General features: G+C 66.8%; 400 protein-coding genes, 9 tRNA genes, 15 pseudogenes, 2 CRISPR repeat arrays, 1 riboswitch and 1 other annotated feature (2 of these 428 cut by a window edge). Of the genes and pseudogenes, 266 read left to right on the top strand and 158 right to left on the bottom strand.

Annotated elements, in window-relative coordinates; genetic code table 11:
* The 3 genes from TVNIR_RS15050 to folD form a co-directional block, all read right to left on the bottom strand.
* Positions 1–260, bottom strand: partial view of a UDP-2,3-diacylglucosamine diphosphatase gene (locus TVNIR_RS15050; protein ID WP_015259926.1) — the 5' portion only. The gene continues 502 nt to the left of window position 1, outside the view; 260 of the gene's 762 nt are visible here — the first part of the coding sequence; it begins with the start codon at positions 258–260; its stop codon lies off the left edge, out of view.
* The gene (locus TVNIR_RS15045) at positions 257–775 is read right to left on the bottom strand and encodes a peptidylprolyl isomerase (RefSeq protein WP_015259925.1); all 519 of its coding nucleotides are present in this window, start codon (positions 773–775) and stop codon (positions 257–259) included. Before TVNIR_RS15045 ends, TVNIR_RS15050 begins: the two co-directional genes overlap by 4 nt.
* A gap of 358 nt (positions 776–1,133) precedes the next feature.
* Positions 1,134–2,003 carry a bifunctional methylenetetrahydrofolate dehydrogenase/methenyltetrahydrofolate cyclohydrolase FolD gene (gene folD / locus TVNIR_RS15040; RefSeq protein WP_015259924.1) on the bottom strand — a complete coding sequence of 290 codons (870 nt, stop codon included), beginning with the start codon at positions 2,001–2,003 and terminating at the stop codon, positions 1,134–1,136.
* Between the two features lie 257 nt (positions 2,004–2,260).
* Here folD and TVNIR_RS15035 point away from each other — a divergent pair.
* From TVNIR_RS15035 to TVNIR_RS15005, 7 genes are all read left to right on the top strand, one after another.
* Positions 2,261–2,337 (top strand) — tRNA-Pro (locus tag TVNIR_RS15035).
* A 16-nt stretch (positions 2,338–2,353) separates the two neighbouring features.
* Positions 2,354–2,430 (top strand) — tRNA-Arg (locus tag TVNIR_RS15030).
* Between the two features lie 36 nt (positions 2,431–2,466).
* Positions 2,467–2,542: transfer RNA gene (locus tag TVNIR_RS15025), tRNA-His, on the top strand.
* 14 nt (positions 2,543–2,556) lie between these two features.
* A tRNA-Lys gene (locus tag TVNIR_RS15020) sits at positions 2,557–2,632 on the top strand.
* Between the two features lie 943 nt (positions 2,633–3,575).
* Positions 3,576–4,208 carry a hypothetical protein gene (locus TVNIR_RS15015; protein ID WP_015259923.1) on the top strand — a complete coding sequence of 211 codons (633 nt, stop codon included), beginning with the start codon at positions 3,576–3,578 and terminating at the stop codon, positions 4,206–4,208.
* A 317-nt stretch (positions 4,209–4,525) separates the two neighbouring features.
* A complete protein-coding gene (locus TVNIR_RS15010) occupies positions 4,526–5,215 on the top strand; it encodes an SOS response-associated peptidase (RefSeq protein WP_015259922.1) in 690 nt (229 codons plus the stop codon).
* A 65-nt stretch (positions 5,216–5,280) separates the two neighbouring features.
* Complete coding sequence (locus TVNIR_RS15005; RefSeq protein WP_015259921.1) at positions 5,281–6,132, top strand: DUF429 domain-containing protein; 852 nt, start codon at positions 5,281–5,283, stop codon at positions 6,130–6,132.
* Positions 6,133–6,274: 142 nt separating this feature from the next.
* On the opposite strand, the gene TVNIR_RS15000 is transcribed toward TVNIR_RS15005, so the two are convergent.
* Entirely contained in the window at positions 6,275–6,547 is a 273-nt protein-coding gene (locus TVNIR_RS15000; RefSeq protein ID WP_043739805.1) for a hypothetical protein, read from the bottom strand.
* Between the two features lie 199 nt (positions 6,548–6,746).
* Between TVNIR_RS15000 and TVNIR_RS14995 the strand changes: the two genes are divergently transcribed.
* The 13 genes from TVNIR_RS14995 to TVNIR_RS14940 all read left to right on the top strand — a co-directional run bounded on the left by TVNIR_RS14995 (position 6,747) and on the right by TVNIR_RS14940 (position 21,547).
* On the top strand, positions 6,747–7,955 hold the full coding sequence (locus TVNIR_RS14995; protein WP_157092287.1) for a DUF6361 family protein: 1,209 nt from the start codon (positions 6,747–6,749) through the stop codon (positions 7,953–7,955).
* Positions 7,956–7,984: 29 nt separating this feature from the next.
* On the top strand, positions 7,985–9,802 hold the full coding sequence (locus TVNIR_RS14990; RefSeq protein WP_043739804.1) for a phospholipase D family protein: 1,818 nt from the start codon (positions 7,985–7,987) through the stop codon (positions 9,800–9,802).
* Positions 9,789–12,953 (top strand): helicase-related protein, encoded by a 3,165-nt coding sequence (locus TVNIR_RS20825; protein WP_015259917.1) that lies wholly within the window; start codon positions 9,789–9,791, stop codon positions 12,951–12,953. The genes TVNIR_RS14990 and TVNIR_RS20825 overlap by 14 nt, the downstream gene beginning before the upstream one ends.
* 236 nt (positions 12,954–13,189) lie before the next feature.
* A complete protein-coding gene (locus tag TVNIR_RS14980) occupies positions 13,190–13,384 on the top strand; it encodes an SOS response-associated peptidase family protein (protein ID WP_043739802.1) in 195 nt (64 codons plus the stop codon).
* A gap of 148 nt (positions 13,385–13,532) precedes the next feature.
* A complete protein-coding gene (locus TVNIR_RS14975) occupies positions 13,533–13,967 on the top strand; it encodes a Fur family transcriptional regulator (protein ID WP_211263118.1) in 435 nt (144 codons plus the stop codon).
* Between the two features lie 104 nt (positions 13,968–14,071).
* On the top strand, positions 14,072–14,707 hold the full coding sequence (locus tag TVNIR_RS14970; protein ID WP_015259914.1) for a DUF1826 domain-containing protein: 636 nt from the start codon (positions 14,072–14,074) through the stop codon (positions 14,705–14,707).
* Positions 14,673–14,753, top strand: coding sequence for a hypothetical protein (locus TVNIR_RS21325; protein ID WP_418081373.1), 81 nt, complete (start codon positions 14,673–14,675; stop codon positions 14,751–14,753). The genes TVNIR_RS14970 and TVNIR_RS21325 overlap by 35 nt, the downstream gene beginning before the upstream one ends.
* 63 nt (positions 14,754–14,816) lie before the next feature.
* A complete protein-coding gene (gene zigA / locus TVNIR_RS14965) occupies positions 14,817–16,031 on the top strand; it encodes a zinc metallochaperone GTPase ZigA (protein ID WP_015259913.1) in 1,215 nt (404 codons plus the stop codon).
* Positions 16,032–16,459: 428 nt separating this feature from the next.
* Positions 16,460–17,722, top strand: a complete 1,263-nt coding sequence (locus tag TVNIR_RS14960; RefSeq protein ID WP_015259912.1) for a hypothetical protein — start codon at positions 16,460–16,462, stop codon at positions 17,720–17,722.
* Between the two features lie 53 nt (positions 17,723–17,775).
* Positions 17,776–18,702: a metal ABC transporter substrate-binding protein gene (locus tag TVNIR_RS14955; protein WP_052316647.1), complete on the top strand. Its 927-nt coding sequence runs from the start codon at positions 17,776–17,778 to the stop codon at positions 18,700–18,702.
* 5 nt (positions 18,703–18,707) lie between these two features.
* A complete protein-coding gene (locus TVNIR_RS14950) occupies positions 18,708–19,286 on the top strand; it encodes an ATP-binding cassette domain-containing protein (protein ID WP_015259909.1) in 579 nt (192 codons plus the stop codon).
* Positions 19,283–20,074, top strand: a complete 792-nt coding sequence (locus TVNIR_RS14945; protein ID WP_015259908.1) for a hypothetical protein — start codon at positions 19,283–19,285, stop codon at positions 20,072–20,074. The genes TVNIR_RS14950 and TVNIR_RS14945 overlap by 4 nt, the downstream gene beginning before the upstream one ends.
* Before the next feature lie 162 nt (positions 20,075–20,236).
* On the top strand, positions 20,237–21,547 hold the full coding sequence (locus TVNIR_RS14940) for a hypothetical protein (protein WP_043739801.1): 1,311 nt from the start codon (positions 20,237–20,239) through the stop codon (positions 21,545–21,547).
* 115 nt (positions 21,548–21,662) lie between these two features.
* Here the strand turns inward: TVNIR_RS14940 and TVNIR_RS14935 are convergent, their stop codons facing one another.
* Positions 21,663–22,664 carry a cytochrome-c peroxidase gene (locus TVNIR_RS14935; RefSeq protein WP_015259906.1) on the bottom strand — a complete coding sequence of 334 codons (1,002 nt, stop codon included), beginning with the start codon at positions 22,662–22,664 and terminating at the stop codon, positions 21,663–21,665.
* Positions 22,665–23,033: 369 nt separating this feature from the next.
* Positions 23,034–23,513 (bottom strand): SsrA-binding protein SmpB, encoded by a 480-nt coding sequence (gene smpB, locus TVNIR_RS14930; RefSeq protein ID WP_015259905.1) that lies wholly within the window; start codon positions 23,511–23,513, stop codon positions 23,034–23,036.
* Positions 23,514–23,739: 226 nt separating this feature from the next.
* Between smpB and TVNIR_RS14925 the strand changes: the two genes are divergently transcribed.
* Genes TVNIR_RS14925 through TVNIR_RS14915 form a run of 3 tightly spaced genes read left to right on the top strand, consistent with a single transcriptional unit; the run spans position 23,740 to position 25,884 of the window.
* The gene (locus TVNIR_RS14925; RefSeq protein WP_015259904.1) at positions 23,740–25,098 is read left to right on the top strand and encodes a sodium-dependent transporter; all 1,359 of its coding nucleotides are present in this window, start codon (positions 23,740–23,742) and stop codon (positions 25,096–25,098) included.
* On the top strand, positions 25,098–25,541 hold the full coding sequence (locus tag TVNIR_RS14920) for a type II toxin-antitoxin system RatA family toxin (protein WP_015259903.1): 444 nt from the start codon (positions 25,098–25,100) through the stop codon (positions 25,539–25,541). The genes TVNIR_RS14925 and TVNIR_RS14920 overlap by 1 nt, the downstream gene beginning before the upstream one ends.
* The gene (locus tag TVNIR_RS14915) at positions 25,534–25,884 is read left to right on the top strand and encodes an RnfH family protein (RefSeq protein ID WP_015259902.1); all 351 of its coding nucleotides are present in this window, start codon (positions 25,534–25,536) and stop codon (positions 25,882–25,884) included. The genes TVNIR_RS14920 and TVNIR_RS14915 overlap by 8 nt, the downstream gene beginning before the upstream one ends.
* Positions 25,885–25,899: 15 nt before the next feature.
* On the opposite strand, the gene TVNIR_RS14910 is transcribed toward TVNIR_RS14915, so the two are convergent.
* Positions 25,900–26,232 carry an outer membrane protein assembly factor BamE gene (locus TVNIR_RS14910; RefSeq protein ID WP_015259901.1) on the bottom strand — a complete coding sequence of 111 codons (333 nt, stop codon included), beginning with the start codon at positions 26,230–26,232 and terminating at the stop codon, positions 25,900–25,902.
* Positions 26,233–26,339: 107 nt separating this feature from the next.
* Here TVNIR_RS14910 and fur point away from each other — a divergent pair, with 107 nt between their 5' ends.
* A complete protein-coding gene (gene fur / locus TVNIR_RS14905) occupies positions 26,340–26,765 on the top strand; it encodes a ferric iron uptake transcriptional regulator (protein ID WP_015259900.1) in 426 nt (141 codons plus the stop codon).
* A 50-nt stretch (positions 26,766–26,815) separates the two neighbouring features.
* On the opposite strand, the gene recN is transcribed toward fur, so the two are convergent.
* Positions 26,816–28,522, bottom strand: a complete 1,707-nt coding sequence (recN, locus tag TVNIR_RS14900; protein ID WP_015259899.1) for a DNA repair protein RecN — start codon at positions 28,520–28,522, stop codon at positions 26,816–26,818.
* Positions 28,523–28,545: 23 nt separating this feature from the next.
* Positions 28,546–29,424 (bottom strand): NAD(+) kinase, encoded by an 879-nt coding sequence (locus TVNIR_RS14895; protein ID WP_015259898.1) that lies wholly within the window; start codon positions 29,422–29,424, stop codon positions 28,546–28,548.
* 138 nt (positions 29,425–29,562) lie between these two features.
* On the opposite strand from TVNIR_RS14895, the gene hrcA reads away from it, so the two are divergent.
* The 4 genes from hrcA to dnaJ all read left to right on the top strand — a co-directional run bounded on the left by hrcA (position 29,563) and on the right by dnaJ (position 34,576).
* On the top strand, positions 29,563–30,618 hold the full coding sequence (hrcA, locus tag TVNIR_RS14890) for a heat-inducible transcriptional repressor HrcA (RefSeq protein WP_015259897.1): 1,056 nt from the start codon (positions 29,563–29,565) through the stop codon (positions 30,616–30,618).
* Between the two features lie 55 nt (positions 30,619–30,673).
* Positions 30,674–31,258: a nucleotide exchange factor GrpE gene (gene grpE / locus TVNIR_RS14885; RefSeq protein WP_015259896.1), complete on the top strand. Its 585-nt coding sequence runs from the start codon at positions 30,674–30,676 to the stop codon at positions 31,256–31,258.
* Positions 31,259–31,317: 59 nt separating this feature from the next.
* Positions 31,318–33,273 carry a molecular chaperone DnaK gene (gene dnaK, locus TVNIR_RS14880; RefSeq protein ID WP_083499540.1) on the top strand — a complete coding sequence of 652 codons (1,956 nt, stop codon included), beginning with the start codon at positions 31,318–31,320 and terminating at the stop codon, positions 33,271–33,273.
* A 145-nt stretch (positions 33,274–33,418) separates the two neighbouring features.
* Positions 33,419–34,576, top strand: a complete 1,158-nt coding sequence (dnaJ, locus tag TVNIR_RS14875; RefSeq protein WP_015259894.1) for a molecular chaperone DnaJ — start codon at positions 33,419–33,421, stop codon at positions 34,574–34,576.
* Between the two features lie 183 nt (positions 34,577–34,759).
* Here the strand turns inward: dnaJ and TVNIR_RS14870 are convergent, their stop codons facing one another.
* The 3 genes from TVNIR_RS14870 to epmB all read right to left on the bottom strand — a co-directional run bounded on the left by TVNIR_RS14870 (position 34,760) and on the right by epmB (position 39,995).
* Positions 34,760–36,826 (bottom strand): EAL domain-containing protein, encoded by a 2,067-nt coding sequence (locus TVNIR_RS14870; RefSeq protein WP_015259893.1) that lies wholly within the window; start codon positions 36,824–36,826, stop codon positions 34,760–34,762.
* 241 nt (positions 36,827–37,067) lie between these two features.
* Positions 37,068–38,873 carry a hypothetical protein gene (locus TVNIR_RS14865; protein ID WP_015259892.1) on the bottom strand — a complete coding sequence of 602 codons (1,806 nt, stop codon included), beginning with the start codon at positions 38,871–38,873 and terminating at the stop codon, positions 37,068–37,070.
* Between the two features lie 30 nt (positions 38,874–38,903).
* On the bottom strand, positions 38,904–39,995 hold the full coding sequence (epmB, locus tag TVNIR_RS14860) for an EF-P beta-lysylation protein EpmB (RefSeq protein WP_083499478.1): 1,092 nt from the start codon (positions 39,993–39,995) through the stop codon (positions 38,904–38,906).
* Between the two features lie 72 nt (positions 39,996–40,067).
* Between epmB and efp the strand changes: the two genes are divergently transcribed.
* Positions 40,068–40,631 (top strand): elongation factor P, encoded by a 564-nt coding sequence (gene efp, locus TVNIR_RS14855; protein WP_015259890.1) that lies wholly within the window; start codon positions 40,068–40,070, stop codon positions 40,629–40,631.
* 93 nt (positions 40,632–40,724) lie between these two features.
* Positions 40,725–41,690: an EF-P lysine aminoacylase EpmA gene (epmA, locus tag TVNIR_RS14850; protein ID WP_043739800.1), complete on the top strand. Its 966-nt coding sequence runs from the start codon at positions 40,725–40,727 to the stop codon at positions 41,688–41,690.
* A gap of 458 nt (positions 41,691–42,148) precedes the next feature.
* Here epmA and asd read toward each other — a convergent pair whose 3' ends face one another.
* Positions 42,149–43,009, bottom strand: a complete 861-nt coding sequence (asd, locus tag TVNIR_RS14845; protein WP_015259887.1) for an archaetidylserine decarboxylase — start codon at positions 43,007–43,009, stop codon at positions 42,149–42,151.
* Between the two features lie 1,435 nt (positions 43,010–44,444).
* On the opposite strand from asd, the gene prmB reads away from it, so the two are divergent.
* Positions 44,445–45,341 (top strand): 50S ribosomal protein L3 N(5)-glutamine methyltransferase, encoded by an 897-nt coding sequence (prmB, locus tag TVNIR_RS14840; protein WP_015259886.1) that lies wholly within the window; start codon positions 44,445–44,447, stop codon positions 45,339–45,341.
* 213 nt (positions 45,342–45,554) lie between these two features.
* On the opposite strand, the gene TVNIR_RS14835 is transcribed toward prmB, so the two are convergent.
* Positions 45,555–45,980, bottom strand: coding sequence for a rhodanese-like domain-containing protein (locus tag TVNIR_RS14835; protein ID WP_015259885.1), 426 nt, complete (start codon positions 45,978–45,980; stop codon positions 45,555–45,557).
* A gap of 345 nt (positions 45,981–46,325) precedes the next feature.
* Between TVNIR_RS14835 and aroC the strand changes: the two genes are divergently transcribed.
* The 7 genes from aroC to greA all read left to right on the top strand — a co-directional run bounded on the left by aroC (position 46,326) and on the right by greA (position 55,187).
* Entirely contained in the window at positions 46,326–47,453 is a 1,128-nt protein-coding gene (gene aroC / locus TVNIR_RS14830) for a chorismate synthase (protein WP_015259884.1), read from the top strand.
* 71 nt (positions 47,454–47,524) lie between these two features.
* On the top strand, positions 47,525–48,712 hold the full coding sequence (locus TVNIR_RS14825) for an MFS transporter (RefSeq protein WP_015259883.1): 1,188 nt from the start codon (positions 47,525–47,527) through the stop codon (positions 48,710–48,712).
* A 284-nt stretch (positions 48,713–48,996) separates the two neighbouring features.
* Positions 48,997–49,788: a 4-hydroxy-tetrahydrodipicolinate reductase gene (gene dapB / locus TVNIR_RS14820; RefSeq protein ID WP_015259882.1), complete on the top strand. Its 792-nt coding sequence runs from the start codon at positions 48,997–48,999 to the stop codon at positions 49,786–49,788.
* A 64-nt stretch (positions 49,789–49,852) separates the two neighbouring features.
* A complete protein-coding gene (locus tag TVNIR_RS14815) occupies positions 49,853–50,152 on the top strand; it encodes an antibiotic biosynthesis monooxygenase (protein WP_015259881.1) in 300 nt (99 codons plus the stop codon).
* A 136-nt stretch (positions 50,153–50,288) separates the two neighbouring features.
* Positions 50,289–51,422 carry a glutamine-hydrolyzing carbamoyl-phosphate synthase small subunit gene (gene carA / locus TVNIR_RS14810; protein ID WP_015259880.1) on the top strand — a complete coding sequence of 378 codons (1,134 nt, stop codon included), beginning with the start codon at positions 50,289–50,291 and terminating at the stop codon, positions 51,420–51,422.
* A gap of 49 nt (positions 51,423–51,471) precedes the next feature.
* On the top strand, positions 51,472–54,711 hold the full coding sequence (gene carB, locus TVNIR_RS14805; RefSeq protein WP_015259879.1) for a carbamoyl-phosphate synthase large subunit: 3,240 nt from the start codon (positions 51,472–51,474) through the stop codon (positions 54,709–54,711).
* Positions 54,708–55,187, top strand: a complete 480-nt coding sequence (gene greA / locus TVNIR_RS14800; RefSeq protein ID WP_015259878.1) for a transcription elongation factor GreA — start codon at positions 54,708–54,710, stop codon at positions 55,185–55,187. Before carB ends, greA begins: the two co-directional genes overlap by 4 nt.
* Here greA and yhbY read toward each other — a convergent pair.
* Positions 55,180–55,485 carry a ribosome assembly RNA-binding protein YhbY gene (gene yhbY, locus TVNIR_RS14795; protein ID WP_015259877.1) on the bottom strand — a complete coding sequence of 102 codons (306 nt, stop codon included), beginning with the start codon at positions 55,483–55,485 and terminating at the stop codon, positions 55,180–55,182. The genes greA and yhbY overlap by 8 nt on opposite strands.
* Positions 55,486–55,556: 71 nt before the next feature.
* On the opposite strand from yhbY, the gene rlmE reads away from it, so the two are divergent.
* The 32 genes from rlmE (at position 55,557) to TVNIR_RS14635 (ending at position 89,969) form a co-directional block, all read left to right on the top strand.
* Complete coding sequence (rlmE, locus tag TVNIR_RS14790; protein WP_015259876.1) at positions 55,557–56,183, top strand: 23S rRNA (uridine(2552)-2'-O)-methyltransferase RlmE; 627 nt, start codon at positions 55,557–55,559, stop codon at positions 56,181–56,183.
* 39 nt (positions 56,184–56,222) lie between these two features.
* Entirely contained in the window at positions 56,223–58,166 is a 1,944-nt protein-coding gene (gene ftsH / locus TVNIR_RS14785; RefSeq protein ID WP_015259875.1) for an ATP-dependent zinc metalloprotease FtsH, read from the top strand.
* A gap of 80 nt (positions 58,167–58,246) precedes the next feature.
* On the top strand, positions 58,247–59,116 hold the full coding sequence (gene folP / locus TVNIR_RS14780) for a dihydropteroate synthase (protein WP_043740770.1): 870 nt from the start codon (positions 58,247–58,249) through the stop codon (positions 59,114–59,116).
* A 3-nt stretch (positions 59,117–59,119) separates the two neighbouring features.
* Positions 59,120–60,490 carry a phosphoglucosamine mutase gene (glmM, locus tag TVNIR_RS14775; protein ID WP_015259873.1) on the top strand — a complete coding sequence of 457 codons (1,371 nt, stop codon included), beginning with the start codon at positions 59,120–59,122 and terminating at the stop codon, positions 60,488–60,490.
* 39 nt (positions 60,491–60,529) lie between these two features.
* Positions 60,530–61,294, top strand: a complete 765-nt coding sequence (gene tpiA / locus TVNIR_RS14770; RefSeq protein ID WP_043739799.1) for a triose-phosphate isomerase — start codon at positions 60,530–60,532, stop codon at positions 61,292–61,294.
* 8 nt (positions 61,295–61,302) lie between these two features.
* Positions 61,303–61,653 carry a preprotein translocase subunit SecG gene (gene secG, locus TVNIR_RS14765; RefSeq protein ID WP_015259871.1) on the top strand — a complete coding sequence of 117 codons (351 nt, stop codon included), beginning with the start codon at positions 61,303–61,305 and terminating at the stop codon, positions 61,651–61,653.
* A gap of 58 nt (positions 61,654–61,711) precedes the next feature.
* Positions 61,712–61,796 (top strand) — tRNA-Leu (locus TVNIR_RS14760).
* Positions 61,797–62,054: 258 nt separating this feature from the next.
* Complete coding sequence (locus TVNIR_RS14755; protein ID WP_015259870.1) at positions 62,055–62,411, top strand: NADH-quinone oxidoreductase subunit A; 357 nt, start codon at positions 62,055–62,057, stop codon at positions 62,409–62,411.
* A complete protein-coding gene (locus tag TVNIR_RS14750) occupies positions 62,402–62,878 on the top strand; it encodes a NuoB/complex I 20 kDa subunit family protein (protein ID WP_015259869.1) in 477 nt (158 codons plus the stop codon). Before TVNIR_RS14755 ends, TVNIR_RS14750 begins: the two co-directional genes overlap by 10 nt.
* A 16-nt stretch (positions 62,879–62,894) precedes the next feature.
* Positions 62,895–63,617 (top strand): NADH-quinone oxidoreductase subunit C, encoded by a 723-nt coding sequence (locus tag TVNIR_RS14745; protein WP_015259868.1) that lies wholly within the window; start codon positions 62,895–62,897, stop codon positions 63,615–63,617.
* On the top strand, positions 63,610–64,863 hold the full coding sequence (locus tag TVNIR_RS14740) for an NADH-quinone oxidoreductase subunit D (RefSeq protein ID WP_015259867.1): 1,254 nt from the start codon (positions 63,610–63,612) through the stop codon (positions 64,861–64,863). Before TVNIR_RS14745 ends, TVNIR_RS14740 begins: the two co-directional genes overlap by 8 nt.
* A complete protein-coding gene (locus TVNIR_RS14735) occupies positions 64,863–65,366 on the top strand; it encodes an NADH-quinone oxidoreductase subunit NuoE family protein (protein WP_015259866.1) in 504 nt (167 codons plus the stop codon). The genes TVNIR_RS14740 and TVNIR_RS14735 overlap by 1 nt, the downstream gene beginning before the upstream one ends.
* A 3-nt stretch (positions 65,367–65,369) precedes the next feature.
* Positions 65,370–66,650, top strand: a complete 1,281-nt coding sequence (gene nuoF / locus TVNIR_RS14730; protein WP_015259865.1) for an NADH-quinone oxidoreductase subunit NuoF — start codon at positions 65,370–65,372, stop codon at positions 66,648–66,650.
* 23 nt (positions 66,651–66,673) lie between these two features.
* A complete protein-coding gene (gene nuoG / locus TVNIR_RS14725) occupies positions 66,674–69,055 on the top strand; it encodes an NADH-quinone oxidoreductase subunit NuoG (RefSeq protein WP_015259864.1) in 2,382 nt (793 codons plus the stop codon).
* Between the two features lie 13 nt (positions 69,056–69,068).
* Positions 69,069–70,133 carry an NADH-quinone oxidoreductase subunit NuoH gene (gene nuoH, locus TVNIR_RS14720; protein ID WP_015259863.1) on the top strand — a complete coding sequence of 355 codons (1,065 nt, stop codon included), beginning with the start codon at positions 69,069–69,071 and terminating at the stop codon, positions 70,131–70,133.
* An 18-nt stretch (positions 70,134–70,151) separates the two neighbouring features.
* Entirely contained in the window at positions 70,152–70,640 is a 489-nt protein-coding gene (gene nuoI, locus TVNIR_RS14715) for an NADH-quinone oxidoreductase subunit NuoI (protein ID WP_015259862.1), read from the top strand.
* A gap of 15 nt (positions 70,641–70,655) precedes the next feature.
* Complete coding sequence (locus TVNIR_RS14710; RefSeq protein ID WP_015259861.1) at positions 70,656–71,300, top strand: NADH-quinone oxidoreductase subunit J; 645 nt, start codon at positions 70,656–70,658, stop codon at positions 71,298–71,300.
* Positions 71,301–71,387: 87 nt separating this feature from the next.
* Positions 71,388–71,693 carry an NADH-quinone oxidoreductase subunit NuoK gene (gene nuoK / locus TVNIR_RS14705; protein WP_015259860.1) on the top strand — a complete coding sequence of 102 codons (306 nt, stop codon included), beginning with the start codon at positions 71,388–71,390 and terminating at the stop codon, positions 71,691–71,693.
* Positions 71,694–71,699: 6 nt separating this feature from the next.
* Positions 71,700–73,703, top strand: coding sequence for an NADH-quinone oxidoreductase subunit L (gene nuoL, locus TVNIR_RS14700; protein ID WP_015259859.1), 2,004 nt, complete (start codon positions 71,700–71,702; stop codon positions 73,701–73,703).
* An 85-nt stretch (positions 73,704–73,788) separates the two neighbouring features.
* Complete coding sequence (locus TVNIR_RS14695) at positions 73,789–75,315, top strand: NADH-quinone oxidoreductase subunit M (RefSeq protein WP_015259858.1); 1,527 nt, start codon at positions 73,789–73,791, stop codon at positions 75,313–75,315.
* A 13-nt stretch (positions 75,316–75,328) separates the two neighbouring features.
* The gene (nuoN, locus tag TVNIR_RS14690) at positions 75,329–76,783 is read left to right on the top strand and encodes an NADH-quinone oxidoreductase subunit NuoN (protein ID WP_015259857.1); all 1,455 of its coding nucleotides are present in this window, start codon (positions 75,329–75,331) and stop codon (positions 76,781–76,783) included.
* Positions 76,784–76,964: 181 nt separating this feature from the next.
* Positions 76,965–77,041 (top strand) — tRNA-Met (locus TVNIR_RS14685).
* 653 nt (positions 77,042–77,694) lie between these two features.
* A complete protein-coding gene (gene rimP, locus TVNIR_RS14680; RefSeq protein WP_015259856.1) occupies positions 77,695–78,159 on the top strand; it encodes a ribosome maturation factor RimP in 465 nt (154 codons plus the stop codon).
* Between the two features lie 43 nt (positions 78,160–78,202).
* Positions 78,203–79,699, top strand: a complete 1,497-nt coding sequence (gene nusA / locus TVNIR_RS14675; RefSeq protein WP_015259855.1) for a transcription termination factor NusA — start codon at positions 78,203–78,205, stop codon at positions 79,697–79,699.
* 69 nt (positions 79,700–79,768) lie between these two features.
* A complete protein-coding gene (gene infB, locus TVNIR_RS14670) occupies positions 79,769–82,603 on the top strand; it encodes a translation initiation factor IF-2 (RefSeq protein ID WP_015259854.1) in 2,835 nt (944 codons plus the stop codon).
* Positions 82,603–83,022, top strand: coding sequence for a 30S ribosome-binding factor RbfA (gene rbfA, locus TVNIR_RS14665; protein ID WP_015259853.1), 420 nt, complete (start codon positions 82,603–82,605; stop codon positions 83,020–83,022). The genes infB and rbfA overlap by 1 nt, the downstream gene beginning before the upstream one ends.
* 59 nt (positions 83,023–83,081) lie before the next feature.
* Complete coding sequence (gene truB / locus TVNIR_RS14660; protein WP_015259852.1) at positions 83,082–84,008, top strand: tRNA pseudouridine(55) synthase TruB; 927 nt, start codon at positions 83,082–83,084, stop codon at positions 84,006–84,008.
* Between the two features lie 216 nt (positions 84,009–84,224).
* Positions 84,225–84,494 carry a 30S ribosomal protein S15 gene (gene rpsO / locus TVNIR_RS14655; RefSeq protein WP_015259851.1) on the top strand — a complete coding sequence of 90 codons (270 nt, stop codon included), beginning with the start codon at positions 84,225–84,227 and terminating at the stop codon, positions 84,492–84,494.
* A gap of 26 nt (positions 84,495–84,520) precedes the next feature.
* Complete coding sequence (gene pnp / locus TVNIR_RS14650) at positions 84,521–86,605, top strand: polyribonucleotide nucleotidyltransferase (protein WP_015259850.1); 2,085 nt, start codon at positions 84,521–84,523, stop codon at positions 86,603–86,605.
* 76 nt (positions 86,606–86,681) lie between these two features.
* Positions 86,682–87,302 carry a class I SAM-dependent methyltransferase gene (locus TVNIR_RS14645; RefSeq protein ID WP_015259849.1) on the top strand — a complete coding sequence of 207 codons (621 nt, stop codon included), beginning with the start codon at positions 86,682–86,684 and terminating at the stop codon, positions 87,300–87,302.
* Positions 87,303–87,580: 278 nt separating this feature from the next.
* Positions 87,581–89,029, top strand: coding sequence for a circularly permuted type 2 ATP-grasp protein (locus TVNIR_RS14640; RefSeq protein ID WP_015259847.1), 1,449 nt, complete (start codon positions 87,581–87,583; stop codon positions 89,027–89,029).
* A gap of 1 nt (position 89,030) precedes the next feature.
* A complete protein-coding gene (locus TVNIR_RS14635) occupies positions 89,031–89,969 on the top strand; it encodes an alpha-E domain-containing protein (RefSeq protein ID WP_015259846.1) in 939 nt (312 codons plus the stop codon).
* A 66-nt stretch (positions 89,970–90,035) separates the two neighbouring features.
* On the opposite strand, the gene TVNIR_RS14630 is transcribed toward TVNIR_RS14635, so the two are convergent.
* The 12 genes from TVNIR_RS14630 to dksA form a co-directional block, all read right to left on the bottom strand.
* The gene (locus TVNIR_RS14630; RefSeq protein WP_015259845.1) at positions 90,036–90,839 is read right to left on the bottom strand and encodes a proteasome-type protease; all 804 of its coding nucleotides are present in this window, start codon (positions 90,837–90,839) and stop codon (positions 90,036–90,038) included.
* Between the two features lie 208 nt (positions 90,840–91,047).
* Positions 91,048–93,006, bottom strand: coding sequence for an acetate--CoA ligase (acs, locus tag TVNIR_RS14625; protein WP_015259844.1), 1,959 nt, complete (start codon positions 93,004–93,006; stop codon positions 91,048–91,050).
* A 172-nt stretch (positions 93,007–93,178) separates the two neighbouring features.
* Complete coding sequence (locus tag TVNIR_RS14620) at positions 93,179–93,886, bottom strand: exonuclease domain-containing protein (protein WP_015259843.1); 708 nt, start codon at positions 93,884–93,886, stop codon at positions 93,179–93,181.
* Positions 93,883–95,739: a putative nucleotidyltransferase substrate binding domain-containing protein gene (locus TVNIR_RS14615; protein WP_015259842.1), complete on the bottom strand. Its 1,857-nt coding sequence runs from the start codon at positions 95,737–95,739 to the stop codon at positions 93,883–93,885. Before TVNIR_RS14615 ends, TVNIR_RS14620 begins: the two co-directional genes overlap by 4 nt.
* A gap of 115 nt (positions 95,740–95,854) precedes the next feature.
* Complete coding sequence (locus tag TVNIR_RS14610; RefSeq protein ID WP_015259841.1) at positions 95,855–97,630, bottom strand: sodium:solute symporter family protein; 1,776 nt, start codon at positions 97,628–97,630, stop codon at positions 95,855–95,857.
* A 7-nt stretch (positions 97,631–97,637) separates the two neighbouring features.
* A complete protein-coding gene (locus TVNIR_RS14605; protein WP_006748461.1) occupies positions 97,638–97,898 on the bottom strand; it encodes a DUF4212 domain-containing protein in 261 nt (86 codons plus the stop codon).
* 48 nt (positions 97,899–97,946) lie between these two features.
* On the bottom strand, positions 97,947–99,821 hold the full coding sequence (locus tag TVNIR_RS14600; RefSeq protein WP_015259840.1) for a DUF294 nucleotidyltransferase-like domain-containing protein: 1,875 nt from the start codon (positions 99,819–99,821) through the stop codon (positions 97,947–97,949).
* Between the two features lie 263 nt (positions 99,822–100,084).
* Positions 100,085–101,398 carry a sigma-54-dependent transcriptional regulator gene (locus tag TVNIR_RS14595; RefSeq protein ID WP_015259839.1) on the bottom strand — a complete coding sequence of 438 codons (1,314 nt, stop codon included), beginning with the start codon at positions 101,396–101,398 and terminating at the stop codon, positions 100,085–100,087.
* Positions 101,395–104,325, bottom strand: coding sequence for an ATP-binding protein (locus TVNIR_RS14590; RefSeq protein WP_015259838.1), 2,931 nt, complete (start codon positions 104,323–104,325; stop codon positions 101,395–101,397). Before TVNIR_RS14590 ends, TVNIR_RS14595 begins: the two co-directional genes overlap by 4 nt.
* Entirely contained in the window at positions 104,315–104,485 is a 171-nt protein-coding gene (locus TVNIR_RS20050; protein WP_015259837.1) for a hypothetical protein, read from the bottom strand. Before TVNIR_RS20050 ends, TVNIR_RS14590 begins: the two co-directional genes overlap by 11 nt.
* A 274-nt stretch (positions 104,486–104,759) precedes the next feature.
* Positions 104,760–105,680, bottom strand: a complete 921-nt coding sequence (gluQRS, locus tag TVNIR_RS14585; protein WP_015259836.1) for a tRNA glutamyl-Q(34) synthetase GluQRS — start codon at positions 105,678–105,680, stop codon at positions 104,760–104,762.
* An 85-nt stretch (positions 105,681–105,765) separates the two neighbouring features.
* Positions 105,766–106,218, bottom strand: coding sequence for an RNA polymerase-binding protein DksA (gene dksA / locus TVNIR_RS14580; RefSeq protein WP_015259835.1), 453 nt, complete (start codon positions 106,216–106,218; stop codon positions 105,766–105,768).
* 165 nt (positions 106,219–106,383) lie between these two features.
* Between dksA and TVNIR_RS14575 the strand changes: the two genes are divergently transcribed.
* Complete coding sequence (locus TVNIR_RS14575) at positions 106,384–107,160, top strand: HAD family hydrolase (RefSeq protein WP_015259834.1); 777 nt, start codon at positions 106,384–106,386, stop codon at positions 107,158–107,160.
* Positions 107,161–107,525: 365 nt separating this feature from the next.
* Here TVNIR_RS14575 and xseA read toward each other — a convergent pair whose 3' ends face one another.
* Entirely contained in the window at positions 107,526–108,968 is a 1,443-nt protein-coding gene (gene xseA / locus TVNIR_RS14570) for an exodeoxyribonuclease VII large subunit (protein WP_043739797.1), read from the bottom strand.
* Positions 108,969–109,318: 350 nt separating this feature from the next.
* Between xseA and guaB the strand changes: the two genes are divergently transcribed.
* The 4 genes from guaB (at position 109,319) to sufU (ending at position 114,342) form a co-directional block, all read left to right on the top strand.
* Positions 109,319–110,779: an IMP dehydrogenase gene (gene guaB, locus TVNIR_RS14565; protein WP_015259832.1), complete on the top strand. Its 1,461-nt coding sequence runs from the start codon at positions 109,319–109,321 to the stop codon at positions 110,777–110,779.
* Positions 110,780–110,948: 169 nt separating this feature from the next.
* Positions 110,949–112,526, top strand: a complete 1,578-nt coding sequence (gene guaA / locus TVNIR_RS14560) for a glutamine-hydrolyzing GMP synthase (protein ID WP_015259831.1) — start codon at positions 110,949–110,951, stop codon at positions 112,524–112,526.
* 119 nt (positions 112,527–112,645) lie between these two features.
* Positions 112,646–113,893, top strand: a complete 1,248-nt coding sequence (locus tag TVNIR_RS14555) for a cysteine desulfurase (RefSeq protein ID WP_015259829.1) — start codon at positions 112,646–112,648, stop codon at positions 113,891–113,893.
* Positions 113,890–114,342, top strand: a complete 453-nt coding sequence (sufU, locus tag TVNIR_RS14550; RefSeq protein WP_015259828.1) for a Fe-S cluster assembly sulfur transfer protein SufU — start codon at positions 113,890–113,892, stop codon at positions 114,340–114,342. The genes TVNIR_RS14555 and sufU overlap by 4 nt, the downstream gene beginning before the upstream one ends.
* Before the next feature lie 105 nt (positions 114,343–114,447).
* Here sufU and TVNIR_RS14545 read toward each other — a convergent pair whose 3' ends face one another.
* The gene (locus TVNIR_RS14545) at positions 114,448–114,681 is read right to left on the bottom strand and encodes a hypothetical protein (protein ID WP_015259827.1); all 234 of its coding nucleotides are present in this window, start codon (positions 114,679–114,681) and stop codon (positions 114,448–114,450) included.
* Between the two features lie 247 nt (positions 114,682–114,928).
* Between TVNIR_RS14545 and TVNIR_RS19270 the strand changes: the two genes are divergently transcribed.
* Entirely contained in the window at positions 114,929–115,093 is a 165-nt protein-coding gene (locus tag TVNIR_RS19270) for a DUF1328 domain-containing protein (protein ID WP_015259826.1), read from the top strand.
* 110 nt (positions 115,094–115,203) lie between these two features.
* Here TVNIR_RS19270 and TVNIR_RS14540 read toward each other — a convergent pair whose 3' ends face one another.
* The 3 genes from TVNIR_RS14540 to TVNIR_RS14530 all read right to left on the bottom strand — a co-directional run bounded on the left by TVNIR_RS14540 (position 115,204) and on the right by TVNIR_RS14530 (position 117,210).
* The gene (locus tag TVNIR_RS14540) at positions 115,204–115,809 is read right to left on the bottom strand and encodes a DUF4126 domain-containing protein (protein WP_015259825.1); all 606 of its coding nucleotides are present in this window, start codon (positions 115,807–115,809) and stop codon (positions 115,204–115,206) included.
* A 128-nt stretch (positions 115,810–115,937) separates the two neighbouring features.
* A complete protein-coding gene (locus TVNIR_RS14535) occupies positions 115,938–116,513 on the bottom strand; it encodes a carboxymuconolactone decarboxylase family protein (protein WP_015259824.1) in 576 nt (191 codons plus the stop codon).
* 52 nt (positions 116,514–116,565) lie between these two features.
* The gene (locus tag TVNIR_RS14530; protein ID WP_015259823.1) at positions 116,566–117,210 is read right to left on the bottom strand and encodes a TetR/AcrR family transcriptional regulator; all 645 of its coding nucleotides are present in this window, start codon (positions 117,208–117,210) and stop codon (positions 116,566–116,568) included.
* Between the two features lie 66 nt (positions 117,211–117,276).
* On the opposite strand from TVNIR_RS14530, the gene TVNIR_RS14525 reads away from it, so the two are divergent.
* Positions 117,277–118,017, top strand: a complete 741-nt coding sequence (locus tag TVNIR_RS14525; RefSeq protein ID WP_015259822.1) for a hypothetical protein — start codon at positions 117,277–117,279, stop codon at positions 118,015–118,017.
* 312 nt (positions 118,018–118,329) lie between these two features.
* Here the strand turns inward: TVNIR_RS14525 and TVNIR_RS14520 are convergent, their stop codons facing one another.
* Positions 118,330–119,397, bottom strand: coding sequence for a DUF7482 domain-containing protein (locus tag TVNIR_RS14520; protein ID WP_015259821.1), 1,068 nt, complete (start codon positions 119,395–119,397; stop codon positions 118,330–118,332).
* A 408-nt stretch (positions 119,398–119,805) separates the two neighbouring features.
* On the opposite strand from TVNIR_RS14520, the gene TVNIR_RS20225 reads away from it, so the two are divergent.
* The 4 genes from TVNIR_RS20225 (at position 119,806) to TVNIR_RS14510 (ending at position 122,710) form a co-directional block, all read left to right on the top strand.
* Complete coding sequence (locus TVNIR_RS20225) at positions 119,806–119,943, top strand: hypothetical protein (protein WP_015259820.1); 138 nt, start codon at positions 119,806–119,808, stop codon at positions 119,941–119,943.
* Positions 119,912–120,160, top strand: coding sequence for an NAD(P)-dependent oxidoreductase (locus TVNIR_RS21320; protein WP_083499476.1), 249 nt, complete (start codon positions 119,912–119,914; stop codon positions 120,158–120,160). The genes TVNIR_RS20225 and TVNIR_RS21320 overlap by 32 nt, the downstream gene beginning before the upstream one ends.
* Positions 120,161–120,261: 101 nt before the next feature.
* On the top strand, positions 120,262–120,417 hold the full coding sequence (locus tag TVNIR_RS21315) for an SNF2-related protein (RefSeq protein WP_418081372.1): 156 nt from the start codon (positions 120,262–120,264) through the stop codon (positions 120,415–120,417).
* A gap of 1,027 nt (positions 120,418–121,444) precedes the next feature.
* A complete protein-coding gene (locus tag TVNIR_RS14510) occupies positions 121,445–122,710 on the top strand; it encodes a patatin-like phospholipase family protein (protein WP_015259818.1) in 1,266 nt (421 codons plus the stop codon).
* 31 nt (positions 122,711–122,741) lie between these two features.
* Here the strand turns inward: TVNIR_RS14510 and ilvD are convergent, their stop codons facing one another.
* The 3 genes from ilvD to TVNIR_RS14495 all read right to left on the bottom strand — a co-directional run bounded on the left by ilvD (position 122,742) and on the right by TVNIR_RS14495 (position 125,894).
* Entirely contained in the window at positions 122,742–124,421 is a 1,680-nt protein-coding gene (gene ilvD / locus TVNIR_RS14505) for a dihydroxy-acid dehydratase (RefSeq protein ID WP_015259817.1), read from the bottom strand.
* Positions 124,422–124,593: 172 nt separating this feature from the next.
* Positions 124,594–124,866, bottom strand: coding sequence for an Rdx family protein (locus TVNIR_RS14500; RefSeq protein WP_015259816.1), 273 nt, complete (start codon positions 124,864–124,866; stop codon positions 124,594–124,596).
* A 5-nt stretch (positions 124,867–124,871) separates the two neighbouring features.
* The gene (locus TVNIR_RS14495) at positions 124,872–125,894 is read right to left on the bottom strand and encodes a class I fructose-bisphosphate aldolase (protein WP_015259815.1); all 1,023 of its coding nucleotides are present in this window, start codon (positions 125,892–125,894) and stop codon (positions 124,872–124,874) included.
* Positions 125,895–126,419: 525 nt separating this feature from the next.
* Here TVNIR_RS14495 and TVNIR_RS14490 point away from each other — a divergent pair.
* A complete protein-coding gene (locus TVNIR_RS14490) occupies positions 126,420–127,847 on the top strand; it encodes an MBL fold metallo-hydrolase (RefSeq protein WP_015259814.1) in 1,428 nt (475 codons plus the stop codon).
* A 253-nt stretch (positions 127,848–128,100) separates the two neighbouring features.
* Here the strand turns inward: TVNIR_RS14490 and TVNIR_RS14485 are convergent, their stop codons facing one another.
* The 7 genes from TVNIR_RS14485 to TVNIR_RS14455 form a co-directional block, all read right to left on the bottom strand.
* On the bottom strand, positions 128,101–129,708 hold the full coding sequence (locus TVNIR_RS14485; protein WP_015259813.1) for a tetratricopeptide repeat protein: 1,608 nt from the start codon (positions 129,706–129,708) through the stop codon (positions 128,101–128,103).
* 122 nt (positions 129,709–129,830) lie between these two features.
* Positions 129,831–130,802, bottom strand: a complete 972-nt coding sequence (locus tag TVNIR_RS14480; protein ID WP_083499539.1) for an AraC family transcriptional regulator — start codon at positions 130,800–130,802, stop codon at positions 129,831–129,833.
* Between the two features lie 341 nt (positions 130,803–131,143).
* A complete protein-coding gene (locus tag TVNIR_RS14475; protein ID WP_015259811.1) occupies positions 131,144–132,586 on the bottom strand; it encodes an acyl-CoA dehydrogenase family protein in 1,443 nt (480 codons plus the stop codon).
* Positions 132,587–133,075: 489 nt separating this feature from the next.
* The gene (locus TVNIR_RS14470; RefSeq protein WP_015259809.1) at positions 133,076–134,002 is read right to left on the bottom strand and encodes a M20/M25/M40 family metallo-hydrolase; all 927 of its coding nucleotides are present in this window, start codon (positions 134,000–134,002) and stop codon (positions 133,076–133,078) included.
* Between the two features lie 230 nt (positions 134,003–134,232).
* The gene (locus tag TVNIR_RS14465; RefSeq protein ID WP_015259808.1) at positions 134,233–134,472 is read right to left on the bottom strand and encodes a LapA family protein; all 240 of its coding nucleotides are present in this window, start codon (positions 134,470–134,472) and stop codon (positions 134,233–134,235) included.
* A gap of 445 nt (positions 134,473–134,917) precedes the next feature.
* Complete coding sequence (locus TVNIR_RS14460; protein ID WP_015259807.1) at positions 134,918–135,289, bottom strand: nuclear transport factor 2 family protein; 372 nt, start codon at positions 135,287–135,289, stop codon at positions 134,918–134,920.
* A gap of 281 nt (positions 135,290–135,570) precedes the next feature.
* Positions 135,571–136,740 (bottom strand): CapA family protein, encoded by a 1,170-nt coding sequence (locus TVNIR_RS14455; RefSeq protein ID WP_015259806.1) that lies wholly within the window; start codon positions 136,738–136,740, stop codon positions 135,571–135,573.
* A 178-nt stretch (positions 136,741–136,918) separates the two neighbouring features.
* Here TVNIR_RS14455 and TVNIR_RS14450 point away from each other — a divergent pair, with 178 nt between their 5' ends.
* From TVNIR_RS14450 to TVNIR_RS14440, 3 genes are all read left to right on the top strand, one after another.
* Positions 136,919–137,803 (top strand): CheR family methyltransferase, encoded by an 885-nt coding sequence (locus TVNIR_RS14450; RefSeq protein ID WP_015259805.1) that lies wholly within the window; start codon positions 136,919–136,921, stop codon positions 137,801–137,803.
* A gap of 45 nt (positions 137,804–137,848) precedes the next feature.
* The gene (locus TVNIR_RS14445; protein WP_015259804.1) at positions 137,849–138,748 is read left to right on the top strand and encodes a hypothetical protein; all 900 of its coding nucleotides are present in this window, start codon (positions 137,849–137,851) and stop codon (positions 138,746–138,748) included.
* 283 nt (positions 138,749–139,031) lie between these two features.
* Positions 139,032–140,552 (top strand): NAD(P)H-dependent oxidoreductase, encoded by a 1,521-nt coding sequence (locus tag TVNIR_RS14440; RefSeq protein WP_015259803.1) that lies wholly within the window; start codon positions 139,032–139,034, stop codon positions 140,550–140,552.
* A gap of 151 nt (positions 140,553–140,703) precedes the next feature.
* Here TVNIR_RS14440 and TVNIR_RS14435 read toward each other — a convergent pair whose 3' ends face one another.
* Complete coding sequence (locus TVNIR_RS14435) at positions 140,704–141,630, bottom strand: complex I NDUFA9 subunit family protein (RefSeq protein ID WP_015259802.1); 927 nt, start codon at positions 141,628–141,630, stop codon at positions 140,704–140,706.
* A 498-nt stretch (positions 141,631–142,128) separates the two neighbouring features.
* On the opposite strand from TVNIR_RS14435, the gene TVNIR_RS14430 reads away from it, so the two are divergent.
* A complete protein-coding gene (locus TVNIR_RS14430) occupies positions 142,129–143,832 on the top strand; it encodes an alpha/beta hydrolase (RefSeq protein ID WP_015259801.1) in 1,704 nt (567 codons plus the stop codon).
* 59 nt (positions 143,833–143,891) lie between these two features.
* Here TVNIR_RS14430 and TVNIR_RS14425 read toward each other — a convergent pair whose 3' ends face one another.
* Positions 143,892–144,923, bottom strand: a complete 1,032-nt coding sequence (locus TVNIR_RS14425) for a GlxA family transcriptional regulator (protein WP_043739792.1) — start codon at positions 144,921–144,923, stop codon at positions 143,892–143,894.
* A 158-nt stretch (positions 144,924–145,081) separates the two neighbouring features.
* Here TVNIR_RS14425 and TVNIR_RS14420 point away from each other — a divergent pair, with 158 nt between their 5' ends.
* From TVNIR_RS14420 to TVNIR_RS14400, 5 genes are all read left to right on the top strand, one after another.
* Positions 145,082–145,372, top strand: a complete 291-nt coding sequence (locus TVNIR_RS14420) for a hypothetical protein (RefSeq protein WP_015259799.1) — start codon at positions 145,082–145,084, stop codon at positions 145,370–145,372.
* A gap of 27 nt (positions 145,373–145,399) precedes the next feature.
* Positions 145,400–145,810 carry a carboxymuconolactone decarboxylase family protein gene (locus TVNIR_RS14415; protein ID WP_015259798.1) on the top strand — a complete coding sequence of 137 codons (411 nt, stop codon included), beginning with the start codon at positions 145,400–145,402 and terminating at the stop codon, positions 145,808–145,810.
* A gap of 540 nt (positions 145,811–146,350) precedes the next feature.
* Complete coding sequence (gene ald / locus TVNIR_RS14410) at positions 146,351–147,466, top strand: alanine dehydrogenase (protein WP_015259797.1); 1,116 nt, start codon at positions 146,351–146,353, stop codon at positions 147,464–147,466.
* Positions 147,467–147,759: 293 nt separating this feature from the next.
* A complete protein-coding gene (locus TVNIR_RS14405; protein WP_015259796.1) occupies positions 147,760–148,890 on the top strand; it encodes a thioredoxin fold domain-containing protein in 1,131 nt (376 codons plus the stop codon).
* 390 nt (positions 148,891–149,280) lie between these two features.
* On the top strand, positions 149,281–149,814 hold the full coding sequence (locus TVNIR_RS14400) for a DsrE family protein (RefSeq protein ID WP_015259795.1): 534 nt from the start codon (positions 149,281–149,283) through the stop codon (positions 149,812–149,814).
* Positions 149,815–149,906: 92 nt separating this feature from the next.
* Here TVNIR_RS14400 and TVNIR_RS14395 read toward each other — a convergent pair whose 3' ends face one another.
* The 3 genes from TVNIR_RS14395 to TVNIR_RS14385 form a co-directional block, all read right to left on the bottom strand.
* Entirely contained in the window at positions 149,907–151,109 is a 1,203-nt protein-coding gene (locus TVNIR_RS14395) for a lytic murein transglycosylase (protein ID WP_043739791.1), read from the bottom strand.
* A 366-nt stretch (positions 151,110–151,475) separates the two neighbouring features.
* On the bottom strand, positions 151,476–151,796 hold the full coding sequence (hspQ, locus tag TVNIR_RS14390) for a heat shock protein HspQ (RefSeq protein ID WP_015259793.1): 321 nt from the start codon (positions 151,794–151,796) through the stop codon (positions 151,476–151,478).
* Positions 151,797–151,912: 116 nt separating this feature from the next.
* Positions 151,913–152,575 (bottom strand): O-methyltransferase, encoded by a 663-nt coding sequence (locus TVNIR_RS14385; RefSeq protein ID WP_015259792.1) that lies wholly within the window; start codon positions 152,573–152,575, stop codon positions 151,913–151,915.
* Positions 152,576–152,823: 248 nt separating this feature from the next.
* Here TVNIR_RS14385 and TVNIR_RS14380 point away from each other — a divergent pair, with 248 nt between their 5' ends.
* Positions 152,824–154,092, top strand: a complete 1,269-nt coding sequence (locus tag TVNIR_RS14380) for an O-antigen ligase family protein (protein WP_015259791.1) — start codon at positions 152,824–152,826, stop codon at positions 154,090–154,092.
* Positions 154,093–154,104: 12 nt separating this feature from the next.
* Here TVNIR_RS14380 and TVNIR_RS14375 read toward each other — a convergent pair whose 3' ends face one another.
* The gene (locus TVNIR_RS14375) at positions 154,105–154,329 is read right to left on the bottom strand and encodes a hypothetical protein (RefSeq protein ID WP_015259790.1); all 225 of its coding nucleotides are present in this window, start codon (positions 154,327–154,329) and stop codon (positions 154,105–154,107) included.
* 266 nt (positions 154,330–154,595) lie between these two features.
* Between TVNIR_RS14375 and TVNIR_RS14370 the strand changes: the two genes are divergently transcribed.
* The 3 genes from TVNIR_RS14370 to TVNIR_RS14360 all read left to right on the top strand — a co-directional run bounded on the left by TVNIR_RS14370 (position 154,596) and on the right by TVNIR_RS14360 (position 157,616).
* Positions 154,596–155,921, top strand: coding sequence for an MBL fold metallo-hydrolase (locus TVNIR_RS14370; RefSeq protein WP_043740746.1), 1,326 nt, complete (start codon positions 154,596–154,598; stop codon positions 155,919–155,921).
* 421 nt (positions 155,922–156,342) lie between these two features.
* Positions 156,343–157,044, top strand: a complete 702-nt coding sequence (locus TVNIR_RS14365; RefSeq protein WP_015259788.1) for an FKBP-type peptidyl-prolyl cis-trans isomerase — start codon at positions 156,343–156,345, stop codon at positions 157,042–157,044.
* A gap of 308 nt (positions 157,045–157,352) precedes the next feature.
* Entirely contained in the window at positions 157,353–157,616 is a 264-nt protein-coding gene (locus TVNIR_RS14360) for a DUF6489 family protein (protein ID WP_015259787.1), read from the top strand.
* Positions 157,617–157,679: 63 nt separating this feature from the next.
* On the opposite strand, the gene TVNIR_RS19865 is transcribed toward TVNIR_RS14360, so the two are convergent.
* On the bottom strand, positions 157,680–158,198 hold the full coding sequence (locus tag TVNIR_RS19865) for a hypothetical protein (RefSeq protein ID WP_157092285.1): 519 nt from the start codon (positions 158,196–158,198) through the stop codon (positions 157,680–157,682).
* Between the two features lie 457 nt (positions 158,199–158,655).
* On the opposite strand from TVNIR_RS19865, the pseudogene TVNIR_RS14355 reads away from it, so the two are divergent.
* A pseudogene (locus TVNIR_RS14355) lies at positions 158,656–159,871 on the top strand (IS110 family RNA-guided transposase).
* 143 nt (positions 159,872–160,014) lie between these two features.
* A complete protein-coding gene (locus TVNIR_RS14350; RefSeq protein ID WP_015259785.1) occupies positions 160,015–162,711 on the top strand; it encodes a DUF2339 domain-containing protein in 2,697 nt (898 codons plus the stop codon).
* Positions 162,712–162,806: 95 nt separating this feature from the next.
* On the opposite strand, the gene TVNIR_RS14345 is transcribed toward TVNIR_RS14350, so the two are convergent.
* On the bottom strand, positions 162,807–163,202 hold the full coding sequence (locus tag TVNIR_RS14345) for a septal ring lytic transglycosylase RlpA family protein (RefSeq protein ID WP_015259784.1): 396 nt from the start codon (positions 163,200–163,202) through the stop codon (positions 162,807–162,809).
* Positions 163,203–163,430: 228 nt separating this feature from the next.
* Between TVNIR_RS14345 and TVNIR_RS14340 the strand changes: the two genes are divergently transcribed.
* Positions 163,431–163,865: a UDP-galactopyranose mutase gene (locus TVNIR_RS14340; protein WP_015259783.1), complete on the top strand. Its 435-nt coding sequence runs from the start codon at positions 163,431–163,433 to the stop codon at positions 163,863–163,865.
* Between the two features lie 92 nt (positions 163,866–163,957).
* Positions 163,958–164,188 (top strand): hypothetical protein, encoded by a 231-nt coding sequence (locus tag TVNIR_RS14335; protein WP_015259782.1) that lies wholly within the window; start codon positions 163,958–163,960, stop codon positions 164,186–164,188.
* Positions 164,189–164,547: 359 nt separating this feature from the next.
* Here the strand turns inward: TVNIR_RS14335 and TVNIR_RS14330 are convergent, their stop codons facing one another.
* The gene (locus TVNIR_RS14330) at positions 164,548–164,841 is read right to left on the bottom strand and encodes a hypothetical protein (protein ID WP_043740744.1); all 294 of its coding nucleotides are present in this window, start codon (positions 164,839–164,841) and stop codon (positions 164,548–164,550) included.
* A gap of 563 nt (positions 164,842–165,404) precedes the next feature.
* Between TVNIR_RS14330 and TVNIR_RS20820 the strand changes: the two genes are divergently transcribed.
* Positions 165,405–166,229 carry a hypothetical protein gene (locus tag TVNIR_RS20820; protein WP_015259780.1) on the top strand — a complete coding sequence of 275 codons (825 nt, stop codon included), beginning with the start codon at positions 165,405–165,407 and terminating at the stop codon, positions 166,227–166,229.
* 130 nt (positions 166,230–166,359) lie between these two features.
* On the opposite strand, the pseudogene TVNIR_RS21310 reads toward TVNIR_RS20820, so the two are convergent.
* The 5 genes and pseudogenes from TVNIR_RS21310 to TVNIR_RS14300 all read right to left on the bottom strand — a co-directional run.
* Positions 166,360–166,452 (bottom strand): annotated as a pseudogene (locus TVNIR_RS21310) (hypothetical protein); the annotation flags it as partial.
* Positions 166,453–166,768: 316 nt separating this feature from the next.
* A complete protein-coding gene (locus TVNIR_RS14315) occupies positions 166,769–167,578 on the bottom strand; it encodes an ion transporter (protein ID WP_015259779.1) in 810 nt (269 codons plus the stop codon).
* 78 nt (positions 167,579–167,656) lie between these two features.
* On the bottom strand, positions 167,657–169,210 hold the full coding sequence (locus TVNIR_RS14310; RefSeq protein WP_015259778.1) for a SpoVR family protein: 1,554 nt from the start codon (positions 169,208–169,210) through the stop codon (positions 167,657–167,659).
* A 1-nt stretch (position 169,211) separates the two neighbouring features.
* Positions 169,212–170,492 carry a YeaH/YhbH family protein gene (locus TVNIR_RS14305; protein ID WP_015259777.1) on the bottom strand — a complete coding sequence of 427 codons (1,281 nt, stop codon included), beginning with the start codon at positions 170,490–170,492 and terminating at the stop codon, positions 169,212–169,214.
* A gap of 25 nt (positions 170,493–170,517) precedes the next feature.
* Positions 170,518–172,464: a PrkA family serine protein kinase gene (locus TVNIR_RS14300; protein WP_015259776.1), complete on the bottom strand. Its 1,947-nt coding sequence runs from the start codon at positions 172,462–172,464 to the stop codon at positions 170,518–170,520.
* A 461-nt stretch (positions 172,465–172,925) separates the two neighbouring features.
* On the opposite strand from TVNIR_RS14300, the gene parA reads away from it, so the two are divergent.
* The 6 genes from parA (at position 172,926) to TVNIR_RS14275 (ending at position 178,864) form a co-directional block, all read left to right on the top strand.
* Positions 172,926–173,564, top strand: coding sequence for a ParA family partition ATPase (gene parA, locus TVNIR_RS14295; RefSeq protein WP_015259774.1), 639 nt, complete (start codon positions 172,926–172,928; stop codon positions 173,562–173,564).
* A 971-nt stretch (positions 173,565–174,535) separates the two neighbouring features.
* Complete coding sequence (gene coxB, locus TVNIR_RS14290; protein WP_052316646.1) at positions 174,536–175,666, top strand: cytochrome c oxidase subunit II; 1,131 nt, start codon at positions 174,536–174,538, stop codon at positions 175,664–175,666.
* A 42-nt stretch (positions 175,667–175,708) separates the two neighbouring features.
* Complete coding sequence (gene ctaD, locus TVNIR_RS14285; RefSeq protein ID WP_015259771.1) at positions 175,709–177,283, top strand: cytochrome c oxidase subunit I; 1,575 nt, start codon at positions 175,709–175,711, stop codon at positions 177,281–177,283.
* Between the two features lie 3 nt (positions 177,284–177,286).
* Entirely contained in the window at positions 177,287–177,409 is a 123-nt protein-coding gene (locus TVNIR_RS21060) for a hypothetical protein (protein ID WP_257720602.1), read from the top strand.
* On the top strand, positions 177,406–177,993 hold the full coding sequence (locus tag TVNIR_RS14280; protein ID WP_015259769.1) for a cytochrome c oxidase assembly protein: 588 nt from the start codon (positions 177,406–177,408) through the stop codon (positions 177,991–177,993). Before TVNIR_RS21060 ends, TVNIR_RS14280 begins: the two co-directional genes overlap by 4 nt.
* Before the next feature lies 1 nt (position 177,994).
* Positions 177,995–178,864 (top strand): cytochrome c oxidase subunit 3, encoded by an 870-nt coding sequence (locus TVNIR_RS14275; protein ID WP_043739789.1) that lies wholly within the window; start codon positions 177,995–177,997, stop codon positions 178,862–178,864.
* 115 nt (positions 178,865–178,979) lie between these two features.
* On the opposite strand, the gene TVNIR_RS14270 is transcribed toward TVNIR_RS14275, so the two are convergent.
* Complete coding sequence (locus TVNIR_RS14270; protein ID WP_015259767.1) at positions 178,980–179,192, bottom strand: twin transmembrane helix small protein; 213 nt, start codon at positions 179,190–179,192, stop codon at positions 178,980–178,982.
* A gap of 44 nt (positions 179,193–179,236) precedes the next feature.
* Here TVNIR_RS14270 and TVNIR_RS14265 point away from each other — a divergent pair, with 44 nt between their 5' ends.
* From TVNIR_RS14265 to cyoE, 4 genes are read left to right on the top strand one after another with little or no spacing between them, the layout of a single operon-like run.
* Positions 179,237–180,004 carry an SURF1 family protein gene (locus tag TVNIR_RS14265; RefSeq protein WP_015259766.1) on the top strand — a complete coding sequence of 256 codons (768 nt, stop codon included), beginning with the start codon at positions 179,237–179,239 and terminating at the stop codon, positions 180,002–180,004.
* Positions 179,988–180,614, top strand: coding sequence for an SCO family protein (locus TVNIR_RS14260; protein WP_015259765.1), 627 nt, complete (start codon positions 179,988–179,990; stop codon positions 180,612–180,614). Before TVNIR_RS14265 ends, TVNIR_RS14260 begins: the two co-directional genes overlap by 17 nt.
* A gap of 2 nt (positions 180,615–180,616) precedes the next feature.
* Entirely contained in the window at positions 180,617–181,795 is a 1,179-nt protein-coding gene (locus TVNIR_RS14255; protein ID WP_043739787.1) for a COX15/CtaA family protein, read from the top strand.
* Positions 181,792–182,718 carry a heme o synthase gene (gene cyoE / locus TVNIR_RS14250; protein ID WP_015259763.1) on the top strand — a complete coding sequence of 309 codons (927 nt, stop codon included), beginning with the start codon at positions 181,792–181,794 and terminating at the stop codon, positions 182,716–182,718. The genes TVNIR_RS14255 and cyoE overlap by 4 nt, the downstream gene beginning before the upstream one ends.
* A gap of 18 nt (positions 182,719–182,736) precedes the next feature.
* On the opposite strand, the gene TVNIR_RS14245 is transcribed toward cyoE, so the two are convergent.
* Positions 182,737–183,768 carry a YeeE/YedE family protein gene (locus TVNIR_RS14245; protein WP_015259762.1) on the bottom strand — a complete coding sequence of 344 codons (1,032 nt, stop codon included), beginning with the start codon at positions 183,766–183,768 and terminating at the stop codon, positions 182,737–182,739.
* 676 nt (positions 183,769–184,444) lie between these two features.
* On the opposite strand from TVNIR_RS14245, the gene TVNIR_RS14240 reads away from it, so the two are divergent.
* Positions 184,445–184,900, top strand: a complete 456-nt coding sequence (locus TVNIR_RS14240) for a CBS domain-containing protein (RefSeq protein ID WP_043739786.1) — start codon at positions 184,445–184,447, stop codon at positions 184,898–184,900.
* A gap of 482 nt (positions 184,901–185,382) precedes the next feature.
* Here TVNIR_RS14240 and TVNIR_RS14235 read toward each other — a convergent pair whose 3' ends face one another.
* Together TVNIR_RS14235 and TVNIR_RS14230 are read right to left on the bottom strand one after the other, a co-directional pair.
* Positions 185,383–185,856, bottom strand: coding sequence for a copper chaperone PCu(A)C (locus TVNIR_RS14235; protein WP_015259760.1), 474 nt, complete (start codon positions 185,854–185,856; stop codon positions 185,383–185,385).
* A complete protein-coding gene (locus TVNIR_RS14230; protein ID WP_015259759.1) occupies positions 185,853–186,479 on the bottom strand; it encodes an SCO family protein in 627 nt (208 codons plus the stop codon). Before TVNIR_RS14230 ends, TVNIR_RS14235 begins: the two co-directional genes overlap by 4 nt.
* A gap of 181 nt (positions 186,480–186,660) precedes the next feature.
* On the opposite strand from TVNIR_RS14230, the gene TVNIR_RS14225 reads away from it, so the two are divergent.
* From TVNIR_RS14225 to TVNIR_RS14200, 6 genes are all read left to right on the top strand, one after another.
* Positions 186,661–186,984, top strand: coding sequence for a hypothetical protein (locus tag TVNIR_RS14225; RefSeq protein ID WP_015259758.1), 324 nt, complete (start codon positions 186,661–186,663; stop codon positions 186,982–186,984).
* A gap of 221 nt (positions 186,985–187,205) precedes the next feature.
* Complete coding sequence (locus TVNIR_RS14220; RefSeq protein ID WP_043739785.1) at positions 187,206–188,054, top strand: DUF2189 domain-containing protein; 849 nt, start codon at positions 187,206–187,208, stop codon at positions 188,052–188,054.
* A 190-nt stretch (positions 188,055–188,244) separates the two neighbouring features.
* A complete protein-coding gene (locus tag TVNIR_RS14215) occupies positions 188,245–188,610 on the top strand; it encodes a c-type cytochrome (protein WP_015259756.1) in 366 nt (121 codons plus the stop codon).
* Positions 188,611–188,622: 12 nt separating this feature from the next.
* Positions 188,623–188,991, top strand: coding sequence for a c-type cytochrome (locus tag TVNIR_RS14210; RefSeq protein WP_211263115.1), 369 nt, complete (start codon positions 188,623–188,625; stop codon positions 188,989–188,991).
* A gap of 837 nt (positions 188,992–189,828) precedes the next feature.
* Positions 189,829–190,509, top strand: a complete 681-nt coding sequence (gene mtnC, locus TVNIR_RS14205) for an acireductone synthase (RefSeq protein WP_015259754.1) — start codon at positions 189,829–189,831, stop codon at positions 190,507–190,509.
* A 502-nt stretch (positions 190,510–191,011) separates the two neighbouring features.
* Entirely contained in the window at positions 191,012–191,473 is a 462-nt protein-coding gene (locus TVNIR_RS14200; RefSeq protein ID WP_043739784.1) for an RT0821/Lpp0805 family surface protein, read from the top strand.
* Between the two features lie 299 nt (positions 191,474–191,772).
* On the opposite strand, the gene TVNIR_RS14195 is transcribed toward TVNIR_RS14200, so the two are convergent.
* The gene (locus TVNIR_RS14195) at positions 191,773–192,246 is read right to left on the bottom strand and encodes a hypothetical protein (RefSeq protein ID WP_015259752.1); all 474 of its coding nucleotides are present in this window, start codon (positions 192,244–192,246) and stop codon (positions 191,773–191,775) included.
* 377 nt (positions 192,247–192,623) lie between these two features.
* Here TVNIR_RS14195 and TVNIR_RS14190 point away from each other — a divergent pair, with 377 nt between their 5' ends.
* Together TVNIR_RS14190 and TVNIR_RS14185 are read left to right on the top strand one after the other, a co-directional pair.
* Positions 192,624–193,970 carry an ATP-grasp domain-containing protein gene (locus tag TVNIR_RS14190; protein WP_015259751.1) on the top strand — a complete coding sequence of 449 codons (1,347 nt, stop codon included), beginning with the start codon at positions 192,624–192,626 and terminating at the stop codon, positions 193,968–193,970.
* On the top strand, positions 193,967–195,994 hold the full coding sequence (locus TVNIR_RS14185) for a CocE/NonD family hydrolase (RefSeq protein ID WP_043739783.1): 2,028 nt from the start codon (positions 193,967–193,969) through the stop codon (positions 195,992–195,994). The genes TVNIR_RS14190 and TVNIR_RS14185 overlap by 4 nt, the downstream gene beginning before the upstream one ends.
* A 56-nt stretch (positions 195,995–196,050) precedes the next feature.
* Here the strand turns inward: TVNIR_RS14185 and TVNIR_RS14180 are convergent, their stop codons facing one another.
* A complete protein-coding gene (locus tag TVNIR_RS14180) occupies positions 196,051–196,734 on the bottom strand; it encodes a SagB/ThcOx family dehydrogenase (RefSeq protein WP_083499473.1) in 684 nt (227 codons plus the stop codon).
* A gap of 387 nt (positions 196,735–197,121) precedes the next feature.
* Complete coding sequence (metE, locus tag TVNIR_RS14175; RefSeq protein WP_015259748.1) at positions 197,122–199,449, bottom strand: 5-methyltetrahydropteroyltriglutamate--homocysteine S-methyltransferase; 2,328 nt, start codon at positions 199,447–199,449, stop codon at positions 197,122–197,124.
* A gap of 93 nt (positions 199,450–199,542) precedes the next feature.
* On the opposite strand from metE, the gene TVNIR_RS14170 reads away from it, so the two are divergent.
* From TVNIR_RS14170 to TVNIR_RS14160, 3 genes are all read left to right on the top strand, one after another.
* Entirely contained in the window at positions 199,543–200,421 is an 879-nt protein-coding gene (locus tag TVNIR_RS14170) for a LysR substrate-binding domain-containing protein (RefSeq protein ID WP_015259747.1), read from the top strand.
* Between the two features lie 303 nt (positions 200,422–200,724).
* Positions 200,725–201,552: a hypothetical protein gene (locus tag TVNIR_RS14165; protein WP_015259746.1), complete on the top strand. Its 828-nt coding sequence runs from the start codon at positions 200,725–200,727 to the stop codon at positions 201,550–201,552.
* A gap of 416 nt (positions 201,553–201,968) precedes the next feature.
* Positions 201,969–202,514, top strand: a complete 546-nt coding sequence (locus TVNIR_RS14160) for a YaeQ family protein (RefSeq protein WP_015259745.1) — start codon at positions 201,969–201,971, stop codon at positions 202,512–202,514.
* 105 nt (positions 202,515–202,619) lie between these two features.
* Here the strand turns inward: TVNIR_RS14160 and TVNIR_RS14155 are convergent, their stop codons facing one another.
* Positions 202,620–203,948 (bottom strand): tetratricopeptide repeat protein, encoded by a 1,329-nt coding sequence (locus TVNIR_RS14155; RefSeq protein ID WP_015259744.1) that lies wholly within the window; start codon positions 203,946–203,948, stop codon positions 202,620–202,622.
* Positions 203,949–204,158: 210 nt separating this feature from the next.
* On the opposite strand from TVNIR_RS14155, the gene TVNIR_RS14150 reads away from it, so the two are divergent.
* The 4 genes from TVNIR_RS14150 to TVNIR_RS14135 all read left to right on the top strand — a co-directional run bounded on the left by TVNIR_RS14150 (position 204,159) and on the right by TVNIR_RS14135 (position 210,536).
* Positions 204,159–205,226: a GlxA family transcriptional regulator gene (locus TVNIR_RS14150; protein ID WP_015259743.1), complete on the top strand. Its 1,068-nt coding sequence runs from the start codon at positions 204,159–204,161 to the stop codon at positions 205,224–205,226.
* An 88-nt stretch (positions 205,227–205,314) separates the two neighbouring features.
* Complete coding sequence (locus TVNIR_RS14145) at positions 205,315–205,614, top strand: DUF3634 family protein (protein ID WP_043740726.1); 300 nt, start codon at positions 205,315–205,317, stop codon at positions 205,612–205,614.
* 118 nt (positions 205,615–205,732) lie between these two features.
* Entirely contained in the window at positions 205,733–208,993 is a 3,261-nt protein-coding gene (locus TVNIR_RS14140) for an EAL domain-containing protein (RefSeq protein WP_015259741.1), read from the top strand.
* 514 nt (positions 208,994–209,507) lie between these two features.
* Positions 209,508–210,536 (top strand): hypothetical protein, encoded by a 1,029-nt coding sequence (locus tag TVNIR_RS14135; RefSeq protein WP_015259740.1) that lies wholly within the window; start codon positions 209,508–209,510, stop codon positions 210,534–210,536.
* A gap of 120 nt (positions 210,537–210,656) precedes the next feature.
* On the opposite strand, the gene rnk is transcribed toward TVNIR_RS14135, so the two are convergent.
* Positions 210,657–211,070 (bottom strand): nucleoside diphosphate kinase regulator, encoded by a 414-nt coding sequence (gene rnk, locus TVNIR_RS14130; RefSeq protein ID WP_015259739.1) that lies wholly within the window; start codon positions 211,068–211,070, stop codon positions 210,657–210,659.
* 245 nt (positions 211,071–211,315) lie between these two features.
* Positions 211,316–211,786: an aminoacyl-tRNA deacylase gene (locus TVNIR_RS14125; protein WP_015259738.1), complete on the bottom strand. Its 471-nt coding sequence runs from the start codon at positions 211,784–211,786 to the stop codon at positions 211,316–211,318.
* 326 nt (positions 211,787–212,112) lie between these two features.
* Here TVNIR_RS14125 and TVNIR_RS14120 point away from each other — a divergent pair, with 326 nt between their 5' ends.
* From TVNIR_RS14120 to TVNIR_RS14055, 14 genes are all read left to right on the top strand, one after another.
* Positions 212,113–213,528 (top strand): form I ribulose bisphosphate carboxylase large subunit, encoded by a 1,416-nt coding sequence (locus TVNIR_RS14120; protein WP_015259737.1) that lies wholly within the window; start codon positions 212,113–212,115, stop codon positions 213,526–213,528.
* Positions 213,529–213,583: 55 nt separating this feature from the next.
* Positions 213,584–213,928 (top strand): ribulose bisphosphate carboxylase small subunit, encoded by a 345-nt coding sequence (locus tag TVNIR_RS14115; RefSeq protein ID WP_015259736.1) that lies wholly within the window; start codon positions 213,584–213,586, stop codon positions 213,926–213,928.
* A 600-nt stretch (positions 213,929–214,528) separates the two neighbouring features.
* The gene (locus TVNIR_RS14110) at positions 214,529–216,364 is read left to right on the top strand and encodes a CsoS2 family carboxysome shell protein (protein ID WP_237251647.1); all 1,836 of its coding nucleotides are present in this window, start codon (positions 214,529–214,531) and stop codon (positions 216,362–216,364) included.
* Positions 216,365–216,382: 18 nt separating this feature from the next.
* A complete protein-coding gene (locus TVNIR_RS14105; protein ID WP_083499471.1) occupies positions 216,383–217,897 on the top strand; it encodes a carboxysome shell carbonic anhydrase in 1,515 nt (504 codons plus the stop codon).
* Positions 217,897–218,160, top strand: a complete 264-nt coding sequence (locus TVNIR_RS14100) for a carboxysome peptide A (RefSeq protein WP_015259732.1) — start codon at positions 217,897–217,899, stop codon at positions 218,158–218,160. Before TVNIR_RS14105 ends, TVNIR_RS14100 begins: the two co-directional genes overlap by 1 nt.
* Positions 218,160–218,429, top strand: coding sequence for a carboxysome peptide B (locus tag TVNIR_RS14095; RefSeq protein ID WP_015259731.1), 270 nt, complete (start codon positions 218,160–218,162; stop codon positions 218,427–218,429). Before TVNIR_RS14100 ends, TVNIR_RS14095 begins: the two co-directional genes overlap by 1 nt.
* Before the next feature lie 58 nt (positions 218,430–218,487).
* Positions 218,488–218,778 (top strand): BMC domain-containing protein, encoded by a 291-nt coding sequence (locus TVNIR_RS14090; RefSeq protein ID WP_015259730.1) that lies wholly within the window; start codon positions 218,488–218,490, stop codon positions 218,776–218,778.
* Between the two features lie 65 nt (positions 218,779–218,843).
* Positions 218,844–219,152 (top strand): BMC domain-containing protein, encoded by a 309-nt coding sequence (locus TVNIR_RS14085; protein ID WP_015259729.1) that lies wholly within the window; start codon positions 218,844–218,846, stop codon positions 219,150–219,152.
* A gap of 42 nt (positions 219,153–219,194) precedes the next feature.
* Positions 219,195–219,518 (top strand): BMC domain-containing protein, encoded by a 324-nt coding sequence (locus TVNIR_RS14080; RefSeq protein ID WP_015259728.1) that lies wholly within the window; start codon positions 219,195–219,197, stop codon positions 219,516–219,518.
* A 51-nt stretch (positions 219,519–219,569) separates the two neighbouring features.
* Positions 219,570–220,055 carry a ferritin-like domain-containing protein gene (locus TVNIR_RS14075; RefSeq protein ID WP_043739781.1) on the top strand — a complete coding sequence of 162 codons (486 nt, stop codon included), beginning with the start codon at positions 219,570–219,572 and terminating at the stop codon, positions 220,053–220,055.
* Positions 220,052–220,315, top strand: coding sequence for a 4a-hydroxytetrahydrobiopterin dehydratase (locus tag TVNIR_RS14070; RefSeq protein ID WP_015259726.1), 264 nt, complete (start codon positions 220,052–220,054; stop codon positions 220,313–220,315). Before TVNIR_RS14075 ends, TVNIR_RS14070 begins: the two co-directional genes overlap by 4 nt.
* A gap of 532 nt (positions 220,316–220,847) precedes the next feature.
* Positions 220,848–221,855 (top strand): sodium-dependent bicarbonate transport family permease, encoded by a 1,008-nt coding sequence (locus tag TVNIR_RS14065; RefSeq protein ID WP_015259725.1) that lies wholly within the window; start codon positions 220,848–220,850, stop codon positions 221,853–221,855.
* A 15-nt stretch (positions 221,856–221,870) separates the two neighbouring features.
* On the top strand, positions 221,871–222,191 hold the full coding sequence (locus TVNIR_RS14060; RefSeq protein WP_015259724.1) for a P-II family nitrogen regulator: 321 nt from the start codon (positions 221,871–221,873) through the stop codon (positions 222,189–222,191).
* 140 nt (positions 222,192–222,331) lie between these two features.
* Positions 222,332–223,348 carry a LysR family transcriptional regulator gene (locus tag TVNIR_RS14055; RefSeq protein WP_237251820.1) on the top strand — a complete coding sequence of 339 codons (1,017 nt, stop codon included), beginning with the start codon at positions 222,332–222,334 and terminating at the stop codon, positions 223,346–223,348.
* Between the two features lie 161 nt (positions 223,349–223,509).
* On the opposite strand, the gene TVNIR_RS14050 is transcribed toward TVNIR_RS14055, so the two are convergent.
* The 5 genes from TVNIR_RS14050 to TVNIR_RS14030 form a co-directional block, all read right to left on the bottom strand.
* The gene (locus TVNIR_RS14050) at positions 223,510–224,091 is read right to left on the bottom strand and encodes a nucleoside deaminase (RefSeq protein ID WP_015259722.1); all 582 of its coding nucleotides are present in this window, start codon (positions 224,089–224,091) and stop codon (positions 223,510–223,512) included.
* A 216-nt stretch (positions 224,092–224,307) separates the two neighbouring features.
* Positions 224,308–224,736: a SufE family protein gene (locus TVNIR_RS14045; protein ID WP_015259721.1), complete on the bottom strand. Its 429-nt coding sequence runs from the start codon at positions 224,734–224,736 to the stop codon at positions 224,308–224,310.
* A gap of 151 nt (positions 224,737–224,887) precedes the next feature.
* Positions 224,888–225,544, bottom strand: a complete 657-nt coding sequence (locus tag TVNIR_RS14040; RefSeq protein ID WP_015259720.1) for a DUF6064 family protein — start codon at positions 225,542–225,544, stop codon at positions 224,888–224,890.
* A gap of 10 nt (positions 225,545–225,554) precedes the next feature.
* Positions 225,555–226,439, bottom strand: a complete 885-nt coding sequence (locus tag TVNIR_RS14035) for an aldo/keto reductase (RefSeq protein WP_043740717.1) — start codon at positions 226,437–226,439, stop codon at positions 225,555–225,557.
* A gap of 154 nt (positions 226,440–226,593) precedes the next feature.
* Positions 226,594–227,511, bottom strand: coding sequence for an MBL fold metallo-hydrolase (locus tag TVNIR_RS14030; protein ID WP_015259718.1), 918 nt, complete (start codon positions 227,509–227,511; stop codon positions 226,594–226,596).
* 258 nt (positions 227,512–227,769) lie between these two features.
* Here TVNIR_RS14030 and mog point away from each other — a divergent pair, with 258 nt between their 5' ends.
* The gene (gene mog / locus TVNIR_RS14025; protein ID WP_015259717.1) at positions 227,770–228,324 is read left to right on the top strand and encodes a molybdopterin adenylyltransferase; all 555 of its coding nucleotides are present in this window, start codon (positions 227,770–227,772) and stop codon (positions 228,322–228,324) included.
* Between the two features lie 15 nt (positions 228,325–228,339).
* Here the strand turns inward: mog and TVNIR_RS14020 are convergent, their stop codons facing one another.
* The 4 genes from TVNIR_RS14020 to TVNIR_RS14005 all read right to left on the bottom strand — a co-directional run bounded on the left by TVNIR_RS14020 (position 228,340) and on the right by TVNIR_RS14005 (position 231,871).
* Entirely contained in the window at positions 228,340–228,834 is a 495-nt protein-coding gene (locus TVNIR_RS14020; RefSeq protein ID WP_157092283.1) for a DUF302 domain-containing protein, read from the bottom strand.
* A gap of 23 nt (positions 228,835–228,857) precedes the next feature.
* Positions 228,858–229,352, bottom strand: a complete 495-nt coding sequence (locus tag TVNIR_RS14015) for a C40 family peptidase (protein WP_015259715.1) — start codon at positions 229,350–229,352, stop codon at positions 228,858–228,860.
* 3 nt (positions 229,353–229,355) lie between these two features.
* A complete protein-coding gene (locus tag TVNIR_RS14010) occupies positions 229,356–230,132 on the bottom strand; it encodes a hypothetical protein (RefSeq protein ID WP_015259714.1) in 777 nt (258 codons plus the stop codon).
* 140 nt (positions 230,133–230,272) lie between these two features.
* Positions 230,273–231,871: a bifunctional aminoglycoside phosphotransferase/ATP-binding protein gene (locus TVNIR_RS14005; RefSeq protein ID WP_043739780.1), complete on the bottom strand. Its 1,599-nt coding sequence runs from the start codon at positions 231,869–231,871 to the stop codon at positions 230,273–230,275.
* A gap of 101 nt (positions 231,872–231,972) precedes the next feature.
* On the opposite strand from TVNIR_RS14005, the gene mrcB reads away from it, so the two are divergent.
* The 5 genes from mrcB to truD are packed head-to-tail and all read left to right on the top strand — an operon-like array spanning position 231,973 to position 238,561.
* Positions 231,973–234,300 (top strand): penicillin-binding protein 1B, encoded by a 2,328-nt coding sequence (gene mrcB, locus TVNIR_RS14000; protein WP_015259713.1) that lies wholly within the window; start codon positions 231,973–231,975, stop codon positions 234,298–234,300.
* On the top strand, positions 234,297–234,854 hold the full coding sequence (locus TVNIR_RS13995; protein WP_043739779.1) for a tetratricopeptide repeat protein: 558 nt from the start codon (positions 234,297–234,299) through the stop codon (positions 234,852–234,854). The genes mrcB and TVNIR_RS13995 overlap by 4 nt, the downstream gene beginning before the upstream one ends.
* Positions 234,855–234,864: 10 nt before the next feature.
* The gene (locus TVNIR_RS13990; RefSeq protein WP_015259710.1) at positions 234,865–236,814 is read left to right on the top strand and encodes an ATP-dependent DNA helicase; all 1,950 of its coding nucleotides are present in this window, start codon (positions 234,865–234,867) and stop codon (positions 236,812–236,814) included.
* Entirely contained in the window at positions 236,805–237,515 is a 711-nt protein-coding gene (gene tsaB / locus TVNIR_RS13985; protein WP_015259709.1) for a tRNA (adenosine(37)-N6)-threonylcarbamoyltransferase complex dimerization subunit type 1 TsaB, read from the top strand. Before TVNIR_RS13990 ends, tsaB begins: the two co-directional genes overlap by 10 nt.
* Positions 237,512–238,561: a tRNA pseudouridine(13) synthase TruD gene (gene truD / locus TVNIR_RS13980; RefSeq protein ID WP_043739778.1), complete on the top strand. Its 1,050-nt coding sequence runs from the start codon at positions 237,512–237,514 to the stop codon at positions 238,559–238,561. The genes tsaB and truD overlap by 4 nt, the downstream gene beginning before the upstream one ends.
* A 199-nt stretch (positions 238,562–238,760) precedes the next feature.
* Here truD and TVNIR_RS13975 read toward each other — a convergent pair whose 3' ends face one another.
* From TVNIR_RS13975 to TVNIR_RS13965, 3 genes are all read right to left on the bottom strand, one after another.
* On the bottom strand, positions 238,761–239,213 hold the full coding sequence (locus TVNIR_RS13975) for a PAS domain-containing protein (RefSeq protein WP_015259707.1): 453 nt from the start codon (positions 239,211–239,213) through the stop codon (positions 238,761–238,763).
* Between the two features lie 170 nt (positions 239,214–239,383).
* A complete protein-coding gene (locus TVNIR_RS13970) occupies positions 239,384–239,962 on the bottom strand; it encodes a Tll0287-like domain-containing protein (RefSeq protein ID WP_043739777.1) in 579 nt (192 codons plus the stop codon).
* Positions 239,963–240,178: 216 nt separating this feature from the next.
* Positions 240,179–240,724, bottom strand: coding sequence for a Smr/MutS family protein (locus tag TVNIR_RS13965; RefSeq protein WP_015259705.1), 546 nt, complete (start codon positions 240,722–240,724; stop codon positions 240,179–240,181).
* Between the two features lie 214 nt (positions 240,725–240,938).
* Here TVNIR_RS13965 and surE point away from each other — a divergent pair, with 214 nt between their 5' ends.
* The 5 genes from surE to rpoS are packed head-to-tail and all read left to right on the top strand — an operon-like array spanning position 240,939 to position 244,812.
* Positions 240,939–241,697, top strand: coding sequence for a 5'/3'-nucleotidase SurE (gene surE, locus TVNIR_RS13960; protein WP_015259704.1), 759 nt, complete (start codon positions 240,939–240,941; stop codon positions 241,695–241,697).
* A 16-nt stretch (positions 241,698–241,713) separates the two neighbouring features.
* Positions 241,714–242,352 (top strand): protein-L-isoaspartate(D-aspartate) O-methyltransferase, encoded by a 639-nt coding sequence (locus TVNIR_RS13955; RefSeq protein WP_043740713.1) that lies wholly within the window; start codon positions 241,714–241,716, stop codon positions 242,350–242,352.
* Complete coding sequence (locus tag TVNIR_RS13950) at positions 242,349–242,933, top strand: YqaA family protein (protein ID WP_015259702.1); 585 nt, start codon at positions 242,349–242,351, stop codon at positions 242,931–242,933. Before TVNIR_RS13955 ends, TVNIR_RS13950 begins: the two co-directional genes overlap by 4 nt.
* A complete protein-coding gene (locus TVNIR_RS13945) occupies positions 242,933–243,748 on the top strand; it encodes a peptidoglycan DD-metalloendopeptidase family protein (RefSeq protein WP_015259701.1) in 816 nt (271 codons plus the stop codon). Before TVNIR_RS13950 ends, TVNIR_RS13945 begins: the two co-directional genes overlap by 1 nt.
* Positions 243,749–243,780: 32 nt before the next feature.
* Complete coding sequence (gene rpoS, locus TVNIR_RS13940; protein ID WP_015259700.1) at positions 243,781–244,812, top strand: RNA polymerase sigma factor RpoS; 1,032 nt, start codon at positions 243,781–243,783, stop codon at positions 244,810–244,812.
* On the opposite strand, the gene TVNIR_RS13935 is transcribed toward rpoS, so the two are convergent.
* Positions 244,783–245,181 carry an Mth938-like domain-containing protein gene (locus TVNIR_RS13935; RefSeq protein ID WP_015259699.1) on the bottom strand — a complete coding sequence of 133 codons (399 nt, stop codon included), beginning with the start codon at positions 245,179–245,181 and terminating at the stop codon, positions 244,783–244,785. The genes rpoS and TVNIR_RS13935 overlap by 30 nt on opposite strands.
* Positions 245,182–245,364: 183 nt before the next feature.
* On the opposite strand from TVNIR_RS13935, the gene alaC reads away from it, so the two are divergent.
* Genes alaC through thrC form a run of 3 tightly spaced genes read left to right on the top strand, consistent with a single transcriptional unit; the run spans position 245,365 to position 249,135 of the window.
* Positions 245,365–246,597, top strand: coding sequence for an alanine transaminase (gene alaC, locus TVNIR_RS13930; protein WP_015259698.1), 1,233 nt, complete (start codon positions 245,365–245,367; stop codon positions 246,595–246,597).
* 50 nt (positions 246,598–246,647) lie between these two features.
* The gene (locus TVNIR_RS13925) at positions 246,648–247,961 is read left to right on the top strand and encodes a homoserine dehydrogenase (protein ID WP_015259697.1); all 1,314 of its coding nucleotides are present in this window, start codon (positions 246,648–246,650) and stop codon (positions 247,959–247,961) included.
* A 31-nt stretch (positions 247,962–247,992) separates the two neighbouring features.
* Positions 247,993–249,135, top strand: a complete 1,143-nt coding sequence (thrC, locus tag TVNIR_RS13920) for a threonine synthase (RefSeq protein WP_015259696.1) — start codon at positions 247,993–247,995, stop codon at positions 249,133–249,135.
* Positions 249,136–249,248: 113 nt separating this feature from the next.
* Here the strand turns inward: thrC and TVNIR_RS13915 are convergent, their stop codons facing one another.
* Positions 249,249–250,739, bottom strand: coding sequence for a sigma-54-dependent Fis family transcriptional regulator (locus TVNIR_RS13915; protein WP_237251645.1), 1,491 nt, complete (start codon positions 250,737–250,739; stop codon positions 249,249–249,251).
* A 300-nt stretch (positions 250,740–251,039) separates the two neighbouring features.
* On the opposite strand from TVNIR_RS13915, the gene TVNIR_RS13910 reads away from it, so the two are divergent.
* From TVNIR_RS13910 to dsrE2, 11 genes are all read left to right on the top strand, one after another.
* Entirely contained in the window at positions 251,040–252,209 is a 1,170-nt protein-coding gene (locus TVNIR_RS13910; protein WP_043739776.1) for an efflux RND transporter periplasmic adaptor subunit, read from the top strand.
* A gap of 93 nt (positions 252,210–252,302) precedes the next feature.
* Positions 252,303–256,328 carry an efflux RND transporter permease subunit gene (locus TVNIR_RS13905; protein ID WP_015259692.1) on the top strand — a complete coding sequence of 1,342 codons (4,026 nt, stop codon included), beginning with the start codon at positions 252,303–252,305 and terminating at the stop codon, positions 256,326–256,328.
* A 36-nt stretch (positions 256,329–256,364) separates the two neighbouring features.
* Entirely contained in the window at positions 256,365–256,976 is a 612-nt protein-coding gene (locus TVNIR_RS21100) for a V-type ATP synthase subunit E family protein (protein ID WP_015259691.1), read from the top strand.
* Positions 256,977–257,666: 690 nt separating this feature from the next.
* Positions 257,667–258,026, top strand: a complete 360-nt coding sequence (locus TVNIR_RS13895) for a sulfur globule family protein (RefSeq protein WP_043739775.1) — start codon at positions 257,667–257,669, stop codon at positions 258,024–258,026.
* Positions 258,027–258,098: 72 nt separating this feature from the next.
* Positions 258,099–258,734, top strand: a complete 636-nt coding sequence (locus TVNIR_RS13890; protein WP_006749000.1) for an AAA family ATPase — start codon at positions 258,099–258,101, stop codon at positions 258,732–258,734.
* A gap of 39 nt (positions 258,735–258,773) precedes the next feature.
* A complete protein-coding gene (locus TVNIR_RS13885; RefSeq protein WP_015259689.1) occupies positions 258,774–260,045 on the top strand; it encodes a hypothetical protein in 1,272 nt (423 codons plus the stop codon).
* Between the two features lie 103 nt (positions 260,046–260,148).
* A complete protein-coding gene (locus tag TVNIR_RS13880) occupies positions 260,149–260,736 on the top strand; it encodes a DUF302 domain-containing protein (RefSeq protein WP_015259688.1) in 588 nt (195 codons plus the stop codon).
* A gap of 54 nt (positions 260,737–260,790) precedes the next feature.
* A complete protein-coding gene (locus TVNIR_RS13875; protein WP_015259687.1) occupies positions 260,791–261,333 on the top strand; it encodes a hypothetical protein in 543 nt (180 codons plus the stop codon).
* A 44-nt stretch (positions 261,334–261,377) separates the two neighbouring features.
* Positions 261,378–262,913: a dynamin family protein gene (locus tag TVNIR_RS13870; RefSeq protein ID WP_015259686.1), complete on the top strand. Its 1,536-nt coding sequence runs from the start codon at positions 261,378–261,380 to the stop codon at positions 262,911–262,913.
* 98 nt (positions 262,914–263,011) lie between these two features.
* Positions 263,012–263,173 (top strand): hypothetical protein, encoded by a 162-nt coding sequence (locus TVNIR_RS20045; RefSeq protein WP_015259685.1) that lies wholly within the window; start codon positions 263,012–263,014, stop codon positions 263,171–263,173.
* Positions 263,174–263,391: 218 nt separating this feature from the next.
* The gene (gene dsrE2 / locus TVNIR_RS13865; RefSeq protein ID WP_015259684.1) at positions 263,392–263,862 is read left to right on the top strand and encodes a sulfur carrier protein DsrE2; all 471 of its coding nucleotides are present in this window, start codon (positions 263,392–263,394) and stop codon (positions 263,860–263,862) included.
* A gap of 184 nt (positions 263,863–264,046) precedes the next feature.
* On the opposite strand, the gene TVNIR_RS13860 is transcribed toward dsrE2, so the two are convergent.
* The 8 genes and pseudogenes from TVNIR_RS13860 to trxB all read right to left on the bottom strand — a co-directional run bounded on the left by TVNIR_RS13860 (position 264,047) and on the right by trxB (position 274,576).
* Entirely contained in the window at positions 264,047–267,136 is a 3,090-nt protein-coding gene (locus TVNIR_RS13860; RefSeq protein ID WP_335338136.1) for an error-prone DNA polymerase, read from the bottom strand.
* A 138-nt stretch (positions 267,137–267,274) separates the two neighbouring features.
* Positions 267,275–267,697: pseudogene (locus TVNIR_RS21140) on the bottom strand (PHP domain-containing protein); the annotation flags it as partial.
* 378 nt (positions 267,698–268,075) lie between these two features.
* Positions 268,076–269,218: a PQQ-dependent sugar dehydrogenase gene (locus tag TVNIR_RS13855; protein ID WP_015259682.1), complete on the bottom strand. Its 1,143-nt coding sequence runs from the start codon at positions 269,216–269,218 to the stop codon at positions 268,076–268,078.
* Positions 269,219–269,514: 296 nt separating this feature from the next.
* A complete protein-coding gene (locus tag TVNIR_RS13850; protein ID WP_015259680.1) occupies positions 269,515–270,273 on the bottom strand; it encodes an SDR family oxidoreductase in 759 nt (252 codons plus the stop codon).
* Positions 270,270–271,571 carry an FAD-binding oxidoreductase gene (locus TVNIR_RS13845; RefSeq protein WP_043739774.1) on the bottom strand — a complete coding sequence of 434 codons (1,302 nt, stop codon included), beginning with the start codon at positions 271,569–271,571 and terminating at the stop codon, positions 270,270–270,272. Before TVNIR_RS13845 ends, TVNIR_RS13850 begins: the two co-directional genes overlap by 4 nt.
* A 1-nt stretch (position 271,572) precedes the next feature.
* Complete coding sequence (gene aat, locus TVNIR_RS13840) at positions 271,573–272,337, bottom strand: leucyl/phenylalanyl-tRNA--protein transferase (protein WP_015259678.1); 765 nt, start codon at positions 272,335–272,337, stop codon at positions 271,573–271,575.
* Between the two features lie 63 nt (positions 272,338–272,400).
* Positions 272,401–273,564: a GNAT family N-acetyltransferase gene (locus tag TVNIR_RS13835; protein ID WP_015259677.1), complete on the bottom strand. Its 1,164-nt coding sequence runs from the start codon at positions 273,562–273,564 to the stop codon at positions 272,401–272,403.
* A 58-nt stretch (positions 273,565–273,622) separates the two neighbouring features.
* Positions 273,623–274,576, bottom strand: a complete 954-nt coding sequence (trxB, locus tag TVNIR_RS13830; protein ID WP_015259676.1) for a thioredoxin-disulfide reductase — start codon at positions 274,574–274,576, stop codon at positions 273,623–273,625.
* A 373-nt stretch (positions 274,577–274,949) separates the two neighbouring features.
* Here trxB and TVNIR_RS13825 point away from each other — a divergent pair, with 373 nt between their 5' ends.
* From TVNIR_RS13825 to TVNIR_RS13810, 4 genes are all read left to right on the top strand, one after another.
* Positions 274,950–277,259 (top strand): DNA translocase FtsK, encoded by a 2,310-nt coding sequence (locus tag TVNIR_RS13825; protein WP_015259675.1) that lies wholly within the window; start codon positions 274,950–274,952, stop codon positions 277,257–277,259.
* A 119-nt stretch (positions 277,260–277,378) separates the two neighbouring features.
* Positions 277,379–278,014 (top strand): outer membrane lipoprotein periplasmic chaperone LolA, encoded by a 636-nt coding sequence (gene lolA / locus TVNIR_RS13820; protein WP_015259674.1) that lies wholly within the window; start codon positions 277,379–277,381, stop codon positions 278,012–278,014.
* Complete coding sequence (locus TVNIR_RS13815) at positions 278,011–279,414, top strand: replication-associated recombination protein A (RefSeq protein WP_015259673.1); 1,404 nt, start codon at positions 278,011–278,013, stop codon at positions 279,412–279,414. The genes lolA and TVNIR_RS13815 overlap by 4 nt, the downstream gene beginning before the upstream one ends.
* Positions 279,411–280,076, top strand: coding sequence for a TVP38/TMEM64 family protein (locus TVNIR_RS13810; RefSeq protein WP_015259672.1), 666 nt, complete (start codon positions 279,411–279,413; stop codon positions 280,074–280,076). Before TVNIR_RS13815 ends, TVNIR_RS13810 begins: the two co-directional genes overlap by 4 nt.
* 87 nt (positions 280,077–280,163) lie before the next feature.
* Here TVNIR_RS13810 and pbpG read toward each other — a convergent pair whose 3' ends face one another.
* The 6 genes from pbpG to TVNIR_RS13780 form a co-directional block, all read right to left on the bottom strand.
* Positions 280,164–281,096, bottom strand: a complete 933-nt coding sequence (gene pbpG, locus TVNIR_RS13805; RefSeq protein ID WP_015259671.1) for a D-alanyl-D-alanine endopeptidase — start codon at positions 281,094–281,096, stop codon at positions 280,164–280,166.
* 389 nt (positions 281,097–281,485) lie between these two features.
* Positions 281,486–283,078, bottom strand: a complete 1,593-nt coding sequence (locus TVNIR_RS13800) for a TolC family protein (protein ID WP_418081367.1) — start codon at positions 283,076–283,078, stop codon at positions 281,486–281,488.
* A gap of 567 nt (positions 283,079–283,645) precedes the next feature.
* Positions 283,646–286,735, bottom strand: coding sequence for an efflux RND transporter permease subunit (locus TVNIR_RS13795; protein WP_043740697.1), 3,090 nt, complete (start codon positions 286,733–286,735; stop codon positions 283,646–283,648).
* On the bottom strand, positions 286,735–287,940 hold the full coding sequence (locus TVNIR_RS13790) for an efflux RND transporter periplasmic adaptor subunit (protein ID WP_015259668.1): 1,206 nt from the start codon (positions 287,938–287,940) through the stop codon (positions 286,735–286,737). The genes TVNIR_RS13795 and TVNIR_RS13790 overlap by 1 nt, the downstream gene beginning before the upstream one ends.
* A 265-nt stretch (positions 287,941–288,205) precedes the next feature.
* Positions 288,206–288,562 (bottom strand): HepT-like ribonuclease domain-containing protein, encoded by a 357-nt coding sequence (locus TVNIR_RS13785; RefSeq protein WP_015259666.1) that lies wholly within the window; start codon positions 288,560–288,562, stop codon positions 288,206–288,208.
* Positions 288,543–288,860, bottom strand: a complete 318-nt coding sequence (locus TVNIR_RS13780; protein WP_043739772.1) for a nucleotidyltransferase family protein — start codon at positions 288,858–288,860, stop codon at positions 288,543–288,545. Before TVNIR_RS13780 ends, TVNIR_RS13785 begins: the two co-directional genes overlap by 20 nt.
* Before the next feature lie 281 nt (positions 288,861–289,141).
* Here TVNIR_RS13780 and TVNIR_RS13775 point away from each other — a divergent pair, with 281 nt between their 5' ends.
* The gene (locus TVNIR_RS13775; protein WP_015259664.1) at positions 289,142–289,633 is read left to right on the top strand and encodes a TspO/MBR family protein; all 492 of its coding nucleotides are present in this window, start codon (positions 289,142–289,144) and stop codon (positions 289,631–289,633) included.
* A gap of 160 nt (positions 289,634–289,793) precedes the next feature.
* A complete protein-coding gene (arsJ, locus tag TVNIR_RS13770; protein WP_015259663.1) occupies positions 289,794–291,014 on the top strand; it encodes an organoarsenical effux MFS transporter ArsJ in 1,221 nt (406 codons plus the stop codon).
* A gap of 301 nt (positions 291,015–291,315) precedes the next feature.
* Here the strand turns inward: arsJ and TVNIR_RS13765 are convergent, their stop codons facing one another.
* A complete protein-coding gene (locus tag TVNIR_RS13765) occupies positions 291,316–294,003 on the bottom strand; it encodes a bifunctional acetate--CoA ligase family protein/GNAT family N-acetyltransferase (protein ID WP_015259661.1) in 2,688 nt (895 codons plus the stop codon).
* A gap of 143 nt (positions 294,004–294,146) precedes the next feature.
* Between TVNIR_RS13765 and TVNIR_RS13760 the strand changes: the two genes are divergently transcribed.
* Positions 294,147–295,076, top strand: a complete 930-nt coding sequence (locus TVNIR_RS13760; protein WP_015259660.1) for a histone deacetylase family protein — start codon at positions 294,147–294,149, stop codon at positions 295,074–295,076.
* A gap of 305 nt (positions 295,077–295,381) precedes the next feature.
* On the opposite strand, the gene TVNIR_RS13755 is transcribed toward TVNIR_RS13760, so the two are convergent.
* Positions 295,382–296,230, bottom strand: a complete 849-nt coding sequence (locus TVNIR_RS13755) for an ion transporter (protein ID WP_015259659.1) — start codon at positions 296,228–296,230, stop codon at positions 295,382–295,384.
* A gap of 325 nt (positions 296,231–296,555) precedes the next feature.
* Between TVNIR_RS13755 and TVNIR_RS13750 the strand changes: the two genes are divergently transcribed.
* The 3 genes and pseudogenes from TVNIR_RS13750 to TVNIR_RS19855 form a co-directional block, all read left to right on the top strand.
* On the top strand, positions 296,556–297,161 hold the full coding sequence (locus TVNIR_RS13750) for a class I SAM-dependent methyltransferase (protein ID WP_043740694.1): 606 nt from the start codon (positions 296,556–296,558) through the stop codon (positions 297,159–297,161).
* Positions 297,162–297,259: 98 nt separating this feature from the next.
* Positions 297,260–297,718 (top strand): annotated as a pseudogene (locus tag TVNIR_RS13745) (Druantia anti-phage system protein DruA); the annotation flags it as partial.
* A 3-nt stretch (positions 297,719–297,721) separates the two neighbouring features.
* Positions 297,722–298,099 (top strand): annotated as a pseudogene (locus TVNIR_RS19855) (ISKra4-like element ISTni1 family transposase); the annotation flags it as partial.
* Positions 298,100–298,277: 178 nt separating this feature from the next.
* Here the strand turns inward: TVNIR_RS19855 and TVNIR_RS21305 are convergent.
* Positions 298,278–298,539 (bottom strand): annotated as a pseudogene (locus TVNIR_RS21305) (transposase zinc-binding domain-containing protein); the annotation flags it as partial.
* Positions 298,539–298,727: a helix-turn-helix domain-containing protein gene (locus TVNIR_RS20040; protein ID WP_052316644.1), complete on the bottom strand. Its 189-nt coding sequence runs from the start codon at positions 298,725–298,727 to the stop codon at positions 298,539–298,541. The pseudogene TVNIR_RS21305 and the gene TVNIR_RS20040, both read right to left, overlap by 1 nt.
* A 612-nt stretch (positions 298,728–299,339) precedes the next feature.
* Between TVNIR_RS20040 and TVNIR_RS13730 the strand changes: the two genes are divergently transcribed.
* The 6 genes and pseudogenes from TVNIR_RS13730 to TVNIR_RS21055 all read left to right on the top strand — a co-directional run bounded on the left by TVNIR_RS13730 (position 299,340) and on the right by TVNIR_RS21055 (position 306,930).
* Positions 299,340–300,479 (top strand): efflux RND transporter periplasmic adaptor subunit, encoded by a 1,140-nt coding sequence (locus TVNIR_RS13730; protein ID WP_043739771.1) that lies wholly within the window; start codon positions 299,340–299,342, stop codon positions 300,477–300,479.
* A 561-nt stretch (positions 300,480–301,040) separates the two neighbouring features.
* Positions 301,041–301,391: pseudogene (locus TVNIR_RS19235) on the top strand (universal stress protein); the annotation flags it as partial.
* Between the two features lie 52 nt (positions 301,392–301,443).
* Positions 301,444–303,759, top strand: coding sequence for an IS4 family transposase (locus TVNIR_RS13720; protein WP_015259653.1), 2,316 nt, complete (start codon positions 301,444–301,446; stop codon positions 303,757–303,759).
* A gap of 57 nt (positions 303,760–303,816) precedes the next feature.
* Positions 303,817–304,293 (top strand): universal stress protein, encoded by a 477-nt coding sequence (locus tag TVNIR_RS13715; RefSeq protein ID WP_015259652.1) that lies wholly within the window; start codon positions 303,817–303,819, stop codon positions 304,291–304,293.
* 201 nt (positions 304,294–304,494) lie between these two features.
* Positions 304,495–306,204 carry an HAD hydrolase family protein gene (locus TVNIR_RS13710; RefSeq protein WP_015259651.1) on the top strand — a complete coding sequence of 570 codons (1,710 nt, stop codon included), beginning with the start codon at positions 304,495–304,497 and terminating at the stop codon, positions 306,202–306,204.
* Between the two features lie 597 nt (positions 306,205–306,801).
* The gene (locus TVNIR_RS21055) at positions 306,802–306,930 is read left to right on the top strand and encodes a hypothetical protein (protein ID WP_257720600.1); all 129 of its coding nucleotides are present in this window, start codon (positions 306,802–306,804) and stop codon (positions 306,928–306,930) included.
* A gap of 410 nt (positions 306,931–307,340) precedes the next feature.
* Here TVNIR_RS21055 and ppnN read toward each other — a convergent pair whose 3' ends face one another.
* Positions 307,341–308,741, bottom strand: a complete 1,401-nt coding sequence (gene ppnN, locus TVNIR_RS13700) for a nucleotide 5'-monophosphate nucleosidase PpnN (protein WP_015259647.1) — start codon at positions 308,739–308,741, stop codon at positions 307,341–307,343.
* 356 nt (positions 308,742–309,097) lie between these two features.
* On the opposite strand from ppnN, the gene TVNIR_RS13695 reads away from it, so the two are divergent.
* Positions 309,098–309,301 carry a site-specific integrase gene (locus TVNIR_RS13695; protein WP_043739768.1) on the top strand — a complete coding sequence of 68 codons (204 nt, stop codon included), beginning with the start codon at positions 309,098–309,100 and terminating at the stop codon, positions 309,299–309,301.
* Between the two features lie 12 nt (positions 309,302–309,313).
* Here the strand turns inward: TVNIR_RS13695 and TVNIR_RS13690 are convergent.
* A pseudogene (locus TVNIR_RS13690) lies at positions 309,314–309,694 on the bottom strand (dihydroxy-acid dehydratase domain-containing protein); the annotation flags it as partial.
* Positions 309,695–310,068: 374 nt separating this feature from the next.
* Here TVNIR_RS13690 and tnpC (TVNIR_RS13685) point away from each other — a divergent pair.
* On the top strand, positions 310,069–311,457 hold the full coding sequence (gene tnpC / locus TVNIR_RS13685) for an IS66 family transposase (RefSeq protein WP_257720619.1): 1,389 nt from the start codon (positions 310,069–310,071) through the stop codon (positions 311,455–311,457).
* A gap of 301 nt (positions 311,458–311,758) precedes the next feature.
* On the opposite strand, the gene TVNIR_RS13680 is transcribed toward tnpC (TVNIR_RS13685), so the two are convergent.
* Positions 311,759–312,364: a class I SAM-dependent methyltransferase gene (locus tag TVNIR_RS13680; RefSeq protein ID WP_015259641.1), complete on the bottom strand. Its 606-nt coding sequence runs from the start codon at positions 312,362–312,364 to the stop codon at positions 311,759–311,761.
* A 170-nt stretch (positions 312,365–312,534) separates the two neighbouring features.
* On the opposite strand from TVNIR_RS13680, the gene TVNIR_RS13675 reads away from it, so the two are divergent.
* A complete protein-coding gene (locus TVNIR_RS13675; protein WP_015259640.1) occupies positions 312,535–313,140 on the top strand; it encodes an RNA ligase partner protein in 606 nt (201 codons plus the stop codon).
* A 19-nt stretch (positions 313,141–313,159) separates the two neighbouring features.
* Here TVNIR_RS13675 and TVNIR_RS13670 read toward each other — a convergent pair whose 3' ends face one another.
* Positions 313,160–314,257: an RNA ligase gene (locus TVNIR_RS13670; RefSeq protein WP_015259639.1), complete on the bottom strand. Its 1,098-nt coding sequence runs from the start codon at positions 314,255–314,257 to the stop codon at positions 313,160–313,162.
* Between the two features lie 84 nt (positions 314,258–314,341).
* Between TVNIR_RS13670 and TVNIR_RS13665 the strand changes: the two genes are divergently transcribed.
* From TVNIR_RS13665 to TVNIR_RS13645, 5 genes are all read left to right on the top strand, one after another.
* The gene (locus tag TVNIR_RS13665; protein WP_015259638.1) at positions 314,342–315,688 is read left to right on the top strand and encodes a sigma-54 interaction domain-containing protein; all 1,347 of its coding nucleotides are present in this window, start codon (positions 314,342–314,344) and stop codon (positions 315,686–315,688) included.
* A gap of 837 nt (positions 315,689–316,525) precedes the next feature.
* On the top strand, positions 316,526–318,022 hold the full coding sequence (locus TVNIR_RS13660; RefSeq protein ID WP_015259636.1) for a 2Fe-2S iron-sulfur cluster-binding protein: 1,497 nt from the start codon (positions 316,526–316,528) through the stop codon (positions 318,020–318,022).
* Between the two features lie 5 nt (positions 318,023–318,027).
* Positions 318,028–318,723 carry a TIGR04283 family arsenosugar biosynthesis glycosyltransferase gene (locus TVNIR_RS13655; protein WP_015259635.1) on the top strand — a complete coding sequence of 232 codons (696 nt, stop codon included), beginning with the start codon at positions 318,028–318,030 and terminating at the stop codon, positions 318,721–318,723.
* The gene (locus TVNIR_RS13650; protein ID WP_015259634.1) at positions 318,720–319,331 is read left to right on the top strand and encodes a TIGR04282 family arsenosugar biosynthesis glycosyltransferase; all 612 of its coding nucleotides are present in this window, start codon (positions 318,720–318,722) and stop codon (positions 319,329–319,331) included. Before TVNIR_RS13655 ends, TVNIR_RS13650 begins: the two co-directional genes overlap by 4 nt.
* A 20-nt stretch (positions 319,332–319,351) precedes the next feature.
* Positions 319,352–319,609 carry a hypothetical protein gene (locus tag TVNIR_RS13645; protein ID WP_043739767.1) on the top strand — a complete coding sequence of 86 codons (258 nt, stop codon included), beginning with the start codon at positions 319,352–319,354 and terminating at the stop codon, positions 319,607–319,609.
* 18 nt (positions 319,610–319,627) lie between these two features.
* On the opposite strand, the gene TVNIR_RS13640 is transcribed toward TVNIR_RS13645, so the two are convergent.
* The 4 genes and pseudogenes from TVNIR_RS13640 to TVNIR_RS13630 all read right to left on the bottom strand — a co-directional run bounded on the left by TVNIR_RS13640 (position 319,628) and on the right by TVNIR_RS13630 (position 322,318).
* Complete coding sequence (locus TVNIR_RS13640) at positions 319,628–320,791, bottom strand: pyridoxal-phosphate-dependent aminotransferase family protein (RefSeq protein ID WP_043739766.1); 1,164 nt, start codon at positions 320,789–320,791, stop codon at positions 319,628–319,630.
* Positions 320,792–321,072: 281 nt separating this feature from the next.
* A pseudogene (locus TVNIR_RS20805) lies at positions 321,073–321,216 on the bottom strand (DNA helicase UvrD); the annotation flags it as partial.
* 65 nt (positions 321,217–321,281) lie between these two features.
* On the bottom strand, positions 321,282–321,677 hold the full coding sequence (locus tag TVNIR_RS13635; protein ID WP_015259631.1) for a hypothetical protein: 396 nt from the start codon (positions 321,675–321,677) through the stop codon (positions 321,282–321,284).
* 248 nt (positions 321,678–321,925) lie between these two features.
* Positions 321,926–322,318 carry a DUF302 domain-containing protein gene (locus TVNIR_RS13630; RefSeq protein WP_015259630.1) on the bottom strand — a complete coding sequence of 131 codons (393 nt, stop codon included), beginning with the start codon at positions 322,316–322,318 and terminating at the stop codon, positions 321,926–321,928.
* Between the two features lie 197 nt (positions 322,319–322,515).
* Here TVNIR_RS13630 and TVNIR_RS13625 point away from each other — a divergent pair, with 197 nt between their 5' ends.
* Positions 322,516–322,725 carry a dodecin gene (locus TVNIR_RS13625; RefSeq protein ID WP_043739764.1) on the top strand — a complete coding sequence of 70 codons (210 nt, stop codon included), beginning with the start codon at positions 322,516–322,518 and terminating at the stop codon, positions 322,723–322,725.
* A gap of 64 nt (positions 322,726–322,789) precedes the next feature.
* Here the strand turns inward: TVNIR_RS13625 and TVNIR_RS13620 are convergent, their stop codons facing one another.
* Positions 322,790–325,522 (bottom strand): TRAP transporter permease, encoded by a 2,733-nt coding sequence (locus TVNIR_RS13620; RefSeq protein WP_015259628.1) that lies wholly within the window; start codon positions 325,520–325,522, stop codon positions 322,790–322,792.
* Between the two features lie 19 nt (positions 325,523–325,541).
* Positions 325,542–326,528, bottom strand: a complete 987-nt coding sequence (locus tag TVNIR_RS13615; RefSeq protein WP_015259627.1) for a TAXI family TRAP transporter solute-binding subunit — start codon at positions 326,526–326,528, stop codon at positions 325,542–325,544.
* Positions 326,529–326,691: 163 nt separating this feature from the next.
* On the opposite strand from TVNIR_RS13615, the gene glyA reads away from it, so the two are divergent.
* The 5 genes from glyA (at position 326,692) to ribBA (ending at position 331,677) form a co-directional block, all read left to right on the top strand.
* Positions 326,692–327,951: a serine hydroxymethyltransferase gene (gene glyA / locus TVNIR_RS13610; RefSeq protein ID WP_015259625.1), complete on the top strand. Its 1,260-nt coding sequence runs from the start codon at positions 326,692–326,694 to the stop codon at positions 327,949–327,951.
* Between the two features lie 9 nt (positions 327,952–327,960).
* Positions 327,961–328,494: a transcriptional regulator NrdR gene (gene nrdR, locus TVNIR_RS13605; protein WP_015259624.1), complete on the top strand. Its 534-nt coding sequence runs from the start codon at positions 327,961–327,963 to the stop codon at positions 328,492–328,494.
* A 10-nt stretch (positions 328,495–328,504) separates the two neighbouring features.
* The gene (ribD, locus tag TVNIR_RS13600) at positions 328,505–329,659 is read left to right on the top strand and encodes a bifunctional diaminohydroxyphosphoribosylaminopyrimidine deaminase/5-amino-6-(5-phosphoribosylamino)uracil reductase RibD (RefSeq protein ID WP_015259623.1); all 1,155 of its coding nucleotides are present in this window, start codon (positions 328,505–328,507) and stop codon (positions 329,657–329,659) included.
* Positions 329,660–329,857: 198 nt separating this feature from the next.
* Complete coding sequence (locus TVNIR_RS13595) at positions 329,858–330,538, top strand: riboflavin synthase (protein ID WP_015259622.1); 681 nt, start codon at positions 329,858–329,860, stop codon at positions 330,536–330,538.
* A gap of 29 nt (positions 330,539–330,567) precedes the next feature.
* On the top strand, positions 330,568–331,677 hold the full coding sequence (gene ribBA, locus TVNIR_RS13590; protein ID WP_015259621.1) for a bifunctional 3,4-dihydroxy-2-butanone-4-phosphate synthase/GTP cyclohydrolase II: 1,110 nt from the start codon (positions 330,568–330,570) through the stop codon (positions 331,675–331,677).
* Between the two features lie 154 nt (positions 331,678–331,831).
* Here the strand turns inward: ribBA and ispG are convergent, their stop codons facing one another.
* Entirely contained in the window at positions 331,832–333,073 is a 1,242-nt protein-coding gene (gene ispG / locus TVNIR_RS13585) for a flavodoxin-dependent (E)-4-hydroxy-3-methylbut-2-enyl-diphosphate synthase (RefSeq protein ID WP_015259619.1), read from the bottom strand.
* A gap of 21 nt (positions 333,074–333,094) precedes the next feature.
* On the opposite strand from ispG, the gene TVNIR_RS19845 reads away from it, so the two are divergent.
* A complete protein-coding gene (locus tag TVNIR_RS19845) occupies positions 333,095–333,736 on the top strand; it encodes a hypothetical protein (protein ID WP_157092282.1) in 642 nt (213 codons plus the stop codon).
* A 283-nt stretch (positions 333,737–334,019) separates the two neighbouring features.
* On the opposite strand, the gene TVNIR_RS13575 is transcribed toward TVNIR_RS19845, so the two are convergent.
* Entirely contained in the window at positions 334,020–335,153 is a 1,134-nt protein-coding gene (locus TVNIR_RS13575; protein WP_015258446.1) for an IS91 family transposase, read from the bottom strand.
* Positions 335,146–336,003 (bottom strand): tyrosine-type recombinase/integrase, encoded by an 858-nt coding sequence (locus TVNIR_RS13570; protein ID WP_015258445.1) that lies wholly within the window; start codon positions 336,001–336,003, stop codon positions 335,146–335,148. Before TVNIR_RS13570 ends, TVNIR_RS13575 begins: the two co-directional genes overlap by 8 nt.
* A gap of 58 nt (positions 336,004–336,061) precedes the next feature.
* Here TVNIR_RS13570 and TVNIR_RS19220 point away from each other — a divergent pair, with 58 nt between their 5' ends.
* Complete coding sequence (locus tag TVNIR_RS19220; RefSeq protein ID WP_015259617.1) at positions 336,062–337,741, top strand: DUF262 domain-containing protein; 1,680 nt, start codon at positions 336,062–336,064, stop codon at positions 337,739–337,741.
* A 256-nt stretch (positions 337,742–337,997) separates the two neighbouring features.
* On the opposite strand, the gene TVNIR_RS13565 is transcribed toward TVNIR_RS19220, so the two are convergent.
* On the bottom strand, positions 337,998–339,707 hold the full coding sequence (locus TVNIR_RS13565) for a serine hydrolase domain-containing protein (RefSeq protein ID WP_015259616.1): 1,710 nt from the start codon (positions 339,705–339,707) through the stop codon (positions 337,998–338,000).
* Between the two features lie 183 nt (positions 339,708–339,890).
* Here TVNIR_RS13565 and TVNIR_RS20800 point away from each other — a divergent pair.
* The 3 genes and pseudogenes from TVNIR_RS20800 to TVNIR_RS13555 form a co-directional block, all read left to right on the top strand.
* Positions 339,891–340,007, top strand: a pseudogene (locus TVNIR_RS20800) (transposase); the annotation flags it as partial.
* 1,200 nt (positions 340,008–341,207) lie between these two features.
* A complete protein-coding gene (locus tag TVNIR_RS13560; RefSeq protein ID WP_015259615.1) occupies positions 341,208–342,047 on the top strand; it encodes a hypothetical protein in 840 nt (279 codons plus the stop codon).
* Positions 342,020–343,228: a hypothetical protein gene (locus TVNIR_RS13555; RefSeq protein ID WP_015259614.1), complete on the top strand. Its 1,209-nt coding sequence runs from the start codon at positions 342,020–342,022 to the stop codon at positions 343,226–343,228. Before TVNIR_RS13560 ends, TVNIR_RS13555 begins: the two co-directional genes overlap by 28 nt.
* A gap of 204 nt (positions 343,229–343,432) precedes the next feature.
* On the opposite strand, the gene TVNIR_RS13550 is transcribed toward TVNIR_RS13555, so the two are convergent.
* The 4 genes from TVNIR_RS13550 to TVNIR_RS13535 form a co-directional block, all read right to left on the bottom strand.
* Positions 343,433–343,687, bottom strand: coding sequence for a cupin domain-containing protein (locus TVNIR_RS13550; RefSeq protein WP_043739761.1), 255 nt, complete (start codon positions 343,685–343,687; stop codon positions 343,433–343,435).
* A 19-nt stretch (positions 343,688–343,706) separates the two neighbouring features.
* Positions 343,707–344,021, bottom strand: coding sequence for a BBE domain-containing protein (locus tag TVNIR_RS13545; RefSeq protein ID WP_015259612.1), 315 nt, complete (start codon positions 344,019–344,021; stop codon positions 343,707–343,709).
* Entirely contained in the window at positions 344,011–344,529 is a 519-nt protein-coding gene (locus TVNIR_RS13540; RefSeq protein ID WP_335338135.1) for a cupin domain-containing protein, read from the bottom strand. The genes TVNIR_RS13545 and TVNIR_RS13540 overlap by 11 nt, the downstream gene beginning before the upstream one ends.
* An 85-nt stretch (positions 344,530–344,614) precedes the next feature.
* Positions 344,615–344,848: a hypothetical protein gene (locus TVNIR_RS13535; RefSeq protein ID WP_043739760.1), complete on the bottom strand. Its 234-nt coding sequence runs from the start codon at positions 344,846–344,848 to the stop codon at positions 344,615–344,617.
* A gap of 167 nt (positions 344,849–345,015) precedes the next feature.
* Here TVNIR_RS13535 and TVNIR_RS13530 point away from each other — a divergent pair, with 167 nt between their 5' ends.
* Positions 345,016–345,711 carry a winged helix-turn-helix transcriptional regulator gene (locus TVNIR_RS13530; protein WP_015259609.1) on the top strand — a complete coding sequence of 232 codons (696 nt, stop codon included), beginning with the start codon at positions 345,016–345,018 and terminating at the stop codon, positions 345,709–345,711.
* A 134-nt stretch (positions 345,712–345,845) separates the two neighbouring features.
* Positions 345,846–346,505, top strand: coding sequence for a hypothetical protein (locus TVNIR_RS13525; RefSeq protein ID WP_083499462.1), 660 nt, complete (start codon positions 345,846–345,848; stop codon positions 346,503–346,505).
* A gap of 305 nt (positions 346,506–346,810) precedes the next feature.
* On the opposite strand, the gene TVNIR_RS13520 is transcribed toward TVNIR_RS13525, so the two are convergent.
* Genes TVNIR_RS13520 through crcB form a run of 3 tightly spaced genes read right to left on the bottom strand, consistent with a single transcriptional unit; the run spans position 346,811 to position 347,941 of the window.
* Positions 346,811–347,146: a DUF190 domain-containing protein gene (locus TVNIR_RS13520; protein ID WP_015259607.1), complete on the bottom strand. Its 336-nt coding sequence runs from the start codon at positions 347,144–347,146 to the stop codon at positions 346,811–346,813.
* A 10-nt stretch (positions 347,147–347,156) separates the two neighbouring features.
* Complete coding sequence (locus TVNIR_RS13515; protein ID WP_015259606.1) at positions 347,157–347,555, bottom strand: CrcB family protein; 399 nt, start codon at positions 347,553–347,555, stop codon at positions 347,157–347,159.
* Positions 347,552–347,941, bottom strand: coding sequence for a fluoride efflux transporter CrcB (crcB, locus tag TVNIR_RS13510; RefSeq protein ID WP_015259605.1), 390 nt, complete (start codon positions 347,939–347,941; stop codon positions 347,552–347,554). The genes TVNIR_RS13515 and crcB overlap by 4 nt, the downstream gene beginning before the upstream one ends.
* A gap of 135 nt (positions 347,942–348,076) precedes the next feature.
* On the opposite strand from crcB, the gene TVNIR_RS13505 reads away from it, so the two are divergent.
* Positions 348,077–349,465, top strand: a complete 1,389-nt coding sequence (locus TVNIR_RS13505; RefSeq protein WP_043740680.1) for a serine hydrolase domain-containing protein — start codon at positions 348,077–348,079, stop codon at positions 349,463–349,465.
* A 76-nt stretch (positions 349,466–349,541) separates the two neighbouring features.
* On the opposite strand, the gene TVNIR_RS13500 is transcribed toward TVNIR_RS13505, so the two are convergent.
* The 3 genes from TVNIR_RS13500 to TVNIR_RS13490 all read right to left on the bottom strand — a co-directional run bounded on the left by TVNIR_RS13500 (position 349,542) and on the right by TVNIR_RS13490 (position 352,011).
* Positions 349,542–350,306 carry an ABC transporter permease gene (locus tag TVNIR_RS13500; protein WP_043739759.1) on the bottom strand — a complete coding sequence of 255 codons (765 nt, stop codon included), beginning with the start codon at positions 350,304–350,306 and terminating at the stop codon, positions 349,542–349,544.
* A complete protein-coding gene (locus TVNIR_RS13495) occupies positions 350,306–351,268 on the bottom strand; it encodes a daunorubicin resistance protein DrrA family ABC transporter ATP-binding protein (RefSeq protein ID WP_015259602.1) in 963 nt (320 codons plus the stop codon). The genes TVNIR_RS13500 and TVNIR_RS13495 overlap by 1 nt, the downstream gene beginning before the upstream one ends.
* A 116-nt stretch (positions 351,269–351,384) precedes the next feature.
* Positions 351,385–352,011, bottom strand: coding sequence for a TMEM165/GDT1 family protein (locus tag TVNIR_RS13490; protein WP_015259601.1), 627 nt, complete (start codon positions 352,009–352,011; stop codon positions 351,385–351,387).
* 111 nt (positions 352,012–352,122) lie between these two features.
* Positions 352,123–352,246, bottom strand: a riboswitch (yybP-ykoY riboswitch).
* Positions 352,247–352,837: 591 nt separating this feature from the next.
* Here TVNIR_RS13490 and TVNIR_RS13485 point away from each other — a divergent pair.
* The 3 genes from TVNIR_RS13485 (at position 352,838) to TVNIR_RS13475 (ending at position 354,947) form a co-directional block, all read left to right on the top strand.
* The gene (locus TVNIR_RS13485) at positions 352,838–353,317 is read left to right on the top strand and encodes an alpha/beta hydrolase family protein (protein WP_043739758.1); all 480 of its coding nucleotides are present in this window, start codon (positions 352,838–352,840) and stop codon (positions 353,315–353,317) included.
* A 15-nt stretch (positions 353,318–353,332) separates the two neighbouring features.
* Positions 353,333–353,554 carry an archease gene (locus TVNIR_RS20795; RefSeq protein WP_015259599.1) on the top strand — a complete coding sequence of 74 codons (222 nt, stop codon included), beginning with the start codon at positions 353,333–353,335 and terminating at the stop codon, positions 353,552–353,554.
* A gap of 652 nt (positions 353,555–354,206) precedes the next feature.
* Positions 354,207–354,947 (top strand): class I SAM-dependent methyltransferase, encoded by a 741-nt coding sequence (locus tag TVNIR_RS13475; RefSeq protein WP_015259598.1) that lies wholly within the window; start codon positions 354,207–354,209, stop codon positions 354,945–354,947.
* Here TVNIR_RS13475 and TVNIR_RS13470 read toward each other — a convergent pair.
* Both TVNIR_RS13470 and TVNIR_RS13465 read right to left on the bottom strand, forming a co-directional pair.
* On the bottom strand, positions 354,939–355,910 hold the full coding sequence (locus TVNIR_RS13470) for a polyprenyl synthetase family protein (RefSeq protein ID WP_015259597.1): 972 nt from the start codon (positions 355,908–355,910) through the stop codon (positions 354,939–354,941). The genes TVNIR_RS13475 and TVNIR_RS13470 overlap by 9 nt on opposite strands.
* A complete protein-coding gene (locus tag TVNIR_RS13465; RefSeq protein ID WP_015259596.1) occupies positions 355,910–356,635 on the bottom strand; it encodes a hypothetical protein in 726 nt (241 codons plus the stop codon). The genes TVNIR_RS13470 and TVNIR_RS13465 overlap by 1 nt, the downstream gene beginning before the upstream one ends.
* A 297-nt stretch (positions 356,636–356,932) precedes the next feature.
* Between TVNIR_RS13465 and TVNIR_RS13460 the strand changes: the two are divergent.
* The 3 genes and pseudogenes from TVNIR_RS13460 to TVNIR_RS13455 all read left to right on the top strand — a co-directional run.
* Positions 356,933–357,321, top strand: a pseudogene (locus TVNIR_RS13460) (transposase); the annotation flags it as partial.
* Positions 357,211–357,328 (top strand) — a sequence feature (AL1L pseudoknot). (Overlaps the previous pseudogene by 111 nt.)
* A gap of 19 nt (positions 357,329–357,347) precedes the next feature.
* A complete protein-coding gene (locus tag TVNIR_RS20790) occupies positions 357,348–357,449 on the top strand; it encodes a hypothetical protein (RefSeq protein WP_237251644.1) in 102 nt (33 codons plus the stop codon).
* The gene (locus tag TVNIR_RS13455) at positions 357,449–357,721 is read left to right on the top strand and encodes a type II toxin-antitoxin system YafQ family toxin (protein WP_015259594.1); all 273 of its coding nucleotides are present in this window, start codon (positions 357,449–357,451) and stop codon (positions 357,719–357,721) included. The genes TVNIR_RS20790 and TVNIR_RS13455 overlap by 1 nt, the downstream gene beginning before the upstream one ends.
* 259 nt (positions 357,722–357,980) lie before the next feature.
* Here the strand turns inward: TVNIR_RS13455 and TVNIR_RS13450 are convergent, their stop codons facing one another.
* The 3 genes from TVNIR_RS13450 to TVNIR_RS20785 all read right to left on the bottom strand — a co-directional run bounded on the left by TVNIR_RS13450 (position 357,981) and on the right by TVNIR_RS20785 (position 360,026).
* Positions 357,981–358,313, bottom strand: coding sequence for a DUF5615 family PIN-like protein (locus tag TVNIR_RS13450; protein ID WP_043739753.1), 333 nt, complete (start codon positions 358,311–358,313; stop codon positions 357,981–357,983).
* Complete coding sequence (locus TVNIR_RS13445; protein WP_043740679.1) at positions 358,313–358,540, bottom strand: DUF433 domain-containing protein; 228 nt, start codon at positions 358,538–358,540, stop codon at positions 358,313–358,315. Before TVNIR_RS13445 ends, TVNIR_RS13450 begins: the two co-directional genes overlap by 1 nt.
* Before the next feature lie 1,027 nt (positions 358,541–359,567).
* The gene (locus TVNIR_RS20785; protein WP_237251642.1) at positions 359,568–360,026 is read right to left on the bottom strand and encodes a hypothetical protein; all 459 of its coding nucleotides are present in this window, start codon (positions 360,024–360,026) and stop codon (positions 359,568–359,570) included.
* Positions 360,027–360,115: 89 nt separating this feature from the next.
* Between TVNIR_RS20785 and TVNIR_RS20780 the strand changes: the two genes are divergently transcribed.
* Both TVNIR_RS20780 and tnpC (TVNIR_RS13435) read left to right on the top strand, forming a co-directional pair.
* The gene (locus TVNIR_RS20780) at positions 360,116–360,352 is read left to right on the top strand and encodes a hypothetical protein (protein WP_015259591.1); all 237 of its coding nucleotides are present in this window, start codon (positions 360,116–360,118) and stop codon (positions 360,350–360,352) included.
* Between the two features lie 15 nt (positions 360,353–360,367).
* A complete protein-coding gene (gene tnpC / locus TVNIR_RS13435; protein WP_015259590.1) occupies positions 360,368–361,918 on the top strand; it encodes an IS66 family transposase in 1,551 nt (516 codons plus the stop codon).
* Positions 361,919–361,981: 63 nt separating this feature from the next.
* Positions 361,982–362,971: direct repeats of the CRISPR family, unit length 28 nt; unit sequence GTTCGCTGCCGCGCAGGCAGCTCAGAAA.
* 81 nt (positions 362,972–363,052) lie between these two features.
* Here tnpC (TVNIR_RS13435) and tnpC (TVNIR_RS13430) read toward each other — a convergent pair.
* The 3 genes from tnpC (TVNIR_RS13430) to TVNIR_RS13420 all read right to left on the bottom strand — a co-directional run bounded on the left by tnpC (TVNIR_RS13430) (position 363,053) and on the right by TVNIR_RS13420 (position 366,135).
* Positions 363,053–364,435 (bottom strand): IS66 family transposase, encoded by a 1,383-nt coding sequence (gene tnpC, locus TVNIR_RS13430; RefSeq protein ID WP_015259589.1) that lies wholly within the window; start codon positions 364,433–364,435, stop codon positions 363,053–363,055.
* Positions 364,432–365,328, bottom strand: coding sequence for a Druantia anti-phage system protein DruA (locus tag TVNIR_RS13425; RefSeq protein WP_043739751.1), 897 nt, complete (start codon positions 365,326–365,328; stop codon positions 364,432–364,434). The genes tnpC (TVNIR_RS13430) and TVNIR_RS13425 overlap by 4 nt, the downstream gene beginning before the upstream one ends.
* A 94-nt stretch (positions 365,329–365,422) precedes the next feature.
* Positions 365,423–365,811: a CRISPR direct-repeat array (repeat unit 28 nt; unit sequence GTTCGCTGCCGCGCAGGCAGCTCAGAAA).
* A gap of 105 nt (positions 365,812–365,916) precedes the next feature.
* Complete coding sequence (locus tag TVNIR_RS13420) at positions 365,917–366,135, bottom strand: ATP-binding protein (RefSeq protein WP_015259587.1); 219 nt, start codon at positions 366,133–366,135, stop codon at positions 365,917–365,919.
* A 41-nt stretch (positions 366,136–366,176) separates the two neighbouring features.
* Here TVNIR_RS13420 and TVNIR_RS13415 point away from each other — a divergent pair.
* The 4 genes and pseudogenes from TVNIR_RS13415 to TVNIR_RS13405 all read left to right on the top strand — a co-directional run.
* A pseudogene (locus tag TVNIR_RS13415) lies at positions 366,177–366,425 on the top strand (ATP-binding protein); the annotation flags it as partial.
* Between the two features lie 873 nt (positions 366,426–367,298).
* Positions 367,299–367,689 (top strand): annotated as a pseudogene (locus TVNIR_RS19840) (IS110 family transposase); the annotation flags it as partial.
* Between the two features lie 260 nt (positions 367,690–367,949).
* Positions 367,950–368,237: a CopG family ribbon-helix-helix protein gene (locus TVNIR_RS13410; RefSeq protein WP_015259582.1), complete on the top strand. Its 288-nt coding sequence runs from the start codon at positions 367,950–367,952 to the stop codon at positions 368,235–368,237.
* Complete coding sequence (locus TVNIR_RS13405; RefSeq protein ID WP_015259581.1) at positions 368,234–368,521, top strand: type II toxin-antitoxin system RelE/ParE family toxin; 288 nt, start codon at positions 368,234–368,236, stop codon at positions 368,519–368,521. Before TVNIR_RS13410 ends, TVNIR_RS13405 begins: the two co-directional genes overlap by 4 nt.
* 137 nt (positions 368,522–368,658) lie before the next feature.
* Here the strand turns inward: TVNIR_RS13405 and TVNIR_RS19835 are convergent, their stop codons facing one another.
* Entirely contained in the window at positions 368,659–368,802 is a 144-nt protein-coding gene (locus tag TVNIR_RS19835) for an ATP-binding protein (RefSeq protein WP_015259580.1), read from the bottom strand.
* A 70-nt stretch (positions 368,803–368,872) separates the two neighbouring features.
* On the opposite strand from TVNIR_RS19835, the gene TVNIR_RS13400 reads away from it, so the two are divergent.
* Positions 368,873–369,175: a CopG family transcriptional regulator gene (locus TVNIR_RS13400; RefSeq protein WP_015259579.1), complete on the top strand. Its 303-nt coding sequence runs from the start codon at positions 368,873–368,875 to the stop codon at positions 369,173–369,175.
* A 187-nt stretch (positions 369,176–369,362) separates the two neighbouring features.
* Here TVNIR_RS13400 and TVNIR_RS13395 read toward each other — a convergent pair whose 3' ends face one another.
* Entirely contained in the window at positions 369,363–373,475 is a 4,113-nt protein-coding gene (locus TVNIR_RS13395; protein ID WP_015259578.1) for a DEAD/DEAH box helicase, read from the bottom strand.
* Positions 373,476–373,562: 87 nt separating this feature from the next.
* A complete protein-coding gene (locus TVNIR_RS13390; RefSeq protein ID WP_015259577.1) occupies positions 373,563–374,339 on the bottom strand; it encodes a metal-dependent hydrolase in 777 nt (258 codons plus the stop codon).
* 694 nt (positions 374,340–375,033) lie between these two features.
* On the opposite strand from TVNIR_RS13390, the gene pgl reads away from it, so the two are divergent.
* On the top strand, positions 375,034–375,816 hold the full coding sequence (gene pgl, locus TVNIR_RS13380) for a 6-phosphogluconolactonase (protein ID WP_157092281.1): 783 nt from the start codon (positions 375,034–375,036) through the stop codon (positions 375,814–375,816).
* Positions 375,817–375,898: 82 nt separating this feature from the next.
* Here the strand turns inward: pgl and zwf are convergent, their stop codons facing one another.
* The 4 genes from zwf to TVNIR_RS13360 all read right to left on the bottom strand — a co-directional run bounded on the left by zwf (position 375,899) and on the right by TVNIR_RS13360 (position 381,400).
* Entirely contained in the window at positions 375,899–377,389 is a 1,491-nt protein-coding gene (zwf, locus tag TVNIR_RS13375; protein WP_015259574.1) for a glucose-6-phosphate dehydrogenase, read from the bottom strand.
* Positions 377,390–377,392: 3 nt separating this feature from the next.
* Entirely contained in the window at positions 377,393–378,841 is a 1,449-nt protein-coding gene (gnd, locus tag TVNIR_RS13370) for a decarboxylating NADP(+)-dependent phosphogluconate dehydrogenase (RefSeq protein ID WP_015259573.1), read from the bottom strand.
* A 461-nt stretch (positions 378,842–379,302) separates the two neighbouring features.
* The gene (locus TVNIR_RS13365; protein WP_015259571.1) at positions 379,303–380,271 is read right to left on the bottom strand and encodes a helix-turn-helix transcriptional regulator; all 969 of its coding nucleotides are present in this window, start codon (positions 380,269–380,271) and stop codon (positions 379,303–379,305) included.
* A gap of 103 nt (positions 380,272–380,374) precedes the next feature.
* The gene (locus TVNIR_RS13360; RefSeq protein WP_015259570.1) at positions 380,375–381,400 is read right to left on the bottom strand and encodes an MBL fold metallo-hydrolase; all 1,026 of its coding nucleotides are present in this window, start codon (positions 381,398–381,400) and stop codon (positions 380,375–380,377) included.
* A 390-nt stretch (positions 381,401–381,790) separates the two neighbouring features.
* Between TVNIR_RS13360 and TVNIR_RS13355 the strand changes: the two genes are divergently transcribed.
* A complete protein-coding gene (locus TVNIR_RS13355) occupies positions 381,791–382,495 on the top strand; it encodes a hypothetical protein (protein ID WP_043740669.1) in 705 nt (234 codons plus the stop codon).
* Positions 382,495–382,986, top strand: coding sequence for a YcgN family cysteine cluster protein (locus TVNIR_RS13350; protein WP_043739749.1), 492 nt, complete (start codon positions 382,495–382,497; stop codon positions 382,984–382,986). The genes TVNIR_RS13355 and TVNIR_RS13350 overlap by 1 nt, the downstream gene beginning before the upstream one ends.
* On the opposite strand, the gene TVNIR_RS13345 is transcribed toward TVNIR_RS13350, so the two are convergent.
* Positions 382,929–383,621: a glutathione S-transferase family protein gene (locus tag TVNIR_RS13345; protein WP_015259568.1), complete on the bottom strand. Its 693-nt coding sequence runs from the start codon at positions 383,619–383,621 to the stop codon at positions 382,929–382,931. The genes TVNIR_RS13350 and TVNIR_RS13345 overlap by 58 nt on opposite strands.
* A 50-nt stretch (positions 383,622–383,671) precedes the next feature.
* Here TVNIR_RS13345 and TVNIR_RS13340 point away from each other — a divergent pair, with 50 nt between their 5' ends.
* The 8 genes from TVNIR_RS13340 to panD all read left to right on the top strand — a co-directional run bounded on the left by TVNIR_RS13340 (position 383,672) and on the right by panD (position 389,315).
* Entirely contained in the window at positions 383,672–384,076 is a 405-nt protein-coding gene (locus TVNIR_RS13340) for an RNA-binding S4 domain-containing protein (RefSeq protein ID WP_015259567.1), read from the top strand.
* On the top strand, positions 384,073–384,522 hold the full coding sequence (locus TVNIR_RS13335) for an NUDIX domain-containing protein (protein WP_015259566.1): 450 nt from the start codon (positions 384,073–384,075) through the stop codon (positions 384,520–384,522). The genes TVNIR_RS13340 and TVNIR_RS13335 overlap by 4 nt, the downstream gene beginning before the upstream one ends.
* Before the next feature lie 123 nt (positions 384,523–384,645).
* Entirely contained in the window at positions 384,646–386,016 is a 1,371-nt protein-coding gene (pcnB, locus tag TVNIR_RS13330) for a polynucleotide adenylyltransferase PcnB (RefSeq protein ID WP_043739747.1), read from the top strand.
* Positions 386,013–386,531: a 2-amino-4-hydroxy-6-hydroxymethyldihydropteridine diphosphokinase gene (gene folK / locus TVNIR_RS13325; protein WP_015259564.1), complete on the top strand. Its 519-nt coding sequence runs from the start codon at positions 386,013–386,015 to the stop codon at positions 386,529–386,531. Before pcnB ends, folK begins: the two co-directional genes overlap by 4 nt.
* Complete coding sequence (locus tag TVNIR_RS13320) at positions 386,528–387,178, top strand: deoxynucleoside kinase (RefSeq protein WP_015259563.1); 651 nt, start codon at positions 386,528–386,530, stop codon at positions 387,176–387,178. Before folK ends, TVNIR_RS13320 begins: the two co-directional genes overlap by 4 nt.
* 17 nt (positions 387,179–387,195) lie before the next feature.
* Positions 387,196–387,987 carry a 3-methyl-2-oxobutanoate hydroxymethyltransferase gene (panB, locus tag TVNIR_RS13315; protein ID WP_015259562.1) on the top strand — a complete coding sequence of 264 codons (792 nt, stop codon included), beginning with the start codon at positions 387,196–387,198 and terminating at the stop codon, positions 387,985–387,987.
* Between the two features lie 5 nt (positions 387,988–387,992).
* Positions 387,993–388,847 carry a pantoate--beta-alanine ligase gene (panC, locus tag TVNIR_RS13310; protein ID WP_015259561.1) on the top strand — a complete coding sequence of 285 codons (855 nt, stop codon included), beginning with the start codon at positions 387,993–387,995 and terminating at the stop codon, positions 388,845–388,847.
* A gap of 87 nt (positions 388,848–388,934) precedes the next feature.
* Entirely contained in the window at positions 388,935–389,315 is a 381-nt protein-coding gene (panD, locus tag TVNIR_RS13305; protein WP_015259560.1) for an aspartate 1-decarboxylase, read from the top strand.
* Positions 389,316–389,404: 89 nt separating this feature from the next.
* Here the strand turns inward: panD and ppc are convergent, their stop codons facing one another.
* Positions 389,405–392,248 (bottom strand): phosphoenolpyruvate carboxylase, encoded by a 2,844-nt coding sequence (ppc, locus tag TVNIR_RS13300; RefSeq protein WP_015259559.1) that lies wholly within the window; start codon positions 392,246–392,248, stop codon positions 389,405–389,407.
* 110 nt (positions 392,249–392,358) lie between these two features.
* Positions 392,359–393,813, bottom strand: a complete 1,455-nt coding sequence (glgA, locus tag TVNIR_RS13295; protein WP_015259558.1) for a glycogen synthase GlgA — start codon at positions 393,811–393,813, stop codon at positions 392,359–392,361.
* Positions 393,814–393,920: 107 nt separating this feature from the next.
* Here glgA and pgi point away from each other — a divergent pair, with 107 nt between their 5' ends.
* Both pgi and TVNIR_RS13285 read left to right on the top strand, forming a co-directional pair.
* Positions 393,921–395,585: a glucose-6-phosphate isomerase gene (gene pgi / locus TVNIR_RS13290; RefSeq protein WP_015259557.1), complete on the top strand. Its 1,665-nt coding sequence runs from the start codon at positions 393,921–393,923 to the stop codon at positions 395,583–395,585.
* Positions 395,582–396,184 (top strand): DUF938 domain-containing protein, encoded by a 603-nt coding sequence (locus tag TVNIR_RS13285; RefSeq protein WP_043740666.1) that lies wholly within the window; start codon positions 395,582–395,584, stop codon positions 396,182–396,184. Before pgi ends, TVNIR_RS13285 begins: the two co-directional genes overlap by 4 nt.
* Positions 396,185–396,193: 9 nt before the next feature.
* Here the strand turns inward: TVNIR_RS13285 and TVNIR_RS13280 are convergent, their stop codons facing one another.
* Positions 396,194–396,949, bottom strand: coding sequence for a hypothetical protein (locus TVNIR_RS13280; RefSeq protein WP_157092280.1), 756 nt, complete (start codon positions 396,947–396,949; stop codon positions 396,194–396,196).
* A gap of 175 nt (positions 396,950–397,124) precedes the next feature.
* On the opposite strand from TVNIR_RS13280, the gene TVNIR_RS13275 reads away from it, so the two are divergent.
* The gene (locus TVNIR_RS13275) at positions 397,125–399,128 is read left to right on the top strand and encodes a BCCT family transporter (protein WP_015259554.1); all 2,004 of its coding nucleotides are present in this window, start codon (positions 397,125–397,127) and stop codon (positions 399,126–399,128) included.
* A gap of 108 nt (positions 399,129–399,236) precedes the next feature.
* Here TVNIR_RS13275 and TVNIR_RS13270 read toward each other — a convergent pair whose 3' ends face one another.
* Positions 399,237–399,893 (bottom strand): arylesterase, encoded by a 657-nt coding sequence (locus TVNIR_RS13270; protein WP_015259553.1) that lies wholly within the window; start codon positions 399,891–399,893, stop codon positions 399,237–399,239.
* Between the two features lie 227 nt (positions 399,894–400,120).
* On the opposite strand from TVNIR_RS13270, the gene TVNIR_RS13265 reads away from it, so the two are divergent.
* Positions 400,121–400,543, top strand: a complete 423-nt coding sequence (locus TVNIR_RS13265; RefSeq protein ID WP_015259552.1) for a DUF3617 domain-containing protein — start codon at positions 400,121–400,123, stop codon at positions 400,541–400,543.
* 87 nt (positions 400,544–400,630) lie between these two features.
* On the opposite strand, the gene TVNIR_RS13260 is transcribed toward TVNIR_RS13265, so the two are convergent.
* Complete coding sequence (locus tag TVNIR_RS13260) at positions 400,631–401,563, bottom strand: carbohydrate kinase family protein (protein WP_015259551.1); 933 nt, start codon at positions 401,561–401,563, stop codon at positions 400,631–400,633.
* Positions 401,564–401,986: 423 nt separating this feature from the next.
* On the opposite strand from TVNIR_RS13260, the gene arfB reads away from it, so the two are divergent.
* The 6 genes from arfB (at position 401,987) to TVNIR_RS13230 (ending at position 408,150) form a co-directional block, all read left to right on the top strand.
* Entirely contained in the window at positions 401,987–402,424 is a 438-nt protein-coding gene (gene arfB / locus TVNIR_RS13255) for an alternative ribosome rescue aminoacyl-tRNA hydrolase ArfB (RefSeq protein WP_015259550.1), read from the top strand.
* Positions 402,425–402,619: 195 nt separating this feature from the next.
* On the top strand, positions 402,620–403,063 hold the full coding sequence (locus TVNIR_RS13250; protein ID WP_015259549.1) for a guanyl-specific ribonuclease: 444 nt from the start codon (positions 402,620–402,622) through the stop codon (positions 403,061–403,063).
* Complete coding sequence (locus TVNIR_RS13245) at positions 403,063–403,473, top strand: barstar family protein (RefSeq protein WP_015259548.1); 411 nt, start codon at positions 403,063–403,065, stop codon at positions 403,471–403,473. Before TVNIR_RS13250 ends, TVNIR_RS13245 begins: the two co-directional genes overlap by 1 nt.
* Before the next feature lie 97 nt (positions 403,474–403,570).
* On the top strand, positions 403,571–404,317 hold the full coding sequence (locus TVNIR_RS13240) for an ABC transporter ATP-binding protein (RefSeq protein ID WP_015259547.1): 747 nt from the start codon (positions 403,571–403,573) through the stop codon (positions 404,315–404,317).
* A 13-nt stretch (positions 404,318–404,330) separates the two neighbouring features.
* The gene (locus tag TVNIR_RS13235) at positions 404,331–406,694 is read left to right on the top strand and encodes an ABC transporter permease (RefSeq protein WP_015259546.1); all 2,364 of its coding nucleotides are present in this window, start codon (positions 404,331–404,333) and stop codon (positions 406,692–406,694) included.
* A 253-nt stretch (positions 406,695–406,947) separates the two neighbouring features.
* Positions 406,948–408,150, top strand: coding sequence for an efflux RND transporter periplasmic adaptor subunit (locus tag TVNIR_RS13230; RefSeq protein ID WP_015259544.1), 1,203 nt, complete (start codon positions 406,948–406,950; stop codon positions 408,148–408,150).
* A gap of 142 nt (positions 408,151–408,292) precedes the next feature.
* Here the strand turns inward: TVNIR_RS13230 and TVNIR_RS13225 are convergent, their stop codons facing one another.
* The 5 genes from TVNIR_RS13225 to mobA all read right to left on the bottom strand — a co-directional run bounded on the left by TVNIR_RS13225 (position 408,293) and on the right by mobA (position 413,901).
* Entirely contained in the window at positions 408,293–410,254 is a 1,962-nt protein-coding gene (locus TVNIR_RS13225) for an alpha-amylase family glycosyl hydrolase (protein ID WP_015259543.1), read from the bottom strand.
* Positions 410,255–410,492: 238 nt separating this feature from the next.
* Positions 410,493–411,014, bottom strand: coding sequence for an RDD family protein (locus tag TVNIR_RS13220; protein ID WP_043740662.1), 522 nt, complete (start codon positions 411,012–411,014; stop codon positions 410,493–410,495).
* Between the two features lie 70 nt (positions 411,015–411,084).
* Entirely contained in the window at positions 411,085–412,308 is a 1,224-nt protein-coding gene (gene moeA, locus TVNIR_RS13215) for a molybdopterin molybdotransferase MoeA (RefSeq protein ID WP_015259541.1), read from the bottom strand.
* A gap of 17 nt (positions 412,309–412,325) precedes the next feature.
* Positions 412,326–412,883: a molybdopterin-guanine dinucleotide biosynthesis protein B gene (gene mobB / locus TVNIR_RS13210; RefSeq protein ID WP_043740659.1), complete on the bottom strand. Its 558-nt coding sequence runs from the start codon at positions 412,881–412,883 to the stop codon at positions 412,326–412,328.
* Between the two features lie 385 nt (positions 412,884–413,268).
* Positions 413,269–413,901, bottom strand: coding sequence for a molybdenum cofactor guanylyltransferase MobA (gene mobA / locus TVNIR_RS13205; RefSeq protein WP_015259538.1), 633 nt, complete (start codon positions 413,899–413,901; stop codon positions 413,269–413,271).
* Here mobA and TVNIR_RS13200 point away from each other — a divergent pair.
* The 4 genes from TVNIR_RS13200 (at position 413,900) to TVNIR_RS13185 (ending at position 417,987) form a co-directional block, all read left to right on the top strand.
* Positions 413,900–415,402 carry an NfeD family protein gene (locus TVNIR_RS13200; protein WP_015259539.1) on the top strand — a complete coding sequence of 501 codons (1,503 nt, stop codon included), beginning with the start codon at positions 413,900–413,902 and terminating at the stop codon, positions 415,400–415,402. The two genes, mobA and TVNIR_RS13200, sit on opposite strands and share 2 nt — an antisense overlap.
* Before the next feature lie 67 nt (positions 415,403–415,469).
* Positions 415,470–416,261 (top strand): slipin family protein, encoded by a 792-nt coding sequence (locus TVNIR_RS13195; RefSeq protein ID WP_015259537.1) that lies wholly within the window; start codon positions 415,470–415,472, stop codon positions 416,259–416,261.
* A 31-nt stretch (positions 416,262–416,292) separates the two neighbouring features.
* The gene (xerD, locus tag TVNIR_RS13190; RefSeq protein WP_015259536.1) at positions 416,293–417,186 is read left to right on the top strand and encodes a site-specific tyrosine recombinase XerD; all 894 of its coding nucleotides are present in this window, start codon (positions 416,293–416,295) and stop codon (positions 417,184–417,186) included.
* Positions 417,187–417,279: 93 nt separating this feature from the next.
* Entirely contained in the window at positions 417,280–417,987 is a 708-nt protein-coding gene (locus TVNIR_RS13185; RefSeq protein ID WP_015259535.1) for a DsbC family protein, read from the top strand.
* 58 nt (positions 417,988–418,045) lie between these two features.
* Here the strand turns inward: TVNIR_RS13185 and trxA are convergent, their stop codons facing one another.
* On the bottom strand, positions 418,046–418,909 hold the full coding sequence (gene trxA, locus TVNIR_RS13180) for a thioredoxin (RefSeq protein ID WP_015259534.1): 864 nt from the start codon (positions 418,907–418,909) through the stop codon (positions 418,046–418,048).
* A gap of 165 nt (positions 418,910–419,074) precedes the next feature.
* On the opposite strand from trxA, the gene parE reads away from it, so the two are divergent.
* Positions 419,075–420,955: a DNA topoisomerase IV subunit B gene (gene parE / locus TVNIR_RS13175; protein WP_015259533.1), complete on the top strand. Its 1,881-nt coding sequence runs from the start codon at positions 419,075–419,077 to the stop codon at positions 420,953–420,955.
* A 90-nt stretch (positions 420,956–421,045) separates the two neighbouring features.
* Here parE and queG read toward each other — a convergent pair whose 3' ends face one another.
* Positions 421,046–422,155: a tRNA epoxyqueuosine(34) reductase QueG gene (gene queG / locus TVNIR_RS13170; protein ID WP_015259532.1), complete on the bottom strand. Its 1,110-nt coding sequence runs from the start codon at positions 422,153–422,155 to the stop codon at positions 421,046–421,048.
* 45 nt (positions 422,156–422,200) lie between these two features.
* On the opposite strand from queG, the gene TVNIR_RS13165 reads away from it, so the two are divergent.
* From TVNIR_RS13165 to lon, 12 genes are all read left to right on the top strand, one after another.
* Entirely contained in the window at positions 422,201–423,688 is a 1,488-nt protein-coding gene (locus TVNIR_RS13165) for a bifunctional ADP-dependent NAD(P)H-hydrate dehydratase/NAD(P)H-hydrate epimerase (protein ID WP_043740658.1), read from the top strand.
* A complete protein-coding gene (gene tsaE, locus TVNIR_RS13160) occupies positions 423,685–424,149 on the top strand; it encodes a tRNA (adenosine(37)-N6)-threonylcarbamoyltransferase complex ATPase subunit type 1 TsaE (protein WP_015259530.1) in 465 nt (154 codons plus the stop codon). The genes TVNIR_RS13165 and tsaE overlap by 4 nt, the downstream gene beginning before the upstream one ends.
* Positions 424,150–424,255: 106 nt before the next feature.
* Positions 424,256–425,626 carry an N-acetylmuramoyl-L-alanine amidase gene (locus TVNIR_RS13155; protein ID WP_015259529.1) on the top strand — a complete coding sequence of 457 codons (1,371 nt, stop codon included), beginning with the start codon at positions 424,256–424,258 and terminating at the stop codon, positions 425,624–425,626.
* 75 nt (positions 425,627–425,701) lie between these two features.
* Positions 425,702–427,498: a DNA mismatch repair endonuclease MutL gene (gene mutL, locus TVNIR_RS13150; protein WP_015259528.1), complete on the top strand. Its 1,797-nt coding sequence runs from the start codon at positions 425,702–425,704 to the stop codon at positions 427,496–427,498.
* A gap of 4 nt (positions 427,499–427,502) precedes the next feature.
* Complete coding sequence (gene miaA, locus TVNIR_RS13145; RefSeq protein WP_015259527.1) at positions 427,503–428,414, top strand: tRNA (adenosine(37)-N6)-dimethylallyltransferase MiaA; 912 nt, start codon at positions 427,503–427,505, stop codon at positions 428,412–428,414.
* A 101-nt stretch (positions 428,415–428,515) separates the two neighbouring features.
* Entirely contained in the window at positions 428,516–428,767 is a 252-nt protein-coding gene (hfq, locus tag TVNIR_RS13140; protein ID WP_015259526.1) for an RNA chaperone Hfq, read from the top strand.
* Positions 428,768–428,790: 23 nt separating this feature from the next.
* Positions 428,791–430,155, top strand: a complete 1,365-nt coding sequence (hflX, locus tag TVNIR_RS13135) for a ribosome rescue GTPase HflX (RefSeq protein ID WP_015259525.1) — start codon at positions 428,791–428,793, stop codon at positions 430,153–430,155.
* A gap of 126 nt (positions 430,156–430,281) precedes the next feature.
* Positions 430,282–430,366 (top strand) — tRNA-Leu (locus TVNIR_RS13130).
* A gap of 85 nt (positions 430,367–430,451) precedes the next feature.
* A complete protein-coding gene (tig, locus tag TVNIR_RS13125; protein WP_015259524.1) occupies positions 430,452–431,768 on the top strand; it encodes a trigger factor in 1,317 nt (438 codons plus the stop codon).
* Entirely contained in the window at positions 431,765–432,406 is a 642-nt protein-coding gene (gene clpP, locus TVNIR_RS13120; RefSeq protein ID WP_015259523.1) for an ATP-dependent Clp endopeptidase proteolytic subunit ClpP, read from the top strand. The genes tig and clpP overlap by 4 nt, the downstream gene beginning before the upstream one ends.
* A 99-nt stretch (positions 432,407–432,505) precedes the next feature.
* Positions 432,506–433,783, top strand: a complete 1,278-nt coding sequence (gene clpX, locus TVNIR_RS13115) for an ATP-dependent Clp protease ATP-binding subunit ClpX (RefSeq protein WP_015259522.1) — start codon at positions 432,506–432,508, stop codon at positions 433,781–433,783.
* Between the two features lie 169 nt (positions 433,784–433,952).
* Positions 433,953–436,400, top strand: a complete 2,448-nt coding sequence (gene lon / locus TVNIR_RS13110; protein ID WP_015259521.1) for an endopeptidase La — start codon at positions 433,953–433,955, stop codon at positions 436,398–436,400.
* Positions 436,401–436,590: 190 nt separating this feature from the next.
* On the opposite strand, the pseudogene TVNIR_RS13105 reads toward lon, so the two are convergent.
* A pseudogene (locus tag TVNIR_RS13105) lies at positions 436,591–437,805 on the bottom strand (IS110 family RNA-guided transposase).
* Between the two features lie 658 nt (positions 437,806–438,463).
* On the opposite strand from TVNIR_RS13105, the gene TVNIR_RS13100 reads away from it, so the two are divergent.
* From TVNIR_RS13100 to TVNIR_RS13085, 4 genes and pseudogenes are all read left to right on the top strand, one after another.
* Positions 438,464–438,736: an HU family DNA-binding protein gene (locus TVNIR_RS13100; protein WP_015259518.1), complete on the top strand. Its 273-nt coding sequence runs from the start codon at positions 438,464–438,466 to the stop codon at positions 438,734–438,736.
* 12 nt (positions 438,737–438,748) lie between these two features.
* A tRNA-Val gene (locus TVNIR_RS13095) sits at positions 438,749–438,824 on the top strand.
* 18 nt (positions 438,825–438,842) lie between these two features.
* Positions 438,843–438,919 (top strand) — tRNA-Asp (locus tag TVNIR_RS13090).
* 175 nt (positions 438,920–439,094) lie between these two features.
* Positions 439,095–439,548: pseudogene (locus TVNIR_RS13085) on the top strand (RT0821/Lpp0805 family surface protein).
* A gap of 225 nt (positions 439,549–439,773) precedes the next feature.
* Here the strand turns inward: TVNIR_RS13085 and TVNIR_RS13080 are convergent.
* The 6 genes from TVNIR_RS13080 to TVNIR_RS13055 all read right to left on the bottom strand — a co-directional run bounded on the left by TVNIR_RS13080 (position 439,774) and on the right by TVNIR_RS13055 (position 445,377).
* Positions 439,774–440,472, bottom strand: coding sequence for a sulfite exporter TauE/SafE family protein (locus TVNIR_RS13080; RefSeq protein ID WP_015259516.1), 699 nt, complete (start codon positions 440,470–440,472; stop codon positions 439,774–439,776).
* A gap of 690 nt (positions 440,473–441,162) precedes the next feature.
* On the bottom strand, positions 441,163–442,119 hold the full coding sequence (locus TVNIR_RS13075) for a sigma-54 interaction domain-containing protein (RefSeq protein WP_015259515.1): 957 nt from the start codon (positions 442,117–442,119) through the stop codon (positions 441,163–441,165).
* Between the two features lie 421 nt (positions 442,120–442,540).
* Entirely contained in the window at positions 442,541–443,167 is a 627-nt protein-coding gene (locus tag TVNIR_RS13070) for a MarC family protein (RefSeq protein WP_015259514.1), read from the bottom strand.
* Between the two features lie 87 nt (positions 443,168–443,254).
* Positions 443,255–443,518, bottom strand: a complete 264-nt coding sequence (gene tatA / locus TVNIR_RS13065; RefSeq protein WP_015259513.1) for a twin-arginine translocase TatA/TatE family subunit — start codon at positions 443,516–443,518, stop codon at positions 443,255–443,257.
* A gap of 203 nt (positions 443,519–443,721) precedes the next feature.
* Positions 443,722–444,867 carry a CopD family protein gene (locus TVNIR_RS13060; RefSeq protein ID WP_237251638.1) on the bottom strand — a complete coding sequence of 382 codons (1,146 nt, stop codon included), beginning with the start codon at positions 444,865–444,867 and terminating at the stop codon, positions 443,722–443,724.
* 27 nt (positions 444,868–444,894) lie between these two features.
* Complete coding sequence (locus tag TVNIR_RS13055) at positions 444,895–445,377, bottom strand: copper resistance CopC family protein (protein WP_015259511.1); 483 nt, start codon at positions 445,375–445,377, stop codon at positions 444,895–444,897.
* A gap of 431 nt (positions 445,378–445,808) precedes the next feature.
* Between TVNIR_RS13055 and TVNIR_RS13050 the strand changes: the two genes are divergently transcribed.
* The 8 genes from TVNIR_RS13050 to TVNIR_RS13015 form a co-directional block, all read left to right on the top strand.
* Positions 445,809–447,455: a YncE family protein gene (locus TVNIR_RS13050; protein ID WP_015259509.1), complete on the top strand. Its 1,647-nt coding sequence runs from the start codon at positions 445,809–445,811 to the stop codon at positions 447,453–447,455.
* Positions 447,456–447,516: 61 nt separating this feature from the next.
* Positions 447,517–448,719 carry an ABC transporter permease gene (locus TVNIR_RS13045; RefSeq protein WP_015259508.1) on the top strand — a complete coding sequence of 401 codons (1,203 nt, stop codon included), beginning with the start codon at positions 447,517–447,519 and terminating at the stop codon, positions 448,717–448,719.
* Positions 448,716–449,387, top strand: a complete 672-nt coding sequence (locus TVNIR_RS13040; RefSeq protein ID WP_015259507.1) for an ABC transporter ATP-binding protein — start codon at positions 448,716–448,718, stop codon at positions 449,385–449,387. Before TVNIR_RS13045 ends, TVNIR_RS13040 begins: the two co-directional genes overlap by 4 nt.
* The gene (locus tag TVNIR_RS13035) at positions 449,384–450,598 is read left to right on the top strand and encodes an ABC transporter permease (RefSeq protein ID WP_015259506.1); all 1,215 of its coding nucleotides are present in this window, start codon (positions 449,384–449,386) and stop codon (positions 450,596–450,598) included. The genes TVNIR_RS13040 and TVNIR_RS13035 overlap by 4 nt, the downstream gene beginning before the upstream one ends.
* Positions 450,599–450,623: 25 nt before the next feature.
* Positions 450,624–451,301 (top strand): ABC transporter ATP-binding protein, encoded by a 678-nt coding sequence (locus tag TVNIR_RS13030; protein WP_015259505.1) that lies wholly within the window; start codon positions 450,624–450,626, stop codon positions 451,299–451,301.
* Positions 451,301–451,996 (top strand): hypothetical protein, encoded by a 696-nt coding sequence (locus tag TVNIR_RS13025; RefSeq protein WP_015259504.1) that lies wholly within the window; start codon positions 451,301–451,303, stop codon positions 451,994–451,996. The genes TVNIR_RS13030 and TVNIR_RS13025 overlap by 1 nt, the downstream gene beginning before the upstream one ends.
* A complete protein-coding gene (locus TVNIR_RS13020; protein WP_015259503.1) occupies positions 451,996–452,544 on the top strand; it encodes a hypothetical protein in 549 nt (182 codons plus the stop codon). The genes TVNIR_RS13025 and TVNIR_RS13020 overlap by 1 nt, the downstream gene beginning before the upstream one ends.
* Before the next feature lie 156 nt (positions 452,545–452,700).
* On the top strand, positions 452,701–454,418 hold the 5' portion of the coding sequence (locus TVNIR_RS13015; RefSeq protein ID WP_015259502.1) for an ATP-binding protein. It continues 1,273 nt past the right edge of the window; only the first 1,718 of its 2,991 coding nucleotides appear in the window; its start codon is at positions 452,701–452,703; its stop codon lies off the right edge, out of view.

Here is a 454,418-nt window from a genome sequence, read left to right as displayed (position 1 = left end):
GCACCGAGCAGGAAATCCCGGTTCCCGTGCTGGAAGGTGACCGGCAGCGGCAGACGGGCGAGTACGCCGGCGAGTTCCTCGGCCGCGTCGAAACGGGCGTCGTCGCCGATCCAGTACTCGAACAGATCCCCGAGGATGTAGAGCGCGGCCGCGGTACGGGCCGGGCCGCGGAGAAACTCGAGGAACCGATCGAACGTGGGGCCGGATTCCCGGTCCAGGTGCAGGTCGGAAACGACCAGGACCGGGCCGTCCGGGCTCATTCTCCGGAGACGCGCTTCACGCTCTGCATGATCACCGGTTGTGCCGGCACGTCCTGGTGCATGCCGACGCGTCCGGTCTTCACCCGTTCGATCTCGCTGACGACGCTCATGCCTTCGGCCACGCTGCCGAACACCGCGTAGCCCCAGCCCTGGGGTGTCTTGGAACTATGGTCGAGGAAGCTGTTGTCCGACACGTTGATGAAAAACTGTGCCGTCGCGGAATGCGGATCCTGGGTGCGCGCCATCGCGATGGTGCCGGTCCGGTTCTTCAGGCCGTTGTCGGCCTCGTTTTCGATCGGATCGCCAGTGGGCTTCTGGCGCATGTCCGGATCGAAGCCGCCGCCCTGGATCATGAAACCGGGGATCACGCGATGAAAGATGGTGTTGTCGTAGAAGCCGTCGTCGGCGTAGCGCAAGAAATTGGCGACCGTCGTGGGTGCAGCCGCTGTATCGAGCTGCAGCACGATGCGGCCGTAGTTGGTCTCGATCGCGACCTTCGGTTGATCATCAGCCATCAGAACTCCTGAAGTAGTGGTTGCCAGAAGAAACAGTAACGGGATGAACGAGCGAGGCATGCAGGGTCCCTCTCTGATGTCGTGGGTCCGCGATGGTACCGCCTAGGGCCCGGGTGAGCCAGCACGCCGTCTGCGGGATGAATCCTTCGATTTCTGGGTCGGGTCGTGCACGGGGAGTCCGTGACCATGCCCCCGTGCCTGCAACGCCCGGTCCTGCGTCTGCCCGGGAACACTCAACAACGCCAGCGCGTGGAGCCCCGCCGCCATGCGCGCAAGGGTTCTGCGCCGCGCACTCTGCCGGGCGGGTTCAGGGACGCCGTCGCGCCGGCCGACGTCATGTTCGCAAGCGCCGCCGTGATCATGCTTCCTGCGGCTCGTTCTCCCCGAACGCCCGGGCCTTCAACGTATTCTCCAGCAGCATTGCCACCGTCATCGGTCCGACACCGCCCGGCACCGGGGTGACCCAGGCGGCAAGGCCGGACACGGTGTCGAGGTCGACGTCCCCGCACAGCGAGCCGTCCTCGAGGCGGTTGATGCCGACGTCGATCACGGTGGCCCCGGGCTTCACCCAGTCGCCCCGAACCAGCCCCGGCTTACCTGCGGCCGCGATCAACACGTCGGCCTCGCGGGCAAGCGCGCGAGAATCGCGGGTGAAACGGTGGCAGACGACCGTCGTTGCGCCTGCGAGCAGCAGTTCCAGCGCCATCGGGCGACCGACGATGTTCGATGCTCCGATGACGCAGGCAGTCCGTCCCTTGAACGGTTCGCCGATCGCCTGCAGCAGCTGGATCACCCCCCAGGGCGTACACGGGCGCAGCCGCGGCAGCCGCACCGCGAGCCGGCCCATGTTGTAGGGATGGAACCCGTCGACATCCTTCGCGGGATCGATGGCCTCGATCACGGTTTCCGGGTCGATATGCGGGGGCAGCGGCAGCTGCACCAGGATGCCGTCGATCGCCCGATCCCGGTTCAGCCGCTCGATCAGCGCAAGCAGGTCGGCCTGCGGCGTGTTCGCGGGGAGGTCGAACGAATGCGATTCGATGCCGGCCTGCGCACAGGCGCGGCGCTTGTTGCGCACGTACACCTCGGATGCCGGGTTGTCCCCGACCAGCACCACCGCAAGCCCCGGTGGCCGCAGGCCCGCGGCCTTCATCGTGCCCACTTCCTGGGCGATGCGTTCGCGGTGCGTGGCCGCGATCGCGCGACCGTCGATGATGTTGGCGCTCATGGCAGGGATCCCGGTGGCAGGCCGCGATGATCCCATGACCGGCGTCGGCCCTCAAGAAGCAGCACCGGAACCAGGAGGCCGCTGCCGGCGGCCCGGGAGCGAGGAGCCGCCCTGCGGGCGCGGGCCGATTCCCGGCTTTCGGATCGGTTGCAGCGCCGGATTCCGTCAAACGCTCTGAACCCATTCTTGACCCAGCGGTTCGACCCGGGATAACATCCACGGCTCGCTGTACTGGGCTTTAACGCGGGTTGGCACTACGGGGTATAGCGCAGTCTGGTAGCGCGCCTGCTTTGGGAGCAGGATGTCGGGGGTTCGAATCCCTCTACCCCGACCACTGCTCCAGGCCATACGCGCTCGTAGCTCAACCGGATAGAGCATCGGCCTTCTAAGCCGACGGTTGCAGGTTCGAGTCCTGCCGGGCGCGCCACCGCCCGGCATGCCGCAGCGGTACAGTGAAACGGTGGTGACCGTAGCTCAGTTGGTAGAGTCCCGGATTGTGGCTCCGGTTGTCGTGGGTTCGAGTCCCATCGGTCACCCCACCCCCTCTTTCCTCGGGCCGTTAGCTCAATTGGTAGAGCAGTGGACTCTTAATCCATTGGTTGTAGGTTCGATTCCTACACGGCCCACCAAAATGCAACCGCTTGAGAAACAAACCGTGTCCTTAGCCGGAAATCAACCACTTGCGCCAAGGTCACCCGCAGTAACCACCGGCTGAGCTACGGGCACGGTTTCTCTACGAACGCCTGCCTCGGCCCGGGCCGGGAGGCTGATTATCACGGAACCTCCGCAGCCAGCACGGCAGCGCTCCGTCTCGGTGGTCATTGCGAGCGTAGCGGGGCGCTCATGCGCGTAGCGCATTGGACAGCCGCAGGGTGAGCGCAGCGAATAATCCATCTGGCGTCGGGAGGACTCACGCCGTTTGGATCGCCACGTCCCGCCACACTGTGCTCGCGGTTAAAGGCTTCGCTCCTCGTGATGACGGTGGTTGCGAGACGGCCCGTTCCAAATTACGGAGCATCGGTGATGATCAGGAAATGCAATGAGCCGCGAGCGCATTCCTTCCTGTCTCGTTGGAAAGGATCGGGCTGGGCAGCGCATGGATAGCGGGTGACGGTAAAGGGCATCAGGCGCGTCAAGCTTCACCAGGCCCCGGTGCATCGCGCTGGGGGATCCGGATCCCAGGTGAGTGCGGAAACCCGAACCATCGCCTCAATGGCTCCCGATGAACGTGGCCCGTCGCCAACCCCCAACTGCCTGTTGTGTCCGGACCAGTGAAGATGCCGGTCGCGGATCGGTGCGCAGATCAGGGGCGGACAAGCCTGGCACCGTCGCAGAGAAGCAACACTGAAGCGGACCGCTGGACCTGCTTCGGAAGGGACCTGCTGCCATCGCGACGGGTATTCTGGCGGAGGCATCGGGGTGCGGGCGGGCCAGCGTCGGCCGTGAGTCGGTGGCGCCTGCCGGATCCCCGCCGCGGCCCCGACAGCGGGGGTCACGGGTTTCGGCCCGGGTTGCAATTCCGGGCCGGTCCAGCTAAATCCCACTAGACTCGACTGCAAGGAGCAGCGCGATATGTCCACGGGCAGACTTGATCTGACCGACGTCGAATACTGGGAGTCGGACGGCGGCACCATCTATGCGTGCGTTGGCCCGAAGGCGAGCGATGCAATGTTGCGCCTCTCCCGGGCAGAATCCGGCGGCGCCTGGGAGTGGCTTCCACTGGACGGTTCTGTCTGGAACGCCGCGCACCAGGCGATGTACCGTAACGATCGCTGGGATCAGCTGGAACCTGAGCGGATTGCGGCATTTCCGCCGTTGCCGGAGCAGGTGTCCGCAGGGCAGCGCTCCGCTGCCCTGCGGCGGCGTGAGCCGATGTTCGCCTCAAGGTTCCCGTTACTGGCGGAGCAGATTCGCACGGGACCAGCAACAGGCCTGCCCGTGTTCGCGGTCCTGCACGAAGACACCTACGAATCGGCCTTGGGTGATGGCAAGTTCGCCTATCTCCACGCGGTGTTCCTTGATCCGGCCGACGCCGAGAAGGAATGTGCGCGGCTGTCCGAAGCGCAGTGGTCCCGTGGTCACCTACGGCGGATGAGCGTGGCGCTGGAAAGAGGCCAGCTTCTGGTTCCGGATCACGAGCGCGAGTGGTTCGATCGTGTCACGGTCGAAGGCGTGGTCGGGCAGCTGGAGAAGCAGCTTGCGTAGGCGGCCGATCGCGGGCAACGGACCCCGTAACGGTCGATGAGGCCATCGAAGAAGCTGGATAACGACGGGCTTGCAATCGACGTCTTCGACGCGGGGCTCGACAGCCTCTGCTGGCACGACGGGCTGCGACTGTGGGGCTCACCGCCGCTTTCAGGATGCGCAGCATATTCATGACAGGAGAGCGTTGGTGCTGAAACGCGGGCTGTTGAGTGCTCGAGCGCTGGGACGGCAGACGGATGCGCGTCAACGAGTCGGGCGCGTGGCAAGCCGTAATCCCTGCTTGATCAGCGCGACATGCTGGCAGTAGGAGATTGCCCATGTGCGGCCGTTTCGCCCTCCACACGCCGCGCAGCCGGATCGCGGCACGCTACTTCGACCTGCAGTTGCCGGTCGGCGACGGCCACGCCCGCTACAATGTCACCCCCGGCACCCAGATCACCGCCGTCCTTGCCACCGCCGAGGCGCCGGTGTCCTTCGCCCTCGCGCACTGGGGCTTTCGGCCGCCCTGGGCAAAGGAAAGCGCCCCGACGCCGATCAATATCCGCGCCGAGAAGGCCGCGACCAGCCCGTACTCCCGCTCCGCGTTCGCCCACCGGCGCTGCCTGGTTCCGGCCAACGGCTGGTACGAGTGGCGGCGGACCGAATCCGGCAAGCAGCCGTACTACATCACTCTGAAGGATCCGAAGCGGGACGAGGTGGTCTTCTTCGCGGGTCTCTGGGAGCCGGCCGAGAAGGGGACGGACATCTGCTGTGCTATCCTGACTGAACCGGTCTCGCCGTCCTTCGCATTCATCCACGACCGCCAGCCGGTGGTGCTCGATCCCGGGTGCCGGTGGCAGTGGCTGGATCCGGGGCTTTCGGACCGGAAGACGCTGCGCAACGTTGCCCGGCGGCAGGATCCGGAGCGGTTGGTCGCGTACCCGGTTTCGACCCGGGTGAACCGGCCGGCGAATGACGATCCTGCATTGCTGGAACCGGTCGACGATGCCGGAGGCTCCAGAGCCTGAGTGCGAGCCAAGACAGTGATGCCTTGCAGGGGCACACGCTCCCTGGCACGGTCGGGGATGCTGACATGAAACCGCATCCGACCGTCCTCGGTATCGACTCCGCCTGGACCGCAGGCCAGCCCAGCGGCGTGGCGCTGGTCCAGCAGCGCGGGGCCCGCTGGCGCTGCGTCGCCCTTGCGCCGAGCTACCTCGGCTTCATGGAACGGGCGGCGGGCACCGAGACCGACTGGTCGATCCGCCGTTTCTCCGGCACCGAACCGGACATTCCCCGCCTGCTCGAGGCCGCGCGGCGACTCGCCGGGCGGCCGCCGGACCTCGTGACCCTGGACATGCCCATCGCGCGGACTGCATTCAGCGGGCGCCGCCCTGCAGACCAGGCGGTGTCCCGAGAGTTCGGCGGCCGCGGCTGCGCCGCGCATTCGCCGACGGCAATGCGCCCAGGCTCGCTCGGCGCCCGGATCTCCCAGGCCCTGTCTGCGGCCGGGTACGAGCTCGCGACCACGGCCACCAGGTTCCCCGACAGCCGGAAGGTCCTGGAGGTGTACCCGCACCCGGCGCTGCTTTCGCTGCTGCGGCGTTCGAGCAGAATCCGGTACAAGGTGGCCAAGTCCAGAAAGTACTGGCCGACCGCGACCGTGTCCGAGCGGATCCGGAACCTCCTGGGCGAGTTCGCGGCGATTCGCGATGCACTGGGAGAGGTGTTCGAGGGGCTGACGCTGGAGCTTCCGGACCCGGAGCGCGTGGAAACCCTCTCGGGATTGAAGCGGTACGAGGATGCACTCGATGCGCTGGTCTGTGCCTGGGTCGGTGCCGAGTACTTTGCGGGGCGCACGGTGCCCCTGGGCGACGCCGACGCGGCGGTCTGGTGTCCGGCGGACGTCGTGTGCGTGGGCGATCAGGGACGTCGAATTGGCTGAAGTCGGCCCCATAGGCTGCCGCCGCTGCTCAGAAGGGCCTTCCGTTGGGAGTTGACAGACCCCTTGGGCGAAGGGATATTCGGGCGAAGGCAGTTGGATTTGCTATCCTCTATCCTTAATTGCCTCAAGGCGATTGGATTTCCTATCCTTTATCCTTCGGATCCATGCCCGGGACATCAAGCACCCGGAAGCTTTCCGGCCAGTACCAGTATGCAGTTCTGCCCTGCGTTTCGTCGACGAAGCCAAACTGAGTCGACAGAGCCGCCAGATCCCGCTGCACGGAGCGCACCGTGATGTCGTAACCGTTATGCCGCAGATGCTCATAGAGCTCGCGCGTCGAACGACGCTGGGGCGCACGGGGGATGGCCCTCAGTAGTTGCCACTGCCGGTAAACCTGGTCGCTGTGATTGGCCATAGGATTCCAGTGTGCACGGAAGTTCCATCGGAACCCCACTATGCGACATGGGAAGTCGCATAGACTGCAGACAATGGTCACATGAACCCTGAAGCGACCAACCGCCAGCCGATCCGGAATGCTGATCTAATCTTCGCGTTCGCGCGGAAGAGGAGACGCGATCAGCCGGAGAATGACGATACGTCCGGAGGGGGAGACGATGGATAACGCCTATCTGCACTGGCTCGATCTGACCGCAGCGGATCGCGACAAAGCGCGCAAGGTGCTCGATCTGTTCAATGAGCAGGGCACGGTCGATGAGCTCGGGCTTGGCAGCCTGCGCGATGTGCTGTCCAACGCCCTGTTTCCCGGCACCTCGGTGCTGCACACAAGGCTTCGGTACGTGCTGTTCATTCCGTGGGTCTATCAGCAGCTCGAGGCCAGGCACGGCAACTTTGATGTCGCCAGTGAGGCTCGGCGCCTTGAGGTCACGCTGATCGACGCCCTTGCTACCAGTGATGCGCCGGAGGGGATCATCGGCGTCCACGCGCGCGAGGCGGTGGCGCGGCTGGCCAGTTCCGCCTACTGGGCGGCCCTAGTGCACTGGGGCCTGTTCGTTCCCGCCAAGAGTCAGGGCTGGTATCACGCGCACTTCCACAGCCTCCGGCGTCGGCGTTCCGATTACCCTCGCACCGACGATCCCGGCGTGATCTGGACTCAGGAGGCCACCTGGCACCCTCGGCTCCCGCCCGCACCCGATGCGTTCCCGGAAGACGCCGCCTTTGCGCTGACCCCGGAAGAAGCCGACTTCTTGCTCGGGCGCCTGGAAGCCACCTGCAACGGCACCCTGCTGGCGTGGCTTGCCCGCGAGGGCTCCAGTTCACCGGCCGAGTATCTGTGGGAAGACCCGGAAGCGCTTCGCGGCCCTCCGGCCATCTGCGATGTGGTTGAGCTTGCGCGCCGCTTTTCACGGCACGTCGAGGGCGCGCCGCTGCTCTACAACCTGTTGCTGGCGGAACTGCGTCGTACCGAGCACGACCGGGCTGACGACGAGGAATGGATCGAGCATTACCGCGACGCGCTCGCAGAATGGGCGAATCGCGAGGCCGACGAGGACGCATTTGATCCAGAAGCGCTCTGGCACTTCGTGCGCTTGCACGGCGCGCACCTGCCCACACCCCAACAGCGCTTCGTCGAAACATGGTCCCGGCGGGTCGCCATGAACGGACCGGATGGCGTCGTGAATGACGAAGAGTTGCGCCGGCTGATCGCCGACCGGGAGCGCCAACTCAAGGGACCGAGGGCCCGGGTCGTGAACCAGGGGCGGCTGCTGGACTGGCGCGGCAATGTCGGTGTCGGGCGCATGCAGTTCCGGTGGCCCCAGGTACGCCGGCTCCTCATCGATCTTCATAAAGGACTCGGTCACTGATGCTCGCTCCTGATACCCGCTCCGTGGCGATGGACGTGCTGCGCCCACCGGCAGGCTTTCGCATCGACCACGCCGTCCTGTCGACCTACTCGCTCGACCTCGACGTCCTGCTGGCGCTGCCGCTGGCGGTTCTGGCGCATTCGGACCGAGGCGTCGATGAGCTGATGGAGGAGCCTCTGCTGCTGCTGGAGGCCCTGCGCGAAGCCGGCGAGCGCGTGCACGTCTTCGTGGACGAATCCGGCATTGCCATCCCACACACCAACCGGGCGCTCTACAGCCTGCTCGAAACCAGCGTGCATCCCGTGCGCAGCGTCAATGGCGGCACCTTCCATCCGAAGGTCTGGGTCGTGCGCTTCGTCAGCGACGACGCCCCACCCCGATTTCGCGTCGCGATCGCTTCGCGCAACCTGACCTTCGACCGCTCCTGGGATGTGGCGCTGGTCAGCGAGAACGCCGCCGACGAGCAGCGCCCTGTCGAGGCCTCAGCGGATCTGGCTCGCTTTCTGAACACGCTACCCGAACTGACCGCGCAAACCCTCGATGTCCAACGCATCGACGTCGTGCGGGCACTTGCAGAAGACGTGGCACGGACGAGCTTCCCCGCCCCTCAGGGCTTCCGGGGGCCAATTCGCTTTCATGGCCTCGGGCTGGAAGACGGCGCCGACACGCCGTGGCAACTCGAGCGCAAGGGCAATGGCCTGCTGGCCATCGCGCCATTCCTGAGCGCCACGACGCTGGATCAGCTCGTGCGCCTGTCCCGACCACCACGCACATTGATCAGCCGGCGTGAAGCCCTGGATGCACTGCCACCCCGGCACCGTGAGGCTTGGGACTCGATTCTGGTGCTCTCCGAAAGTGCGCTGGATGAACCGGACGACCGCCAGACTGAGCGCCACTCCGACCTGCACGCCAAGCTCATCGCCCTCGAGCACGGCCACCAGGTGACCTGGTATGTCGGTTCGGCCAACCTTACCCATGCGGCGTTCACCGGGCGCAATGTGGAAGTGGTGGCCGCCATCACCGGACCCAAGGGGCGACCCGGTTCGGACAAGGGATCGGGAATCGAACGCTTCGTCGAGTCCGGCTTTCCCAGGCTGTGTGAAGCATATCGACCGGGCGAGCCCGCTACTGAAGACCCGAAGATCGCGGCCGCACGCGAACGGCTTGATACGGCCCGGCAACGACTCGTGAAAGGCGACCTGCGAGTGGTCTGCCGACCCGAGGGTAAGGCATGGACCTGGATGCTGGAGGGCAGCGTGGCGCTGCCCGAGGGTGTCTCGGTGTCGGCTTGGCCCGTTTCCGTCAACGAAGACCACGCGCGCCCGCTGGAACTGCCGCTGGCATGGCCCCTCCCGATGTCACGACTCACCGCATTCGTCGCCTTCCGCGTCGAAGCCGACGCGGCGATCGATGACGTGCGCATGGCATTGAAGCTCCCGGCCTCCGGCATACCCGACAGCCGTGTTGCCCAGGTGCTTCGCACCCTGATCGACAGCCCGCAACGCTTCCTGCAGTTTCTGCGGGCATTGCTCGGCGGCCTGGACAGCATGCCCGACTGGGCGATGGGCAACGGGGGCGGAAGCTGGCAGCGCCACCAATCTGACGGCCTGGACAATGCCCCGCTCTTGGAAGACCTCGTCAGGGCCGCCTCCCGGGACCCGCAGCGTCTGGAGCCCCTGCAGCGCCTGATCGAAGACCTGCGCGCCACCAGCGAAGGCCCCAGCATTGTGCCGGACGATCTCTACGAGATGTGGCGGACGATCTACGCCGCCGTCCACCACGACCTCGACCAAGCGACGCCGCGCGACTCGGCCGAAACCACTGGGACCAGCAATGCAACGACCTGACGTCGACTCCGCTCTCGGGACACTCAAGCCCTTCCAGCGGCGTACCGTCGCGCACGCATTCCGGCGGCTCTTCGAAGCGCCGGACAGCACGGGGCGTTTCCTGGTGGCCGACGAAGTGGGGCTCGGCAAGACCCTCGTGGCACGAGGCATTATCGCCAAGGCCATCGACCGCCTGTGGTATGCGGTAGACCACATCAACGTGGTCTACATCTGCAGCAATACCTCCATTGCCCGGGCCAACCTACCAAAGCTGCAGATCGGAAGCGTGTCGCAGAACGGCTACGCGCAGGCCACCCGACTGACGATGCTCGCCACCGAACTGGCGCTGCGCGACAACCACACCAGCCTCCGCGACGGCAAGGTCAACTTCATCAGCTTCACGCCGGGCACCTCCTTCGAGATGGGGCACTCCGGCGGCCACGCCAGGGAGCGGCGCGTCCTCTACCATCTCCTGGAACCGCTCGACCTTGATCGCACGGGTCTGATGCACCTGCTTCAGGGGGCGGTCAGACGAACGGAGATCTGGCAGTATAAGATCCGTCACCGGCCCTTGGCCATCGACGCCGGCATCGCCGAACGCTTTGTCAGCGCCGTCAACGATGCGCCCGGTTTGCGGGAGGACCTGCGTCAGGTCATCGAGACCTGGTTCACGGATCACCGCGACGCCTACCCGCGCAAAGCCCGCCAACGATGCAACCAGCTCCTGAGCAGGCTGAGACGGCTGCTCGCCGAAGTCTGCGTGCGGGAGCTTGAGCCGGACCTGATCATTCTCGACGAGTTCCAGCGCTTCAAGGCGCTGCTGGAAACGCGTGACCTGGACCACGACCCCGCTGCGGAGCTGGCACAGCACCTGTTCAATGCACCGACGCGCGAAGGCCATCCGGTAAGAACACTGCTGCTGTCGGCCACCCCCTACAAGCTGTACACCGCCGACGCGGAAATCCAGCACGAGGACCACTACGCCGACTTCCTCGCCACTACGCGCTTCCTGATGGCAGGCGATGAGTCGAAGGTCCAGCAGCTTCAGGCGCGGCTGTCGCGCTTCGGCACTGAGCTCAAGCGCGCATCGCTCGAACACACCGACCGAATGCTCGACGCCAAGCGCGACGTGGAGGACAGCCTGTGCGCGGTGATGTCACGGACGGAAAGGGTCGCGGCCAGCGCTGATCGAGATGCGATGGTCGCCGAGCCACCGGCCAGGCCCGAACTGACGCCCCTTGATGTCCGCCATTTCATCGCCACCGACGCGGTCTTCCGTGCCGTCGGTGACCACGACCCGATGCCCTTCTGGAAGTCTGCGCCTTACCCACTGCATTTCATGCACGGCTACCGGGTGAACGAGCGGCTGACCGATGCGCTGAGCCTGTCGCCGGACAAGGTCAGCACCGTACTGCGGACGCACCGTAGTGCCTTCCTGGCCAAACAGGCTTTTGAAGATTGGTCAGAGATAGACCCAGGCAACGCCAAGCTGCGGGAACTCGTCTCGAGCCTGCTGGACCGGGGCCTCTGGAAGCTGCTGTGGATCCCGCCGACGGTGCCGTACTGGGACCTGGAGGGCCCCTATGCGGACAAGGAGGGGCTGACGAAGAGCCTGCTGTTCTCGGCCTGGAACGTTGTGCCCGACGCCGTCAGCGCGATGCTGAGCTACGAGGCCGAACGACGCATGGTGGGCGGTAGCATGGACTCCTATCTGGATCCCGACCGGCAACAACGCGGCCTGCTGCGACTGACGCAGACGGGCGAAGGCACGCGAAACAGGCATCGACTGCTGCTACTCCTGCTGCCCTGCCTGCCGCTGGCGGATGTGGCCCACCCCCTGGGCGCTCCGTTCGGCGAGGAGCGCCGCGCCTGGGTTCGAGCGCGTGTGGAGACCCTGCTCGCGCAGCCCGACCTCCCGGATCCTCAGGAGGGGCCGGTCGACGACCGTTGGGAGTGGATGATTCTCCGCCTGCTCGATCCGGGCATGGACCTGTTCCTTGCCAGGTGGCGCGACGCGAACGAAGACGACGTCGCGAAGCCCAATCCCGAGGTCATGTCCGCCTACCTTGATGACCTCCTCCAACTGGATGCCGCCGAGCTCGGCCGCCGGCCCGAGCATCTGGCCGAGCTGGTCACCGAACTGGCGCTCGGCGCTCCGGGCGTGCTGGCCGTACGAAGCCTGGCGCCGGCGGGCCTGGATGACCTGGAGCGGCGTTTTCAGAGTGTAGAGATCGCCCACGCCTTCTGGAAGCTCTTCAATCGCCCAGCCGTGGTTCGGCTGCTGCAGCAGGTCTCCGGCCACGATCCGCACCACGAAGAGGCGGACAACGTCTACTGGAAGCAGGTGCTCCGCTACTGCGTACAGGGCAATCTCCAGGCCGTGCTCGACGAAATGTGGCATCTGCGATGGGAACAACACGCCTGGAACGAGACCGCCTCTACCACTGACACGTCACGCCTATGCGTCGCCGACATCGCGGAGGCCGTTGAGCCGCGCCCCTCGCGCGTTCACGCGCAGTTCTATCAACCGAATGGCACCGACAACAGCGTCACCACCGACCAGATTCGCATCAGGACAGTGCTCTGCCTACGCTTCGGCCACATCCGCTCCGAAGACGGGGCCTTCAGCCAGGACGCCGTCCGCAGCTCATTCAACAGCCCGTTCAGACCGTTCGTCCTCGCCAGCACTTCGGTCGGTCAGGAAGGACTCGACTTTCACCCCTGGTGTCACCACCTGGTGCACTGGGACCTGCCAGGCAATCCCGTCGACCTTGAACAGCGCGAAGGCCGTGTCCACCGGTACAAGGGGCATGCGGTGCGCAAGAACGTCGCAGAGCAATACGCGAACGAAGCCCTGCGCCAATGGCAACCGGGCGATGACCTCTGGCATCGAATCTTTAACCTCGCCGAGCAGCAGGCAAGGTCAATGAACGAGAGCGACCTGGTCCCCTACTGGATCGTCTCAGGAAAGCACCGCGTGCAAAGGTACGTACCCCTGCTGCCCTATAGCAAGGAGGTCGAGGCATTCGGCCGCCTCAAGAAACAGCTCGCTGCTTACCGAGTCGTGTTCGGACAACCGCGCCAGGAGGAACTACTAGGGCTGTTGGAACAGGCGGACATGGACGCCTACGCACTGCAGCGCTGGGCCATTGACCTTTCACCGCCAACATGAGCGGCCGCAACCACGGCGCCTTGTTGTCACCCCGGCTTGTAGCCCAGACCCCAGAAAGCCTCCACGAAAACCGCATAGGCACAGACAACCCAAACGAGCGGCCGGATGAAAGGACAGTTCGCATTCGAATCAGCAGTGAGGAACCTGCTCCGGAACCCCCAGTTCGAAAAGCTGCTGCGGCTGTCTGACGTCAATTATTCTGTCCGGTCGGCGTCAATTACTTTGGCCAGCCGGTGGTGCTCGATCCCGGGTGCCGGTGGCAGTGGCTGGATCCGGGGCTTTCGGACCGGGAGACGCTGCGCAACGTTGCCCGGCGGCTGGATGCGGAGCGGTTGGTCGCGTACCCGGTTTCGATCCGGGTGAACCGGCCGGCGAATGACGATCCTGCATTGCTGGAACCGGTCGGCGATACGGGGGACTCCGGAGCCTGAGGGCTCGCGGAGGCCCGCCCGGTACGCAGCATCATCGCGTGCTTCTTCTGGCCGACCCGTCTGTGCGGACCGCATCGGATAGCGCATTGGCCTGGTTGATGAAGCGCGCGGGATTGCTATGCCCCGCACCAGGTGCTGCAATGGTCCGATGATGGCGGAGGCAGACCCACAATCCCGGGCGCGTGAATGGCTGAGGTCAGTCGGCGGCCGTCTGACGCCGGCTCGCCTGGCCGTTCTGGAGGTCCTGCTCGGCAGCGCAGCGGCGCTATCTCACCACGAGATCGAAGATGCCATCGAAAGGCGTGGCTTGGATGTGGACCGGGTGACGCTGTATCGGGTTCTGGACTGGCTGGTGGAACGCGATCTTGCGCACCGGATTGCTGCCGAGGACCGGGTTTGGCGCTTCAACGCGATGGATCGCGTGCAGCCGGGCGATCACGCGCATTTCCACTGCACCCGATGCGGCCAGATCGTCTGTCTGGATGGCCCGGATTCGACCGCTGGTTTCGCGCTTCCGAAGGGGTATCAACCGGAACGCACGGAGATCACCATCCATGGCCGCTGTCCGCGCTGCGCTGGTTGAACCGGCGCGCCCGCACCAGGCGATCGCGACAGACGCAACTGTGTTGCAATTACCGGTCGTTCGGTGGTATAAGATGCAACTCAATTGCATCTATGGCTATTCCCATGCTGCAGGCAACCCTGACTGAGGACGTCGTCTCACCGCCCGATGCGGATGCCCCGCATACCGCCACGAGCACCTCGGTGGGTGGGCTCGTCCGGATTTTCGAACCCGGAGTTCAAATCGCCTGGTTCGAGCGCGCGCCGGTCCCCGCGATTCCCGAGTACCTGCAGGCCGTGGCCCGCAGACTTGCCTCCGGACGTTCCCGCGTGGTGCATGCGGACGATGAGCTTCCCGACCTCGAGTTGCCGGACGATGCGGGCAAGGATGCGCTGTTTGCCGAGATCGGCTGGCTGACCCGGGTGTACACCGACCTGCTTGGCTGCCCGTCCGTGGGGCTGCGCATTGAGGTGCTGGATCGACCGATGTGCCCACGCTTTCACGTCGACTGCACGGGCATCCGCCTGGTCTGCACCTGGAGTGGGCCCGGTACCGAGTGGCTGCACGACGGCTGGGCCGACCGCAGCCGCCTCGGTCCCGGCAGCCGTGGGCTTGCCGACGAACACTCCGGGCTGATGCTGCCCGGCGCCGAGGTGCGGAGTATTCCGACCTTCGCTGTCGGCCTGTTGAAGGGGGCGGCTGTGGCAGGGCAATGCCGGCCGCGGCGTGATCCACCGCTCGCCGCAGGTCTCCCCCTGTGATGCGTCCCGGGTGATGCTGTCGCTGGATGCGATCTGGGAGACCTGAACACATCTCGCTCCGTCCCTTTGGCATCCGTTTCACGACTGCAAGCTTCGAGGAGTTCCCGCCATGACCGCTGACACCCGCCTGCCCGTGACCGTCCTGTCCGGTTTCCTGGGTGCTGGCAAGACGACGCTGCTGAAACACATCCTGAACAACCGCGAGGGCCGCCGGGTCGCGGTGATCGTGAACGACATGAGCGAGGTCAATGTCGACGCCGCGCTGGTCCGCGAAGGCGGGGCCGAGCTGTCGCGTACCGAGGAACGGCTGGTCGAAATGAGCAATGGCTGCATCTGCTGCACCCTGCGCGAGGATCTTCTCGAAGAGGTATCGCGGCTCGCCCGCGCGGGGCGCTTCGACTACCTGGTGATCGAGTCCACGGGCGTTTCCGAGCCGCTGCCGGTGGCCGAGACGTTCACCTTCGCGGATGCGGAGGGCATGTCACTCTCCGCGGTCGCGCGGCTCGACACCATGGTCACGGTGGTTGACGCGTTCAATTTCTTGAAGGACTACGCCTGCGCGGACTCCATCCAGGAGCGCGGCGAGTCATTGGGGTCGGAGGACGACCGGACGGTGGTCGACCTGCTGATCGACCAGATCGAGTTCTGCGATGTAATCGTGGTCAATAAGGCGGACCTGGTCACTCCGAACGAACTGGCCCGGCTGATCTCTATCCTGCAGGCGCTGACCCCCCGTGCCCGGATTCACTTGGCGCAGTTCGGACGCGTCCCGCTGGACAAGGTTCTCGACACGGGCCTGTTCGACTTCGAGCAGGCGGCCGCCGCGCCCGGCTGGCTCCAGGAACTGCGGGGGGAGCATGTGCCGGAAACCGAGGAGTACGGCATCGCGAGCTTCGTTTACCGCGCCCGGCGCCCGTTTCACCCCCAGCGTTTCTGGAACCTGATTCACAGCGAGTGGCCCGGGGTGGTGCGCTCGAAGGGCTGGTTCTGGCTGGCCTCGAGGCCCGATTTCGCCGGATCCTGGTCGCAGGCCGGCGGCGCCTGCCGGCATGGCGCCGCCGGCATGTGGTGGAGCGCGGTCGACCAGGCCCACTGGCCGGAAGACCCGGAGCACCGCTCGGGTATCGAAGCGGAGTTCGAGGGCGAGTGGGGCGACCGCCGCCAGGAGCTGGTGCTGATCGGCATGGGCATGGACGAAGCCGTGCTGCGTGCTGCCCTCGATGTCTGCCTGCTCAACGACGAGGAGATGGCACTCGGCCCTGCGGGCTGGAGCCGCTTTGCAGACCCGTTCCCGCTCTGGGGGCGCACGACCGACGCTGCCTAGGGAAGCGCTGATTAAACCGTCATCGCGAGGAGCGAAGCCTTTAGCCGCGAGCACAGCGTGGCGGGACGTGGCGATCCATAAGGCTATGATTTTATTGGTTCCGCTTGGATTATTCGCTGCGCTCACCCTGCGGGCCAGCCTTCGGTTGTTCAACGCGCTGCGCGGATTAGTGCCGGGCTTCGCTCGCAATGACAGGATGGCTTGATCTGCGCTTCCCTCGCAAGGTTGAGGAGCTCGACCGGGCGCTGCCTGGACGGGGGAATCCCGTGAGCTCAACGGTACCTAACATTCGCTCCTCCGCCGAACGACCGGAGACGAACCTATCAATCTTTCGTGGAAGGAACGTTATGAAATTACATCACAACATGAAAAACCGATCCGCGTTGGCCCGTAGCCCCGGCGTACCAAGCAGGAAATCGAGGCGGATGATGCGGTGGCATCTGGCCATGCCGGCAATTCTTTTCGTCGCCATGCTCAACTCGGCACAGGCGGAAGACCCGCTGGATATCAGCGTTTCGCTGATCCTCGAGGGCATCTATTACCAGCGGCTGTCCGAAGGCAACGAGGAGCCCGCGGGCTTCGGGCATGACCATGGGCACGGTCACGGACATCACCACGGCCACGACCACGGGCTCGACGAAGGTTTCAACCTGGGGCACTCGGAACTCGCGGTCGAGGCGCGGATGGGGGACTGGCTCGAGGGCGCACTGATGCTCGGGTTCGACGACAAGAACGTCGAGGTGGAAGAAGCGTATCTCCGGACCCTGAGCCTGCCCGCGGGACTCCAGCTGAAGGGAGGCAAGTTCCTGTCGGACATCGGGTACATCAACAGCCACCACAACCACGACTGGGACTTCGTGGACCGTCCGCTGTTCAGCGAATTCCTGTTCGGTCACCACGGATTGCAAGACGTCGGTGTGCAGTTGAGCTTTGTTCCCGCCACGCCCTGGTATACCCGGCTTGGCGTCGAGGCCTTCCAGGGCGACGAGGACGAAGGTATCGCGCGCTTCGACGACGGCATCCCCGTGGATCGGGAGTCCGGACCCCGCCTGTTCACTGCGTTTGCCAAGACCGGGCCTGATCTCGGTGCCGATCATGCCCTGCAGTTGGGAGCCTCGGCGGGCTTCCTGCGCGACCATGGCCGCCTGGAGGACCACGGCGCACACGGCCACGCGGTCGTGGGCGACGGCTGGTTTGCCGGTGTCGACGCCGTTTACCGGCATTACGCCGGGCGCAGTTATGGACACGGGGACTGGCGGGTCGGCGGAGAATACTTTCTCGTGTCCCGCAACGTCGACGAATATCTGCAGGGCCACGGTGGCTGGACTCGGCGGGGCAACTACACCGAGCGCCAGGATGGCCTGTATCTGCAGGCGGTCTACGGTTTCCTCCCGCGCTGGGAAGCGGGCTTGCGCGCCGAGGCACTGGGTCTGACCAACCGGGTGGTGGACTTCCACCCCACCCGACTCGAATCGCTCGATGCCTCGTATCGCAGCGCCGCGCAGGTCACCTTTCGGCCGGTCGAACCCCTGTTCCTGCGGGCACAGATCCACTACGACGACTTCGCGCATCACGGTCACGACCATGGGCATGACCACGATCACCAGGGCCACGGCGGTTCGGGTAGCGGACTGGGGTTCCTGTTCCAGATCAACGTGGCGCTCGGCGCTCACGGGGCCCATCGGTTCTGAAGGCGAGATCGCCCGTGATCCTGACAGCAAACTTCGTGAAAGGGGAGAACACCATGTCTTTGCCGATGGCTATCGGAGGCCGTCTGGTCCCAGCCGTACTGACGGCCCTGCTGCTGTTTGCGCTGTCCGCGGCCAGCGTCCAGGCCGGTGCGCTCAACGTCGTGACGACCACCTCGACGATGGGAATGCTGGCGCGCGAGATCGGAGCCGAGAGAGTCGAGGTGCGCGTGCTTGCGGCGCCGGACCGGGATCCGCACTACCTCGACGCCCGGCCGGCGTTCATGGCAGCTCTGCGCAGGGCCGACCTGCTCGTCGAGAAGGGCGGTGATCTCGAGGAGGGCTGGCTGCCGGCTGCGCTGACCGGGGCCGCGAACCCGAGGCTGAACAGCGGGCGTCCGGGCCACTTCCGGGCGTCGGATTTCCTCCATCTGCGCCGGTCCATCACGATGGACGGCCCCAATCTCGGCCACGTGCACGGCGAGGGCAACCCGCACTTCCAGCTGGACCCGCAGCGGGTCGCGGCGGTCGCTGCACCCCTGGCGGCGCGTCTGGGCGAGTTGCTGCCCGCCGATCGCGAGGCATTCGAGGACCGCGCCCGGATGGTCAGCGCCCGGATCCTCGAACACGCGGAAACCGTCGCCACGCGGCTGGATCCCGGCCAGCGCTTCGTGGCCTATCACGAAGACATCGACTATCTCGAGGAGTGGCTGCCGGTCGAGATCGCCGGCTACCTTGAACCCCTGCCGGGCATACCGCCCACCGCGAGGCATCTGCGCAGCCTCGCCGATTCCCTGCGCGACGGGCCCGAGGGCGTGGTTCTGCACGCGGTCTATCAGCCCGCGCGCGGCGCCGAATTCCTTGCAGCCGAAATCGGGTGGTCCCGCCAGGCATTGCCGATGGAACCGCCGGCGAACGGCGGGCTCGAGGATTACCTCGAGCTGATGCAGGTCTGGGCCGCTGCGTTTCAGGCGGGGGAATGAGCCAGATGCCGCAGAGCGCCCGGCCCGTGCTGTCGTGCACGGGCGTCCGGGTCGGGTTCGACCGCCCGCTGCTCGGTCCGCTGGACCTACGGCTCGGTCGTGGCGAGAGAATGGTCCTGACCGGCCCGAACGGTGCCGGCAAGTCGCTGTTGCTGCGTGCCCTGATCGGCCAGGCTCGGGTCTTCGGGGGACGCGTCGACCGGTTGCCTCGCACGACGACGTGCCTGCTCGCGCAGGAGCACCCGCGACCGGCCCTCTGGCCGCTGAGTGGCCAGGACTGGTTCCGTGCGCTGGGTGCCGGCGCCCCCGCGCACGGCCCGGTGCGCGAATTGCTTCCGCATCGGCTGGACCGCCTGAGTGGCGGGCAGTGGCAACTGTTGCGCCTGGCGGCGGTGCTGCACACCTCCGCCGACGTGCTGCTGCTCGACGAGCCCGCGAACCATCTGGATGCCGAGGTTCGCGACAGTGCACTGGGCCTGTTGCAGTCGCTGCCGCCGCAAACCGCGGTGCTGATGACCAGTCACGACACCGATTTTCTTGCCGGCACGGGATTTCCCGCAGTGCCGCTGGCGGAACTTCTATGACCGGCGACCTGTGGTGGTCGGTTCCGTTCGCGGGGGGCCTGGCGGTCACCCTGATGCTGGCGTTCGCAGGCGCGGGGCTGTTTCTGCGCGGCTCGGTCTGGCAGGCCTTGGCGGTTGGGCAATGGGCCGCGCTCGGCGGGGTGATCGCGGCGACGGTTGCGCTGCCGGTAGTGCCGGTCGCGGTCGCACTGGCGGGCGCCGTGATGATCGTGTTGCACCGCATTTGCGACCGCGAGCGCTGGCCGCTGGCGCTGTTCCTGGCGGGGCTTGCCCTGGTCACGCTGTTCGCTGCGAATCTGCCGCAGGCGAATCTCGCCGCGGCGCGCTGGGCCGAGGGGCAGGTGTACTTCCTCGACCGCGAACTGCTCCGGATCATCGGCGGCGTGGCGGCCGCAAGCCTGTTGCTCGCGCCCTTGCTCGCTCGCATCTGGCTTTTCGCGCAGGCGACCCCGGACGTCGGCCTGCGGTCTACGCACCGCGGCGTTTTCGTCGTGTTGGAAGCGATGTGGTGGGTCGGCGTGCTGGTGCTGGGCAGCGCCGCCCTCGGACTTCCTGCCGCGCTCGCGGCGCTGCTGTTGCCGGCGTGGGGGGCGGCCTCGGTGGTCCGGGGGCTGCATGGCTTTCTCGCGGGGTCGCTGCTGCTGGGCGCGATGGTGTTTCTGCTGGCCTGGGTCAGCGCCCTGCACTTCGACCAGCCCTTCGGCCCGGTTTTCGTGCTGTGGGCCCTGGTGATCGCCGCGGTGCCCCGAGCCTCCGTGTCTCTGGTCCGGCTCCGGAGGCGCACCTGAAGCCGGGAAAGGTGAATCGGCGACCGCCCGGAGACTGCGGCTCGCGAACCGCCCTCACGGGCATCGAACGGCGGCTCCCGACGCAGCCGCCCGATCTGTAGCGGTGACTTTCTCGGCCGCTATGCAACGTTATAACGATGAATTAACAACGAGGTACATCATATGAAGATTCACGTTCTCCTGTCCCCCCTTACGCTCGCGGTTGCGCTGGCTCTCTCGGGCTGTGGCGGCAGCAGCAATGAGTCCCATCACCATGATGATGACCATGATCACGACGTCACGGGCGCCGTGCGAGTGCTGGTCGGCGACGCCGACTCGCTGTGGCTTTACAACATCGCGGATGGGACGCTCGTGGCAGGGGCAAGCTACGAGATTGCAGACGTTTCCGGCGTCACCACGACCGAGGACGGTCGGTTCGGGGTGATCAACGTCCGCGGCGACGGCCAGCAATTCCGCTTCCTCGATTCCGGGGTTTGGGTGCTCGATCACGTGGACCACGTGCACCTGGAGGTCGATGATCCGGAACTCCTCACGTTTTCGATCAACGGGTCCGACCACGGCACCGGCCGCCCGGCGCATGTCGTCTCCCGCGACGGCCGCGTAGCGCTGTTCTTCGATGGCGACGCGGAGACTGACCCCGCCGTGGCGGTGATCCTGAGGCGTTCGGCGCTCGAGAGCGGCGGAAACCCGCCCCCCGTGTCACTGACGGGCAACGGACATCACGGCCTGGCGCTGCCCGCCGCGGAGGATACGGTGATCATGAGCGTGGCCGAAGGCGAGGGTCGGGCCCGGACCGGGGTCCGCATCTACGATGACGGCGGCGCCGAGATTGGCGCGTTCCCGCAGTCATGCCCCGGGCTGCACGGCTACGCGGCCATCGGCCCTCACTATCTGCTGGGATGTCATCGCACGGACGGCGCGGGTGGCGTGCTGCGCATCACCCACGACCCCGATGCCGTCCATCCCGGAGATCGCTTCATCGAAGCGCAGATCACCTATCCCGAAGGCGCGCTGCATATCTCGAATTTCGCCTACCACCCGGAAAGCCCTTGGGCGGTTGCACCCTGGGGTACCGAGGCGATGATCCGCGTGAACCCAACCGCCGATGCCCTGAGCGAAGACGACATCCTCAACCTGCCTGCGCGCCAGTGCGGCTACGCGATGCGCGATGACCACGGCCAGGATCTGCTCGTGCTGACCGTCGACGGCTTCCTGCACAGCGTCGATGTGGCCAACTGGGCAGTACACTCGTCGATGCAGGTGATGACCCCGTTCGAATGTGCCGGAACGCGCCCCGTGCTGCGCAGCGTCGGCGGTTTTGCCTATCTGACGCGGCCGGCGGATTCGGATCTGATCGAAATCGACCTGGACCATGACGGCGAGATCACGCAGGCCATCGAGCTCACGGAACCACCGGTGCGCATGACCCTGTTCCGGCATCCGGCCAGCCTCGTGGACTACGGCGATCACTGAGATCCGACGGGTCGCCCGCGGCGCACCGGTCGGGTTCTCTGCGGCCCGGCCTCGAAGCACAGGGCTACGGCCGCGCATCCATGCACCGGCCGCAGCCCTGTCGCGGCCCGGGAGGTCAGGGCAGTGCTGGAATCTCGAACGTCGGCATTTCGCCGGTTAGGGTATGCAGGAAGGCCACCAAATCGCCGATTTCATCCTCGGCGTACTCACGGCCGAGCATCTCCTGGCCCATGATTGCCACCGCTTCCTCCAGTGTCGCCGTGGCGCCGTTGTTCATGTAGGGGTAGGTCAGCGCGATGTTGCGCAGGGTTGGGGTCTTGAACGCGAAGCGGTCGGAGTCCTTTCCGGTCACCAGGAAGCGCCCCTCGTCCTCGGAACCGGGCACCTGGATCCGGTGGAAGCGGCTGTCGGTGAACGCCGGCCCGCTGTGACAGGCCTGACATCCGCTGTCCGCGAACTTCTTCATGCCGCGCTTTTCCTGCTCGGTGAGGGCATCGAGATCGCCATTCAGGTAGCGGTCGAAACGCGAGTTTGGTGTATTCAGCGTGCGCTGGAAGCTCGCGAGTGCCTTGGCGACGTTCTCCTCGCGGATCGGGTTCTCGTCACCGGGGAAGGCGGCGGCGAACTTCTTCTTGTAGATGTCGAACTCGTTCAGGCGAGCGATGGCCTCGTCGAGTGACATCGCCATCTCGATATCGGCCTCGATCGGGCCGAGCGCCTGCTCTTCCAGGTCGGCCGCACGGCCGTCCCAGAACTGCGCCTCGAAGAACCCGGAGTTGAGTACGGTCGGGGTGTTGCGTTCGCCCACCTGGCCTTCGTGTCCAACGGCTCGCGGGATGCGGTCGCTCCAGCCAAGCGCCGGATTGTGACAGGTGGCGCAGCTGATCACGCCGCTGCTGGAGATCCGCGGTTCGAAGAAGAGCATGTTGCCGAGCTCGACGCGCTCCGGGGTCAGCGAGCTGTCGGCTGGAATCGGCGGCATCGCCGGCAGGGGGTCGAACCGGTTGCGGTAGTCGCCGTAGCCGTCGTCGGCTACGGCAATCCCGGTACAGGCGAGGGTGATTCCCACTCCCAGTGCCGTTACGGCCGCCCGGGTGGACTTACGAAGGCTGTTCATCAGGTCTTCTCCTCGGTGGCACGGAGCGGATCGTTCCCGGACCAGAGCGGCTCCGGGGCACTCTGGCGGCGGTACTTCCCGCGTGCGTGCCATTCGTTCGTGGGTGGTCGATGCTGCGAAGGGGGTAAGCCCCTTCGCGCATGTGGGTATAGACGAAACATCGGGTTTCGTACAGCCCGCGGGCAGACTCGCCGACCCGCACCCGCGAACTCTGGCCCGAGTGCGAACGATCGTGGCGGCCCGCGTCGCCCCGGCAGATGAAAGCCGGTTGCGGATGCCTGCACCCCCAACCTTTCGGACAGATCCAGGGGCAGCCTCGCGGTGGCGGCGGGTGTCCTTGCAGCCTCGGCGCTGGGGGATGCGAAGGGGTCAGCGGCCCTTGAGGATCCGGCCCCGTTCGCGTTGCCAGTCGCGCTCCTTGTCGGTCGCGCGCTTGTCGTATTCCTTCTTGCCCTTGGCGAGCCCGATCTCCAGTTTGGCCCGCCCGCGCTTCCAGTAAAGGGCGAGCGGAACCAGCGTGTAGCCTTTGCGTTCGACCGCGCCGATCAGGCGGCTGATCTCCGAGCGTTTCAGCAGGAGCTTGCGAGTGCGGGTCGGGTCCGGGTGGATGTGGGTCGAAGCGGTGCTGAGTGGGGTCACGTGTGCTCCGAACAGCCAGGCCTCGCCGTTGCGCAGCAATACGTACGACTCGCTGAGCTGGGCACGGCCTTCGCGCAGGGACTTGACCTCCCAGCCTTCCAGCACCAGCCCCGCCTCGAAGCGGTCCTCGATGAAGAAATCGTGCCGCGCCTTGCGGTTCAGCGCGATCGTGGCGGAGCCGTCGTGTTTCCCGGAGTTCTTCTTGGCCATAACCGTGCAGTATAACAATCGCTGCCGCCGCGTGGCCCGTCGACTGGCGGAGCGTGAATCCGTCGCGGTCGGGCTGGCTATGCGGGTGTGCGAGCCCCGCCTCCGCTTCGGGCTCGCCGGGCACGTCCCCCCGTGGCTGCGGCGGAAGACGCGGGTCCGGCGGGGTTCAGTTGAGCCCCTGCCGGCCTTGCCTCACAATCCGCCAAAACCAGGGGGAAGCAGATCGATGCCAGCAACCGTCTCCATCCACGGGCAGTGGTCCACGCGATTGGCCTTCATTCTCGCGGCCACGGGTTCTGCGGTGGGTCTGGGGAACATCTGGCGGTTCCCGTACATTGCCGGCGAGAACGGGGGTGGTGCGTTCGTTCTGGTGTACCTCGCCTGCATCCTCCTGATCGGCCTGCCGATCATGATGGCGGAGATCCTCCTGGGGCGCCGGGGGCGGCAGAGCCCGATCAACACCATGCTGACCGTGGCCCGAGAGGAAGGGCTCAGCCGCGGCTGGGGCCTGATGGGCTGGATCGGCGTGCTGGCCGGTTTCCTAATCCTGTCGTTCTACAGTGTGATCGCGGGCTGGGCACTGGCCTACGTGTTCAAGGCCGGCAGTGGCGGTTTCACCGGCCTAGACGCGGACGGCTCCTCGGAGCTGTTCGGTGCGATGCTGGCGGACCCGGAGGCACTGCTCGCCTGGCATACCATCTTCATGGTGATGACCGCGATGGTGGTTGCGCGGGGGGTACAGTCCGGGCTCGAGCGCGCGGTGACGATTCTGGTGCCGGCACTGGTGGTGCTGCTGATCATCCTCGTGGGCTACTCGATGGCGCAGGGCGCGTTTGCCGACGGTCTGCGTTTCCTGTTCCGCCCGGACTTCTCCGCGCTGTCCGCGAACGCGGTGCTGCTGGCGATGGGCCAGGCCTTCTTCACGCTGAGTCTCGGGATGGGGGCGATCATGGTCTATGGCAGCTACCTGAGCAGCGATGCCGCGATCGCGAAGACCTCGGGTACGGTGGTCGCGGCCGACACCCTGGTGGCGTTGCTGGCAGGGCTGGCGATCTTCCCGATCTTGCTGGCCGCCGGCCTGTCGCCGGCCCAGGGTCCGGGGCTGATCTTCGTGACCCTGCCGCTGGCCTTCGCCGAGATGCCGCTGGGGCTGTACTTCGGGACGCTGTTCTTTATCCTGCTGGTGTTCGCGGCCTGGACCTCGGCGATCTCCCTGATCGAGCCGGCGGTCGCCTTCCTGGTCGAGAACCTCGGGGCGACCCGGGTGTTCGCGACCACGACGGTGGCGATGCTCGCGTGGCTGCTCGGAATCGGCGCGCTGCTGTCGCTGAACGTGTGGGCGGAGTACACGCTGTTCGACCGGGGTATCCTCGACCTGCTGGACTACCTCACCGCGAACATCCTGCTGCCGCTGGGCGGGTTCCTGATCGCGCTGTTCGTCGGCTGGCGCATGACCGAACGCTCGGTGCAGTCCGAGTTGCGCCTGAAACTGGGGTGGCTGTTCACGCTGTGGTATTTCCTCGTCCGCTACGTGGCCCCGATCGCCATTCTGGTGGTGTTCCTGCGTGCGGTCGGCCTGGTCTGATGCCGAGCCGCATCCAGCGCTCGGCGGTGGTTCCGTACTCGCCCGAGCAGATGTTCGCCCTGGTCAACGACATCGACGCGTACCCGGAGTTTCTGCCGCACTGCCGTAGCGCCCGTGTTCTGGAGACCGGGGAGGCGGAGGTCAAGGCGCGGATCGAACTGGCCAAGGGCGCGCTGCACAAGTCGTTCACCACGCGCAATCGTCTCGATCCGCCGCACCGGATCCGGATGCAGCTGGTCGACGGGCCATTCCGCCGGCTCCAGGGCGGTTGGCAGTTCAACGAACACGACGGCGGCACCCGGATCGTGCTGGATCTGGAGTTCGAGTTCTCGAACCGACTGATGGCCATGGCGCTCGGCCCGGTCTTCAACCAATTGGCCAATTCCCTGGTGGATGCCTTCGTCAGGCGTGCGCGGGTGGTTCACGGTACAGACGATGGCTGAGCAGCGCGAACCGAACGCCACGCCGACGATCTCGGTCGAGGTAGCCTACGCGCGCCCGGACGTGCAGGTCGTGCTGCCGGTGCAGGTGGCGACAGGCGCGACCGTGTCTGACGCGTTGCAGGAGTCCGGGATTGCCGAGCGGTTTCCGGAAATCGACCTCGGCTCGGCGAAGGTGGGCATCTTCGGCAAGCTCACGCGCATGGATACCGTGCTGCGGGCCCGCGATCGTGTCGAAGTGTACCGCCCGCTGATCGCGGACCCGAAGGAGGTGCGGCGCCAGCGCGCGGCCCAGGGCAAGCCGACCCGCAAGGGAGGGGCCTCGGGCGCCGACGGCAGTGCCTAGTGGGCCACTAGCGGGTCAACCGTCGGGTGCGGTGGGTGGGCGGGTGTCCTCGATCCGGGCGACGCGGCCGCGGTCGAAGAATACCGAGACCCGGCGCAGTTCGGTTGCGCCCCGGCCCGGGCGTTTGTAGTAGACGTAGTCCCAGCGGTCCTCGCGCACGAACGTGCCCTGTACCTGCGGGGTGCCGAGCAGGAAGGCGACCTGCCGCGCGGTCATGCCCTCGCGCAGCTGCGCGACCTTGTCGTCGTCGATGGCGTTGCCCTGCTGCACGTCGAGCCGGTAGGACGGGACGCTGCAGGCCGCGAGCAGGGTTGCGATGACGGCAATAGAAGTGAGAATCTTGAGCATCGGGCGCGTGCTTCCGATCTGGCGAATGCGAGCGTCCGATGGTACAACATCCGCTCGAGGTCAGCAGCAGGCGTGACCGTGACCTCCAGGGTGTCAAGGAGCTGGCAGTGGAAACCCAAAACCTGAAGAAGGCGGGACTGAAGGTCACGCTTCCGAGAATGAAGATTCTGCAGATCCTGGAGGAGTCGGAGACCCGCCACCTGACGGCCGAGGCGATCTACCGGGAGTTGCTGGATTCGGGCGAGGAGATCGGCCTGGCCACGGTGTATCGCGTGCTGACGCAGTTCGAGGCGGCGGGGCTTGTGTCCCGGTTGCATTTCGAGGGCAACCAGGCGGTCTTCGAGCTCGAGCGGGGCGGCCACCATGACCACATCATCTGCAACCAGTGCGGCCGGGTCGAGGAGTTCTTCGACGACACCATCGAGCAGCGCCAGCGCCAGATTGCGACGGCGCACGGGTACCGGATCCAGGATCATGCGCTGGTGATCTACGGCGACTGCAGCGATGAGAACTGCCCGCACCGGCCCGGCTGATCCCCGGCGCCGGTTCCCCGGCCGCCCGCGGACACGGTACCCGCGGCGTTCTACGATGCGCGCTCGGTGCCCGCGGGTTCTCCGGCCGCTGCTTCCAGCATCTCGCGCGCGTGCTCGAGGCTGCGTTCGGTCAGTGTGACGCCCCCGAGCATGCGCGCCACTGCCTCGATGCGGTCGCCCGGCGCGAGACGGGTGATCTCGGTGCGTGCATGGTCGCGCCCGCGGTACTTGCTGACCTGGAACTGGCAGTGGGCCTGTGCAGCCACCTGGGGCAGATGGGTAACGCAGAGCACCTGGTAACGTGCGCCGAGCGCGCGCAGCTTGCGCCCGACCACCTCGGCCACTGCGCCGCTGATTCCGCTGTCGACCTCGTCGAAGATCAGGCTGTCCGCCGCCTGCTCCGCGCTGGCGAGCACCTGCAGTGCAAGGCCGATCCGGGACAGTTCGCCCCCGGAGGCGACCCGAGCCAGCGGCTGCGGTGAGGAGCCCGGGTTCGCGGAGACCAGAAACTCGATCCGGTCACGCCCCTGCGGGCCGGCTTCGTCGGGTCGCTCCTGCAACTCGATCCGGAACTGACCGCCGGTCATTCCCAGTTCCTGCATCGTCTCGGTCACCGCCGGATCGAGCCGCGCAGCGGCCGCGCGCCGTGCCTGGCTCAGCGCCTCGGCGGCCCGGTCGTAGCGGGCCTGTGCCGCGGCCAGATCCTGCTCGAGTGCCGCGACCGCCGCGTCGCCCGCGTCGAGTTCCTTTTGTTCGGCCTCCATCGCATGGAGCAGACCCGGCAGTGCATCGGGGTTGGTCCGGTGTTTGCGGGCCAGTCGGAGGTAGGCGGCAACCCGCGCGTCGACCTCGGCCAGCCGCTCGGGATTGATCTCGATGCGGTCGGCCATGCGGCGCAGCTGGTCGCCCGCCTCCTGGACCTGGATGCGCGCGGACTCGAGCAGTTCCAGCACGGGTTCGACCCGGCTGTCATGGCGCGCGGCCTTCTGCAAGCCGGCCAGTACCTGGCCGAGGCCCGGGTCGATCCCGGCATCGTCGTCGATCGCCTGGTGCGCGGCCTGCAGGGCCCCGAGCACCTCCGCCGCATGCGCGAGCCGTGTCTGTTCGCCGGCGATCTCCTCGAATTCGCCTTCGTGCGGCCCCAGTTCGCGGATCTCCGCCGCCTGAAACCGGAGCAGGTCGAGGCGGTCGGACGCGGATGCCAGCCGCTCGCGCGCCGTGTCCAGGCGCCCGGAAGTGGCCTGAAGTTCGGCGTGGGCCGCGGTCACCTCGCGGCGGACGTCCACCGCCACGAAACCGTCCAGCAGTGCCCGCTGGGCGGGCCGCTGCAGCAACTGCTGGTGGGCGTGCTGGCCGTGGATGTCGACCAGCCATTTCCCGACCGTCTTTAGCTGGGCCACGGTGACCGGGCGGCCGTTGATCCAGGCTCGGCTCTTGCCCTGCGCGGTGATCACCCGGCGCAGCAGCACGTGGGTCGTGTCCGGGTCGTCCGCCAGCTCTGCCAACGCCTCGCCCCGGAGCCATGCGCCGGTCGGATGGCCCGGCCGCAGTTCGAACTCCGCGCTCAGGTCGGCCTGCGCGGTACCGTCGCGCACACTGGCCGCGTCGGCCCGGTCACCCAGCAGCAGACCGATTACATCGATCAGGATCGACTTGCCGGCGCCGGTTTCCCCGGTCAGTGCGGTCATGCCTGCGCCGAGCGAGAGTTCCAGGTGGTCGATGATGGCGAAGTCCCGGACCGTGATATGCCGCAACATGGCTGGTCTTCGTCCCCGGCCGGTCAGGGATGCTCGCCCCAGCGCAGCTTGGAGCGCAGCATGCGCAGGAAGTGGTGGTGGCGGGGGTGCACCAGCGTCAGCGGTTCTGCCCGCCGCTCCACCCGCAAGACGTCCCCCGGTGCGAAGTCCAGGTTCTCCTGTCCGTCCAGCGCCACCTGCGCCGGGGAACGGCTGGCACTGCTGAGCTTGATCTCGATGACCGCACGTCCGCTGACCACCAGAGGGCGGTGATTCAGACTGTGCGGGCAGACCGGCACCACGACCATCGCCTCCAGTTCGGGAGTCAGGATCGGGCCACCGGCCGACAGCGCATAGGCGGTCGAGCCGGTGGGTGTGGCGATGATGAGTCCGTCGGCGCGAAGGCGTCCCACGTCGAGTCCATCGATGAAGGTGTCGAATTCGATGATCCGGACCACGCTCTGCACGTGCAGCACTGCGTCGTTCAGCGCCAGGCCATGGTGGATCGGGCTGCCGTCGCGCAGCAGCGTCGTCTGCAGCATCGCGCGCGGCTCGATCTCGTAGGCGCCGTCGAGTACCTCGTTCAGTTCCGTAGCTGCGCGGTCCGGCAACACGTCGACCAGGAACCCCAGCCGCCCGAGGTTGATCCCGAGCATCGGGGTGCCGTGCTCGGCCGTTGCGCGCGCGGTGGCGAGCAGCGTACCGTCCCCGCCGATCACGATGATCAGGTCGACTGCCGGCGCCAGTTCCGCGAGTGGAGCGACCGTACATCCTGAAGGGTGCTCGCAATCTCCGATGCCCTGCTCGATGATCATGCCCAGGCCACGCTGGTGCAATGCGTCGACGAGGACCGATACAAGAGGGGCGGTGCGGGAATCGTTGGCCTTGCCGACCAGCCCGATCGTGCTGAAAGTTGCTTGCATCGCTGCATTATCCGGAAAACCGCGGGTGCGTGCACCCGGGTCGCCAGCAGCCGGTTCGGAGCACCCTTGACTGGCCGGGGGCATGGCATAGACTGGGCTGGCACTCAACGGCCCCAAGCGCTGATACGAGAACGACGCATGCAGGACATCCAACTCGATGCCCGCGCACGGACATTGCTGCGCACCCTGATCGAGAGTTACATCCGCGACGGGCAACCGGTCGGTTCGCGCACGCTGGCCCGCACGAGCGGGCTGAACGTCAGCCCGGCGACGATTCGCAACGTGATGGCGGATCTCGAGGATCTGGGGCTGGTGCATGCGCCGCATACCTCGGCCGGGCGGGTGCCGACCGCGGCTGGATACCGGCTGTTCGTCGACGCGCTGCTCGAGATCCGGGCGCCGAACCGGAAACAGGTCGAAGCCATCGAGTCACGCTTCCACCGGGGTGCGACGACCCAGGATCTGCTCGACACGGCGGGAAGCGTGCTGTCCAGCGTGACCCGGCTGGCCGGCATGGTGCGCCTGCCGCGCAACCGCAACGTGGCGCTGACCCAGATCGAGTTCCTGCGCCTGAGCGAACGCCGGGTGCTCGCGATCCTAGTGATCGATGGCAAGGAGGTGCAGAACCGTGTGCTCGAGCTGGAGCGCGATTATCAGCCGCCGGAACTGCAGCGCATGGCGAATTACCTGAATGCCCACCTCGCGGGGCAGGGGCTGCAGGTGGTACGCGGGCAGCTGCTCGCGGAAATGCGTTCGGTACGCCGCGATCTCGACGCGATGATGCTCGCGGCGATCGACCTGGGCGAACGCGCGATCGGCGAGGACGATCCCGACGACATGCTCGTGGCCGGCGAGACGCAGTTGCTGCATTATGACGAGTTGTCCGACATCCAGCGGCTGCGCCAGCTGCTCGAAGCCTTCCACGAGAAGCGCGAGATCCTGGCGATCCTGGATCAGTGTATCCGGGCCGACCGGGTGCAGATCTTCATCGGCCGGGAGTCGGGGCTGGAATGGTTCGAGCACTGCTCCGTGGTGACCGCGCCGTACAGCGTGGACGGCGAGATCGTCGGCGTGCTCGGGGTGATCGGGCCGACCCGGATGTCGTATGACCGGGTGATCCCGATCGTCGACATCACCGCGCGCCTGCTCGGCGCCGCCTTGAATTCGCACAACGAGTCCCCAGACAGCCGTTGAGACGCGGGCGCAGTGCTGCGCCTCCATTCGATTTCGTCACCAGCAAGAGGGAAGCATGTCCAACCAGCGGGAAAACGTGGAACACGAGTCCGTGAACCAGGAGGAGCAGGAAACGGCAACGGGCGCAACCGAAGGGCCGGCAGCAGAGGGCGGCGAAGACATCCAGGCGCGGCTCGCGGACCTCGAGGAGCTGGCGGATCGGCGCCGGGATCAGCTGCTGCGCGCGCAGGCGGAACTCGAGAACCAGCGGCGCCGTTTCGAGCGCGAACTGGAGGCGGCGCACAAGTACGCGATGGAGCGATTCGCGGCCGAGTTGCTGACCGTGTGCGACAGCCTCGAAATGGGTCTGGAAGCGGCACGCAAGACCGAGGATGCGGGCAGCATCATCGAAGGCACGGAACTGACGCTGAAGGCCTTCCGCAAGGCCTTCGACAAGTTCGGGATCGAGCCGGTGGATCCGACCGGCGAGCGTTTCGATCCGGAGAGGCATCAGGCGATGACGACGCAGGAGAGCACCGAGCATCCGCCGAACACGGTGCTGATGACGATGCAGAAGGGGTACCTGCTGCAGGGGCGGGTGCTGCGTCCGGCGATGGTCATCGTGTCACGGGCGCCGGAGGAATCCCCCGGCGGCGCTTGAAAACGCCGGCACCCACCCCATATCCCGGACAGAAAGGCGGCGGCCAGCCCGGTTGCGCGCTGCAAACACCCAATTCATCGCAGGAGCTGCACACCATGGGAAAGATCATCGGCATTGACCTCGGTACCACCAACTCCTGTGTCGCCGTGATGGAAGGCGACCAGGCCAAGGTGATCGAGAACAGCGAAGGATCCCGGACTACGCCCTCCATCGTGGCCTTTACCGAGGACGGTGAGGTGCTGGTGGGGCAGTCGGCCAAGCGCCAGGCCGTCACCAACTCGAAGAATACGCTGCATGCGGTCAAACGTCTGATCGGGCGCCGCTTCCAGGAGAAGGAGGTCCAGAAGGACATCCAGCTGGTTCCGTACTCGATTATCAAGGCGGACAACGGCGACGCCTGGGTCGAGGTGCGCGGCAAGAAGATGGCCCCTCCGGAAATCTCCGCGCGCGTGCTGCAGAAGATGAAGAAGACTGCCGAGGACTACCTCGGCGAAACGGTCACCGAAGCGGTGATCACCGTTCCGGCCTATTTCAACGATTCCCAGCGCCAGGCGACGAAGGACGCCGGGCGCATTGCCGGTCTCGAGGTCAAGCGCATCATCAACGAGCCGACCGCGGCGGCGCTGGCCTACGGCATGGACAAGAAGCGCGGTGACCGCAAGATCGCGGTCTACGACCTCGGCGGTGGCACCTTCGACATCTCGATCATCGAGATCGCCGAGGTCGACGGCGAGCACCAGTTCGAGGTGCTGGCGACCAACGGGGATACCTTCCTCGGTGGCGAGGACTTCGACAACCGCCTGATCGACTACCTGGTCGGCGAGTTCAAGAAGGAGCAGGGGATCGACCTGAAGAACGATCCGTTGGCGATGCAGCGGATCCGCGAGGCGGCCGAAAAGGCCAAGATCGAGCTGTCGTCCAGCCAGCAGACCGAGGTCAACCTGCCCTACATCACCGCCGACAATACCGGGCCGAAGCACCTGGCGATGAAGGTTACCCGGGCCAAGCTCGAGAGCCTGGTCGAGGATCTGATCCAGCGGACCATCGAACCCTGCAAGATCGCGATCAAGGATGCGGGCCTGTCCACCGGGCAGGTCGACGACATCATCCTGGTCGGCGGACAGACCCGTATGCCCAAGGTGCAGGAGGCGGTCCAGGGCTACTTCGGCAAAGAGCCACGCAAGGACGTCAACCCGGACGAGGCGGTTGCGGTCGGCGCCGCGGTGCAGGGCGGGGTGCTGGGCGGCAGCGTGAAGGACGTGCTGCTGCTTGACGTCACGCCGCTGTCGCTCGGAATCGAGACGCTGGGCGGAGTGATGACCAAGCTGATCGAGAAGAACACGACGATCCCGACCAAGGCCACGCAGGTGTTCTCCACCGCCGACGACAACCAGACCGCGGTCACCGTGCACGTTCTCCAAGGCGAGCGCGAGCAGGCGAGCGCCAACAAGTCGCTCGGCCGTTTCGACTTGACCGACATCCCGCCCGCGCCGCGCGGGGTGCCCCAGGTCGAGGTCACCTTCGACATCGACGCGAACGGCATCCTGCACGTGTCGGCGAAGGACAAGGCCACCGGCAAGGAGAACCGCATCGTGATCAAGGCCTCGTCCGGACTCAGCGACGAGGAAGTCGAGAAGATGGTGAAGGATGCCGAGGCGCACGCCGAGGAAGACAAGCGCTTCCACGCACTGGTCGCTGCGCGCAACCAGGCGGACGCGCTGGTGCACTCGGCAGAGAAATCGCTGAAGGATCTGGCGGACCAGGTCGAAGCCGACGAGAAGGTCACGATCGAGGCCGCGATCGGCGAGGTGCGCACGGCCATGAAGGGTGACGATGTGGACGCGATCGAGGCCGCCACCCAGAAACTCGCCGAGGCCTCGGGCAAACTCGCCGAGAAGGCCTATGCGAAGACCAGCGGCGGCGAAACCGGAAGCGCCGACGCCGGCGAGGGTTCCGGGTCGTCGGACGACGTCGTGGACGCCGAGTTCGAAGAAGTCGACGACAAGAAAAAGTAAGCAGCTGCGGCGCCGGTACCGCAATGGGCCGGCGGTTGGCAGTTGACCCGATCAGGCACGCCCGGGACCGGCACGACAGGGGACCGGGCGTGCCTTTTACCGCGTGGCCCGGAACGGGCGGCGCGGCAACCCGCAAGGATCCGAGATGGCGCAACGTGACTATTACGAAGTGCTCGGCGTGGCCCGTGACGCTTCATCCGAGGCGATCAAGAAGGCGTTTCGGCGCCTGGCGATGAAGTATCACCCGGATCGCAACCCGGGCGACGCCGATTCCGAGGCCCGGTTCAAGGAAGCGCGGGCGGCCTACGATGTCCTGAGCGATGCCCGCAAGCGCGCGGCTTACGACCGTTACGGGCATGCCGGCGTGGATGCGTCGGCAGCGGGGCCCGGCGGGCCCGGCGGGTTCGGCGGTGCCGGCGGAGGGGGCTTCAGCGACATCTTCGAGGATATCTTCGGGGATATCTTCGGCGGCGGTGCCCGGGGCGGGGGTGCCCGCGCCTATCGCGGCTCGGATCTGCAGTACAACCTGGAGCTCACGCTCGAAGAGGCGGTGTTCGGCACCGAGGTCAAGATACGCGTGCCGACCACTGCCGTCTGCGATACCTGCGACGGCAGCGGCGCCGAGCCGGGCACCAGCCCGGAGACTTGCCCCACCTGCAACGGCGTCGGGCAGGTGCGGATTCAGCAGGGCTTCTTCTCGGTGCAGCAGACGTGTCCGCGCTGCCACGGCACCGGCAAGGTGATCCCCAGCCCTTGCAAGTCCTGCGGCGGTACCGGCCGAGTACAGCAGCAGAATACGCTGGATGTAAAGATCCCGGCCGGGGTCGACACGGGGGACCGGATCCGGCTGTCCGGGCAGGGCGAGGCCGGGATCAACGGCGGCCCGCCCGGCGACCTGTACGTGCAGGTGCGGGTCAAGCCGCACAAGCTGTTCAGGCGGGATGGCAGTGACCTCCACTGCGAAGTGCCGATCTCGTTCGCGACTGCCGCGCTCGGCGGAGAACTGGAGGTGCCCTGCCTGAAGGGGCGCGTGTCCCTGAAGATCCCCGCCGAGACGCAGAGCGGCAAGCAGTTCCGGCTGCGCGCCAAAGGCGTGACCTCGGTGCATGGAGGCGGCGTCGGCGACCTGCTCTGCCGGGTCGTGGTGGAGACGCCGGTCAATCTGACCCATCGGCAAAAGGAACTGCTGAAGGAATTCGACGCCTCCACCCAGGAGGGCGGCACGCGGCACAGCCCGCAGACGCATTCCTGGCTCGACGGCGTGCGCAGCTTCTTCGAGGACCTGAAGTTCTGGAGCAAGTGAGGCCGGCGCGCGGCGGCAGCCGCAGCAGGCACGCGCAGGGGTTGGTTTCCCGCGCGAGAAGCGCTCGCGCGGTCAGGTCCGCGTAGGAGAGCAGCCTGCCCCGCAGGACGAGGATTCCGGTGCCATCGGCGCGAGTCGCCGCGATCGACGCAGGATCTGCGCTGGTTGCATTTTCGCGGTTGTTCAGAGCACCTGGGTGAAATCGAAGTCCAGCTGTTCGCTCGGGGGGTGCACGAAATAGCCCTGCACCAGGTTCACGTTCAGGCTGAACAGGACCGCGAGTGTAGCGGCGTCCTCCACCCGGGGCACGATCACCTGCTTGCCCTTCGCGTGGGCCGCCTCGGTGAAGCGGCGGATGGCCTGCTGGTTGTTCGCGTCGGTGACCAGGTCGCGGACGAAGGCCCCGTCGAGCTTGATGTAGTCGGCGTCCACGTGGCGAAGGATGTGGAACGGGTTGAGCCCGTTGCCGAAATCGTCGATGCACAGGCAGCTGTGGATCGTCTTCAGGCCGCGCGCCACAGCGATTGCCGCCTTCAGATTGGTGATGATCGTGGCCGCCTTGATCTCGACCACCACGTTGCCCGCCGGCACGCGGTGCTGGTGCAGTACCTCCTGCAGCCAAACGACGACCGAGCCGTCGTTCAGCGAGCCGCACGTGAGCTTCAGAAAGAAGATCGCCTTCGGATCCTCCTTCAGCCGCTCCGCCAGTATTCCGATCGCGTGGCGGATGATCCACCGGTCGAGCTCGGCTGCGATTCCGGTACGTTCGGCGGCAGGAAGGAAATCGCTGGGCTCGTAGATCTGGCCCTCGAGTCCGAACAGTCGGACAAACACGTTGAAACGGGGGACGTCCGCACCGTGCAGGTTGACCACCGGCTGATACAGCAGCCGCAGCCGGTCGTTGGCCATTGCCTCCTGGATCCGCGCGTGCCAAGCCTGGTCAGATGCCGTACGCGCCGGTCCCCCGTCCTCCGGGCGATGGAAGTGGCAGCGGTTGCCGCCCGCGCTGCGCGCCTGGTCCAGCGCCCGGGTGGTGCGCGTGAGCAGGTGTTCGGCGGCGGGCACCGAGTTGTCTGCGATCACGACACCGCAGGACAGCGTGACCGTGATCGTGTCCTGCCCCAGGTCGATCGACCGCTTGGATGCATCCCGGATCAGCGCGTCGAGCTGTGGTTCCAAATCCGCGCGCCGGGCGTCGGGCACCAGCACGCCGAACTCCTCTCCGCGCAGGCGGGCGACGGTGGCTGGAGCGGGGAAACGCTCCCTGAGAAACACGCCTAGGTCGGCGAGCAGGACGTCCGACGTGCTCAGCCCGCGCTCGATCCGGATCGACGCGAAGTCGTCGATCGAGATATCGATCAGTGCAAACGGCAACTCGGAGCGTGCCGCGGTAACCAGCGCATCCTCGAGGGAGCGGATCAGGTAGCGCCGGTTGTACAGTCCCGTGACCGGGTCGAGCACCGACAATTGACCCGTGGTCCCCGTGGGGCGATCGTTGGCGACGCGCAGCACCGTGCAGCCCTCGCCGTCGACGGTGGCATCCGTGAGCACGACCTCGGCCTCGAAGGATCGCCCTTGCGCATCCCGCAGCGTCATCGTCTGGGTGGTTTCGACCGTATCGGGCTGTTCGTTGCGCGCGTCCAGCAACGCCTGCAGGAGATCCCGCTGTTCCGGGGCCACGAAATCGTCGATGCGGTACCGGGCGAGATCTTCCGGGGTTTCGATCTGGAAGAATTCGCGCCAGGCGTCGTTGGCATACAGGTAGGTGCCGTCCTGCACATAGGCGATGGGGTCACGCGAACTGTCCAGCAGCAGCAGGTAACGCCGTTCGGCCTCCTGCAGCGTGTAGCGGGTCCGGTGTAACTGATTGCAGCAGAACTGGTACTCGACCGCCTTCAGGATCAGCATCGCGGCGACGTCTTCCTGGTCGCAGCCGACCACCCCGAAGGCACCAGCCTCGTAAATGGCCAGCCGCTCGGGTTCGGGGCGCGGGGTGATCACGATGACCGGCGTTTCCCGTCCGGATTGGTGCAGGGCCGTGCGGATTTCGTCCAGCTGCAGATCCAGCCCGGACTCGATCAGCACGACCGTGTCGAAGCGGCTGGCGTCGAGAAGCTCATCCAGTTGCGAACGGTCCGACGCCTGCTGCGCACGCACTGCGGTGCCGCGCATTCGGATGCCGCTGATCACGCGTTCCGCCCGCTCCGGGTCCAGGGTGACGAACAGAGTGTGGATCGCTGCGGTCATCATCGATACCCATCGTTTCCTGGATCGAGCGCGCCGTATCGGCCGCACGCGATGAGTGCAGCCGAACGCGGGGGACGCTGCCGGCGGGGCCTGCCCGGATCATGTGGGCGAGCCGTGGGTCGCGACGCGGTTCCCTTGTTAATCTCCCCTGCTCGGCATCATACCCAAGTTGCGGCCCTGCTGACCAAGGGTCGATCGCGCCGGTAGGTGTGTGCGCGCTACAGGTACCCGGGCGTGCCGACGGTCAGGCGAGCGCCACTTCCGACAGCAGGAAATCGGCACGGGCGAAGGTGTGGCTCTCGGACCGGATCGTGTCCAGGGACACTGTCTGCAGTTCCCCCGATTGGCGGAAAACGACCCGGGTGCCTTCGGCGAACGTTCCGGGAGCGAACAGCAGGCTGCCGCGCGCGGGCTCCCCTGGCAGGCGCAGGAACAGGCCGGGGGATGCTTTTCCAGAAGGCCGCTTGGCGCGGTATGCCTGGATCTCGGTGGGCGAGCAGACGGGCGCGAGAAACTGTACGCCCACCGTGACGTCCTCGGGGTCGTCGTAGCGCAGCCAGCGGATCATTCCGAGTTGCCAGTACACGTGCCGCTGACGGGTGGTCCGAATCGCGATGAGGTCGCCGCTGAACACCTTCTGGGCCGGTGCGCAAAGCCGCAGGCTCAGTCCCCCGGCACCGAGATCGCGCAACCGGGCGGCGATGGGGCGGGGGACGCGGCCCGCCGGGGCAGCACCGGCATCCTGCAAGCGCGGGTCGATCCCGCGTAACGCCGAGTTCCAGGCTACTGCGAGGCGGTCCATGTCCTGATCGGCGAGCCAGCGGGTCCCGCCCGGGGTGTCCGTGGTGCGCTCCTCGAGGCTCAAGCCACTGTCCTCGTCGGCTTCTGCCCGATCACCGGCGAACACGCCCGGGATCCGGCTGCCATCGCCGTCCGACCCCGGCACGAAGACACCGGAAGGGAACAGGCTGGTTTCGCCACGCGCCAGCTTGCGCTGGTGACGGTAGTCGGCGCGGACCAGTGCGTGGATGTCCGCAAGGCCGGTGACGCTGATGACCGGGCCGGTATCGGCAGGTTCGCGGCTGAAATGACGCTTCGGCCCGACAACCCAAAGATTGAGGAGCCGCTGGTCCAGCCCGGTGCTGACCGGGTGCCAGCCCCGTGGCGGATCCCCGGGGCCCGAACGGATCGCCGCCAGCACCGGGCCGAGGGCGACGTAACGTGCTGTGCCCGTGTCCGGCGGGTGGCCTCCCGCCAGCAGCGACGGAAGCCTGTCTTCATCCAGCAGGATACGCAGATACGGGGTGCCATCCCCGCCATCCGCCGGCGGTGTATCCAGGCAGCGCAGGGGCAGGGGGTTCAGCCAGCGTGCGAGATGATCGATTTCTCCCTGTCGCAGGGCGTGGACATTGGTGGCGCTGAGTACGGCGAGACGTGCGGTCAGCCCGTCGATGCTGTCGGCCACCAGCGCATGGTGGTTGTCGTGTAGCGGCGCGGCGCGGGAGGCAACGCCCGAGCGTTCGGCTGCCGCGAAAATCCGGTGGATCAGCAACCAGATGCCCTCGGGCACCGGCTGGTACAGGCGCCAGGCATGCATGCAGCGGCACCCGGTCAGCAGCAGGGCCCGGGCCAGGTGCGGCAATGCCCCAGGGTCGGCCGTGCCGCCCTGCTGCAGTGCGTCGTCCGCGCGTTGCAGGTGGGTGATGGTGAGTTCACCGCTCAGCGCAGTATAGGTCTCCGCGAGTGCGCGGCTCTTGCGCCCCAGCGGGACCGGGAGCTGGCGCAGCCGCTGGTCGAGCAGGTCCAGCATGGGCAGGACCCGGGAGTCCAGCAGATCGGCGAGTGGCCCGAGCCGTTCAGGCGCGATGGCGACACGGTTGATCGCGTGTACGGCCTCGAGCATCGTGGCTGCGGCCGATTGTGTGTCGGCCAGCGGGTGGCCGTCGATCCACTGGGCGAGCGCCTCAAGTTCGAGTGGCGGGAAGCCTCCGGCTTCCGGAGGAATACGCCGGGGGAGCGGGAATGGTGCACCTGTCGTCGGGTCATTCATGGCCTGCCCCAGGTTGCGTCCGTGGTGGGATCATCCTATGGAAAACATCCGGGCTCCGCCATCGCCGACCGGATCGGACCCAGCACGTGGGGCCGGATCGCCCGGTACGGGGACCTTGCTGGGTGCACCGGCGATCTCGCGGACCAGTCGCGGCACCAGGTAGCCGGGCAGTCGTTCGCGCAGCATGGCATGAAGCGCCTGTGCGCGTCGTTCGTCGACATCGAAGTGCCCCACGCCCCGGGCCCGGTCGAGCAGATGCAGGTAGTACGGCAGGACCCCTGCCGCGAAGCCCGCCTGCTGCAATTCGCACAGCGTGTCCGGATCGTCGTTGATGCCCGCGAGCAGCACCGCCTGGTTGAGCAGGGTGACCCCGGCGGATCGCAGCCGTGCGAGCGCAGCCGCGGCGGGAGCCTCGAATTCGCGGGGATGGTTCGCATGCAGCACCACCACATGCGCCAGGCGCCCGGTCCCCAGCCAGGACAACAGTCCCGCGTCGACCCGTTCCGGCAGCACCACGGGCAGCCGCGTGTGGATACGCAGCCGGCGCAGGTGGGCAACCGCGTCCAGGCGCCGAACCAGTTCGGACAGCCGCCGGTCGGGCAGCGCCAAGGGGTCGCCCCCGCTCAGGATGACCTCGGTGATCCCGGTGTTCGCGCGGATGTAATCCAGCGCATCGCCCCAGTCCCGCGACGCCTGAAGTTCGCCATAGGGAAACTCCCGCCGGAAGCAGTACCGGCAGTGGATCGCGCAGGCACCGGTGGTGACCAGCAGCACACGCCCGGGGTACTTATGCAGCAGTCCGAGGGTTGCCAAGGCGCTGCGGTCGCCGACCGGATCGGCCAGGAAACCGGGGCGTTCGTTCACCTCGGCGCCCTGGGGCAGAACCTGCAGCAACAGCGGATCCCGGGGGTCGCCACGCCGGATGCGTGCGAGATAACTTTCCGGCACCAGGGTGCGGAATCCGTGGTGGGCCTGCAGCGCCTCCGGTTCCCGGTCGGGCTCGAGATCCAGCCGGCGCAGCAGTTCCAGCGGGTCGGTGATCGCCCGGGCCAGCGCCCGCTGCCATTTGGGCGTCTGTGCGGATGGCCCGGGTCGGGGTATCATGATGGGCTTTGTGGGCATGGTTACCTGGGTGGCCGGGGCCGGCCACGATTCCGCTTGCAGGCGGCAGCAGGGCCGCGAGGACGACACGACATGGCAACGTACAGTACCAGCGAATTCAAGGCGGGGCTGAAGATTCTACTGGATGGCGATCCGCAGGTGATCGTCGAGAACGAGTTCGTCAAGCCGGGCAAGGGCCAGGCGTTCAACCGGGTCCGGGTGCGTAATCTGCGCACCGGCCGCGTGCTGGAAAAGACCTTCAAGTCGGGCGAGTCGGTCGAGGCGGCCGACGTGATGGATACCGACATGCAGTACCTGTACACGGACGGCGAATTCTGGCACTTCATGGTCCCGGATACCTACGAGCAGTATGCGGTGGGCGAGGCCGCACTCGGGGATACCGCGCAATGGCTGAAGGAGCAGGATATCTGCACCGTCACGCTGTGGAACGGCGAGCCGCTGTCGGTGATGCCGCCGAACTTCGTGGAGCTGAAGATCGTGCAATGCGACCCGGGCGTCCGCGGCGATACCGCGCAGGGCGGCACCAAGCCGGCCACGCTGGAAACGGGGGCGGTGGTCAAGGTGCCGCTGTTCGTGGAAGAGGGCGAGACGGTCAAGGTCGACACCCGCTCCGGGGAATACGTCTCTCGCGTCTGAGGCAGCGCAGGCAACGCGTCGCGCTGTCCCCGCCATGGGCGGCCCAGCCGGGAATCGGCGCCGTGCGGGATCCGGATTGCAGGGGGCGGCACGGTGAACTGGCGGCCCTGCGCGGGGACGTCCCGGAAGCCGCGCGCGCGGGTGAACGCGGCCATACGTCGCTTCTTCGCCCGGCGCGGAGTGCTCGAGGTGGAAACCCCGGTGCTGTCCGGGGGCGCGCCGCTGGATCCCGGGGTGGAGAGCTGGTGCGCGTCGGCTCCGGGCGGGGCGAGCGGTTACCTGCAGACCTCACCCGAGTATCCGATGAAACGCCTGCTGGCCGACGGATCCGGCGACATCTACCAGATTGCCCGCGTGTTCCGGGGCGAGGAACGCGGCCGGCGCCACAATCCCGAGTTCACGCTGCTGGAATGGTATCGCCAGGGCTACGACGACGGGCGCCTGATGGACGAGGTCCTGGATCTGGTGCAGGCGGTCGCCGCGGAGGATCGGGCGTGGGCTCGCCCGGTCGGTACGGCGACCCGCGTGGCCTATGCCGAACTCTTCCGGGGCGAACTCGGGCTGGACCCCCTGACCTGCAGCGCTGTCCAGTGTGCGCGCGCGGCTCACGAGGCCGGTCTCGAACTCACCGGCAACCTCGACCGTGACGGCTGGCTGGATGCGCTGATGGCGCTGGTACTGGCCCCGCGCTTCCCCCGGGACCGGCTGACGTTCATCGTCGACTACCCGGAGAGCCAGGCAATCCTGGCCCGCTCCAACCCACGCGCGGTCGGGTACGCGAGTCGGTTTGAACTGTACTGGGGCGATCTGGAGCTGGCGAACGGATTTCACGAGCTGACCGATCCGGCGGTCTTTCTGAAGCGGCGGGAGGCCGATCGCGCGCGCCGGGAGCGGCAGGAGCAGCCGATTCCGGAGGCCGATGAATACTTCGCCCAGGCCATGCAGTCGGGGCTACCGGACTGCTCGGGGGTGGCTCTTGGAATCGATCGCCTGCTGATGCGCCTGCTCGACGTCGATGACATCACCGGCGTGATCGATTTCCCCTGGGGGCGCGCCTGAGGAGTTTGAACAGTGCCCCTCCTGATTATCACGAAACCTCCGCAGCGAGTGCGACGCCGTTCTGCGTCGGTCGCTCGTCATTGCGAGCGTAGCGCGGCACTAATGCGCGCAGCGCATTGAACAGCCGAAGGCTGGCCCGCAGGGTGAGCGCAGCGAATAATCCAGGCGGCGTGGGGAGGGCTAACGCCGTTTGGATCGCCACGTCCCGCCACGCTGCGCTCGCGGCTCAAGGCTTCGCTCCTCGCGATGACGGTGGTTTCGATGACGGCCCGTTCCAATTTGCGGAGCTTCCGCGATAATCAGGATGCCCCTTGCCTGTTTGCCACCGGCACGCGTCCGGCCGTGTTGGCGCTCCCGGATCGCCCATGCAGGCCTGGCTGCCTGCCTGCGGATTTTCTTGCCGGGCAGGTTCGGGTCGCCCGCGCCACGGAGGAGGATATCGGCGCGCACCGAGGCGCTCAGCCGCCCAGGATGCGTGCAACCTCGGAACGGATGCGCACCTCGGAGTCCGGAGTCAGGACCGGGTCGAACCGGACTGGCGTGTCGGGCAGCAGCACCACCACCGACGAGCCGAGGTTGAAACGCCCCATTTCTGCCCCGCGTTCGAGGCGGATGTATTGGTTGCTGTAGTCGATGCGACGGATCGCCCGGCCTGCCGGGGGCGTGATCTCCCCGGCCCAGACGGTCTCGATCGAACCCACGTTGATCGCGCCGATCAGGGCCAGCGCCATGGGCCCGCTTTCGGTCTCGAAGAACGCGACCACCCGTTCGTTGCGGGCGTACAGGCGTGGCGTGTTGGCGACGATGCGCGGCGCCACCGAGAAGAGCCGCCCCGGGACGTGCAGCATCGTCGTCAACCGTCCGGACAGCGGCATGTGCACGCGGTGGTAGTCGCGGGGTGAGAGGTACACCGTCAGGTAGTGCCCGCGTGCGAACGGCTCGGCAAGATCGCCGAAGCCCCCGAACAGTTCGGTGACGGTATAGCTGTGCCCCTTGGCCTGGAAGACCTGGCCGGCCTCGATGGTACCGAACGCACTGACCCGCGCATCGGCGGGGCTGACGATGCTGCGTTCGTCCCCCTCCAGCGGCCGAACCTCCGGCCGCAGCGGTCGTGTGAACAGCGCGTTGAAGCTGGGGTAGGCTGCCGGGTCGGAGGGCTGTGCCTCCGACATGTCGAGGGCGTAGTGGCGGATGAACAACCGCAGCAGCGGCTGCATCCGGGAGGACTCCCAGCGCGCGACGCGATGGGTAAACCGGGAAATCGCGTGATGTGGCAACAGCCGGAGCGATTGCGCGAGCAGGGTGTCGAGGGTGGCCATCTCGGGTCAGGTTCGTGAGGGGGAATGCCATGCGAACCACCGGTCCGGGCCTAGACACGATAGCGCATCGGGCCTGGTGTTGACCACCGGAAACTGCGGGAGTGGTGGTGCCCGTTCCTGTCCCTGCGGGAGGGGGGGTGTCTGTTCCTGTCCCTGCGTTCGAGGACCACGAGAGCGCGATTTCCTGCCCGTCCATGGCTTGCGCAGGATCCGGCTGCGGGGTATCCCGGGGCGCCGGCTCTGGTTCAGGATCCCGTGTCGTTGCGGGCTCCTGCATCGGCGTCGCTTCTGTTGTTTTCTCGGCCGGCGTCGCTTCCCGGACCGCTTCCCGGACCGCTTCCGGACCGGTGTCGGGTTCGGTCGCCGGGCCTCGGTGTCGTGCAAGGATCGGGACCGTCTCCAGCGCATCCTCCTCTGGGTCCGCACCGATCTCGGGTGGTGGCGGCCGGACTTTCGCGTGTGTCCGGTGAGCGCCGGGCGGTGGTTCCAGCACCGATCCAGCGTCGGCGGTTCCCAGGTGCACCACGATGCAGGGGTTGCCGTCGATGATCGCCCCGGTCAAAACGATGTCGGCCTCAAAGCTGTGCCCGCGCCGGGTGCGCATGGACAGGGCCTCACGGTTTTCCAGCGTGCCGGGTTCACCCTCCCGGGCATCGAGCATTTGTGCCGCGGGATTGTTGTAGAGTGTGGCACAGCCGGCGCGCGCCAGCCGAGGGCTCTGGGGTTTGCCCGACCGCACGGCTGCCGATGACCTGGTTCCGCAAACCGTTGCGGAGGACCGCCAAAGTGAGAATCAGGCTACGGAAAGACACGCAAAGCACGGAAAGCGTGATGAGTTCCATAGGTTGTCAGTGCGTTTCCGTGCATTCCGTGGCTCGCCATTTCGAGGTATGGCGGCAGTCGCCAAGCATGGCTGTTAACGTGAAAATCCGCCGCCCGAGAATCGTATGTCTCTGATTTATAATCGTATTTTCATCCTTCGGGGTGCCTCGCGGCCGAGGGCATGAAAGTTAGCGTGAAAATTCAGCCACGGAAGAACACGGAAATCACGAGAAATGAAGCATATTCAGAGCCTTTTCAATGTGTTTCCGTGTTCATCCGTGGCCCGTTCACATCCTTCGGGGTGCCTCACGCCCGGGAGCATGGGAGTTGGTGTGAAAGTCGCGACCCTGCCTGCGCCCCCCCGTAGGAGCGTGCCGTGCACGCGAACGCGCCGCAGGCGCGCCTGGCGCTGGCGGCCAGCCCAACGCGGTGTCGCGAGCGAGGCTCGCGCCTGCAGTGTAGATTCCAGCGTAGCGGTCCACCCCATACGCCAATGCACCCACGGTGCCCGCGGCAACCCCAGCGTGGGAATGGCGGATGACGGCCTTCGGCCTTTTCCGCCCTACGCTTCTTTCAGGGTCGGGAGAGGTGGCCGCGCGCGATGAGCGTTCCCATGGATTCCGCCGCAGACCTACGCAGCATTCGCGATTTCGTCCGTTTCGGCGCGAGCCAGTTCCGGGCCGCGGGCCTGGAGTTCGGGCACGGCACGGATAACGCGTTCGATGAGGCCGCCTGGCTGGTTCTGCATTCCCTCGCGCTGCCATTGGATCTGCCGGAGTCCTGGTGGGACAGTCGGCTGACGCGTTCGGAGCGCCTGCGGGTGGAAGCGGTGCTGCGCGAACGCGTCACCAGCCGCCGCCCCGCCGCCTACATCACGCGCGAGGCCTGGTTCATGGGGATGCCGTTCTACGTGGACGAGCGCGTGCTGGTTCCGCGGTCACCGATCGCGGAACTGATCGCCGCAGGATTCAGCCCATGGCTGGAGCCCGACCGTGTGCGTCGGGTGCTGGACTTGTGCACAGGCAGTGGCTGTATCGGGTTGGCCACCGCCGCGGTCCTGCCCGGGGCCGAGGTCTGGCTATCGGATCTGTCCCGGGACGCGCTGGCGGTGGCGCGCGAGAATGTGCGCCGGCACGGGCTCGAGGCACGCACCCATCTCGTGCAGAGCGACGTGTTCTCCGGGCTCGACGAAAGCGCCCGCTTCGACCTGGTCGTTTCCAACCCGCCCTATGTCGATGCCGCGGAGATGGCGGCCCTCGCGGCCGAGTACCGGCAGGAGCCTGCGCTCGGCCTGGCCGCCGGGGCCGACGGGCTCGATATCGTCCGCCGCATCCTCGCTGGCGCCCGTTCCCGCCTGAATCCGGGTGGTGTGCTGATCGTTGAGGTAGGCAACAGCCAGCCGGCGCTCGAGGCTGCGTTTCCCGATCTGCCGTTTACCTGGCTGGAGTTCGAAAGCGGCGGCGAGGGGGTCTTCTTGTTGACCCACGACCAGCTGCCTGCGGGGCGGTAGCGGGCCATGCGGAACGTTCATCGCCAGATCGCTTCGCGAGACACGCCGGTGCTACGTTGGGCAAGTTTGAAATGGGTTGGCGATTCCTGAGCTTGCCCGCCTTGCTCCGGCGCGCCCGGCTGTGCTCCATAGGCAGCGAACTTTCCGCATCGCCTACTAGCAACGGATACGGAAGGATACGGGCGTTGCCGGGCGCTCGTCCGCGGTCGGAGGTCAGCATTGCTCCCAGGGCAGGCCCCGGAAACGCCAGCCCGAGACCGTGGACCGGTGGTGTTCGGCATCCAGCGGGCCCTCGAAACCCTCGTCCACAGAATACACGTTCTCGATTCCGGCCGTGATCAGCGCCTGGCCGGCCACCAGCGATCGTTTGCCGCTGCGGCAGATCAGGTAGATGGCCGGTGCGTCCTCCGACTCGTCGCCGACGCCGCCCAGCAGCAGTTTGCGCACCTGCGCCACGAACTGCGGGTTCTCGACCCAGTCGGGCTCGTCGATCCAGGGGATATGCACCGCGCCGACCGGGTGCCCGACGAACAGGTACTCCATGGTGGAACGGATATCCACCAGCAGGTCGCGCGGCCTGCTCTGCAGCCGTTCGAAGGCTTCGTGGGGCGTAATACGCTTCGGCGTGGCTGTGGTCATGGTCCCCTCCGATCGGGTTCGGCCGCCTTCGCCCGGGTTCTGGCAACAGGGACTATAGCGCTCCTGCCGATGCCGTGGGGTTCGATCCCATTGTGTCGGAAGCTGCACGGGCTTCGGACGAAGCCCGTGCGCGATCCAGGTCGGCGCTGTCGGATGACGAATCCGAGGCACTGGCCAGGTAGGGTGGCCGGCCGGGCATTTGCACGCCGCCGGCGACGGTGTGCCCTTTGGGTGTTGGGTGGGCGAAGTGAAACCGGCCGGCGCCGGAGGAATTGGACGGGGCGCAGGTACGCCACATCCCGTGCGTCGATACCCTCGCGCGCGCGCTCGGGCTACACTACGCGGATGTCTGGAAATAGCTTTGGAAAACTGTTCGTCGTCACCGGCTTCGGCGAGAGCCACGGGCCGGCGCTTGGAGCCATCGTCGACGGCTGCCCGCCAGGCCTGCCGCTGACCGAGGGTGACCTGCAGCACGACCTGGACCGGCGCCGACCCGGGCAGTCCCGGCATACGACCCAGCGCCGCGAGCCCGACCGGGTGCGCATCCTGTCCGGGGTCTTCGAAGGGCAGACGACCGGGGCACCGATCGGCCTGCTGATCGAGAACGTCGACCAGCGTTCGAAGGACTACAGCGAGATCATGGACCGGTTCCGGCCCGGACATGCGGACTACACCTACCAGCAGAAATACGGTCTGCGCGACTACCGCGGTGGCGGTCGCAGCTCGGCCCGCGAGACCGCGCTGCGCGTCGCGGCCGGTGGCATCGCGAAACGCTATCTGCAGCAGCGCTACGGCGTGGAGATTCGGGGCTGGCTGTCGCAGCTGGGTCCGATCCCGATCGAATTTCGGGATCCGTCGGCGATCGATTCGAACCCCTTCTTCGCGCCAGACCTCGCCCGCGTGCCGGAGCTCGAGGAGTACATGGATGGGCTGCGCAAGTCCGGCGATTCCGTGGGTGCGCGGGTCGACGTCGAGGCGCGCGGCGTACCGCCCGGCTGGGGCGAACCGATCTTCGACCGGCTCGATGCCGACATCGCCCACGCGATGATGAGCATCAACGCGGTGAAGGGCGTGGAGATCGGCGATGGCTTCGCGGTGGTCGCGCAGCGCGGGACCGAGCACCGCGACGAAATGACGCCAGCGGGTTTCCTGAGCAACCACTCCGGCGGTGTGTTGGGCGGGATCTCGTCCGGGCAGGCGATCCGTGTGAGCATCGCGCTGAAGCCGACGTCGAGCATCCGTCTGCCGGGGAGCACGGTGAACACCTCCGGGGAAGCAGTGGAGGTCGTGACCAAGGGTCGGCACGATCCCTGCGTCGGCATTCGCGCGACGCCGATCGCCGAGGCCATGCTGGCGCTGGTGCTGATGGACCATGCGCTGCGCCATCGCGCCCAGAATACCGATGTCCGCACCGGCATCCCCGCCTACACCGAGGTGCTCGCGAATGGTGCTCCGGACGCGGGGGATTCCTGAATCCCTGAACTGACGGCGGGCGGCCCGGCCGGCGTCGCTGCGCTCCCGGCCCATGACCGTCCAAATGGCCGATGGGCTTGCGCGCACCGTGCCGTCCGAATCTGGTTGAACCCTTGAGCCAGCACGTCCGCCTTTCCAGCTTTTATTTCTTCTATTTCGCCAGCATCGGGGCGTTCATGCCCTACTGGGGCCCCTATCTCGCGGAACAGGGGTTCACCGGGGCGCAGATCGGCGAACTGATGGCGATCGTGCTGGCCACGAAAATCGTCGCGCCGAATGTCTGGGGCTGGCTCGCCGACCGGTCCGGCGTGCGCATGCCGATCATCCGCTGGGGCGCGCTTGCGGCGCTGTTCGGCTTCGCCGGCGTGCTCCTCCACTCCGGGTACTGGTGGCTGGCGGCGGTGATGGCCGGGTTCAGCTTTTTCTGGAACGCGATCCTGCCACAGTTCGAGGCGGTCACGCTGCGGGCACTGGGGCGCGACAGCCATCGCTACGCGCTGGTGCGCCTCTGGGGGTCGGTCGGGTTCATCGTCGCGGTGGCGGCGCTCGGCTGGCTGCTCGGCCGGATCGCAGTTGGCTGGCTGCCCTGGATGGTGCTGGCGCTGCTAGCCGGCCTGTACCTGGCCTCGCTGCAGGTGCACGAGCCGATCGAGGTCGATCGCTCCGGCGACGGCACGCGGCCGCTGGCCTCGGTGCTGCGGCGGCCCGAGGTGATCGCGCTCCTTGCGGCCTGCTTCTTCATGCAGGCCAGTCACGGCCCGTACTACGCGTTCTTTACCCTGTACGTCGAGGGCCAGGGATTCAGTCGTGCGGTGGCCGGGCAGTTGTGGGCGCTCGGCGTGGCTGCCGAGGTCCTGCTGTTCCTGGTGATGCCGCGCCTGATCCTGCGTTTCGGCGCCTGGATCCTGATCACGCTGGCTTTGCTGCTGGCCACGCTGCGCTGGTGGTTGCTGGCCCTCGTGCCGGAGACTCTTTCGGCCCTGTTGTTCATCCAGTTGCTGCATGCGGCCAGCTATGGCGTCTACCATGCGGCGGCGATCTCGCTGATCCATGTCTACTTCCCCGGGCGGTTGCAGGGCCGCGGCCAGGCGCTCTACTCGTCGCTCAGCTTCGGGCTGGGCGGTGGCATCGGCGCCCTCGGCAGCGGCTATCTCTGGGACGGAGTCGGTCACGCCTCGGTATTCGTGTTCGCGGCGCTGCTGGCGGCTGCCGGCGCGCTGGTGGCCGTGGCGGGAATGCTGCGCACCGGGACACGGTGAGCCGCAGACGGGTTCGCCCGGACGCCGGGCGCGGCCGGTCGCGATCGACGGCGCAGGCGAAGCTCATGCTGCCATGCGCCGGCCCGGTGCGGCTGGTGGGTTCCCGTGACGGATTGGCTACGGTGCGGAATCCACGAGCAATCTCGGGGTGTGGGGTCGGGGCTGGCGCGTCCACGGCTGCGCCGTTGACCCTGGATTCGAATCGGCACCGGATATGCCAGCGCCCCCGTTTTCACGTTACCCTTGGGCGCGCCTTCAATGGTACGACGGACAGGGAGACGGCAATGACGCGGATCGCGATCGCGGGTGTGGGTGGGCGGATGGGCCAGGCGCTGTCGCAGGCGGTGATGGAACACCCCGAGGCGCAGCTGGGCGCCGCGAGCGAGCGGGCGGGGAGCCCGCTTCTGGGGCAGCCGCCGACCGCGCAGGACATGGCGGTGCGGGTGGTGTCGGATCTGGCCTCCGTGCTCGACGCCTTCGATGTGCTGATCGACTTCACGCAACCCGAGGCCACCGTGGCCCACGCGGCGCTGTGCCGGGCCCATGGCAAACGCCTGGTGGTCGGCACCACGGGTCTTTCGGCGAGCCAGCAGGCACACCTGGAGAACGCCGCAAAGGCCGTTCCGGTGGTGTTCGCGCCGAACATGAGTGTCGGCGTGAACCTGACCTTCAAGCTGGTGGAGCTGGCCGCGAGGGTCCTCGGCGATTCGGTGGACATCGAGATCATCGAAGCTCACCATCGGCACAAGGTGGACGCACCCTCCGGTACCGCGCTGCGTCTGGGGCGCGTCGTCGCGGACACGCTCGGACGGGACCTGGAGACCGATGCCGTGTATGGGCGCGAGGGTTATACCGGTGCCCGCGACCGGCGCACGATCGGGTTCGCCACGGTCCGCGCGGGCGACATCGTCGGCGAGCACACGACGCTGTTCGCCACCGATGGCGAGCGCGTGGAAATCACCCATCGTGCCAGCAGTCGGCTGACCTTTGCCTCGGGTGCGGTGCGTGCGGCGGTGTGGCTCGATGCACAGCCGCCCGGCTTCTACGATATGCAGGACGTTCTGGGCCTGCGCTGACACAGACGCCCGGCTCGCCCGTGGTGCCGCGATCCCGCTGGAGACTGGATTAAGGAGAGCCCCGATGCACGTCACCCTCGTCCACGTTCATGTGAAGCCGGAACATGCCGACGCCTTTATCGCGGCGACGCGCGAGAACCACCTTGCGTCCACGCGCGAACCCGGCAACCGCCGCTTCGACGTGCTCCGCGATGCCGCAGATCCGACGCGTTTCGTGCTGTACGAGGCCTATGCGACCGAGGCCGATGCCCGGGCACACAAGGAAACCCCCCACTACCATGCCTGGCGCGAGGCGGTGGCGTCGATGATGGCCGAGCCGCGGGTGGGGGCGCCCTACGTCGGTCTGTTTCCGGAGGCCCCCTGACCGCCGCCGTGTCCACGGGGCGGGTGGTTGGACCGCGTTTCTGGGCTCGCGTACACTGAACGCATCCCGATGATGCATCCGCCCGGCGCCGTATCCCGGCGGCGGGCCCCGCTCAGGCCAGTCCCTGGAGGTTGCCGTGTCCGCGCCAGCTGTGCTCGTCCTCGAAGACGGAACCGTGTTCCATGGCCAGTCGGTGGGGGCGGTCGGCGAGACGGTCGGCGAGGTCGTGTTCAATACCGCGATGACCGGCTACCAAGAGATCCTGACCGATCCTTCCTATGCCCGCCAGATCGTGACGCTGACCTACCCGCACATCGGCAACGTCGGCACCACGTCCGAGGACGACGAGTCCACCCGCGTACACGCGGCCGGGCTGATCGTGCGCGACGTGCCGCCGCTGGTCAGCAATTGGCGCAGCCGCGAGTCGCTACCGGACTACCTGATGCGCCACGGCGTGGTGGCCATCGCGGGCATCGATACCCGCCGGCTGACCCGGATCCTGCGCGAGAAGGGAGCCCAGAACGGCTGCCTGCAGGGCGGCGAGGTCGATGCCGAACGGGCGCTGGAGCAAGCCCGGGCGTTCCCGGGCATCAAGGGCATGGATCTCGCGCGCGAGGTCAGCACCGCGAACCGCTATGAGTGGCTGGATGGCCCCTGGAGACTCGATGGCCCACCGCCGCGACTGAAGCCCGACGAGGCCGAGTTTCACGTGGTCGCGTACGACTTTGGCATCAAGCACAACATTCTGCGCATGCTGGTCGGCCGCGGTTGCCGTGTGACCGTGGTGCCCGCAGAGACTCCGGCCGAGGACGCGCTGGCGCTGGAGCCCGACGGGATCTTCCTGTCGAACGGACCGGGTGACCCGGAGCCCTGTGCCTACGCGATCGAGAGCATTCGCCGGTTTTGCGAGAAGCGGCGTCCCGTGTTCGGCATTTGTCTCGGGCACCAGCTGCTCGGACTCGCAAGTGGAGCGCGGACGGTGAAGATGAAATTCGGCCACCACGGTGCAAACCATCCGATCCAGGATCTGCGCAGCCGCAAGGTGATGATTTCCAGCCAGAACCATGGTTTCGCGGTGGACGAGGCCAACCTCCCCGGCACTCTGGTGGCCACGCACCGCTCGCTGTTCGATGGTTCGTTGCAGGGGATCGCCCGCACCGATTGTCCGGCGTTCGGCTTTCAGGGGCATCCCGAGGCGAGCCCGGGTCCCCACGACGTCGCCCCCGGCTTCGACGAGTTCATTGCCGCGATGCGCGCCGCGCGGGATTGACCCCGCCCGGAAAGCCCGACCCGAATCCGACCCCCGGAGTTGCCCCGTCATGCCCAAGCGTACCGACATCCAGAGCGTGCTGATCCTCGGCGCCGGTCCGATCGTGATCGGCCAGGCCTGCGAGTTCGACTACTCCGGGGCGCAGGCCTGCAAGGCACTGCGCGAGGAGGGTTTCCGGGTGATCCTGGTGAACTCCAACCCGGCCACGATCATGACCGACCCGGAAACGGCCGACGCGGTGTACATCGAGCCGGTCGACTGGCGCGTGGTCGCCCGAGTGATCGAGAAGGAACGGCCGGATGCGCTGCTGCCGACGATGGGCGGGCAGACCGCGCTGAACTGCGCGCTCGACCTTGCGCGCGAAGGCGTGCTCAAGAAATACGGCGTGGAGATGATCGGGGCGAACGAGGACGCGATCGACATGGCGGAGGACCGCGAGCGCTTCCGCGAGGCGATGACCGAGATCGGGCTCGCGACGCCGACGGCCTTTATCGCCAACACCTGGGACGAGGCGCAGAAGGTGCAGCCCGAGATCGGCTTCCCGGTGATCATCCGGCCATCGTTCACGCTCGGCGGCTCCGGCGGTGGCATTGCCTACAACCGCGAGGAATTCGAGGAGATCGTGAAGGGCGGTCTCGACCTGTCGCCGACCAACGAGGTGCTGCTCGAGGAGTCGGTGCTGGGCTGGAAGGAGTTCGAGATGGAGGTCGTCCGTGACAAGGCGGACAACTGCATCATCATCTGCTCGATCGAGAACCTCGACCCAATGGGCGTGCACACCGGTGATTCGATTACCGTGGCCCCGGCGCAGACGCTCACCGACAAGGAATACCAGATTCTGCGCAACGCGTCGATCGCGGTGCTGCGCAAGATCGGCGTCGAGACCGGCGGTTCCAACGTCCAGTTCGCGGTGAATCCCGACGACGGCCGACTGATCGTGATCGAGATGAACCCGCGCGTCTCGCGCTCCTCGGCGCTGGCGTCAAAGGCGACCGGTTTCCCGATCGCGAAAGTGGCGGCGAAGCTCGCGGTCGGCTACACGCTGGACGAACTGCGCAACGACATCACCGGCGGTCTGACCCCGGCGTCGTTCGAGCCATCGATCGACTATGTCGTCACCAAGATCCCGCGCTTCACCTTCGAGAAGTTCCCGCAGGCGCAGGCCCGGCTGACCACACAGATGAAATCGGTCGGCGAGGTGATGGCGATCGGCCGCACCTTCCAGGAATCGCTGCAGAAGGCGCTGCGCGGCCTGGAAACCGGCGCGGACGGCCTCGACGAGAAGGTCGACCTGAATGCCGATGACGTCACCGAGCGGCTGCGCACGTTGCTGGGGAACCCCGGGCCGGAGCGCATCTTCAACGTCGCCGACGGGTTCCGCGCCGGTCTCAGCATCGAGGACGTGTTCGGACTCACCGCGATCGACCGCTGGTTCCTGGCCCAGATCCACCAGCTGATCGAGATCGAGCGCGGCGTGCGCGACCGTTTCCTGAACGACCTGAGCGCCGCCGAGCTGTTCGACCTGAAGCGCCGCGGTTTCTCCGACCGGCGCCTGGCGAAACTGCTGAACGAGACCGAGAAGGCGGTGCGCAAGCAGCGCCAGGCGCTACGCGTGCACCCGGTGTACAAGCGCGTGGACACCTGTGCCGCGGAATTCGCGACGACCACCGCGTACATGTATTCGACCTACGAGGACGAGAGCGAAGCCGAGCCCAGTGACCGCGAGAAGATCATGGTACTCGGCGGCGGCCCGAACCGGATCGGGCAGGGCATCGAGTTCGACTATTGCTGTGTGCACGCCGCGCTCGCGATGCGCGAGGACGGCTACGAGACGATCATGGTCAACTGCAACCCCGAGACGGTCTCGACCGACTACGACACCTCCGACCGGCTGTACTTCGAGCCGCTGACGCTGGAGGACGTGCTCGAGATCGTCGCGGTCGAACAACCGAAGGGCGTGATCGTGCAGTACGGTGGCCAGACGCCGCTGAAGCTCGCGCGCGACCTCGAGGCGGCCGGCGTGCCGATCATCGGCACCTCGCCGGACTCGATCGATCTGGCCGAGGACCGCGAGCGCTTCCAGCACCTGCTGCAGAAGCTCGACCTGCGTCAGCCGCCGAACCGCACTGCGCGCAGCGAGGACGAGGCCGAGAAGCTTGCCGCCGAAATCGGCTACCCGCTGGTAGTAAGGCCGTCCTACGTGCTCGGCGGGCGCGCGATGGAGATCGTGCGCGACGAGGACGATCTGAAACGCTACATGCGCGATGCGGTGTCGGTGTCCAACGATGCCCCGGTGCTGCTCGACCGCTTTCTCGACGACGCGATCGAGGTCGACGTCGACGCGATCTGCGACGGCCAGGACGTGTTCATCGGCGGGATCATGGAACATATCGAACAGGCCGGAGTCCATTCCGGCGACTCCGCCTGTTCGCTGCCACCGTTCTCGCTGTCCGACCGGCTGCAGGACGAGATGGTCGAACAGGTGCGCCGGATGGCGCTGGGGCTGAAGGTCGTTGGCCTGATGAATACCCAGTTCGCGATCCAGGGCGAGAGCATCTTCGTGCTGGAGGTGAATCCGCGCGCGTCACGCACGGTACCGTTCGTATCCAAGGTGGTCGGTCTGCCGCTGGCCAAGATCGCGGCCCGCTGCATGGTGGGTCAGAGCCTGAAGGGGCAGAATCTGCATGCGCCGGTGCGCCCCGACTACTATGCGGTGAAGGAGGCGGTGTTCCCGTTCGCCAAGTTCCCGGGCGTGGACCCGATCCTGGGCCCGGAAATGAAATCCACCGGCGAGGTGATGGGGGTCGGCCGCAGCTTTGCCGAGGCTTTCGCGAAGAGCCAGCTCGGCGCCGGGGTGCGCCTGCCGGCGCGTGGGAAGGCGTTTGTGTCGGTGCGCGACATCGACAAAAATCCCGCGTTGGCGAAGGTCGGCCGGCGGCTGGTCGAGCTGGGCTTCGACGTGCTGGCGACCCGGGGCACCGCGGCCTTCCTGCAGGAGCAGGGGGTTGGGGTGACCGTGGTGAACAAGGTCACCGAGGGCCGCCCGCACATCGTCGACATGATCAAGAACGACGAGGTCAGCTTCATCGTGAACACGGTCGAGGGCAAGCAGGCGACCGCCGATTCGTTCACGATCCGGCGCGAAGCACTGATGCACAAGGTCAGTTACACGACCACGATCGCCGGCGCGCTCGCGACGGTGCAGGCGCTGGATCACCTGGAATTCGAGAACGTGTTTCGACTGCAGGATCTGCACGAGGAGGCCCTGCGGGGAAGGAGTGAGGCATGAGCAAGACGCCACTGACCGTCACCGGGGCGGAAAAGCTGAAGGAAGAACTGCGCCGCCTGAAGACCGTGGAGCGCCCCCGGGTCGTGAACGCGATCGCGGAGGCACGCGCCCATGGAGATCTGAAGGAGAACGCCGAGTACCACGCCGCTCGCGAACAGCAGAGCTTCATCGAGGGGCGTATCCGCGAGATCGAGGGTAAGCTGTCGCATGCCCAGGTCATTGACGTCACTGCGTTGCCGAAAACCGGGAAGGTCGTGTTCGGCGTGACCGTGCTGCTGGAGGGCACCGAAGACGGTACGCCTGCAACGTATCGGATCGTCGGCGACGACGAGGCCGATATCAAGCAGGGGATGATTTCGGTGAGTTCGCCGATCGCGCGCGCGCTGATCGGGCGCGAGGAGGGAGACTTGGTGACGGTGAACGCCCCGGGGGGGGCGCTGGAGTACGAGATCCTGGAAGTCCGTTACGTCAACTGACCGGCGGGCCGAGGCTGATCACCGGGTGTTCGGCATTGCGCCGGAACAGTGTGGCCACGAATCCCACACGCTGCACCAGGTCGGCGCCGGTCCGGTCGCAGAGGGTGGTGACGGTGGCGTTGCGGCCCTCGCGGTCGCCGATATTGACCTTTACCTTGACCAGTTCATGGTGGTCCAGCGCCTGCTCCAGCTCGGCCAGCACCGCGTCGGTGAGGCCGTTGCGGCCGATGGTCACGACGGGTTTGCGCGGGTGCGCCAGGCTGCGGAGCAGCCGCCGCTGCGGTTCGGTCAGATTCACTTCTCGAGAGGATACCGCTTGGAATTGCGCGCAGTGTAGCATGGCTGTCGCGCGGGTCCGAAAGGGGCACGATGCCGAAACGCAGCAAGTCCAGCCAGCGTTGGCTGAAGGAACATTTTGACGACCGGTTCGTTACGCGCGCCCAGCAGGAGGGGTATCGCTCGCGCGCGGTCTTCAAGCTCGAGGAGATCGACCGGCGCGAGCGCCTGCTGCGCCGGGGCCTGCGGGTCGTCGACCTGGGTGCCGCCCCGGGGGGGTGGAGCCAGTACGCGGCGGACCGGGTCGGGCCCACCGGCCGCGTGGTGGCCTCGGATATCCTGTCCATGGATCCGATTCCCGGGGTCGACATCGTGACCGGCGACTTCCGCGAACAGGCGGTGCTGGAGGGGATTCTTGCGGCGCTCGGTGACGAACGCGCAGACCTTGTACTTTCCGACATGGCCCCCAATCTCTCGGGTACGGATGCGGTCGACCAGCCGCGCGCCATCCACCTCTGTGAACTGGCGCTCGACCTCGCGCTCCGTGTGCTGAAACCGAATGGTGCTTTTCTCGTCAAACTGTTTCAGGGGCAGGGTTCCGACGAATACCTGCGCGAGCTTCGCCTGCGGTTCCGCCGCGTGGCGGTGCGCAAGCCCCAGGCGTCGCGCCCACGGTCACGGGAAGTGTATGTATTGGCGCGGGAGCTGCGGGATGTGTAACGTTCGCATCAGCGAACTCAGCGATTTCGAGGTGGCATTTTGAATGGCCTGGTAAAGAACCTGGTGATCTGGGCGGTGATCGCGGTCGTGCTGATGTCCGTGTTCAACAACTTCAGCCCGCAACCGCAGCAGGAAACCCGCGCGATGACCTATTCGTCGTTCATCAGCGACGTGAAGGGGGGGCGGATCGAGAGCGTGACGATTGAGGGCAACACGATCCGGGGGACGACCATCGATGGACGATCGTTCCGCACCGAGAGCCCCAACGATCCCGGCCTGATCGGTGACCTGCTCGCGAACAACGTCGAGATCCGTGCGCAGGAACCGCAGCGGCGTTCGGTGCTGATGGACGTCCTGATCAGCTGGTTCCCGATGCTGCTGCTGATCGCGGTCTGGATCTACTTCATGCGCCAGATGCAGGGTGGCGGTGCCGGCGGGCGCGGCGCGATGTCGTTTGGCAAGAGCAAGGCCAAGATGATGTCGGAAGATCAGGTCAAGGTCACCTTCGCCGACGTGGCGGGCTGTGACGAGGCGAAGGACGAAGTCTCCGAACTCGTCGACTTCCTGCGTGATCCGTCGAAGTTCCAGAAGCTCGGTGGCAAGATCCCGCGTGGCGTGCTGATGGTGGGCTCGCCCGGTACCGGCAAGACGCTGCTCGCCAAGGCGATCGCCGGCGAGGCCAAGGTGCCGTTCTTCACCATCTCGGGTTCCGACTTCGTCGAGATGTTCGTCGGCGTCGGGGCCTCGCGGGTGCGCGACATGTTCGACACCGCGAAGAAGCATGCCCCGTGCATCATCTTCATCGACGAGATCGACGCGGTGGGCCGCCATCGCGGTGCCGGCCTCGGCGGCGGCCACGACGAGCGCGAGCAGACGCTGAACCAGCTATTGGTCGAGATGGACGGCTTCGAGGGCAACGAGGGCGTGATCGTGATCGCTGCGACCAACCGCCCGGACGTGCTCGACCCGGCGCTGCTGCGCCCGGGCCGATTCGACCGGCAGGTCGTGGTGCCTCCGCCGGACGTGCGCGGCCGCGAGCAGATCCTGAAGGTGCACATGCGCAAGGTGCCGCTGTCCGACGACGTTCGCCCGACGGTGATTGCGCGCGGTACCCCCGGTTTTTCCGGCGCGGATCTCGCAAACCTGGTGAACGAGGCGGCGTTGTTCGCGGCCCGTGCCGGCAAGCGCACGGTCGACATGTCCGATTTCGAGCGGGCGAAGGACAAGATCATGATGGGCGCCGAGCGCCGGTCGATGGTGATGAGCGAGGACGAGAAGAAGCTGACCGCCTACCACGAGGCCGGACATGCGATCGTCGGTCGGACGGTGCCCGAGCACGACCCGGTGTACAAGGTGAGCATCATCCCCCGTGGGCGCGCCCTCGGGGTGACCATGTTCCTGCCCGAAGAGGACCGCTACAGTCACTCGAAGACGCGGCTGGAGAGCCAGATTGCGAGTCTGTTCGGCGGGCGTATCGCCGAGGAGCTGATCTTCGGCGTGGACCGGGTCACGACCGGCGCTTCCAACGACATCGAGCGGGCGACGATCATCGCGCGCAACATGGTCACCAAGTGGGGCCTTTCCGATCGCCTGGGGCCGTTGACCTACAGCGAGGACGAGAACGAGGTCTTCCTCGGCCGCCAGGTGACGCAGACCAAGCACATGTCCGACGAGACCGCGCATGCGATCGACGAGGAGGTGCGCAGGATCATCGACAGCAGCTACGAGCGGGCGCAGAAGATCCTGACCGGCAACTTGGACAAGCTTCACGCGATGGCCCAGGCGCTGGTGAAGTACGAGACCATCGACGAGCCCCAGATCACGGACATCATGGAAGGGCGAACGCCGCGCCCGCCGAGCGACTGGAAGGAAGACGAACCCGCCGGCCGACCGGATTCGGACTCGGGCCCGTCGTCACCCGAGACAGCACCGGGCAAACGGCCCGACACCGGCGTGGTTGGGGGACCCGCCCCGCAGCCCTGAGGCGTGCGCTGCGGGCACCAGGACCACCCGGGTTCAACCCGGGTGGTCCTTTTTGGTTGCGGTTCCATTACCATCGGGCGATGCCTGATCTGCTGACCCTGGACTGTGCCGGAAGGCCGCTGTGTCTCGATCGCCCCCGGATCATGGGCGTGCTGAACGTGACGCCGGACTCGTTCTCGGACGGAGGCCGTTTCCATGAGCCGGAGACCGCGGTGGCGCATGCGCGGGCGATGGTCGACGCCGGCGCGGACATCATCGACGTCGGCGGCGAGTCCACCCGCCCCGGTTCGGAGCCGGTATCGGTCGAGGAAGAACTCCGGCGCGTGATCCCGGTACTGACCGCGCTGCGTGCGGAGCTCGCCGTGCCGCTGTCGATCGACACCAGCAAGCCCGAGGTGATGCGTTCCGCGGTCGCGGCCGGCGCTGGCCTGATCAACGACGTGAACGGTCTGCGCGCGCCCGGTGCGTTGCCGGCGGCCGCGGAGAGCGGGGCAGCGATCTGCGTGATGCACATGCAGGGCACGCCCCGCTCGATGCAGCGGGAGCCCCGTTATCATGACGTCGTGGGCGAGGTGCGCGCGTTCCTGGCGGAACGGGCGTCAACGCTGCGCGGAACCGGCGTGCCGGCCAGCCGGATCGTGCTCGATCCGGGGTTCGGATTCGGCAAGACGCTGGAGCACAACGTGGCGCTGTTCCGCGGGCTTCCGGAACTGATGTCACTGGGATATCCCGTGCTCGTGGGCGTCTCGCGCAAGTCGATGCTCGGGGCTATTCTCGGGGGGCGCCCGGTCGGGGGGCGAATCATGGGCAGCGCGGTGGCCGCGGCGCTGGCAGCCGGATACGGCGCCCAGATCGTGAGGGTGCACGATGTAGCGGCGACCGCGGACGCGCTCGCGGTGCAGGTGGCACTGGGCCGGACGATGGGCCGGCCGACTACAGGGGAGCGATGACATATGGGGAAATACTTCGGGACCGACGGGATTCGCGGTCGCACCGGGCGCTGGCCGATGACGCCGGACTTTGCGCTGCGCCTGGGTTATGCGGTCGGGGAGGTGCTGGGGCAGCAGAGTTCCGGCCCCGTGCTGATTGGCAAGGACACGCGCGTCTCCGGCTACATGTTTGAGTCCGCGCTCGAGGCGGGGCTGTCGGCGGCCGGGACCGACATCGCGTTGCTGGGCCCGATGCCGACTCCCGCGGTGGCGTACCTGACGCGGACCTTTCGTGCCGCGGCGGGAGTGGTGATCAGCGCGTCGCACAACCCGTACGACGACAACGGCTTCAAGTTCTTTACACCCGAGGGTGACAAGTTGCCGGATGCGTTGGAACAGGCGATCGAGGAGCGTCTGGAACGCCCGCTGGGCGAGCTCGATTCGCGCAACCTCGGCAAGGCGGAACGCATCAAGGATGCGGCGGGCCGGTACATCGAGTTCTGCAAGAGCGCGATTCCGGCGCGCTCGCAATTGCGCGGACTGCGGGTCGTGGTCGACTGTGCGCATGGCGCGACCTACAACGTGACCCCGCAGGTGTTCGCTGAACTCGGCGCCGACGTCGATACCCTCGGAACCCGCCCCGACGGTTACAACATCAATGCCGAGTGCGGCGCGCTCTACCCGGAGGCACTGTGCCAGCAGGTGCTCGCCGCCGGTGCCGATCTCGGGATCGCGCTGGATGGCGATGGCGATCGCGTGATCCTCGCCGACGAGCGGGGAGAGATCGTCGACGGGGACGAGATCCTGGGAATCCTGGCGCTGACGGATCCGGGGAACGGCGGCTTCAATGGGGGTGTGGTGGGGACACAGATGTCCAACCTGGGGCTGGAGCTGGCACTGGGTGCTGCGGGTATTCCGTTCGTCCGCGCGCGGGTGGGGGACCGCTACGTGCTCGAGGAACTGCGCCGCCACGGCTGGCAGCTGGGTGGCGAGGGTTCCGGCCACATCGTCTGCCTGGGCCATACCACGACCGGGGACGGCACCGTGGCGGCGCTGCGCATCGCCCACCTGATCCACCGGACCGGCCGGCCCCTGTCCGAGTTGCGCCGGGTCGTTCAGAAACTGCCCCAGGTGCTGGTCAACGTGCCGGTCGAAGGGTCCGCCACCGGGGTGCTGGGAGCGCCACCGGTGCGCGCGGCGGTGGACGAGGTGCTGGCGGAGCTGGCGCAGAACGGCCGCGTGCTGCTGCGTCCCTCGGGCACTGAACCGCTGGTGCGGGTGATGGTGGAGGGCCGGGACAACGGGCAGATCGTCGCCGCCGCCGAGCGCATTTCGAGTGCCATTCGCGAAGCGCTCGCTACGGGGCCGGTTGCTTTGAGTCCGTCCGGCCGGTAACATTCCGCGGCTTATTCACGCTTCAGCAAGGTTGGTGGCATGCGCAAGGCTCTGGTCGCAGGGAACTGGAAGATGAACGGGTCGGTGACGTCGAACCGGGAGCTCCTGTCTGCGCTGAAACAGGCCATTCCAGGCGGCGATCGGGTCGATGTCGCGGTGTGTCCGCCCGCGGTGTATCTGCCGGACGTGGTGGACCAGCTGCACGGCGGCCCGATTGCGGTGGGCGGCCAGGACTGTTCCGACGAGACTGCGGGTGCCTACACCGGCGAGATCGCGGCCAGCATGCTGAAGGAAGTCGGCTGCGAGTACGTGATCGTCGGCCATTCCGAGCGTCGGGCCCGGCAGGGCGAGGACAGCGCCTGGGTCGCGCGCAAGTTCATTGCCGCGCAGGCCGCGGGTCTGGTACCGATCCTCTGTGTCGGCGAGCAGTTGTCCGACCGCGAGGCCGGGCGCACCGATGCCGTGGTCGCCGAGCAGCTGGACGCGGTGCTGGATCTGGCCGGCGTGGCCGCGTTCGAGCGGAGCGTGGTGGCCTACGAGCCGGTCTGGGCCATCGGTACCGGGCTTACGGCTACGCCGGATCAGGCGGCAGAGGTGCATGGGCTCATCCGCGCACGGGTCGCGGCAAGGGATTCCGCGGTGGCTGCCGGTCTGCGCATCCTGTACGGTGGCAGTGTGAAGGCCGACAACGCGGCGGGCTTGTTCGCGCTGCCGGATATCGACGGCGGCTTGATCGGCGGCGCTTCGCTGGACGCCCGCTCGTTCGTTGCGATCGTCGACGCGGCCGGCGCCGCGCGAGGCTAGGGAGCCCTATGATCTACGGCATTCTTCTGGTGGTGCAGGTGCTGGTGGCAGTGGCGCTGATCGCGCTGGTGCTGATGCAGCACGGCAAGGGGGCGGACGCCGGTGCGGCGTTCGGCAGCGGCGCCTCGGCGACAGTATTCGGGGCGCGGGGGTCGGCCAATTTCCTCAGCCGTTCCACCGCAATCCTGGCAGTGGTATTCTTCGTGAACAGCCTGTCGCTCGCCTACCTTGCGGCTTCGGAGCCCGAGACGCGCAGCCTGATCGAGCAGATGCGGGAGCAGGCGGCGCAGGAAGAGGTGCTTGACGAATCGCTGCCGCTGGACCCGGTCCCGGGCCGCCCGAGCGACATCCCCGACTAGGCCCGGTAGCGGGTGGCGGCACCACGGGGCATCCCGATCGACGCTCGATACAGCGCACGCAGATGTGGTGGAATTGGTAGACACGCTATCTTGAGGGGGTAGTGGCGCAAGCCGTGTGGGTTCGAGTCCCACCATCTGCACCAATCATGAGTACCGGAGTCGGTCGGCCAGGGCAGGCGGGTCCGGTTCTTCTAAGGCTTTAATATCAATACCTTAAGGTGTTATTGGTCACTTGACACCGTTTCCGGGCTTCCCCTAGACTGCCAGCCCGGTGGGAGCGGCCGCGCCCCTACAGGGCGCCGGACGCACCGGATCTCACCCAGCACATACGCCTCGCGCGACGCGTCCGATCCGCGCCCGCACAGAAGAACCTGCCCCCGGGCTGCGTTCGGGAGAAGAGAATGCTGGAAGGCTACCTGCCGATACTGATCTTCCTCGTGGTTGGGGCCGTGGCAGGTCTGGTGCCGCTCGCCCTGGGCATGGCGATCGGTCCGCGTAAGCCGGACGCGGCGAAGGATTCCCCGTACGAATGCGGCTTCGAGGCTTTCGAGGACTCGCGGCTGAAGTTCGACGTGCGCTTCTACCTGGTCGCGATCCTGTTCATCATCTTCGATCTGGAGATTGCGTTTCTCTTCCCCTGGGCAGTGGCACTCGGCGACATCGGGCTGTTCGGTCTGCTGGCGATGGCGCTGTTCCTGGTGATCCTGGTGATCGGCTTCATCTACGAGTGGAAGAAGGGGGCCCTGGAATGGGAATAGAAGGCGTTCTCGAGAAAGGTTTCGTCACCACCTCGGCCGACAAGCTGATCAACTGGGCGCGTACCGGGTCGCTCTGGCCGATGACCTTCGGGCTGGCGTGCTGCGCGGTCGAGATGATGCACGCCGGTGCCGCCCGGTACGATCTTGACCGTTTCGGCATCGTGTTCCGGCCGAGTCCCCGGCAGTCGGACGTGATGATTGTGGCCGGCACGCTGGTGAACAAGATGGCTCCGGCACTACGTAAGGTCTACGACCAGATGGCCGAACCGCGCTGGGTGATCTCTATGGGCTCCTGCGCGAACGGCGGTGGCTACTACCACTATTCCTACGCGGTTGTGCGCGGTTGCGACCGCATCGTGCCGGTCGATGTCTATGTCCCCGGCTGTCCGCCGACTGCGGAGGCGCTGCTGTACGGGATCATCCAGCTGCAGAACAAGATCCGCCGCACCAATACCATTGCCCGCTGATCCGCAGGGGAAGACGATGTCCGAAAGCAAGCACTGGATCGATATCCTGCGGGCGGAGTTCGAGCCGCAACTGCAGGCGGTGCACGTCGATCATGGCGAGGTGACGATCGAGATCCCCGCCGACCAGTGGAAGACGGTGGCAGAGCGTCTGCGCGATCACCCGGACCTCGCATTCGACATGCTCGTGGACCTCTGTGGTGTCGACTACCTCGAATACGGGCGTACCGAATGGGCGACCCAGGCCGCCTCCCGCCAGGGCTTCTCGCGTGGGGTGTCGCCGGCGACCTCGGGGCGGTTCACGTTCGACGAGGCCGCGGATGACGCGGATCGGGAAGGCCCGCGCTTCGCGGTGGTGATGCACCTGCTGTCGATCGCGCATAACCGGCGGCTGCGCGTCCGCGCCTTCCTGCCGGACGACGACTTTCCCGGGATCGAGTCGGTCACCGGGGTCTGGGCGTCGGCCAACTGGTTCGAACGCGAGGCCTTCGACCTGTTCGGGATCCTGTTCGCGGGCCACCCGGACCTGCGCCGGATCCTGACCGACTACGGTTTCGTCGGCCACCCGTTCCGCAAGGACTTCCCGCTGATCGGTCACGTGGAGATGCGCTATGACCCCGAACAACAGCGGGTGATCTACCAGCCGGTGACCATCGAGCCGCGGGTGCTCGTGCCCAAGGTGATCCGCGACGACCACCGCTACGCGGGGGACGAGCAGGCGGGAGACGAACGCAATGCCTGAGATCCGCAACTTTACCCTGAACTTCGGTCCCCAGCATCCTTCGGCGCACGGCGTGCTGCGCCTGGTGCTGGAGATGGACGGCGAGGTGGTCCAGCGCGCAGATCCGCACATCGGGTTGCTGCATCGCGGTACCGAGAAACTTGCCGAGAGCAAGCCGTATAACCAGTCGATCGGTTACATGGATCGGCTCGACTACGTGTCGATGATGAGCAACGAGCACGGCTACGTGCTGGCGATGGAGAAGCTTCTCGAGATCGAGCCGCCGCTGCGCGCCCAGTACATCCGCGTGATGTTCGACGAGATCACGCGGATCCTGAACCACCTGCTGTGGCTCGGTGCTCATGCGCTCGACATCGGCGCCATGACGGTCTTCCTGTACGCGTTCCGCGAGCGCGAGGATCTGATGGATTGTTACGAGGCAGTCAGCGGTGCCCGGATGCACGCGACCTACTACCGACCGGGCGGTGTCGCCCGCGACCTGCCCGACGCGATGCCGAAATATCAGCCGTCGCGCTGGAAGACGCAGGCCGAGGTCGACGCGCTGAATGCGAACCGCCAGGGCTCGATGCTGGACTTCATCGAGTCGTTCACCGAGCGTTTCCCCGGCTGCGTCGACGAATACGAGACGCTGTTGACCGACAACCGGATCTGGAAACAGCGCACGGTGGGGATCGGCGTGGTGAGCCCCGGGCGCGCGAAGCAGCTGGGCCTGACCGGGCCGATGCTGCGCGGCTCCGGCGTCGAGTGGGATCTGCGCCGCAAACAGCCCTACGAGGTCTACGACCGTCTGGATTTCGACATCCCGGTCGGCGTGAACGGCGATTGCTACGACCGCTACCTGGTCCGGATCGAGGAGATGCGCCAGTCGAACCGGATCATCCGCCAGTGCATCGACTGGCTGCGGGCGAATCCCGGCCCGGTACTGCTGGAGAACTACAAGATCGCTCCGCCGCGGCGCGAGGAGATGAAGGCCGACATGGAGGCGCTGATCCATCACTTCAAGCTGTTCACCGAGGGTTTCTGCCTGCCGGAAGGCGAGGCCTATGCCGCGGTCGAGCATCCGAAGGGCGAGTTCGGCGTCTACCTGGTCTCCGACGGCGCGAACAAGCCCTACCGGCTGAAGGTCCGCGCCCCGGGCTTTGTCCATCTGTCCGCGCTGGACGAGATGGCGCGCGGGCACATGCTGGCGGACGTGGTTGCGATCATCGGTACGCAGGATATCGTCTTCGGGGAGGTGGACCGCTGATGGCGGCGAAGGAGCAGAACGCGCCGATGCTCAGCGAGCACCTGCGCGCGGAGATCGACCACTGGCTGGCGCGTTACCCGGATAACCAGCGCCGCTCGGCGCTGCTCGGCGCGCTGCGCGCGGCCCAACACGAGCACGGTTACCTGAGCACCGAGCTCATGGATGCGGTCGCGGAATATTTGCGCATCCCGGCGATGGATGTGTACGAGGCCGCAACGTTCTACTCGATGTTCGAACTCGAACCGGTCGGCCGGCACACCATCGCGGTCTGCAGCAACGTCTCCTGCATGCTCCGTGGTTCCGATGCCATCATCGAACATCTGCAACGAAAGCTCGGGATCCGGCTTGGCGAGTCGACCCCCGACGGGAAGTTCTACCTGAAGCGGGAGGAGGAATGCCTGGCCGCCTGCTGCGGCGCCCCGATGATGCAGGTAGACCATGTCTACTACGAGAACCTGACGCCCGAGCGCGTGGACGAAATCCTCGCCAAGCTGGAGTCCTGAATTATGGCCAACCGCATCTGCTTCGCGACCCGCGAACTCGAAACGCCCTGGTCGCTGGATTCCTACCTGAGCGTCGGCGGCTACCAGGCGCTGAAGAAGGTTTTCGGTGAGCGCATGCCGCCCGAGGACGTGATCGAAGAGGTCAAGAAATCGAACCTGCGCGGGCGCGGCGGTGCCGGGTTCCCGACCGGTCTGAAGTGGAGCTTCATGCCGCGCAACAGTCCCGGGCAGAAATACATCGTATGCAACTCCGACGAGTCCGAGCCCGGCACCTGCAAGGATCGCGACATTCTGCGCTTCAACCCGCATGCGCTGATTGAGGGCATGGCCATCGCCGGCTATGCGATCGGTGCGACGGTGGGCTACAACTACATGCGCGGCGAGTTCATCGACGAGGTTTACCGGCGCTTCTCGGATGCGCTGAAGGAAGCCTATGACCAGGGGTTCCTGGGCAAGGATGTCCTCGGCTCCGGGGTCGATTTCGACCTCCACGCGACCCTCGGTGCCGGCGCATATATCTGCGGCGAGGAGACCGCGCTCCTCGAGTCGCTCGAGGGCAAGAAGGGCCAGCCGCGGTTCAAGCCGCCGTTCCCGGCCAACTTCGGGTTGTACGGGCGCCCGACGACGATCAACAACACCGAGTCGCTGGCTTCGATCCCGTCGATCCTGCGCAACGGTGGCGACTGGTTCGCCGAACTGGGCGTGCCGAAGTCCGGCGGCGAGAAGCTGTTCTCGGTCTCGGGCCATGTGAATCGACCGGGCAACTATGAGGTGCCGCTCGGAACCCCGTTCAGCGAGTTGCTGGATCTGGCGGGCGGCGTGCTCGACGGACGCCGGCTGAAAGCGGTGATTCCGGGGGGGTCCTCGGTGCCGGTGGTGCCGGGCGATGCGATGATGCAGGCAAACATGGACTACGACTCGATTGCGAAGGCCGGTTCCATGCTTGGCTCCGGTGCGGTGATCGTGATGGACGAGACGACCGACATGGTCCAGGTGCTGCAGCGGATCTCGCGCTTCTATTTCTCCGAGTCGTGCGGCCAGTGCACGCCTTGCCGCGAGGGTACCGGCTGGATGTACCGGATGCTGACCCGGATCGTCGAGGGCCGGGGACGTCCGGAAGATTTGGAACGGCTCGACGATGTCGCGAGCAAGATCGAGGGTCGCACGATCTGCGCACTCGGCGACGCCGCCGCGATGCCGGTTCGCAGTTTCATCAAGCACTACCGTCACGAGTTCGCACACTACATTCAGCACGGCAAGAGCCTGGTGGCGCAGGCCGCCTGATTGCCCCGGTGCAGGAAACCCCTATGAGCCAGGATCTGGTCACCTTCGAGATCGACGGACAGACGCTGCAGGCGCCGAAGGGCACGATGCTGATCGATGTCGCCGATGACGCGAACATCCACGTCCCGCGGTTCTGCTACCACAAGAAGCTGTCGGTGGCCGCAAACTGCCGTATGTGCCTGGTCGAAGTGGAAAAGGCGCCGAAGCCGCTGCCCGCGTGTGCGACCCCGGTGATGGAGGGGATGAAGGTCCACACGCGTTCCCCGCTGGCGCTGGCGGCGCAGAAGGGCACGATGGAATTCCTGCTGATCAACCATCCATTGGACTGTCCGATCTGCGATCAGGGTGGCGAGTGCGAGTTGCAGGACGTCGCGATGGGCTACGGCGAGAGCGTGTCGCGCTATGCCGAGGCGAAGCGCGTCGTGAACGACCGCGACATCGGGCCGCTGATCGAGACCGAGATGACCCGGTGCATCCACTGTACCCGCTGCGTGCGTTTCGCCGAGGAGATCGCCGGCGTGCGCGAGCTGGGAGCGACCGGGCGCGGGGAGTACGTCCGCATCGGGACGTACGTCGAGCACACCGTCAGCCATGAGCTTTCGGGCAACGTGATCGATCTGTGCCCGGTGGGAGCGCTGACCGCGAAGCCGTCGCGCTATCGGGCGCGGGCCTGGGAATACCGCGAGGCACCGTCGGTGGCAGCGCACGACGGGGTCGGCTCCAACGTGTTCGTGCACACGTATAACGGGCGCGTGATGCGCGTCGTGCCACGCGAGAACGAGGCGGTGAACGAGACCTGGATTTCGGATCGGGATCGCTTCAGCTACGCCGGCCTCTCCGCAGGGGATCGCCTGACCCGGCCGCGGATCAAGGTCGACGGCGAATGGCAGGACGCGAGCTGGGAAGAGGCGCTGGCCAAGGCCGCCGACGGCCTGCGCATGGCCGACCCGGCGCGTACCGGGGCCTTGCTGTCGCCGTCGCTTACCCTCGAGGAGTTCTACCTGGCGCAGAAGGTACTGCGCGGTCTCGGCGTCGGCGACATCGACCATCGCCTGGGCCAGCTGGATTTCCGCGATGAAGCCGCGGCCCCGCTGTTCCCCTGGCTCGGCAGTGCCATCGAGGATCTGGACCGTGCGGACGCGGTACTGCTGGTCGGCTGTAATCCGCGGCGCGAGGCTCCGATGCTCGCCCACCGCTTGCGCAAGGCCGGCCTGAAGGGCGCCCGGATCAGCGCGGTGCACACGCATTGGCTCGACCTGACCTACCCGACCGATGCCCAGCTGCTGGGTGATGTGCGCAGCCAGGTGCTCGGGCTGGCCGGGGTCGCGGCGCGCCTCGCCGAAAACGGCAAGAAGCTGCCGAAGCTCCTCTCCGACGTGGTCGCCGCCGCCTTCACCGAGGACGAGGCCACGCTCGAGGCGCAGCGGCGCATCGCGACCGCGCTGTCCGAAGGGCATCAGTCGCACGTGCTGCTCGGTGCCGACGCGATCGCCAGCCCGGCTTTCTCGACGCTGCGCGCGCTTGCCGGCTGGATCGCCCGGCAAACCGGTGCGCGTCTGGGCTACCTCGCGCCCGGCGCCAACGCCGCCGGGGCCTGGCTCGCGGGTTGCGTGCCCACGCGCTCGGTCGGTGGCGCGGCCACCGGACTGTCCGGGTCCGACGTGCGGAACATGCTGGCACAGGGCCGGGATGCGTTCGTGTTGGCCGGTATCGATCCGGACTGCGATTTCGCGGACCCGGTGCCGGCACTGCGTGCGCTGCGCGAGGCACGTCTGGTTGTGGCGCTGACCGCCTTCGCGAACCCCGTACTGGAGGAGATTGCCGACGTGCTGCTGCCGGTGGCGACCGCGTTCGAGACCTCCGGCACCCTGGTCAACGCGGAAGGGCGCTGGCAGAGTTTCCGGGCAGTCGCGACCGCGCCCGCCGAGGCCCGCCCCGGCTGGAAGGTCTGGCGGGTGCTCGGCAACCTCCTGGACGTGCGCGGGGTGGGCTACCTGGATTCGCGTGCGGTGCGCGACGAGATGAAGGCGCAACTGCCCGAGGCGGCGTTCAGCACGCAGGTCGACCTGCGACTTGCGCAGGTCGAAATACCCGACACGGCTTCGGCGTTGGTGCGGATGCAGGTGCAGGGGCTCTATTCCTGCGACCCGCTGGTGCGCCGGGCGGCGCCGTTGCAAGTATTGCCAGAGGGCCGGCGCGCGGATACGGTGCGCATCCATCCGCAATCGGCCGGCTCCCATGCCGACGGAACCCGGGTGCGCCTGCGCCAGGGGCGGCGCGACGCGGAACTCACGCTGGTGCACGACGAGACGGTTCCGGTCGGAGTCGCGGTGACCGTGGCCGGCAGCGCCGCGCTCGCCGATCTCGATGTACCCGGAACCCCGGTTACCCTGGCCCGGGCCTGACAAGGGACGACACATGATCGACTGGCTCATGGAAAGCTTTCAGGCGCTGCCGGTGGTGATGCAGATCCTGTTCAAGATCACGCTGATCGTGGCGCCCCTGATGCTGGCGGTGGCCTATACGACCTATGCCGAACGCAAGGTCATCGGCTACATACAGGTCCGGATCGGACCGAACCGGGTCGGGCCGCGCGGCTGGCTGCAGCCCATCGCCGACGCGGTGAAGCTGCTGACCAAGGAAGTGATCGTCCCGACCAACGCGAACCGCTTCCTGTTCCTGATTGCGCCGACACTCGCGCTGTTCCCCGCGCTCGCCGCCTGGGCGGTGGTACCGTTCGACGACGGCATGGTACTGGCCGACGTGAACGCCGGCCTGCTGTACCTGCTGGCGCTGACCTCGCTCGGGGTCTACGGAGTGCTCATCGCGGGCTGGGCGTCGAACTCGAAGTACGCACTGCTCGGCGCGATGCGGTCGGCGGCGCAGATCGTCGCCTACGAGATCGCAATGGGCTTCGCGCTGGTCGGCGTGATCATGGCGGCTGGAAGCCTGAACGTCGGCGAGATCGTGCGCGCGCAGGAAGGGAGCGTGTATCACTGGTTCCTGCTGCCGCTGCTGCCGCTGTTCCTGGTGTACTTCATCTCCGGCGTCGCCGAGACCAACCGCGCGCCGTTCGACGTGGCCGAGGGCGAATCCGAGATCGTCGCCGGGTTCCACGTCGAGTACTCGGGCATGGCCTTTGCGGTCTTCTTCCTGGCCGAATACGCGAACATGATCCTGATTTCGGCGCTGGCCGCGCTGCTGTTCTTCGGGGGCTGGTTGTCGCCGCTGCAGGGAATCGTTCCGGACAGCGCGTTCGCCTGGCCGGTGATCGGCTGGTTCCTTGATTCCGGGATCCACTGGTTCCTGCTGAAGACCGCCTTCTTCCTGTTCCTGTTCCTGTGGCTGCGGGCGACCTTCCCGCGCTACCGCTACGACCAGATCATGCGCCTGGGCTGGAAGGTATTGATCCCGGTCACCATCGTCTGGCTGTTCGTGCTGGGTGTACTGGTGTTCCTGCAGGTGGGTCCATGGTTCGCCTAGCCGGCGGAGGATGCTGAGATGAACGCGATCCGACATTTCTTCAAGAGCTTCCTGCTCTGGGAATTGCTGTTGGGCCTGCGCCTGACCGGGCGCTACCTGTTCGCGCGCAAGTTCACCGTGCAGTATCCCGAGGAGAAGACGCCGATGTCGCCGCGCTTTCGCGGGCTGCACGCATTGCGCCGCTACCCGAACGGTGAGGAGCGCTGCATCGCCTGCAAGCTGTGCGAAGCGGTCTGTCCGGCGCTCGCGATCACCATCGAGTCCGAAGAGCGGGCGGACGGCACCCGGCGCACCACGCGCTACGACATCGACCTGTTCAAGTGTATCTTCTGCGGCTTCTGCGAGGAGGCCTGCCCGGTCGACTCGATCGTCGAGACGCACCTGTTCGAATACCACTTCGAAAATCGCGGCGAGCAGATCATGACCAAGGACATGCTGCTGGCGATCGGCGATCGCTACGAGAAAGAGATCGCGGCCGCGCGTGCGGCGGACGCGATGTACCGGTGACCCGGGGATTCGACGATGACCTTTGAACTGTTTCTTTTCTACGTGTTCGGCGCGATCCTGCTCGGCTCCGCGCTGGCTTTGATCAGCGTGCGCAACCCGGTGCACGCGGCGCTGTTCCTGGTGCTGTGCTTCGTGACCGCCGCAGCGATCTGGCTAATGGCCGAGGCCGAGTTCCTGGCGATCGTGCTGGTGCTCGTCTACGTCGGCGCGGTGATGGTGCTGTTCCTGTTCGTGGTGATGATGCTGGACATCAACCTTGCCCGGCTGCGCGCGGGCTTCACCGAGTACCTGCCGGCCGGGTTGGTCGTGGCCGCGGCAATGGCGACGGTGCTGACGCTGGTGATCACCCGGTTCATCACCATGGACCCGCCGGAGCGTGCCGGGCCGGACTACGCGAACACGCTCGAGCTGGGGCGGATCCTGTACACCGATTACGTCTACGCGTTCGAGATCGCGGCGGCGATCCTGTTGGTCGCGATCATCGCGGCGATCGCGCTGGCCATGCGCCGCCGCCCGGACACGAAATACGTCGATCCGGCCGGGCAGGTCCGCGTGCGCAGGGCCGACCGGGTGCGTCTGGTCTCGATGCGCTCCGAGCCGAGGAGGTCGGGTGCCGAGCACGACGAGAGCGAACACGGCAGGAACAACGAGGGCGCCTAGCACACACCGCCCGGCGGCCGATGAGCCGCCGCACTGGACACACGATTCGGGCGACCGGAACCCCGACTGGGAACTCAGGGCCAACACATGATTACGCTGTCGCACTACCTGGTGCTCGCCGCGCTGCTGTTTTCGATCAGCGTGGCCGGCATCTTCCTGAACCGAAAGAACGTGATCGTTCTGCTGATGTGCATCGAGCTGATGCTGCTCGCGGTGAACATCAACTTCATCGCGTTCTCGTTCTTTCTGCAGGATCTCGCGGGCCAGGTTTTCGTGTTCTTCATCCTGACCGTCGCGGCGGCCGAAGCGGCGATCGGGCTGGCGATCCTCGTGCTGCTGTTCCGCAATCGACGCACCATCAACGTCCAGGATCTGGACGCAATGAAGGGGTAGGCGGCCATGGATACGGTTTACCTGATCATCGTTCTCGCGCCGCTGCTGGGCGCGATCCTCGCGGGCCTGTTCGGTCGGCAGATCGGCCGCGTCGGCGCGCACAGCGTGACCATCCTCGGGGTCGCGGTCTCGTTCGTGCTGTCGGCGGTGGTGTTCTACGCCCACGTGTTCGGGGGCACCCCCGTCTACAACGAGACCGTCTACACCTGGATGGTCAGCGACGGTCTGCACTTCGAGATCGGCTTCCTGGTCGACAACCTGACCGCGATGATGATGCTGGTCGTCACCTTCGTGTCGCTGATGGTGCACATCTACACCATCGGCTACATGGCCGACGATCCCGGCTACCAGCGCTTCTTCGCGTACATCTCGCTGTTCACCTTCTCGATGCTGATGCTGGTGATGGCGAACAACTTCCTGCAGCTGTTCTTCGGCTGGGAGGCGGTGGGCCTGGTCTCCTACCTGCTGATCGGTTTCTGGTACAAGCGCCCGACCGCGATCTACGCGAATCTGAAGGCGTTCATCGTGAACCGCGTCGGCGACTTCGGGTTCCTGATCGGGATCGCGGCGCTGGTGTTCTACGCCGGCAGCCTGAACTACACCGAGGTCTTCGCCGAGGCCGAGGGCATGCGCGACGCGACGATCACGTTGTGGCCGGGAATGACCTTTGGCCTGCTCGACGTCGCGCTGATCTTCCTGTTCATCGGTGCGATGGGCAAATCCGCACAGGTGCCGCTGCACGTATGGCTGCCCGACTCGATGGAGGGCCCGACGCCGATCTCGGCGCTGATCCATGCCGCGACCATGGTCACCGCTGGCATCTTCATGGTCGCGCGCATGTCGCCGCTTTACGAGTTCTCGGTAGCCGCACTGAGCTTCATTCTGGTGATCGGCGCGATCACCGCGTTCTTCATGGGGCTGATCGGTCTGGTGCAGAACGACATCAAGCGGGTGGTCGCGTATTCCACGCTTTCCCAGCTCGGCTACATGACGGTCGCACTGGGGGCCTCGGCCTACGCGGCCGGCCTGTTCCACCTGATGACCCACGCGTTCTTCAAGGCGCTGCTGTTCCTGGCGGCGGGCTCGGTAATCATCGCGATGCACCACCTGCAGGACATGCGGGCGATGGGCGGGCTGCGCCGGCACATGCCGATCACCTATGTGACCGCGCTGATCGGTTCGCTGGCGCTGATCGGTTTCCCGTTCTTCTCCGGCTTCTTTTCCAAGGACGCGATCATCGAGGCGGTCGGCTACTCCGAGATCCCGGGGGCGACCTTCGCCTACTGGATGGTGCTGTTCGGGGTGTTCGTGACCGCGCTGTACACCTTCCGCATGTTCTTCCTGGTGTTCCACGGCGAAGAGCGTTACGACCAGGCGCACAAGTACATGCCGGACCATGGCGACGACCACGCTGACGATCACCATCACGACCACGGACCGCTAAAGCCAAAGGAATCGCCCTGGGTGGTCACCGTGCCGCTGATCCTGCTGGCGATCCCGTCGGTGGTGGCCGGCTATTTCATCGGTCCGATGCTGTTCGGCGACTTCTTCGCGGGCAGCCTCTTCGTGCTGGAAGAACACGACGTGCTGGGAATGAAGGGCGAGAGCTACACCGGTGTCCTGGCCTTCGTGCTGCACGGCCTGATGCTGCCGGCTTTCTGGCTCGCGATCGCCGGTCTGGTCACGGCCTGGTATCTGTACATGAAACGCCCGGATCTGCCCGGGGTGATCGCCGACCGGATGCGCCTGGCTGTGCGGATCCTCGAGGAAAAGTACTACGCCGACCGCTTCAACGACCGGGTGTTCGCCGGCGGTACGCGTCGCCTGGGCCACTGGCTCTGGCGCTACGGCGATGCGCTGGTGATCGACGGGGTGCTGGTCAACGGCACCGCGCGTTCGGTCGGCTGGATCGCCGCGCGGGTGCGCGCGGTACAGACCGGCTTCCTCTACCACTATGCGTTCGTGATGATCATCGGCCTGCTGGTCCTGATCTTCGCCTTCGTGATCTGAATGTCCAACGCCATGCTCACCGACCCGAATCATCGAGGCGCCGGCGCGATGCCCGGGCGCGCCGCGGCCCCATCAAGGAACGACCATGATTGCTGACTGGCCCATCCTGAGTCTGCTGATCTGGCTGCCGATCCTGGGCGGCTTCCTGACGCTGGTCGCCGGCCGCGACGCGCCGGCGGTCGCGCTGCGCATCGGCTTCTCGGTGGCGCTTGCGACCTTCGCCGCGAGCCTGGTGCTCTGGTTCGGATTCGAGCGCGGCACGGCAGAGATGCAGTTCCAGGAGTTCACGGCCTGGATCCCGGCGTTCAACGTGCACTACCATCTGGGCGTCGACGGCATCTCGATGCCGCTGATCCTGCTGACGACGCTGACCACGGTGCTGGTGACGATCGCCGCCTGGGAATCGGTGAAGGACCGGGTCGCGTATTACCTTGCGGCATTCCTGATCATGCAGGGGCTGATGATCGGGATGTTCTCGGCGCTGGACGCGGTGCTCTTCTACGTGTTCTTCGAGGCGATGCTGATCCCGATGTTCCTGGTCATCGGCATCTGGGGCGGGCCGCGCCGCGTGTACGCGACGATCAAGTTTTTCCTGTACACCTTCCTCGGCTCGGTGTTCATGCTGATCGCGCTGATCTACATGTACTTCCAGGCCGACGGCAGCTTCGCGATTCTCGATTTTCACCAGCTGCCGCTGGCGATGACGGCGCAGATCCTGATCTTCCTCGCATTCTTCGCGGCGTTCGCAGTAAAGATCCCGATGTTCCCGGTGCATACCTGGCTGCCGGATGCCCACGTCGAGGCGCCGACCGGCGGTTCGGTGATCCTGGCCGCGATCATGCTGAAGATCGGCGGCTACGGTTTCTTGCGCTTCAGCCTGCCGATCACCCCGGACGCTTCCGCGGTGCTCGACGTGCTGGTGATCACGCTGTCGCTGATCGCGATCGTCTATATCGGGCTGGTCGCGCTGGTGCAAAGCGACATGAAGAAACTGATCGCGTATTCGTCGATCGCGCACATGGGCTTCGCGACGCTCGGTTTCTTCATCGCGTTCATGATTTTCCGCAACACCGGCGACTGGACCGGCGCCTCGCTCGGTATCGCCGGCGGCATGGTGCAGATGGTCTCGCACGGTTTCATCTCCGCGGCGATGTTCCTCGCGGTCGGGGTGCTCTACGACCGGCTGCACAGCCGCAACATCGGCGATTACGGCGGCGTGGTGAACACCATGCCCTGGTTCGCGAGCTTCTTCGTGCTGTTCGCGATGGCCAATACCGGGCTGCCGGGCACCTCGGGATTCGTCGGCGAGTTCATGGTGATCCTGGCCGCGTTCCGCGCCGATTTCTGGCTCGCGTTCCTGGCTGCGACCACGCTGATCCTGGCCGCCGCCTACACACTCTGGCTGGTGAAGCGCGTGATCTTCGGCGAGGTCGCGAACGACAACGTCGCGAAGCTCAAGGATCTGACCCCGCGCGAGTTCCTGGTGATGGGGGTGCTGGCTTTCTTCGTGCTGCTGCTCGGGATCTGGCCGGCGCCGTTGCTCGAGGTGATGAATGCGACCATCGACCAGCTCGTGACTCACATCGCCCAGTCGAAGCTGCCGGCACTCTGATACGGGACCTGAGATGAATTTCGAGATTCCTGCCTTTCTGCCCGCGGTGCCCGAGATGTTCGTGCTGGGCATGGCCTGCCTGATCCTGGTGCTGGACGCCTTCCTGCCGGATTCCCGCCGCGACATCACCTACGGCCTGGTGCAGGCGACGCTGGCCGGTGCGGCGGTCCTGACGCTCTGGCTCGCGGGTCCCGAGGCGCAGCTCACGTTCAACGGCACCTTCGTCGCCGACCCGATGAGCGACGTGCTGAAGCTCGCGATGTACATCGTGACCTTCTTCGTGTTCCTGTATGCGCGCCCGTACCTGCAGGAGCGCGACATCTACAAAGGCGAGTTCTACGTGCTCGGACTGTTCGGCGTGCTCGGCATGATGGTGATGATCTCGGCGCACAACTTCCTGACCCTGTACCTCGGGCTGGAGTTGCTGGCCCTGTCGTCGTACGCGCTGGTCGCGTTCTGGCGCGATTCGTCGCGGGCTTCCGAGGCCGCGATGAAGTACTTCGTGCTCGGCGCGCTGGCGTCGGGCCTGCTGCTCTACGGCCTGTCGATGATCTACGGCATGACCGGCAGCCTGGATATCGCCGCGGTCGCCGCGGAACTGCGCACGGCGGACGCGGGCATGAACGTGCCGCTGGTGTTCGGGCTGGTGTTCGTGGTCGTCGCGGTCGCGTTCAAGCTGGGTGCGGTGCCGTTCCACATGTGGGTCCCCGACGTCTACGACGGTGCGCCCACCGCGGTCACGCTGTTCATCGCGACCGCACCGAAGATCGCCGGCTTCGCACTGCTGATGCGCCTGTTGGTAGAGGGGCTGGGGCCGCTGCACGGCGACTGGGGCGATATGCTGATCGTGCTCGCGGTGCTGTCGCTCGCGGTCGGCAACGTGATCGCGATCGCCCAGACCAGCCTGAAGCGCATGTTCGCGTACTCGACGATCGCGCATGTCGGCTTCCTGTTCATGGGTATCCTCGCAGGTACCGAGAGCGGCTACGCCTCGGCGATGTTCTACATCATCGTCTACGCGCTGACCGCGGCCGGAGGCTTCGGGATGATCATCCTGCTCTCCGGCCGTGGCTACGAGGCCGACCGGCTCGACGACTTCAAGGGCCTGGCGAAGCGCCATCCCTGGTTCGCGTTCATGATGCTGCTGCTGCTGTTCTCGATGGCCGGTGTGCCGCCGACCGTCGGCTTCTTCGCGAAGTTGGCGGTGATCCAGGCCGCGATCGGCGCGGGCCACGTCTGGCTCGGCGTCTACGCGGTGATCTTCTCGATCATCGGCGCGTTCTACTATCTGCGCGTGGTCAAATTGATGTTCTTCGACGACCCGGTCGGGGAACGCGAGCCGGTCAACCGGGGCGGCGTGTTCGCGACTGCCATCAGCGTGAACGGCCTTGCGGTGCTGCTGCTGGGCGTCTTCCCCGGGCTGCTGTTCGGATTGACCCACTACGCGGTCGGCGGCAGCCTTCTGTAGTCACGCAGCTTGTACCCCGTGGCACCACGGCACGGGGCCGAGTCGAGTCGCCCAGGTTGTGCCGCGAGGAACGCCAGTGCGGGTGCCCGGCGGCCGGCGCTGGCCGGAATCGCATCCGGAGCCACCAGTGGTCGCGCGCTTGCGTCGCAGGGAGTGCTTTGGTATAGTCCCGTTTCTCGGATGCGGGGTGGAGCAGTCTGGCAGCTCGTCGGGCTCATAACCCGAAGGTCGCAGGTTCAAATCCTGCCCCCGCTACCAACCCGAATTATACCCGACCCGCGTCCTGCTCCGGCGCGGGTTTCTTGTTTTGGGGCGGGCGTCGGGATTGGCGTCGGCGCGCTCCAGTGGCGCCATGCAACCCGGTCAGGATCCTCGGCATGGGCTACCGTCCTGGCAGCGGAGCTGGCCCGGCCCGCCGATGCGGCACCTGCGCCCGTCGAGAGGCAGCGGGCGAGGGGCATATCCGCATTCCCGGTCCGGCGGGCCCTTCGGCTGGCGGTCCCCGCCGGGCAGCATGAGCCATCGCGTTCAATCGGTGGTGCGGCTCCTGGGCCTTTACGCTCGGGTGTCGGCTGCGGTAGGATACTGCTCCCGTGTGGAACGACCCCGGTCCGCCACACGGGCCCTTGGTGGCAGGATGGCCGATGCGGTGGTCTTCGCCGGGGGGCTGATACGGAATCAGCACGCAGGCGATCTGGATGATCTTCACCGGCTCGTGCTGCGAGAATGCCCGAAGGCCCCGGTTGGGGCCTTTATTGTTGGGTCGCGTCCCGGCGCATGGGCCGGGGCTGGACGATGAACGCAAGCCTGGCGGACGCGGATGCGGCCGTTGGCCGTATCGGGGCGGTGAACGCCCCTTTTTTGTTTCCGGACGGGGCCAGTCGCGGCCCTGCGAAGCAGGTGGTGTTTCGTTGGACAAGGCACAGGAACTCTGGGTGATGCTTGCGCCGTCGGTGCAGGCGCTGGGATTCGAGCTGTGGGGTGTGGAGTACCAGTCGGGGTCCACCCCCGCGCTGCTGCGCCTGTACATCGACCACCCGGACGGGATCACCGTGGACGACTGCGGTGCGGTCAGCGACCAGGTGGGTGCGGTCCTCGACGTCGAGGAGCCCATCCGTGGTGAATACACGCTGGAGGTTTCGAGCCCCGGCATTGAACGCCCGCTGTTCACGCTCGGGCAGTATCGCCGCTACATCGGGAGCGACGTGAAAGTGCGACTGGCCTGGCCGGAGCATGGCCGTCGCAATTACCGCGGCCGACTGCTGTCAGTGTCCGACAGCGGGATCGAGGTGGAGGTGGATGGCGTTGCGTATGCGCTGCCCCTCGGTGCGATTGCCCGTGCCCGTTTGTTGCCGCCGATCGAACCGAGTCGTTGATCAACCATCGCGGACAGCCGCCGATGTTGTGGAGAGCAAGAGCATGAACAAGGAGATCCTGCTGGTCGTCGACGCCGTCTCGAACGAGAAGGGCGTGGACAAGAGCGTTATCTTCGAGGCGCTGGAATCCGCGCTGGCGATGGCTACACGCAAGCGCCACGGTGGCAAAATGGATGTGCGGGTCAAGATCGACCGGGCCACCGGCGACTACGAGGCCTTTCGGCGCTGGACCGTAATCGACGACGACGATCCGGAGTTCGAATCGCCCGATCACCAGATCCTGCTTTCGTACGCGCGGCAGAAGTATCCGGAGATCGCGGTCGGCGAGGTGATCGAAGAACCGGTCGAGGCCGTGGATTTCGGACGCATCGCGGCCCAGACCGCGAAACAGGTGATCGTGCAGAAGGTGCGCGAGGCCGAGCGCGCGAAGGTGCTCGACGAGTACAAGTCGCGGGTGGGCACGCTCGTGATGGGCATCGTCAAGCGTACCGACCGCAACGGGGTATACCTGGACCTGGGCAACAATGCCGAGGCGCTGGTTCCGCGCGAGCACATGATTCCGCGCGAATCGGTGCGCAACAACGACCGGCTGCGCGGCTACCTGCGCGAGATTCGCCCGGAGGCGCGCGGTCCGCAGCTGTTCGTCAGCCGTACGGTTCCGGAATTCCTGATCGAGCTGTTCAAGCTGGAAGTGCCCGAGGTCGGGCAGGGCATCATCGAAATCATGGGCGCTGCGCGGGATCCCGGTGCGCGCGCGAAGATCGCGGTGCATTCCAACGACCCGCGGCTCGATCCGGTCGGCGCCTGCGTCGGCATGCGTGGCTCGCGGGTGCAGTCGGTGTCGAACGAACTCGCGGGCGAACGGATCGACATCATCGTCTGGAACGAGAATCCGGCGCAGTTCGTGATCAACGCGATGTCCCCGGCCGAGGTCCTGTCGATCGTGGTCGACGAGGAGAAACAGAGCATGGATATCGCGGTCGCCGAGGACAAGCTCTCGCTGGCAATCGGGCGCGGTGGCCAGAACGTTCGTCTCGCGTCCCAGCTCACCGGCTGGGACTTGAACGTCATGACCGAGGCGCAGGCGGCGGAGAAGAGCGACGCAGAGGCACAGCAATTGCAGGGGCAGTTCATGGAGGCCCTGGATGTCGACGAGGAGGTCGCCGCAATCCTGGTGCAGGAAGGTTTCACCACGCTCGACGAGGTTGCTTATGTCGACGAGCAGGAATTGCTCGCGATCGAGGAATTCGATGCCGAGATCGTCGAGGAGCTGCGGGCTCGGGCGCGTGACGCGCTGCTTACCCGTGCGATCGCCGCCGAGGAACAGCTCGAGGGCGCCCAGCCGGGTCCGGACCTATTGAACATGGAAGGCATGACGCCGTTGCTGGCCAACAAGCTGGCGGCGCACGGAATCTGCACCATGGAGGATCTGGCCGAGCAGGCGGTCGATGACGTGGTGGAGGCGACGGGCATCGATGCCGAGCAGGCGGCCGAGTTGATCATGACGGCGCGCGCGCCGTGGTTCGCCGAGGGCGCGTGAACGGGCCGCGCTGATGGCAGTGCAAGGCGTGGGGCCCGAGCGGATAGAATTGGATAGGAGGTAGGCGCAATGTCGCAGATGACAGTACAGCAACTCGCGGAGTCGGTGGGGACACCGGTGGACCGCCTCATTGGCCAGCTCAAGGAAGCGGGCGTCGAGGTGGATGGTCCTGCCGCGAAGGTGACTGATGCGCAGAAACTGCGCCTGCTCGAATACCTGCGGGAGACCCACGGTGGCGAGCGCAGCGAAGGCGGACGCATGACGTTGAAGCGCCGGGCGACTACGCAGACGCTGAAGGTGAGCGCTGGCCAGGGGCGGACGAAGACGGTGAGTGTCGAGGTACGCAAGCGTCGGCAGATCCTGCGGCGCGAGCCTGAGCGCGAGGTCGCGGCGCCCGTTCCCGAACCCGAGGTTGCGGCCGCAGAGCCGGAGATGGAAGCTGCGCCGACGGTTGCACCGGAGGCGGCACCGGTGACCGAAACGCACGAGCCCGAGGTTCCGGTGACGGAAGCCCCCGAGCCCCGGCCCGAACCGGCGGCCGAGATGCACGAAGAACCCGAGGAGCCGGTTGCAGCGGCCCCGGCGGAACTGCCCTCGGATCTCGAGGAACCGGAGCCTGCTTCCCCCGAACCCGCGGCTGAGCCGGAAGAGGTCGAGCCCGAGAAGGCCGCGACCGTGCCGGATGAAGGGGAGGCTGAAGCAAGCACCCAGCCTGGGTCCCGTAGGGCTCTGAGCCGTACCGAACAGCTCGCCAGGCAGGTCGAGGCCGAGCGGGAAGCGATGCGGCGGGCGGTCGAACAGCGGCAGCAGGAACAGGAAGAACGCAAGGTCCGCCAGGAGCGTCGGCAGCGTGAAGAGGCCGAGGCGGCGGCTCGGGCGAAGGCCGAGGAGCAGCGCCGTCTGGAGAAGGAAGAAGCCCAGCGCCTGTTGGCCGAGAAGGAGGCCAAGGCCCGCCAGGAAGCGGCGGGCAAGGCCGAGCCGGGACGGAAGAAGGGACGCCGTGGCGGCCGTGACGAGGGCGGCCGCAAGGAACTGCACGTAGCCGGCGATCGACGTGGCCGCCGCGACAAGGGGCGCAGCCGGGTTGCGCAGACGGCTGCGGCCGCAGCAGTGGCCAGCAAGCATGGCTTCGCCCGGCCGACCGCGCCCGTGGTGCGCGAGATTGAGATTCCGGAAACCATCACCGTCGGCGAGTTGGCTCAGGCGATGGCGATCAAGGCCCCGCAGCTGATCAAGACGCTGATGCAGATGGGCGTGATGGCCACGATCAACCAGAGTATCGATCAGGACACCGCGGTGCTGGTGGTCGAGGAAATGGGCCATAAGGCGGTCCCCGCGGTCGCCCGCAGCATCGAGGACGAGATCAGCCTGGAGATCCATCAGACCGGTGAGGCGAAGCCACGTCCGTCGGTGGTGACCGTGATGGGCCATGTCGATCATGGCAAGACGTCGTTGCTGGATTACATCCGCAAGGCCAAGGTTGCATCGGGCGAGGCTGGAGGAATCACCCAGCATATCGGTGCCTACCACGTGGAGACGCCCAAGGGCGGGATCACCTTCCTGGATACCCCCGGCCACGCGGCGTTCACCGCGATGCGCGCGCGCGGCGCGAAGGCGACCGACATCGTGATCCTGGTGGTCGCGGCCGACGACGGGGTGATGCCGCAGACGATCGAGGCCGTCGAGCATGCGAAGGCCGGCGGTGTACCGCTGGTCGTCGCGGTCAACAAGATCGACAAGCCGGACGCGGACCCGGATCGGGTGATGAACGAACTCTCCCAGCACGGGGTTATTCCCGAATCCTGGGGCGGGGACACCCAGTTCGTGCCGGTTTCCGCGCTGAATGGCCAGGGGATCGACGAACTGCTCGATGCCGTTGGCCTGCAGGCAGAGGTGATGGAATTGCAGGCCCCCGACGAGGGGCCGGCGCGTGGCGTCGTGATCGAGTCGCGTCTGGACAAGGGGCGTGGCCCGGTGGCCACCGTACTGGTCCAGGCCGGCCGCCTGCAGCATGGCGACATCCTGCTCAGTGGGCAGGAATACGGCCGTGTGCGCGCGATGTTCGACGACACCGGGACCGCGGTGAAGCAGGTGGGACCATCGATGCCGGTGGAAATCCTTGGCCTGTCCGGGGTGCCGAACGCCGGCGACGAAGTGCTGGTGGTCGCGGACGAAAAGACTGCGCGCGAGGTCGCCGCGCACCGCGAGACCCGGCAGCGCGAGCACAAGCTGGCCGCGCAGCAGGCTTCGAAGCTGGAGAACATCTTCAACCAGATGAAGGAAGGTCAGGTCGCGACGGTCAACATTTTGCTGAAGACCGACGTCCAGGGTTCCGCCGAGGCGTTGCGTGATGCCCTCGTGAAGCTCTCGACCGACGAGGTGCGGGTGAAGGTCGTGTCCACCGGGGTGGGCGGGATCTCCGAGTCCGACATCAACCTCGCGATGGCGAGCCAGGCGATCATCATCGCCTTCAACGTCCGTGCCGATGCCGGTGCGCGTCGGCTGGCCGCGGAGAACGAGATCGACATCCGCTACTACTCGGTGATCTACGAGGCGATCGAAGACGTGAAGCAGGCACTGTCCGGCCTGCTGGCGCCGGAGATGCGCGAGGAGATCGTCGGGCTGGCCGAAGTACGCGACGTGTTCAAGGCCTCCGGCTTCGGGGCGGTTGCCGGCTGCCTGGTGGTCGAGGGTACGGTCAAGCGTGGCAACCCGATCCGCGTGCTGCGCGACAATGTCGTGATCTTCGAGGGCGAGCTCGAGAGCCTGCGGCGGTTCAAGGATGACGTGAACGAGGTGAAGACCGGCACCGAGTGCGGCATCGCAGTGAAGAACTACAACGACGTGCGTCCGGGCGACCAGATCGAGGTCTACCAGCGCGTCGAAGTCGCGCGGTCGCTGTAATGGCGGCACACCGCGACTATCACCGCAGCGAGCGGGTCGGCGATCAGATTCAGCGTGAACTGGCGGAGCTGATCCGGGTCGAGGTCAAGGATCCGCGTGTCGGTATGATCACCCTCTCGGGTGTCGAGGTCAGCCGCGACCTCGCGCATGCCAAAGTGTTTTTCACCCAGTTGGGCGGGGAGGACAAGGGGATCGAAGCCCAGCAGGGCCTGAACCATGCCGCCGGCTACCTGCGCCATGCGCTGGGAACCCGCCTGCGCCTGCGCAGCGTCCCGACGCTGCGCTTCATCTACGACGATACCCCTGAGCGCGGCGCACGTATCTCGGCGCTGATCGACTCGGCGATCGCCGAGGACACCGCCCGGCATCCGGAAGGTGCGCCATCGGACGAATCCACGGACCCGGAGCCCGGCCGCTGATCCCGGGACTCCCGGGCCCGCGATCACGGCGGGCCGGACCACAGTTACCCTTGCGCACTATGCCGATTCAACGCCGTGACATCGATGGCATCATCCTGCTTGACAAGCCCCGGGGCCTGAGTTCGAACCAGGCCCTGGGGCGGGTCAAGTACCTGCTCGCGGCGCGCAAGGCGGGGCACACCGGCAGCTTGGATCCGCTTGCCACGGGCCTGCTGCCGCTGTGTTTCGGGCAGGCGACCAAGGTGTCCGGATGGCTTCTCGACGCCGACAAGCACTACGTCGCGGTGGCCCGCCTCGGTGTCGAGACCTCGACCGGCGACATGGAAGGCGAGATACTGCGCGAGCATACGGTGCCGGCACTGACCGGCGCCGATGTGGACGTCGCCTGTGCCCGCTTTCGGGGCGAAATCCAGCAGGTGCCGCCGATGCACTCGGCGCTGAAGCACCAGGGACAGCGGTTGTATGCGCTGGCACGCAAGGGCATCGAGGTGGAGCGGCCTGCCCGTACCGTGACCATCCATGCGCTGCGCGGGGTGCTGGAGGCGCCGGACCGGCTGCGTGTGGAGGTCCACTGCAGCAAGGGAACGTATATCCGCACCCTGATCGAGGATCTGGGCCGCGCCCTCGGTTGCGGAGCGGCCGTCGCCGAACTGCGCCGCACGGGCCACGGGTCGTTCGATGCCGGTGAGATGGTGACCATGGAGGAACTCGAGGCCGCGTCCGCCGAGGGTGGACCCCAGGCGCTCGAGCGCTGGCTGCGCCCTGCGGACAGCGCGTTGGCGGACTGCCCGGAGGTGCGGCTGGACGCCGCGAGTACGCGTTTCGTGCGCCAGGGGCAGCCGGTGTTCGTTGCCCGGATCCGGGAGCAGGGTCCGCTGCGCCTCTACGGTTCGAACGGCGAGTTTCTTGGCGTGGGCGAGCTGCTCGATGACGGCCGGGTCGCGCCCCGGCGGCTGTTCGTGGCCGGAGCCGCGGCAGATGCCTGAACGGGTGCCGGATGCGGTTGGCGGCTGCCTTGGTATTCGGGGCGCCCGGCGTGATACTATTTCGCGCCTTCGCGTGTGCCCGCGGCGCTGGAACAACGTCTCTTCCGGCGTGCTGGAGGCGGGCCACCCGGACAATGGACCAGGGGGGGGGGCGGCCGGCAGGGCCGTGCCCGAAGACAGGTAACAAGGTTTACGATTCAGGAGTCAAGCTACGTCATGTCAATCGGTACCGAAGCCAAGATGGCCATCGTCGAGCAGCACCGCCGCGATGCCAACGACACGGGTTCGCCGGAGGTGCAGGTGGCACTGCTCACCGCGCGCATCCAGCACCTGATGAGTCATTTCCAGACCCACAAGAAAGATCACCATTCGCGCCGCGGCCTGCTGAAGATGGTGAATCAGCGGCGCAAGCTGCTGAGCTACCTGAAGGGCAGGGACCAGGAGCGCTATCAGGCGCTGGTGCAGAGTCTCGGTCTACGCCGGTAAGTCCACCACCAAGCGGGAAGCAGAGCGTGTCATACAAGAAGACGTTTCAGTACGGAAATCAGACGGTCACCTTCGAGACCGGAGGCATCGCCCGGCAGGCCAGCGGAGCCGTCCTGGTCAACATCGCGGACACCGTGGTGCTGGTCACGGTGGTGGCGCGCAAGGAGGCCGATCCAGGTCGCGACTTCTTCCCGCTGACGGTGAACTACCAGGAACGGACCTACGCGGCCGGCAAGATCCCCGGTGGCTTCTTCAAGCGCGAGGGGCGCCCCAACGAGAAGGAAACGCTGACCAGCCGATTGATCGACCGGCCATTGCGACCGCTGTTCCCGGAAGGCTTCAAGCACGAGACCCAGATCATCGCGACAGTCATGTCGATCAACCCCGAGGTGGATCCGGACATCGTCGCGATGCTCGGCGCCTCGGCCGCGCTCGCGGTCTCGGGCGTGCCGTTCGCTGGGCCGATCGGCGCGGCTCGCGTGGGCTACCGGGACGGCCAGTACCTCCTGAACCCCACCGCTTCGGAATTGCCCGACTCGCAACTCGACCTGGTCGTGGCCGGCACCGAGAATGCGGTGATCATGGTCGAATCGGAAGCGAGCGAGCTCTCGGAAGAGGTGATGCTGGGCGCGGTGATGTACGGCCACGAGCAGATGCAGGCGGCGATCCAGGCGATCCGTGAACTGGCCGCCGACGCTGGCAAGCCGGCCTGGGACTGGACCGCGCCGGAGACCGACGACAGCCTCGACGTTCGGGTCGCCGAGGTCGCCCGTAACGCACTGGTCGAGGTCTACCAGGTCGCCGAGAAGCAGGCGCGGACCGAGCGTCTGAACAGCCTGCGTGCCGGTGTGGTGGAGCAGGTCGCCACCGGCGGCGACGAAGCGCCTTCCGCCGAGGCCGTGAAGAACGCGTTCCACGATCTGGAATACCGGATCGTGCGCGACCGGATCCTGGACGGCAACCCGCGGATCGACGGCCGCGACACCCGTACCGTGCGCCCGATCACCGTGCAGACTGGGGTGCTTCCGCGCGCCCATGGCTCCGCGGTGTTCACCCGCGGCGAGACGCAGGCGCTGGTGGTTGCCACCCTGGGTACCGACCGCGACGCCCAGGTGATCGACGCGATCGAGGGCGAGCGCCGCGAGCGCTTCATGCTGCACTACAATTTTCCGCCGTACTGCACCGGCGAGACGGGTATGGTCGGGACGCCGAAGCGGCGCGAGATCGGGCACGGCCGCCTCGCCAAGCGTGGCGTGCAGGCGGTGATGCCGAAAGACGACAGTTTCCCGTACGTGATCCGCGTGGTCTCCGAAATCACCGAGTCCAACGGTTCGAGTTCCATGGCGTCGGTCTGCGGCACCAGCCTCGCACTGATGGATGCCGGGGTACCCATGAAGGCGCCGGTTGCAGGGATTGCGATGGGGCTGATCAAGGAAGCCGACCGCTTCGCGGTGTTGGCCGACATCCTCGGCGACGAGGATCATCTGGGCGACATGGATTTCAAGGTTGCAGGCACACGCGATGGTGTGACCGCGCTGCAGATGGATATCAAGATCGACGGGATCACCCGGGAGATCATGGAGACGGCGCTACAGCAGGCGCGCGATGGGCGTCTGCATATCCTCGAGCGTATGGGCGAGGCCATCAGCTCGCACCGCACCGAGATGTCGAGCTATGCTCCGCGCTTCATTACCATGCGGATCAACCCGGAGAAGATCCGCGACGTGATCGGCAAGGGTGGGGCGACCATTCGGGCGCTGACCGAGGAAACGGGCACCTCGATCGATATCTCCGATGACGGCATCGTGAAGATCGCGTCGACCGATCAGGCCGCGGGCGAAGAAGCGAGGCGCCGCATCGAGGAGCTGACCGCCGATGTCGAGGTAGGCCGGGTCTATAGCGGACGCGTGGTGAAGATCATGGATTTCGGCGCGTTCGTGTCGATTCTGCCCGGCCGCGACGGCTTGGTGCACATCTCCCAGATCTCGAATGATCGCGTGGAGAACGTGACCGATTTCCTGAACGAAGGCGACTCGGTGACCGTGAAGGTGCTCGAGGTCGACAAGCAGGGCCGAATCAGACTGAGCATGAAGGCCGTCGACGCCGCCTGAGACGCCAAGTGAAGCCGCCCTCGGGCGGCTTTCACGTATTCTGACGAACGGTTGTGCCGAGAGGGGTTCTGAGGCCGTGGACCTGATCAGTATCCGCAAGAGCTATCGGCGTTACGCCCGCCATTACGACGTGATCTTCGGGCGCGTTTTCGCCCGGGGACGGCGCCTCGCGCTGGACACCCTGGCGCCGGTATCCGGCAAGCGCGTGCTCGAGGTCGGCGTCGGGACCGGGATCTCGCTGCCGTTCTATTGCACGGACGCAGAGGTCGTCGGGATCGACATCAGCCGGGAGATGCTCGAGGTCGCGCGCCGGCGCGTCTCCGACCAGGGTTGCCCCGCGGTGATCGGCCTCGCCGAGATGAACGCCGAGCGGCTGGGTTTCGCAGACGACAGCTTCGACGCCGTGGTCGCGATGTACGTGGCGTCCGTGGTGCCCAATCCCGAGCAACTGTTCGCGGAGATGTGGCGGGTCTGCAGGCCCGGTGGGCAGATCCTGGTAGTGAACCATTTCGCGTCGCGCCAGTGGTTCCTGCGTACCCTGGAACGCAGCCTGCGTCCGCTGTCGCGGGCCGTCGGGTTTCGGCCCGACATGGAACTGGATCACTTCGTCGCGGTAACCGGTCGCGAGCCGGTTGCGATCGAGCCTGCCAGCTTGTTCGGCTACTGGAAGCAGGTGCAGTTCACCAAGTCGGCCTGAATCGGCGATGGCCCCGGCTGAGGGCGCCTCGAAAGAGGCCTCAGCTGACTCTCGCAGCACCGTGCCGCAGCGGGTAAGGTTCCCGCGAGGCAAGACATCGGGTGTCCGACCGTTACCCACTGCTCGACTCTGGCACGCGGCGCCTGCCGGCATTGCGGCCCGCGTTGCGTTGGGGTTGCAGGCGGTTCACGCCGGAACTTGTTAATTGCAGGATTCTTGCACAGCCCCCGCTGCGTTAGAGTAGCGGAGATCTCTCCCTTCGTGCGAGGCCCGCCCGGATGTCGATCGACTGGAAGACCTACGATCCCGCTCCCTTCTACGACGAGCTGATCGCTTCCCGGGGCAGCCCCAGGCCGGTGGCCCGCCGCCTGACGGATTACCTCAGGTCGCTCGACGACAACGAACTGCAGATCCGCAAGCAGGCTGCCGATCATGCGATCCTCGAGATGGGCATCAGTTTCACGGTCTACAGCGAGGGCGAGAACATCGACCGTGCCTGGCCGTTCGACATCGTTCCCCGGGTCATTCCCAAGAACGAGTGGGTCGGAGTCGAGGCGGGCCTGGTCCAGCGGCTGACCGCGCTGAACCTGTTCATCGACGACGTCTACAACGAGCAGAAGATCTTCCGCGACGGGGTGATGCCGGCCTACGTACTCGAACATTCCAGGAACTTCCGCGAGCAGTGCCGGGGAATCCATCCGCCCCATGGGGTATGGGCGCATATCTGTGGCTCCGATCTGGTGCGCGACGGTGACGGAACGCTGTATGTGCTGGAGGACAATCTGCGCGTGCCTTCCGGCGTTTCGTACATGCTGGAGAACCGCGAGGTGACCAAGCGCGTGTTCCCCGAGGTTTTCGAGAACTCCAGCATCCTGCCGGTCGACGAGTACCCGACCCAGCTGTTCGACATGCTGGCGTCGATCTCGCCGCGCCCGCAGGATTATCCGGAGATTGTGGTGCTCACCCCCGGAATCTTCAACTCGGCGTACTTCGAGCACTCGTTCCTCGCGCAGCGTATGGGCGCCGAGCTGGTCGAGGGTGCGGATCTGGTCGTCGGCGACGACGACTGCGTGTACATGCGCACCATCCAGGGACTCGAACGCGTGGACGTGATCTACCGCCGCGTCGACGATGCCTTCATCGACCCGGAGGAGTTCAATCCCGAGTCGCTGCTCGGCGTGCGCGGCCTGATGCGCGCCTGGCGCAAGGGCAACGTCGGCCTCGCCAATGCGCCGGGCTCCGGGGTCGCCGACGACAAGGTGATCTACGCCTTCGTGCCGGCGATGATCAAGTACTACCTCGATCAGGACCCGATCATCCCCAATGTTCCCACCTGGCTCTGCGTGAACGACGAGCATCGTGGGTACGTGCTGGGCCACCTCGAGCAACTGGTGGTGAAGCCCGCGAACGAGTCCGGCGGCTACGGTATGCTGGTCGGACCGCACGCGAGCAAAAAGCAGCGCGCCGAGTTCGCGCAGCTGATCCGCAACGATCCTCGCAACTACATCGCCCAACCGACGCTGAGTCTGTCCGTTGCGCCGACGTTGTGTGACGAAGGCTTGGAGCCAAGGCACCTGGATCTGCGTCCGTTCGTGCTGCAGGGGGTGCGCACGGACGTAACCGCCGGCGGACTGACTCGGGTCGCGATGCGCAGAGGCTCGCTGGTGGTGAACTCTTCGCAGGGAGGAGGCAGCAAGGATACCTGGATCGTGGACGAGGAGGCCTGAGATGCTCTCCAGGGTGGCCGAGCGTGTTTACTGGCTGGCGCGTTACGTCGAACGGGCCGAGAACACCGCACGCATGATCATCTCGTTCCATCTGGTCTCGCTGGATATGCCCAAGACCGTGCAGTTGTCCTGGAAGGGGCTGGTCGCGGTCACCGGCAACGAACACGTGTTCGACGCGCACTACCAGCGCGAGGACGAGCGCAATTGCGTGAAGTTCCTCGTCGCCGACCATTACAACCCGAGCTCGGTGCTCAGTTCGCTGAAGGCCGCGCGGGAGAACGTGCGCACCACGCGCGATCTGGTGCCTTCCGAGGCGTGGGAGGTCGTGAACGAACTGTACCTGTTCGCGCGGGACAATATCGACAATGGCATCGGCAAGCGCGCGCGCTACCAGTTCCTGACCGAGATCGTGCAGCGCTGCCAGACGCTCACCGGCTTGCTCGCAGGCTGCATGAGTCACGACGCGGCCTACGACTTCATCCGCCTCGGACGCAACCTGGAGCGTGCCGACATGACCAGCCGCCAGATCGACGTCGGCGCGATCCGCTACCTGAAGAAGACCGCCGATCCGACTCCGTACGACGGGCTGCTCTGGACCGGCATCCTGCGTTCCCAGAGCGGTTTCCAGATGTACCGCCAGCACGTGAAGCGGCGAATCAATGGGGTCGATGTGGTGCGTTTCCTGCTGCAGGATGTGCCGTTTCCGCGTGCGGTCGCACATTCGTTGCGTTACGTGCAGGAGGCGCTGGAGCGTTTGCCGCGCAACGAACTGCCGCTGAGGCTGGTGATGCAGGCGCGCCGGCACGCGCTCGGCGCCGACGTCGACCAGTTGATCGCGGAGGATCGGCTGCATGGGTTCATTGACACGCTGCAGCAGGATATCGGCGAGATTCACACGGCCGTCGTCGACACCTGGTTCCGGATCGAGAAGGCCGCCTGAGGCCCTGACGTCCACGGTCCGTTCCCGACGGCCCGCAGGCGCTGTTCGCCCGGGGCGGCCCGGGCGTCAGCGGGCACTCTTGCGGCCGCTGCGCCCGGGGGCCGCGTGCACCTGGGTCCCGCGTTTCTTGCGCGTGCGGGTCGTTTCCCAGTCGAAGCGGGGCAGGTCGACGAACGCCCTGCGGATGTTTTCGTCCCAGGTATGGGTCAGCGACCGCAGGTAGTCGTCGTCGGCCTCCAGGCACAGATAGTGTTCGAAGGCGAACGAGTCGGTCTCGTAAACGAACACCTCGATCGGCGGGCCGACCGTCAGGTTGGAGCGCATGGTCGAATCGATCGAGACCAGTGCGCAGCGTGCGGCATCCCCCAGCGGCGTCGACGGCGCGAGAATGCGGTCCAGGATCGGCTTGCCGTACTTGCTCTCGCCGATCTGCAGGAAAGGCGTGTGCTGGCTGGTGGTGATGTAGTTGCCCTGCGGGTAGACCCGGTAGATCTCGGGTTCCCCGCCGCGGATCTGCCCCCCGAGGATTAGCGTGGCCTCGGCGACGATGCCGGACTTGGACAGCGCTTCGGAGTGCTTATCCTGCTCCTCCCGGTTCACGCGGCCCAGATACTCGGCGGCATCGGACATGTGGACGACATCGGCGAAGCTGCCCTCGACGCCTTCCTCCATCTCGCGCTTCAGGCGGTTCACCACCGCCTGCGTGGTCGCGAGGTTGCCGGCGGTGAGCACGATGAACAGCCGGTCGCCCTCGGTCTCGAAGCTGTGCATCTTGCTGTAGGTGCTGACCTGATCCACCCCCGCATTGGTCCGCGAATCGGAGGCGAAGACGAGGCCTTCGTCGAGCTTGATCGCAACACAATAAGTCATCGGCGGGGCTTCCGGGCAACGCGGACCCGGAATACTAGGACCGGGTCCCGGTAGCGTCAACGGAAGGCCCTCGCGGCGGCACAGGCCGCGGACGCAGCGGTCGCGTCGTGCTGCCCGATCGCACCCGGGATCCCCGGCGGCTACCGTCGCCGCCGGGGGGCTCGAGGTCTGGGGCGTCGGTTGACTCGCAGCGCTGCCGTACGCCCGCCTACGCCTTGCCCTGCAACTGGGTGACCACGGCCTCGTTCTCCAGCGTGGAGGTGTCGGATGTGATCTCCTCGCCCTTCGCGATCGAGCGCAGCAGGCGGCGCATGATCTTACCGGAACGGGTCTTGGGCAGGCCATCGGCAAAGCGGATGTCGTCGGGTTTCGCGATCGGGCCGATATGCTCGCTGACCCAGTCGCGCAGCGCCTTCACCATTTCCTCGGCTGCGGTTCCGGTGGGCCGCTCGTCCTTCAGTATCACGAACGCGACGATGGCCTCGCCCTTCACGTCGTGCGGCCGCCCGACCACGGCAGCCTCGGCGACGGCCTCGTGCGCGACCAGCGCCGACTCGATCTCCATCGTTCCGAGCCGGTGGCCGGAGACGTTCAGCACGTCGTCGATCCGGCCCATGATCCAGAAGTTCCCGTCCGGGTCGCGCCGTGCGGAATCACCGGCGAGATAGTATTTGCCGCCGAACTTCGGCCAGTAGGTCGACCTGTAGCGGTTGTCGTCCTGCCAGACCGTGCGCAGCATCGATGGCCAGGGCTTCTTGATCACCAGGAAGCCTCCCTGATCCGGCCCCAGGCTCTCGCCTTCCTCGTTCACCACGTCGGCGACGATTCCCGGGAGGGGGCGGGTGCAGGAACCGGGCGTCAGCGTGGTTACCGCGGGCAGCGGCGCGATCATGTGAGCGCCGGTTTCGGTCTGCCACCAGGTGTCCACGATCGGGCAGCGCTCGCCGCCAATCGTCCGGTAGTACCACATCCAGGCCTCAGGGTTGATCGGTTCGCCGACCGTGCCCAGCAGGCGCAGTTTCGACAGGTCGTACTGGCCGGGAAACTCGTCACCGAGTTTCATCAGCGCGCGGATTGCGGTCGGTGCGGTGTAGAACACGGTCACCCCGTGTGCCTGGCACATTTTCCACCAGCGCCCGCCGTCGGGAACGGTCGGCACGCCCTCGTAGACCACCTGTGTGGCCCCGATCGCCAGCGGTCCGTAGGCGACATACGAGTGCCCGGTGACCCAGCCGACGTCGGCGGTGCACCAGAAGACGTCGTCGTCGTGCAGGTCGAAGACCCATTCGTTGGTGACGATCGTGTTCAGCAGATAGCCCGCGCTCGCGTGCTGGATCCCCTTGGGCTTGCCGGTCGAACCCGAGGTGTAGAGCAGGAACAACGGGTGCTCGGATTCCACCCATTCCGGCTCGGAGTCGGCGGGCTGATCGGCCACCAGATCCTGCCACCAAACGTCCCGGCCCTCGGTCATATTGACCTCGTTGCCGGCCCGCTTGCAGACGATCACGTTTCGGACCGTACCGCTGCTGATCTCCAGCGCCTTGTCCGTGGTCTTCTTCAGCGAGACCACGCGGCCGCCACGGGTTCCGCCGTCGGCGGTGATCACGACCTCGGCGCCCGAGTTGTCGATGCGGTCGCGCAGTGCGTCTGCCGAAAAGCCGCCGAAGACCACCGAGTGGATCGCACCGATGCGCGCGCAGGCCTGCATCGCGATCACGGCCTCGGCGATCATCGGCATGTAGATCACCACGCGGTCGCCCTTCTTCACGCCGCTCGCGCGCAGCCCGTTCGCGAGTTTGCCCACCTCGTTGTACAGATCCCGGTAGGTGTAGGTGCGCGTATCGCCGTTCTCGCCCTCGAAGATGATCGCGGGCTTGTCACCGCGCTGGTCGAGATGCCGGTCGATGCAGTTGTAGGAGACGTTCATCCGGCCGTCGGTGAACCAGGCGTAGTGCGGGGCCCGGCTGTCGTCGAGTCCGACGCTGAATTCCTTGTGCCAGGTGATCTTTTCCCGCGCGAGGTCGGACCAGAAGCCTTCGTGATCCTCCTCGGCCTTGCGGTACAGCGCCTCGGCCTCCTCCGGTTTCAGGCGGGCGTTGGCCACGAAGTCGGCTGGCGGCGGGAAGTGCCGGTTCTCGTGCAGCGCGGATTCGATCGTGTCACTCATCTCTTGCCTCCAGAATGGTTCAGGGCTCGTGGGTTCACGGGACGTTCTGCCGGGTTCCTGTCGGGTGCCGGATTTCCTGCCGCGGGCCTGCTGTGCATCGCGGCGCCGGAAGTGAAGCCCGAAGAGGATAGCACGCGGGTTTCGGGGCTCATCTGCGGTATCGGTCCCCGGCTCACCACAGGGCACCCGGGCGGTGCAGCACCTGCTGCAGCGGCAGCGGACCGTCGCCCGCGCGGTGGCTGACCTGGGCACAGAACAGCTCGGCTGCAGCCAGTGCATCGCTCAATGCGTCGTGCGAGCGGTAGGGAGGCAGGTTGAACTGCTCGCGCAGGGCCCCGAGGCGCAGCCCGTCCGAGCGGACCGCTTCCTGCCTGCGGGCCAGTTGTTCCTGCGCCAGGCGCAGCGTGTCCACGGTTGGAATCATGCACGGGTATCCGTACTCGCTCACGCAGGCGCGGTCCAGGAAACCCAGTTCCACGGCCGCGTGGTGGGCCAGCATCACCCGTCCTTCCAGCGCCCGCAGCAACAGTGCCAGAGCGGAGCCGAGACTGCCTCCCCTGGCCGCCTGGTCGTCGGTGATACGGTGAATGACGGCGCTGGCCTCCGGAATCGCTTGCGACGGGCGCACCCAGGTCTGTCGTGCGGTCTCCAGGCGGATCGACAGGCCGTCCATCGCGACCCAGCCGATGCTCAGGATCTGATCGCGCGCGGGGTTCAGGCCAGTGGTCTCGAGATCCACCGCCAGGAATGGCGTGTCGCGGCAATCGCCGCACAGTCCCGGCATCCTGCGTTTCAGGTATGTTCGCAGCGGGATATCGGGCAGGCGCAGGGCCAGCCGCCGGCGGCGCCAGCAGAAGATCCACGGGCCGGGGCGGATCATGGCGTTCCCCGGCCGACCAGGCGCGCGCGCAGGTTCTTCTGCATCGTCGCGATCACTCCGAACGCATCCTTCAGGTGGCCGCGTTCCAGCGGCGACAGGGTTCTGGGCGGGATGAAGTTGTCGGGGCGCTCGCCCCGCTTGATCTGGCGCGTCTGATGCTGGGCGCGCAGCGAGGCCAGGGTCTCGTAGGCCCCGCAGAGATTGGCGCCGTCGTCCTGGCCGATTACGCCGGTTTCCACCGCGCCGCGCAGACGGTCCAGGGTGTGCAGACCCGGAACCCCGGCCTGCAGTGCATAGACCCGAGCGAGGGCGGTGACCAACAGCAGGCCCTGCTTTTTCACGTCCAGCGTATCGGCTTGATCGCCCCCCTGGATCAGCACCAGTTGCCGGAAGAAGCCCAGCGGGGGCGGGGAGTCCAGGGCATTCTCGGCGAGCTGCGCCTGGAACGGGCGCCGCGTGACGGCGTAACGCAGGGCTTCGGCGCGCAGCGGTTCGAACAGCAGCGCGTCGCCGTGCACCACCCGCAGGTCGAAATAATGCGCGGCGAGCATGGCCGCCTTGCGGTCGGGACTGCGCAGCACGCGGGCGAATTCGTCGCGCCAGCCGATGACCGTGCGCCGCCAGTGCGGCGAGCGCGGGCTGACCTCGCCCGGGCAGTAGACAATGCCGCACTGGTCAAGTCCGTCGGTGACGAACTCGGCCAGACGCTGGAAGTATCCATCGGTGCCGGCATCGCGGGTGTCGGCATAGATCAGTGCGTTGTCCTGGTCGGTGTGAACCGTCTGCTCGCGTCGTCCCTGGGATCCGCAGGCGAGCCAGGCGAAAGGCACGGGCGGCGTTCCGAGTTCGGCCACGCCCAGTTTCAGCAGGCGTCGCGTCAGCGCGTCGATCACCGCCGTCACCGCCTGGCCCAGGTGCAACGCGGTGGCCCCGGATTGCACCAGGTGGATCTGCAGTTCCGGCAGGGCCTGCGTCACGCGCCTGAGGGCGGCGACCGACTCGCAGCGGCGAATGTCGCGTACGAGATAGACCGCATTGGTGCCCTGGTGACGAATCAGGTCCGTGGTGGAGATCAGCCCCACTGGCTGAGTGCCGGCAAGAACCGGCAGGTGGTGGATGTCCAGTCGTGACATCAGCAGCAGCGCTTCGAATGCCGGTGTCTCCGGTGTTACGCTCTGCAGCCGGCTGCTCATGATGCTGCCGATCGGTTCCTGGCGCGAACGCCCGGTCGCGAGGCAGCGTTTGCGCAGGTCGTGGTCGGTGACGATTCCGATCAGTTCGTCGTCCGCCATCACCAGCAGCGCCGAAACCTCCTGCTCGCTCATGTGGCGAGCCCCGTCCTGGATGGTCGCGTCGGGACCGATATGCTCCGGAGCACGGGTCACGAGTTCTCCCACCGAAACGGTCAGTACGCTGTCGCCACGGCCGGCGGAACCCTGGAAGGCCGCCAGCGCCCGCTGCAGCGGGCGGCGGCTGGCGAGATCGAAACGGTCGGCGAACTCCGGGTGCTGGCGCCGCAGTTCGCGCGCCTCCGGCGCTGGCAACACGTAGAACAGCGCATCCTCGACGACTCGTCCGATGACCTCCGCGCCGTCGTCGCCGGGAACCGCGAACACGTCGCCTTCGCCCAGCTTGTCCAGCAGTTCTTCCTGCCGCGTGCGCAGGTCGATCGCTCCGGTGCGCACCAGCCAGAGGTCGCCGGCGTCCGCAGGAACGGGCGGGAACGGGCTGCCCCGGCGCAGGTAGCGTACGACCAACTGCCGGGGCAGGCGGTCCAGCGCCGGCTCCGGCAACACCGCGTAATCCGGGCTCGCGGCCAGGAAATCGCGTATCTCCCGTAATTCCGCGTCCATATTCCCCGTTTACCCCAGATGGAACCGCAAGGGCAATGGCATGCATGCCCTTGCGGTTCGGTCCGGCCCAGGGGCCAGGCCCGCCGAGCGGCGGGCCTGGCATACGGCTGGTGGTTTACGAACCCGTTCCGACGCGCGGCACACGCACGTCCTCCACCAGGTGCTGGATATGCTCCGGCGGCGCCTTGGTAACCTTCATCACCAGGTAGGCGACGACGAAGTTCAGCACCGCACCGATCACACCGAAGCCGGTCGGGTTGATGCCGAACAGCCAGTATTCGGCGGTGTCGGGGAACACGTTGGTGCCGGGGAAGAAGAACCAGCCCTTGTACAGGAAGATGTACAACAGGGTGCTGATCAGGCCCGCCAGCATTCCGGCGATCGCGCCTTCGCGGTTCATCCGCTTGACGAAAATCCCCATCATCAGCGTCGGGAACAGGCTCGCCGCGGCAAGTCCGAAGGCCAGGGCGACCACCTCGGCCGCGAAGCCGGGTGGATTCAGACCCAGGTAGCCCGCGAACAGGATCGCGGCCCCCATCGCGACGCGTCCCGCGAGGAGTTCCCGTTTCTCAGAGATCTTCGGCATGAACACGCCTTTCAGCAGGTCATGCGAGATCGCCGACGCGATCGCCAGCAGCAGGCCCGCAGCGGTCGACAGCGCCGCCGCGATCCCTCCCGCCGCGACCAGCGCGATCACCCAGTTTGGCAGGTTGGCGATCTGCGGGTTCGCGAGCACCATGATGTCGCGGTCGATCCGGGTGAATTCGGAGCCCTCCCAGCCGAATTCCTCGCGCGCCATTTCGGCGAACTCGGGGTTGGCGTCGTTGTAGTACTGCAGACGGCCGTCGTCGTTCTTGTCTTCCCACTCCAGCAGGCCGGTGCGTTCCCAGCGCAGCATCCAGTCGGGACGCTCGTCGATCACCAGGTTTCCCTGCGGATCCCCGATCTCGCCGGGCTGCACGGTCTTGATCAGGTTGTACATCGCCATCGCACCGACCGCGGGCGCAGTGGTGTACAGGATGCCGATGAACACCAGCGCCCAGCCGGCGGACTTGCGCGCGTCGCGCACGCGCGGCACGGTGAAGAAGCGGATGATCACGTGGGGCAGGCCGGCGGTGCCGATCATCAGCGCCAGCGTCAGCAGGAACATGTTCAGCATGCTCATGCCGGCAACCGAGGTGTAGGCCGCGAAGCCGAGATCCACCAGCGTCCGGTCGAGTGCCTCCAGCAGGTAGGTGTCCTCGCCCGCAAGCGTCGACCCCAGGCCGATCTGCGGCAGTGGCGCTCCGGTCAGCTGGATTGCGATGAACACGGCCGGCACGGTGTAGGCGAAGATCATGATCACGTATTGCGCGATCTGTGTGTAGGTGATGCCCTTCATTCCGCCGAACACCGCGTAGATGAACACCACGGCCATGCCGGTGACCAGGCCGTACTCCAGCCTTACCTCGAGGATGTTCGAGAAGGCGATGCCCACTCCGCGCATCTGCCCGATCACGTAGGTGATCGACATCACCAGCAGCGCGATCACCGCGACGATCCGTGCGGCTTTCGAGTAGAAACGGTCGCCGATGAACTCGGGCACCGTGAACTTCCCGAACTTTCGCAGGTAGGGGGCCAGCAGCAGCGCCATCAGCACGTAGCCCCCGGTCCAGCCCATCAGGTACGCGCCCCCGGTGAAGCCGAGGAACGCGATCAGGCCGGCCATCGAGATGAAGCTCGCAGCGGACATCCAGTCCGCCGCGGTGGCCATGCCGTTCAGGACCGGCGGCACGCCCTTGCCGGCCACGTAGAATTCGCTGGTGCTGCTCGCCTTGGCCCAGATTGCAATGCCGATGTAGATCGCGAAGGTCGCACCGACGACCAACAAACTCAGTGTCTTGAGATCCATGGCTGTCTCAGTCCTCGTGTACGTCGAACTTGCGGTCCAGCACACTCATGCGCCAGGCGTAAACGAAAATCAGCACGATGAAGGTGTAGATCGAGCCTTGCTGGGCGAACCAGAAGCCGAGCGGATAGCCACCGAGGCTGATGTGGTTCAACTGCTGCGACAGCAGGATGCCGAGGCCGAAGGACACTACGAACCAGATGGTCAGCAGGATGGTCAGCAGTCGCAGGTTGGCCCGCCAGTAGGCGGCCCTGCTTTCCTGTTGTGTCATGGCGTTACTCCTTGGGGTTTGGGTGAAAGCGTTCCCGCCGACGCGGGGTCAGAGCTGGTACTGAACGGCAAGCTGCCCCTGCAGCTTGCGGGCCTGCCGGAAGGCCTCCTTGAGCACACGGCCCTCGAGGGCGCCGAGTTCCTCCGGGCGGATGCGGTTGCCGCCTTCGCGGCCCTCTGCCAGGGCCTGCTGCTGACTGCGCAGGCGCAGCATCTGCAGGTAGCGCAGTGCGGCGTGGTAGTCGTGGGCGTCGTCCTCGCGCAGGATCTCGGCCGACACCGCCTGGTCGAGGCGCTCGTGGGTACGGGTCGCGGGCAGTTCCGCGGCCAGCGCCATCACCCGCGCGCCATCGACGAACGGCGTTAGCCCATGCAGCTTGACGTTGATGCCGTCGGAGCCGCTGCGGATCTCGCCGAACAGCCCCAGCGGCGGCCGGAATCGCATCTGGTTGGCCGCCATCTGGCGCCGGAAGCGGCTGTTGAACGCCGTCTTGTGCAGCAGCTCGGAGCGCAGCTTCTCCACCGGACCTGAATCGCCGTCGATCGCGCGCAGATCGAAGAAGATCGAGCTTTTCAGCAGATGCTCCGGCGTCCCCTGATCGATCCAGCGGCTGAAGCGCCGCTCCCATTCGGCGCCGCTCAGGCAGCACTCGGGGTTCCCCGCCATCACGTCTCCGGGGCAGAGTTCGAACCCGCATTCCGCCAGCGCCTGGTTGGCCCCCTGCGCGAACGGCAGCAGGCGTTCCCGGGTCTCGTCCTCTTGTCCCGGCTCGCAGCGGAACAGGATTCCGTTGTCCTGGTCGGTCGTCAGCGCCTGTTCCTCGCGCGCCTGCGAGCCGAAGGCCAGCCAGGTGAAACCGATGTCCGCGATGTCGTGGCGTGAGCGGAGCAGCGTCAGCACGCGCCGTGTGGCATGGTCGTTGATGCGCGTGATCAGGCGCAGGATCTGGTCGGCCTCGGCGCCCTGGTGGATCACCGCACCGATCAGGCGTGGCATCTCGCGCAGGTGGTCGGCGATCGTGGACACGGCATCGGCACGAAGGATCCCGCGCACCAGCCGGTCGAGCGTCAGCGGGTGGGAGCTCAGCAGGTCGCGCTCGCCGAGCACTCCGACCAGGCGTTCGTTCGCGACCACGCAGATGTGCTTCATGCCGTGATCGGCCATGGTCTCGATGCCCTCGAAACCCAACGCCGAGTCCGGAAGGGCGATCGGGTCCGGTGTCATCACCTGTCGCAGCGGCGTATCCAGCGGCCGTTCCTCGAGCGTCACCCGCGAGAGCAGGTCGGTCATCGTGAAGATGCCCAGCGGTCGTCCTTCACCATCCACCGCGACGATGGAGCCGACCTTCTGGTCGCGCATCGTGGTCAGCGCAGCGCGCAGCGGGGTGTCCGGGCTGCAGGTGACCGGCTCGCGGGTAACCCGTGCGCCCAGCGGCGTGTTCAGCTGTCCACTGGCGCCGGAGTGACCCAGCTGGCCTGCGATCAGTCCTTGGTGGAGTCGGTCGAGCAGGCTGGCCAGCCGGCGCGAGCAGAAATCGTTGAAGACCGGCGAGCGGGCGCGCAGGCGGTCGAAGTCCTCGAGCGAGAGTTCCAGGCAGAGCGTGTCTTCAAGCGCCCGATGCACGGTATGCACCGGACGCCGTCCGAGCAGCGCGCCGATCGGAAAGCTCTCGCCGGGCACCAGTTCCCAGGCCTTGCCGGAGACTTGCTCGTCCTCGCTGGGATTCTCCCCGCGGATCCGACCCTGGCGGATGATGTGAAAGCGCCGTGCCGGGCCGGCATCGGGGTCGGTGATGCGCTCGCCGCTGGCGTAGAAACGGGACTCCAGGCGCGGCAGCAGGAACTCCAGTGCGTCCGGTTCGAGCCGGTCGAACGGCGCGTGGGCGTTCAGGAATTCCCGGGTGGTGTCGAGCGCATCGGACATGGGCAGCCTGGCAGGTCAGCAGGGATTGTGCGACCAGCAGCAATGGCCGTGCCAAGACATGTTGCTAGCTGAAACAATGGGTTGCGCAGGTGTTCTTGCCCGTTACGCGGCACGTGTTACGCCGCGTAACGGGAGGACGTTACGGTCCGTAACGCCGGGATCTGCGGCGCGGCGGCGGGGGGCTTGGCGCACGGGTCATCGATGTCGGCCGCGTACCGAAATCCGCTACCCGGGACGCCAAAGCCAGCCTTCAGCGGCGGCGCTCAGGGCCTGGGCAGGTGTTCGCGCTGGCGGCGTTCCCAGAGAGTCTTGCGGCTGATCCCCAGGGCGCGGGCGAGTTCGGTCTCGTTCATGTGGGTCTGGTTTTCCAGTACGAACCGCCGGAAGTAATCGTTCAGGCTGGCGCCGCGGGGTTGGCCCTCGGGCTGGACTGCGGGGCTGTCGAGCCCGAGATGCTCCCATTCGATCCGGCTGTCCTCGGACAGCACCGCCGCTCGTTCCAGCGCGTTTTTCAGCTCCCGAACGTTGCCCGGCCAGTCGTACGCCTGCATGCGCGCGAGGGCGTCGTCGCTGAGGGTCAGCCCCTCGCGGCCGACGCGCCGTTCCAGTTCGCGCAGACAGTGTGGAACCAGCCGCTCCAGATCCTCCAGCCGCTCGCGCAGCGGCGGAATGCGGATTTCCAGCACCCGCAGGCGGTAATAGAGATCGGCCCGGAACGCCTGCGCCTCGATCATCGCCTCGAGGTCCCGATGGGTCGCGGCCAGCAGCCGGATATCGACCCGCCGCGCCTGGTTTGCGCCGACCGGGCGGATCTCGCCCTCCTGCAGCACCCGCAGCAGCCGGGCCTGGGCGGCGGGCGCGAGTTCACCGATCTCGTCGAGGAACAGCACGCCGCCGTCGGCGGCCTCGACCAGACCGGCTCGCGCCTTGACCGCGCCGGTATAGGCGCCCTGGGCGTGTCCGAACAGTTCGGCTTCGACCAGTCCCTCCGGAATCGACGCGCAGTTCACCGGGACGAATGGCTTGTCAGCCCGCGGGCTCAGCGCGTGGATCGCGCGTGCCGCGACCTCCTTGCCGGTACCCGATTCGCCGCGGATCAGCACCGTCGAGTGGGTCGCCGCGACCCGGCGAATCTGCTGGCGCAGGGTCTCGATCGCCGCGCTGTGCCCGAGCAGCCCGTGCTCCGGGCCGGTCTCCGTTGGCGGGCGCACAGGCGGCTCCCTGCGGGTGCTGCTGCGCAGCGCCGCGCGCAGGGTCAGCAGCAGAGCATCGTGATCGAAAGGCTTGGCGATATAGTCGATCGCCCCCGACTTCATCGCCTCCACCGCCGATGGTACCGAGGCGTAGGCGGTCATGATCACCGTCGGCAGGTTCGGGAACTCCCCGATCAGTGTGGTGCCCTCGCCGTCGGGCAGGCGCAGGTCGGCCAGCAGCAGATCGAAGGGTTCCTCCGCGGCGCGGATTCGGGCAGCGCCGAGATCTTCTGCCAGTGCGACCTCGAACCCGTGGTGTTCCAGGTAGCGCCGCACACCCCGGCGGATCGCGGCCTCGTCGTCGACCAGGAGGATGCGTGTCATGCCTTTCTGCCGAGGGGCAGTGTCAGGATCATCATTGCACCGCCTTCCGGTGCGTTCGCAGCCATTAGGCTACCACCGTGGTCCTGCACAATGCTGTAGGCGACCGGCAGCCCGAGCCCGGTGCCCTGTCCGGCGGGCTTGGTCGTGAAGAAGGGCTCGAACAGCCGGTCCAGTGCCGAAGGCTCGATGCCCGGCCCCTGGTCCATGATGTCGACCCGCACCCGGGCGCCGGTCTCCTGTGCGCGGATCCGGATCGTGGCACCGGGCGGCGAGGCCTGTTCCGCGTTGGTCAGCAGGTTGATGAACACCTGCAGCAGCTTGGCGCGTGCACCCTCCACCGACAGCCCCTGGATCCCGACTGGCGCATAGTGCAGATCCTTGCGCCCGGCCAGCCGGGTGAGGCGGATCGCTTCCGAGATCACGTCGTCGAGATCTACCGGCTCGAAGCGGCTGCGTGGAGGTGTGTCCGAGTGGGCGAACGCGATCAGCGACTGCACGATCGCGTTGATTCGCCGGGTCTGGTCGATGATGTCGTCGGCAATGTCCCGAATCTCGTCGGGGTCGTCCTCCAGCGGCAGCGTCTGTGCGAGCGAGGCGATCCCGGCCAGCGGGTTGCCGATCTCGTGTGCGACGCCGGCCGCGAAACGGCCGATCGAGGCCAGCCGGTCGCTGTGTGCGACCTCGTTCTCCAGTTGCACCCGGGCGGTTACGTCCTCGATCAGGATCACGTGGCCTTCGCGGCGTCCGCTCGCGAGCTCCAGCGAGGACTTGTGCAGGTTCAGGCGCCGCGGACCGTGGCGGGTTTCCAGGTTCAGTTTGTAGAGCTGCCGGTCGTCGCTGTCGAGAAAGGCCTGCAGCAACCCGCCCCAGGGGCGTTCCAGGCGTTCGACGACCTGGCCCACCGCGTTCTCGGTCGGGACGCCGGTCAGTTGCGTCAACGCGTGGTTCCAGCCGGTGATCTCGCCGCCGGCGGTCACGCTGCAGACACCCAACGGCAACTCGTGCAGGATCTGCCGGTGGAAACGGCGCAGCGCGTCGAGTTCCGCCGCCAGCCCGGTGAGTGGCAGCCGAGCATCCTCCAGCTGCTGCTCGATCCGGCGCAGGCTCTCGCTGAGGCTGGAGCGTCCGGCAGCGTCCAGGCGCAGGTGGCGGTCGACGATCATCCGCGCCAGCACCGGTCCGAGCAGCCCCGAGAGGTTGCGTTCGATACGCTCGCGCAGGCGCTGCAGATCGCGCCGCGAGCGGGTGTGGCGCGGCAGGCCGAGGTCGTCCAGTGCGCGTTCGATCTCGTGACGGGCGGGCATCGTACCCAGTGTCGCGGCGAGTTCCGCCTCCATCTCGGGCACGTCCCGGGCCAAAGGCAGGTCGACGCTGGTGTAGAACGGCTCGCGTGGACAACAGGCCTGGCCGGCCTCGATCTCCTGCTGATTCGGCCGGGACCACATCGATCCGAGCACGAACAGCAACGCGTTGGTGCCGACGCTGAGCGTCAGGGCGAAGGTCCAGACATCCAGGCCGTCGGCGCCCATCGCGTGCTGGAGTCGTGGCGCCGACGCCCAGATTCCGGCGTTCGCGAGCAGCGGCGCGACCAGCGCGAAGAACCAGCCGGTGATGCCGGCAACGAGCCCCAGCAGGAAGCCGACGCGGGTTGCCCGCGGCCACAGCATCAGCCCGATCAGTCCGGGGAGGAACTGGGTCACCGCGGCGAAGGAAATCAGGCCGAGCTGGGCCAGACCCTCGACGACCTGCAGCAGGCCGTAGAAACCGTAGCCCAGCGCGATGATCAGCACGATCCAGATGCGCCGGCCCCAGAGCAGGTTGCGGTACAGGTTTGCCGGCAGGCTCTGGCGTTCGCGCAGGCGTGCGGGCAGGGACAGGTAGTTCATGCCCATGTTCGCCAGCGCCAGCGTGGTCACGATCATCATCGCGCTGGCGGCCGACACGCCGCCGATGAAGACCAGCAGCGCGAGGGCCGGAGACTCGAGCCAGCCCGCGAGCCCCAGCGCGTAGTAGTTGGGATTGTCGGTCAGTCCCGCGGCCTGGCCGGCCCAGTACAGCACCGGCATCGGCAGGTTCAGCAACAGCAGGAACAGCGGGAATCCCCAGGCCGCCCGGTTCAGCGCCTGTGGATTGATGTTCTCGGTGAACAGCATGTGGAACTGCCGCGGCAGCAGGAAGGCGGCGGCAAAGGCGAGCACCATCAGGCTGTACCAGCCGCCGCCGGTGACCGGCTCGTACAGTGCGCTGACCGCCTCCGGGTGCCGGTCGAGCCAGGCGTCGAGACCCGACAGGCCACCGAAGACCGCGTACAGGGCGATGGCGGCAACGATCAGCAGCGCCAGGAGTTTCACCAGCGACTCGAACGCAATCGCGATGACCAGCCCCGAATGCTTCTCCCGCGGCGAGATGTGGCGGGCGCCGAACAGGATCGCGAACAGCGCGATGGTGGCGCTGAAGGTCAGCGCCAGCAGGTGCGGCGGCGTGTCGGCGGTGAGGACCGCGGCCGATTCTGCCACCGCCTTGATCTGCAGCGCGATGTACGGAAGGATCCCGGTCAGCATGAACAGCGCGACCAGCGGCCCGGTCAGCGTGCTGCGGTACCGGAACGCGAACAGATCCGCAAGCGAGGTGAGCTGGTGTTCGCGGGCGAGTTGCAGGATCGGCCGCAGCAGCCACGGTGTCGCGGCAAAGGCCAGCGTGACCCCGAGGTAGATGGTCAGGTACAGGTAGCCGTGGTCCTCGAGAAACCCCAGGTTGCCGTAGAACGTCCAGGACGTTGCGTACACGCCCAGCGATAGCGTGTAGACCCACGGGTTGCCCGCGATGCGGCCGAACGTGCGGCTGCGTTCGGCGACAAACGCGATCCCGAACAGCAGCGCCAGGTAGAAGACACCGACGGTGTAGAGCAGGCCGAGGCTAAGGGTCACGGCGGCCGAGGACGTGGCAGGCGATGGTCGCGATCAGCACGGCCCAGGCCACGAACGGCCACCACCAGGCCGGGGCGACGGAAGCGACCCACATCGGGACCGGTGACAGGAACAGCAGGACTCCCAGCAGCACGACCAGCACGCCAGCAGCCGGGTTCATCGGTGCTCTCCCGGCCGCTGGCCGGCCGCTGCTGCTCTCAACGTTTCCCCCCAGTGCCTGTGCCATGGGCCTGCGCCCCGGCAGGCCCGAACGGCGGATTCCATCACGGCGCCCCCGGTGAACCGTGTCGAACGTTCCGCGCCCGATCGCTTCGCCACATACGCCGGCGCTGCGTTGGGCCAGTTTGAAACAGCTTGGCCGTTTCTGCACTCGCCCACCTTCCTCCGGCGCGTCTCGCTGTGCTCAGCAGGCACCGCATTTCCCGCACGGCCCACTAGCCGCCGGGCTCCAGCGTTGCCGCGGCGATAGGTTGCACGGGAAGCCGTGCGGGATGCCAGTGCCCCAGTGCATGCTCCAGCAGGCTCGTCACCGCGCCGGTACCGCCGCCGGTCATCTCGGGTTCCAGGTCCGGGATGCCGATCGCGCTCAGGATGCGGGCCAGCGTCGACACCGCGTCGCGGCAGCGTATCGGCGCTGCGCCATGAGACTTGGCGAGTTTGCAACGGTCGCGCGCGACCACCACCGGGTGGTGGAGGTAGCGCGGTGGGGATTGTTCCAGCGCCCGATACAGGTGCATCTGGCGCGGCACCGATCCCAGCAGGTCGATCCCCCGCACCACGTCGGTCACGCCCAGCGCCAGATCATCGACGACCGTTGCGAGCTGGTACGCGAACAGCCCGTCGGCCCGACGGACCACGAAATCGCCACCGAGTGCCTGAAGGTCGAAGGAAACCGGGCCCAGGGCGCGGTCTTCGATCGTCCAGTGTCGCTGCGTGACCTGCAGCCGCAGCGACCGGTGCTGCCGAGACGGCGGCAGCCCGCGGCGGCAGGTGCCCGGGTAGATCGGTCCTTCCCAGCCGCTTCTGCCCGCCTCGAGCACCTGCTGGCGCGAGCAGGCGCAGGGAAACAGGTGGCCGGCGTCACGCAGCCGCTCTGCCGCATCCTGGTAGTCGGAGCCGTGGCGGCTCTGATGGCTCACTGGGCCGTCCCAGCCCAGGTCGTGGCAGTCGAGTGCGCGGAGGATCGCGTCACTCGCGCCTGCGGCGACCCGCGGCCGGTCGATGTCGTCGATGCGTAGGTGCCAGCGGCCCTGCTGGCTGCGGGCGTCGAGCCAGGAGACCACTGCGGCCGCCAGCGAGCCCAGGTGCAGGGGCCCCGAAGGGGTTGGCGCGAAGCGGCCGACGTAGGCGCTCACGAGCCGTGCGCCGTCTTGGGGCAGCGGCCGGTGCAGACTGCCGTGCCGGACCGGAACGGGTTGGAACGATGGCGAGACCCCGGCCTCACGCCATCTGCTTCTCCTTGAGCTCGGCCAGCGTCTTGCAGTCGATGCAAAGCGTTGCGGTGGGGCGCGCCTCGAGCCGCCGGATGCCGATCTCGACTCCGCAGGCTTCGCAGTATCCGTAATCGCCGAGGTCGATGTTGCGCAGGGCTTCGTCGATCTTCTTGCACAGCTTGCGCTCGCGGTCGCGGGCGCGCAGCTCCAGCCCGAACTCCTCTTCCTGGGTCGCTCGGTCTGCAGGATCGGCGAAGTTGGCCGCATCCTGTTTCATGTGACCGACGGTGCGTTCGACCTCCTCCATCAGTTCCTGTTTCCAGGCCAGCAGCAGTTCCCGGAAGTGTGCCAGTTGGGCCTTGCTCATGTATTCTTCGCCCGCTTCCGGCTCGTAGGCAGCAATGCCACTCGCCACCATGTGCTTGGAGGAGGGCTTCGCCTGATTCTGGTCTGCGGCCATGTTCGCTGGTCTCCGGGTTGAAATGGGCGCCTTTACTATCAGAGTCCGCGCCCCCAGGCAAGCACGCCGCGGTCACGGGGGCGCCGTTGGCGAGGCGCCGATTTCAGGAATGTTATAACTTGCGAATTTACCGGGTCCCCCGGAGGGTCCGGGGCAGGGGGGAACATGCAACCGCTGGCAGCACTGGTTTTCGATGTCGATGGGACTCTGGCGGACACCGAGCGCGATGGCCACCGCGTCGCGTTCAATCGCGCCTTCGACGAGGCTGGGCTCGGCTGGCACTGGGACGTGGCCCGATACGGCCGGCTGCTGCGCGTGACCGGGGGCAAGGAACGCATCCGGCAGTACCTGTCCGAGGACTGGCCCGATCGGTTGCGCGAGCCCGGGATCGACGAGCGCATTCGCGCGCTGCACGCGGCGAAGACGCGGCACTATGTGGCGATGCTCGAGACCGGCGCGATCCCGCTGCGGCCGGGGGTTCGGCGGCTCCTCGAAGAGGCCCGCGCCGGCGGTCTGCGGCTCGCGATCGCGACCACCACGACGCCGGAGAACGTGACCGCGCTGCTGAAGGCCACGCTCGGCGGGGACGGTATCGGGTGGTTCGAGGTGATCGCGGCTGGCGATGTGGTGCCAGCCAAGAAGCCCGCGCCCGATATCTTTCATCGGGCACTGCAGGCGTTGGATCTCCCGCCCGCGGCCTGTCTGGCGTTCGAGGACTCCGACAACGGCGTGCGTGCGGCGCGGGGTGCCGGGCTGCCGGTGATCGTGACCACCAACGAGTATACGCGGGACCAGGATTTTACCGGTGCGCTGGTGGTCCTCGACGGCTTCGGGGAGCCCGGTGCGCCGGCCACGGTGCTGGCGGGCGCAGCCCCGGTATCGCCCTACGTGGACGTGCCGAGCCTGCTGCATTGGCATCGGATGGCACAGGGCAGTGCGTGAGTGTTTGACGCGTTCGACGCTGCGCCGGTACCCAGGATCCTCCAGCAGGCGTAGCGCGGAAGAGGCCGAGGGCCGTCATTCGGCATCCGGTGCCGATGTTGCCACAAGCGGCGGGGGCGAACAGCCAAGTGGCGGATGACGTTTCGAGGCTGCGAGAGCGATCTGGAGGTCTTCGAGCGACGGAATCGATGCGCCCTCCCGAGTGGCCGTTCGCGGCTCCAGTGGTTCGCGTTGCGCCAAGCGCCGACTGCCTTGGCGGCCCGAGTGCGACGTTTGTTCGCCCAAGATCTGCTCAGCCTTCCGCCCTGCGCCGCCGTAGGCCGTTCCGGGAGGCACAACAACCCGGGTATCCCCTTCGGAGCAGGTTACGTCCCCGAGCCGGGCTTGCCTGAGCGGCTGCCGGCTGGGTGCACCGCCTCCACGTGCAGGTCGAGTCGACCCGACGCGAGGCGGGCGTGCAGGGAGGCGCCCTGCAGGGACGGCTCGGCCCTGCGTACGACCTGCTGGTCGTGGGTCAGCAGAATGCTGTAACCCCGCTCCAGGACCGCATCCGGATCCAGGGCCCGCAGCCGACCGTGGGCGGCTTCGAGCCGGGTCGTCTCACGCTCCAGCTGGTGCCGAATCTCCCGTGCCAACCGATCGCGGAGACCGTCGAGCCGGGCCTGCTGCGTCTGCAGGAGGCGGCTCGGGCGGGCCTGGAACAGCCGGTGGCGCAGCTGCTCCAGTCGGCCCCGGTGCACCAGGATCCGGTGTGCCGGGTTGTGCACCCGCAACGCGAGGAGCAGCTGTCGCAGCCGTCCCCGCCGGGTGTCGAACACTCGGTGGATCGAGCGTTGCAGGCGCTGCTGCAGTTCGTCGACGCGCTGCAGGTGCTGCTCCACGCGCCGGCCCGGGTGGGCGCGTTGCAGGCGTGCGTCGAGCGACTCCAGCATCCGCCGCCGATCGCGGATGCGATCGGCCAGGGTTCGTTCCAGGCGGGCGGCTGTCTCGGCGAGCTGGCGGTGCAGCACTCTCGCGTCGGGGCTCACGGCCTCTGCCGCTGCGGTCGGAGTCGAGGCGCTCAGGTCGGCTACGTAGTCGGCGATCGTGGCATCGGTCTCGTGCCCGATTCCGGTGACTACCGGGATCGGGCAGTCAGCGATCGCGCGGGCGACGGCTTCCTCGTTGAAGGCCCACAGGTCTTCCAGCGACCCGCCGCCGCGGGCGAGGATCAGCACGTCGACCGCGCCTTCGTGGCCCGCCTGTTCCAGCGCCTGTACCATCTGCGGCGCGGCGCCCGCACCCTGTACCGCGACCGGGTAGAGCCGGAACGGCAGCAACAGGGGGAAGCGCCGCGCCAGGGTGCGTGCGATGTCGTGCTGTACGTCACCCTGCGGCGAGGTGATCACCCCCAGCCGGTGCACCCAGCGGGGCAGCGCGCGCTTGCGTTCGGGTGCGAAAAGCCCCTCGGCGAGGAGGCGTGCCTTCAGCCGCTGGAACTCCAGCAGCAAGCGCCCCTCGCCGGTGCTCTCCAGGCGTTCGACGACCAGCTGGAACTGGCCGCGGGCGGCGTACACGCCCGCACGCCCGAACACCACCACCCGGTCACCGTCGGCGAAGGGTGAGGCATTGCGGGCGTTGCCGCGGAACAATGTGCAGCTGACGCTCGCCTGCGCGTCCTTCAGCGAGAAATACTGGTGTCCGGAAGCGTAGCGACGCAGGTTCGATACCTCACCCTCGACCCAGACCGAGCCTAGTCCGGTGCGCAGCAGGCGGTCTGCCTGCTGGTTCAGCTGGCTCACGGAAAGGACACTGCGTTCAATTGTCATCTGATCTGCAAGGCCTGTATGTCTGAACGGGCGGTCCGGTACCAGGACTCCGGACCCTCGAGGTCCGTTGCAGCACCGAAACAAAGCGTCATCGCGAGGAGCGGAACCTTCAGCTGTAAGCGCTGCGCGGCGGGGCGTGGCGATCCCTGAAGCGTTGATTCCGAGTGTGCCACATGGGTTTCGCTCGTAGAGGAGCGTGCATCAACCCACGTTTCTCCAGGGGTGGAGGCCGGTGGCTGCGCGCGCGGCCCGCCCGGATTCATGAAGTGGTTCCTTTACCACGATCCGTGGCCGATTTTATACTACATGGCTATTTTTACACCCTCGTTCCCAACCTCCAGGAGCCGCCCATGCGACTGAGCGCTGAAGCCCTTACCTTCGACGACGTGCTCCTGTTGCCCGGGCACTCCACGGTGATGCCCCGGGACGTCGACCTCTCGACGCAGCTGACTCGCGACATCCCCCTGAACATGCCGCTGCTGTCGGCGGCGATGGATACCGTGACCGAGGCGCGGCTGGCGATCGCGATGGCGCAGGAGGGCGGCGTCGGAATCGTGCACAAGAACCTCAGCCCCGAGCGTCAGGCCGCCCAGGTATTGCGGGTCAAGAAGTTCGAGGCCGGAGTGATCAGTGATCCGATCACCGTCGGGCCACGCACCAGCATCGGTGAAGTGATGGCGCTGACTCAGGCCCACCACATCTCGGGGGTGCCCGTGGTGGACGGGACCGACCTGGTCGGCATCGTGACCGCGCGCGATCTGCGTTTCGAAACCCGGATGGATGCGCCGGTCTCCGAGATCATGACGCCCAAGGATCGGCTGGTCACGGTTCCCGAGGGCGCGGACCGCGAGCAGATCATGGCGCTGCTGCACCGGCACCGGATCGAGAAGGTGCTGGTCGTCAACGACCGTTTCGAACTGCGCGGCATGATCACCGTGAAGGACATCCAGAAATCGTCCGAGCACCCTACCGCCTGCAAGGACGAGCGGGGCCGTCTGCGGGTCGGGGCCGCGGTGGGCGTCGGTGCGGGCACCGACGAGCGCGTGGCGGCGCTGGTGGCCGCCGGTGTCGACGTCGTCGTGGTCGACACCGCGCACGGCCACTCCCAGGGCGTGCTGGATCGCGTACGCTGGATCAAGCAGCACTACCCGGACGTGCAGGTGATCGGCGGCAATATCGCCACCGGCGAGGCCGCGCGGGACCTGGTCGATGCAGGGGTCGATGCGGTGAAGGTCGGGATTGGCCCGGGGTCGATCTGCACGACCCGGATCGTTGCAGGGGTCGGGGTGCCGCAGATCACTGCGGTGTCGAATGTGGCGGCGGCGCTGGAAGGCACCGGGGTTCCGCTGATCGCAGACGGCGGGGTGCGCTTCTCCGGTGATCTCGCGAAGGCGATTGCGGCTGGTGCGCACAGCGTGATGCTCGGTTCCCTGTTCGCCGGTACCGAGGAAGCGCCGGGCGAAGTCGAATTGTACCAGGGGCGTTCGTACAAGTCGTACCGCGGCATGGGCTCTCTGGGAGCGATGCAGCAGGGGTCGTCCGACCGATACTTCCAGGAGACGACCAGTACCCCCGACAAGTTCGTGCCGGAGGGGATCGAAGGCCGGGTGCCCTACAAGGGCCCGTTGACCGCGATCATTCACCAGTTGACAGGGGGGCTGCGTTCGTCGATGGGCTATGTCGGGGCGCGCACGATCGACGAGATGCGCACGAAGCCGCAGTTCGTGCGCGTGACCGCTGCCGGGATGCACGAGAGCCACGTGCACGACGTTGCGATCACCAAGGAAGCGCCGAACTACCGCCGCGAGTGACGAATGTTCTCCCCTCTCCCGTCTGGCGGGAGAGGGCCGTAGGTGAGGGCGAGTGCACTGGGCCGGTGCCGTGCACTTGCCCTTCCCTAACCCCTCCCGGTTCACGGAGGAGGGTGGTTTCCCCTGGCGCTGCTCGCCGGGGGCCGATTGACCGCCGTTGGATGACAAGATGACCCAGGACGTACATGCGCACCGGATCCTGGTGCTGGACTTCGGTTCGCAGTACACGCAATTGATCGCGCGGCGGGTGCGCGAGGCCGGCGTGTATTCCGAGATCCACCCCTGGGACATGAAACGAGAGGCGATTCGCGCGTTTGCCCCGAGCGGCATCATCCTGTCGGGCGGTCCGGAGTCGGTGCACACCGAGGCCCCGCCCGTTGCCGACCCGCTGGTGTTCGAACTCGGCGTGCCGGTGCTCGGGATCTGCTATGGCATGCAGACGATGGCCGCACAGCTCGGGGGCAAGGTCGAGCCGTCGACTTACCGCGAGTTCGGGTTCGCGCAGGTCCGCGCCCGTGGCCACACCCGGTTGCTGACCGACATCGAGGATCACACCACGCCCGAGGGTTTCGGCTTGCTGGACGTCTGGATGTCGCACGGTGACCGGGTCGCCGAGCTGCCGCCCGGTTTCAAGCTGATGTGCTCGACCGACTCCGCGCCGATCGCCGGCATGGCCGACGAGAAACGTGGCTTCTACGGTCTGCAGTTCCACCCCGAGGTGACGCACACGCGCCAGGGCAAGCGGATTCTGTCGCGGTTCATCCACGAGATCTGTGGCTGCGAGGATCTCTGGACACCGGGCAACATCATCGACGACATGATGGCCCGGGTGCGCGAACAGGTCGGTTCGGACCACGTGATCCTCGGGCTGTCCGGCGGCGTGGATTCCTCGGTGGTCGGTGCGCTGCTGCACAAGGCCATCGGCGACCAGTTGACCTGCGTGTTCGTCGATACCGGCCTGCTGCGCTTGCACGAGGGCGATCAGGTGATGGCCACCTTCGCCCGGCACATGGGCGTGAAGGTGATCCGGGTCGACGCCGAGCAACGTTTCCTGAAGGCGCTGGAAGGGGTGGCCGATCCCGAGCACAAGCGCAAGATCATCGGCGGACATTTCATCGAGGTGTTCGACGAGGAGGCCGGGAAGATCACCGATGCCCGCTGGCTGGCGCAGGGCACGATCTATCCGGACGTGATCGAGTCTGCCGGGTCGAAAACCGGCAAGGCGCAGGTAATCAAGTCCCATCACAACGTCGGCGGGCTGCCCGAGCAGATGAAGATGGGCCTGGTCGAGCCGCTGCGCGAGCTGTTCAAGGACGAGGTGCGCAAGATCGGCGTGGAGCTCGGTCTGCCGACCGAGATGGTCTACCGTCATCCGTTTCCGGGCCCAGGGCTCGGCGTGCGCATCCTCGGCGAAGTGAAGAAGGAATACGCCGACCTGCTGCGCCGGGCCGACGACATCTTCATCGACGAACTGCGCCGGGCGGACCTGTACGACCAGGTGTCACAGGCCTTTGCGGTGTTCCTGCCGGTACGCTCGGTCGGGGTGATGGGCGACGGTCGCCGCTACGACTACGTGGTCGCGCTGCGTGCGGTCGAGACCATCGACTTCATGACCGCTCGCTGGGCGCACCTCCCCTACGAGTTCCTCGACCTCGTCTCCAGGCGTATCATCAACGAGATCGACGGCATCTCGCGTGTCACCTACGATATCTCCGGCAAGCCGCCCGCGACCATCGAGTGGGAATGACTGGGGCGGCCCGGGGCCTGATACCCTATGCTCCGGGGCGAGGCCCTGGATCCTTGGAAGCCCGCCGATCACCGCGGCAAACGGGGCTCGCAAAGCCGCCCGAGCCCGAGGAGGAGTGGATGAACGCAGCCATGCCGCCCCCGATGCCGGAAGCCTGGGACGTGGCCGCTGTGCGCAGGGATTTCCCGATCCTCGAACAACAAGTGCATGGCCACCCGCTGGCCTACCTCGACAACGCCGCCACGACCCAGAAGCCGCAGGCGGTGCTCGACGCGCTGGACCGCTACTATCGCCACGACAATGCGAACGTGCACCGCGGTGTGCACGCGCTGGCCGAGCGTGCCACTGTTGCGTTCGAGGCCGCGCGGGAGTCCGCGCGGCGTTTCCTGAACGCGCGTACCACCCGCGAAATCGTTTTCGTGCGCGGGACCACCGAGGCGATCAACCTGGTCGCTTCCAGCTTCGGCGGTGGGTTCGCTGAAGGTGACGAGGTGATCCTGAGCGCGATGGAACACCATGCGAACATCGTGCCCTGGCAGCTGCTGCGCGAACGGACCGGTATCGTGCTGCGGGTGCTGCCGATCACCGCGGCAGGGGAACTGGACTTGGACGCGCTTCCAGGCCTGTTCAGTCGCCGTACCCGGCTGTTGTCGATGGTCCATGTCTCCAACGCGCTCGGGACGATCAACCCGGTGCGGGAACTTGTCGCCGCGGCGCGGGAGCGGGGCGTGCCGGTGTTGCTCGACGGGGCCCAGGCGGTGCCGCACCTGCGGGTGGACGTGCAGGCGCTGGACTGCGACTTCTACGCATTCTCCGGGCACAAGGCGTTCGGGCCTACCGGCATCGGCGTGCTCTACGGCCGGGAACGTCTGCTCGAGGCGATGCCGCCGTACCAGGGCGGCGGCGAGATGATCCGGACCGTAAGCTTCGAAAAGACCACCTATGCAGGTCTGCCGCACCGCTACGAGGCAGGGACACCGGATATCGCCGGGGCCATCGGCCTGGGACAAGCGATCGAATACCTGGAAGCGCTGGATTGGGACGCCGCAACGGCCTACGAACAGTGGCTGCTGGCGTACGCGACAGAATGCCTGATGCAGGTGCCCGGCCTGCGCATCATTGGGCAGGCGCGGGACAAAGTCGCGGTGATCTCCTTCGTGATGGACGGCGTGCACCCGCACGACATGGGCACGATCCTGGATCGCTGCGGCCTCGCGGTGCGGGCCGGCCACCACTGCGCGATGCCGGTGATGACCTGGTATGGGGTGCCCGCGACCTCCCGGGCCTCGATGGCGTTCTACAACACGCCGGAGGAGATCGACCGGCTCGCGGCGGCGCTGCACTATGCACGGGAGATGTTGGCATGAGCGACCTCGACGATCTCTACCAGGAGTTGATCCTGGACCACAAGCGGCATCCGCGGAATTTCCGCGAGATGCCCGACGCCACCCGCGCAGTGGACGGCCACAACCCGCTCTGCGGCGACCAGTTGCGGCTGTTCGTGAAGCTCGCGGACGGCCGCGTCGAGGACGTCAGTTTCGTCGGCGTCGGCTGCGCGATCTCGATGGCCTCGGCGTCCATGCTGACCGAGGCGGTCAAAGGTCGGACGGTAGACGAGGCCCGTGACCTGTTCGAACACGTGCACGAACTGCTGACCGGCGACCATGCGCCGGTCGATCCCGCGGAACTGGGCAGCCTCGGCGCGCTGGCCGGCGTGCACGAATACCCGATGCGGGTCAAGTGCGCGACGCTTTCCTGGCACACGCTGAACACCGCGCTGACGGGCGACGAGGATTCGGTGACCACCGAGCAATAACCTGCGGGCCGGATCCCGGCACGGTTCGGTGAGCGCGGGAGAGTGACGGGACGGCCCGGTCGTGGCTGGCCCCCGTCGGGCGTGGCGACCGGCGGGGTTGCCGGGTCAAAGCCCGATCAGTTCCGCGTGCACTCCAGTGCCGACCACCGTGTCGAGGATCTCCTGGCCGCTGACCCGCTCCGGATCGTACTCGACCAGCAGTAAGTGGGGCTTGTCGTCGTGGCTGGAGGCGGCCATCACGCCGTTCAGGTCGCGCAGCCTGTCCTGGATGCCCTCGCGCGCCTCGGCGCCGATGGTCTCGTCGATATGGACGGTCACGTCCACCATGTGCTCGCTCATCGCAGCCTCCTCGGCAGTTGTACCCTGATAAACCGGGACCGCCCCGCGAGAAGCGGCGGCGTCCCTGATCATTCCGACCAGCCCGGTCGGTCACTGTTCACGCCGGACGATCGCCCGACCCGTATCCCAACGAGCTTCGCGGTTCCGTCGGCATGCGGTCGCTCCCGGATGAGGGCGCCCGCGGGGATCCGGGCAGCCCCGGGCCGGGCCTGCTACGGTTCATGATCAGCCACCATCGGAGACCCGCATGTTTTCCTGGGCCCTGATCTTCCTGATCGTCGCGATCATTGCCGGTGTACTGGGGCTTGGCGGGATCGCCGGAACCGCGACTAACATCGCCTGGATCCTGTTCATCGTGGGCCTGGTGCTGGTAGTGGTGTCGCTGATCAGCGGAAGGGGGCCTCGCCTCTGACCCGCTGGTGCTCTGTGTACCTCGGCGCATTTCATGCTGCACGTTGAGCGCCCGCCCGTGGGTCAGACGGCTGCGCGATCCCGCCGCGGCCCGTTCACCGCTCCGTGTGTTCATCGCCCTGCGTGCATGGCCTTGCGCGCCCGGCGCCGGCGTAGCACCCGGACCAGCCGAACCGCCAGCCAGACCAGGGCCGCGATCACCAGCACGCCGAAGACCACCGGGATCAGCAGCGCCAGCATGATCGCGATCAGGCTGCCGCCGGTCTCCGACGTTGCGATCAGGGGATTGCCGAGGCCGCCGGTGGATGCCGTGGATGCGCTGCGCGCCGCGACGGTCGTGCCCTGCACGATGCCTGCGGCCCCGCCGCCGAGCAGTGCAGCCGAGCCCCATTGCAGCAAGTTGTTCATCTCGGGCAGCAGGGATGCCACGATGACCGTGCCGCCGCCGATCGCGGCCGGGGTGGCCAGGGTGTCGAGCAGGTTGTCGGCCAGCGGGATGTAATACCCGCCGATCTCCAGCAATGCCGCGATCCCGGCCACCAGCAGCACCGGGTCGGAGGCCAGCCACGCGAACGGCTCGCCGAGTTCCAGCACCCCGAAGCGCGAGGCCAGGCCCAGTGCCAGCACGGGCAGGAATACCCGCAGGCCGGCCGCAGCGCTCAGGCTGATCCCCGCCAGCAGCGCGGAAAGGGTGCCCAGGTCACCGATGCCGTCCATCCGGGCATTCTACCCGGTGCCGCGCTCCAGCCCAGCTGTGCCTGCCTGCCGGCCGACCGGTGCATGCACTGTGACCGGGGTTGGACAAGTGGGCCGCGGTCGGGCGGTAGTGGATCGAACGGAGGCGGTCAGGTCCGCCTGGCCGCCACTCCCGGCGCGGCCCAACGCTCGTGCTCGAAGGCCGTGTCGACCGGGGTGCCGGCGATGTGGTTGGTGTAGTTGGAGAGCGTCTTGAGACCGATCCCCAGGATCACGTCCAGTACCTGCTGCTCGCCGAACCCGGCGTGGCGGAATGCCGCCAGATCGGCCGCATCGACCCAGCCGCGTCCTTCCAGCATCGCGTGTACGAACCGCCGCAACGCTTCCAGCCGCGGATCCCGCAGCGGCCGATCCTCGCGCAGGGCGTCGACTTCCGCGTCCGGCAGGCCGGTCATGCGGCCGGTCATGCTGTGCGCCGCCATGCAGTAGTCGCAGCCGTGAAAGCGGCTCACCGTCAACAGGACGACGCCGCGCTGCTGCGCAGACAGCGAACATCCCTCGAACAGGCCGGTCAGATCCAGGTACGCCTGCGCGAGGGCGGGCGAGGTTGCCATCTTGCGCGTGAGATTCGGGACCATGCCGAAGATAGCCTCGGCGCGGTCGAATGCGGCGGCGGCATCGGGGGCACTGTCGCGGTTGTGCAGCGGGAAATCGGCGTGGTTCATCACGTTTCTCCTTGGCTTGGGATGACGATCAGGGTGAAGCCGTCTGGCAGGCTCAGTCGTGTGGCGGTTGTCGAAGCCCGCATTCGGCACCGGGTACCCCGAGCAGCACATGCAGCGCCGGGCCCAGGCGCAGGATGGTGGCGGGATCCTGGTCTACCTTGGCCATCACCAGGATGCCCTCCATCAGCGTCAGCCAGTGCTCGGCCAGGGTGCGCGTGTCGGTGTGTGCCGGAAGTTCGGCGCGTTCGACGGCGGTCTGCAACGAACGCTGGAAGTACCCGGCAATACGATCCAGGTGCTGCTTGATCGCCTGCCGCAGCCCGGAGCTGTAGGTGCCCGTCTCGACGATCAGGTTGCCGAACGGGCAGCCGGGAAGATGGCCGGTCTCGCGGTGCACCGCCGCCTGAAAGGCGTGCACCGCACGGACGAAGGCGTCGATCTGTGCCCTGATCGGCTCCGGCGTGGCCAGGCTCGGTACCAGAACGTCGCGCTCGAAATCGCGCATCAGGTCGTCGAGCATGGCCAGTACCAGCGTTTCCTTACTGCGGAAGAAGTGGTACAGGCTGCCCTTGTGGACTCCGGCCTGTTCGCAGATCTCCGCGGTGCCCACATGCTCGAAGCTGCGGGTGAAGATCAGTTCGCGCGCTGCATGGAGCAGGGCGGACCGGGTGTCCGGGCGGGCTTCTTGAGTGTCCATGGGCTGGAAGTCTAGTTGACCAGTCAGTAAAATCCAAGCGACGAGCAGTAGCGAAAGGAGACCGCGATGGCGATGCAGCCCGTGCCTGGCCCGGTAGCCGTGCCCGCCCGCTATGCCGAGCACTGGAATGACGACTTCGGGGTGCGCGGCTGGAAACTTGACGTGCCCGGTACCGGACCCGACGTGATTGCCGGGACACCGTACACTGGAGAACGCATCCCGACCTCGGTCTTCGTCCACGATCTCGTGGACCATCATCTGTGCGGATTCCGGCTCTCCGGCTATCTGGATGAAGCCGGCGCGCTGGTTCAGCTCGCGCAGCGCACCGGGTCCGACCCGGTGGCGGATTTCCAGCAGATCATTGACGAGGATCTGCTGCCGGGGGCCGTGATGGGAGTGGACTGGACCGCGCTTCTGCCGGCTTCTGTGGCAGCGGGGATCGGCCCCGGAAATGATCCGAGGGACGCGCTACAGACCCTGCGCCGGGAACTCGGCGATGGCGTCCTGCGTGCTCTGTTCACGGCCGGGTTTGTCCACCAGGGCTGGCTGCGCCGGGATGCTGCGAGGGCTGCATGGACCGCGCAGGGGCTGGACTACGCAGCGCGTCCATATATCGCGCTCGCGCTGCAGGAGCTCTTCGAGTGGATGGATGCGCAGGTACAGACCCGTGCCTGGTCGCACGCCCGAGGCGACTTCGCCATTGGCAACGATGCCGTCGGGTTCCTCTTCAGGGAGCCGGCAGGTGAACGTCACACGGTCGCGGTCGCGCCGCCCCCGGATCAAGATTCAAATGAAACGCAGAGCTGACGTGCAGGAACCCGACATGCACCTCTCGCCGGCCCGTCTGCCGACGAGCGCAGCGTCATTCGCCGTTCGTTGTTCGCGACGCCCCATAATCCGCGGCAATCCCGGCGTGGGACCGGCGGAGGACACCCTTCGGCCTCTTCCGCGGCGTTCATGGTCTCGGGTGGCGGCCCGCGTGATGACAGTTGGCGCATCATCGCGGGGAGCAGTCGTCAGCAACGCGGATAGTCTGGCGGGGCGTCGCGAACCGCCTAACGACCCTTGCCCGAACCTCTCCCGCGAGCAGGAGAGGGGGCCGATTGCGTGAGTCGGGATTTACCCGGACATCACCGGCACCGGGCAGTTGACCACGAACCCCTGCGGGTGTGAGTTCGGTGTGCCGTTGTACTGGACCAGGCGCTCGGCGGCGACGAGCTCCCGGACCTCGGCGGCATTTTCCAGCACGCGCGCCTCGTCCGGATCCTCCCAGCGCAGCGCGAAGTGGTCCCAGAACGGGCTCCAGGCCGCATGCCCCGCCGGGTTCCCGAAGATGGCCGACTGGAAGCCCATCACGCCCGCACCCTCGATACCGTTGACGAAGACCCAGACCTTGTCGGTGGCATGCACCGACGGCAGGTCGGCCGTCGCGGGCGATGCCGGAATGCTCATCATCGGTGCCATCGGCGCGGCGGAGGTGTCCGTCAGGATGTACCAGCTTCCGGGGAAGGCCTCGTGCAGCTTGAACGTGACCTGCCGATTCTCCAGGTCGGGCGCGTCGAGCAACTGCCCGGTGCCGAGGTAGCTGTCGCGCTCGGTGTCGACCGCGAGGTGCTCGTCGCCCCACTGCACCAGCGGGAAGTTCACGCGCACGCGCGTCTCTTCGACGGTCAGCCTGCCGGTGGCGACGGCCTCCTCGATCTCGCCCTCGGCGGTCAGGATGCGGCCGCCGGCATTGCCGCTCACCCGGTGGATGCGGAACAGCGGGGTGTACCCGTCCGAGCCGGGAACATGCTGCAGCACCGGCGGCTGCCCATTCTCGAACACGTACAGGCGATTCTGCAGCTCCGGTCGGTCGACCAGGCCCAGCAGCGGAACGAACACCAGCCCGTGACGTTCCGCGTAGTCGGCGTCCGAGGCGTCGGTACGGATGTAGTGCACGATGCCGCCATCGTGAAACCCCTGGTGCAGGCGGAAGGTGACGAAGCCGAAGGCACCGGGCCAGTCGCCGGGCTTCAGGCGGAAATCGATCACGTCCTTCACGATCGCCCGCCCCTCGCCGGTTGCGGCACCCGCGACACGGGGCGTACCGGCCAGCGCGCCCAGCCCGAGGCCGGAAGCCAGCGCCAGGCCCGAGGTGCCCGCGCCCAGGGTCAGGAAACGGCGGCGGTTGATGGCGATGGTCATTGCGTCGTCCTCCAGATTCGTGGGTCGTACCCTGAAGCCTAGGCCCGCTCGCACGAATCCTGAATTCGGGGAAATACCTAACCCGTGCCGCCGCTACGCTCGGGATGGATTCCGGTCCGTAGTGCAGGCAATCGGGTTCCCGCCCCATCCCGGGTTCTGCCGAGTGCCGGTGGTTGGCTGCACGGATCCGGGCAGAGGAGTGAAGCGGGAGTGCCAGACAACGCACCGTTCTCGTTGACGAGCCCGCAGATGAAAGGTTCCGCCCCGTAGCCCGGAAAGGGTGGCCGGCGCACCGGCACCGGCCATGGCTGGCCCTTGTGTCCAACGCCGGGCGTGCGCTGGTCGGGCCGTATGGAACCGCCGCATGACCCACTAGGGATCGGTGGCCCACACTTGCAGGGAGGTGCCATGACCATCACGAGCAAGCAGTCCGGCACGAACGCCGGGTGGCGGATGACGCTGCGCTCTTCCGGCCTCCCGGCCGCCCACGGCGGTTTCGACAAGGAGGCCGCATATGAAACTGATCGTTTTCGGGGCCACGGGTAGCATTGGCCGCCATCTTGTCAGACAGGCCCTTTACCAGGGGTACTCCGTCACGGCGTTTATACGTGACCCGACGAAAGTGGACGTCAGGCATCCCGCGCTGCCGACAGTGCGAGGCGACGTATTGGACCCAGCATCGATGGAAAGGGTGATGCCCCGTCACGATGCCGTGTACTGTACGCTCGGAGGCGGTCCTCGTGGAGGTGTGCGCGCAAAGTGAACGGAGAGCATCGTTCGTGCAATGGAGCGGGTCGGCGTCGCTCGGCTGATCTTGCCGGTCGACGCTCGGGGTCGGGGACAGCAGAGGCAACCTGAACTTCGCTGCGGCAGCGGCTTGGTCCTGGCGGCATCCTGGTCGATGATATGGGCCTCGGCAAGACGCTGCAGGTGCTCGCGCACCTGATGCCCGAGCGCGCCGCGGGCCGTTCAAGGGCTCCGGCTCTGGTGATCGCCCCCACCCGCGTACTCGGAAACTGATTCGCCCAGGCACGATGTTTCTGCCCCGAGTTGCGGGTTCTGCTGGACCGACAAGAGCGCTGGGCCGTGGTGGACCGCAGCGACCTTAAGGAGCTCAGTCCGCCGCTCCTGCGCGCCTGCCTGAACCGGCAGCCGTAGGAGGGTCGCCCGGCCGATCGTCCGGAGCGGTGCGGGCAGCAAGCGGCCTGCGGTCATGTGCGTGTATCCCGTGACGGCGGGCCGCACACCCGGAATATCGGGCAAGGCGGTTAGCCTTCGAGGCCGGATCTCTTCCCAGTACAGTTGCTTGCGAGGCGGGTGGTCGGTGCCCCCCGTGCGCGGAAGAGGCGTGCATCGTCCTAGCCAGAAAAAAAACTGCCCTCCTGATTCGATGCGATGCCCTACACTCGATAGGGTGTCGGTTCGTGCGTGACGTGCGTTGCCACAGCTTCCGGCCCGCGCAGATCGAGGGCGCAACAACCGTGTGGTGCATCAAGACTGTACTTGCCGCGCTCCGTGAGGCGACGTGTTCGACAACGCACGCGCTGACTGAGCCCGAGATCGTGAGGTACGGAGCGACGAGGCGACCCACGCAAGCATTGATGGCGCATGCTCCGGAGCGTTTGCTTCGCTCACCCGTCGGGCCAGCTTTCGGAATCGTTGCGTTCGCGGGTCGGTTCACGATCCGGCGAGGCACCGCGGCGGACGCGTGTTCCCGGTTACACGACAACGTTTGTCAGAGCGCGGCGCAATCGAAGCAGGACGGCGCCTCTGGCCACTCTGCGGTTTGGCTTCCGGCCGGTTTGGGTGCGGGAAAAAAGGTTGCCTGGCTGGCGTGCCTGGAGGCGGTGCGGGCTTGGCAACAGCAGGAAGTGAGGAGGAGAAGAACACAGCCACCGGGGGTCACCCTGCAACTGCGACTCATATGATAATGGTTATCATATGCATGTCAACATCCGTTCCCGGACACGATGACGGTCACCTCGCGCGCGCCAGCGCGGCCTCTTGCGACCGCCAGAAACCGCCCAGTTCAGGAGGAGAACCGACGATGCGTTTCGATCATTCGTTGCTCGTGTGCGCCTCGCTGTGTGCGACGGCGATCCACCTTGCAGGCTGTGCCAGCCCAGCGCGCACGATCACGGCAGACGCCTTCGAGGAACGCGTTGCCGCACACGAGGCTCAAGCGCTGGCACAGCGTGACCGGATCGCGGCCCGCCTGCTGCAGCGTCTGGAAACCCGCCATGCCGAGCAACAGGCGCTCGGGCGGGAGGATCAGCCGTTTACTTACGAAATCCTGATGCTCTCCAGCGGTGGTCAGTATGGGGCGTTCGGGGTCGGAGTGCTGCAGGGCTGGTCGCAGGTGACTGACGCATCGGTCCGAAGGCCGGAGTTCGATCTGGTGACCGGTGTCAGTACCGGCGCGCTGATCGCTCCCTTCGGCCTGCTCGGTACCGACGACTCGATTCGACGGATCGGCCAGCTCTACCACGAGGCGAGCGACCGCCTGGCACTGCTGCGCGGGCTGCTCTTCTTCCTGCCCTGGCAGCCATCGTTCTTCGACAACCGGCCGCTGGCCGAGCGGATCGCGGTGGAAGTGGATAGGGACACCATTCGCGGTATTGCCGAAGCACACGCGGAGCATCGCAAGCTGTTGCTGGGTTCCACGGATCTCGACCTGGGACGTTTCCGGATCTGGGATCTGGGTCCGCAAGCGGTCCGCGCGCTGGAAACCGACGATGCCGGGAAATTGCACCGGATTCTGCTCTCCTCGGCGTCGATTCCGGCGGCCTTTCCTCCAGTCGCAATCGAGGGTGCGTTGTACGCCGACGGCGCCGCGGCGCAGGCCGCCTTCGTCGGTCTGGATCGAAAGGAGATCGTCCAGGTGTTCCGGGAATTCGCCGCGCGGAATCCGGGTACGCCGATGCCGAGACTGCGCTTCTGGGTGATCGTGAACGGCTACCTGGACACCAGCCCGGAATTGACCCAGGCGGCATGGGTACCGGTGGTCCGGCGGAGCGTTGCGGTGCTCACCAGCTATTCCATGCGTGTCACGCTTCGCCATATGCAGTTCGGTGCCGAACTGCTGGCGCAGGATCTGAACACCGATGTCGACTTCCGGTACATCGCGGTTCCGCACGACCTCGAACTTCCCGAGAGCCGGCACCGGCTGTTCGACCAGGAGCTCATGCACCGGTTGGCAGCTGAGGGGTTTCGGCTCGGGCTTGATCCTTCATCCTGGCGATCGGAGGCGCTTGCTCCAGAGCTCCCCGGGAGCGCGCTGCAGATGGAGCCGATCCGGTTCGGCGCCCCGTGATACCTGCGTGCCGAGGGTTTCGCGAATGCGCTCATGCTGGCCCGTCTGTAACGGCCCCGCGGGCCGCCGAGCCGACCTGCCGGGCGTATTTCGCCAGCACCCCCCGCTCCGGCAGCGGGCGCGGTGTCCACCGTGCGCGTCGCCGCTCCAGCTCCGCCTCGGACACATTGAGCTCGAGCCGGCGTGCGCGGGCGTCGATAATGACGGTATCTCCCTCCTGCACCAGCGCGATGGGACCGCCCACGGCGGCCTCCGGAGCCACGTGGCCCACCACCATGCCATAGGTGCCGCCGGAGAAACGCCCGTCGGTCACCAGGCCCACGCTGTCGCCGAGGCCCGCACCGATGATGGCCGAGGTGGGGGCAAGCATCTCGCGCATGCCCGGCCCGCCCTTCGGACCCTCGTAGCGGATCACCAGCACGTCGCCGGCATGGATGCGTCCACCGAGGATGGCCTCCAGACACGCCTCCTCGGAATCGAACACGCGCGCCGGTCCGGTGACCTCCAGGTTGCGCACACCGCTGATCTTGGCCACCGCCCCATCCGGGGCCAGGTTGCCCCTGAGGACGGCCAGGTGGCCGCTCGCGTAGACCGGGTCGTCCCAGGGACGGATCACCGACTGGCCTGCAGGCGGCTTGGCCGGAATCCCGTCCAGGGTTTGGGCCAGGGTGCGACCCGTGACGGTGAGGCAGTCGCCGTTCAGGAGGCCGCGTTCGAGGAGCATGCGCATCACCTGTGGCACGCCCCCGGCCTGGTGGAACTCGGTGGTCACATAGCGCCCGGAGGGCTTGAGGTCGCACAGCACCGGCACCCGGGTGCGGATGTCCTCGAAATCATCCAGCGACAGGGGCACCTCCGCCGCATGGGCGATGGCCAGCAGATGCAGGACGGCATTGGTGGAGCCGCCGAGCGCCATGACCACGGCGATGGCGTTCTCGAAGGCCTCGCGGGTCAGCATTCGCCGGGGCAGTCGCTGGTGACGGATGGCCTCCACCAGCACGTCGGCGGAGCGTGCGGCACTGTCGGCCTTTTCGGCATCCTCTGCCGCCATCGTGGAGGAGTACGGCAGGCTCATGCCCATGGCCTCGAAGGCGCTGGACATGGTGTTGGCGGTGTACATGCCGCCGCAGGAACCGGCACCGGGGCAGGCGTTGCGCTCGATGCCGTAGAGGTCCTCGTCGCTGAGGCGCCCGGCGGCGTGACGGCCGACAGCCTCGAAGGCGGACACGATGGTGAGATCCTCGCCCTTGTAGTGCCCGGGCTTGATGGTGCCGCCATAGACGAACACTGCCGGGATGTTCATGCGCGCGATGGCGATCATGGCGCCCGGCATGTTCTTGTCGCAGCCGCCGAACGCGAGCACGCCGTCCATGGACTGCCCCATGCACACCGTCTCGATGGCGTCGGCGATCACCTCCCGCGAGACCAGCGAGTACTTCATGCCGGACGTGCCCATGGAGATGCCGTCGGAGATGGTGATGGTGCCGAACAGTTGCGGCATGGCACCCGCCGCGCGCAGTGCCGCCTCGGCGCGCCCGGCGAGCGCGCCGAGGCCCATGTTGCAGGGGGTGATGGTGCTGTGGGCGCTGGCCACGCCGACGATGGGCTTGGTGAAATCGCCGTTGCCGAATCCCACGGCGCGCAGCATGGCGCGGTTGGGGCTACGCTGCACACCCTCGGTGACGACCCGGCTTCTGCGGTTGTCAGACATCGCGTGACTCCTCTTGAGAAACAAACTGCCAGGACAACGTGAAATCAGTGGGTTACCAGAGTGCCGATGGTGCCCCACTGCAGTCCCGGTTTCTCCGCGAACGCCTGCCCCGGTATGGACCCGGGGGTGGGATGCTGAAAAGGACCGCGCCAGTGGCGATCTCCGACGGTGGTCACCTGTCGCTGTGGCCCAGCGACCGCCCAGGGTCGATGTGGTCGCGCAGGCGTTGTTTGAGTTCCTTGGCGTCGGGTTGTCGGCCGTCGGACTTGCGCGACCACAGGGTCGTGCCGTCGCAGCGGACCTCGAAGACGCCGCCGGTGGACGGGACAAGCGCGACCTCGCCGAGGTCCTCGCCGAAGGTGAACAGCAGTTCCTGGGCCAGCCAGCCGGCGCGCGGCGTGAAACGGCATGCCGTACAGAACTCGATCTCGACGCGCGGTTTCATGGGGTTCAGGCCGCCTCCTCCAGCGACTCGTCGTACCGCCCGAGCGCGGCGAGGCTGTTGCACTTCTCGCGATGCAGCAGCGCCGCCTGTGCGGCCTCGACATTCTCCGGGCGCCCGGCCCACGCCTTGAGGCACGGCTCCTGCAGGGCGCGGCCATAGGAGAAGCTGAGCGGCCAGGGCAGGTCGGGATATTTCCTGTTCATGGCGTCGAGGTGCACGGTGGCATTCCGCGCGCTCTGTCCGCCCGAGAGAAACACGATGCCGGCCAGCGCCGCGGGCACGCAGTTCTTCAGGCAGCGCACGGTCAGGTCGGCGACCCGCTCGACGCCGGCCTGGTCCGGGCATTGCCTGCCCGGCACGACCATGTTGACCTTGAGAATCGTGTGCTCGGTGACGACGCGTTGTCGGTACAGTTCGCGGAAAACGCTTCGCAGCGTCCTTTCCGTCACCTCGTAGCAGCGCTCGATCGTGTTGTCGCCGTCCATGAGGGTCTCGGGTTCCACGATGGGCACCAGTCCGGCCTCCTGACACAGGGCCGCGTAGCGGCCCAGTGCATGGGCGTTGGCCTCGATGCAGCCCGACGAGGGAATGCCCTCGCCGATGGTGATCACCGCGCGCCACTTGGCGAACTTCGCGCCCCGCTGCGCGTATTCGGCCAGACGCTCGCGCAGCCCGTCCAGGCCTTCGGTGACCTTCTCGCCGGGATGCCCGGCCAGATCCTTTGCGCCGAAATCCACCTTGATGCCGGGCAGGATGCCCTGATCGGCAAGGGCCTGAACGAACGGCACACCGTCACGGGTCTGCTGACGGATGGTCTCGTCAAAGAGGATCATGCCGCTGATGTACTCGCCGCCGCCCGGGGCCGTGATCAGGAGTTCCCGGTAGGCGCGGCGGTTTTCCTCGGTGGACTCGACATGGATGCTGTCGAGGCGCTTCTTGATGGTGCCCAGGCTCTCGTCGATTGCGAGGATGCCTTTGCCCGGGGCGACCGTGGCCTGCGCAATGGATGCAAGATCATTTCCGCTCATGAGCCACCTCCCGCGGTTGAGGTCCGCAGCTTCCGGCCGATCGCGATGTGTGATGACCTGCAGGCGGTTCGCCGTCAGCGTCCCCTGAGTGTATTGGCCTGTGCCGGGGATCGCCAGTCATCCGGAACACTTTGAACCATGAAGCGCGTGAAGTACTTCGACAGCAGTCTTCTCCCGCAAAAAGCGCGAAACCCGCCAAGGAAAGCTCCAGCCGGCCGCCCCAGCCGTGGTCCAGCCGTGGTCCAGCCGGGTCGGACCAAGACAACCCACTGATCCTTCGCACAATCGTCCTGAAAAACATCCCGAACAAGTCCTTGAGGGGCATTCTCGGCATCGAGAACGAGTTCCTGAGCGGTCCCGGCCTCAAGCGCTGGCGGGTTGACCTCCAGTGCCGGCTGCTGGGTTCGTGGGAACATGGAAATAGTAAAAGGCTATCGAATTTATACAGGCGGAACGTTACATCTAAGATTCGACCCAACGGATAACGAGTTAGGTAAACCCCCTGCAAAGATAGTGAGGTGCACGATGATCTTTGAACGCTTCGTCGATCCTGGCCTTTCGCAGCATTCCTTCGTGGTCGGCTGCCAGGGCATTGGGGAGATCGCCGTTATCGACCCGCAGCGCGACGTCGATGTCTACCTGGATTATGCCCGTGACAACGGCTATCGCATCAGGTACGTGATGGACACCCACATCCATGCCGATTTCGCTTCCGGGGCCCGCGAGCTGGCGGACAAGACCGGGGCGCGGCTGATGCTGTCCGGTCATGACGCGGGGGAACATTTCCAGGTGCAGTTCCCGCACGATGACATCCACGACGGCGATCGGATCGAGATCGGCAACGTACGCATCAAGGTGCGGCACACCCCCGGCCACACACCGGAACATCTTATGTTCGTGGTCTATGACGGAGCACGCTCGGAAACCGACCCGGTGGCTCTCGTCACCGGTGACTTCCTGTTCGTCGGCTCGCTCGGCCGGCCTGATCTGCTGGGTGAGGAGGCCAAGCGCGACCTGGCGCGGAAAATGTTTCGCAGCGTGCGTGAGAAGCTGGCGGACCTGCCCGACGGCGTAGAGGTCCACCCTGGGCACGGGGCCGGTTCCGCCTGCGGCGCCGGCATGTCCGGACGCCCAGTCTCCACGCTCGGGTACGAGCGCCGAACCAATCCTTACCTGGATCCGGCGCTGAGTGAGGAGGCCTTCGTCGAGAGGTTGCTGCACGGGCTGCCGGAGATTCCGGACTTTTACCCGCGCAACAAGGGCATCAACACCGAGGGCCCGAGGGACGTGATCCCGCTGCCCGGCATGGTGCCACTGGACCCGCTGGACGTGGCCCGACGCGTGCGGGCGGACGAGATCACCGTGATCGACCTGCGCGATCCGCTGGCCTTCGGCGGGGGCCACGTCCCTGGCGCGCTGGGCATCGGCATTCGCGGGCCCTTCGCCAACTGGGCCGGTTGGGTCACGCCGGACGACAAGCCGGTGATCCTCGTGGACGACACCGGAGATCCGGAACTGATCGAGGAGGCGGTACGTGGCATGGTCCGCACCGGCCGCGACTACATCGATGGCTACCTGCACGGCGGGATGGCCGCCTGGGCCGAGGCCGGCCTTCCGCTGGCTACCCTGAGGCAAGTCGACGCCTATCAGGCCCGCGAGTCCGTGCAACGCGGCGACGCGAAACTGGTTGACGTGCGCACTCCGGCGGAATACGCCGAGGATCGCCATGACGGGGCCATCCATCGCTCCGTCTCCGAGACTCGCGAAGGCGTGCCCGGGGTTCGGATGGAAGACCCGGTCGCCGTCATCTGCGGCACAGGCTATCGCTCTACCGTGGCGGCCTCGATCCTCAAGCGGCTGGGCCACCAGCGGGTGACCAACGTGGTCGGCGGCATGGCGGCATGGAACGCCGCCGGCAGCGAGGCTGCGGGTCTCTGGCCTGATGCAGCCTGACCGGCTTGCCCGACACGCCGCGCGGCGTTGCCAGGCCATCTTGGGAGACCCGCCCGATGGGACGACGGGCCCCGTGGGGGCCCGCTTTTTCTGTCCGGGGCTTGCCACCTAATCGTCCATGGACGGCTGGCTTCGACCAGCCGCTGATGCACGACTGAGTTCGCCCCGGAGGCTGCGGCCGCCGTGACTCGTCCGTGAGTCGCAGGCGACCCGATCCGTCGGGCATCCCGGCGATCGACCCCGGAAACCCGGCTCAGTGGCGTTGCGCCAGCGTCCGGGCGCGGTCGATGGTGTCGCGCTCGGCGTTGGGTGCGACCTCCAGCAGCCGCGCGGCCCAGCTCGTTGCCGCTGCCGCATCTCCCGCCGCGTCGGCGGCGCGAATGGCACCAAGCAGCGTGTTGTAACGGCCCGGCCACATCTGATCGGAGCGCTTGAAGGCAGCCAGGGCCTCGTCGGGCCGATCCAGTGCGAGCAGCACTTCGCCGAGCGCCTCGTAAGGTGGCAACAGTGCGCCGGGGCTCACTGGGTGCTTTTCGACCGAGGACTCGAGCTCGCCGGCCGTACGCATCAATTCGACGGCGCGCTCGTGGTCGCCTTCGGCATGCGCGATGAATCCGGCCAGGATGTGCCGATCGGCCTCGATGTAGACCTGGAAGCGGTCGTCGGGGGCTGATGCGGCCCCATCGGCCAGACTCGCGAGGCGTTGTTCGGCCTCGCGGGCGGCTTCCAGGTCACCGGTATGGACTGCGCCCAGACCACGGCCATACCAGCTCAGGCCCTCGGCCCAATGGAAGTTCTCCCAGGCGATGTAGTCGGGCACGCGTGGCTCGATCGCGGCCGCGGCGTCCCAGTCACGCTGTTCTACCGCCAGTCGCGCCGGCATCGCGGCCAGGTGGAACGCGCCGGGAAACGAGCCCTGGTGGCGACCCTCGTCGAAGGCAGCCTGGTGAATGTTTTCGGCGGTCGAGTCCTCGCCGCGTTGCAGGTGACCGTACACGAGGTAGTCGATGGCATGGATGTAGTGGAACGAGATCGCGCCGTTGACCTTGTGTTCCCGAGCGACTTCGGCCGAACGTGCGTTCCAGTCGATGACCTGCGGCCAGTCGCCGAGGCGCACGTAGATGTGCGAAGGCATGTGCAGTGCGTGCGGCACGTTCGGCGCGATCTTGCCATAGGACTCGACCATCTCGAGCGCGTTCTCGGCACGCCCGTCGGCGTCGGTGGCATGAATCGCATAGTGGATGGCGCCGGGGTGGGTCGACTCTTCGTCCCAAACGCGCTTGAGGATCGCCTCGGCCTCGTCGTGCAGCGCATCACGGTCATCGGCCCGCGTGGCCTCTGTCAGCAGCGACAACGCGTAGAGCGCGGCGATGTCGTGATCGTTGGGGTAGGCCTGGTACGCGGCTGCCATGCCGTCGGTCCAGCCCGACAGGCGATCCCATTGCCGGTCGGTGTCCGGCTCGAAGAAGGCGGCGGTGGCCTCGATCAGCGCCTGTTCGCGCTCCTCGTTGACGGTGGCGCGCGCCTGCTCGATCGCGTCGCGGCCACGGGCAATCTCGGCATCGCTTGGCGTCGTGGCCCACAGCGGCTGGAACAATGTGGTCGCGACGCCCCAGTGGGCCATCGCGCAGTCGGGGTGGGCCTCGGCGATCGCGGCGAATTCGCCGCGGGCCTGCACATACATCATGTGATGCATCAGCCCCAGGGCACGATCGAACGCCTGCTGCGCCTCGTCGACGCAAGCCGCGCCGAACGCGACTGTGCCGATCTGCTGCTTGGCACCGACCGGTGCGTCGTCGTGCTGGGCTGCAGCCCCGGTTGCGAGCATCGCGGTCAGCAGGATCAGGGGGATTCTGGTCATGGTCAGCCTCCGTTCCGTGTTGGTATGCACATGGCGACGGGTGCGCCCGCGACGGGGCACCGGACCGACCGGCATGGGGAACTGCCGGAATCGGGTCCGGACTGGCATCGCTCGTTTCGAGTCTAGGCAGTGGATCGGGAGTCGGTTTTCAGAATCTTGCGGTCTGGTGTCGGATCTTGCGGTTCGCTGCCGATCACGGCCGGCTGTGATGGCTCGGGATCCCCTGAGGACCCATGGTGGATCTGTTGCCGGTACTCGCTGGGCGTTATGCCGACCGCCTGCCGGAAGTGGCGCGCCAGTTGCGGGAGGGAGTAGCCGGTGGCGGCGGCGACCGCTGTTACCGGCAGGGAGGTTCGTGTCAGGAGATTGCGTGCGTGCTGGATGCGTAACCGCGTCAGGTAACGGTGCGGGGGCAGACCGTGGTTGTGGCGAAAGGCGCGCGCGAAGTGCCACGGCGACAGGCCGGTCAAACCTGCCAGATCGCGGAGCGTGATGCGCTGATCCAGGTTCGCGTGCATGTACTCGATGACCCGCGCCGACTGGTGCGGCGCGAGGCCTCCGCGGCACGCATCGATGTCGCGCGTCTGCTCGGACAGGCGGGCCAAGCGCACGACCACCGCCGAGATCATGCTGTCGATGAACAGGTGCGCGGCCGGGTCGTCGCGCTCCATTTCCTGCCATAGGACGTCCAGGGCCTGGGTAATCAGAGGATCCTGGTGCAGCATGGCGTGCAGCCGCCCGAAGTCCAGGGGGGCGTTCGGATCACACTCAAGGCAGTCGCACGCAAGATCGGCGGGGATGCCAAGGAACCGCATGCGTGCGGGATCGCGCATGTGGCAGCGGCCCGCAACGCGCGGTGGAATGATCACAAACGCCCCGGGTAGTGCGCATCCGGAAAACGGCCCGGCGCCGATGTCGCTGTGATGGCGGAAAGGCCGCCCCACTGCCTGGCTCAGCATCAGTTCGCGGATGGGTGGGGTGGCCAGGTCGCCCGGAGGGTGGGCGTTCTCGAGCATCTGCACCGCAAGGTCGGGCCGGGCACGCGACTCCTCCAGGGACGGTGCCTCTCGTCCCCGGGTGAAGAACTCGAGCATGTTCTGCGACGGTTGCGGCATGTCCTGTACTCCGGAGGGAGGGTATAGACTGCTTCCGGGCGGTCTTCCCCGTTGCCGGGTTGTGCGCGCGGGTATGTAGAGCCGTCGAAATGCGGAGGACAGAATGGGGAGTGCCGTCTGGTGCCTGGGCGCCGTTCTCCTCGGTGCAGCCGCAGGTGCTGGGCGGAGGGGGACCGGACGAACGGTGTCTCGTGTCTGCAAGCCCGTGGCGGGGACGAGCACGGCCGATCGGATCAGAGCAACGAGGGATCGGCCGAGCGACCGTGACGCCAGAGGAAGGCGGATGCCTGCGAGCGCACCGAACCTTCTTCCTGGACCGGTCACGCCGGGGGTGGCGCGAGCGCCTCGGCGGTCCAGGCCGCCAGTTCCCGGAAGACCGGTTCGACCCCAGCTTCGCGCTCGGCCTGGTCCCGGTTCAACAGATGCTCGATCGTCGCCCGCAGGCGATCGGTGCCGGGTGGATGGCCGAGCTGCGTGAACAGGCCCTCGTGGGCCCGATGCCGGGCCATCAGCTCGAGCCCGTCGAGCATTTGGCGGTGCGGCGAGCCTTCCCAGATTGCGAGGATCATCGCCTCCCGGAGCAGTCGCTCGATGCCGTAATCGGCCAATACGCCGGCACCGCCGTGCACCTCCATTGCCCACTGGGCCGTGCGGATCGCCTGTTCAGCGGTCCAGTACTTGGCCAGGTGGGCGATCAGCCGGAACATCCGGTGACGTTCCGAGTACGGGGGACGCTCCTGCCATACCCGGTCCAGCTGCCGTGCTGATTCCCAGGCCAGTCCGAAGCAGGCACGCAGGGAGTTCTGGCGTTCACGCATCTGCCGGTCCAGCAAGGGCTGCTCCAGCAGCGGGCGGCCGAAGGCCACCCGCCGTTCGGCGAACGCGCGTGCCTCGGCGATCGCACGCTGCATCAGCGCAACGCTCGCCACGCTGTTCGCCACCCGCGACACGTTCAGTACCTCCATGATCAGGTAGATTCCCTGGCCCGGCTCGCCCAGCAGCGACGCCTCCGCGTCTTGCAGTTCCACCTCGCCGGTCGGCACCGACCGCGTCGCGATCTTGTCCTTCAGGCGCCGGATCCGGTAGTTCAGGCTCCCGTCGGCGCGTCTGCGGGGTACCAGGAACAGGGCGAGACCGCGGACCCCGTCGGAGCCACCCGCGGGGCGTGCCGCCACCACCGCGACCTCCGCGCCGACGTTGCTCGCGAAGTACTTGTCCCCGGTCAGCCGCCAGCCGTCGGCGACCCGTTCGGCACGGGTCCGAACATGGGCCCCGATGTCCGATCCACCACCGGCCTCGGTGATCCAGGTCGCTCCCTGCCAGAAACCCTTTTCGCGGCCCGCGAGCTGCGGCAGGGTGCGGTCACGCAACGCCGGCGACGCATACTTCAGCACCGCCACCAGGGTTCCCAGCGAGACCGTGTACGGGCAGTACAGGCCCGCATCGAAGAACGCAGTGACGTACCCGATGCGGTACCCGGGCATCAGTGTGCGCTCATCGCTGGCGCGCGCGACCACGCCCAGGCCGTACCCGCGGTCGAGCAGATCCCGGTACTCCGGAGGATACAGAACCCGGTCCTCGCGCTGGCCGAAGCGATCGTACATGCAAAGCCCCGGCGTGCCCGCCCGGTCCAATGCGGCCGAGATCGCGAGACCCCGCTGGTGGAACCAGCGCTCGTATTCGGCCAGCGCCGGAGAGAGACCATCCGCGCCCAGCCAGTGGTCGAGGAGCCGGGCGGGTGAAGCGCTGAGCACGGGAGGCATGGCATCGCTCCGTTCCTGCCTTCGATGCGTGCGAGTGTAGCCCTTGACCGCTCCTAAGACGCGGCGGGCGGGATCCGACAGGTGGCTGACACCCTGCGTCAAGCCGAATAGCGGGCACAGTCGAACAGAGGTTCGCGTGAGAGCATCCATGAATGGGCCGAACGCTTTGCCAATCAACGCTGAGGGCGATGGGTGTCCTCCGGCTTCGCGCGGCAGGTTTCAGCCATGCGCTGGAGTTCCGACCACGCCCAGTGCGCATCGTGCAGCCGTACGTTCGCCCCGTGGCGTCGTACTCGCCCTCGTGGGTCGCCCGCAGCGCGGCGGGATCCAGCGTTTTCATGGGCAGGAAGCATTCGTCACGTGTGCCTGGGCGTTTTCTTCGCGCGAAGGCGAGGGATTCAACCGGAGCGCGTCGAAGTGGACCATGCCGGCGGAGATCGCGTCCTGACAGACTTGCGCGTCGGTCAACAAGCCAGGCGGCCTTGGGTCTCAGCGCTGGCTCATCGTCTCGACGGCATGGGCCAGCGCGGCGGTCAGTCGGGCCATGGTTTCGTAATCCAGGCGGTCGGGGGTATCGTGCGGCCCGTGATAGGCCGGATTCCTGAAGTTGGCGGTGTCGGTGAGCATGATCGCCGGGTAACCCATCTGCTGGAATGCCCAATGATCCGAACGAAGGATGTCCGGGATCAGTTCCGGCGCGGCGAGCCCCTCGGAGGGAACGTCAGCGTGTTCGCGGAACGCCTGGATGGTCTGGCGGACGAGTCCGCGCGATCGCAGGTTGCTGACGAAGGCGATGAAATTGCCGCGGTCGGGGTAGAAATGCCCGAGCAGCGGCGGGTACGACTGACTGTCGGGTTCGTCGCTGTAATAGCCCACCATCTCCAGCGAGATCATGCCCACGATGTCGTCGCCCCTTTCCCGAGCCTGCCGCGCGTAGTGCAGGCTGCCCATGGCCGCGCTGCCGAAAAACGGCGCCTCCTCGTTGGCGAAGGCGACCAGGCGCACGGATCGGCCCAGCTCCGTATCCCGCAGGAGGCGGGCCAGTTCGAGCAGCACGGCGACGCCGGAGGCATTGTCGTCGGCTCCGGGAGTGCCGCGCACCGTGTCGTAGTGCGCGCCGATCACGAGGATCTCGTTGGCGACACCGTCGTGCGGCAGCTGCACCTCGATGTTGTGGAATTCCTGATCCCACGCCGGTACCCGATGGCGGATCGGTTTGTGCCCCGCTTCCCGGAAGGTTCGGGCGATGTAATCTGCCGCCGCGTGCAGGCGTTCGGGCTGCCAGTAGTGCCGCTCGCCGATCTCGTCCGCCAGCATCCGGACGTGTTCCTGCAGACGCTCGCGCAGCATCTGCCCGTCGGCTTTCAGCGGCGGAGGTGTTCCCTGGTAGGATTCTCCCGGCATCTGAAACATCATCCAGTAGGCTCCTCCCGCCATAGCCAGGGCGAACAGCGGAATCAGCCACGACGTGGCAACGACTATACGGCGAGGTGCTGAGCATTTCATCGATCGATCGAGCGAGCGCTGGAGTTTGTTGGGCGCGCGGACCCGCTGCTGTGGACGGGCTCAGCTATATGTCGAATCATTCCGCATGGACCCCGCCCCATCGATGACCGCGTACCGGATATCACCGTTTCCGTGCTCCCCTATTTGCTCACCTTTTCAAAGGGTTGTCCGGAGGATCCGCGGAGCCAGGACCTGATCAGGGATACGACAGCGCCGCCGGTAAGCATGCCCAGGAAGTATACGAGGATGATCAGGGCGGCGAGGGGTAGCGTAAGCCGTAGCGTGAGAAACTGAACGGTCACCGTGGTCAGGTTCTGGAGGGTGAAAACCAGCACCGCCACAGTGAGGAGAATGATGAGGAAAATGTTCACGTAACGCATGACCGTCCTCCATCTGCCCACGGATTCGCACGGCCTGGCGCACAAGCGAAAGGTTCCGGGGGCGTTTTCATGCGAACGCCTGGTTCTCGCTCTCGGCGGGCCGCTTTACCAGGATACCCGCTGGTCGTGCTCGTACTCCGGCGCGAGCTGGGCGCAGGGGCGAGTTGGGGGCGAGCACGCCCGAGTCGCGATGGCGATGCTGTCGGGGTGGCGGAATCAATCAGCGCGGCGATGCGGCCGACGAGCTCCAGCGGCGACAGGCTGCTAGGTGCGCCCATCCCGACCCGGTTTGGGGAGGTGGTAGACCAGCCGCTGCGCGTCGACCGGGGTGCACCGGGCATGAACAGTTCATCTTGAACTGCGCGTGATGCCCGGTCGGTACTCAGGCCTTGGGGCTGACCAGGGTGCGTACAGGGGCCCGGGGGCGGAGCCCCTGTGTTGTGGCTCAGTGCGTCGTCTCGTCCCAGGCCTGAACGTCCACTTCGCGCACGATCTTGCCGTCGCGCAGTTGCATCATGGCCGAGCAGAACACGCGCATTCCGTCCGCATACTCGCATGCTTCGGTGAAGGCCATGTGGTCGTCTGCCACGACCTCCTCCTCGATGCGATGGGTCAGCGGCCGCTCGAAGATCTCTCGGAAGTAGTTGGTGATCGCCTCCTTGCCGTGCAGCTCCAGGGGCGTGCTGGGCGGATGGCGCTGGTCGATCACGCGCAGGTCTGCATCGTCGGCATAGAGGCTGAGCAGCAGATTGAGGTCGTGCTCCTCGAGGGCACGGTGCAGGTTATCGGATAGGTTGGCGGTCACGGTGGCTGCCATGGGGGCCTCCCGAAATCATAGTGACTCGACACCAGGGCGGGTCTGCTGGGTACGCCCGCAACCGATCGGCGATCTGGTTTCGATGCGCATCGCAGATCGGCCGAAGCGATGTCCCAAGGTTCACTGGGAACCGGTGCGATGCCCGCTCCGGCAGTGGTAACTTCGAGTATAGGCCTCTCTGCAGGGATTGGGGGCGGCGAATGGTTCCCGGCACGGCCGCTCTGCCGTGGATCCCGGATCTCTTTCGGCTGCGGGGTCATGCGGACCGCGATGGATCGGTATCAGCCCTGTCGGGCGACTGCGTCCCGCACCCACTGCAGCCGGCCTTCCTCGTCCCGGGTGAAAGGCGGAGCATCCCCGCGGCGCTCCCGGTTGAGGACATCCTCCAGCCATCGGCTCGCTTCTTCATTGGCCCGGTGCAACGCAAAGCGTTCCCTTCGCATGGGTGTCATCCAGAAGCGGAGCAGACGGCCATCGGCCGGAGCCAAGCGGCAGAAGTACATCAGGGCCAGGTCCGGGCGAAAGGACTCGTAGCCCCGGAGTCCCTCGTAGTCGTTGATGAAGTCGCCGCAGCCGTACAGGATCGGCCGCCCCCGGTAGAGTTCCATGCCCCGGATATGGTGGGACGAGTGTCCGTGGATCAGGTCGGCACCGGCATCGATCAGCCGGCGGGCGAGGATCGTGTGCTCCCGCGGGATCCGGTAACCCCAATTGCTGCCCCAATGCACTGACACCACGGCCAGATCACCTGGACGCTTTTCAGAGCCGATCTGCTGGACCAGCGCCTCGGCGCCCTCCCGCGCGTTGCCTGCGCGCCACACACCGGCCTGTTCGTCGCGTGCGGCCCACTCGCGTGGGATCCCGCTGTCGGCAAGCCCGATGCTCCAGATGAGCACCCGCGCGCCCGGACCCGGCTGCACGCACGCGGGCCGGCTCGCTGACAATTCGTTGGCGCCCGCGCCCGCATGGGCGATGCCCATGCGGTCCAGCACGCGGCAGGTTTCGCGCAGGCCTTCGTGGCCCCAGTCCAGCACATGGTTGTTGGCCAGCGCGCAGAAGTCGATTCCAGCCGGCTGCAGGCAGCGGGCGTTGCCCGGGTGCATGCGGTAGTGGATCGCCTTGCCCGGCCAAGGGACGGAGTGGCGAGTGATGCTCGTTTCCAGGTTGATGAGCCGGACCGAAGGCCGGAATCGGGCCAGTTCGCCCAGTGCGTCGCCCCAGATGTAGTCGAAACCGACTGGCGCCGGGATTTCGCCATGAGCGGCGGTCGCCAGATCCACATAGTCCCGGGCGTTACGTACATAGTCCTCGTAGAGTTCGGGACTTGCGGGATGGGGCAGAACCTGGTCGATGCCCCGTCCGGTCATTACGTCGCCGCAGAAGAATAGCGTGACGGTATGGTCCGGCGGGATCCCGGGTATCCCGAATCGGGATCCAGAGCGGTGTTCCATGGCGCCGTCCACCGCTGCCTTGCCTGTATTCAGTGTAGCCGGCATCCTGGACTCGCGCTCTTGGTGCATCGCGGCCGTGGCAAACCGGTGTCAGACTCGGGGTGCAGGCCGCGCTGTTCCAGTCAGACGGGACAGTCGGGCGCCGTCTGGAGGGGCACCGCACACCGGTGAAACGAACATGAAGGATCCGGACTGCGTCGCCTTTCTCCAGTGGGCGCTACCGCGCATGCGGCTGCGCTGGCCGGGCTTTCGGCGCGTACGCAGGCAGGCCTGCAAGCGCATCGAGCGACGGATGTCGCAGCTCTCCTGCGAGGACGCCGCGGCCTACCGCCACTACCTGGACCGGCACCCGGAGGAGTGGCGTGTACTCGATGCACTGTGCCGGATCACGGTCACCCGGTTCTATCGCGACCAGCGGGTCTTTCAGGTGCTTGTCGAGCGGATCCTGCCCGAACTGGCCCGAACGGCGGTTGCGCGCCGGGCCCGCGAACTCCGAGTTTGGTGTGCCGGCTGCGCGTCGGGCGAGGAACCCTACACCCTGTCCATCGCCTGGCATCTGGAACTCGCGGGACGCTTCCCGGAACTGAACCTGGAGATCCTCGCTACCGACACCGATGACGGACTGCTGCAGCGGGCCGCCGACGCCTGTTATCCGTGGAGTTCGATCCGCCATCTGCCGCAAGGCTGGCGCTCGCGCGCCTTTAAGACGCATGACGGATGCTTCTGCCTCGCACCAGTTTTCACCGCTCCGGTGATCCTGCGCTGCCACGATGTGCGCACACCGCTGGACGCGGGCCCGTTCGATCTGATCCTCTGCCGCAATCTCGCGTTCACGTATTTCGAGCCCGCGCTGCAGCGGGAGGTGGCGCGGGCGATGTACGAGCGTCTCCGGCCGGCTGGCGTCCTGTTGCTGGGCGCACATGAACGCCTGCCGGAGGGCACGCCGGGGTTCGCGGTGATCCCGGAAGGGCAGTCACTTTATCGAAGGCCCCGCACCGGCATTGCTGCCTGCCCGCCGGATCCCGCCGGGGGTAGGGCGCAGGGTACGGGATCGCATGGCTGATGCACCGGGTCTAAAAAAGGCATCGGGCCCACGGAGGCGCGGGATATGGAATTGCGCATCACGACGTGGTGGTTCTGGGTCGGCTTGCTTCTCGCAGTACTGTACGGATTGCAGGCTGCCATGGCAGACGGCGGCGTGCCGTTGCACGAGCGTGTGGCGGAAACCCTGGAACGGATCGACGCATCGCCCCTGGATGCGCCCATAGCCGTTGATTCCACTGATGACGACAGTACCCCTCGGGGCGAGATACGGGCGGTCGTGGATGAATCCTTCGGCACGGTGTCCGAAGCGCTCGGTTCGGCCGGGAACTGGTGCGAGATCATCTTTCTCCACCTGAATGTGAAGGCGTGCGTCTTCGAGCAACGGGATCCGGGCGTGTCCCTGCGAATCTACATTGGCCGCAAAGAGTTCGAAACTCCGGACGATGTGACGGGGCTGGATCTGGATTTCGAGGTGATCGAGGCGACCGAGCACCGGCTCGAGATCGGGCTGCACGGGGACGACGGGCCTCACGGCACGCGTGACTTCGCGATGGATCTGACCGCGGTGCCGATCGACGGGAACCGCACGCTACTCGAGTTCCAGTATTCGCTCGGTATCGGAGGCACCACACGGCTGGCGATGGACGTCTATCTTGGCAGTGTCGGTGCGGAGCGTGTCGGTTTCAGTCGGGACGAGGACGGCGAACTGATCGGGGGTTTGCGGGGCATGATCGAGCGTAACGTGATGCGGTTCTATCTCGCGTTGCAGACTTTCCTGGAGACGCGCGAGGTTCCGGAGAGCGAGCGCCTGCAGGCTCGACTCGAGCGATGGTTTGAACTCACCGAACGCTACGCGGAACAATTGCGCGAACTCGATCGCGACACCTACCTGTCCCAGAAGGCGCGAGAACGGGAGCAACAGGAGGCGATGTGGCCGGATCCTGTCCTTGCCGTTGCTGGATAGCTGAGCCTGCCCCGTTCTGGACACTGGGTCCAACGGGTGTGGGGCCAGAGAAGCGTCGTTACCACTGCGTTGATGGCGGCCGGTGGGCGGATCGATGCCTGCACGTGACATGGGTTCCGTGGGACGGGGGGGCGGGTGCCGCGCACGGTGCCGCTGTGGAGATCGGGGACCGCAGGTCGGGTGCAGCGGGCGTCGAGCTGGGTTGAGCTGGAAGGAATCTGTTGCGTGTCCGGATGAATGTTCTCTATCGTCGTCCGGGTCGGGTACGACCAGTGGAACGACCATGAAGGTTCTGATCATCCTCGGGCACCCGCGCGACCAGAGCCTGTGCGGGGCGTTGGCCCAGGCGTTCAGCAGCGGGGCGCGCGAGGCGGCGACCGAGGTCCGGCAGCTCAATCTGTCGGCGGTCGCATTCGATCCGCATGTACGCGCGAAGTCGCCAGCACAGCAGGCGCTGGAGCCGGGACTGCAAGAGGCACGGGAGCTGATCGTCTGGGCCGAGCACCTGGTGTTCGTCTACCCCACCTGGTGGGGCAGCGTGCCGGCGCTCTTGAAGGGGTTCCTGGATCGGGTATTCACGCCCGGGTTCGCGTTCCGGACCTGCGAGGGGGGCACCGGCTATCAGGGGTTGTTGGGGGGGCGCTCGGCACAGTTGATCACCACCATGGACACGCCGCCGCTGATCCACCGCCTGGTCTATCGCCAGCCCGGGCGCAACGCGATGGCGCGTGCAACGCTCGGTTTTTGTGGCATCGACCCGATCCGTTCGCTGGTCTTCGGCCCGGTTCGGGATTCCAGTCCCGAGCAGCGCCAGCGATGGCTGGAACGCGCCCGCCGCCAGGGACAACAGCTGCGACAGGGCCGGGTTACGACGTCGGAACGGTTGCGGCACAAGACCGACGCCTGGTTTCGGGCCCTGCGGCTGCAGTTCTATCCGATGACTTGGCTCGCCTACACCGCCGGCGCGCTCGCCGCCGCCCCGGCCGGCGGTGTTTTCGGGAACCCGCTCTTCTGGCTGGGCTATCTCTGCTTGTTCCTGCTCGAGGTCGCGACTGTGCTGATCAACGAGCAGGTGGACTTCGCGAGTGATCGCGGCAACCGGTTCTTCGGTCCGTTCACGGGCGGATCGCGGGTGCTGGTGGACGGTTTGCTGAGCCGGCGCGAGGTTGCGGCCGGTATCGTGTTCAGCCTTGCGGCCTTCGCGGCAGCGGCGGCAGGGTTGCTGGCCCTGACGCCGGGTTCCTTTCCGGTCGTGCTCGCGGTGCTCGTCGTGCTGGCGGTACTGGCGATCGGGTACACCGCACCGCCGCTGAAGCTCAGTTACCGGGGCCTTGGCGAACTCGATGTGGCGGTCACCCACAGTCTCGGCGTGATGCTGTGCGGTTTCGTGTTCCTGGGCGGCCCCTGGCAGGAGCCGCTGCCGTGGCTGCTGAGCCTGCCACTGCTGCTCGCGATCCTGCCCTCGATCACCCTCGCGGGTATCCCGGACCTGGAGGCCGATGCAGCGGCCGGCAAATGCACGTTGGCCGTCCGCTTCGGGCACCGGGATGCCCTGTGGCTGTCCATCGTTTTCACGGGGCTCGCGGCGGCCGCTGCCCTGATCTGGGACCTGCTCGGCCTGGCCGCGGGCGCGTACGCGGGTGTGGCCTTGGTCGCGGTCCCGCATGCCTTCTGGCTGGGCTGGCTGCTGTACCGGCGCCTAGAATCGGACAGCCCGCCTGGCCGCATCGACGGACTGATGGTGGCTTCCCTGACCTTCGTGCTGTGGTTCGGGCTCGTTCCTGTGCTGCGCCTCGCCGGTTGAGAGACTGGGGCTCCGGGACTGGCTGGGGGGCATTGACCGGGGGCGCAGGGTCGGACCCGTTCGTGCCGCCACGAGGACTGCGGGTGAGTATTCGACTGCGAAGCCCAGCTCCCGCGCGTCGCTGGCCATAGTACTCAACCGGGCGGGGGCATCACGGGGTATCGCGACCTTGACCGGGTTTCAGGCAGTGCGGCAGGCTTTCCTCCAAGGAGTGCGGCGCGATACCCAGGTCCGCGAAGGTGGCCGTGCCGGGATGGACGACGTTGTCCTTCTGCATCAGCAGCACCTGGTCCCGTGTCAGCGGCGGGTTCGGCAGAAACATCGTCAGGCCCGCCAGCGTCCGCCACAGCAGGAACGGAACCGGCATCAGCAGCCGGCGTCGTCGTCCGCAGTGGTCGAGTACCTGCTCCACGATCTCGCGGTAGCGGTAGACGCGGGCGCCGCCCAGCTCGAACAGCGATGCCGCGGGATCGGCAGCCGCGGTCAGGCGGGCGACGGCCTGGGCTACGTCGTCGACGAACACCGGCTGCAGGCGCGTATCGCCGCGGCCGAACAGCGGTATGACCGGGAGCTGCGCGAGACGGGCCAGGTTCGCGAGGAAGGCGTCTTGTGGACCGAAGAGTACGCTGGGTCGAACGATGACCGCATTCGGGAATGCCGCCCGTACGCTCTGCTCACCACGGGCACGGGCGCGCACATAGAATGAAGGCGACGTCACGTCCGCGCCGATACCAGAAATGTGCACCAGCCGCCGGACGCCGGCCTCCCGCGCCAGGCGGGCCATCCGGCCGGCACCCGTCACGTGCACGGCCTCGAAAGTGTCGTGACCGCCGGCCTCGGCGTAGAGGCTTACCGCATTGACGGCTGCCGTGGCGCCGTCCAGGGCCCGGGCGACGCTGGTTTCGTCATGGATGTTGGCCGTGGCCAGCTCAATGGCGTCACCGGCGCCTGCCCAGGCCGGCCGGACCGGATGGCGTGCAGCGATACGGACCGGTCTGCCCGAAGCCACGATCTCCCGGACGATCCGGCTGCCCAGAAACCCCGTGCCGCCGAAAACCGTGGTGATGTCGGGAGTCATCGCAAACCTCCTGCGTTGAAAGCCGGGTCTTCAAGGGTTCGGCGGTCTGAGCGCGTCTCGCAGGCAAAAGGGCTGTCCCGCGCGATATGCATTATGGTGGACTCCCAGGTACCGGAACACCTCCATCTTCTCAGAGACATCAGCGGACACCCAAGCCGATCGGTGCCAGAGACACCCGGGAGGACGTCGACGTCACGGGCGTGGTCTGTGGCGGACCGGAGCTGGAAACCGCCTGGATCTCAGCCACGCCTTCGAGGTCTCCACGCCCGGATACCAAGGCTTTGCGCCGGGTTTCCCGCTCCTTCGCGTCCACGGTTTCGCGCCGGCCCCGTGCGGGAGCGCCAACGCTCGTGTCAGTGCGAGGGTCTGGTGCCTGGGAAGGATCGTCTTCACGGAGTCTTCCCCATCTTCGCCAGGCCAGCCTCTGGGAACCAAACGCAGTGCAAGCAGTTTTCGGAACCCTTTGGCACAATCATGGCCATGCGAGTGCAGGCGAGCATGAGACGGTTGTGGCGATCGCTGTCGGCCACCGGGCTGGTTACGGGCGTGCTGTTCTTCGCGGTATCGCTGACACCCAGCCTGGTTCCCCGGCCCTTTGTGCTTCAAGCACTGCTGTCGGGCGTTGCGCTTGCAGCCGGGTACGGGGTTGGCGTGTTTCTGCGCTGGCTTTGGAGCTACATGGAGCTTCCGGTTCCGCGCGAGTGGGTCCAGGAAATTCTCAAGTGGCCCCTCGCCGCTCTGAGCCTCGGCGTTGCGCTGGTCTTCCTGCTGCAGGCCTCGGCGTGGCAAGACTCGGTGCGCGTGCGGATGGAGATGGCACCGGTGGAGGGCATCCATCTGTTCGGGCTCGGTGCGGCGGCGGTGCTCCTGTTCGCGTTGCTATTGCTGGTGGCGCGTGCGTTCCGCTTCGTTGCACGGCTGCTTGCGCGCAGGTTCAGCCGCGTCGCACCGAGAAGGATCTCGAACGTGCTGGGCGTGCTGGTCGCAGTGCTGCTCTTCTGGGCGCTGGTCGACGGGCTCGCGACGCGCGTGGTTCTCGGCACCTTCGACGCCTCCTTTCAGCAACTCGATGCATTCATCGAGCCCGAGATGGATCCGCCGCAGCACGCCGGAACCACCGGCAGCGACGCCTCCCTAGTGGCCTGGCAGGATCTCGGCCGCCAGGGCCGCCGCTTCGTCGTCGGTGGTCCGGGGCGGCAGGACCTGGAGGCCTTTTCCGGGACGGAGGTGGTTGCGCCGGTGCGTGTCTACGTGGGCCTGAACTCCGCCGAGACGATCGACGAGCGCGTGGCCCTCGCACTCGATGAGCTGAAGCGCACCGGCGCGTTCGAACGGTCGGTGCTCGCGATCATTACGCCGACCGGAACGGGCTGGGTGGATCCGGGTGCTATCGACAGTCTCGAGTACCTGCACCGTGGTGATGTCGCCAGTGTGGCCGTGCAGTATTCGTACCTGCCGAGTTGGCTGACGCTGCTGGTACAGCCGGAGTACGGGGCCGAGACCGCCCGGGAATTGTTCCAGGCCATCTACCAGCACTGGACCGACCTGCCCGCCGACCAGCGGCCGCGCCTGTATCTCCACGGGCTGAGCCTGGGTGCATTGAACTCTCAGCGCTCGGTGGATATCTGGGACATTGTTGGCGACCCGGTGCACGGTGCCCTCTGGTCCGGCCCACCGTTCCGGAGCAGTACCTGGCGCTGGGTGACCGACCACCGCAAGCCCGGGACGCCGGCCTGGCTACCCCGGTTCCGGGATGGTTCCGTGGTCCGATTCAGCAACCAGTACGCCCCGCCGGAGCGCTTTGCTGCCGACTGGGGGCCGCTGCGGATCGTCTACCTGCAGTACGCGAGCGATCCCATCACGTTCTTCGAGCCCGAGTCGCTGTTCCGGGCGCCGGAATGGATGGCCGAGCCGCGTGGCGCCGACGTCTCGCCCAGCTTGCGGTGGTTCCCGGTCGTCACCCTGCTGCAACTCGCCGTCGACATCTTCGCGGCCGACAAGGCGCCGATCGGCTACGGCCACCGCTACGCCACCGAACACTACATCGACGCCTGGCGCGAAGTCAGTGCGCCGCCGAACTGGACCGAGACCGGGATCCAGCGTCTCAAATCCCATATTGGCGACCTGCCGGCTGCTGCCGGGGGAGAAGCGGAACAGCGCCAGGGGCTCGACGCGGTGCGCGCGGATGAAGAGCCGGCATAGTGCACCGTACCTGTAATCCGCCAGCGCAGGCGCGTACCGCCGCGCGGGACTGCGGCGATTCACCTCGACTCGGCGTGCGCCTTGACCGGGAAACGGAATTTTCGGCGGAACTGACCGGGGCTTAGCCGGGTGATCCGCTTGAAGACGCGCCGGAACGCGGCGGTTTCTTCGTAGCCTACCTGCCAGCTGATCTCGTCCACCGGCTGATCGGTACCTTCGAGCAGACGCTTGGCCTTCTCCACCCGCAGATGCTGGAGGTAGCCGATGGGAGTGTGGCCGGTCGCCCGCTTGAAACGGCGATTGAAAGTGGGACGCGGCAACGCACATCGGTGGGCCATCGCGTCGACGGAGACATCCATCAGGTCGCCGTCATCGAGCCACTCCTGGACCTCCAGGATCGCACCGTCGCCATGATCGCTGGCGGGTACGAACGGAACAAAGGGTGCCTGGCTTCTCGAGTCCCAGTGGTACAGCAGGAACTTTCCGATTCCCTGCGCGGCATCGGGGCTGACATGGCGCGCGATCAAGAAGAGGATCAGATCCTGCCAGGAGCTCGCGGCACCGGACATCACGAACTCGCGATTCTTGCCCGCCACGATGAGCAACTCGTCGACACGCAGGCGGATGTTGGGGAAGTTGCGCCGAAAGGTGGGGGCAAAGGCCCAGTGCGTCGTGGTCTCCAGGCCGTCGAGGAGGCCGGTTTCGGCCAGCAGCAGGGCTCCGGCGCAGGCCGAACACAGGTCTGCCCCATTGCCGTGCATGCGCTGCAGCCAATCCACCGTCTCGGGGTGCTGTCCGACCACCCATTCCTGATTTTCGAACAGCATCGATGCGGTGATCACGATATCGGTGTCGTCCACCTCGCGGATGGGGCGGTGGACTTCGAGCGGCAGACCACAGGCGCTGGGGAAGATGCCGCGCTCGGGGCCGACGATCTCGACCTCGAACAGCCGTGCGGTACCGGCATTGGGTCCGTTGACCAGGGCATCGGCGAGCTTCAGCGTCTCGAACAGGCCGTGAATGGGGGTTCCGGTGGACTCTTCGGGGAGCGCAAGCACACTGACGCGCCGGGGTTGGTCCTTCGTCTCCATGGTCGTCAGCCCCGCTGATGAGAATGGACCGTTCCTGATCAGTCTGGCTCTGGCATGGATGACGCGCAAGGCGCATCGTGGAATCCAGGACGAAAGGCGGACGCAAAACGGTCCGCCACGACTCCTGGATACTCACTGCCAAACGCGAGGAGAGGACCATGTTTGTCACCATCGAACATGAGATCCACGACGCGGCGAGGTTCCAGCCGTGTGCTGAACAGGTCTTTCCGCTTCCGGAAGGGCTGCAGGTGCACCTGTTCCTGCCTGCCACCGATCTGAGCCGGGCAGTGGGTCTCTACGAGGCACCATCGCTCGAGCGGCTCCGCGACCACCTGGATCCGACACTCGGGGATGCCAGCACCCAGCGCTACTTTCCGGTCGCCGAGGAGCGGGCGATCGGGTTGCCGGCGTACGACCCCGGTCCGAGCACCGAGCTTGCGGCCGGATGAACACGACAGCCTTCATCGGAGGTCACCATGAAACCGATCATTACGACGACTGCATCCGCCTTGATCATCGCGACGATGGCATTCGTTGCCCCGGTACACAGCGGCGAGGCACCGGCGTTCATCCAGGAAACCTTCCCCGAGCAGGGCGTCACCTCTGCCTGGGAGAGCTACGAGTCCGTGTTCCTGCACCCGGACGCGGCGCTGGATGTGAAGACCAAGGAACTGATCGCGCTGGCCGTTGCGGCGCAGGTTCCGTGTGACTACTGCGTCTACTATCACAACCGGGCGGCTCGGGCGCAGGGCGCCAGTGATGCCGAGGTCAAGGAAGCGCTGGCAGCGGCCGCGCTGGTGCGCAAGTGGAGCACGATGCTCAACGGGTCGCAGTACAGCGACGAGCAATGGCGCCGTGAGGTGGACGCCATGTTTGCAGACGAGTGACGCATCGGCTGCCGCGGCCCTGGCGGCCATCCGCTCGAGGTTGGAACGTGCTGGCGTAACGCGGACACGTCGGCCGGATCGCCGATTCGGGCGGCCACTGGCAGACCCGATTACAAGGGACTCCCCTGCCGTTACCTGTGATGGCGAGCCATCGCCCCTCGAGCATGAGAGCCCCGGCGGGCGCAGGTGGGGAGGGCAGGGCGAAATGGGCTGCAGGCCGGCATCCGCCGTTCCGGCACCGGGGGTGCCCCGACCGTCGCTCAGCCCCCTCCCCCTCGGCGCATGACGCTGGGGGACAGGGCAGCTCGCACAGGGCGTCGGATCGTTCTTCCGGTAGAGCTTTGCGATGGGATGGGTTCCCCTGCCTGGAATTCCCGTGCCGGCGCAGCGTGAAACCATCGTCGATCGATGCGACGGGGCCATCGGTGTGGCTGCTCATCGCAGGTGTAATCGTGGTGCCGGGGAGTGGTCTAGACTGATCGTGGGTGCCAAGGCCGCAGGCCGGCAGGCAAGGGTCGGGCGGTTTGACGGGGGCAGCGCATGATCATCGGGGTGCCGAGGGAGATCAAGAACAACGAGTTCCGGGTCGGGATGACGCCCGCGGGGGTCGCCGAATTCGTCGCTCACGGTCATACCGTGCTGGTCGAGCACGGCGCGGGCGAGGGCTCGTCCTTCCCGGACGAGGACTACGCGGCGGCCGGTGCACGCCTGGTCGGGCGTGCGGCGGAACTGTTCGGCGAGGCCGAACTGGTGGTGAAGGTCAAGGAACCGCAACCCTCGGAAATGCCCCTGCTGCGTACGGGCCAGGTGCTGTTCGCCTTCCTGCACCTGGCCCCCGACCGGTCCCAGACCGAGCGTCTGGTGCGCTCCGGCGCGGTGTGCATCGCCTACGAGACGGTCGAGTTGCCCGATGGCCGGTTGCCGCTGCTGGCGCCGATGTCCGAGGTCGCGGGGCGGATGTCGGCACAGGTGGGCGCGGCACTGTTGCAGCGGCCCAACGGCGGTCGCGGCGTGTTGATGGGGGGTGTCCCGGGTGTGCCGCCGGCCAACGTGCTGATCCTGGGTGCGGGCAGCGTAGGGTGCAATGCCGCCTATGTCGCGCGCGGCATGGGCGCCAATGTGTCGGTGATGGATGTCGACCTGGACCGCCTGCGTCAGCTCGACCGCTTTTGGGGGAACACGGTGCATACCCTGCATTCGAACCGTCACGATCTCGAGCGCCAGGTGTCCGAGGCCGACCTGGTGATCGGCGCGGTGCTGGTGGCCGGGGCGAGAACCCCGGTGCTGGTGACCCGCAAGATGGTCGCGGCGATGAAGCCGCGCGCGGTGGTGGTCGACGTCTCGGTCGACCAGGGCGGTTGCGTCGAGACTTCCCGTCCGACGAGCCACGACGAACCGAGCTTCCTGGCCGAAGACGTGCTGCACTACGCCGTGACGAACATGCCCGGCGCGGTGCCGTACACCTCCACGCTTGCGCTGACCCATGCGACGCTGCGTCATGCGCTGGCGCTGGCAGACCGCGGCTGGCGGCAGGCGGTGCAGGAGGATCCGGCGCTGGCCCGCGGCGTGAACGTGCTTGATGGCCAGATCACCCACCGCACGGTGGCCGATGCGCATGGCATGGACTTCACGTCGCTGACGACCCTGCTGGCCTGATCTGCAGCTCGGGTAGGCAGCGCGCAGGAGAGGGTGGTGGGACGCGTGTTGCCAGCCGCGGCCTACGATCGTTGTTCCGGCCTCGATCCGCGTCTCGAATGCAGCCGGTGGCTTGACGCCGCTCGCCGGCGGGCGTGTGCCGGTGGGTGAACCCCCCGGTCTCCAGCTGCGCCGAGCGCAGCGAGGGACGCGCGCGTCCGGAATGCGGGCGCCCGCGCGGGCGTCTCATTTCTGGTGCCACATCTAGGAGTATCGCCATGAGTCTTGCTCGCTGGTCCCGGCCGAGTCGGGGCATGATCCGTACCACCCGCAGCCGGGTTATGACCGACGGCGGGACGGGGCATGGACCCGGGGTCGCCGGTCGTCACGGAATGCCTCGGGGCATCGTCGCGCTTGCACTGCTTGTGCTTGCCACGCTGCTGCTGGCGACGGCAAGCGACGCCCGCGAGCGCTTGGAGTACCCGGAGTGGTTCGCGCCGAGCCTGTACGATCTGCCGGGCGATCTCGACGACGCGGTCGCGCGCGGGAAGCGAGGCGTCGCTCTGTTCTTCAGCGCCGAGACCTGCCTGCACTGCGTCGCAATGACGCGCAGCACGTTCCAGGATCCGGAAGTCGTGCGGCGCCTGTCCGGACAGTTCGATGTGCTCGCGGTCGATGTCTTCAGTGACGTGGAGATGGTCGGGTTGGACGGCCAGATGTACCGAGCGCGCGAACTGTCCGAGCACGAGCGCGCGACCTTCACCCCGACGCTTCTGTTCGTGGACGCGTCCGGTGAGCGCATGCTGCGCTATGTCGGCTTCGCGGATGCCGAGCGGATGCATCTGATCCTTGGGTACCTGGAGTCCGATGCCTGGCAGCAGGAGTCTTTGCGTGACTACGCGGCGCGGCTTCAGGATCAGGATTCGCGGGCGGACGCCGTCGCGGGTGCTCCGGCTTCCGATACGCGCCTCGCCGGTTTCCAGCAACCGCCGGCCGATCTCGCCGCCCAGCGTACGGCTAATCCACGTCCGTCGCTGGTGCTGTTCGAACGCGATGGATGCGAGGAATGTCGGCGCCTGGGCGAGCAGGTCCTGGCGCATCCAGCGGTACAGGAGGTGCTCGACGGTTTCCACACGCTGCGATTGAACACCGACCGGCCCGGCGTTGCGGTCCTGCCGGACGGCCGCCACGGCAGCGCGGAGGCACTGGCGGCGGAGCTCGCGCTGACCCACCGGCCGGGGCTCGTGTTCTTCGCCGAGGATGGAGAGGAGGCCTTCCGCATGGACAGCACCTGGTTGATTGATCACTCTGGGCAGCTGCCCGACGCGATTCGCCAGGACCTGTTGGAGAGCTTCCTCGCGCGGCTGGAATACGTGTCCAGCGGGGCCTACCGCGACTGGCCGCAGTACCAGCGCTGGCGCGCGTACCGGGACCGCCAGGGTTGACTTTCATGCCCTCGGGTCAGAGGCACCCCGAACGATGACAACGGGCCACGAAAACACACGGAAACCGACAAGAGTATTGAATACGTGTCATTTTCCGTGTTGTCCGTGGCTGTCTTTTCATGCTCGCGTGACCGGCACGCGTAGCGTGTACCTGAGTTCCGTACTCGCCGTCAATTCCGGGAACGAGGCAGGCGTTTGCCCGGATGCCGTCCGCGGGATGGTGTGGGCGCGATCGGTGGAGCCGCCCGTGTGCCTTCCCGGGCTCCCGGACCTACGCTTGGTTCTCGCCTGGCGCAAGGTGCTGGCCCCGGTCCAGGATGATACCGGGAGGGTGGGCCGTCTCTTGGGTAACGCCGGGCCGGCCGGCCCCGGATCAATGGGAGGTGTGTGATGGAGTCAGTGTCCCTGCGCAGGCTGCCCGCGCTCGCGATCCTGCTGCTGGCACTCGGTGCACCCGGGCCCGCGACCGGAAGAGAAGGCGCTTCGGTCGTCCAGCCGGATTACGCAGAGCCCAGGGTTCTGTTCGACTTCTTTTTCGACCACCCCGCAAAGATCGGGCCCGCCCTCTATTGGCTCCGTGGGCTGATCAACCCGCTGCAGGATCGGCCGTTCAACATGGATCCGGAGTTCATGGACATCGTGGTGCTGATCCACGGGACCGAGCTCGTGACGCTCGCACGGCACAACGAACAGCAGTACCAGCAGGCCGTCGATCGCATGCGCTACTACGCACTGCTGGGGGTCAAATTCCGCGTATGCGGGCTGGCCCTGGAAGACTTCGGCTACACACCCGAAGACCTGCAGCCGTTCGTGGAGGTGGCGCCGTCGGCGATGACGGAGCTGGCCCACTGGCAGCAGCAGGGCTACGCATTGATCACCCCCCAGGTGATGGAACGCCGCGTGCCGCTCGACGAGATACGCTGAGCGGCCGCGCGCCAGGGCGTGGGTGCGTTGCGGGCATCCGCCTGGTGGGCCAAGCGGAGTCTCCTGAGACTATCGGGCATTCAGGGGCACTCTCACAGGTTCTCGGAAGCCGCGATGTCCAGTCGGGCCAGCAAGTTGGGGTCGGGAAAACCGTCGGGAATCATGTCGTTTGCCTGCTGGTAGGCGCGGATGGCATTGCGCGTTGCTGGTCCGAGGATGCCGTCCACCTCGCCGCTGTCGTAGCCCATCGCGTTGAGCGCGGTTTGGAGCTGGATCACCTGCTTGCGCGACATTCTCGGCGCATCGGCAGGCGGCGGGGTGTGCAGACCGCCACCGCCTGCGATCCGGTCGGCCAGGTGACCCACGGCAAGGGCAAAGAACTCGGAGCGGTTCCAGCCCATGATGACGTCGAAGTTGTCATATACCAGGAATGCCGGTCCCCGGTGCCCTGCGGGAAGCAGCAGGGCGGCCTGGATGTCTAGGTTGGCCACGGGTTGCCCCGAGCTGTCGGTGACGCCCGCCCGGCGCCATTCGCCGAGCGATCGGCGCTCGGTACGGCCTGCCTGGCCGTAGTCGAAACCCAGCGGCAGCAGAACCTCGCGTCCCCAGCGATAGGCACCGTCCCAGCCGAGCCCGGCCAGGAAATTGCCGGCGGACATCATCGCGTCCGGAACGCTGTTCCAGAGGTCACGCCGGCCGTCGCCGTCGCCATCCACTGCGTACTGCAGGAATACCGACGGCATGAACTGCACGTGGCCCATTGCACCAGCCCAGGAACCTTTCATCCGCCCCAGCGGAATCGCTCCTTCCTCGATGATATGCAGAGCGGCGATGAGTTCGCCGGTGAAATAGTCCCCCCGGCGGGGGTCGCAGGCCAGCGTGGCCAGCGCACTCGGTACGGAGATGCCACCGAAGTGGCGGCCGTAGTTCGACTCCATCCCCCATAAGGCCAGGAGATAGGCAGGCGGAACACCCGTTTCCGCATGAACGCGGTCGAGCAACGCACGGTGTGCGTGCAGCAGCACGCGGCCCTGGGCAACCCGCTGCGGGGTAACCCGCCGCTCGAGGTAATCGCCGAACGGGGTGGTGAACTCGGGTTGTCGCCGGTCGAAGTCGATGACCCGCTCGAGATGCTCGACCTGGTTCAGCACGTGATCGGCGGTCCCGGGGTCGACACCCTGGTCGACTGCCTTTTCCCGGATTTCGTCGATGCAGGCCTCGAAACCCGGCGTCGCGCCGAGCGCGAGCGGGGCCAGGGCCGCGGACAGGGTCAGGGGAAGCAGGATTTTGATCATCACGGAAGCACCCGCGGTTCAATCGGGAAGGATAAAAGGAGAGTCGGTACACCCGGATACAGCATAGAGCAAGCCGCGAGGACGCACAGAACCGTGTTTCTCCTGCAGAGTGCGGCGTCTCCCGGCAGTCACGATCATTGGGAGACACGCTGCCCCGAACGATGACAAGGGGCACGTAGTGCCGTGACCGTTCCCTTTTCCAAACCCGCTGCTCCGGGCATGCTGCCCCGCGCGCTTCGAGCCGCATCCGACTGTTCGAGATCCGCTTGCGGCAGGCTGCACCGGGCCGGGCAAGCCCGGAACCGGTATGTGGTGGTGTTTACGGATCGCGCGACCCGGTTCGCGGTTTTCCGGGAGCATCCGCGCTCAATGGATCCGGGAACCCGTGCCGCGACCATAACGCCCGTTGACGAAGCGATCGAAATACCGGCCCAGGTCGGGGTGTTCGATCTGCACGCCACTGGTATCGGCTTCGAGGTGGCGTTCGGCCACGTAGGTGCTATGGGTGTCGCCGTCCACTAGGACGTGATACCAGGGCTGATCCCGTGGCGGTCGGCTGCGGGCCACGGCCTCATACCATTCGTCAGAGCCGGCAAAGACCGGGTCCACGCCGACGATCACGCCCCGGTAGCCGAATTTCCGGTGGTGGACGAGTTCGCCCACGCTGAATCGCGTAGCTGCTGTCATCGGGTTTTGCTCCTTCGGGATCGGATGATCCCAGTGCCGGAAAGGTACACGAGACGGTCGCCGGCTTCCGGGCGTGCCTGGAAATCGCGCGACAGCGGTCGGCGCCCTCACGGGTGTCACCGCTTGCGGGCCAGGGTCAGGCCGTCAGCGATCGGCACCAGCGACAGCTCGATCCGCTCGTCCCGATGCAGCTTCCGGTTGAGCCCGCGAATCGCCTCGGTATCGGGATCCTCCACCGAGGGATCGGCGACCTGCCCGGACCACAGCGTGTTGTCGATCAGGACGCTGCCACCGGGGCGCAGCAGGTCCAGGCAAAGTTCGAAGTAGTCCTCGTAGGCGGTCTTGTCCGCGTCGATGAATGCGAGATCGAACCGCCCTGATTCGCCCTGCGCACGCAGCCGTTCCAGAGTTTCCAGTGCCGGGCGCAATTCCAGACGGATACGCGCGGCAACCCCCGCCCGTTCCCAGAATTTCCTGGCGATGTCGGTCCATTCGCGGCTGACGTCACAGGTGACCAGCTCGCCGTCTGCGGGAAGGGCCAGCGCCATTGCCAGCGCACTGTACCCGGTGAACGTGCCGATCTCGAGGATCCGCCGCGCGCCGATGGCGCCTGCCAGCCAGGCCATGAACTGCCCCTGCTCTGGCGCGATTTGGAATCGGGCCTCGGGAAGAAGCGCCGTGCTCTCGCGCAGCCCGGCGAGTACGGGATGCTCCCGTAGCGACACTTGCAGCAGGTACTGGTAGACATTGTCGTTCAGGCCGATCGAGCGATTCGACATCAGCCACTCCGGATGCATGTTCGTGCAGCAGAGGGTAGCAGGGCCGGGGCCCGTCATCGAACCTGCCGGGCGTCACGGCCGACGGTCGGAACGCGTGTCGGGCGGACAATGGCTGCGTCAGGATCCGCTGCCGGGGAATCCCGGCCGGTGAGACTTACCGGCGGCGCGTCGGGTACCATGCGCGGCGCGCCCGACCACCACCCGCCAGGAAGAACGGCCTTATCCGCTCGATCGATGGACGATCTAACATGACATTGAGCCCCCAGGCCGGCCTGATGACGGTTTCGGCACTGCTGTTCCTGATGCTGGCCACTGTGACCAGCACTCCGGTGCGGCCCACCGTCTGGGCTCTGATTCTGCTCGTGTTCGCGACCGCCTACCTGCTGCGCCACCGGGAGGCCCGTGCACTCGCCGGCCTGGATCTTGCCGTAGTCCTGGCGCTGCTGAGCTACCTGTTCACCAGCGTCCCGCACATGATCCGCGAACCCAACGTCTCGTACTACACCGCGGGCCCGCTGGGGATGGCCGCTGCGGTGCCGGTGTACCTGGTCCTTCGTCATGCATTGCAGGATCCGGCGCGCTTGCGGACGGCGCTCGAGTGGGGGCTTGCAGCGGGTGCCGTGGGTACACTGGCGGTGGCGTTGTACCAGTACTTCTGGCTGGGCCATCCGCGGGTGACCAATTTCCTGATGGTAATCAACCTCGGGTTCGTGAACGTGGCGATGCTGTTCCTTGCGCTGGGGCTGATGCGCGGATCGGCGTATCGGCCATTGCTGGCGGTGGCGATGGTGGCCATGACCCTGATCGCGCTCCTCAACGCGACGCGGGGTTCACTGGTCGTGATCCCGCTGCTCCTGGTCGCGTGGGTGTTGCTCAACCGGGATCGCGTGTCGCTGCGGTCGCTCGGCGTCGGGGCGCTGGCCTTCGTGGTGCTTGCCGGTCTCGCGTACAGCGCGATTCCGGCGCTCCAGGATCGGGTCGCCCAGTCGGTGGACGAGGCACGCTTCATCGCTCGCGGAGATCTCGAGAGCCCGATCAGTTCCGGTGACCGATTGGGCCTCTGGATCGCGGCCGGCCACGCGTTCCTGGAAAACCCGCTGACGGGGCTGATGCGGAGCCAGCGGGAGGAGCAGATTGGGGATCTCGTGGACGCCGGCGTGGTTCATTCCAGGGTCGCCGTATTCACCGGGGGACACGCCCACAATCATTACTTCGAGATGCTTGCTTCCACCGGCATCCTGGGGCTGGTCGGGATCCTGGCGTACATGGTCTTCCCGGCGGTGCTGTTCCTGTGGCGTTACCGGCGTGACCGATCGGACGGATTCGCGCTCGCCGGCCTGCTGTTCGTCGCCGCGTTCATGGTCTCGAGCATGACCGAGGTGCCGTTGAAGAAGGACTACATCGCGTTCTTTTACGGGAGTCTCGTCGCCGCGCTGCTGGCGCTGTCGCTGGTGCATCGTGGCAGCGGTCAAGCGCGCACCGCAGTCGCCGGGGACGCGTCCGGCGGGCCGCGGTAACGCTGGCGCCAGTCACCCCGCGAGCCGGGAGTCGATCCAGTCGAAGATGGCGGCCTCCATCACGTTGGCCGCGAGCCCCCCGCAATGCCCGCTCACGCCCTGCTCGGGCCCGAGCCGGAGCAGCGTTTTCGGGGCCTTCAGGGCGTCATGCAGGGCCGTGGATTGGGAGTCGAAGTCGCCCTTCGATTCGATCTGCAGGGCCGCGACCCGGCCACAGGTGCGCATCGGTTCCAGCACGGTCGCTCCCGGAGCCCCTGAATCGCAGGACATCATGCGTTCAGAATACCAAGCGCGGAGAGGGTACCGCGCGAACTTACGGTGTCAACGGCGCCGCGGGAAGGACTGGATTCCGGCATCGCAATCGCGAAAGAGTGCGGCAGCTCCCGGCATTGCTCGTGTGTGGCCCCGTGACGGCCGGGGCGCTGCCATCATCCATCGCGCGGGAATGCGTGTGAGTGCGCCTGCGTCAAAGAGGGGTTCACGACCATGAAAGGGGGATGGATATGCGCCGGGTGATTCCAGGGACGTTTCTGCTGCTGCTGGCGTGTGCGGTCGCGCAGGCGGGGGAACTGACGCCCGACACGTTGCTTGATGCGGTAGCTGCTGAGGTGACGGATATCGACACGCAGGGGTTGCAGGCGCTGATCGCCGACGATCCCCGCCACGTGGTGATCGATGTACGCACCCAGACGGAGGTGGCACTGACAGGCGGCATGATCCGGTCGCATCGAACGCTGAACATCCCCCGGGGCTGGCTGGAGTTCCAGATCGGCCAGCAGGCCCTCGATCCCGATACCCCGATCGTCGTGTACTGCGGCCAGAACCTGCGCAGTCCGCCTGCGGCCCAGACACTCCAGCAGATGGGTTTCACCAACGTGCGCAACTACGCCGAGGGCTTCTTTGAATGGAAGGAGGCCGACCTGCCACTGTACGTGGCGAACAAGGCGCCCGACTCGTTCCTGTACAGCCGGCCGGAAAAGGTGACCGATGGCGTCTGGTCGGCCATCGGTGCGACGCAGCCGCATACCTACGAGAACTCGGGACACAACAACAACCTGTCGTTCGTGATCACCGACGCCGGCGTCCTGGTAGTAAACGCCGGCGACAACTATCTGCTTGCCAAGTCCCTGCATGACGAGATCCGGCGGGTGACCGACCAGCCGGTGAAATACGTGGTGCTGGAAAATGGCCAGGGTCACGCGATGCTGGGCATGACCTACTGGCAGGATCGGGGGGTGCCGGTCATTGCCCACGTCGATGCGGCACGGGAGATCGAGGAGAACGGACCGGCATTGCTTGCACGGTTGCAGCAGCGCAGTCGCGACAAAGCCTTCCGCACCCGGCTTGGCACGCCGGACGAAACCTTCACCGACCGGCTCGAGCTGACGCTCGGCGGCGAGACGATCGAACTTCTGAACCTGGGACCGGCGCACAGCCCCGGGGACATCGTAGTGTGGCTTCCGGAAAGGAAGGTCGTGATCTCCGGCGACGTCGCTTTCCACGAGCGCTTGCTTCCGGTGTTTGAGGATACCGATACCGGCGGGTGGATCGAGACCTGGGATCGCTTCGTCGACCTGGGTGCGGAAATCATCGTTCCCGGCCATGGGGGACCGGTTGAGGGCTACGAGGAAGTGACCCGCTACACGCGTGACTATCTCGTGTACATGCGCGAAGAGGTGGCGAAGATCCTGGATTCCGGCGGCGGCTTGAACGACGCCTACCAGATCGACCAGTCTGCCTACGCGCATCTGGACACGTTTCACGAGCTCTCGCGCAGGAATGCCGCGCTGATCTTTCAGGAGATGGAGTTCGAGGCGCTCGGTTTCTAGCATCGCGCACCGCGCATGTTCCGGCCAGGACTTGCGTAAGACGGGCTTCCTGCGGCGCGTGTTGCTGCTATCGTGGCCACCTGGAGGAATCCGGGTCGGTCACGGGTCGCGGTGATCGTCCCGCCTTCCGCAAGCGAAAGGAAGAGACCCATCGAACACGCCGCGTGCGACCCGCGCGTCGCTGCGAATGCGCCAGATGCGGATTTTCTGCGCGCAGCCTGATGCGGCGAACGGGCCTGGAATTGCGGCCCCGGTCACAATCCGCGGGCTGGCCGCACGCTGGGGTGCTCGTTACACTGCCCTGCCCGGGGGGCAGAGCATGGCCACCTGCCTGGGTTGTCAGCCACCCGGTTCATCGGTTCTCGGCGCCGCCATCACGCTGCGCCGCTCCGTTCAATGCAGCCACCAAGGGAAAGTGCGCATGAAAGCAACACTGCGTTTCGCCGCAACCGCGGCCGTTCTGATTTTGACCGCCACGGCGTGTTCGGCCGGCCAACTCGAGACCGACGAGGAAATCGCTTCCTACGGACTCGGCTATGGTTTCGCCACCAACCTGCTGATGCAGACCGAGGGTCTGGAACTCGACCTGGACGCGTTGCTGGCGGGCGTCAGGGCCGGATTCGAGGGTGCGGAGAGCGAGGTTTCCCAGGAACGCCTCGATGCGGCGATCGAGGTGCTCGGCGAGCGCCAGATGGCGCAACAACGCCAGTTGGAACGTGAGCAGGCCGAGTCCGCGCGCGACGAGGGTCGGGCTTTCCTGGCCGAGAACGCGGAACGCGACGGCGTAGAGGTGTCGGAATCCGGACTCCAGTACGAAATCCTGTCGTCCACCGACACCGGCAGGTCGCCGAGTGCACAGGACACGGTACGCGTCCATTATCACGGCACCCGGATCGACGGCGAGGTATTCGATAGCTCGGTCGAACGCGGGCAGCCCGCCGAGTTCCCGCTCGGCAGCGTGATCTCGGGCTGGACCGAGGGTGTGCAGTTGATGTCCGAAGGCGATAGGTACAAATTCTACCTGCCCGCGGATCTCGCCTATGGCGACAGCAGCCCGAGCCCGGCGATCCCCCCGGGGTCCACGCTGATCTTCGAGGTGGAGTTGCTGGAGGTTCTGGACTGATTGGCACCCGGGAGGTCGGGGCCAGGGCTGTCGCCCGCGGCCCCGGACGATCGTTGGCGTGACAGAACCCAGCGCACCCGTCTCGGCCACGGGCCGGACGGAAGAGCGCAGGGTCATCCGCGACCCGGCGTTGACGGCCCCCCGGTGCCCGCGGCAACCTCGGTGTGGGAGCGGCGGATCACGGCCTTCGGCGTTTTCCGCGCTACGCTTGGTCCATCGAGGGGTGGCGGTCGCGCGTTATGGCAGTTAACGTGGGTGATGTCACGGCGTTGCGTGCGCCGGCGCAAATCCGAAGCGGAGGACGCAGCGTGAAGATCACTATCGACGTGGACTGCACCCCCGAAGAAGCCCGCGAATTCCTCGGTCTGCCGGAGGTGAAGCCCATGCAGGATGCGGTCATGCGGGAGATCCAGGAACGAATGATGGCCAACCTGAAGGCAACGGACGCCGAGACGCTGTTCAAGACCTGGCTGCCCGCGCAGATGCAGGGCCTCGAACAGATGCAGAAGTTCTTCTGGTCACAACTGGCCCAGGCTGACCGCGAACCCGGTTCCGGTTCCGGACGCGACTGAACCGGCGCCTGCCGCAGGCAGGCGATGGCGTTTCCGATGCTCGGTTTTTGCGAAACGGACCCGTCACGTTTGTCGGCAGCGCCGCATGTCTGGTTTGCGCGTCCGCAGCCCGTCGGTCATGGATTCGATGCAGGACGCCCGTTGGATGGTCCACGGGCGGCGTGGCGATGCCGGTGAGCGGCGTGGAAACGGCGTGGAAACGAAGACTCGGGTGGCAGACAGCGTGCCGGGTTGGCTGCCTGATGTAGGCAATGCGGACGGGTCCGCATACCCTGGAGTTCGGATCACCGAGCGGCGCAGCTGGCCGGGTTGCACGTCGGGGTGAACCTGCCCGGGAGTCGCCATTCGTACCTCGACCGTCTGATCGTCGCCGCCGGGTATCATCCACCGGGTGACGGCCGCGGAAAGCACGGACAGACACGGAAAAAAGGTTTGATCCGTTTCATCTTCCGTGATTTCCGTGCTCGTCCGTGGCTCGATCTTCACGCTAACGATCATGTCTTCGGGGGTGAGGCACCCCGAAGGATGAAAATCGGACACGGAAGCACGCGGAAATTGAGCAAGATATTGAATACCTGTCATTTTCCGTGTTGTCCGTGTTCTTCCGTGGCTGTATTTTCACGCTAACTTTCATGGCCAGCGGCCACCCCGCAAGATGAAAAGACGAGCCACGGAAAGCACGGAAAGACACGGACAAGGGGTTGGATCCGTCTCATCTTCCGTGATTTCCGTGTCCTTCCGTGGCTGCATTTTCACGCTAACTGTCATGCCGCCGGGCGCGCGGCACCCCGATGATGAAAGATAATGGGCGTGCTGTCGCGTCGGGCTGAGGTCGCGATAATTCTTGATGGCGCCTGACCGCGCACGCTAACTCGACCCGCTGCCCTTCACTCGTACCCCGGATTGCCTGGCATGGCCTGGAAGGGTCATGGACAGCGCACGCTAAAAAGAGCCGTCGAGTCCCGACAGGCCGTTGAAGGACGGCGCCCTTGGCGACAGCACATCGTGAAGGATAGTGCGTTTGCCCGAGGAGGTCAGCATGGACATTACCCCGATTCACCGGCGCGTTGTCGGTCTGGATGTGCACCAGAGCAAGATCACGGCCTGTGCGCTGATCGAGCAGCCCGATGGCAGTGTGGCGGTGGAGCACCGGGAGTTTGGTGGTTTCAAGCGCGATCGGCGGGCGTTGGCCGAGTGGGTTCGCGGGTTTGACCCCGAGGTCGTGGTGATGGAGAGCACTGGGATCTACTGGAAGAGCCCCTATGCGGCCCTTGAGCGTGTGGGCGTCATGGCCTGGTGGTCAATGCCCGTCACGCCCGAAACGTGCCTGGCCGCAAGACCGACCTCTCCGATGCCCAGTGGCTGGCCACGCTGGCCCCGTGCCGGTCTGCTGCGGGCTTCGTTCATTCCTCCGGCCGAGATCCGCCATCTGCGCCTGATCGCCCGGCAGCGCCAGAAGCTGGTCGGGATGCTGGCCGCGGAGAAGAACCGGCTGCACAAGGTGCTGACCGATGCCGGGATTCGCCTGAACGTGCTGGTCTCCGACGTACACGGCGCGTCGGCACGGGCCATGATCAAGGCCCTGCTCGCCGATGCCCCATGCACGCAATCCTCGACCTCGCCGGCCGCCTGCGGGCTTCCCGCGAAGAACTGTTCGAAGCCCTGCAACCGGAGGAACTGAGCACCAGGCACCGCTTCGTGCTCAACGAGGTTCTGGCGCACATCGAGTACCTCGAGGCCATGATCGCCCGCTTCGAACAGGAACTGCTTGCGGGTCTGGCCCCTGGGAGCCGCAGGTGTGCCTGCTGGAAACCGTGCCCGGCATCGACCGCATTGGCGCCGCCATGCTGCTCGTCGAAATCGGTACCGACATGGCGAGCTTCGGCAGCGCCGAACGCCTCGCGTCCTGGGTCGGCGATCTGCCCCGGCAACCACGAGAGCGCCGGCAAACGCAAAAGCGGACGCACGCGCAAGGGCAACGCCTGGGTCCGTCGCCTGCTGTGCGAGTTCGCGCAAGCCGCCTCCCGCACCCGCTGTGCGCTCAAGGACAAGTTTTCGGCCTTGTCCATCCGCAAGGGACACAAGCGCTCCATCGTGGCCCTGGCGCACAAGCTCCTGCGCATCGTCTACGCCATGCTCAATCATGCGGCCCCTACCAGGATCGCACCGTCGATTACGAGGCTCTCGTCGTGCAGCGCAACGCGCCGCGCTGGCTGAAGATGCTGGAAAAGCACGGCTATCTCACCGCCACCTGAGCCGCCACACAGGCTCTTCGAGTCCCGCAAGCAGGCATTTGCGCACCGGCATGCGTCACGCCAGAATCTCGCTCGCCCCAACGTCAGGTTCTTTCACGCTAACATCAGCAGATCCTTGCACAAAGGTACAGGGAACGGTCCGGATGACTGCACTGCTCGGGTTGATGGTCACGCTGATGTTCCTGGGGCTGTTGGCGGGGGCGGTGCTGGGCTGGATCAGCTTCCTGGCACTGCCGCGGCTGCGCACGCGGCTGGAACGGCTGGAAGCGGAGCTGCGACGGCAACGCGCTGCCGAGGATGCGGGTGCGGAGGCCGGCCCCGAAGCGGGACCGATCCCCGATGCGGCGCCCGCGGATGCGCGCAGGGCCACTGACGCATCCGCCCGCGGCGAGGCGTCGATCCCCGCGGCGGCTTCAGTGGCGACAGGGGCCGGATCCGCGGCGGCGGAAACGGCCGCATCCACTGCCTTGCCGATGCCTCCGGCGGCACGACGCAATCCGGGCCGGATCGAACGGCTGGCCACATGGATCCGCGCGAACTGGATGGTCTGGCTCGGAGGGCTGTGCATCGGCCTGGCCGGGGTGTTCCTGGTGCGCTATTCGATCGAGCAGGGCTATCTGGGTCCGACCGCGCGCGTACTGCTGGGCATCGCCACCGGACTGGGGCTGCACGCATTCGCCGAGTGGCTGCGCCGGCGGCTCGTGGGGCATTACGATGCCCTGGCAGCCCTTGCCGGTGGCGCGAGCCTGGTGCTGTACGCGGCCGTGCTCGCGGCACTGCACCTGTATCAGCTCTGGCCCCCGGTCGTCATCTTCGCGCTGCTGGCCTTGGTGTCGCTGGGGACGATGGCCCTGGCGCTGCATCATGGCCCGATTCTCGCGATGCTGGGTATCGTAGGTGCCTTTGCCGTGCCGGCACTGCTGGGGGGCGACGCGGAGCGGCTGCTGCCGGTACTTGCCTACAGCCTGATTGTGACCATGGCTGGCCTGGTGCTGATGCGCTACGTCTATCGCGACTGGCTGTGGTGGGGCACGCTGGCTGGTGCCCTGTTCTGGTGGTGGTTTGCGCTGCACGCGGGAGGGTACACGCAGGCCTGGCTCGGTGCCTACCCGGCGGTAGTTGCATGGAGTCTGCTGGCACTGCGCTGGGGAAATTACCGGCTGACCCGCCCGGTCGCGGCCGGTGCGACTGGCGGATCCTGGCGTGTGTGGCTGAACAGGGACGAGGCGGGTCATGGGTACACGCGCGCCGGCCTGCTGCTGTTGCTGCTGGCCCAGGCCTACAGCATCGCGCTGGATCCGCACTGGGGCCTCGGCCCCCTGATCTGGCTGCCGCTCCCGGCACTGCTGCTGTTCGCCAGCCGTTACAATGAGACCCTGCGGGCGCTGCCGTGGCTGGCACTGCTCGCGATCGCTGCAGGGCTGATCGGGAGCCTGCTGGTCGGGTTCCCGTACCCCCCGCCGTGGTCCTTCGTCGCAATCGATGCGGCCCAGCAGGGTCGTGTGCTGGTGTCGCTGGCGCTGCTGGGGGCGCTCTTCTGCGCCGCGGGCACATGGCATCTATGGGTCCGACGCGACTCCACGGCGGCGGCATCGCTGGCGTTTCTGGCGCCGCTGGTGGCCGTCGCACTGGCTTATGTACTGGTTCCGGAGGCAATCTCCCACTGGCTCCTGAGTGCGGTCAGTCTGGTCGTCGGTGCAGCCCTGGGCGGGTTTGCCGGAAAACGCCTGCGCGAGGGCCGTACCGATGCGATCGCTTTCTGGCAGATTGCCGCGGGCCATCTGGCCTATTCGCTGGCGGCGGTGATCAGTCTTGAACAGGCCACGCTGACGCTCGCACTGGCGGTGCAGGTGCTCTCGCTGACCTGGCTGACCCGGCGCTTCGGGGTGGCGCGGCTGCACTGGCTGGTGAAGCTGGTGCTGGCCGTGATCCTGGTGCGGTTGACGTTCAATCCCTGGCTGCTCGACTACGCCCCCGGCAGCCACTGGACGCTGTGGACCTATGGCGGCAGCCTTGTCCTGGTCTGGCTTGCGGGTTTGCTGCCGGTGGATGGCGAGCGGTTGAAGCTCTGGTTGCGGGCCGGTTCGGTGCACCTGCTGGTGCTGTTCCTGCACACCGGGATGCGCTACTGGCTCTACGATGGGGCGGTCTTCGCGCCCCGCTACGATTTCCTGGAGGTGGCGCTGAACACCAGCCTCTGGTGCGCGCTCGCGCTGCTGTATTACCAGCGCAGCGTCGTCGATGCCCGGTACCGCCTGCTTTATCGCAATGCCGCGGGCATCCTGATGCTGCTCGCGGTGATGAGTTACCTGATGCTGCTGACCGCGATGAACCCGCTGTGGATTTCGGCCAGTGCCGAGGCGATTTCGACGACCCCGGTCTTCAATCTGCTGCTGCTCGCCTACGGGTTGCCGGTCGTGCTCTGGGCACTGGCCACCCGCTACTACGAGCCGGACCTGCGCCCGTTCTTCGCACTGGTCGCAGGAGTGGGGCTGTGGGTATTCGTCAGCCTCGAGATCCGGCACCTGTGGCACGGGCGCCTCGCTCTCGCCGATGTGGTCCGCGATGGCGAGGTCTACACCTATTCGGTTGTCTGGCTCGTGCTCGCTGTGGTCGCGATGCTCGCGGGCACGCTCGGCGGACGGCAGGTTCTCTACCGGGGTGGGATGGTCCTGCTGCTGCTGGTGATCCTGAAGATCTTCTTCGTGGACATGGGCGGCCTGACCGGCCTCTTGCGCGCGCTGTCGTTCATGGGGTTGGGGCTGTCGCTGCTCGGGCTGGCTTTCGCGCACCAGTATCTTGGCCGCAGGGCGTATGCAACGGCGGCCAACGGGGGATAAATGTCGCTTCTGCGAACCGGCCGGTGGCGAGTCCCGGGTACACCGGGGGCCGGGAACGCAGCCCGCCGTCGCGGCGCCGGTGCGGGAGGTCGGGGTCAGGCTTTGCGCACGGCCGGGCTGATCACCTCGATCGTCACCCGCACCAGTCCGCGCTCGAGCATGCCGAGTTCCCTGGCCGCTTCGCGCGACAGGTCGATGATTCGCCCCCTGCGGAACGGGCCGCGGTCGTTGATGCGCACCACGATGCTCTGACCGGTATCGTTGCGGGTGACGCGCACGGTGGTTCCGAAGGGAAGTGACCTGTGGGCCGCGGAGAATTCGCGCTGGTCGAAGCGTTCGCCACTGGCGGTCTTCCGGCCCTGAAATCGGTCGTGGTAGTACGATGCGATGCCGGCCTCGGTATACCCGGAAGAGACGTCGGCCGAAGTCGCCGGCGGGACGGCCAGCAGCACGAGCGCCAGCACCCCGACGGCAAGGGTGGATCTGCGCATGATCGCCGTTCCTCGCTGTGGGTTCAGTGCCGGCCCCGAGACTCGCGACCGACTCGTGTCAAGTATAAGGAAAATCTGATGATCGGTAAATGACGGGCCGTCGCCGATGGGACGGCGATGGGGTTGGGGGAGCGATGGATGAGCGGTCCACATTATTTCCGTACGAACTCCGAGCGGATCTGGCGGTTCGTGAATCGGTTCGCCCGGTTCCGGCCCTAGGAGGTGGTGGTGAAATTCCTCGTCGACGGGCGCCACGAGAACTGGCCGGTGGCTCGAAGCTGCATTCGCAGGCTGGTCGAAGGCGGCTGGGATCCGGCGTTCGCGGGCACGCCGGCGAATTGCGAGGAGGCCTGGCTGGCGCTGATGCCCCGCGCCGTCGCCGCCCGCGTCCGTGGCACGCTGCTGACCCGGGAGGTGCCGTTCACGCCGGAGGATCCGGATGCCTACGAGTACCCGTGCCCGGACGAGGCGAACGCCAGGCATTACAGGAAATGCTCGGCACGCGCCTGTCAGAACCCGAGGCTGCTGATCTGCGGGCGCCTCGGCGAGTACCGATACTACGGATATGGACCAGGCCATCGCACGCGCCCAGGTACTCGCCGCCCGCTTGCTGAAAGGCGGGGAGCCTGGTTGCGGCTCCCCGGCACCCAAGCAGGTTGGTAACACAGGGCAATGTTGAGAAAGCAGCAGACCCTTGCTATACGAAGTAGATCACGAACCCGGGTGTGATCTACCCACAACGGAGCTGCCGGCGTATGTGGAAGAAGGTCGACAATTATTCCCTGAACTTTCATAACCAGCCGCGTCGTGCGGCGGTGCATCTGAAGCTCGACGATGGTACCGAAGCGGTCATGCACCACCTGACCATTCAGGAGCTTCACACGCTTGGCCACCTGCTGCGCACGGAGCCGAACGTTTGGTATCACACGCTGCGCGGCGATCTGGCCGCGCATTCGGCACCCGAGACGGAAGAGGATCTGGACTGATCGCCTGTGCCGATCGGCAACATGTGTGCCGGTCGTCCGGTCTGGCCTGCATTCCGGGTTACCGCGGCGTTGAAGGTCGGTAGTCCTGGAGCCTGGTGAGCCGCCGCTGTGCCAACGCTCGGGGTAGGTCCGCAACCAAGACCAGCGTCATCAGTGGGCCGGGCAGTGTCGCCCGACGGTCCGCGCGTTTCTGCCCCGAAGTACGGCCGTGATCGGCAGATGGACACGCAGGCCGCACCGTGCCTTCCGTTGCCGGGGTTCCAGGGATTTCGGTAAAGGGGGGCGATTGCGGGCGCCGCGCAGATGCTGAGGATCGGGGCCGGCAGACCACGCCCGGGGAAGGTTGCCCAGACCGCTGGTCAGCGCTGCGGGCGCTCGCGGAGGTCTGCTGGCGGCGTTTCGCGTCCGACCGTGGCGATCGCCGGGAGGTCTTCCGCCTCGTCGGCCATCATCTGGTCACCGTCCATCCACGGCGGCGGGCTCTCCGGACGCAGTTCCATCACGTGCGCGGGAGTCGGAAAATCCAGTTTGGACACGAGTTGGGCGGGTGCCTCAAGTGCATCGGGATGCTGCAGCGTAAGGACCAGGCCCGTGAGTGCGAACAGCATCGTGAGCGTGGCCCGCTGGTCGGTGCGGGGCTGGGGTCGGTACATCACGCGCATCGGGTTTGCCTCTTCACGGTCGAATGCACATACGTTACGCGCTCGCGCCGGTTGCTTTCAAGCGCCCCGAAGTCCGATGCGGTAAACGTGAATGAGCAGCCACGGAACCACTACGCGAGCGGGCACCTGGGTGTGGCGGCAGGGTGGGCGAACGGATCACATGCAGCCGAGCTATTCGTCCATCGGTACCTCGCTGATCTGTACCGGGGCCAGGAAGCCGCCGCGTACCGCCAATGCACGCCGCTGATGCGGGGCCAGCGAAGTTTCGTCGATGCGATGGCGGAGTCTGGTCGATGGCAGAGCGGGCAGGCGGATGGCCGATGACCGTGCGGCGGCCGCCGGTCCAAGCTCAGGAGGGATCCGAGCAACGCGGTTTGTGGTGCCCTGAGCCGGACAGCCAAGAAACGGAATGCGGATCGAGTAACGACAGGGTCGCTGTGGGGGCCGCGGACGCGTTGCCGTGACGATCCTGCTGGCCGTCGCGCTCTGCTTGGCCGAACCGGCTGCGACGGGCTCGCCGCGACCACCGCGCCCAGCCCGGCGCGCTGGGCGCGGTGGTCGGGGGACTGGCCGACGCGACTCCGGCTGCCCGCCTGGATTTCGCGGTGCTGGTGGTCGACGCCCTGATCGGTGCCTACGAGGCCGAACTCGAGCGGGCGTTGCAGGACCGCCGCCGCGGGCCGGATGCCCAGCGTAGGCTGGCGAGCTGGCGGCAGGCCACGGCGGGGTATGTCCAGGAACTGCGGGCCGCGCAGGCGGCGTTGTATGTGGCGCGGCGTGTCGACGTGCACCTGGACCGGTACGACCGAATCGTGCTGCAGATCGACGACCGGCCGCTTTGGGTCGCCTGGCCCCGCGTGGATGCCTGGGTCCTGGTGGAGCCCCTGCTGGCAATGGAATTCTGCCGCCGCCACCCGTGCGGATCCGCGGAACGGGCGGCCTCCTTGCGGGCACCGCCGGGGTCGTCGGTCACCGGCAGTTGGGCGCTGGTGCAGGGCCAGCCCCCTGCCTGGGCCACGGTCGACGGCCTGCGCTGCGAGTTCAGCGACCTGTCGGACCGGCCCGGCAAGGAAGCGCTGTGCCGGGCCGTGGTCGCGGATCTTCAGCAACTCGCCTCCGCTCTGCGCGCCACGGTTGCCCGCGGCGAGGTGATCCAGTGGGAGCGCCTGACCCTGCAGTCCGATGCAGCCTCTGCCCGCCACCGCATCACGGTGAACGACGAGGGCGATCACCTGCTGCTCTTGCTTCCCGCACTGGCCGCCGCGCCGGTCGACTGGGCGGAGACCGGGCGCTGGCTGCGCCGCCAGATCGCGGGGCGCGTGGTCGATGCCACCGTGGTGCGTGCCAGCGGCCCCCACGGCGGCGCCCGCCGTCGGTGAGCAGCGCGACCGACGCCGACGGCCCGAGCAGTCGGATCCCGGGGATCAGGAGCCGGAGGATCGCGCGTACGTGCAGTGCGAACTCCGAGAGATCCTGCGAGACCAGGGTCACCATTCCGGTATCGTGTGGGCGCGGGGACACCTCGCTGAACCAGACTTCGTCGCCGAGGCGCTGCGCCTCGATCGCGACCTCCTTGCCCAGTTCGCCTGAGCCGAGCAGCATCAGGCGGATGGCACCGGCGGCGCCGGGGGTGCCCAGCATCGTGTTGAGAATCCTGTGTCCGCGGGAGAGGCCCGATGATAGCGGATTGGCCCGGCCGATTCGCGGCGGGCGATCCCTGACGCACCGGTTTCAGGGAGCCGGCGAAGCCCGCTGAAACGTGGTTTCCGCCTCAGGGCAATGGGGCCTAGCAGCCCAAGTCCGACAGGCTGCTAGTCCGTGGTAAAGCGGATGCCGGTCCCGGGTTCGTTGCCAATGGCCGGGGCGGTCAACGGCCCGTCGCGGGGGCTCGTATCGCGGTATCCGGCGCCGGCAGCGGTTATTCTTCCCGTTGGCCGCTACGGTCGTGTGCCGCCTGGCGGCGCAGCGCGTCGCTGAACGCGGAGGCCAGCACTCCGGTGGGCAGTGCGATCAGCCCGATTCCGGCCAGTGCGGTGATGCCTGCGAGAATCCGTCCAAGGGCGGTAACCGGTGTCACGTCGCCGTAGCCGACAGTGGTGAGCGTCGCGACGCTCCACCAGAGGGCGCGTGGGATGCTGCCGAACGCCTCGGGCTGCTCCCCGCCCTCGACGAGGTAGAGACAGGCGCTGGACAGGATCAGCAGCATGCCGGCGGCCCCGAAACTCAGCAACAGTTCGAAGCTGCGCAGCTGGACCGCCTGGGCGATCGCGCTCCAGGCACGGGAGAATCGGCCGAGCCGGGACAGGCGCAACAGTCGGAGGAGCTTCAGCAAACGCAGCAGAAAGGTGTTCTGCCCCCCCATCGTGACCAGGGAGGGAAGAATCGCCAGCAGGTCGACGATCGCCCACCAGGTACGCATGTAGCGCAGACGGCCCAAGACCCCGCGATAGCGCGGATCCTCGCCGGCCGCGTACAGTCGCGCCATGTATTCGGTCGAGAAGAGCAGCAGTATCAGGAACTCGGCGTACTGGAAGAACCTCGGGGCATCGGCGCGCAGGGTCTCCTCGGTCTCGAGGATGGCCAGCAGCGCCGCGAACACGATCAGGACCGCGATGACCAGGTTGGCCGGCGACAGGCCCGTGCGCGGCCAGGCGGTGGGTTCCAGATGCAGGTACAGCCGCTGGCGCAGGCTGTACCTGGCTCCGACCTCCTCGTCCGCTGGATCCATTGGCAGTCCCCCCATGCTTTCGAGGCGCCCAATGATCGGGTATTTCTTCGTCCCGCGACAGTGTGGGGCGAGGCCCGGTCAGGCGATCACCCGATCGGGCTCGACGTCGTCGTACTCGTGGAGGATATGGTGGTCGCGTGCATCGACCTCGGCCAAGGTCACCGGGTACCCCCACAGGTTGGCGAGGTGGCGCAGCACCATCAGCGTGTTGCGTTCCTCCAGCAGGCGTCCGTCCAGCACGCGGTGTTCCAGCACCAGGCGACGGTCGCCGGCAAGGTCCACGTCGACCACCTGGATGTCGGGTTCGTGGCGGGCCAGGTCGTACTGCGCCGCCAGTGCCCGGCGCAGCTCGCGGTACCCGGAGTCGTCGTGGATCGCGTCGACGATCAAATCGCGCTCATCGGCATCGTCGAGCACCGAGAAGAGCCGCCACTCGCGCATCATCCGGGGGCTCAGGAACTGCAGGATGAAGCTCTCGTCGCGGTATTCCGCCCAAGCGGTCTTCCAGGTGCCGAGGGCGTCGCCGTTACCGGCGATGTCCGGGAACCAACGCCGGTCCTCGTCGGTGGGATCCTCGCAGACACGCTTCAGATCCTGCAGGATGCCGAAACCCAGTGCATAGGGGTTGATGCCCGAGAAGCGGGGATCGTCGAACTCGGGCTGGAACACCACGTTGGTGTGGGCGTGCAGGAATTCCATGAACGCCCCGTCGGTGATCTGCCCGGTCTCGTGCAGCCGGCTCATGATTGCGTAGTGCACTGCGGTGGCGCAGCCCTCGTTCATCACCTTGGTCTGGCGCTGAGGATAGAAATACTGGGCGACCACACGCACGATGCGCAGGATCTCGCGCTGCCAGTGGGCCAGCCGCGGCGCGTGCTTTTCCAGGAAGTAGAGCAGGTTCTCCTCGGGCAGGCCGAGGCGGTGCTGGCGCGCGTCGAGGTCCGGATCGTCGTCGCCGTCGTCCGACTCGCGCCGGGGGAGGGTGCGCCAAAGGTCGCTGAAGCTCTGTTCCTGGAAGCGGCGGCGCTCGCGCTCGCGCTCCATCTCCTGCTTCAGGTTCAGCGTGCGCCGCGGGTAGCGGTGCACGCCGTGGCTCATCAGCGCATGGGCGGAGTCGAGCACCCGCTCGACTGCATCGGCGCCGTAGCGTTCCTCGCACTCGCTGACATAACGCTTCGCGAAATCGAGGTAATCGAGGATCGAGTCGGCGTCGGTCCAGGCCTTGAACAGCTGGTTGTTGCGGAAGAAGTGGCTGTGCCCGAACGCCGCGTGCGCCATCACCAGCGTCTGCATCGTCATGGTGTTCTCTTCCATGATGTAGCAGAGGCAGGGGTTGGAGTTGATCACGATCTCGTAGGCGAGCCCGGTCATGCCCTTGCGGTAGAGCATCTCGTCGCGGGCGAAGTGCTTGCCGAACGACCAGTGACGGTAGAACAGCGGCATGCCCATCGAGGCATAGGCATCCAGCATCTGCTCGGAGCTGATTACCTCGACCTGGCTGGGGTAGGGGTTCAGACCCATCTCGCCCATCGCGATCCGTTCGATCGCGTCGAAGGTCTTGCGCACGAGGCGGTAGTCCCAGTCGGGGCCGGTGTACAGCAGCCGGGCGTCGGATTCGAGGCTTCGGCTCATTTCAGGCCCTCAGTTCCGCGGGGGTGAACAGGTCCCGGAACACCGGGAAAATGTCCGCGCGCTGTTTCACCTTGCGCATCGCGATCGGGTGTCCGGCCGCGACCAGGCGCTCGTAGACCTCCCACAGTGTGGTCTTCGCCTCCCAGCCGCGTTCCTCGCCGACTTCGATGTAGGCGAAATACCGGCATAGCGGCAGGATGATCTCCTCCATCGTCCGGAACGCGATCGGGTTGTCGGAGGGCGTGTTGTCGCCGTCCGAGGCCTGTGCCGCGTAGATGTTCCACTCGCCCGGCGGATAGCGTTCCCGCACGACCCGCTTCATTTCGTCGAGCGCAGGCGAAACCAATGTGCCGCCGGTTTCGCGGGAGTAGAAAAAGGTCTCCTCGTCGACCTCCTGGGCAATGTGGGTGTGGCGGATGAACACGATGTCGACGTGCCGGTAGCGGCGTTCGAGGAACAGATACAGCAGCATGAAGAAGCGCTTCGCGAGGTCCTTCATGTCCTCGGTCATCGAGCCGGAGACGTCCATCAGGCAGAACATCACCGCCTGCGAGATCGGGCGTGGGGTCGGCACGAAGCGGTTGTAACGCAGGTCGATCGGGTCGATGTAGGGGATCAGGCGCGAGCGCCGGGTCAGCGCCTCGCGCTCGCGGATCAGTTCGCGCAGGCGTTCCGGCTCCTTGCCCGAGCGCTCCAGCCGATCGATCTCGCGGTCGAGGTCGAGGATCTCGTCGCGCTTGGGCCGATGCAGCGCGAGTCGCCGCGACAGCGAGTTGCGCATCGTCCGGGTCAGGTTCAGCGTGGCCGGTGAGCCGGATACCGAGTAACCCGCCCGCTGCAAGCCCTGCTGCTCGATCTTGGAGAGCTGGGTGCGGGCCAGTGCCGGGAGTTCGAGGTTCTCGAAGAACAGGTCGAGAAACTCGTCGCGGCTCACGGTGAACTGGAACTCGTCCTCGCCCTCGCCATCCGGGCTGCCGCCTGCGCCGCGCCCGCCACCACCCTCGGGGCGGGGGATGGTGTCACCGGCACGGTATTCCTTGTTGCCGGGCATCAAGTGGCGTCGCACGCCGGTCCCGGAGGCTTTGCGGAAAGAAGGTTCCTGCAGGCCGTCGGAGGGGATGCGGATCGCCTCTTCCCCCTGGCCCACCTCGGTGACCTTGCGCTTCGCCGAGACATCGCGCACCGCGTCCAGGATCTGCCGCTTGGCCCGGCGGATGAAGCGCTGGCGGTTCGCGAGGCTCTTGTCCTTCGGGTTGAGGCGCCGGTCGACGATGTTGACCACGGGATCGGATTCCTCCGCCGGCAACTCAGCCGGTCTGCTTGACGCGCATGTACCACTCGACCAGCCGGCGCACCTGGCGCTCGGTATAACCGCGCTCGACCATGCGCTGCACGAAGTCACTGTGTTTGCGCTCGAGTTCCGAGTCCGCCTTAGTGCCGAAGCTGATCACGGGCAGAAGATCCTCGACCTGGCTGAACATGCGCTTCTCGATCACCTCGCGGATCTTCTCGTAGGACGTCCACGACGGCATTTTTCCGCCCTGGTTCGCCTGGGCGCGCAGCGCGAACTTGACGACCTCGTTGCGGAAGTCCTTCGGGTTCGCGATCCCCGCGGCCTTTTCGATCTTGGACAGTTCCTGATTCAGGGACCCGCGATCGAGCATCTGCCCGGTGTCGGGATCCTTGAAGTCGTGGTCCTCGATCCAAGCGTCGGCGTAGGCGACGTAGCGCTCGAAAAGGTTCTGGCCGAAGTCGTGATAAGACTCGAGGTAGGCCTTCTGGATCTCGTTGCCGATGAGATCCGCGTAGCGCGGCGCGAGTTCGGTCTTGATGAATTCGAGGTAGCGACGCTCGGTTTCCTCCGGGAACTGCTCGCGCCGGATCGACTGCTCCAGCATATACAACAGGTGCACCGGATCGGCCGCGACCTCGCGGTTGTCGTAGTTGAAGGTTTCGGAAAGCACCTTGAACGCGAACCGGGTCGAGACGCCGTGCATGCCCTCGTCGACGCCGGCAACGTCGCGGTATTCCTGCATCGACTTCGCCTTCGGGTCGGTGTCCTTCAGGCTTTCGCCGTCGTAGATGCGCACCTTCGAGTACAGGCTCGAGTTCTCGTGTTCCTTCAGCCGTGTGAGTACCGAGAATTTCGCCAGCAGGTCCAGCGTGGACGGGGCGCAGGGGGCCTCGCTCAGTTCGCTGGTGCGGATCAGCTTCTCGTAGATCTGCCGCTCTTCGGTCGCGCGCAGGCAATAGGGCACCTTGATCACCGAGATCCGGTCGAGGAACGCCTCGTTGTTGCGGTTATTGCGGAAGGTCTGCCACTCGGCCTCGTTCGAGTGCGCCATGATGATGCCCTGGAACGGAATCGCGCCGATGTTCTCGGTGCCGACGTAGTTGGCTTCCTGGGTCGCGGTCAGCAGCGGGTGCAACATCTTGATCGGGGCCTTGAACATCTCGACGAACTCCAGGATGCCCTGGTTCGCCCGGTTCAGGCCGCCCGAGTAGCTGTAGGCGTCGGTGTCGTTCTGGCTGTAGAGCTCGAGCTTGCGGATGTCGACCTTGCCGACCAGCGAGGAGATGTCCTGGTTGTTCTCGTCGCCGGGCTCGGTCTTCGCGACCGCGATCTGCCGAAGCCTCGACGGGTACAGGCGCACCACGGAGAAGCGCGACAGGTCGCCACCGAACTCGTCCAGCCGCTTGACGGCCCAAGGCGAGATCAATCCGGTCAGCCGCCGTTTCGGAATGCCGAAGCGCCCCTCCAGTTCCGGTCCGTGCGCCTCGGGATCGAAGAGGCCGAGCGGGCTTTCGAACACCGGCGAGAGCTCGTCGGCGGCTTTCAGCACGTAGATCGGGTGCTTTTCCATCAAGGCCTTCAGGCGTTCGGCCAGCGACGACTTGCCGCCACCCACCGGGCCGAGCAGATAGAGGATCTGCTTGTGCTCCTCCAGGCCCTGCGCAGCGTAGCGGAAGAAGCCGACGATACGCTCGACGGTCTCCTCCATGCCGTAGAAGTCCTCGAACGCCGGATAGACCTTGATCGTCCGGTTCAGGAAGATGCGCCCGAGTCGCTCGTCCTTGGACGTGTCGACGACCTTCGGGTCGCCGATCGCGGCCACCAGCCGTTCGGCCGCGGTCGCGTACATCATCGGATCGTCGGCACAGGCCTCCAGATACTTCGTCAGCGGCAGCTCCGCTTCCTGCCGTTTCTGGTAGTCCCGGGCGTACTGGGCGATCAGGGTTTCCGCGAAATCCATAGCGTCTGTGACCTCCTCCTACGGATGTTTTAGAGCATAGTCACGCCACTTGGCATGGGCCAGGCAGTTCTGTACCTGCGCAACCGGTCAGGGGCGGAGCGCGTGACCGCTGCCCTGAGGTGTTCCGGCATGCCTTGTGATCTCGGGCCAGGGAAAGCAGCCCGTCGTGCTGTGCTGTTGCCTTACACCCATTCGACGTCTGCCAGCGGATCCAGTTCCAGGCGTTCGTGTTCCGACGACCGCGTTCGGGCGACCAGACCCTGCAGGGCGTCCGGACGACCGTGAGCGGTCGCGTTGACCGTCCTGGTGGTGCGTGCTAGCGTCACCACGGAGCGGCGTGCGGGACGACCGGTCCGGTAATGCCGCGAGCACGCTTGGCCCACCCGGCCCGCGGTCGTGCTGCTGCAGGGCCGGGTTCGGGTGCCGCGGCATACGTCATATCTTCCGGAGGCGGTGAGGACATGAGCATTCTGGCCGTCGTCGGGAACAAGGGAGGCACCGGAAAAACCACGCTGACGCTGAATCTTGCGACGGGCCTGTCGCGGCAGGATTCGGTGGTCATCGTCGATGCTGACCCGCAGCAGTCGGCCTACCAGTGGCGCCTGATCGGTGACGAAGATTCGGGGCTGCCCCCCGTGGTCGCCGCCGCCTACGGGCTCGGCAAGACCGTTGGCGCGCTCAGGGAGGCACATACGCACGTAGTCATCGACTGTCCGCCGTCGATCAAGGCCCCGCAGACGGAACACGCGCTGCGTATCGCCGAATACGTGCTGATTCCGGTGCAGCCGTCGCCGATGGACCTCTGGGCCACCAGCCACATCGCCCGGATCATCGAGAAGATGCGCCCGGAAAACCCGGGACTGCGTGCGCTGATCGTGATGAGCCAGACCGAACTCCGCACCACGCTCTCGCGCCTGATGCCGGAGGCGGTGCAGGAACTGGATCTGCCGGTGGCATGCACCTCGCTGCGGCGTCGCTCGATCCACCGCCACTGCGTGCTGGAGGGCCGCAGCGTCTTCCAGGTGGGCCGCCGCGGGGAGGCCGCGGCGGCCGAGATCAACGACCTGATCACGGAGATCTTCGCCCCTCGCCATGACTAACGAAACCCGAACCGAACGCCGCCTGATGGATTCGATCCGCAAGGCCAAGAGCGGCTCCACGCGGGGCCCGGGGTCTGCGGCACGCAAGACGCCCGCGGCTGGCGGCAACGCGGCGAAACCCGGCAGGCGTGGCGCTGCGCAGGCCACTGCCAGCGCGGGTGCCGCTGCGCAGCCGGACGCTGCCACCGAACCGGCTGCACGAGCGCCGACGGCCGATCCCTACCGGAGCGGCCGGAGAATCTGGCCAGACTGAGCGCGGCCCTGCGCTGAGTTTTCACGACAGCGTCGGCGTTATCGCGCCGGTTACGATCGGGAGGCTGGCTACTCTACCGAGTTCGAACGCTTCGATCGCCACCTGGACAGGCTGCGACGCGGCGGTGCAGGCGTCGAGTCTGTCAGCATTTGCTCGTCCGACTAACCTGCACGAGGCGCATGTCTGGTTTGCACTGCGTAGTCGTGGCCGCGCCGGGCTGGAGGTTCCCCGATCGGCGGCGGACGGTATGCGGTCGTGGAAGGCCCTTTGGGATTCCTCTCTTGAGGAACAAGCTCCTAAGGGTTGGTAAAATCAAGCGGTTACAGGAGGCGTGGCAGGTGTTCACGGAGAAACGGGCTGCGGCTCGGTACGTTGGCACTCTGATAACCCACTGATTTCACTCCAACGTGGGAGTTTGTTTCTCAAGAGGTTCATCGTTGGGCCGGGCGCTGCGCACCGTAATCGTGAACGGCACCCAACCAGCAACAGGTCCTCACTCCAGAGGCCTTTAACCCCACCTGCACAGTAGGTCTTGTGCTTCAGAGTTCCTGGTCTAGACTCCGGAAAAGGCCCGGACATGCCTGACAGCCGGTGCAAGCGGCGCCATTCCGACGTATCCCCACGTGGTTCGCTGGGCATGCGGCATTCGGCACCGCGGGCCGTTCGCCAGGATGAGGGCTAGCCGACGGTTTAGCGCGTCGCCGCGCAGGGGGGGCTTATGAGCTCTGGAACGACGGCCAGCACAGTTCGTGTCGGGCTGTCCGTGTGGCTTCTGGGTTTTCCCGGGGCGGCCGCGGCGAGCAATTACGGCCTGAACCTGCCGGTCGGTGTCACCGAGATCAGCAGCCGGGTGTACGGCCTGCATATGCTGGTCTTCTGGATCTGTGTGGCAATCGGCATCGTAGTCTTTTCCGCGATGTTCTATTCGATCCTCCGACACCGCAAGTCCCTGGGCGTCAAGGCTGCCCGTTTCCACGAAAATACCGCAGTGGAAGTTCTCTGGACGCTCGTTCCCCTGTCCATCCTGGTGGGCATGGCGATCCCGGCTACCCGTGTGCTGATCGCGATGGAGGACACCTCGGCGTCCGACATGACGGTGAAGGTCACGGGCTACCAGTGGAAGTGGCATTACGAGTACCTGGACGAGGAAGTGAGCTTTTTCAGCAATCTGGCCACACCCCAGGAACAGATTCTCGGTCTCGAGGAAAAGGGCGAGCATTACCTGCTCGAAGTGGACAATCCCATGGTGGTTCCGGTGGGAAAAAGGATCCGGATCCTGCTGACGGCCAGTGACGTGATTCATGCCTGGTGGGTTCCGGACCTGGCCATCAAGCGGGATGCGATCCCCGGGTTCATCAACGAGGTCTGGACCCGGATCGACGAACCCGGCGTGTTTCGCGGGCAGTGCGCGGAACTGTGCGGACGCGGCCACGCCTTCATGCCCATCGTGGTGGTCGCCAAGGACGAGGCCGGCTGGCAGGCATGGCTGGAGGAACAACGCGCCAGCAAAGCGGCCGACGAGACGCTGGCCATGGCCGACTGGAGCATGGACGACCTGATGGCCCGGGGCAGGGAAGTGCACGAGACGCACTGTGCCGCCTGTCACCAGGCAGGTGGCGAGGGCATACCGGGAGTGTTTCCCGCCATCCAGGGCAGCGCGATCGCCACGGGCGCGCTGGAGGAGCACCTCGAGATCGTGATCCGGGGCCAACCCGGCACCGCGATGGCGGCCTTCGGCCCCCAGCTGAGCGACGCGGATCTTGCGTCCGTCATCACCTACCAGCGCAATGCCTGGGGGAACGACACTGGCGATGTGGTTACGCCTGCACGGATCGGCTCGGCCCGCTAGCCGCTTCGACGCCAAGGGGTTGACGACAAGGGGATACGGTTGATGAGTGCAGTAAGTTCCGAAGTGATCCACCAGGAGGAACGTCCGCGCGGCATCACCCGCTGGCTGTTCACCACGAACCACAAGGACATCGGGACGATGTACCTGGTGTTTGCGCTGGTGATGTTCTTCGTCGGCGGCAGCATGGCGCTGGTGATCCGTACCGAACTGTTCCAGCCGGGCCTGCAACTGGTCGATCCCCAGTTTTTCAACTCGATGACCACGATGCACGCGCTGGTGATGATCTTCGGCGTGGTGATGCCGGCCTTCACAGGCCTGGCCAACTGGCAGCTCCCGCTGATGATCGGCGCGCCCGACATGGCGCTGCCCCGCATCAACAACTGGAGCTTCTGGATCCTGCCAGTCGCGTTCACCCTGCTGCTTTCTACCCTGTTCATGCCTGGGGGGGCACCGGCGGCCGGTTGGACCCTCTATCCGCCGCTGGTGCTGCAGACCGGGGACGCGTTTCCATTTCTGGTCTTCGCGCTCCACCTGATGGGGCTCTCGTCGATCATGGGCGCGATCAACATCATCGCGACGATCCTGAACATGCGGGCACCCGGCATGACGCTGATGAAGATGCCGATGTTCATCTGGACCTGGCTGATCACGGCATTTCTGCTGATCGCGGCGATGCCGGTGCTGGCGGGGGCGGTGACGATGCTGCTGACCGACAAGTATTTCCTGACCAGCTTCTTCAACGCCGCAGGCGGTGGTGACCCGGTGATGTTCCAGCACATTTTCTGGTTCTTCGGCCATCCCGAGGTGTACATTCTGATCCTGCCTGCTTTCGGCATCGTCTCGACGATCCTGCCGACGTTCGCGCGCAAGCCCTTGTTTGGCTATACGTCGATGGTGTACGCGACGGCGGCTATCGCGTTCCTGTCGTTCATCGTCTGGGCGCACCACATGTTCACGGTCGGGCTGCCGCTGGCCGGGCTGCTGTTCTTCATGTTCTCGACGATGCTGATCGCGGTCCCGACTGGGGTCAAGGTGTTCAACTGGGTGGCCACGATGTGGCGCGGGTCGATGACCTTCGAGACGCCAATGCTGTTCGCGATCGGGTTCATCGTGATGTTTACCATCGGCGGGCTCTCCGGGGTGATGCTCGCGATCACACCGGTGGATTTCCAGTATCACGACACCTATTTCGTGGTGGCGCATTTCCATTACGTGCTGGTTCCGGGTGCCGTATTCGCGATCATGGCCGGGGTCTACTACTGGCTGCCGAAGTGGACCGGCCACATGTACAACGAAACCCTGGGCAAGTGGCATTTCTGGCTGTCGACCATCTTTGTGAACGTCACGTTCTTCCCGATGCATTTTCTCGGCCTGGCCGGAATGCCCCGGCGGATCCCGGACTACGCGACGCAGTTCACCGGCTTCAACGAGATCGCAAGCATCGGCGCATTCGGCTTCGGTTTCGCGCAGTTGATCTTCCTGTACATCGTCGTCCAGGCCGTGCGCGGGGGTGCCCGGGCGAGCGACCGGGTCTGGGAGGGCGCGCAGGGGCTGGAATGGACGCTGTCGTCGCCGCCGCCCTACCACAGTTTCACGACTCCGCCGCAGGTCAGGTGACCCATGGCTGCGATGGTTGACCGGAAACGGCGTCGGCGGCGGGTGGTAGTGACCGCCGTCTTGCTGGCGCTGGTCGCCGCGGGTTTCTATGCGGGATTCATCATCAGCGTGGCCTTGCGCTCATGAAAGGGAACGACGTTTATCTCCGGCGCAGCAACCGGCGTACCGCGATCCGGCTCGGGGCGGTGGTGCTGGGCATGTTCGGATTCGGCTTCGCGCTGGTGCCACTGTATGACGTGATCTGCGAAGTCACCGGACTCAACGGCCGCAGCGCGTCGCTGACCGGGACTTCGGCCCCGGCGGTCGCGACGGTGGACACCGAGCGTACCGTGATCGTGGAGTTCGTTGCGATCCGGAACCAGGGGCTCGACTGGGGGTTCTCCCCCGCGGTGACGCAGATGGAAGTGCACCCGGGCCGGCAGTACGTGACCCACTTCGTGGCCAGCAACCGGCGCGAGGACGCCGCGGTCGGGCAGGCGGTGCCCAGCGTTTCGCCCTCGTCCGCCGCGCGCCACTTCAGCAAGACCGAGTGTTTCTGTTTCACCCGGCAGGCCTTCGGACCGCGCGAATCACGCGAGATGCCGGTGGCCTTCGTGGTGGATCCGGGGCTCCCGCCGCGCGTCGAGCGAATCACGCTCGCCTACACCCTGTTCGAACTGAAGGACACGGCGAGCGGGCCGCGTGGGCAATCCGATGAACGGGGGACATGACGTGGCACATGCACAGGGTACCTACTATGTCCCGCACGGCAGCCGCTGGCCCATCATCGGTTCGGTGGGGCTCGGCGTGCTCGTGGTGGGCATCGGGATGTCCTTCAACGGCCATATCCCGCTCGGGCCCTGGATCATGGCGGCCGGCACGGCGATCATGCTGTACATGGTGTTCGGCTGGTTCCGCACGGTGATCGGGGAGAGCCGGGCGGGCCTTTACAACGCACAGGTGGACCGCTCCTTCCGCCAGGGCATGGGCTGGTTCATCGTTTCCGAGGTGATGTTCTTCGGCGCATTTTTCGGCGCGCTGTTCTATGCCCGCGTGCTGGCGGTACCCTGGCTCGGCGGCGAAGGGGTCGGGCTGAGCACGAATATCTTCCTGTGGCCCGAGTTCGAGGCCGCCTGGCCGACCGCAGGGCCAGAAGCACTCGGCGGCGCGTTCGACACCATCGGCGCCTGGGGTATCCCGGCCGTGAATACCGCCATCCTGCTCGCCAGCGGTGCGACGATCACCTGGGCGCACTGGGGACTGAAGCGGGACAACCAGCGGCAGCTGATCTGGGGGCTTGTCGCCACCATCGTGCTGGGCGTGCTGTTCCTGGCGTTTCAGGTCTACGAATTCGGCCATGCGTACCGTGACCTGAACCTGACCCTGGCCTCGGGCATCTACGGTTCGACGTTCTACTTGCTGACCGGTTTCCACGGGCTTCACGTCACCCTCGGGGTGATCATGCTGGCCGTGATCCTGTTGCGCTCGCTGCGTGGCCATTTCTCGAGCCAGGAACACTTCGGGTTCGAAGCCGTAGCCTGGTACTGGCACTTCGTCGATGTCGTATGGCTGGTTCTGTTCGTGTTCGTGTACTGGCTGTAGGGCGATGGCAGCAGGCGGAATCGTGTCGATGCAGCAGTGCCGCACCCCGGCGCTGCAACGCGTTTTACCTGCCGCCCCCTGCGGCGACTGCACAAACCGATCGGGGATCGGTGGTTCAGCCCGCGCCGATCCCGTGGGGCTGGATGAAGCCCAGTGCCGCGCCCAGCAGCAACAGGAGAAAACAGGCGATGGAGAGTCCGATGCGCCAGGTCAGGGCCCGGACCGTGCGCGTGCGCTCATGAGTGTCGCGCACCAGGAAAAGCAGCCCGGACGCAAGGCTGCCCAGGATCAGCAGCAGCAAGGCGATCACGGTGAGCTGTATCCACATGTGTGCCTCTCTCGAGCCGCAGACAGCAGGAGTATAGCCGGGGCATGGCGCCGACCGTGGGTGTGAATCAGCGGGGCGCGGCGCGCGCTCGCTTCCTGCGATGGGTGCCGTGGGTGGCCGGTGTTGCGCTGCTGGCACTGTTCCTTGCGCTCGGCCACTGGCAGTTGCAGCGAGCGGATGAGAAAAGGGCGCTGCTGGCCGCCTTCGAGGCCGCAGCCGGGGAGCGGTACCAACCACTCGACCTGTCGGCGGACCCACTGGAGACGCTGCGCTTCCAGGCGGTGGTGGTTTCGGGACATTACCTGCGCGAGCAGCAGTTCCTGCTCGATAACCAGGTCCGGGAGGGTCGGATCGGCTATCGCGTGATTACGCCCCTGGTGCACAGCGGCAGTGGGCGGGCGGTGCTGATCGAGCGCGGCTGGATTCCGCGAAGTCCGGAGCGGGGGATGCTGCCCGACGTGAGCGAAGGTCTGAGCGCGGATCCCGTGTCGATCCGGGGCCATGTCTACGTCCCGTTTGGCGAGGGCTACCGGCTCGGTGCCATGGATGACGCCGCGACCTGGCCGCGCGTGATCCAGTATCTGGACTTCGAGGCAATGGGCGAGCGGCTGCAGCGGGACGTCGTTCCGCTGACCGTGCGCCTGGATCCGGACCAGCCATCAGGATACCTGCGCGACTGGCGCCCGGTGTTGCCGATGGGGCCCGAACGCCACCTGGCCTACGCGGTGCAATGGTTCGGTCTCGCGCTGGCGCTGGTGATCATCGCCCTCGTGTTGACCCGCCGAAGGAGGTTCCATGAATACGGTCGCTGACGACCCGCAGTCAGGGCGGGATCTGCGCAGGTGGCGCGGCCGGCTGGCGCTGATCCTGCTGGTCCTGGTCTTTGCGCTGCCGCTCGTGACTGCAAGCTGGCTCTACCACAACCCGGGGGTCTGGAAGCCGACGACCTATACCAACCATGGTCAGCTGATGGATCCCCCGCAGCCCCTCGCGCCCGTCGCGCTGGTGGACCTGCGCGGGGAGTCTTTCGGCACCGAAGCGCTTCGCGGCTATTGGACGCTGCTGTACGTTGGCGATCGCCGTTGCGGCCCTGCCTGCGACGCGGCGCTGGTGAATACGCGCCAATTGCGGCTGGCGCTCGGCCACAACATGGACCGGGTGCAACGAGTCTACCTGTCGACCGATTCGCGCAGCCTTTCCCAGCTGGCCCCGCTGCTCAAGGATCATCCCCGGCTGCAACTGGTCACCGGTGACCGGGAAGCCCTGGCTGTGGTGCTGGAACGGCTGGGCGAGGGTGCCATGGGGCAGGTCTTTCTGCTGGATCCGCTCGGCAACCTCCTGTTGCGCTACGGGCCGGAGGTGAGCGGGAGCGACATGCTGAAAGATGTGCGCAAGTTGCTTCGCAACTCGCGTATCGGGTGACCATGGACTCGCAGTCGCAGTTCTTCGTCGGAATTCGGATCGCGTTCGTGCTGACCCTGGCGGTGATCGTGCTGGGTGCCTATGTCCGCCTTTCCGATGCCGGCCTGGGCTGTCCGGACTGGCCCGGTTGTTACGGCCGGCTGCTCGCCCCGACGCAACCGGCGGTCGTCGAGCAGGCCAGCCTCGCCTTCCCGGAACGGCCGGTGGAGGTGGCGAAAGCCTGGAAGGAAATGGTGCATCGCTACGCTGCGGGGCTGCTGGGCCTGGTGATCCTGGCGCTTGCCGTTGTGGCCTGGCGCGAGCGGCACCGGCCCGGGCAGCCGGTGGTCGTACCGATCCTGTTGCTGATATTGATCGTGTTGCAATCCTTGCTGGGCATGTGGACCGTGACCCTGCAACTGAAGCCGGTCGTGGTCATGGCGCACCTGCTCGGGGGGTTCGCCACGCTGCTCCTGTTATGGCACTTGATCCTGGTGACCCGGCCTTCGCGCCGACGAGCGTCGCCAAAGCCAGACCCCGGCCGACCGCCGGCCGCGTCGGAGACCGAGCGTGAGCCTACGCGTGGATGGCTGCCGCATTTCGCCGCGCTGGGCGCGCTGGTGCTGGTTGTCCAGATCGCGCTGGGCGGCTGGACCAGCGCCAACTATGCCGCGCTAACCTGCCCGGACTTGCCGCAGTGTCAGGGACAGTGGTGGCCCGAGGCGGATTTCCGCGAGGCGTTTGTGCTCTGGAGGGGGGGGGGCCTGGACTATGAATACGGCTTACTGGATACACCGGCACGCACCGCGATCCACGTGTCTCACCGAATCGGCGCGGTGACCACCCTGCTGCTGCTCGGCGGACTTGCTGTATTCATCCTGTGGCGCGGCGATCGCCGCTTACGTGCGCTGGCCGGGGGGACCCTGGCGTTCCTGCTCTTGCAGGCGGGCCTCGGGGTCTCGAACGTGCTGTTCCAGCTGCCGCTGCCGGTCGCTGTTGCCCATAACGCGGTGGCGGCGCTGCTGCTGCTCGCCGTGTTCACCCTGTGGCGCGCGCTGAACCGGACCGATCCCGTTGCCGCGCAAACAACCATGGCCGCACTGACCGGATCGGGCCGGGAGCATCGGATGGGACTGAGCGGACCCGGGCTGGAACACGGCAGTGTACTGCGACGCAGACGATGGAGGAGGTGGACGGAATGACCCTCAAGGCGCTCACCGTGACCGTGCAGCACGGCCTGCTGGGGCACTGGCGGGACTACCTCGCGCTGTGCAAGCCGAAGGTGGTCGCCGTGATGCTGTTCACGGCTTGGGTCGGCATGCTGCTCGCCGCGCCGGGCTCGGTGCCCTGGCAGGCGCTGGTGTTCGGAACTCTCGGAATCGGCCTGATGGCTGGTTCGGCCGCCGCCCTGAACCACGTGTTGGATCGCCACGCCGATGCGCTGATGGACCGCACCCGCGGGCGCCCGCTGCCATCCGGTCACCTGGGCATGGAGCACGGTCTGGTGTTCGCAGGCGTGATCGGGCTCTCGGGTTTCCTGATCCTGGTCCTGCTGGTCAACGGCGTGACCGCGACGCTGACTCTGTTCTCGCTCGTCGGTTATGCAGTGGTTTATACCGTGTTCCTGAAGCGCGCGACGCCCCAGAATATCGTGATCGGGGGAGCCGCCGGGGCGATGCCGCCATTGCTGGGTTGGACGGCGGTGACCGGGCAGGTGGAACCGTTGGCGCTTGTGCTGTTTCTGATCGTGTTCACGTGGACTCCGCCCCATTTCTGGGCGCTGGCGATCTACCGGAAGGACGACTACGCGCGTGTCGGCATCCCGATGCTGCCGGTTACCCACGGTGAGGACTTCACCCGCCTGCAGATCCTGCTGTACACCGTGCTGCTACTGGCAGTGACCCTGTTGCCTGCGGGGATGGGCATCAGCGGTTGGCTGTACCTGTTGGCGGCCCTCGTGCTCGGGGGGGGCTTTCTATATCACGCCGTGATGCTGCTCGTCACCCGCAGCCACCAGCGGGCCATCCGTACCTTTCTGTATTCCATCTTCTACCTGTTGGCGCTCTTCGCGGCTCTGCTCGCCGACCGCTACCTGGGTTTCTGGTTCGCCGTGCTCAGCCAGTGATCCAGGAGCGCTTCGGGTTCAGCGGTCGCGCCACTGCAGCCAGGCCAGCGTCAGGCGCATCCCGGCAATGATCCCGGCTACCGCGATGACGGCCTGAAGTGAAAGTGTCGAGAGCCCGCTCAACCCGTGGCCGATGTTGCAGCCACCGGCGAGAATCGCGCCGACACCCATCAGCATACCGCCGAACGTGAACGCCCCCACCCGGGATGCGTCGGGCATCACCCAATGGAATTCTCTGCCCGCCAGGGCCGAGGCCAGCGCGCCGAGTAGCACCCCGGGTATCAGGAACAATCCGAAGTACGTTCCCGTAGTGATCTGCGCGGTGACGTAGAGACTGGCGCGCGCCAAGGGTCCCGAGAATGTCAGTGACAGCGGTGGCGTCGGTTCGAATTCGTCATGGGCGAAATATCCCGTCAGCCACCACCCGGCCGCGACCAGCAGCCCGATTACCGCCCCGGACACGATCATCCAGGCGCTCCGGGTCCGTCGCCCGGTCAACAGCACCAGCAGCGTGACCAGCACCACGACCGCTGCAATGATCCACCATGGCGGAATCTGCAGCAGCGCCGCAACCGAGGCGTCGTCCGTGGCCAGCGGGACGGCAGACTGGCGGATCCAGGCGCGTACCGGTTGCAGCACCCCGAACAGGGTGACCATCGCGGCGATTGCAAATGCGATCAGGGCGATCAGCGAACCCAGATTCCCCTCGGCCGACCGGACAAGCGTGCGCCCGGCACAACCGCCCGCGAGCATCGCCCCGACACCGAAGATGACTCCTCCTGAGGCGGCCGCAACCCAGTCCAGGGTGCCGATACGGAAACCCGATTCCCCGATCGGGATGGCGAATCCCAGTTCCAGCACCTGGGTACCGACCAGCGCCACCGTGATCGCCACCAGGTACGCATGTGCTTGCCGATAGTCACGCATCAGGACCCAGTTGCTGATCGCGGCCACCATGCAGAACTTCGAACGCTGCGCCACGATTCCGAACGCCACTCCGATGACCAGGGCACCCACCGCCAGGCGGAGCTGAAGCGCTTCCTCGACCATGTCCCACCTCATCTACCGCGTTGTGTACGGCGGCAGTTGCCGTTCCTGAACCAAGACCGATCAATGGGACTGCCGCGGTAACCGGACTTCTTTATCCTGCTGGCGGCAGACGATGCAGGTTTCGTGCTCCGCATGCTCCGGAGGGTTGCCGGCGAGGGGGCTCGTTCCGAGTGGCGTCATGCACCATTGCATGCGGATATGGGCATCCCGGGTGCGCTGCTGCGCGGTGCGCCACTAGGGGGCGTTCAACGTATCGCCCTCGAGTTTCGCGAGGAGGAAGCGACCGCCCAGCATTTTGCGCCGCGTTCCCAGCGGCCGGATCTCCGCCGGCCCCGCCGTCAAAAGGTCGGCTTATCGGGTTGAACAAAACAATTCCTATTAACGACACCACTCTCACCGTCTATGAATTGAAGTGTAGACAGCGAAGCCTTGCGGTCAAGGACGCCAGCGTTCGACTGGAGGGAGCGATAGACGTCCCCGGGCGAATGGCCCAGGGCGTAACGGTGTGTCCGCCGTGTCGGGTTGCCGCCATCCGAAAATTGGCGGCGTCAGCTTCGACACGACGCCATCGGCCATCATCGGCGACACAGAGCCACAGCGGGCCCGGTATCGCAAGCGGCGAGCGGTCACGTGCAGATTTGCGCAGAGCCGCCGCAGTCGGGCCGGAGGTTATGAGATGATTATTGGCGAATTCACCTTGAGAAACGTGGCCGCGATCGGGCCGCGCAGTTCGTTACGAGAAGCGGGCGCGCTTCTGGCCAGATCCGATGCGCCGGCGCTTGTGGTCGTTGAGAGTGGGAAGTTGATCGGCACCGTCAGCGAACGCGACCTTGCCCGGCAGGGTATGGGGGGGGGATTCGATCCTGACGAGGCCACCGTGTTCATGCTGTGCGATCCTCATCCAGCGGTCTGCTTCGTGGACGCGAAACTCGCGTCGGCACTGGCGTTGATGCGAAACCGCAATCAGCATTGGTTACTGGTACTCGACCGGGCCGGGCAGGTGGCGGGTATGCTCTCGATGACCCGGTTACTCAGTATGTTGGAAACGCTCGTGCCGGAGGAAAGCACCGGCCCGGAGCCGGAGTACGTTCGCCGTGTGCGCGGCGACAGTTGTGAAAACGGTTGGCTGTAACCGAGGTTTCCGCCCGCTTCGGCCGATTCCGCTGTGGACTGCCTGCCGCCACGCGCCTCGGGAGTGGATTGCAATCCCCTGCGCAGGCCGTGCCGGCTGGCACCAGCGCCGGATCGTGCGGTTCGGCCCCGACAAGCGCCGTGAGATGGCCGATCCATGGGTGCGATCCGCTTCTGCGGGTGAGTGTCACTGGTGGGCCATGCGGAAAGTTCGGTGCCTATGGAGCACGGCCAGACGCGCCGGAGCAAGGCGGGCACGCGCAGAAATAGCCATCGTATTTCAAACTGGCCCTACGTAGCGCCTGTGTGCCTGGTGAAGCGATCCGGTGATGAACTTGCCGCATGGCTCACTAGGGAAACGATGAAGAATCCGTCATCGCGAGGAGCGAAGCGACGTGGCGATCCATAAGATATTGATTTCGAGAATTCCGTTTGGATTGCTACGTTTCGCCTGCAATGACGAGCGCATGAACCAGCGTTCCCCTAGTGATGGTGCTGGTGACCCGGTGCGCCCCGTTGGACACGAGGCTGCACCTGCAGTACCAGCGACCGCGCCGACCCGTCATCGAACTCCAGGTGAAGCTCGACCTCCTGCCCGCTTTCCAGACGAGTCGCAGGATCGATCAGCATCAGATGGTCGGCTCCGGGCTGCATGACCAGTCGGCCACCGGCCGGAATCTCGATGCGCACAAGGGCCTCCATGCGTGCGATCCCGTCCACGATGACCGTGCGATGCATTTCGACCCGCGAGAATTGCGGGCTCGATACCCTGACCAGGGAACGGCTCCCGATGCCCCGGTTTTCCAGGGTCAGATACCCCGCGAGGATGCGCGAGCCAGGGGGTGGCTCTGCAATCCAGCCATCGATCAGCCGCAGCTCGCCCTGCACGTTGCCTGCCGTCAACATCAGTGCGAGCAGCAGCCATGCCCACCCGCGCCGGGGAGGTGCCGCGGTCATGCGCGGGCCTGCATGAAATCGAGCATCGCACGAAGGCGTTCCGCCAGGCCGGCCGGGTCGTGCGGGCCGGTCAGGATTCCCGCGAGTTCGGCCCCGGGGCTGATCAGGAAAATCGCGGAGCTGTGGTGGATCAGATAATCCCCGTGGGCATCCGGCTCCTCCATCATATACACCGCGCCGAGGGCCCGGGTCAGAAGTTCGAGTTGTGCGGGGTCACCCGTGAGCCCGACGAAGTCGTCGTTGAAATGACCCAGGTATTCGCGAAGCCGCTGCGGCGAGTCCCGTTCCGGGTCCACGCTGACGAAAACCGTCTGCATCCGGGAGAGCCGCGCATCCTCCTGCACGCGCCGGTGCATCTGGTTCAGCTGTGCCAGGGTCATTGGACAGATGTCCGGACACGAGGTGTAACCGACGAACACGAGCGACCAGGCCCCCTGAAAATCGTAGGTACCGAAAGACTGCCCGCCGTCGCTGACGAGTTCCAGCGCAGGCAGGGCGCGCACCTGAGGCCACAGCAGGCCTTCCGGGCGTTCGGCATCGGGAGTGGTGCCGGTGGATCTGCTGACGACGAGCCCGCCCAGCCCGGCACCAAACGCCGCCGTTCCGGCCAGCACCATCAGCATCCGACGCCGGTTTCTGTTTGCCGCCCACAGGTTCGCCATTGCGTCGAAGTATAGACGGGGGAACGCGGGCACGCTGCCCACGGGGATGGAGCCAGGGTACGGGCTGCCCCGGGCTGTTCGGGGGGAGGGATGGCGTCCCGTGTATCATGGCCTCACGTCCGTGAATGTCGGGGCACTTTGGATGATGCATTGGCTACAGAGTCTGGGCGTGCTGCGGTCGTTGCTGCTGCTCGCCGCAGCATTCGTCATGCTCGTCGCCCCTCTCGCCTATGATGGTGTTCACCTGCACGATTGGCGTCTGCTGCCGTCGGTGGTCGCACCGGCCGTGATGATGGTCCTGGTCTTCGTGATCCTTCTCGACATGCTGATGTCGCGGGTTTTCATGGCCGATGCCGATGGGGAGGACCGGGCGCGCCTGGCGGCCGTGATCTGGACCGAGGCGGTGGTTCTCGTGGCAATGATCGTCGCGTGGAGCCCGTTCCTGGTTCGCATCTTCTGGTATTGACCGTGCTGCCGGAGACCGATCCCGGCGGCCGCTGTCCGAAGGGTGCTGTCGGGATGATGCAACCGGTGAATGGTGGACCTGCCGCACTGCGCAAGGGTGTTCGACGAGGTGACGGCGTGGCCGTCGCACGGATGAGAGGGTGATCGCAGGAAAACTGCCGAGTGATCTGCTAGGTTTAACGAGAGTGGGCCTGCAGCTGCGCTTGAGCGCGAGGAGATGCCATGGTGGACGATCTGATCAAGCGCCGCTATCCGGAAGATCTCGGGGAGATCCGGCCACGTCAGACCCTGGATACCGGAACGCCGCCCGTCCGCCAGATCTCCGCTCGGCATCCCTTGAAATGGCTGGCAGCCGGGTGGCGCGACATCTGGCGGGCGCCCGCATCCCTGCTACACGGCCTGTTCGTAACGGTCGTCGGGTTGGCGATCCTCTGGTACACCTGGGACCAGCCGTGGCTGGCCATGGCGGCGATATCGGGGTTTCTGCTGGTGGGGCCGGCACTGGCCGTGGGCGTGAATGAGCTGGCCCGCCGTCTGGAGCACGGAGGCCGTCAGGGTCTGGGCATCGGACAATGCCTGGCCGCGATACCGGCCCTTGGTGGATCGTTGTGGTTATTCGCTGTATTGCTCGCCGGCCTGTTCATCGTCTGGGCAGGATTCATGACCCTCTGGATCGGGGTGATGAACGTCGGCGATCTCGGCGTGCCGGCGAACCTGGGCGAGTTGCTCGGCGCGATGCTGGGTAGCGCGCGAGGAATCCTTTCCCTGATCGGCGTGGTCGTCGCCGGCGGAGTGCTGGCCTTGGTTGCCTTCGCCGTAGGTGTCGTCACGGTGCCCGCGATGCTGGATCGCCGCGTGGGGGTGGTCGATGCCATCGCGATCAGCCTGAAGGCGTTCGCCCGGAATCGGGTGCCGATGCTCGTGTGGGCCGCATTGATTACCGCATTGTTTGGCCTCTCGGTCCTGACCGCCCTGATCGCGCTGATCGTGGTCTTCCCCTGGCTGGGGTTTGCGATGTGGCACGGGTACCGCGATGTGGTGGTGGCGGACGAGGGTGCTGAAGCCGGCTAGTGGGCCAGGCCAGCTGCGCACGCCGGACGCGACGAAGCAAGGTGCGCAAGCGAAGGAACGTTCAAATCGTTACCCGTGGGTCCGACGCGGTACCCGTGTATCTCTGCTGAAGCGATTCAGCACCGAAGGTTCTGCAGATTTCACTTGCGACCTGCTCGTGAACAACGCAAATGTCAATCGGTGGCCGGAGATGTGCCCTGAACCGTCATCCGTAAGGCCCTGTGCCGGATCGAAGACGATCCGGCGAGTGATTGCCGTTGGCCTGACCGTCTGCCTGGGCGGCACGATACAGGCCGCAGGTGATGTCGAAGCGGGGCGCATGAAGGCCGACGCCTGTCTCGGCTGCCACGGGATCGCCACCTACCAGAATGTCTACCCGACCTACCATGTGCCCAAACTGGGTGGCCAGAGCGCGGCCTATATCGTCGCAGCCCTTCGGGCCTACAAGGCGCAGGATCGCCAACACCCCACCATGCACAGCCAGGCCCACGACCTGAGCGACGAGGACATGGCGGATATTGCAGCCTATTTTTCCAGCCTGGCGCAGGTCGAATAGGGGGTGGCGACCGTGAAATGGTCAGAGTGCGCGTTGGTGCTACTGCTCGGCCTCGGCAGCACGATGGCCATTGCAAGTCCGGCGGAGAGGGGGGAGGCCGTCCATCGGGAAAAGGGCTGTGATGCCTGCCACGGCGAACGCGGCGCGAGTGTCGCCCCGGATCAGTTCCCGCATCTCTCCGGGCAGTACGCCAGCTATCTCGAACATGCGCTGAGGGGCTACCGGGATGGCAGCCGGCGGCACGCGGTGATGAACCAGATGGCGGCGGACCTCAGTGACCGCGAGATCCGTGAGCTTGCCGCCTTTTATGCCGCGCAAAGCGGCCTTGTGACCGCGCCGCGTGGCCACCCGCGGCGGGACCAACGCTCGACGACCCGCTGACCACTGCCCGGCATCGCGTTTCGAACCCAGGTGTGATTCGGTGGGCGTTCTCTGGCCCGGTTCGTTACGCGCGGGCCGACGTTCCCCGCAAGCCGTAGCGAAACCTCTGGCCACGCACTCGCGCGCCTGTCGGCCGGATTGATTCACCTCGGGGCGCGCACGGACTGTCAACATCGCGCGACCGCAAATCCGGACCTCCGGTACCGGTGGAGCGTTGTGCCCCAATCACGAGGGGGGAGCGCCCAGCCGGTCTTCGGCATCGACCAACGATGGGGTTATACTTCGCCACCCGCGCGGCTGCCGTAAGCGTGATGTGACACACCCCGCCGCCGCCATCCCGGCGCCGGGTAGGACGGAACCGTGTAGCGGCGTTTGTTGCGCCCCGACGCCTGCGGCACCCCTGGCGTGGGAATGGCGGATCACGGCCTTCGGCCTCTTCAGCCCTCGGCGCCTTTCATCGTCGGCGCTGATGCCCGGGCATCATGGAAGTCGACGCCCAAAAGCAGCCACGGAAGGAAGCGGATAGCACGGAAAATAAAGGGGATGCAAAACCATTTCGGTGTGCTCCCGTTACATCCGCGGACCGTTTCCATCCGTGTTCGGGGTGCCGCTGGCTCGAGGACAGGACAGTGAACGCGAGAAGCGCGCAGCGTCCACATCGGGCGCGCTGCGCGCTTGCGGGACCACATCCGCCGGGAGCGGAATTCGGACCGTCGACGGCGGGCCCGAAGGGGAAGGGCAGGACGCCTGGAGCGCAGGGATGGGAGACGGAACGATCCCGGCGCTGTGCGACCGGATCGCCATGATTGTCAATGCGACACGAAACGAGGCCGTGCCATGCTCAAACCCGTCGACTGCGTGGTGATGGACATCGAGGGAACCACCACGGCCATCGAGTTCGTTACCCGGACTCTCTACCCGTATGCCCGCGCGCGTATGCCCGACTTCATCCGGCGCCGGCGCGGCGAACCCGAGGTCGCGGCGATCATGGACGAGGTCCGGCAGATCGCGAACGTGTGGAACGACGAGGCGGTGGTGACCTGTCTCTGCGGCTGGATGGATGCCGATCGCAAAGTCACCCCACTCAAGACCCTGCAGGGGCTGATCTGGGAGGAAGGCTATCGCCGCGGCGACCTGGTCAGCCACCTCTACCCGGACGTCCTGTCGGCGTTGCGCGCCTGGCATGCACGCGGGATCCGGCTCTACATTTACTCCTCCGGCTCGGTCCTCGCGCAGCGCCTGATCTACGGTCATACCGTGGACGGTGATCTCGGCCCGCTGCTCTCCGGCTACTTCGACACGCGGGTCGGGCACAAGCGCGAGACGGGATCGTACCGGCGCATCGCCGATGCCATCGGCACTCGGCCGCAACGAATCCTGTTCCTGTCGGACGTCCGTGAAGAACTCGATGCCGCCCGTGACGCCGGTTACCAGACCCTCTGGCTGGTGCGGTCGGGGCTGCCGGCGCTGGCTGCGGCCCATCGGCGTGCTGCGCGCTTCGACCAGATCCCGCTCTGACGGGGCTGCACCAAAGTCGAATCCGGTTGGGCCGCGGCAGAGAGCAGGGGCATGCGGTCCGAGGGTCCAGGGGTGGATCGGGTGACGCCTGAGTGATAAGTGCCACGACATCGTGGACTACTTTTTGTGCTACGGCATCGTAGCTACATGCCCTGGAAAAAATCCGCGCTGCCGCTATTCATGCTCCAGGGTGCGGCCCTCGCGATCTTCCTCGACCGGCGTCGGGTCCGAGGGAGGAAACCGCCTTCCTGACCTGATCCCCGGTTCTTTCGGGTCAGCGAATGGCTGCACGTCGGCTCCAGCCGGCGCTCACCGCCCGAGATGGCCGTGCCCCGATGCCGTGCGGCAAGACGCGCAGCCGGGGCGGACGATGCAGCGAGGAACATGCGTATCCCGAGCCGGTGGGTGGGTCGACATTGCCGCAGCGGGCGCGGACATGGGGCGTGGTTCTGATCTATAACCTTGTGAGGCAGACATTGGTCCAGTCGATGGAGGTCGTTCGATGCAAGGCAAGATTTTCGCCTCCCTCCTGTTGGCCGCGGGTGTCGGCTTGCCCGGCTGCGCCACGTATCAGGTGCCTCAGGAACAGGTGGGTATGGTGATCGGCGGTGTGTTGGGTGGTGTGCTCGGCCGACAAATCGGTGCGGGCACTGGGCGCGACGCGGCGATCATTGCAGGTACGCTGGCGGGCGCGGCCATCGGTGGCGCGGTCGGCCGGACCATGGATGATATGGACCGGCTCAGGACCGCGCAGACGCTGGAAAGCGTCCGCACGGGCGTATCGACTGCCTGGGTCAACCCGGACTCGGGGGTTCAGTACCAGGTCACCCCTACGCGGACCTTTGAAGCCGCTACGGGTCCGTGTCGGGAATACACGGTCGATGCGATGATCGGCGGACGTGTCGAACAGGTCTACGGCACCGCCTGCCGCCAGCCCGATGGTAGCTGGCGCGTACTCGAGTGAAGCGGCAGCCCCGCAGCCAGGGAGCCGGGTCGTGGCCACGCTGGTTCCTTCGCTGAACACCGTCTGCCGCGGATGACAGGGGACGCGAAGTGCGTTTCGCGCAGCGCCAGAAACGGTACCTCGAGGACGACTGCCTGTGCTGGTACGACGCGCTGCCGGGCCTCGTGCGGGTGATGGATCGGCAGCAGGAACAGCTGGCCCGCAGTCTGGGTACCGGGCATCGGATCGTATGGTTGCGGAGCCTGCGTTGGCTGCCGGGCGGCCCGACTGCAGCAGGATCCGCGACGGCTGCCGCGGGATCAGGGGGTGGCTGCCGGCATCAGCCAGAGCGTCAACGAGAGCAGGGTTGCCGTCAGGCTGACGCCGAAGATGGGCAGCATCATCAGGCCCGCAAGCGGTTCGCGCTGAACAAGCCGAATCCCCAGCGCCAGGAGGCTCGCCGCCCACGCGGCCGCCGCGAGAATGCTCAGGGCATGCAGCCCGCCCAGCCAGAGCAGCATCAGCGCCAGCGGCAGGCCGAGGTTCAGCGTGGCCAGTCCCACCTCCTGCGAGCCGGCGGCGCGGCCGGCCGAAAGCGCGTAGGCGTAGGCCGCCCAGACCATCAGCATCCCGAAGCCGAATGCACCGGCTGCCGGTGCACTGAGTGGGGCTCGCAGCACTGCCGCACCATGGGGCTCAAGGCCCAGCCCGAGTGCGATGATCGCGACTGCGACCCCGAGGCTGAGAATCATCCAGAACCAGAGGGTGCCGCGCTGAATGGTGGGTTCGGTCACAGGCCTTCCCGTTTCGATGGAATGGGGGGCGAGCGCCCGGCAGACGGCCGGGGCTCGGTTCTCAGCAGAAGACCGCGTCGGCGCGGGTTGGTTCGCAGGGGCTGGGGGCTGGCGCGGCGGAGGCCGCTCGCACGAAGCACACGATGCCTGTCCGCGAAATCCGGTTTTCCCTGGCGTGCCAGACACCCGTGGGCAGAACGGTTCAGATGGCGGGAGACGCCCGGCTGTCCGCCGGCTGGGACCTGAAGAATCCACTACACTTTGAAAGTATATGCAGTCAAAAACGAGGGCGCGTGGCGCCGGTCAATCGCGATTCGCGGGTCACTCGCGGTGCCGGCGGCTGACCTGAAGCTACCGGTGAACCAGGGTGAATTGCGATGTCCGTTTCCGACAGCCCGGACCCGCTCCACATCTTCGTGGTGGGTCTCGACGAGTTTCACCTGGGACAGTTGTGCAACCTTCCCGGTGCCAACGGGTACGCGTTCCATCCGCTGTTCACGCATCGGCAGCTCAAGTGCGGCGAGCGGTTTCCCGTCCGGGAACTGCTGGATAGGGGACGTCGCCGACTGCGGGAATTCCCCGGCCGGGTGGACGCGGTCGTCGGCTACTGGGATTTCCCGGTCAGCACCGTGCTGCCGATCCTGCGCGACGCACTGGGGTTGCCCGGCCCCACGCTGGAGTCGGTGCTGAAGTGCGAACACAAGTACTGGAGCCGCCTGGAACAGGCGCGGGTGGTGCCCGGGCATATCCCGGCCTTCTGTGCAGTGGATCCGTTTGCGCCCCAGCCGCTCTCCCAGGTGACGCTGGATTTTCCGTTCTGGATCAAACCCGTGAAGTCGGTGCTTTCGCACCTCGGTTTTCTGGTCCGCGATGCCGATGAGTTCCGGGCTGCGATCGGGCGCATTCGGTCCGGGATCCGGCGCTTCGGCGACCCCTTCAACGAGGTGCTCGACCACGCGACGCTGCCGCCCGAGATTCGATCGATCGGTGGCAACCACTGCATCGCCGAGTCGCTGATCTCGACCGGCCGGCAGTGCACGCTGGAGGGCTATTCGTGGCACGGGGACGTGCTGATCTACGGCACCGTCGATTCCCTGCGCGAGGGCCGGGCGGGGTCCTCGTTCTCCCGCTACGAGTATCCATCGACGCTGCCCGAGCCGGTCCAGCGGCGCATGGCGGAGATCGCGGCCCGAGTGATCCGGCAGGTCGACTACGATGATGCTCCGTTCAATATCGAATTCTACTGGGACGAGGATACCGACCGGATCTGGTTGCTGGAGATCAACTGCCGGATCTCGAAATCACATGCGCCGCTGTTTCAGATGGTCGACGGCTGTTACCACCATCAGGTCATGATCGATCTGGGGCTCGGCCGGCGCCCGCGGATGCCGAGCAGGCAGGGACGCTTCGCCTGTGCCGCGAAATTCATGGTGCGGCGCCACGAAGATGCCCGGGTGGTGCGTGTCCCCACCGACGTCGAGATCGAGGCCATCGAGTCGGCGTTCCCCGGTGTGGTGATCGAGATCGAGGTGACCGAGGGGATGCGGCTCGCCGAACTGCGCTTCCAGGACAGCTACAGCTACGAGGTGGCTGTGGTCTTCGTGGGTGCCGAAGGCCATGCGGCACTGGAGCCGATCTATCGGCAGGTGCTCGCACGTCTGCCGTTGCAGTTCGCCGCGGTGAATGAATCCGAGGCCCGCGCGGAGGCGGAGGAAAACGCATGAGGGTGGTTGCCGATCTCCCCGTTCAGGTCCGGGAACAGGAGCATGTCTGGGTCCCGATGTCCGACGGGGTGCAGCTGGCCGCCCGGATCTGGCATCCGGACGATGCACAAGCGCACCCGGTGCCGGCGATCCTGGAGTACATTCCCTATCGCCGGCGCGACTCCACGCGTATCCGCGACGATGTGATCCACCGCTATTTCGCCGGCCACGGCTACGCCTGCGTGCGCGTGGATCTGCGCGGCAGCGGCGACTCGGAGGGCGTGCTGCAGGACGAGTATCTGCAGCAGGAACTCGACGACGGCGTCGAGGTGATCCGCTGGATCAGCGAGCAGCCGTGGTGCAGCGGGGGCGTCGGGATGATCGGGATTTCCTGGGGCGGGTTCAACGGCCTGCAGATCGCCGCAATGCGGCCGCCCGCACTCAAGGCGGTGGTCAGCGTCTGTTCCACCGACGACCGCTACGCGGACGATGTGCATCACATGGGCGGCTGTCTGCTCGGGGACAATCTCTCCTGGGCCTCGACGATGTTCGCGTACAACTCGCTTCCGCCGGACCCCGAAATCGTCGGTCCGCAATGGCGTGACCTCTGGTTCCAGCGTCTCGAGGGCAGCGGCTTCTGGCTGGAGCAGTGGCTGCGTCACCAGCGGCGCGACGACTACTGGCAGCATGGCTCGATCTGTGAAGACTGGTCCGCGGTGCAGTGCCCGGTGATGGCGGTCAGCGGCTGGGCCGACGGCTATTCCAACGCGGTCTTCCGGTTGCTGGCCAACCTGCAGGTGCCGCGGCTGGGGCTGGTGGGCCCCTGGAGCCACAAGTATCCGCACCAGGGCGTTCCCGGGCCGGCCATCGGTTTCCTGCAGGAGTGCCTGCGCTGGTGGGATCGCTGGCTGAAGGGGCGCGAGACCGGGATCATGAACGAACCGATGCTGCGGGTATGGATGCAGGACAGCGTGCCTCCGACGACGTATTACGACGAGCGCCCGGGCTGGTGGGTCGGCGAGCCCGGATGGCCATCGCCACAGGTGCACCGGCAGTTCTTCACGCTGGCTTGGCCGGGCACCCTGGAGCCGGAGTCCGAGGCAGTCCCGGAGCGCGTGATGACGCTGCGTTCGCCGCTCAGCGTGGGCCTGTTCGCGGGCAAATGGTGCTCGTATGCCGCGACCCCGGATCTGCCCCACGACCAGCGCGAGGAGGACGGCGGCGCGATGGTCTTCACCAGCGCACCGCTGGACGAACCGCTGGAGATCCTCGGTGCCGCGAAGCTGGATCTGCAGCTGACCGTGGACCGGCCGGTGGCCATGGTCGCCGCGCGCCTCTCCGATGTGGCCCCCGACGACAAGACGACCCGCGTTACCTACGGTCTGCTCAATCTGACCCACCGCGACAGTTCAGAGTCTCCGGCGCCGCTGGAGCCGGGCCGGGTGTACCAGGTGCGCATCAAATTCAACGACGTGGCGCAGCACTTTCCGGCCGGGCACCGGTTGCGGCTTTCGCTGTCGACTTCGTACTGGCCGCTGGCCTGGCCGGCTCCAGAGCCGGTCTGCCTGCGGGTGACCGCCGGTACCAGCCACCTGTTGTTACCGGTGCGTCCGCCCCGCGACGCGGACGACGCCGCCATCGGTTTTCCGGAGCCGCAGGGCGGCCCTGCCTCGACCCCGGTTCGCCAGCTGACGCCTCAGGCACACCACTGGCGGGTGACCCGCGACCTCGCGGAAGATCGGTCGACACTCGAGGTGGTCAACGATCAGGGGACCGTGCTGCTGGAAGCCCTCGATCTCGAGATGCAGCGCAAGGCCCTGGAGTGGTATAGCTACGAAGGTGATGACTTCAACTCCATCCGCGGCGAGACGCTCTGGGAACGGGGTTTCCGGCGGGGGGACTGGTCCGTGCGTACCGTGACGCGCACCGTACTCACGTCGACGCCGACCGAGTTCCTGCTGCATGCCCAGCTCGACGCCTACGAGGGCGAGCGCCGCGTGTACTCGCGCAACTGGGACGCACGGATACCGCGCGATCTGGTCTAGCAGCCTGTCGGACTTGGGCTGCTAGCGGGGCAGCGACTTGCGTTCCGGCGAGGCGGTCAGCGGTCGGTCGTTCTCCCCAGCGGCAGGATGTACAGCGGCTGCTCGCCCTCGCGGAGTTCAAGCACGGCCGTGACCTCGCGGTCGTGAAAGGCGCCGATCACGACGGTGCCGATGTCCAGCGCGACCCCCTGCAGGTAGACGTTCTGTGCCGCGTGCCCCGCCTCCATGAACACGTACCGCGTGGCCCGGGCGCCGTAGCGCCGGGCGGTGCGCGAGACCTGGCCCGAAATGACCATCACGACCGGGGCCGCGAGAATGGGCGACTGGCGCAATGCCGCATCGTGGAGGGCGCGGCGTAGGTCGCCCGTGATCCGGTGCTCCAGGCGGTGCCGACCGGGATCGTAGCGATAAACCCCGTCCGGGATCTCCGCCATCCCCGAGACCAGCAGGTCGATCTCGAGCGGGTACGTCGCCCCGGCCGACGGCGCCGTACGGAAGCCGTCCGCGCGCCGGGTGACGCCCTGCGCCGCCCAGGCGAGTTGCGAGACCTGGTCCAGGTCCAGCGCTGCGGGCGCGAAGCTGCGTACCGACCGGCGCTCGGCCAGTGTCTGTTCGATGCTGACCGTGCCCGCCAACCGGGGTTCGGGAAGGTCGACCGCAGGATTCGTTCCGGGTTCCATGTCGCCCTGGGTTTGCAAGGGTGCCCACATCATGAGCATAGCAACCAGCCATCGGTACATCGCGTCCTCCCGTTCCCGTCACTGCGCCAGGTGACACCGAACGCATCTCCCAGCGCTTATCCGTGATTGCGGCCGAAGCGCGCCTGGGCCCGTTCGATGAGGCCGTATCCTGGCCCGGCTCCTGCCTTTCGTCACGGTACCGCGGCCCATGCCCCGACCCCACCCGCACCGACGGGCCGTGCCGGATTCAGACCCCTGCGCCATTGGGCAGCAGGATCCGCCGGAACTGCCGCCATCATGTGGCGCAAGGCGTGGCGGCCGGGCATGACCGGCCCGGGCGAGGGAAGACCGCTGCCCTCGTCGATACGGATGGCCCGACACAGGCCCCTCTAGATACGATCCTAGACCCGCCGTGAGGCCACCGTGCGGGCAGCTTCCGCTGCCGTGCTACCGGATCGCAGCGGAGGCCGCGGCAGTACCCATGGCAATGGGTTCCACCCGGCCCGATGAACGCAGCCTGTGCGCCGCTTCCACCATCCCGGCCAGCGCTGCCTCGACCTCCGGCCAGGCTCGCGTCTTCAGACCGCAGTCGGGGTTCACCCAGAGACGTTGCGCGGGGATCCGCGCCGCGGCCTTCTGCATCAACCCCACCATCGCGTCGACCTCGGGTACGTTGGGCGAATGGATGTCGTATACGCCGGGACCGATCCCGTTCGGGTACTCGAACTCGGCGAACGCACCGAGAAGTTCCATGTCAGAGCGTGCGGTCTCGATGGTGATCACATCCGCGTCCAGGGCCGCTATGGCGGTAATGATGTCGTTGAACTCCGAATAGCACATGTGCGTGTGGATCTGCGTGCGGTCGGAGGCGACCGCGGTGGCCAGCCGGAACGCGGTCACCGCCTCTTCGAGGTACCGGTCGCGATCGCCTGCGCGCAGCGGCAGCGCCTCCCGGAACGCCGGTTCGTCGACCTGGATGATCCCGATGCCCGCGGCTTCCAGATCGGCGATCTCGTCGCGCAGCGCCAGTGCGATCTGGCGGGCGGTCACGAACCGTGGCTGGTCGTCGCGCACGAACGACCATTTCAGCATCGTGATTGGACCCGTGAGCATGCCCTTTACGGGCCGTTTGGTGAGCGACTGGGCGAAGCGGCTCCAGGCCACCGTCATCGGCGATGGGCGGGCCACGTCGCCGTAGATGATCGGGGGTTTCACGCAACGGGAACCATAGGACTGTACCCAGCCACCCCGAGTAATCGCGTATCCGGACAGTTGCTCGCCGAAATACTCGACCATGTCGTTGCGCTCCGGCTCGCCGTGTACCAGCACGTCCAGGCCCAGCCGTTCCTGTGCGGCCACGGCATCGGCGATCTCGGCGCGCATGCGCGTCTCGTAGCCCTCCCGGCTCAGGCGGCCGGAACGGAAGTCCCGGCGGGCGTTGCGGATCGCCGCGGTCTGGGGGAAGGAGCCGATCGTCGTGGTAGGGTAGGCCGGCAGCTGCAGCCATGTCTGCTGGACGCGGGCGCGCTGCGGATAGGGGGAAGGTCGCCGTGCATCGCCGGGGTCGATGGCGGCCAGCCGCGCCCGCACCTCCGGCCGGACGACGCGTGCCGATGCCCGGCGTGTCGCCAGCGCGCTGTGGTTGCCGGCGAGGGCCTCGGCCACCGTTTCGCGCCCGCGCTCGAGCGCCCGGCCCAGCAGGCTCAGCTCCTCGATTTTCTGCCGGCCGAACGCCAGCCAGGAACGGAGCTCGGGATCGAGTTCGGATTCGGTGGCCAGGTCCAGGGGCACGTGCAGCAGCGAGCAGGAAGGTGCGAGCCAGAGCCGGTCGCCAAGCCGGGCCTGCAGCGGCTCCAGGCGGTTCAGCACGGCGCCGAGATCGCTGCGCCAGACGTTCCTTCCGTCCACGCAGCCCGCGGAAAGCACCTTGTGCCGGGGCAGCCAGTCCGCAACCTGCGCTAGTTCGTCCGGGGCGCTGACACCGTCGACATGCAGGCCGGCAATGGGTAGCCGGGCGGCAGTCACCAGGTTGTCCCCCAGGCCGCCGAAGTAACTGGCCACCAGGATGCGCGGGTGCGTTCGCTGCAGGCCGTGGTAGGCGCGTTCGAATGCAACGCGCCAGGCCGCCGGCAGGTCCAGGGCCAGGATCGGTTCATCGAGCTGTACCCATTCCACCTGCAGCGCGTAGAGGCGGGCCAGCATCGCCCCATAGGCCTGGACCAGGGCATCGAGCAGGCCGAGCTTGTCCAGCCCGGCGCGGGCCTTGGCCAGCCAGAGCCAGGTCAGCGGACCCGTCAGCACGGCCTTTGGGCGATAGCCCAGACTTTTCGCTTCCTCGACGTGTTCGAACAGGTCCGCGCGCGACAGTGCGAAGCGCTGGTCCGGTACCAGTTCCGGCACGATATAGTGGTAGTTGGTGTCGAACCACTTCGTCATCTCGCAGGCAAAGGCGGGTCTGCCGGACGGTGCCCGTCCTCTGGCCATCCGGAACACGGTGTCGAGCTCCACGGCATCGTTCGTGGCTGCGAACCGGGCCGGGACGACACCCAGGCGGGTGCTCATGTCCAGCACGTGGTCGTACAGGGAAAAGTCGCCTACCGCAACATAGCGGCAACCCGCGTCGGCCTGCAGGGCCCAGTGACGGGCACGCAGCTCGCGCGCGACGCCCAGCAGCGCGTCGGCGTTACCCGATCCTTTCCAGTAGTCCTCGAGTGCCCACTTGAGTTCGCGGTTTGCGCCGATGCGCGGCATGCCCAGGGTATGCAGGATGGTCATGGTCGTAGCCTCTCGTGACGTGAAGTCTGCAGTGTCCCGGGTTGATATGATGAGCACAAGCGAAACATTTTCACCGTACTATGAGATATTTACATGATCGAATTGCGCCACCTGAGGACGCTGTCGGCCCTGTCCGACGCCGGCAGTCTGACCGCGGCCGCCGGCAGGCTGCACCTGACCCAGTCGGCGCTGTCGCATCAGCTGAAGGAGCTGGAGGACCGGCTGGGTGTGGTGCTGGTGGACCGTTCCACCCGGCCGCTGCGACCGACGCAGGCGGGCCGGGCGCTTCTGTCCCTGGCGGATCGCGTGATTCCGCAGGTGGACGAGACGCTCGCCGGGCTCTCGGAACTGGTGCGCGGGGAGCGCGGGCGCCTGTATATCGCGGGCGAGTGTCACAGTTGCCTGGAATGGCTCTTGCCGCGCCTGCGTGTCTACCGGGACCGGTTCCCCGGCGTCGAACTCGACGTGGTGCTGTCCGCCAGCCTGGACCCGCTGCCACGACTCCTGGAAGGAAGCCTGGACGTGGTGCTGAGCCCCGACCGGCGCGATCTGCCGGGCCTGACGTGGATGCCGCTGTTTGCCTACGAAACGAGGCTGGCGATGGCGGCCGGGCATCCACTGGCCGCGCGTCGCCACGTGTTGCCCGCCGACCTGGCAGGCGAGACTCTGCTTACCTACCCGGTTTCGCGGGCTCGGCTGGACGTCTTCGTGGGTTTTCTGTGGCCGGCCGGCGTCGAGCCACGACGGGTTCGGGTCGTCGAGAGCACCACCATGCTGATCGAACTCGCGGCTTTGGGCCAGGGGATCGTGGCATTGCCGGACTGGGCCTGCGCCCATGCCGTGGCCGATGGCCGGGTACAGACCGCAGCGCTGGGGGCCGCGGGCCTGGCCGGAACCCTGTACGCAGCGGTGCGGGCCGCCGACGCGCCTTTGCCCCACATGGCCGGTTTCCTCGACGCGGTGCGAGGCTGAGCGGCTGATGGCATGCGACTTCCCGATGCCGTATCGAGCTTGTCAGCCAGTTGCAGTGGCCCGGTCTCTGATGGCTGGGACCCGCTGCGGCGCAAGAATCGGGAAACCCCGACGGCAAACGGAGTCGAACGAACATGCAGTTTGATGTCCGAACAAGATTCGAGGGCTGGATCGTAGAGTATCGCCCGGCGCGGTTCGGAATCACAGGTCTCTATCAGCCCGGGCCTCTTGGTATTGGAGACCTGCGCAGCATCCCGGCCGGGCCCTGGTCCAACAATCGGTTCAGCGGGGGGAGGCTTCAACGTGATCAAACTGTACTCCAGGCGACTGTTGCTTCCGTTCGTGGGCGTGGTCCAGATCGCCGAGATGGGCAGGGCGCGGGCGCTGAGCATGGACGGCGACTACTGGTCGATTCAGTACAGGCTGCCGGCAAGCCCGCGGGCGCAGTCGGGCAGGCCAAGGGCCGATCCGGCGGCGACCTACACCCGCATCGTCGGGTACAACTACGCCGCGGTCGGCACCGTCAGGCAGCACCGGCTGGAGAGCCATCCCGTGCATCCGGCCCTGGATGTCGATGAAGTCCGGTCCGCCAGCAAGCGTCTCTTCGAGGCGGTGAACGCCGCGCGCCTGCCCTTTGACGCGGCAGATCGGTTCGAGTACTGGCTGTTGGATGCCCGGGACGAGATGCCACTCGCGTTGCTGTACACCAGCGTGGACGAGCAGGAACCGGCGTTGCCGCCCCCGCAGGTCGAATGGCAGGCGATGCCCGCTTCGGAACTGAAGGTGCAGGCCCCGGAACCCCCGCAGGCGTTCTATGTGCCTCCCGTGAACTATCGCCTGGAGAGAATGGTCGCCGAGCGTGCGGGCGCAAGACCGCGGGCAGCCTGGTTCGAGCGCGGGGATCCGGCTGGGGGCGATTTCCCGCCCTGTCTGATCCGGGAAGACTGGCAGGACGAGCCGCAACAGGTGCTTTGCGATCGCTACGTCCGCAGGCTCGCGCCGCGGCTGTTGATGTGTCGAAGCCTGCCGCGTCCCGTGCGTCAACGTCTGGAACGGGCTGCCCGTGAACACGTGTTCGAAATCGAGCGGTTTTTGCCCTGTATCCCGAAGTGGTCGACCATCGGCTGCTGACCGCCGCGCGCGTCGAGGCGCGCATGCGCCGGGCCAATTCGTAGGTGGATCCGGCCCCGGTGCGGGCATCCGCGACCGTCACCAAGCGAAGGGCGGACGAGGCCGAAGGCCGCCATCCGGCACTGGGGTTGCCGCGAGCACCGGGGCAGCGCCAACGCCGAACGCCGCATGACGCTGCGCTCTTCCGCCCCTCTAGGGATTGCATGGCAACTGTTGTGCCAAATGGCGTTTTCTTGGCGCAGATATTGGCCGATCCCGAATTTTTCATGGATTGGGATGCAATCCATGGCGCCCACGGTCACTTCATTCTCCGGGATGTACGTGTTCTTCCGTGGCTGCTTGTTCGCGTTACACTTCGGGCCTTCATTACGGATCGACACCCACGTCTCAATGGATCCAGTCCGCGACCCGAGCCCATGGCCCTGAAAGCGACGATCTTCAAGGTGGATCTCCAGGTCGCCGACATGGACCGGTCGCATTACGGCAGCCATGTGCTGACATTGGCACGCCATCCGTCCGAGACCGACGAGCGCCTGATGATGCGGCTGCTGGCCTTCTGTCTGTACGCGAGCGACAGCCTGCGCTTTGGCCGGGGATTGTCCACCGAAGACGAGGCCGACCTGTTCGACCCGGACCCGACCGGCTCGATCGCGCACTGGGTCGATGTCGGAACGCCGGACGCGCGCGACATCCGCAAGGCCTGCGGGCAGGCGCGGCAGGTCACGGTGCTGGCCTACGGCCGTACCGTGGGCGTCTGGTGGCGCCAGCATGGCGTGTTGCTGTCCGGGCAGCGCAACCTCACGGTGCTGCGGGTGTCCCAGGAGGCCGGCGAGACCCTGGCCGCGCTGGCGTCCAGGAACATGAACGTTCAGTGCACGATTCAGGAAGGAATCGCCTGGGTCACCTGTGGGGATCGCACCGTCGAGGTCGCACTGGAGGCGCTGCTGCGGCCGGGAGCCTGATGCCGCTGGGCGGCTTCCGGTCTACCGTGGACCCGGCATCCCGGCCCGTCGCCGGCGCTGGAATGGCAACGAGGGGCCGCACGGACCCCTCGCGTGGTACCGCGTTCAGGCGGCGATGCGCTGTTCCAGATCCCGGTTCCAGCCGCTGTCGGGTTTCAGGTGGATGCGCTCGGCCACCAGTGCCCGGGCCAGCGGGAACTGCCCGGCGGTGCGGGCCGCCTCGACCAGCGTCAGGTCGATCACGTCGCGCTGGGCGTGGCTCCCACCGAGGCGATGGGCAGCCGGCCGCAGGTCGCGCAGCAATCCAGCCGCGGCCGCATATTCGCCGCGGCCGAACGCCGCGAGCGCTTCGAGCAGCGGCTTGCCCAGCGATGCCGCGATTGCAGCGTTATCGCTTGCTTGCTCACCCGCCGGGTCGCGATCCTGCGTCGATTGGGCCGCGGTCCAGCGCGCGGCTCGCTCGCCGTCGCCGCTGCCGACCCACGCCATCATCGCGTGGAAGTCGTTGAACGCGTACAGGCCCGGGTGCGCGACCTCGCGCCAGGCTGCGGCCAGCGATTGCCAACGGCTGTGCACGTCCACACCGCGTAGCTGCAGTCGCCAAAGCAGGGCCGAGGCGTCGATCAGGTCGACCGCGATCCTGGAGTGGGTGCCGTGGATCGGGCCGTCGAACAACGCCAGCGCTGTGTCGACATCGTTCAAGTCGAGATGGAACAGCGCCAGATGCCACCAGTTGTGGATGGCGAGGAAGTTGTCGTTGGCCCAGAAGCGTTCGCGTTCGCGCATCCACTCGATGCCCATGCGGGCACGGCCCTCCATCTCGAACGTGTGGGCCACCGCATGGTGCGCCCAGGCATCCTCCGGCTCCAGGTCCAGCGCACGGCGGCCGAAGTCCTCGGCGCGCCGGTAGTCGCCGTTTTCTTCGCAGCCGAACGCGAACATGGCCAGCAGCGCATGGTAGCCCGGGTCGCGGCTGCCCCACCGGCCGAATACCCGGGCGACACGGTCCCGGAGCATGCGCGAGTCGCCGCGCAGATAGTCGCCGAGGTGACCCACCTGCAGCGCCAGCGCGTCGCGCGGGTAGTCGATCGACACGTCTTCCAGGATGCGTGTGGCCCACTGCCAGTGGCCAGACGCGAACGCGGCGACCGCCTCGGCATGGCCACGCTCGCGGTGGTTCAGCGGCAACTGCTGCACTCGTTCGAGGTCGGCGCGCGCCACCGCGACGCCGTCGGGCTCGGTGCTGAGCAGGTGCAGCCAGGCGTGCAGCAGCTGCGCCATCGCGAACTCCGGGGCCTCCGCGATCGCCGTTTCGATGGTCGCGACCGGGTCGGCGCGCCAGCAATGCAGCTCGTGCAGTGCTTGCGTGTAGTGCAGCAGGGCTGCGTCGGTGGTCCCAGTGGCAGGGTTGCCAAGCAGGTCGGTCTGTTTCATGGTGGTTTCTCCAGGCCGGCGCCGGCCGGCAGCGGCGATCGTGTGGAGACCGTGGTGTGGGGTGTGCTGGCTGCGGCCCGCTTCCGTTTCCCGCCAGATCCGCGGGTCGGCCGGTTTCCCACACGATCGAGAATGGCCGTGGAATCCATCGTAGCGGGGGTAGGGGCGAATCCCAGTGGCCAATTCGGACAGGAGCAGGACGTTTCCGCCATGAGTGCCGCGCCCGAGGCCTCTACGCCCGTCACCGCGGCGATCCTCGCGTTCCCCGAGGCCACGGCGTCGGTGATGTACGGCCTGAACGACCTGTTTCACTCGGCGGGGCGGGACTGGGGGATGATCGTCAGCGGCACACCCGGCGCGGCGCTGGTTATGCCGCGGATCGTGGCCGCACGAAACGAGCCATTCGGCGTTGCGAACGGTGTGACCGTGGTGCCGGATGCGGTGCTGGGCGAGACGTCCGCCCCGGATCTCGTCTGCATCCCCGAGATTCTCGTGGCCCCGACGACTTCACTCGCCGGGCGGTTCGATCGGGAGATCGACTGGCTCAGGGCGTGTTACCGCCAGGGCTCGATTCTCGCCGCTGCCTGCTCCGGTGCGCTGTTGCTGGCCGAGGCGGGGTTGCTGGACGGCGAGGATGCCACCACCCACTGGGCGTATTGCGATGCGCTGGCGACGCGCTTCCCCGAGGTGCGTGTACAGCGTCAGCGCTCGCTGGTGGCAGCGGGCGAGGGGCAGCGCCTGATCATGGCGGGTGGGGGATCGTCATGGCTCGATCTCGGCCTGTTCCTGATCGCCCGGGTCGCCGGGGTTGATGCGGCGATGCAACTCGCGCGGATCTACCTGATTGACTGGCACCATGTCGGCCAGCAGCCGTTCGCGCGGCTCTCGGCGAGCCGGCAGACGGAGGATGCCGTGGTCGCCAAGTGCCAGGTCTGGGCGGCGACGCATTACAATGCGCCGGCGCCGGTCGCGGCCATGGCGCGCATCGCCGGGCTGTCCGAACGCTCGCTGGTGCGGCGATTTCAGAAGGCGACCGGGATGACGCCGATCCAGTACGTGCATGCTGTCCGCATCGAGGAGGCCAAGCAGATGCTCGAAGCGACCCGGGCTCCGGTGGAGGCGATCGCCCAGGATCTTGGATACGAAGACGCCAGTTTCTTCATCCGTCTGTTCAAGCGCGCGGTGAAGTTGACCCCTTCCCAGTACCGGCGCAAGTTCGGCAGGCTGCGCGAGGTGCTCCGCTGCGCGCAGCCGGCGGCCAGCGGCGAAGTCCGTTGATGGCTCGTTCCCGCCGCCGAATTTCCCAGCTCCGCAGGGCTGGCGCCTCGTGACCGCGTTACTTGCGCTGATCGGGGTGCTGCTGGCGATGGCGGCGGTGTTCGCGGTGTTCCTGATGCACGTGCGCGTACGCTTCGTGATCGACCTGAACGACGGGCGGGCGCGCGTGCTGCGCGGGGATCCGCCGTCCGCGTTCGTGCGCGGCTGCAGCGACGTCGCGCGGCTGTACCGGGTCCGCCGGGGGAGGATCGTCGGGGTACGCACTGCGGGCGGCATTGAACTGCGCTTTTCCCGCGATTTGCCGGAACGCGCTCACCAGCCGCTGCGCAACGTCTGGGTGCCACCGGGCAGCGGCGGGCCCGGGGGTGGCCGGGCAGCAGGCGGGTGAAACGCGGCCCGGGCAGCCTGCCAGGGAACCGGCACCCTGCGTTCCGAAGGACCGGAATCGGCGATGGCCGCTGGGCTGCAGCTTACGCTTGCCGCGCCGATGCGGCCATAATCCACTGATGCGCGTCTCGGTTTCCGGCTCGATCGCGTTGGCGGCGGCGTATGCGATTGCGGGATGGGTCGCACTCCAGGTCGCGGTGCCGCCCTATTCGGTGTCGCAGGTGTTTCCGCCTGCCGGAATTGCACTGTCGGCCATGCTGATCTTTGGGACGGGCGTGTGGCCGGGGGGGGCCGCCGGGGCCGCGATGGTGCAGCTGCTGGCCAGCGAGGATGCCGGGGTGCACAGCTTGGCGATCCTTGCGGCCGCTCCGGTTGGCGCGACCGCGCAGGCGCTGTTCGGGTACTGGCTGGCCCAGCGCCTGATCGGTTTCCCGAACCCTCTCGATGCCGGCCGCAGCATCACGCTGTTTCTGCTGGTGGTCGCGCCCGTGAGCTGCCTGGTTAGTGCGTCGGTGGCGGTGCCGGCGCTGATGTTCAGTGGCGTGATCGGCTTGCCGGATGCGTTCTTCAGTTGGTGGAATTGGTGGCTCGGAGACAGCCTGGGCGTGATGGTCGCCGCTCCGCTGATGTTCGTGCTGTTCGGGCGGCCGCGGCCGGTGTGGCGGCCCCGGCTGTTCACGGTGGCCCTGCCGCTGCTGGTCACCCTGGCCCTGACGATGTTCGCGTTCCAGGGGATTCGGGACTCGGAGCAGCGCCGCATCGAGCAGCAGTTCGGGCGCGAGGCCGAGGGTGTCGCCACTCTGACGGCCAAACGGCTCGATGCCCAGATCGACATGATCGTCGCGATCGAGCGCCTCGTCGGCCACGATCCCGCACACACCGCCGCTGAGTTCCGGCGGTTTGTCCTGCCGATGCTCGATCGCCACCCGGGTACCCAGAACTTCACGTGGAACCCGAGCGTGCGTGCGGATGAACGTGCGGAGTTCGAACGGGCGGTGTCGCAATCGATCCCGGGGTACCGCGTGCTGGACCGCCTGACAGATGCCGCGGTGCGCGTTGCGCCCGCCGCGGAAGCAGAGGTGTATTTTCCGATCCTGCATGTGGAGCCGCGTGAAGGCAATCGCGGCGTGCTCGGGCTGAATCCGGCGTCGTTTTCGCCCGCGCGCGAAGCAATCGCCGCCGCGCTGACGGAGGGCCGCCCGATCGCAAGTGAGCCGTTCCTGCTGACGCAGGAGCGCGCGGCTCAGCGGGGCGTGGTGATCTACCACGCCGTCTCCGGGGTCGCCGGTGGTCAACCCGGACTGGTGAGCGGAGCCTTCCGGATGGATGACCTGATGGATGCGGTGATCGGGGATTCGCTCGCGCGAAGTCTCCGGGCGTGCCTGATGGATCGCGATGCCGCCCCCGGCAACCGGCGCCTCACGGGACCGGACATCTGCGGCGCCGAAGCGCCCGAGACTGGCCCGCTCTCGTCGACGTTCCCGATTGCGTTTGCGGGACGGCAGTGGGAACTGCGCGTGGTGGCCGACGATGCGTTTCTCCGGGAACGACGCACATGGGTTGCCTATGCCACTTTGACCTTTGGCCTGTTTTCCACCGGCCTGCTCGGAGCCTTTCTGCTGATGACCTCCGGCCAGGCACGGAGGATCGGGACGCTGGTAGAGCAGCGCACCGCCGAACTGGCCAGAACCACGTGGAGCCTTAGGGATCAGCAGGATGCGTTGGCACGAGCCCAGCGGATCGCCCATCTCGGCAGCTGGGAACAGGAGGCGGAGGATGGATTGCTGCGGTGCTCGGACGGATTGCGGGCGCTGGTCCCGCTGCCGGACATGGAACGCTTCGAACTGCGGCATCTGCTGGCTGCATTCGAACCCGGCGATGCGAGGCGCCTGAAGGAAGCGATCGAACGACTGCACACGACCCCTGACGCGGTCGAGCTGGATTGTGGACTGCGGAATCCGGGTGCGTCGTCGATCGTTCATGTCGTCGTCGAGGGTGAGTGGAAGGGCGGGCGTCTGCAGCGGGTGCTGGGTACCGCACAGGATGTAACGGAGGCTCGACGCGCCGAAACGGACATTCAGCGACTGGCCCATTACGACGGGCTGACCGGTTTGCTGAATCGAAACCTCTGGGCAATGCGTGCACGCTCGGCGCTGGATATCGCGCAACGCCACGGCGATTGCCTGGCGGTGCTGTTCCTGGACCTCGACCAGTTCAAGACGGTGAACGATTCGCTGGGTCATCGCGTCGGCGACGGACTGCTGGCCGAGACAGGACATCGTCTGCAGTCGTGCATGCGTAAAGAGGATCTGCTGGCTCGGCTCGGGGGAGACGAGTTCGTGGCCTTGTTGCCGCGGCTTGCACGACCCCACGACGCCGGTACGGTCGCCCGCAAGATGCTGGATGTGCTGGCGCGCCCAATGGTCGTGGACGGCCACGAACTGACGCTGTCGGCCAGTGTCGGTATTGCGGTCCACCCGGCCGACGGCGCGGATGTCGATACCCTGCTGCAACACGCCGACACGGCGATGTACAGTGCCAAGGACGCCGGGCGCAACACCTTCCAGTTCTTCGTGCAGGAGATGAACGTGCGGGTGCTGAGACGCCTGCGGGTGGGGAGCGGGCTGCGGCGGGCGCTCGACCGCAACGAGTTTACGATGCACTTTCAGCCGCAGTTCGATGCCGAGACCCTGGTTCTGGTTGGTGTCGAGGCATTGCTGCGCTGGCAACATCCGGAACACGGTTCGATGCTGCCGGGCGAGTTCATCCCGGTCGCCGAGGAATCGGGGCTCATCATCCCGATCGGCGACTGGGTCATGCGCACGGTATTCAAGCAGCAGGCGCGCTGGCGTGAGCAGGGTCACCGGCACCTGTCCGTGGCGGTCAACATCTCGGCGCTGCAGTTTGCACGGCCCGATTTCGCCGACAAGGTCGCACGGATCATCGCCGAGACCGGTGCCGATCCCTCCCGGATCGAACTCGAGATCACCGAGAGTGCGCTGATGGACGGTTCGCCGTCGCTGAGCCGGCGGCTGCAGACGCTGACGGGGATGGGCCTGAAGCTGGCGCTGGATGATTTCGGTACCGGCTACTCAAGCCTCGCCTACCTGAAGCGGCTGCCGCTCGACCGCCTCAAGCTCGACCGTTCTTTCGTCCGGGATCTTCCGGACGACCCGGACGATGCGGCGATCGCGCTGGCAGCCATCTCGGTGGCCCGTGACCTGGGCATGCAGGTGATCGCAGAGGGCGTCGAGACCCCGGGGCAGCGCGAGTTTCTGATCGCCCATGGCTGCCGGTGGATGCAGGGATTCCTGTTCTCGGAGCCGTTGCCGGTGCAGGCGTTCGACCGCTGCTATCCGCCGCCTCCGGAGTCGGGATGAAGGGCGCAGGAACGGCGATGGCGAACGTAGTGCTGCTGCCAGTCCCGACGGTCGGCGTTCAAGCGGAGATCGGGTTGGGACGAACCATGTGCCCGGTTCAGGCTGACATGCCGTTTGCGGGGGCGAGACTATCGCTCGAGGGGCGGCGTGGGTCAGAATAGCGCTCGAGCCGGAACGCGGACAGCCATGAGTGTTTCTCAAGAGGTGAGTGTTTGCAGGCCCGCGAAACCCGGGGACACCCGACCCGCAGGCGTTCGCTGTGTACCGTGTGCCGTCCCCAGAGACACGTCGACCAAGGGTTCCTGTCATTGCGAGCGCAGCGCGACTAACGCGCGTGGCGCGTTGAACAGGCGCAGGCTGGCCCGCATAGGGCGAGCGCAGCGAGTAGTCCAGATTCAGTGCGGTGGATCAATGCCCTATGGGTCGCCACGTCCCGCTGTATTGTGCGCGCGGCTGAAGGCTTCGCTCCACGCGATGATGAATGGAGCGGCGTGGTTCTGAACGAGGGCGGTGGATGCTGAGCATGCAGAAGTGGGTCTTGGGTATGGCGATTGGCCTGTTCCTGGCCGCGCCGGTACTGGGTGATACCCCCGACGATGACACCGACGAGAGCGCGGCGAACAGTGTCGAGCCGATGGCGGATTCCGAAGTCGTGGAGCCTCGGCGAGCGGAGGGCGACGGGCCTCGGCTGGAATGGCTGGAGACGACCCGTCGCGGCGTCGATACGACCGCGAACTGGCTGGTGCGGGGGGTCGACGGCTGGTTCGGTGACAAGCCTTTCGATGAATCCGGGGGGGAGGTCAGCGGTAGCGTCTACGTTCGGGGGCTGCAGCGTGAGGACGAAGGCTTCAAGGCCCGGGTGCGTTTTCGGCTCGACGTCACGATGCCCAATGTCAACGAGCGTGCCTTCGTGTTCCTTGGGCGCGACAACGAGGCCGAGCTGGTGACCGACCAGCCGGATACCTTCCGGCGCGCGCAGCTGCTGTTGCCGGAGAGTCGCACGGACGACTCCACGTTCTTTGCCGGGATCGGCTATTTCCTGCGCGACAACGTCAGTCTGCGGGCGGGGGTTCGCGGTGGTTACAAGTTGTACAGCCAGGCCCGGTACCAGAAGGACTGGTGGCCGACCGAGCAGTCGAGGTTGGAGTTCACCGAGACGATCTTCCTGGCAGTCCGTGACGGTCTGGGTTCGACCACCGCCCTGGACTATGGCTATGCGTTTGCCGACGATTTCGGCTTTCGATGGCGCAACTCGGCCACTTTCAGCACCGAGACGGATGGTGTCGCCTGGGCCACGGCCCTGGGCACGCTGAAGACGTTTCCCAAACAGCGGGAGTTGTCCCTTGACGTGCTGGCGAACGGCGAGACGGACTACGATGTGAGCGTGCGGGAGTACGGGGTTCGTGGGATCTACCGGCGGCCGGTCTACCGCGACTGGCTGCTGGGCGAGGTGATCCTCGGTTACTTCTGGCCGCGTGAAGACGACGATCCAGACCGGCGCGAGGCCTGGGCGCTGGGGCTGGCTACCGAGATGCGCTTCTGACGGCGGGCCGTCGGTTCCCGACGATTGCAGTCCCGGGGGGCGCCCGTGTCCGGTACCTGCGGGAGGTCCATCGAGGCCCGATGCAGATCCCGCCGGACTGACGTCTGGCCCCGGGGGGCGTCAGCGGTGGAACTCGCCCGAGGACTCGGGCTGGTAGAGGATCTCCATGATTCGCACAGTCATCGTGCCGCCGCGTGGCGCCGGCCACTCGATGCTGTCGCCGACCGAGAGCCCCAGCATCGCGCTGCCGATGGGGGCCAGCACTGACACCTTTTCCGGACTGCCGTCGAACCCCGCGGGGTAGACCAGCGTGCGCTCGAACTCCTTGCCGTCCGGTTCGGTTCGGAAACGAACGGTGGAATTCATCGTGACCACGGTGGATGGCACGTCGCCAGGTTCTACCACGTTGGCCCTTTCGAGTTCTTCCAGCAGGGATGCGTGCGCCTTCAGCGCGTCGTGCGACAGGGCATCCAGCAGCTGCTCGATGCGGTGCAGATCCAGGGACGAGAGGGTCAGCGTCGGTCGCTCGGTCATGTCGGGGTGGCCTCAAGAAGTTCGGGACGAACAAAAAAACGGCCCACGCAAGCGCGGGCCGCCGTGTCGATCGGATTCGTGCTACCTGCGCCGGGGTTTCCGGTAGCGTTGCGCCTTTATTACACAAACGCCGGGCAAAGGCAAAGGTGGAACCGATTCGCGCTCGGCGAGCCATTGACCGAAGGCCCGGCGGGCACGCGTGTCCGGGCCCGCCTGCGGCACGGGCGTCGCGACCGGTTTCCCGCTCAGATATGCACGCTGAAATCGCCCTGGCGTACATTTCCCAGCAGGGAACGGAAGGTCTCGCCCCGCAGCCGTACCAGCGATTCGTGGTCCCCGCCCTCGATGAAGACCTCGTCCTGCACGGCCATCGAGTCGTCTAGGACGGTCTCCAGCCCGTAGGCAGGGCCCAGCGCCGGCACTGCCCCGGCCTCGCAGTCCGCGAACAGCTCAGCGACCTCCGGCTCGGTGGCAAGCCCCACATGGGCGCCGAGCGCGTGGTGCAGGCGCCCGAGTTTCAGGCGGTGAGTCGCGGGCAGAACCACGAGCAGGTACTGACCCGCGTCCTCGACCACGACGCCCTTGGCCAGCGCGTCGCCCGGTACGTGTGCCGCTTCCGCGGACCGATTGGCCGAGGTGGTGTGCGGATGTCCGACGATTTCATACTGCACACCGCGACTGTCGAGAAAGGTTTTCAGCCTGTTCGCCAGATTCATGGTGGCACCTCCATGGTCCCGTTCCTGCCGCCACTAGAGTATAGACCCGGCCCGCAATGCTCCCCGGCATCGCCACAAGCCACCCTTCCGGGATGCCGGGCCAAGCCATTGTCCCGGCGACCGGTTGCTGGGGAACGCCGAATTCCGTGCGCCCTTGGCGAATGCACTGGGCCGCAGTAATCTCCTCAGGTTCCACGCGGTCATTACATAGGCTCAAGTCTATGCGATCTGAAGAAAAGACCGATTGGAATACTATGCGTTGCGTCCATAGACTTCGCGCAGGTTCGATCGGCACTTCCATCCAGTAATTGAAGCAGGAGTCGACCATGGCAGTTAAGACCTATGAAGCCGGTGTCAAGGAATACCGGGAAAAGTATTGGACCCCGGACTATGTCCCGCTCGACACTGACCTGCTGGCCTGTTTCAAGGTCACCGGTCAGCCCGGTGTCCCCCGCGAAGAGGTGGCCGCAGCCGTGGCCGCGGAAAGCTCGACCGGCACCTGGAGCACCGTGTGGTCCGAGCTGCTGACCGACCTCGAATACTACAAGGGCCGTGCCTACCGCATCGAGGACGTGCCTGGCGACAAGGAATCGTTCTACGCGTTCGTGGCCTACCCGCTCGATCTGTTCGAGGAAGGCTCGATCGTGAACGTGCTGACCTCGCTGGTCGGCAACGTCTTCGGCTTCAAGGCGCTGAAGCACCTGCGTCTGGAAGACATCCGCTTCCCGATCGCCTACATCAAGACCTGCATGGGCCCGCCCAGCGGCATCCAGGTCGAGCGTGACAAGCTGAACAAGTACGGCCGCCCGATGCTCGGCGCGACGATCAAGCCGAAGCTCGGTCTGTCCGCGAAGAACTACGGCCGTGCGGTGTACGAGTGTCTGCGCGGCGGTCTCGACCTGACCAAGGACGACGAGAACGTCAACTCGCAGCCGTTCATGCGCTGGCAGAACCGTTTCGAGTTTGTCGCCGAGGCGGTGATGAAGGCGCAGGCCGAGACCGGCGAGCGCAAGGGCCACTATCTGAACGTGACCGCCCCGGACCCCGAGCAGATGTACGAACGCGCCGAGTTCGCGAAGGAACTGGGCATGCCGATCGTCATGCACGACTTCCTGACCGGGGGGTTCACCGCAAACACCGGTCTGGCCAAGTGGTGCCGCAAGAACGGCATTCTGCTGCACATCCACCGCGCGATGCACGCGGTTATCGACCGTCATCCGAAGCACGGCATCCATTTCCGCGTGCTGGCCAAGTGCCTGCGCCTGTCCGGCGGTGACCACCTGCACACCGGAACCGTGGTCGGCAAGCTCGAGGGCGACCGCAATTCCACGCTGGGTTTCGTCGACCAGCTTCGCGAAGCATTCGTGCCGGAAGACCGCGCCCGCGGCGTGTTCTTCGACCAGGACTGGGGCTCGATGCCTGGTGTGTTCGCGGTGGCGTCTGGCGGTATCCACGTCTGGCACATGCCGGCACTGGTTGCGATCTTCGGCGATGATTCGGTGCTGCAGTTCGGTGGCGGCACGCAGGGCCATCCCTGGGGCAACGCCGCGGGTGCCGCCGCCAACCGCGTCGCGCTCGAGGCCTGCGTGAAGGCGCGCAACGAGGGTCGTGAGCTCGAGCGCGAGGCGCGCGAGATCCTGACCGATGCCGCCCGCCACAGCCCGGAACTCGCGATCGCGATGGAAACCTGGAAAGAGATCAAGTTCGAGTTCGAGACCGTGGACAAGCTGGACGTCGGCTGAGCCCGTGCCTGTCCCACACTGAACTTGTAACCGAATCGAAACGAGGAAAACGAACATGGCAACCATGTACGAAATGGGCGACTACCAGACTGCCCAGACGCTCGAAACCTTCGGCTTCCTGCCCAAGCTCTCACAGGACGAAGTGCATGAGCAGATCGCCTACATCATCGCCCAGGGCTGGACCCCGGCGATCGAGCATGAGCATCCGAGCAAGGCGTTCAATCACTACTGGCCGATGTGGAAGCTGCCGTTCTTCGGCGATACCGACCTCGGCCACGTGGTCGCCGAACTCGAGGCCTGCCGCCGCGCCTATCCGGATCACCACATCCGGCTGCTGGGCTACGACGCCTACGCCCAGACCCAGGGCGCGTCTTTCGTGGTTTACGAAGGCCGCGGCTGACGGCACGGGACGCGGTCACTGTCCGATCGGACAGTGACCGCGGTGCAACGGGACTCGAGCAACCACGCGACGGGGTTTGAAATGGCAGGACCTTCACACAGCAGCAGCGCACGGGCGGCATCCATGGCCCGGCGGCGCGCCCTTTCCGAAGCCGGAAAGGCCGCACTGACGAAGACACCCACGCACAGCGGCGGGGCCCCCGCGCACCCCCGTCCCAGCCCCAGTGCGCCCGCGGCCCGTCCGGCTGCCAGTGCCGCGAGCACTGCCGGCGCCGGCACGTCCCGCTCGGTCGCTTCGGGCCGTTCCGTGCAGCCGATGATGCCCGCGGCACGTGCGGCGTCCCGGGCGCGACGCGAGGCGATGTCCAATCGCGGCAAGGCAGGCCTCTCGCAGGCGGACCGCACTCGGACGGCGGCTGACGTACAGCCGCCGGCGGGTCCGGCGAACCCGAAGGATGACGGGCGTTCCGGCTGTGGCTGCGGCTGCAAGGGTGAGAAGGACACAGCGCCGGAAGCGCGTTCTGCTCGCGAGAGCGCACCTGCGGTGCGTGCGCGGTCTGCGGCGCGGACCAAGGTCCGCCCCAATGGCAAGAAACCGGTGGTGGCGAATACCAGCCGGGCGGTGGCGCTGGCCCGCAGGCAGGCACAGTCGGCGCGCGGCAAGGCCGGCCTGAGCCCCCGCGGCATGACGACTGCGCAGACCGCCCGGGCGACGAACCCGGGTCTGTCCGGGCGCGAGCTGGCCCGGGCGCTGCGCGAGCAGCGCAGCCGCACCGGCAATGCCGGCCAAAAAAAAGCTGAGCCCTGCGGGCGCGTGCGTCCGCAGAAGAGCCGGAAGGACGCGCCCCCGAAAGTGGGTGCCAGCGAGACCGCGTACGGGCAGCACCTGACCGGCACGATGGTCGGGCGCAGCCGCAGCGTCACCGGGGACGAACCGGGTTCCTGCAATCCGGTGACCGGCACCGAGTACATGGGTGCCGAAATCTTTCGCGACTTCTGTCAGACGGAACCGACGACGGCGCCGCGGAAAGTCGGGGTGAGCCCGACCTCTCACGGCAACCGGGTTTCCGGCAACGAGGTGGGTCGGAGTACCCGGGTTACCGGCGACGAGCCCGGCACCTGTGCGCGCGTCACCGGCACCGAGTATCTCGGTGCCGACAAGATCGATGCCTTTTGCGGGGTTCGCCCGGAGCCGGCCGCCGGCAAGATCACGGTGGCCCAGAGCCAGAAAGGCAAGAGCGTGACCGGCAGCAATGTTGGCCGTTCGGAACGCGTCACGGGTGACGAGGTTGGTGCTAACCGGGCACTGACCGGCACGCAGTACATGCAGCAGGGGAATGGCCAGGCGCCCGCGAAGGTCGGGACGACAACCACCTTCAGGGGGGGGGCGGTGACCGGCACCATGGTCGGCCGTTCCGAGCGTGTCACCGGCGACGAACCCGGAAGCTGTCGTAATGTGACTGGTGATGCATACCTGGGCAGCGAGCATTTCGAGAGTTTCTGCGAATCGGTACCCGCGCCGGAGGACGAGAAGGTCGGTCTGTCGCAGACGTTCAAGGGCATGGCCGTCACCGGAACCCTGACGGGGCGCTCCGGGAAGGTCACCGGTGATGAACCGGGTACCTGCAACGCCATTACCGGTACGCCCTACGCCGGGGTCGAGCAGTATCGCGGCTATTGCGAGCCGGGCGAGACCAAAACGAGCCAGGCGCGCACACGGCCTCAGCGTGCGACGCCAGGTCCCGCGCTCACCGGCATCCAGCCCGGGATCGGCGGCCCGATCACGGGCGCAGCCAAGGGCGCCTGCGAACCGGTCAGCGGCACGCCGTACGTGGGTGCGGACCAGTTCGCTGAAGTCTGCCCGGCGACGCCGGCCGAGCCCGGCAGCCCGGATTTTCCACAGCCGGTCGCGGGGCAAAGGGAGCCCTGGGAGCAGTTCAGCGTGATAGCGCCGTCGCATGCCGCCGTTGCGCCCCAGATCACCGGCGCCGTGACCGGCACCCGCTATGAACAGGGCCAGATCACCGGTCCGTTCGGCATGGCCACGGGAAAGGTTACCGGCACCGAGGAATTTCGCTTCGGACGCGGCGTTATGTCGTCTCCGACGAATGCGAACGCGGACGCCAACGCCATCCCAGCGACCGCCGAGACCGTCGGGGGCCGAGTGAAGTCCCGGGTGACCGGCGAGGGCATGGATGGCGGTGTCCGGATCACTGGCGACGACTGGGATCGCGGCGACCGCGTGACCGGTACCGAAGGGGCCTCGGCGATGCGGCGCAATCCGACGCGTCGGGGAGGCCCGATGAGTGCGATGCCGCCGGAGCCGGTGCCGAAGCGCAACGAGGACATTCCTCCGCCCGTCGGCAAGGTGACCGGTGGCAGTGGCAACACGGAACGGGGCGCGCTGGTGACTTACTCGGGAGGGGCCCGGGGTTGATCCCCGGGGAGAACCGACATGCTTCCTGGCCGCCGTCAATCGACACGCCCGCTGTTCTGGTCCCAGGGACCGGCGTCCGCGCCCGCCCCGGTGGCCCCGCGACGTTCAGCCCGCCCGTCCGTCGGAGGTGGAGTGACGCGGGGATTGCACCCGCTGACGCAGGGGGACGAGAACGCCTATCTGTTCGCGTACGAGCGACGTGTAAAGGACTCCTTCGACACGATCGTGCCGGTGCTGAAGCGCCTGTCCGGTCTGCAGCACGAGGAGAACTTCGAGATGCGGGCCCAGGCGATCGCGCGCGAGCAACTCGGGTTCGAGCTGCCGCCCGAGATTCTCGGGGACGCCTGGGTGACACAGCTCGACATGCGGCGGCTGTTCGCGTGGTGCGTGTTCGAGACGTATCGCCGGTTCTGCGACGAGTTCTTTACTGATGATCCGCTGGGGTCCGGCGACGAGGATGCGTTCCAGGCGTTCCTGCAGGACTGTGGTTTCCATACCCTGGACGTGTCGCCCTGCGCGGACGGGCGGCTGGCCCATGTGATCCGCTACGTGCTCCGGCTCCCCTACCGCGCGGTTCGACGCAAGTCCTACGCGGGCGCGCTGTTCGATATCGAGGACAGTCTGCAGAAATGGGTCGAGACGGAGATGCTGCGGTTTCGGGAAGGGCGCCCGAATACGGCGGATGCGCCCACCCGGTACCTGAAGGCGGTGGTGTACCACTACAGCTCGAGCGACCCGGAGCATGAGGGCTGCGCGGCGCACGGATCGGACGAGCAAAAGGCGGCGCAGGCGGGGTTGGAACGCCTGCTTGGATTCCAGCAGGCGGTGCAGAACAGCTTCTGCTGTGGCGCATCGATCGATTTGCTGCTGATCGGCATGGATACCGATACCGACGCGATCCGTGTGCATGTGCCCGGTGCGGATGGACGCGTCGACCCGCAGACGGGCGTGGAGGCGCAGGCGTTGTATGCCGACACCGTGCGCCTGCCGGCCGTCGAGGCGGAAGCCCGGATCCTGGAGCGCGTGAAGGCGTCCGCGCCGGGCGTCGCCGACGGGATGGCGCGGCTGGCGGCACGGCTGATTGCGAACAATCTGTCGCAGATCGACTACGTGCGCAGCTACCACGACGGGCGCTACGCCGACGTCGGTCACGCCGAGCGCTTCATCGGCGTCGGAATCGGTTTCGAGGAGATCCAGCTGCGCAACCTGACCTATTTCGCCTACATGGACACGGTCGAGGAAGCGGCCCCCGATCTCGACGTTGGAGTGAAGATCGGCTCGCGGCTCAATGTGGCCCATGGTCTGCCGGTGCCGGTGGTCGTGCGCTACGACTATCACGGCCAGGTACCGGGCTCGCGCGAGCGCGCGGTGGCGCATTGCGAACGGGTGGACCGTGCACTGCACAGCCGTTACCAGGATCTGTCGGCGCGCGGTTTGCTGCACACTTTGCAGATCGTGCGCGACTGCAATGCGCGCGGCCCGATCGAGGCGCTCGCCTGCTCCGTGCGCGGTACGCCGCAGGGAGGCCACTGATGAAGATTTGCCAAGTAGAGCGGCCGCTGGTGTCCACGAATCGGATCGCGGGCCTCGAACACAAGCACCTGCAGGTCGTACGTGACGGCCGGTCGCTGTTGGTTGCGGTCGACGCGGTGGGCTGCATTCCCGGCGACTGGGTGCTTTGTGTCGGCAGCTCCGCGGCCCGGGAGGCCGCCGGCAGCAAGGAGTACCCGAGCGATCTGACGATCGTCGGGATCATCGATCGCTGGCCGCCGCCGGATACGGAGGAGAAGGGCTGATGGACATCCTTCGGGTCGAGGGTTCACTCGTCTGCACGCGCAGGGTGGACGGCCTGAAGCAGATGGCCCTGCGGGTGCTGCGCGACAACGGAGGGGGCCGGCATGTGGCGGTCGACCCGGTCGGCGCCCGCGCGGGGAACTGGGTGTTTACCGTCAGCGGCTCGGCAGCACGGTACGCGGCGGGCGATTTCGAGATTCTGACCGATCTGACCATCGGCGGAATCATCGACCGCTGGGAGCCGCCCGCGCACAACGGGTCGCAGGGGTAGGCAAAGCAGCGGGTTTCATTGGGTTCAACAAGCAGCGATATCAGCAGGAGAAACAGACATGGCAAACGAGACCCACGGCATCGCGCTGGGGATGATCGAGACCCGGGGGCTGGTGCCCGCCATCGAGGCGGCGGACGCCATGACCAAGGCCGCCGAGGTGCGCCTGATCGGGCGCGAGTTTGTGGGTGGCGGCTACGTGACCGTGCTGGTCCGCGGCGAGACGGGCGCGGTGAACGCCGCGGTCCGTGCCGGCGCGGACGCCTGCGAGCGCGTGGGCGACGGGCTGGTGGCGGCACACATCATCGCCCGCCCGCACCGCGAACTGGAACCGATTCTGGGTAATCCCTGACCCGGGGGCTATCGGGCCCACGGGAATGCAATTGAGATGACACATCTGACGACGGAGATTGGGTAATGGCAAACGAAAGTTACGGTATCGCACTGGGCATGATCGAAACGCGTGGGCTGGTGCCTGCCATTGAGGCGGCGGACGCCATGACCAAGGCCGCCGAGGTGCGGCTGATCGGGCGCGAGTTCGTCGGTGGCGGCTACGTGACCGTGCTGGTCCGCGGCGAGACGGGTGCGGTGAACGCCGCGGTGCGTGCCGGCGCGGACGCCTGCGAGCGCGTCGGCGACGGGCTGGTTGCAGCGCACATCATCGCCCGTCCGCACCGCGAGGTGGAGCCCGTGCTGCCCACCGGTGGCCCGTCGAGCGACAAGTAATACCCTGGGCCCGAACACTTTATCTGCAAGGAGAATCACACCATGGCCAACGAAACCTACGGCATCGCGCTGGGAATGATCGAGACCCGGGGCCTGGTGCCCGCTATCGAGGCCGCGGACGCGATGACCAAGGCCGCCGAGGTTCGGCTGATCGCCCGGGAGTTCGTCGGGGGCGGGTACGTCACAGTCCTCGTGCGCGGGGAAACCGGCGCAGTGAATGCGGCGGTAAGAGCCGGCGCCGATGCCTGCGAGCGTGTGGGCGACGGGCTGGTCGCGGCACATATCATTGCCCGTCCGCATCGGGAAGTGGAGCCGGTGCTCGGCGGGGAAGGCGCCCTGGCCGGTAACCAGCCGCAGCGGAGCTGATGGACGCGGAACGCTTCCACCGACGCGCCATGCACGGACTGATCCGTCGTCATGTTTTTCGCTAACGCGGACCCTAGGGTGCTCGGGTATCTGGGCCGTGCGCTCAGTCTCGAGTTCTCGGCGGTGCAGCAGTACGCAACCCAGGCGCGCCTCGCCGCGTCCTGGGGGCTTGCGGCGGCGTCCGAGCGGTTGCAGGCCGAGGCGACCGAGGAGACCGAGCATGCCAGCCGGATCATCGGTCGCATGCTCGCGCTTGGGGTCGCCCCGAATGCGTCACAGCTGAGGCCGGTTCGGCTCGGCGGGAGCCTGCGGGAGCTTCTGCTCCACGACGAGGAGCTGGAACTGGCCCTGGTCCAGCTCTACAGCGATGCCACCCGCCATTGCGCGCGGATGGGGGACCATGACAACCGGATGTTCTTCGAGACCCTCCTGGAGGAGGAGCGTGCGCACGGAACGGCGCTCGCACGCTGGATCGAGGAACTGGAAGGTTCTTCGGCGCAGGCCGTGGCGGGTGAACGAACCGGGGGGTTGCGATGAGTGAATGGAAGGAACGCGCCCGACCGGCCCGGCTCGAGCGACGCTACGAGTTTCCGGATTACGAAACGCTGCGCGAGTTTCTGGACCGCGTGGCGGAGCTGTCGGAGCAGGAGGGGCTGTATCCGGACATGGGATTCGGCCGTACCTACCTGAATGTCACCATTCATGCCGACGAGGACGCAGCGCAACTCGGTGAGCGGCAGCGCCGCTTCGCGGAGCGCATGGACGCGCTGTTGCCCGCGGCGGCACGCCCGATGTAGGACATGAGTGCCCGTGGGGTGGCGCGAGCGCCCGGGTTGTCGGAGACCGATTCCCCGGGTCACGGTCGCAGCGCCCAGGGCTCAAGCGAGGTGCAAGCATGGCAGAAGCCGACAAGACCAAGGATCCGTTGGGTCCAGCGACGCAGACGACGCGGGTCGCCAGTGGCGCGTCAGAGGCGGCGGGCACCGGTGCTCGACCGGCGTCCGCAAAAGCGGGCTCCGCGGAGACCGGCCAGCCGGCAGGCGGTGATTCGAGGCCGGCAGGGACCAAAACGGCGTCCGGTACTGGCAAGGGTTCGAAGACCACCGGAACGGCGAAGCGGGCCGCTGGAACTCGCGGACGGTCCGGAAAGGATGCGGCTGCAGAGACGGGCGCCGGTTCGGGGGACCCCTATCAGGCCGGGCGCCGCGTCTGGCCGGATTGAGAACGCACGCGGCTGTCGGTTCGGCGTTCGGTCGAAGCGGAACCCCGGGCACGGGCGGCGCGGCAGCGCGCGGTCCCGCGGCCACACGATACCTCTGGTAGATTCCCATGGGCGCACTGAGCAACCTGCTGATCCCCGCTGTACTCTTTTTCGCTCTGGGCTTTCTTGCCCGGGTGGTGAAGTCGGACCTGCGCTTCCCGCAGGATATGGCGAAAATGCTGTCGATCTACCTGCTGGTCGCGATCGGCCTGCACGGCGGATACGAACTGGGGAGAGCGGATCTCGGCGTCGCGATGCAGGCGGTAGTCTGGGCGCTGGTGATGGGCTTCACGCTGCCGATCATCGGGTACCTCCTGCTGGTGGCGACGCGCAGGGTGAGTGCGCTGGACGCCGCCGCGGTAGCCGCCCATTACGGCTCGGTCAGCGCGGGAACCTTTCTGGCCGCCGTGGCCTATCTGGATGCCGCCGGCATCGCCTATGAGAGTTACCCGGTGATCATGCTGGCGGTGATGGAGTCGCCCGCGATCATCGTCGGCCTGCTGCTGGCGGCGTGGACGCGCCGGCGCATGGGGCGCAAGGACGCCGCGGAGCCGGCGCCGGAGGATCCGGTTGGCCGGGGGGGGATGTCCTCGCTGCTGCACGAGGCGCTGACCAACGGCAGTGTGATGCTGCTGCTCGGCTCGCTGCTGATCGGCGCGGTGGCCGCGCCGGGTTCGATGGACAGCCTGTTCCCGTTCATCAACGAGATCTTCATGGGAGTGCTGTGCCTGTTCCTGCTGGAAATGGGCATGGAGGCGGCAAGGCGCATCCGGGAGTTTCGCAAGGTCGGCGTGATCATGGTCGGGTTCGGGCTGGTGATGCCCCTGATCGGCGGGGTCGTCGGCGTGGTGATCGGGCACTGGGCGCTCGGGTTCGGTCTGGGTGGTACCACGCTGGTGGCGGTGCTCGGCGCCAGTGCGTCCTATATCGCAGTGCCGCCGGCGATGCGGCTGGCGGTTCCCGAGGCCAACCCGTCGCTGTACCTGACCCTGGCACTGGGCATCACCTTCCCGTTCAATGTGATCATCGGTATCCCGCTCTACCTTAATCTGGCCCGACTCGTTGGGGCGGCGTAAACCTGGAGGCCTGTGATGCCATCGCTCTACCCGGAGAAACTGGTCACCATCATCACCACCGATGTGCTCGAGGCGTGGCTGGCGAAAATCGTGCGCAAGCGCGGCGCAAGCGGGTATACCGTGGTGCGGGCGCGTGGTGCCGGGTCCAGTGGCGAGCAGTCGAGCATGCTTGATGTCGATACCAACATCAAGTTCCACGTGATCCTGCCCGAGGAGCGGCTGGCGGGAATGCTTGAGGGTCTGGAGTGCATGATGAAGAAAGGCCACCACCTGACGGTGTTCGTTTCCGAGGTCTCGGTGCTGCATCCGGAGAAGTACGAGCGGCCGCTGGAGTGACTCCTCCGCGGCCGACAGGCTGACCGGCGTCCCGGGGCCGGTTTTCGGGCCCGCGCACAGGGATTGGCGCCGGAATCTGGACAAGATCGCGCGCGGGCGATATAAGAGCGGCCATGCCGCCGCCGAACGACCCCCACCTCATTCCCCCGAGCGCGATGCCGGTTTACCTGATCCGGCATGCCACGCTCCGGCAACTCCAGGTGTTCGAGGCCATCGTTCGCCTGGGAAGTTTCACGCGTGCGGCCGAGGAACTGTTCCTGACGCAGCCGACCGTGTCCATGCACATCCGCAAGATGTCGGAGGCGATGGGTCTGCCGCTGTTCGAACACGTGGGGCGGAACGTGAAGCCCACCGAGGCCGGCGTCGAACTCTACGATGCCTGCCGACGGATGTTCGAGACCCTGGCGAACCTCGAGATGAAGATGGCGGACCTGAAGGGGATGCGCCGGGGGCGGCTGCGGCTGGGGGTGATCACGACCGCCAAGTACTTCGCCTCCGAGATCTTGGGCGAGTTCTGCCGCATGTATCCGGGCATCGAGGTGGCGTTGAAGGTCACCAACCGGGATCGGATCGTCGACGGGATGCTGGCGAACGAGGACGATCTCTACATCATGGGGCAGGCGCCCTGCGAGGAGATCGAAGTCGAGGAATTTCCGGTGGCGCCCAATCCGCTGGTGGTGATGGCGCCCCGTGATCATCCATTGGTCGGGCAGAAGCGGATCCCGTTTTCCCGTATCGCCGAGGAACCGTTTCTGCTGCGCGAGCCTGGCTCTGGGATCCGTGATGCGACGCTGAAGGCGTTCGATGCCCATGGGCTGCGCCCCAAGGTGCGGATGGAGCTCGGCAGCAACGAGGCGATCAAGCACGCGGTCGTCGGCGGGCTGGGGCTTTCGGTGCTCTCGCTGCACAGTTTGACTCTGGAGGGCACCAACGGGCCCGTGGCGGTGCTGGACGTCGAGGGCTTCCCCACGATGCGTCAATGGTATCTCGTCTACCCGAAGGGCAAGGAGCTTTCGCTGGTGGCCCGCACCTTCCTGGAGTTCGCGATCGCCAGCGAGCCGAGGATCCGCACCCGCATGGAGTCGCTGTGGCCAGGGTTGCAGCTGTTGCTGGACACAGGTGAGCGGCTGCCGGCACGCAAGAGCGCAGGTTCCTGACGATGACCGCCATGGTGGCGGAGGCCGTCCCCGGCCGGGTCAGGCCGTCGTGATCGGGGTGCCGGCACGTTGCGAACGCTGAACCCGTTTATCGCCCGATGCCGAGAACCGGGGCATTGATGGAGGGGCGCTGCCCTGCGCGGGCGCCGCTATCGCGGCAGCTATCCGGGCTGGCCGTTGTAGATCGGGCCCCCGCGCTCGACATACCGCCGGAGCACGACCAGGCCGTCGGCGCGGAGCAGTGGCCCCCGGACCTCGATGCCCCGACGCGCGAGTTCGGCGCGCCAGCGGGGCGTCGGCGGTCCCTCGTCGAAGCCGACCGCCTCGACATCGCAGCGGTCGGTCGCGAACACGAACCGGCGTACCCCGCTCCATGCGATCGCCCCGAGACACATGGTGCAGGGAGCGCTGGAACTGAACAGCACGCAGGGCAGGGGCTCGAGGGTATGGCGGCCGAGACGCTGCTGGGCCAGCGCCAGGGCCTGGAGTTCCGCGTGTGCCGCCGCGCAGTGGCTGGCGATGGTGGTGTTTACCGCTGCACTGATGCGCTGGGTGCCGTCCAGCCGATAGACGGCAGCCGCGAACGGCCCGCCGCTGCCGCGTTCCACGTTCTCGCGCGCGATGGCCACGACCTCCGTCATGCGGGCACGGTCGTCCGGGGCAGGCGGCGGCTGCGCCAGCCAGCCGGGGAGCCAGCCGGGCTGGGGCAGGTGCAGGGTGGTGTGCGTATCCCGCGAGTTCATGCCGCAAGGGTACCCGGGATCCGCAGCTGGGGCATCCCCGCGGACTGGACCCTCACGATTCCTCTTCCCGCTGGGTGCGTCAGGCCGCCTCCGGTATCCGTTGCCGGTAGCGCAGGCTCGCGTTCGTTCCCCGGGTGCGCAGACGCGCCGCACGGAAGCGCTGCGGCGCACGAATTCGAATCGGGCTTCGGCAAGTGGGCGGGATCCGGAGCAGGCTCAGGCCGATGCCTGCTGTACCAGCGCGCGTGCCTGGGTTTTCATCAGGTCCACGATGGCATAGACGCCGACATGCCGGTTCGGTGACAGGTGATCGCCGAGCCGCAGGCGTTCGAAGAATTCGTCGACGTCGAGTTCCTCGATCGCCTCGACGCGGCGTCCATCCGCGATCTGGATCAATAGCGTCAGCACGCCCTTGATGATGGACGTGTCGCAGTCGCCATGGTAGCGGATGCGGCCCTCTTGGTCCGGGTCGCGGTAGGCCTTCACCCATACCTGGCTCATGCAGCCCTTCACGCGATTTTCCTCGAGCCTCGCGTTCTCGGGCAACGGCGGCAGTCTCTGGCCGAGTTCCACCAGGTATTGGTAGCGCTGGTCCCAGTCGCCAAGCAGTTCGAAGGTTTCGACCACTTCGTCCAGAGTCATCATTGGTCAGCCCGTAGTAATGGGTATTGCCGGGAAGATGGTAGCAAGCCGCCTGAGCGCGGGGGCAACGACATCAATTGCATAATGTTTTTCCGTGGAGCGGGCCTGCCGGGGCCGGCCCAGGGGTGGCGGGCGACCGTCGTCGGCAGCAGAATCAGGTCTTCCGGGCCGCGAGCGTGGCGCGGTTCTTCAACACCATCAGTGCGACTGCGAGCAGACCTGCGGCCATCGGCAGGCTGTCCCAGGGTATCCCCAGGGCCCAACCGGATAGTGCGTCGACCGCGAGCCACAGGAGTGGAATCACGACCAAGTGAAACGGGATCCGTGGTTCGACCAGGAGCAGCAGGCCCAGTGTGAACAGGGCGGTGGGTCCGGGCGCCGCTACCACGAGGCGGAACTCGGGCCATGAAGCGGCGGCCAGCAGGTCGGCGGTCGGGTAGCCGATGATGGCCCAAGCGACCAGGGCCAGCGCCCCGATCCCGGAGAGATCCGCCCTGAGCCGGAAACGACAGCCCCCGCGCAGCGCGAGTGACCAGCCGAGTAGCAGCGCCTGGACCGCGAACAGCACTGCGTAGGTCGGAGCGGCGAAGTGGATCTGCGTGAAGTAGAGCCAGTGATAGCCGATCGCAGTCCACGACCAGCCCAGAACCAGGACCCAGCCGATGGCGCGGGACGCCCGCTCGCCGCCGCGCCGGCGCGCGAGCGCGATGGCCGCGATGGTGAACACGAGCAACGGGATCTGCAGCGGCCAGAGCGCATGGTTGTACTGGCCCCAGAGGGCATGCAGAACCTCGGCCGAGTAGGGCAGCATCGGCGTCGGTTCACAGACCGCGGACGTACGCGGCCATCTCCCGGCGCATGGCCGCGTCCGGCATCGGCCCCGACATCGCCCCCATGTTGTGTTCGACGTGATCCACCCGGGTGGTCGCCGGGATCGCGCAGGTCACCGCCGGGTGCGAGACGATGAACTTGAGCAGGAACTGCGGCCAGTTGACGCAGGCGATTTCGCCGGCCCAATCGGGCAGCGGGTGATGCTCGAAACGGGTGATCAGCGCCTTTTGCCGGAACGGCCGATTGGTGATCACTGCGATGCCGCGGTCGGCCGCGAGCGGCAGCAGCCGCTGTTCCGATTCACGGTCCAGAATGTTGTAGGTCAGTTGGACGAAATCGATCGGTTCGTTGCGCAGGATCCGGGCCAGTTCGTCATGCCGCCGGCCGTGGGAAGTGGTCACGCCGAGGTAGCGCACGCGGCCGCGTTCACGTTCGTCCTGCAATGTCCGCAGGTGCTCCGGCCAGGCCACCAGGTTATGGACCTGCAGCAGGTCGAAGCGTTCCAGCCCCCAGAGCGAGCGCGAACGCGCCACCTGTTCCGGCCCCTGTCCCGCGCGCCGGGTCCAGACCTTGGTGGCCGAGAACAGACCGCCCGGGTCGCCGATTCGCTCCAGCGCGTGTCCGATCACCACTTCCGCGCTGCCGTACATTGGCGACGAATCGAGCACGCCACCCCCGCGGGCGAGAAACGTCCTCAGCACCTCGGTGCGTGCCGCGCGCAGTTCGGGAGCCGGGCCGACGTTGAAGGTGATCCAGGTGCCCATGCCGATCACGGGAATATGTTCCCCGCTCCGGGGGATGGGCTTGCGCAGGGGCTCGGAATCCGGCGCTGCGGCGATCGCCGGCGGCGCCGTTGCCGCGGCCGCTGCAGCCAGGCCGCCGAGGAATCGGCGGCGGGGCCAGTCCCTGCCGGGGGGCGGCGCATTCACGGCGCTGCGCTGTCTGCGGCGGCCCGGCCGCACAGGTCGGAGCGAGGCGTGAACGTCGGGCCCCGATCCATCCCCGCCCCTGCCGTTCTGGCCCGCATGATCAGAACATCTCGCTCTCGATCTCCAGGAATACCGCATTGGCATTGCGCCGGTGGGTCTCGTCGAACGCCGGCAGTCCCCGGTACTGGGACCAGTCGGCGCCGTCGAAGGCCTCGTCGAACGACAGGAAATCCTGCACCGCGGCTCCCATCTGGTCACGCAGATCCTGCAGGTAGCCGCGCGTGAAGCTGACCGCGCGGGCGGCCTGCGCGGTGGCCTCTCCGTGGCCGGGAATGAGGAACGACGGACGCATCTCCTGGACCATGTCCAGCCGCTGGATCCAGTTGACCGTGTTCACGTCCTCGTCGCCCAGGAACGGCAGGCGCCCGTCGAAGACGATGTCGCCCGCGAACACGACGCCGGTCTCCTCGACCACCATGATCACGTCGTCGGGGGAGTGTGCGGGACCGGCGTGTAGCAGCCGGAAGGTCTTGTTGCCGAGGCTGAACCGGTGCTCGGCATCGAAATACGTGTCGGGATGGATCACGCGGGTGTCCTCGTCGATCCAGGGGAACAGCACGTCCCGGCGCTGGGCGAGGCGCTGCCGCGCGGTCTCGCTGTCGAGATAATCCTCGGCCCGACGCTGCGCGATGATGTGGGCATCCGTATGATCGGCGAATGCCTGCAGGCCGTAGATGTGGTCGGCGTGGTAATGGCCAGCGATCACGTACCGGATCGGTTCGTCGGTTACCTCGCGGATCCGCCGGATCAGTTCGAAGCCGAGAGCCGGGGTGCCGAGCGCATCGTAAACGACCACGCCCTCGCCGGTGGTCACGAACCCGGCGTTCGAGGTATGGCCCTGGTTGTCGGAACTGGGAATGCCCGAGAGTCCGATCACATACCACGTGTCGGCGCCCTCGACGGCATGGGCGGTGGTATCGACGGTCACTTCAGTGTAGGGGCTCTCACGAACGGACATGATGCGCTCCTCCTGGGCCATGGCTCGGGATGGAAAGCGGGATTCTCCCCTGACCCTAGTAACCACCTCCCCCGGGGTCAAGATGGGGGCAGCGGCGATGCGGAGTTCGGCCTCGGCCCCGGGCCGCTCCGCCGGCGACGCGGCCGGTGCCTCAAGAACCGCTTGTTCCGGCGTTCCGCCTGCCCAGGACCGAATCGTGCAACTCTCCTATACTGTGCGTCATCGTGGTGGCGACCGGATTCCCGGAGGAGCTAACGTATGGAGCAGTCGGTAACGGTCCGGATCGGCATTGTGACCGTATCCGACCGCGCGAGCCGCGGCGAGTACGAGGACCAGGGAGGGCCGGCGATCCGGTCCTGGCTCGAATCGGCGCTCGTATCCGCCTGGGAACCGGTCGCGCGCGTGATCCCCGATGAGTGTGCCCGGGTGGAAGAGACGCTGGCGGAACTCGCCGACACGGCCGGCTGCTGCCTGGTCGTGACCACCGGCGGCACCGGGCCCGCGCCCAGAGACGTGACGCCGGAGGCGACCGAGGCCGTCTGCGCCAAGCTGCTTCCGGGGTTCGGCGAGCAGATGCGGGCGGTGTCGCTGCGCCACGTGCCCACCGCGATCCTGTCGCGGCAGACCGCGGGCATCCGGGCTTCCACGCTGATTCTGAACCTGCCAGGCAAGCCGTCGGCGATCGCGGAGTGCCTGGACGCGGTGTTCCCTGCGATCCCGTACTGCGTGGACCTGATCGGCGGCCCCTACCTGGAGACGGATCCTGCACGCGTGGCTGCATTCCGGCCAGCGCATGCGCGCCGGCCGGGCTGACCGCGGTGTACTGCGTCAGAATGCGAGTGCGTTGTTGACGATACGGTCGATCAGTTCCTCGACGTCCTGCAACGCCTGCTGCGAGGCCTCGTCATCGCCCTGCGGCAGGCGCTGATAGCCGACGTAAATCGTCCCGGGCTCTGCGGCCAGCTCGTAGATCGCGATCACGTACGGGCAGTACACGATACTGTGCGGGTCGGCCTCCATCATGCGCCGTGAGTACACCGCGCTGCAGAACTCCAGTGACTCGCCGTTCAGGTACAGGCTCTCACCGGTGCCGAGGTCGCCCCCGGTGCGGTCCAGCATCGAGGCGATATGCCCGACGTAGTTGATTACCATGCCCTCGTCGGTGATCGCCGACTCGACCATCTCGCGATAGAAGGAGAATTCCCCCTCGGTTGCATAGATGTGGCGATCGTCGGTCTCCATCACGAGGTTCTGGGCGAACGCGGACGGCAGGCCTAGGGTCAGGCCGAGCAGGGCGGGAATGGCGAAGCGGAGAAGTGACATGGTGGCACCCTTGTAGTGGTGGATCATTCGAAGAAGTGCCCCGCCTTGCGCAGGCGGGGTTGCCAGTAACTCGAGGCCAGCGGCTCGATCCGCACCTGTCCGCGGGACGAAGGTGCATGGATGAAGCGCCCCTCGCCGATAAAGACTCCGACGTGGTCGATTCGATTCCCGCGCGTGGCGAAAAACAACACGTCGCCGGGCTGCGCCCGAGCCGGCGGGATTCGGCGGGCGGAACGTGCCTGTTCCGAGGTCGTTCGGGGGACATGCTCGACGCCGGCCTGCCGGTAGACGCGCTGCACCAGCGCGGAGCAGTCGAGCCCGCTCGCGTCCAGGCCGCCGTAGCGGTACGGTGCATCCAGGTGTCCGAGCGCTGCGAGAACGACCTCCGAGCGGGCCAGGCCGGTGTCCGTCGACGGGGTGCCTGCGCCGTCCGCGGGCCCGGGTGCGGGACTGCCGACACAGGCCGCGAGCAGGCCCAGGGACAGTAGAAGCGTACCCATCGGCCCGGTGGCGGCCATGGCTTAGAACGGTGCCTGCTCCCGGTAGCTCGCCGGAACGCGGAAGAGTTCCGGGCTGATCGGGTCGGTCGAGATCCCGGTCAGCCGGGTGGTCACGCCGTCGCGGACATCGCGCACCGTCAGCGGTACCCCGTCGAGCCGCGGGATCACGTTCGAGCCCATGGCCATCGCGATCGGGCCGCCGGCATCCAGGGCGCGCTTGGACAAGTCGAAGAGTCGTTCCATCAGCGCGCTGATCGTCTCGAAGTCCACAGGGGAGAGGCCGAGTGTTTCCGCGTCCGCGACGCAGGCGACGTGCTGCACCCGGCCCGCGACCAGGATCTCCTTCTCCTGGCAGCGCAGGCCGTTCAGATCCTGCTCACGCCCGGTCGGTTGGGCCGAAACCTCGACTGGGCCGGCGTCCACGCCGATGCCGAACTGACGTTCCATCTCGGCGCGCGCCTCGGGCGGCAGTTGCTGGATCCGGGAACGCATGCCGTCGATCATCTCGTCCATCGCCCGCTTCTGCGCATCGATGACGTCCTCGTTCAGTGGCATGTAGGTGCCGCTGCCGTCGTCGACCACATACAGGGAGCGGTCTTCGGCATAGAACAGCATGTAGCCGGTGTGGCCGCTGCCACCGTTTACGATATCCATGCGCGCGTACGGGGCCTTTACCAGCATCTGCGAATGCTCGCCGTGGCTGTCCACGAAGCGGAGCACCGCGTCCGCAGACGCGATCCCGGGAATGCAGACGAGCAGGAGACCCAGAGCAGCGGTGAGAAATGGGCGTGGCAACATCGACGGCACTCCGTGGGGCACGTGGGCGGGTTCGACACTCAGGCTCCGCGGCCCTGCGTGGTTCCGGCCGGCCCCCGCAGCTTCGCAACCCCGCCCGGATCCGGTCACTTCTTCGAGCTTAGATCCCGGGCCGGCGGTTGTCACCCCGCGGCGGCGCCGTTACGCCCGAGCAGGCGCTTCAGGCCGCTCCAGTCCAGTTCCTGTTCCGGGGAACTCACGACGGTGGGTTCCGGCGAGTCCGGAGGTTCGACCTCGACGAGTTGTCGTTCCATCACTGCGATGCCAGCGTCGGAGGCGTCGCGCGCGGCCCGCTGCCGGGCGGCCAGGCGCCGGCGCAGTGTTTCCGCATCGGCCTGGCAGGCGACGACGGCGCTCGGGATACCCCTTGCCCGGGCAAGCTCTTCGAACGGGGCCCGCTGGGCGCGGGTCAGGAAGGTGGCGTCGACGATCACCGTCTGGCCCTGTCCCAACAGCAGGTCGGCCTGCCGGCGCAGGTGCTCATAGACTCGGCGGATTCCTTCCGGCGTGTAGAGCGCCGCCTGCTGTTCCGCACTCGGCCGTACATCTTCGGAGACGCCGATCATTCGTCTGCGCTCGATGTCGCTGCGCAGGCGGATTGCCCCCAGCCGCTGCAGGATCTCGGTGCTGACGCGGGTCTTGCCGCTGCCCGATACCCCGTGCATCAGGATCAGGGCAGGGCGGCCCGGACTGCGCAGGTGATCCGCGAGCGCCAGGTATCGCTCCACCTCGCGGTCGTAATGCCGGCGTTCGTCCTCCGGCAAGTCGTCCTCGCGCGCGTGGATTGCGTGCACCTTGGCCCGAACCAGCGCCCGGTAGACCTGATAGAACGGAAGCAGCGCCAGTCCGCCGAAATCGTCCCGGTGTTCGAGGTAGACGTTCAGCGCCTGATGCGCATGGGCGGGCGCGTCGCGTGCGTGCAGGTCCATGGTCAGGAACGCGAGTTCCGAGACCACGTCGATCCAGCGCAGGGACGGGCTGAACTCGATCGCATCGAAGATGGCCAGGCGCTCGCGCCCGGTGTCGTCCTGCGCGTACACCATGTTGCCCAGATGCATGTCACCGTGGCAGGCACGAATGAACCCCTGCTGCCGCCGCGCACGGAGCAGCACCTCGTGCCGCGCCGCGGTTTCACGCGTCCAGGCCTCGAGCCCGCGCAGGCGTTCGGCCCGTTCCGGCCGGTCGGTGGCGGAAGGACGCAGGGCAGCGAAGTTGGCCAGCATCGGGGCCAGCACCTGCTCCGGCGCTCCGTATTCCGCAAAGGCCTCGGCGCGGTCGGCCGATTCGTGGAACCGGGCGACCTTGCGCGCCAGTTCGTCCATGGCCGACACCGGGAGCCGTCCCGCGTCCAGCAGTCGGTCGAGTTGCCGGTCACGGTCGAAACGGCGCATGTGCACCGCGTATTCGAGGGTCGGGCCTTCGCCCCCGATCGCCGGCGAATCCGGGGTGCCGCGGATCTCCGCGAGATCCAGGTAGATCCCCGGCGCCAGCACGCGGTTGATCTCGAGTTCGGCCAGGCAGTAGCGCCTGCGCGCCCGCAGGTCGGTGAAATCGAGAAAACCCAGATTCAGCGGCTTCTTGATCTTGTAGGCGTGCTCGCCGGCCAGCAGCACCGTCGAGATATGGGTCTCGATGCGCTCGACAGAGTCGGCGGGATGGGGAAAACGGGCGGGCTCGGACAGGATCTCGAGCATGTGCCGCTGGCGTTCGAGGGGATCCATCGGAACCTCGGCTGGGATGCCGGAAAGGCAGAATTGCGAAGTGACGCCTGAATGCAGCGTGTCACTCAGGTTACCATTGAGCTTTGTCCGAATCGAACGCCATGACGCGCAGACGCCGCTCCCGTCCCGCATCCCGCTCGCGCATCCGCCGGGCGCTTGGGGCCATTTTCTGGTTCAGCCTTGGGCTACTGCTGGTTCTCGGGGCCATCGGCACGTGGTACGTGCAGCAGCTCGATCGGGAGATCCAGGCGCGCTTCGAGGGCAAGCGCTGGGCGCTTCCGGCACGCGTGTTCGCGCGCCCGCTGGAACTCTACGCGGGGCGGCCGTTGACCCCGGATCTGCTGCTCCTGGAGCTCGAGGCGCTGCACTATCGGGAAGGTGGCAGTGGTCCCGGGAGCTTCGCGTTCGACGGCGACACGGTGACGCTGACGACCCGGCCTTTCGTGTTCAGCGACGGGCGCGAACCGGCACGTTCAGTCCGGATGCGCATCGGCGGCGACATGATTACGGAAGTGCGGGACCGGCAGACCGGCGGAACCGTGGACCTGATGCGGGTTGAGCCGATGCTGATCGGCAGCATCTATCCGACCCACGGCGAGGACCGCGTCCTGGTCACGCTGGATGAGGTTCCGCCCGGGCTGGTTGCCGCGCTGCTGGCGACCGAAGACCGGCGCTTCCTGGCCCACCGGGGAGTGGACCCGATCGGGATCGCGCGGGCCGCCTGGGCAAACCTGCGCGCGGGTCGCACCGTGCAGGGCGGCAGCACGCTCACCCAGCAGCTGGTGAAGAACTTCTACCTCACCCACGAGCAGAGTCTGCGCCGCAAGGTGGTCGAGGCAGTGATGGCGGTACTGCTGGAATACCGCTATTCGAAGGAGGAGATCCTCGAGGCCTACCTGAACGAGGTGTTCCTGGGCCAGTCGGGCGCCCGCGCGATCCACGGTTTCGGCCTGGCCGCAGAGTTCTACTTCCAGCGCCCGCTGCGCGAGCTCGAACTCGACCAGCTCGCGTTGCTGGTGGGCCTCGCACGCGGCGCCAGCTATTACGACCCGCGCCGGTTCCCGGACCGGGCACTGGCCCGCCGCAACGGCGTGCTCGACCGGATGCAGCGCGAGCGGCTGGCCCCGGCGGCACAGGTTCAGGAAGCGCGTGCCCGGCCGCTCGGAGTGTCGCCCAGGGTTCCGCGCGGCGACAGCCGGTTCCCGGCCTTCGTCGACCTGGTGCGCCGCCAGCTGCGCGACGAATACCGCGAAGAAGATCTGCGCAGCGAGGGCCTGCGAATCTTCACGACGCTGGATCCGGGCGCGCAGCTCACGCTGGAACGGCAGATCGTAGACGGGCTGGAGCAGGTGGTCGCGGACCGTGGCATTACCGAACCGCTGCAGGTGGCGGCGGTGCTGACCGACCCGCTGGCCGGGGAGGTACTGGCGCTGGTCGGGGACCGCGATCCACGCTTCCCCGGGTTCAACCGCGCGGTGGACGCGAAGCGGCCGATCGGCTCGCTGGTGAAGCCATTCGTCTACCTGGCGGCACTCTCGGATCCCCAGCGCTATACCCTGGCGACGCTGCTGGACGACAGCCCGCTGACGCTGCAGCTGCCCCATGGCGAACCCTGGTCGCCGCAGAATTTCAACCGCCGGTTCCATGGCCAGGTGACGGCTTGGGAGGCCCTGGTCCACTCGTACAATGTCGCGTCCGTACGCCTGGGTCAGCAGATCGGGATTCCCCAGGTCATCCGGCTGCTGCAGACACTGGGCCTCGAACGCAGCCCGGCGCCGTTGCCGTCGCTGGCGCTTGGTGCACTCGACCTGTCGCCGCTGGAGGTGGCGACGCTGTACCAGGCACTGGCCAACGGCGGTTATGCGACCCGTAGCCGGGCGATTCGCGACGTCCTCGATGCCGGCAATCAGGAACTCTCCCATTACAGCCTGGAGTTGCGCGGGGCGGTTCCGGACGGTGCCGTGCAACTCGTCAACCATGCGTTGCACGACGTCACCACCCGCGGCACCGGCCGGCGGATCGGTCAGCGCCTGCCCGGCCGGGTGCTGGCCGGCAAGACCGGTAGCTCGAGCGACCTTCGGGACAGCTGGTTCGCGGGGTTCGACGACCGGCATCTGCTGGTGGTCTGGCTGGGGCTGGACGACAATCGGCCAACAGGCCTGACCGGCGCGACTGGCGCGGTACCCCTGTGGATACGTACCATGTCGGGAATGCCTGGTGGTTCGCTGAGCTTGGGATACCACCCCGAGATCCGGCTGAAGGAGGTGGATCGGCGCTCCGGACTGCGCACGGAGACTGCAGCCTGTCCCGACCGGATCCGGCTGCCGTTCTGGCGCGATTCCGCGCCCCGGACGCGGGCGAGCTGTGACCTGGAGCGCGATTCCTATAACGACGGGGCGTCCGGATGGCGCCAGGGGTGGACGCAATGACGCAATGGCAGCGACGCAGCGGTCGAACCTCCGGCATTGCCGGCCGAATCCTGTGGCTGCTGCCCGCACTGCTGCTCGGCGCCTGTGCGGTTCCGGCGCCGCGCACCGGTCCGCCGCCGTCCGTGCCGATGCCGGCGCCGCCGCCTGTCGTGCTCGAGGAAGTGCAGCCGCCGGAACCGGAGGTCGTGCCCGAACCTGCGGCGCCGCAACCACCCCCCACCGCGCCCGCGGCATTGGCGCTCGCAGCCCAGTCGGACCAGGCGCGTGCGGCAGGCGATCTGCGGCTCGCCGACCTGCGGCTGGAGCGCGCGCTGCGGATCGCCCCGCGCGATCCGGAACTCTGGAGCCGGCTGGCACGGGTGCGGTTGGAGCAGGGCGAATTCGTGCAGGCCGAGCGGATGGCGCAACGGTCCCTGCAGCTCGGTTCCGGGGACCGCGCGCTGGCCCTGGCAAACTGGCGCATCATCGTCGATGCCCGCGAGGGCATGGGCGATACCGAGGGTGCTCGCCGGGCGATCGACGAGGTGCGCCGCCTGGAGTCGGGGATTGGCTGACCCCGGGGGGATGCCCGAACGGGCGCGCGACGCGCTGCGGCCCGAGGGCATCCTGGCCCGCGCCGTCCCTGGTTTCCAGCCGCGGGCGCAGCAGCAGGTCATGGCCGCGGTCGTCGCGGAGGTGCTGGAACAGGCCCCGTCCGCGCTGCTGGTCGAGGCAGCCACGGGCGTGGGCAAGACCTACGCCTATCTGGTAGCGGCGCTGCTATCGCAGCGGCGGATCCTGATCTCCACGGGTACCAAGACCCTGCAGGACCAGCTGTACGACAAGGATCTGCCGGTCGTCTGCCAGGCGCTGGGCCGCCACCCGAAGACCGCCCTTCTGAAAGGACGTTCGAACTACCTGTGCCACTATCGCCTCGACGCGGCGGCCGGCGACGGCGCTGGCGGCCGGCACGCGCTGACTCTCGAGGCGCTGCGGCGCTATGCGCGCCGCTCGCCCGACGGCGACCTGACCCAGGCCGACATCCTGGCCGAGAATGCCCCGCTATGGTCCCAGGTGACGTCGACGGTCGACAATTGCTTGGGGCACGAGTGTCCGCAACTGAACGAGTGCTTCGTCCTGCGCGCGCGGCGGCGCGCGCAGGATGCCGACGTGATCGTGGTGAACCATCACCTGCTGCTGGCGGACATGGCGCTGAAGGACGAGGGCTTCGGGGAGTTGCTGCCGCAGGTCGATGCCGTGATCGTGGACGAGGCGCATCAGCTGCCGGAAATCGCCGGGGCCTTTTTCGGACTGGCGCTGGGTACGCGGGCGCTGCGCGACCTGGGCCGGGACATCGTTCGCGACTTCGAGCGCGAGGCACCGGAGCTGGCCGATCTGCGCGAACCGGTGGCGTCGCTGCAGGAGGCGGTCGCGGGCCTGCTTGAATGCTCCGGGGACTGGCCGGCACGGGCGGCCTGGAGCGAGGTGTCCGGCGGCCCCGAAGTGGAGGCGGCGCTGTCACGGCTCGACGAGGCCCTGGATCGGCTCGGGAACGATCTCGCCGAGGTCGCGGGGCGTACGCCCGGCCTCGACCAGGCGCGGGTGCGGTGCCTGACCCTGCGATCCCGTCTGCACGAATGGCTCGCGGAGGACACCGAAACCGTTGCCTGGGTGGAACGGTTCCGACAGAGCCTGATCCTGCACCGGACACCCCTGGACGCCGCGCGGCCTCTGGCGAAGCGGCGCGCGGCCTGCCCGGCCAGCTGGGTGTTCACCTCTGCGACGCTCGCGATCGGAGACGACTTCGGGCATGCGGCCCGACGCCTGGGGTTGCCGGCGGACGTGCGCACCGAGCGTCTGGACAGCCCCTTCGACTTCTCCCGCCAGGCCTGCCTGGTGCTGCCGGAGCGGCCGTTGCCAAATCCGAACAGCCCTGGGTATACCCGGGCCTGCATCGACTGGGCCTGGCCGCTGGTCGAGGGCAGCCCGGGCGGCGGTTTCTTCCTGTTCACCAGCCATCGCGCGCTGCAGGAGGCGGCTGGCTTGCTCCGTGACCGGCTGCCGCCCGGACATCCGCTGCTGGTGCAGGGCGAGCAGCCGCGGGCCGAACTGCTGGTGCGTTTCCGAGCGTCCGGTCAGGCCTGGCTGCTCGGTGCGCAGAGTTTCTGGGAGGGAGTCGATATCCGCGGCGACGCATTGTCGACGGTCATCATCGACCGGCTGCCTTTCGCGGCGCCGAACGACCCGGTGCTGCAGGCCCGGGCTGCAGCGATCGAGGCGGCGGGGGGGACTGCGTTCATGGATTTCCAGTTGCCCCAGGCCGTGCTGGCACTGAAACAGGGTGCGGGGCGGCTGATCCGCGACGCGCAGGATTCCGGGATCTTGGCGCTGTGCGATCCGCGTATCCTCCAGAAGCCCTATGGCCGCCGTTTCTTCGACGGGCTTCCGGCGTTCCACCAGACCCGGGATCCGCAGCAGGCGCTGGCGTTCCTGCGCGGCGCGCGGGAACGCAGGGAGCCGGTCACATGCGCCTGATCGCGCTGGAGACGGCCACCGAGGCGTGTTCGGCGGCCCTGTGGCTCGACGGCGATCTGCGCTGGCTGCTGGAGCGAAGCGCCGCACGGCGCCACGGGGAGCTGATCCTGAACCAGGTCGACCGGCTGCTGGCCGAGGCGGGCCTGGCGCCGACACAGCTCGATGCGGTCGCTGTGGGCCGTGGGCCCGGAGCCTTTACCGGGGTGCGGCTGGGCCTCGGGGTCGCACAGGGGCTCGCCTTCGCGATCGATCGGCCGGTGGTGCCGGTATCCACCCTGGCCGCCTTGGCCCAGCAGGGCGCCGACCGCGGAGCGGAGGAGATCCTGGCGCTGCTGGATGCGCGGATGGCGGAAGTCTACTGGGCGCTGCTGGAGGTCGGTCCGGACGGCCTGGTGGTGTCGGGCGAGGAACGGATTAGTGCGCCCGACCGGGTCCGGGTCTCCTGGAGCCGGCCGCGGCGCATGGCGCTGGGTAGTGGCGCGGCATTGTGTACCGAGGTGCTGCGGGATCTGGGGCTCGCGGATGCCGACGTCGACCCCGCGGCACTGCCCTGTGCCCGGGAGGTCGCGTTGCTGGGCGCGGCAGCGTATGCCCGGGGCGGAGCCGTGAGCGCGGAACGTGCGCAGCCCGTCTACCTGCGCGACCGGGTCGCGGAGCCAAAGACCGCCAGCGCAGCTGGCGGTACGGAATTCCGCGGATGAGCGGGGCCGAGTCGGATGGACGCGTGTATCCCTGGGGCCTGCCGCTGCTGGCGCGCATCAAGGCGTGCCCGGAGGATTTCGTGGTTGACGAGATCCCGGCGACGCAGCCCTCCGGCGAGGGCACGCATGTCTGGCTGCAGATACGCAAGGTGGGCCGGAACACCGAGGACGTGGCCGAATGGCTTGCGCGTGCCGCAGGCGTGGCGCGCGTTGCGGTCGGCTATGCCGGGCGCAAGGACCGCCTTGCGGTTACCACCCAGTGGTTCAGCGTCGACTTGGCCGGGCGGCAGGAGCCGGACTGGAACGGCACGGTTCCGGACGGGGTGGAAATCCTCGATCGCCGGCGCCATGCCCGCAAGCTGAAGACCGGCCATCTGCGGGGCAACCGCTTCCGGCTGCGGCTGCGCGCAGTCCGGGGCGACCGGCAGGCCGCGGACGCACTGCTCGGACGGATCCGCGAGCGGGGGCTGCCGGCCTATTTCGGCGAACAGCGCTTCGGGCATGCCAACCTGGAACGCGCGCGGGCCTGGTTCGCCGGCCGGACCCGTCCGCGCAGTCGCAACCAGCGCGGCCTGTATCTTTCGGCGGCCCGGGCGGCGATCTTCAACGAAGTGCTGGGCCGGCGGGTCCGCGAAGGAACTTGGGACCGGCTGCTGGCCGGCGACCTGGCCAATCTGGACGGGCGGGGGAGCGTGTTCCCGGTGCCGGTGGTCGACGCGGAACTGGAGGCACGCTGCGCTCGGCTTGAGATCCACCCGACCGGGCCTCTCTGGGGTCGGGGCGGGCCGGGCAGCGATGGCGAGGCGCTGGCTCTGGAACGCGAGGTGGCCGGCGCACTCCGGGACCTCGCCGACGGCCTTGAACGCGAGGGCCTGGACCCGGCCCGGCGGCCACTGCGGCTTCGACCCCGAAACCTTGCCTGGGCCTGGCTTGAACCCGACATGCTGCAGTTGGAAATCGAGCTGGGCCCCGGCGAATACGCGACCGGCGTCGCCGAAGCGATCGCCCATCTCGCCGAGACCGCCCGCTCCGACCCGTCTGCGTAATCCGCGAGCAATAATCGCTCGAGCAATCGCCGCAGTGCTCACGGGATTCGCCCAGGTTCTTTGATCAAGCCTGGTCAGGTCGGCGCTTTCCCGGTGCACGCCCCGGGGGCGGCAGGTCACGCGGGCAGGGCGAAACGTTGTCGCGGGGGAGTCACCGGTCGCGGAGGGGGTCGGCTACGGGACCGCTCGTCGCCGGGTGTCAGTCCTGGGTGCCGGCCTCGCCGCGGGTGGCAGCCAGCGCCTGCTCCGCGCGGTCTGCGCGTTGCTCGGCGGCGATCCGGCCGGTGATGTCCTTCTGAATCCCGATGTAGTAGGTGAGTTGATCGTCGTCGTTATACACGGGCGTGATCGACAACTCGTTCCAGAACATCGAGCCGTCCTTGCGGTAGTTGCGCAGCACCACGCGGCAGGGCCTTCCCGCGTCGAGGGCCGCGCGGATCTCGCGCACGCCTTCCTGGTCGGTGTCGGTCCCCTGCAGGAAGCGGCAGTCGCGGTACAGGATCTCGTCGCGGCCGTAGCCGGTCAGTTCCTCGAACGCCCGGTTCACGTAGATCAGGATATTGTCGTGGCCTTCCTGCTCGGCGATCACGATGCCGTCGTTCGAGACGTCGACGGCCAGCGCAAGCAATTCGGCATCGATGGTCCGGGTCATGTTACGCGGTGCTCCCGGCCTGTGGCCGGAGTCGGCACGTTGCTTCCGTCGACAGGCTTCGGGTCACGAGTGGGCCATCCGGAACAGGCCGTGCATGCGACGCGGTACGAACGGTCAGGGCCGCGGGAACCGCGGCCCCGGAAAGACCCTGCTGCCGTCCGGGCTGTGCATCACATGCGCTGGATGACGGTGAAGGCGCCCCTGACGTCGCCCTCTGCGTAACCCGTTGCCTGATCCTCCGGATACAGCCGTTCCAGTGCGTGCTGGATGTCGCCTCCGACTTCGCCGTGGCAGGTGAGGCAGAGGCCGGCGGTCGGAATCGCACGCATGAACCGGAACGCCTTCTCGTCGCCGTCTTCGACGACCTCGTGGCGATACAGTTCGGCTGCCGGAGTGCCCTCGGCGCGGCGGCTGTCGAAGTCTTCCAGTACCGCGCGTTCCCAATCGTCGGGCGCATTGTCGGGGTTGCGCAGTTTCAGGCTGGTGCGTCCCACGTCCCAGCCGGTCTCGGCGGAAATCTCGGCTGCGATTTCGGGTGCCCGCTGGCGGCAGACATCGATCGCCGCCACCGGGCCGCCTGCCTCCATCCCGGCCATGAGTTCGCCCTGCAGGGCGGCCGCAAAGGTCTGGATCGCGGCCTGGCTCGCCTGGATACGATCCTCGATGTCCTGGCCGGCGTGTGCGGAGGTGGCCACGGCGAATGCAAGCGCCAGGGGCGCGAGAGTCCATCTGCTGCGATCGGTGTTCATAAGGTTCGCCCTTGGTCGTCTGAATCCGTTGGTACTGTATCCGTTTCCAGCAAAGCTGCGTCGAAAATCCTTGCGCCGACGAGTGCTTCCCCCCGGCTTTCGCCGGACTCGGGCCTCGCCGTCGCGGGCACCACTACACTAAGGGGATCCGGAACATGGTGCAATGATCGCCGAGCGCGCCCGCGGAAACTGCGCGCGGGGTCGCAGGGTGCGGCATCAGGGCCTTGGCGGGCGCCGGATGAGCACGTAGACCGCCCCGGTGCCGCCGTCTGCGGGCAGGGCTGAACAGAATGCCAGCACATCATCGCGCTGGCGCAGCCAGTGATCGAGCAGCCCCTTCAGGACCGGGCCCTGCTGCCGTGATCTCAGGCCCTTGCCGTGCACGATCCGGACACAGAGGCGGTGGTGTGTTCGGGCCTCGGCGAGGAATGCCGCGACCGTGCGCCGTGCTTCACTCGCGAACAGACCGTGCAGATCCAGCTCGTCCTGGATCCGGTAGTGCCCGCGCCGCAAATTGCGGAACACGCGGCGGCCGACCCCGGGGCGTACGAACCGCAGTTCGTCGCCGGGCTGCAGGTCCGTGGCGTTTACCGGGTCGCTGAGCAGGTCGTGCATCACCGCCGCCTCGTCTTCCCGGCGCTTGCGGGCGACGCTGCGCGGCACAGGGCGCCGAATCTCCGCGCGATCATGATCCAGGCGTCGCACGTCTCCGATGGCGCGCAGAAAGTGCCCGATGTCGTTGGGGTCTTCTTCCGAGGTCATCCTGTGTTCCTGGCCTGCAACCGCCGGGAATCCAGGGTCGCGTGCGTGGGCCGGCGTCCGCCGGTCGATTGCCGATGCCGGTCCGGGCAGCGTCGGTGCCTACGGTCCGGTGAGTCGGTCGTGGGCCGGCCGGCGTTGGCGCATGGCGTAGCGGTGGGCGCAGGCGCGGCCGTTTCCAGTATATTAGGTGCCCCGCTCCCGCATTTGTTCGCCCATGCGCATCCTGGTCAGTAATGACGATGGTATCTATGCACCCGGTATCCAGTGCCTGGCTCGGTATCTGCGCCAGGTTGCGGAGGTGCGCGTGGTGGCACCCGACCGGGACCGAAGCGGCGCCAGCAACAGTCTGACGCTGGTTCATCCGCTGCGCATCCAGGAGTTCGAGAATGGCGACATCGCGGTCGATGGCACACCCACGGACTGCGTCCATCTCGCCATCACCGGGCTGCTCGATCAGGAGCCGGACCTGGTGATATCGGGAATCAATGCCGGCGCGAACATGGGTGACGACGTGCTCTATTCGGGAACCGTGGCCGCGGCAATGGAGGGGCGGTTCCTGGGGTTGCCCGCGATCGCGGTATCCCTGGTAGGCCCCCGGATGCAACATTACGAGGCCGCTGCCCGAGTCGTGCTGGAACTGCTCGACCGGTTGCGCCTGGTGCCGCTTCCGGCGGCCACGATCCTGAACGTGAACGTGCCCGACCTGCCACATGAGAAGATCCGGGGGGTACACGCAACGCGCCTGGGGCACCGGCACAAATCGGAGCCCGTGGTGCAGGCCCAGGATCCGCGCGGGCGGCCGATCTACTGGGTCGGGCCGTCCGGTCCGGAACAGGACGCAGGGCCCGGGACCGATTTCTTCGCGGTTCGCGAGGGGTTCGTATCGGTCACGCCGATCCAAGTCGACCTGACGCAGTTCGAGGCGATCGATACCGTGGGCCGCTGGCTGGAGGGGAACGCGCGTGGGTCTTGATGTCGCCGGCGCGGGTCTGACCTCGCAGCGTGCGCGCGATCGCCTGATCGCACAACTCTCGCAACTGGGAATCCGTGATCCGGCAGTGCTCGAGGCCGTTCGCGCCGTACCGCGGCACCTGTTCGTCGAGGAGGCGCTGGTGCATCGAGCCTACGAGAACATCGCGCTGCCGATCGGGTACCGGCAGACCGTTTCCCAGCCCTACATCGTTGCCCGGATGACCGAGGCCCTGCTCGAATACGGCCCCCTGCGTACCGTGCTCGAGGTCGGAACCGGCTCTGGCTACCAGGCTGCGGTGCTGGCGCAACTTTGCGAGCGCGTGTATTCGGTGGAACGGATCCTGGCCTTGAGCCGCAGCGCGCGGGAACTGCTCAGCCGGTTGAAGATCAACAATGTCAGCCTGCGTCATGGCGACGGTGGTGAAGGCTGGCCGGCCCGGGGGCCATTCGACGGTATCCTGCTCACGGCTGCCCCGCGTGATATCCCTCACGAGTTGCTGACCCAGCTGGCGCCCGGAGGGCGGCTGGTGGCACCGGTCGAGGGGCCGGACGGGCGCCAGCAGCTGGTGCGCTACACGCATACCGAGGAGGCCTATGTACGCGACCTGCTCGACACGGTCTGTTTCGTACCGATGCTGTCGGGTGCCGAGTCATGAAGATTTTCGAGCCCCTGTATGACCGGGTGATGGGCTGGTCGCGGCACCGCCATGCGCCGCGCTATCTCGCTGCGCTGTCGTTTGCCGAGTCGTCGTTCTTTCCGGTTCCGCCCGACGTGATGCTGGCGCCGATGGCCGCCGCGCGTCCCCGCGAAGGGATGCGGCTCGCGGCCCTGACCACGCTGTTTTCGGTGCTCGGTGGTGTGCTGGGCTACCTGATTGGCGCGCTGGCGTACGAACTGGTCTCGCCCTGGATCGTGGAGGCCGGCTACGGCGAGCGCATGGCGCTGGCCAAGGAATGGTTCGCGGTCTGGGGCGTCTGGATCGTGCTGATCGCGGGCTTCTCGCCCATCCCGTACAAGCTGTTCACCATCACCGCCGGAGCGCTGGCGATGCCGCTGTTGCCCTTTCTGCTCGCATCGTTGATCGGTCGGGGTTCCCGGTTCTTCGCGGTGAGCCTGCTGATGGCCTGGCTCGGACCGCACGCAGACCGCCATCTCCGCCCCTACATGGAACGCCTGGGCTGGTTTTCGGTCTTCGTACTTGTGGCGATCATGGCCTACCTGACCTTCATGGACTGATGCGCACCGGATCTGTCACCCGGGGGATCGTAATCGGTGTTCTGGCCGCGTGGCTGGCCGGGTGTGCAGCGCGTGCGCCTGAACCGCGGACCCCTGCAGCCGATACCCACGTGGTCCAGCGCGGCGAAACGCTGTACCGGATCTCCACCCGGAACGGACTCGACTGGCGGGACGTGGCCCGCCGCAACGGAATCGGGCCGCCGTACCTGATCTACCCCGGGCAGCGCCTGCGGCTGGCCGGTGCTGCCCCACTGGCGAGCAGGCCGGAACCGGCGCGTGCGGCGAGCCCGCCCCCGCCCGCATCCCGGGACTCCGAGCCATCGGCCGCGCCCGCATCCCGAACCCCCGATCCGCCGCCCACGCCCGAGCCGTCGCAGCGGCGCGCGGCTACTCCGGCTGCGCCCGAATCCCCGCCTCGTTCCGCCACGCCTGCAGCGGTGACATCGCCACAGTGGCAGTGGCCGGCCGATGGCCCGGTGCTGCGCGCGTTCTCCAACAGTTCCGCGAGCCGCCGGGGGATTGCGATCGGCGGGGAACGTGGTGACGAGATTCGGGCCGCCAACGGTGGAGAGGTCGTATACGCCGGCAGTGGACTGGTCGGATACGGCCGGCTTATCATCATCAAGCACGACGCCCGCTTCATCAGTGCCTACGGGCACAACGAGGAACTGCTGGTGCGCGAGGGCGACCGGGTGCAACGCGGTGACAGGATTGCACGCCTCGGCGACTCCGGGGCGGAACGTCCCATGCTGCATTTCGAAATCCGGGTCGACGGCACTCCTGTCGACCCGATACGTTTCTTGCCGCGGCGGTAGAAGCTGGCATCCAGCTGGAGAAAGTCTGAACCATGCCCCCACAGAACCGCTTCCTGAAGCAAGCCTCCATCGATCTGACAGACCCGGAACTGGACGCCTTGCAGGAGGCGGAAGAGGCCGACCCCGTCGACCCCGAGGTTGAAAGCATCGAGGAAGCCGAGGGGATCGAGCTGGATCCGGTCGTCGTGGAAACAGGAGTTCGGCGGCAGCACGATGCGGGCCCCGCCGAGCTGGACGCGATCCAGCTCTACCTGCGCGATATCGAGTTCCGCCCGTTGCTTACGCCCGAGGAAGAGGTGTACTACGCGCGCCTCGCGCGCGCCGGGGATCCGACCGGCCGCCAGCGGATGATCGAATGCAATCTGCGCCTGGTGGTCAAGATCGCACGCCGCTATATGAATCGCGGCCTCGCGCTGCTCGACCTGATCGAGGAGGGGAATCTCGGTCTGATGCACGCGGTGGAGAAGTTCGACCCCGAGCGCGGTTTCCGCTTCTCGACCTATGCGACCTGGTGGATTCGTCAGACCATCGAACGAGCGCTGATGAACCAGGGGCGCACCATCCGGATCCCGGTCCATGTGAGCAAGGAACTCCGGGCGCAGAACAAGGTGGCCAGAGGGTTGATGCAGGAGCTGGGGCGCGAGCCCACCGAGGATGAACTGGCGACACGGCTCGGCAAGCCGGTAGCCGAGATTCAGCGCCTGAGGGCCATGTCCGAACCGTCCACATCGATCGACATCGCGGTCGGCCCCGACGGCGACCGTTCGCTGACCGAGATTCTTCCCGACGAGAATTCCGCAGGCCCGTCGGCACTGCTCGAGGACGAGGACATCCGCAACCTGGTTGCGGCGTGGCTGGAAGAGCTCGACCAGAAGCAGCGCGAGGTGCTGGTACGGCGCTTCGGGTTGCACGGCTTCGAACGCTGCACGCTGGAACAGGTCGGGGCCGAGATCGGCGTCACCCGCGAGCGCGTGCGCCAGATCCAGATGGAGGCGCTCAAGCGCCTGCGGCGCCTGTTGAAGACGCGGGGCCTGTCAGAGGACGTGCTGCTCCCGCGCCCCTGATTCGACGATCAGGGCGGCTGCAACCGTCCGGCCCTCGGCCATGATCAGGTTATAGGTGCGGCAGGCGGCGGCCGTGTCCATGAACTCCAGCCCCCATCCCGGCTCACGGAGCAGGGTCCAGAGCGCGGGCTCCGGAAACGCCTGGCAGGTTCCGGTGCCGATCAGCAGGATTTCGGGTGGATCCGGGTGTAGCCATTCGAGTGACGCCGGTGTCAGGGCCTCGAGTCCGGTAACCGGCCATTCGGTCAGTAGGCGGTTCGGACGCAGGATCAGGCTAGCGGTGTGGCGTACCCCGTTGACCGCCACGTGATCGGGCGCATAGCCGGTGATCAGGTTGCGATCGTCTGCGGTGATCTGGGTGAACTGCATGGCGCGAAGGTAAAGGCATTGCCCGCGGGCGGCAAGGTCCTACCACTGGCGCGACGGTTTTCTGCGACGCAGGTTCACAGGTGTTTGACAGGGGCAGGGGCGGGTTATACTTTGTCCCGTTTCGGTTGGTGCCGGGGTCGCCCGTGCCCGACCTGCCGCAACTACCGAACCAGGAACCCTTCCGTGACCGACGTGTTTCCCCGCATCGAGCGCCTTCCACCCTATGTCTTCAACATCGTGAACCAGTTGAAGGCCGAGGCACGAGCCCGGGGCGAGGACATCATCGATTTCGGCATGGGCAACCCCGATCAGCCGACGCCGCAACACATCGTCGACAAACTCGTCGAGGTCGCGCAGCGGGGTGATACCCACCGGTATTCGGTGTCGAAGGGCATTCCGCGCCTACGCCGTGCGATCACGCGCTGGTACAAGTCGCGCTACGACGTCGATCTGGATCCCGAGACCGAGGCGATCGTGACCATCGGATCCAAGGAGGGTCTCGCGCACCTGGCGCTGGCGACGCTGGGCCCTGGCGATGCCGTGCTGGTGCCGAATCCCGCCTATCCGATCCACCCCTACGGCTGCGTGATCGCCGGGGCCGACGTCCGTCATGTGCCCCTGACGCCGGACGTGGATTTCTTCGCCGAATTGCACCGCGCGATCCAGGACTCGTGGCCGCGCCCGAAGATGCTGATCCTGAACTTTCCGGCTAATCCGAGCACCCAGTGCGTCGATCTTGATTTCTTCGAGCGCGTGGTCAGGATCTGCCGGGAACAGCACATCTGGCTGGTGCACGACCTCGCCTATGCCGAGATCGTGTTCGACGGCTACAAGGCGCCGTCGGTACTCCAGGTTCCGGGGGCCAAGGAGATCGCGGTCGAGTTCTACACGCTGTCGAAGACCTACAACATGCCGGGCTGGCGCATCGGATTCATGTGCGGCAACCCGATGCTGGTCGCGGCATTGGCACGGATGAAGTCCTATCTCGACTACGGCACGTTCACGCCGATCCAGGTCGCGGCCATCGCGGCGCTGGAAGGCCCGCAGGAGTGCGTGCAGGAGATCTGCGAGACCTATCGTGTCCGCCGCGATGTCCTCTGCGACGGGCTGAACGCGCTCGGCTGGCGGGTCGAGAAGCCGAAGGCGACGATGTTCGTCTGGGCACCGATTCCTTCCGCCTACCGCGAGCTGGGGTCGCTCGAGTTTTCCAAGAAGCTGCTGCGCGACGCCAAGGTCGCGGTCTCCCCGGGGGTCGGGTTCGGTAACTACGGCGACTCACACGTGCGTTTCAGCCTGATCGAGAACGAGCAGCGCACGCGCCAGGCGCTGCGCGGGATCAAGGCGATGTTCCGGGCCGACTCGATTCTGGCCAGTGCGCGCGCGGACGAGCCGGAACCCGGCCGCGCGGCCACCTGATTCCCCTGCTCCGGCCCGTACCGGGCGAATCAAGATAAGGAATGCAAGCTATGAAGCCCGTGAAGATCGGATTGCTCGGCCTGGGTACGGTCGGCTGCGGCACGGTTGAAGTGCTCGACCGCAACGCCGGCGAGATCGCCCGCCGGGCGGGTCGCGGGATCACCGTGGTGGCGGCCGCGGTGCGCGACCTCGCGCGGCCGCGCGGCTGCACGCTCGAGGGGGTCCGCCTGACCGGCGACCCGATGGTCGTGGTCGACGATCCCGAGGTCGAGGTGGTGGTCGAACTGATGGGCGGCACTGAGCCGGCCCGAGAGCTGGTGCTGCGTGCGATCGCCGCGGGCAAGCACGTCGTCACCGCGAACAAGGCGCTGATTGCGCTGCACGGCAACGAGATCTTCGCCCGCGCCCACGAGCGGGGCGTGATGGTGGCCTTCGAGGCTGCGGTGGCCGGTGGTATCCCGATCATCAAGGCGCTGCGCGAAGGTCTGGCGGGGAACCGCATCGAGTGGGTCGCCGGCATCATCAACGGCACCGGCAACTTTATCCTCACCGAGATGCGCGACCACGGGCGCGACTTCGCCGACGTGCTGGCGGAGGCGCAGCGTCTGGGCTACGCGGAGGCCGATCCGACTTTCGATGTCGAGGGGATCGACGCGGCCCACAAGCTTTGCATCCTGGCGGCGATCGCGTTTGGCATCCCGCTGCAGTTCGACCGCGTCCATGTCGAGGGCATCAGCCGGATCACCCGGGAAGACGTGACCTATGCCGGCGAGTTGGGCTACCGGATCAAGCATCTCGGGATCGCCCGGCGCGCGGAAGGCGGGTTCGAACTGCGCGTGCACCCGACCCTGATCCCGGAGCGGCGCCTGATCGCGAACGTCGATGGCGTGATGAATGCGGTGCTGGTGAAGGGCGACGCGGTGGGTCCGACGCTGTACTACGGCGCTGGCGCGGGTGCCGAGGCCACCGCTTCCGCGGTGGTGGCCGACCTGGTCGACGTGGTGCGCGCGCTGACCGCCGACCCGGAGAACCGGGTGCCGCACCTGGCGTTCCAGCCCGACGCGCTGTCCGATCAGCCGGTCCTGCCGATGTCCGAGGTGCGGACATCGTTCTACCTGCGCCTGCGTGCCTGCGACCGGCCGGGGGTGCTCGCCGACATCGCGCGCGTGCTGGGGCGGCACTCGATCAGCATCGAGGCGCTTTTGCAGCGCGAACCCGATCCCGACCGGGGCGAGGCCACGATCATCATCTTGACCCACCGGGTCCGCGAGGGCGACATGCATGCTGCAATCGCCGAACTCGAGGCGCTGGAGCACCTGACCTCGCCGGTTACCCGCATCCGCATGGAGCCTCTCGGCCGCTGATCCCGCCCACCATCTGAGGACTTGTTTCGCCATGGCTTTCGGACACCGCTATACCGGCCTGATCGAGCGTTACCGCGACCGCCTGCCGGTGCACGACGACACCCGGATCATCTCGCTGGGCGAGGGCAATACACCGCTGATCCGGTTGAACAATGTCCCGCGTCACATCGGCCGGGATGTGGAACTCTACGTGAAGTTCGAGGGCCTGAACCCGACCGGCTCGTTCAAGGACCGCGGCATGACCATGGCGGTGACCAAGGCGGTGGAGGAGGGCTCGAAAGCGATCATTTGCGCGTCGACCGGCAACACCTCGGCGTCCGCGGCGGCCTACGCGGCGCGAGCGGGGATCACCGCGTTCGTGGTGATCCCCGACGGCAAGATCGCGATGGGCAAGCTGGCGCAGGCGATGATGCACGGATCGGTGGTGATCCAGATCGAGGGCAACTTCGACGACGGCATGCGCCTGGTGAAGCAGGTCGCCGAGTCCGCCCCGGCCACGCTGGTGAACTCGGTGAATCCGTTCCGGCTCCAGGGGCAGAAGACCGCGGCCTTCGAGATCGTGGAGGAACTGGGCCGCGCCCCGGATTACCACTGTCTGCCGGTCGGCAATGCAGGCAATATCACCGCGCACTGGATCGGCTATTGCGAGCTGTCGGCCAGTTCGGGCGAGCACGTGACCGAGGCCTGTACCTTCTGCAAGGGGCACTGCCGTTTCGCCGGCGGTGGCGTCGCCGGGCAGCGTCCGACGATGGTTGGCTACCAGGCGAGCGGCAGCGCACCCTTCCTGCGCGGGGCGATGGTCGATAATCCCGAGACGGTCGCGACCGCGATCCGGATCGGGCACCCGCAGTCCTGGAACGTCGCCTGGAAGGTGCAACAGGAATCGGGCGGGTGGTTCGACGAATGCACCGACCAAGAGATCCTGGCGGCGCAGAAGTTGCTGACGGAGAAGGAGGGCGTGTTCTGCGAGCCCGCGTCTGCAGCCTCGGTTGCCGGTGCGTTGCGCGACATCCGGACGGGCCGCATTCCCGAGGGATCCAGTGTCGTCTGCACGCTGACCGGACACGGCCTGAAGGATCCCGATACCGCGATCTCCCAGGCCGGTTCCGCGCCGCTGAAGGTTGCGGCGGAACTGGATGCGGTGACCCGGACGATTCTGGACAACATGGGCTGACCTGCAGCCCGGGATTCCTGCGCGAGTCGTCGTGCTCCGGCGCCTATCCCGTGCCTTTTGAGAAACGGAACTGCGGCGCGGTACGTTGGCGCTCTGGTAGATCGCCGATTTCACTATAGCGTGGTAGTTTGTTTCTCAAGAGGTTTGCGGGTTGCCTCCGGGATCAGCCTCAGCCGGTGCAACTTGCGCCAGAGCGTGGTGCGGTCGATTCCCAGGCTGCGCGCGGCCAGCGTCCGGTTGCCGTTGTGCGCGGTCAGCGCCGCCTCCAGCATCTCGCGCTCTTTCCGCTCCTTTGCCGAGAACGACAGACCCTCCGTTGCCTCACCTGCGTCGGGGGTTGCGGCCGGAGCGTCGATCGATGGCAGCACCCCTGCCAGGGCGTGGCTGGCGATATGTCCGCTGGAATCCGCCTGCAGGCGCAGCCATTCCAGCACGTGTCCGAGTTCCCGGAAATTGCCGGGCCAGTGATGCTGCGCGAGGCGTTCGCGAAGGGCCGGGTCTGGTTTGAGCCCGTGATGGGATGACCAGCGGTCCAGACAACTGGCGAGGTCGGCCAGGCGTTCGCGTAGCGGCGGCAGGCGGATGGTGATGCCGGCCAGACGGTGGTAGAGGTCGGTACGAAATGCAGGGCCGGACCGGGATCCTGCGGACAGGTCGGCGCTGGAGGTCGCAATCAGGTGGAATTCAGCCCGCCGGATCCGGTTCTCGCCGGCGCGTTCGAACCGGCCGGTATCCAATACCCGCAACAGCGCCGCCTGCAGGCGCGGCGACATGGCGGCCACTTCGTCCAGCAGCAAGGTGCCGCCGTGCGCGTATTCCAGGCGGCCGATGCGCTCCGCGTCGGCACCCGGATACGCGCCCTGAACGTGGCCGAACAATTCGGACACGAGGCCCGCGTCGGCAATCGTCGCGCCATGAAGCTCTTCCAGTCGGGCATGGCGGCGTGGACCGATCCGGTGCAGTTCGCGCGCCAGCGCAGTCTTGCCGGTGCCGCTTTCACCAAGGATCAGCAGCGGTCTGCCGGCGCCTGCTGCACGACGGGCGAGGTCCAAGGCAGCGCGGGTATCCGGGTCGCTCGATTCGAGCACTGAATCGGGCGCGTAGCCCCCTGGAGGGGCCTCTGGGTCGCCCGCGGAGACGACCTGCAGCCGGACCAGCCTTAGCTGGCGTTGCCGCTGGGGATCCGCGAGGTTCGCGGTGACGATGCGCGCGCGCACCGGCCGTTCGCGGACCACGAGGTCAGCGTGAAAATCGAGCGCGCGCGAGGAGGGTCTGCCAGCGGCGTCATGCTCGCCGGCGTCGATTGCCGCACGGATCAGCAGTTGCTGAAGGTTGACCGGTCCCAGGCGCAGGGTCGAGTCGAACTTGCTGTCCGCCGGCTGTCCAAGGAGTTCGGCCAGCGCCCGGTTATGCGTGACAATGCGGCCGAGTTCGTCTATGACCAGCGAGGCGTCGCGGAACTGCTCGACGAAACCCTGGATCAGTGCGAGGTATGGATCGGTGGACACGGCGCTTGGCTCGTTGCAGGCTGTTGCCAGTTTGCCAGTGCGGCTGCAACATCTGCAATCCGATTCACGGGGCTGAACGCCTTGCGGGAGGGGCAAGACAGGAGCTCGTCATCGGTGGTGCAGCCGCTGTTGCAACAGTGGGTTGCAGCCTTGAAAGTGTAGACCATCAATTACGCACAAATTTATATATTAGGGTATACTTATTCAGATGGCCCTGCGGAAGCTCCGAGCGATCCGGGCGGCGTGTTCTAGCCGAGGCACCGATCCGGCACACGGGCGCGGTGGGTTATGGTAAAAAGGACTTTCCTTCAGGCCGGATGTCTCGACCCGGCCGCAATTCAGCCTGCGGACCGATTTGCCAGCGCCTACACTCAAGATTTCGACATGAAGACGAATATGACTCCAAGCAGAGTACTCCTCGCTGCCCTGGCTGCAGCCGCGTTTGCGCTCGCGGGCGTCGTCCAGGCGCAGTACGGGCGGGTAATCACGGCAGAGGCCGCGGCCGCGGGAGAGCAAACGATCAGTGGGACGGTGGTGCCGTTCCGGGAAGTCACCCTGACGGCACAGATTGGCGGGCGGGTTACGCTCGTTGCCGGTGCCGAGGGCGATTTCTTCGACCGCGACGAAGTGCTGGTCGCGATTAGCGACGAGCGCCTGATTGCACAGCGCCAGCAGGCGTTGGCCGAACTGCGCTCGGCCGAGGCTGCGATGCGCGAGGCGCAGATGCAGTACGGTCGGGAGGTTGCGTCGCCGAGGGCCCGCGACATCGGCCAGATGCCGGGTATGGGCATCCCGTCGATGTTCGACCAGTTGGTCACGCGACCGATGGGGGCCATGGCGGGCATGGGCGACCCGACGGTGGAGCGGCAGGCGGACCTCTATTCCCGCTATATCGGCATCGACCAGGCCGCTTCGCGCTGGCAGCAGGCACGCTCGCGCCTCGAGGAGGTCGACTCCGCGATTCGCGATACTCGGTCCGTCACCCCGTTCTCCGGGCTGATCATGCACAAGCACGTTGAGGAGGGAGACACGGTCCAGCCCGGGCACCCGCTCGTGACCTTCGGTCATGTCGAGTTCCTGCGCGTGGAAGCCGATATTCCGGCCCGGCTGGTCGGGCGTCTGCGCGTGGGCGACATGGTGCGTGTGACCCTCGACGTGGGCAAGACCGAAGTGGATGCGCGGGTGGCGCAGATCTTCCCGATCGCCGATCCGCAGCGGCACACCGTTACCGTGAAATTCGACCTGCCCCGCGGCGTTCCGGGCGGTCCGGGAATGTATGCGGACGTGCACATCCCGGGGACCGAGGCCACGCCTGGCGTCGTCCGGATTCCGCTGTCGGCGATCGTCCCGGGGGGAGCCCTTCCCAGAGTGGCCGTGGTCGAACCCGACGGCACGACGCGAGTGCGGATGGTGCGACTGGGCTCGGTGCAGGGGGACATGGTCACCGTGCTTTCCGGTCTGGAAGCAGGCGAGCGCCTGCTGGACTCGCCCGACGCCAACATCCGTTCCGGTGAACGTATCGAACCCGGCGCCAGTCCGCGGTCGACAGGCCCCCGCTTCCGGTAAGCCCCGGCAGCGGGGCTCCAATCCGACCCTCCAGGAGGACCTGCGGCCCTTCCGGGCCGCACAGGGACACGAAAAAAGAGACCGATAACGACCATGTCCGAGCACAACACTCAGCAGGCAGGCGAAGGCCAGGAGCCCGAAAAGGATCTCGGCCTTGCCGGCCGGATGGCCCAGAGCTTCATTCACTCTCCGCTGTCTCCGCTACTCCTGCTGGCCACGCTGGCCATCGGTGTCCTGGGCCTGATTATCACCCCGCGCCAGGAGGATCCCCAGATCTCGGTGCCGATGGTGGACATCTTCGTGTCCTACCCGGGGGTTCCGTCGGAGCAGGTCGCCAGCCTGGTCGCGCGCCCGTTGGAACGCCTGATGAGCGAGATCTCGGGTGTCGACAACGTGTACTCGGTCTCGCACCGCGGTCAGTCGATGGTCACGGTGCAGTTCGATGTCGGCGAGGAGATGGAATCCTCGATCGTGAAGGTGCACGACAAGCTGATGTCGAACCGGGATCTGATGCCGCCCGGGGTGTCGGAGCCGATGGTCAAGCCGAAGGGTGTCGATGACGTCCCGACGGTCACCCTGACCCTCTGGTCGCATGACCTCGACGATGCGCTGCTCCGGCAGATTGCGCTGGATACCCTGCAGTACCTCAACGAGGTGCCGAACACGTCCCAGAGCTTTGTCGTCAGCGGACGCGAGGAAAAGGTGCGGGTGGAGGTCCAGCCCGAACGTCTTGCCGGCCATAACGTGACGATGGACCAGATCGCCCAGGCGCTGCAGGCCGCAAACTCCGAACGCACGGCCGGCAGCGTAGAGATCGGTGCGACCAGCACCCCGATTTATACCGGTGCGTTCCTTCGGGACGCCGAGGACATCGGCCGCATTCTGGTCACCGTCGAGGAGGGGCGCCCCGTCTACGTCCGCGACGTGGCCGAGGTGATCTATGGTCCCGGCGAGGTCGATCGCTTCGTGCGCTACTACACCGGCGTTGCGGGCCACCATGCCGACGAGGCGCCCGAAGGTGCCGCCGCGGTCACGATCGCGATCGCGAAGAAGGAAGGCAGCAACGGCGTGGCCGTGGCCAACGGAATCCTCGAGCGGCTGGAGATGCTCAAGGGCCAGGTGATTCCCGACAACGTCGAGGTTTCCGTTACCCGCAACTATGGTGAAACCGCGAACGCGAAGGTGAACGAACTGATGTTCAAGCTGTTCATCGCGACCGCGGCGGTGACGGTGCTGGTGTTCATCTTCCTCGGTCTGCGAGCGGCATTGGTGGTGCTGATCGTGATCCCGGTCGTACTGCTGTTCACTGTCTTCAGCGCCTGGTTGATGGGGTACACCATAGACCGGGTCAGTCTGTTCGCGCTGATCTTCGCGATCGGCATTCTGGTCGACGACGCCATCGTGGTGGTGGAGAACATCTACCGCCGCTGGTTGATGAAACGCGGGGTCGACACCGAAACCACGGTCGACGCAGTGGCTGAGGTCGGCAACCCGACCATTCTCGCAACCTTCACCGTCATCGCGGCGCTGCTGCCGATGGGCTTCGTGACCGGCATGATGGGCCCGTACATGCAGCCAATCCCCGCACTGGGTTCGGTCGCGATGCTGTTCTCGCTGGTGGCCGCGTTCCTGTTCACGCCCTGGCTCGCCTGGCGTCTGCGCCCGACCATGGACTATCTGCAGCGTGCTGAGGAGAAGGAACACAAGCAGAACGAGATGATGGGGCAGTTCTTCTCCAAGGCTATCCCGGGGCTTGTGCATAACCGTGTCTACGGCTGGGGTTTCCTGATCGGGATCGTCGTGGTGTTTTTCCTCACCGTGATGCTGTTCTTCACCAAGGATGTGTCGGTGAAGATGCTGCCGCTGGACAACAAGCCCGAGTTCAACGTGGTGATCAACTTCCCCGAAGGCACTGCGCTTCCGCAAACGGCGACACTCACCCATGAACTCGCGATGGTGCTCCGCGATTTGCCCGAGGTGACCGCCGTACAGGCGTATGTCGGCACCGCGTCGCCGTTCAACTTCAACGGCCTGGTGCGACATTACTACCTGCGTCAGGAGCCCTGGCAGGCCGATGTCCAGGTCCAGCTCGTCGACAAGGGCGACCGCAAGCGGACCAGCCACCAGATCGCGGTCGAGGCGCGTGAGCTCCTCGCCCCGATGGCCGACGCTGCCGGCGCGCGGATCCAGGTCGTCGAGATGCCGCCTGGCCCGCCGGTGCTGCAGTCGGTAGTGGCGGAGGTCTATGGGCCGGAGCCCGAGATTCGCCGAAGGGTTGCGCGCGACCTCGAACGCATGTTCGACAACGCACCGCACCTCGACGACGTCGACAGCTTCCTGCAGGCGCAGTACGACGTCTGGCACTTTATCGTCGAACGTGACAAGGCGCTGCGCCGGGGCGTGACGGTCGACGCGGTCAACCGCACGTTGGAGAGCGCGATCGGTGGCCAGATCGTCGGGGACGTGAAGGCGCGGTCGCTGGTCGAGCCGCATCTGATCCAGATTCGCCTGCCGATGGCCGTGCGCTCGGATCTGCAGCGGCTGCTGTTGCTCCCGGTGCCGACCATGGCCGGTGGCTCGGTGCCTCTGTCGGAGCTGGGGGAGTTTGTACGCCAGCCGCAGGATGAACCGATCTTCCACAAGAACCTTCGTCCGGTCGAATACGTGACCGCCGAGACGGTGGGCCGTCTGGCGGCACCGATCTACGGCATGCTCGAGGTCCAGGAGCAGTTGAAGGAATACCGGCTGCCACGGGGGGGTGAGCTCGATCCTCACTGGGTCGGGCCGCCTCCGAACGACGGCACCGTCGGCTTCGAATGGGCGGGCGAGTGGACGGTCACCTACGAGACCTTCCGCGACATGGGCATCGCGTTCGCGATCGCGCTGGTGCTGATCTACATGCTGGTCGTCTGGGAGTTCGGAAACTTCCTGCTGCCGGCGATCGTGATGGCGCCGATCCCGCTGACGCTGATCGGCATCATTCCCGGACACTGGTTGCTCGGGGCGGAGTTCACCGCGACGTCGATGATCGGCTTCATCGCACTTGCGGGTATCATCGTCCGCAACTCGATCCTGCTGGTGGACTTCGCGCGCCATGCGGTGGCGGAGGGGCAGTCGGTGATGGACGCGATGATCCACGCCTGCCAGGCGCGCACCCGCCCGATTCTGATCACCGCGTTCGCGCTGCTCGCGGGCTCGAGCGTGATCCTGTTCGACCCGATCTTCCAGGGTATGGCGATTTCGCTGATGTTCGGCACGATCGTCGCCACGCTGCTGACACTGCTGGTCATCCCCCTGGGCTGCATCAGTGCCAGCCGAACCCTCGAGGAGAATGCGACCGGCGGGGGCTCCGGCGGCGGTGCCGCATGTGCCGTGCAACCAGAGCCAGGCGGTGATCCGGGTCACGAAGGCCCGCGGTTCCCGTCCAGTACGAAGATGACCGATCCGTCAGGCGGACCCGTGATGAAGTTCATCGGGCTGGCCGGTCTCTACCTGCGCTCGCTCGCGGCCAGTTTTGTCGAAGGCGTGGTGCAGTTGATGCGCGCTCTCGCGCGCTGGATCCTGCGCCTGGTGGGCGGCGATGACCGTCCGCCTTCGGGCGGCGGCGGTCCCACCGGCCCCGCGGCCCCGCCGGATGGCAGTGGCGGCCCTGCGGGGGGCGCCCCATCGGGTGTGGAGACGGGTCAGGCTGAAAGTGGCGAGCGCGACGGATCCGGTGATCGTGCCGAAGCGGCGGACGATCGCTCCCGCACGCAGCCGGGGTCCGACCGGGTGCGCAGTGCCAGCGGGGGGCGTGCCGGGGGCGAGAGCGCCGCCGAGAAGACTCCGTCGGGCACCGCCGCACCGGGCGCGGGCGAGAAGCAGCAGAGGGGTAGTGCCTCCGCCGAACCGAAGCCGGCGTCCGCGCGCACTTCTAAACCGGCTTCGGCAGCAGCCAAGACCAAGGCGGACCCGGGCGAGGCATCGGCGCCGGCCGATCGCGGGGCCCCGCCCCGCAAGGCTGGCAGTGCTACCGGAGCCCCCGAGGCAGAGTCCGACGATGATGAAGGCGCCAAGGCAGCGTCGTCGGGTTCCGCAGCAAGCAGTGCCCGGCGCCGCCGCGGCATTCGCTTGAAATGATTTACCCATGACTCTCAACTCAAGGAGATCGACCTTATGAAGCATGATGTGAGCAAGCGTTTTGGCAAGTTTTCTCTGACCGCGCTGGCCGTGGCCACGGCATTCGCACTGGCGGGTGGCGCTCAGGCCGAGGAAGGGCAGGAAAGGACCGCTGCCGGCTACGGTTACGGCGTTCCGGCCTATGGCCAGGCTCCGATGGGCTACGGCCCGCGTCACAGCTATGGCCCGCGTCAGGGCTTTGGTCCCCGGCATGGCTATGGAATGCCGCCGCGCCCGGACTTCATGGATCGTGAAAGGCCGGCGTTCGAACCGCCGCCCTGGGTCCGCGAGGGCTACCCCGCCGAGATGCCGGAGATGTCCGAGGAGATGAAGGCGCTGATGGCCGAGCGCGAAGAGCGCATGAAGGAAATCGAAGCCGAGCGCAAGGCGCACATGGAGAAAATGGAAGCCGAGCGCAAGGAGTACATGGAGAAAATGGAAGCCATGCATGAGGCCCGCATGAAGGCGATGGAAGCCGGGCGCGCGGCCTATATGGAAGAGATGGAGAAGCAGCGCGAAGAGATCATGAAGATGATGGAAGAGCGTCGCAAGGAAATGGAAGAGCGCCGGGCGGACCGCGGTGGGTACGAAGCCCCGGCCGCCGAGTAAACGGAGCGCTTCCTGCTGCGGGTGACCGGAACCACGCGGTTGCCCGCAGCGAAACAGGAGATCGTGCGCGATGAACGATAGGGCAGGGGATCGCACGGCGCGCCTGGCGCCACGCTGGGCTTTCGGGCCCTGCATTGCGCTCTGCCTGTTGCTGGGTGGGGACGTCCCGGCCCGCGATCGGAATCCCTGGGCTGTCCCGGAAGACCGGCCGCCGGCACCGGCGTACCAGCCTTATAACGACGGGCGGTTTGCCCCGCGGGATTATGACCCGACCCATGATCGTCGCCGGCCCCGGGATGATCCACGTGCGCTGATCCAGCCCGGTACGCGGTATGAGGAAGGGTTGCGGCACGCTCCCGGGATTTCCTATGGGCTCCAGGCGCCCGGTGTTGCGGGTACGCTCTACCCCGGGCCTGCGGATAGCTACGGGCTGCTGTCGCCCTGGTCGCTGGGGTATCCGAGCCTGTTTCCGTATGGAAGCTATCCGGGAAGTAGTATGCTTTATCCTGGAACCGGGCTGGGAACACCCGGCCTGTTGTCGCCGCTCTACGGGTCTCCGCTTGGAACCGTTCCGTTATTCGGGCTCCATTACTGAGTGCGGCGGTTCAAGGACAATAATGCGTGCTGGTTGATGGCCCTCTTGGCCGGCATGCAGTTCAAACGAGGGCCGAACTCCCATTGGAGGTTTTCATGAGTAAGCTCGTTAAGGCAGTCGTTCTGGCTGCGTCCCTTGGTGCCCTTTCCGCCGCCCCGATGATGGCTTCGGCGCAGTGGGGTGGTCCCGGTGGCTGGGGTGGTCCTGGCGGCTGGGGCGGACCGGGGTACGGATACGGCGGCCCCGGTTACGGTTATGGGCCGGGGTATGGTCGCGGTCTGGGCGACATGTTTGGTTTGGGCGACATGTTCAGCGACTTCGACTTCTCGGCTCGCGGTACCGGCCGCGGTCACGGTTACGGCCGCGGCTACGGTGATGCCTACGGCTATGGCCATCCCTACGGGTACGGGCCGGGTCACGGCTACGGCCCCGGATACGGTGGCCCGCGCTGGTAAGTTCGCCGTAAGTGCAGCCTGCCCGGTTTCCACCGGGCAGGCTCTTTTTCCTTTGTCGCATCGAGGCCGTGCATGCTGACAGTGATTGGCAACCTCAAGGGTGGAACCGGCAAGAGTACGGTCGCGTTCAACCTGGCACTGTGGGTGCTGAGCAACAAGCGTACGGTCTTGGCTGTCGACCTCGATCCGCAGGCGACGCTGACCGATGTGATTCGTGTGCGTGAAGAAGAAGGTTATTCGCCGTCGCTGGAGCTGTCGCAGAGCCTTGAAGAAGCCCTGCACGCGAGCGACAAGTATCAAGAGATCATCGTCGATGTCGGCCCCTCCGACCTCGGCACCATGTATGCGGCGATCCTCGCGGCCGACCAGGTCGTGATTCCGGTGCCGCCGAGCCAGGCGGATGTCTGGTCCACGCAGCGTTTTGTGCGCAAGATCCTGGAACTGCGCGGCGACCGGGAGAAGCCCGAGATCGTCGGGTTCATCAACCGTGCCGATACCCACCAGGCCGTGCGCGAGTCGGACGAGGCCTTTGGTGCTCTGGGTATGATCGACGGCCTGAGGGCGGTACGTCCGCGTCTGCGCCAGCGTATGGCCTTTCGCCGCTCGTTCAGCGAGGGGCTGTCGGTGCACGAGCTGGAGCGCCGGGGCAAGGCGGCGCACGAGCTGGATGAGTTGGCCAGGGCGCTCTTCCGAAAGTCCCGCCGGTGATACCGGGGGTTTCCCATGCACAACCGATGTAGGTGACTCATGTCTGCGGTACGCACTTTCTTGCGGAAGTACTGGATCCTGCTCGTCATTCTGCTCTGGGTGATTGCCTGGGCCAACCGTGACTGGCTGGCCGGTGGCACCGCGTCGGATCCAGACCCGGCAGAGGTGACTCCAGGCATGGCCGAGGCGGCGGCGCCGGCGGTGCGGGACGAGGCCACGGCGCCGAGGGCGACAGTGCCGGATGAGCTCGACGCCGTTGCCGAGGCGGCGGAGCCGGAGGCGCGCGACGAGCCCAAGACCGTCGCCGAGGCTGTGGATCCGGCGGTGCCGGAAGCGCCCGAGAGCGTCGCCGAGGCTGTGGACCCGGCGTTGCCGGAAGCGTCCGAGACCGCCGCCGACGCTGTGGATCCGGCGTTGCCGGAAGCGCCCGAGAGCGTCGCCGAGGCTGTGGACCCGGCGTTGCCGGAAGCGCCCGAAACCGTCGCCGAGGCTGTGGATCCGGCGGTGCCGGAAGCGCCCGAGAGCGTCGCCGAGGCTGTGGACCCGGCGTTGCCGGAAGCGTCCGAGACCGCCGCCGACGCTGTGGATCCGGCGTTGCCGGAAGCGCCCGAGAGCGTCGCCGAGGCTGTGGACCCGGCGTTGCCGGAAGCGCCCGAAACCGTCGCCGAGGCTGTGGATCCGGCGGTGCCGGAAGCGCCCGAGAGCGTCGCCGAGGCTGTGGACCCGGCGTTGCCGGAAGCGTCCGAGACCGCCGCCGACGCTGTGGATCCGGCGGTGCCGGAAGCGCCCGAGAGCGTCGCCGAGGCTGTGGACCCGGCGTTGCCGGAAGCGTCCGAGACCGCCGCCGAGGCTGTGGATCCGGCGGTGCCGGAAGCGCCCGAGATCGTCTCCGAGGCTGTGGATCCGGCGGTACCGGAAGAACCCACGGCCGTCGCCGAGGCGCCGGAGCCGGAAGTGCGGGCAGAACCCGAGGCGGTCGTCGACACGGATGCTGCCGCAGTGGCGCCGCCTGCGGAACTGCTGGCGGAGGCGCGGTCGGCCTATCGCAGTCGCGGCCCGCGCGCCGCAGCGCAGGTTCTGGCGGCGGGGATCGATGACATCGCGCGCGATGCCCCCGAGCGTGCCGACCTCTACGGCGAGTTGGGTAATTTCCATTTTGCGTCGGGAGACACCCGCCGTGCACTCGCCGCCTACGACGACGCGCTGCGCGCGCTTCCTGACGACGCGCGGGTTCCGATGCTGCGCCGCCTCGCTCCGATCTATGACCGTTACCATCCGTCCGGGCGCGCGCACCTGGAACAATTCAGGTAGAATATTAGAATATGCTTACTTAGATGCCGCCAAGCGGGGCAGGTCTGTCCGGGGCCGGAACCCGGCACTAGGCGGTCGCCGCCGACGATGACGAGGATCCTGGATGCGGTTGTTGCGGAATCTCCTGGCCCTGGTGGGGCTGCTGGCGTTGCTGGCGATCGGGGGGCTGATCCTGGTCCTCGAACCCTACGTGTACAAGGCGCACAGCCTCGATGAGGCTGCGCTCGCCGTTTATTCCGGGGCTGCACGAACGATTCTGGCCACGGGTGATCCCACGGCTGCGCTCGTTTACCAGCGTCGGGTCGCCGACGGACTCGCCGTGGCGGACGTCGAGATCGCGCTTGGGCGGGTCGCAGAGGCGGCGGACCTCCATACGCTGGGGGCGCTGTCGGTCGATCGGCAGGTGCGAAACCAGGCCGGCGTGGAGTTTCCGTTTCTGAAGATTTACCTGTTCTGCGACCCCCAGCTGGCTGCGGACCTGATCCGCCATACCACGGCGATGGCGGCGTTTCTTCCCTGCAGAATCATCTTGCACGAGGATGAACGCGGGGGCCTCTGGCTGATGACGCCGAATCTGGATCTGGTGATTCATGGTGGCAGACCCTTGCCGATCGCGCTGCAGGAGCGCGCGCTGGGTTTGCAGTCGACGCTGCGGGAGATCGTGGACCGCGCTGCGGCTGGTCAGGCTTGAACCCGGCCGGCGGCATGGCTGAGCCCCCATTCCATTTTGGCTGGAACTGACGTAATGAGTGAATTCGACTATCGTAACGACGCCCGGCACGTGGATCCGGACGAGTACGACGTACGCTCCCGACGACTGCAGTTGATCGTCTATTCTTCGCTGGTCGCGTTCGTGGTGCTCGCGGTGTACGGGTTCTGGCTGATCACAAGCCTGACCCGGGACGTCAGCCGTCTCGCGATCGAGATGTCGGCGATGACCCGGACCATTGAGCGGGAAATGACCGTGATGGCGGCGAAGATGGGCGACATCGACGAACGCATGGTGTACATCAACGAGAACATGGTCTCCATGAACGAAAACATGCTCGCGATGAACCGCAACATCGCCTCGATGACCCGGGACATCGGCACGATGAACGTCAATATCCGTTCGATGTCTTCGGACACGAAGACCATGGCGGGGTCGACCCTGAACATGCAGCGCGACATGTGGAGTCTGAACCGCAACGTGTCGGGCCCGCTCGGCATGATGAATTCGTTCAACCCGTTCAGTGGCAATCCCGGCCCGTTCCCGGGCTCGCCGGCCCCGTTCTTTCCCCAACACTGAGGCTGCCGCCAGGGCGGTTCTCCAACCAACGACACGGAGTTTGCATGTTCAACCGTCCCGGCAACCGAGTGAGCCAGCAACTGAGTCGTCTCAGCAAGCGCCTGTCGGAGGAGAACCCGGCTCTGGAAGGCGTTGTGACCCCGTTTCAGGCGCTGGACAGGGTCGGATACGCTGCGGGCCTACTTGACCCGGAGGAAGAGTCTTACGCCTTCACCATTTCCTGGTGGCCGATGATCGCGGTGCTTGGCACCTTCTCGGCCGGCAAGTCGACGTTCGTCAACGAGTATATCGGAACCACGGTGCAGCGCAGCGGGAGCCAGGCGGTCGACGACCGTTTCACCGTGATCAGCTACGGCACCAGCGACAAGGTCCAGGAGCTTCCCGGGCTGGCGCTGGATGGCGATCCGCGCTTTCCGTTCTACCGGGTCAGCGACGAGATCGAACGGCTCAGTGACGGCGGCGGTCGCACCGTCGACCATTTCCTGGCGATGAAAACGGTCCGATCCGAGCGCCTGCGGGGGCGCATTCTGATCGACTCGCCGGGATTCGATGCCGACGAACAGCGTGCGACGATCCTGCAGCTGACCGACCACATCATCGATCTGTCGGATCTGGTGCTGGTGTTCTTCGACGCCCGGCATCCGGAACCCGGTGCGATGCGCGACACGCTCGAACACCTCGTCAATCGTGTCGCGGCACGCAATGACTTCACCAAGCTGGTGTTCATCCTGAACCAGATCGACACGACCTGGCGCGAGGACAACCTCGAGGAAGTCGTGTCGGCCTGGCAGCGGGCCGTGGTGCGCCAGGGAACCGCCACCGGTCGCTTCTACTGCCTGTACAACCCGAGCGCGGCGGTCGAGATCGGCGACGAGAAAGTGCGTGCGCGTTACGAGTACAAGTCTGCCCGCGACCGGGAGGAGATTCACCACAAGATCGCGGAGATCAGTTCCTCGCGTTCCTACCGCATCGTCGGGGCCATGCAGGCCATCGCCGAGTCGATCGAGATGGACGCCCTGCCGGCGCTGACACGGGCACTGGGGCGCTGGCGCCGGCGCGTCGTGCAGGCGAATGCGCTGATGATGGGTGTGGTGCTGGTGGCGGGTGTTTGGGTCGGCCAGTCGCTGACCGGTGGTTTCGCCCCGTGGTTCGATGGCACGCTGACCCAGGGGATGCGGGAACACCCGGTGATTTCGTCCTTGGTGGTGGTGCTGCTCGCAGGCCTGCTCCTCGGCATCCATTTCTTCAATCGTGGCTGGGTCGCCCGGCGCGTCGCGCGGACCCTGCCCAACGAAACGGCGTCTGGGAACTGGCGCGCGGCCTTTTTCCGCAATACTGCCTTCTGGCGCTCGATCTTCCTCAGGGCGCCTGCAGGACTGGGGCGGGGTGCGATCCGGCAGCTGCACGCGCTGCGCGAACAGGCCGAGACCTACGTGCAGCGCCTCAACGACCAGTTCATGGATGAAGGGCATCCGGCGTCCACGGCAGAGTCGGCAGATGCGTCAGCACCATCCGGGCAGCGCAGGAACACGGAATCGAGCGTCGGTGGCCATGCGGCGCGCACGGACGCGGCGGGATAATGGCGTCGTTCGCCCTTGCGGCTATTGACTGCGGGCATGAAAAGCGATCAGAATGTAGGGTTATAGAATGCCCGCGCAATGGGGACAGGAGCGATACGATGACAATTCTGGCATGGATCATGTTTGTTCTGGCGATGGTTCTGGTTCCCGTTTCAGTATGGGCCAGCCTCGCGGCCCTTGGAGTTTGTGCAGGTTGTGCGATGGTCCGCGACTGGCGGCGCGATCGTGAACTGGAGACGCCGTACGGCAAGGGCGTCTGAGCAGGGAATGCCCCCGTTGTCGCAGATGCCGGGCCCGCGTTTGAGCACGTCAGGTAGGCGGCCCGCCTCGGCTTTGCCGGTGGCGCGACGAGAGCAGGGCCGGGCGGGTCCGGTCCAGCCCGGGGCCGTGGCGGGCCGGCTGGTTTCTTCGGGAGTTCCGTGGCGGTTCTCGTTCCGGGCGCCACGCCGTACATCGACCAAGTTTGGGGATATTCGACATGAGTGACAGCAAGAAACTGGCCATTATCGCGACCAAGGGCAGCCTGGACTGGGGGTATCCCCCGTTCATCCTGGCGTCCACCGCGGCAGCGCTCGGGTACGAGGTTGAAGTGTTCTTCACGTTCTACGGGCTGCAGCTCCTGAAGAAGAAGATGGACCTGCAGGTCAGCTCGCTCGGTAATCCCGGCATGCCGATGCCGATGCCCGTGCCGGTTCTGCTGCAGACACTTCCGGGCATGCAGCGCATGATGACCGTGATGATGAAGCAGAAGATGAAGGCCAAGGGTGTTGCAAGCCTGGAGGATCTGCGTGAGCTGTGCATGGAGGCGGAAGTCCGCATGATCGCCTGCCAGATGACCGTGGATCTGTTCGAGATGGACACCGGCGAGTTCATCGACGGCGTCGAGTATGCCGGGGCCGCCGCGTTCTTCGAGTTCGCTGGCGAAGCCGATATCTGCCTGTTCATCTGAGTATGGCTTGAACGCGAGCGCCCCGCGCGGCCATTACCGCGCGGGGCGCTCGCGTTTCGGGTCCGGGCATTCGTCCGGGTTGTCCGGGCCAGGACCCGGTCGCGTGGTTTTCCGGCACAAATGCAACGCCGCCGTGCCTGCAGGTTGTGACGGCACGCAGGTCACTCCCGGTCTGCCCGGCTCGTCATCCGAAGTCCCGCGAATGCACGGCCAACGCGCCCAGCCAGGCGCTGCGGTCCCGCAGCCGCTTCGCGACCAGATGCGTCACGCCGTCCTCCTGTTGGAGAACACCGGTCACCTCCAGCAATCGCGCATGGATCACCGCTGCGCGTGCCCGTTCCACCAGCGCTGACCAGACGATCACGTTCACCGTGCCCGTCTCGTCCTCCAGGGTCAGGAACACGGTGCCTTTCGCCGAACCCGGCCGCTGCCGGGTGATCACGAGGCCCGTGTAGCGTGCGCGGGTGCGCGGGCCCCCGGCAATCAGCGTATCCGCGGTGGGAATGCCAGCCAGCCCGGGATGCCCGCGCAGCAGCGCCAACGGGTGCGGCCCCAGCGTCAGCCCGGTTCCGGCATAGTCCTGCAGCAGATCCTCCGCGACTGTCGGTGCAGGCAGTATCGGAACCGCGGCGCGTCCCGGGACGCCGGCTTCGGGGAACAGTGGTAATGACGCCTCGACCGCCTGGGCAACCCAGCGTGCGCGGTGCCGGTTGCCGGCCAGCCGGGCGAGGGCACCAGCCTGCGCCAGTCGCGTGGCCTGGCCGCGATTCAGACGCGCGCGGGCGACCAGGTCGGCGACATCCCGGAATGGCCGTACGCCACGTGCTGCCACGATCCGCTTCGCACTGCCGGCGCGAAGCCCGTGCACCATCGACAGCCCCAGGCGCAGCGCCAGGTCGTCACGATCCCGGCGGTCGCCGCCGTTCCCGGCACCAGCCCCGGCGCTGCTGCCGGTACTGCACGGGAAACGCTGATTCAATCCGTCATCGTGAGGAGCGGAGCGACACGGCGATCCATGAAGGATTGAGGTCCCTTCCCCCTTCTGGATTGCTGCGCTGTGTTCGCAATGACAAGGCCCTCGGTCCGGCATTTCCCCAGAGGCGATCTCGACGCTGCAGCCCTCCGCACTCGCGGTCACGTCCACCGGCCTTACCTCGACCCCGTGCCGGCGTGCGTCGGCGACGATCTGCGCCGGGGCGTAGAAGCCCATCGGCTGACTGTTCAGCAGGGCGTAGGCGAAGATCGCCGGCTCCCGGCACTTGAACCAGGCCGACACGTAACTGATCAGTGCAAAGCTCGCCGAATGCGATTCGGGAAAACCGTATTCCCCGAAGCCGAGGATCTGCCGGTAGATCTGCTCCGCGAACGACTCCGGGTAGCCGCGCCGGCGCATGCCGTCGACCAGTCGCTCCCGGTATTTCGCGAGGTTGCCGGTGCGGCGCCATGCGCCGATCGCGCGGCGCAGACCGTCGGCCTCGCCGGCGCTGAAGCCGGCCGCGACCATCGCCAGCTCGATGGCCTGCTCCTGGAAGATCGGCACCCCCAGCGTGCGCTCCAGCACGCGCTGCACTTCCGGGCCCGGGTAGGTCACCGGTTCGCGTTTCTGCCGCCGACGCAGGTAGGGGTGCACCATCTGGCCCTGGATCGGCCCGGGCCGGACGATCGCGATCTCGATCACCAGGTCGTAGAAGGTTTCGGGCTTCAGGCGTGGCAGCATGCTCATCTGCGCGCGCGACTCGATCTGGAACACGCCGACGGTGTCCGCACGCTGCAGCATCGCGTAGACCGCGGGATCCTCGGCCGGCACGTCGGCCAGACCCCAGTGGCAACCACGGTGCCGCGCCAGCAGCTTCAGGCAGCGGCGCAGGCAGGAGAGCATGCCCAGCGCAAGGATGTCGATCTTCAGCAGGCCCAATGCATCGAGGTCGTCCTTGTCCCACTGGATCACGGTGCGCTCGACCATCGCGGCGTTCTCGATCGGCACCAGGTCGTCCAGGCGACCGGCGGCGATCACGAAGCCGCCGGTGTGCTGTGACAGGTGTCGGGGAAAACCGGTCAGCGTCTGTGCCAGCACCTGCCACTGTCGGGCGAGTGGCCCGTCCGGATCCAGCCCGACTTCCTGCAAGCGCTCGCGCGGAATGCCCGCGTCCCACCAGGCCAGGTTTGCGGTCAGTGCGTCGATGCGCGCGCGGCTGATACCCAATGCTCGGCCGACGTCGCGCATTGCGCTGCGGCGGCGGTAGCGGATCACCGTCGCGGTCAGCGCCGCGCGCTCACGCCCGTAGCGGTGGTAGATGTACTGGATCACCTCCTCGCGCCGCTCGTGCTCGAAATCGACATCGATGTCCGGCGGTTCGTTGCGCTCGCGCGAGATAAAGCGCTCGAACAGCATGCTGGAACGCGCTGGATCCACCGCGGTGATGCCGAGCGCGTAGCAGACCGCCGAGTTCGCGGCTGAGCCGCGACCCTGGCACAGGATGCCGCGTCCGCGGGCGTAGCGGACGATGTCGTGCACCGTCAGGAAATAGGGCTCGTAGGCCAGATCGGCGATTACCGCGAGTTCATGCTCGATCTGCGCGTGAACGTTCTCCGGCGTGCCTTCGGGCCAGCGTTCCCGGCAGCCCTGTTCGACCAGCCGGCGCAGCCAGGGTCCGGGCCGCGCGCCGGTCGGGATCGTATCGGTCGGATATTCGTACCGCACTTGGTCCATGCGGAACCGGCAGCGGTCCGCAACGCGCAGGGTTTCGGCGAGCCAGGCGGCGGGGTAGATCCGGGCCAGTTCGTCACGGGGGCGCAGGCAGCGCTCGCCGTTCGGGAACAGCGCCGGCGCGGCCTCCGCCACCGGCAGTTTCAGGCGCAGCGCGGTCAGCACATCCTGCAGCGCGCGGCGTCCGCGCAGGTGCATCAGCACGTCTCCGCAGGCGAGCACCGGGATCCCGGTGGCCGTGCCGAGCCGCGCTGCGTGTTGCCGTAGCGCTGCGTCGTCGGGGCTACGCACCAGCGTGATCGCCAGGTGCAGCCGTTCCGCCGGCACTACCCGGCAGAGCCACCCGATCCAATCGCGATCGTTGCGCAAGAGAGCCGCTGCCGTGTCCGACAATGGATCATCAGGGATCGCCAGCTGCACTTGGTCAGCGTTCGTGCCACGGGACGCGCGCGGGGCGGGCCCCCCGTCATCGAGTACGCGCCGGTATTGCTCTCTGTCATCGCGAGCGCAGCGTGGCGATCCAGGATCGGGCCCCGGCCCTGGGTTCGCTGCATCGCCTTCATCCATCCCGCAGCGACTCCCTCCACCGCTTGCGGGGGGCCGCGGGATGGGGGAAAGGGCGTGTCCAGGGAGATCTCCCCGGTCCGCAACCCCGGAGGCGCGGGATGAAGCTTCCGGCGGTCTGCACGTTCTTCCGGTACCCGCTTCAATACGCCACAGGACTTCGCAACCCGGCAGTCCGGCCCACTCGGATCGCAGCAGATCCTCTGCCCCGATCCGGTACTGTCCCTTGCGCTCTGCACGGCGCGCGTGGGTGATCACCCGGCACAGCGTCCTGTACCCGGCCAGCGATCGCGCCAGCAGCGTCAGCCGCGGGCCCTCCAACAGCCGCAGATCGGTTCCCACGATCAGGTGCAGGCCGGTCTCCACCGCCGCCTGGTGCGCACGCACGACTCCGGCCAGCGAGCACTCGTCGGTGAGCGCCAGGGCGCGGTATCCCAGCGCTGCCGCCTGCCGTACCAGCTCCTCCGGATGCGACGCACCGCGCAGGAAGCTGAAGTTGCTGCAGCAGGTCAGCTCGGCATAGCCGGGCAGGGAGTCGGGCAGGGTCGCGTATATACTGTTCATATAAACAGTATATACGCGACCCTGCCATGCCGGCGGCACAGATGCTGCGAGAGGCGCAACAACGCTGCTCCACCTGCTGGTTGCCCGTTCTTCTCCCCCGCCGTGGTGACGTTTCCGCGCGCATCATCCCGGGCATAGACGGCCCACGCACAACGCAGGCCGCGGGATTCGGGCCCCGGATCGCGTCAGGATTCGGGCTCCTTGGGCGCCGGGGCGCGAGCCGGGCATCGCGGTACGGCCAGTACCCGACCCTCTGCCGCTTGATCCCGCCGGTTGCGCCCCGGGACGAACGACAGAACCCGGCCCCGTGGTGGGGGTTCCCTGCCGTTTCGCGGCCCTCCGGGCGCTGTTCGGTAGCCCAGACGCTAGCAGGATCCGCTAGCGCGACGGCTCCAGGCGGTACAGCGCCGCGTCCGGCGCATCGTTGAGCAGGTAGATGTAGCCGTCCGGCCCCTGCCGCACGTCGCGGATGCGTCCCACCGTCATCGGCAGAAGCTCCTCGGCGTGGACGACGGTCCGGTTCTCGATCACCAGGCGCAGGATGCGCTGGGCGCGCAGGCCGCCGGCCAGCAGGTTGCCCTCCCAACGGGGGAAGCGTTCGCCACTGACGACCGCAAGTCCCGAGGGCGCCAGGGTCGGGAGGAACTCGAACACCGGGTCGACCATGCCGTCTCTGTGTCGGGTCTCTGCATCCGGGAATGGGCCCTCGGTGCGGTAGTCTCGGCCCAGCGTCGCGGTGGGCCAGCCGTAGTTGTTGCCGGGTTCGATCAGGTTGAGCTCGTCGCCGCCCCGCGGGCCGTGCTCGGTCGCCCAGATGTCGCCGGTGGCAGGGTGCTGGACGATGCCCTGGATATTCCGGTTGCCGTACGTGTAGAGCTCCGGGGCGTAGCCTTCCTTGCCGACGAAGGGGTTGTCCGCCGGTACCGAGCCGTCATCGTTCAGGCGTACCACGCTGCCGGAGTGGTCGAGGGAATCCTGCGCGCGCGGCGGTTCGGCCCCGCGGTCGCCGATGCTCATCAGCAGCGTGTCGTCGTCGAGGAACACGACCCGCGAACCGTAGTGGCGGCCGGGGCGGGTCGGTTCGTTGGACTCGAACAGTTCCTCGACGTCGACCAGCCGGTTGCCGTCGAGTCGGGCGCGCGCCAGCGCCGGAACCGTGGCATTGCGGTCACCCCGGGAATAGGTCAGGTAGATCCAGCCGTTGTCCTCGTAGTGTGGGTGCACGACGACGTCGAGCAGCCCTCCCTGGTTTTGCGCGTGGAAGTCGGGAACTCCCTCCACCCGTGTCTTGGCGCCATTTTCCACCAGGTACAGGCCGCGGGCGCGCTCGGTGATCAGCTTGCGTCCGTCGGGAAGGAAGGCCACCGCCCAGGGATGGGCGAGCCCGTCGACAACCTGCACCAGCCGCAGGCGCTCGTACTCGGTGCCGATCTCCTGGATCAGCTCCATCGCCGACGCAGTAGTGCCCCAGAGCAGGGCGGTGGCGAGGGTGGAACCAAGCAGTGGGGGAATCTTGTGCATCTCCGGCAACCTCCGTTTTCGGGTGGGCAGGAAACCCTGCGTCGTTATCCCATAAACGCGTAGCCCATGATCGTTGACGTGTAAAGAAACCGCCGTTTGCGCCTCTGCGCCCGAATGGCGGAACAGCGCGTCATCCGCCACCTGGCGTTCGCGCTGCCCGGTGGCTGCGGTGACCCCGGCGTGGGAGTGGCGGATGACGGCCTTCGGCCTCTTCCGCCCTACGCCTCTTTCATCATCGGGGGTGGCTGCCCGCGCCATGGCAGTTAGTGTGAGGTCCGTGTCCGGCCCCGAGGCGTCTACAGACGCAGCCGCTTGAACAGCGGCTCGGGGATCATCCGGATCCCCCAAAGGATCGGGCGCCAGAACCACGGCAGGTAGACCACGTCGCGCCGTCCGTAGAAGGCGCGGACGATGCCGCGCGCCACCCGCTCGGGCCGCGCCCAGAACAGGCCGTCGCGGTCGCGGCCCTCGGTCATCGGCGTGACCACGAACCCGGGCTTGATCGTCAGCACGCGCACGCCGCTGGCATGCAGACGGCTGCGCAGCCCTTGCAGGAACAGCGCCAGCATGCCCTTGCCTGCGCCGTAAACGTAGTTACCCTTCCGGCCCCGGTCGCCGGCCACCGAGCCGATCACGCCGATCACGCCGCGTTGCCGCGCCTCGAAGTCGTTCGCGATCACGGTCAGCAGTGTCATCGCACTCAGCGCGTTGAGCCTCAGGGCCTGCAGCATGGCCTCGGGTGACCGTTGGCAACGGGCCTGGTCGGGCAGGGTGCCGTGGGCGATCAGGACCGCCTCCAGGTCCGGATGACGTTCGCGCAGGGATTCCCACAGGGCCGGCAGGCCGTCCAGATCGGCGAGGTCGGCGGCAATACCGTGTACCTCGGCCAGCCCGGCGGCGCGCAGCGTCAGGTCGTCGGTCAGTCTGCGAAGGCGCTCAGGGTTGCGGGTCACGACTACCAGGTGCACGCCCTTCGCCAGCCAGATACGTGCGGCCTCGATCGCGATGCGCGAGTTGGCGCCGAAAATGGCGATGCGTCGGGGGCCTTCATTCATGGGTTCATCCTGCGCCAGAAGCTGGAGGAGAATGCCGGGTCGACGAAAGGGGCAAAGCGTTCCCAGTTCGGGAAGCCCCGGCGGAACAGCGTCACCGACATCCGCGCGTCCTGGCCCGGTTCCAGCGCGCCGCCGGCGGCGCTCACGACGTCATCGAGGTCGGCGAACAGGCTCCGGGTCCGACTGCCCTGGTCCGTGAAATCCAGGGCCAGGGTTACCCCGGGCCGGGGAAAGGACAGCAGACCGGGAGAGTGCAGGTGGCCGAAGCGCTTGAGCAGAGCGAGGCAGGCGCCCTGGCGGCTGGCCGCGATCCGGCGGAGCAGCGTGCGGATCCCGTCGCGGGCGGTGTCGGGGGGCAGCACGCACTGGTACCGGTAGAACCCGCGCCGCCCGTAGATCCGGTTCCAGTCGCGCAGGCCGTCGAGCGGGAACAAGTAACGCTCGTAGTGCCGCAGGCGTGGGCCCGGCCTTGCGCCCAGGCGGAAATACAGCTGGTTGAAGGCGCGTACTCCGTGCCGGTTCAGTACCCAGCCGGGCAGTTCGAATGGCACTGTGCGGGATCGGGAACGCCCGCGCGGAAGCGACGCGCTGGCGGGCTGCGGCGGCGCGTGCCGGCCGGTCAGGAACACGCCGCGGCCGAGTCGGCTCCCGCGCGCCAGACAGTCGATCCAGGCGACGCCGTACGGCCAGTCGGTGCCGAGGCGGTCGTTCAGTTCCCAATAGGCTTCGAGGTCGGGAAAGCGGTGGCGTTCGGTCAGCATGAACGCGTTGCAGATCGGGGTCATCTGTAGCCGGATGCGCGTCATCAGGCCGGTCAGGCCCAGGCCGCCAACCGTGGCCGCGAACAGCTCGCGCTGCTGTTTCGGACCGACCCAAAGGCGTTCGCCGTCCGAGCGGCGCAATTCCAGCCCGATCACGTGGCGGCCGAAACTCCCCACGACGCGGTGATTCCGGCCGTGGATGTCGTTCGCGACCGCGCCGCCCAGGCTCACGAACTGCGTTGCGGGCACCACCGGCAGCATCCAGCCCTGCGGCACAGACCAGGCCAGGAGGTCCCCGACCCGCATGCCCGCTTCGCACTCGACCACGCCGGTGCGCCGGTCGAATGCGATCAGGCGGTCCATGCCGCCGGTCAGCAGCAGTGTTCCTCCGGCATTCAGGCAGGCGTCGCCATGGCTGCGCCCGCTGCCCTGTGCGAGCAGCGGTGCAGCCGACGCAGGCAGGGCAGCGGCGCGGTCGGGCCACTCGAGCACGCGGGCATGGTTCACCCTCGGCAGCCGGTTCCAATTCGACGGCATCTCAGGCGGATGCCTTCGGGTATCGCCAGCCGTCGTCCAGCGGATGAATTTGCGGATCCAGCTGCCAGGAATCGGGGCCCGGGTCCTGGTCCACCAGGGTGCGGATCCGCTCCAGGAACCGATCCCTCGGGATCTCGCGAGCACCCATTGCCAGCATATGCGGCGTCGGCGTCTGGCTGTCGATCAGCGGCCATTCCCACGAGACCATATGCCGGCAGAGCCAGGCCAGCGCGACCTTGGAGGCATCGCGGACGTGGGAGAACATCGATTCTCCGCAGAACAGCCGGCCCATCGCGATGCCGTACAGACCGCCGACCAGTGTGCCGTCCTGCCAAACTTCCAGCGAGTGGGCATGGCCGGCGCGGTGAAGGCGCAGGTAGGCGTGGCGCATCTCCACCGTGATCCAGGTGCCGGTGGCTCCTGCGCGCGGGCCTCCGCAGGCGCGCACCACGGCCTCGAAATCGCGATCGAAGCTGATTTCGAATCCGCCGTTTCGGATCGACTTGCGCAGGCTCCGGGACAGGCGCAGCGCCGCGGGTTCGAGCACGGTGCGGGGGTTGGGGCTCCACCAGAGGATTGGTTGTCCCGCCTCGTACCAGGGAAAGATGCCCCCGCGGTAGGCTCGCAGCAACCGTGGCAGCGACAGGTCGCCGCCTGCGGCGAGCAGGCCATTGGGCTCCTGCCAGGCCCGGTCCGCGGGTGGGAACGGCTCGTCTGCGAGACCGGCATGGAGCCAGGTGATCATCCGGCGCGCCTGGCGGCTCATGGTCGGGCTCCGGCAGCTGACGGCGCGTGCGCCAAAGGACCCCGTGTCACTGGCAGGGGATCCTCAGGCCGGGCTGCGGTAAGGAGAGTGTTCCATCAGGCTGGCGCATTGTGCCTCCATCATCCGGCGTTCCCGCAGGCAGAAGTCCTGCACCGCCGCACCGAACCCGGGGGTCAGGATCGCATGTGCCGAGGTGGTCGGCGTCGGGAGGAAGCCGCGCGGAATCTTGTGTTCGCCCTGGGCCCCGGGTTCGAATCGGGCCAGACCTTCGCGGATGCAGAACTCGATGCCCTGATAGTAGCAGGTCTCGAAATGGAGGTCGGGAAGATCGTCGACGCAGCCCCAGAAACGACCGTAGAGCGAGTCGTGGCTCCGGTAACAGAGCGCGCCGGCCACGGGCTGGCCGCCCAGGTGCGCTTCGAACAGGATCACCTGGTCGCCCAGCGCGGCGGCGGTGCCCACAAAGAAACCCTCCGACAGCGTCGGGATTCCCATGTGCTTTTCGAACGTATCGACGTAGAAGCGGTGGAACCGCGCCCAGTCCTCCGGCTCGGCGGTCGTGCCGGTCAGGGTGCGAAACTCGATTCCCTGTTCGGCGACTCGCCGCCGCTCGCGCCGGATATTCTTGCGTTTCTTCGTGCTCAGTGCCGCCAGAAAGGAATCGAAATCCGCGTAGCCGCGGTTGTGCCAGTGATACTGGCAGCCGGTTCGCCGCACCAAGCCCGCCTGGTCGGCCAGCGCCGCCTCCGCCGCGGTCGGGAACAGCAGGTGCACGCCCGAGGCTCCCAGCTCCACGCCGCGCGCGGTCGCGGTCTGCAGCAACCGGCGCCGGACGGCGTCTGGATCCGCCTCGTCGGGGTGTACCAGTAACCGTGGCCCGGTGGCCGGGGTGTAGGGAACGCTGATCACGAGCTTCGGGTAATAGGGCTGGCCCTGGCGTTCCCAGGCCGTCTGCCAGGCCCAGTCGAACACGAACTCGCCGTAGTTGTTGGTCTTCGCATAGCAGGGGGCCGCGCCCACCAGCGCGTCCTCGCGGAACGCGAGCAGGTGCTGAGGGAACCAGCCAAAACGCCTTCCAAGGCAGCCATGGCGCTCGAGACCCTCCAGGAAGGCAAGGCGCAGGAAAGGCTCCCGGCCATGCGTCAGTGCGTCCCAGGCGCCGGGGTCGACCGCATCCAGCATGTCCCGGACCTCGACCCGCAGGCGGCGGTCGGCGCTCGCGGTCATGGTGGCCCCGGGCCGTGGCCCGGACCCGGAGCAGGTTCAGCCATCGTGCTGACGCTGCTCAGGGATGCTCGTCCAGAAAGCCTTCCGCGTCCAGCGCCGCCATGCAGCCGCTGCCGGCCGAGGTGACCGCCTGCCGGTAGATCTGGTCCATCACGTCGCCCGCCGCGAACACGCCGGGAACGCTGGTCGCGGTCGCGTTGCCCTCCAGGCCGCTCTTGACCTTGATGTAGCCGTTGTCCATATCGAGCTGTCCTTCGAAGATCCCGGTGTTGGGCTTGTGCCCGATCGCGATGAAGAGCCCGGTCAGTGCCAGTTCCTTGGTGTCGCCGGTTTCCACGTGCCGCAGGCGCATGCCGGTGACGCCGCTCTGGTCCCCGAGCACTTCGTCGAGCACGTGTTTCCATTCGATCGAGATCTTGCCCGCCTTCTCTTTCTCGAACAGCTGATCCTGCAGGATCTTCTCTGCGCGCAGCGCGTCGCGCCGGTGTACCAGCGTGACATGCTCCGCGATGTTGGAGAGGTACATCGCTTCCTCGACCGCGGTGTTGCCGCCGCCGATAACCGCGACCTTCTGGCCCCGGTAGAAGAAACCGTCGCAGGTCGCGCAGGCGGACACGCCCTTGCCCTTGAACGCCTCCTCGGACTCCAGGCCCAGGTACATCGCGGTCGCACCAGTCGCGATGATCAGCGCATCGGCGGTGTAGGTGGCGCTGTCTCCGATCAGCCGGAACGGGCGCGAGGACAGTTCGGCGGTATGGATGTGGTCGAAAATCACCTCGGTATGGAAGCGTTCCGCGTGTTTTTGCATCCGCTGCATCAGGTCCGGCCCCTGCAGGCCCTCGACATCACCGGGCCAGTTGTCCACGTCGGTGGTGGTCATCAACTGCCCCCCTTGCTCGAGCCCGGTGACCACGACCGGGTTCAGGTTGGCGCGGGCTGCGTAGATTGCCGCCGACCAGCCGGCCGGGCCCGAGCCCAGGATCAGCAGGCGGCAGTGTTTGGGATCGCTCATCGGGAATCTCCGTGCAGACAGGGAATGGGTGGAGGCAACAGTGGGCGCCCCGAACGGGCACCTGCCCCGCCGGAGGACGCGCCCGGCCCCCGTTTTCGTCCGTGATTATTCGGAATGCCCGCAGGACTGTCCAACGACCACAACCGCCGAACGCCAAGGCGGAGGTCTGCGGCCGCACTTTGCGCCGTCATTTTAACCACGTAGAATTCCCAGTTCGAACGCTTCCTGAACAGTTGTCGACGGGAATACGGGGCTGGTGCGGACCGGCAACCGGCCCTCGAGGCCGGGGCTCGGGTCACCTGCCGGATACGCCCTGGAGCCGACCTGCACGGAGCCGGCGCCTCCGGCCAAACCCACTCCAACGGATTCGCAGATGCCAGATACCAGGGTAGGGACCGGTGCCGAGGCGAGCCTGAGCCGGCAACTGCTGCGCGGGCTGCGCGAGGGCGCGCTGCTGGTCTTCGGGATGATCGCGCTGTACCTGCTGGTGGCACTGGTCAGCTATCATCCCGCAGATCCGGGCTGGTCCTACACCGGTGACGGCGAGGGCATCCGCAATCTGGGCGGGGCGGCAGGTGCCTGGTTCGCCGACGTGGCCTTTCACCTGCTGGGCTATCTGGCATTCCTGATTCCGCTGATCTTCATTGGCGTCGGCTGGTGGTTGTTCCGCCATCGCAAGGATGCGCGCATCGCCAGTCCGCTCGAGCTGAGCCTGCGCGGGAGTGCGTTGCTGATCGCGCTGGTGTCCGGCTCTGCGCTGGCCGCGTTGCACTGGCTGCCCGGGCATCTGCCGGTACATGCCGGAGGGATCCTCGGTGACCTGGTTGCCGGCACGGCCGCGGCGGGGCTCGGGCTGGTCGGGGCCACGCTGCTGCTGTTCGCGTTGTTCCTGACCGGGTTCACGCTGTTTACCGGCCTGTCCTGGTTCGCGTTGATGGACCGGCTCGGCAAGGGTGTGTTCGACGGAATCGAATGGGGCCGGCGGCGCATCGATTCGATCCGTGACCAGCGCATCGGCGCCGCGGAAAGGGCACAGCGCGAAATCCGCGTGGAGCGTGAGCGGGCGCGCGTAGCCCAGCGTGCGCCTTCGCGCTCCGAGCCCCGGGTGGAGCCGCGTGTCCAGCCCCCGCCACCCAGTCCGCGGGTGATGAAGGAGAAGCAGGTGCCGCTGTTCACCGGCGAGCGCAGCGACGCGCACCCGCCACTGGCATTACTGGATGAACCCCCGGCCGCGACCACCGGGTATTCCGGGGAATCGCTGCAGTCGATGTCCCAACTGGTGGAACTGAAACTGCGGGACTTCGGAGTCGAAGTCGAGGTCGTCGCGGTGCAGCCGGGCCCGGTGATCACCCGCTTCGAACTGCACCCGGCACCGGGGGTTAAGGTCGCGCGGATCTCGGCGCTCGCCAAGGATCTCGCCCGGTCGCTGTCAGTGATCGCGGTGCGCATCGTCGAAGTGATCCCCGGGAAATCGACGGTCGGTCTCGAGATTCCGAACGAGCAGCGCGAACTGGTGTCGCTGTCCGAGATTCTGCGTTCAACCCTGTTCGAGAACGCGAAATCGCCGTTGACCATCGCGCTGGGCAAGGACATCGGCGGCGCCCCGGTCATCGCCGACCTCGCGCGCATGCCGCACCTGCTGGTGGCGGGTACCACCGGTTCGGGGAAGTCGGTCGGCGTGAATGCGATGCTGATCTCGACGCTGTACAAATCCACCGCCGAGGACGTGCGGTTGATCCTGATCGACCCGAAGATGCTTGAGCTGTCGGTGTACGAAGGCATTCCGCACTTGCTGGCGCCGGTCGTGACCGACATGAAGGACGCATCGAACGCGCTGCGCTGGGCGGTGGCGGAGATGGAGCGGCGCTACAAGCTGATGTCGCTGCTCGGGGTGCGGAACATCGCCGGGTACAACAAGAAGGTGCGCGACGCCGAGGCCGCCGGCACGCCGATCGCCGACCCGACGTTCGACCCGGACCAGCAGGTCGCCGAGACCGAACCGCCGGTGCTGGGCCGGATGCCGTTCATCGTGGTCGTGGTCGACGAGTTCGCGGACATGATCATGGTCGTCGGCAAGAAGGTCGAGGAACTGATCGCGCGGCTCGCGCAGAAGGCCCGGGCCGCCGGCATTCACCTGATTCTGGCGACCCAGCGGCCGTCGGTGGACGTGATCACCGGCCTGATCAAGGCCAACATCCCGACCCGCATCGCGTTCCAAGTGTCCTCGCGCGTCGATTCGCGGACCATTCTCGACCAGATGGGAGCCGAGCATCTGCTGGGGCACGGGGACATGCTCTACCTCGCACCCGGCAAGGCGCTGCCCGAACGCGTGCACGGGGCGTTCGTCGCCGACCACGAGGTGCACAAGGTCGTCGAGTACCTGAAGACCACCGGCGAACCCGACTACGAACACTCGATCCTCGAAGAGCCCGAGGCCGGCGCGCCGGCGATCCCGGGGCTGGAGGCGCCGCAGACCGACGCCGAAGGCGACCCGCTGTACGACCAGGCGGTGCAGATCGTGATCGAGTCGCGCAAGGCATCGATTTCCTACGTGCAGCGGCGTCTGAAGATCGGGTACAACCGGGCCGCGCGCATGGTCGAGGACATGGAGGCGGCGGGCCTGGTCAGCCCGGTGCAATCGAACGGCAACCGCGAGGTTCTGGTGCCGGGGAAGAACGAATGAGCCACCGGTGCCGGCGCAGTGCCCGCGGCGCAGCCGCCTGTGCGGCAGGCGCGATTCAGGATCGGTTCAATACGCCCGGGGATACTGGCACCATTATCCACTTGCCCCCTGGTGAAGCCATGATATCGATCTTCGCAAAGACCCTCTATGCCCTGGTGGCGCTGGCGCTGCTCGTGCCCGGCTCCGCCGCAGCATCGGGTGAGGCACGGCAGGCCCTGGAACGTTTCCTATCGGGTCTGGACACCTATAGCGCCGAGTTCACGCAGACGCTGACCGACGAGACTGGCTTCCTGTTGCAGGAGGCGGACGGGCGGCTGTCGCTGGCACTCCCGGATCGGCTGCGCTGGGAACTCGATGGACCGTTCGAACAGTGGGTGGTCGCCGACGGCGAGTACCTGTGGCTGTACGATCCCGACCTGCGCCAGGCGACTGTACGGCCGCTGGACGACTCCCTGGAGGCGACACCGCTCGCGCTGCTGACCCAGCCGCACCGGCTGGACGAGCGCTTTGCGGTCGCGGAGGAGACGGTGCCGGACGGCCTGCGGCTGGTGTTGTCTCCCCGCGCCCGGGAAGCCGATTTCACGCGGCTGGAACTGGACCTGACTCTCGATGGAGAATTGCGGGCGCTTGCTTTCCTCGATGTCTTCGGCCAGCGCACCGAAATGCGGCTGCGCGACGCGCGTCGCAACCCGGCGCTGGCGCCAGCCGAGTTCCAGTTCACCGCGCCGCCGGGAACCGACATCTACCGGCCGTGACTCCCGGGCCCGCCAGCGACGACCTCTTCGGCGACCCGGTCTCGACCGGTAGCGGCGAAGGGCGCGGCACACCGGGTCCGAGCGGAACTCCCGACGACACCGTACCGCTGGCCGAGCGCATGCGGCCGCGCAGCCTGGACGAGGTGCTGGGCCAGGAACATCTGCTCGGGCCGCAGGCGCCGCTGCGTCAAGCCATCGAGCGGGGGCAGCCGCCGTCGATGATCCTCTGGGGATCGCCCGGCTGCGGCAAGACGACGCTGGCCCGATTGGCCGCCGACACCGGGGCGCTGGCGTTCGCCACGCTGTCGGCGGTGCTGGCCGGGGTCAAGGACGTGCGCGCGGTCGTCGACCAGGCGCGCGTACGCCGGTCGGGATCGGGGCAGGGCACGCTGCTGTTCATCGACGAGATCCACCGCTTCAACAAGGCCCAGCAGGATGCGCTGTTGCCGCACATCGAGGACGGCACGATCCGTTTCATCGGCGCAACCACCGAGAACCCGTCGTTCGCGCTGAACAACGCGCTGCTGTCCCGTCTGCGCGTGTATCGCCTGCAGCCCGTCGGCGCCGGCGCGATCGCCGCCCTGCTGCGTGCGGCGCTGCAGGATCGGGAACGGGGGCTCGGCGGGCGCGGGCTGCGGCTCGCCGACGAGTGGATCGAACGCCTCGCAGCCGCCGCGGACGGGGATGCACGCAGGGCACTGAACTGGCTGGAGACGGCGGCCGACCTGGCCGACGGCGGCGAGATCAGCGCCGAGGCGCTGCGCGCGGTGATGGGTGCGCAGGCGCTTCAGTTCGACCGCCAGGGCGACGCCTTCTACGACCAGGTCTCGGCGCTGCACAAGTCGGTGCGCGGTTCGGACCCGGATGGTGCAGCGTACTGGCTGGTGCGTATGCTGGATGCCGGCTGCGATCCAGACTACCTGGGCCGGCGCCTGCTGCGCATGGCCTGGGAGGACATCGGCCTGGCTGCGGTGGGCATTGCCGGGCGGGTGCTCGCGGCCTGGGAGACGGTCGAGCGGCTGGGGCGTCCGGAGGCGGATCTCGCACTGGTGCAGGTCGCGATCGAGCTCGCCTGCGCACCCAAGAGCAATTCCGCCTATGCCGCGCTCGGCGCGGTTCGGGCGGCCATAGCGGACACCGGCAGCCTGCCGGTGCCGCTGCACCTGCGCAATGCGCCGACCGCGCTGATGAAAGAACAGGGGTTCGGCGCGGGGTACCGCTATGACCACGACGAGCCCGACGGCTTCGCGCGCGGGCAGACCTATCTTCCGGAGGAGATCCTGGAACGGTCTTTCTACCGGCCGGGCGAGCAGGGTACCGAGCGGATCCTGGCCGACCGCCTGCGTGCGCTGGGCCGCGGCCAGCCGCCGGAGCCGGATGCTGGGGAAGGTCGATCGTGAGCCCCTGGCTCTGGGGGCCAGCCCTGCTGCTGGTCGCGGCAGCCGTGATCTATCTGATCGGCTGGATCCCGATCGAGTCCATCGATTTCGTGACGCTGGAGGCGCGCTTCCAGGCGATCGGCCCCTGGTCCGGGCTGCTGTTCGTGCTCGCATTCGTCGCGTTGGCCATGCTGCCGCTTCCCACCACCGTTTGGGTACTGCTGGGCGGGAGCCTGTATGGCCCGGCCGTCGGGACGGTCCTGAGCGTCGGTAGCGCGACCATCGCCGCGGTGCTGGCATTCGTCACCGGGCGCTACCTGGCCCGAGATTACGTGCGCGCGCGCGCCGGTCCCCGGACCTGCCGGGTGATCCGTGGCGTCGAGGCGGAGGGCTGGCGTTTCGTCGCGATGACCCGGCTGATTCCGGTGTTCCCGTTCGCGCCGACCAACTACGCCCTGGGCCTCACCGGCATCCGTCTTCGCACCTACACGGTGACCACTGCGATCGCGCTGGTGCCGAACCTCGCCGCCTATACCTGGCTGGGTCACGCGACCCGCCAGGCGATCAGCGGTGCGGAGAACCTGATCCAGATCCTGCTGCTGGCTCTCGCGCTCGTGGCAATGCTGCTGTTTCTGCCCGGCTTCATCCGCCGACTGGCGAGTAACTCGGCCGAGCCCTGCTGAGCATTTTCGGGACGAGCCCCGGTGCCCGACGCGGCCGCAGCGAACGTGACACGCGCCGCGGGTATGTCCGCCCCCGGTGGGCTTGCGTCAACGCGGAGATGTGGCCCCGCTGGCGGCCAGTGCGGAGGCGCGCTGGCGTTCGTAGTCCTGCGCCGCACTCGCCACCGCGCCTCCGGTGCCGGTCTCGATCCAGCGCCGGATCCGCCCGGCATCGCCCAGCGGTGTGCGTGTGCCGAGCGAGTCCAGCAGCACCATGACCAGCGGCTGGTCGGAGACCTCCGCGACCATCACCAGGCATCGCCCCGCCTCGGTCAGGTAGCCGGTCTTGCTCAACCCGACGTTCCAGCGCGCCGAGCTGACAAGCGAGTTCGTGTTGCCGTAGTCGAGGCTGTAGCGCGGATTCCGGAAATGCACGCGATGCCGGGACGTGGTCGACATTTCGCGGATCGTGGGATACCGATACGCGGCTTGCACCATCTTCACCAGGTCGCTGGCGCTCGCGTGGTTATCGGGCCAAAGGCCCGAGGGATCGACGAACCGCGTCTGTTCCATGCCCAGCGCGCGGGCCTTCGCGTTCATGTCCGCGATGAAGGCCTCCATGCCTCCAGGGTGGTTGCGTCCGAGCAGATAGGCGGCGAGGTTTTCCGATGACATCAGCGTGATCCGCAGGAGATCTTCGCGGGTCGCCTGGGAGCCGATGCGGATGCGCGAATAGGTATTCTTCGGCGGGTCGTCCGAACGCTGGGTGATCTCCAGCCACTCGTCCAGCGGCTGCCCGGAGTCGAGCACTACCATCGCGGTCATCAGCTTGGTGATCGAGGCGATCGGGACCGGGCGGTCGGCGAATTTGGCGTAGAGCGGGTCACCCGATTTCAGATCGACGACCGCGGCGTGTACCGAGGCGAGCTGGAGTTGGGTGGCGCTGAGCCCCGCGGCGTTTCCGGCCGACCAGGCAGTGACCGGCAGCAGCGTGAGCATGAGGTTTACCACCAGTAGTGTGGTCCAGAGCGTGTTCTTCATCGGTGGTTCGAGTCTCCTCGTCGGTGAATCCTGCCGGTACGTGCCGTCGTGATCGGCTTGCCGGGACCGCTACCCGCCGCAGCGGGGCGCGGTACGCCCCCTTGGCGCGAAAGCATAACGAATCGGATCCACCGCGGCATCCGTATCGTGTAAGCGTGAAAGTCGCGACCATGCTCGCGCCCCCGTGGGAGCATGCCTTGCACGCGAACGCGCCGCAGGCGCGCCCGGCGCTGGCGGCTAACCCGACGCCGTTTCGCGAGCAAGGCTCGCTCCTCCACGGTGGATTCCAGCGTAGCGGCCCGCCCCAAACGCCAATGCGTCCGCGGAGACCAGCCCTCTGGTCGATTGTCTTTCATGGTCAGGAGTGGCCCGGGGCCATGACAGTTAGCTCAGAGGACGTGCACCGGATCCTGGCCGGGGCTGTCGATGCCCCGGTGCAGCAGCAGCGCGCCGCTCTGTTGAAGCAGCTCGGTGCTGGCCTGGCGGAAGCGCACCGTGACCTCGCGCAGGCTCAGTTCGCTCTCGAGCAGGTCGCGCTGCGCCTGCGCCACCGCGAGCGCGGTGCCTGTGCCGACGCGAAAGCGGACCTCCTCGACCCGGAGCAGTTCCCGCTGCAGTGCGACCGTCTCTTCGCGCGCGTGGACCTGGGCGCGGGCGCGGTCGGCCTCCAGCCAATTGGCGCGGATGTCCTGGATCGCGAGGCGTTCGAGGCTGTCCAGCGCGGCGCGGGTCTGCTCCCGGGTCAGGCGCGCGCGGCTGAACGCGGCGTCGGCCGCGCGGCTGCCCAGCGGCAGTTCGAAGCGTAGTCCGCCGACGAGGTCGTAGCCGTCGCCCTGGTCACCGCGCAGCGATGCACTGAAGCTCTCGGCGAAGCCCGATGCACCGAGCGTCAGGAAGAAATCCAGCCGCGGCAGCAGACCGTTGCGCGTTTGCACGATCTCGAGCTCCCCGCGCTGGATTCGCAGCCGGGTCTCGTTGAGGTCGGGCCGGTACAGGAGTCCCAGCGCGATGTAATCCGCCACCGGCTCGAGAACGTACTCCTGTGGTGCCGGCGGGCTGGTCAGATCGAACCGCTGTTCCCAGTCGGCGGTTTCCGCGCGGACCAGCCGTGCGAGGCGGTCCTGCGCACGGGCGAGTGCGGTGCGGGCGTCGATCAGGCCCTGGCGCCGCAGCGCGGCCTCGGCGCGGGCACCGATCTCCTCGGTTTCCGGCCGGTCGCCGGCGCGAATGCGCGCCCGGGTCTCGCGCAGCTGCCGCTCGGCGACGTCGAGGGCCTCTTCGTAGATCGCGATATCCTCGGCGGCGAGCACCGCGTCCCAGTAGGCGGCCTCGACGTCGGCGACCAGCCGTTCGATGAACCCGCGCAGCTCGAACTCGGACGCGGTGACGTCCAGCGCCGCCTGCCGCAGCCGGACCAGGTTCGATTCGATCCGCCCGCCGCGCAGCAAGGCCTGGGTCAGGCTGATTCCGGCACGGCCGGTGTACTGTTCGCGGGCCCGGGAGCTCTCGGTGCGCGTGCTGCGCAGCGACAGGGTCAGCTCGGTGCCGGTCGGCAACGTCTGCCGCAGTCCGGCCTCGCTCCGCTCGCGCTCCGAGCGGAACGCCTCCTGCACCTGGATCTCCTGGAACTGCCGGACACTGCGGTCGCGTGCCAGCTCGACCTCGGCAAACAGTGTCGGGTCGAACACCGCGCGCTCCTGGGCCTCGAATGTGCCCTGGATCAGCGGCGCGAGGCGTTCCGCGCGCAGGCCCGGCGCGTTCTGCAACGCCATCGCGACCGCGTCCTCGAGCGACAGTGCGGCCGCCGGTCCCGGGGTGATGGCCGTCTCCGTGGCGACGCGGTCGTTCGGCGGGATATCGAGGCGGAGTCCCTGGGCGTGCGCAGCGGAGACGGCCAGCAACGCCGTACAGAGGAGCAGGGCGCACGCGCCGACCCGAAGCCGACCGGGAACCGGGCGCGTGCGCCATGGTGGATCGGCCATGGCGAGCCAGTTCAAGGCGACGGACTTCCGCGACAGCGTAGTGGACATGGTCTGACATCTCCGTTGAAAAGCGCTGGCAGCCATGGCGCAGGCCAGCACGCCCGATGATAGAAGTCTCGCTCCCCCGCTTGCGGGGGAGGGTTGGAGAGGGGCGCAGCGTGCAACTTTCACGTTACCCTCCATGGTGCCCAGCCACCCCCCGCGACAAGGAACAGGCGTAGGGGAAAAGGCCGAAGGCCGTCATCCGCCGACCCGACGCCAAGGTTGCCGTGGGCGCCGGAAAACCCATCGGCCAGGGGGCTTGCCTCCCACATCCGCAGCCCTGCCGGACAATGCCGGTCGGAGCGCCGGCGGAGCTATCGTGCTAATCAGCATCCCATCCCCGGTCCATACCGGGGCAGGTGTTCGCAGAGAAAAGGGGACCCCAGTGGGGCACCATCGGCACTCTGGTAACCCAGTGATTTCATGTTGCTTTGGCAGTTTGTTTCTCAAGAGCCTCTTTTATCGTCGGGGTTGGCCTGCGCCATGACCCTTGGCACCCAACCGCCGCGGTCCGGAACGTCGGGTTCAGGCCGTCTCTCGTGATGGCGGCACGACCGGCGCTGCCGTTGCCGTCGCGGTGCGGTGAACGATCAGGTACAGCGCCGGGATCAGGAACAACGTGATCAGCGTCGAGGAGATCAGCCCGCCGATCACCACGCGGGCCATCGGCGCCTGCGCTTCGCCGCCCTCGCCGAGGCCGAGCGACAAGGGCACCAGCGCGAGGATCGTCGTCAGCGTGGTCATCAGGATCGGCCGCAGCCGCTGCCTTGCTGCGAGGAGCACCGCGTCGCGCACCGCGCGGCCCTCGCCGCGCTGCAGCCGCGCCATCCGGTCGACCAGCAGGATCGCGTTGTTCACCACGATGCCGACCAGCAGCATCACTCCGATCAGCGACTGCACGTTCAGCGTGGTTCCGGTCAGGCGCAGCGCCAGCACCACGCCGATCGCCGCCAGCGGCACCGAGAACATCACGATCAGCGGGTCGCGCAAGGACTCGTACAGGCTGGCCATCACCATGTAGACGAGCAGGATCGCCAGCACCGTGCCGAGGAACAGCTCCGAGAACGCCGCCTCCTGCTCCTCGATGTCGCCGCTGACCTGGTAGTCCACCTCGTCCGGCAGCGGGATCTGGGCGAGTGCCGCGCGCACGTCGGCCGCGATGTCGCCCAGCGGGCGCTCCGCCACGTTCACGAACAGCGTCGCGATGCGCGCCTGCTCGCGGCGCTGGATGCTCGAAGGCCCGATCACCGGCTCGAACCGCACCAGGCTGCGCAGCGGGATGCGCTCGCCGCCGGCGCCGGCGCCGGCGACGGTCAGGTTCAGCAGTTCGTCGAGCCGCCGGTGTTCGGCGTCCTGCACCTGCACCCAGATGCGCGTCTCGGTGCCCCCGGTCCGCAACTGCCCGGCGCGCGAGCCGCCAATCGCGGTCTCGATCGCCTGCGCGATGCTGCGCACGTCGACGCCGAGGTCCGCGGCCCGCGCGCGGTCGATCCGGGTCAGGAACTCCGGCTGCCCGCCGTCGTCGCCCACGCGCACGTCGGTGACGCCGGGGATGTCCTCGACCGCCTCGCCGAAGGCCAGCGCAACCGCGTTCATCGCGACCCGGTCGAACCCCCGCACCTCGATCGACAGGCGCTCGGTGTCGTCGCCGCGCCCGAAGCCGCGCATGAAGATCCCGCCGGAGGCGCGTACGCGCACGGTCACCCCGGGCGGCTGGCCGATTGCCTGGCGCAGTGCGGCCGCGATCTCCTCGCTGGAGCGGTCGCGGGCATCGCGCGGGCCGACGTTCAGGCGCAGGTTGGACGAGCTTGGCGACCCGAAACCGAACGCCGAAGCGCCGATGCTGGTGACCATGTGCTGCGCCTCGGGAACCCGTTCGCGCACCGTCGCCTCGACTTCGCGGGTCACCGCGTCCAGCACCTCCAGCCGCGTGCCGGGTTCCATCGACAGGTTGATCCGGATGTCGCCCTCGTCGGTGGCCGGCAGGAACTCGGTGCCCACGCCGCGGTAGCCCTGCAGGGCGAACAGCAGCAGCGCGAGGCTCGCCAGCACCACCCACCAGGGGTGCCGCAGCGCCGGTTCCAGCAACCGCAGGTAAGTGCGTTCCAGTCCGTGCGGGGTCGCGGTCGCCGCGCTCGCCGAATGCAGCATCCGCCGCGCCATCAGCATCGGCACCAGTGTCAGCGATGCGATCAGCGACACCGCCAGTGCAAACGCGACCACCGCCGCCAGCGGCTTGAACAGCTGCCCGGCGAGTTCCTCGGCGAAAAACAGCGGCAGGAAGATCGCGAGCGTTGTCAGGGTGCTCGCGACGATCGCCGCGGAAACCTGTCCGGTGCCCTTGATCGCGGCCTCGGGGATCCCGAGGCCCGGGTTCTCCTCGCGGTTGCGCGCGATGCTCTCGATCACGACGATCGCGTTGTCGACCATCAGGCCGACGCCGAGCGCGATCCCGCCGAGCGTCATCAGGTTCAGCGTCAGGCCGCCGAAGTAGACCAGCCCGAAGGTCGCGATTACCGAGATCGGGATCGCGGTCGCGGCCACCAGCGTAAAGCGCAGGTTGCGCAGGAACGCCAGCAGCACCAGCACAGCCAGTGCCGACCCGTACAGGATCGCCTGCCCGAGATTCGCGATCGAGCGCGAGATGAATCGTGACCCGTCCGAGGGGATCTGGATCGCGACCTGCGGAAAGTCGCGCTCGATCCGGCGGACCTCCGCGCGTACCGCCGCCGCGACGTCGACCGTGTTCGCGTCCGCGAGCTTGCGGATCGCGAGCACCATCCCGTCGGCGCCGTCGACCCGGAACGTCCGTGTCGGGCGCTGGTGGGTGTCGCGGATGTCGGCGATCTGGAACAGCCGCACCGGCCCGGTCTCGTCGCGGCGCACCACCGTGTTCGCGATCTCTTCGAGATCCCGGAACTGCGCCTCGGTGCGGAGCCGGAACTCGCGGCGGCCTTCGACTACCGGTCCCCCGGGGGACACGACGCTGGCCTCCTGCAGCGCACTGCGCACGGTGTCCAGCCCGATGCCCAGCGCCTGCAGGCGCTCGGGATGCACCTCGATGCGGATCTCTCGCTCGAGACCGCCGCGGACGTCCACCGCGGCGACCCCCGGCAGGCGCTCGAATCGCGGCGCGATGCGGTTGTCGATCAGCGCGCGCAGCTGGATCGGGTCGAGCGCGCTGCCCACGCCCAGCTGCATGATCGGTGATGCCTGGGTGTCGAACTGCCGGACCAGCGGCTGGTCCGCCCCCTCCGGCAGCTGGCTTGCGATCCGGGCCAGCCGGTCGCGCAGGTCATCGACCGCCTCGCGCAGGTCGGTGCCCCAGCCGAACTGCACGCGGACGTTGCTGCTGCCCTCGCTCGACGTCGAGCGGATCTCCCGGGCGCCGGTAATCGCGGCCGCCGCCTGCTCGATCGGGCGGGTCACGAGTTGCTCGACCTCCTCGGGGCCGGCGTTGGGGTAGGCGGTGGTCACGGTCAGCACCGGGTAGGTGATGTCCGGGAGCAGGTCCACCGGCAGCCGGGTCAGCGCGGCAAGGCCGAGCAGGATCACGATCAGGGTCGCCATGCCGGTCATCACCGGCCGGTGCACAGTGAGCCGGGCGGGGTTGATCATCGTCCGGGCGCCGCGTCGGGTTTGCCGCGCGGTGCCGTCCCGCCGGCCCCCTGCAGGCGCACCGGGGTGTCCTCGGAAAGCAGGTGCTGGCCGAGCGTCACGACCGCGCCGGAAAGCTCCGGCTCGACGATCTCCACCCAGTCGCCGTCGCGGATGCCCGGCGTCACCCGGTGCCTGCGGGCCTGCGGAGGGTCGGTGGCGGGGTCCACGGTGAACAGCACGAAGCCCTCTTCACGCTGGAGCAGCGCGTCGCGGGGAACGGACTGCGCACCAAGCCGGCGCTCGAGCTCGATCGCGATCTCGGCGAACATCCCCGGCCGCAGCTGCAGTTCCGGGTTCGGAACCTCGATCTCGACCCGGGCCTGCCGGGAAGCCTCGCGGAACTCCGGAGCGATGCGGGTCACGCGACCGGTGAACGTTTCGCCGGGCCAGGCGGCGGTGCGCAGGCGCACCGGCTGCCCCGCGCGCAGCCGGCCGTAGTCCGCCTCGGTGACGAAAACGACGGCACGCAGCGGGTCCAGCGCGACCAGCGTCAGCACCGGCGTGTTCGCCGCCACCAGCGCGCCGGGGTCGGCGAGACGCTCAGCGACATGGCGGGGCAGGCCGTTCTCCCAGTCGGCGCGGACCCGGGTGAACTCCGCCCGGATCTGCGTGCTGCGTCGTGCGGCCTCGCGGCTGCGCAGCTGCGACTGCGCCAGCTCGACGCGTGTCTGCTGCAGCGCCACCTGCGTCTGCGCCGCCTCGAGTTCCGCGGCCGAAGCGATCCCCTGGCCATGCAGTTCGCGCACCCGGGTCAACTCGCGGCGCGCCGCGTTCAGACTCTCGCGCGCCTCGCCGAGGCCCGCCTGCGCGACCGCGAACTCCGCTTCGGCCTGCAGCAGGTCCTGCTGGAACTCCTCGGGATCGAGCTGCAGCAGCAGGTCGCCGGGAACGACCGTGTCACCGATCTCGACCGGGATCCGCTCGATCCGGCCGCCGAGGCGCGGCATCACCTCGATGCGCCGCGAGGCTTCCAGCGAACCGGTCAAAAACAGTTCGCGGACGAGGTCGCGCGTCTGCACCGCCACGGTTTCGACAGCGACCGGCCGGGCCGCCGCGGCGGGACGAGCCCCGGCGGGTTCGGGCTCGCGTTCCAACCACCAGAAAATCCCCGCCCCGGCCAGCGCGGCGAGCGTCACGAAAGCGAGGAGCAGGCGGGTCATCGGGGCAGCCGGAACGGGATCTCGGGAGAAGCGGACATCGGTCGGTGCAGCGCGTTGTCAGGCAGCGGTCATCGCCACTGTGCAGCATGGACCTGAACCCGGCGTGAAAGTGCAACCGGCCGTCCCCCGTTCCCCGCCCGGTAGCAGGCCAGCCCCTGGCCGATCCGGCCCCGGCAGAAGCCCCGGTCGCCGGTGGTGTCCCCGGCCTTCAATCGGCGCGCGGGCTCGCCTCCCACAGGGACCATGCCGATCGCGGCCTTGCCCGCTATCCGCCTTCCAGTCGCCCCTCGTCTTCGAGCACCTGCCGGACCTGCGCCCGCAGGCCCGGAACCTTGGTCGCCAGAACGTCCCAAACGATCTCGTAGTCGACACCGAAATAGTGATGAATCATCTTGTCGCGCATCGCGGTCAGCGCTCGCCAGGGAACCTCCGGATGGCGAGCGCGTAGATCCTCGGAAAGCTGCTTCGCTGCTTCCCCGATGATCTCGAGGCTGCGCACCACTGCCCGCTTGGCACGGGCGTCGGTTTGAAGCTGCCGAAGGTCGAGAATTTGCGCCTCTGCCGACAAGTACTCCAGCTCGTCGAGGATGTGTCGCAGAAACTCAAGCGACGAGCGGGACATACTCCACTTCCCTGAGGATGTGCGGACCGACATGGGGGCTCAGCGCCTCCGGCGTGACCAGATCCACCGGCCGTTGCATCGCCTCCTCGAGCAGGCCGGAAAGTGCCAGGAAGTGGTCGAAGGTCTTCTCGCCCGGTTCGAACTCGACGAGCAGATCGACGTCGCTGGCAGACTGGGCGTCGCCGCGTCGGAACGAGCCGAAGAGGCCCACCCGCCGCACCCCGAGCGCGCGCAGCTCATCCCTGGACTGCTTCAGGATGCGGAGCACATCGTCCCGGGTATCACATCGTGCGGTCACGGCACTCCTCTCGCAGCCTCAGCTTGTTAACACTCTACTCACCACGCCGTACCCGGGCAAACGACACACAGCGGCAACAAAGTTGATCATCACAAGAGCTCCGCGCGATCTGTTCGCGTGTAGGCGAGCCCTCTCGCCGATCTGGCGCTTCGACGGGGCGATTCTCCTGACGGCCGAGCTGCTTCGCCTCCTCCGGGGAACGCCGGGGCGGTACCATATCGGTTCGGGTCGAAATGTCGCAGCCGGGTGGTCCGGGCAACGCGACGACAGGGGGGAATCCGATGAACCGAGGCGATGCGCTGTCCTGGCGGGAGTTGCGCGGGCTGGTCTTGTGGCTGGCGCTGGTGCTGGTGGTCGCGATCATCGGCGGCCTGGTCACGCGAACCTCGGTCGCCGACTGGTACCCGCAGCTGGTGCGGCCGGAGTTCGCGCCGCCGAACGCCGTGTTCGGACCGGTGTGGACGGCCCTTTACGTGATGATGGCCTACGCGGCCTGGCGGATCTGGCGCGCGCACGGTTTCCGGCGCGCGCCCTGGACGCTCGGTCTGTTCATGGTGCAGCTGGCGCTGAACCTGCTCTGGTCGTTCCTCTTTTTCGGCTTCCAGCAGATCGGACTCGCGCTGTTCGAGATCGTCGTGCTGTGGTTCGCGATCCTCGCTACGCTGGTGCTGTTTTGGCGCCTCGACCGCCTGGCAGGGGCGCTGCTGCTGCCGTACCTGGCCTGGGTTGGCTTCGCGGCTTTCCTGAACCACGCATTCTGGGTGTTGAACTGATGAACCTTGCCGCACGCCGTGCTTGGACCCGAAGGCGGTGGACGCAGCCCGGGCGCGCTCGAGCCCTCCGTGGGCGCTCGACGGCGGCCATCCGTGGCCGCCGACGGCCCGGGCTGCATCCACCCCCTCCGGGTCTTCGGAATGTGGCGGGTGATCCGCGATGAACCCATCGACACTCGGCCTGGCCGCGTACGCCCGCATCACCGCGAACTACTGGGCGTTCACGATCACCGACGGCGCGATCCGGATGCTGGTGGTGCTGTACTTCCACCAGCTCGGCTACAGCCCGCTGGAGATCGCGCTGCTGTTCCTGTTCTACGAGTTCTTCGGCATCGTGACCAACCTCGCCGGCGGCTGGCTGGCGGCAAGGCTGGGGTTGAACACGACACTGATTTCGGGAACGCTGCTGCAGATTGCGGCACTGCTGATGCTCACGGTGCCCGAGGCCTGGCTCACGGTCGCCTACGTGATGTTTGCCCAGGCGCTGTCGGGCATCGCGAAAGACCTGAACAAGATGAACGCGAAATCCGGCGTGAAGCTGGTCGCTGGCGATGTGCAGGGGCGACTGTTCCGCTGGGTCGCCTGGCTGACGGGTTCGAAGAATGCGCTGAAGGGGCTGGGCTTCTTCGTCGGAGCGGCGTTGCTGTACACAGTGGGATTTCGGGGCGCGCTGGTCGCATTGGCCGCGCTGCTGGTGGCGAGCCTGACGCTGGCGGCGTTGGGCCTGCCCCGCGGGCTCGGCCGCGTCGGCGGCAAGCCGAAGTTCACCCAGATGTTCGCGAACAGCCCGGCGATCAACGTGCTTTCGGCGGCGCGGTTTTTCCTGTTCGGCGCCCGCGACGTCTGGTTCGTGGTCGCGCTGCCGGTATTTCTTTCGGCGACGCTGGGCTGGAACCACCTGCAGGTCGGCGCGTTCCTGGCGTTGTGGATCATCGGCTACGGCATCGTGCAGGCGGCGGTGCCGTCGCTGCTCGCTCGCCGGGGCGTGGATCCGACCGGACTGACCGCGCGGTTCTGGGCACTGGTGCTGATGCTGATCCCGATCGGCATCGTGATCGCGCTGGAGGCGGGGCTGCACCCAGGCGCGGTGCTGATCATCGGCCTCGGCGTCTTCGGCATCGTGTTCGCGATCAACTCGGCGGTGCACTCGTTCCTGATCCTGGATTACGCCGAAGCGGACCGGGTCGCGATGAAGGTCGGCTTTTACTACATGGCCAACGCCGGTGGGCGGCTCGTGGGCACCGTGCTGTCGGGCTGGATCTTCATGACCCACGGTCTGATCGGTTGCCTGATCGCATCCACTGCCTTCGTGTTCGCCGCCTGGATGCTCTCCGCGCTGCTTCCGCGCACCCACGGCTCGCGATCTCTGCGCCAGTCTTAGGGGCGGCTGAGCGCGGCGTGCCCACCGGCCTTGGCAACGGCCGAGGAAAAGCCGTCAGCAAGTCTCCGAGGGTCTCGTGGCCGCCACCTCGCGGGCGCTTGACGCAAGCGTGGCGCCCGGGCCGCAGAAATCCCGTGGCAACAGGATCGGACTGAAGCGGACGGCTGGCATGACCCACTGGGTTACGCGCCGATCTTCAGCTTCGCGCAGCAGGGAATCCCATCCGTTCGACCGGCGGGCTGAACCGGCCGCGGATGGGATCGGGACGCGCGCCAGGGGGTTACGCGGCGAAGCGGGCCGCCTACAGCGCGCGGCTGACCTCGACCACACCCTCGTCGTCGCGGTTCGGCCGAATCGAGAAGCCGAGCCGGCGCATCAGTCCGAGCATGGTGTTGTTGCCGGCGATCACTTCGCCTTCCATCAGGTCGATTCCGCGCGCCTTCGCCGCCTGCATCAGCGACTGCATCAGGTGGGTGCCGATCCCGCGTCCCTGCCATTCGTCGGCGACCACGATCGCGAACTCGCAGCTGCGCTGGTCGGGGTTCGCGGTATAGCGTGCGACCGCGACCTGCTTTTCCTCGCCCGCTTCGCCCTCGACGACCGCGATCAGCCCCAACTCGCGGTCGTAGTCGATCTGGGTGAAGCGCACCAGCATCTCCTGGGTCAGTTCATGCACTGCCTGCATGAACCGGAAGTAGCGGGATTCGTCCGACAGGCCGCGCACGAAGGCCTGCTCGATCTGGGCATCTTCCGGGCGAATCGGGCGGATGGTCAACGTGATCCCGTCCGGCATCGGCCAGGTCTCGACCAGATGCCCGGGGTAGGGATGGATCGCCATGTGCGCATAGCGGTCGGCGGAGCTCGGGCGGAAGTCGACGACGACCCGGGCGTCGACCGCGGCAAGCCCGTTTTCGTCGACGATCAGCGGGTTGATGTCGACCTCGTGGATCTCGGGCAGCTCGCAGGCCATCTCGGAGATGCGCAGCAGCACCTGCTCCAGCGCTAGCTTGTCCACCGGCGGCATGTGCCGAAAGCGCTGCAACAACCGCGCAACACGGGTGCGGCCGATCATCCCGCGGATGATCGTCTCGTTCAGCGGCGGCAGCGCGACCGCCCGGTCATGCAGCACCTCGACTGAGGTTCCGCCCGACCCGAAGCTGATCACGGGTCCGAACACCGGGTCGCGCAGCACGCCGACCATCAGTTCGCGCCCGTAATGGCTGCGGTACATGCGCTCCAGCGTCACGCCCTCGAGCCGCGCGTCGGGCCGCGCCTCGCGTGCTTCCTGCATGGTGGTCAGAAACCCCTTGCGCACCGCCTCGGCAGTGGTGATGTTCAGACGCACGCCGCCGACATCGGACTTGTGCGTGATGTCGGGGGAGGCGATCTTCATCGCCAGCGGGTAGCCCAAGGTGCTCGCGGCGACCAGCGCTTCGCTGGCGGTGTGCGCCTGCACGGTCTGCGTGACCGGAATCCGGAACGCGGCCAGCACGGCCTTGGATTCCATCGTGCCGAGCACCTTGCGGCCCTCGTCGAGCGCCCCTTCGATGATCATGCGCGCGCCTTCCACGTCGGCGGGGCTGCGGTCGCTGAGCGGTCCGGGCACCTGCAGCAGCAGTCGCTGGTTGCGCTGGTGCGCGGTCAGGTAGGCGAACGCCTCCACCGAGGCCTCGGGGGTGATGAAATGAGGCAGGCCTTCGGTGCAGAAGCGATCGCGCGCCTTTTCCACCTGCTTGCCGCCCATCCAGCAGGTGAGCACCGGCTTGCCCTGTGCGACGCGCTGTGCCGCGCGGATCACGGTTTCCGCGGATGCGTCGGAGTCGGTCATCGCCTGGGGGGTCAGCATCGCCAGCAGGCCATCGACGCTGGGGTCTTCCAGGCAGGCGGCCAGGGCCGCGTCGTAGCGGGCAGGGTCGGCGTCGCCGAGCAGATCCACCGGGTTCGAATGCGACCAGTGCGGCGGCAGCGCGGCATCGAGTCGCTTCATGGTGGTGGCGCCGAACTCGGCCATGGCCACGTCCAGCTCCACCGCGCGGTCGGTGGCCATCACGCCGGGGCCGCCGGCGTTGGTCACGATGGCCAGGCGGTTGCCGCGGACCCGCGCGCCGCTGGACAGGATGCTCGCGGCCGAGAACATCTGCTGAACGGTCTGGGCGCGTACCGCACCGGCCCGTTCCAGCGCGGCATCGAACACGTCGTCGGCGCCGACCAGCGCACCGGTGTGGGACATCGCGGCGCGCGAGCCCTCCGCGTACCGGCCGGACTTGATCACGATCACCGGCTTCATCCGCGCTGCGGCGCGCAGGCCGCTGATGAACCGCCGCGAATGGCGGATCCCTTCGACGTACAGCAGGATGCTGCGGGTTTCGGGATCGAGTGCCAGGAAGTCGAGCAGGTCGCCGAAGTCGACGTCCGCCGCGTCGCCGAGCGATGCCACCAGCGAAAACCCGATGTGCTGATCCTCGGCCCAATCCAGGATCGCGGTGCAGATCGCACCCGACTGCGAGACCAGCGCCAGGTGTCCGGGCAGCGCATGGTTCCGACTGAAGGTCGCGTTGATCCGGTGACGCGGCCGCATGATCCCCAGGCAGTTCGGGCCGATCACGCGCAGGCCGGTCTGGCGCGCCGCTTCGAGCATGGCCTCCTGCAGACGAACGCCTTTCGGCCCTTCCTCGACGAACCCGGCGGAGATCACGATCGCGCCCTGCACGTCGGCCTGGCCGCACTCGCGGATGATGCCGGGAACCGCCGAGGCGGGGGTTGCGACCACCGCCAGATCCAGGTTGCGGCCGATTGCGCCCACGTCCGGATAGCTCTTGCGGCCGTGCACCTTCCGGTATTTCGGGTTGACCGCGTAGAGGTCGCCCTCGTAGCCCATCGACAGCATGTTGCGGAAGATCAGCGACCCGACCGAGCCGGGGCGGTTGCTCGCGCCGATCACCGCGATGCCGCGCGCGGAGAGGATGCGGTTGAGATAATGGGGACCCATGGTCTGTCCTGCGCGGGGAGTGAGTTTGCTGCGCTGCAATAAGACTTGTGTATCGGCTCCTGCTCTAATAGTCAACGTAGCGGCCCGTCTCCAGTCGTGTGCCGCGCCTGGAGACGATGTCCGCGCCTGATGGGGCACGTGCAATGAAACTCTTTTTCATTTCCCACCCGAACTGTTCCCGGCACCGGGGACCCGGCTACCATCCCGAAAGCCCCGAGCGGCTGTCCGCGATCGACGACCAGCTGATCGCGGCCGGGGTCGAGCCCTGGTTGCGCCATCGAGAGGCACCGCTGGCCAGCCGTGAGCAGCTGTTGCGGGTACATTCCCCCGAATACCTGGATGCGTTGGCCGAAGGGGCGCCGGGGCCGGGCGAGTGGACCACGCTGGACGGGGGCGATACCTATTTCGGCGAGCACAGCCTGGACGCGGCGCACCATGCTGCCGGAGCGGTCGTGCTCGCGGTGGACCTGGTGCTCGCCAATTCGACGCACACCGCTTTCTGCAGCGTTCGCCCACCGGGGCACCATGCCGGGGCCGATTACGGGATGGGGTTCTGCGTGTTCAACAACGTTGCGGTCGGTGCCGCCCATGCCATGGAAGGTCACGGCCTGTCGCGGGTCGCAATCGCGGACTTCGACGTGCATCACGGCAACGGCACCGAGGACATCTTCCGCGACGAACCGCGCGTGCTCTTCTGTTCCAGTTTCCAGCATCCGTTCTATCCGCATAGCGGGGCCGACACGGTCAGCGACCATATCCTGAATCTGCCGCTGCCTGCCGGCACCGATGGCGCGGCGCTGCGGGCGGCGGTGGAACAGCACTGGCTGCCGGCACTGGAGGCGTTCCGGCCGGAGTTGATCCTGGTGTCGGCCGGTTTCGATGGCCACCTCGAGGACGACCTGGCGGGCTTCCGGCTGGTCGAGTCGGACTACGCGTGGCTCACCGGCGCGTTGTACGACATCGCGAAACGGCACTGCGACGGGCGTCTGGTCTCGGTGCTCGAGGGCGGGTACAACCTCTCGGCGCTGGGCCGCAGCGTCGCGGCCCACCTCAAGGTGCTGTCGGAAACCTGACTCGGGGCGACGCGCATTTTGCCCGGGCTCCCGGTGCGGCCACGGTTCCTGCCGGATCCCCGTTGCCCTTGGCTGGCACGCAGCCATGCAGGGTCACTTGGCCCAGTCTACGGGTCGCCGAGACGCGAGCGGCAGCTCCTTTGAGATCAACGGAGGTGCGGATGCGTAGGGCGGAAAAGGCCGAAGGCCGTCATCCGCCACCTGGCACCGGGGTTGCCGTGGGTGCCGCGAATGCCGCGCGGCGGAGGATGCAGCGCTCTTCCGCACCGCAGTCTGCCGTGCCGGTGCCGGGCCTGGCGTCGGGGTCAGGGAGACTGCCGTTTTTCCAGCAGCGCCTGCATGCGGACCAGGCGTTCCTGCAGTGCCTCGGTCTGCTCGCGCAGCGCCGCGAGTTCGGCATGCAGGCTGGCATTTTCCTCGTGCACCACGGTCGTGATCGTCTGCTCTTCTACGGCCACCTGGTGCTCGTGCATGCGCTGCATCGCGTCGACGATGATTGCGATGAACAGGTTCAGCACGGTGAAGGTTGCCACCAGGATGAACGGCACGAAGAAGGCCCAGGCCCAGGCATGGACCTCCATCACAGGGCGCGAGATGCCCATCGACCAGCTCTCCAGCGTCATCACCTGGAACAGGGTGTACATGGACGCGCCGAGCGTCCCGAACCATTCCGGGTGGCTTTCCCGGAACAGCCCGGTGGCGATGATCGCGAACACGTAGAACACCAGCACCAGCAGGCCGAGGATCGAAGCGATTCCGGGGATCGCCCGCAGCAGCGCCTCGACGATGAAGCGCAGCTTCGGCACCATCGAGACCAGGCGCAGCAGACGCAGTACGCGCAGCACCGAGAACGGGCCCGTGCCTGGAATCAGCGCGATGCCGACGACGAAGAAGTCGAAGACATGCCAGGGGTTGCGCCAGAAGCGCAGCCCGTAGGCGACCATTTTGGCCAGTACCTCGATGGTGAAGATCGTCAAGATCAGCGTGTCGGCCACGTTGATCACCGGCCCGATCACGCCCATCACGGTGCTCGAGGTCTCGAGTCCCAGCGTGACCGCGTTCAGCAGGATCAGCGCGATGATCAGCCGCTGCGTCAGGTGCGCCTCGACCAGGCGGGTGAGGCGTGCGCGTACGAGGTTCGTGATTTCGTTCATTCTGGTTTGGAATATCAGAAGATGCTGGAGCGCGCGCAAATGTAGGGCAAAGCGGGCGCAGGGGCAACGGAACCCCACGGTCCCGTGGCCCTCGTGACCACCGGCGGTTTTCGTCCGTCACAGCGGCGCGGCAGCCCAGCCGCTGCATGGATCGCCGCGGCCGGCGGCCTCGCGATGACGACGGGACTGCGTTCGGCGTGTGCTGGGCGGGCGGTTCTGGCCACCCGCGTCACCGTGGGTCCGGGCGGCGCCTGCAGCCGGTAACCTATTATTGGCCCCGACGGTGGTCGGGCCGAGGGGGACCTGCGGCGGGAGGTGGACGATGATCTGGGACCAGCGGTACGGGACGGACGAATATGTCTACGGTACCGAGCCGAACGAATTCCTGCGCGAGGCGGTGGGTAACCTGCCCCGCCAAGGCCGGGCGCTATGCTTGGCCGAGGGGGAGGGGCGCAACGCGGTGTTCCTCGCAGAACAGGGGTTCGAAGTGCATGCGGTGGATGCCTCGCCTGTCGGCCTCGCGAAGGCCAAGCGGCTTGCGGTGCAGCGCGGGGTGCGCATCGACACCGAGGTCGCCGACCTCGACGTCTATCGCATCGAGCCGGAATCCTGGCACCTGATCGTGTCGATTTTCTGCCACCTGCCGGCTCCGGTGCGCCGGACCCTGCACCGGCAGGTGGTGCAGGGCCTGCGCCCGGGGGGGCGGCTGATTCTCGAGGCCTATACTCCGGCCCAACTCGCGCTGGGAACGGGAGGCCCGTCGGATGCAAGCCTGATGATGACCCTGGACGAACTGCGCACAGAACTGGCCGGGCTGGAATTCGAGCACGCGCGTGAGTACGAGCGAGAGGTCCATGAGGGCCGCCTGCACACGGGGCACGGTGCCGTGGTGCAGGTGGTCGCGGTCCGGCCGTTGGGAAACGCTGAATAATGGTCTTCTGTCATGTTCATTATCACGGAAGCTTCGCGATTCCGAAATGGCAGACTCCAACCCAACCGTCATCGCGAGGAGCGTAGCCTTTTGGCGCCCATCTGCGCTATCTGGCCGTATCCGCACAGGGGGTGGTCGGCTGCCTGCAATACTCGAGTCCCGCCTGGCGGCTGCAGGGCCGGGATCGCTGGATCGGCTGGAGCGACGCGCAGCGTCGGGCGCGCCTGCAGCATGTCCTGTGCAATAGCCGTTTTCTGATCCTGTCCTGGGCGCAGGTCCCGAACCTGGCGAGCCACCTCCTGGCCCGGAGTGCCCGGCAGGTGGTGGCGGATTGGCCGGCGCAGTATGGTGTCACGCCCTGGCTGCTCGAAACGCTGGTGGATTCCCGCCGCTTTCGCGGCGCGTGCTATCGGGCCGCCAACTGGATGGCGGTGGGAGAGACCCGCGGCCGCGGCCGCGACGACCGCCACCACCGTCGTCACGGCGTCGCGCCGAAAAGCGTGTGGCTCTATCCCTTGCACCGGCACAGCCGGCGCTGGCTGCGCGGGGAGGGCTAAGCGATGGGCTGCGCCGCTCGAGTGCTGGACCTCGACCCGCTGGAGGAGGTCCGCCGCATGGCTCATGAACAACTGGATCAATGGCTGGAGCAGATGCGGCCCCTGTTCGAACAGGAAAAGCCGCCTACGCTGCTGGAGTTGAGCCAGCATTTCACCCGCAGCCGCCAGCAGCTGCTCGGTGGCGTGCTGCAATCGCTGGCCGATGCGCTCTACGCCCATCTCAAGGACCAGCGCCAGGCCCGGTGTCCGTGCTGCGGTAAACCGATCCGGCGCAAGCGCCGGGATCCCAAGCACGGCAACACCCTGCAGGGGCCGGTCGACCTGGAGCGCGGGTACTTCTACTGCACCGACTGCCGGGTCGGCTTTCACCCGCTGCACGAAGAACCGGTGGCTGCTTGCAACCAGGTTGCTGCCCGTCGTGGTCCGCAGGTGGGTAGCGGGTTTGGGCCGTCCACTGCCACTGACGGGTCGCGACCCTGAGCGGGCACGGTTTGCGCGGTTGACCGTCCCTTGTCGGGCCCGGAGCGGACAGCCAGCACACGCGCTTCGGTGATCGGATTTTCGTGGTGCTGACAGTGGGGACAGGCGCGGTGGCCGCGGGAATGTGGCACGAAGCGTTGTTCGGCACAGCCGTCGCACCGCACCTGCATGCGCGGGCTGAGCGCGCTGCGGCGGGCGCGCATCGCCGGCAGTGCCCGATGATTGCTGGGCAGGAGGCGGTCTCCGTACTGGGCGCGCAGGTCGGCATGGAAGGTATCGATGACGGTGGTCAGGCGGGCGCGTTCGAGGGCGGCGGCAATTTGACGGAAAGGGTCACGCATCAGCGAGAACCTTCCGGGATCAGGCGAAGGCGGTGCAGCTTGCGCCAGATCGTGGCGCGGTCGATCACGAGGTGGCGCGCGGCCAGTGTCCTGTTGCTATGGTGTGCGGCGAGGGTCGCCCCCAACGATTCACGTTCCCTGCGTTCTTCCGCGGAAAAGGGGAGGGGATCGGTGCCATTGCCGGCCATGCCGAGATCAGGGTCCAGAACTCGGGCCACGGGGGCAGAGTCTTCCGGCAAGTCCGCGAGCCCGATGCGCCCGCCGCGAGCCGGAGCGCATCGAGCACATGCCGCAGTTCCGTGAAATTGCCCGGCCAGGACCGTTCGAACAGGTGCGTGCGCAGGTCCGCCGCAGCTTTCAGCCGGTAGTGCCGCGCCGAGCGATCGATGCAGACGGCCATATACTCCCGCCGTTCGCGCAGGGGAGGCAGGTGGACCGTCACTCCGGCGAGCCGGTAGTAGAGATCGGAGCGGAATCCGCTTGTGTTCCACCACGCCCCGAGTCAGGTCGAGACATGGGTCAGCTGTCACGGTGGCTGGACCCTCGAAAACCTGCCGGCAGTATGGCAGCGACATTGCAACAGCTGCAATGCGTTTCCAAGGAACTGCCAGTGCCCACAGGTGCTCAACTCTGCTTTGTTCCCGACTCGCCCGCACACTGTTGCAGCACTGGCCGGGTACCGGATTCATTCACCCCTTCTTCCCCTGTCATTCCCCTCGTAGTGCATAAGTAGTTGTGGATATACTTATAGCATTGGTGTTTCACAGGCTGCATTCCAGATTTTCGACATGAAAGTGACCATGATTTCAAACAGAGCGCTCTCCGCTGCCCTCGCTGCAGCAACCCTCCTGTTCGCAGGCATTTCGCAGGCCCAGTTCGGGCCGGTGATCACCGTGGAAGCCGCGGCGGCGGGTGAACAGACGGTCAGCGGTACCGTGGTGCCGTTTCGCGAGGTTGCCCTGACGGCCCAGATCGGGGGGCGCGTGACGCTGGTCGCGGGTGCCGAGGGGGACTTCTTCGATCGTGACGAGGTGCTGGTCGCGATCAGCGACGAGCGCCTGGTCGCACAGCGTCAGCAGGCTCTCGCGGAGATGCGCTCGGCCGAGGCGGCGATGCGCGAGGCACAGATGCAGTATGGCCGGGAGGTGGCGTCGCCGCGTGCCCGGAACATCGGCCAGATGCCGGGCATGGGCATGCCCGCAATGTTCGATCAGTTTTTCACGCGTCCGATGGGTGCGATGGCCGGTATGGGTGACCCTGCGGTGGACCGGCACGCGGATCTCTATTCCCGGTATATCGGGATCGACCAGGCTGCATCGCGCTGGAAAGAGGCGCGCTCGCGACTCGAGGAGATCGACTCGGCCATCCGGGACACCCGTTCCGTCGCACCGTCCTCGGGGCTGATCATGCGCAAGCATGTGGAGGAGGGCGACACGGTGCAGCCGGGCCAGCCGCTGGTCAGCTTCGGTCACGTTGAAGTCCTCCGCGTCGAGGCCGACATCCCCGCGCGGCTCGTCGCCCGGCTTCGGGTCGGGGACATGGTCCGGGTGACGCTGGACGTGAGCAAGACCGAGGTCGACGCGCGTGTGGCGCAGATCTTCCCGATCGCCGATCCGCAGCGGCACACGGTGACGGTGAAGTTCGACCTTCCGCGCGGTGTTCCCGGAGGACCGGGTATGTATGCGGATGTGCATATCCCGGGAACGGACACCACGCCGGGCTTGGTCCGCATTCCATTGTCCGCGATCATTCCCGGGGGCGCCCTTCCCCGCGTCGCCGTGGTGGAGGCGGATGGCACGGCCCGTGTCCGGATGGTGCGGCTCGGTTCCGTTCAGGGTGACATGGTCACAGTGCTCACGGGGCTCGAAGCGGGTGAGCGCATTCTGGACTCGCCCTATGCCACCATCCGCTCCGGCGAGCGCGTCGATTCCGCGGCGTGAGTCCACGGTCGACGGGCCCCGTTTTCGCTAGGGCCGAACGGCCTGAGTCGCAACCGGACCCGACGAGGGTGCGGGCTGACCGGCCCGCACAGGGCCGGTCGCCCGAAGGGTGGCGCACAGGGATGTGCGCTATCCATCAGCGTGACCGCGCGAGTCTGTGCCGGGTTACGTGAGAACCCCGCCTTCTGGATCAGGTGCGTGGCGATTTGCCGGTAGTAGACGCCGACGGTGCGCTGGTCGGAATCTTGACGATGGATGACGTCATCGGCCTGTTCACCGAGATGCAAGGCCGCCTCTGGGCGGTGGTCGAACGGCAGCGAGAGCACGAGGAGCGCCGGAGACCCTGAACACCGCGGCCCGCGCGCGGCCGCGTCGGGAATCACGGGGATCATCAGGGGCGCGCGTTATACCGGGCGCGACACGCCAGGGCGGTCGACCCCGCAGTACGCGTCGGGCGATTTCGGAAGCTATAAGAAAGGGGGAATGCACGGCATCCGCGCCCGTGTCGCGAATGCCCGGGGCCGGCGACGCAGGCTCTGCCAAGTGGTTCTGGAGGAAGGCATGTTCGAACATATCCTTGTGGCAGTGGATTTCTCTCCAGCGTGGCAGCGGCTGCAGGCGCAGCCGGAACGGCTACGGTCACTGGGGTGCAACCGGCTGACTCTGGTCCATGTACGCGGGGGCGCGCGGGACGAAGAGGAAGCAGAGAAGGTCGGGGGGCCCGCGAAGCGGCTCGAGGAGGCCGCAGCGGCACTGCACGGGAAGGGCTTCGAGCTGGACACGGTGGTCGGAACCGGTCCGGTGGTCGAAGAACTCGTGCGCGTGGCGCAAGAACGGGGCGCCGGCGTGATTCTGGCCGGGGCCCACGGCCACCGCACCCTGGATGATGTGCTGCTGGGTAGCACTGCCCTATACCCACATCTAGTGCTGGACAAACGCCTGCCGGCCGGGTACCGTGCCGGGCATGTGGGAGCAGAGCCAGATCAAGCGCACGTTGAGCGCGCCGGCGAACCTGGCTCGGGTGCAGGCGCTGATCCGGGAAGCGCCGGAGTTGCACCGCACGGGGCTTGCGGACCGGGTCTGTGCCACGTTGGGTTTTCTCGATGCGCGTGGGCGCGTGCAGCGGGCGGGCTGTTTGAAGGCGCTGCGGGCGCTGGAGCGTGCAGGCCGGATCACGCTGCCGCCTGCGCGCAGCACCCCGGGGCGCGGGGGCCAGGGCCGGCGTCTGGGGGAGGCGGTGCCGGCACCGCAAGGCGTGGGCCGCGAGGTCACCGAGCTGGAGGGCCTGGAGCTGGTACGGGTGGACACCGCCGAACACCGGGCGCTCTGGAATGAGCTGATGGCGCGTGAGCACCCGCGCGGGATGGGGCCGCTGGTGGGCGCGCAGGTGCGCTATCTGGTGGGTTCGGCACAGGGCTGGCTGGGGGCGCTGGGGTTCGCGGCGTCGGCACTACAGCTGGCCGCCCGCGATGCCTGGATCGGCTGGGATCCGGCGCTGCGGGAACGCCATCGGCATCGTGTTGTTGGCTTGAATCGGTTCCTGCTGCGTCCGGGCGTTTCCTGTCGGAACCTCGCCTCGTGGACACTGGGTCGGGCGTTTCGGCGGCTGGGGGCTGACTTCGAGGCCTGCCATGGGTATCGTCCCTGGCTGGTGGAGACCTTCATCGAGCCTCCGCACACCGGGGTCAGCCTGCGGGCGTCGAACTGGCGTTTTGTGGGCGAGACCTGTGGCCGGGGTCGCCAGGATCGCGGCCACGCCGCGGAAGAGACACGCAAGGCGATCTATGTCTATGAACTCGAACCCGACTGGCGCGCACGGTTGGGCGTCGGTCCGGCACCGGCACGAGGCGACACGCCGCTGGAACCCGCCGAGGGTCTGGATGCGCAGCAGTGGGCTGAACACGAGTTCGGGGGTGCGCCCCTGGGGGACAAGCGATTGACGAAACGACTGGTGGACAGCGCCCGGCGCCAGGGCGAGGATCCGCTGCGCGCGTTCACCGCGGTGGCCCGCGACGACTGGGCGGCGGTGAAGGGCTACTACCGGCTGATCGACCAGCCGGAGGACTCCGACGTGACGCCGGAGCATATCCTGGCGCCGCATCGGGCGTGCACGCAGCGCCGGATGCAGGCGCAGGCAACGGTGCTGTGCCTGCAGGATGGCACCGATCTGAACTTCACCACCCGCCCGCAGACGCGCGGCGTCGGGGTCATCGGCCGCAACCAAACCGGTGCCGAGAGTCTGGGGCTGCATCTGCACTCGACGCTGGCGGTCAACGCCGACGGGCTGCCGCTGGGCGTGCTGCAAGCGCAGTTCGAGGCGCCGCAGCCGCGGGGCGACGCGGAACCGGCGCAGGAAGAGAAAAAGAGCTTCCGCTGGATCGCCGGTCTGCGCGATGCAGCGGCACTGGCGGCGACCCTCCCCAATACCCGGGTGATCAGTGTCGCCGACCGGGAGGCCGATGCGTTCGAGCTCTATGTCGAGCAGCAGCGTCACCCCGCGGTGGAGCTGGTGATCCGCGCCCAGCACAACCGCCGGCTTGCCGACGGGCGGCGCCTGTTCGACGTCGCTCGGGCGACGGCGAGCCGCGGGTCGGTCGAACTCCAGGTCGACGGGCAGAGCCTGCGCACCAAGACCAGCAAGCGCCCCGCCCGCCTGGGTCGGGCGGCACGGACCGCGGAACTGGAACTGCGCTACACCCCGGTCACGCTCCGTGGCACACCCGCCGATGCCGATCAGCCGGTCACCCTGGAACTGACCGTGGTGCACGCGCTGGAACGGGATCCGCCGAAAGGGGAAAAGCCGCTTGAGTGGTTCGTGCTCACCACCCTGACCGTCGCCTCGGCCGAACAGGCCGCCGAGATTCTGCGCTGGTACCGCCTGCGCTGGCGCATCGAGGACTGGCACCGGGTGCTGAAATCGGGTTGCAAGATCGACGAGCTCGGCCACCACAGCGTCGAGCGTCTGGAACGCGCCATCGCGATCCGGTTGGTCATCGCCTGGCGGGTGATGCTGATGACCCTGCTGGGACGGGAGGCCCCGGAGCTGCCACCGGAACTGCTGTTCTCGGACGTCGAATTGCGGGTGCTCGGCGACTACGCGCAGTCCCGGCGCCGGCCTCGCCCCAGCAGCCTCCGGGCAGCTGTCCGCGAAGTCGCTATCCTCGGTGGGTACACCAACCGCAATCACGATCCGCCGCCTGGCCACCAACTGATGTGGCACGGCTACGCCAAACTCACCACCATGTCCTTCGCCTACGCCCTGAGAGATGAAATCGGATGACACTGCCCTGCATCGATTGGTCTGCGCCATTTGTGGGTAATGGGCAGGGGTAGCACGGTGCAGGAACTCATCCGCGGGGCCGACCGTCCGGTGCTGCTGACACCGACCGACCCCTCAGTGGATCTGCCGGCGGTGCCGGTCTCGCGGCTACTACTGGCGACCGATTGTTCGCCGGCCGCGGGTGCCGCCGAGGCCGCCTTCCTGGAACTGCTTCGACACTGTGACAGCGCGTTGGTGGTGTCAGTCGGCGGCTGGGTGGACCAGCGCGAATATGCCGGGGAACGCCAGACGATCGAAGACCATGTGTCGGCGTTGGCCGAACGTGCCGGGGAGCATGTCTTCGATGCGGAACTGCTGGGCCGGGGCCGGCCTTCGGCAGAGATCGCGCGGGTGGCGCAGGAACACGACGTGGATCTTGTGATTCTCGGGCGGTGCGGTCACAACGTGTTGGCGGAGCGGCTGCTGGGCAGCACCGCGGAGGCCGTCTGCCAGCAGGCGCGGTGCCTGACGCTGGTGGTGCCCGGCAACGGCTGACCACGGTCGGTCCTGAGTGTTCGCCCGGCACGGACGGCGAGCTCCAGGCGAGTAACGAGCGGACACCCCCGAGGCGCCCTGTGATCTCCTATGGCTGCCCCGTGCCCGGACACGCTGGAGAGACCATGAGGCCGACGGCGTCCGGAGAGGTGGGGCACCGTTCCTGCCTATACTCCGGTAGCACAGGATGGCGGTGAGCGTATGCACTACCTCGCGCTGGCGGCAGATTACGACGGAACACTCGCCTCCCGTGACCGGATTTCAGAGGACACGGTTCGTGCCGTCGAACGGCTGAGGAAGTCGGGGCGGCGGGCGATTCTCGTCACGGGACGACGCGTGGACGACCTGCTGTCGGTCTGCCCCTGCGCACGACTTTTCGATCTGGTCGTCGCTGAGAACGGCGCCGTCGTCTACAACCCCGCGACCCGGGAGGAACATCACCTTGCCAACCCGCCGCCGAAGCTTCTGATCAAGGGACTGCAGGAACGCGGCGTGGAACCCCTCGAGATCGGGCAGGTGCTCGTGGGGACCCATGCGGCGCATCGGGCGGCTGTGCAGGACGTCATCTGGGAACTCGGGCTGGAGGCGCAGGTGATCGGCAACCGTGACGCCCTGACGGTGTTGCCGGCTGGCATCAACAAGGCGAAGGGCCTGGAACGCGCGTTGCGCAAGCTCGGGCTTTCGCGTCACGAGGTGGTGGGTGTCGGTGACGCCGAGAACGACCACTCGTTTCTCGATTTGTGCGAGTGCTCCGCGGCGGTGGCCAATGCAGTGCCGTCCCTCAAGGCCGCCGCAACCTTCGTCACGAAGGCCGAAAACGGCAGCGGAGTCATCGAAGTGATCGACGAAGTGATTGCCGACGACCTGCACCGACTGGACGGCAGGCTCGAACAGCACCTGATCCCGCTCGGCACGGCAGCGGACGGAACGATGGTCAACCTGCCACCATTCGGCCACAACATGCTCGTCGCGGGTCCATCGGGCAGCGGCAAGTCCACACTCACCGCCGGCATCATCGAACGGTTGATTGAAAAGGACTTCCAGGTCTGCATCGTCGACCCGGAAGGCGACTACGGCACGCTCGGGGATGTCGTGGCACTCGGCAACCAGTGGCGCGCTCCGAGTGTCACGGAGATTCTCTCGATCCTCGAGGATCCGAAATTCAATCTGAGCATCAACCTCCTCGGCATCCCGCTCGGCGACCGGCCGGCGTTCCTGGCGCAACTCGTTCCCAACCTGCAAGCGCTGCGGGCGCGAACCGGACGGCCGCACTGGCTGGTGCTCGATGAAGCCCACCACATGCTCCCGGACACCTGGGGACACACGGGGTCCGCGCTGCCCAAGCGACTCGGCGAAACCTTGCTGGTGACGGTGCACCCGGAGCATGTCGCACCGGAGATCCTGGCGCCCATCGACATCGTGATCGCCATCGGCGCCTCCCCTCAGGACACGCTCGCCAGGTTCGGCCGGGCCACGGGTCGCGCGGTCCCCTGGCCCGAAGACCTGAGTCGGGAGGCGGACCAAGTGGTCGCCTGGTTTGTCAGCGACGCCAAGCTCCCCTTCGCCGTGCGGCCCATGCCCGGGCGCGCGGAGCGCATGCGCCATCACCGCAAGTACGCCGAGGGCGACCTGCGCTGGCACAGCTTCTATTTCCGCGGCCCCGACGGGCGCCACAACCTGAAGGCGCAGAACCTCGCCATCTTCTGTCAGATCGCGCAGGGCATCGACGAAGAGACCTGGCTGTTTCGCCTGCGCCGCGGTGACTACTCGCGCTGGTTTCGTCACGCCGTCAGGGACGAGTTCCTAGCCGAGGAGACACAACGTTTCGAACGGCGCACGGACCTGCCGCCGGCTCAGACACGGCAGATGCTCACCGAGTTGGTCCAGGCCCGCTACACCCTGCCCGAATGAACCTGCGGGGCGACTTGCGAGACAAGCAGGGTCCCACGTATCACGCCGAAAGCGGTGCGAGGGTGAGCGCCTCTGGCCGAGGTCGAGGCGCAGCGGTCGGATCCGTCCCACTGAGAGGTAGGAGCATTGGTGAAACACTACCATCCCCAACGGGACCGCCGCGGCAAACTGGTGGCCATCTGGAAGCCGACCGTCGCCACTCCCCTGTCGACGTGGTCCGATCCACTCACGGTGGCCTGTGTGGTCCCTGGTGGACCCGTGCCGGCGGGAACTGAACGGCATCCCGTTCGTGCCCGGGAGCCCGGCCGAGGGATCCGACATTGACGGACCCGCCTTCACATGCGCACCAGGCCTCAAGCCGGTGGCCGGGGTGGTGATCGAGGAGACGGACGGTCGGTTCTGGTTGGTGGCGCCGACCAATTAGGTCGGCGGCTACGCGGTGACCTTTCCCAAGGGCAGGCCGGTTCCGGGTGCCAGTTTGCAACAAACGGCGCGGTGCGAGGCGTGGGAGGAGTCGGGGCTGGTGGTGGACTGGCGACGTTTCTGTGCGATGTGCCGCGCTCACAGAGTTTCACCCGCTATTATCGGGCGCGGCGCATGGGCGGCACCCCGAGCGCGATGGGCTGGGAGTCGCAGGCGGTGCTTCTGGTACCGCGTGCCCATTTGCGCACGGTGGCCTGCCATCCTAACGACCAGGCGATCCTGGACACACTGGAGGTCTCCTGAGGTGGAGCTGCACCAACCGGGGTTTTCTGTCGATCGTCGATAAGGTGAGCCCTACCGACTGTCTGGTGGTGCGCGAAGCGCTTGAATGCTACGCCCATCGGTGTGGCCGAACGAGGCGATACGCTAGATGGGTACGAGGGAGAGGCTGCGCCTTCCTCGACTGCGGCCACTCATCCATACGGACCGGGTGCCCGCTCTGGGTCGACTCCCGTCCCCGCCATCCGGTGACCCAGCGCGTTCGCGCCCAACACCCGCCATTGACCGCCCGACGACAAACGATCCGGCGGTCTCCCGCCGGCTACCCCTGGGTCATGGAGTGGGAGCGGGGCTTGACAGGGGTGGCGACGGAGCCTTGACAGTACTATTGGGCAAAGGGATCTTGCGGTGAAGACGGTTGGATTTCCTATCCTTTAGCTGACAATCCGATAGCAAGGCTCGTAGGCCGCGCCGCCGGGGAGTTTCATGCGGTTCTGGGCGACGAATCGACGCAGGAGCTGGTCGAGGGCTTCCATGATGTCGGCTTCGCCGCGAATCTCGAAGGGGCCGTGCTCACGGATGGCGCGCACGCCCTGGGGCTTGACGTTGCCCGAGACGATGCCGGAAAAGGCCCGACGCAGGTTGGCCGCGAGCTGGTGCGGCTGCAGCTCGCGCGAGATTTCCAGCGACCGCATGGCCGCATGGCTGGGTTCGAAGGGCTGCTGGAAACTCGGCTGGATGTCCAGCAGCCAGTTGAAATAAAAGGCGTCGTTGATGTGCACACGCCACTCCCGGACCTGATCGATGCCGCGGGTCATCTCTCGGGCTACGGCGACCGGATCATCGATGACGATGCGGTAGAGCTCGCGTGCCCGGTCGCCCAGGGTCAGGCCGATGAATCGATCGATCTCCTCGAAGTAGCCGCGCGCCGCCTCCGGGCCGCTGAAGATCAGCGGAAACGGCGCTTCGCGGTTGGCCGGATTCAGCAAGATGCCGAGCATGAACAGGATCTCTTCGGCCGTGCCCACGCCGCCAGGGAACACGACGATTCCGTGGCCCAGGCGGACAAAGGCCTCGAGGCGCTTTTCGATGTCGGGCAGAATGACCAGCTCGTTGACGATCGGGTTGGGCGCCTCGGCGGCGATGATCCCCGGTTCGGAGACGCCGACATAGTGGCCCGGCAGGGTGCGCTGCTTGGCGTGGCCGATGGTCGCTCCTTTCATCGGGCCCTTCATCGCTCCTGGTCCGCAGCCGGTGCAGATGTCGCGGCCGCGCAGACCCAGCTGGTAGCCGACTTCCTTGGTGTAGTCGTACTCCTCACCGCTGATCGAGTGCCCGCCCCAGCAGACCACCAGGTTGGGTTCACGCTGGGCGTTGAGCAGGCGGGCGTTGCGCAGGATTTCGAAAACGGTGTTGGTGATGCCTTCCGGCATGGCCAGATCGAAATAGGGGTTGGGCCCGATCTCGGTGTGGAAGTAGACGATGTCGCGGACCACGGCCGACAGCAGCTCGCGAATCCCGCGAATCATCTTGCCGTCGACAAACGCGCAGGCCGGCGCGTTTTCCAGGTCGATGCGCATGCCGCGATTGACCTGGTGGACCTGGATGCGGAAATCCTCGTAGGCGCGCAGCATGGATTCGGCATCATCGCCCTGCTCGCCAGAGTTGAGCACGGCCAGCGCGCACTGACGCAGAACTTCTCCAACCTCTTCGGTTGCATCCGACAAGCGCGCGACTTCCTCGCGCGAGAGCATGTTCAATGTCCCGGCCGGATACACCCGGGTCGAAATCTTGGCGCCGCTGACGGGCGTACCTGTATTTGTATGATCGTCCATGGGCTGCATTATCTTCGATCCGGTGTGCCGGCACGAGACTCTGAGCGCAGGCACTGTGCGGGAAAACAAACGGCCAGCCGATGCGGGGGGGGGGCGGGTGTCCGGCGAATGCGCGGACCAGGTTGGCTGGAGTCAATCGGCGAACCAGCCATCCCACCCCGCATCGCCCAGGCGCGGCCCCCCGTCGTGGTACAAAGACGCTCCGCAGGATGCCATCGACGCAGAGGCATGCTCTGCCGGAAATCCCCACGCCCACCCCGCGTCGGAGTACGAGTACGATCAAACGGTGTCCTGGTAAACCGGCCCACCGAGAGGACGACGCCGCAGACGACTGACGTCAGCCACATCAGGGGTGAGTGAAGGTGGTTGGATATCTGTTGCAGTTGCGGGTAAACGATGTGGCCCGCGGCGGTGAAGTCCTGACCCGCGCCAGTGTGATCCCGCAGAAGACCCGTGAACCCGTCCGCTTCGAACTCACCGAGCCGACCCGGGTGGCGGTTGCTGCCTGGATCGCCAAGGCCGGCCTGACCAGCGGCCGCTACCTCTTCCCGAGCCGGTAGCATGCGCCGCTACATCTTCATCACGTGGGGAGTGCCGCCAACCGCGTGGAACCGGGTGGTCACGTATTGTCCGGACGGCTTGAGGTCACACAGTACGGGGACCTTGCGTCGAATCCGCTCGACATCGTCGATGTCCAGGTGCACCCGGGCGGAGTGGGCGATGGCCAGCAGGTGAAGCACCGCGTTGGTGGAACCACCAAGCGCCATCACCACGGCGAGGGCGTTCTCGAAAGCCTCGCGGGTCATGATGTCGCGGGGGCGCCGGTTGGCGTGGATCGCCTCCAGCAGGACCTCGGCCGAGTGGGCCGCCGACTCGATCTTCTCGGGATCCTCCGCCGCCTGGGTGGAGGAACCGGGCAGGCTCATGCCCATCGCCTCAAAGGCACTGGACATGAGCACGATCAGTCGCCCGATGAAGGCGACGGTCAGGATGATCCAGCCGATCGGGTAAGGCAGGACTCCAGTGAAGAAGGCGATCAGCGTGGCAACGAGCAGGGCGCCGATGATCAGCAGAGGTGTGTCCATGTCAGTGGGATCGCCGGTCGCTCCCGATGTTCCGCTGCCGAGGCGCGTACCGCGACGGTCCCCGGGGACGCCGGCCTGGAAGATCGAACTCGAGTTGGGAGGCGGCGTGGTGCTGCGCATCCACCGTACGGAGCCATGCTGACGCGGCCGACCCGCTGGTGGTTGTGCACCCAGGCCACCGACATGCGTAAGTCCTTCGATGGGTTGTCGGCACTGGTGCGCAACCGCCTGGGCACGATCCGCTGGATGGTTCGGGGTTCCTGTTCGTGAATCGTCGGCGCACGCAACTGAAGGTGCTGTACTTCGACGGTGACGGCTTCTGTGTCTGGAGCAAACGGCTGGAGCAGGGTCAGTTCGCGCTGCAGCCGGGGGCGCGTGCCGGTGTGGTGGCGCTGAGCGGCACCGGCTTCCAGGCGTTGCTCGAAGGCCTGCAGTTTGAGGTCAAAAAGCGCTACCGGCTGGCGCAGTGCCCAGGCAGCTACGTGATCCTCGAGTACCACCGCCCGGTGCTCAAGCGCCGCGATACCGAGCAACTGATCACGACCCCGGCACCGGCGAACGTGCACGATCGCAGCGTCGCCGATGTCAGCTTCCTCGCAGGCATGCTGATCGACAAGTTTCTCTACCACCTGCCGTTGTACCGCCAGCACCAGCGCCTGCTGCAGAGCGGGATCCAGTTGAGCCGGATGACCCTGGGTACCCTCGCGGCGCGGGCCATCGGCCTGCTGGAGCCGATCTACAAGGCGCAACTCGAGCACATCCGCCAGGGACGGGTAGTGACCGTGGACGAGACCCCGATCAAGGCCGGGCGCAGTGCCCCGGGCAAGATGCGCAGCGCCTACTTCTGGCCGGTCTACGGCGAGGACGGCGAGATCTGCTTCCCCTATGCCAGCAACCGCCACTTCGACAATGTCGAGAAGATCCTCGGCGCCAAGTTTACCGGGGGGCTGCAAAGTGACGGCTACGGGGCGTATGAACGTTTTGTCGAGTTGGTCCAGGCCGTGACCCATGCCGGGTGCTGGGCGCACACGCGCCGCTACTTCGAGCGCGCGCTGGACGCCGAGCCGCAGGCCGCCGGAGAAGCGCTGCGGCAAATCCGGGCGTTCTACGCCGTGGAAGAGGAAATCCGCGCCCGGGGCCTGGAAGGCGCCGAGAAGCTCGCCCTGCGCACCGAGCAGACCCTGCCGAAGGCCCAGGACTTCTGGCGCTGGTGTGACGAACAATGCCATCGCCCGGACCTGACCCCGAGCAACCCCCCGAGCAACCCCCTGAGCAAGGCGCTGGTCTATGCCCGCGGTCGCATCGAGGCGTTGCAGGTCTTCCTCCACGATCCCGATGTCGCCATCGATCCGAATCACATCGAACGGACGCTGCGCCCGATTCCCATGGGCAAGAAAAATTTCCTGTTCGCATGGACCGAACTGGGCGCGAAACAGATCGGCATCATCCAGAGCCTGATCGTAACCTGCCGATTACAAGGGATCTCCCCGTCGGTCTATCTGACCGATGTCCTGCAGCGGGTGAGCCAGCATCCGGCCCGCGACGTGATCGACCTCACCCCGCGACGATGGAAGATCCTGTTCGCCGACGATCCACTACGTTCCGATCTCGACCGACCCCCACCGGCGTAGACCCGGCATCCAAAACCAACACGAGGCGTCTCGTCTCGGTCGCCGGGCACCGGGGCGGGCCCTCCGGCGCTTTACGGTAACCTCCCAGGAACCGCTCCGGTAGACGTCCTCGAATGGACGCTTACTTCCTGGCAGCGCATCCAGGAGCAGAAACAGCGTCTGGCGGACCCGGGCACCCCCTGACACCCCCTCGGGCCGACGCTGGCACCGGCGATCCGTCCCCACAGAGCCGCATTGCGCCTGGCCGTTACCGGCCTTTGCTCCCTTCTGGAGAGTGTCGGGCCTGATCCCCGGCCTGCGGTCAGATCCGCGGCCCGGATTCTCCCTCGGCCCGCGCGGAGAAGCGCCGCATCACGCCCCGTGCCACGCGATCGACGGGATCAATCGCGAACCCCGCCCGCGCCACCGTCGCCTCGGTATCCCGGTTCGGGTGGCAGCCGCCGGTGATCCAGGTCCAGGCGGGCTGGATGCCGTCCTGCAGCCGGGCTAGGGATGGACGGTGATGGCGTACGTGCTCGAGCATGCGCAGTTCCCCGTCCGGGGCCAACACCCGCCGGATCTCGGCCAGTCCCCGATCCGGGTTCTGCACGCTGCAGAAAACGAGGCCGCTGACCACGGTTTCGAAGCGGTCGCTCCGGAAGGGCAGCGCTTCGGCGCGCGCCGCCACGAGCAGGGTGCCCGGCGCACGCCGACGCGCACGGCGCAGCGCCGCGAGGTCGGGGTCCAAGGCCACCAGGTCGGTGTCTGTGGGATAGTGCGGCAGGTTGCGGCCAGTACCGCAGCCCACCTCCAGCGTCGGGCCGCGCGCCTCGAAAACCAGCTTGCGCCGCCAGCGCGAGAAGCCGGTGACGTCCATCACGCTCATCAACGCATCGTACAGCCAGGGTATGTGTTCGATCCCGCGCACTGCTGTCGCTCCCGTTATCGTCTGGATGGAGGGTAGACCGCGTTCGTGGCGCGAGGTTGCCGGGCCGGGAACGACCGCGTTCCCTCCGAAGATGCTGCAGCAGCCGGTTGACGGGTCTGGCCGGGCGCCCCGATGATGAGAGTTGGGCAGGCCACCGGCCGGGAGCATCGATGCGTCGCTTCGTTCTGGATACCAGCGTTTTCACCAATCCGCACGTGTTCGGGCAGTTTGGCGAGGATCCCGGGGATGGCCTTCGCACCTTCCTGCGTCTCGCCCAGCGCTGCCCGGCCGAGTTCTTCATGCCGCTGTCGGTCTACGACGAGTTCCGGACGATGCGCGATCTGGCTGAACTCGCGGCCGACTTCGAGACGGTCGTCTGGGTGCGCTCGCCCAGGCGTTTCACGCTGACGATCCCCAGCGACATCCTGTACGAGTTCATCGACGAGGTTCGCACCCGGATCGATCGCGGTCTGCGCATCGCGGAGGAACATACCAAGCGCGCCGGCGCGGCCGCGGATATGCCCCCGGAGATCATCACCCAGCTGCGCGAGCGGTACCGGGAGGCAATGCGCAAGGGACTCGTGGATTCCCGGGAAGACGTCGATGCAGTGCTGCTGGCGCTGGAGCTCGACGCCGAACTGGCCAGCGCGGACGAGGGCATGCGCAAGCTCGGCAACCGCATGGGCATCAAGCTGGTCACCGCCGACTACCTGCGCCGGGTCATGGAGAACCTAGCGGAATCTCAGGGCGGAGGGGTTCCCAAGACGTCCGGCTGACCGGACCGTCCGGCGCCGGTCAGTCGTACTGCACTGCACCCGAAAGGGCGGTGGCCAGCGTGCCGGTCATCCGGTCGAACACGCGCTCGAATTCCAGGATCCAGTAGCCGTCCTGCTGCACCGGCATGCCTGGGGCCATGCGGACCCGATGCCCGCCGGTAGCGGCCATGTGGTCCATGAAGTGCAGTGCGTTGCGGCGTTCCCGGAACCGGCACCGGTAACGGTGATCCACGCGGCCGCGCGATCGGCTGCGCTCGACGGCCCGGTCCAGCCCGGACAGGAAGGCGTGGCCGAGGCTGCGCTCGAGTTCGGGATCGCCCTGCTGGCCATGCTCGGTCACGAATATTGCGAGGCGTGTCAGCCGGTTGATGAAATATTCGGGCGGCAGGTCGAGCAATTGCTCGCTGCAGACGCGGATGTCGGTCACGTTGGAGCGGCCAGTCACATACTTTGCCCGCTTCCCGCCCCATTCACCCTTCAGCACCAGCCCTTCCGCACCTTCGGCATCGAGCTGGAAAATCAGATCCCGCAACGGGTCGACATCATGGGGTTCGAAACGGCCGAAAGTGCGCGTCGGGGGCAGGCCATGTGACGCGATCAGGCCCATCTTTTCCTGCTGGCCCAGGAAGCTACCCCGACCCTGGCGCATCATGTCGAACACGTACAGCGCGATGTCCTCGGTCACGAACGGAGGTGAACCCTCGAGATACGGGTTTTCCGGGCCGGCGATCTCGGCACACAGCACTAGGTCGGGTTCGATCTCGAACAGGGCCGGGTCGATAAAATCGTGCAGGCGGTCGGTGCTGAACGGGCAGACGAAACCGCCGCGGCTGAAGGCCAGCACCGCGCCTTCGTGACGCAGGATCCGGACATTGAACCCGTCGATCTTCTCCTCTGCCCAGAACGGGCCGTCGAACTGTTCCCGCAGTCCCGCGGACAGCGAGTGAACCCGTCCGATGGACGGGTAACCGGGGATCACCACGCCGCCGGGCAACACCACGCTTCCCCTCGGATAGCCCGCAACCGTCTCGGTGAGCCGAGCATACTCCAACCCTTCGAAGCACAGCCGTTCGGCTCGCCCCGCGTCGATCGCGTCTGCCAGTGTCGGTCCGTCCATGCCCCAGTGTAATGCGCTCGCGCTGCCGGTGGCAGGTTCGACCCTGTTATCCTGTCCCTTGTCAGAATTGACAGGCAACCTGACATGACGAAGAACACCGCCAGCCCCGAGATCCCCACGGAAACGCTGGCGTTGCTCAACGCCTACCAGGATCCCGCGGTGCTGCTGGATCTCGACTACTTCATCCTGGCCGCGAATCCGGCCTACGTGCGGGCGTTCGGCGACGCACCGCTGAGCGAGCGCAGCCGCTGCTACGAGGTCTCGCACGGCTACGCAGTACCCTGTGATCAGGCGGGTGAAAGCTGCCCGTTACACGCAACTCTCGCGTCGCACGACGTGAGCCGGGTAATGCACATCCACCACACGCCGCGCGGCGCGGAGCACGTAGACGTGGAGACGCACCCGGTTCCCGGCGCCGATGGCAGTATCCACTACGTGCTGGAGATCATGCGCCAGACCCTGGTGGCGAGTGCAACGCCGAGCACCTCGCGGATGGTCGGCCGGTCGCCGGCCTTCCGGAGGATGCTGGAAATGATCCAGCGGGCGGCACCCAGCGAGGCGGCCGTGCTGCTGCTCGGTGAGACCGGCACGGGCAAGGAAATGGTGGCCCAGGCGATCCACGAATCCAGCGCGCGCCGCGACGGACCGTTCGTGCCGGTGGAGTGCGCGGGACTCACCGAGACATTGTTCGAGAGCGAGTTGTTCGGTCATGAGAAGGGTGCATTCACCGGCGCGACCAGTCTGAAGACCGGGCTGGTCGAAGCCGCACGCGGCGGCACGCTGTTCCTCGACGAGGTGGGCGACATCCCCCTGTCGATGCAGGTCAAGCTGCTCCGCCTGCTTGAGACGGGATGCTTTCGCCGGGTGGGCAGCGCGGTGCCGCAGGAGGCCGATTTCCGGCTGGTCTGTGCGACGCACCGGGATCTGAAGGCGCTGGTGGCCTCGGACATGTTCCGGCTCGATCTCTATTTCCGCATCGGCGTGTTTCCGATCCTGCTGCCGTCCCTGCGGCAGCGGCGGGAGGATCTGCCGCTGCTGGTCGAGGCCTTGATGAGCCGGTTGCGCTCGGCGCGCGGCAAGCGCCTGACGCCGGCCGCATTCAGGGCCCTGGAAGGCATGGGATTCCCCGGCAACATCCGGGAACTGCGCAACGTGCTCGAGCGCGCGAGCCTGTTGGCCGACGGGGACTCGATCCAGCCCGCGGACCTGATCGTCGATCTCGAGTTCCAGCCGGCGGGGGAGGCCGTGCCGCCTGCCGACACGGTGATTCCGCTCGATGAACTGGAACGGCAGTACCTGGCGCGTGTCGTTGCGCAACATCCCGGCGATCGCCAGGAACTGGCACGGCAGTTGGGCGTATCGGAACGGACCCTGTACCGGAAGCTGCAGCGGCTGGAAGCCGGTACACCGGAGCACGAGGGGTCGGACTGACGTCGTCAGGCCGTCCTGTCGGAACGTGGGCCAGCGCATCCCCTGCCCGAGGCTGCCTGCGCGGTCGACTTGCATCGTGTGGGTGCCGTAATTGCGGTTGCCGATCCTCTGCCAGTGTCTGCCAGTGTCTGCCAGGGTGGCTGCCATGGCTGCCACTTGTGGCAGCCGTGCTCCCGATGGGAGGGCCAATCCGGCTGCCTCCAATCTTTTGTTTGTTCTTGTAAGGTATTGTTAATGCGTGTTTTTGCATGATTTCGGGCGCGAGACCCCGCAGTTGGTACAGATCATGCTTAAGTTCTCATGTGCTGTTTATGGGTTCGTCTAGGCCTGACGGCGTCGTGGAACTGCTGCATGCGCAGCGCGATTGCGTCAGTCAGGACCGGGCGGATGATTGCCGCAGCGGTGGTGCGGATCTGGACCACCCGAAGGCATTCACCGCTGAGGAGGCTGCCGACGGCAGGCCTCGCGGGGTGATGCGGAGGCACCTCGGCCGTGACCGATCATGCGCGTGCGCGACTCTCCTCCATCGCGCCTTTGCCGCCCTCCGGGGCGGTTTTTTTTGATCGGCGTGGAACCCCGCCGATCGTCGTTCCTATGGTGTGAACGGGGCGTGCAGACACGCTAACTCCCATGGTGCGCGCCCACCACCCCCGACGATGAAAGCCCCCTCCCCCGCTTGCGGGGGAGGGTTGGCGAGAGGACGCGGGTATCCATCAGGTTCTTGCGCTGCGACGTCGGCACCCAGGTGCTACGCTTCGAATCGAGCTCCCGGCAAGGCGCCTCATTGGCGGAGTCCTGCCGGAATCGACGATGCCGCGACCTGGGAAGCGGAGAAGAATGGAAAAACAGCTTTCGGTGATCCGCGCGGCGCGATTGGCGGGGGTGACGCGGGGTGAATTGCAGACACGCATCAAATGCGGTGATCTGCCCAGTTTCGACGGCACGGTCCGGGTCGACGACCTGCTCTCGCTGTATCCCGGAACCCGGCTGGAAGACGAGCGAACGCTCGAACGCGTCGACCGGATCAAGGCCGCGGCGCTGGGCCGGGATGTCGCCGGCCGTAGCCTGCCCGAGCCGCAGGTGCTTGCCGAAAGGCTGGCGATCCTGGGTCACAAGTTGACGCGTGCCCGCCGGCAGGCCGAGCATTACGCGGCCGTGTTCGAAGCACTGGAATCCCGTCTGCGGGAACTGGAGAAACATCGTGACGGGCACACACGCGCGGTCGCGCGGGAGATCAAGCTCTGGATGCAGAGCGCGTTGCACCAGGGGCTGGCGGAATCGGATGCGATGGGCAGCGCCCTCGCGGATCGGAGTCACTGGATGAGCGTGATGGCACCGCAGGTGCGGCTGCTTCCCGACCACCAGGAGTTCCTGGTGGAGGGCTCGGACACGGTGCTCGATGCCGCGCTAAGAGCTGGATTGTCGATCAGCTACGGCTGCAGCAACGGCAACTGCGGGGAGTGCAAGGCACGGGTCGTGTCCGGGGAGATCCGGGAAGTGCGGCCGCACGACTACGTGATCCCCGAAAGTGAGCGCGCGCAGGGGTATGCGCTGATGTGCGCGGTCGCACCGGTCACCGACCTGGTGGTCGAGGTCGGGGTCGCGCGCAGTCCCGACCAGATCCCGCTGCAGACGATCGAGGCGATGGTGCGCGACGTCGAACATCAGGGGACCCATGTGCGGGTGGTGAGGGTGCAGACGCCGCGGACCCGGCGCCTGCGTTTCCTTGGTGGGCAGTACGTTCGTGTGCGCCTGGATGAGGGCCGGGTAGAGGGTCGGTTGCCCCTGGCCAACTGCCCCTGCGATGACCGGAACCTGGTGCTGCACGTGGCGGAGGACCGCGAGGATGCGTTCGCGGTGTACTGCTTCGAACGCCTGCGCAAGGGGGAGCGCGTCGAAATCGAGGGGCCGTACGGGGATTTCGTGATCGGGGACGAGGTCGAGCGGCCACTGGTCTTCCTGGCCTGCGACACCGGGTTCGCGCCGATCAAGAGCCTGATCGAGCACGTGATTGCGCTGGACATCGCCGATGCGATGGATCTGGTCTGGCTGGCCACCGGCGCAATCGGCCATTACGAGGACAATCTCTGCCGTTCCTGGGACGACGCCCTCGACAACTTCCGCTACAAGCCGGTGCGGGTGAACGCTGCCAGCGACCGGGAGGCCTGGCCCGCGCTGATCGCGGGAAGCCTGTCCCGCGTGGAAGACCCGAGCGGCCGCGATTACTACGTCGCGGGCCCCGGCCGCTTCGTCGATGCCGCCGCCGCGGTGCTCGACCGGCTGGGTGTGCCGCCGGAGCGCCGCTGCCTGCAGGGGATTCCCCCGGCGGCCTAGCGCTGATGCAGCCTCCTGCACCGCCGGCCCGACTGTCGGTGATCGTGCCGGCGCTGAACGAGGCGGCTCGCCTGCCGCGGTTGCTCGGCGACCTTGCCGCGCTGCGAACCCTGGGGCACGAGGTGATCGTGGTCGACGGCGGCAGCACGGACCGGACCCGAGAGATTGCCTGCAGCGCCTGCGACCGGGTACTGGCCAGCGCGCCGGGCCGCGCCCCGCAGATGAACGCGGGTGCGCTCGAGGCACAGGGCGAGGTGCTCTGGTTCCTGCACGCCGATACGCGGGTTCCGCCCGAGGCGGCGCACGCCATCCTGCGGTCGCTCCGCGGCCCGAAGTGCTGGGGCCGCTGCCGGGTTCGCCTGTCGGGGCGGGCACCGATCTACCGGCTGATCGCCGCGTTGATGAACCTGCGTTCCTGCCTGACCGGGATCGCAACCGGCGACCAGGGCCTGTACGTGACGCGCGCGGCCTTCGTTGCGGCCGGCGGTTTTCCCGCGATCCCGCTGATGGAGGACATCGCGCTGTCGCGGGCGCTCAAGCGCGCCTGCGGTCGGCCCGTGTGCCTGCCCGTGCAGCTGGAGACGTCGAGCCGGCGCTGGGAGGAACACGGCGTGCTGCGAACCGTGTTGCTGATGTGGGCGCTGCGCCTGGCCTACTGGCGCGGAGCCGATCCGGCGGACCTGGCCCGGCGCTATCGATGAGGCTGCTGGTATTCGCCAAGGCCCCGGAGCCTGGCCAGGTGAAGACACGCCTGATTCCGGCACTCGGTGCCGAGGGTGCCGCGCGATTGCATCGCAGGCTGGTGCGCCGCGTCCTCGCGGCGGCGCGCGCGAGCGCGGTGGGACCGGTGGAACTCTGGGCTGCGTCGGATGCACGGCATCCGTTCTTCGCGCAGTGCCGGCGCGAATTCGGCTGCGCGCTGCGGGCGCAGCTGGCCGGGGATCTCGGGCAACGCATGTCTGTGGCGCTACACGCGCAGCTGCCCGCGTTGCTGGTGGGCTCCGATGCCCCGGGGCTCGATGCGGCGCGGCTGCAGGATGCGGCGGCTGCGCTGGTTGAGGGGGGCGACGCGGTGCTGATCCCGGCGCTGGACGGTGGCTATGTCGCCATCGGCCTCGCCGTGCCCGCGCCCGGGCTGTTCACCGAGATGCCCTGGGGCGGCGCAGAAGTGCTGCAGAGGACCGTGGATCGGTGCCGCGAGCAGGGGCTGCGTTGTTCCCGGCGGCCACCGTGTCCGGACGTCGACCGGCCCGACGATCTGATCCACTGTACCCCCGACCTGCTGCAGGGTGTTGCGCTGGTGAAATAAAAGCAGGTTAGAATATTCTGATGCAAATGTTTATCTCATGGGTCGACCGCACGCCTACCTGGTTGTTCGTTGTATTTGTCGCGACGCTGGGCCTGGCTCCGTGGGTGCCCGAGCCGCACATCGTCGAGAAGCTGCGCTGGCTGTTTCACGGCGAGCTGACCCGACCGCTGGATATCTTCGATCTCCTGTTGCACGCGGTGCCCTGGCTGCTGCTGGCCGCCAAGCTCGGCCGGGAGACCTGGAACGACTATGGGCCGGGGCGGCCGGGCAGCCAATAGGCCGCCCGGCAGCGTAGGTCAGGCCGCCTCCCGGCGGAGCTGTTCGCCGTACACGGCGCGTGCGGCCGGCAATGCCTTGCCCGGCACCGCGGCACCGGCCTCGGCCAGGATCGACTCCAGCGCGCCGAGGCAAACCAGCACGTTGCGTTCATTCGCGGCGTGCCCCATCAGTCCGATCCGCCAGATGCGGCCCGCATAGGGTCCGAGACCGGCTCCGATCTCCAGGCCGTAACGCTCGAGCAGGGCGGCCCGTACCCCCGCTTCGTCCACACCCTCCGGTACCAGCACCGCGTTCAGCTGGGGCAGCCGGTGGGCCTGGTCGACCAGGAAATGCAGGCCCATGCCCTCGAGACCTGCGCGTAGCGCTTCGTGATGGCGCCGGTGTCGGGCCCAGCTGGCTTCCAGCCCCTCCTCGTGCAGGATCACCAGTGCTTCATGCAGCGCGTACAGGGCGTTGATCGGGGCCGTGTGGTGGTAGGCGCGCTTGCCGTCGCTGCCGATCCAGTAGCCCATCACCAGGTTCAGATCGAGAAACCAGCTCTGCACGCGGCTGCGCCGGGAGCGGATGCGTTCCACGGCCCGTTCGCTGAAGCTGACCGGCGAGAGACCCGGCGTGCAGGACAGGCATTTCTGGCTGCCCGAGTAGATCGCGTCGACACCCCAGTCATCGACATGGAGCGGGCTGCCGCCGAGCGAGGTCACCGCATCGACCAGGGCCAGACAGTCGTGACGGTGCGCCAGTTCGCACAGGGCCTGCACATCGGATTCCGCCCCGGTCGACGTCTCGGCATGCACGAACGCCAGCAGCCGGGCGTCGGGATGCGCCTGCAACGCGCTCTCGACCTTGTCGACGCTCACCGGGGTCCCCCAGTCGTCTTCGACCGTCACGGCCGTGCCCCCGCAGCGTTCCACGTTCTCCTTCATGCGCCCGCCGAACACGCCGTTGATGCAGACGATGACCTTGTCACCCGGTTCAACGAGGTTCACGAAACAGGTCTCCATGCCTGCGGAGCCTGGTGCGGATACTGGCAGCGTCAGCGCATTCCGCGTCTTGAAAGCAGACTGCAGCATGGCCCGCATCTCCTCCATCATCGCGATGAACGCCGGGTCCAGATGGCCGATGATCGGGCGGCTCATCGCGGCCAGCACCCGCGGATTCACGTCGGAGGGGCCGGGGCCCATCAGGGTGCGGGCAGGAGGGGAGAAAGGTGTGAAAGTCATGGTGTGGTACCTGTGTCGAAAGAAGATGAAACAACGGGGGCGGCGCGTTCCTCACGGCACATTGCGGCCGCGCCGTCGGGTATAGCCTGGTTACAGCCGAAGCCTAGCCCGCGGTGGGAGTGCAGTGGGTAAGCCAATCGGCGCGTGCGCGGTCTACAGCCTGTGCAGCGAACGCCCGCCCCGTCAGCGATCGCGGCGGGGTCGCCCGTTTCCCGTTTCCTGAGGGGCATGAGGGTCACCACCCCGATCAAGAAAGGAGAAGCGTAGGGCGGAAGAGGCCGAAGGCCGTCATCCGCCAGCCGGCGCTGGGGCGGCCCGGGGCTCCTGGGCGGCACGGACGCCGAACCGCGGATGACGCTGTGCTCCTCCGCCCTGCGCGCCAGCAACCGCCGCGGAACCCGGTCGGGTGGGCCTGCGAGGTGCTTGCGACCGCGGGGCGATCCGATCCGGGTCAGGCGCGGCCCATCACGCTGAAGCTCTTGATGAACGGCCCCGCCATGCGCGGATCCTTCAGCATGCCCTTGTAGTCGCCGACCACGAACTTGATCTTGCCGGTGGTGAACGCGGCGCCGAGGCCCATCATTCCTGGCGGCTTGGACATCCACTTGGTCCACTGCTCCTCGGTGGCCCGCAGATCCCAGTTCATCGTTTCGCCATTGTAGGCGCCGGCAGCCGTGGCCTTGCCGTTCTCGATGGTGATTACGCCGCGGGGCTTGTCCTCTCCCGGGAAGCCATAGCCAATCACGCTGTTGAAGTTGATCTGCGCCAGGGCGTCCGAAAGCTCGGGCTCGGAGTTCCAGTGCTCCTTGAAGCTCTGCATCCATTCTTCGCTGAACAGTTCGGCCATTCGTGTCTCCTCGTGTCGTCTTGTCGTTGTTGTGCCCGCGACCTAGCTGCAGGTCGCCGGCATGATAGAAGAAACCGCGGTGCCACCCAACACGGCCGCGGCCCGGGCAGCGACCCACCCGGTGCCCCGACGAACCCCGCTGTGCCTCCGGCAGCACCTACGGCGTTCGCGCCGCTCTACCCCGTAGGCTGTGCCAGCGCAGCAGGCACAGCACCCGCGGTGCGCCGGGCCCGGCGCCAGAAACCCGGTCAAACCGAGGTGAGGAGGTCGCGCACCCGTTCCAGGCGCGAGCGCACCTCGTTCGCCAGACTGGCGACACCTTCCTGCTCGACCAGGCCGAGAACGGCGACCGGGTCCATGAAGCCGACGGTCACCTCGCCGTTCGCTTCCTCGCGCACCACCACATTGCAGGGAAGCAGCAGGCCGATGTCGGGATCGGCCTCGAGTGCCTGGGCGGCCAGCTTCGGGTTGCACGCACCCAGGATGTGATAGGGGCGGCGCTCCAGGTCGAGTTTCTTTTTCAGGGTGCCGGCGACGTCGATTTCAGTGAGCACGCCGAAGCCCTCGGTGGCCAGGGCGTCGGTGACGCGCTGGATGGCCTCCGGGACCGTGGTGTTCAGGGTGACGTTGAATCCATACATATGTCTTGCCTCGTCGATGTCCGATGGGTGGGTGAAGGGGGCTCCGGGCAACTGCCGCTGCATCGGTCAGCGCAGGCCGTTGCGCAGTCGTCCGGGCGTGCCGGCGGACCGGATTGTGACGCACTACACTCACTGGGGCTAGGCCGACCGGCCGGCACCGATTCCGTATTTCCCTGTATACCGATCAGGAGATGATGATGTCCGACCATGTCTACAAGATGCTGGAACTGACCGGATCCTCGAGCCAAGGCAGCGACGATGCGGTGCGCAATGCGATCGCCCGCGCCGCGAAGACCGTCCGCCACATGGACTGGTTCGAGGTGACGGAGACCCGCGGTCACATCGTCGACGGCGGCATCGCGCACTGGCAGGTCACGGTCAAGATCGGGTTCCGCCTCGAAGACTAGCAGCCTGTCCCGGCGGTGGACATCGATCCAGCGTTGCGTGTCGCGCCTCCTGCGTCGGCACAACCTACGGGGACGCAGGGGCGCGTTGGCGCTGGATCCAGGTGACCACGGCGAGGAGAAATAACGCGGGCAGGAAGAACCACTCCGGAGCCGGGCGGTCGGCGGGAACGAACACCGCGGTGATGCGCGCGCCGGATTCCAGCCCGAGGCGTTCGGCCGGGGAGCCGAAACGCACGAAACTCACGTTCACTTGCTCGTCGAAGACCATCAGCCCCAGGCCGGCATCGGTCAGGCGCTGCTGCCCCGGTCCCCGATCGCCCAGCGGCAGCATCACGCGCCGGGTGACTTCCTTGCCGTGGAGATCATAGCCCGACACTTCCAGCCGCAGATGCCCCTGGGCGGGTGCGGCCTCGGCCGCCGCCTGCACCTCGGCTGCGGGGAGAGCGGTCAGCGGGGTGTGCAGGCGGTCCATCCAGACTCCCGGCACCAGCAGCGTTAGTGCTACCACCAGCAGCAGTGCCGTTTCCCAGACCCGGTTGCGCACCAGCAGGTAGTGCTGCGTGGCCGCCGCGAATACCAGGATGCCGGTCAGTGAACCGAAGAACGTCAGCGCGAGCTGCCACAGGCTGTCGACGCCGATCAGCAACAGCTGGGTGTTGAACACGAACACGAACGGCAGCGTGACGGTCCGCAGGCTGTACCAGAAGGCCTGGATGCCGGTGCGGATCGGGTCCGCCCGCGCCACCGCCGCGGCGGCGAACGAGGCGAGGCCGACCGGGGGCGTGACGTCGGCCATGATGCCGAAATAGAACACGAACAGGTGCGCCGCGATCAGCGGGATCAGCAAGTCGTTCTGGGCCGCGAGATCGACGATCACCGGCGCCATCAATGTGGCGACGATGATGTAGTTCGCGGTGGTCGGCAGGCCCAGGCCCAGTACCAGGCAGATCACCGCAGTCAGCAGCAGCATCAGCAGCAGGTGCCCCCCGGACAGCCACTCGACCAGGTCGGTCATCACCAGGCCAATGCCGGTCATCGCCACCGTGCCGACGATGATCCCGGCGGCGGCCGTGGCCACGCCGATCCCGATCATATTGCGTGCCCCCTGCACCAGCCCGTGCCCGAGGTCGAGAATACCCGCCACCGTGGCGCGTACATGCCCGCGTTGGCCGCGGAAGAACAGCATCAGCGGGCGCTGTGTGAGCAGGATGCCGATCAGGAAAAGTACCGCCCAGAACGCCGACAGCCCGGGCGACAGTCGTTCCACCACCAGCGCCCAGATCAGCACGATGACCGGCAGCAGGTAATGCAGGCCGCCCTGGATCGTCGGGCCGGGGTCGGGCAGTTTGCGGATTTCGGGATCCAGTTCCGCGTGCGACGCCGGCACGCGGCAGGCCAGCCACAGCAGCCCCAGGTACGCGAGCCCGATCAGCCCGCCGATCACGAAGAACGAGTGATCGCCCGCCAGCGTCTTGATCCAGCCGAGGCCATAGTAGACCAGCCCGGCCAGCACCAGCAGGCCGCTGACCGAAAGCCCCAGCACCAGCCCGGTGCGCAGTACGGTGCGGTTGCTGCGCCGCGGCAGTCCCTCGAGCCCCGCCTTGCAGGCCTCGAGGTGCACGATGTAGAGCAGCGCGAGGTAGGCGATCAGTGCCGGCAGGAAGGCGTGCTTGATCACTTCCACGTAGGGGATGCCGACATATTCGACCATCAGGAACGCCGCGGCCCCCATCACCGGCGGCATCAACTGACCGTTCACCGAACTCGCGACCTCCACCGCGCCCGCCTTCGCCGCGGGAAACCCGGTGCGTTTCATCAGCGGCACGGTGAACGTGCCGGTGGTGACCACGTTTGCGATCGACGAGCCGGACACGACGCCGGTCAGCCCCGACGCGACCACGGCTGCCTTCGCCGGCCCGCCGCGCAAGTGCCCGAGCAGCGCGAACGCCACGCGGATGAAATAGCCGCCCGCGCCGGCCTTTTCCAGCAGGGCGCCGAACAGCACGAACAGGAACACGAAACTGGTCGAGACCCCCAGCGCGATCCCGAACACGCCCTCGTTCGACAGCCACTGCTGCGACATCGCGCGCCCGAACGACGCGCCGCGGTGCGCCAGCAGATCCGGCATCCAGGGGCCGGCGAAGGTGTACACCAGGAAAACGCCGGCGATCACCATCAGCGCCGGCCCCAGTACGCGGCGGGTGGCCTCGAGCAGCAGCAGCATTCCGAGACCGGCCGCGATCATGTCCGACAGGATCGGACGCCCGGGACGCTGGGCGAGCTCCTGGTGGAGCAGGAACAGGTAGCCGGCGGTGAGCGCCGCGGCGAGCGCAAACAGCCAGTCGACCCACGGAATCCGTTCCAGCGGTGCGGGTCGCCAGGCCGGCCAGGCCAGCGCGAGCGCCACGCCCCCCATCAGCAGGTAGACCGGCACCCAGGGTTGCTCCGCCTGGTGCTGCTGCCAGGCGAGCAGCCACAACCCCAGCGCCAACAGCAGGTAGAACCCGGCCGTGATGCGCGGCCCGGGGCGCGACGGGAGGCGCGCGGGAAACAGCAGGAACGCCAGGAAGACTGCGAAGGCCAGATGGATCGAGCGGGCCTGGGTCTCGGGGATCACCCCGAACCCCAGGCTGTACGGGACTGGCGAGACGATCCAGAGCTGGAACAGCGACCAGGCCAGCGCGGTGGCCGCGACCACGAAGCCGACGACCCGGCCGGGGCGACGTGCCCCGGTCTCCATGTGCTCGGCCAGGACCACCGCCCCGGCCCGGTCGGCCTCGGTGCGGCCCCCGCTCATGGTATGCAGCCGTGCAGCGTCAGTCCTGGATCATTCCCGACTCGCGGTAGTAACGTACCGCACCGTCGTGCAGCGGCGCCGACAGCCCCTGGCTGACCATCGAATCCGGATCCAGCACCGCGAAGGCCGGATGCATGCCGCGGAACGTATCGAAGTTCTCGAATACCGCGCGGGTGAGGTGGTAGACGGCGTTCTCGGTGGTCTGCGTCGAAGTCACCAGTGTGGCGCCGACACCGAAGGTGGCGATGTCCTGATCCTGGTGCGGGTACATCCCGGCCGGAATCGTGGCGTGAAAATAGTAGGGGGTTTCGTTCACCAGCGTGTCGACAATCGGCCCGGCAACCGGGATCAGGCGTGCGTCGCAGGTCGCGATCGGCTCCTGGATCGCGGCCGAGGGATGTCCCACGGTGAACAGAATCACGTCGATGCGGTTGTCGCACAGGGCCTGCCCCTGTTCGCGCGAGGGCAGCTCGGAGGCGAGTGCGAAGTCATCCATGCTCCAGCCATATTCGGCCATCAGGCGTTCCACCGTGCCGCGCTGCCCGGAGCCCGGGTTGCCCACGTTCACGCGCTTGCCGACGATGTCGTCGAACGACTCGATATCGCTTTCAGCCCGAACCAGCACGGTGAACGGCTCCGGGTGCAGCGAGAACACCGCCCGGAGTTCGCGGTTCTCCCCCAGGTCGGCGAAACGGTCGGTGCCGTGGTAGGCATGGTGCTGCCAGTCCGACTGGGCGACGCCGAAATCCATTTCCCCGACCGCGATCGAGTTGAGGTTGAATACCGAACCTCCGGTGCTCTCGGCATTGCAGCGCATGCCGTGAACCGCCTGGTCCCGGTTCACCAGCCGGCAGATGTTCTGCCCGGTGGGGTAATACACGCCGGTGACGCCACCGGTGCCGATCGTGATGAAGCGCTGATCGGCGCCTGCGGCGGCGCTCAGCCCGAGTGCCAGCGCGATGCCGGCAACCAGATGGATGCCAGGTCCGAGTAGGGTCTTCTGCATGCTGTCTCTCCGTCTGAAAACGGTCCGGAAGCGCGATTCAAACCCCATTCGGGTGCCGGAGGCAAACCCCATGGTGACGCGCGGGCCTGCCAGCGGGGCCGGAATACAGTATATTCGTGCCCCTCGTTTTCCCCTTCACCCTCCGATTCCGGGAGTGCATCGCATGTTTTCCATCCATATGAGCATCAATGGCTACGATCCTGAACTCTGGTCCGCAATCGAAGGCGAGGCCCGGCGCCAGGAGGAGCACATCGAGCTGATCGCATCGGAGAACTACGCCAGCCCCCGGGTGCTGGAGGCGCAGGGCTCGGTGCTCACCAACAAGTATGCCGAGGGCTACCCGGGCAAGCGTTACTATGGCGGCTGCGAGTACGTCGACATCGCCGAAACCCTCGCGATCGATCGGGTCAAGCAGCTGTTCGACGCCGACTACGCGAACGTGCAGCCGCATTCCGGCTCGCAGGCGAATGCCGCGGTATACATGGCGCTGCTCGAGCCGGGCGACACGGTGCTCGGCATGAGCCTGGCGCACGGCGGGCACCTGACGCACGGGGCCCGGGTCAACTTCTCCGGCAAGATCTACCATGCGGTGCAGTACGGGATCGACGACCAGGGGCTGCTCGACTACGACGAGATCGAACGCCTGGCGCTGGAGCACCGGCCGAAGATGATCGTTGCCGGTTTCTCGGCCTACTCGCGGGTGATGGACTGGGCCCGTTTCCGCGCGATCGCCGACCAGGTGGGCGCGTACCTGATGGTCGACATGGCCCACGTCTCGGGGCTGATCGCCGCGGGCGTCTATCCGAACCCGGTGCCGCACGCGCATGTGGTGACCTCGACCACACACAAGACGCTGCGGGGGCCCCGCGGCGGTATCATCCTCGCGAAAGCGAATCCGGAACTCGAGAAGAAGTTCCAGTCGCTGGTGTTCCCCGGCACTCAGGGCGGCCCGGCGATGCACGTGATCGCGGCCAAGGCCGTCGCGTTCAAGGAGGCGCTGGAGCCCGGCTTCCGCGACTACCAGCAACAGGTGGTCGCGAATGCCCGCACCATGGCCAGCACGCTGATGGAACGCGGCTACAGCGTCGTCTCGGGCGGCACCGACAACCACCTGTTCCTGCTCAGCCTGATCGACAAGGGAATGACCGGAAAGGCGGCCGACGCGGCACTGGGCGCGGCGAACATCACCGTGAACAAGAACGCGGTGCCGAACGACCCGCAGTCGCCGTTCGTGACCAGCGGCATCCGCATCGGGACCCCGGCGGTGACCACCCGCGGCTTCGGCGAGACCGAGTGCCGGGATCTCGCGAACTGGATCGCCGATGTGCTCGACGATCACGAAAACCCGGCGGTGATCGAGGCGGTGCGCACGAAGGTGCTCGATGTCTGTGCCCGGTTCCCGGTCTACGGCCAGGGCGAATAGGCCCAGGCGATGCGCTGCCCGGCCTGCGGCGCGGACGACACGCGGGTCGTGGACTCGCGCGTGGCCGGATCGGAGCAGGATCAGATCCGGCGGCGCCGCGAATGCCAGGCCTGCGGCGCCCGTTTCACCACCTTCGAGCGCGCCGAGTTCAGCATGCCGCGCGTCGTCAAGCGCAGCGGCGAGCGGGTCGCGTTCGACGAAAGCAAGCTCCGTGCCGGCCTGACGCTGGCACTGCACAAGCGCCCGGTGCACACCGACGAGGTCGAGGCCGCGATCGAACGGATCAAGCGCCGGCTCGCCGCCTACGGTGCCCGCGAGATCCGTTCCGACCGTATCGGCGAATGGGTGATGGAGGAACTGCGTTCGCTGGACCAGGTGGCCTATATTCGCTTCGCCTCGGTCTACCTGAGCTTCGCGAACGTGCAATCCTTCCGCGAAGCGGTCGAACGCCTGGAACAGGAGCTGACCCCGGAGATGCGCCGGTCCCAGCTGCGCCTGATCGACGAGGGAACGGAACCCCCGGCCCCCGAGTCCGAGCCTTGAAGGAACCCGCATGAGCGACGAACGGTTCATGGCACGCGCCTTGCAGCTGGCGCACCTTGGTCTTTATACCACCGACCCGAATCCCAGGGTCGGCAGCGTTGCCGTACGTGATGGCGCCATCATCGGCGAGGGTGTCCACTGGCGCGCCGGGGAGCCGCACGCGGAGATCCACGCGCTGCGCGCCGCTGGCGAGCGGGCAAGGGGTGCCACCGTATACGTCACACTGGAACCCTGTTCCCATCATGGCCGGACCCCGCCCTGCGCCGATGCGCTGATCGCAGCCGGAGTGGCGCGGGTCGTGATCGCGATGCAGGATCCGAACCCCCACGTCGCCGGGCGGGGCGTGGAACGCCTGCGTGCCGCCGGCATCGAGGTGCGCTCCGGTATGCTCGAGTTCGAGGCCCGGCGGCTGAATCCCGGTTTCGTCCGGCGCATGCAGAGCGGTCGGCCCTGGGTCCGGGTCAAGCTCGCGTCCAGCCTCGACGGTCGCACCGCAATGGCTTCTGGCGATTCCCGCTGGATCACCGGCCCGGCCGCGCGGCGCGACGTACAGCACTGGCGTGCTCGGGCTGGGGCGATCCTGACCGGTAGCGGCACGGTGCTCGCGGACGATCCGCGCCTGACCGTACGCCTGACCCCGGCCGAGCTGCTGGCCGATGATGGCCATGCCCCGGACCGATATCCCGAACTCGCGGATGCCGCGCCGCGCCACCCCCCGCGGGTGGTGATCGATTCCAGACTGCAGACCCCGCGGTCCGCGCGCCTGTTCGATGACGAGGGACCCGTGGTCGTGTTCACCACCGCCGAGCGCGCGGCGTCGGACAAGGCCCGGGATCTGCGCCTGCGGGGGGCGGAGGTCGAGGCCGCACCCGAACGGGATGACGGTCAGCTGGATCTGGGCGCCGTGCTGGACCAACTCGGCGAGCGCGAGGTCAACGAACTGCACGTGGAAGCTGGCGCGGGCCTTGCCGGGGCCCTGGCTCGCTGCGGGCTGGTTGACGAATGGCTGCTGTACCTCGCGCCCTGCCTGATGGGTTCCGGAGCGCGCCCGCTGCTGGACTGGCCGCTCCAGCATATGGACGAGCGGGCCGAACTCGACCTGTTCGCCTGCGACCGGGTCGGCGACGCCCTGCGCCTGCGGGCCTGGCCGCTCCCGCCCGTGTAAGCGGGCGACGACGCCGCGCCCTGCGCCGGATTGGTGTGCCTCCGGTGTCGGCACCCCCGGGCCCGGCTACCCGAGCGGATCCGTAGCGCGGGTGTGTTCAACCCCGGTTTCCGCATGGTCCCACGCACTGCTCCCCGGTATCATTTACTGTTTCCGGGTTTTTCCATCCCCCCATCGCTGGGCAGGCGGCACCACTAGATGTTCACTGGAATCATCGAGACCCTGGGCACCATCGCGGCACTGGAGCCGCGTGGCGGCGACCTGCGCCTGAAGGTGCGCGCTCCGGGAATGGACCTTTCCGATACGCAACTCGGCGACTCGATCTCGGTCAACGGCGTGTGCCTGACCGTCACTGCGCTCGAGGGCGGGCAATTCGCGGCCGACGTGAGCCGCGAGAGCCTGGGCGTGACCACACTGGGCGACCTCGCGATCGGCGACCGGGTGAACCTGGAGCGGGCGCTGACGTTGAATACGCGTCTCGGCGGGCACCTCGTCTCGGGCCATGTCGACGGCGTGGGCGAGTTGGTCTCGATGCAGCCGGACGCGCGTTCGACCCGGGTGCGTTTCCGCGCACCGGATCCGCTGGCGCGCTATATCGCCGCGAAGGGTTCGATCACCATCGACGGAACCAGCCTGACCGTGAACGCGGTCGACGGCGCCAGTTTCGACGTCAACATCATCCCCCACACCTGGAGCCTGACCCGTTTCTCGGTGTACCGGGTGGGCACTCGGGTGAATCTCGAGGTCGATCTGATCGCCCGCTACCTTGAGCGCCTGATGCTCGGCGAGCGTGCCGCGCAGCCGGGCAGTGCCGGGGGGCTGTCCGAGTCCTGGCTCGCCGAGCAGGGTTTTCCCAACCATTCCGGCCCGCGCGACTGACCGCGCTGGGCCTCCGACGGAACCGACACATGGAATTTGCCAGTACCGAGGAGATCCTCGACGAACTGCGCGCGGGGCGCATGGTGGTGATCGTGGACGACGAGGACCGCGAGAACGAGGGCGATCTGCTGATGCTCGCCTCGCACGTTCGGCCCGAGGACGTGAACTTCATGGCCAAGTACGGCCGTGGCCTGATCTGTCTGACGCTGACCCGCGAACGCTGCCGCCAGCTGGCGCTGCCGCTGATGGTGACCGACACCAACGACCTGCATGCCACCAACTTCACGGTGTCGATCGAGGCGGCCGAAGGCGTGACCACCGGCATTTCCGCTTACGACCGGGCGCACACGATCCGTACCGCGGTGGCTCCGAACGCCCGGCCCGAGGACATCATCCAGCCCGGGCACGTGTTTCCGCTGATGGCCCAGCCGGGCGGGGTGCTGGTGCGTGCCGGCCACACCGAGGCCGGCTGCGACCTTGCGCGTCTCGCCGGGGCCGAACCGGCCGCGGTGATCGTCGAGATCCTGAACGAGGACGGCAGCATGGCCCGGCGCCCCGACCTCGAGCGCTTCTGCGCCGAGCACGGGCTGAAGATGGGCACCATCGAGAGTCTGATCCGCTACCGCATCGAGAACGAGAAGACCGTGCGCCGCACGGCCGAACTGGACCTGCCCACCGCCCATGGCGTGTTTCGGCTGATCGCGTTTCAGGACGAGGTCGACCACGGCCTGCACTTCGCGCTGGTGCGCGGGCACCCGAAAGCCAGTGAACCGACGCTGGTGCGCGTGCACCTGGAACAGACGATCTGCGACACCCTCGGCTTTACCGGTCCCGACTGCGGCTGGCCGCTGGACGACGCGCTGCGCCGCATCGACGAGGCGGGTTCCGGGGTCGCGGTGGTGCTGCGCAAGTCGGAATCATCCGAAACGCTGATCCGGCGCCTGCACGACCTCGCCGGCGGTCACGCCGACCTGCGTCCGCCGGTGCAGACTTCGGCGGACTGGCGCATGTACGGTATCGGCGCGCAGATCCTGGCGGACGTCGGGGTAGGGAAGATGCGCCTGCTGTCGGCCCCGAAACGCTTCCATGGCCTCGGTGGCTTCGGCCTGGAAGTCGTCGACTACGTGAAGGACGCCTGAGCCCCGCCCGCGGCGCCGGCCATGGCGTCGCGATGCGAAGCCGGCGTTCGTTGCTGCCGCCCGGCGAACGAACCCGCCGGCCAGCCGGGGTGCCCGCGAACGGCGGCGCCTTCCCGGGTGCGGTGCCGCGGCCGCCCGCCGGACCCTCGGGCACTCACGGCCGGACCGCGTCGTCCCGGTGCCCGTAGCGGCGCTCGATATACGCCTCGACGCGCGCCTGGAATTCCTCGGCGATGCGCTCGCCCTTCAGCGTCACGGTCTTCTCGCCGTCCTCGTACACCGGCGCCACCGGCACCTCGCCGGTGCCGGGCAGGCTGATGCCGATGTTCGCGTGCTTGCTCTCGCCGGGGCCGTTCACCACGCAGCCCATCACCGCCACGGTCATCTCCTCGACGCCCGGGTAGCGCTTCTTCCAGTCCGGCATCTGGTGCCGGATGAAACCCTGGATGTCCTGCGCGAGGCGCTGGAAATAGTCGCTGGAGGTCCGCCCGCAGCCCGGGCAGGCGATCACCGACGGCAGGAAGCTGCGCAGACCGAGGCTTTGCAGGATCTCCTGCGCGACGATCACCTCCTGCGTGCGATCGCCGCCGGGCTCCGGGGTCAGCGAGATCCGGATGGTGTCGCCGATGCCCTGCTGCAGCAGCACCGCGAGCGCCGCAGTCGACGCGACGATCCCCTTCGCGCCCATGCCCGCCTCGGTCAGCCCGAGATGCAGCGGATAATCGCAGCGCGCGGCGAGATCGCGGTATACGCGAATCAGCGGCTGCACACCGCTGACCTTGGCCGACAGGACGATCCGGTCGTGCGGCAGCCCGAGGGCCTCGGCCTGCGCAGCGCTCTCGAGCGCCGACGCGATCAATGCCTCGCGGGTCACATCCTCCAGCGGCATGGGCTCGGGGCGCGCGGCGTTCTCGTCCAGCAGCCGCGCGAGCACTGCCTGGTCCAGGCTGCCCCAGTTCACGCCGATGCGCACCGGCTTGTCGTAGCGGCAGGCCACCTCGATCATCGCCTCGAACTGGCGGTCGCGCTTCGACCCGCACCCGACGTTCCCCGGATTGATGCGCAGCTTCGCCAGCGCGTCGGCGCAGGCCGGGTATTTCGCCAGCAGCTTGTGGCCGTTGAAATGGAAATCGCCGACCAGCGGCACGTCCAGACCCATCTGCGCCAGGCGCTCGCGGATCTCCGGCACCGCCGCCGCCGCTGCCTCGGTATTCACCGTGATGCGCACCAGTTCCGAGCCCGCGCGGGCCAGCTCGGCGACCTGGATTGCGGTGCGCACCGCATCGGCGGTGTCGGTGTTGGTCATCGACTGCACGACGATCGGCGCGTCGCCGCCGACGGTTACGTGGCCGACCCGAACGGGCGTGGTGGAATGCCGGGTGATGGAGGAGTTCACAGGGGTGCCGTGGTCCAAGGGATGCGTGCCGCCATTGTCGCCGCAGTTTCCATCGGCCGCAAAAAGCCATCACGGCGGCCGCCGCGCATGCCGCGCCGGGCCGAGGCCGCGATCCTGTTCGAAGGCGTTCAACCGCCCCGAACCCAGTGCGAAGCCGACAACGGATACGACGCCCGCGGCCGTATCGTCTTCACCCCCAGCAAAGGCCTCCTCGTCGTTGGCCTCCCGCGCAAGGCCCGCAAGGCCAACCGCGACGAAGGCATCCGCTACGGCATCCACACCCCAACCCGCAGCCAGAAGAACATCCGCTCGGCTGGGAAGACATCCGCGACCTTAAGGAAGGTACCGTCACAAAGATCTTCCTCGGCCTTCCTCGACGCCACCCTCCCTGATGGCCCCGTCGAGCGCACCATCGAATATCGCGCCCCCTTCCACAAACCCGATCGCGAAGAGGATGACCGCACCGCATGGGCTATATTCCAGCAACGGGGCAGCGAAGGGGGGCTCAGAGTGAGCGCGACGGCCGAGCCAATGGGTTCGGTGCCGATCGTGGTCGGGCAGAGGCGATCGTACGGTTGCTACGACAAAGGAACCGCGAATCGTGTTATACAGAATCTGCATATCAGATTAGCGTTTATCCGGCGTGCGCAGCATGGCGGATAAACGTCTGTTGGACTGGGCCGCCCATGGGCTGGCACACACGTTCATGTAAAGGGGATTGTATTCAGTGCGCGCCGGGATGGGGGTCAAAGGAACCCAGTATCGAGCCTCGGGGCAGTCCTTGCGTCCGGTCGTGATCATGGTCGGGCTCCCTGAAGGCTCCAATGTCTTGTACGGTAGCCCCGTTTTCTGCTGAGATCCAGTCGCATACACAGACGGGCCAGCGCCGCCCCTTTTCCAAGGGGCGACGCAAGGGAGCCGGCGGTTCTTACCCGTCAGGCCGAGGTCATCGTCGGTGCTCCGGGATGTCGGTTCGGTTTGGTCGCGGGCGCAGTACCGTGATCACGCACACCCGACCGACCCGGCATCGGGGACATGGGTAGGTCGTGGGCTCAGACCGGCCTTCCGGGGCATCGCTCGTGGCGGGTGGCGGTACATGCAACGCGCTGCGGATACGCGGGAGCTTGGTCCGCCGGCAGCGGTTGGCGAGGAAACCGTAATGCCGCACGCGCATGAGTCCTTTGGGCAGGATGTGCAGCAGAAAGCGGCGCACGAACTCCTCGCCTTCCAAACGCATCACCTTGGGTCGGTCGTGGTCGCGGTAGTCGGTGTAGCGCAGAGTGACGTCCTTGGCATCGATGTCGAGGATGCGCGCGTTGTGGATCGCGATCCGATGCGTGTAACGCGCCAGGTAGTCGACCACCGTGGATGTGTGATCGAGACAGTCCTTGGCGTAGACCACCCACTCGGTGGCCATCAGCCGGTCGAGTACCGCGTCGATCTCGCCCGGTCGGGTGACCCGGTGCAATACGCCGTCGTCGGCAGCCCGGCGCAGGGCCGCGACCATCGCCCCGCGAAAGCGCCGGGACAAGGCCCGGACCGGGAACAGGGTATTGCCTTGGCTCGGCTTCCAGTGGCCGTCCGCCTGGAGCGCCCCGCCGGGGATCAGGCAGTGCAGGTGCACGTGCTGGCTGAGGTTCTGGCCCCAGGTGTGCAGCACTGCGGTCATACCCAGCTCGCCGCCGAGGCGGCGGCGATCCTGACCGAAGCGGCGCAGGGTGTCCCAAGTCACCTGGAACAACTGCCGGTAGAGCACCTCGGGGTGCAACTGCACCCAGCCGTTCAGAGCATGCGGCAGGGTGAACACCACGTGGAAGTAGCGCACCGGCAGGAGCGCCTCCTGCTGGCGTTCGGCCCAGACCCGGGTCGCGCGGGTCTGGCACTGCGGGCAGTGCCGGTCCCGGCAGCCGTGATACCACGGCTGCTCCCAGCCGCAGGCCTCGCACTGCACCTGCATCCCGCCCAGCGCCTCGGTGCGGCAGGCCTTCAGGTGTTGGCACACCCGGCGCCGGTGGCCGTCCAGCGTCTCTTCGTGCAGGAACCGGTCCAGGGCGTGTTGCAGCGTCGCCGGTTCAGCCATGACGCACCGCCAATCCCGCCACCAGATCCACGGGTCCGCCCGCCTCCGGGCGACGTTCGGGCACCCAATGCAGATAGCGCAGCGTCGACTGCAGGTGCCCATGGCCAAGAACCCGCTGCAGGCGATGCACCGGTAGCCCCGCCTCGAGCTGATGCGTGGCATAGGCGTGGCGCAGCCCATGAATGCCACCGATCTTGGCGATGCCCGCCGTCGCCTTGGCCCGACTGAACACGCGCTGGGCACTGCTGATGCTCAGCGGTGTACACCGGTCCCGCCCCGCCGGGAACAGCCACTCGGTCGGCCGGAACAGCACCCAGTACCGCCGCAACTCCGTCAACAGCGTCGGCGACACCGGCACCAGCCGGTCCTTCGCCCCCTTGCCCTGCTCGACCCGTAGCAGACCGCGCTCGCCGTCGATGTCGCGCACCCGCAACGCCACCACCTCGCTGACCCGCAGGCCACAGGCGTAACAGATCTTCAGCAACATCCGGTGCTTCGGGTTGGCACACGCGTCCAGGATCCGCACGACCTCCTGCCGGGTCAGCAACTCCGGAATCCGCTGCGCGCGCTTGGGTACCACAAAGGGCACGTCGAAGGCCGACCACTGCAACACCTTCAGGTACAGAAAGCGGATCCCGTTCCGGTGCAACCGGCAGGTGGCCCCGGACAACCCGCGCTCCAGCGCCAGGTGCCGGAAATAGTGCTCAAGTTCAGGAACGCCCAGTTCCGCAGGAGAACGTCGGTGGAATCGAGCCAGGTCCCGTACTGCCCACAGGTAACTGCGTTGCGTGCGTTCTGCAAAGCCACGCTGGCGCATGGCATCGATCATCTGCTGCCGTAACGGTGTCATCGTCCTCTCCTTGTCATTGCGACCCACAGGGGTCACCAAGGAGTGTTGACGATCGGCGTTGCGTCAGCGCCCGGAGAAGCAGGCTGCCGCGAAGCGGCTTAGTTCAACGGCAGAAAGGATTGAACAGCTGGCCAATAGGGTTTTGGTAGGAGATATTATTCTTCCGGAGTTTCAGCGGCCATTTGTCTGGAAGAGAAAGCAAATATTGGAGCTATTGGATTCAATATATAGAAACTACCCCATCGGCAGCGCTCTTTTGTGGGAATCTAGTCAGGAGCTTGCAAGTAAGCGGTCAATCGCAGATCTAGAGGTTGGTGAGCGAAGTCAGAATTACCCTGTTAATTATTTGCTTGATGGACAGCAAAGGTTATCAACTATCTGCGGGTGCTTGCATTGGGAGCCAGGTGATCCGAAAAGCATCTGGAATGTGATTTTCGATTTGCGAAACGAAAAATTTAGCCATATCGATCACATTGATGAACTACCTGCTCACCAAATACCTATACGCCGCTTATCCGATCCAGCTGAATACTTTCGAAAAATATCAGTTATTGATGATTCAGCCCTAAGAAGCGTTGCAGATCTATTATTCAATAGGTTCAAAGATTATCAGCTACCTCTAGTCACTCTAGGCGATATGTCTATTAATGATGTTGCTCCGGTTTTTGAGAGGATTAACTCTACCGGCACTAGGCTCACGATTTATGATCTGATGCGAGCTGCAACGTGGAGCCCAGAATTCGACCTCGGGAAAACCATCGAGTCTATTAAAACCTCCCTTGAGGAGAAAAGGTTTCACTCTTTCGAGAATAAAACTTTCTTACGGTGTCTGGGTGCTGCTAGTGGAAGTGACTTTTCCTCAGGGAGTATTGATTCTTTAAGGCATTTAGAACCTGACACGCTTCATACCTGTGCAGAGCAGATAAAAAGCGCTGCACAATTGGCCGTAGATTTTTTGAGCACAGAAGTAGGGGCACCTCGCGCTGAGGCTTTACCCTATGCTAATCAGTTTGCAGTCTTAGTCGAATTGTTTAGAGTCTTGTCTAATCCAGATGCTAGCCAACGGGCTGAATTGAAAAGATGGTTTTGGTTGACCACTTTATCTGGTTACTTTAGTGGGTGGGATAGTGGTCAAATGGCTACTGATGCAAAAGCAATCAGGGACTTTGCTACTGGCTCTTCTGCTTCAATTGATGTAACTGCGTCAGTACCTACTGCGTCTTTATGGGCAGCGAAGCCGTTTCGTGCAAATAGTGCGATATCAAAAATGATTGCTTTAATGTTTACAACGAAAAATCCGCTGGATATCGTGACTGGACAGCGGATAGATATAGACAAGTCTTTAGCTTGGTCGAATGATAAGGAGTTCCACCATTTTTTTCCGCAAGCGTATTTGAGCAAGAATGGTGTTAAAGCATCGAGAAGTAATGTTCCGGGTAATATTATACTGTTAACTTCTAAATCTAATATCGCGATCTCTGCTAGCGCACCCAGTGACTACTTGAATAAGATAATCGAATCGGATGGTAGAGAAGCGCTAGTTGAACGATTGGGAAGCAATTTAGTCCCAGAAGCAGCTCTCGATGCTGCACTTAATGATGACTATGATTCATTTTTATCTGCTAGAGCAATCTATTTGCATGCAATTGCTGAAAGGCTATCTGGTGTGAATTCGGAAGGTCTAATAGAGGTGTCTCCAGAAGAAATAGATGATTCAGATGTGGATCCGACTGAGTAAGCGTATAACAAATTGCTACACCCGGATAAATCACTCGCTGCGCTCATAATTTACCGGTGAGCAAGGCGTTGAACTAAGCCGCTTCGCGGCAGCCTGTTTCTCCGGGCGCTGCCGCAACGCCGATCGTCAACACTCCTCGGTGACCCCAGTGGGGCGCAATGACAAGGCGAGGGCGATGCGTGGTTCCAACGCGTGGTGAATCTGAAGGGTGACCCCTTCCCAGCCGGCAGTCGTGAGTGTTACCCGCGGCAAGCCGTCAGCGCAGGGCGCTACGGTATAGATCTACGCCGTCGACGTTGACTCGAAGTGCACGCCCATCCACGACATCGCGAAAATGGACGGTTTCTCCGCCTTGAGCCTCGGGAACGCGGAACCACCCGGTATGCTCGAGCGGTTCGAGTCGTTGTTCGCGGCCGCTGGGCTGAATCAGCAGCAACTGGCCGCGGCGGTGGATCACGCGGCGCTCGGGAATCCAGGGGCTCCAGGACTGATACCGCCCGGGATAGGCAAGCCAGTCTTCGGGCAGATCGAATTCCCATGGCCCCGGATACCGCGCGGTCACATACCACTGCGCCCCGTGGGTGGCATGGGTCACCGTTCCCGCGGAGCGTTCGAAGCCGAGCAGAAACTGCTCGAAGCGCGGAATAGGGGCCAGAAAGCGGTCCTCACCGCGACGCTGCAGTCGAACGCTCCGGTTCCCCTGAACCAGGTACAGTCGCCCGCCGCGAGCCACGAGGTCGAATCCGTCCCCGTCGGGGGAGCGATACCGACCCGCGTACTGCGCCGCGTGTGGTACCCGGGTTGGGTCGATCCGCGGCAGTCGTGGCAGGGGGTCGCGAGCCCGCGACGCCCGCAGCACCTCCAGCGCAAACGCGGCGACCGCGGTCGGATCCCCCGGCCCGTTCAGCATGACGACGGCGCCGATGCCATTCGGCAGATCCCCGAGCATCTGCGCCGAATGTCCGATCATCGCACCGTAGTGACCGATGGTTCCCTGCGCGCCGATTTCGAGACCGAGGCCGTGACAGCTGGGTCCGCGGGGCGGGGTCGCGCAGGTTGTCATCATGCGGAACGACTGTTCATCCACGATGCGCCCTCCGTCCGGAGTGATTCCGTGGTTCAGGAGCATTCCCAGGAAGACCGCAAGATCACGGCCGGTCGCAGCAATGCCGCCATCGGCATCGCCGTACTCGAACCAGGGTGCCGGAACCAGCGGATCACTGGGCTGGGGAGGCCGGTCGGAGTACTTCGACACGTAGCCCACCGCAATCCGGGCCCGCGCCTGATGGGTGATCGCCGGTTCACTCGCGTGCATGCCCACCGGCTCGAACACACGCTCGCGCAGCAGTTCTGCGAAGGGCCGGCCGCCGACTTCCTCGAGCAGGTAGCCGAGCAGCTGGTAGCCGACGTTCGAGTAATGGAAACGCTCGCCGGGCGGCGTTGTCGTTGGCAGGTCACGGGCGGCGAGCACGCGGTAGGGGGAACTCGGGATGTCGTCGCGGTCGGTGGGCAGTCCTGATGTGTGGCTGAGCAGGTGCTGCACAGTGATGCGCGACAGCGACGAGGGCGGATCGAGCCAGGGAAGGTGGTCCCCGATGCTGCTGTCGATGTCGATGCGTTTCTCGCCAGAGAACTGCAGCGCGAGAAGTGCCGTCAAGGCCTTGGAGATCGACCCGATCGGGAACAGCGTCTGCGCAGTGACCGGCTCGCCGGTCTCCAGGTTCGAGTAGCCGTAATGGAACTCGTGAACCAGCCCTTCGCTGTCGGTCAGTGCCAGCGTCAGGCCCGGCGTCCCGAGCGCTTCCATGTGGCGGACGACGAACGCATTGATCAACGCGGCGGCCGGGGGCGGCAGTCCCGCGACGGGCCGGCTTCCGCTGTCGGCCGATGCCGGGTGTGGAATCAGCAGGGTGATGGACAGCAAGGTCATCCCCAGTACGGCCGCGAGTCGGGCCAGGTGGCACATGGGCAGCCTCCGGTGCGCGTCCCCGCTCTTCGGGCAGGTTCGACGCCATTGTGCTGGAGCCTGCGAATTGCGTCACGGGCACACTATATGCAGCCCCCCACGTTTTTGGCCCTCGCGGTGGTGGGGTCGTAGGCTTTCAGCGTCGGCGTTTGTATGGATTCGAACCGAAAAGGAGGCAGGGAGATGCCGCAACCGCGTTCCAGTCTGGTCAGTCGGAGCGATACCCCTTGGTACCACGTCGTCTCGTGCTGTGTGCGGCGGGCGTATCTGTGCGGGGAGGATGTCCATTCCGGGCTAAGCATCCTGCGAAATACCTTCTTCCGCCGACCCGAGGATCCGAAAATCCCGGCTCCGGCACTGTAAGCGGACGACCCCGGGTTCCCCTCACGCCTACGGCGGTCACACCCGGCGATGTGTGCGTGGGCGATATGCCTGATCTGACCCCGGGGGCAGTCATTGACAGTTGCAGCTATCCCCCGCGCCACCGAGTCTGGTGGCGCGGGGTTGACCAGGCGCTCCTTGGAGATGGTGTGGCGATGTCACTTCGAAGTGCAGTGACAACTCTTGCCAAAGGGGCCGCAGGTCAGCCCATCGGTGCAGTGAGCGGCGAAGTTGTCGCAGCCTTTCCAGTGCGGGCCGTTCCAGCAATAGCACTTGGTCGAGAATGGCGGGCACCAGAGGCCTTGCCCTCCACCCGGCGCGGCGAGCGTCATGGGGCCCGTACGCCCCGATGCCGGGACGTCTCGTGCAGCGGATTGCCGACACCAATTCTGCAAGGCCGCCATTTGTTCCCGCGGGATCCTTGCGACCGCGCGCCCTTCGCTGCGAGCGAAATTTTCCGCCGCGCAAATCCGCTCCGTTTCGGTCTGCGCGCGAAAGGTCGTTTGGGACTGCGCGGTTGGTACTGTGGCTAGCAAGAGTGCGAGGGCGAGGAATGCCGAGAAAGCGCGAAGTGTGTTGCGGATCATAAGTCACCTCCCGGATGGGCTCGGACGGGGGGATGGACCTGGCGGGCGATCCCGCAGGATGTGCCGCCGCCCGAGTGCGCCCATGGACAGAGTATAGTAAGAAAGAATCAGAAGTGATCTGCGGACCATTCGCATCCGGGGGTGACGCCGCACGCCCTGCGGCGAGAGCGGCGGCGGTATGGTCGCTGATGTTTGCGTGGGTTGGTTCCACCGGACCGCGTTCCCGCAACGCGAGGCCGGCAATGTCCAACACCTACCAACAACGAGGCCCTCACGCTGTTGGCCGCCGGTTCATCCGCACCGCCGGGCGCACATTGCACCCTTTCGGCCGCGCGATCGGTACACTTGAGCGCCTGACCGAACGCTGCGTTTCCCGCAATGTGGCCTGCCTGCGAGGGATCCGGGGGGCGCTCCGAACGCCGCACGGCGGATGACGCTGCACTCTTCCGCCTTTGCCCCGAGAGAAGCCGTGTCGTTTGACGTTGAACAGAGTGGTGGCGCAGGGATTGGCGGTCATTCAGAAGGGGGGCGGATGTACATTCCACGGGCATGGGTTCGCGAGACGCGCGAAGCGGCGCTGCGGGACGGGCGCACCGTTCCGGTATCGGCATGGGGCTGGGGAGACGATTCCGCGCGGGCGCGGGCCAAGGCGTTGGAGCGGCTGGAACGGGCGCTCGAGCGCATTCGCAGCCGCAAGCCGTTTCCGCGTCGCTACGAGTACGAAGCCCGACCGCTGCGCGAGGAGTTGCTGCAGACGGTCTCGGGCGCGGACTCGAATGCGACTGTCGGTATCGTGACCCGGAACCGCTATGGCGCGCAGGTGCTGAACGCCGAGCAGCTCCTGTTTCTGGACGTCGATCTGCCCTCGCGTGGGTTGTTTGCGCGACTGTGGCAGTTGTTCGCCAGGACGACGCCCGAGGAGCGGGCATTGGCGCAGCTGCGCGAGGCGCTCGAACGCGATGGCCGGGCGACGTTCCGCATCTACCGGACCGCATCGGGGTTTCGCGTGATGGCGGTGGACCGGCCGTTTGATCCGGCCGGCTCGGAAACCTGGGAGCTGATGCGCAGCACCCGCTCGGACCAGGCGTACGCCCGGCTCTGCCGCTCGCAGAAGTGCTTCCGCGCGCGCCTGACTCCCAAGCCGTGGCGCTGCGGTGTCGCGAGGCCGCCGGGGGAGTTTCCGCGCTCGGGGCGCGAGGCCGAGCAGGCATTCGCCGACTGGCTGCGGGATTACGAACAGGCTTCGGCCCGGTTCGCCACCTGCCGCTACCTGGAGACGATCGGTCATGGCCGGGCCAGCGGCGATGCACGGCGCTTGCAGGAGCTGCACGACCGGATGACCCGATGCGACGAACCGCTGCCGCTGGCCTGAAAGTCCGACGCCGAAACGTCGCGGAGGGTCTGGATGTCGGAGCGATCCTGGCGGTTGCGGACAATCCCCGGGCCTACCTCCCGTTTCTGCAATTGGCGTTCGAGAGCCTGGGTGGTGCGACTATCGGCAACGGTGATTTCCCGGGTCTTCGGCGGGACTCGGATGACGCCGAGGCGCGGGCGTATCTGACCGGCAGCGATTCCGACACCGGGCGGCGGTACTATCCCCTCACGTCGTTCGATGCCACGCCGGACGGCATCGGCAATGCCACCTATATCCTTCCGTTTTTCCGTACCGATCTCGCGGCTCCCTGGGGCCACAGCGGGGCCTTCGAACGGCTCGAAGACTTCAACAACCTGGTCTACACCGTGGCACTGGACCCGACGAGTCTGCTGACCGAATCGGGGCGTGCATTTCTGAACGTGCTGGCCGGCCCGGTGGGCGACGAGATCGCCGAGCGCTACGAGGAGACACTGCGTGAAACGGGGGTCATCCCAGAAGGCGTCGCCACCGCCGACGTGGTGCCTTTCGTGGATGCAGCCCGCGATGACCTGTCGCCGGGGAGTGCGGCTGGACCCGTCAGTCTGCGTGTCGACGAGGCACGGCTGCAGGCGCTGAATGCCTACACCGACCAGCTCCCGGCCCCCTCCGCTCCGGACGGTCTCGACCCGACCCAGGTCGCGCTCGGCGAACAGATCTTCCTCGGTTCCCGCAGCGAAGGCGGGGCCAACTGCGTCTCCTGTCATAGTGCCGACCCGAACGCGCCCGTCCGCGATGTGATCGTTGGCATCGCGTCCATGTACCGGCCCTATGATCCCTCCGTCCTGTTTGAACGCAGCGTGTTCAGTCCGCCGCTGAGCGACGTGCAGGTCAACCTGACAAGCGGTCCCCACCCATCCTATGACAATTCCCTGGTGGTACTGGATGCGAGTATCCGTGGTGAGGTCCGTGGCCTTGCCAAGCCGCTTCTGCTGGCGCTGGATAGCAAGAACCGGTTTCTGCATGACGGATCGGTGGCGGGCGTCGACGCCAGCGACGCCCTCGACCGTCTCCTTGACCCGGCGCGTGGCCCCGATGCTCCGCATCCGTTCTACTTCCCTGGTACCGGACAGTCGGTAAGCGATCCGGCGGTGGGCCGCGCCGCGTTGGTGGACTATCTGCGCAGTCGTAGCGCCCAGTAGGGACGCAAACCCGCCCGGAAACGGAGGTCTCCGGGCGGGAATCTATATCGGTTCTCTCTCGCGGCCGGGTGCTTCACGGCGCCCTTTCAAGGCGTGAGCCGGGGTATCCGTACAGTCCCCCTCCTCCCTCCCCCTCTGGGGGAGAGGGGGCCACGAGGATTGACGTGGTCTACTTGTAGCGGACACCTCGTTAAGTCCCATAGGCTAGAAAGAGGAGGTGTTCATGAGCAGGTAGTCGCCCGCTTGGGCGATCCGGCCATCACCGAGGTCCATCCTGCCTTGGATCATGTAGGTTTCCTCGGCGGCGATGTGCCGGTGCCTGGGCAGCGTGGCGCCTTTCCGGATTCTGATGAACCCCGAGATGCCGCCGTCGTCGGCTTCCCGCACCATGCACACCTCCAGGTCGCTGCTGCTGCCTATCGGATGAAATTCATGTTCGTTCGATGTGACGACTCTCATGGTCCTCTCCTTATTCGTGCTACCCGTGCCCTTTCCCACTGGGTGGAATGTTGCGGTTGACGCGGAAACGGTTGTCCGGATCCCAGCGCTGCTTGATCTCGGCGAGTCGCTGGAGGGCCGGGCCAAGAGCCGCTTCCATACGCTCCGACCCTTCATCTTCGGTCTGGAAGTTGATGTAGGCGCCACCCGTGGAGAAGGCCTTCAGGTCCTGCCAGGCCTCGCGTGCCCAGGCGATATTCGCCGCGTCGTCTTCCGGCTCATCCCATGCGGTCCCGACCACGGCCGCAACCCGGTCGCGGCCGTGGCGGTGAGGCAGCGCCGCCTCAGTGCGCATGCGTCCCGGTTGAGATGCCGCATTTCTCGTCCAGCGCCGCGCCTTTGTCCGCGTCGACCGGGATCGTCAGCGGCCCCTCGTCAGGAGCTCCGAGGAGCGTGGCAATGACCACGGTGGGCTCGTCCCGGCTGGGGTTGTAGGCGGTGTGCACGCTGTGCCCGGGATCGACCAGCGCCATGCCCGGCCCGTACTCGCGCCCGACACAGTCTTCCGCGAACATGAACACGAAGTCGCCCTCGGTGATATTGATCAGCACCGTCCCGGGGTGGGTGTGCCAGGGAAAAACAGCGCCAGGCTGGATCGTGAACTCGACCACGACGACGTTGGACGCATCGTCGAGGTTGACGACGTGCTTGGGCAGCCCGTCGAGCTCCTGTGTGATCTGCATCGAGACGTTGCCGCTGAACGTGTGGCGCTGGGTCAGCGGCTCGGCCGTGATCGGATCGGGCTCTGCATGTACCGTCGTCGCGACGGCAAGCAGGAACATCATCGAGCCGGCGACGGACATTGCAGCTGTCGCCAGCGAGCGGGAGTTGTGGTTCTTCATGGCATCCTCCTGTGGATCGGTTGGGAAGCGCTTTGCCGTGGCGGCATCAATGCCGCGTACCGTGAACGACCCAGTAGTCGCGTGGCACGCAGATGCCGAGTTCGTCGGCGAAGCGCTTGTGGAATCCCACGAAATCGGTCTTGAACCGTTCGCGGCGTTCGGGGTCGAGTTTGCTGCGGCTCACCTCGTCATCGGCCGCCCCGCCGCTCGACCACACGGTCGAGGGACCCGCGTTATGCGGACGGATTCGGCCCTCGAAGGATTGAGGTGCTATGTTCATGATTTGATCTCCTTCATGACTCGTTGGCGGTGTCGGCGAGCACGGCGGTACGCCCCGGAAGTTCAGCATCCCAAAGCGGTTTGCCGGCCTGCTAGTTCAAGAAGTGAACCGGACAGCGGCCGTTCGCCTGGGCCAGTGTTCCGCATACACGGCAACGGAGAGGCGCTATGACGAACCGAACCGGGTACGGCCAGTTTTGCCCTGTCGCGAAGGCCAGCGAGATCCTGACCACGCGTTGGACGCCGCTGATCCTGCGCGAGCTGATCAGCGGGTCCTCCGGTTTCAACGAGATCCATCGCGGCGTGCCGCTCATGTCGCGTGCACTCCTGGCCAGCCGCCTGCGGGAGCTGGTTGCCCACGGCATCGTGGTTCGCGACGGCAGCGGTGCCTACCGCCTGACGGAGGCCGGCGCGGCGCTCGGGCCGATCATCATCGGGATGGGCCTGTGGGGCCAGCGCTGGGTGGAAAGCGCGGCCGACGGCCCGGACTGGGACGCGGGCGTACTCATGTGGGACATGCGCCGGCGCATCGATACCGGCGTGCTGCCCCCGGGACGAACGGTGGTGCAGTTCGATTACAGCGACGCGCCGTCGGAGCTGAGGCGCTGGTGGCTGCTGATCGAGGACGACGACGTCGACCTGTGCCAGTCGGATCCCGGATTCGAAGTGGACCTCTACATCGCCACCAGCGTGCGGGTGATGGGCCCGGTCTGGATCGGTCAGCGACCCCTCGCCCCGGCGATCGAACGCGAGGAGATCCGGGCCTGCGGCCGATACGACCTGGCGCGCAGCCTGGGGCGCTGGCTGAAATTGTCGGTGATCGCGGAGCAAGCGGAACGCGCAGGGCGCCCGAGAGCAGGGTAGCGGCTCAGGCTCCGCGGGATCGAGCGCGCCGCTTCCGTTTCACCACGAACCAGGGACTGGCAAAGGTGGTCTCCCGCAGCCGGTCCCCGGCCGCCGTCGGTCTATGCTGTTGGGGGATTTCCGAGGGGGGCGTGATGCCGGAGACGCATGTAGCGGAGAACCATGGCGCGAGAACGCGGGGGTGGTCCGCCATCCTGCTGGCAGCGGCCGCGCGACTGCTCCTGCTGGTCGGCGGCCTGGGCGCGATCGGGTACCTGTGGCTGGCCGTTGCCCTTGGCGCGGGAACGGGGCTGGCGTGGATCGAACGGTCCGTCCTGATGTCGGCGGTCGCGTTCACGGTGTACTGGACCCTTGGGTGGTGGCGCCACTACGCGGCGTATCGGCGCGTGCTGTTGGCCATCACCGCATTGGCGGTTGCGCCCGCGCTGGTGTTGGTCCTCGTGATCGAGCCCTGGCAGCGCGCCGACATGCAGCGGGAGAACGCGATCCATTCCAATCGCACGCATGCCGAGAACGCGATCGAACGCTTTCCCTGCCCGGACGGCGCGCTCCTGGTGCTGACCCCCTGGATTTTCCTCGTCGACGGTGACGGGCTGCGTCGACTGGTCGAACTGAGGCTGATTCCGGCCGACCGGCAGACACCCTCGCGCCTGCTCCTGCGCCACACTGCCAGCGGCGGTCTCGCCCACCGCGAGGAACTGGCGGATCACCGGGACAGCGTCATCGCCTGTATCGGAAGCTCCGACGCACTCGACACGCTGGTCCGGAAGATGGGCGAGGGGGGCTACGAGTGATCCGGCGCCAGAGCGAGGCTCAGGCACGGCCGGCGAATGAACACGGCAGTCTTCGGGTTCAGCGGATTCCGGATCCTCGCGGCAGCGATCTGGTGTGAATCCCCGCATGGCCAGCTTGGCCCGCGTCTAGGAGCCTGTCGGACTTAAGCTGCTCCTACTGCGTCGGTGGGAATGGCGGTGCATTCTTCCCTGATTTCTCGTTATATAGAACCACTATGCGCCTCGAAATCATGAAAAACTGTCCTCGCTCTCCCACGCGGCTCGCTGCGGGCACCCAAATCCGACAGGCTCCTAGGGAGGCGCAATCATCCGCTGCGGCCGTAGCGCAGCACCCGGACCTTTTCCAGCGTCACCAGGCCGCTCGTCATCATCGGGTCGAGCAGGGGCAGGAAAGCTTCGACCTTTTCCACGCTGTCGACGATCTCAATTACTAGGGGCAGGTCTTCGGATAGCTGCAGGATCTTGGTGGTGTGCAGGCGGCTGGAATGGCCGAAGCCCATCGGGCCGCGCAGCACCGTGGCGCCCGCGAGCCCGGTCTCGCGCGCCTTCAGCACGATCGCCTCGTACAGCGGCCGACCGTCGAAGCGGTGGTTTTCGCCAATGAAGATGCGTGCGAGCAGGGCGTCTTCGGGAATCTGCATGTGCGATCTCCTAACGGGGCAGGCGGTTGATGCGAACGGCGAGAATGTGACCCAGCCAGACGGCGACCAGCGACGCCGCGAGCGAGCCCAGTACATACAGCGTGGCGGCCGCCGGGGCACCCGCCTCGACGAGTTCCAGCGTCTCGAGACTCAACAACGAGAACGTGGTATAGCCGCCGAGGAAGCCCGTCATCACCGCCTGGCGCGCGGTACCGCTGACGAGCCAGCGGCCGTCCGGGTCGGTCAGCGTTGCGAACAGGCCGATCAGGAACGACCCGGTCACGTTCACGAAGGCGGTCGCCAATGGATGGGCAAGGCCGAGGCCCTGCACGAACGCGAGCGCGACCAGGTAGCGGGTGGAGCCCCCCAGCGCGGTGCCGGCCGCGATCGCGAGATAGACCCTCATCATCCGGCCACCAGCCGAAGGCCCAGCCAGGCGGCGGCGAGACAGAGCCCGGCCGACAGCACCACGTTGCCCGCGGCCGGCAGTGGCTGCCGGTTGCGCGCGAGCTGCAGCGTCTGCAGCGAGAACGACGACACCGTGGTGTAGCTTCCGAGAAAGCCGAGCAGGAGCAGCTGGAGCAGGAACACCGGCATCGCGCCGGGCATCACGACGGTGATCCCGAGCAGCAGCCCTGCGGCCAGTGCACCGCTGACATTCACCACCAGCGTGCCCCACGGAAACGTTTCGCCGACACGCCGGGCCACCAGCCCGGAAAGCCAGTAGCGCGCCATCCCGCCCAGCGCACTGCCGGCCAGCACCCAGGGCCAGGCGTCGGTTCCGAGTCCGGTCATCGACGTATGCCCCGGACGGGGTTCGGCTGCGAACTCTCCGAGGACGGGTTGCGCATCGTAGAGTCCCGCGTGGGCCAACGGCTACGATAAGGGCCGAGCCCCGATCCGCCAAGGGTGGGCCTGACGATCTTCCAGATGAACGATCATGAACTGCTCGACCTGCTGGCCGAACTCGCCGGCGAGTTCGACGTGCCCGGCGTTGCTGCCGGTGTGTGGCACAAGGGAAAGGCGACCTTCGCCTGTCACGGGGTGACGAGCATCGAGAACCCGTTGCCGGTCGATGCGCACACGCTGTTTCAAGCGGGCTCGATCGGCAAGACGTTCACCGCCACCGCGTTGCTGATCCTCGCGCAGACCGGGCGCGTGGAACTGGACGCGCCGGTGCGCCGCTATGTGCCGGAACTGCACCTGGCGGATGCAACGGCAGCCACGCAGGTCACGGTGCTCCAGCTGCTGAACCACACCGCGGGCTGGGAGGGCGATTTCTTTCCGAACACTGGCGAAGGCGACGACGCGCTGGCCCGATACGTGGCGCGTCTCGACGAGGTCGCGCAGTTGACGCCTCCGGGTGCGGCCTTCTCATACAACAACGCCGCGTTCTGTCTTGCAGGCCGCGTGATCGAAAACGTGACGGGGGACACCTACGAGCACGCGATTCGCCGGCTGATCCTGCAGCCGTTGGGGCTGCGCGAGTCGTTTTTCTTTCGCGATCAGGTCATGACGCGCCGGTTCGTCGTCGGACACAAGCCCTCGGCGGACGCTGCGTTGCAGGTCGCGCGGCCCTGGGTGCTGCCGCGCAATGGCGCGCCGGCCGGCGGCATCGCCACCAGCGTCGCCGACCTGCTCGCATGGGCCCGATTCCATTCTGGCGACGGTCATGTTGCGGACGGCAGGCGGGTGCTGAGCGAATCCGGGCTGCGTTCGATGCGCGAGCCCACCGTGCAGATGCCCGGCAGCGCGATCGGCGATGCGCTGGGCATCGGTTGGTTCCTGAGCGACATTGGCGGCGCGCAGCTGGTGGGCCATGACGGCAGCACGAACGGCCAGGAGGCGAGCCTGTCGTTTCTGCCGGAACAGGACTGGGCGCTGACGCTGATGACCAATGCAAGTCCGGGAGGGCTCGCGCTGAACCGGATTGCGCGGCGGCGCGTGCTCGCGGCGTGTACCGGCATCGTGGACGAGGATCCTGAACCCGTGTCGGCTGCGCCTGGCGCGCTCGCCGCGTATGCGGGCGAGTATCGCGCTCGCGGCATGCGTTGCGTGGTGGCCGACGACCAGGCCGGAGGCCTGGCATTCACGCTGCACAACGATCCGGAGCTGCTCGCGTTGATGTTCGAGATCGGCGAAGCGCCGCGATCCCGGCCGACGACTCTGCAGGTCGGCCTTGTGGCCGGGCACGCCGATCGATATGTGTTCGCGAGCGGTCCCGCGCAGGGTGTCACCGGATATTTCATTCGGGACGGCGATGGCCGCGTGCGGGCATTGCATCTCTTCGGGCGGTGGCTGCCGCGTCAGCCTTCGTAGTCGCCACGAAGGCCGGACGATCCGCCGCGCAGCGACGACCGTGTGGGTCTGTGCCTTCGTGCAGCCCCGGGTGCGGTCAGCCGCGCGCCAGGCGCCGGTTGAGGGCATAGACCGACAGCGGCGCGAACACCAGCGCGATGCCGAGCGCCCAGAGCAGGGACCCCAACGCCGGGGCGGCGGCCGGGCCGCCGTTCAACAACGCGCGTGCGGCATCGGCCAGCAGGGATACCGGGTTGGCGTACACGAAGCCTTGTAGCCACTCGGGCATCGTCGCCACCGGGACGAACGCGGAGCTGACGAAGGTCACCGGGAACAGGGCGGTGAAGCCGAACAACTGCACGTGTTCCGGATCGCGCGCCATCACCCCGACCAGCACCATCACCCAGGAGAACGCGACGGCGAACACCAGCACCAGCAGGATCATGCCCAGCAGGTGCATCAGGGAAGTCGCCAGGCGGAATCCGAGCAGGTACCCCACTGCCAGCAGCAGCCCGATGCAAAGCGCCTGCTTGACCACGTCCGCGAGGATCCGGCCGGCCAGCGGCGCCCAGCGCGGGATCGGCAGAGCGCGGAAGCGGTCGAACACGCCGCGGGTCAGATCGGTGTTCAGGCCGTGGCCGACATAGACCGTGACGAACAGCATGTTCATTACGATCACCCCCGGCAGCACGAACTCCAGGTAGTCGTCCGGCGAGCCGGCGATCGCGCCGCCGAATACGTACAGAAAGAGCACCAGGAACAGGATCGGCTGGATGCTGTAGTCACCCAGCTCCCAGGGGTTGCGCCGCACCTGCACCAGGCTGCGCCAGGCCAGCGTGAATGTCTGCTGCAGGCCGTTCATCACGCGGCGTCCTCCGATCGGCCAGTGTCGAGGCGGCTGCTGTGGCCGGTCAGGGCCAGGAACACGTCGTCCAGGCTCGCCCCGCGCAGCCCCAGCTCCGAGACCTCGATGCCGGCGTCGTCCAGTGCCCGCAATACCGCCGGCAGCAGCGCCGGGTGCTGTACCGAGGCACTGATCTGGTCGCCGTCCACCTGAACCTGCACCCCCGCGACGGCGGTGATGTGTTCCGCGGCGCGTGCGGCCAGGGCTGGGTCGGACACGGTCACCGACAGCGTGCGCGCGCCCACCCGTGCCTTCAGCTGCGCGGCCGTGCCCTCGGCGATCACTCGGCCCTGATCCAGCACCACGATCGAGTCGGCCAGCGCATCCGCCTCCTCCAGGTACTGGGTGGTCAAGAGCACGGTCGTGCCGTCTTCCTGCAGCTGGCGGACGCGCTGCCACAGGTCGCGCCGTGCGCGCGGATCCAATCCGGTGGACGGCTCGTCCAGGAACAGGATGCGCGGACGCCCGACCAGGCTGGCGGCCAGGTCCAGCCGCCGGCGCATGCCGCCGGAGTAGGTCTGGGCGGGCCGGCGCCCGGCGTCTGTCAGAGCAAAATCCGCCAGCAGGCTGTCCGCACGCGCTTTCGCTTCCGCGCGCTTCAGCCCCAGCAGGCGACCGATCAGGATCAGGTTCTCGCGCCCGGTCAGCTTTTCGTCGACCGACGCGTATTGGCCGGTCAGGCCGATGATCTCGCGGACCCGCGCGGCCTCCCGAACGACGTCGAAGCCGCCCACCCACGCCTGCCCAGCGGTGGGAGCAAGCAGCGTGGCCAGGGTGCGGACCATCGTCGTCTTGCCGGCGCCGTTCGGTCCCAGCAGGCCCAGCACCTGGCTGGTGGGCACATGCAGGTTCACGCCGTCCAGGGCGCGGGTGCCGGCGAAGTCCCGCACCAGCCGTTCCACTTCGATCGCGCAGCTCATCAATCTCTCGTCCCCGGCATCCACACCCATTCAATCGACGCGGCCGCCCGAAGGCAAGCACGGCTGGCAGGGCCGGGATCGGCGCCGCAAGGCGCCGCAAGACGAGGTGCGCGGGGCTACTCGTAGTTTTCCGCCGCCCGCAACAGTATCCCCGAGAGATCCGGAAGGCCGAGATCGGGCATCCAGCCGCCGGCCTCGGCCCAGGTCCACAAGCCGATCAGCAGGAACAGTGCGGCGGCCACATAGCGCATCGGTGTGGCCGGGATACTGGCGGCGAAGCGCTTGCCGAGGATCAGCGCCGGCGTGGTGATCAGCAGGATCCCCACCGTAGCCCCCAACACCACCGGCAGCAGGGCCCCGGAAGCGCCGGCCAGCGTGATCACTGCCAGCTGGGTCTTGTCGAACATCTCGAACAGGAAGAAGGCGATCGCGGCCGCGAAAAAGGCACTGCGGGCGCGGGTGTCCTTCTCCACCTCCTCGTCCTCCGGAATCAGTACCCAGACGGCCATTGCCAGGAAGGCGGCCCCGACCACCCAGAAATGCCAGTCGGTGGCGATCACTGCGAACAGCCAGATGCCGGCCACCGCAGACAGCAGTTGATTCAGGAACAGGCCGGCGGTCATGCCCCAGAAGACGGCCCAGGCGCTGCGGCAGCGCATCCCGAACAGCGCGGCCAGAAACATCGAACGATCGCCGATCTCAGCGACGGCGACGGCCAGTATCGAAAGCAGGAAGAGTTCCACAGAGGTCATTCCGGGCGAGCGGCGCGACGCAACCGGTGACACCGCCATCGCCGCCCGCCCATGGGCCCAAGCTCGCCCGAACGCGAGCCGGATGTCGGTGCCACAGGTCTCGTCAGGCCGTTCGAGGAAGACGCATCAGGGCGCCTTCGAGCGGCTGCACACGCCACGGCCAGGCGGCCAAGTCTGTTGACGCGTGCCCCCGGCCCGCGTGGCCGAGGCGACTACTCCCCTGAGGGTGCGCGAACTATAGTCAAGCCCCGACGTGCCTGTCCAGCGGTCAATGCGCGCCCACGAAGGCGTGTCGGCATGCTGTTCGGCCCCAATGTGGGAACGCTGACCTGGTGCAACCCGTTGTGTAAGCTCGGGGACCATTCGGCGACACTCTTGCACCGGAGGTTCGGGATGGACGGCCCACAACGGTCCAATTCGTTGCGCATCGCCCTGAACCACTTCTATCTCCATGATAAATAAGCGTGCGACTTCGTGTCGCACCCAGCGGGTGTCCTGGTAAAGCAGCCCCGCTGGGCTGCTGGCCCCGCCGTTGCCCGCTTTCCGGAAACACGCCTGAAGCGCGCCGCCAAATCGGTTTCCAGTCCCCTGTAGGCCGATTCCGGCCGCATAGTGCTGCCGACGCTGCTCAGCCGGGGCTTCAGTTGCGACTTGACAGGCACCCGGACCGAAGGGATATTGCGGTGAAGGCGGTTGGATTTCCTATCCTTCGGCGTCCCTGACCCGGTTGCGCCGCTGTTGCCCCGTGCTGTTGCACAAGGGGCCGCTCATGCCCTACATCACGAGGAGGAACCCGATCCTGTTGCGGGGTCCCGGCATGACAGACGAAACACAGCGCATCCGTTTCCTGATCCAGCGTGACGGCGAGGCCACGACCCGGGAGTGGGTCGGGCGCACGCTGGATATCTATCGCAAGGCGCTGGCCAGCGCCGACGGGCACGCCCCGACCCCGCAGTACCGTCCGCTGTTCGAACAGGCCATCCGCCAGTTCGAACAGTGGCTGCGGGACCATGCCCGGGAAGCCGCCATGGCGCCGACAAGCGCGGAATCCGGTCGGGCACGGGAGGTGGTCGGCGGGCTGCTGGAAGAGCTGCATCTGGATACCTACACCTTCGATGTCGAACCGCGCGATGACGGCTGGGCCATCCAGGTGGAATGCGCCGCGGACGATGGCTGGATGACGCGCAGCCTCACCGCCACCCGCGACGAACTGTGGCACGGCACGAACGCCCGCATGCGCCAGCAATTGCTCGACGCCTGGGCGCGACCGCTGGCCCACTGCCGGCGCACGCGCTGACCCGGGCCCGCCGGCATGAGCGCCGAGCCGACACCGCCGGTACCGCCGGAGCGCTGGGAACACTTCCCGCACGTGGCGGACATGGGGGTACCCGGTTTTGGCAGCAGCCCCGGCGAGGCCTTCGCTGCCGCCGCGCATGCGATGACCGCGGTGATCACCGAGCCGGATGGCGTGCACCCGGAGGTGCGCGTGGAAATCCGCGCACAGGCGTGCGGACCCGGAGATCCTGCTCAATGATTTCCTTAACGGCCTGGTGTACGAGATGGCCGTGAGCGGCCTGCTGTTCTCGCGCTTTTCGGTGCGGATCGAAGAAATCATGGGTGTCCCCTTCTTGTTCTTCGCCACCCTTTTTTCTCGACCTGGCTCCGCGGGAAGGTGTCGAAAAGCGAAACGCCGTTCGACGCCCGGCGCATGTTGTGGGGGACTTCGAATTACGGTGGAACGGTGATTGGCGGCGATCGCATCGATCCGCGGGGCGTGAAGCACGACCGCCGCCAGATCGAGTCGATCAGGCGTCTTGATGCGTGGACGTTCAGGCCTGGGGCGAAACAACGCACTGAGCCCACAACGCAGGGGCCCCACCGGGGCCCCTGTACTACCCTCTGCCAGCTCCATAGTCCGGGTACCAGGGGAGCGTCACACCCCAGTGCACGCGGCCACCCATTGGCCGCCTCCGATCAACTGGCGACACCGGTCCTGTGCGTGTTCTCACGCTGAGGGCACGGGCCTATTCCCCTTTCCCTTTCATCGCCACGTAGCTTTCACGCCTCCCGGTGGAGGTTGCCATTGTCGGGCGGCCCGGCGTAGAAGGGGAACCTGGCAGACACGCTTGCTGGAGCGTGTCCAATATCGTGGCAGCGGGATTACGATTCGGTTGGGAGGCATCGCGATGAATGCAAATGGCTCGGGTGATGCGCGGCTCGCGCTGGTGGAACGGTTCTTTCAGGGCACTGGGGCCAGCTACGATTTCATGGTGAATTCCGCGACCTTCGGAATCGACCGGCTATGGAAGCGCCGTCTCGTGGACCTCATACCGCCGAACCCGGCGCGCGTGCTGGATCTGGCCTGCGGCACCGGGATATCGACGCTGGCCATTGCGAAACGTCATCCCAAGTGCCAGGTGGTCGGCGTCGAGCTCCGGAACGAATACCTCGAACGGGCAAGGGCGAAGCTGAGACAACGCGCATTAGGGAACATCGAGCTGGTATTGGGGCGTGCCGAAGACTACCGCTCGGAAGTACCGTTCGACTGCATCACCTCGTCCTACCTCGCCAAGTACGCGGAGCTCCCGCTGCTGAGCCGCAACGCCCACACGATGCTGATGCCCAACGGCGTGTTTCTGGCGCACGATTTCACGTATCCGCCGAAGGCTCATCTGGTTAGGATCTGGAGGCTTTACTTCAGGATCCTGCAGCTTGCCGGCAGCCGCCTGTTTCCGTCTTGGCGTGAGATCTATTACGGGCTGCCCGAGCTGATCGAACGGAGCCCCTGGATCAAGGAACTGCAGCGGGCGCTGGAGCAATCGGGATTTGTGGATGTCCGCCGATATGACCTGACGCTGTACGGCTCCGCGATCGTGTATGCGCGCAAGCCGGGCGCCTCCGCAGCGCCCAACGGCAGCTCAGGGTAGCTCGCCGAGGCTCAAGTGCACGATCTCTGGCGGCGCAGTCTCCAGCAGCCGACCAAACGGGCTGTCGGGAAACTGCCGTGCCCGTTCGGATGCGAGCCCCAGCCTCGCGTGCATCGCCTTGCGCATGCGCGACCGCAGCACGGGCAGCGTCTCCGAGAGAAAGGATTCCGGTGCCGCAGTCGAACCCTTGGGCAGATTGGCTCGTGCCAGCTCCGATTCACCGCAGAAATGCACGATTGCGGGTGCCAGCACGGCCCACTCGGTCGCGGAAGATTCGCGGCCATCGACATCGGCCAGATCGTCGGCGATCTGGTAGGCCTCGCCGAGGTGCACGCCAAACTCATGGGCCAGATCCGCCATGCGCTGCGAGCCGCCTGCACTGATGGCGCCGAGACGCGCCGCCGTCCCGAACAACGCCCCCGTCTTGAGATGGATGATTCTGGGATAGAGTCCCTGGCCGCGTTCCGGTTCGGCCAAGAGCGCGCGTTCGACGTCGGCAGGCTCCAGCGGCTCCTGCCACGCGCCGTTGGCCATCGTGGCGATGACCTCGGCAACCGCAAGACCGCCGGCACGGCCGTTTTCGGTCATCCGTTGCAGCGCTGTCGCGAACATGAGGTCACCGAGCAACACGGCCTTGCGGGGCCCATACTTCGTCCACGCGGCGGGCCGCTCGCGCCGTTCGGTGTCACAGTCCACGAAGTCGTCGTGTATTAACGACGCAGCCTGAATGCATTCCACGGCAAGCGCGCGCGGCAAGGCAGCCTCACGCCGGCCACCCAGCGCATCGCTCACCAGGCACAAGAGACAGCCACGCAGGCGTTTGCCATCAGCGAGCGCGTCGTGAACGGCGGCGGCCTGGGTTTCGCAGAGGCTCGGGAAAAAGCGCGGTATCCAGTGTAGAAAGGCGGTGTCGAGCTCAGCGCGCGTGGTGCGCCAATACCGCACGAACGGCGTTTCGCGCATCACAGGGTCCAGCGCCAGATGAGGAGTGCGATGCTGAGCAGGATCACGCCGAGGCTGACGGATTTCAGGATGGCCTCGAGTTGAGCCGCCTGTGCGCGGCCTTCGGTCGTCAGTCCGTCCGCGCCGCGCTTCAGCGCCTTGTACGGCCGTGAGGCATTGATTTCGACGAGGCTCAGAGCCGCCATGGCCAGGGCAATCAGCACGACGGCCAGCGAAATGGAATTGGTCTGAATCACGTAGCCGGCCAACACTGGCAAGAAACCCCAGGCGAAGGCAAACCAGGCATTCGTATGAAAGCGCCCCCGGAGCCATTCCAGGTTGTAGGCCAGGAGAAAGAACCCCTCGAGGACGGCGATCACGCCGAGCAGCGGCGCGTAGCGCACGATGTAATTGATGCCGATCGCATAGGCCAGGACCACGGAGCCTGCCGCGACGGCCCAGAGCTGGCGCTTCGAGAAGACCGCCCCCCACGGTTTGACGGCTTGGCTGCCCAATGCATCCAGTGCATGCGCGCCAATGCCGAGCGCGAGAAAATAAATGACGACGATCGCTGCGACGCGATCCCAGTGAACGGTCTCGGCCAGCATCGCCCCGATCACGGTAAACGACAGCACCATCGCGGTATAGGGAAGAAAGAGCAGACCGACCGCCACTCGAAAGCGCGGTGGCCCGAAGGACGGTACGAACCATTCGTTCAATCGTTGGGGCTCGTTCATCTGCGCCATGGTGTCCCCGTGATCGCGAGCACAGCTCCGTCCGGTCAGGCGCGCAATACCCGCGATGCGGGGACTCGCTCGGTCCGGCGAACAGCTGGCGTTGGAATGAGACCTTCTGAAAATGTCCTCTGCCGTAGCGAGGGCATGTTCACAAGCCTTGAGGGGTTGATGCTACGCCCGCGGGCGTCGTCCATGCAAAGGGTCCCCCCCACCGCATTCGGCAGCTACTCGCCGGGACTCCCGGCGCAGCCGATGATGAACCGTCCCGAGAATTCCGGAGGCTCTTTCCTGTGAGAGGATAGAGCCATGAAGACTGAGACACGATACTCTCCCGAAGTCCGCGAGCGTGCGGTACGGATGGTCCTGGACCAGCAGAATCAGCACGAATCGCACTGGGCGGCCATGGTTTCCATCGCCGCCAAGATTGGCTGCACGACCGAGACCCTGCGGCGCTGGGTGCGTCGGCATGAGCGGGATCACGGCCTGCGTGAGGGCCTGACCACGACTGAGCGTGAGCGCATCCGTGAACTGGAACGCGAGGTCCGTGAGCTGCGCCAGGTGAACGAGATCCTGCGCAAGGCCTCGGCGTTTTTCGCGCAGGCGGAGCTCGACCGCCCACTGCGGCGGTGATCGCCTTCATCGATGCTCACCGGGACGCCTACGGGGTCGAGCTGATCTGCAGGGTGTTGCCGATGAACAGCGACTTCCCTTCGCGGTCCAGGTGCCCAACTCGATTACCGCCAAGGCGCTGGAAGACGTGGATTCTGGTGAGGGAAAGCGGTTCGATAGTGCTGATGAGCTTTTCAATGACCTGGGCATCTGATGCTGACTGCGGTCCGTTCCAGCCAGTTCAAACGCGATGTGAAACGACTTCAGAAACGTGGCCAGGACATGGGCAAGTTGCGGATTGTGCTGGGCCTTTTGATTGAGAAGTCCCCATTGCCCGAGGCGTACCAGGATCACGCCTTGCGAGGAAACTGGCGCGGCTACCGGGACGCGTATATCGAGCCGGATTGGTTGCTGCTGTGCCGCGTTGTCGGCGACGAGTTGCACTTGGCCCGGACCGGTAGCCATGCGGATCTGTTCCGAGAGTAGGTGCAGGGTATTGAATGCTCAGGGCCAACCACTGCCAATGACGGGTCTCGACCCGAACCGGTCGCCCGGCACGCGGCGACGAGGGGCCGCTATGGATCGGTTGCCAGCCTCTAGATTTCGCCATCTTCGGAATGCTCGTAGTTCTCTCCGGCATCAGCCCATAAGTGCAGCCCTCAGAACTCCTTGAAGGCTGGTCAGGTCAACGGGCAATTCAAGAGGACTACGCCCACAGAGGTGCTACGCGTGATCTCCAGCGCCATCAACGAATTTCGATCAGCGTCTCGCCGCCCTCCAGGGCGGCCAAAACCCGAGGCAATAGAATTTCCATGCGCGCCAGCAATTCCGACCGGCGAGTGTTGCCCATTCTGAGCCACACGACCCGTGGCGTCCCGGCACTGGAGGTGATTCGCCAGATGGCGAAGTCTTCATCCTTGGTGACAATCGTCACACTCTCTTGTGCTGCCCACTCCCAAATCACTCGATCCGGGGATTCTGCCATCCCGAGATCGGCGACGTGGTCGGCTGGACAGCCCTGGGCGCTCAGCCACCGAGCAAGGGCCGGCGGCAGTTGCGCGTCCACCAGAAAGCGCATCAGGCAACAACGGACAGCACAGGATGGTCACTCTGGCGGGCGGCGTACTCCAGAACGGCAACAATGTCTTCCGGTTCAAGATAGGGGTAATCCTGAAGCACCTCCTCGTGTGAGGCGCCGGAAGCCAGAAGGTCCAGGACATCCTTGACCCGAATGCGTAGACCCCGCAGGCATGGGCGTCCTCCGCAGACGTCGGGATCGATCGTGATTCGGTGCAATTCGCTCACTTGAGTCACCATCATGTCCATCTCCACCTCAGAGTAGAAGATCACCGTGGCGGGGACAAGCGCCACCGCTGCCACCATCACCGGCTCCTGGGGCGGCCGGCAGCGTGCCGGTTACGAGCCTCTGGCTCACAGTAGCCAATGGCGACTCAGGGTCGAGATCCCAGCCCCACAAACATGGCACTGGCAGAAGCCGACCCAGACCAGTCAGTGGGCGGAGTGGCCACAGAGACAGCAGGTTGACTCATGGCTGACGGCCATGACCGGGCAACAGATGTCCATTAGCTTGGGTCCGTTCGCGCCAGCCCGTAACCCAGCGCGCTGGTAAGTGGGTGCTGCTGAGATACGCGCCTTGCCCAAACGGTCACCCTGTCGCGCTGTAGTCGGGACCCCATGAGAGTGTCGCCGCCTAGTCCTTGCTGGTGCCTTAGTGTTTGAACCGCAAAGCTCTCACCGATTTCGCTGATCTTGAAACCGTGAAGACCCGTGGTATTCGACTTGGCCGCGCATTCGGGCCGGATAGTGAAACGCGATTCCGGGGGCACCGCACAACCTCTATCTCGCAAGGCGGCCGATTACTGGCTATCTTCATCTATGTGGCAGTAGAGTCTGCGCCGGCGAGGATGGGAATGCCATGACCTTGCTCTCCTCTCGAGGGATTGTTCTGGTTGTCGGCTTGTTCGTGTTTGCCGCACTGTTTGCCCAAGGCGCCTACGGCGAGGGGGACACAGCGGATCCAGAACGCCCGACCGTTTCTAACTTATTTGGTCAAGAATCCCGGACCGTGTCTGTCCCCGTTTCGAACGATGCATTCGGCATTGCGATACGGACTGGGCTTCGGGAGGCGAATCCGGAAGGCCTCACGATAGTTGGAAGCATTTCGATAGAGATCCCTTTGTTCCTTGAACAGGGACTCAGGCCCGCAGTCCTATTCCAACAAGGCGGCATGGCAGGCCAAGCGACTCAACTAGCAGATGGAGGTGGGCGACCTCTCGTTCCTCGGGTTTATGCCGTTGACGACTTGACGGAATCAAGGTTGGTTTCCAGGTATCCGTTCAGCCCCCCCTGGAGAAAGCTGCGATGACTTGACGGTATAGCGCGTCGCGGCTATGGTGGTCTCCATGATCACGGGGATGGGAGGCGTGCGATGGGCGGCTATTTCGGTTCGAAGGCGACGGTCGGGTTGTGCCAATCGATCATTGCCTTGATGCCGCCGCACGACACCTACATCGAAACCCATCTCGGTGGTGGGGCGATCATGCAGCGCAAGCCGGCGGCGTTGCGCAATATTGGCATCGACCTGGACCCGCAAGCACTGCGGGAGTTTGCGGGCCCCTATCCGATCGAGAAGGTGAACGCCTGCGCGCATGCGTTTCTGGCCGGGTTCGATTTCCAGGGCCGGGAATTGGTCTACAGTGATCCGCCGTATCTGCATGCCACCCGCACCTCGCGGCGGCGCTATCGATTTGAATACCAGGAGGCCGACCATCTCGAGCTGCTTGCGCTGCTCCAGTCGCTCCCCTGTTCGGTCATCCTGTCGGGCTACCCCTCGGCGCTGTACGACGAGCATCTGACGGGTTGGCGGAGCCTGGAAGTGCAGGTGATGTATCCAGGGTCGGGTGCCGCACCGAGAAACTCTGGTTCAACTTCACGCCCGATCGGGTGCATTGGCCGCGCTATGCGGGCAAGAACTTCACCGACCGGCAACGGATCAAGCGCAAGGCCGCGAGCTGGGGCGAGCGCTACCGGGCCATGCCCGCGGCGGAGCGCCTGGCGGTGCTCTCGGCCCTGATGGCGGTTGAGGCCGAGGATTGAGGTGGGTCGCGGAGGATGCGCCTGAGCCCACACGATCTTCGGCAGATCGACGAGGCGTTCATCGCGGCCCTGAGCGAAGCCGCGCTGCGCGTGCTTGCGGTGAATCTGCTGGTGGATTTGAAAGAGGCGCATGATCGCCTGGGGCAAAACCCGGCCAACAGTTCCCGGCCATCGAGCAGCCAGCCCCCTTGGGAAGCCGCCAGCGCAGCAGAGACGGAGGACCCAACCGAAGATCCGACGGCGCCCGCGTCAGAACCCCCGTCATCTGCGGCGACCACGCCCGCCTCCGACAAGAACAAGGCGCCCGCCGGCAAACCCGGCAAGCGCCCCGGCGCACCCGGTTGCGGCCGTCTGGTCACGTTGCCGGTGCAGGAGGAGATCCTGCACAGCCCCGATCGCTGCCGATGCTGCGGCACGCCCTTTCCCGCGGATGCTCCGACCAAGGGCTACAATGGTCGCTATGCACTCGATGTGGTCGCCCCCACTTCGGGTTCCCCAGGCCTTGAAGTCCGTCACACCAAGCACGTCTATCTGCAACGGCAATGTTCCTGCGGCCATTGGACGCATGCGGAACCGGGACGCTGTGCAGAGAATACGGATTGGCAGGTCGAACTGACCGAATGGCACCTGGCCGGTCCGATGCTGGTGGCGCTGATCTGCGCCTTGTCGCTGCGCCAGCGCGTTTCGCGCCGGGGTGTCCAGGAGTTTCTGGCCGATTGGCTGGGCGTATCCCTGAGCATCGCGGCGATCCACCAATGCCTGCACGAAGCCGGTCGCGCGGTCGCGCCGGTGATCGAGCGCGATATCGTGCCGTTGATTCGCGAGGCCGAACTGCTGCATGTCGACGAAACCGGCTGGAAAGAGGGAAACCAGCTCTTGTGGCTGTGGGTCTTTACCTGCACCACCGCCACCCTGTTTGCCATCGGCAGGCGTTCCCGCAGGATGCTGCACAAGATCCTGGGCGAAGCGTTCGTTGGCTGGTTGATGAGCGATGGCTTCTGGGCCTATCGCGATTACGATCGCCGCTTGCGCTGCCTGGCGCATCTCATCCGCAAGGCCCATGGGCTGGACCAGAGCCTCGACCCACTGGCGCGACCGTTTGGTGCCGCCACCCTGGCCCTGTTCGAGGACCTGCTCCAGCAAGTCTACCAGGCCCGGGAAGGACCACAGCCTCCGGCCGATCTGTACCAGAAAAACCGCGGCAAGCTCGACGCCTTCAACGACCTATGCGTGGATCACTGGGACTGTGCGCACGAAAAGACGCGGCAACTGGCGCGCGAGTTCACCCATGACTGGGAGGCGATCTGGGCCGTTCTGGAGTTTCCGCGGTTGCCCATCACGAACAATTGGGCCGAACAGGCCTTGCGGCACTGGGTGATCAGCCGTCGCATCAGCCAGGGCACCCGGACCGAGCAGGGTTCTTTGGCCTTCGCGCTCCTCGTCAGCGTGATCGAAACCTGCCGCAAGCGCGGGGTCTCGCCCTGGCCCTACCTGGCTCAGGTGGTCCAGCAGCGGCGCAAAGGCGAGCCGGCCCCCGTTCTGCCTGAACCCGCCCCGGCACCATGACCTTTCGCCGCATGCGGTTGTAATACCAGCACTCAAGCCTGGGGGAGTGAACGCATACACAGCGTTCGCTGCCGCGCAGGCAGCTCAGAAATCGATCCCTCGACCCCCCGACCTGATCGCCCCGTTCGCTGCCGCGTAGGCAGCTCAGAAAAATCCCGCCAGTCACCGCAGGCATGCAAATCGAGTTCGCTGCCGCGCAGGCAGCTCAGAAATCGACAAAGACGGCAACCCCGCATCCCGCACCGTTCGCTGCCGCGCAGGCAGCTCAGAAAATGATGCAATCTGCCAATTCAGGCTTTGAGATGTTCGCTGCCGCGCAGGCAGCTCAGAAATCCTGGTTGCGGATCTCCGGCCGCGGCCGCGCGTTCGCTGCCGCGCAGGCAGCTCAGAAACGTGACTAGTCTCCTGACGCGGTTCGGGGACTGTTCGCTGCCGCGCAGGCAGCTCAGAAATCCAGCATGGAGGAGTTCAATACCGCCGTGGAGTTCGCTGCCGCGCAGGCAGCTCAGAAATTGCGCGCCTCACGCGCCGCGTCGGTCTGACGGTTCGCTGCCGCGCAGGCAGCTCAGAAACTCGCAAGGTCAGTCTCGATCGCGCGCAGCAGGTTCGCTGCCGCGCAGGCAGCTCAGAAACTAAGCACCCAGCGGTCGGTGTCGCAGCCTTCGTTCGCTGCCGCGCAGGCAGCTCAGAAATAAACGCAAGGCTGGCGCTCCTGACCGAGCCCGTTCGCTGCCGCGCAGGCAGCTCAGAAATGCGGCGTAGCTCGGGTGACCGCGCCTACCCGGTTCGCTGCCGCGCAGGCAGCTCAGAAATGGTCCCCCAGCCATCCCAAGCCCCGGATTTCGTTCGCTGCCGCGCAGGCAGCTCAGAAAGGGAGAAAAACCGGAGTGAGTTACACCCCGCCGTTCGCTGCCGCGCAGGCAGCTCAGAAAGGAGTTCAGCGCATCCCTCGACGTCGATTCCTGGTTCGCTGCCGCGCAGGCAGCTCAGAAATCGCCAGCCATGCTCATGAGGTTCCCGCCAGCGTTCGCTGCCGCGCAGGCAGCTCAGAAATACGGAGGGGTGATGACTGATATGGTATGACTTTAGCTGCCTGAAACGGTTGGCGCCGGATGCGCCGAGGGGTGGGGTGTCTCAGGCGGCCTGGGCGGCCGGTGCGGGCCGGACGAGTTCGAGGGGTTTCCCAGCGATGGCAGCCTCGGTCAGACGGCGCACGAAGGCAAGCGGCTCGTGTCCTTGCAGTTCGCCGGTGCGGAACAGGGACAGCAGCAGGGCGTGCGTTTCGGCACCCGCTTCGGAGCGGTTCTGCTGGCAGACCTTGCGGGTGAGCACGGGCGTGCGCATCTCTTGCTCGCCGCGGTTATTGGTGGGCGGCAGGTCCTGATGATCCAGGAAGGTCAGCAGTTCGCCGCGGAAGTTGCCCAGGCGTTTGACCAAGCGCATGGCATCTTTATCCTGGAACGAGGTGGCGATCAGTTCGTCGAGGCGTTGGTGCAGGCGTCGTTTGCGGCGTTGGTAGACGTGCGGTTCCAGTTCGGGGCGGCGCAGCTTCAGCCGGATCGCATCCTGGAACAGGCGTTGGATGCGGCGCCGGGTGTCGCGCCAGGGAATCGAGGTATTGCGTTGATCGACCCGGCGCAGTTCGGCGAACAAGTGGAACAGGCAGCGTTGTTTGGCCCAGGTCTCGACCGCGTTGTAGGCGGCGTAGAAGTCACAGACCAGCAAACCGTCGAAGATTTCGCCCAGAACGGCCAAGACCACCGCGGCATTGCGCCGGCGTTCGATCCGGAAATAGGCCAGGTCTTCGGTGCAGAAGGCCCAGAGCCAGTGGGTGGTGCCGTTGACCCGCCAGCCGGTTTCGTCGGCGTGCAGAACACCGGCCTGGCGGATGGCCTGCTCCAGCTGCACCCCGTAGGGCGCCAGGGTCTCCCCGAGCCGGATCCAGGACTGGGTGAGTCCGCCGGCACTGACGCGCAGCCCGAACAGCTGCTGGAGAATGGTGACCAAGTTGCCCACGCTGATGCCGAGACGGTAATGCAGCCAGGCGCTGTAGATGACGAGGTTCAGGCCGAGCGTCGCGCGCGGCAGCGCCGCAGTGACCGTGGGCGTGACGATCTTGCGGCAGTGACCACACCAGTGGCCGTGGACGGTGTGCGCATGGGTCTTGACGGTTCCCGGTTCCAGATCCTCGATGAGGCGGGTGTGGGAGCGGACGGCGGGCCCGACCGGGTGTCCGCAGTCAGGACAGGTCTCGAGCCGGTGTTCCACCTGCGCGTCGATGGTCTGCGGTACCGGCCGGCAAGCCCCGTGATGACCCGCCTTGCGCCCGGGCTTGCGTCGGCGCCGTGGCGCCGCCGGCTTCTGGAACGAGGCGATCGTCGCCGAGGGTTGCAGCGGGTCTGCGTCGGGGGCCGACTGCCGGTCCCACTGCTCGGCCTTGTGCGCGAGTTCGAGGATCTTGGCCACGGCCACCTCGCGCGGCCCGTCGAGCAGCGCACAGGCCTCCTCGCGGGTCATGGTTCCAGCAGCGCCGGCCGCCAGCGGCGCGTCAGCGGCCGCACCCAGACGTCCTTGGACACGGCATGTGCCCGGTAGGCATTGCCGCGCTTGGCATGGCCCCGGGTCTGGCCCAGGCACTGCCAGTTGGCCGCCCGATAGCAGGTGCCGGCAAAGCGCGCCGGATCGACGAAGGTCTCCGCCAGCACGATGCGTTGCCCCACCCGGGCCTGCCACGCGGCGGCAAGCCCGCGCAGCGACTGCCCCAGCACCTTCGAGGCCAGATGCTCTACACGCACCCACGGCAGGATCAGAAAGCGGACGTTGTTCACCACCCCGACCAGACGCTGGCGCCGCAGCTCGGGCGTCCAGCCGATCCAGCGGTCCCGACAATCGACCTTCCAGGCGGCACTGGCCCAACCCAGGCAGGCCACCACCTGCCCGTCGAGCCACACCAATTGCTTGAGGTACGCGCCCACTAGCTTGGGACGCCCCAGGTAATGGTGGTGATGAACCAGATAATCCCAGAGGTAGCGCTCAGGTCCCTCAGCCGTGCGGATCTCGAGCACCCCATAGGCATCCACCCGCCCGGCCAGCGGCCGCTCCTCGAACAGCGGCCGTTGCCGATAATCCGGGACCGCGTGATTGTTCTTCTCTTGCAGCCGCGGCGGCAACTGGATGTGCCCGGCCTCTTCCAGGCGCAGCAGCAGATCCCGCGCGGCGTATTCCTTGAGCGCCCCGTTCGCCTGCCGCCAGTCCCACCCCTCACACAGTCGTCGGGCGATCGCGCTGCGACCGCGGGCCGCTCCCTGTGCCGTGGCCGCCTGCGCGATCTGCGCGCGAATCGTCGCGAGATCCTCGGCACGCACATCGCGGCCTCGGTAACGCAGCAGCACCCTGTCGCTCTGTCCCATGGGCACCACACGCTACCAGCAGATGCGCCGTGACGCCAGCCCCCTGTGCCACTTTTTTCAGGCAGCTAAAGTGATACCTGATATGAGGCTCCATGTTCGCTGCCGCGCAGGCAGCTCAGAAATCATCCAAAATCGCGACCACCGGACTGCCGCCGTTCGCTGCCGCGCAGGCAGCTCAGAAATAGGCGTGACAACGATCGAGCAGCTTCCCGCAGTTCGCTGCCGCGCAGGCAGCTCAGAAATCGGAGATCAGGCCGGCGTCATAGGCGGCCGAGTTCGCTGCCGCGCAGGCAGCTCAGAAATGCCCCGACGCAGACGCTCACAAACGGACCGGGTTCGCTGCCGCGCAGGCAGCTCAGAAACGCAGATGCTGACGGATACCGAGACGGAGTTGTGTTCGCTGCCGCGCAGGCAGCTCAGAAATCGTAGCAGCCGGGGTCGTCGGCTTGGGCCAGGTTCGCTGCCGCGCAGGCAGCTCAGAAAATCCAGATCATCACCGCCGGCGAATATCTGAGGTTCGCTGCCGCGTGTCAATGGCCATTTATTCTGACCCGGTACTGGCCAATAAAATTGACCCACCCCTGATAGTCAGCTGAGTGTTTTCTGCTTCAGCCGATAGCTTTCTCCTCCCAGCATGAAGATGTGGGAGTGATGGATGATGCGGTCGATGATGGGGACCGCGACGTTGTCGTCATGGAAGAACTCGCCCCAGGCGGTGAAGTCCTTGTTGGTGGTCAGGATCACCGAGCGGTACTCGTAGAGGCTGTTGATCAGCTGGAACAGGCTGTAGCGGGCCTGCCGGCTCATGGGCAGGAAGCCGAGTTCGTCGAGTAATGTTTAGCTCCACATTACTCGACGACTGGGGCCTCGCGCCAATGACCGCGCCCCAGCGCCGCGATCTGCTCGAGCTGCTGGACGACCGCCACCCCTGCCGCTCCACCCTGGTCACCAGCCAACTGCCGGTCGAACACTGGCATGACGCCATCGGCGATCCCACGCTCGCCGACGCCATCCTGGACCGCCTGGTCCACAACGCCTACCGCATCACTCTGAAAGGAGAATCCATGCGCAAACGCCGCGCCGCACCGACCGCTTGACCCCGAGCACCCGGTTCCCGTAACAATGCCTAACCCGCGTCGCTTCGCTCCGATGCAAGGGTGGCCGGCATCCCCGGAACGGGTGGCCGGCTTCGCGTGGAATCCCCGGCCCGCTTCACGCGGAATGGGTGGCCAGCTTCCGCGGAATACGCACCATACGGCGTGCCTCGCGGGCCGAGCGTTCCCCGCCCGCGCGGGGATGAACCGGCCTGGGCGGCGCCGCCGGTCTTGGCGGTGCGGCGTTCCCCGCCCGCGCGGGGATGAACCGAATATCGGGAGGCGCAGACGTGATTGTGGCAAGCGTTCCCCGCCCGCGCGGGGATGAACCGTCGTGCAGCGTGCGACCGCAACGGTGGAGGTCGCGTTCCCCGCCCGCGCGGGGATGAACCGGCAGACCAACCGGAACAGCCCCGCCATCAGCCGCGTTCTCCGCCCGCGCGGGGATGAACCGAAAAATGCAACCACGGAGTGGTGATTGCAGGCGCGTTCCCCGCCCGCGCGGGGATGAACCGCATTAACATCGAAGGGGTGCTGGACGTTAACGGCGTTCCCCGCCCGCGCGGGGATGAACCGTGACGCAGTCTTCGGGCTATCTCGAACCGCGGGCGTTCCCCGCCCGCGCGGGGATGAACCGTCCGGACGGGTCAGGCGCATGGGTAGAGCGCCGCGTTCCCCGCCCGCGCGGGGATGAACCGCCAACCAGCGTCCCCGCCGTTAACCCGGCAAAGCGTTCCCCGCCCGCGCGGGGATGAACCGTCCTCATACTCGACGGCCACAGCGCACGGTCCGCGTTGCCCACCCGCGCGGGGATGAACCGAACGTCTACGGCGTGCTGGACATGATGCGCCGGCGTTCCCCGCCCGCGCGGGGATGAACCGCAGCAATAGGTGCCGGGCGGTTAGCAGCTGTAGCCCCGGGACCAAGATCAGCGGCGGCAAGGTTCTCTCTGCTGGAACTAAGCGTTCCACCAACCGGGCCCGTCAGGCACTGAAGATGGCCGCCATGGCACTTGCACGTAGCGACTCGGCGCTGGGTGCGTTCTACCGACGGTTGTGTTCCCGGATGGATACGCCTCGGGCCAACACCGCAGTCGCCCACAAGCTGGCTCGGATGGTGTATTTCATGCTCACGGCGGGGTGAGGACTACGTCGATCGCGGCCGCGAACACTACGGGGAACAGCAGCGCCAGCGCACTGTCGCCACACTCAAGCGTCGCGCCAAAGCGTTCGGGTTCGAACTGACCCAAGCCCCGGTAACCACATGATTTTACGTATGGGGGGCGGTTTGTTTCTCAAGAGGATCTATTTTTATATCCATCTGTAAATCAACGCGTCCACCAAGTTCACGGAAACGTAGCGAGACTGTGCCGGGGAGCGAACAAGAAATGCAGGTCAGCCTTGCATGGGGCGGGCCGCGCCCGCCGCAGCTCCCGGTGAATGGGTCAGGGTCGGCAGGGTGCCTGCCGCGCAAGACAGTTTCGGCGTGCTACTATGTAACTACTGTGTAACACATGAGGGCAACACCATGAGCGAAGTCACTTTCACCTTCCGGGTCGATGAGACCCTGAAAAGCCAATTCGCCACGGCCGCGAAGGAACGCGACCGTACCGGCGCGCAGCTCCTGCGCGATTTTATGCGCGAGTTCGTGCGGCAGCAACAGGAGGCCACAGAGCATGACGCCTGGTACCGTCGCCAGGTGCAAATCGGCCTGGATTCAGCCAACGCCGGCAACCTGACCCCGGCGGCCGAAGTCGAAGCCAAGTTCGCGGCAAAGCGGGCAGCAACGCGCCGCCGGCTTGAACCCACGAAATGATGGAGCTGTTCTGGACGCCAGAGGCGATACAAGACCGCGACGCAATCTATGACTTCATCGATGCCGACAACCCGGTCGCCGCGCTGGCCCTCGATGAGCTGTTTGAAGAGAAGACCGGACGCCTGGTCGATCATCCCGACCTTGGTCGGCCGGGCCGCATCGTCGGCACGCGCGAGCTGGTCGTGCACCGGAATTATGTTCTGGTCTATGACGTACCCGGCGACTTGGTGCGCGTGCTGCGCGTCCTGCACGCGGCCAGGCAGTGGCCACCAGTTCGTGGGTAGGGCCGTGGAGCGGCCCATCGGGTTACCCCCCTTCGGCGTGTCAATGGCCAACTAAGCTGACCCACTAGCGGTCATTGCAGCCGTGATCGTCAGCTGAGCGTCTTCTGCTTCAAGCGGTAGTTCTCCCCGCAGAGCAGCTAGAGGTGCGAGTGTTGGATGATCCGGTCGACGATCGGCACCGCCACGTTGTCGTCGTGGAAGAACGCTCCCCAGCTGGTGAAGTTCTTGTTGGTGGTGTGGGTGTGTAGCGTTGCAGCGGATCTCAGCGGTGTTTGGGCCAAAGCCTTGAGGGTACTCCCATGGCCTCCGTGCTACGATCCGCATTCCAGGCGCTGGGTCGGATTAAACGTTATGGTCATGATTTCGTTGTGTGTCCCAGATAAAATCGAGAAGCGTCTGGCCGATGAGGCCCATATCGCGGGTCGGGCCCGCTCGGAGTTGGTGCTCGAGGCCCTTACGGATTTTCTGGCGCGGCGTGAACGTGAGCGGTTCATGACCGCGATGGTTGCAGCGGCGCGTACGTTGGCCGCGGATCCGGAGGCCATGTCCGAGTCCCAGGAGATTGCCGACGACTTGGCGAACGATGGGTTGGATTCGGTCATCGAGGCCGAGTGCGCGACCGGAGTAGAGTCGCAGACCAAGTGGTGGAGGTGACACCAGGTTGCCAAGACCGTGAATGGAAGCTGGCAGAAGAAATCCGCAAGACTCTAAACCACCCCAATCCCGGCGGGTAGAAGCGCTCCCATCAAGAACGCGTTCCTCCCGAGACCCCCACGCGCTGCGACTGTGGCACGATGTGGCCCCCCAGGCGCCCCTATCTCCACGACCGGCTCCCTTCTGCTCAGCCCCGTTCCTCGCGCAGCAGCGCGAGCAGCGCTTCGGTGTCGAGGCGGGCGCTGGCGTCGCCGCCTTCGAGCAGGGTGTCGGCGAGGTCGCGCTTGCGGGCGTGCAGGTCGATGATGCGTTCCTCGATGCTGCCGCGCATCACCAGGCGGTAGACGGTGACCGGGCGTTGCTGGCCGATGCGGTGGGCGCGGTCGGAGGCCTGGTCTTCGACCGCGGGGTTCCACCAGGGGTCGAGGTGGATCACGTAGTCGGCGGCGGTCAGGTTCAGGCCGGTGCCGCCGGCCTTCAGGCTGATCAGGAACAGGTCGCCGGCGCCGCCCTGGAATGCCGCGACGCGCTCGGCGCGGGCGCTGGCGGGGGTGGAGCCGTCCAGGTATTGGTAGGGGATGCCGCGTTGGTCCAGCGCCGCGCGCACCAGGTTGAGATGATCGACGAACTGGCTGAACACCAGTGCGCGGTGACGGCCGTCGCGCAGTTCCTCGACCACTTCCAGGAACAGCGCCAGCTTGCCGGAGGGAATGCCGATTCCGGGGCTGACCAGTTCCGGGTGGCAGGCGGCGCGGCGCAGCCGGGTGATCGCGGCGAGCACTTCGAAACGGTCCTGCTGTGCCGGGGTGATCTCGGTGCCGAGTCCTTCGAGGATCTGGCGGCGGAAGGCTTCGTAGAATGCGGTTTCCGGAGGGCTGGGATCCACCTGTAGCTGGATTTCGGTGCGCGGCGGCAGTTCTTCCAGCACCGCGCTTTTCAGTCGGCGCAGGATGAACGGGCGGACCAGCCGGCGCAGCCGGTCGCGCGCCTCGTGGTTCTGGTCGCGTTCGATCGGCAGCGCGTAGCGCTGGTTGAAGGCCTCACGCGAGCCGAGCAGCCCCGGGTTCAGGAACCGGAACAGGCTCCAGAGCTCGCCCAGGTGGTTCTCCACCGGGGTGCCGGTGGTCGCGATCCGGAACGCGGCCGGCAGCCCGAACGCGGCGCGGGCGCGCTGGGTGGCGGGGTTCTTGATCGCCTGGGCTTCGTCCAGCACCAGGCAGTTCCAGTCCTCGCGCGCGCTCAGCAGCTCGATCTCCTGCTGCATCAGGCCGTAGCTCACGATCAGCAGGTCGAACGCGCCCAGTGCCTGGATCTGCGCCTGCCGGTCGCCGTTGCCGAACACGATCGGGTTCAGCGTCGGCGCGAAGCGCCGGGCTTCGCTCAGCCAGTTGCCGCAGACCGAGGTCGGCGCGATCACGACGCTGGGCCCGAGCGGCGCGCGGGCGACCAGCGCGGCCAGTACCTGAACGGTCTTGCCCAGGCCCATGTCGTCGGCGAGGCAGGCGCCCACGCCCCATGCGGCCAGCCGCATCAGCCAGCGATAGCCGTCGACCTGGTAGTCGCGCAGTTCCGCCTCCAGGGTCGCGGGAATGGCGGCCGGGCTTGCGTCGGCGTTGCGCAGGCGCTGCAGGCGTTCGTGCCAGGCGTCATCGGTCTGGAACTGGCCGAAGTCGTTTGCGATCTCTTCCAGCACCGGCGCGTTGAGCGGGTGGTAGCGCGGCTTGCGGGCGCTGCTGTCGGCGATGTCGCGCAGATCCTGCAGGCGCTTGCGGAAATTCTCGGTCAGCGCCAGGAAACGGCCGTCGCCCAGCGGCAGGAAGCGGCTGCCGCCGCCGGTGTCGAGCAGGGCCAGCAGGCGCTGCAGGTCGAGCACGAGGTTCTCGTTGACCTGCAGTTCGCCGCTGGCCTCGAACCAGTCGCCGCGGTGGTTCAGCGACAGGCTGAACCCGGAACCGTCGGCCCGGGCGCTGAGGTTCAGGTTCTGGCCGCGCGGCCATTCCACGGTCACCTGCCCGTCCAGCGCTTGCAGCTGTTCCAGCAGTTCGAGACAGTCCTGCGGTTCCGGCAGGCCCCAGACGAAGGGGTCGATCTCCCAGCCTTCGAGCGCCGGACAGGCTTCGACCACGGCGCGGGCCTGCTTCCGTTCCTGGGCCAGGTTGCGGCGCACCCGGCGGCGGGTGCCGTCGGCCCCTGCCGCGGTGAGTTCCGCGCCGCCGTGGCCGGGGGTGAAGCCGCTGCCGCCCGAGCCCAGGGGGCGTACCCGGAGCTCCGCGGTCAGCCCGTCGCCACTGGGGATCAGCGCGAGGTAGGGCGTGGTATCGCCGTCCACGCGCGGCAGGTCCTCGTCGCCGCCGATGTCGGAGTGAATGTCGATGCGCGGCGCGATCCGCGCGATCGCCTCGCGTACGCGGTCTTCGGCCTCGACCGGTATGTTCAGTCCGCCGTCGAGCAGCTCACCGATCTGCCGGTGCGTGTCGTCGAAGCGCACGACTTGCCAGCGGTTGCGCGTCTCTTCCACGATCCGCAGCGGGCCGCCTTTCGGCAGCGGCGGCTGCAGGGCCATGCGCAGCCGGCCCTTGCTGCGCCGCACGCGCAGCGCCGGGGCGGCCGCGACCAGTTCCACTGCCGTGGACGGTTCGTCCGAGCGAAACAGCCGCGGATGGCCGACCAACGCCAGCGCGGCACGGGTCGGGTCGAATTCCAGCCGGGACGCACCGTAGCCCCAGGCGGGATACTGCTCGACGATGGCGGCGCAGACGCGCCGGTCGTCGTCGTCCAGCGCGTCCTGCTGGCCCGTGTGCAACGCCGACAACGCGATATTGCGGCCCAGCGTCCAGCCGTCGCGCCGTGTGCGCCGCTGCAGCTTCGGCTGGATCAGGAGCTGGCCCTGGTAGGGCAGCAGCCACCAGACGACGCGCTCGTCGCGGGTCGTCTGCGAGTCGGCATCCTTCGGGGCGCCGCCCAGCGCCGTCAGGGCATCGAGCGTGGCTTCCCAGGGCTCGATCCGCGTGACGAGATCCACCAGCGCCACGCCTTCGGCCACGGGGTCCGGCGCGTCTCCGCGCTGGCGGTTCAGCAGCGCCCGGGTTTGTGCGGCGAGCCAGTGCATCCCGGCGGCCTGTGCCCGGTGCACCAGGCTCTCGGCCTCGGCGAGGTACGGGGTCAGCTGCTCCGGGCCCATCCAGAACAATACCAGCAGCGGCAGTAGATGGATGGGCCCCGGCTGCATCGAGACGAGGATGTCGTCGGCAGGCGCGGCCTTCTGCCCGCGCCGTACGGCAATCAGCGGCGGCCAGATCTGATACACGCCGACGAGTGTATTGTCCCGGTCCTTTATGGCCCGGGTGGCCAGGTCGGCGGCCGTGTCCAGGTCGTTCGTGGCCAGCAGCGGGATCAGCGAGAAGGTGCCGGCCAGGTCGTGGAAATACAGGTTGCGCTTGCGCGAGCCCTTGCGCAGCATCGTCAGCGCCTGCGCATATCCTTCACGTGCCGCGTCGATGTCCCCGCGAATCAGAGCGGCCCAGGCCCGCAGTGTCAGCGTCGACGGGTATTCGTTGTCGCCCAGAAGGGCCAGCGCCGTGTCGGTGTCACCGGCCAGCAACGCAAACTCGGCCCGCCGCTGCCGCGCGTGCAGGGCCCATTCGTCACTGATCCAGCGGGTCTGGGCCAGGTCTTCCTGCAGCGCGTCGATCGGTTCCATCCGCATCAGGGCACTCGCGGTCAGCGTCAACAGTATGGTTTGGTGCAGCGCGGGCGGAAGCCGCTGGATCCAGGGCGCACGGTGGCCCCGGCTGTCCACCTGCAGCAGGGGGTGGCGGACGGTCGACTCCATATGGCTGGCGAATGCCTGGGCCAGAAAATCCTGAACGAGGTCGTCGTTGCCCAGGATCAACGCGATGCGCAGATCCCGGATCAGTTCGTCGTACTGCCGGTAGATGGGCTGGCCGTACCAGTCGTAAGACACGCTCGCGTTGGATCTTACCGCGGCGGCCAGCGCCGGTAGCCGGTCGTCTTCCGTTGCCTGGTCCAGCAGCGCCTCGACCTGGTCGCGGGGGCATTGCAGGCCCTTGCCGGTGTCCTCCAGTTTGCCTTCCTGCAGCAGCTGCAGGATCAGCGGCTTGATCTCCGGGTAATGGGCCGCCCGGCCGCCTGGGGTGCGGACGCCCAGCGTGCGCAGGGTATCGGCCAGCCGCATGCGCCCGACCGGCGAGTAGTGCATGGCTGCTGCCTGGAGGATGATCCGTTCGAGTTCGCGCAGGGCCGGGGCGTCGGTGTCGTTGCCGAAAAGGGGGTTCTCCAAGGGGTGCGTCCGAATGCGGTGATCGTGGATGGGGATCGTAGCGAATCCGGATTGCGAGCGTCAGGTGCTCCGTTGCGAATCCCGCAGCTACGGTGCCAGGCTCGCCACCGTTTGCGCGGCCGTGCGTACCGTTGCCAGCAGTTCGGCCCATACGTTTTCGAACCATTGGTCACTCGGGTGGAGCCGCTCGGCGAGTGTCTGGTAGGCGGCCGGATCGGTCACTGCGGTGGCGAATTCGTCGATCGGTGGTGCCAGCCAGTACAAGCCGGCCACGCCGAGATACAGCAGCGCCGTTCCGATCGGGTTGGACGGCGCGCCCAGATTGAGTGCGCTGCCAAACGAGCGTTTGATCCGGATGCCAAGCAGATCGACGCTGTAGATCTCGTCGAGAATCAGGTGCACCAGAAACCCGACGCACACGAACAGGCCGGCTGTCCAGGCGGTCACGCTGCTGGCTGCAAAGACTTCAACGGCGATCAGCACCGACAGCAGTCCGGCGAACAGCGCCGCCGGGATCGAGTGGATCACACCGCGATGGCGGGTGAAGCGGGTGAACACGCTGAATACCCCGTGGCGCACCAGAAAATAGGCGCCGACCCCGAGCAGCACGAGTTCGAGCAGCGACAGTGCAGCGGCGAAATGAAACACCACGACGAAGGCGCTGACCGCCGAAAGCAGCTTGAAGGCGATGCGGATCGGAATCGAGCTGTTGGCGTCGATGTCGGGGAGGATGCCGCCGGCAACGCCCAGAGCGAAATACCCGAGGACCGCCCTGGGCTCGCTCTGCGACACCATCGCCATGCCGGTGGCCATCACGCCGCTGACCAGCGCGGCGCCCAGCAGGTGGGTCTTGAAATCGGCCATCAGGGGTGCGGGGTGCGTTCGTGCCGAGCGCGCGGCTGTTCAAGGGCAGGCTGCACTCTTTCGGTTTTGCCGCGTTTCATCGTGACTACCGGTTCCGGGGCTCCGGCCACATGACTCCCGTCCGTCTGCGCGGCTCCGCTCGGTTGCCTTTCCGGATCGACACGGCCGCTGTTGCTGCCCCGGCGGTCCCGTTGATCGGCCGTGTCGATTGAATCGGTCCGGGTATGCACCGTCATCTTCGCCTTGGTATCGGAAACGGGTGGGCGGTGTTCTTCTTGGGGACTGGCGAAATCCTTGCGGTCTGCGCACCTGCACCGCGCGACGGTGGTGACGAATCAGCGCCCGCGCTCATCGCCGGGCAGGTTATCACAGCCGCCAGGAGCGGGAGTTCGCATTGGAGTAACCACCGGGGAGCGCGGACGGCGCGGCGCCTGCCGCGCTTCGGTTCGCGTCAGGTCGCCTCCCGTTTTTTCGGGTCTTTGCTGCGGCGGCGGTACGTGAAACACTGCCACCGGAGTCGAGTGTTGTCCGAGGAGGCCGTGATGGCGTTGTGCGGGTTGGTAGCGGGTTGTCCGCGTGGTTGGGCGCGGTTTGCGGGTGCCGATGTCACCGGGGAGAGGGGCTCCGAGGCGTCTTGCGCATCGAGCTGCCGGGGGGTGGGATGCGGGGTGCTGTGTCTCTGGGGGGCGTCGCCGTGACAGTTCCAGCGCCGGACCCGGCCCCGGTGATTGTCGGTGTCGGCATCGACGACGTGATGGCACGGGCCGCGGAGCGCATCGCCGCGGTGCTCACCGATGCGGTCGCGGCACGGGGCGTCGCGACGATGGCGCTGGCGGGCGGCAATACCCCGCAGCGGCTCTATCGGTTGCTGGCGGCGCCGCCCTATGCGCTGTCGATTCCGTGGGGCCGGGTGCGGCTGTTCCTGGGCGACGAGCGGTGGGTTCCGGCGGATCACCCGGACAGCAACGCGCATATGGTTCGCGAGTTGCTGTTGGCGGGTCTGCCGGAGGCCCCGGCGTTCTTCCCGATGCCGACCGATGCCGCCGACCCCGCAGAGGCGGCCCACCGGTATCACGAATGCCTGGTGCGCGAGGTTCCGGCCGAAGCGGGGAGGGCGGTGCCGCGTCTCGACCTGGTGCTGCTGGGCATGGGGGATGACGGGCACACGGCGTCGCTGTTTCCGGGAACACCGGCTCTCGATGCCGCGGAGCCGGTCGCAGCGGTGTTCGTGCCCCGGCTCGATTCCTGGCGCCTGAGCCTGACGCTGCCGGTGCTGAATGCGGCGCGGCACGTGCTGTTCCTGGTGACCGGTGCCGACAAGGCGGCGACGCTCGCGCGCGTGCTCGGCGACGGTGCGCGCCGGACGCTGCCCGCGTCGCTGGTGCGACCCGCTGACGGGGAACTCGAATGGCATGTCGATCGCGAAGCCGCCGCGCTGCTCGCTGGGAGCCCGCCGGGGCCTGAGTCGAGGGCATGATGACCACGCTGCCCACCTCAACCCTCCCCCGCTCGCGGGGGAGGGTGGGGGCGGTGCACGGCCTCGCCGTGTCCGCCCTGGCTCAGTCCTCCGGGCGCATGCTGTGGCGCCAGCGGTCGATTTCCTCGTCGAACAGCCGGCGGCTTTCCTGCGGGCCCCAGCTGCCGGCCGGGTAGGTATGGATGAAGTCGCGTTCCACCGACCAGGCTTTCAACACCGCGTCGACGATGCGCCAGGCGTATTCCACCTCGTCGTAGCGCAGGAACAGCGAGCGATCCCCTTCCATGATGTCGAGCAGAAGCCCCTCGTAGGCGCCGGTGCCGGGCGCCTGTGCGGGATTCAGGCCGGCGTCCAGACTGACCTGGCGGGTGTTCATCTCCAGGCCGGGCTCCTTCGATGTCAGCTGCAGGCTGATGCACTCGCAGGGCTGCACCCCGATCGCGAGCCAGTTGCGCTCGACGTTCTGCACCCGGGTGCCGCGGAACAGCTGCTGCGGCGGCTGCTTGAACCGGATCATGATGTGCGAGGCGCTCTCGGCCATGCGCTTGGCGGTGCGCAGGTAGAACGGCACGCCGCGCCAGCGCCAGTTGTCGACGTAGAGCTTCAGCGCAGCGTAGGTCTCGGTCACGCTGTCCAGCGGCACGCCATCCTCCTCGACGTAGCCGCGCACGCGCTCGCCGTTCACGGTGCCCGGGCCGTACTGCGCCCGGAACGACTGGGCGTGTACCGCACCCGGCGTGATCGGGCGCACCGACTTCAACACCTTCACCTTCTCGTCGCGCAGGTCCTCGGCGGCCATCGACGCCGGCGGTTCCATCGCAACCAGGGTGAACAGCTGCATCAGGTGGCTTTGCAGCATGTCGCGCAGCGCGCCGGCACTGTCATAGTAGGCGGCCCGGCTGCCCACGCCGAGGGTCTCGGCCTGGGTGATCTGTACGTGATCGATGAAGTTGCGGTTCCACAACGGCTCCAGCATCAGGTTGGCAAACCGGAACACCAGCAGGTTGCGCACCATCTCCTTGCCGAGGTAGTGGTCGATGCGATAGATCTGCTCTTCGTCGAGGAATCGGCTCAGCCGCTTCTGCAGGGCCTGGGCGCTCTCGAGGTCGTAGCCGAAGGGCTTCTCGATCACCACGCGGCGCCAGCCGCCGTTCTCGGTCAGCAACCCGGTGCGGCTCAGGTTCTCGGTGACCACGCCGAACTCGGCCGGCCGGATCGCGAGGTAGATGCCGAGGTTGGCGGACAGCTGTTCCTGCCCGTTCAGCCAGTCGGCCAGGCGGTCGTACATTTCGGCATCGGTGATGTCGCCCTGGAAATAGTCCTGGCGTTGTTCGAGGCGGGCGAGCACCGCGGGGTCGATCTCGCCACGCACCTGGCCGTCGAGCATGCCGCGCATTTCCTGCAGCCAGCGCTCGCGGTCCCAGGGCCGGCGGCCGGTCGCGACGATGCGCACGCCATCGGGCAGGCGGGCGGCCGCCTCCAGGTGGTACAGCGCGGGCATCAGTTTCACCCGCGACAGGTTGCCCGTGGATCCGAAGATGACCAGCGTGCAGGGGGAGGGGCGGGGATCCATGGCTCAGGCCTCGTAGGTGGACGAGGCGACATCACCGCCGTGCCCGGTCCAGTCGGTGTGGAAAAAGGTGCCGCGCTCGCGGTCCACCCGTTCGTAGCTGTGGGCCCCGAAATAGTCGCGCTGCGCCTGCAGCAGGTTGGCCGGCAGGCGCGCGCTGCGATAGCCGTCGAAATACGCCAGTGCCGAAGCGAAGGCCGGTGTGGGCACCGCGTGGCTGATCGCCAGCGTGGCCGCACGCCGCCAGCCGGTTTCGGCGTTGTTCAGCGCGCGGGCGAAGAAGTCGTCGAGCACCAGGTTCTGCAACTTGGGGTTCTGGTCGTAGGCCGCCTTGATGTCGTTCAGAAACACGCTGCGGATGATGCAGCCGCCGCGCCAGATCAGCGCGATGTCGCCGTAGTTCAGCGTCCAGCCCTGTGCCTGTGTGGCCTCGCGCATCAGCATGAAGCCCTGCGCGTAGGAAATGATCTTCGACGCGTACAGCGCGTCGTGCAGCGCGTCGAGATACTCTTCCGGCGGTGCGGGTGCGGGCCGCTGCGGGCGCCCCAGGATGCCGGCGGCCTGCACGCGTTCGTCCTTCAGCGACGACAGCACCCGGGCGAAGACCGCCTCGGCGATCAGCGTCAGCGGTACGCCGAGTTCGAGCGCGCTGATGCCGGTCCACTTGCCGGTGCCCTTCTGGCCGGCGGCGTCGAGGATATGCGTGACCAGCGGCGCGCCGTCGCTGTCCTTCACGGTCAGGATCTCCGCGGTGATCCCGATCAGGTAGGAATCCAGTACGCCCCGGTTCCAATCCGCGAACACGGCGGCCATCGCGTCGTGGTCCATGCCGAGCGCCTGCTCCATCAGCGCGTAGGCCTCGCTGATCAGCTGCATATCGCCGTACTCGATGCCGTTGTGCACCATCTTCACGAAGTGCCCGGCACCGTCGGGCCCGACCCACCGGCAGCAGGGCACGCCGTCGACCTGTGCCGCGATCGACTGGAAGATCTCCCGTACCAGCGGCCAGGCTTCCGGGTCGCCGCCGGGCATGATCGACGGCCCGTGGCGGGCCCCTTCCTCGCCGCCGGAGATGCCGGCGCCGATGAAGCGCAGCCCGCGTTCGCGCAATTCCCGGGTGCGCCGCGTCGAGTCGGGGTAGTGCGAGTTGCCGCCGTCGATGATCACGTCTCCGGGATCGAGCAGCGGCACCAGGCCGGCGATGAATTCGTCGACCACCGGGCCGGCCTTGACCATCAGCATGACCTTGCGCGGGCGCTCAAGGCTGTCGACGAGCTCCTCGATGCTGCTGCAGCCGACGATGCTGCGCCCCTTCGCTGGCCCGTCGACGAAGGCATCGACCCGGCTGGTGGTGCGGTTGAACACCGCCACCCGGTAACCGTGATCGGCCATGTTCAGGACCAGGTTCTGGCCCATGACCGCGAGTCCGATCAGACCGATGTCCGCCTTTGCCATGCTGGGATCCTAGGTTGCTTGCCCGGGTGCCGTACCGGGCAGGATTCGAGGGGAAAGCGCGCGCCTGAAGAGCATAGGAGATCCATCGCTCTGCGTCGAAGGTCGGGCTGGCTTCGTGGGCCAGGTCAGGCGCGCGGGCCGGTGCGGTTCCCGTGCGTTGTACGCCGGTACGCGCCAGCCGCCGCAGGGGCCCGCACAATGCCTGCGCGGCACGGACTGTCCGGGGTGGGCACGGTGTATTTTCAGCCGGTGCCACGTTCCCGGGTGGGGGGGCGACGTCGAGCCGGGCAGCGCCCCCAGGGGCGAAGTGCAATCCGGTGAACACTCATGCCCGGTGGTGTGTGGCACCCCGGAGAGGATCAGAATGGGCCACGGATGAGCACGGGCTTACTCCGACGGGATCTGGAGGATGCCCCTCACTTTCCGTGATGTCCGTGTCCTTCCACGGACGCTTTTTCGCGCTAGAGGGTCCGATACAGTGTCGCGGCGGCGCGAAGGCGCTCGGCGATCAGCCCGCGGAGATCCTCCGGGGCGATGACCTCGACGTCCGGGCCGTATTTCAGGATATCCATCGCCAGTTCCCGCGGGTCGGAATAGGGCACCTGGAGCTCGTAGGCCCCGCCCTCCCAGCGGCCGATCTGGTCGGGGTGCCAGGTCTCGTCGGCGACCCAGCGGGCACGTTCCGGGGTGAAGCGCAGCACCGCCCAGTCGCGTGCAGACCCGGTGAAGATGCCGAAGCTCGCCCCGATGTGATGGCGCAGGGTGCGCGGGTCGCTGGTGCGAAAGGCGGTATCTGCGGGCCGGGCCTTGCGGATGCGGTCCAGCGCGAAGGTGCGCAGATTGCGTGCACGCTCGCACCAGGCGATCACGTACCAGTTGTCACGGTAGTGCACCAGCCGGTAGGGGTGGATCACCCGCGTGCTCGGCTCATCGCGCTCGCGCCCGTGATACGCGATCGTTAGCGGCCGCTCGTTGAACACTGCACCGGAGAGCTGGCCGAAAACCGCGTCGTTGGTCCGGCGCACGGCCATCGGCTGCAGGCACACGCGGCTCGCGACCAGGTCGGCCTTCTGGCCGCCTTCGCCGAGGAGTTTGCGCACCTTGGTCTTCAACGGCCCGATCGAGTTGCCCAGCAGACCGGGCTGGACCGCGTCGAGCAGCTGTTCCATCGCCAGCAGCGCGTACAGTTCGGTGTCGTTGAACCAGATCCCGGGCAGTTCGAACTCGGGGGCGTTCGGGTCGTAGCGGTAGCCGTTGTACCGGCGGTCATAGAGGATCGGCGCCTCCATGTGGTCGCGCAAATAGCGGATATCGCGCTTCAGCGTGGCCGCAGAGACTTCGAGTTTGTCGCGCAGGGTGTCGAACGCGACCGGGTAGCGCGCCGTGCGCAGCAGCCCGTGCAGGTGAAACAGGCGGTCGGCTCGGTTCATCAGCGCATCCCGGGTGGCTTTCGCGAATGCTGGTGGAACCCACCCGAGTTGTCCAGCCGGCTGCTCACCCGCGCGCGTATGGCTGAGCGGCTGCTGTCGCGCCTCAGAACGCGGCCATCTCGGCCTCGAGGTAGGCAAGGCTGATGTAGCGCCCGATGTTGGCGTCGAATCCGCGCGTCTCGTCGGCTTTGTCGGCGACCCGCGGGTCGGCCATCACGCGTTCGCGCGCGCCCTCCATGTCCTCCATGTTCTCGACCGCGGCCAGGCAGTTCTCGTAGATGCCCGCGAACATCTCCTGGTTCCACTGCAGCAGATCGTCGGTTGGGCGTCCGTGGCCGGGGATCCAGATCTCCGACCCGGCGGCGGCCTTCAGGCGGTCGATGTAGTCGATCGAGCCCTGGAACGACCCGTCGTCCATGTTCGCGATGCGCCGTTCCATCGCAACATCGCCGACATAGGTCAGTCCCTCGCCGACCACTTCCACGGAAATATCGCTTGGCGTATGGGCCACACCGTAGTGGTGCATGCGCAGGGTTACGCCGCCAAAGCGGAATTCGTCGCCATGCGTCATCTCGCGGTTCGGGGCGATCACCCGCGTGCCGATGGTCGCGCCCTCGGTCCAGCGTTCCATCAGGCTGCGCCAGAGGTCGCCCTGCACGCCCTCGATCTCCTGCTTGGTGTGCGGGTGCGCGTAGATCGGCAGGTCGGCACCGAATTCGTTGACGAACGCGTGGTTGCCGAGCCAGTGGTCGCCGTGATAATGCGAGACGAAGATCGAGATCACCGGCTTGTCGGTGACCGTGCGGATCATGCGGATGGCCATTTCGCCGATCTGCAGCGAACCTCCGCTGTCGAGAACCACCACACCCTCGTCGGTGACGACGAAAGTGATGTTGCACATCATCCCCTTATTCTCCGGGGTCGGAAACACGTCTTCGGAGTAGATCATCCAGACGTGCTCGGTCATCTGAATCGGCGCGATGTCCGGGACCGGTGGCCCTTTCAGGAAGTCGTTCAGATCGGAGGCGAAGGCGGTGATCTGCGGGGTGGCGGCAAATACGCCGGCGCCTGCAAGCGATCCGGCTCCGAGCTGGAGGAAACGGCGGCGGGACATTTTGGACAGATGCATACGGTGACTCCACGGACAGCGAATGATGAACAACAGGCGACGATGCTGGGCGCGCGGCCAGGACGGTCGCTTGTCGGCCGCGCGGGTGTGCCGGCAGAAGACGCACCAGACGCGCAAAACCTTCCATGACCGGCAAAGCCCCTCCCCCGGAACGGGGGAGGGGTTGGGGAGGGGGAAAGTGCACGGCCTGGCCCCGGGTGCACTCACCCTCACCCCCGGCCCCTCTCCCGCAAGCGGGCGAGGGGAGAAAGGCCCCCCGGAACGGGGGAGGGGTTGGCGAGGGGGCAGTGCACCGCTTCGGAGTGGCGGCGTTGCTATACTGGCGCCGCCGCGGGCCGGCGCCGGAGGGCACGCGCCGCGGGTTGTGTGAAATTCGATTTCGGAGGGCGGATGCGTGTACGTGCAGTAGGCTGGTGGTTCGTGGGGCTGTTGCTGGCGGCATTGCTCGCTGCTTTCCTGTTGATGCCCCGGGAACCCCAGGTTCAGCGCTTCGAGAACCTGCCATGGCAGATCGAGGTGCTTGGCGCAGGCCGTACGCAGGTGCTCGGGATCGTCCTCGGCGAGACGACGCTGGCGGATCTCGCGGGACGCCTTCCGGTACCCGATATCCGGCTGTTCGTCGAACCCGATGGCACCCGCAGTGTGGAGGCTTACTTCTCCAATGCCCGGATCCCGCCGTTCGAGGCCAATCTCGTGATGGTTCTCGGCCTGGACGAGCCAGCGCTCGAACGCATCTGGGAGCAGCGGACGTCGGAACGTCCGATGCCGAGTGGCGCCCGCCGGTACGGGCTGAGCGATGCGGCCCTGGTCGAACTGGGACGTGTGCCGGTGGCGGAGCTGAGCTATATCCCCCGCGCCCGCTGGGATGGAGACTTGACCCGGGAACGTTTCGGCGACCCCGTGTCGCGGATGCGTGTCGACGACGACCAGGACTACTGGCTGTATCCGGACAGCGGGCTCGCGATCATGGTGCCGGCGCGGCGTGGGCGGATGCTGATGCACTACGCGACGCTTGACCGCTGGGAGCGGGTGCTGGAACGTCTGGAACAGGCCGGGCAGCGTCGCCTCGACGACGCTCCGGCAGATGCCTCCTGATGCCCGAACCGTTCTGGGAACGCCCGTTGGCGACGCTCGACGAGGCGCAGTGGGAGGCCCTGTGCGATGGCTGCGGGCGCTGTTGCCTGCACAAGCTGGAGGACGAGGACAGCGGCGCCCTCGCGCATACCTGGCTTGCCTGCCGCCTGCTGGACTGTGCCACCGGCCGCTGTTCCGACTACCCGACCCGGCACCGGCAGGTGCCGGACTGCCTGCGCGTGACGCTGGAGACCGTCGCCGAGTACGAGTGGCTGCCGCCGACCTGCGCCTATCGCCTCCGGCACCGGGGCGTTCCGCTGCCGGACTGGCACCCGCTGATCTCGGGTGATCCGGACAGCGTGCGCGCGGCCGGGGTCTCGGTGGCGGGCCGGGTGGTCCGTGAGGACGAGGCACCCGACCTGCCGCTGGAGGACTTCATTGTGGACTGGCCGGGTCAGTGGCCCCGTTCCGCGAGACCGGCGGCCAGGCGTGGTCCGGCAAAGCCCTGCTGATTGGTCAGGAAGCGCGGCAGGCGTGCCAGGAAATCGTCGGGCACGGACTCGCGCACCGCGGGCATTTCCGAGATGTGCTGCCACCAGCGCGCAAGGTTCGGGAACTCGGCTGGCTGCCAGGGACTGCCGGGATCCTGCAGCAGTTCGTAGCGCATCAGCACCGGTGCCACGGTCGCGTCGAGCAGCGAGAAATCGGGCCCGGTGAAGCAGGGGCCGGCCCTGCACTGTTTCTCGAACTGGCGCAAACCCTTCGCGGCCTCGTCGCGGGCCTCGCCGAAGGCCTCCTCGGTGGGGGCGCCCATCCAGCGGAACTGGGCCGCGATCATCTCCGATGCGAGAGCGATCCAGGCTCGGGCCTGGGCCCGTTCCAGCGGGTCTTCCGGCAGCAGCCGGGGCGGGGAGATCTCGTCCAGGTACTCGTTGATCGCCGCTGATTCGAACAGCGCGGTGCGTTCGTCTACGATCAGCAGCGGCACCTTGCCGGTAGGGGATTTCTCCAGGAACCAATCCGGCAGTGCGGTGGGATCGAGGTAGGTCCGTTCGAACGGGATGTTCTTGTGTTTCAGCGTGATGACGCTACGCTGCACGAACGGACATAACGGAAAGCTGATCAGATGCAGATGGGGCAGTGCCATGAAACCTCCAGACGGCATGTGATATCGATCCCCGGTGGGCACGGGCGGTGATGGCGTCCGAGCCCGAGCGCGCGTCGCTGCGTATCGACAAATGGCTTTGGGCTGCGCGGTTCTTCAAGACCCGGGCACTGGCCACCGAGGCGGTTGCAGGAGGGAAGGTGCACGTAAACGGCGATCGCTGCAAGCCGGGACGCAAGTTGCATCCGGGGGATCGGCTGACCATTCACCGCGGCCAGGAAGTATTCGACATCGAAGTCGTCGGGATCCATTCGCAGCGGCGGCCCGCCTCCGAGGCGCGGATGCTGTACCAGGAGACGCCGGAAAGCATCGCCCGGCGCGAGGCCGAGGCCGAACGGCGTCGGCAGGAGCGTCTCGACCGGGGCCCGGGCCGGCGCCCGGACAAGCGCGAGCGCCGGCATATTCGGCGCTTCATCCGCAAGGAGGGGGAACGATGACAGTCCAACGTCCGCGCACACCGCTGCTGGCGGTCGATCTGGTCATCCGCCAGCCGGCGCAGCCCGGTCGGGTGCTGCTGATCGAGCGCCGCAATCCGCCCTTGGGATGGGCTCTTCCGGGCGGTTTCGTCGACGAGGGCGAGACGGTGGAGCAGGCCGCCCGGCGCGAGGCGCGCGAGGAGACCGCGCTGGATGTTCGGCTGGAGTGTCTTCTGGGACTGTACTCCGATCCGGCTCGGGATCCCCGGGGGCATACCGTGAGCGCGGTCTACGTGGCTCGTGGCGAGGGTGATGCGCGGGCGCAGGACGACGCGCGCTCGCTGCAGTGGCTCGATCCCGAGGACCGGGCCTTTGCGCTCGCGTTCGACCATCGCCGGATCCTCGACGACTACCTGCGCCACCGCGCCACCGGAGATGTCGCCCCGATCCGCCTCCTTCTGCGCTGAACGGCGGGGCTTTTCTCCCCTCTCCCGCTTGCGGGGGAGAGGGGCGGCTTGTGAGCGAAGGCGCCTGGGACGGGCCGATTCCGGCAGCGTTTCCGGTGCATGCCGGAGGCAAGCTGCTATCATATGGCGCTTTCCCGGATACGACGACAGACGGTGAGCCAGTCAGCCTCAGCCACGATACAGCCGCGGGTGTACCCCCGTGATCAGCACCCGATCTCGCGGGCCGCGATCAGTGATAACGCCCTGAAGGTGCTGTACCGGCTGCGGGATGCGGGTTTCCGGAGCTGCCTGGTCGGGGGCGGCGTGCGCGACCTGCTGCTCGGGCGCGAGCCCAAGGATTTCGATGTCGCCACCGACGCCCATCCCGACGACGTGCGCCGGCTGTTCCGGAACTGCCGGCTGATCGGGCGTCGCTTCCGCCTGGCGCACGTGACCTTTGGACGTGAGATCATCGAGGTCGCGACCTTCCGCGCGCCGATCGGGGCCGGGGAGGAGGACGACGGCAACGTCGAACTGAGCGAGGACGGGCGCATCCTGCGCGACAACTGTTATGGCACCATCGAACAGGACGCCTGGCGCCGGGATTTCACCGTCAACGCGCTGTACTACGATATCGCCGACTACTCGGTGCTGGATTTCACCAACGGCGTGAAGGATCTGCACGAGGGCGTGCTGCGGCTGATCGGCAACGACCCGGAGCAGCGCCTGCGCGAGGATCCGGTGCGCATGCTGCGCGCAGTTCGGTTCGCGGCCAAGCTGGGCCTCCGGCTGGCTTCGGAAGTTGACGAGGCGCTGCACCGGCATGCCGATCTGCTCACCACGGCCGCGCCTGCACGGCTGTTCGACGAGGTCCTGAAGCTCTTCCACAGCGGTGCCGCGGTGACCTGCCTGGACGAACTGGAACGTTTCGGGTTGTTCGCGATGATGTTCCCCGAGACCGCTGACTGCTTCGGGCATCCGGACACCGGCGCCGGGGTGCGGGCGTTCCTGGTCGAGGCGTTGAACAACACCGACAACCGGATCCGGGAAGGACTGGGCGTGCACCCGGCGTTTCTGTATGCCGCACTGCTGTGGGCGCCGGTGCAGCGCGCGGCGCAGGCGCGCCTCGATGCCGGCGAGGAGCCGGCCGCGGCTTGGCAGCAGGCGGCGTCTGCGGTACTCGAGCGCCAGGTACAGCGGGTGTCGATCCCCCGGCGCTTCGGGCTGGTGGTGCGCGAAATCTGGGAACTGCAGCAGCGGCTGCCGCGCAGCCAGGGTGCCCGCGCGGCGCGGTTGCTTACGCACCCCCGTTTCCGGGCCGGCTACGACTTCCTCTGCCTGCGGGCACGCGCGGGGCAGGCCGACCCCGAACTGTGCGAGTGGTGGACCCGGTTCCAGGACAGCGGCGAGGCGCGCCAGCACGAAGCCGCCCGGCCGGGCGCGGGTGCCGAGGAGTCGCCTGCCCGTTCCCGGCCGCGGCGTCGCCGCAGACGCAAGGCGCGGCCGGCTTCATGAAGACCGCAGTCGACACCTACATCGGGATCGGGGCCAACCTCGGAGATCCCACCGCACAGGTGTCGCGGGCCTGTGCCCGCCTGTCCGAGGACATTCCGGGCAGCCGACTGGTCGCATGCTCGCGCCTGTACCGCAATCCGCCGATGGGCCCGCAGGATCAGCCCGACTACGTGAACGCGGTGGCCCGAATCCGGACCGCGCTCGGACCCGGCGAACTGCTGCGGGAACTGCAGCGCATCGAGCTCGCCTTCGGCCGCCGCCGCGACGGCCGGCGCTGGGGACCCCGGCTGCTGGACCTGGATATCCTGCTCTATGGCAGCCGCGTGGTCGACGAGCCGGGGCTGCGGGTGCCGCATCCCGGGATCGCCGAGCGCGACTTCGTGCTGTTCCCGCTGCAGGAGCTCGCGCCGGATCTGCAGATCCCGGGCCACGGGGCATTGTCCGGGCTTTGCAGCCGGATGGCATCCGGGCTCGTGCCGATCGACGGGTGCCTGGAAACGGTGGCACGCGCGTGAGCCTGGGGGATTTCCGCTTCGTCGCGGTCGAGGGGCCGATCGGCGTGGGCAAGTCCAGTCTCGCGCGGATGCTGGTGCAGCATCTCGGCGCCGAGGCCCTGTTCGAGGAACCCGACGAGAACCCCTTCCTCGAACGCTTCTATGTCGACCGTTCCCGGTACGCGCTCGCCACCCAGCTCCATTTCCTGGTGCAGCGGGTGCGACAGCTCAAGCCGGTCGCGCAGATGCGGCTGTTCGAGCGCCTCCATGTGGCGGATTACCTGGTCGACAAGGATCCGCTGTTCGCGGAATTGAACCTGTCGCCGGACGAGATCGAGATCTACCACGAGATGTTCCGCCAGCTGCGCCCGCAGCTCCCCGGACCGGATCTGGTCGTCTACCTGCAGGCGCCGGTCGATGTGCTGCTGGAACGGATCCGTCACCGCGGCCGGGCATACGAACGCCACATCGATGCCACCTACCTGGAGCGTCTGAATGCGGCCTATACCGAGTTCTTCTACCATTTCGATACGGCGGCACTGGTGATCGTGAATGCCGCGGAGATTGACTGGGTGAACAGCGACTCGGATTTCCGACAGCTGGTGCAGTTCCTGGAGCAGGTGCCCGGGGGCCGGCATTACTTCAACCCGCTTCCGATCCACCTGTGAGCGGCAAAGGAGGATCCATGCGCACGACCATACGAACACTGGAGAAATACAAGCGCGAGGGCCGGCCCATCACCTGTCTCACCGCCTACGACGCGGGTTTTGCGCGCCTGCTGGATGCCGCGGACATCGACGTGATCCTGGTCGGGGACTCGCTGGGCATGGTGGTCCAGGGCCATGACACGACGCTGCCGGTCACCATCGAGCAGATGATCTACCATCTCGAGGCCGTCGCGCGGGGCGCCAGGCGCGCGTTGCTGATGGCCGATCTCCCGTTCCTGGGTGACCGCGACTCGGCAACTGCGGTGGAGCAGGGCGGGGCGCTGATGCGAGCGGGTGCGCAGATGGTCAAGGTGGAATGCCGCGGCAGTCAGAGCGAGCTGGTGCACCGCATGGTCGCCGCAGGCATTCCGGTGTGCGCGCACCTCGGTCTGACCCCTCAGGCGGTGCACCAGTACGGCGGCTACCGGGTCCAGGGGCGCGGGGTCGTGGCGGCCGAGCAGATGCAGGCCGAGGCGCGCGCGCTTGAGGTCGCGGGTGCGCAGTGCCTGTTGCTGGAGAGCGTGCCCGAGCTGCTGGCGACGCGAATCACCCACGCCGCCGGGGTTCCAGTGATCGGGATCGGTGCGAGCCCGGAGTGCGACGGCCAGGTATTGGTGCTGCAGGACGTGATCGGTCTGACACCGAAACCGCCGCGCTTCGCGCAGGATTTCATGGCGGGGGCCGGCAGCCTCGCGGCGGCGATCGCCGCCTATGCCGACGCAGTGCGCTCGCGCCGCTTCCCGGTGTCCGGCGTCCATACTTTCGACTGACAACCATGCGTATCGTCCATGACCGGCGGCAGGTAGCCGCTCTTTGCCGCGAATGGCGGCGGCGGGATTCCCAGTTGCTGGCCTTTGTGCCAACGATGGGAAATCTGCACGCCGGGCATCTGGCCCTGGTGCGCCATGCCCGGGAACGGGGCGACCGGGTGCTCGTGAGCGTGTTCGTGAATCCGATGCAGTTCGATCGCCCCGATGATCTGGAACGCTACCCGCGTACGCTCGACGCCGACGCCAGGAAACTCGCCGAGGCTGGCGTCGATGCGCTGTTTTGCCCGGAGCCCACCGAGATGTACCCGGAAGGGTGCGTGCCGGCACGGGTGACGGTGCCGCAACTGTCCGGGATTCTCGAGGGTGTGTCCCGACCCGGCCATTTCGATGGTGTTGCGACGGTCGTGGCCAAGCTGTTCAACCTGGTGCAGCCGGACGTCGGAGTCTTCGGCGAAAAGGATTATCAGCAGCTGAAGCTGATCGAGGCCATGGTGGCCGCGCTGAATTTCCCGGTGCTGATCGATGCCGTGCCGACCGTACGCGAGGCCGACGGGCTGGCGCTGAGTTCGCGCAACGGCCAGTTGTCCGAGTCGGCTCGCCGGCGGGCGCCGGAACTCTACCGCAGCCTGCGGGAGGCCGCGGCGGCCTGCGTGGCCGAGCCGGATCGGTGGCCGGCGGTATTCGCGGAATGTACCGCACAGGCCCGCGAACGGCTGCGTGAGTCCGGTTTCGAACCGGACTACGTCGAGGTTCGGCGCTGCAGCGACCTGGGCGAGCCGGACGCGGGCGACCGGGAATTGATCCTGCTGGCCGCGGCCTGGCTGGGCGGTACAAGGCTGATCGATAACCTGCGTTTGTGATGCGGGAAGTTTGCCGGTGACCGGGGATTCGCTCATAATGCGCCGCACAATCACGTCTGGTCGCCAGTGCCAACGGGGACCCCGCCTATGATGATCACGCTATTGAAGGGCAAGCTGCACAAGGCCCGGGTGACGCACTGCGAACTCGAATACGAGGGCTCGTGCGCGATCGACACGCATCTGTTGCAGGCTGCGAGTATTCTGCCGTTCGAGCAGATCCAGATCTACAACGTGGACAACGGCGAGCGTTTCACCACCTACGCGATCGAGGCCGAACCCGGCTCCGGCGTGGTTTCGGTGAACGGTGCCGCGGCGCACAAGGCCGCGGTGGGACACCGGGTGATCATCTGTGCCTACGCGCAACTCGATGCCGCCGAGGCCAGCCGCTTCACGCCGAACCTCGTCTACCTGGGTCCGGGCAACGCGATCACCCGCACCGGTCACGAGATCCCCGTCCAGGCCGCCTGAACGCCGGGTATCGTCGTGATACGGGCCCCCGGGGCTGCATCGCAATCCCGGTCGCGGCCGGTCAGGCGCGGCACGCGACTGGCACTGGTTTACCCGGTGTTGCGCATTCCCGCCGCGATGGCGTTGATCGAACGGAGCAGCGGCGACATCCAGGGATTGTCGGTTTCCTCCCCTTCCGGCTGCCCCGCCTCCAGCGCCCGCGACTCGCGCAGCAGGTGGATTTGGATGCTGTTCAGCGGATCCAGGTAGGGATTGCGGCGCTGTAGCGACAGGGCCAGCAGCGGCGTTTCGTCCATCAGCGCATCGAGCTGAGCCACCAGCAGCACCTCGCGCACCGTGCGCGCGTACTCCTCGCGCACCTTCTCGAAGACCTGCCCCGCCAGTGCCTGGTCGCTGCAGAGTTTCGCGTAGTCGGCGGCCATGCGCATGTCGGCCTTGGTCAGCGCCATCTGGCTGTTGGACAGCAACGACCGGAAAAACGGCCAGTCGCGGTACATCTGCTGCAGCAGTTCCAGCCGGGCGGGATCCTCGCCGCGCCAGGCGGCCAGCGCCGCCCCGATGCCGTACCAGGCGGGCAGGGTGTGGCGCGACTGGGCCCAGCCGAAAACCCAGGGAATCGCACGGATCGAGGTCTTGGAACGGTCGCTCTTGCGCCGGTGCGAGGGGCGCGAGCCGATGTTCAGAAAACCGATCTCCTGTACCGGCGTGCTCTCGTAGAAGTAATCGAGCACGCCGGGGGTGCGGTCGACCAGTTCCCGGTAGGCGTCCTCGCCGAGCCCTGCGAGCTCGTTCATCGTCGCCATGTGTTCGTCGCGGTCCCGGGCGGGCGCGCGGATCAAGCTGCGGCTCGCGAGGATCAGGCCGGTGGCGCCGACGCCGATCTCGTACACGGCTGTTTCCACGTTGCTATACTTGTACGACAGCACCTCGCCCTGTTCGGTGAACTTGATCCGGCCCTGCACCGTGGCCGGCGGCTGGGCCAGGATGGACTCGTGGGTCGGGCCGCCGCCGCGACCCACGGTGCCGCCACGGCCATGGAACAGCTGGCAGCGCACGCCGAAGCGCTCAGTGATCGCGACGATTTTCTTCTGCGCCTCGTAGAGGTTCCAGCTCGACGCCAGGATGCCGCCGTCCTTGCAGGAATCGGAGTAGCCGAGCATCACCTCCTGCACGTTGCCGCTCGCGGCGAGCATGCGTGCATAGGTGGGCGTGGCGAGCAGGCCCTCGAGTACGTCCTCGACGTGCAGCAGATCCTCGATCGTCTCGAACAGCGGGGTGACCCGCAGGTGGCAGAACGGCCCGTCCGACGCTTCGCCCGCGAGTCCGGCCAGGCGCCCCAGAAAAAGCACCTCGAGCACGTGCGACGCGGCGTGCGTCATCGAGATCACATAGGTGCCGATACCCTCGGGGCCGACCTCCACGCGCATCTCGCGAATCACCTCGAACACGCGCAGGGTTTCGCGCGCGGTGGCATCGAGCCGTTCGGGATCCGGTTCGGGGAGGTCCGGCCGGTCGATGAGTTCGCTCAGCAGCGCAATCCGCCCGGGCTCGTCGAGCGTCTCGTAGTCGGCGGCCAGATCGGTCTGGGCCAGGATGGCCGCGACCGCCGCGCTGTGCACGGTCGATTCCTGACGTACGTCGAGGTGATGCAGGTGAAAGCCGCAGGTCTCGGCAAGGCGGATCAGGTCCGTCAGTTCGCCGGCGGCGATGTTGCGCTCGCCGTGGCTGACCAGCGAGTCGTGGATCACCCGCAGGTCTGCGAGGAAGGCGTCGGCCCCGGCATAGGCCGACATCACCGGCAGTACCGCGCTCTCTCCGGCCAGGCGCCGTTCCACCGTCGCGAGCGTTTCCTTCAGGCGGTACGCCATGATCTGGAGCTTGCGGCGGTAGGGCTCGGTTTCGTAGCGGTCCATGTACCCCTGGAACACCGCGGGCGCGATGCTGCTGTCGGTCTTGAGGCTCGCCAGGAACTCGGCCGAGGGCGCGCACATCAGCGACGAGTGCGTCAGCACGTTGCGCAGGTGGGTCACGCGCCGGATGTACTCCCGCAGCACCTGCTGCATCGCCAGCCGGCACGCGAGCATCGTGACTTCGGGGGTCACGTTCGGGTTGCCGTCGCGGTCGCCGCCGATCCACGAGCCGAAGCGCAGGAACGCGGGAATGCGGATGGGCAGGCTCCCGTCCGGCTGGATCCCGTAGGTACGCCGCACGGCTTTCTCGAGGAAGCGGTACGTCTGCGGGATGGCCTCGAACAGGCTTTCCTCGAAATAGAACAGCCCGTACTTGATCTCGTCGCGCACCTGCGGTTTCTTCACCCGTACCTCGTTGGTACGCCAGAGGATCTGGATCTGTGCCTCGAGCTCCTCGATCAGCAGCCGGCGCTCGGCGCCACCGATGCGCGGCTGGTTGAGCCGGTCCGCGGTCTGGAACACGCGGCGCTGGTTCTGCATCGTGGTGCGCCGGCGCGCCTCGGTCGGGTGCGCGGTGAATACCGGCATGTAGCTCAGCCCCGACAGCAGCCGTTCCAGCTCCGCCGCCGAGACCCCTTCCTGGTGCAACTGGCGCAGGGTGCGGTCGAACGATCCGGTCCACAGCGGTTCGCCGCTGCTCACCTGGGCGCGGCGCCAGCGGTAGAAGAGATCTTCCTCGGCGATGTTGACCAGGCTGAAATAGATGCTGAAGGCCCGGATGATGCGCTCGGTCATCTCGGGGGTCTGGTGCACGATGCAGCGCATCATGCGTTCGCGCAGCCTCGGATCCTCGCGCTTGCGCAGGTTCACGAAGCCCTTGCGCAGGGCCTCGACCGCGTCCAGCACCGCTTCGCCCTCGAGCCGGCGGATCACGTTCCCGAGCAGTTCGCCAAACAGCCGGACCCGCGCGCGCAGCTCCTTGTCCTTGGGCAGAAAGCGTTCGTCTGTACGGTTCTCGGTCATGGTATCGCCTGCACGAACGAGGCCGGCATGAAGGCCGGCCTCGTCACCTGTTCGGGTTGAAAGGCTGCATTATACCCCAGGCGCTTGCGGCGCCCGGAGGATCGCGCCCTTCAGCCGCGTGGCGACCCCCGCAGGTCGCGGTAGAGCTCCAGGTATGCCGCCGAGCTCTGGCTCCAGCCGAAATCCCGCGCCATGCCCTTGCGGATCATCGTCTGCCAGCGTTCCTGACCCGGTTCGCCGAACAGGGTCAGGACGCGTTCGATCGCCTCGCCCAGCGCGGCGGCGGTTGCGGGCATGAAGCAGAAGCCCGTGGCCGTGCCATCGTCCAGGGTTGCCGGGTTGGCGTCGATCACCGTATCCGCAAGGCCCCCGGTGGCGTGCACGATCGGCGGAGTGCCGTAGCGCAGGCTGTACATCTGGTTCAGCCCGCAGGGCTCGAAGCGCGAGGGCATCAGGAAGGCGTCGGATCCGGCCTCGAGCTGGTGCGCAAGCCCTTCGTTGTAGGTGATTACGACGCTGCAGTAGTCCGGGTGGGCGCGGGCGAGGGCTCGCGCCGATTCCTCGAAGATGTGGTCGCCACTCCCGACCAGCGCGAGCTGCATCCGCCGTTCCGCCAAGAACGGCTCGCAGGCCTCGAGCAGCAGGTCGATGCCCTTTTGCACCACCATGCGTCCGACGTGTCCCAGCAGCGGCAGATCCGGGCGCACCGGGAGTTGCAGCTCCTCCTGCAGTGAGGCCTTGTTCGCGGCCTTGCCCTCGAGGTTGTCGGCGTGATAATGCGCGGTCAGGTAGCCATCCCTCTCGGGATTCCACTCGCTGTAGTCGACGCCGTTCAGGATCCCGTGGAGACGGGCCGAGCGCGCCCGCAGCACGCCGTCCAGGCCCATTCCGGCCAAGGGTGTCTGAATCTCGCGGGCGTAGGTCGGCGAAACGGTGGTGATCGCGTCGGAGAAGACCAGGCCCCCTTTCATGAACGAGAGCTGTCCGTGGAACTCGAGCGCCTCCCAGTGCCAGAGATCCTCCGGCAGGCCCAATTGGTGCCGCAGTTCGCCCGGGAACAGGCCCTGGTAGGCGAGGTTGTGGATGGTGAACAGCGTCGGCGGGCGCCGCGGATGGTGCCGCAGCAGAACCGGAACCAGCCCGGTCTGCCAGTCGTTGACGTGCAGGATCTCAGGGGCCCAGTCGAGCTGCGCCTCGTCGACGCTGATCGCGGCCACCGCCTGCGCGAATGCGGCGAACCGATGTGCATTGTCCGGCCAGTCACTGCCATCGGTGGCTCGGTACGGATCGCCATCGCGCTGGAAGTACATCGGCCAGTCGACCAGGTACACCATCACCGAGGTGCCCGGAAGATAGCCCTGGATCAGGCTCCAGGGGGCGCTGGCAGGGCCGGGCAGGCGGGTGGGATCCGCCAGCCGGCTGACCGCGCGGGGATAGGCCGGCAGCACCAGGCGCACATCCTGCCGCTGCCGTTTCAGTGCCGCCGGCAGGCTCGAACTGACATCGCCCAGCCCGCCGGTCTTGGCCAGTGGAAAGGCTTCACTGCTCGCAAAGAGGATGCGCATGGTGCGGACTCCGGGGCGCGTTGTCTGGCCGGGGCTGCCGTTGTAGTTTATGACCTCGTAGTGTAAGGCCTACGACTATTTCCTGCCCGCAGACCTCAGGAGCCCACGTGTCCCAGACCCACGCTGCATTGCCTTGGCCGCAACTGGCCGAAGCGCGCGACCGCCTCCGCCACATTCGCCTGCGTGACCTGCTGACCGGGGAGCCGGAGCGGGTCGAGCGCGACGTGCTCGATCTGGCGGGGATGCGCCTGGACTGGACCCGCCAGCGTCTGGACGGGGCGGCCTGGCAGGCGCTGTATGCGCTTGCGGATGCCGCGCGGCTGGACCAGGCGCTGGAGCGTCAGAACCGCGGGGAGCACGTGAACACCACCGAGGACCGGGCGGCGTTGCACATGGCGCTGCGCCTGCCGCGCAATGCCCAGTGCGTGATCGACGGCCGCGACGTGGTCGGGGATGTGCACGCGGTTCTCGATGCCATCGGGAATCTGGTGCAGCGGGTTCATGACGGTAGCCACGTCGGGTATTCGGGGCGCCCGGTCCGCAGCGTGGTGAATATCGGCATCGGCGGGTCCGACCTGGGTCCGCGGATGGTCTGCCGAGCACTTGCGCCGCTGGCCGTGCCCGCTGCCGATGGGCGTGTGCTGGACATGCACTTCGTCTCCAACATCGACGGTGCTGCGCTGGACGAGGTGCTCGGGCAGGTCGATCCGGAGACCACGCTGTTCATCATCGCCTCGAAGACCTTCGGCACCCAGGAAACGCTGACCAACGCCCGCTCCGCCCGATCCTGGCTGCTGCGCCACACCGATCACCCCGAGGCCGTGTCCCGGCATTTCGTGGCCGTCTCGACGCATGCCGAGCGGGTCGCGGCATTCGGCATCGACACGCGCAACATGTTCGGGTTCTGGGACTGGGTCGGCGGGCGCTACTCGGTGTGGTCGGCGATCGGCCTGCCGATCGCGCTGTACCTGGGCATGGACGGATTCCGCGCGTTCCTGGCCGGCGCACAGGCGGTGGACCAGCACGTGCTGGAGGCGCCGGCGGCTGCGAACGCGGCGATGCGCATGGCGCTGGTGGATGTCTGGAACCACAACCTGTTGGGCGCCTGCGCGCGCGTGGTGCTGCCTTACGACGAACGGCTGAAACTGCTGCCGTCGTATCTGCAGCAGGCGGAGATGGAGAGCCTGGGCAAGGGTGTGCGTCATGACGGCACTGCGCCCGAGCACGAGACCGGGTCGCTGGTCTGGGGCGCGGTGGGCACCGACGGGCAGCATGCGTTCTACCAGCTGCTGCACCAGGGTACGCGGTGGGCGCCCACCGAGTTCATCGGCGTCGCGCAACCCGAACACGGCCTGCCCGGACATCATCCGATCCTGCTCGCGAACCTCGTCGCGCAGGCCGAGGCGCTGGCCCTGGGCAAGACCGCCGTGGAGGCCTCTGCGGAGATGGCCGCGGAGGGGCTGCCCGAGGCGGAGGTGACGCGGCTGGCGCCGCATCGCAGCTTCCCGGGCAACCGGCCGAGCACGGTGATCCTGCTGGAGCGGCTGGATCCGCAGACGCTCGGCGCGCTGATCGCGCTCTACGAGCACAAGATCTACCTGCTCGCGACGCTCTGGGGCATCAATGCCTTCGACCAGTGGGGGGTCGAGCTGGGCAAGCAGCTGGCCGGCCGCGTGCTCGAGGATTTTGCCGAGCCGGGCGCGGGCCATGCGCATGATGGGGCTACGCAGGCGACCATCGATTGGTTGCGCGCGCGGCTGCCGCAGGTCTGAGCATGCAGCGGCCCTTTGCCGAATCGGCCGAGCAGAACAAGGATCCGATCCTCGCGGTGCTGCGCGAGTGGTTCCGCGCCCCGGGAAGCGTGCTCGAGATCGGCAGTGGTACCGGTCAGCATGCGGTTCATTTCGCTGCGGCCCTGCCGCACCTGGAGTGGCAGGCGAGTGATGTCGCCGCCCATGCCGCGGGCATCGAGGCCTGGCGGGTCAGCGCCGGGCTGCCGAATCTGCGCCCGGTGCGCGTGCTCGACGTGGCGACCGGCCCTTGGCCGGACGAGGTCTTCGACTATGCCTACACGGCCAATACCGCGCACATCATGCACTGGCCCGAAGTGCTCGCGATGCTCGCCGGCGTCGGACAGGTGCTACGCGGCGGCGGGCTGTTCGCGATGTACGGGCCGTTCGCGATCAGCGGCCGGCATACCGCAGCGTCGAACGCCGGCTTCGATGCGGCATTGCGCCGCAGCAATCCCGGAATGGGGGTACGCGATCTGGATCAGCTGCACGAGGCGGCTCGAGACTGCGCGCTGGAACTCGTCGACCGGATCGTGATGCCGGTCAACAACCTCACCCTGATCTGGCGCCGCCGCGACTGATCCGCGGCGTTACCGCCGCCAGTCGAAACTACGGCCCGGCGCAGGGAATTCCGGCGCGTCCGGGAAGCCGCGTGATGGCGCTTCGCGCCGGTCGCGTTGCCGCTGCTGCGAGGGGAACTCGGGCTGGGTCTGGTAACTGCCCCCGGGTGCGGTTGGCCACTGGTGTTCCCGGGTGGGTACGGGTGGGCGTTCCGGCCAGCGGGGTTCGGCCCCCGGATATTCCCCGGGGCCGGTCGGCGGGGGCGTGCGCTCGCGCGGGTCCGGCATGCGCCCCCGGTCGCCGGGGAAACCGCCAGGCCGGAAAGGGGCACCGTAGTCGCCGCGCCGCGGCATCGTGCCGGGGGTGGCGGGCGCGCTGCCGCGCCCGGTCACCGAACCGAAATCGGTACGGGGCGTTTCCGTACGCCCGGTCACGCCGCCGGGAAGGCTGCGGCCGTAGCCGCCGGGTGCGAATTCCGGGGCCGCTTGCCCGGGGTCTACGCTGCGCGGGTCGAATCGCTGGCCGGAATCGCGTTCCGCCCGCTGGGTCTGGCGATCCTGCCCTTCTTCGAAGTCGGCCAGGTAGTCGGGTGGCGGATACTCCGGCTGGCCCCGAAAGGTGCTGCGCGGGGCACGCGGATCCTGCTGCGCGAGCATCGGGAACCCGGTGTCGTCGGCGCTCGCGCCGCGATTCAGTTCTTGTTCCCACTCGGACAACGTGGTCTGGCTCGCGCCCAGTGCCAGCACTGCAAGCGCGAGCGGGCCGAAACCCCTGATGCTGATCATGTTCACTCGTCTGTCGTTTCGCTATCGGTGTTCTGAACACTAAGGATAGGCCACGCTGGCGCCATTTCCAGCTGTCCCCCAAGGGGCGGTGCCTTTTGACCGCGAGCCACGCTTCGTGCTCAAGTACGCTCGGGCCGGTGCCTGCCGGTCACGGGAGAGCGTCGGGGGGATCACTATGGCGGAGCATGACGGAGCGAACGGCACGACTTCGAAGGGGAGTCCGCCGTGGATCCAGATGAACCCGCCGGTATTCATCGTCTCGGCGGTCCTGACCCTGGTCTTCGTGCTGCTCGCGGCGGTATTCACCGAGACTGCGGGGATCCTGTTCGACGCGGTGCAGGGATGGATCACCGACTCCGCCGGCTGGTTCTACGTGCTGGCCGTCGCCGGGTTCATCGTGTTCGTGATCGCGCTGGCCCTCTCGGGTTTCGGGCGCATCAAGCTCGGCCCGGACCACAGCGAGCCGGACTATAGCTACGGATCCTGGTTCGCAATGCTGTTTTCCGCCGGGATGGGCATCGGCCTGATGTTTTTCGGGGTCGCGGAACCGGTGATGCACTACGTGACACCGCCGGTCGGCGATCCAGAGACCGTGGAGGCCGCGCGGCAGTCGATGCGCATCACGTTCTTCCACTGGGGCGTGCACGCCTGGGCGATCTACGCGGTGGTGGCCTTGGCGCTCGCGTATTTCGCGTTCCGGCACGGTCTGCCGCTGACCATCCGTTCCTCGCTGTATCCGCTGATCGGAGAGCGCATTTACGGGCCGATCGGTCACGTCGTCGACATCTTCGCGGTGCTGGGGACGATCTTCGGAGTGGCCACCTCGCTCGGTTTCGGCGTGATCCAGATCAACTCCGGGCTCGAATACCTGTTTGGAGTGCCCAGCACCGTGACGATCCAGGTGATCCTGATCGCGGCGATCACCGCGATCGCGACGGTCTCGGTGGCCCTCGGTCTCGATGCCGGGATTCGCCGCATCTCGCTGCTGAACATGATCCTGGCCGGCGGCCTGCTGGCTTTCGTGCTGATCGCCGGGCCGACCGTGCTCCTGCTCCAGACGCTGGTCCAGAACACCGGCAACTACGTCTCCAACCTGTTCCACATGACTTTCAACCTCTACGCCTACGAGCCGACCAGCTGGATCGGTGGCTGGACCCTGTTCTACTGGGGGTGGTGGATCGCCTGGGCGCCGTTCGTCGGCATGTTCATCGCGCGGGTTTCGCGCGGGCGCACGATCCGCGAGTTCGTGGTCGGCGTGCTGCTGGTGCCCCTGGGTTTCACGCTGATGTGGATGACCTTCTTCGGCAACACCGCGCTGCACATGATCATGGTGCAGGGCATCACCGAACTGGCGGACGCGGTGGCGGCCGACACTTCGGTGGCACTGTTCCAGTTCTTCGAACACCTGCCGCTGTCGGGGCTGATGGCGCTGATCGCGACGACCCTGGTGGTGACTTTCTTCGTGACTTCTTCGGACTCGGGCTCGCTCGTGGTGGATATTCTGACGTCCGGGGGCCGGGACGATTCCCGCACCTGGCAGCGCATTTTCTGGGCGATCGTCGAGGGTATCGTTGCCGCGGCACTGCTGATCGCCGGGGGGCTTGCAGCCTTGCAGACCGCGACGATCGCCAGCGCGCTCCCGTTCACGATCGTGATGATCCTGATGTGCTGGGGACTGCTCAGCGCGTTGCGCATCGAGGGCGTGAAACGCATCAGCCTGCGCGAGGCGCGGGTGATGCCCAGCGGCCCGCATGCCGCTCGCAACTGGCGCAACCGGCTGCACGCGATGATTCACCAGCCCAAGCGCAAGGAAGTGCTCCGCTACATCTCCGAGTCGGTCAAGCCGGCGTTGACCGAGGTTGCCCACGAACTGCGCAAGCAGAACCTGGCCGCGGAGGTGGGCGAAGGCGAGGATGGCCGCGTGTGGGTGGAGGTGCGCCACGGCGACGAGATCGATTTCTTCTACTCGGTGCGCCCCCGCGCCTACGAGCCTCCGACCTTCGTGATGCGCGACACCCGCGACAAGCGGCTGGAAACGCTCAAGTACTACCGCGCCGAGGTCCACCTGAAGGAGGGCGGCCAGGACTACGACGTGATGGGCTGGGCGCGGGAGGACGTGATCAACGACGTGCTCGAACAGTACGAACGGCACATGCATTTCCTCGCCGCGATGCGCTGACGCTCACGCTGTGGCCGCTTGCGGGCACTGCGCGTTTCCTCGGCCACCGGTGCTCCGCGGTAAGTGCGGCCGCGGCCGCTGCGTCCGGGGGCGTGAACCGGCGGAGGATCAAAGCGCCCCGGACCGTTCCAGCAATTCGTGAATGCGTTCGGCCAGCACGCGGTAGCCTGCGGCATTCGGGTGGATCGGGTCGGCCTTCAGCGCGTCCCGGGACAGGATGTGTGCCAGGGCCCCGTCCTCGAGCGGAATGCGGAATTCGTCGGCGATCCCGGCGTAGATCGGTTCGCTGCGCAGCCGCAGCAGGGTCGGCGCCGGCACGGCCACCAGCAGCACGTCGACGCCCTGCGAGCGCGCCAGGCGCACCATCTCCGCGACGTTGTCCCGCGTCTGGTCGGTGTCCATACGCCGCAGCAGGTCGTTACCACCGTGGGTCAGGATCAGCAGGTCGGGCCGGTGTTCGTCGAGCAGCGTTGGCAGACGGGCCAGGCCCTCGGCCGAGCGTTCGCCCGGGTGCCCGGCATTGATGACCCTGCGCCCGGTCAGTTGCTCGAGCGCCGCCGGAAACGAAGCGCCGGCATCGGCACCGGTACCCGCGGTGAGACTGTCCCCGAAGGCCAGGATCACCGCGTCGGCACCCAGCGGTGACAGGGGTTCCGGCCCCGGCGAGCAGGCGGCCAGCAGGCTCAGAATCAGCAGCAGGATCGCCGCTGATCCGCGGCTGACGGAGACTTGCGGCGGGCGGGGCTGGCGGGCGGACGGCGGCATCGTGAGGCTTTCTCCCCGTGCGGAGTTGCGGCCCGACGATCGTACTCGTACGGCCGGCGGTGTCTGCGTGAGGAGACCAGGGTATCACCCCACCGGCCGGGTTCGGATTGACCTTCCCGAACGGGCGTGGCAGCGTGGCGGCCTTCCGCTCGCATCCTGCTGGGGACGACTGCGCGGCGGGCGACCGGATCGCGTCCCCCTTCGCCCAACCGATAAGGAACCATGCCATGCTCTGTCGCAGCCTCCTCGCAGCCGCCCTGCTCGCACTGCCCCTGGCGGTATCGGCCACGCAGCCCAATCTGCAGCCCGGCGAGTGGGAAATGGTCACGACCACGACATTCGCGGGCGGGATGATGCCCGAGCAGCGCGAGACCAGTCGCGAGTGCGTGACCGCCGAGGATCTGTCCGACGGGCAGTTGTTCGACGTCGATGTCGAGGAATGCGAGATCACCTCCCAGGACGTTCGCGCCGACGGGATGAATTACACCATGAGCTGCCAGCACGAGGACGGCATGGACATGACGATGGACGCCGAGATGCATTTTCTCGGTGATCGTGCCGAGGGCACGATGTCCGCGCGGATGAACACCCCGATGGGACCGATGCAGATGGAGATCGTGCTCGAAGGGCGCCGCCTCGGCGACTGCTGAGTCTGCGGGGCGTTCCGGTGCCGGCCCGATGGGGGCCGGCACCGGTTCGGGTGTCCCGGCCCGCCGGAGCCGGCCGGGATCGCGCGATCAGAACCGGTAGCCGAAGGCCTCGTGGAAGCGCTCGGCGAATTCGTCGCGCGTGAAGTGGTGGTTCTGGGTTCCGGCGGTCGCGATCTTGATGGACCCGAGCAGCGAGGCGATCCGGCCCGTCGTCTCCCAGTCCATGCCGTTCTCCAGCCCGTAGAGCAGTCCCGCGCGGTAGGCGTCGCCGCAGCCGGTGGGGTCGACCACCGCAGTCGGTTGCACTGCGGGGATGGTGATGCGCTGGCCGGCGGTGTAGATGTCCGATCCCTCGCCGCCGCGGGTCACGATCATCGCATCCACACGCTCGGCCATCTGTTCCAGCGTCAGGCCGGTGCGTTCGGCCGTCAGCTGAGCCTCGTAGTCGTTGAAGGCGGCGTACGTCGCCTGCTCCAGGAAGCGCGTCAGGTCGTCGCCGCTGAACAGCGGCAGTCCCTGCCCGACGTCGAAAAAGAACGGGATGCCGGCCTCGGCGAACTGGGCGGCATGCTGGATCATGCCGTCGCGGCCGTCGGGGGAGACGATTCCCAGGCGGACGCCCTCGGCATCCTGCACCCGGTTGTGATGCGAGAAGTTCATCGCGCCCGGATGGAACGCGGTGATCTGGTTGTCGTCCTGGTCGGTGGTGATGAACGCCTGGCCCGTGAAGCTGCCGTCGATGGTGCGTACGTGGCGGCGGTCGATTCCCTGCTGGTCCAGCCATTCCGCGTACACGCCGAAGTCCGAGCCGACGGTGGCCATCGGGACGGGTTCGCCGCCGAGCAGTTTCAGGTTGTAGGCGATGTTGCCGGCGCAGCCGCCAAACTCCCGGCGCATCTCCGGTACCAGGAAGGAGACGTTGAGGATATGCACCTTGTCCGGCAGGATGTGGTTCTTGAAGCGATCGGGAAAGACCATGATGGTGTCGAAGGCGATGGAACCGCAGATCAGGGCGGACATGGAGACTCCTTGGCTGTTGGTGAACGGATTCGCCGATCAGCAGCGAACACGGCGCGATGCCGCTGTCCCGCGGATGCGAAGACATCGCGGCGGGCCTGGCCGGGGCCGCGATGTGCGGACCCCGAACCCGGGGGATTCATGCCCGGGCGAGACCGCCGGCCGCAGGGCGACCCGGTACGGGAAGGCGCATAGCCTAAGGATTTCTGGCGCCGACAACAAACCGGCACGACGCACGGCCGTGATCGCGCAGGGATCCGGGCGCCCTGTCGCGGCTGCCCGGGCAGGGGATGCCGCAAGGCACGGCCAGCGCCCCGCAACCCACCCGGTGCGAGGGTTTGCCTGCCCGCCGCGGCCGCCCCTGAATGCGTCCGACGGCGTGGCTGGGATCGCGAAACCCGCTTGCGCGGGCCCGGAGAAACCCGTATGGCGCTGATCGCGGTCGGCCCGGGCTTCGCATTGCCCGAGGAGGATCTCGAGTTCCGCTACAAGCGCTCGACCGGCCCGGGTGGCCAGCACGTGAACAAGACCGACAGCGCGGTGGAGCTTCGCTTCCGCGTGCAGACCTGTCCGGCCCTCGGGTCCGAGATCCGGGAGCGTCTGTGCCGGATCGCGCGCAAGCGCATCTCGCGCGAGGGCGTGCTGATCATCCACGCGCAGCGCTTCCGCAGCCAGGAACGCAACCGCGAGGATGCGCTCGAGCGCCTCGCGGAGCTGCTGCGCGAAGCCGAGCGGCCCCCGGCGCCGCGCATCCCGATGCGCCCGACCCGCGCCTCGCGGGAGCGTCGCCTGAGCGGCAAGAAGGCCCGCGGACAGCGCAAGCAGGGACGGGGCCGGATGCGCTTCCCGACCGACGATGGCTGATAACCGATGCTGGCTGTGATTGCCCCTGAACGCGCCTGGCAACGTTGTGGGGTTGCCGCGTTGCCGGCGCAGACTCGCGCGTGCGCGGACTGTCCGGTGCCCCGCGCCTTGCCGGACGGATCCCGCTGCCCTGCCCTGCGTTGGCGCAGGGGGTATGGTTACAGGCGCTGATTCCGACCCGCGGAGGATACCCGGATGTCGAACAAACCGTTGTTGCTGACCCTGCTGATCCTGGCCGTCGCCTTTGCGGCCCTGCAGTTCGGGCCGAATTCCTGGCTGGGCCCGGACCCGGCACCGTCCCCGGTCGAGGAGCTAGCCCCGGCGGGCGACCACGGCCTGGTGGTACCCAACGTCGAGGTGCGCGATCTGGACGGCCGGGTGGCGTGGCAGGGCGACGTCGATCTGGCGCCGGCCCTCGAGCGTATCGCCGCCGGCGAGAGTGACCCGCACCGCAACGACGGCGGCGTGTTCCACAACCGCGAGGGACTGCTGCCCGCGCGGCCGTCCGGGCATTACCGCGAATACGTGATCCGCACGCCCGGCATCTCGCATGCCGGTCCCCAGCGCCTGGTGATCGGGGAGGATGGCGAGGTCTACTACACTCACGACCATTACCGAAGTTTCCGGAGGATTCGCTGATGCCGCCCCCGGCCGACCCGTCGACGCTGCCCGACTGGCTGGCCGGCCCGGAGCCGCTGCTCGAACTTCCTGGCGGCAGCGACCCGGCTGCGGTCCTGGACGCGCTGCGGCACGGGTCTCTGGACGCGCAGCATGTGGACCTGGTCGGCGTGGCCGACAAGGCGATGCTGCTGGACAGACTCCACCAGGCGCTGGGCTTCGGTGCCTGGTTCGGCTTCAACTGGGACGCGCTGGAAGAGGCCCTGTTCGGTCCCGAGAATCGCAGCGGCCCGGAACGGGTGCTGGTCGTGACCGGTTTCGAGGGCTTCCGCGAACGCGACCCGGCGGCTGCCGAGGTCTTCGTCGACATCCTGCGTACCGTGGCCCGGACCCCCGGCAGCGGTTTGCGCGGGGCCGTGCTGGTCCACTGAAACGACTCCGGGGCCGCCTGCTTCAGCGTCCGCGGGCAGTCCCGGCCGAGCCCCCGGGATCGCTGTCCTGGGCCGGCGGATTCCGTAGAATCGAACCATGGACGTCGCCGCACCGAGTCGACCGGAAGGCCCCCGAAACCGGGAGATCGTGTTCGAAACCCGCGGTCTGACCAAGACGTACCTGATGGGCGAGGTCGAGATCCACGCGCTGCGCGGCGTGGACCTGGACCTCTACGCCGGCGAGCTGTTGGTGATGCTGGGCGCCTCGGGCTCGGGCAAGTCGACGCTGCTGAACATCATGGGCGGGCTCGATACCGCAACCGGGGGCCGCGTGCGTTACCGGAACCAGGATCTGACCCGTGCCTCGGACAAGACGCTGACCGCATTTCGGCGCGAACACGTCGGTTTCGTATTCCAGTTCTACAACCTGATCGCGAGCCTGACCGCGCGGGAGAATGTCGCGATCGTCACCGATATCGCCCGCAACCCGATGCCGGCCGAACAGGCGCTGGCTCTGGTCGGACTGGAGGCGCGGCTCGACCACTTCCCGTCGCAGCTCTCCGGCGGCGAGCAGCAGCGCGTCGCGATCGCGCGCGCGATCGCGAAGCAGCCGGCGGTTCTGCTCTGCGACGAACCCACCGGGGCACTGGACTCGAAGACCGGGATCCGGGTGCTCGAGGCGCTGGAGCACATCAACCGCGAAATCGGCACCACGGTCGCGATCATCACCCACAACGAGGTGATCGGCGAAATGGCCGACCGCGTGGTCCGGCTGCACGACGGGGAGGTGGCCGAGGTGCACGAGAACGCGCGGCGCCGCGCGCCGGGGGAACTGCGCTGGTAGCGCAGGCCTCTCGATGCGCGCCCTCGACCGCAAGCTGCTGCGCGACCTCGCGACGCTGAAGGGGCAGGTGGCGGCGATCGCGGTGGTGATCGCGGCGGGGGTGATGACGCTGATCATCGCGGTGACCACGCTGGACGCGCTGTCGCTGACCCAGGAGCGTTTCTACGAGGACCATCACTTCGCCGACGTGTTCGCGGACCTGAAACGTGCCCCCGACAGCCTGGCCGAGCGGCTTCGCGAGATCCCGGGCGTGAACGTTGCCGAGACCCGGGTACAGGCCGCGGTGCGGCTCGAGGTTCCCGACTTCGATGATCCGGTGCGCGGCCTGCTGCTGTCGATCCCGGACGGGCGCCAGCCGCTGCTGAACCAGCTCTACCTGCGCGAGGGGCGGCTGCCGGATTCGGGGCGCTCCGACCAGGTCGCGGTCAGCGACGCCTTCGCCGAGGCGCACGGGCTGCGTGCCGGCGACCCGCTGCACGCAATCATCCACGGGCGCCTGACCACGCTACGGGTCAGCGGCATCGTGCTGTCGCCGGAGTTCGTCTACCAGATCGCGCCAACCGACCTGCTGCCCGACTACGAACGCTACGGCATCCTGTGGATGAACCGGCGCGCGCTGGCCGGTGCCTACGGCATGGACGGTGCGTTCAACAATGTGGTCATGACCCTGCAGGCCGGCGCCTCCGAGGCCGCGGTGATCGAACAACTGGACCGGATTCTCGCGCGCTACGGCGGCATCGGCGCCCACGGCCGCGACGACCAGCCGTCGCACCGCTTCTTGCACGAGGAACTGCGGCAGTTGCGCGCCCAGGCCGCGATTCTGCCGACGATTTTCCTGTTGGTCTCGGCCTTTCTGCTGAACGTGGTGATGGGCCGGATCATCCGCTCGCAGCGCGAGCAGGTCGCAGTGCTGAAGGCCTTCGGCTACCGCAATCGGGATATCGCGTTCCACTACGGGATGCTCACCGGGCTGATCGTGCTGGTCGGTTGCGTGCTGGGCGTCGGGCTCGGCCTCTGGGCGGGCACCGGGCTGGCCGCGATCTACACCGAGTACTTCCGGTTTCCCGAGCTGCGCTTCCGGCTGCAGGGCTGGGTGCTGTTGCTCGCGGTCGCGGTTGCCTTCGGCGCCGCGCTGCTTGGAACGCTGCGCTCGGTCTGGCGCGCGGTCAGTCTGCCGCCCGCCGAGGCGATGCGTCCGGAACCGCCCGCGAGGTTCCGCAAGGGCTGGATCGAGCGCGCCGTTCCCGACCGCTGGCTGGATCAGGGCGCGCGGATCGTATTGCGCAACATCGGCCGCCACCCGGTGAAGGCAGGCCTGTCGGTGCTCGGCATCGCGATGTCGGTGGGGCTGCTGGTGATGGGCGCCTACCAGCTCAACGCGGTCGATCACATGCTCGACACCCAGTACCGGCTGGTATTGCGGATGGACGTGCATCTGACCTTCACCGATCCGACTCCGGCACGGGTCCACGGCGAACTGCGCCACCAGCCCGGGGTGCTCGCGGTCGAAACCTACCGCAGCGTGCCGGTGCGGCTTCTGGCCGGGCACCGCGACTACCGCACCGCGATCCTCGGGCTGGACGAGGAACCGCAACTGCGCCAGTTGCTCGACGGCCGGCAGCGACCCCAGCGCCTGCCACCCGAGGGGTTGCTGCTGACCGATTACCTTGCGGACGATCTGGGGTTGCAGGTGGGAGACCCGGTGCGTGTGGAAATCCAGGAAGGGCACCGCCGAACCGTCTCGGTGCCGCTGACCGGGGTGGTGGACGAACCGCTTGGGGTCAGCGCGTACATGCGCAGGGATGCGGTGAACCGCCTGATGCGCGAGGGCCCCGCGGTCAGCGGCGCCTGGCTGCTGGTCGATCCCGCACGCGAGACGGAGCTGTTCGACAGCTTGTGGGAGATTCCGGGCGTTGCCGCAATCGGGCAGATCTCGCAGGCCGAGCGCAACATCCGGGAATACATGGGGGATACCATCCTGATGTTCGCGCTGGTGTTCGTTTTGCTCGCGGGATCGATCGCGTTCGCGGTGGTCTACAACAACGCGCGCATCGCGTTCGCCGAACGCGCGCGCGAACTCGCGACGCTGCAGGTGCTCGGCTACTCGCGCGCCGAGGTGAGTGCGATCCTGGTCGGCGAGATCCTGGCACTGACGGTGGTCGCGCTGCCGGTCGGCTGGCTGATCGGAACCGGGTTCGCCTGGGCATTGAACCAGGCATTCAGCATGGACATGTTCCGGGTGCCGCTGGTACTGACGCCGGCGGCCTACGGCTTTGCCACCGCGGCGGTGCTGGCTGCTTCGGCGGTCGCGGCAGTGTTTGTGGTAAGGCGCTTGCACCGGCTGGACAAGGTCTCGGTGCTGAAGGCGGTGGAGTGAGAGCGCGTGATTGCGAATGCTTCCTTCCGCCTCCCGCGAGTGGGGCGAATCCGCCTGGAGCGGATTTCGACGGCCGGACGCGGGCGAGGGGTAGAGGCAGGATGCCTGGAGTGAAGGGGGAGCGGGGTTAGTGCACTGCGGTTGGACCGTGTATTTCCCCCTCTCCGGCCTCTCCACCGTGACCGGGGGAGGGGCCTTGGGGGGGTCGGCCGGAAGGCGATGGCATGGCGGTGGACTCGAGGAGCACGGCTGAATGAAATGGCGGAAGAAGACTCTATGGGCGCTGGTGCTGCTGGCGGCGGCGGGATTGCTCGCCTGGGCGCTGATGCCGGCACCGGTACCGGTGAGCGCTACGGAGGTGCGCTCCGGAGCCTTCGTCGAATCGGTCGAAGAGGAGGGGCGCACCCGCCTGCGCGACACCTTCACCGTGTCCGCGCCGATCGCAGGCTACCTGCAGCGGGTCGCGTTGGAGGCCGGGGATCCGGTGGAACTGGCGCAGGTCGTGTTCCGGATGGAACCGCTTCCCGCGCCGGCGCTCGATGCCCGCAGCCTCGAACAGGCGCGCGAGAACCTGTCCGCGGCGCGGGCGCGGCTCGAGACCGCGCGGGCGAACCTCGAGACCGAGCGCGCCGAGGCCAGTTTCGCGGAATCCGAGTTTGAGCGCTACCGGCAACTGCGCGAGCGCGAGCTGGTGTCCGCAACGGAAATGGAACGGGCGCGCAGTGCGCGGGATCGCCAGCGGGCCGTGGTTCGGGCGGCCGAGCACTCGGTCCAGGTCGCACGCTCCGAGGTCGAGAGTGCGCGGGCGGTGCTCGACATCGCCAGCGGAACGCGACCAGGCGAAGATCAGCCGCTGCTCGAAGTGCGGTCGCCGTCGGCGGGCGTGGTGCTGCACCGCCATCGTTGTTGCGAGGGCGCGATCCAGGCCGGTGAGCCCGTGCTCGAGGTCGGGGACCTCGCGGACCTCGAGATCCAGGTGGACCTGCTGTCGATGGACGCGGTGCGCGTTCGCTCCGGCATGCGCGTAACGATCGGGGGCTGGGGCGGCGACGAGCTGCTCCAGGGACGGGTGCGGCGGGTCGAGCCGGCCGGCTTCACGCGGGTGTCCGCGTTGGGCGTGGACGAGCAGCGGGTGCCCGTGATCGTCGATTTTGCCGACGTGCAGCAAGCGGCCGAACGACTGGGCGTGGGCTTCCGCGTCGAGGCGGAATTCGTGTTGTGGGAGGGGGAAGATGTGACCCAGGTGCCGACCAGTGCGCTGTTTCGGGTCGATGGCCGCTGGGCGGTGTTCGTGGTCACGGAGGGCCGTGCGCGGGAGCGGTCGGTGCAGCCCGGACGGCGCAGCGGCATGATCTCGCAGATCGTCGACGGCCTGAGTCCCGGGGAAACGGTGGTGACGCATCCCGGCGACCGGGTGCGCGACGGCGTCCGCGTGCAGCCGCAGCGCGGCGGCTGATCGGGCGCAAGCGCCCATCCCCGATCCATGAACGAAGTGCGCCCGCGATCGGGCAGGGCATCGCCGGACAGCACCCGGTCATCGGCTGGTGCCGCGGCCGGGGCAGCAAGCGACCGCCCTCGTAGCGGTAGGCGGCGACGGTCTACCGGGCGTGGCCGAGCCAGTAGAAGCGATAGGGGGGGATCACGAGCCGGTCGTTGAACAGCCGGGGGATCTCGCCGGTGTGCAGATCCTGCAGCGTACCGCGCAGGTACAGGCTGCGGTAGCGGATCTGGTTCAGCTCGAGATACTGCGGGTTCGCGTCGAAGTTCGCGACCACCAGCACTGCACACGACTGCTGCTGTTCCGGGTGTGTGCGCAGGTACGCGAACAGGTGCGGATTGTCGAGATCGATCAGTTCACGGTTGTTGAAATCCGCGAACGCCGGAATGCCCTTGCGCGCCGCGATCATCTTGCGGATGCCGTCGAAGATGCGCTGCTCGACGGTTCCGTGCTGGTGTCGGCGTTCGGCTTTCTCCCAGTCGATGCGCGGGCGGTTCATCCAGCGGCTGTCGCCGGCCTTGTTCGGATCCCGAAGATAGCTGTAGTCGCTGAGCGTGCCGATATCGTCACCGTAGTACAGCAGCGGGATACCGCCGAACGACATGATCATTCCGTGCAGCAGCAGGATGCGCTGGATCGCGCGGTCGATCGCCTTCTCGTCGCCGGCCTCGAGCGCATTCTCGAGGCCGGCGAGCGACGCCAGCGAACCGGAGATGCGCGCATCGCCGGTTTTCTCGTTGCGGCCGAAGGGCTGGCCGCGGGCGTCCGAACCCTCGTACTGGCCGGTGAAGTAGTCGACCAGGAACTTGCGGTGGGCGAAGGGCTCGTAGCCGGCGGCCACGATGTCGCGGTCGTCGAACCCGAGCCCGATGTCGTCGTGGCAGCGCACGTAGTTCAGCCAGGTCGCGCGGTCGAGCTTGTTCGGCAGGCTCTTGATGCCGAGGTTCAGCAGGCGCGCGTTGCGTGTCGCCATCGCGTCCCAGAGCAGGGCCATGAAAGTGGCGTTGTATGCGATCTCGCATTCCTTCGCGATCACCGCGTCCTCGCCGAAGTACTTGATGATCTCGAGCGGAGCGACGATCGCCTCGGCGATGAACAGCACGCCCGGTGCGGTGACCTGACAGCAGTCCTTCATCAGCTGCAGGATCAGGTGCGCCTCGCGCTCGTTCTGGCTGGTGGTGCCAATCTTCTTCCAGAGGAACGCGACCGCGTCGAGGCGCAGGATGTCGGCTCCCTGGTTGGCCCAGAACAACAGCACGTCGAGCATCTCGATGAAGACGTCGGGGTTGCTGTAGTTCAGGTCCCACTGGAACGAGTTGAAGACCGTCATCACCCACTGGCCCATTTCCTCGTCGTAGGTGAAGTTACCGGGCGAGGTTTCCGGAAAGATCTCGGGCATGGTCTCCTCGAACATGTCCGGGATGTCGCGGTTGGGGAAGATGTAGTAGTAGTCCTGGTATTTCTTGTCCCCGGCGCGCGCTTTCTGTGCCCATTCGTGCTCGTCGGAAGTGTGGTTCACGACCACGTCCAGCGTCAGCAGCATGCCGCGCTTGCGCATCGACGCCCCCAGTTGCTGCAGTTCTTCGAGGCTGCCCACTCGGGGATCGATCCGGCGAAAGTCACTGACCGCATAGCCGCCGTCGCTGGCGTCCTCGGGGCAGAGCAACATCGGCATGATGTGCAGCATGTTCACGCCGAGTTCCTGCAGGTAGTAAATGCGGGAACAGAGACCGTCGAGGTTGCCTGCAAAGCCGTCGGCGTACAGTGCCATCGCGACCCACTCCTGGTTCAGGAACCAGTTGTGGTTGAGTTCCCGCTCCTTGTCCTGCGCCTCCAGTTCGGCGGAGCGCTCGATGTAGCGGCTTGCCATCACCTCGACCAGCTTGATGGCCTTCTCCCTGAAATCCTCGCGTGTGCCGTACAGCGCGTGGAACAACGAGTAGATCGCGTAGAAGTTCGCACCCAGACGCGTATAGAAATAGCGCAGATCCTGGCGCCGGATCTCCGGCTTCAGTTCGTCGAGGATCTCGTTCAGCAGCGAGTGGGAGACTTGTTCGTACATGGGATCCGTCGCAGGCGTCGGGTACAGTGGGCCCTGAGCCGGTCGGCGCCCGGGGCATGGAGGCGCTCATCATCGGCAACCGGGCGCAGGATCGCAAACCGCCCGGCATCCGGTGCCGCGTGCACCGAAGGCCTGTGGAACCGGGTAACGGGGGGCGGTCTCGATGCGGGTGCGTCGGGCGCGCCGTACCCGTTGGAGGGGCGCGCAAAATCGTTGTGGCCGTGGGCCCCGCGAAGCCTCAGCGCTGGCGCGTATGCGGGGGTGCCTGTCGCGCGATGCGCACCAGTGTGGTGCCGGAGAGCCAGTCGTGGAGCATCAGGCGGCGAGGGTGCAGCTGGCTGAGCCCGATGCCGATCAGCAGCAGCGCAGTGACGGTGATGCTGGCCACCGCGCCGTACTCGCGTGCCAGGTGTACCGCGAACAGCAAGAGCAGCCACTGTGCCAGCGCCACCAGGTAGCGCAGCGTCGCCTTCCACAGGTGTACCCGCCCGCCGTGCTCGCCATGCAGCTGCACGTTCCAGGCCTGCATGCCCAGCGTCTGCCCGGTTCGCGTCCAGAACCAGGTGAAAAAGGCCCAGGCCGCGACGAGTTGGGCGGCCAGCAGCACCGGAACGGGGGGCGGCCCGGTCAGCGTGCCGATGGCCAGGAACGATAGCCCGAGCACCAACCACACCGCGAGAACGAGCAAGCCATCGTAGAACATCGCGGCGAAACGGCGCAGCAGGCCGACCGGATCCCCGGAGGCCGTTGGGTCCGCCATCAGCGGCAGGAGGCCGGGTACCGGGGCACCGGGGGGCGCAGGGCCGGCGCGGAACAGCACGCTCGCACGGTTAGAACACCGAATGGAACGGGATCACGTCCACCTGCTCGCCTGCCTCCGCGCCGCGGCTTTCGCGAGGCAGCACGATGTAGGCATTGGCGAGGCTCATCGAGCGCAGCTGGTGCGAACCCTGGCCGCCGGTGGAACGCACGACCCATTCGCCATCCCGCCGTTCCAGCACCCCGCGCTGGAAGTCGGTGCGCCCGGAGTGCTTGCGCAGATTCTCCAGCAGGCGGGCACGCAGCGTCCATGGCGGCGCCGGTTCGGTACCACACAGCCGGAGCAGCGCGGGACGGACGAACAGCGAAAAGGTCGCCATCGCCGAGACCGGGTTTCCGGGAAGTCCCAGGAACAGGGCCTGGCCGAAGCGGCCGAAGGCAAGCGGCCGCCCAGGCTTCATCGCGACCTTCCAGAAACCGACCTCGCCTTCGCGCTGCAGCAGGCGGGTCACGAAGTCGGCATCGCCAACCGAGACGCCGCCAGTGGTCAGGATCAGGTCCGCGCTCTCCCCGGCGCGGGTCAGGGCCGAGCGTACCGCTTCCTCGGTGTCGGCGATCACGCCCAGGTCCTCGAACACCACCGGGTAGCGGCTCAGCAGCGCGCGCAGGGTATGCCGGTTGCTGTCGTGGATCTGGCCCGGTTTCAGCGGCTGCCCGATCGGCGCCAGCTCGTCCCCGGTGGTGAAGAAGGCCACCCGCGGTCGGCGCACCACCGGAACCTCGCCGATACCCTGGGAGGCCAGCAGCCCGATATCCGCCGGGGTCAGCCGGCGCCCGGTGTCGAGGATTACGGTGCCGGCCCGCGTGTCCTCGCCGGGATTGCGGACGTTGGCACCGCGCCGGGCATCGGTGGCCAGGGTGATGTGGTCCCCATCCACGGTCACGTGCTCCTGCATCACCACCGTATCGGCGCTGTCGGGAACCACGGCACCGGTCAGGATGCGGATGCATTCGCCGGCGCCCAGGGCGCCGTCCCACGGATGCCCGGCGGCCGATATGCCCGCGATGCGCAGCCGGCTTCCGGCGTCGCCGTCTGCAGCGGCGAGCGCGTAGCCGTCCATCGCCGCGTTGCGTGCCGGAGGGACGTCGATCCGCGCTGCCACCGGTTCGGCCAGGATGCGGTCGAGCGCATCCGGCAATGCGACCGCCTCGGAGCCGGTCACCCGTTCGGTGGTTGCCAGGATCCGTTCCAGCGCCTGTTCGACGGTTAGCGCGTTCGGGTCGGATTCGTCCATGCAGGTCTCCTCCACGGTCATGGCGCGGTTGGATGTGCGAAGCCCGGCAGCTGGAACCGCTTGCCGATGAATGCAGCGATCTCCCCGACTGCGTCTAGCGCCAGCACCGGGATGCCTTCGGGTACGGCTTCAGGCCGATCGGTCGCCACCGCGATGATGTTCGGATCGCCGGTGCACAGCAGCGGCCTGCCCAGCGCCGGGCGATGGATCTCGATCTTCGGGATCGGCTCGCGCTTGAAACCCTCGACCAGGATCAGATCGGCGCGGCGCGGGTCGATTCGCGCCACCAGATCGTCCAGCACCGGGTCGATCTCCCGCTCCGGGGGGTTCTCGACCATCAGCGCCCAGCGGCGGCTGGACGCGACCAGCATCTGCGAGGCACCGGCCTTGCGCAGCACGTGGCTGTCCTTGCCCGGATGGTCGATGTCGAAATCGTGGTGGGCATGCTTGATCATCGCGATCTCGAGACCGCCGCTGCGCAGAACCGGCAACAGCCGCGTGAGCAGCGTGGTCTTCCCGGCGCCGCTCCAGGCGGCGAATCCGAGCAGAGGCGGCGGGTGTTTGTCTGAGTCCATGATCGTTTCCACGGTCCGGTTCATGGGGCGCCGGGGTTCGTTTCCCGGCGTTCGAGGATACCCGAGCGCCGGCCCGTTGGCACCCGGGGTACAGGGCCGGGTTCGAGGCTTGTGAAACCCTTGGCGTGAGCGAACCCGCTGCTCCCGCCTCGGGCGATCCGTAAATGCGCCGTCATCCGTCATCCGTCATCCGTCGAACGCCGTGGGCGGGTCAGGCGCGGCGGGCTTTCCAGGGCGGCGGGTGGCCACACTTCGTTGCGCCTGGCGGACCGCGGCGCCGGGGTTGTCGGTGACGCGGGCGGAAGAGCGCAGCGCCCCCGTCTCCCACCTGCCGTCAGGAACCGATCGCGAACAGCCGGAAGGAAGCGCCAGCGACGGGGAACGGTCATCGCGTTCGCGTGCCGCGCTCGAGATCCTCGGGGCGGTTCAGGTTGACGAAAGCTTCGGGCTGGTCCGAGAAGTCGACGACCCGGTGCCGGCGCGAGCAGAGCCAGGCGCCGGCCGCCAGCGGCCCCGCGTCCAGATCGCGGGCCAGATCGGTGGCGAGAGTACCCCCGGGCGTGGCGCGCAGCAGCACGAACAGTGGTTGCAGGCGTGTGCCGTCGTGAGCCATCGCCACCTCGGCGCCGCCGTCCCTCAGTGCTGCGGCCAGGCGTTCGGCGAGGTCGCGCGGGAGCTGTGGTGCATCCACCGGTACGCACAGCAGGCCGTACCCCGGATAGCGGGCGAGTGCCGCGGCAATCCCGGCCAGCGGACCGCGGTAATCGGCGTGCCGGTCGCGGAGTACCGGAAACCCCAGATTCCGGTACTGGTCCACAGCAGTGTTGCTGCTGATCGCGAGGCGGTGGACTTGCGGCCCCAGACGCTCGATAGCGTGTAGGATGAGGGGGCGGCCGTGCCAGACGAGCCAGCCCTTGTTGGCCCCGCCCATGCGGCGGCCCTGCCCGCCGGCCAGAATCAGGCCGACGGAACGCTCGCCGTTGCCGGCTTCATTCGTGACGTTCAGGATTTCGACCATGCGCGTGCTGAAAAAGACCCCAATTCTTCGCTGGATCCTCTGGGCGACCTGCCTGGCATTCGCGGCCGGCTGGCTGCTGGCGGCCTCGGGGGACGAGGAGGATCGCCCGCAGGCCCTGTTGCTGACCGTGGCCGACTCGATCGGACCGGCCACCGGCGACTACATCATACGCGGCATTGCGCGCGCGGAGCGGGAAGACGCCGAGCTGATGGTGCTGCAACTCGACACCCCCGGCGGGCTGGATTCGTCGATGCGCGACATCGTGAAGGCGATGCTGGCCGCGGACGTGCCGGTGGTGACCTACGTGCATCCGGCCGGCGCACGCGCCGCGAGTGCCGGTACCTACATGATGTACGGATCCCACGTCGCGGCGATGACGCCGGCCACAAACTTGGGTTCGGCCACGCCGGTGCAGATGGGCGGCGGGGGGTTCCCGGGCATGGACGACGGCGGCAGCCGGCCGTCGCGCGGCGATGACCGCGGCAACGGGAACGACGACGCAACGAACGGCGACGATGCGCAGGAGACCGACGCCAACGGCGCGGAGGCGAACGACGAGGAGGTCGACGAGGACAAACCGCGCCGCGGCGAGACCGCGATGGAGCGCAAGGTGCTCGAGGATGCGGTCGCGTACATTCGGGGACTCGCCGAGCGCTTCGACCGCAACGCGGACTGGGCCGAACTCGCGGTGCGCGAGGGGGTGAACCTGACCGCGCGCGAGGCCCTGGAAAAGAACGTGATCGAATTCGTCGCGGACAATCTCGATGACCTGCTGGAGCAACTGCATGGGCACAGCGTCCGCATGCCCTGGGGCGATCGGGTGCTGAACACCGAGAACATCGAGGTGATCACGGTCGATCCGGACTGGCGCACCAACCTGCTGGCGGTGATCACCAGCCCGAACATCGCCTATATCCTGATGCTGATCGGAATTTACGGGATCATTTTCGAGCTCTCGAACCCGGGATCGATCTACCCCGGCGTGATCGGCGCGATCTCGCTGGTGCTGGCGTTCTATGCATTGCAGGTGATGCCGGTAAACTACGCGGGGCTCGCACTGATCCTGCTGGGCCTGATCTTCATGGTCGCCGAGGCGTTTCTGCCGAGTTTCGGGGTGCTGGGCATCGGTGGCATCATTGCATTCATCACGGGGTCCATCATCTTGTGGGACGATCCGAATCTGAACATTTCGCTGCCGCTGGTCGTGGGGACGGCGCTGGTCGTTGCCGTGTTCTCCATCTGGGTGCTCGGGCGCCTGTTCCGCCTGCGCCGGGTCCGGCCGACGATCGGTCGGGATCACATGGTGGGTATGGTCGGCGAGGCACGCGAGGACTTCGACCACAGCGGACGGGTGTTCGTCCATAGCGAGTTGTGGACCGCGGAGACCACCGCGCCGGTGGAACGGGGGCAGAAGGTCCGCGTCGTTGCCGTCGAGGGGCTCCGGCTGAAGGTCGAGCCGGTTGCCGAGGAGTCCGCCGACGCCGCCCGACCGGCGTCCTGACATCGCGCGCCCGGTCGCCACCGCGGCCGGGCGCGCCCAGAACAACCCAAGTGAAGGAGTACACGCAATGACCGGTGCATATCTGTTCCCACTGGTGATCGTCGTCGCGCTGATCGCGATGTCCATCAAGGTGCTGCGCGAGTACGAGCGTGGCGTGGTCTTCTTCCTCGGACGTTTCCAGTCGGTGAAGGGGCCGGGCCTGATCATCATCATCCCGGGCATCCAGCAGATGGTGAAGGTAGACCTGCGCATCATTACCCTCGACGTGCCCAGCCAGGACGTGATCTCGCAGGACAACGTGACGGTGCGGGTGAACGCGGTGCTCTACTTCCGCGTGGTCGATTCGGCCAAGTCGGTGATCCAGGTCGAGGACTATTTCGCGGCCACGAGCCAGTTGGCGCAGACCACGCTGCGCTCGGTACTGGGCAAGCACGACCTCGACGAAATGCTCTCCGAACGGGACAAGCTCAACACCGACATCCAGGAGATTCTCGATGCCCAGACCGACTCCTGGGGCATCAAGGTCACCAACGTCGAGATCAAGCACGTGGACCTGAACGAGTCCATGATCCGCGCGATTGCGCGCCAGGCCGAGGCCGAGCGCGAGCGGCGCGCGAAGGTCATTCACGCCGAGGGCGAGCTGCAGGCGGCCGAGAAACTGTCGCAGGCGGCGAACATCATCAGCCAGAACCCGGCAGCGCTGCAGCTGCGCTATCTGCAGACGATGGCCGACATGTCCAACAGCGGCCAGAGCAATACGATCTTCTTCCCGCTGCCGATGGAACTGACCAAGGTCTTCGATGCCATCGCCGCGAAGTTCGGAGCCCACGGCACCGCGGCCGGTGCCGCGAAGGACTGAGGCCAATCCGGCAGGGCACGGGCCCGGGCCCTTGCGCCCGGACCCGGCCCTCGACCGGTTTCTTGACGAACTCTGGGCGGTCGAGGGCCTGGCGCGCCTGACCCTCGATGCCTACCGACGCGACCTGACCGCGCTGGCCCGGTGGCTGCACCCGCGCGGGGTGGGCCTGGCCGACGCCAGCCGGTCGGATCTGCTCGACTTCCTCGGCGCGCGCATGCGCGCGGGTGCCCGTCCGCGCTCGGTTGCGCGCTGGCTGTCCAGTCTGCGCCGCTTCTATCGCTTTCTCACCGCCTCCGGCCTGCGTCGAGACGACCCGACTGCGCGCATCGACGCGCCGCGCCTGGGACGGCCGTTGCCCGGGAGCATCTCCGAGATCCAGGTCGAGGCCCTGCTGGCGGCGCCCGATCCGGAGGATCCGCTGGGACGGCGCGACCGGGCAATGCTCGAGCTCCTGTACGCGACCGGGCTACGCGTGTCCGAGCTCGTCGCGCTGGAACAATCGCAGGTGAATCCCAGGCAGGGCGTGCTACGCGTCACCGGCAAGGGATTGCGCGAACGGCTGGTGCCGCTGGGAGAGGTCGCCGGGGACTGGCTGGCAGACTACCTGGAGCGCGGCCGCCCGGCGCTGATGCAGGGCCATCCGCCGGCCGAGGCGGTGTTCGTGACGCGGCGCGGCCGTGCCATGACGCGGCAGGCGTTCTGGTACCGCATCAAGGCCTACGCGGCGGCTGCCGGGATCACGTCTGAGCTGTCGCCACACACGCTGCGTCACGCGTTTGCGACGCATTTGCTCGATCATGGCGCCGACTTGCGCGTGGTGCAGATGCTGCTCGGCCACAGCAGCCTGTCGACCACGCAGATCTACACGCACGTCGCCCGGGCGCGCCTGCAGGCGCTGCACGCCCGTCACCACCCGCGCGGTTGACATGCGATTGCAACTACGGGTTGCCACGCAGGTCGAAGCGCGCATCGGCAGTGGTACACTGCCGCCCGTTTTCACCCAACCGACGAGACCCCCATGCTACGACCCCGCAGACTCCTGATTCCGCTGTTGACCCTGCTGATCGCGGCCCCGGCCGCCGCCAGCGACGCGATCGAGCAGCGCCTGGCCGAGGTGGTGCCGACGGACGCGCCCGACGCGATCGAGCCCACCGCCATCCCGGGCGTGTTCGAGGTGCGCTACGGGGCAGACGTGTTCTACGTATCCGAGGATGGCCGGTACCTGATCCAGGGCAGCCTGATCGATCTGGAGACCCGGAGGAATCTGACCGAGGAGACGCGCGAGCAGGCCCGTGCCGCCATGTTCTCGGAGATCCCTGATTCCGAACTCACCGTCTACGTTCCCGAGCGGGAAGTGCGGTACGTGATGAACGTGTTCACGGACCCCAACTGCCCGTACTGCCGGCGCCAGCACCAGGAGATGCAGACTTACCTGGATGCCGGGGTGAAGGTCCGCTACTTCATGTACCCGGTGCTGGGGCGGGAATCCCCCGACGTGATGCGCAATATCTGGTGTTCGGACGACCGCAACGCCGCGATGGATCTCGCGAAGGAAGGCAAGCCGGTCCCCGAGGCACACTGCGACACGCCGGCCGACGAGCATTTGGCCCTAGGGCGGGAACTGGGGATCAGCGGAACCCCGGCAACCATCACCAGCGGCGGCCACCAGATCTCCGGGTATCGGCCGGCGATCGAGATCATCCAGACGCTGAACAGCGCGCGGTAAGCGACGCTCCGGCACACCGCCCCCGGGGCTGCGCGCCCTGAGGGCGGTTTTGACCGGCTCAGTACAGGAGCGAGACCATTCGGCGCCGGTACTGACCGACCAGTTCATGTCGCGGCCCCAGCACCTCGAATGCCGCGAGCAGGCCCTTCTGTCCCGCGTTGTCGTTGTAGCTCCGGTGGCGCTGCATCAATTTCAGGTACAGGTCCATGGCCTCCTGGCTGCGTCCTGCAACCATGTAGGCGGCGGCCAGCCGCTCCAGCGCCTCGGGGTCGTCGGCGTGGTCGCGTACCGCCTGCTCCAGCGTGGCCAGGTCGGTGCCGTTTGCGTTCTTCGCGAACACGAGCCGGGCGCGTAGCTGTTTCACCGCATCCTGTTCGTGCACGTCCATCGGCAGCAGGTTCAGCTGCTGCTCGGCGCCCTGTGCATCCCCCGCCTGCACCAGCGCGCGTGCCAGATCGATCTTCAGGTCGTGATGCTCGGGGTCGGTCGCCACCGCGGCGCGCAGGTTTTCCACTGCACCGGCGACATCGCCGGCTTCCAGCCGCGCCAGCGCCTGTTCTCGGATCCGGTCGGACGGGCGTTCGAGGTATTTGTCGATGATCGCGCGGATCGCGGATTCGGGCTGTACGCCCATGAACTGGTCGACCGGCTTGCCGTTGCGGAAGCACATCACCGTGGGCAGGCTGCGTACTCCGAACTGGCTGGCGAGACCCTGCTGTTCGTCGCTGTTCACCTTCGCCAGGCGGAACTTGCCCGCGTATTCGTCGACCAGTTTGGCCAGCACGGGCATCAGCATCTGGCAGGGGCTGCACCAGTCGGCCCAGAAATCGACCAGTACCGGGCGCCGGAAGGATTCCTCGATCACCGCCGCCTCGAAGTCACCGGCGGTGACTTCGACTAGGTCGTTCGTTGCTTCTACCATGTAAAGACTCCGGAATCTGAATGGGTGCAATTCGGCAATGCTGCACATTGTCGGGCCAAATGCCCCGAATTCAAGCGCCCGGGTGCAGTGGGGGAGGGGGATCGTGCGCCGATTTGCCGGGGCACACTACACTACGGCCTGCCGAATCCCACAGGAAGCCCGCCGGTGAGTTATTCCGCGTCCGACATCGAAGTACTCGAAGGCCTCGACCCGGTGCGCAAGCGCCCGGGCATGTACACCGACACCTCGCGGCCGAATCACCTGGCGCAGGAGGTGGTCGACAACTCGGTGGACGAGGCCATCAGCGGCTACGCCAAGCGCATCGACGTGGTGCTGCATCACGATGGATCCCTGTCGGTGACCGACGACGGCCGCGGGATGCCGGTCGACGAGCACCCCCGCGAGAAGCGGCCTGGTGTCGAGGTCATCCTCGGGCGGTTGCATGCGGGGGGCAAGTTCTCCGACAAGAACTACCAGTACTCGGGTGGCCTGCACGGCGTCGGGGTGTCGGTGGTGAACGCGCTGTCCCGGCACCTCGAGGTTTGGATCCGGCGCGACGGCAAGGAATACAACATGGCCTTCGCCGGCGGTCACAAGGTCTCCGATCTGGAGGTGGTCGGGGACGTGCCCCGGCGCAGCACCGGGACACGCTTGCAGTTCTGGCCCGATCCGCGCTATTTCGACAGCCCGAAGTTCTCGGTGCCCCGGCTCAAGCACGTGCTGCGCGCGAAGGCCGTGCTCTGTCCGGGGCTCGCGGTGAGTTTCCAGGACGAGGTGACCGGAGAGCAGTGCCGGTGGTGCTATGCCGACGGCCTGAAGGACTACCTCGTCGAGGCGCTGCAAGGGCTGGAACGGCTTCCCGACGAGCCGTTCATGGGGTCGGTCGCCGGAGACCGCGAGGGGGTCGACTGGGCCGTTCTCTGGCTCCCTGAAGGCGGCGAGGGCCTGGCAGAGAGCTACGCGAATCTGATCCCCACCCCGCAGGGTGGCACTCACGTGAACGGCCTGCGCACCGGACTCACCGAGGCGGTGCGCGAGTTCTGCGAGTTTCGCAACCTGCTTCCGCGGGGGATCAAGCTCGCGCCGGACGATGTCTGGGAACGGGTCGCGTACGTGGTGTCATTCAAGATGCAGGATCCCCAGTTCGCCGGCCAGACCAAGGAACGGCTGGGGTCGCGCGAGGCGGCGCCGTTCGTCGCCGGGGTGGTGAAGGACGGTTTCAGCCTGTGGCTGAATCGGCATCCCTCGGTCGGCGAGCGCATCGCGGAACTCGCGATCCAGAATGCACAGCGCCGCCAGCGGGCAGGGCGCAAGGTGGTGCGCAAGAAGCTGACTCAGGGGCCGACGCTGCCGGGAAAGCTGGCCGACTGCGCGAGCCAGGATCTGTCGCGCACCGAGCTGTTCCTGGTCGAGGGAGACTCGGCCGGCGGGTCCGCCAAGCAGGCCCGCGACCGGGAGTTCCAGGCGATCATGCCGCTCCGTGGCAAGATCCTGAACGCATGGGAAGTGGATCCCGACCAAGTGCTGGGCTCGCAGGAGATCCACGACATCAGCGTAGCGCTCGGCGTGGACCCGGGCGGAACGCAGCTTGACGGACTGCGTTACGGCAAGGTCTGTGTCCTCGCCGACGCCGACTCCGACGGCGCACACATCGCCACCTTGCTGTGTGCACTGTTCGTGCGCCACTTCCGGCCGCTGGTCGAGGGCGGGCACGTCTATGTCGCGATGCCGCCGCTGTTCCGGGTCGATGTGGGCAAGGAGGTCTATTATGCGCTCGACGATGCCGAGCGTCAGGGCATCCTGGATCGGATCGCGGCCGAGAAGCGCCGCGGTAAAGTGACCGTCACCCGTTTCAAAGGCCTCGGCGAGATGAACCCGCTGCAGCTGCGCGAGACGACGATGAACCCGGATACCCGCCGGCTCGTGCGCCTGACGCTCGATCCCGGTGACGACACCATGGGCCTGCTGGATATGCTGCTCGCCAAGAAGCGCGCGACCGACCGCAAGCAGTGGCTGGAGGGGAAGGGCCACCTTGCCGAGGTCTGACGCACGAGCAGACTGCCGCGCCGGGTGGTGACTCCGGCGCTGGTCCGCCCTTCTCCTCGATCTCGTTCCCGCCGCCCCGAGGTATTGCCGTCAGGCACGACGCCTCGGCCCCGGTCCCCGCCGCAGGCGTTCGAGCGCCCACCCGACGTGCTCGCGAACCAACGCGGACGGGTGCCCAGCCCGGCGCTCGAGCGCCGCGATCGCCTCGGGTGTCGCCGGGCCGTTGCCCAGTGCCACCGCGAGGTTGCGCAGCCAGCGTTCGTGGCCGATGCGCCGGATCGCCATACCGGCGGTCCGTTCCAGGAATCGGGCTTCGTCCCATGCAAACAGATCGATCAGCCCCGCCGCATCCAGCCCGTGCCGTGCGGCGAAATCCGGCTCGACGCTGAGACCCGCGAAGCGATTCCAGGGGCAGACCAGCTGACAGTCGTCGCAGCCGTAGACGCGGTTGCCCAGCATCGGCCTCAGCGATTCCGGGATCGCGCCCGGATGTTCGATCGTCAGGTAGGAGATGCAGCGGCGGGCATCCAGATCGTACGGCCCGCGGAAGGCCTGCGTTGGACAGATGTCGAGGCAGGCCCGGCAGCTGCCGCAGTGCGCCTCGGACGGGTCATCGATCGGCAGCGGCAGGTCGGTGAACAGCTCGCCGAGGAAGAACCACGAACCCGCCTCCCGCGCCAGCAGGTTGGTGTGCTTGCCGATCCAGCCCAACCCGGCCCGCTCGGCGAGGGCCTTCTCCAGAACCGGTGCGCTGTCGGTGAACGCGCGGTAGCCGAATGGACCGACCTCGGTTTCGATCCAGTCGGCGAGCGTCTGGATCCGCCTGCGGATCAGCTTGTGGTAGTCGCGCCCGAGCGCGTAGCGCGAGACGTAGGCCCGGTCCGGATCGGCGAGAATCGCCTCGGGGCGCGCGGTGGCCGGCGGCAGATAATCCATGCGCAGGCTGACGATGCGTTGCACGCCGGGTACGAGCCGCGCGGGGTCGCGCCGCAGCTCGGCGCGGTCGGCCATCCAGCGCATCTCGCCATGTGAACCCTGCGCGAGCCAGGCATCGAGGCGCTCCGCGTGGATGCCGACCGACGCCCGGGTGATGCCCACGGCCCGGAAGCCGAGTTCATGCCCCCAGTCACGGATCCGGCCGGCCAGGTCGAGGCATTGGCTTGGAGTTAGGGTTTGCGGCACGATCGGCGAACAGCCCATTTCGGAGGTGCGGACAGCGTGAATGATGACCCGACTGCGGTGCCCATTGCCAACCGCCTCTACGATGAGTCCGGAATGCGCGAACTCGACCGCAGGGCGATGGCCCGGCCGGGGGTGGGTGGCGGGGCATTGATGGAACGCGCCGGCGCGGCGTTGCTCCAGGCCCTGGAGGAGACCTTCCCGGACGCGCGCCGCCTCGGCGTGCTCTGCGGTCCCGGCAACAACGGCGGTGACGGCTACGTGCTGGCCCGGCTCGCCGGCGCCTCGGGCTGGACGGTGAAAGTCCACGGCAGTGCCGGCGGGACAGGGACAGCCAGCGATGGTACGCGCGCGGCCGAGGCGTGGCGCGCGGTCGGCGGCTCCGTCGATCCGCTGGAGGACTTTGCACCGGAGGCCGCCGATGTCTGGGCCGACTGCCTGTTCGGCATCGGGCTCGGGCGGCCGATCGACGGGGCATTGGCCGCTCTGATCGAACATCTGAACGCTACCGGGCGGCCGGTATTGGCCGCGGACGTGCCGTCCGGTATCGACGTGAACACCGGCTCGGTGCAGGGGGTAGCGGTCCGGGCAGCGCTGACCGTGACCATGATCGCGGACAAGCTGGGCCTGCATACCGGCCCCGCGGTGGATTATGTCGGCGCGGTCCGGGTGGCCGGTCTGGACGTGCCGGACGAGGTGTTTCGGGATATCCCGTTTGCGGCGGTGCGCTGGCGGCCGGAGGCGGTGTCACGCTGGCTTCCGGTGCGCCGTCCCGGCGCGCACAAGGGCAATTGCGGGCATGTCGTCGTGATCGGCGGGGCGCCGGGCTACTCCGGTGCCGGGCGCCTGGCGGGTATGGCGGCACTGCGTGCCGGGGCGGGACGGGTGACGCTGGTCACCCACCCGGAGCATGCGGCGCTGGCGAACCTCGAGCGACCCGAACTGATGGTGCGGCCGGCCGAATCGGCGCGGGATCTGCAAACCCTGCTGGCCGGGGCCGATGCCGTCGCGGTCGGGCCGGGTCTCGGGCAGCAGGCCTGGGGCCGCGCGCTTTGGCCGGCGGTCGCGGACTGGACGGGGCCGCTGGTGGTCGATGCCGATGCCCTGAATCTGCTCGCGCAGGCACCCCGGCGGCGCGACGACTGGGTGCTGACGCCGCATCCCGGCGAGGCGGCGCGGCTGCTTGCGGTCACGACCGGGGAAGTGACCGCGGATCGTGTCGCCGCGGTTGATGCGATCCGCCGGCGCTTCGGCGGTGTGGTGCTGTTGAAGGGGGCGGGGACGCTGGTGGCCCCGGCTCCAGGAGGGGGGATGGCCTGCATTACCGGCGGCCATCCGGGGATGGCCAGCGCCGGGATGGGCGACGTGCTGACCGGCGTGATGGCGGCCCTTCGGGCACAGGGGCTCGGGCCTGGCGAGGCGGCGGCAGCAGGGGCGGCCTGGCACGTCGCGGCCGCCCGGCTGGCGGCCCGCCGGATCGGTGCCGAACGCGGGATGCTCGCGGGCGACGTGATCGATGCCCTGCCGCAGAGCGGCGCCGGTGGTGGGTCATGAGCGACGCGGGCCTGTTTCTGCCCGATGCCGACGCCACCGAGCGGGCCGGTGCGGCGCTGGCACGCTGTCCGGCGTTGGCGCAGCTGCGGCAGATCCACCTCCGCGGTGATCTCGGTGCGGGCAAGACGACGCTGGTGCGCGGGTTGCTGCGGGCGCTGGGGCATCGCGGCGCGGTGCGCAGCCCCACCTACACGCTGCTCGAGCCCTACGAGTTCGCCGGTCTGACGGTACTGCATTTCGACCTGTACCGAGTCGGGGATCCGGAGGAACTCGAGTACCTCGGAGTGCGGGAACAGAGCGACGGCCGCACCCTCTGGCTGGTCGAGTGGCCGGACCACGGTGCGGGTTGGCTGCCGCCGCCGGAACTGGTCGCGACCCTGGTGCAGGAAGGTGCGGGACGCCGGCTGCTGTGGTCCGGGCCGCTGGCCGCGGCGATCTCCAGTCAAATGAGGGACTTGTGAGGGTGGAGTCAGAACATCCTGTATCTCGCTCAAAAGAAAGCATTTCTGTCTTGCATTTTCATGCGAAAGGTCCACAATGTAAGCAGAGCCCCTGATCAAAAAGGGAATGCCCGTGGCCGGAATTCATCAGCCCGATCTGCGCCGTCGCCGGTTCCTGCAAGGCCTCGCCGGACTGGGTCTGGGGGCTGCGCCTTTCACGCTGTGGGCGCGCCCCGGGGTGCAGCGGCTGCGCATGTCCGTGGATGGATCCACCACGCGGCTGGTGTTCGACATGGACGGCCCCGCCGACTACGACATCTTTCCCCTCGATTCGCCGCACCGTGTGGTCGTCGATCTTGCCGGTGCACGCGTGCTGAACCCGCTGGAGGTTGCGTCCAACCCGCGGTCGCTGGTCGCCGGTGTGCGCTATGCCCAGCGCAATGGAACCGACCTGCGGGTGGTGCTGGATCTGCGCGCCCCGGTCGACCCGCATAGTTTCGTACTGTTGCCGGCGCAGGGCTCGCCGCACCGGCTGGTGCTGGATCTGACCGAGCGCGCCGCACCGGTTCCGGTGGCGCGGATCGCGCCGGAGACGTTCGCGGAGCCGGCGGAGAGACTGCGTGAGCCCCTGCGCGAGGTCATCGTCGCGATCGACCCGGGCCATGGCGGTCACGATCCGGGCGCGATCGGCCCCGGCGGCACCCGTGAGAAGGACGTAGTGCTACAGATCGCGCGACGCCTGGCCGAACGCGTCGAGCGCGAGCCGGGGATGCGCCCGGTAATGATCCGCACCGGCGACTACTTCCTCCCGCTGCGTGAGCGTATCGACCGCGCCCGGGCGGCCCAGGCCGACGTCTTCCTCTCGATTCATGCGGATGCGATCCACGATCGCCGGGTGCAGGGGTCGTCGGTCTACATCCTGTCCGACCGCGGCGCTTCCAGCGAGGCCGCGCGCTTCCTGGCGCAGCGCGAGAACAGCGCCGACCTGCGCCTCGGGGGCGTGCCGATCGAAAGCAAGGACGAATCGCTGACCAGCGTACTGCTGGATCTCGCGCAAAGCGGCACGCTCGAGGCCAGCCATTCGCTTGCGCAGCGGCTGATTTCCGAAATGCACCGGGTGGGCAAGGTGCGCAAGCCGGAGGTCGAGCGTGCCAGTTTCGCGGTGCTGCGTTCGCCGGACGTGCCCTCGGTGCTGGTCGAGGCAGCCTTCATCTCGAATCCGTCGGAGGAACGCAAGCTGCGCACCCAGAGCTTCCAGAACTCGCTCGCTGATGCGATTCTCACCGGCCTGCGCGCCTATTTCTCGACCCACGCTCCGCCGGGAACCCTGATCGCCGAGGGCCGCCGCGACCGGCACATCATCCGGCCCGGCGAGACGCTGTCCGCGATCGCGGAGCGGTACCGGATGTCGGTGGCCGATCTCAGGGCGGTCAACGATCTGCCCAACGACCGGATCTTTGCGGGCCAGGTTCTGCAGATCCCCTACCGGGGCAGTTGAGCCTTCGGCATCGGGGCCTTCCGGTCGCACGCGCTTCTGGGCTAGGCTGCGGCCTTTATCCAGCCGCCCACGCCCGTGCCGATCCAGAGACTCCCACCGCAACTGATCAGCCAGATCGCCGCAGGCGAGGTCATCGAGCGCCCGGCCTCGGTGATCAAGGAACTGATCGAGAACAGCATCGATGCCGGGGCGCAGCGCGTCCAGGTCGATCTCGAGCAGGGCGGGATGCGCCTGATCCGGGTGGCCGACGACGGTTCCGGCATCGCGCGCGACGAACTGCCGCTGGCGTTGTCGCGCCACGCGACCAGCAAGGTGGCCGGGCTGCGCGATCTCGAGGCGCTGCAGACGCTCGGGTTTCGCGGCGAGGCGCTGCCGTCGATCGCATCGGTGGCCCGCCTGGTCCTGACGTCGGCGGTGGCGGGGGAGCGCAGCGGCTGGCGCCTGGCTGGCGATGGCTCGGACGAGTTCGCCGAGGTCGCGCCGGCGGCGCATCCCCGGGGGACGACCGTCGAGGTGCGCGACCTGTTCTTCAATGTCCCGGCCCGGCGCAAGTTTCTGCGCACCGAGCGCACCGAGTACCTCCATTGCGAAGACGTGGTCCGTACCCATGCGGCCGTGCGTCCGGACATCGCCTTCGAGCTTCGCCACAACGGGCGGACGGTGCTGGATCTGCCGGCCGTCGGCGCCGCGGCGGCGGCAGGCCGGGTTGCGGCACTGCTCGGCGAGGAGTTTCTGCGCCATGCCTTCGAGGTGGAGGAGGAAAGCTCCGGATTGCGCCTGTGCGGCTGGCTCGGGGCGCCGACGCACTCGCGCTCGCAGGCCGATCAGCAGCATTTCTTCGTAAACGGCCGGCCGGTCCGCGACCGCGTGCTCTCGGCCGCGGTGCGGCGCAGCTACCGGGATGTTCTTTACCAGGCGCGGCACCCGGTGTTCGTGCTGTTCCTGGATCTCGATCCTGCGACCGTGGACGTGAACGCTCATCCCGCCAAGCACGAGGTCCGCTTCCGCGACGGGCGGCTGGTGCACGATTTCGTGTTCCGGGCCCTGCACCGGGCGCTGGCCGACCTGCGACCCGGAGACGGGTCTGTCGGATCCGAATCCGTGGCCCTCGCCAGCGACGGTCGGTTCGGTCCGCCCCGCGCTTCCCGGGAACCGACGCAGGGAGCGGGTTCCGCCGCTCCGCGCGAACGCGATACCCGCTGGGAATTGCCGCTGCCCCGGGAGCCGGAGGCACCGGATACCGCTCCGGCGGTACGCGAGCCCGCCAGCCTCGCGTCACCGGCGGGAATGCCGCCGCTCGGGTTTGCGATCGGGCAGATTGCGGACGCCTTTGTGTTGGCCGAGAACGCGCGCGGGCTGGTGCTCGTGGATATGCATGCGGCGCACGAGCGCATTACCTACGAGCGCCTGAAGAAGGACTGGCGCGCGGCGCGGATGATCCGCCAGCCGCTGCTGGTGCCGGAGACGCTTCAGGTGACCCGGGCCGAGGCCGACCTGGCGGAAGCCTCGGCGGACCTGCTGCGCGGCCTGGGATTCGAGGTCGACCGCTCGGGGCCGGAGTCGGTCACCCTGCGCGCCGGGCCCGCGTTGCTGCAGGGCCGAGACCTGGTGCAGTTGCTGCGCGATGTGCTCGCCGACCTGCAGCACCTGGGGCATGCGGACCGGGCTGAGGCGGCGCTGGACGGGGTGCTGGGCACGATCGCGTGCCACGGCGCGATTCGTGCCGGGCGGAGGTTGACGCTGCCGGAGATGAACCGCCTGTTGCGGGACATGGAAGCCACCGAGCACAGTGGCCAGTGCAACCACGGCCGTCCGACGTATGTCGAGCTGGACCGGCAGGCGCTGGACCGGTTGTTCCTGCGCGGACGCTGAGGCCGTGCACCGGGTGATCCTGCTGATGGGGCCGACTGCAAGCGGCAAGTCGGCGCTCGCGATGGAGCTGGCCGAGGCGATCGGGGGCGAGATCATCAGCGTGGACTCGGCGCAGGTGTACCGGGGCATGGATATCGGCACCGCGAAGCCCGACGCCGCGGACCGGCAGCGGGTACCGCATCACCTGATCGACCTGCGCGATCCCGAGGAGACGTTCTCGGCGGCCGACTTTGCCGCGCTGGCCGCGCGCCGCATCCGGGAGATCAGCGCCCGCGGGCGCACGCCGCTGCTGGTCGGCGGCACCATGCTGTATTTCCGCGCGCTGCTGGAAGGGCTCGATCCGATGCCCGCGGTTGACCCCGCGGTACGGGCCGAACTGCGAGCGCGATTGCCCGAGGTCGGCGCGCAGGGCCTGCACCGGGAGCTCGCTGCGGTCGATGCGGCTGCGGCGGCGCGCATCCACCCGAACGATCCGCAGCGCATCCTGCGTGCGCTCGAGGTCTTCCTCAGTACCGGGCGTCCGCTGTCATCGTTCCAGTCCGGCGGGCGGCGCCGTGCGCCCGCACACTGGCGCAGCCTGGCGCTGTGGCCCGAAGACAGGGCCCGGTTACGGATGCGCATCAATGAGCGCTTCGACGCGATGCTGGACGCGGGGTTTGTACAGGAACTGGAACGCCTCGCGGCCCGTCCCGGGTTGACGGCGGAACATGTATCGCAGCGCGCGGTCGGATATCGTCAGGGCTGGAAGTGGCTTTCGGGGCAGTGCAGCCTGGACGAATTCCGCCAGCGCAGTATCGATGCCACCCGGCAACTGGCCAAGCGGCAGCTGACCTGGTTGCGCGGGCAGCAGGGCATCGAACGGCTCTGCGCCGAAACCGTGGACGTCGGCGAGGTACTGGCTCGGCTGGCGCGCTGATTTCCCGTGGGTCGCGCGGAACCGGTTCGACGATATGCTAATCTTCTAAGGATACAAGGGGGCGTCGGCTCCCTGACACGACAGACAAAGGATAACCGATCATGGCAAAAGGGCAGATGCTACAAGAACCCTTCCTCAACGCGCTGCGCCGCGACCGCATACCGGTCTCGGTGTATCTTGTCAACGGCATCAAACTGCAGGGGCAGATCGAGTCCTTCGACCAGTTTGTCGTGTTGCTGAAGAGCGCGGTTTCGCAAATGGTGTACAAGCACGCGATCTCGACGATCGTTCCGGCACGGCAGGTGCGCCTGAGCATCGAGGGTGAGGAACCTGCCGAGCACAAGGATGCCTGAATTCATGAAGGAGTTGTATACGCTTGTTTGAACGTCCTGAAAGCGGGGATCGTGCCCTGCTGGTCGCGCTCGCCGTGGGCGAGCCCGCCAATATCGAGCCCCAGATCCGGGAATTCCAGGATCTGGCCGAGTCCGCCGGTGCCGAGGTAGTCGGCCTGATCTCGGGAAGCCGGCGCAACCCCGACCCCCGCTTCTTCGTTGGTTCCGGCAAGGCCGACGAGATCGCCGCCGCGGTCGAGGCCACCGGTGCCGACCTCGCGATCTTCAACCATCCGTTGTCTCCCAGCCAGGAGCGCAACCTGGAACGGCACCTGAAGTGCCGGGTCCTGGACCGTTCGGGGCTGATCCTCGACATCTTCGCCCAGCGTGCCCGGTCCCACGAGGGCAAGCTGCAGGTGGAACTGGCCCAGTTGCGGCACATGTCCACGCGCCTGGTGCGCGGCTGGACCCACCTGGAACGACAGAAGGGCGGCATTGGCCTGCGCGGGCCGGGCGAGACCCAGCTCGAAACCGACCGGCGCCTGCTGGCCGCGCGGATCAAGCACATCGAGCGGCGCCTGGAAAAGGTCCAGCGCGCCCGGGAACAGGGCCGGCAGGCCCGGCGGCGTAACGAGACGCCGACGGTGGCGCTGGTGGGGTACACCAACGCTGGCAAGTCGACCCTGTTCAATCGCCTGACTGAGGCGCAGGTCTATGCGGCCGACCAGTTGTTCGCCACGCTGGATCCCACCCTGCGCCGGCTCGATCTGGCCCCGCACCAGTCGGTGATCCTGGCCGATACCGTCGGGTTCGTCCGCGACCTGCCGCATGAACTGATCGCGGCATTCAAGGCGACCCTGACCGAGACCCGCGAGGCCGCGCTGCTGCTGCACGTGATCGACGCCTCGGACCCGGAACGCGAGGTGCACGTCGAACAGGTCGAAAGCGTCCTGGAGGAGATCGGGGCGGGCGAGGTGCCGATCTGGTGCGTATACAACAAGATCGACTGCGTGCCGTCGGCCGACGAGGGCGGTACACCGGCCCGTTTCGAGGCCGGAGGCGATACCCTGTGGGTGTCCGCCGTGACCGGCGCGGGTGTGGAGGCGTTGCAGACACGGCTCGCAAACCACTTCACCGAGACCATGTTCCGCGGCTGGGTCGCTCTGCCCGCCGCCGCCGGCCGACTGCGCAGCCGACTGTTTGCGGAGCGGGCGGTAGAGGCCGAGCAGACCGGTGCGGACGGGCGGATGCACCTGCGCCTGAACGTTCCCGAGCGGTTGTTGCGGGCACTGCTGCGCGAAGCGGGACTGGAACCCGACCCCCACCGGCTGCGGGTGGGGGCGGCCGAGGCTCCGGTTGCCGAGCCGGCCGAACCCGATCTCGCGGAGGCCGGGCATCCCGGTTCCTGAAGTCCGGTCGCGAGCGTTCCGTTGGGGTATGTCTCCGGCACGGCGCCGCAGTGCATGCGGGTGGCCGGGCATGTGACGCGCATGCCCCGACGCAGTAAACTAAGGGGTCATGTCCAGGGCGACCGGGCGAAAGTGGCGGAACTGGTAGACGCGCTGGATTTAGGTTCCAGTGGGGTAACCCGTGAGAGTTCGAGTCTCTCCTTTCGCACCATTCCTGGCGTTTGGCGGTACAGACCCGACCTGAGAGCGCCCGGCTGGCGCAATCCCGATTTTCCGATTTTACACGAGGCCTTCTGATGCAAGTTTCTGTTGAAGCCACCGGCAGCCTGGACCGCAGGATGACGGTGCAACTCCCACGCGAGCGGGTCGATTCCGAGGTCGAGAAGCGCCTGAAGGCGCTGACCAGGCGAGTGCGGATCGACGGCTTCCGGCCCGGAAAGGTCCCGCTGAAGATCGTGCAGCAGCGCTACGGCTCGGGCGTCTACCAAGAGGTCCTCAGTGAGATGCTGCAGCAGAGCTATCGCGAGGCGATCGACCAGGAAGGTCTGGCGCCGGCGGGTGGTCCGAACATTGAACCCCGCATGATCGAGCCCGGCCAGCCGATCGAGTACGTCGCGTCGTTCCAGGTCTTCCCCGAGGTGACGGTGGCCGATCTCTCCGACGTCGAGATCGAACGCCCGGTGGCCGAGGTCGAGACGGAGAATGTGGACAAGGTGATCGAATCGCTGCGCCGGCAGCAGCGCACCTGGCACGCTGTCGAGCGTCCCGCGGCTGACGGCGACCGGGTGACCCTGGACTTTACCGGCACGCTGAACGGCGAGCCGTTCGATGGCGGCCAGGCCGAGGGCTTCGCGGTCGAAGTCGGGGCGGGGCGCCTGCTCCCGGAATTCGAATCGCAGCTCGTGGGAGTCGAGGCCGGTGCCGAGAAAGACATCGACGTCACCTTCCCGGAAGAGTACCCGGCGGAGAATCTGAAGGGTCAGACGGTCCAGTTCGCACTGACGATCCAGAAGGTCGAAGAGCCGCGCCTTCCGGAGGTCAATGCCGACTTTGTCCGCAGTTTCGGCGTCGAGGACGGCGACGTCGCGAAACTGCGTGAGGAAGTCACGGCCAACATGACGCGGGAACTCGCCCAGAACATCAAGGGCCGGGTGAAGAAGCAGGTGATGGACGCACTGGTGGCCCGGCATGACTTCGAACTCCCGAAGAGCCTGGTGCAGGCCGAGATCGACCGCCTGCGCACCGAGACCGAGAACCGTTTCGGAGGGGCGGAGAAGACGCAGCCGCTGCCGGATTCCATGTTCGAGGACGAGGCGGCCCGGCGGGTGCGCCTGGGGCTGGTCGTCCGGGCGATCGTCGATGCCGAGAAGATGGAGATCGACCGCGCGCGGGTCGACGCCGAACTCGACACGCTGGCACAGACCTACGAGGACCCTGAGGAAGTGAAACGCCACTACCGGACACACCCGCAGGCGATGGCCAGCCTCGAATCGCTGGTGCTCGAGGATCAGGTGGTCGACTGGGTGCTGGAACGGGCCCGGGTGACCGAGAAGCCGCAGACCTTCGACAACCTGATGGCGCCCAGTCAACCCAGCCCGGAGGAAGCTGCATGAACCATTTTTCCGAGGGTGCCGGGGCGCAGCACGCCCGGGCCCTGAATCTCGTGCCCATGGTCGTGGAACAGACCGCCCGGGGCGAACGCGCGTACGACATCTACTCGCGGCTGCTGAAGGATCGCGTCGTCTTCTGCGTCGGGCCGGTCGAGGACTACATGGCCAACGTGATCGTGGCCCAGTTGCTGTTCCTCGAGTCGGAGAATCCGGACAAGGAGATCAACCTGTACATCAACTCTCCGGGCGGCGCGGTGACCGCAGGCATGGCGATCTACGACACCATGCAGTTCATCAAGCCCGAGGTGAGCACCCTCTGCGTGGGGCAGGCTGCCAGCATGGGCGCCGTGTTGCTGGCCGGTGGTGCCGCCGGAAGACGCTACTGCCTGCAGCATTCCCGGGTGATGATCCATCAGCCGCTGGGAGGCTACCAGGGGCAGGCCACGGACATCGACATCCACGCGCGGGAGATCCTGAAGATCCGTGAGGAACTGAACCAGATCCTCGCGCACCACTCGGGCCAGTCGGTCGATACGATTCGCAACGACACCGAGCGCGATCGTTTCATGACCTCGCCGGAGGCCCGGGAGTACGGCCTGGTCGACCATGTCCTCGAGAAACGCGAGGTGAAATCCGGGTGACCACCGGGGGCAACCCGATGGACTGCCGGTCAGCTTGCAACCGGGTCGCAAACGGGGCATGTTGCAGATGAATCACCTTTCGCGGACCGAGGCATACGGATGAGCGACGAAAAATCCCCCCGCAACGACGGCAAGCTGCTGTACTGCTCGTTTTGCGGCAAGAGCCAGCACGAGGTGCGCAAGCTGATCGCTGGCCCTTCCGTGTTCATCTGCGATGAATGCGTGGAGCTGTGCAACGACATCATCCGCGAGGAGATGCAGGAGGCCGGCCACGCAGAACGCGACTCGCTGCCGAAGCCGCGGGAGATCCGGGGGATCCTCGACGAGTACGTGATCGGCCAGGACTCGGCGAAGAAGATCCTGTCCGTGGCCGTGTACAACCACTACAAGCGGCTCGAGGCGAAGTCCGGAAAGGACGACGTCGAACTCTCGAAATCGAACATCCTGCTGATCGGCCCGACCGGTTCGGGCAAGACGCTGCTGGCCGAAACGCTGGCGCGGGTATTGAACGTTCCGTTCACCATCGCCGATGCGACCACGCTGACCGAGGCGGGTTACGTGGGCGAGGATGTCGAGAACATCATCCAGAAGCTGCTTCAGAAGAGCGACTACGATGTCGATAAAGCGGAGACTGGTATCGTCTACATCGACGAGATCGACAAGATCTCGCGCAAGTCCGACAACCCGTCGATCACCCGCGATGTCTCGGGTGAGGGCGTGCAGCAGGCCTTGCTGAAGCTGATCGAAGGGACGACAGCCTCCGTGCCCCCCCAGGGGGGGCGCAAGCACCCGCAGCAGGAATTCCTGCAGGTCGATACACGCAATATCCTGTTCATCTGCGGCGGTGCGTTCTCCGGGCTGGAGAAGGTCATCCAGCAACGTTCGGAGAAAGGTGGCATCGGGTTTTCCGCCGAGGTCCGATCGAAGGACAAGGACCGGTCCGGCAGCGCCTGGTTGCAGCGCCTCGAGGCCGAGGATCTGGTGCGCTACGGCCTGATCCCCGAGTTCGTCGGTCGCCTGCCGGTGCAGGCGACCCTGGAAGAGCTCGACGAGGCCGCGCTGGTCACTATCCTGACCCAGCCACGCAACGCGCTGGTGAAGCAGTACCACCGCCTGTTCGAAATGGAGGGGGTGGAGCTTGAGTTCCGCGACGATGCGCTCAGCGCGATCGCGCGCAAGGCGATGAGCCGCAAGACCGGTGCGCGCGGCCTGCGCTCGATCATGGAGAACATCCTGCTGGATACCATGTACGAGCTTCCGTCGATGGAGAACGTCAGCAAGGTGGTGATCGACGAGGCGGTGATCCGCGGCGACGCCGAGCCCTACCTGATCTACGAGAACACCAATTTTGCGAAGCAGGCGGCCTCCGATTCCTGAACACCGGCAAGCGGGTGCCTGCCCGCGTCCTGCGAATACCGGCAGTGCGCCCCGCTCCACATGGTGAAGCGGCCCCCTGCGCCCGCGTGCCCCGGAAAAAGCTTGAAAAAGCCGCAACTGCCCCAACCTCTTTGCAAATCCATTGATCGCTGACCCTCGAGAGGGCCCCATGACCCAGAAGACCAGTTCTTCCCAGAACGACGTGGAATCGCCGGTGAAGCGCGTTGCCGTCCTGCCGCTGCGCGATGTTGTCGTGTACCCGCACATGGTGATCCCGCTGTTCGTCGGCCGCGAGAAGTCGATCCGTGCGCTGGATTCGGCAATGGCCGAGAACAAGCAGGTGCTGCTGGTCGCCCAGAAAAGCGCCGAGATCGACGAACCCAGCGCCAAGGATCTGCACGACATCGGCACGCTGGGCAACATCCTGCAGCTGCTGCGCCTGCCCGACGGTACCATCAAGGTGCTGGTCGAGGGTGCTCAGCGCGCCCAGGTGATCGATCTGGGTGATCAGGACGAGCATTTCGTTGCGCAGATTCGCCTGGTCGATGAAGAGGCCGGCGCCGAGGAGCGCGAAATGGAGGTGCTCGGCCGCTCCGCGTTGAACCTGTTCGAGCAGTACATCAAGCTGAACAAGAAGGTGCCGCCAGAGATCCTGACCTCGCTGGCGGGCATCGACGATGCCTCGCGGCTGGCCGACACCATTGCCGCGCACATGTCGCTGAAGCTGGATGAAAAACAGAAAGTACTCGAGATCGCCAGCGTCAAGGAGCGCCTGGAGCACCTGATCGCCCAGATCGAAGGCGAGATGGACGTGCTGCAGATCGAGAAGCGCATCCGCGGCCGCGTGAAGCAGCAGATGGAGAAATCGCAGCGCGAGTACTACCTGAACGAGCAGATGAAGGCGATCCAGAAGGAACTGGGCGACCTGGAGGACGCGCCGAACGAGGCTGAGGAACTCGCGCAGAAGATCGAAAAGGCCGGCATGCCGCGCGAGGCCAAGAAGAAGGCTCAGGCCGAGCTGAACAAGCTGAAGATGATGTCGCCGATGTCCGCTGAGGCGACGGTCGTGCGCAGCTACATCGACTGGCTGGTCAACGTGCCGTGGAAGAAGCGAACCAAGGTCAGCCAGGACCTGACTGCGGCGGAGAAGGTGCTGAACGAAGATCACTATGGTCTGGAAGAGGTCAAGGAACGGATCCTCGAGTACCTGGCGGTGCAGTCCCGGGTGCGCAAGATGAAGGGCCCGATCCTGTGCCTGGTGGGCCCGCCCGGTGTCGGCAAAACGTCGCTGGGGCAGTCGATCGCGCGCGCGACCAACCGGAAGTTCACCCGGATGGCGCTGGGCGGCGTGCGTGACGAGGCCGAGATCCGCGGCCACCGGCGTACCTATATCGGCTCGCTGCCGGGCAAGATCGTCCAGAACCTGTCCAAGGTCGGGGTTCGCAACCCGCTGTTCCTGCTCGACGAGATCGACAAGATGGCGATGGATTTCCGCGGTGACCCGGCATCGGCGCTGCTGGAGGTGCTGGATCCCGAGCAGAACCATACCTTCAGCGACCACTACCTCGAGGTCGATTTCGACCTGTCTGACACCCTGTTCGTCGCGACCGCGAACAGCATGAACATCCCCGGTCCGCTGCTCGACCGGATGGAGGTCATCCGGCTGTCCGGGTACACCGAGGATGAAAAGGTTCATATCGCTCGCAACTACCTGATCAAGAAGCAGATCGAGGCCAACGGCCTGAGCGACGACGAGATCCAGATCAGCGACGCGGTGGTGCGCGACATCGTCCGCTACTACACCCGCGAGGCGGGTGTGCGGGCGCTGGAGCGCGAGATCGCGAAGATCTGCCGCAAGGTCGTGAAGCTGCGCCTGCTGGGCAAGGACAAGGCCAAGGTTACGCAGGTGACACCGAAGAGCCTCGATCGCTACCTCGGCGTGCGCCGTTTCCGGTTCGGGCTCGCGGAGGAGAGCGATCGCGTGGGCCAGGTGACCGGCCTGGCCTGGACCGAGGTGGGGGGAGAACTGCTCACCATCGAGGCCACCGTGGTGCCGGGCAAGGGCAAGACCATGCAGACCGGGAAGCTCGGTGACGTGATGCAGGAATCCATTCACGCCGCGATGACCGTGGTTCGCAGCCGTGCTGCGTCACTGGGGATCGACGAGAACTTCCACGAGAAGAAGGATCTGCACGTTCACGTGCCGGAGGGTGCAACGCCGAAGGACGGCCCCAGTGCGGGCATTGGCATGTGCACTGCGATCGTTTCGGCGCTGACCGGTATTCCGGTGCGGGCGGACGTTGCGATGACCGGAGAGATCACCCTGCGCGGACAGGTTCTGCCGATCGGAGGCCTGAAGGAAAAGCTGCTGGCGGCACACCGTGGCGGCATCCGCACCGTGCTGATTCCTGAGGAGAACGAGAAGGATCTGGTGGATATCCCCAAGAACATCAAGGCCAAGCTGGATATCCGCCCGGTGCGCTGGATCGACGAGGTGCTGTCGGTGGCGCTGACGCACATGCCGGAGGCCTCGGCGACGCCAGACGCAACGCCGAAGGTCGCATCCTCCACCAAGCGTGGCGGGGAACCCCGGCGCAGGAACGTGCGGCACCATTAGCGTGAAAATACGCCGCCCTAGAATCGTATGTCTCTGATTTATAATCGTATTTCATCCTTCGGGGTGCCTCGCGGCCGAGGGCATGACAGTTAGCGTGAAAGAACCTGACGTTGGGCGAGCGAGATTCTGGCGTGACGCATGCCGGTGCGCAAATGCCTGCTTGCGGGACTCGAAGAGCCTGTGTGGCGGCTCAGGTGGCGGTGAGATAGCCGTGCTTTTCCAGCATCTTCAGCCAGCGCGGCGCGTTGCGCTGCACGACGAGAGCCTCGTAATCGACGGTGCGATCCTGGTAGGGGCCGCGATGATTGAGCATGGCGTAGACGATGCGCAGGAGCTTGTGCGCCAGGGCCACGATGGAGCGCTTGTGTCCCTTGCGGATGGACAAGGCCGAAAACTTGTCCTTGAGCGCACAGCGGGTGCGGGAGGCGGCTTGCGCGAACTCGCACAGCAGGCGACGGACCCAGGCGTTGCCCTTGCGCGTGCGTCCGCTTTTAGCGTTTGCCGGCGCTCTCGTGGTTGCCGGGCAGATGCCGACCCAGGACGCGAGGCGTTCGGCGCTGCCGAAGCTCGCCATGTCGGTACCGATTTCGACGAGCAGCATGGCGGCGCCAATGCGGTCGATGCCGGGCACGGTTTCCAGCAGGCACACCTGCGGCTCCCAGGGGCCAGACCCGCAAGCAGTTCCTGTTCGAAGCGGGCGATCATGGCCTCGAGGTACTCGATGTGCGCCAGAACCTCGTTGAGCACGAAGCGGTGCCTGGTGCTCAGTTCCTCCGGTTGCAGGGCTTCGAACAGTTCTTCGCGGGAAGCCCGCAGGCGGCCGGCGAGGTCGAGGATTGCGTGCATGGGGGCATCGGCGAGCAGGGCCTTGATCATGGCCCGTGCCGACGCGCCGTGTACGTCGGAGACCAGCACGTTCAGGCGAATCCCGGCATCGGTCAGCACCTTGTGCAGCCGGTTCTTCTCCGCGGCCAGCATCCGACCAGCTTCTGGCGCTGCCGGCGATCAGGCGCAGATGGCGGATCTCGGCCGGAGGAATGAACGAAGCCCGCAGCAGACCGGCACGGGCCAGCGTGGCCAGCCACTGGGCATCGGAGAGGTCGGTCTTGCGGCCAGGCACGTTTCGGGCGTGACGGGCATTGACCACCCAGGCCATGACGCCCACACGCTCAAGGGCCGCATAGGGGCTCTTCCAGTAGATCCCAGTGCTCTCCATCACCACGACCTCGGGGTCGAATCCGCGAACCCACTCGGCCAACGCCCGCCGATCGCGCTTGAAGCCCCCGAATTCCCGGTGCTCCACCGCCACGCTGCCATCGGGCTGCTCGATCAGCGCACAGGCCGTGATCTTGCTCTGGTGCACATCCAGACCGACAACGCGCCGGTGAATCGGGGTGATGTCCATGCTGACCTCCTCGGGCAAACGCACTATCCTTCACGATGTGCTGTCGCCAAGGGCGCCGTCCTTCAACGGCCTGTCGGGACTCGACGGCTCTTTTTAGCGTGCGCTGTCCATGACCCTTCCAGGCCATGCCAGGCAATCCGGGGTACGAGTGAAGGACGGCGGGTCGAGTTAGCGTGCGCGGTCCGGCGCCATCAAGAATTATCGCGACCTCAGCCCGACGCGACAGCACGCCCATTATCTTTCATCATCGGGGGTGCCGCGCGCCCGGCGGCATGACAGTTAGCGTGAAAGTCGCGCATAGCGCGCACGAAATTCCCCCTCTCCTGCTTGCGGGAGAGGGATGGCGAGAGGGAACAATCACGGCGACGCGCGACCGATTTTCAGGGTTCGTGGGAGGGTGGACATCGCCGTGATCGTTGACGCAAGTGGATCCTGTGCGCGCGTCCCGGCCGCAGACGACCCGTGCTTCGTCTGCGGCCGTTTTTTGGTATCGTATGCGGTCCGTGCATCGGCGCTTGCCAATTCCATGGGCAAGATATAAGAATAGGCAGTAACACGGCGAAAGACCCGGTTTATTGCATTGCGCCACGCCGTTCGTCCTCGTGATGGGGCAGCCTGGCCACCCTCCGACCAGTCACGAACAACAAGGAATCCGTGCATGAACAAATCCGAACTGATTGAAGCGATTGCCGAAAGGGCAGATGTCCCGAAGGCGCAGGCCGGGCGCGTGATCGATGCGCTAACCGATGTGGTGGGCGATGCGCTGGCAGACGGGAGCCAGGTATCCCTGGTGGGTTTCGGTACCTTCCTGACCCGGGAGCGGCCGGCGCGCAGCGGACGCAACCCGCGCACCGGCGAAACCATCCAGATTGCGGCCTCGCGGACGCCGTCGTTCAAGGCTGGCAAAGCCCTCAAGGATCGAGTAAACTAGCGAACTTTCGCAGGGTGCTTAGCTCAGCTGGTAGAGCGTCGCCCTTACAAGGCGAATGTCGGCGGTTCGATCCCGTCAGCACCCACCAGCAAGCATCACGATTTCTGGAGCGGTAGTTCAGTTGGTTAGAATACCGGCCTGTCACGCCGGGGGTCGCGGGTTCGAGTCCCGTCCGCTCCGCCAGCCTCTCGAAGGGCGCCTCCGGGCGCCCTTCGGCTTTTGTGGGGTCTGTCGTCCCAAGTGGATATCGGAAACTCGGGGGACTTCACCTCCCGTTCAGGAAGTTTCGACTAGGATCTCTGTCAACGACGGCGAGCGGTTTTTCGTGCGGAAACGGTATGTGTAACGAGGTGACGATATGAAACTCATTCATGCGGGAGCAGTGGCAGTACTCGCGTTGACCCTGGGCGGCTGCGCCACCCAGCCGACACAGCAGCAGACCGGGGCCGCCGTTGGCGGTGTGCTGGGCGGTTTGCTGGGGACCCAGGTGGGGGGGGGGCAGCGGTCGAACTGCGGCGATCATTGCCGGCACGCTGGCCGGTGCAATGATCGGGGGCGCCATTGGCCGCAGCATGGATGCGACCGACCAGCGCCAAGTCTACCGTACGCTGGAGACCGCTCCGGACAACCGTACCGTGGCCTGGAACAACCCGAACACTGGCCACCAGTACCAGGCAACCCCGGTGCGCACGTATCGGTCCGCAGGGCAGGATTGCCGGGAGTACCGCATCCACGGCGAGATCGATGGCCGGCCCGAAACCATCGTCGGCACCGCGTGCCGCGACGCACAGGGCCGCTGGGTCAACCAGTGAGATTCCAGGTGCGCCTGAGCGCGCCTGCGTGCTGCACAGAGACCTCCTATGGTCCGGGTGCTGGGCAGCACAGTTGTAGCGGCCAGGCGGACCGTCCCCTGCGGATCACTCACAGTCGCGGAACAAGGTCCGATGTGCGGCATCGGCAAGCGGGTTTGGCGGGCTTGCCGTGCGTCGCGCAGGTATGGCGCGCGGCGCCGCCGGGCTGGGCGCATATGGGCCTCGCTAGTGGTGGTTCACGCCGCCCGCCAGCGAATAGGCGATGGTGGCGAGCGCGACGAGCATGATCAGCAGGCCGATGGCCTGGCGTAGGTGTGGCGCCCGCGCCAGCCGGACCAGCCAGGCGGCAAAGATCCCTGCGGTCATCACGCCGGGCAGAGTGCCGGCGCCGAATGCGAGCATCAGCAGGGCCCCTTGCAGGGCGTCCGCGGTGGCCAGGGTCCAGATCAGCATCGAGTAAACCAGGCCGCATGGCAGCCAGCCCCAGGCGGCCCCGAACAGCAGCGCCTGTAGCGGCGACGACACCGGCAGCAGCCGGCGGCCCAGAGGTTCGATCCGGCGCCAGGCCGGTGCGCCCAGGCGTTCCAGCTGAGCGAACCCCGGAAACCACCCGGCAAGATACAGGCCGATGCCGGCTAGGATCGTGGCCGCGAACAGCTGGGCAACGAGGTGGAGGGCACCGGTGTCGCCGCCACCGCGCAGCAGGATGGCTCCGACCACGCCCGCAATGCCGCCTGCCAGCGCGTAGCTTCCGATGCGCCCGAGGCCGTAGGCCAGGACGAACGTGAACAGGCGCGTCCGTCGCTTGCGCACATCCTCCGGGAGGCTCAGAGTCAGCGCGCCGCTGATACCCCCGCACATGCCGACGCAGTGCAGGGTGCTGGCGAGGCCGATCAGGAACGCTATGGCGATGCTGTGTTCCAAGACTCCTTCCAATGCTTGCGGCGGGTGCCGCAGCGGGCGGGTGTGGTCCCGGGGAGAACGCTGCGGGAACCACCAAGAAGAGGTGTGCGGTGTTCGAGGCCGCGCGGTTTCTCCCGTGGCGCCATTCTAGGGGCACCGGCCGCGAGGAGACAGCCCGTCCCGGGGTGAGGCAGTGCATCCGTCACGATCCTGACGAAGTCCAGCCTGGGAGGCGCAGGCAGCTGTGTGATCTGCCGCGGCAGGGGGTGTGTGAAACCACACGATCCGCTGGCGGGCTGCCGGCAATTCATTCCCAAGTGATTGATACTGTGAAGTAATGCGAGTTGGCACGCAGCCTGCCTTACCTACGGCAATCCAGGCAAAGCGGAGGGAACACCGGCAACGACAGCGCATTCTCCAAGTGATTACCGAATTCCGCGTGCCGCTCGCATTCCGGGCCGCCTCTTTACCGGGCGGCCGAGTGGCCGCGGGCAGTGAAAGCAAGCCGATGCCATTTCGATCGGCCGATGACCGAGTAGAGAATGGACAGCACACCACCGCGATGCGGGCGATCTTCGACTTTCCGGACGCAGACCCACCGCACCAAATCGCCCGCCCCCCTTCGACCGGGCGCGTCCTCGACTGCAGGACGCGGTGTTGCAGCATCCGGGAAATGGGTTCATTCAGCGTGCCCCGACGGGGCGCAGGAGGCTAGGCGATCGCGTATTTCTTCAGACGATACTGCAGGGTATCCCGGCTCAGCCCGAGGAGCTGTGCCGCCCGCGTCCGGTTGCCCTGCGTCTTCTGCAGGGCCTGGCGGATCAGGTCGACCTCGAATGTCTCGAGGTGCACCCCCTGGTCGGGCAGTGCATAGCCGCCGGCGGCTGCGCCACCCGAGCGTTCCGTGAATTGCCGGGGCAGGTTGCTGGCGTGAACGGCTTGACCCTTCAGGAGGATCAGCGTGCGCTCGCAGAAATTGCGCAGTTCGCGCACGTTGCCTGGCCAGTGGTAGCGGGCCAGGATCTGCAGCGCATCGGTTTGGTAGATCGGGGGCGGGAGGCCGTGCTGCCGTGCCAGCGCGCGCGTCAGGTGTTCGATCAGGATCGGGACATCGCCCCGACGTTCGCGCAGTGGTGGAAGTTCGAGCGGCACCACGTGGAGCCGATAGTAGAGATCTTCCCGGAAGCGGCCTTCGCGCACCTCGGCGAGAAGATCGCGATTTGTAGCGGCGACCACGCGCACGTCGACCCTTTCTGGTTTGGGCTGGCCGATCGCCTGGCATTCGCCGGTCTCGAGGAAGCGCAGCAGCTTGGCCTGGCTCGCAAGCGGCATCTCACCGATCTCGTCGAGGAACAGCGTACCCCCGGCGGCATTGCGGATGCGTCCCGGCTGGTCACCGGTCGCGCCGGTGAAGGCGCCACGTCGATGGCCGAACAGTTCGGATTCGATCAATTGCTCCGGCAACGCGGCGCAGTTGATCGTGGCCATCGGTGCGCGGCTGCGCCGGCTGCTACCGTGGATCGCGCGCGCGAGGAGTTCCTTCCCGGTCCCGCTCTCCCCGTGAACCAGTACGGTCACATCCACCTCGGCCACGATACGGGCCGCGTTTACCACCGCCCGCAGCTCCGGGGAATCGCCAATCAGCAGATCATCGAAGTCACTGGCCATGGAATTCTCCATTTCGGTCCTCGTACAGGGCCGCGTCATGCGGTACAGCACCGCCGCGGCGCACGTTTCCGGTCCTGCGCGGCGCATCGTGCGATCGCAGGCACTCGGGGCAACAGGGTGAGCAGAGCCCCGGACCCGCTGCCACGACCCGGGACAACGGGCACTGGCTCGGGCCGCTGCCGACCCGGGGCACCGCGGTGACCCTGTCCCGAGGCACACCGGCGTATGAGAGATGTACACCGGGCGTCTGCTGGCAGGGTCTGCCGCGGCGGGCCGCTCGGCCAGAGGTCATGCAAGCGACGTGCCGGACGCGGGCGCGCGGTCCAGGGCCGATTCCCGCAGCCGCATGGCGGCGAAAGCGTTCCAGGCGCGGGACGGAACGTTCCGTTGTGAAACGTTCGGGTGCGGGGCCGCGGGACGGTCAGGAGAGCACGCCGCTGGCTATGATCCCGTCGAAGATGAACTGGACCGCCAGTGCGGCCAGCAGCACACCGAGTATCCGGGTGAGCACCTGGGCACCGATAATGCCGAGAAACCGCTGGATGCGCACGGCGGCCAGCAGGCAGACTAGGGTAAGCAGCAACACCAGCAGCAGCATGGCCAGCACCGTGGCTTGGTGCCGCCAGTCGGCGGCGCCGGCCATCAGCAGGATCGCTGCGCCCATGGCGCCCGGGCCTGCGATCAGTGGTGTGGCCAGGGGAAACACCGAGATATCGGTTCGCCGCGAGGCCTCCCGGGTTTCGCTAGGCGTTGCGGAAACACCGCCGGACTGGCGCGCGAAGACCATGTCGATCCCGATCAGCAGCAACAGAATGCCGCCCGCGGTGCGCAGTGCCGGCAGCGAGATCCCCAGCCAGCCGAGCAGTGTCTCACCGACCAGCGCAAAGGCGAGCAGGATACCGGTCGCCACCAGCGTCGCGCGAATGGCCATGGTCCGCCGCGCGGACTCCGGGTGATGCGGGGTCAGCGCGGCGTAGACGACCGCCACATCTACCGGCCCCACCGTCACGAAGAAGGTGGCGAAGGCGACGATGGCGACTTCGATCATCGCGGGATCGGCATCCGTGCGGGACGTCGCTGGGCCGCCCCCTGGATCCGCGCAGCATCCCGGGGACGGCTTCAGGGGAGCGGCAGGTCAGGGACGATCGCCAGCCCGGCCCGGCGCATCGGCACCGGCCTGGGCGAGGGCCACCGGGCGTGCCGTGTCGTCGCCTTTCGTTTCCTGCTCGGTGGCCAGGGAGTCCGGGCCGTCTTCCTGTTCCTTCACCGACTTGCGGAAGTTACGCAGGGCACTGCCCAGATCGCCGCCGACGTTGCGCAGCTTCTTGGTGCCGAACAGAAGCACCACGATCGCGAGGATGATGACTAGTTGCCAGATGCTGATACCGCCGATTCCCATAGTGGATTCTCCAGAATGTCAGAGGGTTGGCTTGCAGTAGTGGATGCCGGGGGCGCCCGCAGGATCCCGAGTCTAACCCATGAACGGTGGCCGCGGCTGCCCTGACCGACGGGCTGCGGCATCGCGGCGCGTCCCGGGTGGTGGAAATCCTGCAACTCGCGTGCCGGTCTTCAGCCGCGCTGGCTGCGTTCTCCCACCACGGCTCACGGCCGCGCATCCAGGAACAACAGCATGGTTTCGTCGCCCACCTGCAACCGGGCCTGCCAGCGGCCAGGCATCGTGAACACGTCACGGGCGCGGTACTGGCCGGGACCGATCCGTTCCACCGCGGGACGCAGCGGCACCATGCGATGGTCCGTCATGTCCAGCACCAGGTGCACGCCGGGGTCTGTGGCCAGCGGCACGGCTTCCAGGTCGGTGACGTCCAGCTGCAGACGGAAGCCCGGGTCGGCCGGAACAAAGGCGACATCGATTCGATAGGGTCCGAGCTGCTCCGCCAGTTCCACCGGATCAAGCAGCGATGACGGCGCCCCCGGCGGCGACCGCGTCACGTAGTAGCCGGCGGCGACCAGCGCCAGGATCAGCAATCCCGCTTCGACCCGGATCGACCACCCGAGCCGAGTCGCGGTGCCGGTGCGCGCAGCCCCCGGAACCAGTGCCCAGCGGTTGAGTGCGGCGATCCCGAGGATCAGCGCGACCAGGAACAGCTTCAACAGCAGCGCCTGGCCATAGGGCGTGCCCAGCACCTGCGCCGGGCTCCAGAAGTGGGACCAGATCCCATACGTTCCCGTGACCAGGATCGCGATGACCCCGGCCAGGCCGACGGCCGAGGTCCTGCGCATGGCTTCCGGCAGCCAGGCCGGTGCGGGTTTGCGGTTCCAAACGGGCATCAGTGCCAGGCAAACCACGGTCCCGACCCACGCAGCGACCGCCGCGAGATGGACCGCGTCGGCTGCCACCAGCAGGTGACGGCCGTCGCCGGCTGCGTGGCTGGTGAGGCTGACGCTCAGAACCAGGGCTGCGCCGAAAAACGCGTGGGCGGCCCAGCCGGCGCGCCGAGGCAGCAACCGCCATGCAGCGAGAAAAGCGACGAGCAACCCCAGGCGGGACAGGCTGATCCGGCCGTGCCGGGTTTCGGTCAAATAGGCCGAGGTCATCTCGGGGTCGAGCGTGCCGAGCGCAGTCCAGATGACCTGCAGCACGTCGCCCACGGTGCCCGCTGCGAGCATCCCGACGCCGGCCCAGGGCAACAGCCGGCGGCCGCCAATGATCGGGTCCGGTGCAGCGGACGGAAGGATTGCGTAGCGCACGAACCCCGGTGCCAGCAGGAACACGAGTCCCGCAAGCACCAGGGTCGTCCAGAAGAACTCCACGGGTCAGTGGCCCGAGGCGGTCCCACCCGCGTGCACGAAGGCATGAAAGCCGGTGGTCGTGTGCCCGTCCACGGAAAGCACCCGCCAGACCACCGCGTAGGCCCCCGCGGGCAGCGGTTCATCGCTATGCAGGGTGACCTCGGCCGACTGCGAGGACAGGTCGCTCTCCAGTTCCACTTCGTGGTGGACGCTCTCCTCGGTGTCGACCTCCAGCTCCGAGGCGAGCGTATTGAGCTGGGTCAGATTGCGGATGCCGTTCTCGGGAAGGCTCAGGCGAAACGCCCGGAACGTGCTGAAGCGACCCACCACGGGCTCGCTGAAGACCAGGCGGATTTCCCGGAGTCCGGCGGCATCGACGATCGCCTCGGGCGGTTCAGCCGCGCGCAGGTGTGCGTGTGCGTCGGCCGTGCCGGGTGCCGCGACGAACACCGCTGCGGCCAGCACTGCGAATGCCAGACGCGCGAGTCTTGGTTTGGTTGCGTACATCGCTTGCCTCCGTTGGTTGTGGGTCGATCAGGTCCGCGGCGCCGCGGCCGTCCGTGCGGAGAGCTGGCTGGGGGCGAAGACCCTCCGGCGCATCGGGCCCCGGCGTCGCGGATGGAGCACCCTCATGCGAAAAGCGTGCCGGACCGGAGCGGCCCTCTGTCGCAGCTGCCGGGGCCGTGCGTTTGGTCACGGCGTTGCGCCGAGAGGCGTTTCACCGGCCCGGAACGGAACAGGCTGTTTCAGGCTGGAACGCGCCGATGTCGGCTGGCTCCGGAAATTCCGCCCCACGACGCGCCGCAGCTGTGCTGGCACGGATCTCGCTACGTCCTGGTCACCGCGACGAACGCGGTTTGCTGGTCGCCGATTGCCCGGAATGCGAAACGGCCGCCAGTGCTTTTCCGTAGCACATTATCCACTTGGAGGAGTCAGCAATGAACAATTCCGACCATACCGACGGCAAGGATCTGTCCGAGCCGAACATCGCCGCGGAGGCCACCGAGGGTAGCGTGGAGGACACGGGCGCATCGGAGTCCCGGCGCAAGTTCCTGAAGACCGTCGGCATCGGTACTGGCGCCGCGTTCGCCGCCACCGCCGCCGCCCCGTTCATGCCCGAGAGCGTCCGCGGCCTGGTGACCCAGGACGCCCAGGCCCAGCTGTTCGGCCGCAGCGGCAGCAAGTACGTCAAGATCCAGGACTTCTACGACCAGCTCGGCAAGTACGTGCTGGTGGCCCCGGGCAAGTTCTCCGGCACGGTCGCTGCGACCGACCTCAGCACCGGCTGGACGATGGCCTGGCTGGCCGCGTGGAACTACGGCGACACCTGCCCGATCATGCACCACATGGCGGCCTTCCCGTCCCCGGACCCCTACAAGGAGTTCGAGTTCGTGGTGAATACCCAGGGCGGCAAGAACCTGTTCATCTACGGTGTGCCGGCCACGGTGGAAGACCCGGGCGAGGGCATGAAGATCTACCGCATCAAGTACGACGGCACGCGCATGAACATGCAGCGCGATGCCGCCGAGGTCAGCGGTCTGGGGCTGGGTGTGCACGTGACGATCACCCCCGAAGCCGACGGCTATGCGGTAGGCGACGGCCAGAAGGACATCTGCGCCGAGTTCGACCGCGAGACCGACAAGGTCCGGTACGCCTGGTTCTTCGACTGGGACGCCAACGTCAAGGATTTGAAGCGCGCCTGGCTCGATGGTGGTGTGATGACCATCAAGCGCCTGAAGCCGACGCTGGCCGACGGTCGTTACGACCTGCAGGGATCGAAGGGCAACAAGATCGACTGGGAACTGGTGCCGGGTGGTGAGCTCGCGATCGAGGACGGCAAGGTCTCCGGTGAGCGTACGCTCAATGCCTGCGCAAACGATGCGCTGGTGTTCGACCCGCGCGGCAAGTGGGCGGTCGCTTCCATGCGGCTGACCGGTGTCTGCGTCGTCTTCGACCGCGAGAACCAGATGCCGGTGGCGGTCCTCGCCGGGCCGAAGGGCACCCCTTCGCAGTTCCCGCTGGTCAAGGTCGACGACGACACCTGGACCGTGGAGATCCCCGAGGTGATCAGTGCCGGTCACCAGGCGGGCTTCTCGCCCGACGGTAAGAGCTTCCTGTTCATGAACAGCCTGCGCCAGAACAATATCATGGTCTGGGACAGCTCCAACTTCGAAGATCCCAGCAAATGGGAAAAGAAGGCCGTCGTCGAGAGCCCCGACTGGCGCGGCGCCTACCCGAACACCTTCCACATGGTGTTCACGCCGGACTCCAAGAAGATTTACGTCACGATGTGGTGGCCGTCGCCGACCCCGAACGGGATCGCGGTCATCGACGCGGAAAACTGGCAGGTGCTGAAGGAGGTCGATCTCGGCCCCGACATGCATACGCTGGCGATGACCTACGACGGGAAGTTCGTCGTCGGCACGCTCTCCGGTTACCAGAACACGGCGTCCGCGATCGTGATCATGGAAACCGAGACCGACGAGGTCCTTGGCTTCCTGCCCAGCCCGATGGGTCATCACGACAATGTGATCGTGCCCCGCACGCTGGAGGACCTGCGCATCAGCCGTTCCACCACGACCTGACATCGTCGTGCGCATTGGGGCCGCCGTCCGGCGGCCCCTCTTTTGATGCTCGGGGGGCGGAATGAATCTCTTTACGCTGGCAGCACACAACCTTTTTCGCAAGCCGTTTCGTACGGCCGCACTCGTGCTCGCGGTCGGGATCGCGACCGCAGCGGTGTTTGCCACCGCGACGCTGATGCACGGCATCGAGCGGAGCGTGGATCACGGATTCTCGAAGCTCGGGGCCGACCTGATGGTCGTGCCGCGAGGCACCATGGTCGGCATGGAGCGCGCGCTGCTCACCGGCGAGCCGTCGACCTTCTACATGCAGGCGGATCTGGCCGAGGAGGTGAGCGCGCTGCAGGGCGTGAACACCGTGGCCTCGCAACTCTTTCTCACCACGGCCGATGCCGAGCACTGCATCGTCGGTGATGCGTTCCTGGTCGGTTTCGACCGGGAGAGCGACTTCACCGTGATGCCCTGGGTCAACGAACGTCTGAACCGCGAGATGCAGCCCGGGGACGTGGTCGTCGGCGGTGCCAGCCAGTTCGAGCTGGGTGAGAGTGTCTATTACTACGGGCGCTACTTCACGGTGTACGGAAAGCTCGACCGGACCGGCATCGGCCTGTCCGACAACGCGATCTTCCTGGATCTTGCCGACGCCTACGCGTTGGCCGATGCGTCGCGCGACTACGACGACGTCGAACTCGGCTTCGGGCGGGGCGACATCTCCGCGGTGCTGGTTCGGCTCGAGGGCGGGGCGAATGCGGACCACGTGCGTTTCGCGCTGGCGCAGAACCCGAACATCTCCGTGGTCACCGCCGGCAACGTGGTGACCGGCGTGCGCCAGAACGTGGTCGCGCTGTTCGCCGGCACCGCGCTGCTCACAGGCGTGCTGATCGTAGGCAATGTCCTGATGATCAGCGCGATTTTCTCCACCATCATCAACGAACGCCGGCGCGAGCTCGGTCTGCTGCGGGCGATCGGCGCGCGCAAGGGCCGGGTGTTCAACCTGGTGCTCACCGAGTCGGCGATGCTCGGGGCCGCGGGCGGGCTGGCCGGGGTCGCGCTCGGGCTGGTTCTGCTGCGAATGTTCAGCCGCACGATCGTGTTCCACCTCGAGCTGCTGAACATCCCGTTCCTCTGGCCGCCGGTCGAGAACATCGCGCTGATGGGCGGTGCGGCGGTCGCGATGGCGCTGCTGGTGGCGACGCTGGGCGCGAGCTACCCGGCGGTCTCGGGCGCACGACTTGAACCCTACGACGCGATTCGGGCAGGTGAATGATGTTGTTGCGTGGCGAAGAACTGTCGAAGTCCTATGTGATCGGGGACCAGCGCATCCACGCGGTCCACACCGTCTCGGTTGATATCGTGCCGGGTGAGTTCGTCGCGGTGATCGGGCACTCCGGCAGCGGGAAGTCGACCCTGCTGAGCATGCTCGGAGGGCTCACGCGGCCCACCTCGGGAACGGTCTATTTCGAGAATGAATCGCTGTGGGGGCAGCGGGATTCGCGCCGGTCGCTGATGCGCAACGAACGGATCGGGTTCGTGTTCCAGTTTTCGAGCCTGATCCCGACCCTGACCGCGCTCGACAACGTGGTTCTGCCGCGAATGTTCGGGCGGGAACGCGTCTCGGCTGACGTCTATTCCCAGGCCGAGGCGTTGCTCGACACCGTCGGGCTGACGGAGAAGATCCACTGCTACCCCAGCGAGTTGTCAGGCGGGCAGCAGCGGCGCGTCGCAATCGCCCGTTCGCTGATCAACCGGCCGAAGCTGCTGTTCGCCGACGAACCGACCGGCGACCTCGACGAGCAGACCGAGGCCGAAGTCATGGACCTGCTGCTGCAGACGCTGAACCAGGATGGCACCGCACTGCTGATGGTCACGCACAACAACGCGCTCGCCGAGCGGGCCGATCGTGTGCTGAAAATGAAAGATGGGAGACTCCTATGAACATCATCCAGATCGCACTGCGCGAGGTGAGCCGCCGGAAAATGCGGACGCTCTACACGGCTTCGGGCATCGCCCTCGCGGTCGCGTTGCTGATCGCGACCATCACCGTGGGTGGCGGCGGATACCAGGAATTGAGCCAGACCATCAACCGCTACGGCCACCAGCTCACGATTCTTCCTGCGACCACGAATGAAACCAGCCTGCAGGGATTCGGTATCGGCGGCGAGCACTACATCCCGGAGGATGCGATTCCGCACATTCGGGAAGTCTACGACCAGGCGATCATCGAGGGCTGGCGTGCGCGCGACGCACTGATCCTGATCGAGGGCTTCATGGGCGATCAGGAACAGGTCGACCCGCCGACGTTCGCGCCCCGGGTCTATGCCGAGACGCAGTTGGAGGGACGGGACATCGTGTTTGCCGGGATCGAGCCGCGCAACGAGTACATTGCGAAGTTCTGGTGGGAAGTCGATGTCGGCGATCTGCTGCGGCGCGACGACGAGATCATGCTGGGCAAGATCCTCGCGTCGGCGACCCGGACCCAGGCCGGCGATGAAGTCGAGATTGCGGGGCAGACGTTCCGGGTAGCGGGGATTCTGCAGGAAACCAACTCGCCCGACGACTACATGGCCTTCGGCACCTTGCCGACGGTGCAGCGGGCGTTCAACCGGGAAGGACAGGTTTCGCTGATCAACGTGCGCGCGATGTGCAACTACTGTCCGGTCGGTGAAGCGGAGCTCGCGATCAACCAGGGTGTGGTCGGGGTGCGTGCCACCTCGCAGCGCGACGTCGCCGCAGCCCAGGCGGCGATCTTCAGTAACGTGTTCGCCACCGTGGTGGGGTTCGTGGTCATGGCGTTCGTGATCGCCTGCATGGCGGTATTCAACATGATCATGGGTTCGCTGCATGCGCGTATCCGCGAGGTCGGCCTGCTGAAGGTGCTTGGCGCGTCGCACGCACAGCTGGTTCGGTTGTTCATGTACGAGGCGGCGCTGATCGGCGTGGTGGGCGGCCTGCTCGGTTACCTGCTCGGCGCGGGCATCGCTCACCTGCTGGGCCCGGTGGTGATGCCCGACGTGGTGATCCGGTGGCAGTGGGAACACGTGGCGCTTGCCGTCGGATCGGCGCTGGTGGCCAGTTTGCTCGCGACGCTTTATCCGGCCTTCCGTGCCTGCAAGGCGCGTCCTGTCGAGGCCTTCCGGGCCCTCTGAAACCAGCAGAATCCAGGAGGTCAACGTGGATCCGATCGTACAACTGAGGGGTGTCTCCAAGAGCTACAAGACCGGCGAGGAACGAGTAGCCGCGCTCGAGGATGTCGACCTTGAGATCGTCCGTAACGAGTACGTCGCGATCATGGGGCCGAGCGGCTCGGGCAAGTCGACGCTGTTGAACCTGATGGGCGGAATCGACCGCCCGACCAGCGGGGAGGTCTGGCTCGCCGGCCAGCGCATCGACCAGCTGTCCGAGCGGCAGCTGCTGGAGGTGCGCCGCCGGCGGGTTGCCTACGTGTTCCAGGATGCCCGGTTGATGCCGTCGCTGACCGCCATCGAAAACGTGATGCTGCCGCGCGCGTTCAGTGCGCGCAGCCGCGGTGATCGTGCGGCGGCGCTCGAATGCCTCGAACGCGTGGGATTGCGGAAACGGGCGGAGCACATGGTGCACGAGCTCAGCGGCGGCGAGGCGCAACGGGTTAGTATTGCCCGGACGCTGATGAAGGAACCCGACCTGATCCTCGCGGACGAGCCCACGGGGAACCTGGACCGGAAGTCGCGCATGGACATCGTGCATCTGTTCGAGGAGCTGAACTCGATGGGCAACACCATCGTGCTGGTCACGCACGACCAGGAGATCGGTGACCGTACCCGGCGCTGCATCCGGATCGACGACGGGCGTCCGCTCGAGGAGGCCGCGTGATGAGCGCCGCTACCACGACCGCGGGCAAGATCCCGCCGCACAACCGGGTACGCAAGCGCCGGCACGGTTGGAAGCGGATTCTCGGCAAGTTGCTTTTCTGGATCGCGATCGTCGCCGGCTCCCTGACATTGCTCGACTGGGGAGTCGGCGCGTATCAGGCCGGCCTGGTCGAGGCGCGCGAGCAGCGCATGGAGGAGCTGCAGCGAATGGCCTGGCGCCATCTGCGCGCGGATCTCGACGAGGTCACGATGAACCCCGACGGACGCTATCGCGTGACCATCTGGATGGAGAACCTCTACCCGGAACACGACATGTACTTCATGGTGCCGTCGGTCCGCGGCTACCTGCAGGTGGGGCCACGCTGGGAGCAGATACCGGTGGTGGCGGCCGAGGACGGCAATTCCAGGGTGCCCGGCTCGGTCATCAACCTGTCCGACCGCATCCATCTCGACCTGTTGATGGAGGCGGACGGCTATGACGAGTACTACGAGATGCTCGAAGGCTACATGCACATCCGTTTCGACAACACCATGTACCTGAGCCCCGAAGCCGAGCCGCAGGAGGACATCGTCGAGCGCACGGACTGGTACTATGTCCACCTCCGTCCACCGGACGCGGATGTCGAAGCACTCGCCCGCAGGCATCGGTTCGGGGGAGACGGCGCGCCGCTGTTCATCCCGATGCCGCCGCACTGATGATCGTGGTCGGCATCAGCATTCGGCTTCTGGCGCGGGCACTGCTGCTGGCCGGCGTGCTGCTGGTCGGTTGCGGGCAGGGTGACGGTCCACTGGAACTCGAGGTGGACGCGGTGGAGGAAGTTTTCGTCGGGGAAGGGAGCACCGACGGCCTGCTCGCCGTCACCGTGACATTGGAAAACCGCGGACCCCGGGCGGTGCACGTCTTCTACAACGGGATCCGCCTCGTTCCGGAGGGCGCGGATCCCACGGGGTATGGCGAGTTCATCCGCGACCTCGGACCGCTCGTCGCGCAGGATCCGGTACCGGCGGAGCACGCAGAGTTGCGGGTGACGCTGGACGCGCTGGGCTTCGACCGCGCCTGGGCACGCGCAACGGTCCGGAACGAGCGCGCGATCGAGCCTGGGGAATCGGTTCGGGAACGGTTCGGCTTCAGGGTCGACGGACCCACGGGCTGGGGTACGCTGGAACTGCGTTACCATGATGACGCGACGGACCGCTTCGAACGTATGCAGCGGCCGGTGCGCGTTGTCTCCGACTCGAGGTGACCACTGCGCGAGGCGCGGGCGTTCCGGCATGCCGGGGCGCGCGTTTCCCCGGCCCGAATCCGGGCCGTCGGGCCCGCCGAGCGGGGGAGCGAGTTGGAACAAGGCCAGGTATCGACGCAGCCCGGGAGCGGGTTGATCAGCGCAGGAACGGAAGCGGTGGGCGGACCCGCCTCGGGTGTGCCGTTCGGGCAACTCGGGATCGCCGTGCTGGTCGTGCTGCTGCCACCGGTCGCGGTGCTCGCGCAGCACTTCCTGTTGCCCGTTGCCGCGGATGTGCACCACCACAACATCGGTGCCCATCTGCTGCTGGAACTGTTCTACGGCTTCATGGCCCTCGTGGTCGCAGTCATCCTGTTCCAGGAATCTCGTCGCTATCGCAATGCGCGACTGGCGGTGATGGCATATGCGTTCATCGCGATGGGAGTGTTCGCGCTCGCTCATGCAGCGGCGCCGCCGGGCTCGGTGCTGTTCGTCTGGTTCCACTCGGTATCGGCGCTTTCAGGGGCGCTGCTGCTGGCGCTGTCGCTCGTGGTCGCAAGGTTCGGCTGGTGCCGGCCAGGGTCCGCAGCGCCGTTGGCAGGCGTGTTTCTGGCCACGATGCTGGTGGTGTTCGTGTCCGCGCAGTTCAGCGAACGGGTGCCCGCGATGCTGATCGATGGCGAGTTCGCGCCGCTGGCCGTCGCGATGAACCTGGTGGCCGGTGCGCTGTTCCTCGTGGTCGGGGTTGCGTTACTGGCCGATTTCCTGCGCGCGCGCGAGCCGGTGTTCCTGGTGTTCGCGGTGGTGGTGCTGCTCCTGGCCCAGAGCGAGTTCATGTTTCCGTATTCGAGCCTGTGGGACGTGAACTGGTGGATCTGGCACGGCGTCCGCGTGGGGGTGGTGGCCGTGCTGATCGTGATGCTCGCGATAGAGTTCGTGAAGGGGTTCCGGCAACTCGAGTTTTATCACGAGCGGCTGCTCGGCGCGATGCAGTCGGTCGAGCACAGCAACCGCCGGATCCGTGACGACAACCAGATGCTGGCGGCGCATGCGGCGATTCTCGAGGACATCAGCCGGTCGCTGGACACCCGGGCCGTGCTGGAATCGATCCTGAATGCAGCGCGGCGCCTGCCGGGTGTCGTCAGTGTCGAGATCGTGCAGGACCAAGGCCCCGGCCGGTCCGCCCTGCCGGAGGCCGGGGACACCACGCCCGGCGGTGGATACCCGGGTCGAGGGAATCTGCGGCTGATGCATCCGCTGGTCGGGCGCGACCGTGTGCTGGGCAGCATCCGCTTCGACTACCGCGAAGATTATCTTCCGGTGGCCGAGGATTCGGTGCGCTTGCAGGTGTTTGCCAACCAGGCAGCCGTGGCGCTGGAGAGGGCGCGATTGCACGAGGAACTGGTGAAGCGGCACCGGCACCTGATGGCGATGTACGAAACCCTCAGAGAGGTGACCTCGAGCATCGACCTCGACCGGATCCTGGAGATCTTGCTACTGCGCGAGCTCCAGGTGCTGGAGGCGCGTCGGGCGCTGGCCTATCTGCTCTCGGAGGACGGTAGGCTCGCGACGGTTGCGGCCGAGCACGCGGCGCAGGGGCAACTCGGGCTCCGGGGTGCCGTGTTCCAGATCGCCACGCATCCCGCGCTGCACCCCTGCGTAAGCGAGCGGCGGACCGTCGACATTGCGCTGCAGTCGGATGGCGCACCCCGTTTCCCGGAACCGGTGATCCAGTCGGGCATCGACGCCGGTGAGCTGGGAGAGGCACTTTTCATCCCGCTGCTGGTCGAACGGCGGGTAATCGGCTGTGTCGCGCTGCTGCTGGGCCCCGCGCAGCGACTGGGCCGCGACGAAGTGGCGTTGGCGCGCGCCCTTGCCGGCCAGGCCGCGTTTGC

This window comes from Thioalkalivibrio nitratireducens DSM 14787 (assembly GCF_000321415.2).
GTDB lineage: Bacteria > Pseudomonadota > Gammaproteobacteria > Ectothiorhodospirales > Ectothiorhodospiraceae > Thioalkalivibrio > Thioalkalivibrio nitratireducens.
This window is presented reverse-complemented; position numbering and strand designations above follow the sequence as displayed.

What these genes read in the sequence shown, in the direction of transcription:
- TVNIR_RS15045 (WP_015259925.1), bottom strand. Translation starts at nt 775, where the DNA reads ATGGCTGATGATCAACCGAAGGTCGCGATCGAGACCAACTACGGCCGC.
- folD (WP_015259924.1), bottom strand. Translation starts at nt 2,003, where the DNA reads ATGAGCGCCAACATCATCGACGGTCGCGCGATCGCGGCCACGCACCGC.
- TVNIR_RS15015 (WP_015259923.1), top strand. Translation starts at nt 3,576, where the DNA reads ATGTCCACGGGCAGACTTGATCTGACCGACGTCGAATACTGGGAGTCG.
- TVNIR_RS15010 (WP_015259922.1), top strand. Translation starts at nt 4,526, where the DNA reads ATGTGCGGCCGTTTCGCCCTCCACACGCCGCGCAGCCGGATCGCGGCA.
- TVNIR_RS15005 (WP_015259921.1), top strand. Translation starts at nt 5,281, where the DNA reads ATGAAACCGCATCCGACCGTCCTCGGTATCGACTCCGCCTGGACCGCA.
- TVNIR_RS15000 (WP_043739805.1), bottom strand. Translation starts at nt 6,547, where the DNA reads ATGGCCAATCACAGCGACCAGGTTTACCGGCAGTGGCAACTACTGAGG.
- TVNIR_RS14995 (WP_157092287.1), top strand. Translation starts at nt 6,747, where the DNA reads ATGGATAACGCCTATCTGCACTGGCTCGATCTGACCGCAGCGGATCGC.
- TVNIR_RS14990 (WP_043739804.1), top strand. Translation starts at nt 7,985, where the DNA reads ATGGACGTGCTGCGCCCACCGGCAGGCTTTCGCATCGACCACGCCGTC.
- TVNIR_RS20825 (WP_015259917.1), top strand. Translation starts at nt 9,789, where the DNA reads ATGCAACGACCTGACGTCGACTCCGCTCTCGGGACACTCAAGCCCTTC.
- TVNIR_RS14975 (WP_211263118.1), top strand. Translation starts at nt 13,533, where the DNA reads ATGATGGCGGAGGCAGACCCACAATCCCGGGCGCGTGAATGGCTGAGG.
- TVNIR_RS14970 (WP_015259914.1), top strand. Translation starts at nt 14,072, where the DNA reads ATGCTGCAGGCAACCCTGACTGAGGACGTCGTCTCACCGCCCGATGCG.
- zigA (WP_015259913.1), top strand. Translation starts at nt 14,817, where the DNA reads ATGACCGCTGACACCCGCCTGCCCGTGACCGTCCTGTCCGGTTTCCTG.
- TVNIR_RS14960 (WP_015259912.1), top strand. Translation starts at nt 16,460, where the DNA reads ATGCGGTGGCATCTGGCCATGCCGGCAATTCTTTTCGTCGCCATGCTC.
- TVNIR_RS14955 (WP_052316647.1), top strand. Translation starts at nt 17,776, where the DNA reads ATGTCTTTGCCGATGGCTATCGGAGGCCGTCTGGTCCCAGCCGTACTG.
- TVNIR_RS14950 (WP_015259909.1), top strand. Translation starts at nt 18,708, where the DNA reads ATGCCGCAGAGCGCCCGGCCCGTGCTGTCGTGCACGGGCGTCCGGGTC.
- TVNIR_RS14945 (WP_015259908.1), top strand. Translation starts at nt 19,283, where the DNA reads ATGACCGGCGACCTGTGGTGGTCGGTTCCGTTCGCGGGGGGCCTGGCG.
- TVNIR_RS14940 (WP_043739801.1), top strand. Translation starts at nt 20,237, where the DNA reads ATGAAGATTCACGTTCTCCTGTCCCCCCTTACGCTCGCGGTTGCGCTG.
- TVNIR_RS14935 (WP_015259906.1), bottom strand. Translation starts at nt 22,664, where the DNA reads ATGAACAGCCTTCGTAAGTCCACCCGGGCGGCCGTAACGGCACTGGGA.
- smpB (WP_015259905.1), bottom strand. Translation starts at nt 23,513, where the DNA reads ATGGCCAAGAAGAACTCCGGGAAACACGACGGCTCCGCCACGATCGCG.
- TVNIR_RS14925 (WP_015259904.1), top strand. Translation starts at nt 23,740, where the DNA reads ATGCCAGCAACCGTCTCCATCCACGGGCAGTGGTCCACGCGATTGGCC.
- TVNIR_RS14920 (WP_015259903.1), top strand. Translation starts at nt 25,098, where the DNA reads ATGCCGAGCCGCATCCAGCGCTCGGCGGTGGTTCCGTACTCGCCCGAG.
- TVNIR_RS14915 (WP_015259902.1), top strand. Translation starts at nt 25,534, where the DNA reads ATGGCTGAGCAGCGCGAACCGAACGCCACGCCGACGATCTCGGTCGAG.
- TVNIR_RS14910 (WP_015259901.1), bottom strand. Translation starts at nt 26,232, where the DNA reads ATGCTCAAGATTCTCACTTCTATTGCCGTCATCGCAACCCTGCTCGCG.
- recN (WP_015259899.1), bottom strand. Translation starts at nt 28,522, where the DNA reads ATGTTGCGGCATATCACGGTCCGGGACTTCGCCATCATCGACCACCTG.
- TVNIR_RS14895 (WP_015259898.1), bottom strand. Translation starts at nt 29,424, where the DNA reads ATGCAAGCAACTTTCAGCACGATCGGGCTGGTCGGCAAGGCCAACGAT.
- hrcA (WP_015259897.1), top strand. Translation starts at nt 29,563, where the DNA reads ATGCAGGACATCCAACTCGATGCCCGCGCACGGACATTGCTGCGCACC.
- grpE (WP_015259896.1), top strand. Translation starts at nt 30,674, where the DNA reads ATGTCCAACCAGCGGGAAAACGTGGAACACGAGTCCGTGAACCAGGAG.
- dnaJ (WP_015259894.1), top strand. Translation starts at nt 33,419, where the DNA reads ATGGCGCAACGTGACTATTACGAAGTGCTCGGCGTGGCCCGTGACGCT.
- TVNIR_RS14870 (WP_015259893.1), bottom strand. Translation starts at nt 36,826, where the DNA reads ATGATGACCGCAGCGATCCACACTCTGTTCGTCACCCTGGACCCGGAG.
- TVNIR_RS14865 (WP_015259892.1), bottom strand. Translation starts at nt 38,873, where the DNA reads ATGAATGACCCGACGACAGGTGCACCATTCCCGCTCCCCCGGCGTATT.
- epmB (WP_083499478.1), bottom strand. Translation starts at nt 39,995, where the DNA reads ATGCCCACAAAGCCCATCATGATACCCCGACCCGGGCCATCCGCACAG.
- efp (WP_015259890.1), top strand. Translation starts at nt 40,068, where the DNA reads ATGGCAACGTACAGTACCAGCGAATTCAAGGCGGGGCTGAAGATTCTA.
- asd (WP_015259887.1), bottom strand. Translation starts at nt 43,009, where the DNA reads ATGGCCACCCTCGACACCCTGCTCGCGCAATCGCTCCGGCTGTTGCCA.
- prmB (WP_015259886.1), top strand. Translation starts at nt 44,445, where the DNA reads ATGGATTCCGCCGCAGACCTACGCAGCATTCGCGATTTCGTCCGTTTC.
- TVNIR_RS14835 (WP_015259885.1), bottom strand. Translation starts at nt 45,980, where the DNA reads ATGACCACAGCCACGCCGAAGCGTATTACGCCCCACGAAGCCTTCGAA.
- aroC (WP_015259884.1), top strand. Translation starts at nt 46,326, where the DNA reads ATGTCTGGAAATAGCTTTGGAAAACTGTTCGTCGTCACCGGCTTCGGC.
- TVNIR_RS14825 (WP_015259883.1), top strand. Translation starts at nt 47,525, where the DNA reads ATGGGCTTGCGCGCACCGTGCCGTCCGAATCTGGTTGAACCCTTGAGC.
- dapB (WP_015259882.1), top strand. Translation starts at nt 48,997, where the DNA reads ATGACGCGGATCGCGATCGCGGGTGTGGGTGGGCGGATGGGCCAGGCG.
- TVNIR_RS14815 (WP_015259881.1), top strand. Translation starts at nt 49,853, where the DNA reads ATGCACGTCACCCTCGTCCACGTTCATGTGAAGCCGGAACATGCCGAC.
- carB (WP_015259879.1), top strand. Translation starts at nt 51,472, where the DNA reads ATGCCCAAGCGTACCGACATCCAGAGCGTGCTGATCCTCGGCGCCGGT.
- greA (WP_015259878.1), top strand. Translation starts at nt 54,708, where the DNA reads ATGAGCAAGACGCCACTGACCGTCACCGGGGCGGAAAAGCTGAAGGAA.
- rlmE (WP_015259876.1), top strand. Translation starts at nt 55,557, where the DNA reads ATGCCGAAACGCAGCAAGTCCAGCCAGCGTTGGCTGAAGGAACATTTT.
- folP (WP_043740770.1), top strand. Translation starts at nt 58,247, where the DNA reads ATGCCTGATCTGCTGACCCTGGACTGTGCCGGAAGGCCGCTGTGTCTC.
- glmM (WP_015259873.1), top strand. Translation starts at nt 59,120, where the DNA reads ATGGGGAAATACTTCGGGACCGACGGGATTCGCGGTCGCACCGGGCGC.
- tpiA (WP_043739799.1), top strand. Translation starts at nt 60,530, where the DNA reads ATGCGCAAGGCTCTGGTCGCAGGGAACTGGAAGATGAACGGGTCGGTG.
- secG (WP_015259871.1), top strand. Translation starts at nt 61,303, where the DNA reads ATGATCTACGGCATTCTTCTGGTGGTGCAGGTGCTGGTGGCAGTGGCG.
- TVNIR_RS14755 (WP_015259870.1), top strand. Translation starts at nt 62,055, where the DNA reads ATGCTGGAAGGCTACCTGCCGATACTGATCTTCCTCGTGGTTGGGGCC.
- TVNIR_RS14750 (WP_015259869.1), top strand. Translation starts at nt 62,402, where the DNA reads ATGGGAATAGAAGGCGTTCTCGAGAAAGGTTTCGTCACCACCTCGGCC.
- TVNIR_RS14745 (WP_015259868.1), top strand. Translation starts at nt 62,895, where the DNA reads ATGTCCGAAAGCAAGCACTGGATCGATATCCTGCGGGCGGAGTTCGAG.
- TVNIR_RS14740 (WP_015259867.1), top strand. Translation starts at nt 63,610, where the DNA reads ATGCCTGAGATCCGCAACTTTACCCTGAACTTCGGTCCCCAGCATCCT.
- TVNIR_RS14735 (WP_015259866.1), top strand. Translation starts at nt 64,863, where the DNA reads ATGGCGGCGAAGGAGCAGAACGCGCCGATGCTCAGCGAGCACCTGCGC.
- nuoF (WP_015259865.1), top strand. Translation starts at nt 65,370, where the DNA reads ATGGCCAACCGCATCTGCTTCGCGACCCGCGAACTCGAAACGCCCTGG.
- nuoG (WP_015259864.1), top strand. Translation starts at nt 66,674, where the DNA reads ATGAGCCAGGATCTGGTCACCTTCGAGATCGACGGACAGACGCTGCAG.
- nuoH (WP_015259863.1), top strand. Translation starts at nt 69,069, where the DNA reads ATGATCGACTGGCTCATGGAAAGCTTTCAGGCGCTGCCGGTGGTGATG.
- nuoI (WP_015259862.1), top strand. Translation starts at nt 70,152, where the DNA reads ATGAACGCGATCCGACATTTCTTCAAGAGCTTCCTGCTCTGGGAATTG.
- TVNIR_RS14710 (WP_015259861.1), top strand. Translation starts at nt 70,656, where the DNA reads ATGACCTTTGAACTGTTTCTTTTCTACGTGTTCGGCGCGATCCTGCTC.
- nuoK (WP_015259860.1), top strand. Translation starts at nt 71,388, where the DNA reads ATGATTACGCTGTCGCACTACCTGGTGCTCGCCGCGCTGCTGTTTTCG.
- nuoL (WP_015259859.1), top strand. Translation starts at nt 71,700, where the DNA reads ATGGATACGGTTTACCTGATCATCGTTCTCGCGCCGCTGCTGGGCGCG.
- TVNIR_RS14695 (WP_015259858.1), top strand. Translation starts at nt 73,789, where the DNA reads ATGATTGCTGACTGGCCCATCCTGAGTCTGCTGATCTGGCTGCCGATC.
- nuoN (WP_015259857.1), top strand. Translation starts at nt 75,329, where the DNA reads ATGAATTTCGAGATTCCTGCCTTTCTGCCCGCGGTGCCCGAGATGTTC.
- nusA (WP_015259855.1), top strand. Translation starts at nt 78,203, where the DNA reads ATGAACAAGGAGATCCTGCTGGTCGTCGACGCCGTCTCGAACGAGAAG.
- infB (WP_015259854.1), top strand. Translation starts at nt 79,769, where the DNA reads ATGTCGCAGATGACAGTACAGCAACTCGCGGAGTCGGTGGGGACACCG.
- rbfA (WP_015259853.1), top strand. Translation starts at nt 82,603, where the DNA reads ATGGCGGCACACCGCGACTATCACCGCAGCGAGCGGGTCGGCGATCAG.
- truB (WP_015259852.1), top strand. Translation starts at nt 83,082, where the DNA reads ATGCCGATTCAACGCCGTGACATCGATGGCATCATCCTGCTTGACAAG.
- rpsO (WP_015259851.1), top strand. Translation starts at nt 84,225, where the DNA reads ATGTCAATCGGTACCGAAGCCAAGATGGCCATCGTCGAGCAGCACCGC.
- TVNIR_RS14640 (WP_015259847.1), top strand. Translation starts at nt 87,581, where the DNA reads ATGTCGATCGACTGGAAGACCTACGATCCCGCTCCCTTCTACGACGAG.
- TVNIR_RS14635 (WP_015259846.1), top strand. Translation starts at nt 89,031, where the DNA reads ATGCTCTCCAGGGTGGCCGAGCGTGTTTACTGGCTGGCGCGTTACGTC.
- TVNIR_RS14630 (WP_015259845.1), bottom strand. Translation starts at nt 90,839, where the DNA reads ATGACTTATTGTGTTGCGATCAAGCTCGACGAAGGCCTCGTCTTCGCC.
- acs (WP_015259844.1), bottom strand. Translation starts at nt 93,006, where the DNA reads ATGAGTGACACGATCGAATCCGCGCTGCACGAGAACCGGCACTTCCCG.
- TVNIR_RS14620 (WP_015259843.1), bottom strand. Translation starts at nt 93,886, where the DNA reads ATGATCCGCCCCGGCCCGTGGATCTTCTGCTGGCGCCGCCGGCGGCTG.
- TVNIR_RS14615 (WP_015259842.1), bottom strand. Translation starts at nt 95,739, where the DNA reads ATGGACGCGGAATTACGGGAGATACGCGATTTCCTGGCCGCGAGCCCG.
- TVNIR_RS14610 (WP_015259841.1), bottom strand. Translation starts at nt 97,630, where the DNA reads ATGGATCTCAAGACACTGAGTTTGTTGGTCGTCGGTGCGACCTTCGCG.
- TVNIR_RS14605 (WP_006748461.1), bottom strand. Translation starts at nt 97,898, where the DNA reads ATGACACAACAGGAAAGCAGGGCCGCCTACTGGCGGGCCAACCTGCGA.
- TVNIR_RS14600 (WP_015259840.1), bottom strand. Translation starts at nt 99,821, where the DNA reads ATGTCCGATGCGCTCGACACCACCCGGGAATTCCTGAACGCCCACGCG.
- TVNIR_RS14595 (WP_015259839.1), bottom strand. Translation starts at nt 101,398, where the DNA reads ATGACACGCATCCTCCTGGTCGACGACGAGGCCGCGATCCGCCGGGGT.
- TVNIR_RS20050 (WP_015259837.1), bottom strand. Translation starts at nt 104,485, where the DNA reads ATGAACCCGGCTGCTGGCGTGCTGGTCGTGCTGCTGGGAGTCCTGCTG.
- dksA (WP_015259835.1), bottom strand. Translation starts at nt 106,218, where the DNA reads ATGGCCGCAGACCAGAATCAGGCGAAGCCCTCCTCCAAGCACATGGTG.
- TVNIR_RS14575 (WP_015259834.1), top strand. Translation starts at nt 106,384, where the DNA reads ATGCAACCGCTGGCAGCACTGGTTTTCGATGTCGATGGGACTCTGGCG.
- xseA (WP_043739797.1), bottom strand. Translation starts at nt 108,968, where the DNA reads ATGACAATTGAACGCAGTGTCCTTTCCGTGAGCCAGCTGAACCAGCAG.
- guaB (WP_015259832.1), top strand. Translation starts at nt 109,319, where the DNA reads ATGCGACTGAGCGCTGAAGCCCTTACCTTCGACGACGTGCTCCTGTTG.
- guaA (WP_015259831.1), top strand. Translation starts at nt 110,949, where the DNA reads ATGACCCAGGACGTACATGCGCACCGGATCCTGGTGCTGGACTTCGGT.
- TVNIR_RS14555 (WP_015259829.1), top strand. Translation starts at nt 112,646, where the DNA reads ATGAACGCAGCCATGCCGCCCCCGATGCCGGAAGCCTGGGACGTGGCC.
- sufU (WP_015259828.1), top strand. Translation starts at nt 113,890, where the DNA reads ATGAGCGACCTCGACGATCTCTACCAGGAGTTGATCCTGGACCACAAG.
- TVNIR_RS14545 (WP_015259827.1), bottom strand. Translation starts at nt 114,681, where the DNA reads ATGAGCGAGCACATGGTGGACGTGACCGTCCATATCGACGAGACCATC.
- TVNIR_RS19270 (WP_015259826.1), top strand. Translation starts at nt 114,929, where the DNA reads ATGTTTTCCTGGGCCCTGATCTTCCTGATCGTCGCGATCATTGCCGGT.
- TVNIR_RS14540 (WP_015259825.1), bottom strand. Translation starts at nt 115,809, where the DNA reads ATGGACGGCATCGGTGACCTGGGCACCCTTTCCGCGCTGCTGGCGGGG.
- TVNIR_RS14535 (WP_015259824.1), bottom strand. Translation starts at nt 116,513, where the DNA reads ATGAACCACGCCGATTTCCCGCTGCACAACCGCGACAGTGCCCCCGAT.
- TVNIR_RS14530 (WP_015259823.1), bottom strand. Translation starts at nt 117,210, where the DNA reads ATGGACACTCAAGAAGCCCGCCCGGACACCCGGTCCGCCCTGCTCCAT.
- TVNIR_RS14525 (WP_015259822.1), top strand. Translation starts at nt 117,277, where the DNA reads ATGGCGATGCAGCCCGTGCCTGGCCCGGTAGCCGTGCCCGCCCGCTAT.
- TVNIR_RS14520 (WP_015259821.1), bottom strand. Translation starts at nt 119,397, where the DNA reads ATGACCATCGCCATCAACCGCCGCCGTTTCCTGACCCTGGGCGCGGGC.
- TVNIR_RS20225 (WP_015259820.1), top strand. Translation starts at nt 119,806, where the DNA reads ATGACCATCACGAGCAAGCAGTCCGGCACGAACGCCGGGTGGCGGATG.
- TVNIR_RS21320 (WP_083499476.1), top strand. Translation starts at nt 119,912, where the DNA reads ATGAAACTGATCGTTTTCGGGGCCACGGGTAGCATTGGCCGCCATCTT.
- TVNIR_RS14510 (WP_015259818.1), top strand. Translation starts at nt 121,445, where the DNA reads ATGCGTTTCGATCATTCGTTGCTCGTGTGCGCCTCGCTGTGTGCGACG.
- ilvD (WP_015259817.1), bottom strand. Translation starts at nt 124,421, where the DNA reads ATGTCTGACAACCGCAGAAGCCGGGTCGTCACCGAGGGTGTGCAGCGT.
- TVNIR_RS14500 (WP_015259816.1), bottom strand. Translation starts at nt 124,866, where the DNA reads ATGAAACCGCGCGTCGAGATCGAGTTCTGTACGGCATGCCGTTTCACG.
- TVNIR_RS14495 (WP_015259815.1), bottom strand. Translation starts at nt 125,894, where the DNA reads ATGAGCGGAAATGATCTTGCATCCATTGCGCAGGCCACGGTCGCCCCG.
- TVNIR_RS14490 (WP_015259814.1), top strand. Translation starts at nt 126,420, where the DNA reads ATGATCTTTGAACGCTTCGTCGATCCTGGCCTTTCGCAGCATTCCTTC.
- TVNIR_RS14485 (WP_015259813.1), bottom strand. Translation starts at nt 129,708, where the DNA reads ATGACCAGAATCCCCCTGATCCTGCTGACCGCGATGCTCGCAACCGGG.
- TVNIR_RS14480 (WP_083499539.1), bottom strand. Translation starts at nt 130,802, where the DNA reads ATGCTCGAGTTCTTCACCCGGGGACGAGAGGCACCGTCCCTGGAGGAG.
- TVNIR_RS14475 (WP_015259811.1), bottom strand. Translation starts at nt 132,586, where the DNA reads ATGCCTCCCGTGCTCAGCGCTTCACCCGCCCGGCTCCTCGACCACTGG.
- TVNIR_RS14470 (WP_015259809.1), bottom strand. Translation starts at nt 134,002, where the DNA reads ATGATGTTTCAGATGCCGGGAGAATCCTACCAGGGAACACCTCCGCCG.
- TVNIR_RS14465 (WP_015259808.1), bottom strand. Translation starts at nt 134,472, where the DNA reads ATGCGTTACGTGAACATTTTCCTCATCATTCTCCTCACTGTGGCGGTG.
- TVNIR_RS14460 (WP_015259807.1), bottom strand. Translation starts at nt 135,289, where the DNA reads ATGGCAGCCACCGTGACCGCCAACCTATCCGATAACCTGCACCGTGCC.
- TVNIR_RS14455 (WP_015259806.1), bottom strand. Translation starts at nt 136,740, where the DNA reads ATGGAACACCGCTCTGGATCCCGATTCGGGATACCCGGGATCCCGCCG.
- TVNIR_RS14450 (WP_015259805.1), top strand. Translation starts at nt 136,919, where the DNA reads ATGAAGGATCCGGACTGCGTCGCCTTTCTCCAGTGGGCGCTACCGCGC.
- TVNIR_RS14445 (WP_015259804.1), top strand. Translation starts at nt 137,849, where the DNA reads ATGGAATTGCGCATCACGACGTGGTGGTTCTGGGTCGGCTTGCTTCTC.
- TVNIR_RS14440 (WP_015259803.1), top strand. Translation starts at nt 139,032, where the DNA reads ATGAAGGTTCTGATCATCCTCGGGCACCCGCGCGACCAGAGCCTGTGC.
- TVNIR_RS14435 (WP_015259802.1), bottom strand. Translation starts at nt 141,630, where the DNA reads ATGACTCCCGACATCACCACGGTTTTCGGCGGCACGGGGTTTCTGGGC.
- TVNIR_RS14430 (WP_015259801.1), top strand. Translation starts at nt 142,129, where the DNA reads ATGAGACGGTTGTGGCGATCGCTGTCGGCCACCGGGCTGGTTACGGGC.
- TVNIR_RS14425 (WP_043739792.1), bottom strand. Translation starts at nt 144,923, where the DNA reads ATGGAGACGAAGGACCAACCCCGGCGCGTCAGTGTGCTTGCGCTCCCC.
- TVNIR_RS14420 (WP_015259799.1), top strand. Translation starts at nt 145,082, where the DNA reads ATGTTTGTCACCATCGAACATGAGATCCACGACGCGGCGAGGTTCCAG.
- TVNIR_RS14415 (WP_015259798.1), top strand. Translation starts at nt 145,400, where the DNA reads ATGAAACCGATCATTACGACGACTGCATCCGCCTTGATCATCGCGACG.
- ald (WP_015259797.1), top strand. Translation starts at nt 146,351, where the DNA reads ATGATCATCGGGGTGCCGAGGGAGATCAAGAACAACGAGTTCCGGGTC.
- TVNIR_RS14405 (WP_015259796.1), top strand. Translation starts at nt 147,760, where the DNA reads ATGATCCGTACCACCCGCAGCCGGGTTATGACCGACGGCGGGACGGGG.
- TVNIR_RS14400 (WP_015259795.1), top strand. Translation starts at nt 149,281, where the DNA reads ATGGAGTCAGTGTCCCTGCGCAGGCTGCCCGCGCTCGCGATCCTGCTG.
- TVNIR_RS14395 (WP_043739791.1), bottom strand. Translation starts at nt 151,109, where the DNA reads ATGATCAAAATCCTGCTTCCCCTGACCCTGTCCGCGGCCCTGGCCCCG.
- hspQ (WP_015259793.1), bottom strand. Translation starts at nt 151,796, where the DNA reads ATGACAGCAGCTACGCGATTCAGCGTGGGCGAACTCGTCCACCACCGG.
- TVNIR_RS14385 (WP_015259792.1), bottom strand. Translation starts at nt 152,575, where the DNA reads ATGTCGAATCGCTCGATCGGCCTGAACGACAATGTCTACCAGTACCTG.
- TVNIR_RS14380 (WP_015259791.1), top strand. Translation starts at nt 152,824, where the DNA reads ATGACATTGAGCCCCCAGGCCGGCCTGATGACGGTTTCGGCACTGCTG.
- TVNIR_RS14370 (WP_043740746.1), top strand. Translation starts at nt 154,596, where the DNA reads ATGCGCCGGGTGATTCCAGGGACGTTTCTGCTGCTGCTGGCGTGTGCG.
- TVNIR_RS14365 (WP_015259788.1), top strand. Translation starts at nt 156,343, where the DNA reads ATGAAAGCAACACTGCGTTTCGCCGCAACCGCGGCCGTTCTGATTTTG.
- TVNIR_RS19865 (WP_157092285.1), bottom strand. Translation starts at nt 158,198, where the DNA reads ATGACAGGTATTCAATATCTTGCTCAATTTCCGCGTGCTTCCGTGTCC.
- TVNIR_RS14350 (WP_015259785.1), top strand. Translation starts at nt 160,015, where the DNA reads ATGACTGCACTGCTCGGGTTGATGGTCACGCTGATGTTCCTGGGGCTG.
- TVNIR_RS14345 (WP_015259784.1), bottom strand. Translation starts at nt 163,202, where the DNA reads ATGCGCAGATCCACCCTTGCCGTCGGGGTGCTGGCGCTCGTGCTGCTG.
- TVNIR_RS14335 (WP_015259782.1), top strand. Translation starts at nt 163,958, where the DNA reads ATGTGGAAGAAGGTCGACAATTATTCCCTGAACTTTCATAACCAGCCG.
- TVNIR_RS14330 (WP_043740744.1), bottom strand. Translation starts at nt 164,841, where the DNA reads ATGTACCGACCCCAGCCCCGCACCGACCAGCGGGCCACGCTCACGATG.
- TVNIR_RS14315 (WP_015259779.1), bottom strand. Translation starts at nt 167,578, where the DNA reads ATGGATCCAGCGGACGAGGAGGTCGGAGCCAGGTACAGCCTGCGCCAG.
- TVNIR_RS14310 (WP_015259778.1), bottom strand. Translation starts at nt 169,210, where the DNA reads ATGAGCCGAAGCCTCGAATCCGACGCCCGGCTGCTGTACACCGGCCCC.
- TVNIR_RS14300 (WP_015259776.1), bottom strand. Translation starts at nt 172,464, where the DNA reads ATGGATTTCGCGGAAACCCTGATCGCCCAGTACGCCCGGGACTACCAG.
- parA (WP_015259774.1), top strand. Translation starts at nt 172,926, where the DNA reads ATGAGCATTCTGGCCGTCGTCGGGAACAAGGGAGGCACCGGAAAAACC.
- coxB (WP_052316646.1), top strand. Translation starts at nt 174,536, where the DNA reads ATGAGCTCTGGAACGACGGCCAGCACAGTTCGTGTCGGGCTGTCCGTG.
- ctaD (WP_015259771.1), top strand. Translation starts at nt 175,709, where the DNA reads ATGAGTGCAGTAAGTTCCGAAGTGATCCACCAGGAGGAACGTCCGCGC.
- TVNIR_RS21060 (WP_257720602.1), top strand. Translation starts at nt 177,287, where the DNA reads ATGGCTGCGATGGTTGACCGGAAACGGCGTCGGCGGCGGGTGGTAGTG.
- TVNIR_RS14280 (WP_015259769.1), top strand. Translation starts at nt 177,406, where the DNA reads ATGAAAGGGAACGACGTTTATCTCCGGCGCAGCAACCGGCGTACCGCG.
- TVNIR_RS14270 (WP_015259767.1), bottom strand. Translation starts at nt 179,192, where the DNA reads ATGTGGATACAGCTCACCGTGATCGCCTTGCTGCTGCTGATCCTGGGC.
- TVNIR_RS14265 (WP_015259766.1), top strand. Translation starts at nt 179,237, where the DNA reads ATGGCGCCGACCGTGGGTGTGAATCAGCGGGGCGCGGCGCGCGCTCGC.
- TVNIR_RS14260 (WP_015259765.1), top strand. Translation starts at nt 179,988, where the DNA reads ATGAATACGGTCGCTGACGACCCGCAGTCAGGGCGGGATCTGCGCAGG.
- TVNIR_RS14255 (WP_043739787.1), top strand. Translation starts at nt 180,617, where the DNA reads ATGGACTCGCAGTCGCAGTTCTTCGTCGGAATTCGGATCGCGTTCGTG.
- cyoE (WP_015259763.1), top strand. Translation starts at nt 181,792, where the DNA reads ATGACCCTCAAGGCGCTCACCGTGACCGTGCAGCACGGCCTGCTGGGG.
- TVNIR_RS14245 (WP_015259762.1), bottom strand. Translation starts at nt 183,768, where the DNA reads ATGGTCGAGGAAGCGCTTCAGCTCCGCCTGGCGGTGGGTGCCCTGGTC.
- TVNIR_RS14240 (WP_043739786.1), top strand. Translation starts at nt 184,445, where the DNA reads ATGATTATTGGCGAATTCACCTTGAGAAACGTGGCCGCGATCGGGCCG.
- TVNIR_RS14235 (WP_015259760.1), bottom strand. Translation starts at nt 185,856, where the DNA reads ATGACCGCGGCACCTCCCCGGCGCGGGTGGGCATGGCTGCTGCTCGCA.
- TVNIR_RS14230 (WP_015259759.1), bottom strand. Translation starts at nt 186,479, where the DNA reads ATGCTGATGGTGCTGGCCGGAACGGCGGCGTTTGGTGCCGGGCTGGGC.
- TVNIR_RS14225 (WP_015259758.1), top strand. Translation starts at nt 186,661, where the DNA reads ATGATGCATTGGCTACAGAGTCTGGGCGTGCTGCGGTCGTTGCTGCTG.
- TVNIR_RS14220 (WP_043739785.1), top strand. Translation starts at nt 187,206, where the DNA reads ATGGTGGACGATCTGATCAAGCGCCGCTATCCGGAAGATCTCGGGGAG.
- TVNIR_RS14215 (WP_015259756.1), top strand. Translation starts at nt 188,245, where the DNA reads ATGTGCCCTGAACCGTCATCCGTAAGGCCCTGTGCCGGATCGAAGACG.
- mtnC (WP_015259754.1), top strand. Translation starts at nt 189,829, where the DNA reads ATGCTCAAACCCGTCGACTGCGTGGTGATGGACATCGAGGGAACCACC.
- TVNIR_RS14200 (WP_043739784.1), top strand. Translation starts at nt 191,012, where the DNA reads ATGCAAGGCAAGATTTTCGCCTCCCTCCTGTTGGCCGCGGGTGTCGGC.
- TVNIR_RS14190 (WP_015259751.1), top strand. Translation starts at nt 192,624, where the DNA reads ATGTCCGTTTCCGACAGCCCGGACCCGCTCCACATCTTCGTGGTGGGT.
- TVNIR_RS14185 (WP_043739783.1), top strand. Translation starts at nt 193,967, where the DNA reads ATGAGGGTGGTTGCCGATCTCCCCGTTCAGGTCCGGGAACAGGAGCAT.
- TVNIR_RS14180 (WP_083499473.1), bottom strand. Translation starts at nt 196,734, where the DNA reads ATGTACCGATGGCTGGTTGCTATGCTCATGATGTGGGCACCCTTGCAA.
- metE (WP_015259748.1), bottom strand. Translation starts at nt 199,449, where the DNA reads ATGACCATCCTGCATACCCTGGGCATGCCGCGCATCGGCGCAAACCGC.
- TVNIR_RS14170 (WP_015259747.1), top strand. Translation starts at nt 199,543, where the DNA reads ATGATCGAATTGCGCCACCTGAGGACGCTGTCGGCCCTGTCCGACGCC.
- TVNIR_RS14160 (WP_015259745.1), top strand. Translation starts at nt 201,969, where the DNA reads ATGGCCCTGAAAGCGACGATCTTCAAGGTGGATCTCCAGGTCGCCGAC.
- TVNIR_RS14155 (WP_015259744.1), bottom strand. Translation starts at nt 203,948, where the DNA reads ATGAAACAGACCGACCTGCTTGGCAACCCTGCCACTGGGACCACCGAC.
- TVNIR_RS14150 (WP_015259743.1), top strand. Translation starts at nt 204,159, where the DNA reads ATGAGTGCCGCGCCCGAGGCCTCTACGCCCGTCACCGCGGCGATCCTC.
- TVNIR_RS14145 (WP_043740726.1), top strand. Translation starts at nt 205,315, where the DNA reads ATGGCGGCGGTGTTCGCGGTGTTCCTGATGCACGTGCGCGTACGCTTC.
- TVNIR_RS14140 (WP_015259741.1), top strand. Translation starts at nt 205,733, where the DNA reads ATGCGCGTCTCGGTTTCCGGCTCGATCGCGTTGGCGGCGGCGTATGCG.
- TVNIR_RS14135 (WP_015259740.1), top strand. Translation starts at nt 209,508, where the DNA reads ATGCTGAGCATGCAGAAGTGGGTCTTGGGTATGGCGATTGGCCTGTTC.
- rnk (WP_015259739.1), bottom strand. Translation starts at nt 211,070, where the DNA reads ATGACCGAGCGACCGACGCTGACCCTCTCGTCCCTGGATCTGCACCGC.
- TVNIR_RS14125 (WP_015259738.1), bottom strand. Translation starts at nt 211,786, where the DNA reads ATGAATCTGGCGAACAGGCTGAAAACCTTTCTCGACAGTCGCGGTGTG.
- TVNIR_RS14120 (WP_015259737.1), top strand. Translation starts at nt 212,113, where the DNA reads ATGGCAGTTAAGACCTATGAAGCCGGTGTCAAGGAATACCGGGAAAAG.
- TVNIR_RS14115 (WP_015259736.1), top strand. Translation starts at nt 213,584, where the DNA reads ATGGCAACCATGTACGAAATGGGCGACTACCAGACTGCCCAGACGCTC.
- TVNIR_RS14105 (WP_083499471.1), top strand. Translation starts at nt 216,383, where the DNA reads ATGCTTCCTGGCCGCCGTCAATCGACACGCCCGCTGTTCTGGTCCCAG.
- TVNIR_RS14100 (WP_015259732.1), top strand. Translation starts at nt 217,897, where the DNA reads ATGAAGATTTGCCAAGTAGAGCGGCCGCTGGTGTCCACGAATCGGATC.
- TVNIR_RS14095 (WP_015259731.1), top strand. Translation starts at nt 218,160, where the DNA reads ATGGACATCCTTCGGGTCGAGGGTTCACTCGTCTGCACGCGCAGGGTG.
- TVNIR_RS14090 (WP_015259730.1), top strand. Translation starts at nt 218,488, where the DNA reads ATGGCAAACGAGACCCACGGCATCGCGCTGGGGATGATCGAGACCCGG.
- TVNIR_RS14085 (WP_015259729.1), top strand. Translation starts at nt 218,844, where the DNA reads ATGGCAAACGAAAGTTACGGTATCGCACTGGGCATGATCGAAACGCGT.
- TVNIR_RS14080 (WP_015259728.1), top strand. Translation starts at nt 219,195, where the DNA reads ATGGCCAACGAAACCTACGGCATCGCGCTGGGAATGATCGAGACCCGG.
- TVNIR_RS14075 (WP_043739781.1), top strand. Translation starts at nt 219,570, where the DNA reads ATGTTTTTCGCTAACGCGGACCCTAGGGTGCTCGGGTATCTGGGCCGT.
- TVNIR_RS14070 (WP_015259726.1), top strand. Translation starts at nt 220,052, where the DNA reads ATGAGTGAATGGAAGGAACGCGCCCGACCGGCCCGGCTCGAGCGACGC.
- TVNIR_RS14065 (WP_015259725.1), top strand. Translation starts at nt 220,848, where the DNA reads ATGGGCGCACTGAGCAACCTGCTGATCCCCGCTGTACTCTTTTTCGCT.
- TVNIR_RS14060 (WP_015259724.1), top strand. Translation starts at nt 221,871, where the DNA reads ATGCCATCGCTCTACCCGGAGAAACTGGTCACCATCATCACCACCGAT.
- TVNIR_RS14050 (WP_015259722.1), bottom strand. Translation starts at nt 224,091, where the DNA reads ATGAACTCGCGGGATACGCACACCACCCTGCACCTGCCCCAGCCCGGC.
- TVNIR_RS14045 (WP_015259721.1), bottom strand. Translation starts at nt 224,736, where the DNA reads ATGATGACTCTGGACGAAGTGGTCGAAACCTTCGAACTGCTTGGCGAC.
- TVNIR_RS14040 (WP_015259720.1), bottom strand. Translation starts at nt 225,544, where the DNA reads ATGCTGCCCTACTCGGCCGAGGTTCTGCATGCCCTCTGGGGCCAGTAC.
- TVNIR_RS14030 (WP_015259718.1), bottom strand. Translation starts at nt 227,511, where the DNA reads ATGTCCGTTCGTGAGAGCCCCTACACTGAAGTGACCGTCGATACCACC.
- mog (WP_015259717.1), top strand. Translation starts at nt 227,770, where the DNA reads ATGGAGCAGTCGGTAACGGTCCGGATCGGCATTGTGACCGTATCCGAC.
- TVNIR_RS14020 (WP_157092283.1), bottom strand. Translation starts at nt 228,834, where the DNA reads ATGTCACTTCTCCGCTTCGCCATTCCCGCCCTGCTCGGCCTGACCCTA.
- TVNIR_RS14015 (WP_015259715.1), bottom strand. Translation starts at nt 229,352, where the DNA reads ATGGCCGCCACCGGGCCGATGGGTACGCTTCTACTGTCCCTGGGCCTG.
- TVNIR_RS14010 (WP_015259714.1), bottom strand. Translation starts at nt 230,132, where the DNA reads ATGTTGCCACGCCCATTTCTCACCGCTGCTCTGGGTCTCCTGCTCGTC.
- TVNIR_RS14005 (WP_043739780.1), bottom strand. Translation starts at nt 231,871, where the DNA reads ATGGATCCCCTCGAACGCCAGCGGCACATGCTCGAGATCCTGTCCGAG.
- mrcB (WP_015259713.1), top strand. Translation starts at nt 231,973, where the DNA reads ATGACGCGCAGACGCCGCTCCCGTCCCGCATCCCGCTCGCGCATCCGC.
- TVNIR_RS13995 (WP_043739779.1), top strand. Translation starts at nt 234,297, where the DNA reads ATGACGCAATGGCAGCGACGCAGCGGTCGAACCTCCGGCATTGCCGGC.
- TVNIR_RS13990 (WP_015259710.1), top strand. Translation starts at nt 234,865, where the DNA reads ATGCCCGAACGGGCGCGCGACGCGCTGCGGCCCGAGGGCATCCTGGCC.
- tsaB (WP_015259709.1), top strand. Translation starts at nt 236,805, where the DNA reads ATGCGCCTGATCGCGCTGGAGACGGCCACCGAGGCGTGTTCGGCGGCC.
- truD (WP_043739778.1), top strand. Translation starts at nt 237,512, where the DNA reads ATGAGCGGGGCCGAGTCGGATGGACGCGTGTATCCCTGGGGCCTGCCG.
- TVNIR_RS13975 (WP_015259707.1), bottom strand. Translation starts at nt 239,213, where the DNA reads ATGACCCGGACCATCGATGCCGAATTGCTTGCGCTGGCCGTCGACGTC.
- TVNIR_RS13970 (WP_043739777.1), bottom strand. Translation starts at nt 239,962, where the DNA reads ATGAACACCGATCGCAGCAGATGGACTCTCGCGCCCCTGGCGCTTGCA.
- TVNIR_RS13965 (WP_015259705.1), bottom strand. Translation starts at nt 240,724, where the DNA reads ATGACCTCGGAAGAAGACCCCAACGACATCGGGCACTTTCTGCGCGCC.
- surE (WP_015259704.1), top strand. Translation starts at nt 240,939, where the DNA reads ATGCGCATCCTGGTCAGTAATGACGATGGTATCTATGCACCCGGTATC.
- TVNIR_RS13950 (WP_015259702.1), top strand. Translation starts at nt 242,349, where the DNA reads ATGAAGATTTTCGAGCCCCTGTATGACCGGGTGATGGGCTGGTCGCGG.
- TVNIR_RS13945 (WP_015259701.1), top strand. Translation starts at nt 242,933, where the DNA reads ATGCGCACCGGATCTGTCACCCGGGGGATCGTAATCGGTGTTCTGGCC.
- rpoS (WP_015259700.1), top strand. Translation starts at nt 243,781, where the DNA reads ATGCCCCCACAGAACCGCTTCCTGAAGCAAGCCTCCATCGATCTGACA.
- TVNIR_RS13935 (WP_015259699.1), bottom strand. Translation starts at nt 245,181, where the DNA reads ATGCAGTTCACCCAGATCACCGCAGACGATCGCAACCTGATCACCGGC.
- TVNIR_RS13925 (WP_015259697.1), top strand. Translation starts at nt 246,648, where the DNA reads ATGAAGCCCGTGAAGATCGGATTGCTCGGCCTGGGTACGGTCGGCTGC.
- thrC (WP_015259696.1), top strand. Translation starts at nt 247,993, where the DNA reads ATGGCTTTCGGACACCGCTATACCGGCCTGATCGAGCGTTACCGCGAC.
- TVNIR_RS13910 (WP_043739776.1), top strand. Translation starts at nt 251,040, where the DNA reads ATGACTCCAAGCAGAGTACTCCTCGCTGCCCTGGCTGCAGCCGCGTTT.
- TVNIR_RS13905 (WP_015259692.1), top strand. Translation starts at nt 252,303, where the DNA reads ATGTCCGAGCACAACACTCAGCAGGCAGGCGAAGGCCAGGAGCCCGAA.
- TVNIR_RS21100 (WP_015259691.1), top strand. Translation starts at nt 256,365, where the DNA reads ATGAAGCATGATGTGAGCAAGCGTTTTGGCAAGTTTTCTCTGACCGCG.
- TVNIR_RS13895 (WP_043739775.1), top strand. Translation starts at nt 257,667, where the DNA reads ATGAGTAAGCTCGTTAAGGCAGTCGTTCTGGCTGCGTCCCTTGGTGCC.
- TVNIR_RS13890 (WP_006749000.1), top strand. Translation starts at nt 258,099, where the DNA reads ATGCTGACAGTGATTGGCAACCTCAAGGGTGGAACCGGCAAGAGTACG.
- TVNIR_RS13885 (WP_015259689.1), top strand. Translation starts at nt 258,774, where the DNA reads ATGTCTGCGGTACGCACTTTCTTGCGGAAGTACTGGATCCTGCTCGTC.
- TVNIR_RS13880 (WP_015259688.1), top strand. Translation starts at nt 260,149, where the DNA reads ATGCGGTTGTTGCGGAATCTCCTGGCCCTGGTGGGGCTGCTGGCGTTG.
- TVNIR_RS13875 (WP_015259687.1), top strand. Translation starts at nt 260,791, where the DNA reads ATGAGTGAATTCGACTATCGTAACGACGCCCGGCACGTGGATCCGGAC.
- TVNIR_RS13870 (WP_015259686.1), top strand. Translation starts at nt 261,378, where the DNA reads ATGTTCAACCGTCCCGGCAACCGAGTGAGCCAGCAACTGAGTCGTCTC.
- TVNIR_RS20045 (WP_015259685.1), top strand. Translation starts at nt 263,012, where the DNA reads ATGACAATTCTGGCATGGATCATGTTTGTTCTGGCGATGGTTCTGGTT.
- dsrE2 (WP_015259684.1), top strand. Translation starts at nt 263,392, where the DNA reads ATGAGTGACAGCAAGAAACTGGCCATTATCGCGACCAAGGGCAGCCTG.
- TVNIR_RS13860 (WP_335338136.1), bottom strand. Translation starts at nt 267,136, where the DNA reads ATGGATGAAGGCGATGCAGCGAACCCAGGGCCGGGGCCCGATCCTGGA.
- TVNIR_RS13855 (WP_015259682.1), bottom strand. Translation starts at nt 269,218, where the DNA reads ATGCACAAGATTCCCCCACTGCTTGGTTCCACCCTCGCCACCGCCCTG.
- TVNIR_RS13850 (WP_015259680.1), bottom strand. Translation starts at nt 270,273, where the DNA reads ATGAATGAAGGCCCCCGACGCATCGCCATTTTCGGCGCCAACTCGCGC.
- TVNIR_RS13845 (WP_043739774.1), bottom strand. Translation starts at nt 271,571, where the DNA reads ATGCCGTCGAATTGGAACCGGCTGCCGAGGGTGAACCATGCCCGCGTG.
- aat (WP_015259678.1), bottom strand. Translation starts at nt 272,337, where the DNA reads ATGAGCCGCCAGGCGCGCCGGATGATCACCTGGCTCCATGCCGGTCTC.
- TVNIR_RS13835 (WP_015259677.1), bottom strand. Translation starts at nt 273,564, where the DNA reads ATGACCGCGAGCGCCGACCGCCGCCTGCGGGTCGAGGTCCGGGACATG.
- trxB (WP_015259676.1), bottom strand. Translation starts at nt 274,576, where the DNA reads ATGAGCGATCCCAAACACTGCCGCCTGCTGATCCTGGGCTCGGGCCCG.
- TVNIR_RS13825 (WP_015259675.1), top strand. Translation starts at nt 274,950, where the DNA reads ATGCCAGATACCAGGGTAGGGACCGGTGCCGAGGCGAGCCTGAGCCGG.
- lolA (WP_015259674.1), top strand. Translation starts at nt 277,379, where the DNA reads ATGATATCGATCTTCGCAAAGACCCTCTATGCCCTGGTGGCGCTGGCG.
- pbpG (WP_015259671.1), bottom strand. Translation starts at nt 281,096, where the DNA reads ATGAAGAACACGCTCTGGACCACACTACTGGTGGTAAACCTCATGCTC.
- TVNIR_RS13800 (WP_418081367.1), bottom strand. Translation starts at nt 283,078, where the DNA reads ATGGCCGATCCACCATGGCGCACGCGCCCGGTTCCCGGTCGGCTTCGG.
- TVNIR_RS13790 (WP_015259668.1), bottom strand. Translation starts at nt 287,940, where the DNA reads ATGACCCGCCTGCTCCTCGCTTTCGTGACGCTCGCCGCGCTGGCCGGG.
- TVNIR_RS13785 (WP_015259666.1), bottom strand. Translation starts at nt 288,562, where the DNA reads ATGTCCCGCTCGTCGCTTGAGTTTCTGCGACACATCCTCGACGAGCTG.
- TVNIR_RS13775 (WP_015259664.1), top strand. Translation starts at nt 289,142, where the DNA reads ATGAACCGAGGCGATGCGCTGTCCTGGCGGGAGTTGCGCGGGCTGGTC.
- arsJ (WP_015259663.1), top strand. Translation starts at nt 289,794, where the DNA reads ATGAACCCATCGACACTCGGCCTGGCCGCGTACGCCCGCATCACCGCG.
- TVNIR_RS13765 (WP_015259661.1), bottom strand. Translation starts at nt 294,003, where the DNA reads ATGGGTCCCCATTATCTCAACCGCATCCTCTCCGCGCGCGGCATCGCG.
- TVNIR_RS13760 (WP_015259660.1), top strand. Translation starts at nt 294,147, where the DNA reads ATGAAACTCTTTTTCATTTCCCACCCGAACTGTTCCCGGCACCGGGGA.
- TVNIR_RS13755 (WP_015259659.1), bottom strand. Translation starts at nt 296,230, where the DNA reads ATGAACGAAATCACGAACCTCGTACGCGCACGCCTCACCCGCCTGGTC.
- TVNIR_RS20040 (WP_052316644.1), bottom strand. Translation starts at nt 298,727, where the DNA reads ATGGCCGGCAATGGCACCGATCCCCTCCCCTTTTCCGCGGAAGAACGC.
- TVNIR_RS13730 (WP_043739771.1), top strand. Translation starts at nt 299,340, where the DNA reads ATGATTTCAAACAGAGCGCTCTCCGCTGCCCTCGCTGCAGCAACCCTC.
- TVNIR_RS13720 (WP_015259653.1), top strand. Translation starts at nt 301,444, where the DNA reads ATGTGGGAGCAGAGCCAGATCAAGCGCACGTTGAGCGCGCCGGCGAAC.
- TVNIR_RS13710 (WP_015259651.1), top strand. Translation starts at nt 304,495, where the DNA reads ATGCACTACCTCGCGCTGGCGGCAGATTACGACGGAACACTCGCCTCC.
- TVNIR_RS21055 (WP_257720600.1), top strand. Translation starts at nt 306,802, where the DNA reads ATGGGCGGCACCCCGAGCGCGATGGGCTGGGAGTCGCAGGCGGTGCTT.
- ppnN (WP_015259647.1), bottom strand. Translation starts at nt 308,741, where the DNA reads ATGGACGATCATACAAATACAGGTACGCCCGTCAGCGGCGCCAAGATT.
- TVNIR_RS13675 (WP_015259640.1), top strand. Translation starts at nt 312,535, where the DNA reads ATGCGTCGCTTCGTTCTGGATACCAGCGTTTTCACCAATCCGCACGTG.
- TVNIR_RS13670 (WP_015259639.1), bottom strand. Translation starts at nt 314,257, where the DNA reads ATGGACGGACCGACACTGGCAGACGCGATCGACGCGGGGCGAGCCGAA.
- TVNIR_RS13665 (WP_015259638.1), top strand. Translation starts at nt 314,342, where the DNA reads ATGACGAAGAACACCGCCAGCCCCGAGATCCCCACGGAAACGCTGGCG.
- TVNIR_RS13660 (WP_015259636.1), top strand. Translation starts at nt 316,526, where the DNA reads ATGGAAAAACAGCTTTCGGTGATCCGCGCGGCGCGATTGGCGGGGGTG.
- TVNIR_RS13655 (WP_015259635.1), top strand. Translation starts at nt 318,028, where the DNA reads ATGCAGCCTCCTGCACCGCCGGCCCGACTGTCGGTGATCGTGCCGGCG.
- TVNIR_RS13650 (WP_015259634.1), top strand. Translation starts at nt 318,720, where the DNA reads ATGAGGCTGCTGGTATTCGCCAAGGCCCCGGAGCCTGGCCAGGTGAAG.
- TVNIR_RS13645 (WP_043739767.1), top strand. Translation starts at nt 319,352, where the DNA reads ATGCAAATGTTTATCTCATGGGTCGACCGCACGCCTACCTGGTTGTTC.
- TVNIR_RS13640 (WP_043739766.1), bottom strand. Translation starts at nt 320,791, where the DNA reads ATGGGCCCCGGCCCCTCCGACGTGAATCCGCGGGTGCTGGCCGCGATG.
- TVNIR_RS13635 (WP_015259631.1), bottom strand. Translation starts at nt 321,677, where the DNA reads ATGGCCGAACTGTTCAGCGAAGAATGGATGCAGAGCTTCAAGGAGCAC.
- TVNIR_RS13630 (WP_015259630.1), bottom strand. Translation starts at nt 322,318, where the DNA reads ATGTATGGATTCAACGTCACCCTGAACACCACGGTCCCGGAGGCCATC.
- TVNIR_RS13625 (WP_043739764.1), top strand. Translation starts at nt 322,516, where the DNA reads ATGTCCGACCATGTCTACAAGATGCTGGAACTGACCGGATCCTCGAGC.
- TVNIR_RS13620 (WP_015259628.1), bottom strand. Translation starts at nt 325,522, where the DNA reads ATGAGCGGGGGCCGCACCGAGGCCGACCGGGCCGGGGCGGTGGTCCTG.
- TVNIR_RS13615 (WP_015259627.1), bottom strand. Translation starts at nt 326,528, where the DNA reads ATGCAGAAGACCCTACTCGGACCTGGCATCCATCTGGTTGCCGGCATC.
- glyA (WP_015259625.1), top strand. Translation starts at nt 326,692, where the DNA reads ATGTTTTCCATCCATATGAGCATCAATGGCTACGATCCTGAACTCTGG.
- nrdR (WP_015259624.1), top strand. Translation starts at nt 327,961, where the DNA reads ATGCGCTGCCCGGCCTGCGGCGCGGACGACACGCGGGTCGTGGACTCG.
- ribD (WP_015259623.1), top strand. Translation starts at nt 328,505, where the DNA reads ATGAGCGACGAACGGTTCATGGCACGCGCCTTGCAGCTGGCGCACCTT.
- TVNIR_RS13595 (WP_015259622.1), top strand. Translation starts at nt 329,858, where the DNA reads ATGTTCACTGGAATCATCGAGACCCTGGGCACCATCGCGGCACTGGAG.
- ribBA (WP_015259621.1), top strand. Translation starts at nt 330,568, where the DNA reads ATGGAATTTGCCAGTACCGAGGAGATCCTCGACGAACTGCGCGCGGGG.
- TVNIR_RS19845 (WP_157092282.1), top strand. Translation starts at nt 333,095, where the DNA reads ATGCGTGCCGCCATTGTCGCCGCAGTTTCCATCGGCCGCAAAAAGCCA.
- TVNIR_RS13575 (WP_015258446.1), bottom strand. Translation starts at nt 335,153, where the DNA reads ATGGCTGAACCGGCGACGCTGCAACACGCCCTGGACCGGTTCCTGCAC.
- TVNIR_RS13570 (WP_015258445.1), bottom strand. Translation starts at nt 336,003, where the DNA reads ATGACACCGTTACGGCAGCAGATGATCGATGCCATGCGCCAGCGTGGC.
- TVNIR_RS13565 (WP_015259616.1), bottom strand. Translation starts at nt 339,707, where the DNA reads ATGTGCCACCTGGCCCGACTCGCGGCCGTACTGGGGATGACCTTGCTG.
- TVNIR_RS13560 (WP_015259615.1), top strand. Translation starts at nt 341,208, where the DNA reads ATGTACATTCCACGGGCATGGGTTCGCGAGACGCGCGAAGCGGCGCTG.
- TVNIR_RS13555 (WP_015259614.1), top strand. Translation starts at nt 342,020, where the DNA reads ATGCGACGAACCGCTGCCGCTGGCCTGAAAGTCCGACGCCGAAACGTC.
- TVNIR_RS13550 (WP_043739761.1), bottom strand. Translation starts at nt 343,687, where the DNA reads ATGAGAGTCGTCACATCGAACGAACATGAATTTCATCCGATAGGCAGC.
- TVNIR_RS13545 (WP_015259612.1), bottom strand. Translation starts at nt 344,021, where the DNA reads ATGCGCACTGAGGCGGCGCTGCCTCACCGCCACGGCCGCGACCGGGTT.
- TVNIR_RS13540 (WP_335338135.1), bottom strand. Translation starts at nt 344,529, where the DNA reads ATGTCCGTCGCCGGCTCGATGATGTTCCTGCTTGCCGTCGCGACGACG.
- TVNIR_RS13535 (WP_043739760.1), bottom strand. Translation starts at nt 344,848, where the DNA reads ATGAACATAGCACCTCAATCCTTCGAGGGCCGAATCCGTCCGCATAAC.
- TVNIR_RS13530 (WP_015259609.1), top strand. Translation starts at nt 345,016, where the DNA reads ATGACGAACCGAACCGGGTACGGCCAGTTTTGCCCTGTCGCGAAGGCC.
- TVNIR_RS13525 (WP_083499462.1), top strand. Translation starts at nt 345,846, where the DNA reads ATGCCGGAGACGCATGTAGCGGAGAACCATGGCGCGAGAACGCGGGGG.
- TVNIR_RS13520 (WP_015259607.1), bottom strand. Translation starts at nt 347,146, where the DNA reads ATGCAGATTCCCGAAGACGCCCTGCTCGCACGCATCTTCATTGGCGAA.
- TVNIR_RS13515 (WP_015259606.1), bottom strand. Translation starts at nt 347,555, where the DNA reads ATGATGAGGGTCTATCTCGCGATCGCGGCCGGCACCGCGCTGGGGGGC.
- crcB (WP_015259605.1), bottom strand. Translation starts at nt 347,941, where the DNA reads ATGACCGGACTCGGAACCGACGCCTGGCCCTGGGTGCTGGCCGGCAGT.
- TVNIR_RS13505 (WP_043740680.1), top strand. Translation starts at nt 348,077, where the DNA reads ATGAACGATCATGAACTGCTCGACCTGCTGGCCGAACTCGCCGGCGAG.
- TVNIR_RS13500 (WP_043739759.1), bottom strand. Translation starts at nt 350,306, where the DNA reads ATGAACGGCCTGCAGCAGACATTCACGCTGGCCTGGCGCAGCCTGGTG.
- TVNIR_RS13495 (WP_015259602.1), bottom strand. Translation starts at nt 351,268, where the DNA reads ATGAGCTGCGCGATCGAAGTGGAACGGCTGGTGCGGGACTTCGCCGGC.
- TVNIR_RS13485 (WP_043739758.1), top strand. Translation starts at nt 352,838, where the DNA reads ATGACAGACGAAACACAGCGCATCCGTTTCCTGATCCAGCGTGACGGC.
- TVNIR_RS20795 (WP_015259599.1), top strand. Translation starts at nt 353,333, where the DNA reads ATGAGCGCCGAGCCGACACCGCCGGTACCGCCGGAGCGCTGGGAACAC.
- TVNIR_RS13475 (WP_015259598.1), top strand. Translation starts at nt 354,207, where the DNA reads ATGAATGCAAATGGCTCGGGTGATGCGCGGCTCGCGCTGGTGGAACGG.
- TVNIR_RS13470 (WP_015259597.1), bottom strand. Translation starts at nt 355,910, where the DNA reads ATGCGCGAAACGCCGTTCGTGCGGTATTGGCGCACCACGCGCGCTGAG.
- TVNIR_RS13465 (WP_015259596.1), bottom strand. Translation starts at nt 356,635, where the DNA reads ATGGCGCAGATGAACGAGCCCCAACGATTGAACGAATGGTTCGTACCG.
- TVNIR_RS13455 (WP_015259594.1), top strand. Translation starts at nt 357,449, where the DNA reads ATGCTGACTGCGGTCCGTTCCAGCCAGTTCAAACGCGATGTGAAACGA.
- TVNIR_RS13450 (WP_043739753.1), bottom strand. Translation starts at nt 358,313, where the DNA reads ATGCGCTTTCTGGTGGACGCGCAACTGCCGCCGGCCCTTGCTCGGTGG.
- TVNIR_RS20785 (WP_237251642.1), bottom strand. Translation starts at nt 360,026, where the DNA reads ATGGTCGGCCTCCTGGTATTCAAATCGATAGCGCCGCCGCGAGGTGCG.
- tnpC (WP_015259590.1), top strand. Translation starts at nt 360,368, where the DNA reads ATGCGCCTGAGCCCACACGATCTTCGGCAGATCGACGAGGCGTTCATC.
- tnpC (WP_015259589.1), bottom strand. Translation starts at nt 364,435, where the DNA reads ATGACCCGCGAGGAGGCCTGTGCGCTGCTCGACGGGCCGCGCGAGGTG.
- TVNIR_RS13425 (WP_043739751.1), bottom strand. Translation starts at nt 365,328, where the DNA reads ATGGGACAGAGCGACAGGGTGCTGCTGCGTTACCGAGGCCGCGATGTG.
- TVNIR_RS13420 (WP_015259587.1), bottom strand. Translation starts at nt 366,135, where the DNA reads ATGAGCCGGCAGGCCCGCTACAGCCTGTTCCAGCTGATCAACAGCCTC.
- TVNIR_RS13410 (WP_015259582.1), top strand. Translation starts at nt 367,950, where the DNA reads ATGAGCGAAGTCACTTTCACCTTCCGGGTCGATGAGACCCTGAAAAGC.
- TVNIR_RS13405 (WP_015259581.1), top strand. Translation starts at nt 368,234, where the DNA reads ATGATGGAGCTGTTCTGGACGCCAGAGGCGATACAAGACCGCGACGCA.
- TVNIR_RS13400 (WP_015259579.1), top strand. Translation starts at nt 368,873, where the DNA reads ATGGTCATGATTTCGTTGTGTGTCCCAGATAAAATCGAGAAGCGTCTG.
- TVNIR_RS13390 (WP_015259577.1), bottom strand. Translation starts at nt 374,339, where the DNA reads ATGGCCGATTTCAAGACCCACCTGCTGGGCGCCGCGCTGGTCAGCGGC.
- zwf (WP_015259574.1), bottom strand. Translation starts at nt 377,389, where the DNA reads ATGGATCCCCGCCCCTCCCCCTGCACGCTGGTCATCTTCGGATCCACG.
- gnd (WP_015259573.1), bottom strand. Translation starts at nt 378,841, where the DNA reads ATGGCAAAGGCGGACATCGGTCTGATCGGACTCGCGGTCATGGGCCAG.
- TVNIR_RS13365 (WP_015259571.1), bottom strand. Translation starts at nt 380,271, where the DNA reads ATGAACCGAGCCGACCGCCTGTTTCACCTGCACGGGCTGCTGCGCACG.
- TVNIR_RS13360 (WP_015259570.1), bottom strand. Translation starts at nt 381,400, where the DNA reads ATGCATCTGTCCAAAATGTCCCGCCGCCGTTTCCTCCAGCTCGGAGCC.
- TVNIR_RS13355 (WP_043740669.1), top strand. Translation starts at nt 381,791, where the DNA reads ATGCGTGTACGTGCAGTAGGCTGGTGGTTCGTGGGGCTGTTGCTGGCG.
- TVNIR_RS13350 (WP_043739749.1), top strand. Translation starts at nt 382,495, where the DNA reads ATGCCCGAACCGTTCTGGGAACGCCCGTTGGCGACGCTCGACGAGGCG.
- TVNIR_RS13345 (WP_015259568.1), bottom strand. Translation starts at nt 383,621, where the DNA reads ATGGCACTGCCCCATCTGCATCTGATCAGCTTTCCGTTATGTCCGTTC.
- TVNIR_RS13340 (WP_015259567.1), top strand. Translation starts at nt 383,672, where the DNA reads ATGGCGTCCGAGCCCGAGCGCGCGTCGCTGCGTATCGACAAATGGCTT.
- TVNIR_RS13335 (WP_015259566.1), top strand. Translation starts at nt 384,073, where the DNA reads ATGACAGTCCAACGTCCGCGCACACCGCTGCTGGCGGTCGATCTGGTC.
- pcnB (WP_043739747.1), top strand. Translation starts at nt 384,646, where the DNA reads ATGGCGCTTTCCCGGATACGACGACAGACGGTGAGCCAGTCAGCCTCA.
- folK (WP_015259564.1), top strand. Translation starts at nt 386,013, where the DNA reads ATGAAGACCGCAGTCGACACCTACATCGGGATCGGGGCCAACCTCGGA.
- panB (WP_015259562.1), top strand. Translation starts at nt 387,196, where the DNA reads ATGCGCACGACCATACGAACACTGGAGAAATACAAGCGCGAGGGCCGG.
- panC (WP_015259561.1), top strand. Translation starts at nt 387,993, where the DNA reads ATGCGTATCGTCCATGACCGGCGGCAGGTAGCCGCTCTTTGCCGCGAA.
- panD (WP_015259560.1), top strand. Translation starts at nt 388,935, where the DNA reads ATGATGATCACGCTATTGAAGGGCAAGCTGCACAAGGCCCGGGTGACG.
- ppc (WP_015259559.1), bottom strand. Translation starts at nt 392,248, where the DNA reads ATGACCGAGAACCGTACAGACGAACGCTTTCTGCCCAAGGACAAGGAG.
- glgA (WP_015259558.1), bottom strand. Translation starts at nt 393,813, where the DNA reads ATGCGCATCCTCTTTGCGAGCAGTGAAGCCTTTCCACTGGCCAAGACC.
- TVNIR_RS13280 (WP_157092280.1), bottom strand. Translation starts at nt 396,949, where the DNA reads ATGATCAGCATCAGGGGTTTCGGCCCGCTCGCGCTTGCAGTGCTGGCA.
- TVNIR_RS13275 (WP_015259554.1), top strand. Translation starts at nt 397,125, where the DNA reads ATGGCGGAGCATGACGGAGCGAACGGCACGACTTCGAAGGGGAGTCCG.
- TVNIR_RS13270 (WP_015259553.1), bottom strand. Translation starts at nt 399,893, where the DNA reads ATGCCGCCGTCCGCCCGCCAGCCCCGCCCGCCGCAAGTCTCCGTCAGC.
- TVNIR_RS13265 (WP_015259552.1), top strand. Translation starts at nt 400,121, where the DNA reads ATGCTCTGTCGCAGCCTCCTCGCAGCCGCCCTGCTCGCACTGCCCCTG.
- TVNIR_RS13260 (WP_015259551.1), bottom strand. Translation starts at nt 401,563, where the DNA reads ATGTCCGCCCTGATCTGCGGTTCCATCGCCTTCGACACCATCATGGTC.
- arfB (WP_015259550.1), top strand. Translation starts at nt 401,987, where the DNA reads ATGGCGCTGATCGCGGTCGGCCCGGGCTTCGCATTGCCCGAGGAGGAT.
- TVNIR_RS13250 (WP_015259549.1), top strand. Translation starts at nt 402,620, where the DNA reads ATGTCGAACAAACCGTTGTTGCTGACCCTGCTGATCCTGGCCGTCGCC.
- TVNIR_RS13245 (WP_015259548.1), top strand. Translation starts at nt 403,063, where the DNA reads ATGCCGCCCCCGGCCGACCCGTCGACGCTGCCCGACTGGCTGGCCGGC.
- TVNIR_RS13240 (WP_015259547.1), top strand. Translation starts at nt 403,571, where the DNA reads ATGGACGTCGCCGCACCGAGTCGACCGGAAGGCCCCCGAAACCGGGAG.
- TVNIR_RS13235 (WP_015259546.1), top strand. Translation starts at nt 404,331, where the DNA reads ATGCGCGCCCTCGACCGCAAGCTGCTGCGCGACCTCGCGACGCTGAAG.
- TVNIR_RS13230 (WP_015259544.1), top strand. Translation starts at nt 406,948, where the DNA reads ATGAAATGGCGGAAGAAGACTCTATGGGCGCTGGTGCTGCTGGCGGCG.
- TVNIR_RS13225 (WP_015259543.1), bottom strand. Translation starts at nt 410,254, where the DNA reads ATGTACGAACAAGTCTCCCACTCGCTGCTGAACGAGATCCTCGACGAA.
- TVNIR_RS13220 (WP_043740662.1), bottom strand. Translation starts at nt 411,014, where the DNA reads ATGGCGGACCCAACGGCCTCCGGGGATCCGGTCGGCCTGCTGCGCCGT.
- moeA (WP_015259541.1), bottom strand. Translation starts at nt 412,308, where the DNA reads ATGGACGAATCCGACCCGAACGCGCTAACCGTCGAACAGGCGCTGGAA.
- mobB (WP_043740659.1), bottom strand. Translation starts at nt 412,883, where the DNA reads ATGGACTCAGACAAACACCCGCCGCCTCTGCTCGGATTCGCCGCCTGG.
- TVNIR_RS13200 (WP_015259539.1), top strand. Translation starts at nt 413,900, where the DNA reads ATGCGCGTGCTGAAAAAGACCCCAATTCTTCGCTGGATCCTCTGGGCG.
- mobA (WP_015259538.1), bottom strand. Translation starts at nt 413,901, where the DNA reads ATGGTCGAAATCCTGAACGTCACGAATGAAGCCGGCAACGGCGAGCGT.
- TVNIR_RS13195 (WP_015259537.1), top strand. Translation starts at nt 415,470, where the DNA reads ATGACCGGTGCATATCTGTTCCCACTGGTGATCGTCGTCGCGCTGATC.
- TVNIR_RS13185 (WP_015259535.1), top strand. Translation starts at nt 417,280, where the DNA reads ATGCTACGACCCCGCAGACTCCTGATTCCGCTGTTGACCCTGCTGATC.
- trxA (WP_015259534.1), bottom strand. Translation starts at nt 418,909, where the DNA reads ATGGTAGAAGCAACGAACGACCTAGTCGAAGTCACCGCCGGTGACTTC.
- queG (WP_015259532.1), bottom strand. Translation starts at nt 422,155, where the DNA reads ATGGGCTGTTCGCCGATCGTGCCGCAAACCCTAACTCCAAGCCAATGC.
- tsaE (WP_015259530.1), top strand. Translation starts at nt 423,685, where the DNA reads ATGAGCGACGCGGGCCTGTTTCTGCCCGATGCCGACGCCACCGAGCGG.
- TVNIR_RS13155 (WP_015259529.1), top strand. Translation starts at nt 424,256, where the DNA reads ATGCCCGTGGCCGGAATTCATCAGCCCGATCTGCGCCGTCGCCGGTTC.
- hfq (WP_015259526.1), top strand. Translation starts at nt 428,516, where the DNA reads ATGGCAAAAGGGCAGATGCTACAAGAACCCTTCCTCAACGCGCTGCGC.
- tig (WP_015259524.1), top strand. Translation starts at nt 430,452, where the DNA reads ATGCAAGTTTCTGTTGAAGCCACCGGCAGCCTGGACCGCAGGATGACG.
- clpP (WP_015259523.1), top strand. Translation starts at nt 431,765, where the DNA reads ATGAACCATTTTTCCGAGGGTGCCGGGGCGCAGCACGCCCGGGCCCTG.
- clpX (WP_015259522.1), top strand. Translation starts at nt 432,506, where the DNA reads ATGAGCGACGAAAAATCCCCCCGCAACGACGGCAAGCTGCTGTACTGC.
- lon (WP_015259521.1), top strand. Translation starts at nt 433,953, where the DNA reads ATGACCCAGAAGACCAGTTCTTCCCAGAACGACGTGGAATCGCCGGTG.
- TVNIR_RS13100 (WP_015259518.1), top strand. Translation starts at nt 438,464, where the DNA reads ATGAACAAATCCGAACTGATTGAAGCGATTGCCGAAAGGGCAGATGTC.
- TVNIR_RS13075 (WP_015259515.1), bottom strand. Translation starts at nt 442,119, where the DNA reads ATGGCCAGTGACTTCGATGATCTGCTGATTGGCGATTCCCCGGAGCTG.
- TVNIR_RS13070 (WP_015259514.1), bottom strand. Translation starts at nt 443,167, where the DNA reads ATGATCGAAGTCGCCATCGTCGCCTTCGCCACCTTCTTCGTGACGGTG.
- tatA (WP_015259513.1), bottom strand. Translation starts at nt 443,518, where the DNA reads ATGGGAATCGGCGGTATCAGCATCTGGCAACTAGTCATCATCCTCGCG.
- TVNIR_RS13055 (WP_015259511.1), bottom strand. Translation starts at nt 445,377, where the DNA reads ATGTACGCAACCAAACCAAGACTCGCGCGTCTGGCATTCGCAGTGCTG.
- TVNIR_RS13050 (WP_015259509.1), top strand. Translation starts at nt 445,809, where the DNA reads ATGAACAATTCCGACCATACCGACGGCAAGGATCTGTCCGAGCCGAAC.
- TVNIR_RS13045 (WP_015259508.1), top strand. Translation starts at nt 447,517, where the DNA reads ATGAATCTCTTTACGCTGGCAGCACACAACCTTTTTCGCAAGCCGTTT.
- TVNIR_RS13040 (WP_015259507.1), top strand. Translation starts at nt 448,716, where the DNA reads ATGATGTTGTTGCGTGGCGAAGAACTGTCGAAGTCCTATGTGATCGGG.
- TVNIR_RS13035 (WP_015259506.1), top strand. Translation starts at nt 449,384, where the DNA reads ATGAACATCATCCAGATCGCACTGCGCGAGGTGAGCCGCCGGAAAATG.
- TVNIR_RS13025 (WP_015259504.1), top strand. Translation starts at nt 451,301, where the DNA reads ATGAGCGCCGCTACCACGACCGCGGGCAAGATCCCGCCGCACAACCGG.
- TVNIR_RS13020 (WP_015259503.1), top strand. Translation starts at nt 451,996, where the DNA reads ATGATCGTGGTCGGCATCAGCATTCGGCTTCTGGCGCGGGCACTGCTG.